Genomic DNA, 461,373 nt, shown 5'->3' with positions numbered 1-461,373 from the left:
TCTAACGTTTCAGCAAGAATGCAACGACTTTATTTTTCACCTTGTTATCGCCGGCTTTTTGGACGTGTCCGCCTGATTTATTCGAGGTTCTCGTGATGCCCCAGGGCGCCTTGTTTCCAGTAGGCAGAAATGCGCGCCGCCTGCCGTGGAAAGGCTTTCTCCACAAAAACAATATCGCGCACCTGCTTGGCTACCGCCGCTTCCCCGGCAAACCAGACAAAACCATCACCGTCCGGCAAGGCCAGGTCGCGCAACGCTTTTACCAGCGCGGCGGCGTCGGGCACGATGCGCAGTTCCACCGTGGCAGCGCTGGCAAAATCCAGCTGTGACGCCGCCGGCCCGGTCACCAGCACCTGCACTTTCACGCCCGCCGGCAATTCTTCCAGGCGGCGGCGGATCGCCGGCAAGGCGGTGTCGTCGCCGGCCAGCAGTTGCCATTCGTAATCCATGGGAATGATCATCGAGCCGCGCGGTCCGGCAATCACCGCTGGCTGGCCCACGGCCACGCCGCGGGCCCAGTCGGACGCCGCGCCCTGTTCGTGCAGCGCGAATTCGATGGTCAGCTGGCGCGCGGCGCGGTCGTAGTGACGCGGCGTGTAGTCGCGCATCACGCGCTCGTCACCAATCTGCTGGACGAACTTGACATGGTCGTCATAGGAAGACGAGACGAAATCGGCCAGGCTTTCGCCCTCGAATGTTACGCTAACGAAATCCGGCGCCAATTGCTCGACCTGCACCACCGTCACGTCGCGCATGCGGGTTTCGTGACGCACGCGTTGTATGCGATTATTCTCACTCATGATTTTCACCTTAGTTGACAATGTCCCCCAATTTACCGAAAACAGTTGATCTTGTCAACCAATCGCAGGACAAGCCGGCGGACGCCGTATTCGACGCCGTCCACAACGTCATGCACCTGTACCGCTCGATGCAATTGCGCGGACTGCGCGACAGCACGCGCGACCCCGCGCAGGAACTGACCCACATGGAATACAAGGTGCTGGGATTTTTCGCTCGTCACCCGGGCGCCAGTCAGAGCGAACTGGTGGCCCACTCGGGGCGTGACAAGGCGCAGGTGGCGCGCCTGATCAAGGGCTTGCGCGACCAGCAATTGCTCGACGCACAAGTGGATGAAACCGACCGCCGCAGCACGCGCCTGCGCCTGTCGTCACTGGGAAGCAACGTGATCGACAGCCTGGAAGGCATGGGGGCGCACGTCTCGAACCTGGCAGTGCAAGGCATGAGCACGGAAGAGTGCACGCAATTGCTGTCGCTGCTCATGCGCATCAAGGGCAACCTGGAAGCTGAGGCGGGCGCCGCCCCGGCTGCAGATAAAAATTAACCTTTGGCAGGCTTGCCCGCTTTGTCGGACTTGTTGCCCGTGCAAGACGTGTTGTGTTTGCCGGTGGCGGTCAGGTTCTCGCCACCGCTGGCATCCACCCCACCCTGCGGACGGTGGCAGTTTTCCTTGACGCCCTTGGGCGGCTTGTTGTCGAATCCGGGTTTGGTCGAAGGCTGCATGCCCGCATTGCCGGCGTTGTCGGTGGCCGACGTGGTGCTGGCGTCGGCCTCGGCCTTGCCCTGTCCGGCAGGGTGGAAGGCGGTTGCACCCGTGGTGCCGGTGGGCTGGACCGGCGACGTGGTCTGGGCGTGCGACAGTGCAGCCAGGCACAGGGCAGCAACTCCGAACGCGGCCGCGAAAGTACATTTGGACATGATGACTCCTTGTTAGCACAAAGCACTATTGTTTCACCGTTGGCCGGGTTCGCTTGTAGGAGCACAGCCAGCGGCGAGGTCGGATTCAGGCTGGAATCATGATGATGTACAGTCAGGCGCGCGGTCTGGCGCTCACTTGGCCCAGCACCAGTTGTTCGAACTCGGCCACCGCGACCGGCCGGCCGAACAGGTAGCCCTGGTAGTGGAAGCAGCCGAGCTTTTGCAGCAGCGCGCGCTGGGCCGGCGTCTCCACCCCTTCGGCGATCACGTCCAGCCCCAGGCTGCGCGCCATGGCGATGATGGTGGTGACGATGGCCTGGTCGCTGCGGTCGTTGACCAGGTCGAGGACAAACGACTGGTCGATTTTCAGCTGGCTCAGCGGCAGGCGCTTCAGGTATTGCAGCGACGAGTAGCCGGTACCGAAATCGTCGAGCGACAGGCGCACGCCCATGGCGCGCAGCGCGGCCATGCTGTGCGCCGTCACTTCCACGTTTTTCAGCACGATACCCTCGGTCAGTTCCAGCTTGAGCAGGCGCGGATCGATCGCGTGCCTGGCCACGGCGCCGCGCACCTGCTCGCAAAAACCGGGCTGGTGGAATTGCGCCGCGCTCACATTGACCGCCAGCGTCAGCGCGCGCAGGCCGGGATCTTCCTGCCAGGCGCGCAGGCGCGCGCATGCTTCCTCCAGCACCCAGCTGCCCAATTGCAGGATCAGGCCGGTCTCCTCGGCCAGCGGCACGAACTGCGCCGGCGACATCATCTTGCCGTCCGCACGCCAGCGCACCAGCGCTTCGGCGCCGCGCGCGCGGCCGTGCTGGTCCACCTGGATCTGGTAGTACAGCTCGAACTGGTGCAGGTCGATGGCGATGCGCAACGCCCGCTCCATGTCGGCGCGGGCGTTGATATTGTCCTGCATGCCCTGGTCGAAGAAGCGCATGCCGTTGCGTCCGCCCTGCTTGGCCTGGTACATGGCGATATCGGCCTGCATCAAGAGCTCGTCCGGGTGCGGCGGATGGCCGTTGTGGAACAGGGTCACGCCGATCGACGGCGTGCTGTGACAGGTGTGACTGCCCAGCAGGTAAGGCAGGTTGAGCGCGTTGCGGATGGCCACGCCCAGCATTTCGGTGTGGGCGGCGGCCTCGTCCTGGTCGCTGCTCAAGCCTTCGAGCAGCACCACGAACTCGTCGCCGCCCAGGCGCGCCACGGTGTCACCATGGCGCAGCGCCGCCTGCAGGCGGCCAGCCACTTGCTGCAGCAGCATGTCGCCAACGTTGTGGCCGAGCGTATCGTTGAGGGTCTTGAAGTTGTCGAGGTCGATGAACATCAGCGCGCCGTAGCGGTCGTGCAGGCGGCTGGTGTTGAGCACCTGGCGCAGCCGTTCGAGCAGCAGGCGGCGATTGGGCAGACGCGTGAGCGGATCGTAAAACGCCAGCATCTCGATCTCTTCGCTGGCGGCCTTGCGCTGGGTGATGTCGGTGAGCACGGCCACGTAGTTGGTCAGCCGGCCGCCCTGGTCGCGCACGGCGGCGATGCTCAGGTGTTGCGGATATTTCTCGCCGTCCTTGCGGAGGTTCCAGATCTCGCCTTCCCAGCGGTCGTCGCGGTGGATCGCGTCCCACATGTTGCGGTAAAAGCCGGCATCGTGCTTGCCCGAGCTGAGCATGGCGGGCCGCTGGCCGACGGCTTCCCTGGCGGTGTAGCCGGTAATGCGGCTGAACCCCTGGTTCACGCGCAGGATGATGCCGTGGGCGTCGGTCACCAGCATGCCTTCGGCCGTTTCGAACGCGGCGGTGACCACGCGCAGCTCCGACTCGAGCGCGGCGATGCGCCGGGCCAGGGCGTCGACGGTGCCGGGCGTCTCGACAGGCATCGCAGATCTCATTGATATTTCCTCAGCAATAAATCACAAGAGCAAAGGATAATGATTTTCATCAATAACAAAATTGATCTATATCAAATTTTGGGGTAACCGCCTACCGGGAGAAACTTGACGTGGATCAAATATTTTTCAGGTAAGAGTTGCTAGTCTTGGCACATCGTGACTCGAGCAATTTCCATGCAACCAACTTCCACCCTGTCCGCACGTCCCGCAAGGCCTTCGCAACGAGGCGCCCTGCCGCCGTGCTGCCGCGACTGCGACACCCGCAGCCACTGCCTGGCCGCCGGCCTCGACGCCACCGCGCTGGAAGCGTTCGAACACCAGGTGGTATTACGGCGCCACGAACTCAAGCGCCACCAGCGCCTGGTCGCGCGCGGTGCGCCGTTCGACACCTTGTACTCGGTCCAGCACGGCCAGCTGAAAGCCGAGCGCTCCATGCCGGACGGCCGCCCGCAAGTAATCGGCTTCTACCAGCCGGGCCGCTTGCTGGGCCTGGAATCGCTGGCCGCCAATACCCACCGCTGCGACGTGCTGGCCCTGTGCGACAGCACCGCGTGCGCCATCTCGTACACGGGCCTGACGCGCCTGATGAAACAATACGCGGCCCTCACACGCCGCTTCCACCAGCTGGTCGGCGCCGAACTCGACCGCCAACAAACCAGCATGCTGATGCTGGGCACGGCCAAGGCGCCGCAGCGCCTGGCGACGTTCCTGCTGGACCTGGCCGATGGCGGCGCTGTCGAACCGGCCGACACGGTGGAACTGCGCATGTCGCGCGACGACATCGCCTCGCACCTGGGCCTGGCGCTGGAAAGCGTGAGCCGCCAGCTGACCCAGTTCCGGGCGGCGGGGTTGCTCGATGTGCAGAACCGGCGGATCACACTGCTGGATCGGGACGGATTAACAAGGATAGCGGCGGCGGGATAGGCTGCCGAAACAGCAGATCGGTATACCAAGGCTGGCGGAGTGAACCAGCCGGCACTTACCCCGGCGGCGGCAGCACGAAGTCGGGGTATTTGTCGCGCAGCGCGTCGATTTCGGACAGGGTGCCCGACAGGTGGTGGCGCACCGCTTCGCGCGCCTGGTCCGAGGCGCCGGCGGCAATCGCGTTGGCAATCGCGCCGTGGTCGTCGAGGATGCGCTGGGCCTTGCTGTTGAGCGGCAGGTGCAGGCGGCGCAGGCGGTCGAGGTTGCCGCTGAGGCGGCGCACCAGGTCCCACAGGTCGGCGATATCGGCCGCCGCGTACATGGTGCGGTGGAATTCCAGGTCGATGCGCGCGAAGCTTTCCAGGTCCTTGCGTTCGAGCGCCTGTTTTTGCCGCGTGATCAGGTCGCTGAGGGAGCCGTCCAGATTCGGCGGCCGCTGCTTGGACAACTGGTGCGCCATTTCCAGCTCCACCGACAGCCGCAGCACATGGGCCTGGCGCGCGGACGCCAGGTCGATGGCGCTGACACGGGTGAGATGCTGCGGGTAGATGTCCACCAGCCGCTCCTCTTCGAGGCGCAGCAGCGCATCGCGGATGGGCGTGGTGGACAGCTTGAAATACTCGGCCAATTGCTGGCGCGCGAGCACGGTGCCGGGTTCAAGCGCGATGGTCACGATCAATTCGCGCAAATGCTCGAACACCTGGACCGTCGCATTGCGCGAACGGTCGAGGCTGAAATTTCCTGGCAACGATTGCAAAGCCATGCTGAGACCGGAGTGTTGTGATGGTCTCATATATTAACATATCAATATTGCTGACCTATTCAGGCAATGCTGCCCGATAAAACTCGATCTCGACGATCGACAACACTCCTTTCGGCGTGGAGTTGGCGCCGGTATCGACGATGGCCTGGTTGGCCACCTCCGTCATCTTGACGGCATTACCCTCCTCGGCCGCGCCCACCAGTTCCACCGTCACCAGGCTCCCCTGCTTTGGCTTGACTGGCAGCGTGACATAGCCGAGGCTGCGCGGGGCCATGCCGTTGAAGACTTCCTCGCCATCGACGGCAATGCGCACCGGGTAGCTGCGTTCGCGCCAGCCCGACAATTTCATGGTGACCTCGGTCAGCGTGGTGGGCTGTGCCATGCGGTACGTGATCGCCGACGCGCCTGCGGCGCTGGCCCAGCGCGTGGTTTCGTCGTCGTCGATGGAGTTGCCGGCGTCGGCGGCGTTGCTGGCGGCGCTGGCCACCTGCACCGGCACCGCGATCCGGCTTACCTTGAACGACGGCGTGGCCGGCGTGGGTCCGCGCTCCAGGTACAGCGGCAAATCCGCACCCGGCAGGCGCTGCGACAAGCCCGCCACCACCGGCGCCGGTTTCGATTGCAGCACCACTTGCGCACTTTTCAGTCCCTGGGCGCGGGCGCGCAGCACGATCTTGCCGGCCTCGGTGGCGCTGCGCACCAGTACCCGGTTGATGCCGCCCTCCACCGGCAGCGACTTGTCGAGCACATGGTTGTTCGGTCCTTGGGCGATGCCGCCGCGCCACTCGGCCGGGCCGTCCAGTTCAAAGGTGATCGTGTCCAGCGCCGCCGGGTTGCGGCGGCCCTTGGCATCGACCACTTCCACCTGCACCAGCGCCAGGTCGGCGCCATCGGCTTGCAGGCCGGAGGGGCCGGTCATGGGCGTGAGCTTGAGCGCCACCGGTTTGCCGGCGGTGGTCAGCACGCTTTCGCACACCTGCTTGCCGGCGGCATCGTAGCCGATGGCTTTCAGCTCGCCCGGCTGCCAGGCGATATCGTCGAACGTGAACAGGAAGCGCTCGCTCTGGCGCGCGCCAGCGCCTACCTTTTTACCGTTCAGGCGCAACTCCACCCGCTCGGCGCTGGAAATCACGGTGACCGCCTTGCGCGTGCCGGGCTGGTAGTTCCAGTGGCCGACAATGTGGGCGCGCGGGCGCTCCACGTCCACCCAGCCATCCCAGATCACCTGGTGCGCAAAGTAGCCGTCCTTGGGAATGCGCATGGCATCGACCTCGCCGCTGCGGCGGTAGTTTTCGGCGCCGCGATGGTGAGTGTTGGAATCCGAGAAAATGATGTTGACGCCGCCCGACGACACGCGCGTGCCGGTACCGGGCCGCTCGCGCCAGTAGTCGTACCAGCGCTTGACGTTTTCGATCGCGTGGGTGTCCTGGTTGCGGTTGTAGGTGGCCGCGCTTTGCCCCTTATATTGCGGGCCGTCGCCGTCCGCGTGGAACGGTGGCGAGAGCGCGTCCCAGAACTTGCGGGCGCCCTCGTCGCGCGAGTACTCCATCGCCCACATCGGGTTGCGCGCGCTCTTGTTTATGTACAGCATTTCGCCGCCGTATTCGGCCACGTTCTGCAGGGCGCTGCTGAGCATTTCGCGGCTGCCGGAGGCACGCCCGCCGTGCGGATCGTACTGGTCGCGCAGCGCCTTCATTTCCTGCATGTGGGCCGCGCTCACGCCGCGATTGCCGCTTTCGTAAAAGATGATGCTGGGGCTGTTGCGGTTGTAGATGATGGCGTCGCGCATGACTTCCAGGCGCTGCTCCCAGCGCCGGCCCGTCACGTCCGCCTCCGAATCGCCGGGCGGCATCGCCTGCATCAGGCCGATGCGGTCGAGCGACTCGGTGTCCTGGCGCCACGGCGTGATGTGCATCCAGCGGATCAGGTTGGCGTTGCTCTTGAGCGCCAGGCCGTTGCTGTAATCGCTGAGCCAGGCCGGCACCGATATGCCCACTGCCGGCCACTCATTCGACGTGCGCTGCGCATAGCCCTTCATTTGCAGCACGCGGTCGTTCAGGCGCACCATGCCTTCGCCGAAGGCGGTCTTGCGGAAGCCGGTGCGGGTGACCACGCTGTCGATCGCCTTGCCATCGACCTTGAGCGTGGTGGTAACGTCGTACAGGTAGCCGTAGCCCCAGCTCCAGAAGTGCAGGTTCTCCACCTTTGCGCTGGCCTTGACGGTGGCGGTGTCGCCCGGCGCCACCGTTTGCGCTGGCGCCGTAAAGCTGGCCACCTGCTTGCCGTCGCGGTCGCGCAGCACCACCTCGTAGGTAAAGGTGCGTGGCTCGGCGTACTCGTTTTTCACCTGCGATTCGGCGTGGATGGTGGCGCGACGGCCACCGATATCGAAATCCTGCGCGTACACGTACACGCCGGTGGTGCCCAGGCTGGCGAACAGGGGCAAGGTCTGATAGAGCTTGTCGGTGATGTGCAGGCGTACGTTCTTCGGCAAGCCGCCATAGTTGGCATTGAAATTTTTATCGGCCCACTGGTAGCGCTGGTTGGTGGCGCGCTCGCGGTAGTCCCAGCGGTTGTCGGTGCGCACCGCCACCGTGTTTTCGCCATCGACCAGCGCCGCCGAGATGTCCACGCCAAACGCGGTGATGCCGTTTTCGTGCAGCGCCAGCTGCTTGCCGTTCACATACACCTCGGCCGCCTGGCGCGCACCCTCGAATTCGAGGAACACCTTGCGCCCGCGCGTTCCGGCCGGCAAGGTAAAGCGCTTGCGGTACCAGGCGATGCCGGTCGAATGATCGACGATGTCCTTGCCGAACGCGTCGTCCTCGTTCCAGGCGCGCGGTAACGTCACTGCTTTCCAGGCGCGGTCGTCGAAGCCGGAATCGGACGCGTTGGCCGGATCGGCCACGGCCAGGCGCCAGGCCGGGTTGAAATTGAAGGACTGGCGCTCGGCGTGCGCTGCCGTCAACACGCAGTGGGAAACCAGCAGGAATAACAGCAGACGCGGCACGGTGGTCATAAGCGCTCTCAAAAAGTTCACGCTAAAATATTAGCATTTTAGAATTGCTAAAACCGGCAACTGATACTTTGCTCAACAACCTGACCAATGCAGTGCGCAAAGTTGACACACTAATATATCAATGTTTTACTGCCCTGTCGGATTCGGCAAAGAAAGCGCCAGCACCCGCGCCGGCGCCGACGGCCGCTACTTTGCCGGCGAGGCCACCGTCCGCGACGGCAAGGTCGTCGTCACCAGCCCGCACGTGCCGGCCCCCGTGGCCGTGCGCTTCGGCTGGGACGAAGCGGCGCAACCGAACCTGATCAACGGCGCCGGCCTGCCGGCTGTGCCGTTCCGCTCAACCCGAAAATCTTTACCACAGTGAATCCGAACATGACCGCCTCCGCATCCTCCACTCCTCACGCTGCGACGCCCGTCGTCACCGCCATCCGCGTCGTCCCCGTTGCGGGCCGCGACAGCATGCTGCTCAACCTGAGCGGCGCCCACGGCCCCTGGTTCACCCGCAACATCGTGCTGGTGACCGACAGCGCCGGCCATACCGGCGTGGGCGAAGTGCCGGGCGGCGAAGCGATCCGCAAGACGCTGGAAGATGCGCGCCCGCTGCTGCTGGGCCAGTCGATCGGCAACTACAAGGCGATCCTGAACCAGGCGCGCCAGGCGTTCGCCGACCGCGATGCCGGCGGGCGCGGCCTGCAAACCTTCGACCTGCGGGTGGCGATCCACGCCGTGACGGCGCTGGAATCGGCGCTGCTCGACCTGCTGGGCCAGCACCTGGGCGTGCCGATGGCGGCCCTGCTCGGCGACGGCCAGCAGCGCACCGAGGTCGATGTGCTGGGCTACCTGTTCTACATCGGCGACCGCCAGGCCACCGACCTGGCCTACGACACCGCGCCCGATGCTGCCGACGACTGGCTGCGCCTGCGCCACGAGCAGGCCATGACGCCGGAAGCGGTCGTGCGCCTGGCCGAGGCGGCTTACCAGCGCTACGGCTTCCGCGACTTCAAGCTGAAGGGCGGCGTGCTGCGCGGCGAGGACGAAATCGTCGCCGTCACCGCGCTGGCCGAGCGCTTCCCCGATGCGCGCGTCACGCTCGACCCCAATGGCGCCTGGTCGCTCAAGGATGCGATCCGCCTGTGCCGCGACCAGCACGACGTGCTGGCCTACGCCGAAGACCCGTGCGGCGCCGAAAACGGCTACTCGGGCCGCGAAGTGATGGCCGAGTTCCGCCGCGCCACCGGCCTGCCCACCGCCACCAACATGATCGCCACCGACTGGCGCGAACTGGGCCACGCGGTGCAATTACAGGCGATCGACATTCCGCTGGCCGACCCGCACTTCTGGACCATGCAGGGCTCGGTGCGGGTGGCGCAGATGTGCCACGAATGGGGCCTGACCTGGGGTTCGCACTCGAACAACCACTTCGACATTTCGCTGGCGATGTTCACCCACGTGGCTGCCGCCGCGCCGGGCAACATCACCGCCATCGACACCCACTGGATCTGGCAGGACGGCCAGCACCTGACCCACAACCCGTTCCAGATCGCCGGCGGCAAGATCGCCGTGCCGGCCACGCCGGGCCTGGGCGTGCAGCCGGACCTGGACGCCATCGAGGCGGCCCACCAGCGCTACCTGAACATGGGCCTGGGCAGCCGCGACGATGCGGCAGCGATGCAGTTCTTCTTCCCGGGCTGGAAATTCGACAACAAGCGACCGAGTTTCGTGCGGTAATCAAGGTATACTAGCGCCGCGTCCGCTACCCAACACCCGTCGCGGCCGCCCACCTGGCCCCATCCCCGCCGGACTTGTTGTGCGCCTCTCGCGCCAGGAAACATCCGTGCGGCACCTGCTCCCGTTTTTTCACAGTTTCAAGTTCAAGATCACCGCCACTGTCGCCGTCATGGTATTCGTTGCCGCCATCGGCGTGGGCCGGGTGTCGCTGGTGATCTTCGATGTGTCGATGCGCCAGTTGCTGGCAGCGCAGGAAATGGCCATGCTGACCAGCACCGCCGCCTTCATCGAGAACGATCTGCACAGCAAGCGCCAGGCGCTCAGGTTGCTGGCCGAGGAACGGCCCGGCCACCGCGTCGGGCCCGACCAGATCCAGGCGCTGCTCGAGGCGCATCGCTCGCTGCGCGATGATTTTTATAACGTCACCGCCTTCGATACCAAGGGCAATCTGATCGCCAACCTGCTCGACCGGCGTACCATCGGCAAGGGCAATTACGCCGGGCGCGACTACTTTCGCGACACCATGGCCAGCGGCGAAGGCCTGATTTCGGCGCCGTTTCGCAGCCAGTTGAGCGGCAAACCGGTGGTGGTCATCACCCAGCCGATGCTGGCCGAAGACGGCAGCATCGTCGCCATCCTGGTGGGGGCGGTGGACCTGATGCGGCCGTCGTTCTCGGGCCAGATGCGCGAGCTCGACGCCAAGACCGGCGGCTACCTGTTCATCGTTGCCGCCGACGGCACCATCATCCATCATCCTGACCGCGACTTCATCCTGCGCCGCCAGCCCGACGATGCCGGCGCCGTGATCGCTGCCGCGCTGGCCTCGCCCGACGGCTGGCGCGACGACGTGCTCGATGGCGGCGAACCGGCGCTGCTGGTCCACCAGCGCCTGCGCGGCGTGGACTGGACGGTGGCGGTCTCGCGGCCGCTGCAACGCGCTTTTGCACCGCTGACCCATGTGCGGCTGCGGGTGCTGGCGGCGATCACGCTGATCACCGCGTTTGCCGCGCTGCTGGGCTGGATCATCACCACCCGCTTGATCAGGCCATTGAACCGCCTGCGTGACCACGTGGTGGCCATCGACAGCGGCACCGCCAGCCTGGCGGTGCTGGAAACGCAGCGCCACGACGAGTTCGGGTTGCTGAGCCGCGCGTTCCACGCCATCGGCCAGCGCCGCGACCAGTTCGAGAAGGATTTGCAGCAGATCGCCACCACCGACGCCCTGACCGGCGTGCACAACCGCCGCCTGTTCGACGCCTTCTTCCCGACCGCCCTGGCGCGCGGCCAGCGCAACGGCCGGCGCGTGGGCCTGGCGATGCTGGACCTGGACAAGTTCAAGCCGATCAACGACACCCATGGCCACGCAGTGGGCGATGCGGTGCTGGTGGAATTCGCACGGCGCCTGACGGACAGCGTGCGCGCCAGCGATACCGTGGCGCGGCTGGCCGGCGACGAGTTCGTGGTGGTGTTCGAACTGGTGGAGTCATATAACGAGGCCGGCGAGGCCGGCGTGCTGGGCCAGCGCATCATCGACGCCATGGCGCCGCCATTTCAGATCGGCGCGCTGACCTTGCAGATGACGACCAGCATCGGCATCGCGCTGGCCGACATCGCCCATGCGCAGCCGGCCGAGGTGATGCAGGCCGCCGATGAAGCGCTGTACCGGGTGAAGGCGCAAGGACGCAACGGCTGGCTGGTGCATGACCTGGACAAGGCGCTGAGCCGCCCTATCTCCCGGCCGGCCGCCTGACAACGCGCCGGCCCCAGCCTTCAGCGCAAAACGCAGCGACGAAGACCGTACGCAGCTACGGCAAGGCGCTGCAACGCCGCGATAGCGGCTTCGTCAGGCGTGCTGTTCGAGCATGCGGGCCAGTGCCGAAAAATCGACCGGCTTGACCATGTAGCGGTCGAACGGCGAATCGGCTTCCTCCGGGTTGGCGTAGCCGGTGACAGCGATCAGGCGCGCGCCGGCCGTATGCGCTTGTGCGCGCAGGCGGCGCGCCAGTTCGCGGCCGTCCATTTCGGGCATGCCGATGTCGAGCAGGAACACGTCCGGCGTTTGCTCGGGCGCCAGGGCCAGCGCCGCCTTCGGACTGTTGATCTCGACCACGTCGTGGCCGATGGCGCGCAGGCACGTGGCCAGGGTCCAGGCGGCATCGACGTTGTCGTCCACCACCACGATTTTCAGCGGTTGCGCCGCGTCGAAACGGTGGCCGCCGACCGGCGCCGCGTCCCGCGGCGCGGCCTGGCGGCGCGGCAGCCACACGGTAAACGTGGCGCCCTGGCCTTCGCCGGAGCTGGCGGCAGCCACGCGGCCGCCATGCAGCTCGACCATGCTGCGCACCAGCGCCAGCCCCAGTCCCAGGCCGCCCTGGGCGCGGTCCGGCGTGCGCGCGGCCTGCACGAACAGCTCGAAAATGCGCGGTACCAGCTCCTGGTCCAGGCCCACGCCGTTGTCCGCCACCGATATCACGACGTCGTCGCCGACCACGGTCAGCGCAACCTCGATGCGCCCGCTGACCGGCGTGTAGCGCGCGGCGTTGCCCAGCAGGTTCGCCAGCACCTGCACCAGGCGCTTCTCGTCGCCAAGCACCAGCGCGCCCTCGTGGGTAATGTGGGTGTGCACCCGGTGGCCGCGCTGTTCGATCAGCGGCGCCACCTGTTCCAGCGCGGCAGCCACCACGTGCTTGCAGTCGACCACCACGCGGTCGAGTTCCACCATGCCGCGCGTCACGCGCGAGACATCGAGCAGGTCGTCGAGCATGCCTGACATGTGGCGCGCCTGGCGCGACAGCACCTCGCTCATGCGGGCGATGCGGGCCGGGTCGGGCGGCGCAATGGCCAGCAGGTCGGCTGCGGCGCTGATCGGCGCCAGCGGGTTGCGCAGCTCGTGCGCCAGCATGGCGAGAAAATCGTCCTTCTGGCGGTTGCTGCGCGAGAGTTCGGCCTCCACCTGCTTCTGGCGGCTGATATCGAGCGTGATGCCGTCGAACCGGGTGGGCGCGCCGTGGGCGTCGAAATAGGTGCGGCCCTTGGCGCGCAGCCAGCGCTCGCGCCCATCCGGCGCCACCACGCGGTATTCGACATCGTACATTTGCTTGTCGCGCACGCTCGCTTCGACCGCCGCGTGCGTGTGGGCCCGGTCGTCGGGGTGGATGCGCGCATAAAACGGGTCGAAATCGACCTCGGCATCAAGCGGCAGGAAGAAATGTTCCTTGCAGGTGTCGTTCCAGTAGATTTTATCCATCGGCATCGGGCAGTAAAAGGTGCCCAGTTCGCCGGCCTGCACCGCCAGGTCGAGCCGCTCGCCGGCCTCGGTGGCGCGCGCCTCGGCCGCAGTGCGGCGCCGTTCGCCTTCCTTGACCACTTCGATCACGCGCTCGAGATCGTCGAACGACCGCTTGACGTGCTCGGACGGATCGCCGGGTGGCAAGGTGTTGTCGCCATTGACCAGCGCGGTCATGTCGTACACGCGGTGAATGATGGCAACCACCTGGCCGTCCGCATCGAGCACGGGGAGGTTGGTGGGCAACCAGTATTTCACGATGAAACCGTCGCCCTTGCGGTCGGGCACGTCGTAACGCTGCAAGTCCATGGTATGCATGCGCCGCGTACGCAGCACTTCGTGCAGCGAGGCGCACAGCCGATCGGGACCGTCGGCATCGCTGGATGCAGCCGGGAATGCCTCGAACAGCGGCCGGCCGATGACGTCGGCGCGCGACGTCATGGTGGCGGCCAGGTATTCGTCGGAGCCGTGCAGGATGACAAACTCGGGCGACACATCGAGCACGAGGATGGCGAACGGCAGAGCCTGCACTACAAGGGAGGTTTCAACTGTCATCGCGCGTCAAGTAAATGTTATCCTTGTGATTCTAGCACCCGCACGTTTGCGGCCGAAGCCACGCACACCATTGCGCATCCCGATGCGCCGCGCAGCCACAGACCCTGTACACTTTGTGCACTTTCGACAATTTTAAAATTCATGCTCAGATCCAGTTCCTTTACGCCGGGCCGCCTGCTGACGGCCGCCCTGATCGTCGGGCTATGCGCGCTGGTGCTCGTGCGCAGCCCCGGTGTCCTCGCCGCCATGCCGCCACCTGTCTATCATGCGCTGATGGGCGGCCTGTGGGCGGCTGCCGCCACGGCGGTCGGCACCTTGCCGGTGCTGCTGTCGCAAAGTTTTTCGGCACGCACCTACGACGCCGCGCTGGGTCTGGGCGGCGGCATCATGCTGGCCGCCACGTCGTTCTCGCTGGTGCTGCCGGCCATTGCCGCCAGCAAGGGCGCCGGCAGCACGCCGATGGCAGCGAGCCTGATGGTGGGTGGCGGCATCCTGATCGGCATGCTGATCGTGATGCTGCTCGAACGCCTGGTCCGTTCCGACAACGTGCTCGACAACACCAAGTCCGACAACGCCAACACCCTGGTGCGGGCCTGGCTGTTTGTCGGCGCGGTCGCCATCCATAATATTCCCGAGGGCATGGCAATTGGCGTGGGCTACGCCGGCGTGGACCTGAGCAAGGCCAATGCACTGACCACCGGCATCGCCATCCAGGATATTCCCGAAGGCATGGTGGTGGCCATGGCGCTGCGCGTGGCCGGCTACGGCCGCCTGTTCTCGGCCGCGCTGGGTACCCTGTCCGGCGTGGTGGAACCGATCGGCGCGGTGATCGGCGCCCTGCTGATCGAAGCGTCGGCCGCCCTGCTGCCGTGGGGACTGGCGGGCGCGGCGGGCGCCATGTTGTACGTGATCTGCCACGACGTGGTGCCCGAGGCCCAGCGCCGCGGCAATTACGGTACGGCGTCGTTCTCGCTGGTGATCGGCTTCATCATCATGATGGTGCTCGATACGGCGATGGGATAACGACTTCGCGCTCGGAAGTTGATACTTTGATGCAATAACACAACGGGCGTGACACATTTCTGTTGTCGCCGTGTCAGCTTTGCTCTTGCAGGTGAATGCCCGGCGCTACACTGGCACCGCCCGCTTTACTGATGAGAGACTGACGATGAAGAATTCCACGCAAGAGCTGACCTGCCTTGACCAGGAAACCCGGCTGGCCACCGCCATGTCGGTGCTGGACGCCATCAACCGGGTGCAGGCAGTGATCGAATTCCAGCTCGACGGCACCATCGTGCACGCCAATCAAAACTTTCTCGCCGCCGTCGGTTACACGCTCGAGGAAATCGTCGGCCAGCACCACCGCATCTTCTGCGAACCCGGTTACGCCGCCTCGTCCGAGTACCAGCAATTCTGGCGGCACCTGGGCGATGGCGAATTCCACTCTGGCGAGTTCAAGCGCCGCGCCAAGGGCGGCAGGGATATCTGGATCGCCGCCTCGTACAACCCGGTGCTGGGCCCGGACGGCAAGCCGGTCAAGGTGATCAAGTTCGCCACCGACATCACCGCGCAAAAGATTGCTGCCGCCGAGTTCAAAGGCAAGCGCGACGCTGTCAACCGGGTGCAAGCGATCATCGAATTCGACCTGCTCGGCAGGATAATCACCGCCAACGACAACTTCCTCAATGTGATGGGCTATGCGCTCGAGGAAGTCCAGGGCCAGCACCACCGTATTTTCTGCGACAGCGCCTTCGTGCATTCACCCGAGTACCTGGCGTTCTGGGAGCGCCTGGAGCGCGGCGAGTTCAATGCCGGCGAATACCGTCGCGTAACCAAGAGCGGCAAGGACGTGTGGATACTGGCCTCGTACAACCCGATTTTCGATGCCGAGGGCAAGCCGGTGAAAGTGGTGAAATTTGCCACCGACATCACCGAGCAGAAAAAACTCAGCGCCGAGTCGCGCGGCAAGCTCGAAGCCCTCGGCCGCTCGCAGGCCGTGATCGAATTCGACATGCGCGGCCACGTGCTGTCGGTCAACCACAACTTCCTGCGCACCATGGGCTATACCGAGGACGAGGTGGTGGGCGCGCACCACAGCCTGTTCTGCGACGAAGACCTGGTCAAGAGCGCCCAGTACCGCAATTTCTGGGCCGCGCTGGGCCAGGGAGAATTCCAGTCGGGCCTGTTCAAGCGGCGCGGCAAGCACGATGCCGACATCTGGATCCTTGCCACCTACAACCCCATCCTCGACATCGACGGCAAGGCCTACAAGGTGGTCAAGTTCGCGATGGACGTGACCGACCAGGTGCAGCGCGAAATGCTGGTCAGCGAAAAGGTGCAGGCCATCTCCGGCGTGCTGAACAAGCTGACGCAATCGATCGGCGACATCGCCGACGGCTCGCAGGAAACCGCCGGCATCGCCGGCCAGACCCAGGTGGAAGCGGCCGACGGCAGCAAGCTGCTGGCCCGCTCGCGCGACGCCATCGTGGCGATCCAGAAGTCGTCCGGCGACGTCCGCGACATCATCGACACCATCAACGACATCGCCAGCCAGACCCACCTGCTGGCCTTCAACGCCGCCATCGAGGCGGCGCGCGCAGGCGAGCATGGCTACGGCTTTTCGGTGGTGGCCAACGAGGTGCGCAAGCTGGCTGAAAAATCGGCCGTCGCCACGCGCGAAATCGCCAAGCTGATCAACGACACCATTAACCGCGTCGATGACGGTACGCGCCTGTCCGGCGAGGTGGAAGCGGCGTTCGAACGCATCGTCAGGTCGGTGGGCAGGACCAGCGAATCGATCGGCCAGATCCACGCCGCCACCTCGGCGCAAGCAAACGCCACGCAGGATGCCTCGGCGCTGCTGACCGAGCTCGAAACCATCACGCCCAAGCACTGACATGGCAGCCGTGCGCGAGCAGGCCTCCCCGACGGTTCAACTGGCAGTGGCCACGGTCGGCGCGGTGGCGGTGGGCGTGCCGGTGGCGGCGGTGCTGCAGGCGCTGCCGCTGGCCAGCGCCCTGCACCCGCTGCCGCGCCGCCAGAGCGCGCTGTGCGGCGTGGCCGAGCACGCGGGGACGCTGGTGCCGGTGGTGGACCTGGCGCAGTGGGTGGACGTGGGCAGCGCAACGCAGGCAAACAACAGGACGGCGCGCATCCTGGTCCTCGGCGATGGCTGGCGCACCATCGGCTTGCGCGTCGATGCCCTGGTGGGACTGGCCGACGTGCCGGCGCCCACGCGGCTGCTGCACGACGACGCGCCCGAGGAGGTATTCGATACGGTCGTCAAATCCGCTGAACTCGACCGGGTGATCAGCGTGCTCGATGTGGGACGGCTGCTGGCGCTGGCTTGTGCCTGGCATGGCGGCGATAATGCGCCAGCGCCGTCAGACGCTGGAGACACAAGTGTTGGAGCCCCAGCGAAGGCAGCTACCCTGCATGCATTGCTGGCCGTCGGCGACACCCGCATCGCCGTGCCCGCCGCCCAACTGGCGCAGGTGATCCGGCTGCCGGCGCTGCGGGCCATCGGCCCGGCCGGCGGCAGCAGCTATTGCAACTGGCGCGACCGCAATGTCGCCGTGATCGATACCGCCAGGTTACTGGAGCTGCCGGGCGATACGCAGCCAGCCTTGCTGGCCATCGTCGAACACGGCGAACTGGCGCTGGGCTTGATGGTACACGCGGCTCTCGAGTTGTGCATGCTCACCGCCCCGGACGGTCCAGCCGGCAGCGTGGTCGCCACCACAGCAATGGGCGCGAATGCCGGCGCGGTCGTCACCACCGTGATCGGCGCAGATGGCGGCGCCATCAGCGTGATCGACATCGCAGCACTGCTGGCGCGCGTACCGGAAGCTTCCATCAGCCGCGCCACCGCGCCTGCATCCGGCGCAGTGGCAACGACGGCCGCAGTGCAGCGCGTCAACAGCAACGCCTACATCGTCTTCCAGACCGACCAGCACCACGCCACGCCCATCGAGCCGGTCGAGGAAATCCTGGCGCTGGCAACCGCCCACATGGACGCCGCAGAACACCTGCTGCCAACCATCGCCTGGCGCGGCCAGGCATTGCCGCTGGTGGACCTGCGCCCGCGCGGCACGCCCACGCCGCCGGGCAGCGGCGCGCGCATCATCGTTGTGCGCGGCATGGACGGGTGCACCGGCTACGTGGTGAAACACGTGGCGCTACTGATCCCGCCCAACACGGGAAAGCTGTACCGCATGGCGCTGGCCGGAACAGGACTGGTGGAGTTCATCACCACCGGCGTCGCCCATGAGCAGGCCAGTTACCGCACCATGGACCTGGCGCGGCGCACCGCAGCCAGCTGACTGGCAGCCAGCGCAGCCAGCTCTGCGGACACCCATCGCGCCGGGCTCAGCCTGGCCTACTTCTCCATGAACGCATCAAGCATTGGCATCGGCTTGCCCTTGTAATCGAATGCGCCCATCGGATAGCCCTTCCAGTCGTACGCCTGCGGCTCCCAGTAGAATGCGCCCACGCCCATGCCGTTGTTGACCGCGCGGACCTTGGCCAGCAGGTCGGCAATGATGGTCTTGCCTTGCGGGTGGTCCCACGGCGCGCCTACTTCGGCCAGCATCACCGGTTTTTTGTACCGGGCGGTGACATCGTTCATGGTGGTCAGGCAGGCGGCCGTGGCGGCTTGCCAGGTCATGTTCTTGGCCGTGGTCGGGTATGACGACGCGCCGATGATGTCGAACTTGCCGCCGTTCTCGACCAGGCCGTCGAAGTTCCAGCGGAACTGCGCGCCGTCATGGCAGTTATCGACGTGGACGATCACCAGCGCCTGCGGGAATACCTGCTTGACCGCGTCGTAGCCGGCGGTGACGAAGCGCGCGTAGTTCTTCATGTTCTTGCTGGCCTCGCCCTCGGGCCACAGCATGCCGTTGGTGGTCTCGTTACCGACCTGCACCCACTCGGGCGTGATGCCGGCGTCGCGCAGCGCGGTGAGCGTGGTGCGGGTATGGTCGGCCACGGCGGTGGCCAGCTGATCGACGCTGTAGTTCTGCCACGCGACCGGCTTGAACTGCTTGGCCGGATCGGCCCAGTCGTCGCTGTAGTGGAAGTCGATCATCAGCCGCATGCCGGCCGCCTTCACGCGTTTGGCTTTCACCAGCGTGTCGCGCAGGTTGTTGTAGCCGTCCACCGGGTTGACCCACACGCGCAGGCGCACCGAATCCATGCCCTGCTCCTTGAGCGTGGTAAGCAGGCTTTGGCGCTTGCCGTCGCGGTTGAGCATGTTGCGGCGTGCGTCTTCCATCTCGGTGATCCAGCTGATGTCGGCGCCCTTGGCGAAGGTGCCCGGCTCGGCGGCGGTGGCGTGGTGTACGCCGCTCAGTAACAGGCTGGCAAGCGCAGCGCGAAGGATGTTTTTCATGTCGTCTCTCTGGATGTTGGTATGGGTAAAACTAGCGATATGCTACGGACGGGCGCGTCGCGGGACCAATCATTTTTCCACGAAAATGTATACAGAAATCGCATGACGCAAATCCAACATTGTCGGTTGCGTATTTCATTTCCCAGGACTACTATTCACCGGTCGTCGCCACCTGACCGACCTCGGCTTCCCCCAAGCCCTCGTCGTTAAGGCTGCAGGTACGCAAGGTGCCTGCTTCAGTTTCCGCCATGCGCGGGCTGAACGTTCCCGTTTTCCATGCTGTCGCAATGCGCGCGAAAACGGTCCATATCATTTATATAAAAATTAGTGGAGACACCAATGAAACTCGCTTTAACGCTACTTGCCGCTGCTGCAGGCTGGCTTGCTGCAGCCAACGCATCCGCCGCCACCGACGCTGTCACCCTGACCGGCGCCAGCACGCCGCTGCAGACCGCCCAATACGGCGTGCGCAATTACTCGGCGCCGGTCCTCACCGACGGCAAACACTCGCCTGCCAACTACATGGCCGCGCCGGCGCTGCCGGTGTGGCGCTTCGCCCAGGCCGATCCGACCGGCGGCGTGCTCACCTTCGAGCGCCAGCCGGCGCCATCGAACGGCTGGCATTCGTGGTCGCGCAAGGGCGCAGTGCTGGTGACCGGCGGCGGCGCCGCGCGTGCCGACCGCGTGTACACCGTGTACAACGGCCAGCAGCTGGTGGCCGCCATCAACCAGGCCGGCAACGAGCCGAAGATCATCCGCGTGGTCGGCCACATCGACCTGCGCTGGAGCCAGAACAACACCGTGTTCCGCGAATACACGAGCTACCGCGACCAGAAGTTTGGCGGCTCGATCAGCCTGCCGTCGAACACCACGCTGGTCGGCATCAACGACGCGCAAGGCCGGCCGGCACGCATGACCGGCACGTCGATTCTGATCGGCGGCGAGCTGGCGCTGACCGCCACCGGCGACGAACAGGCCGATTTCAAGAAGTGGATTGCCGACGGCAAGGACGGCGACGACTACCCTACCTGGACCCGCAACGTCATCGTGCGCAATATCGCCTTCGACACGCCGTGGGATGTCAACCCGGAAGACTCGGCCAACGCCTATGCGGACGGCATCACGCTCTCGCGCGCGCAAAACATCTACATCTCGCACCTGTCGATCAGCGACGGCGACACGCCAGACTCGCTGGCCGGGTCCACCAACAAGACCCGCCACGACGGCGCGCTCGACGTGGTGCGCGGCAGCGACTACGTCACCATCGCCAGCAACGTCTTCAACAAGCACGCCAAGACCACGCTGGTCGGCAATGGCGATGCGGGGCGCGCCTGGAGCGACGAGGGCCGCATGCACGTGACCTTCTCGGGCAACTGGTACGACGGCGCCAGTACGCGCCTGCCGCTCAACCGCTACGGCCAGGTGCACATGTTTAACAACCTGATCGCCGGCAGCACCAGCACCAAGGACAGCGACGTCAAGTTCGAAGGCGGCACCGACGCGCGCTACCGCTCCAACATGCTGCTGGAGAACCACTACTACAACTTCACCGGCCTGAAAGTGACGGAGGTGTGCGGCAAGGCGATCAAGGGCAAGGACTTCATCGGCTTCCGCTCGTCGGGCCACATCTTCACCAGCGACAAGTCGGGCACCAGCGCCATCGACGGCCAGTGCGGCTACGCGCCACCGACCGGCAACAACGTGTGGACGCCACCGTACACGTACACGCTGCAGACGGCAGCGGCCACGTTGACGTCGGTACCGGCCAATGCCGGCGCGGGCAAGCTGCCGTGACGTGAAATGAAAAACGGCCCGCGTGGTAAGCCCGGGCCGTCTTTATTTTCTGCTGCGATGTCAGTTAATCGTGGAAAGCTTCTACTACCTTGCGCTTGCCCAGCATGAACGCATCGGCCACATGGCGCAGCGGGGCCACATCGACGTCCGACCTGCCAGCCTTGACCAGGTCGGCGAACACGCGGTACAGCGACGGGTACTCGGCTTCCTTCTCCAGTGGCTGCTCGACATCGTTGATCCACAGGCGCGAGCCGCCGTCGGACAGTTTCACTTGACCCTGGGCGGTTTCCACCAGGATGTCCCAGCTTTGCTTGCCGGTCTGGCGCCAGTCGAATTCGGCGTGCACGCGCAATGCGCCCGCGCTCTGGAAATGCAGGTCGGCGGCGATCGGCGCTTCGCGGTTGTCCGGGAACTCGAGGCTGGCGCCGGACAGGAACACGCGCTCGGGCAGGATCTCGGTGACGATCGACAGCGCGTTGATGCCAGGATCGAACACCCCGAGGCCGCCCGCTTGCCAGATCCATTCCTGGTTCGGGTGCCAGTGGCGTACGTCTTCCTTCCAGATCACATGCATGCTGCTGGGCGCATGCTCGGCCAGGAAGGCCTTGGCAGGCTGTACGCCCGGCGCGTAACGCGAGTGCCAGCTGGTAAACAGCGTCAGGCCCTTCGACGCGGCCAGCGCTTCGAGGTCGGCTACCTCCGACAGCGTGGCGCCAGGCGGCTTTTCCAGGAACACGTGCTTGCCGGCGGTGAGCGCGGCGTGGGCGGCGCTGTAGCGGTACTGCGGCGGCATGCACAGCGAGACAGCTTCGATTTCCGGCATCTGCGCCAGCATCTCTTCGATCGATTTAAAGCCGGGAATGCCGTCGACAGTATTGTTACGGCTGGCCGAGGCGATCAACTGGTAATCGGGATTGGCGGCAATCGCAGGCAAGTGCTGGTCGTGCACGATCTTGCCGACGCCGACGATGGCGAGTTTGATAGCGGACATGGTGTCTCTTTCTAGATGTGAGTGAGGCGCAGTAATGCAAGCTACCGCTATGCTAAGTGAGGCCGCGATGCCGGACCAATGACTTTTGCACGGTTATACATAACCAAAACGATATGCCAATTTGCTCTGGCAACTTTTGAAAAACGTTGCTACAATAGCGCCCCATGCGGGAGTAGCTCAGTTGGTAGAGCGCAACCTTGCCAAGGTTGAGGTCGAGAGTTCGAGACTCTTCTCCCGCTCCAGTTTTCTTCCGGAAGGCTGGGTTGGCGCAGTAAATAGTTAGTCTGCAATTCACTCCAATGCGGGAGTAGCTCAGTTGGTAGAGCGCAACCTTGCCAAGGTTGAGGTCGAGAGTTCGAGACTCTTCTCCCGCTCCAGTTTTATCCCTCCCCTATTCGATCAAATCCGCGCCTGTTTCCATCGGGTGATGTCTTTTTGCGACTGTCGCCGTTACATTAACTAAATTTAATCAATCGCACACGCCCATTTAAGCCCTCACCCGGCATAGTACCGTGCGACCAGAAATACTTCGACCGCTACGACCATATTGCCAACTGGACCGACCAATGCCCCTGACCACCCTTGCGCGCCGCTCCGTGCTCGCTGCTGCCGTTACCACCGTCACGCTCACCCTCGCCGCCTGCGGTGAAGACAAGAAACCCGCGCCGCCGCCCGTTCCCGAAGTAACGGTGCTGGCCGTCAAACATGACAGCGTGCCGCTCAAGGTGGAACTGCCCGGCCGCACCGCGCCGTTCCTGCTGGCCGAGGTACGCGCGCGTGTCGATGGCATCGTGCAGGAGCGCCGCTTCGTGGAAGGCGCTGACGTCAAACAGGGTCAGCCGCTGTACATGATCGACGCCGCACCGTACCGCGCGGCACTGGCCAGCGCCGAGGCGACCTTGCAGCGCGCACAGGCGAACCTGACGTCGAGCAGCGCGCAGCTGGACCGCTACAAGGTGCTCGTCGGCGGCAACGCGGTCAGCAAGCAGGCGTTCGACAACGCCGAGGCGGCGCAATTGCAGGCCGCCGCCGACGTGGCGTCGGCCAAGGCGGCCGTCGCCACCGCCAAGATCAACCTCGGTTACACCAGCGTGGTCGCGCCGATCAGTGGCCGCAGCAGCGTGTCGCAGGTCACGCAAGGCGCTTATGTGCAAGGCGGCTCGGCCACCCTGCTTACCACCATCCAGCAGATCGACCCGATGTATGTCGATTTGCAGCAGTCGAGCGTGGAAGGACTGGCGCTGCGCCGCGATATCGCCGCCGGTGCGCTCAAGCTCGACGGCGCCAACCACGCCACCGTCACCCTCAAACTCGAAGACGGCACCACGTATAAACGCACCGGCTCGCTGGAATTCTCCGGCGTGACCGTCGATCCGGCCACCGGCTCGGTCACCTTGCGCGCCAAGTTCCCCAATCCCGACCACCTGCTGTTGCCCGGCATGTATGTGCGCGCCTCGGTGAGCCAGGGCGTGCGCCCGGACGTGATGCGCGTGCCGGCACCGGCCGTCACCCGTAACGCGCAAGGCGAAGCGACCGTGATGCTGGTCGGCGCCGACAACAAGCTGGTGCAACGCACCATCGAAACCGGTGCGCTGGTCGATGGTCACTGGCTGGTGGAAAAAGGTTTGCAGGATGACGAACGCATCGTCACCAGCGGCATCCAGAAGCTCAAACCGGGCGCCGTGGTCAAGGTGCGCGCTGCAGCACCGGCAACTGTGGCCAACGGCGCCGCTGCCGGCGGTGCTGCGACCACGCCGTCCGCACCTGCGGCTGCCGCTGCGGGAGCCGGCGCCACCGGCGCCGCCGCCCCTGCCGCCGCGCACTAAGGGACGGTCCGACAATGCCTAAATTTTTCATCCAGCGTCCGATCTTCGCGATCGTCATTGCGCTCCTGATCATGCTTGTCGGCGGCATCTCGCTGTTCAAGCTGCCCGTCGAGCAATATCCGCCGGTCTCGCCGCCCACCGTGCAGATCCAGGCCACCTACCCTGGCGCCTCCGCCGAGACCATGCAGAACACCGTGGTGCAGGTGATCGAACAGCAGATGACCGCGATCGACAACCTGCTCTACATGACGTCCACCAGCGATGACACCGGCCAGTCCACCACCACCATGACGTTTGCTGCCGGCACCGACCCGGACATCGCCCAGGTGCAGGTGCAGAACAAGCTGCAATCGGCGGTGCCGCGCCTGCCCAACGATGTCCAGCAATCGGGCCTGCGCGTCAGCAAGTCCACCTCTGACTTCCTGATGGTGGCGGCGTTTGTCTCCGACGACAACAGCATGACCAAGTTCGACATCGCCAACTATGTGGCCTCGAATATCCAGGATCCGCTGTCGCGCATTCCCGGCGTGGGCAGCATGAACCTGTTCGGCACCCAGTACGCGATGCGCATCTGGCTCGATCCGATCAAGCTGCGCAGCTACTCGCTCACGCCGCTCGACGTCAACGCCGCGATCCAGGCGCAGAACGTGCAAATCTCCGGCGGCCAGCTGGGCGGGTCGCCCGCCGTGCCGGGCCAGACCCTGAGCGCGACCATCAGCGAGGCAAGCCTGATGCGCACGCCCGAACAGTTCAAACGCATCCTGCTCAAGGTGCAGCCCGACGGCGCGGCGGTGCGCATCGGCGACGTGGCGCGCGTGGCGCTCGGCCCCGAGAACTACAACGTCGATGTGCGCATCAGCGGCAAATCGGCATCGGGCCTGGGCATTTCGCTGGCGCCCGGCGCCAACGCGCTGACCACGGCCGACGCCGTGCGCGCGCGCCTGGACGACCTGAAAGCCTACTTCCCGCACGGCCTGCGAGTGGTGTACCCGAACGACATCACGCCGTTCATCAAGGTGTCGATCCACGAAGTGGTAAAAACCCTGATCGAGGGTATCGTGCTGGTATTCCTGGTGATGTATCTGTTCCTGCAAAATATCCGCGCCACCCTGATCCCGTCGATCACGGTGCCGGTGGTGCTGCTCGGGACCTTCGGCATCATGTCGGCGCTCGGTTTTACCGTCAACACGCTGTCGATGTTCGGCCTGGTGCTGGCGATCGGCCTGCTGGTCGATGACGCCATCGTGGTAGTGGAAAACGTCGAGCGGGTAATGCACGAGGACGGCCTGGGTCCGTACGAGGCCACCGAAAAAGCCATGGGCCAGATCACCAGCGCGCTGATCGGCGTGGCGCTGGTGCTGTCGGCCGTGTTCGTGCCGGTGGCATTTTCCAGCGGCACGGTCGGCGCGATTTACCGCGAGTTCTCGCTCACGGTGGTGGCCTCGATGCTGTTGTCCGTCTTCGTGGCGCTGACCCTCACGCCCGCCTTGTGCGCCATGCTGCTCAAGCGCCCGGACCCGGACCACCACGAAAAGAAAGGCTTCTTCGGCTGGTTCAACCGCAGCTTCGACAAGAGCCGCGACCGTTACCTGGGCAGCGTGGGCAGCATCATCCGCCGCCGTAGCCTGTGGATGACGCTCTACGCGGTGATGATCGGCGTGGTGCTGTTCCTGTTCCTGCGCCTGCCCGGCGGCTTCCTGCCCAAGGAAGACCAGGGCTATATGTTCGTGCAGGTGCAGACTCCCGCCGGCAGCACGCTGGAAACCACCGGCAAGGTGCTCGACGAGATCAGCAACTACCTGCTGACCGACGAAAAAGCGATGGTCGAATCTACCTTCATGACCAACGGCGCCAGCCAGCCGCAGCGCGGCCAGAACCAGGGCCGCCTGTTCGTGCGCCTCAAGCCATGGGACGAACGCGAAGACGACAAGCTCAGTGTGACCGCGCTCAGTGAACGCATCTCCGCGCGCTATGCGAACTTCCAGGGCGCGCAGATCACGGCGGTGGAGCCGCCCGCAATCCGCGGCCTCGGATCGGCTTCCGGCTTCTCGCTGCAATTGCAGGATCGCGGCAATGCCGGCCACGAGGCACTGGCCAAGGCCCGCGACCAGTTGCTGGAATTGACCAGGAAGGAACCGGCCCTGGGCCGCGTGCGCTACACGGGCCAGGCCGACAACGCGACCTACAAAATCAATATCGACCGCGAAAAGGCGGCGGCACTGGGCGTGAGCCTGACCGATGTCGATCAGACCTTCTCCACTGCCTGGGGTTCGCGTTACGTCAACAACTTCTTCGACACCGATAACCGCATCAAGCGCGTGTATGTGCAGGCCGATGCCCAGTTCCGCATGAACCCGGACGACATCAAGCTGCTCTACGTGCGCAACAAGGCGGGCGACATGGTGCCATTCTCCGCGTTTGCCACTGCCCAGTGGTCGTGGGGCGCGCCGGCCATGGCGCGCTACAACGGCATCGAGTCGGCCGAGATCCTCGGCCAGCCGGCGCCGGGCCACAGTACCGGCGAAGCGATGAAAATCATGGAACGCCTGGTCGCCCAGCTGCCCGAAGGTTTCGGTTATGAATGGAGCGGCATCTCGCTGCAGGAATCGCAGGCCGGCGCGCAGGCGCCGCTGCTGTACGCGCTGTCGATCCTGGTGGTGTTCCTGAGTCTGGCCGCGCTGTATGAAAGCTGGTCGATTCCCGTATCCGTCATCATGGTGGTGCCGGTGGGTGTGCTTGGCGCGCTTGGTGCGGCCACCATGTTCGGGCTGGAAAACGACGTGTTCTTCCAGGTAGGCTTGCTGACGACGATTGGTCTCTCGGCCAAGAACGCGATCCTGATCGTGGAGTTTGCGCGCGAGCTGCAAATCCAGGGTTACTCCATTCTCGATGCAGCGATGGAATCGGCCAAGCTGCGCCTGCGTCCGATCATCATGACGTCGATGGCGTTCGTGCTGGGCGTGCTGCCGTTGGCCATTGCCAGCGGCGCCGGCGCGGCCAGCCAGAACGCGCTCGGTATCGGCGTGATCGGCGGCATGCTCACCGCCACCTTCGTGGCGACGTTCCTGATCCCGCTGTTCTTTGTCCTCATCGCGGGCAAGATCAAGCAGCGCAAGCCATCCGAAGATGGACCGCCGATTGCCATGGCCGCCACACCGGAGGCGCACTGAGATGAATACGACTATTAAAACATTGATCCTTGCCGTGGGCGCGGCGGTGGTATCGGGCTGCGCCTTGCAGCCGGCCTACCAGCAACCGGCCACCAGCGCCACGACCACCACGCCGGTCTACCCAAGCGGTGCGGCCTACGCGGCGCCGACCACGTCGAACGCCACCGCTGCCGCAGACACGGGCTGGCAGGACTTCCTGGTCGATGAACGCCTGCACACGCTGGTGCGCCTCGCGCTTGACAACAACCAGGACCTGCGCGTGGCGCTGCTGCGCGTAAGCCAGGCGCAGGCCGCGTTGCAATTGCAGCGCGCGGCCGCCCTGCCCACCTTGAACGCCGAAGCTTCCGGTGCGCGTTCGTCCAGCACGGCCAATGCCGCCAACACCCGCAACACCACGCAAAGCAATTCGGTGATGCTCAATACGGCGTGGGAGCTCGACGTGTTCGGCCGCCTGCAAAGCCTGAGCGACTCCGCGCGCGAACAGTACCTGGCCAGCGCCTACGGGCGCCAGGCCGCGCATATCCTGCTGGTGTCGCAAGTGGCCGAGCAATACCTGACCATGCTGGCTTACGACGAACAGCTCAAGGTGACCGACGAAACCTTGGCGGCCGCGCGCGAATCGTACCGCATCGTCAAGCTGCAATACGACACCGGCACCACGTCGGAACTCGACGAATCGCTGGCGCAGGTGACCTTGCAGCAGGCCGAGGCCAACCACGCCGCGCAAGTGCGCCTGCGTGCCCAGGCCGAAAACGCGCTGGTGCTGCTGCTCGGTCAACCGCTGCCCGAGAACCTGCCTGCCGCTGTGCCGCTGGCGCAGCAAACCATGCTGGCCGATATTCCGGCCGGCCTGCCGTCCGACCTGCTGCTGCGCCGTCCCGACGTGCAGCAGGCCGAAGCCCTGCTGCGCGCCGAATACGCCAACATCGGCGCTGCCCGCGCGGCCTTCTTCCCGCGTATCAGCCTGACCGCTGCTGCTGGCACGGCCAGCAATTCGCTGGGCGGCCTGTTCAAGGCCGGCTCCGGCGCCTGGTCGTTCGCGCCCGAACTGCTGCTGCCGATCTTCGACGGCGGTGCGCGCCAGGCCAATCTCGATACGGCCCGCATCAACCGCGATATCGGCGTGGCCGAGTACCGCAAGAGCGTGCAGACGGCGTTCCGCGAAGTGGCCGACGGCCTGGCCGCGCGCGGCACCTACGATCTTGAACTGGCCGCCCGCCAGCGCAATGTCGATGCCCAGCAGCGCCGCGTGACGCTGGCCGAACTGCTGTACAACAACGGCATCAACGACTACCTGAGCGTCCTCACCGCCAAGACAGACCTGTACAACGCCCAGATCAACCTGATCACGGCGCGCCAGAACCGCCTCAGTTCATTGGTGGGTTTGTACCGCGCCCTGGGCGGCGGCTGGATCGAGCACACGGGCGATGCGCCGGCGGCGGCCGACAGCGGCGCACAGATTCCCGCATCGTGATGGCGGGTGGAGGACAGCGGTGAAACTATTACTGGTCGAAGACAATGAACGCGTGGGCCGCTTCGTCAAGAAGGGGCTCACCGAGGCCGGGCACACAGTGGACCATGCCGACAACGGTAAAGATGGCATGTACCACGCGGTGAGCGAGCCGTACGACGCCATCATCATGGACCGCATGCTGCCCGGCGGGATCGACGGCCTGTCGATCATCGAAGCGCTGCGCATGCACGGCAACCGCGTGCCGATTCTGATCTTGTCGGCGCTCGACGGCGTCGATGACCGCATTCGCGGCCTGAAAAGCGGCGGCGACGATTACCTGATCAAGCCATTTGCGTTCGGTGAGCTGCTGGCCCGCCTCGATGCGCTGATGCGGCGGTCGCAAAGCGTGTCGGTGGAGACCACGCTGGCATTGGGCGATCTCACCATGGACCTGCTGGCGCACAAGGTGGTGCGCGCCGGTAAGCCGGTGGCCTTGCAGCCGCGCGAATTCAAGCTGCTCGAGTACCTGCTGCGCCATGCCAACCAGGTGGTCACGCGCACCATGTTGCTGGAAAACGTGTGGGACTACCACTTCGACCCGCAGACCAATGTGATCGATGTCCACATCAGCAAGCTGCGGCAAAAGATCGACGCCGGCTTCCCCACCCCGCTGCTGCGCACCGTGCGCAACGCCGGCTACATGCTGACCGACCACGAATAACCACGCACCATGCTGAAACTGCCCGGCTTTTCCGCCCGCACCATCGCCATCGGCTACGCCGCCATCAGCCTGCTGGTGCTGGCGATGTTTGCCGGGCCGCTGTGGTGGGCGTGGAACACCAATATCGAGCAGGTACGCACCGAGCTGCTGCAAGCCGATTCGCGCCGCATGTGCAACCTGTTTGCCCGCAATGGCGCCTTCGCACTGGCGGCCGCCATCGACAGCCAGGTGATGGGTACCAACGACGGCGTGCGCAAGATCATCCTGTTTACTGCCCCCAACGGCGTCAAGCTGGCCGGCAACCTGCCGCGGTGGCCGGCCAATTTGCCGCGCGTCGATGGCAGCAGCTCGGCCACCATCGAGGTCGATGGCATGCCGCGCCGGATCGAGATGGTGCAGGTGACGCTGAAAGACGGCCACCGGCTGCTGGTCGCGAGCAATCTCAATCGCTTCGACGTGCTGGAGCGCCTGTTCATTTACGGCCTGCTGGGCTGCGCCATCGCGGTGCTGCTGGTGGCGGCGCTGGGCGGCATGATGATACGGCGCGCCCTGCTCTCGCGCGTGCAGAACATCAGCCAGACCACGTCCGCCATCATCGAAGGCCAGCTCTCGCGCCGCCTGGAAGAACCGGGCGACGGCGACGAACTGCAACTGCTCACGCAGACCGTCAACCGCATGCTCGACCAGATCGAACACCTGGTGACCGGCGTGCAGGACGTCTCCAACGCCATTGCGCACGACCTGCGCACGCCGCTGTCCGAACTGCGCGCGCGGCTCGAGGAACTGTCGGTGGGCCGCCCGTCCGACGAGGAGACGTATGCCGAGATCGACGCGGCGATCAACGATGTCGATCGCGTGATGAGCATCTTCAACGCCTTGCTGCGCCTGGCCGAAATCGACAGCGGCAGCCGCCGTGGCGGTTTCGTCGATGTGGACCTGGCGCGCCTGGGCGCCGAGGTGGCCGAGTTCTACCTGCCGGTGGCGGAGCTGAAAGACATCGCACTGAGCTTTACGCCCACTGGCAACCTGCACACGGTGGGCGACCCGGTATTGCTGGCGCAGGCGCTGGGCAACCTGGTGGAAAACGCATTGAAGTATGCACCGGAAAACGGCGTGATCGCGATCACCGCCCGCCGCCTGGCCGACGACACGCTGGAGCTGGTCGTGGCCGACAACGGCCCCGGCGTGGCCGAGGACGAGCGGCCGAAAGTGATCGAGCGCTTTTACCGGGGCGACGCCAGCCGTGGCACACCTGGCGTGGGACTGGGGCTGTCGGTAGTGTCGGCAGTGGCGCGCCTGCACGGCGGCAGCCTGGCGCTGGCTGATAACTTGCCGGGGTTGAGGGCGACGTTGCAGGTGGCGGTTCAGCGGATGTAATGTGAGCGCGCCAAGCGGCGAACGGAACAGACATCACGCCGGCTCGACCTGTGCAGCATCCCGCTCGGCCAGCAGAGCAAACTGCTGCTCGCGCGACTGCAAGTCGGCAAGCTTTTGGGTCAGACCAATTTTGGTGTCCGCTGTCATGCGCGCGGAAGTTGACATTCCAGCGATCAATGCTTCGATGTTGGAAGCGTTTTTGACAGCCTGAAATATTTTGTCCTTTTGGATGAATACCCACGCATATTTTTTGCGGCTCAGCAGCTCGAACACGTTGGCAAGTGTGCCGGTGCTTTTGGTGTCCCATATCATGAAACCGCTGTCGGCCGCCTCTGCCATAGCAAGGTCCTTGGCGGTAAAGAAGGCACGCGTTCCGGGCTTGTGATAAGTCGTCACGTTATGCACGTGCCAACCGCCAACGTTATTGCGTGGGGTATCGCCGGTACAAAACACCGTCACCTTGCTGTAGGCCTGATCATGCAGAAAACGCTGGATGGACGAATCGACACCATCGGCATCCCCCACGAGCACGTCGTGGCCAAGACTGATGATATTCATCAGACGTTCCTGAACTTTAAAATCCAGACTTTTGATCGTGATCGAACCCGCAACAAAAACGGTGGCCATGACTACCTCCAAGTCAACGTAGCGACATAAATATCCGCTATTTTCGCATAGGTGCGTAGCACACGGCACGCGGCATCGAGCGAGGCGCCACTGTGGTAGAGGTCATCGAGCAGCAACACGTTCCACCTGCCCATGGTTGTAATGGCAGGATACAACGTGATCTGATTGACCAGCGCAGCATCTTTTTCCGCGCGCGTTTGAAGGTTCTTGAGCGAAGTTCCGCCGGGTGCCTTGACAAGCATATCGTCGAAGACTGGCTTGTGGAGCAGTGTGCCTAACGCTTTAGCCACAGAGGTGACAGGCTGTGAAGGGCGTGGATTGCTGGCAGGCATGGGGACGATCAAACCAAACGACGGAATTTTGGGCACAATGTGGTCGGCGACAGCTTTTGCAAGTGGATGAACGGCATTTTGATCATCACGGTATTTCAATTGAAAAACAGCTTCGCCAGCTTCCGTCCTTTTTGTATCGAACTGCATATGTCCGTGCTCGTTTTCACCAATCGGGGTACTGTAAAGCGAGTGTTTGTCGAGAGCGTAACCGTGATCGAACTCTCCAAAAATCTGTTTGATATTGACTTGCATAAAATCCCTCTGTTGTTTAAAAAAAGAAATTTTATGAGCTTCAGAGCAAAATATTCAATCACCTGAGGAGGTCAATTAAACATCTTTTGATACACATCAACGTCCCTTCGGATATTTGTCATCACCGTAGAATTGACGCAATGATGTTAGGTTTGAATTCCGAAAACCGCTGGCATATGACCTGGCTTTACGTCAGCGATGCCAAACCCCGCAGTAACAAATCCACGCCAACCAAAAAATCCTCGCGGTCATCATGCACCCGCAACTGCCCCGCCACGCTGCGCGTAAAAGGGTACAGCGCCGGATCGAGCTGGGTCCAGGCGTCTGCCACGGCGGCTAAAAATTTACTGCGGTCGGCTCCCTGCGAGCGCGCCAGTTGCGCGTTGGCGGCGTTTTGCCCGCTCACGCCCAGGATGTAGTTGACCAACGCGCAGGCGCTGGCCCAGCGCGCCGGCTCGGGTACGCCCAGCGCGCTGATCTGGCGACCCACGCACTCCAGAATACGGACCACCGGCATTTTTCCACCAGACTGGATCAGCGCGGCGCCGGCCCAGGGGTGGGCGTCCATCGCATCGAACAGCGCCAGTGCCACGGTCCGGATTGCCGCCTGCGGCGTGGCGCCGTCCTCCGGCGCCATGACGGTACGCGCCACTATGGCGTCGCACGCAGCGGTGAGCAGGTCGGCCTTGTTGGCGATGTGGCCGTAAATCGCGCCAGGACCGGTGGCCAGCTGCGCCGACAAGGCCTGGAAGGTCAGCCCGCGCTCGCCCTCACGGTCGAGCAGATCGATGGCGGCCTCGATGATGCGTTCGCGCGACAGCGAGTCATCGCGCCGCGCCCTGGTGACGGTTTTTTTGTTCATCCCGCATCTTGACACACTTGGAATAACATTCCAATATAATGGAACATCATTCCAATGGAAAACTCATGCAACCACAGATCATCATCATCGGCGCCGGCCTGGGTGGGCTGATGCTGGCGCGCGTACTGCACGTGCACGGCATCGCCGCCACCATTTACGAAGCGGAGGCGTGCCCGGACGCCCGCGTACAGGGCGGCCTGCTCGACATTCACGAATACAACGGCCAGCTGGCGCTCAAGGCTGGCGGACTGTACGAGCGATTCCTGGAAATCGTCATTCCCGGCGCCGACGCCAAGCGGGTGGTCAGCACCGCCGGCAAGGTCCTGCTGAACCGCCCGGATATCGTGCACAGCGGCCGGCCCGAAGTGGACCGGGGCGCACTGCGGCGTATCCTGCTCGATTCGCTGCCGCCGGAAAGCATCCGTTGGGGCCACAAGCTCGCCAGTGCGCGCGCACTCGGCGGCGGCAGCCACGAAGTTACCTTCACCAACGGCGCCACGGTCACTGCCACCATGCTGGTCGGCGCCGACGGCGCCTGGTCGCGCGTGCGGCCACTGGTGACGACGGCCGTACCAGCGTACAGCGGCACCTCGTTCGTTGAAATCACGATGGCCGATGCCGAGCGCCGGCATCCGGCCAGTGCCAAGCTGGCCGGCAACGGCACCATGATCGCCACCGCGCCCGGCCAGGGCATCTTCACGCACCGGCACGGCGACGGCACCTTGCAAACCTATGTCGCCCTCAATCGTTCCGAACCATGGTTTACCGCCATCGACTTTTCCGCCCCCGCGCAGGCGACAGCCCTGCTCGCGCGCGAGTTCGACGGCTGGGCGCCGGCACTCACCACCCTCATCACCGGCAGCGACAGCGCACCGCTGCTGCGCCCCATCCACGCGCTGCCGGTCGGGCACCGCTGGCACCGCGTGCCAGGCGTCACCGTGCTTGGCGACGCGGCCCACCTGATGTCACCGTTCGCCGGCGAAGGCGCCAACCTGGCCCTGCTCGACGGCGCAGAACTGGGCCAGGCGATTGCCGCCAGTCCCCACGACCTGGAAGCAGCCCTGGCCAGTTACGAGACAGCGATGTTCGCGCGCAGCGAACCGTGCGCGCACGAGTCGGCGCAGAATATGGCGATGTTTTTCGATGCACAGGCGCCGCGCGGGGTACTGGAGCTATTTGGTGGCTTCGCATCTGCATGCTGATCAACCGGACGGAAAAGCCTTCGTCGTGACGACGATCGCACCACCAACCTGGCCAAACACCGCCTCAAGCCACCTTGACCTGCCCCAAAGGCGATCGCTGCTTCCACCGCCCCACCCTGGCAACGTGGATCCCCCAGGCGATCAGCAATGCCGCCAGCGCGATCCCCAACGCCAGCGCACACCATTTCAGCCACACGCCGTGTTCAAGTCCTGCGAGCAGCAACCACACCACGGCGCCCCAGGCGAGGCAGCTGACGCCTTGCAGCGTGCCGCCCACGCCGCCGCCGCTGCGCTGGAAGTCGGCGCGGGTGCCTGGGCGGCCGCTCCACATGACGATGATGCCGCTGGCCAGTGACGACAGCAGCAAGGCGATCAGGGTTACCACGCCCATCACCGGCTGGTGCAGCGCCAGCCACAGCACCGGCAGCAGCACCAGGGCCAACGGCGGCACGGTCGCCGCCGCCAGCTTGGCGCGGCGCATCAGGCTGGCGCTGCGCGGGGCGCTGGCCAGCAGGTCCGGCGCATCTTCGGCGGACATGATGATCCAGGCCAGCGAACCGGCCAGCGACGCGCACACGAAGACCAGCGAGGCGCCGGCCGCGTGGTTGATGGTGGCGGAATTTTTAAAAATGATGAATCCCAGCGGCAGCATGTACAACAGGCGCAGCAGCACTTGCGTCAGCAGGCGGGTATCGCGCGCGATCAGGCGCCATTCCTTGACCATGGTCGCCCACACCAGGCCGCGACCGAAATTGAAACGCGGGCCGCCGGACGGCGCTGCCGCCGCCCTGCCCGACCCCGCCGCCTGCTGCACGCCGCTGACAAAAAAGCCCCGGGTTGTGCGCGTGGTGAAAAAGAACAGCGCCACGCCGGCCGCCAGCAGGCCGGCCAGCGGCGCCGGCTGGCCCAGCACGGCGTGGCCGAGCCACAGCACGCCCGACCAGTCGCCATGCAGCAGTTCCTGCAAGCGCGCGCCCAGCTCGTTGCGGCTATTGGCCGCCTGCGACAGCAGGAATACCAGCGCCCCCGCCACGGCGGACAGCACCTGCACCAGCACCTTGGTGCGGCGCGCACCGATCAGGCGCACCAGGATCAATGTGAGCAGCATCGCGCAAGACGATACCAGCAGCGCCAGCGCAATCACCACCACGTACAGCGCCAGCCATTGCGGATGGCCGGTCAGCAAGCCCATGTTGGCCAGCGGCGCCAGGAAGAACAGGAAGATGCCGGCCACGCTGACCACGATGCCCAGCAAGCGCGCAAAGAAAATGCTCTTGGCCGGCAACGGCGACGACAGCAGCAAGTCCAGGTCGCCCCGCTCGAACAGCGCGGCCACGCTGCCGCGCAAGGCCGTCGCCAGCATCAGCGTCACGCCCACCAGCAAGGCGGCGGTGGCCAGGATGGCCGCCAGCGCCGGCGTCGGGCCATGGCGATGGATGAGAGGAATGAGCAGGTATGCGCCCCAGTGCAGAAGCAGTTGCAACACCACAGTGAGTGACGTGCCGAGCCAGCTGGCGCTGATCTTGCCATTGGCGCGCAGCTTGCGGGTGGCGCTGAAATACATGCGCACTTCGTGGCGCAGCAGCCACCAGGTACCGCCCGGGACGCCGTTCAGTGCACCGTTCAGCTTTGTCATGCCGGCTCCCCGGTCAGTTGCAGGAACACGTCCTCCAGCGTGCCAGCGGCGCCCAGGCCAGCGAGTGCGCGCAGCTCGTCCAGCGTGCCCTCGGCAATCAGGCGGCCGGCACGGATCACGCCGATGCGTTCGGCCAGGCGCTCGGCCACCTCCAGGATGTGGGTGGTAAGCACCACGGTGCCGCCATCGACCACGTGCTGTTGCAGCAGGTCCTTGACCTGGCGGGCGGCGGCGGCGTCGAGGCCGGTGAGCGGTTCGTCGAGGATCAGCAGTTGCGGCGAGTGAATCAGGGCGCCGGCCAGCGCCAGCTTTTGCTTCATTCCGCGCGAAAAACCCTCGGTCAGTTCGTGCGCGTGCTTGGTCAGGTCGAGCCAGTCGAGCAGGTGGCGCGCGCGCGGCTCGGCCTCCGCCGCACCGATGCCCCACAGGCCGGCCACGAATTCCAGGTACTCGGTGGGCTTGAGCTTGGCGTACACCATCGGCTCGTCCGGCAGGTAGGCCAGGTGGCGCTTGGCGGCGGCCGGGTCGTGCAGCATATCGACACCCAGCACCTCCACGCTGCCGCTGTCGGGCGCCAGCAGGCCGGTGGCCATGCGCAAGGTGGTGGTTTTGCCCGCGCCGTTGGGGCCGAGCAGCGCATAAAACTCGCCGCGGCGCACCGCCAGGTCAAGGTGATCGACAGCCGGGCGGCCGAACGACTTGGACAGGGACTGCAGGCGGAGGGCATGGTCGCGCATGGCGGAATCGGTAGTTTATTGATAACAAGCAATATTGACGCATGCGGTCACTGATGTCCAGCACAAAATTATTCAATCGGCAAGTTGAGCCATGTTGTTGCGCTCGACGATCCGGGTTTTTACTTACTGAATGATTAAATTGCCGCGATTAGCCCTCTGTCGAGCACGGAATTTGCACAAACTACACGTGGAACGTCTAAAATATTCGTTTGGGTTAGTTGACCGCTAACACTCCTGCCGTCTGGCACCGATCCAATTTGGTAAAACCGAGGGAATCAACATGGCAACAGAAAAATCTAAAATCATTTACACCCTGACCGACGAAGCGCCGCTGCTGGCGACTTATTCCCTGCTCCCGATCATCCAGAAGTTCACCGCGCCGGCCGGCGTCGACGTTGTCGCCAGCGACATTTCCGTCGCCGCCCGCGTGATCGCCGAATTCCCCGAGTTCCTGACCGAAGCGCAGCGCCTGCCCAACACGCTGGCCGAACTGGGCGCACTCACCCAGAATCCCGACACCAACATCATCAAGCTGCCGAACATCAGCGCGTCCGTCTCGCAGCTGCAAGCGGCCATCCGCGAACTGCAAGGCAAGGGCTACGCCCTGCCCGACTACCCCGAAGATGCCAAAACCGACGAAGAAAAAGCACTGAAAGCACGCTATGGCAAGTGCATCGGCTCCGCCGTGAACCCGGTCCTGCGCGAAGGTAACTCCGACCGCCGCGCGCCGAAGGCCGTCAAGGAATACGCGCGCAAGCACCCGCACTCGATGGGCGAATGGAGCCAGGCATCGCGCACCCACGTGTCGCACATGCATGCCGGCGACTTCTACCACGGCGAAAAATCGATGACCATCGAGCAGGCGCGCGACGTCAAGATGGAACTGATCACCGCGTCGGGCAAAACCATCGTGCTCAAACCGAAGGTCTCGCTGCAAGCCGGTGAAATCATCGACAGCATGTTCATGAGCAAAAAAGCGCTGCTCGACTTCTACGAGAAGGAAATCGACGACGCCTATAAAACCGGCGTGATGTTCTCGCTGCACGTCAAGGCCACCATGATGAAGGTGTCGCACCCGATCGTGTTCGGTCACTGCGTGCGCATCTTCTACAAGGAAGCGTTCGAAAAGCACGCCAAGGTCTTCGAAGAACTGGGCGTGAACGTCAACAACGGCATGTCCAACCTGCTGGAAAAAATCGAAAAGCTGCCAGCGTCGCAGAAGGATGAAATCCTGAAAGACCTGCACGCCTGCCTGGAACACCGTCCGAAGCTGGCCATGGTCGATTCGGCCAAGGGCATCACCAACTTCCATTCGCCGAACGACGTGATCGTCGATGCGTCGATGCCGGCCATGATCCGCATCGGCGGCAAAATGTGGGGCGCCGATGGCCGCACCGCCGATGTCAAGGCGGTAATGCCGGAATCGACTTTTGCCCGTATCTACCAGGAGATGATCAACTTCTGCAAATGGCACGGCAACTTCGACCCGACCACCATGGGCACCGTGCCGAACGTGGGCCTGATGGCGCAGCAAGCCGAAGAATACGGCTCGCACGACAAGACCTTTGAAGTGACCGAAGGCGGCATCGCCAACATCACCGACCTGGCAACGGGCGAAGTGCTGCTGACCCAAACCGTGGAAGAAGGCGATATCTGGCGCATGTGCCAGGTCAAGGACGCGCCGATCCGCGACTGGGTCAAGCTGGCCGTGACCCGCGCGCGCAACTCGGGCATGCCTGCCATCTTCTGGCTCGACCCGTATCGTCCGCACGAAAACGAAGTGATCAAGAAGGTGCAAACGTACCTGAAAGACCACGACACCAGCGGCCTGCACATCGAAATCATGTCGCAAGTACGCGCCATGCGCTACACGCTGGAACGCGTCTCGCGCGGCCTGGACACCATCTCGGTGACCGGCAACATCCTGCGCGACTACCTGACCGACCTGTTCCCGATACTGGAACTGGGCACCTCGGCCAAGATGCTGTCGATCGTCCCGCTGATGGCTGGTGGCGGCATGTACGAAACCGGCGCTGGCGGTTCGGCCCCTAAACACGTGAAACAGCTGGTGGAAGAAAACCACCTGCGCTGGGATTCGCTGGGCGAGTTCCTGGCACTGGCCGTGTCGCTGGAAGAGCTGGGCATCAAGCAGGACAACAACAAGGCCAAGATCCTGGCCAAGACCCTGGATGCCGCCACCGGCAAACTGCTGGACAACAGCAAGTCGCCTTCGACCCGCACCGGCGAACTGGACAACCGTGGCAGCCACTTCTACCTGTCGCTGTACTGGGCACAAGCCCTGGCCGCGCAGACCGACGACGCCGAACTGCAAGCGCACTTCGCGCCGCTGGCCAAGGCCCTGTCCGAAAACGAAACCACGGTCGTGGAAGAGCTGACCAAGGTGCAAGGCCAGGCAGTCGATATCGGTGGCTACTACCAGCCTGATCCAGCCAAAACGGCTGCGGCCATGCGTCCTAGCGCGACCTTCAACGCTGCGCTCGATACGATCTAAGCTGTAGATAAAGGGGCGAACGCCCCTTGGTACGAAGCCCCGTCAGCGCCAGCGCTCACGGGGCTTTTTTTTTACTTCAGCACCCACATCCAGGCACTCAACGTAAAGAACGACGCCACCATGCACAGCAACAAGGTCGTCGCACTACGATCGGCCTCGCCGTACGCCTGCCCCAGGATCGGATAAATACTGAGCATCGGCATGGCCGCCATCAGCAGCGCTGCTGCCCGCAGTTGCGGTTCCATCGGCGCCACACCCAGGGCGGTGACCACGGTCAGTACCAGCAGCACGGCCAGCGGATGGCCCACGAGCTTGCCCAGCACCACCGGCACTACTTTTTGCCAGCCGGCGCGCAACGGCAAGCCCACCAGCATGCCGCCGATGGCAAACAAGGACAGGCCGCCACTGGCCTGAGCGAACAGGTTCACGGTGCGCAGCAGCGGTTGCGGCAGGTCCACCTGCGCCAGGCTGATCGCCAGGCCGGCCACCACCGCCAGCACCAGCGGATTGCGGGCGAGGCGCAGCAATGATTGCCGCAGCACCTGCGACCACGTGCCGCCATTGCCGCGCGCGCTCTCGGCCAGCGCCAGCAGCAGCGGCAACATCAGCAGGTTTTCGATCAGAACATTGAGTGCCAGCGCCACGCCAGCCACCGGCGCGACCATCAGCAGCAAGATGGGATAGCCGATGAAGCTGCTGTTCGAGCATGACACGCCCATGGCAAGAAATGTGCTGCGGGTACCGTTCCAGCCGCACAGGCGGCGGCCGATCAGGTAGGCCGTGGTCATCGACAGCAGCGAGCCGCCCAGGTAGGCCAGCAAGTACGTCGGATGCAGCACGTCGGAGATGTGGCGCTGCGCCAGCGCGTTGAAGATCAGCGCGGGCAGCGCCAGGTTCAGCACGAACTTGCCGAACACGGCCATGTCGGCGCGGTTGAACACGCCGGACCGGGTAGCCAGGTAACCAGCCAGCACCACCAGGTAGATGGGGCTGGTGATCGCCAGGATGTCTAACACTACGCTTTGCTGGACCGGGTGCCCAGCGAACGCAGCCAGGCGATGATGCCCGGCAGGATGGACAGGAACACGATGCCCAGCACCACGGCGGTCAGGTTGTTGCTGACCCATGGAATGTTACCGAACATATAGCCGGCCAGCAGCAGGCTGCCCACCCAGATCAGGCCACCGACCACGTTGTACATGAAGAACACGCGTGCCGGCATCGAACCGAGCGCCGCTACGAACGGCGCCAGCGTGCGCACGATCGGTACGAAGCGGGCCAGGATGATGGTCTTGCCGCCATGGCGCTCGAAGAATTTTTGCGTCAGGACGATGTGTTCGGCTTTCAGGAACGGAATGCGCGACGTATCGACCGCCTTGCGCCGCACATAGGTGCCGATGGCAAAGTTGAGCGCGTCGCCGGTGATGGCGGCAGTCAGCAGCAGGAAAAACAGTATCCACGGATCGAACAAACCCTTGGCGGCCAGCGCGCCAGCGATGAACAGCAGCGAATCGCCGGGCAGGAACGGCATGATGACCACGCCGGTTTCGATGAAAATCACGGCGAACAGCAGCAGGTAAATCCAATGGCCGTATGCCGCCACCAGTTCGGACAGGTGCACATCGAGGTGCAGGAACCAGGCGCTCAGCAGGGTCAGAAATTCGTGCATTATTTAGTCTTTCGGCAAGTATGAATGATTGAACAGCATTCTAAACCAGCCTGCGCCATATGCGGCCTTCGTTGACAACTAAAGTATCTTGCCTCTCCCCTACTTCCCGTCGTGCGCCAGGTCCGGGTAACGCTCGAGCAGCGCGCTGGTGACGCCGTTGGTCCAGCCGAAGCCGTCCTGGGTCGGATATTCTCCCCCGCCGCCGCTCTTGCGTTCCTCGACGTCGTATTTTTCCAGCAGCTTGCCGGTTTCCACCCAGGTACGGTGCACGGTGGCGACCCAGCGTTTGGCGATCTCGCGCGCCAGCGGGCCGTGGCCGTAGCGTGCCAGGCCATCGATGGCGATCCATTGCAGCGGCGCCCAGCCGTTGGGAGCGTCCCACTGCTGGCCCGTGCGCAGCAAGGTGGTGCGCAGGCCTCCTTCAGCCAGCAGCTGTTTTTGCGTGGTATCGGCCACGGCCGCCGCTTGTGCCGGCGTGGCGATGCCCACCCACAGCGGGTAGTATGTGGCCGCGCTCAGCACCTTGGTCGGGCGTTGGTGGCGCAGGTCGTAGTCGGCATAGCGCTGTTCGGCAGCGACCCAGAAGATGCGGTTGATCGCCGCTGCGCGCCTGGCTTTGGCCTGGTTGAACCGGGTGGCGCAGCTGGTGTCGCGCGCAGCCTCGCAGCGGCGCGCGACCTCGCCCTCCAGCTGGTACAGCAGGCTGTTGAGATCCACCGGCGCGATGGACGTGGTGTGCACGGTGGACAGGCGTTGCGGATCGTCCTGCCAGCGCGACGAAAAGTCCCAGCCACTTTCGGCTGCGGCGCGCAGGTCGCGGTACAGCTCCGGCTTGGAACGGTCGGTATCCTTCGCAGTGTCGAGGTCCGGTTGCGTCGCTTCGTCGCGCGGTGTGTCTTTCGCATCCCAGTAACGGTTGAGGATGGTGCCGTCGGCGAGGCGCACCACGTGTTCGCACGCGCCCTGCCCCGTCTTGGGCAGGCACGCCGTGCCGCGCATCCAGTAATCGTGCTCACGCTTGAGGGCAGCGAGCAGGCGGGCTTCCGCCTTGGTGTCAGCGCCCTTGTCACCCAGCGGTTTCAATTGCGCCATGGCCGCGAAGAACGGCGGCTGCGAGCGGCTCAGGTAGTAGCTGCGGGTGCCGTTGGGGATATGGCCATAGCGTTCAACAAGACTCTGGAAACCGGTGATCATCGAATCGACCAGGTCGCTGCGATGATCGGCCTGCAAGCCCAGCATGGTGAAGTACGAATCCCAGTAATAAATCTCGCGAAAGCGCCCGCCCGGCACCACGTAATTGGCCGGCAGCGGCAAGGCCGACGACCACTTGGGCGGATCGAGCGGCGGGCGCGTGAGCACCGGCCACAGCGAGGCGATGTGCTGGCGCAGCGTGATGGTGGCCGGCGCGGGCAGCTCGAAATGGCGTTCGACGAATGCTTGCAGCGCGGCCTTGTCCTGCGGCTGCTCTTGCTGGTACTTGGCCAGGATTGCTTGCGGATCGGACTTGGGCACGGCATCGGCAAAGGTCTTGGCGTCCGGATAGATGTGGGCGGTTTGCACCGCCTGGTACAGGGGGCCGAACAGTTGCTGCGGCGTGGGCACGTCCTGCGGCGCGGTTGCGGGGGCAAGTGCGGCTGGGGCTGGGGCTGGGGCGGGGGCCGGGACTGCGCTTGCGCTTGCGCTTGCGGCAGGTTGTCGTTGCGCCGTAGCGGGCGTGCTGGCCGCCAGCATCAATACACCTGCCAAAAACAGCGCGCTCCGTGGTTTATTGGTCCCCTTCATCGTGTCTCCCGTCGTGGCGCGCCACCGGCGGCGCGCTTACGGGTTCGATAGTACCTCAGCAAACAATTCCCGCTTGTCCCGGTGGTGGCGATTACTTGCCCGGTGCCGGCGTCAGCACCTGCAGCGCTGCCGACACGTACACCAGCGGCGCATTCCAGTTGATGGCGATCTCGTTGCTGGCGTACGAGCAGGCGTCGTCGAGGTAGGCGCGCGCCGGCAGCGCTGATGCGTACTGCGCCTTGCAGTCCTTCTGGTCTTCGCGGCCCGGCTGCGGGCCGCCGACCACGAAGCCCGGCACCGGTGCGGCGATGCCGTCCGCCTCCGACGGCCGGTGGTGCGGGTGCTGTGCCGAGCGGGCGCCGAAGCCGGTCACGAACGACAGATCGACGGCGTTGCGGCCCATGATGACATCGAAATTGGCCTGCGCCGCGTCGAGGTAGGCGCGCTTGCCGGTCAAGCGGTAGCCGTGCACCAGCACCATGGCCTGATTCAGCACCACGGCATTGCTGCCCCAGACGTAGTCGGCGGTCTGCATGGCAAAGCCATAGGCCGAGCGCTGCATGACTGCCGCCAACCGGTTCGATAGCGTATCGATGCGGCTGGCGATCAGCGCCTGGTCGGCCACCGGATTCAAGTGCTGGCGATGGCGCGCCAGCGACAGCCACGCCAGGCCATTCACCTCACCCCATGTCGGCACCGTGGCCTGCAGCGCGGGCGCCTGCATGGCCTGGTAGTAGGCGGAGTCGCCGGTGGTGATGAACAGTTCGGCGGCGGCCCATGCAAATTCATCGCGTACGTCCTTGTCGCCGTACTCGCCGGTCTTGATGTCGGCCGGCTGCTGGTAGTAGGCCTTGGGGTTGGCCTGGGCCCAGCGCCAGGCCTGTTCGGCAGCAGTGCGCATGCGTGCGGCCATGCCGGGCAGTTGCTTGTCGTACGGTGCGAGTACGCGGCTGGCGGTGGCCATCACGGCGGCAAAGTCGAGCGCGGCGGCGGTGGTCTTTTGCACCACGTAGCGCTGCTGGTGGGCATCGGCCGGCATCACGTAGCCGTCGAAGTTTTTATCGGTAAGCTTGTGATAGACGCCGCCGTCATTGGGGTCCTGCATGGTCAGCATCCACTCCAGGTTCCACAGCGTTTCGTTGAGGAGGTCGGGAATGCCGTTGCCGCTTTCGGGGATATTCAGCGCCTGCGACTGGAAGAACGCAGGGAAGTCTTCCCACGCGGCCAGCAAGGTGTAGGTGGCGATGCCCGAGTTGACGATGTACTTGTTGTAGTCGCCGGCGTCGTACCAGCCTCTGGGGCTGGAGATGATGGTGCCGGCCGGGCGCGCCGGGGACGCGGCCGAAGCATGCACCATCACACTGGTATCCGGGTGGCCGGCCGCGCGCGCGTAGGCGCCGGCATGCTGCTTGTCGAGCGCGATGCCGGCGCGGTTGTAGTAATAGGCGCGGATGGCGCCGGCATTCAGGGCCTGGTAGGCGCCGGGGGCGACCTCGAACGGCAGCGAATCGGGCAGACCTGCCACCCGCAACTGGTAGCGTCCCGGCGTGATCAAGGTGGAAAAGTCGGCCAGCCGCACCGTGTCGCCCGAGTCGGGCGCAGCCCTGGCCGCACCCAGCGTGCCTTGCCGGACCACGGCGCCGCCGCCGGCCTGGATGACGGTAAAGGCTGTGGCGCCCGCCGTCGCTGCGTCCGCGGGCACCACCGCCACCTTGGCCGCACCGGGCAGAAAGCCCAGTTGATTGAGCTTGATTTCGGCAGCAGATGCGCTGGCAGTGCCCAGGCAGGCCAAAGCGGCCACCAGGTATTTCAGGGAAGTTGGCATGTCATGTCTCGTTGTAGTTGTGACTGGTTTTCCGGGCGCAGTCGGGTCGTCGCTGCGGCCAGCGCAAGGTCGGCCGACAGCGACTGTTCGACAGCCATGCCCCGGACCACCATGAAAACGATTTCACAATCATCGCCCATTTGGCCGACGCAGTCAACCGGAGGCAGTCTCCCCTACAGCGTGCGCACCCAGTTACCCTTGTAGAGTATCGGACCGGTCGGCCCGTTCGGATCGCGCGAGCCGCCCTTCGGCTCCAGCGACACGGCCAGCAGCGCCACGTCGTCGCCGATGGCGCGGCCCGGTGCGCCCAGCGCCAGCGTCACCTGGCCGGCCGGATCGACCAGGCCCAGCGAACGCGGATTGCCGGACTTGGGCACTGCCCACAGTTGCAGCGATTTGTCGTCCGGCACCGGCGCGGCATGCACCACGCGCACCGTCAGTTGCTGCTTGCGATGGTCGGCGGCCAGCACCAGCACCGGTTGCGCCTTGTCGTCGATCAGCGTGGCCATGTAATCGACCTGCGGCGCCTGCAGCGTGTGGGTGGCCAGCATGGCTGCCAGCACCAGCGCCACCGCCGTGGAGGCCAGCGCCAGCGGACGCCAGGCGAAAGCGTCGCTGCGCCAGAACTGCCAGCCTGGTGCCGCCGGGCGCAGGCCGAGGCGGCGTTCGATGCCGGCCCACACCTGCTTGCGCGGCGCCTGCGCGCCGGCAAATTCCGCCAGCGGCGCCAGGCGGTCCTGCCATTCGGCGGTGGTGCGGCGCAGTGCAGCGTCGTTGTGCAGATAGCCTTCGAAGCGCCGGCGCGCGCCGCCCCTCAAGGTGCCGAGCGCATATTCGGCGGCCAGTTTTTCGCGCAGCGGCAGGTTGTCCCGCAGGTTCATGCCCGCTCTCCTTTGGCCAGGCAGGCCTTGAGCTTTTCCAGGCTGCGGCGGATCCAGGTCTTGACGGTGCCGATCGGCAGCGCCATCTGCGCGGCCACCTCGCTGTGCGACAGATCGTGGAAAAAGGCCAGGCCCACCACTTGCCGGTGCAAGCCTTCCAGCGCCGACATGCAGTAGGCCAGTGCCTTGGCGTCGCGGCTCAGTTGCAGCGCTTCGATCGGCGTGGCGCCAGGGTCGTGCAGGGCGGCCATGACCTCGGCGGCAAACGGGTCGCCATCGATTTCGGTGTCGTGATCGGTGCGGCGCAGCAGGTCGAACGCCTTGTTGCGCACGATGGTGGTCATCCACGTCATCGGCGCGGCCAGGTGGCTTTGGTAATTACCTGCGTTATTCCAGATCGCCACAAAGCTCTCCTGTAAGACATCCTCGGCCAGTTCCCGCTTGGTCAGTATACGCAGCGCGAAGCCGAACAGTTTCGGCGACGTGGCGTCATATAACGCGCGGAACGAGGCGGCATCGCGGCGGGCGGCGCCTTCGAGCCACAATCTCAGTTGCTGGGGGTCGGGGGTAATGGTGTCTGGCACGATGAGCTTGTCTGTGTGTTGGGGACGAAGTGGATTGAATTGTTGAAGCGACATGAAAATACCACACTGCGCCCGCGCACTGTACGAAAGATGAATCCGCTTTCACGCCCATTACGTAGAATCGTTTGCATAACGCAAATAAAACCAGCGACTTCAGGGGACAGGATGCGATTCGACTTGGTAATGGGTGGGATGATGGCTATGGTGATGGCGCCCGCCACGGTCGCCAGCAATGCGGCGATTGCCGCCATCGGGGAAGACGATGCCGCGCCGCCGCGCGTGACCGTACTCGGTAACTACGACAACGCCGTGGGCACGTCGGACGCGGCCAGCGAAGGCACGGTTACGGCCAGCCTGATCGCCAGCCGCCCCGCCCTGCGCACCGGCGAACTGCTCGAATTCGTGCCCGGCATGATCGTCACCCAGCACAGCGGCGACGGCAAGGCCAACCAGTACTTCCTGCGCGGCTTCAACCTCGACCACGGCACCGACTTTGCCACCTATGTCGATGCCATGCCGGTCAACCTGCGCAGCAACGCCCACGGCCAGGGCTACTCCGACCTCAACTTCATCATCCCCGAACTGGTACAGCGCATCGACTACCGCAAGGGACCGTACTTTGCCGACGAAGGCGACTTCTCCTCGGCCGGCGCCGCCCGTCTGAGCCTGGTCGACACCCTGCCGCAGGGCATCGCCAGCGTCACCCTCGGCAGCTACGGCTACCAGCGCGCAGTGCTGGCCGATTCCCTCAACCTCGCCAGCGGCAAGCTGCTGTATGGCGTGGATGCCGGCCGCAACGACGGTCCGTGGGACACGCCGGAAAACGTGCGCAAGGCCAGCGCCCTGCTGCGCTACAGCAGCGGCGATGCCGCACGCGGCTACAACGTCACCGCCATGGCCTACCGGAATCGCTGGAACGCCACCGACCAGGTGCCGCAGCGCGCCGTGCAGCAAGGCCTGATCGGCCGCTACGGCGTGATCGACCCCAGCGACGGCGGCAAGACCGACCGCGCCAGCCTGTCCTGGGCCATGCACATCAGGACCGACGACCGCGTGACCGAGGCGGCCGCGTACATCGTGCGCTCGCGCCTGGACCTGTTCAGCAATTTCACCTACTTCTTGAACGACCCGGTCAACGGCGACCAGTTCCAGCAAAGCGAGCGGCGCACCATGACGGGCGTGAACGCCAGTACCGCGTGGCTCACCAACTGGGGCGGAATCGATGTGCGCAACAAGGTCGGCGTGCAAACCCGCTACGACCATGTCTCGCCCCTGGGCCTGTACGCCACCAGGGCGCGCGAACGCCTCGCCACCGTGCGCGAAGACCGCGTCAAGGAAGGCAGCGCCGGCTTCTACTTCGAGAACACCGCCTACTGGCAGCCCACCCTGCGCACGGTGATCGGCGTACGCCACGATGCCTACCGTTTCGACGTCAACAGCGACAAGGTGACCGCGCACCGCACGTCGCCCAAGCTGTCGATCATCCTGGGCCCGTCGGCCGGCACCGAGTACTTCATCAACTACGGCGGCGGTTTCCACAGCAACGACGCGCGCGGCGTGGTGCAGGCCGTCGATCCCGCCACGCCGCTGGTAGCCACGCGCGGCGCGGAACTGGGCATGCGCAGCGAATGGCTGCCCGGCCTGCAAACCTCGCTCTCGCTGTGGACCCTCGATATCGATTCGGAACTGGTATTTGCCGGCGACAGCGGCCAGACCGAAGCGAGCCGCCCGAGCCGGCGCCGTGGCGTGGAATGGACCAGCCACTACATCGCCGCACCGTGGCTGCTGTTCGACCTCGATTTGTCCGCCTCGCGCGCCCGCTATCGCCAGGACGACCCGGCTGGCAACTACGTGCCCGAGTCGCTGAGCAAGGTGGCCTCGTTCGGCGTCACCGTCAAGGACCTGGACCGCTGGCAGGGCGCACTGGAAGTGCGCTACTTCGGCCAGCGTCCGCTGATCGAAGACAACAGCGTGCGCTCGAAGTCCACCACGCTGGTGTATGGCCGCATCGGCTACCAGCTCACGCCGCGCACCCGCGTCACGCTCGACGGTTTCAATCTGCTCAACCGTAAAGCCAGCGACATCGATTACTACTACGCCTCGCGCCTGCCGGGCGAGCCGGCCGATGGCGTGAACGACATCCACTTTCACCCGGTCGAGCAGCGCACCGCGCGGCTGACACTGAATCACCGTTTTTAACAATGTAAAAAATAATTATCAAATCTGAATCCGGCGTCTATCGTGCGCCGTATAGGAGTGGGCAGCAACCGCAGTCGTGCAGGTACGGAAGTTACAATCAAAAGGGGATATACAATGCAAACGTTTATGAAACATGCACTCGGCATGGCAGTACTGGGCACCCTGGCTGGCGCGCTGGCGCCGGCAGCGCTGGCATCGAGCCACCGCGAAGCACCGTTCGTCACCCAAAGTCCGAAAGTCGATGGCACCGACTTTTACATGTTCCGCAGCTACGAGACGGGCCGCGCCGGCTTCGTCACCCTGATCGCCGACTACGTGCCGCTGCAAGATGCCTACGGCGGCCCGAACTACTTCGCCATGGATCCCAACGCGCTGTACGAAATCCATATCGATAACAACGGCGACGCCAAGGAAGACCTCACCTTCCAGTTCCGTTTCACCAATACCAACAAGGACACCAAGCTGACCATCGGCGGCAAGTCGATGTCGATCCCGCTCGTCGTCAACGGCGGCGCCATCGCCGGCGCCAACGCCCCCGGCGCCAATGTTCGCGAAACCTACACCATCAACGTGGTGCGCGGCGACCGCCGCACCGGCACCAAGGCCGCGGTGTCCAACGCCGCCGGCGCCACCACCTTCGACAAGCCGCTCGACAATATCGGTAACAAGTCGATCCCCGACTACGCCGCGTATGCCGCCGCCCACGTCTATAGCGTCAACATCCCCGGCTGCGCCACGCCCGCGCGCGTGTTTGTCGGCCAGCGCAAGGACCCGTTCGTGGTCAACCTGGGCGAGACCTTCGACCTGGTCAACATCAAGGCCCCGGCGGTGGAATTTGCCGCCAACGCCGAACGCGCCGCCAAGGACGACCTGGCGCAAAAGAACGTGACCTCGATCGAAATGGAAGTGGCCAGCAGCTGCCTGACCGCCGCCAACAGCACCGACCCCGTGATCGGCGGCTGGACCACGGCCAGCGTGCGCCAGGCGCGCGTGCTGAACCCGACGCCAAACAGCTCCACGCCATCGAAAGAAGGCGGCGCCTGGACCCAGGTGTCGCGCCTGGGCGCGCCGCTGGTCAACGAAGTGGTCATCGGCCTGAAGGACAAGGACACCTTCAACGCCAGCAAGCCGTCGGGCGACACCAAGTTCGCCGACTACGTCACCAACCCTACCCTGCCTGCGCTGATCGAAATCCTGTACGGCAGCGCCGGCGCCAAGGCGCCGACCAACTTCCCGCGTAACGACCTGGTGGCCGCGTTCCTCACCGGCGTCAAAGGCCTGAACCAGCCGGCGACCGTCACCGCCTCCGAGATGCTGCGCCTGAATACGTCCACGCCTGCCGTGGCGATGGGTGCGCAAAACCGCCTCGGCGTGATCGGCGGCGACAATGCCGGCTTCCCGAACGGCCGCCGTCCCGGCGACGACGTGGTCGATATCGCACTGCGCGTGGTAATGGGCAAACTGTGCACGCTCAACCTCGGTTGCGCGCCAGCCGACGCTCCGGCCGGCGCCCTGCGCTTTACCGACGGCGCATACCTGGACGACAGCTTCTTCAACGCCAGCTTCCCGTACCTGAAAACCCCGATCGCCGGTTCGCCACAGACTGCGGCCACCACGACCGCTGCCAGGAGCGCACCATGAAAAAACTGATGGCAGTAATAGGCGCTACAGCGCTGCTGGCACTGGCCGGCTGCGGCAGCAGCGATGACCATGCGATCAGCAACAACGGCGGCGGCAACGGTGGTGGCGGCACCACGCCGCCGGTCAGCATGGTCGACGCGTTTTATGCGGCGGTCCTGGCACTGATCGGCGATGGCGCCGAGACCACCACCGAGCCGGTCGCCACCGACAGCATGGTGGCCACCGCGCCTGAGGATACGGAACCTGTGGCCGTAAAATAAGCAGTCAGACGTGAACCCGGCGCCGGTCCCGATCAAGGACCGGCGCCGTTTGCCATCAACGGATGCATCGATGACCCGAATTCAGACACTGCTTGCCCTGTTTGCGCTGCTGAGCCCTGCCCTGGGCGCACATGCTGCGCCCTACCTGCCCGCCAGCGGCGCGCAAGTGATCGAAACCCTGCCGCGCCGGGGCGACCCGGTGCAGCAGGAGCTGCGCCGCCTGCGCGCGCAGTTGAATGTCCAGCCCAACGACGTGGCGCTGGCCACCACGCTGGCGCGCCGCTACATCGCGCTGGGCCGCAGCGAGACCGATCCGCGCTACCTCGGCTACGCCCAGGCCGCGCTGGCGCCGTGGTGGAAGCAGGCCGCGCCGCCTCCGCCAGTGCGCCTGCTGCGCGCCACGCTGCTGCAAAGCACCCATCAATTTCCCGCCGCGCTGGCCGACCTGCAAGGCGTGCTGGCGGTCGAACCGCAAAATGCCCAGGCCTGGCTCACGCTGGCCACGGTGCAAACCGTGCAGGGCGATTATGCCAATGCCACCAGCAGTTGCGCGCGGCTGTCGTCGCTGGCCAATGAACTCATTACCGTCACCTGCGTGGCCCAGGTGGGCGGCATCACCGGCCGCGCGCTGCAAAGCGAGCAGCTGCTGGCGTTGACGCTCGAGCGCAGTGGCACGACCGCGCCAGAGTTGCAGGTATGGGTGCTGACCCTGTTGGCCGAAATGGCGCAGCGGCGCGATGCCGTGACGCTGGCCGAAACCCGCTTCCAGCGCGCACTGGCGCTCGACCCTCACGACAGCTATTTGCTCGGCGCCTATTGCGACTTCCTGCTCGATCAAAAACGCCCTTCGCGCGTGGAAGCGCTGCTGGCCGACCAGACCCGCATCGACGCCCTGCTGCTGCGCCGCGCGCTGGCGCTGCAGCAGCAAGGCAAGACCGCGGCATTGGCCGCCGATGTGGCGGAACTGGACGCACGCTTCAATGCCGCCATGCTGCGTGGCGACACCGTGCACCAGCGCGAACAGGCCCGCTTCGAGCTGCTGCGGCGCGACACCGCCAAGGCCCTGACCTTGGCGCGCAAGAACTGGACGATCCAGAAAGAGCCGGCCGACATGCGCATCTATCTTGAAGCGGCCCTGCAAGCGCGCGACCGCGAGGCCGCGCAACCGGTGATCGACTGGATTGCCAAGCACAAGACCGAAGATGCAGCCGCCGCAAAGCTGGTGCGCCAGCTCGGGGAGTCCGCGTGATGGCCCGCTGGCTGGTGCGGCTGTGCTGCCTGCTCTCCCTGTGCGGCGTGGCGCTGCCGGCGCTGGCCCACAAGCCCAGCGACAGCTACCTGGCGCTCGACGTGCACGGTGCGCAGGTGAGCGGCCAGTGGGACATCGCGTTGCGCGACCTCGATTTTGCCATCGGCCTGGACCAGGACGGCGACGGCAAGCTGACCTGGGACGAAATCCGCGCGCGCCATGCGGCGATTGCCGCCTACGCCCTCGAACGGCTGGCGCTATCGACCAGCCAGGGGCCGTGCACGCTCAAGGCGAACCAACAATTGATCGACAACCACACCGACGGCGCCTACAGCGTGCTGCGCTTCACCGCCACCTGCCCGGCCGCCATCGAGTCGCTGGACCTCGACTACCGCCTGTTTGCCGACGTCGATCCGCAACACAAGGGGCTGCTGCGCCTGACCCACGATGGCGAAACCTCGACCGCCATCTTCGATCCGCAGCACGCGCGCCAGACCCTGGCGGTGGCCGCGCCCGACCGCTGGCGCCAGTTCGCCACGTACATCAAGGAAGGCGTGTGGCATATCTGGATCGGCTACGACCACATCCTGTTCCTGCTGTCGCTGCTGTTGCCGGCCGTGCTGCTCGCGCCTCCTGCGAACAACCTGCGCGGCGCCTTTATCGACGTGCTGAAAGTCGTCACCGCCTTCACGCTGGCGCACTCGCTCACGCTGACGCTGGCCAGCCTGTCGCTCATTTCCCTGCCCTCGCGGCTGGTGGAGTCGGCGATTGCCGCGTCGGTGGTGCTGGCGGCGGTGAACAATATCTATCCGCTGTTCCGCACCCGGCGGCCGGTGGCGGCGTTCGCGTTCGGCCTGCTGCACGGCTTCGGCTTTGCCAGCGTGCTCGGTGACCTGGGCTTGCCGCAGGGCGCGCTGATCACCAGCCTGCTGGGCTTCAACGTGGGCGTGGAACTGGGCCAGCTATGCATCGTGGCGGTGTTCCTGCCGCTGGCGTACGTGCTGCGCCATACGCGGTTCTACCGCTGGCTGCTTACCGGCGGCTCGGCGCTGATCGCGTTGCTGGCCATGGCGTGGTTTATCGAGCGGGCGTTCGATGTACGACTGTTCGGCGCCTGAGGCCACCATGCGGTGACCAGTTGATCTATACTCGGTCATGGTCCTTTGGAGGCTGTGCCCGTGCCCATCAACTACTCACTCAACTACTCGCGGCGGCTGACCGGCCGCACCCGCACCCAGCCGGCCAACCGGCAACTGGGCTGCATGCTGGCCTTTATCGCCGGCGCGGTCAACGCGGGAGGCTTCCTGGCGGTGCAGCACTATACGTCGCACATGACCGGCATCGTCTCGGCCATGGCCGACCAGCTGGCGCTCGGCATGTACAGCCTGGTGCTGGTGGGTTTCAGTGCGCTGGTGTCGTTCCTGCTGGGCGCCACCTTATCGACATTGATGGTGCGTCATTCGCGCCAGCGCAACCTGCACAGCGAGTACGCGCTGCCGCTGCTGGTGGAAGCAGGCCTGCTGCTGTGCTTTGGCTTGCTGGGTAGCCAGATCAGCGGCTTCAACGGCTTTTATGTGTCGGCCACGGTGATGCTGCTCAGCTTTATCATGGGCCTGCAAAATGCCGTGATCACCAAGCTGTCCAACGCCGAAATCCGCACCACCCACATCACCGGCGTCATCACCGATATCGGCATCGAACTGGGCAAGCTGCTGTGCCCCGACGCGAACGTTCCAGACCGCGCCCGCCTGCGCCTGCTGGCCATGCTGGCGCTGTGCTTTTTTGTCGGCGGAGTGACCGGTGCGCTCGGTTTCAAGCATCTTGGCTACTCGGCCACGGTGCCGCTGGCGGTGACCTTGATGGCGCTGTCCATCATCCCGATCGCCGACGACCTGCTCGACTACTTGCGCCAGCGGGGCCGGCGCAGGTAGTCCGGCAAATCAGCGTTACTTGGCCTTGCGCACCACCACGTTTGGCGCCCGCGGCGTTGCCATGCCTTCGCCGATGAAGAAACTCGGGTACGGCGGCTGGTTGTAAGCGGTGTTTTGCCAGGCCACGGCCACGCGGTACTGCGGGTCGTGCATCAGCGTCACCAGGCGGCGTTCGGTCGGGTGCGGCGTGGTGTACACGCGCAGGAATTTCTCGTCCGGCGTATGCCAGATCACTTCCTCGCGCCAGTCGCCCAGCAGGTCGGCCGACACCACCGGCACGTTCTTGGTGCCGTTCGACGCGACCACGCCGTCCGCCTGCAGCAGCGTGTGCGATTTGCCCGCCTTCCAGTCCCACTTGTTGATGCGGTTCTTGTCGAACAGTTCGCGCAAGTCGTCGCCATCCCACCAGACCACGAAGCTCGCTTCGCCGGGACGCTTGACGCCCTCGATCGGCTTGCCCTGCGCCGTGTACAGCGTGGTGCTGTTGGTGGCCCAGGTTTCGGTGCCGGGGAAGCGCGGATCGATGTCGGCTGCCACGGCGCGGCCGGTGTCTTTCTCGGCCGGCGTGCTCCACAGGATCTGGCCGGTTTTGGCGTCGAGCATGGCCGAGCCGATGCCGCCGTTGCCGCGCACGTCCTCGTGGGCGCCGAACTTTTCCAGGCCCGGGCGGTTGGGATCGAGGTCGCTCACGGCCATCGCATCGCCGTGGCCCAGGCGCGAACTCCACAGACCCTTGCCGTTGTCGTCGAGCGCCATGGCGCCGTAGATGATTTCGTCCTTGCCGTCGCCATCGACATCGGCCACGCTGAACTGGTGGTTGCCCTGGCCACCGAAGGCTTCGTTCCCGGGAGTGGCGCTGTCGAAGGTCCAGCGCTGGGTGAGCTTGCCGTCGCGCCAGTCCCAGGCCGCGACCGTGGTGCGCGCGTAGTAGCCGCGCGCCATCACGATGCTGGGGCGCTGGCCGTCGAGGTAGGCGGTACCGGCCAGGAAGCGGTCGGAACGGTTGGCGTAGCCGTCGCCCCAGGTCACCTTCATTTGCTCGGCGGTCGGCGCATCGGTGCCGGGGTTGCTTCCCTCGCGGGCCGGCCAGTATGGCGCGCTGGCCAGTGCACGGCCGGTCAGGCCATCGAAGATGGTGAGGAATTCCGGGCCTTTCAGGATGCGGCCCTGCAGCGGCGCGACCATGGTGCCGTCGGCTTTGACCACGCCGCCGGTGCGGTCGCGCGACGGCACTTCGCCGCCCTGCTCGCGCCAGTCGGCGTTCGGGTCGCCCAGCACCTTGCCGGTGCCGTCGATGGTGCCATCGCTGGTGCGCACGGCCAGTTCGGCGCGGCCGTCGCCGTCATAGTCGTACACCTGGAACTGGGTGTAATGGGCGCCGGCGCGGATGTTTTTACCGAGGTCGATGCGCCACAGGCGCTTGCCCTCGAGCGTGTAGGCGTCCAGGATCACCGGTCCCGTGTAGCCGTCGAACGCATTGTCCTTGGCGTTGGTCGGGTCCCATTTCAGGATGATTTCGTAGCGGCCATCGCCATCGAGGTCGGCCACGCTGGCTTCCTGCGCACTGTAAGTGTAGGCCGGGCCGGTGGGCGTGACGCCGCCTGCCGGCTGGTCGATGGCGATGCCGAGGAAGCCGTCGGCCCACACGCCCACCGGCGCGCTGGCGGCGACTTCCTGGCCGCCGGCCAGCGTGCGCACCGTGTAGCGCGATGCCTTGGTGCCGGCCTTGTCCACCAGGTTGGTGGCACCGGCCAGCGGTTTGTCGTTGACCTTCTGGCCGTCGCGATAGACGTCGAAGGTGGTGTTCGGAGCGTCGCTGGCCAGCAGACGCCAGCTCACCAGGTTGCCTTGTTCGACCGCAGGCACGGCCACCACGCCACGATCCAGCGCTTCCACCCAGCGCGGTTCAATGTTGGGGGTGAACGGCGTCAGGGCAGATACCGGACCATGCACGGCGGCGCCCAGCGCCAGGGTGGCGGCGACCAGCGCCACGCTGCGGCGCACTGTGAATACTGTTTTCATCGTTTTTATCCTTATCCCGAAAAGCTGCGGCCCGCGCCAGCATTGCCGGCGCGGGCCGCGCGCATTGACCTGTCAGTGTGGTTTAACGCGGACCCTGGAACATCAAGCCGCTGTCATTGAGGCCGAACTTGAACTTCTTGTTCATCTCGATGATCTCGGCGCCGGCCAGCAGCGCCGGGCCGTAGCCGTGGGCCGCTTTCACGCTGGTCGGGCGATACGAGTAGAACGCCGGATCGAACGCCATGCCGGTGCCCACGCAGATGCCTTCGATCTGGCCGTTGGCCAGCACCTTGGACGCGGTGGCGTTCCAGGCCAGGTTGGCCATCGGGCCGTAGGCCTGCGCTTCGACGTAGCCGCGATTGACGGCACGCGCGATGGCGTAGGTGTAGATCGCCGTGGCGGAGGTTTCCTGGTAGGTGTCAGGGCGGTCGATCAGCTGGTGCCAGAAGCCGTCGCGGGTCTGGTACGTGGACAGGCCCTTGATGTGGGCGCGCAGCTGCTTGAGGATGGCGTCGCGTTGCTTGTGATTTTTCGGCAGTACTTCCAGCACTTCCACCATCGACATCACGGCCCAGCCGTTGGCGCGGGCCCAATGCATTTCCGGATGGTCGGCCTGGCCTTCCACGTAGCCGTGCATGTAGATGCCCAGCTGCGGGTTGAACATGCGCTTGGAGAATTGCAGCACCTGCTTGGCCGCGTCGTCGAACTGCTTGCTGTCGCCGTTGACGGCGCCCAGGTAGGCAATCGTCGGCACGCCCATGAACATATCGTCGAGCCACACGGTGTTTTTCAGCGGACGGGCCTTGAAGCCGCCATTGCCATCAGGGCCGCCACGGGCGAAGGTGCCGTCCGGCAGGCGGTACTCTTTCTTGGTGACGAAGTTGCCGCAGATGCCGATCATCTGGGTGTAATCGACCTTGGAGCCACCCAGCTTGGCCTTGAGGAAGCTGTGGCACAGCGCGCCCGCGTCATCGAGTGCATGCGGGTTCAGGAAGCTCTTGTGCGGCGCGTGCGAATTTTTCAGGTCGGCCTGCACCACCGGGTTGTACAGCTTGGTCAGGTCGGCCAGCAACTGGTGGCGCTTGATGGTGTAGTCGGTGTAGCGCGCGTCGCCGGTGGCGGCGCCGGCGGCCAGCATGCCCAGGTAGGTTACGCCCCACTCGTAGCTGGTCAGGCGGAAGTCGCCCGGTTTGAACACGGCGTCGGGATCGGCCGTGGTCAGATTGGCGATCGGCGTGCCGTCGGACTTGTGGATCAGCTCTGCCGGCGTGGTGCGTTCGAGGTAGGTGTACACGCGGTCGAGGACCGTCTTGACTTCTTCCGCGCTCATGGCACGGTACGGCGTCGGATACTCGACCGTCAGCGCGTGCAGCATGGCGTCGGCCGGGGCCGGCCCCTTTTCCTGCGCGGCCGGGGCGTCTTGCGCCACCGCGTTGAACACCACCGGGAACAAGCCGGCAACGAGTGCGCCTGTCAGGCAGCGGCGCAGCTTCGAGGAATTCATCAAGTACGTCTCCTTCATTTGAGTTGTTTTGGACCGGCCGGATCACCATGAGGGTCCGGTCGCAAATGGGAGTGTAACCGCGAGTAATCAGGCAAATGCGTCAAGCTGATGATTGTTACATACGGCAATTGATCAAAACGCGTGTCGAAGTCCGATCATGATGACGTTTTGGCGACCATTCGACGACGGCGTGCCGGCCTGCGAATCGCCCACCACCGCCACCGCATCCACAACGGTGACGCCGTCGGCCGCCAGGGTGGCGCCGCGCGCGCGCTGAAACGACTCCAGCATATATACCGCGGTGCGCGGCGACAGCCAGTACGCCTGTTGCAGCGCCAGTTGGCGATAGCTGGCGGCGTTGGCGATGCCGTTGGCCGCATGGGTGCGGGTGTAGTTGGCGGCCACGCCCAGCAACCACGGGCTGGCCGTCTGCCACGTGGCCACCAGGCCGGCCGTGTTGAAGATGGCCGCCTCGCGAAAGCGCGAGCCGCCGTCGGGCCGGTACTGGACGTTGGTCAAGGTGCCGCCCACGCTGACGACGCCAAGCTGGCGGCGGGCGCCGGCGGCCAGGTAGCGCACGCCGCCAGCCGACAGGTAGCCGGCATTGACAGGCGACCTGGCGAAGTTGCTCGATGCCGCAGGATCCCACGCCGTGCGCTGCGGACCGTTCTTGAGCAACTGGTAGCCGAGACCAAAGCGCCAGGCCGCGCCGTCGTACTTGAGGGCGGCACTGAACGCGCCGCCGCTGCCTTGATGGCCGGCCTGCTCGCCGCTGGCCGCCATCAAGCCCAGGCGCACGCCCGACCAGTCGGGCGACGTGTAGCCGATGGCATTGCTGTTGCGGATGATGATGCTCAGGCCGTCGATATCGCCGGCTGCCGCGCCGGCCGCGCCGGTGACCGCGCCCAGCGGACCGAGCGGGCTCATAAAGGTGAAGTACGGCGCGTACTGGCGCCCGGCAATCACGGTGCCGAGGCGCTGGTCGGCGATGCCGACATAGGCCTGGCGATTGAACAGGCTGCCGGCCTGGGCCGAGCTGCCGTCGTCGAGGTTGAAGCCTGCCTCCAGCGTGAAGAGCAGCTCCCTGCCGCCACCGAGGTCTTCGCTGCCGCGCAGACCGAAGCGGCTGCCGTCCTTGTTACCGCTGCGCATGTAGCGGCTGGCGTGGCCCTGCTGATTGGAAGTGTAGGCCAGCGCGGCATCGACGGCGCCGTACAACGTGACGTTGGACTCGGCGGCGCTGGCCTCGGTTGCGCAGGCCAGGGCCGCAACCGTAGCAGCGGAAGTAAGTAGTGCAGTTGGTGTCATTGCCATGCTCATGGTGAACCCGCACCCGAATAAGTTCGGAATGCGAATTAAAGTTCGAATAAAGGAGCAATGTTACCAAATGCTTGCGCGCAAGGGCTAGTGCCCTGCGCGCGCGTACTGCGATGCATACTGCGATGAAACTCAGCGGCCGCTGACTTCCTTCTTCATCCACTCGAGAAAGCCGGTGCGGTTACGCGAGCAGATGTGAATTTTGCCGGTGCCGCTAAAGCGCAGCACGATGCCTTCGCCGCTGGTCTGGCTGTTGATCATATTGCCGATCATGCCGCCGATGCCGCCACCGGTGCTGCCGGTGGTGACGCTGATTTCGTAGCGCAGCGTGCTGTCCCAGCACACCACGTGCGAGTTGTCGATGATGACGTCCTTGCCCGGCACCACGTCGAGCTGGAACATCGAGCCGAAGCCCGACACCACCACCTGGCCGCGGCCGGTCGCCTCCATCACGAAAAAGCCGCCCGACTGCGCGAACAGGGCGTTGCCCAGGCTCTGGGTGCGCGTTTTGAGTTCCACGCCGTCGGACGCGGCCACAAAGGCGCCGTCGTTGAGGGTGTAACTGGCGGGGCCGATATCGACCACCTGCATGGCGCCGGGCAGCGTGGGCGAGAGCAGGCAGTCGCCGTCGCCGCGCACGGCTTCGATATGCTGCTGGAAGAATGATTCGCCATTGGCCATGCGCCGCATGATCGAGCCCATGATGCCGCCAGTCATGCGACCCTTGAGGTCGAGATTGGTTTCCATCATGACCATCGCGTCGGATTCGCAATAGATTTTTTCGCCACGGCGCAGCGCCACGTGGAGGAAGGGATCGACGTCCCCGGTGACGGTAAAGGTAGGCATGGTAGTTGTTTTTAGAGGGTTAAGCGATCAGGCCGACGCGCCGGGCGGCCTTGAGCCAGTCCGGGTATTCGGCCATCAGTAAATCATACAGTTCGGCGTCGGTATATTCGTCGGGCGACGCGACCGAAAAATAGTTGGCGTTGTCCACCAGGCGACCCGGCAATTCGTCGAGGCTTTCCAGGAACGGGAAATCGGAGTCGGCAAAGCTCGAGAGCTTGCGGCTCTTCGATTTGCGTCCCTTGCCGATGCCCATGAATTGCCAGAAGATGGCCTCGTGACTGGACCAGCGCACCTGGCGCTCGGCCACGCCCTGATCGGACGTGCCGCCGTCGGTGACGAACATCACGTACACGGGTAACTCTGCGCGCTGCGGCTTGCTGCGTTCGCCGCCGGCGCCGTCGGGGAAATAGAAGCGGCGCACGGCTTCGAGCGCGGCGCCATAGCGGGTGTCGCCTTCGAGCGGATGGCGGTTGATGGTGTTTTGCACGAAACCGGCAAAGTTACCGATGCCCATGGGATCGACGTGGTGGACGTTGCGACCGAACAGGAACACATCGATCTCGCCGTCATCGTCGAACTTGCAGCCCAGCGCCAGGATGCGCTCGGCAAACTGCTGCACCAGGCCGCGCTTGTACAACATGCCCATCGAACCGGAAATATCGAGCACCAGGCACACGCGGGCGCGGTGGCTTTGCAGCCCCACTTTTTGCAGCGAGACGCTGGCCGACTTGACCAGGCTGACCAGCTGCGGCGCCTGCTGTTGCAAGCGTTTTTCCAGGTCCACGCCAGCTTTGACGGCAGCAGGTGCAGGTGCGGGCGTCTCATCGACCGTGCCGCCAAAATGGCGCACCAGCACATCAAGGCCGCCATCGAAACCCTGGCCCGACGCCATGAAGCGCCACGCGCCGTTGCGGCGATAAATCTCGCCGACCATCAGCGCCCGTTCGGACACAAAGTCGGCGCCGGTAAAGGCAAAGCGCACGAATTCTGTGTCGCCGGCCAGCAGCCGCAGGTAGCCGGACTGCAGTTGCGACATCACGCCGGGGCCGTCGATGCTGGCGGTGATCACCACCCGCTCGACCTTGGCAGGCAGACGCGCCAGGTTAAAGGTAAATCGGTGACCGCCGGCCAGTCCGTTACCGACAAGCACCCCGCCACATGGCGTGGCGGGCTGATTAAAGAAAGTCATGTACGGCTCACCGACCAGCTTGCCGTTGGCATCGAGTGCAAAGCTGGCCACATCGAGCGCCAGGCCCTGCGCCGAGAATTCGGCATGAAATACCCGGTCGGCGATGGCGGGCGCCAAGGTAACGCGTCCCCCTTTGGAAATTTGTTCCATGGCGCTCCTGCCGGGTGGTGTATTACGCGTTGACGCCGAACGAACGTGCGAGGGGACCGAGGCCGCCCTTGAAACCCTGGCCGATGGCGCGGAATTTCCAGTCGCCGCCGTGGCGATACAGTTCGCCGAAAATCATCGCGGTTTCGGTGGAGCCGTCTTCGGACAGGTCGTAGCGAGCCAGTTCGACGCTGTTGGCGGCGTTCAGGCAACGGATGTAGGCTTTACCGACCATGCCGAAGTTCTGGCGGCGCGCGTCGGCTTCGTGGATGGTGACGCAGAACGAGACGCGGTCGATATCGGCCGGAATCGCAGACAGGTCGACGTTGAGGGACTCGTCGTCGCCGTCGCCCTGGCCGGTCTGGTTGTCGCCGGTGTGCACGATCGAGCCGTCGGTGGATTTCAGGTTGTTGTAGAAGATGAAGTCGGAGTCGCCACGCACTTTGCCGTCGGTCTTGAGCAGGAAGGCGCTACCGTCGAGGTCGAACGCGGAGCCATCGGACGAGCGCGGGTCCCAGCCCAGGCCAATCACCACCTTGGTCAGGCCGGGAGCTTCCTTGCTCAGATTAACGTTGCCGCCTTTTTGCAGACTAATAGCCATATTCGTTTCCTTTCAGTACAGATTGTGGGGACAGTCCAGCTGCCAATATCAGCTATAAATAATAACAAAGGAATGACAAGACAGTCACTCCGCTGACTTGTTTTCTTAATGCAATATTGTATGCAATATACATGAAGCAGGTTGATTGTAAAGTGGCGCGCTTAGTACGAGCTTAGCCCGCCCGCCGCGCGGCCAGCTCACCAAGGAGCATGTAGGGGGATTGCTGAACGCCGGCGCGCAAGGCGCCCGGGGATGAACCAATCGTGGCGGCGCAGGTCAAATTGGCGACCGGTCGGCAGCGGTTACCGGTTTGACGGCGCGGTCCGCCCTGCCGTCGTCGCCGCCGGCCCGTCGGGCCTACTACCCCGAAATCAGGAGATTCATCATGGACCACACCATCAAGCTCGAACAACACACCTGGAAAAACTATTTCGACCATGTGTCGCAGCAGCTGGCGGGCAAATGCGTCGAGATCGACGTCTCGTCACTGGCACTGGGTAGCCAGGTGGTCGCCGCTTGGCTGCCGGTACTCGGCGTCACCTACGAGGAACAGTCCGATTTGCTGTCCATCATGACGGAAGGACTCGACCACATGATCCGGCATCCGCGCGAGATCTTCGTGCAGACAGCGCACAATGCACTGCAATCGGTCCGCATCACGGATGCCGATGGCACCGTCCAGATCGTCCGCTTCCGCGACCCGGTCGCCTTGCCGGCGCCTTGACGTCGGCAAGGCGCCGCCTCCTCAACCCAGCAGCGCCGGATCGATGATGATGCGGTTGTCGACGTGCCTGACGCCGGGCGCCAGCCAGGCGGCACGCTCGGCCGCCCGCCGCTCGCTCCATGAACGCACGTTGCCGCGCAGCGTAACCGAGCCGCCCACGGCTTCCACTTGCAAGCGGGCGGCGTCCACTGCCGCATTGCGGTGAAAGGCGGACACGATCTTCTGCTGCACGTCGGCGGCGGCAGCCTTCGGCTGCAACTTGATCTGGTTCGAGACCGAGCGCACGCCGCGAATCCGGCGCACTGCCTGCTCGGCCCGCTCACGCTGGTAATTCCACTCGACCTCGCCCTCCAGCCGCAGGATGCCGCCGTCCACCGCGATCTTGATCGTTGTCGCCGAGTGCGGCATTTGGCACTGCAGCGCGGATGCCGCCTCGCGCGCGATGTCGGCGTCGAGCCGGTCGCCACCCGCGAGCCTCACTTCGATCTCGTCGGCCACGCCCGCCACGCCGGCAACGCGCTGGGCAGCGTGCTCGGCCGCGATCTTCTGTGCATAGCTGCGCACGAAGCCGGTAAGCGTGACGATCTTGTCACGCACCGATACCGCAACGTCATTGGCGGCGATGTCGGCGTCCCACGACAATTCACTTTCCACATTTTTCTTGATTTCACTATCGATAAGCATGGCAACCTCCTGTTCGACCAGTATGAGTCATTTGCGTCAGCGTACAGCTCCGGCCGGCGCGGCACGCCCCACCGCAGCGCCACCACGGCGCGCACGATAGGGACATGCTAACGTCGCGGCGCATGCACGATAACTGATGTAAATCAAAGTGCTGCGTTGAACGGATAGCCGATGAGCAGCCGGTACCGCAGCAGCCGGACCGTATCGTGCTCCGGTGCTACGGGGTTACGGATCGCCCGCAGGCCTGCCCGCCTCGCATGCTCCGCACGGAATCGAATCGGCACGGAAAGCCGCGACACCGGGAACCATTGCGCCCACCTCGCGGTCAAACGGGGAACGGCCAATGACCGGCCGGGAGGAGCCGCCATGAAAACCTGTCTGATTGTCTGCTACAGCCATACCGGTGTCACCGAGCGGGTGGCGAAGGCGCTGGCCCACCGTCTCGGCGCCGATCTTGAACTGGTCAAGGACATGCGCCCGCGCCAGGGTTTCTCCGGATACTTGCGCTCGGTTTGGGAAGCATTGCGCCGGTGCCCGGCCGCCATCTTGCCGCCACGTCACGATCCGGCCCACTATCCATTCATCGTCCTGGGCACGCCAGTCTGGGCCGGCCACATGAGTGCGCCGATGCGCAGCTATATCACGCAGCAGCGAGACCGCTTTCAGCGGCTTGCCCTGTTCTGCACCATGGGTGGCAGCGGCGGTCGGCACGTGTTGTCCGCCATGGCCGACCTGTGCCACCGCACCCCGGTTGCCACGCTGTGCCTGCGCCAGCAGGACGTGCTGACCGACCGCCACCAGCGGCAACTGGCCGACTTCGCAGGCCAGCTGGCGCAGGTGGAACACCGTGCCTAGCCGCCGCCCCCCCATCTCACCCAGGAGACCGCCATGCCAGAACCGCAAGCGCTCGACCCCACGCGCCGGCAATTCGTCCTCGATTTGCTGACCACTACGCACGACCTCACCCTCGCCACCCTGCGACCGGATGGGTACCCGCACGCCACCGTGGTCAGTTTTGTCCACGACGGCTTGACGCTGTATGCCGGCATCGGCATCGACAGCCAGAAATCCCATAACATCCGCCATTGCAACAGGGTCTCGGCCACCATCACCGCACCTTACGCCAACTGGCGCGAGATCCGGGGTGTGTCGTTGGCGGGCAGCGCCGCCTTCGTGGACAACGCCACCGAGAACGCGCATGTGGCCGATCTGATGCTGTACCGTTTTCCCGAGGCTCGCCAGTTTCTCCATGCGGGCAGCGCCATGTGGCCGGGCGCACTGTTCGTGCGCATCGCTCCGCGCGTAATCTCGGTGCTTGACTACACCTGCGGCTTCGGCCATACCGAACTATTTACAGTCAACAGCGCGTGAAATTTTCCTGGCAGCAGCAACCGTGGGGCACTTGCACGTCTCAGGGGGCAGCCCGACCGCAGAGCCATCCGGGGGCTGACGCGCCGTGCCTGGCGGTAATCGCGCGCGACGCGGATATTGGCGATGCCGGCTTGGGCCTGCGAACGCCCCCCGAAAATAATCATCCCGCAGAGCAGATATTTTATGGAAAATAACGGTTTGTGCCACCCTACCGGGATGGCGCGCCATTGGAAACCATCATGCCACTGCCCTCGCTGTTGCTCCGCCTGTTTCTGTCATGCTGCCTGGCTGCGACCGGGAGCGGTACCGCCCATGCCGCCATCGACCGCCCGGCCCTGGTTGCCCGCCATGCGCCGCACCTGCGTGCGATCGACCCGCAGGCGCCGCTCACCGTGGGCAACGGGCGCTTTGCCTTTACGGCCGACGTCACCGGGCTGCAGACGTTGCCCGACCTGTACCACGCGCAGGGCATACCGCTCGAAACGCAAGCGCGCTGGTCGTGGCACCAGGACGCCAATCCGGCCGGCTACACGCTGGCCGACGCCAATGTCGATTACACGGCCCATGGCCGCACGGTGGGCTATCCGACCAACGCCAAGTCGCCTGCCGGCCAGTGGCTGCGTGAAAATCCGCACACGCAGCCGCTGCCGCGCATCGGCCTGGTCCTCACCGGCAAGGACGCGCGCGCCATCACCAGCACCGACATCACCCGGATCGACCAGCGCCTCGACCTGTGGCAAGGCCGCCTGCAAAGCATGGTGACGCTGCTGGGCCAGCCGGTCAGCGTGCGCAGCGCGGTCGCTCCGGACAGCGATGCGCTGGCCCTGGCGGTCAGGTCGCCGCTGCTGCAACAAGGCCGGCTGGCTGTGCGCATCGCCCTGCCCCTCGGTTACGCGCGCACCACAACCCACCACAATCCGCCACTCGATTTTACCCAGCCCGAGGCGCACCGCAGCACGGTGCTGGAACAGACCGGCCGCAAGCTGGTGGTCGAACACCGGCGCGACGGCGCCCGCTATGCGATGACCGTGGCCAGCAGTGCCAGGCTCGTCATCACCCATCCGGCGCCGCACGTCCTGCAGATCGCCCCGGCGGACGGCGAGTCGCTGGACCTCACCATCGCCTTCACCGAGAACGGCGTGGCGCAGGCGCCCGATGCGGCCACCGTGTTCGAGACCAGCGCCCGCCACTGGCAGCGGTTCTGGCAGCAAGGCGCGGCCGTCGACTTTGCCGGCAGCCTCGACCCGCGCGCGCCGGAGCTGGAGCGCCGCGTGGTGCTGTCGCAATACCTGACCGCCGTGCAGATGGGCGATACCTTGCCGGCCTCGGAAAGCGGACTGACCACGTCCACGTGGTACGGCAAGCACCACACCGAAATGGTGTGGTGGCACACGGCCCACTTCGCACTATGGGGCCGCCCGGAGTTCACTGCCCGCACTTTGTCGTGGTACCAGCGCACCCTGCCCGCCGCGCGCGCCGCGGCGCAAGAGCGTGGTTTGACCGGTGCCCGCTGGATGAAGATGACCGGTCCCGGCGGGCGCGAAAGTCCCGGCGGCAATCCGCTGATTGTCTGGAACCAGCCGCACCCGATCCACCTGGCCGAGCTGCTGTACCGCGCCGATCCCACCCCGGCCACGCTGGCGCGCTATCGCGAACTGGTGTTCGATACCGCCAAAGGCATGGCTGCCATGCTGCACTGGGAAGCAGCGGGCCAGCGCTATGTGCTGGGCCCGCCGCTATGGATCGCGCAGGAAATCTACGACCAGCGCACCAGCATGAATCCATCGTACGAGCTCAGCTACTGGGCCCGTGGCCTGGAAATCGCCCAGCAGTGGCGCGAACGCCTGGGCCTGGCGCGCGACGCCGGCTGGGAGCAAAAGCGCACGCACCTGTCGCCACTACCGGTCAAGGACGGCAAATACGTGGCGCTGGAATCAAACCCGGACACCTGGGACAACGTGGACAGCCGCCACGACCACCCGTCGTTCCTGATGGCGCTGGGCCAGTTGCCCGGCGATGGCGTGGACCGCGACACCATGCGCTGCACCCTGCACGCGGTGCTGTCCACCTGGGACTGGAAAACCAAGATCTGGGGCTGGGACTACCCGATGATCGCCATGACGGCGGCGCGCCTGGGCGAAACGCAGGCGGCGGTGGACGTGCTGCTCAAAACGGACGGTCCCAACAACCGCTACACGGGCGCCGGCCACAACACCAACACCAACCTGCCCGTCTACCTGCCCGGCAACGGCGCGCTGCTGGCAGCCGTCGCCCTGATGGCCGGCGGCTGGGATGGTGCGCCGGCAGGCAATGCGCCGGGATTCCCGCGCGATGGCCAGTGGGTGGTCAAGGCCGAAGGGTTTCAGCGCTTGCCCTGATGGAGCAATTCCCCCACCCGCTGCCCCAGACTGTCGGCAGTAAACGGCTTGGTCAGGATCTGCATGCCGTGGTCGAGGTCGCCGTGGTTGAGCACCGTGTACTCGGCGTAGCCGGTGATGAACAGGATCGCCACGCCGGGACGCTGGACGCGGATGGCGTCGGCAAGCTGGCGGCCGTTCATGCCGTTTGGCATGCCGACGTCGGTGACCAGCGCATCGATATCGGGGTGCTTGGCAAACACCCGCAAGGCCGAGGGGCCGTCTTCGGCCTCCAGCACCTCGTAGCCGAGGTCGCCTAGCACCTCGACCGCCACGCCGCGCACCAGCGGTTCGTCATCGACCAGCAGGATTTTCCTGCGGCTTGACGCGGCCGGCAATGAAGGCGATTCGACGGCGGCCTCGTGCGACGGGGCCTGGCCCGCGTGGCGCGGCAGGTACAGGCACACCTCGGTGCCCTCGCCTGGCGCCGAATAGATGCGCACCGCGCCGCCGGACTGGCCGGCGAAGCCATATACCATAGACAGGCCCAGGCCGGTGCCCTGCCCCATCGGCTTGGTGGTGAAGAACGGCTCGAAGGCGCGGGCGATGACGTCGGCAGTCATGCCCACGCCGTTGTCGCCGACGCTCAGTGCCACGTAATCGCCGGCGGCCAGGCCGCGCGCGGTGGCAGCAGCCTGATCCAGTTGCAGGTTGTCGGCGCGGATGGCGATGGTGCCGCCGCCGGGCATGGCGTCGCGCGCGTTGATGCACAGATTCAATAGCGCATTTTCAAGCTGGCCCACGTCCACGAAGGTACACCACAGGTCGTCCGCCATGGCGGTCTCGAGCGCAATGCCGGGACCCACGCTGCCGGAAATGAGGTCGCGCATGCCGGCCACCACGCGGGCCAGGCACGACGGCTTGGGGTCCAGCGTTTGCCGGCGCGAAAATGCCAGCAGGCGCTGGGTCAGCGCAGCGGCACGCTTGACTGCTGCCTGCGCGCTGCCCAGATGACGCTCGACATCGGCAATGCGGCCTTGCGCCAGGCGGATTTTCAGCAATTCCAGGCTGCCGCTGATGCCAGCCAGGATGTTGTTGAAATCATGTGCCAGGCCGCCGGTCAACTGGCCGACCGCGTCCATCTTCTGTGCCTGGCGCAAGGCGGCCTCGGCTTCCACCAGCGCCGCCGTGCGCTGCTCCACGCGCTGTTCGAGCGTGTCGGTCAGCGTGCGCAGTGCGGCGATGGCGCGATCGCGTTCGGCTTCGACGGCGCGGCGGCCCTCGATATCGATCAGCACGCCGGGAAACTTGCTGCCGGTGCCATCCGGCGCCAGTTCCACCCGGCCGTTCGCCTCCAGCCAGTAGTAATTACCGTCCAGGCGGCGGGTGCGGTACTGGTGGGCGTAGGCGCCGCCGCGCGAAATGGCGCCATTGATGGCGGCGGCCAGGCCGTCGCGGTCGTCCGGATGCACGGTTTCCACCACTTCCGCCAGGCTCAGGCCAGCGCGGCCCTTGGCCGGATCGAAGCCGAAGGCGTTGGCAAAGCCCTCGTCCACGCTGAATTTATCGGCCGGCAAATCCCAGAGCCAGGTGCCGATGATGGCGCCAGCCGCCAGCGCCAGCTGCACGCGCTCGACGTTTTCGGCCAGCGCGGCCTCGGTTTTCTTGCGCGCCGTAATGTCGCGAAACAGCACCGACACTTGCCGCATTTCTTTCGGCCCCACGCGCCGGGCCGATACTTCGATAAACCGGCCAACGGCCTGGAACTCCTGCTCGAAGCGGGCCGGCTCCCCCGTCTCCAGCACCTTGCCGTAGAGGTCGAGCCAAATTTGGGCATTGCCGGGGTCGATGTCGCGCAGGCGCTTGCCGACGATGTCGGCAATGCCGGTGTGGCGCTCGTAGCCGGAATTGGCTTCAATATGGATGTAGTCGCTCATCGGGCCGTGCGGGCCGTCGATGAAGCGGATGATGCAAAAGCCGTCGTCAATCGCTTCGAACAGGGCCAGGCGCTGGGCCTGGTGGAGCGCCAGTTGGGCTTCGAGCGCGGCGCGGCTTTGCGGGGTCGGATCGTGGTCCAAGCGGTAGTCTTTCAAGTATTAGTGTTTTTAGGCAAGTGTACCATTGCCGCTCCCGGGTTCAGCCACCTTCCACCATACGTGCGCGAGTCAACGGAGCGAGCTGCCGCTATGCGTTATGCTGAAATTTTGGCAGAGAGTACCGCCATGACCCATAACGACCACTTTCCCACCATCGAACGCCGTCACGATGGCCCCGTAGAAGTCGTCGATACCGGCCTCGACGTGGCTTCCAGGGAAGGCGTAGGACCGGCTCTGGAGTTCATGCTCACCCACGGTGTCGATCGCTTTACGGCGCTGCGGGTGCTGGCCGGTCCGGAGTTCCACCGGCCCAGTCCCTCTTCGCCCGACGAAGGGCAGGTCGTACCCGGTTTCTGATTTTCTGGCAAAGTAGAGGTCGCTCGCGTCGCCACCACCATGCGTGGCAATGCGCCCGTATCAACTCATTCTGCCCGGAGATCCCAGACAATGACCACCACCAGCTACCCCGATACCCGCCTCTTGATCGCCAACGAGTGGCAAGACGCCACCGGCGGCAAGACCATTCCCGTCATCAATCCGGCTACCGGCCAGGCCATCGGCACCGTGGCGCATGCCAGCATCGCCGACCTCGACCGCGCCCTGGAAGCAGCCCAGCGCGGCTTTGATGCCTGGCGCAAAGTGCCGGCTTTCGAGCGCGCCGCCATCATGCGCAAGGCCGCGAGCCTGCTGCGCGAACGCGCCGACGAGATCGGCCGCCTGCTCACGCAGGAGCAAGGCAAGCCGCTGGCCCAGGCCAAGGCCGAAGCCACCGCCGGCGCCGACATCATCGACTGGTTCGCCGCCGAAGGCATGCGCGTCTATGGCCGCATCGTGCCGGCGCGTAACCCGGCCGCCCAGCAACTGGTATTGAAAGAGCCGGTCGGCCCGGTTGCCGCGTTCACGCCGTGGAACTTCCCGATCAACCAGATCGTGCGCAAGCTGGCTGCTTCGCTCGCCACCGGCTGCTCGTTCCTGTGCAAGGCGCCTGAGGAAACCCCGGCGTCGCCTGCCGCGCTGTTGCAATGTTTTGTCGATGCCGGCGTGCCGCCCGGTACCGTGGGCCTGGTATTCGGCGACCCGGCCGAAATTTCCGGCTACCTGATCCCGCACCCGGTGATCCGCAAGGTAACCTTCACCGGTTCCACCCCGGTGGGCAAGCAGCTGGCCGCCCTGGCTGGCGCCCACATGAAGCGCGTGACCATGGAACTGGGCGGCCATGCCCCGGTGATCATTGCCGAGGACGCAGACGTGGCGCTGGCCGTGGAAGCGGCCGGCGGCGCCAAGTTCCGCAATGCGGGCCAGGTGTGCGTATCGCCCACCCGCTTCCTGGTGCATAACAGCATCAAGGCCGAGTTCACCCGCGCCATGGTTGCCCATGCCGAAGGGCTGAAGCTCGGCAACGGCCTCGACGCCGGCACCACGCTGGGTCCGCTAGCCAACCCGCGCCGCGTGACCGCCATGACGCAACTGGTGGACGACGCCCGCGCCAAGGGCGCCAACGTGGCCACAGGCGGCCAGCGCGTGGGCACCGAAGGCAATTTCTTTGCACCCACCATCCTGGCCGACGTGCCCTTGAACGCCAGCGTGTTCAACGACGAGCCGTTCGGCCCGGTCGCGGCCATCCGTGGCTTCGACACCCTGGACGAGGCGATCGCCGAATCGAACCGCCTGCCGTTCGGCCTGGCCGGTTATGCGTTCACCCGCTCGATCAAGAACGCCCACCAGCTGATGCACAACGTCGAAGTGGGCATGTTGTGGATTAACCAGCCGGCCACGCCCAGCGCCGAAATGCCGTTTGGCGGCGTCAAGGATTCGGGCTACGGTTCGGAAGGCGGTCCGGAGGCGCTCGAGGCTTACCTGAACACCAAGGCGGTGTCGATGGTCGGCGTGTAACCCTACTGGAGGATGGACGGCGGTAGTCGCCGGATGCGATACTGATCCGATGAACAACCTCTCCCCCTCCATCCCATGAGCCACGGCTTCCTGCTCCACATGGTGTTTTATCTGGTGGCGGCCGTGGTGCTGGTGCCACTGGCCAAGCGCGCCGGCATGGGCGCCGTGCTCGGCTATCTCGCAGCCGGCGCCATCATCGGCCCCTGGGGCCTGTCCCTGATCGGCAACGTCGAGGACGTGCTCAGCATCTCCGAATTCGGCGTGGTGCTGATGCTGTTCCTGATCGGCCTCGAACTCGAACCCAGAAAACTGTGGTCGCTGCGCCGTCCCATCTTTGGCTGGGGCGGCTTGCAGGTGCTCACCGTCAGCGCCGCACTGGCCGGCGTGGCGATTGCGTGCGGCATCGACTGGCATATTGCGCTGGTCGCCGGCCTGGCGCTCTCGCTCTCGTCCACCGCCATCGTGCTGGCCACGCTGGGTGAGCGCAAGCTGCTGCCGAGCCCGGCCGGGTCGGCCAGCTTTTCCATCTTGCTGTTGCAGGATATTGCCGCCATCCCGATGATCGCGCTGGTGCCGCTGCTGGCCATGGCCGGCGTGGTCGCCGACCACGACGGGCAAGGCTGGATGAAGGCCGTCAAGCTGCTGGCGGTGCTGCTCACCCTGATCGCGTGCGGACGGTTCCTGGTCAACCCCGTGATGCGCTACCTGGCCCGCACCGGCCTGCGCGAACTGTTTACCGGCTTTGCGCTGCTGCTCATCATCGGCATTTGCCTGCTGATGGAATGGGTGGGCCTGTCGCTGGCGCTCGGCACGTTCACGGCCGGCGTGCTGCTGGCCGACTCCGAGTACCGCCACCAGCTGATCAGCGACCTGGAGCCGTTCAAGGGCCTGCTGCTGGGGCTGTTCTTCATGGCGGTGGGCATGTCGGCCGACTTCGGTCTGCTGCTGGCGCAGCCGTGGCTGGTACTGGGCCTGACCTGCGCCCTGCTGCTGATCAAGGGTGGCATGTTGTACGGGCTGTCGTTCTGGTTCGACATCCCGCGCGGCCAGCGCCTGTTCTTTGCGATGCTGATGTCGCAAGGAGGCGAATTCGCCTTCGTCGTATTCGGCACGGCCGTGGACGCCAAGGTGCTGCCGCCCGCCACGTCCGCCCTGCTGGTGCTCGTGGTCACGCTGTCGATGGTGGCCACGCCGCTGCTACTGCTGCTGCACGACAGGCTGGTGGCGCCGCGCCTGCGCACGGCAAAGAAGAAGCGCGAAGCGGACCAGATCGCGGTGGAAAATCCGGTGATCATTGCCGGCTTCGGCCGCTTCGGCCAGATCATCGGCCGCCTGCTGTCGGCCAACCGCATCGGCGTGACCGTGCTCGACCACGATCCCGACCAGATCGAACTGCTGCGCAAGTTCGGCTACGAAGTCTTTTATGGCGACGCCACCCGCATCGACCTGCTGGAAGCGGCCGGCATCGGCAAGGCCAGCGCGCTGGTGATCGCCATCGATACCGTGGACGAGAGCCTGGAACTGGTGGACGCCGTGCGCGAACGCTACCCGGCCCTGACCATCCTGGCGCGCGCCCGCAACGTGTCGCACTATTACGCGCTGCTCGACCGTGGCGTGACGCTGATCGAACGCGAAACTTTCGAGGCATCGCTGCAACTGGGCGGCAAGGTGCTGCAACAACTGGGCTTCAGCACCGAACGCGCGGAACAGGCCACGCGCATCTTCCGCAACCACAACCTGAAAACCCTGCTGGAAGTGTATCCGCACCAGCAAGACCAGGACGAAATGGTGTCGATCACGCGCAAGGGCCGCCTGGAACTTGAAGAAATGATGGCGGGCGACGCGGCGGCGTTCAGGGACGCCGAGCAGGCGGGCACGTTGAAAACTGACTGATGGCGCACCCCGCGCACGATTGCGAGGCATAGTCTTACACGACCATTGCACTGCCAATTTTGCTGGTAGATTGTGAAACTACAATAACAAAACCCTCACAACCTCTCTCAACCCGGTGCCCCATGAAAACGTTTCATTGCGACAAATGTTCCCAGCAAGTGTTTTTCGAAAATACCCACTGTTCCAACTGCGAGAGCATGCTCGGCTTCGAGCCGGCACTGCGCACCATCAACGCCTACGAACCGGCCGATAACGGCCTGTGGAGCAGTCTGAACAAGAAAGACGCCGGCAAGCTGTACAAACAGTGCAGCAACTACGTGGAACACAATGTGTGCAATTGGATGATACCGGCCGACGACGCGCACGACCTGTGCGAGTCTTGCCAGCTGACGGTGGTCATTCCTGCCCTGTCGTCGGAAAAGAACCACATTCTCTGGTCACGCCTGGAAACCGCCAAGCGCCGCCTGCTGTTCTCGCTGGCCGCGCTCAACCTGACGCCGGACTCGAAAGAAGATGCGCCCGAAACCGGCCTGGCATTCCAGTTCCTGGAAGATGGCGCCACCCCTGACGAATGCGTGATGACGGGCCACGACGACGGCCTGATCACCCTGAACATCGCCGAAGCCGATCCGGCCGAGCGCGAACGCACGCGCGAGCAGATGCACGAGCGCTACCGCACGCTGCTCGGGCATTTCCGCCACGAGAGCGGCCATTATTATTTCGACCGGCTGGTGGTCGATACGCCGTGGATCGACAGCTTCCGCACCCTGTTCGGTGACGAACGCGCCGATTACAGCGAAGCGCTCAAGCGCCATTACGAGAATGGCCCGGTCGCCGACTGGGAAGAGCGTTTCGTCAGCAGCTATGCCAGCTCGCACCCGTGGGAAGACTGGGCCGAAACCTGGGCCCACTACCTGCACATGATCGATACGCTGGAAACGGCGCACTCGTGCGGCCTGTCGCTCAAGCCCGCCAAGGCCGACGAGCCGTCGCTCGATGGCGTCACCTTGCCGACCAGGCTGGACACCTTTGACGACACCATCTCCGACTGGTTCGCGCTGACTTACGTGCTCAACAGTCTGAATCGCAGCATCGGCATGCCGGACTCGTATCCGTTCAAGCTCAGCACGCCGGTGCTGGAGAAGCTGACCTTCGTCCACAAGGTGGTTGCTTCCTACAAAACCACCGGCATCAAGCAGGCGCGTCCAGCAGCTCCACCGACACCTGCATCAGCACCGGTGGCGACGCTGGCCCAAACTGGTTGAAGATCGCCACGTCGGCGGCATCGTGTCCGTAAGCGAGCGTGACACGGCCGCCGCGCGCAGTGTCCTGGGTGGGGTCGAAGGTGTACCAGCGGCCGCCCACCCAGGCCTCGAACCAGGCATGCTGGTCCATCGGCACCAGCTCGTGCAAATACCCGACCACCATGCGCGCCGGAATGCACAGGCTGCGGCACAGGGCAATGCCCAGGTGCGCCAGGTCGCGGCATACGCCCTCGCGCCGCAGGTTGACCTCGGTGGCGGTCATCTGGCCATACAGCGTATTGGGATCGAAACGCACCTCGCGCCGGATCCAGTCGCTGATCGCGGCTACCTGGTCGTAACCGGGCGCCACATCGGCTACGATTTCGTTCGCCATGGTGGTGAACTGCTCGGATTCGCAATAGCGGCTCGATAGCAGGAAGGTCAGCACGGCGTCGGGCAGGTGCTGCACCGCGTCGAACGGCGCCCCGGGCGCCACGTCGATCTCGTCGGCGGTCATCACGTCGGCCGATGTCTCGATCGAAAATTCGCCGGCCGGCGCCACCACGCGCTGGCACAGGTTGCCATACATATCGGTAAACTCCACCACCGGCACACTTGGCGTGAGCGTATAGGACTCGCGCGCCACCCATTGCTGGGCGCCGCTGCGCGCGCGCAACATCAGGATAAACGGCGTGGGGCCGTCCAGGGTGAACGCAAGTTTGCAGGCAGTACGCAGCCACATGGGGAGTATCGCTTTCAATATCGAAGTGGTCTGCACCATAATGGCGCACGTTGCCCGATGCGCCGAGGTGAACACGGTGCACGCATCTTAGCATCGACACTATTATCAAGAAACGTGCCTGCGGTGCGCGGCGTGTTACGCTGAGATATCAGGTATGAATCATGCTTAATTAAGCACATCGCGATGAAACAGGTCGCGCCCACATCGAAAAGGCATTCCGCATGGCTATCCGTATCGCGCTGCACCACAAGACCAGTTACCGTTATGACCGCCTGGTCAACCTGTCGCCGCACGAAGTACGCTTGCGCCCGGCTCCGCACGCGCGCACTCCGATCCTGTCGTACTCGCTGACGGTGCAACCCGACGATCACTTCATCAACTGGCAGCAAGACCCGTACGGCAATTACATCGGCCGTTTTGTGTTCCAGGAAAAAACCGACGTGCTCGACTTCACGGTGGACCTGGTGGCCGACATGACGGTCATCAACCCGTTCGATTTCTTTGTGGAAAAATACGCCGAGAAATTCCCGTTTGCCTACCCGGAGCAACTGACTGCCGAACTGAGCCCCTACCTGCGCACCGAAGCGGCAGGCCCACTGCTGAAAGAATGGGTGGCGTCGGCCCGCGCCGCGCTGCTGGCAGAACCGATCCTCACCAACGACTTCCTGGTGGCGATTAACCAGCGCCTGCAGCTCGATATCGCTTACCTGCTGCGCATGGAACCGGGCGTGCAAACGCCGGAAGACACGCTGGAAAAACGGTCGGGCTCGTGCCGCGACACCGGCTGGCTGCTGGTGCAGATCCTGCGCGAACTGGGGCTGGCGGCGCGTTTCGTGTCCGGCTACCTGATCCAGCTGCGCGCCGACCAGGAAGCGCTGGACGGCCCCAGTGGCGCCGCCGAAGATTTTACCGACCTGCACGCGTGGACCGAGGTGTACATCCCCGGCGCCGGCTGGATCGGCCTCGACCCCACCTCCGGCATGCTGGCCAGCGAAGGCCATATTCCGCTGGCCTGCACGGCGATGCCGTCGTCGGCCGCGCCGGTCAGTGGCTATACCGACCGGGCCGAGGTGACGTTCTTCCACGAGATGACGGTCACCCGCATCCACGAAGACCCGCGCGTGACCAAACCGTATTCGGAAGCCGATTGGCACAAGATCGACCAGCTGGGTCAGCAGGTCGATGCCGACCTCAAGCGCCAGGACGTGCGCCTGACGCAAGGCGGCGAGCCGACCTTCGTCTCGATCGACGACATGGACGGCGCCGAATGGAACACGCTGGCGCACGGCGACAAGAAGCGCGAGCTGGCCGGCAACCTGATGCACCGCCTGAAAAACCACTTCGCGCCCGGCGGCATGCTGCACTACGGCCAGGGCAAATGGTACCCGGGCGAGCCGCTGCCGCGCTGGGCCCTCAATATCTTCTGGCGCGTCGATGGCCAGCCGATGTGGTTCGACGCGTCGCTGTTCTCCGACGATCACGTCAACGACGGCTATGGCAGCGACGAAGCGGCCAGCTTCATCGCCGAACTGACGAAAACCCTGCGCCTGCCCGCCAACAGCCCGATCGCTGCCTACGAGGACGTGCTGCTGCAAACCCAGCGCGAGCAGGCCCTGCCGCGCAATATCGATCCGTTGCAGGCTGATCTGACATCACCGGAAGAGCGGCGCCGCCTGGCGCGCCTGCTCGAGCGCGGCCTGGGCCAGGTGGCCGGCTACGTGCTGCCGTTAAAAGCGGCCGACTACGACCCGTCGGTCATGCTGGGCACCAACTGGCGCACGTCGGCCTGGCCGCTGCGCCGCGAGCACCTGTACCTGCTCGAGGGCGATTCGCCAATGGGCCTGCGCCTGCCGCTATCCACGCTGCCATGGGTGCTGCCGGAAGAGCGCGAGGCCGACCTCGAGTTCGATGTCGATCCGTTTTCCCCGCGCGGCGCGCTGCCGGTCACCAAAAAAGAGAAGCGCCCGGTACTGGGCCTGGCCGCCGGCAAGTCGGCCGAGCAGGCCAAGGCGCGCACGCCGCAAGACCCCGCCGCCCGCGACGTGATCCACACCGCGCTGTGCGTGGAAGTGCGCGGCGGCCGCCTGCACGTCTTCATGCCGCCGCTCAAACGCATCGAGGACTACCTGGCGCTGGTGTCCGCCGTGGAAAACACCGCGTCGAGGCTGAAGCTCAAGCTGCGCCTCGAAGGCTATGCGCCGCCGCGCGACCCGCGCATCAAGCTGCTCAGCGTGACGCCCGATCCCGGCGTGATCGAGGTGAACATCCATCCGGCGGCCAGCTGGAATGAGCTGGTCTATAACATGTCCACCCTGTACCAGGAAGCGCGCCTGACGCGCCTGGGCACCGAAAAATTCATGCTCGACGGCCGCCATACCGGCACCGGCGGCGGCAACCACGCCACGCTGGGCGGCGCCACGGCCGAAGACAGCCCGATGCTGCGCCGGCCCGACCTGCTCAAAAGCCTGATCACGTACTGGCAGGTGCACCCGGCGTTGTCGTACCTGTTCTCGGGCACCTTCATCGGGCCGACCAGCCAGGCGCCGCGCGTCGATGAAGCGCGCGACGACAACCTGTACGAACTGGCGATCGCCTTCCAGCAGATGGACCAGGTACTGCCGACCATGCACGACGGCGACAAGCCGTGGATGGTCGATCGCCTGCTGCGCAATATGCTGGTCGATTTGACCGGTAATACGCACCGCTCCGAATTCTCGATCGACAAGCTGTATTCGCCGGACGGCCCTACCGGGCGCCTGGGCCTGGTGGAATTCCGCGCCTTCGAAATGCCGCCGCACGAGCGTATGAGCTTGTTGCAAATGTTGCTGCTGCGTGCGCTGGTGGCGCGCTTCTGGCGCCAGCCGTTCCAGGCCAAGCTGGTGCACTGGGGCACGGCGCTGCACGACCGCTGGATGCTGCCGCACTTCGTGGCCCAGGATATCCGCGATGTGGCGCGCGACCTGCGTGCTTCGGGCTACGAGTTCGAGGAGCACTGGTTCGAACCGTTCATCGAATTCCGCTTCCCGCGCTTCGGCACCGTGGTCTATGAGGGCGTGGAAATGGAACTGCGCCAGGCCATCGAGCCGTGGAATGTGCTGGGCGAGGAAGTCACCGGCGGCGGCACCGCGCGGTATGTCGATTCGTCGGTGGAACGCATGCAGCTGCTGGTGCGCGGCCTCACCGACGGCCGCCACATCGTCGCCTGCAACGGCCGCATGCTGCCATTGCATCCGACCGGCGTGCCCGGCGAGTACGTGGCCGGCGTGCGCTTCCGCGCGTGGAGCCCGTGGTCGGCGCTGCACCCGAGCATCCGGGTGCAGGCGCCACTGACATTCGACCTGGTCGATACCTGGAGCGGGCGCGCCATCGGCGGGTGCACCTACCACGTGGTGCACCCGGGCGGGCGCAGCGAAGTCGGCTCGCCGGTCAATGCCAACGCCGCCGAAGCACGCCGGTTTGCGCGCTTCTGGCCGCACGGTCACACCCCGGGCCCGATGACTGTGATGAAAGAGGCACACAATCCGAGCTTCCCGATGACCCTGGACTTGCGCTGGCAGCCGTATTGACCTATTGTTTCGGTCCAGCAATCGCTTAACCTGCTTTCCATGTAGTCTGCGCGCCCATGCCCTCTCCCCTTCTTGCCCATTACCTGGCCGCGCCCGACAGCTTCGACGAAATGCTGGACGCGGCCAGGGTGCCGCGCGCGCACTGGCGCGCGATGCTCGACAACCTGGGACTTGAAGCGCCGGGCATGATGCGCCAGCGCAACGAGATGGTGCAGCGCCAGGTACGGGAAAATGGCGTGACCTACAACGTTCCGGCGGACCGCGACGGGCGCCAGCGGCCGTGGGATCTGAATGCCCTGCCGCTGATCCTGCCACCCGACGAATGGAGCGTGATCGAAGCGGCCGTGATCCAGCGCGCCACCCTGCTCAACCAGATCCTCGGCGACGTCTATGGCGAGCAGCGGATGCTGCGCGAAGGGCTGCTGCCGCCGGCGCTGATCCACGGCCACGCGGGCTTTCTGCGCCCATGCCACGATATCGGCCACCTCGAGGACGTCGCCCTGCACTTCTATGCAGTGGACCTGGCGCGCGCGCCCGATGGCCGCTGGTGGGTGGTTGCGGACCGCACCCAGGCGCCGTCGGGCGCCGGCTACGCGCTGGAAAACCGCGCCATCATCTCGCCCACTTTCCCAGACCTGCTGCGCGAACTGAAAGTGCAGCCGCTGTCGCAATTCTTCCGCACCATGCACGACAGCCTGGTGCACTGGGGCCGGCTGTGCGCGGCCAGCGGCGACACGCCGGCGCCGCTGCGCGATGGCGACGTGCCGCTGATCGTGCTGCTCACTGCCGGTCCGCGCACCGCCAGCTATTATGAACAGGCCTACTTGGCGCGCCACCTGGGCCTGGCGCTGGTGGAAGGCGGCGACCTTACCGTGCGCGACGGCGTGGTCTATCTGAAAACCCTGGCCGGCCTGCAGCGCGTGCACGTGATCCTGCGCCGGGTGGACGACGAAGCGTGCGACCCGCTGGAACTGGACAGCTCGATGCTGGGCGTGGCGGGCCTCACGCAAGCGGCAAGGCGCGGCAACGTGGTGGTGGCCAACAGCCTTGGTTCCAGCCTGCTGGAATCGGGCGCCCTGCTCGGCTTCCTGCCGGCGCTGTCGCGCCGCCTGCTGGGCGAACCGCTGAAAATGCCGTCGGTGGCCACCTGGTGGTGCGGCGAACCGGCCGCGCTGGAAGCGGTGATCGAAAAACTCGACCGCCTGGTGATCAAGCCCAGTTTTGCGCAGCGTCCGCAGTCGGCCGTGTTCGGCCGCGACCTCGATGGCACCGCGCGCGAAGCCTTTATTGCCGGGCTACGCGCCGATCCGGGCAATTTCATCGCCCAGGAAGTGGTGCGGTTGTCGCAGGCGCCGGTGTGGAAAGGCGGCCTCACATCGGGCCTGCAGGCGCGCGCCGTGGGACTGCGCGTATTCGCCTGCGCCACGCCAAACGGCTACGTGGTGATGCCGGGCGGCCTGACCCGGGTGGCCACGGGCCACGATGCGCGCGTGCTGACCATGCACATGGGCGGCGCCAGCAAGGATACCTGGGTGCAGGCGCGCACCCGGGTAGAAGTGCAAAGGCCCCAGCACCGCAGCATCACCAGCGACAACCTGGTGCGCGAAGACACCAATTTGTCGAGCCGGGTGGCGGAAAACCTGCTCTGGTACGGCCGTCACGCCGAGCGTTGCGACAATATCGGCCGCCTGCTGCGGGTGGCGCTGCACTTCCTGTTCAATGTCCGCTTCGACCAGCGCGGCGCCGAGTGGGCCACCGTGGAGGCGCTGTGCATCCACTTCCAGCTGCTCGACGCGGCCAGGAAGCCGGCGCCAGTACAAACCCAGTCGCAATCACTGGGCGGGATGACCCAGACGCAAACGATCGCCACGCCAGCCACCATCTTCAGCGACGCCGAAATCGAAGCGGCCCTGCTGCTGGCGGTGGTGTCGCCCGACGTGCCCGGGCTGGCGCGCCAGCAGCGCCAGCTGCACCGCGTGGCCGGCCAGCTGCACGAACGTTTTTCGGTCGATAACTGGCGCGCCCTGAACCGCATGGTGCAGCCGGTGGTACACCCCGGCGAACGGCCGTCGCAGTCGGCCGCGATGACCATCCTCGACGACGCCGCCGCCTCCTTGATGATGCTGGCCGGCTTTGCGCTCGACGGCATGACGCGCGACCTGGGCTGGCGTTTCATGTCGATCGGCCGGCGCCTGGAACGGCTGCAATTCCAGTGCGAAGTGCTGCAGCGCGCACTGGCGATGGACCAGGACGGCAACCTCGAATGGCTGCTCGAACTGTCCGACAGCATCATCACCTACCGCGCCCGCTACCGCGCCCAGCCCGAGTGGCTGCCGGTGCTGGACCTGCTGCTGTGCGACGAGAGCAATCCGCGCTCGGTGCTGTTCCAGATCGACGGCATCCTCGGCACGCTGCGCCGCATCGCCCACACCCACGGCCCCTGCGGCGCCGACCTGCTGGCGCCGTTGCGCACCGAATTGAGCGCACTCACGCCCGGCACCGACCTTACCCACGGCAACGTCATGTTGACCGCCCTGCTGAACCGGATCCAGCTCGCCAGCGCAGCGCTGTCCGAGCATATCAGCGTGCAGTTCTTCAGCTACACCGACAATGACCGGCAAAGGAAGCGCACATCATGACGGGGACGACGCATGAGTGGCCGGCCGGCGCCGTCGCCTGCGCCCGCTACCGCGTGGTCCACGAGACGCGCTACCAGTATCAAAGCACGGTTTCGCTGTCGCAGCAGTACCTGCACATGACGCCGCGCCCGTTCGCCTGGCAGCACACCGAGTCGCACCTGATCTGGCTCGACCCGGTGGTTTCCGAAGGCCGCGATGGCCTCGATTATTTCGGCAACAGCGTGCGCCACGTGGCACTCACGGTACCGCACGACAGCCTGCTGGTGCATGCCGAATCGACCGTGCTGTTGCGCGCGCGCCCCACCCTGGCGAAGATCGCGGCGTCGCTGCCGTGGGAGAGCGTGCGCGACATGATGGGCAAGGAAAAAAGCGCTACCACGCTGGAGGCGTGCCGCTACCTGTATGCGTCGCCGCACGTGCACTGGTTCCCGGCACTGGAAGCCTATGCGCGCGTGAGCTTCACCCCGGGCCGGCCCCAGCTCGACGCGGCGCTCGAACTGACCCGGCGCATCTTCGACGACTTTGAATTCGACAGCAAGGCTACCGACATCTCGACGCCGCTGGAACAGGTACTGAGCGGCCGCCGCGGCGTGTGCCAGGATTTCGCCCAGCTGATGATCGGCTGCCTGCGCAGCGTCGGCCTGCCGGCGCGCTACATCAGCGGCTACATCCTCACCCACCCGCCCGAAGGCAAGCCGCGCCTGGTGGGCGCCGACGCCTCGCACGCGTGGGTCTCGGTGTACTGCCCGGCGCTGGGCTGGGTCGATTTTGACCCGACCAACCGCTGCCTGGTCCAGCACGAACACATCACGCTGGGCTGGGGCCGCGACTTCAGCGACGTCACCCCAATGCGCGGCATCGTGCTCGGTGGCGGCCGGCAGGATCTCGATGTGCAGGTGACGGTGACGCCGTTGCCGGTGTTGGGTGGGGTGTGAGGTCCGCAAAGCCATGATTACTGCCTCCCTGCTTAGGGTATTGACCCTTCTGTTCGTCACATGCATGTGCTTTGGACCGGCCGCAGCCGCACCAGCACTACCGGAATCAACGCCACTGGTCATTGGCGAGACCTGGTTCATCGATTCGCAAGTGTTGGGGGAAAAGCGGCGCATCAATGTTTATCGCCCGGCGGGCGTTCCTGCCGATGCGGCGCTGCCGGTCCTGTATATGCCGGACGGCGGCCTGGCCGAGGATTTTTTGCACGTCGCCGGTTTGTTGCAGGTGGGTGCCGCGAACCTGACCATGCGCCCCTTTCTGCTGGTCGGCATCGAAAACACGCAGCGGCGGCGCGACCTGACCGGCCCGACCGTGGTCGCAAAGGATCGCAGCATCGCGCCGCGCGTCGGTGAGTCGCAGGCTTTTCGCGATTTCATCCGTAACGAACTGATGCCGCAGATGGCGCGACGTTACCAGGTCACGGCGGAACGGGCGATCGTGGGCGAATCGCTGGGAGGCCTGTTCGTGGTCGAGACGCTGGTGCAGGAGCCTGATTTGTTCGACACCTATATCGCGCTCGATCCCAGCCTGTGGTGGAACGATGGCGCGCTGCTCAAACAGGTTTCCGCGCATCCGGTAACGTTGAACCGTCCGAAAAATTTGTACATAGGCTCGAGCGCGGACGGCCGGTCGTTCATCGACCAGCCGGTGCTTGCAGCGACGTTCGGCAAGACGGAAAACCTTCACTTTGACTTCGAAAGCTGGCCCACCGAAACCCACGCCACCATCTACCATCCGGCGGCGTTGCGGGCGTTTCGACTGATGCTGGGCACGCAAGGCTCGCGCTAACCTCGCAACATCTGCAGGGGCTGGTGAGCACCAAGGTAAGCGTGTCCGCGAACTTTATCTGCGGCCACCTCAAACCGGCGGAAAGCGGCCCAGCTGCATGAACAGGCCGTACCAGTCTTCCATGTGCCACGTCGCGGTGATCACGCCACCGGCCAGCGTGTGAAACTCGTGCAGCCGGAAGCTTACCGGCTTACCGGTCGGCGCGATGCCGAACAGTTCACCCAGGTGGGTGCCGGAGATCTCGGCGCGTACGCCAACCTTGCCCGGCTGCTGGACCATGTCGTGGACGGTGATCTGCACGTCCGGGAGGGCCGCGCCGAGCATGCGGATGATGGTTTTGACGCCCGCCGGCCCCGGTGCCTGGCCGGGCGCCAGCGGAATGTCGTCCCAGTCGGGCGCCAGCACGGCATCGACCAGGTCGGGCATTTGCTCGCTGAACGCGCGGTACAGGGTTTCGACGGCAAGACGCTCGGCGCGCAGCTGATGGGAGAAGTCGGTTGAAGTGTTCATGAAGGTTTACCGGAATGATTTGCGAAGCGCCAGTGTGGACTTTGCCCTACAATCAGTCCAACAAATAACCCGTATAGATATTTATTCGTTTTATGGATTTTCATGGCATCGATTTGAACCTGCTCGTCGCCTTCGACGCGCTGATCAACGAGCGCAATGTCACGCGGGCGGCGGCCCGTGTGGGCGTGAGCCAGCCGGCAATGAGCGCTGCGCTATCGCGCCTGCGCACGCTGCTGGGTGACCCGCTGTTCCAGCGCAGTGCCGAAGGGCTGCTGCCCACGCCGCGCGCGCGCGACCTGGCCATTCCCGTTGCCCAGGCGCTGACCACGATCGAAGCAGCGATGCTCTCTCCACCGGTGTTCGATCCGCAGACGGCAACCGCCACGTTCAAGCTGGGGTTACAGGATTACCCGACGCAGATCCTGCTGCCCACGTTGCTGGAGGCGCTGCAACAGGCCATGCCGGGCGCGATGCTCAACGTGGTGGCCTTCAACGACCGCGATGCCGCCGTCGGCCTGCTCGACGCGGGCCTGATCGACGCCGCCATCGGTGTGGCGCCCACCGGTGCCGACGGCCGTATCCTCACCCGCCCGCTGCTACGCGATGAATTCGTCACCATCGTCGCGGCCGACCATCCGGCGGCAGCGTGCCCGATGGACTTGCCCACCTATCTCTCCTTCAAGCACGTGCTGGTGTCGCCCGAGGGGCAACTGCACGGCATTGTGGACCAGGCGCTGGCTCAACTGGGCTTGCAGCGCCAGTTGGCCCTGACCGTGCCGCATGTCTTTGCCGTGCCTGAAGTGGTGGCGCGCACCGGCATGGCGGCCACGCTGCTCGAACGGGTGGCGCGGCACGCGCAGGCGCACCACAGGCTGGCGCTGTTCACGCCACCGGTGACGTTGCCTGCGATGGTGTTCCACCTGGTGTGGCACCGGCGCAGCGACAGGCATCCGGCGCAGTCGTGGTTCCGGGAGTTCATTGCGCAGCAGTCGGCTGCAATCGAATGACCGCACGCTGCTGCCAGCGCCATGGCGATGCCGGACACTTTGTGGCAGCATGACTTCCCGGGCACTTCCAGGCCCTATCCAACCGGAGACACCATTGGACGCACAGTTGACCACCATGCTCGACGAGCTGGCAACCTTTGGCGACACGCACGACAGCGATGCCGCCAACCACGATACCCGCATGCTCAACATCACGCCGGACACCGGCGAATTTCTCGCCGTCCTGGTGAAGGCCACGGGTGCGCGCCGCATCCTGGAGATCGGTACCTCGAACGGGTACTCGACGCTGTGGCTGGCCGATGCCGCCGGCGCTGCCGGTACTGTGACGACCGTCGAACGTTCCCCGGCGAAGATCGCCCTGGCACGCGACAATTTTGCGCGCGCCGGCCTGGCTGCCCGCATCGACCAGCGCGAGGGCGACGCCGGCGCGATCCTGCGCGAACTGGACGACGGTGCTTACGACCTGCTGTTCCTCGATTCGCTGCGCAGCGCTTATCTTGCCTGGTGGCCGGAACTGCAACGCGTGTTGCGACCGGGCGGCTTGCTGGTGGTCGATAACGCCACGTCGCACCCGCAGGATATGGCCGACTTCACCGCCGCCGTCCGCGCCGACAGCGGTTTTACGACCACCCTGGTGCCGGTCGGGAAAGGCGAATTCCTCGCCGTCAAAGCCTGACCTGGCGGCAGGCTGCTGCCATCAACCAGGGGCCCCCACAAAGGCGGTGGGCGTCATGTCGGTCACCTGGCGAAACGCGCACGAGAACGAGGCGGTACTGGAGAAGCCCAGCTCCGATGCTACCTGGCCGATGGTCTTACCGCGTCCCAAACGGTCCATCGCCTGCACGATCCGCGCGCGCTGGCGCCACAATTTGAAGGTCAGCCCGGTTTCCGCCATGAACAGCCGGCTCAGCGTGCGCACCGAGGTGGCGGCGCGCGCCGCCACTTCATCCACGCCCAGCGCGTTGCGGTAATCACTTGCAGCGACTGCAGCAATGCGCTGGCCTGCGGCGCTGGTGGGCATCGGCAAGAACGTGGGCGCATGCGCGGTGGCGGTCAGCTCGTGCAGCATCAACCTGACCACCAGTTCGGTCTTCTCCGCTGTCGTATTACCCATCGTATCGGCGTCAAAAGCCGTCTCGAGCAAGGCGCGCATCAGCGCGCCGCCGCCGCGCGGTTTGAGGCCGCGTTCGAGCGCATATGGCGGTTAATAGGGTGTCTGCATCGATTGGCCTGTGAGCGATGCCGGTTGGCGGCACATCGTAAAGCCGTTCACCTATCAGCAGGCGTCAACCCGGTGGACTGGAAGATCCGCAGCGGCGCGGGTCAGCGCATCCTGATCACCAGCAGCGCGGGCGGCGTCGGCTCGCTGGCGGTGCAACTGGCCAGGGCGGCCGGCGCCCACGTGACAGCGATGGCGTCCGCACCGAACGAGCAGTTCGTGCGTGGACTCGGTGCCGACGCATTTATCGACTATACGGCGCAGCCGTTCGAGGAGGCGGCGCGCGACATGGACGTGGTGTTCGATACGGTCGGTGGCGAGACCTTCCAGCGCGCCTTCGCCACGCTCAAGCCAGGCGGCTTCCTGGTGACGTCGGTGGCGTTCCCCGCCGACGCGGATCGCCAGCGCGGCGTGGGCGTGGCGCGCGTGCAGTGCCGGCCCGACGCCGCGCAACTGGCGTCGATCCGCGCGCTGGTGGAGGCGGAAAAGCTGCGGCCGCACGTGGCCACGGTGTTGCCGCTGGCCGCCGTCAGGCAGGCGTTCGCGCTGTCGGAGGGCGGGCGCACGCGCGGCAAGATCGTGATCGATCTTGAAGGCTAAGCGTTTCGGATACGCTCAATCGTACCGCCCACCTCGGCAAAACAATGGTATTTTAATAAAATAAAAAAGCACCGTCGTTCTTTTATTTTGTTTCCAATGCCGAGGTTCCTGTGACACCCATCCGATTCACTCCCGACGTCGAAGTCATCGATCCCGACGAGCAGCAACTGATCGCCAGTATCGTCGAGCAGATGGCCGCGTCTTCGCGCTGCGCTTTCGAGCGTCATCGTCACGCGATCCGCGACGCCCACGCCAAGTCCAACGGTTTGCTCAAGGGCGAACTGGTCGTCCACGACAACCTGCCGCCCGCGCTGCGCCAGGGCGTGTTTGCGGTGCCGCGCACGTACGCCATCGTGGCGCGGCTGTCGTCGGCGCCCAGCGACATTCATTCCGACGAAATTCCGGCCGCGCGCGGCTTTGCGTTGAAGATCATCGGCGTCGATGGCAAGCGCCTGGTGGCCGACATCGAAGGACACAACCAGGATTTCCTGATGGTGAACTTCCCTGCCCTGGCCTTCGGCACGCTGCCGAAGTACAAGCGCATGCTCGGCCTGCTGGAAGCCAATGCCCAGGCGCCGGACACGTTCCAGCGCCTGGTGGCCGGCACCGCGCACGGCGCCAAGCAGGTGCTGGAAAGCCTGGGCGGCACACCGGGCGCCACCCTTGACGGGCTGGCGCGCGACAACCACCATCCGCTGGGCGAGACCTACCATACCCAGGCCGCAGTGCGCTTCGGCGACCATATCGCCAAGCTGTCGATCGCGCCATCGTCCGACAACGTGCGCGCGCTGCATGGCAAGAACATCGACGGCATCGGCTACGCCGGCATGCGCGAAGCGATCGCCGAACACTTCGCCACCCAGGGCGCGGAGTACACGCTGTCGGTGCAGCTGTGCGCGGACCTCGAGCGCATGCCGGTCGAAGACGCGGCCATCGCCTGGCCCGAGGAACTGTCGCCGCACGTCCCGGTAGCCACCCTGCGCTTTGCGCCGCAGTCCACCGCGCATCCGGCACGCCAGGTGTACGGCGACGACAGCCTGTCGTTCAACCCGTGGAACGGCGTGGCGGCGCACCAGCCGCTCGGCGCCATCATGCGCGTGCGGCGCGTGGCGTACGAGCGCTCCACCGCGTTCCGCCATGCCATGAACGCGCGCCCGCGCGTGGAACCAGTTCAAGCCTCCGACATCCCCGACTAAAGGACCCACCATGACCAATCCGAATGAACACACGGGCGACCCGCGCCTGCTCGACGAGACGAAGCTCGAGGCAATCCGCCGCCGCATCGACGCGGTCGCACACGACGCGCCGCACCTGGCGAAAATCGCCTTGGAGGCCATGGTGCGCAAACATAATCCGGACCTCAAGGGCACGGCCAATTCGGCCGGCCGCGCGGGCAAGCAGTCGGGCAATGTATCGGAGCTCACTGCGATTGCGCCGCTCAAGCCCGGCGGCGCCGAGCGCCTGCGCCGCATTTTCGATCTCACCAACGGCAATATGGATGGCGCCCAGCGCGTGTCCACCCTGCACGACATGCGCTTCGTCTTTTTCGACAACGACACCCGCATCCTGTTTGCCACCACCTACGACGGCGATTGGGACAGCTACATCAACGACTTCGCCACCAAGATTCCAGAACTGATGGACCTGCTGTTCGCCAATATCGAAGGCTGGCCCGGCATAGGCAGTCCGAGCGTAAAAGACTTCATCGCCGGCCACCAGATCGATGCCGCCGGCTGGTTCGTCGCCAATCCGCAGGTGACCGTGGTTGACACGCGCCGCTTCCAGCGCATGGACCGCGCACTGACCGCCTTCCTCGACGAGATGGGCGCCAACCCGCCGCAGGACGAGGCCACGCGCGCTGCGCTCGAAAAGCTGGGCGCGGCCATCGGCCAGCCAGAAGGCGTCGATTACTGATGAGCATACTGACCGACCTCAAGACACGCATCATCGGTGATAAAACCACGCTGGCCCTCGACGACATCCAGGCCCTGATCCTGCGCTCGCGCCCCGAACCGTACGTGGGTGTGCACGCGATGCTGCATATCGATGACGCCGCCGGCGGGCGCGACCTGCTGCGCCGCATGGCCGACCACGTGCCGTCGGCCGCCGGCTGGACCGACGACCGCGATGCCTGGATGGGCCTTGCGATCAGCTTCCAGGGCCTGAAGGCGCTGGGCGTGCCGCAAGATTCGCTCGACAGCTTTCCGCTGCCATTCCAGCAAGGGATGGCGCAACGCGCCGAACAGCTGCGCGACACCGGCAGCAACGCGCCCGAACACTGGGACGATGCGTTCGCACCGGGCGCCTGCCACATCGCCCTGACCATTTACGCGCGCGACGATGCTGCGCTGGCGGTAGCGCTGGACAAGGCCATGGCTGAACTGGACCGTTCAAACGGCGTGACGCTGATCGGCCAGCACGCGTTCGGCGCCGACGAAGAAGCGAAAAACCCGTTCGGCTTCCGCGATTCGATCTCGCAGCCCTTCGTCGCCGGCAGCGGCGTGGAACCGCTGCCGGGCCAGGAGCGGGCGATTGCGGCCGGTGAATTCATCCTCGGCGAGAACAGTGAGACCGGCAAGCCGGTCGCCATGCCCGAGCCGCCGGAACTGGGCCGCAACGGCTCGTTCGTGGTGCTGCGCAAGTACGAAAGCCAGGCGGGCGCATTCAACGATTTCATTCGCAGCCAGGCGCAGAACGAGGCGCACGAGGAACTGCTGGCCGCCAAGCTGGTGGGCCGCTGGCGCAGCGGCGCGCCGCTGCCGCTCGCGCCCGACCACGACGATCCGGAACTGGGCGCCGACCCGCAGTGCAACAACGGTTTCGATTTCTCGCAGGACCCGCGCGGCCTGGTGTGCCCGCACGCGTCGCACATGCGCCGCCTCAATCCGCGCGACAGCCAACTGTCCATCCTCACCGACGTCAATATCCACCGCATCATCCGCCGCTCGTCCACGTATGGCCCCAAGTGGCGCCGCGACCTCACTGCGCAGGACGATAACGGCGAGCGCGGCATTTATTTCATCTTCATCAGCGCGCGCGCCTACGACACCATCGAGTTCCTGCAGCAGGAATGGATCAATCGCGGCAACTTCATCGATCTCGGCACCGAGCGCGATCCGGTGGTGGGCCTGCACGAGGCGCCGGGTACGTTCACCATCCCGCAGCAGCCGGTGCGGCGCCGCATCGATGGCGTGACCACGTTCAACCGGCTGCGCGGCGGCGAGTACCTGTTCATGCCGTCGCTGGGCGCGTTGCGGTGGATTGCAGCGCTGCCCCCTGACCCCGTCACGGCAGGCGGTCCAGCAGGTTGTGGACAGTGATCGGGTAATCGTGCACGCGGATGCCGGTGGCGTTGTATATCGCGTTGGCAATGGCCGCCGGCACGCCGGTGATGCCCAGCTCTCCCACACCTGCGATGACACGCCCAACCGGGCTGCAACCTCTGGTACCTGGTAGCCGCGCTCGACCACCTGCCTCGCGGCCTCTTCCTTGAATTCCGGTGTATAACGCTGTGTGCTCATCTCCTATGCTCAAATCATAGGTCAGAAATGTCTACTGGAGTGGTGGAAGTCCAGCGAAGCGGTTCCACCCTCCCGCGTCGCCGGCTTTCCCTCGATGACCGCCGCCAGACGGCTGAACACCCGCTCCATCGCGTCCAGCTCCAGCCGCATCGCCGCGCTCTCGGCAACGCCGGCCAGCAGCGCGATGTGGCGCAATCCCGGATCGGTCGAGTACAGCGTCGAAGCCGGCGGCAACATGCCGACCAGGGTGGTGATTTCATCCTCCACCGGTTCGATGGCGATCTCGAACTCCAGCCGGCCGGGCGGCGATCGCCGGAAATGCTCGCGCGCGCACCGCCGCGTAGTGCCGGCCCGGCTCGGCTTGAGTGTTTTCCATATTCATCAGTATCTGCCTTGGTTAATAGTCGCGGAAGGGTCGGGCGACCGATCACCGCATGGTGACGAATTCTTCCGCCGCAGTCGGGTGGATCGCCACGGTGTTGTCGAAGTCGCGCTTGGTCGCGCCCATTTTCAGGGCGACCGCGAAGCCCTGCAACATTTCATACATGCCGGCACCGATGCCGTGGATGCCGACGATCTTCTCTTCCGGACCCACGCACACCCTGGTACCGGTAGTGCGTGAGGGCCGGCAGGCGATTGGCGTGGTCATAGGTAAACCGTACCGTGTTGCCGGTCTGGTCGATACGCGCCACCATGCGGCCCGCCACGTCATGCTGATACAGCGTAACGCCGCGATCGGCGTTCGCCTCCATCACCTTGCTGCCAAAGTCATCGTAGCGCCGTTCGGTCGCCACGCCATTGGCATCGGTGACCTCAGTGATATGTTGCAGGATGTCATGGCGCAGGCGGATGTGGGCGGCATCGGCGCTACCATCGGCACCGTCCGGCAGTATGCGGTGCGTGGGCCGGCCGGCGACGTCGTTGTAGTACGCCTAGACATCGACCTGCAGCGGCTGACTGCGCCAGTTGTAGCGCGTGGTGGTTGTCTGCACCAGTGCGCCGTCGGTCACGCGCATGCGCACCGGGCGCAATGGCTGGTCGCGTTCGATCACTTCGCTGACCAAGTAGGCGTACACCTGTCGTAGCGCGCAGTCTGCCAGCCCTGGCCCGGATTGCGGATGGCCACCACGCGGCCATCGTCGTCCAGCAGCCGCTGCGCCTGCGCATTGCGCGTGCTCAGCGCCAGCACCTGGCCTTGCGCGGCGGTGCCGATAGCGCCCCACTGCGCCTGCAGCAAGGGCGCGCCGCTGGCGTCGCGCCAGGCCACCGAACGGCCCCAAAGATCTTGTTCGCTGCCGGCCGGGCTGGCGGCGCCCGGCTGGCGGCCTTCGGTATCGCGCGGGGTGGCAATGCGGCTGCCGTCCGCCAGCACCTGTTCGGCCAGGCGACCGGCGCCATCGTACACGTAGCGGGTGGTGAGGTTGCCCGGCTGGGTTACGCCCGCCAGATTACCGGCGGCGTCGTAGGCGTAGTGCAGCGTACGGGTTGGCGCGGCGTCGGCACCGGCCTGCGTTGCCGCCACGCTGCCCACCTCGGTCTGCCCGCGCCAGTTGAGGCGATTGGCCGCGATCTGCTGCAGGGCGCCGTCCACGCGGCGCAGCACCACCGGCCGCTGCGCGGCATCGCGTTCGCGCACGTCGGTGACGATGCCGCCTGGCGCGGTGATGCGGCTGACAAAGTGGTCGCTGGCTTCGAACTCGAAGCGGGTGATGTCGGAATCGGCCGGGCTGTTTGCCTTGCCGTTGGCCAGCGGCCCATCGACCTGCGCCAGCAGGCTCAGACCATTGACGACCTGGTAAGCGTAGCGCGTGGTGCGCACGATGGCCAGCGGCGCGCCCGTACCCGGCGGCTGCGGCGACCAGCCGCTGACCGTCACGCTGATGGGCTGCCTGCGGTCGTTATAGGCGATGCGGGTGACTGCCTCGCGCCCCGGTACCACGCTCGGGCGGGCAATGAGCACCGGTCCGCCGGCGCTGCCTGGCGCGTACTCGTAACGCAGCTGCCACTGCGCCGGCTGGGCCTTGCCCTTGATGTATTCGATACGGCTGACCAGCAACGCCCGGCCGTAGTGATCCACTTCGGTCACCTGGCTGTGCAGCGCCATGCCCTGGCCATCGAGCTCAATGGTTTCCAGCAGCCGGCCTTGGCGGTCGTAGCGATAACGCTGGTTGGGCGGCCCGCACAGCGCGCAACCGGCGCCGCGCACCTCCAGCAGGCGGTAATCGTCGGCCATGCTGGCGTAGCGGTACGTGGTCTGCTGGCCAGCGCTGTTCTTGACGACGGTAATGCCGGGCCGCTCGAAGCTGACGGTCACCTTGTCCACGTCGTTGGCGTGGGTGGACAGCACGGCGCGGCCGTCGGCCTGATAGCCAAAGGTGGCGTAGCGCTGCGCGGTCGGCTTGCCATCCGTGCCCCGGCCCTCGATGGTGATGCGGTGAGGTTGGTGGGGTGAGCGGCCGCCTCGTAATGGTACTGGCGCCCGGTGCCTGTGGCACCCGCCGCGCCGCTGGCCGGATAGCGCACCCGCACCAGGTTGGCCAGCAGATACTGCGGCGCCAGCGTGGCTTCATGCGGCGGCGGGTTGCCGTATTCGAAGCTGAACCGCCCCACCGGCGTATCGATGCTCTGCACGCCGCGGAAGCGGCGGGCGGCGGCAACCTGATGGCGGTCCAGGTACGACAGGCGCAGGCTGCGGCCCTGCGGATCGGTGACCTTGACCAGCAAGCCGCGGGTGCCGTACAGCAGGCCGAGAATTTCTCCGGTGGCCGCCTTGATCTGCACCAGCTTGCCGCGCTGGTCGAAACTCAGTTCGCGGCCGTTGGCCCAGCGCCACAGGTATTCGTCGCGCCCGGCGCCGTTGCGGCGGATGGCAATGCTGCCGTTGGCCGGATCGGCGCTGTTGGCCAGCGCCGGGTTGGCCAGGTCGCGGCGGAACATGAAGCTGCTGCCGTCGGCCTGCCAGGCGCGGATGGTGTCGCCGTCGATTGCCAGCTCGGTTTCATAGGACAGCTTCCAGCCGCGTCCCACCAGGCCCGGCACCGCGGCCGTGCCGCTGATGCGGCTGTTGTAGTGGCGCACGATTTCCAGGCCCAGCACGCCGGGCAGCGCCGGCAGATCGTCCTCGCGCTGGTACTTGTTACCGGTGATGATGTTGATCGGATTGCCGGCGCCGATATTCAAGCTGGTGGCGCCCGGCTGGGTGGCTGGCGCATCGGCAGCGCCGCAGGTGGCGCCGCCATCGCCCGGGCAGGCCAGCGCCACCTGCGGCCATGCGGCCGCGCCAGAGAACAGCAGCGCCGCCAGCGCGGTACGTCGGCGTGCCGTCAACAGCGATCGAAGCAATGAGATCATGGCGTCAACCTCTCGGCGTCAGTTCGACCACTACGCGCCGGTTGCACGCGTAGCAGGCTTGCAGCGCGGCGCCGGTCATGCCCGGGCAGCCGCCCGGCTGCACCACCGGACTGGCCGACCCGGCGCCCACCACGTTGATGTGATCGACCTGCAGGCCATGGCCGATCAGGTAGTCGCGCACTGCCTGTGCACGCCGGCGCGACAAATCGAGGTTGTAGGCCTCGGTGCCGATCGGATCGGTGTAGCCGGTCACGGTCAGGGTGTCGTAAGTCTGGCCATTGGTGCTCTGGATCAGCTGGTCAAGCGCGGCGATGCCGGCCGGTTGCAGCGTGGCCTGGTCAAAGCCGACCAGCGCGTCGGCGCTGAGGTTGGCCGAAATCGGCACCGGGCAGGTGTTACCCGGTGGTTGCGGCGGCGTGGTGCATCCGCCGAGGGTGCCGCACTCGCCGTCCGGCGGCGGCTCGCCGGTGACCGGCGGATCGCCAGGGTTGGTCGGATTGCCGCCGTTGCCGGATCCGGGCGACGATACCGGGTGATCGGGTTCGATGGCGTCGGACTGCATTTGCAGGGTAACCTGCGTGACCACCGGCACCAGGCCGTCGTTGATCAGGCGCGTTTGCACCGGGTCGGTGCCGGTGTCCTGCCACTTCAGATACACCTTGTAGATGCCTGAAATTATCGGCACCACCGGCTTGATGCCGTGGGTGATGCGCAGCTTGATCAGGTTGGCGTCCTGCAGCGTCTCGCCCGATGTGGGCCCCACCGAGTCCGGCTTGAATGCCAGGCCGCGATTCGATATCACGCGCTTGCCCTGGGTGTCGAGCAGGGTTTGCAAAGCGGGATCGTTGAAGTCCTGGAATGCTTCCCTGGTCGGGTTCAGCATTTCGATGGAAGCATTGGCTTCCACCAACACCTTGGCTGCCGCCAGCGAGTCTGCCAGCTTGGCGGCGGTTTCGCCGCCGCCGAACATCGGCACCAGTCCTTCGGTGCAGGCGTTCTTGATGGCGTCGAGTTTGGCGTTGCCCACGCTGCCGGCCCGCGCGGCCAGCATCGCTGCGTGGTCGAGCTGGTTTTTTGCGAAGAACAGCTGGCTGTATTACACCGTGCCCAGTCCCATGATGGTCAGGATCGGCGCTACCACGGCCAGTTCCACCACCGCCGCGCCGCGCTGGCGCCCGCGCATGGCGGCGCGCACCGGGGCGACCGGCGCCGCGCTGGCCGGTTGCGCCGGTGCCGGCGACAAGGGCGCAAGCACCTGCCAGTGCGACCGCGGATCGTGCAGCCGGTCGCCGGGGGCGATGTTCCAGCGCGCTATGCTGCCCGCTGCCAGCTCCAGCGTGTGGCGTACCCCGGCACCGCCAAGGCTGGCCCGCCACGGGCGCAAGTGCGGCACGCACTTGCGCACCACGCCTTCGCGGTCCAGGTACAGCACGTCGATGGTGAAGCGCATGAAGCACGTATGCACGCTGGAGCAGTNGGCGCAAGTGCGGCACGCACTTGCGCACCACGCCTTCGCGGTCCAGGTACAGCACGTCGATGGTGAAGCGCATGAAGCACGTATGCACGCTGGAGCAGTCGGGCAGCAACAGCGCGGCAGCGGGAGCCAGCCCGGCGCGCCCCATCAGTCCCATGAAACGGCTGGCGAAGCCGGCGGCGCGCTGCACCGCCAACCGGTGATCGCCGCTGCAGGTGCGGAGCCAGGCATCACCAGGAGCTGCGTTTGCGGCATCACGAACGGGATTGTTGGTCATGGTCGGTGGGCGTTGGTGGAATGGGATCAGGCCAGCAGTGGTTGCACGGCAGACTGCGTCGCTGCAATATAGGGGCGGTACACATCGATCAAACGGCGATAGCGCGGCAGGTGAAAGCGCAATTCCAGTTCCATCGCCGCCTGGCCACTGATCGCATCGGAAAAATAGTGCCTGGTCAGAACGTTATGGAACAGCACGTGCTGCTCCTTGAGTTTCTTGCCGAGGTGACGGTCGATCAGCAACAGCGCCGGCGGGTAACGGAACGTGCGGCCGCCATCGATTTTCTCGATCACGATCGCCCAGGCCAGCGCGCTGTCGCCGGCCTGCATGAACACCAGCCGCTTTGCCGTACTCAAGGTTTCGGCGTACGGAAAATCGGGCGCCAGCGCCGCCATCAGCATCAGGCTGACGGCGGGCGCAAACAGACCATTGTTGTCGCAATCCATCGCCACGCGATGGTCGGGCTCATACACATTCCACCAGTAGCGGGTATCGAGCGCCAGCGGCTCGCTGTCGTCGCGCACCGCTGGCTTGCCCTCTTTGGGGAGCGTGATGAGCGGTGGCGTGAGCGTGCAGCGGGCAGTCGATTCCACGTACCAGTTGGCCTGGTTGCGCTTGATTTCAAACTCGGCGTGCCGATGCGCCGTGTTCAGCAACCGCATGACGGTGGCATCGGCCACCAGATCCAACGGCGCGGGCCGCTGTTGCAGGGACAGGATGCCGACCTGCAAATAATTCCGGTAGCCGGTCAAGTCCTGCCGTTGCGAAATTTCGTGCAACATCGCTAGATCGTCGGCGAGCACCGGCTGGCCGTTCGCGCCGATTTTTTGCCTGAGCTGCTCGACCATCAGCGCCCGTCCCAGCCCGTTGATCAACGGTGCGGGCAGGTGTTCGCGCATCCACACCTCGCGCGCGTAAAATGCGCGCCAGCCGTCGGCGATATCTTGCTCGATCAGCGCCAGCCAATGGTCGAGCAACTGGCCTGCGTCATGCATCAAGATTTCCTGCAATTCCAGGGCGAACCCACTCCACTGCACGTTCTTCAAATCAACTCTCCACGTCGTTAAAACCAGCTCCTGAACCATCCAATTGTCGAGTCGAGCAGTCCCTGCTCTTTCTCCCTTCCCTTGGTCTCGGCAGCTGCGGCGGGTGCCGCACCCAAAGCGAAGGCGGCGGCAAGACCCGCCATCAAGGTCACGGCGCCTTTGGCTGCCGCCGACAACACCGCGCCTATGGTGGCGATGATACCGGCGATCACCACTTCAGGCGCCAGCGCCACCGCGATCAAAATGGCAATCGCCACGGCCAGCAAGACGATCAATCCTGTCGTGATCAGCGACGACCAGCCCTCCCTGGCGCCCTGCTGCTTGATCTGTTGCATCTGCCGGTCCAGCTCAGCCCGCTGCTGGGGCGCCAATGCCGGAGCGGGCGCCGTGGCCGGTCTTTCCTTTTCCTGCATTTTGACCTTGCCGTAGAAGATCAAGCCGGTAGTATCGACCGGGTCGGGAATGTAGGTGACCGCGTAGCTGGAACCCTGGTAGATCATGGTGGTGCCCGGCACCTGCAACTGGTTCATCAAATATTTGCCGGACCCGGCCGACCAGCATCCGGTTTTTGCATTCTTCACATAGGCAGCGACCTGGGCATTGGCGGTGGCATAATTGATCGGATTACGCGCCTCGCTCCAGCTCAACGGCTTCAATTCCCATACATTGCCGGCAAACCCGGCCTTGGCAGCTGGGTTGGTCACGGCGTGATATGCATCGGGCCGAAGGCCTGTCCACGTTCCCTGGCGCCCATCGTTGGCGCCCCAGCCAGCGCCGAGTGCCCGAACCTGGGCCGCGAACCGCTCGTGAATGAAGATGCCGAACATCCATGGGTCGGGCACGCCTTCATCCGGCTCCGGTGCCAGTCCCAGGGGATCGCTCCTGCGCAGCGGATCGCTGTCGACATACGCGTACATATTCGGGGCGGCCGCCACGCCGAGCGGATCGGCTTGCAGATACCGCCCCGCTGACGGATCGTAGTAGCGGTGGACGTTGTAATACAGCCCGGTTTCAGGGTCGGCATACTGGCCGGACAGGCGCAGCGGCATATAGCCACGCGGACCGGCCTCATTGCGCAGCAGGCCAAATGCATCGAGTTCCCCGCGCCACACGAGCTTGCCGGTAGTGTCGCTGACAGCTTCCACCGCGTCGCGCGCATCGGCGTGCAGAAATTCCAACTTGCCGGAACCGGTGACCGCAGATAACCAGCCGGCACCGTGCGCCACGTCGTGCAGCAGCCGCGCGACCGGGCGCCGGCCCAGATAGATGTATTCCACCCGCACTTTGCCGTCAGCGCCGGCCTCGGCAAGCAGTTGGCCTTCTTCATACAAAAAATAACGTGTTGCGCGCCCCGCCTGCGCCGCAATGCGCCGACCGCGCGCGTCATAGCGATAGCTGGCGAGTACGGCGCCATCGGCGCCGCTCACCCGTGCCAGCTCACCGCCACCGTTGTAGAACAGCGTGTGCCGTCCATGCTCGAGCACATTGCCCGCGCCGTCGGTGCGCGACGCCGGCACCCCGACGCGGTCGCCCAGTGCGTTGTAACGGGCAGAGAACACCGTAACGCCATTCCGTGCCTCACCCACCAGGCGCTGCATGGTGTCGTAGTGCACCGTGCGCAGCACCGGCGCATCCTCTGCAGCAGCCGCGTGCGCACTGCCGATGAGTCCCTGCAAGTACGAGGACCAGCGGTTCGGCCGCTCCGCCATCGGCATCGGGCGGCGTTGCAGCGTGGTCACGCCCGTTACGGGATCGACATCCAGGCTGGTGCTGTCCACGCCATTTTCGTGGCGCAGCAAGGTGCCGCGCTGGTCGAACCGGCTCTGGCTGCTGCGTCCATTGCCAAACGTCATCGCAGTCACGCGCATGCCACCCGGTACGGGCGAATACCGCACATCGCCGATCACGCTGCTTCCGCCCACGGCAATACCCGAGATCCGGCCGCTGGCATCATGCTGGTACACCACCTGCGTGCCGCTGGGCAGCGTTTTCGTCAAGGTCCGGTGGTCCTGGTCACGCACCAGTTGTACCGGCAATGCCGCCGCCACCTTCCCCTCCTGGTTGAAAATCGATACGCGCTGCCCGGCCGGCTGGCCCCAGGCGTCGTAGTCGAAGGCGGTCACGCTGTCGAGTCGCTCATGCTCCCGGCGCTCCTCCTGCACCAGCAGCAATCCTTGATAGCTGTAGTCTATACGCTGCTGCAGTTTTCCCGCCGCATCGTGATAGCGCGCGTCAAGCACGCGGTCCTGGGCATCGCGCTGCAACGTCACGCTAATGCCCCGCGCATCGTGCAGTTGCAGCAGACCACCGACCGCCGAATAGTGTGCGGTGCGCAAGCCGTGCTCCGGTGAGCGGGTCGCCACGATACGGCCAAAGTCATCGAACCAGCGCCGCACCACGCTGCCGTCCTGTCGTATGACTTGCTCGATCTGCTGATCGGCAACGCTGTCGACAGCGCCCAGCCGGTTGCTGAGCATCATGGATTTGCCGTCCTCCACCCACTGCTGATCGATGGTGCGCGCCTGCTCGTTCACCCGCAGGTCCGCGCCATGGCCAGCGTCGTAGGACAGGACGCCGGCGCCGCCGTCCGGCCCATAGCGCGCTGCGGCCAGCAACCTGCCCTCGCTGTCGTAACTGCGCGCCAGCTGGTTCCGGTCCGCCTCGATGATGTGCGTGAGCTGGCCAGTCTCGTCGTACCGATAACGGGTCAGGCCGCCCCCGGTAGCCATGGCGGCGCCCGGGTTGCCCAGCAGGTCGTACCGGTACTGCACGGCGCTCTCCTGGCGCGAGCTGTCCACCGGTTGCTGCTGGCGATCAAGCAACCACGCCGTAGCGCTGCGCCGCAATGGCTGACCGGAGGGCGCCAGCGTCAACTCGATGTCGATCATGCGGTAGCCATCGCTGCTGGCAGTGCGCAGCGGCCGCAACGCTGCATCGCGCTGGCGGACCTCGCTCACGATGCCGCCCGGTCCGACCGTCCGCAGCGGATACGATCCACTGGCGTCGTAGTCGATGCGGGTGATGTCAGAGTCGACCGGCGTTCCCAGCTTGCCATTCGGCAGCGGTCCATCCACTGCCGCCAGCACGCTGCGGCCGTTGACCATGCGATAGCTGTAACGCGTCGTTCGTTCGATCGGGCTCGCGGGCAGGTTGCCAACGGCGGGCCGCCAGCCGCTTGCCGTGATGCTGAGCGGTTGGCCGCGCTCGTTATACTTCACGCGGACGGTTGTGTCCTTGCCGGGAACCACGCTCGGGGCCACCGTCAGCGTCGGCGCGTCGCCGCTTGCTCCCGCATATTCGTAGCGCCGCACCAGCTGCGGCGTGGCTGCGCTGCCGCCGTCGAACACGACCTTGCTCACGCGCACAGTGCGGCCGAGGTAATCGAGCTCCAGCCTGGTGGCGCGCAGCGCCGCACCCAGCGCATCGAGCTCGGTCGTGGAAGTCAGTCGCCCGGCGCGGTCGTAGTGGTAACGCACATTCGCCGGTCCGCAGGTCGAGCAGCCTGCCCCGCGTACCTCTTCCAGCTGGTAGTCCTCCGCCGTGACCGAGTAGCGATAGGTGGTAGTCTTTCCCAGGCTGTTGATCAGTATGGTCACCCCGGGACGCGCGTAGTCGAGGGTGATGCTGTCGGCATTGCGGGCGTGCGTGGACAGGATCGCCTTGCCGGCGGCATTGTAGCCGTACGTTGCGTAGCGGACGCTTGCAGCCTGACCGGCTGCATCCGGGCCGGTGACGCTGATGCCGGTCAGCAGTGTCGGATGCCGGGCATCCTCGTAATGGTACTGGCGCGCATGGCCTGGGTCCGGCATCTGCACGCGCACCAGGCTGGCATGCAGATAGCGCGGATCGACCGTTGCCCCTTTGGGCATGCTGCTGCCATATTCGTAGCCGAACCGCCCCACCGGAGTATCGAGGCGCTGGATACCACGGAACTGGTTGCCGCCCGCGGCCGGCGACCGATCGCGGTAGACCAGCCGCAGGCTGCGCCCCTGCGGGTCGGTCACCTTGACCAGCATGCCAGCGGCATCGTACAACAGGCTCAGGATCTCGCCGGTTGCGGCCTTGATCTGCATGAGCTTTCCGCTGTGGTCGAAGCTCAGTTCACGTCCATCGATCCAGCGCCACAAATATTCATCCACGCCGCGCATGCGCCGGATCGTGATGACGCCATGGGCCGGATTGGTACTGGTCGCCAGCGTCGGACGCAGCACGTCCCGGCTGAAGTTGGTAACGCTGCCATCCGCCTGAACCAGCTGCAAGCCATTACCCATCGGCCATAACCGGGTTTCATACGACAACCGCCAGCCACGGCCCAATGGCCCTGGAACACTTTGCGTGCCACTATCAATACTGTTGTAGTGCCGTACCACTTCTAGGCCCAGCACCCCCGGCAATGCCGGCATGTCTTCTTCGCGCTGGTACTTGTTGCCGCTCATGACATTGATCGGATTGCCGACGCCGCTACTTACCGCGGCCCCGATCTTGAGAACGGCGGGCGCCGGCTCGCCCACGGCGCACGTCCCGCCTCCTGCCGGGCAGGCATGGGATGGCGCTACCAGCACACACCAGCCGATCAGCATTGCCGGAAGCGCCGCCAGCATGACGCGCAACCTCGATATCGTCACGTTCATCATGATTTTGGTTTCAATTCAACTACCACCCGCCGGTTCGCGATGTAACAGGCTTGCAAATTGGTACCACTAGCTCCGGCGCACGATTCCGGCGACGTCACCAGGTCGGTGGCCCCGGCCCCCACCACATTCACATGGTCCACCTGCAACCCTTTGGACAGCAAATAATCGCGCACGGCTTCAGCGCGCCGCTTAGATAGATTGAGGTTGTAAGCATCGGTGCCGATCGGGTCGGTGTAACCGGTTACCGTCAGCGTGTCGTAGGCCTGGCCTTGGGTGCTGGCGACCAGTTGATCGAGCGCGTCCTTGCCTTCACTTTGCAGAATCGCCTGGTCAAAGCCGAACAACGCATCGGCGCTCAGTGTCGTCGCGATCGGCACCGGACACGTGTTGCCACTGCCCGGCGGCGGATTGTTATTGCACAAGCCGTACATCGTGCAGGGATCGCGCGGCGGGGGCTCTGCCGTCACCGGCGGATCGCCCGGATTGACGGGGTTGCCGCCATTGCCGGCGCCCGGGGCCGATACCGGGCTGTCCGGTTCGATGGCGTCGGACTGCATCTGCAAGGTCACGTGCGTGACCACCGGCACCAGGCCGNCCGGTCACGGCCACCGTCGCCTACAACTGACTTCCAAAACCCTCGACAAATCGGACTTTGCCGCGCTGTCCGAATTCCGTTACCAGATGCGCCGCTTCGAACGCTTTTCCGAAGACGTGGTGCAAGCGCAAGGCCGGATTGACGGGGTTGCCGCCATTGCCGGCGCCCGGGGCCGATACCGGGCTGTCCGGTTCGATGGCGTCGGACTGCATCTGCAAGGTCACGTGCGTGACCACCGGCACCAGGCCGTCGTTGATCAGGCGCGTTTGCAMCGGGTCGGTGCCGGTGTCCTGCCACTTCAGGTACACCTTGTARATGCTCGAAATAATCGGCACCACCGGCTTGATGCCRTGGGTGATGCGCAGCTTGATCAGGTTGGCGTCCTGCAGCGTCTCGCCCGATGTGGGCCCCACCGAKTTCGGCTTGAACGCCAGGCCGCGATTCGATATCACGCGCTTGCCCTGGGTGTCGAGCAGGGTTTGCAGGGCCGGATCGTTGAAGTCCTGGAATGCTTCCCTGGTCGGGTTCAGCATTTCGATGGAAGCATTGGCTTCCACCGACACCTTGGCTGCCGCCAGCGAGTCCGCCAGCTTGGCGGCGGTTTCGCCSCCGCCGAACATCGGCACCAGCCCTTCGGTGTAGGCGTTCTTGATSGCGTCGAGTTTGGCGTTGCCCACGCTGCCGGCACGGGCGGCCAGCATCGCTGCGTGGTCGAGCTGGTTTTTCGCGAAGAACAGCTGGCTGTATTGCACCGTGCCCANGCGTCGAGTTTGGCGTTGCCCACGCTGCCGGCACGGGCGGCCAGCATCGCTGCGTGGTCGAGCTGGTTTTTCGCGAAGAACAGCTGGCTGTATTGCACCGTGCCCAGCCCCATGATGGTCAGGATCGGCGCTACCACGGCCAGTTCCACCACCGCCGCACCGCGCTGGCGATTGCGCCTGGCGACGCGCACCGGGGCATCCAGCAAGCGCTGTATCAAACCGGCTGGTGCGTCGAAGAGCCCGGAGAGCGAATTGTTCATCATGGTCGGTTCGAACAGGGCTCACACACCGGGGTGCATGAACTTCATTACGATTGGAAAGAACAGCACGATGAACGTGCACGGAAAAATAAACGCGATCAACGGAAACAGCATTTTCACCGGTGCTTCCATCGCCAGCTTTTCTGCCCGCGCAAAGCGCTCGGTGCGGCGCTGGTCGGCCTGGGCGCGCAGTACCGGTCCCAGGTTCATGCCCATGCGTTCGGCCTGGATCACGGCGGTGATGAAATGGGTGACGTTCGGTTCGCTCAGGCGGTCGGCCATGGCGCGCATGGCTTCGGCCCGCGCCTTGCCGGCGCGGATGTCGCGCAGCACGCGCTGGATCTCGGTGCGCAGCACGCCGCGCGGGCCCTTGTCCACCGACTGGTTGAGCGCGCCCTGCAGGTTCAGGCCCGCTTCCACGCACAGCGTGATGATGTCGAGATAAAACGGCAGCGTCTTGAGCAGCTCGCTGCGGCGCGCCCGCATCAGGTCGCGCAGCCAGAACGACGGATAGAAAAATCCCAGCAGCGCGCCGCCGCCCATCACCTCGAGATACAGCATCAGCGAAAAACCCACTTCGCCGTCGCGTGCACGGTCAAAGCTCGACAGGCCCCACCAGCACAGCAGTGCCAGCAGCCCAGCGCCCAGCAAACGTGCCGCCAGCAACTGCGCCGGCGAGACGGTGTAGTCCAGCCCCGCCTGGCGCAGCTTGGCCAGCATGGCGGTGCGGCGGTTCACCGACATGATCGGTCCGACGAAATGGCTGATCCACTGGATTGGCCACCACACCAGCCGGAGACCCAGCGGCGGCGCGTCCTTGTACGACCGGTCTTCGCGCGGCACTTCCGCCAGCGCCGCACTCACCAGCCACACCAGCAGCGCCACCGACAGGCCGCTGGCCAGCGCCACGGCAACAATCAGCGCGGTGCCATGTTCGAGCAATAATTTCTCCATGGTTTTCTCTCTGCCTCAGACGTCGATCGCGATGATCTTGCGGATCACGTACACGCCCATGGCTTCGAGCAGCAGCAGCACCGCCAGCGTGGCCCAGCCCGCAGGTGTATGCCACAACATGTCCATGGCCGCCGGTTCCAGCTTGGCCAGCACCAGCGCCAGCAGCACAGGCAGCAAGCCCACCACCCATGCTTGCAGCTTGCCCTGGGCGGTCAGTGCGCGGATCTTGCCTTCCATTTGCAGGCGGCTGCGGATGGTGCCGGCGGTGCGCTCGAGCGCTTCGGCCAGGCCACCGCCGGTCTCGGCGGCAATGCGCATGGCCGACACCACCAGGATCGTGGTCTGGGTGGGCATGCGGTGCGCCAGGTTGTTCAGGCTTTGTTCGAGGGTGACACCAATGCGCTGTTCGCGCAGCATCAGCGAAAACTCCTGGCCCAGCGGCGCCGGCGCTTCCTGCACCAGTTGCGCCAGCGCCGAACCGAAGCCGGCGCCGGCGCGCATGCCGCCGGCCAGCATCATCAGCGCATCGGGCAGTTGCAGTTCAAAATTGCGCATGCGGCGCACGCGCATGCGCGCATACAGCAGGCGCGGCGCGAACGTCAGCGCGGCCACTGCCACCAGTGCCAGCAGCACGCTGCCGGTCACCAGCCAGGTGAGCAAGGCGCCCGCCACCATGGCGCCCACGTTGAGCATGAACAGCTGGCGCGGATCGATGAACAGGAAGAATTCGCGCACGCGGAACTGGGCGCGCTCGGTAAAGCTCGACTTGTAGCGCTTGAGCGTGCCACTGCCCACCTCGATTGCCAGCCAGGCCAGCATGCCGGCCGCCAGCGCGATGACCACGCTGAGCACGGTCACCATCATGGCGGGGGTCATGAAGCCCTCCGGTCGACATTGCTGCGGTTGCGCCAGTCGCGGCGCTCTTCCCGTTCCATGCCGGGCGGCAGCGTGGGTTTGAACATATCCATGTCCAGTTCGTTGCCGACGGCGCGTAATTCCTCGTAAAAGCCGGGCACCATGTCGCAGGCGGTAAAGTAGCCCTGCACTTTTTTCAGGCCATGCTGGTCCGGGTTGCCGTAGCCCTGGCTGACGTAGCGGAAAATTTCCTGCAACTGGATCTTGCCGCTCTCCATGCCGGTCAGCTCGGTGATGCTGGTGACCTTGCGCGAACCGCACGCAAAGCGGCTCTGCTGCACCACCACGTCCACGGCCGAAGCGATCTGTTCGCGGATGGCATTCAGCGGCAAGTCCATGCCGGCCATCAGCACCATGGTTTCCAGCCGGGCCAGGCCGTCGCGCGGGGTGTTGGCGTGCAGCGTGGTCAGCGAACCCTCGTGACCGGTGTTCATGGCTTGCAGCATGTCGAGCGCTTCGGCGCCGCGGCACTCGCCCACCACGATGCGGTCGGGCCGCATGCGCAGGGTATTCTTGACCAGGTCGCGGATCAACACCCCACCCTTGCCTTCCACGTTGGGCGGCCGCGATTCCAGGCTGATCAGGTGTTCATGGTGCAGCTTCAGTTCGGCCGCATCTTCCACCGTGATGATGCGTTCGCCAGACGGAATGAAGTTCGACAGGATATTCAGCAGCGTGGTCTTGCCCGAGCCGGTGCCGCCCGAAACGATGATGTTCTTGCGCGACTCGACGCAGATGCGCAGGAATTCCGCCATGTCCGGACTGACCGCGCCAAACGTCACCAGGTCTTGCGCGGTCAGGCGGCGGGTGGCGAATTTCCGGATGGTCAGTGCCGGTCCCTTGAGCGCCAGCGGCGCAATGATGGCGTTGACCCGCGAGCCGTCCTTGAGGCGGGCATCGACCATCGGCGACGATTCATCGATGCGGCGGCCCAGCGGCGCGACGATGCGCTCGATCACGCCCAGCACCGCGCGGTCGCCGGTAAACGTGAGCGCGTGGCGTTGCAGGCGGCCGTTGCGCTCGATATAGATTTCATCGTAGCGATTGACCATGATCTCGCTCACCGTTTCGTCCGCCAGCAGCTCTTCCAGCGGCCCCAGTCCCACGGCTTCGTCCAGTACCTGGCGGCTCAGCACGTCGCGGTCGAGTTCGCGCGGCAGGTCGTTTTCCATTTCAGCGAGAATTTCGTGGATCACCCGGCTGCTCTCGGTGCGCAACTGCGCATCGCTCATGCTCGAGACATCGTGGCGGCGCAAATCCATGGTGTCGAGCAGCTTGGCGTGGATCCGCTTGCGCCATTCGAATTCCAGTTCCTTGCGGCGTGGGTCGGCCCCCACCACCAGCGAAAACGGCTTGCTCGCACCTTCCGCGCGGGCCACCTCGGCAGCCTGCTCGGCCAGCTGGCGCGAGGTGTTCAGTTCCTCCGTGGCCTGGCGGTTGCGGGCGGGCGCGGCGCTCGACCGCGACTGCGGCGCGGCAGCCTGCACCGTGGGGGCTTCCGGCAGGCTGTTGAGTACCCGCAGCTTGTAGGGACCGATGCCGATGACATCGCACGCGGCCAGCGGGCCATGCTGCGACGCCACCCGCTCGCCGTTCACCGACAGGCCGCCGTACGAGCCCAGATCCTGCACCAGCACCCCGCCCGGGGTACGGTACAGCCGTGCATGCTCCTTGCCCACGCGCCAGCCGTCGAGCTTGACGTCGACATGGGCCCCCTTGCCCAGCAGCGCCTCGTCCGGCGTTTCCAGCAGGCGGATCTCGCCGTCGCCACTGATGATTTCGATATCGAGCATGGGATTCTCCTATGGTGAGGGGGTCGGGGTAACGGCGGCATCCGGGGCAACCGGGGCAACCGGCACGAACACCCGGGCGGGGTCGGTGCCCGGCTGCAGCGGATCGCTCAGGTACGGCGTCGGCCCCATCTGCGTACCCAGCCGCTCGTTGGTGCGCTGCACGCGGTCCTGCAGTCCGGGGGCGCGGGCGTCGACGATGGTGGGCGTGACAAATACCACCAGCTCGGTCTCCTTGTTCTGGAAGCGCTTCGAGCGGAACAGCGCGCCCAGCACCGGGATATCGCCCAGCAGCGGTACCTTGTCGATGTCGGTGCCGGTGGTCCGCTGCAGCAAGCCCGACAGCACAATGGTCTCGCCGGTGCGCACGTTGAACTCGGTCTTGGTGCGGCGCGTGAGCAGCGCCGGTCCGCCCACCGACGACACCGACGTATCGAGCGAACTGACTTCGGAATCGATCTCGGCGCGGATCACACCGTTGCGGCCCACCTTGGGCTCGATCTCGAGCTTGATGCCATACGGCTTGAAGACGATGGTCACGCCATTCAGATTCGATACCGAATACGGAAACTCGCCGCCGGCCAGGAAACTGGCCTTGTAGCCGCTGCGGGTGGACAATTGCGGCTCGGCCAGGATGGCGGCGGTACCGTTTTGCTCGAGCAGATTGAGCTGGGCATTGAGACCCATGTTAATCGCGCTCATGATCGTCAGCGACGAAGGCAGCACCACGCCCTTGGTCGTATCGATATTGGTGATCGGGCTGGCCTGGCCGGCTGGCGACGTGATGGTGATCTGGCGCCCGCCCACGCTGGCGCCGTTGTCGCCGCGCCCGGCCGGCGACCAGATGGCGCCGATGGCGCCGCCCCCGGTGGGATTCCACTTCAAGCCCAGCTCGCGCAGCTCCGTCTTCGGAAACTCCACCACCTTGACGTCCATCAGCACCGTCTGCTCCCAGCCGATGGGGCTGGTGAAATTGACGATCTGCGGATAGCGCTTGGCCAGCTCGGCCACCTTCTCTCGGTCGTTATCGGACAGCTCGTCGCCTTCCACGATCACCTTGTCGCCCACCACCGACGCCGTCGCTTTGGGAATGTGCCGCAGGAACGCCGCCACTTCGCGCGTAATGCGCGCGGTCTCGCCGGGCACGATGGTGACCTTGATGCGCTGGTAACGGCCGTCCTCGTTCCACACGAACAGCGACGACACCCCCACGCCGTTGCCGAACATGATGATTTCTTTGCCGTCGAGCGCACTGGCGCTGAGGATCTGGCCATTGCCTACCGCAATGCGCGCCACACCAGGCGTGGGAAACACGCGCGACTCGCCCACGTACAATTCGATTTCGGGCACCGGCACGGCATCGGTACCGGCGCTGATCGGCTCGTACGGCTCCACCACCTTGGGTGTCGCGCGCGCTGGCCGCATGGTGCCGGCCGCGCTGATCGGATTGCGGGTATTGACGGCAGTTGCAGCGCCGGCCGCCGCTGCGGGCAGCGCTGGCGCACCGGCCACCGCAGCGACAGCACCAAGTGCCGATGCGGGTGCAGCCGGTGCCAGGGCCGCTCTGGCGGCGGGCGGCGGCGCCGGTACCGCGCTGCGCGTGGCAGGCGCGGCAGGCATCGCGGCCTGAGCAGCGGCAGGCTGGACCTGCGCCTGGCCGGCGGCCAGTGCGCTGCCGGTCAACATCGACAGCGAGAGGGTCAGCAACGACAGCGACAGCGAGCGCCGTAACGGGCGACGGTAAATAAACAAGGTGCGCACTAGCATGGTTTGATTCACGGGTTGGAGGATGGTCGAAGGCATGTGCTAGCGCATGCCCAGGGCTGGATGGTTCGGCATGGGGTCGGGCCGGTCGGTCAGATCGGGGGCGCCATCGGCTGGCACCGCCGCTGGCGACGTGCCCGGGTCGAGCAGCGCGCGGCCGCCGGTGCGGCGCAGGTACAACGCTTCGGGCGGCACCTTGCTGTTGCCGTAGATGACAGGCACGCCGCGGCGCGCCTGGCCACCGCCGCCGCCGCCGGGCCGAGCCTTCATGCCCAGCAGCGAGGCCAGGTCGTTGACCTCGGCGCCGATGGGCTGGTTGTCCTGCGGGTTGCGCAACAGCGCGGTGAGCTTGCCGATGTCGCGCGCGACGATCAGGTTTTGCGCCTGCGCCGGCGTTGTGTCGATGGTGACGGTGGAAAACTGGCGGCGCTCGCCGGCAGCGTCTTCGGCGCTGCGCTGGCCGGTGGCCAGTACGTGCACGCGCTGCAGCAGCGGGAAGGTCAGCTTTTTGCCGTTCTGGTCCACGGTGGCAATCAGGTCGATCATGTCGCCCGGTTCCAGCAGGCCCGAGATGGAATTGATTTCGTCCACCGGCACCGTCATCGCGCGCCGTCCAGCTTCCACCCGCGCCGAGAACGTGGGAGCTTTCTGGGTTTCCATCAATCCCCATAAAATCATTTCACCGGCCTTGACCGGGTAGGCCAGCGCCTGGCCGTCGATGCGGGGAAAGTCGTCCGGCGTGATCGCCACCGAGTGCGCGTATTCGCGCGGCACGCTGCGCACCGCCACGTTTTGATTGTCGAGCTTGACGCCGCGCGCGATGTCCACCTTGGCCACCACCACCATCGTGGTCGCGCCCTTGGACCGCGCTTCGATGGCGGCCATCTGGGTGTTCAGATAGCGGCTGGCGGCAAACGCCGCCAGTCCGCCAATGGCGAGCGCAACGCCCAATACGATCCAGGTTTTACCGGGGCGAAAATGGCGCAGTCGTTTGAGTCGGTCGAGTTTCATGGTCAATTGGGCAGGGAAATCGCGTGACTGATGTTGCGGTAGGCTTGCTGAAACTCGTTGAGCACGATTTGCACCGTGGTGCGCGCACCGTCGGGACTGGCCGCGTCGCCGCTGATCGGGACGAACAAGGCAAAGGCGAGCGCGGCGCACACAACCAGGTACTCGATCGTGGATTGGCCGGCCTGGCGCGTGACCGCCGCCAGGGCGCCAGGTTGCTGCAGGAACGGTCCGGCTGGGCGCGGCTTCATTGGTAAGTCTCCATGGTGGTTACGGTGTTCAGGACGATGCTGGCGCGGCTGTCGGGCAGGCGGCTGATGACGGCGATGGCCTCGCGGCCCTTGCCTTTGAAGAACAGCGCGATGCCGCTGGTCGTGCCTGGCGGCAACGTGGCCAGCACGTCCGCGCCAGCGTCGGCGGCGCGCGCCTCGCGCTCGAGTTCCATGCCTTCCTGGCGCAGCAGGTCGCGCACCCGCTCGCGGTTGACTTCCTCGCTGTAGCGGTTAATCAGCATCACGAAACGGGCATTGCGGCGCTCATCGATCGAGGTCATCGCGCTGACCAGTTCGGTGCCCGAAGGCAGGCTCGCCAGCAGGCGGTTATTGGCGGCGCGATAGCTGTCGCGCTGCGCCATGCCGGTGGTGGCATCGGCCACCGACGCTACCCCGCGCGTGCCGCCGCCCTCTGGGGCTTGCGACAGTTGCACGGTTACGTAATAGCCGTTCTGCTCGCGACCCAGCACCAGCGCCGCGCCCACCTTGTTTTCCACCACCGGCCGCGCCATGTGCTGGCGGAACCAGGCCGCCGTCTGTTCGGGGGAGGCGCTGGTATCGAAGCCGCGCATGCGCAACGGTATGCCATCCATGTTGATCTGCTCGCCGATTTCGTAGCTGACCGCGTCCGGCGGTAGCGCTACCTCGGGCCACGGCACCTTGGCCGTCGCCACCGCGCTGGCAATGGTCCAGGCGGCCAGCAGCGACAAGGCGGCCAGCGCGATCAGTACCAGGCGTTGGGTCATGGCGGGCGCTTTCATCGGAGCCGGTCCGCTGGTACCTGGTCGCGCCAGAGTTCGAGCTTGGCCATATTGGGCGGCTCGATGCGGGGCAGTTCCACCACCATATTGGTGGCCTTGAGCACCGGATTCAGCGGTCGCATGAGCTTGCCGGGGAACAGCAGCGTGTTGTCGATGCGCGATTCCACCTGCATCGCGTCGCGCGCGGTCCAGGTATCGGTTACCACGCTGGTGTGCCGGCTGACGGTCAGGTTGAGGTTTTTGAATTCTTCGTAGGTCGATGCAAAGCTGGGACCGATATCCTGAAGGTTGGCCAGCTTGACGCTGACATTGGCTGTGTACATCCCGGTCTTGAGCCCCAGTTGCTCGCCGACCTGGAGCGGCGACGGCACGTTGAACGGCTTGCCGTCATCGGCCGCACTCTTGCCGTCTGCATGGTTGGCGCCGTGGCTGCTGCCGAAGCTGACGGTGACGTCGGTGAAATTCTTGATCAGCGCGTCGCCCTGGGCGTCGACCCAGAACAGGTTCTGGTTGGCCTTGAAGTCGCCAGCCTCGTCGTTGGTTTTGATCGGCGCATCGGAGTTGCTGTAGAAGCGGCGCCGCACTTCCTGCGCCAGTTGCTCTGGCGGCTTGTAGTTGCTCATGCCGTCGTTGTTGGCAATGGCCTCGAAGGCCACGTAGCGACTGGCCATTTCGGTGGCATGGGTAACGCTCTGGTACTTGGCAACCATGGGCATGAGCAAGAACAGCGGCACCAGTGCCAGCGCGATCACGACGAATTCGGTGAGGGCCTGACCGCCGCAGCGGTTCAGACGGGGCCGCAAGCTGCGGTGCGCGTACAGTGCCGGCCTCATGGCTGTCCCGATCGTTCCAGCGTGAAGCCTGGTGCCATGTACGGGGCGAACACGGCGTTACCTACCTGGGTATCGAGGCGCGCGTCGACCGCCTTCAGTTGCAGGCCATGCGGCGTGGTATTGGCGAGCAACAGGCCGCCCAGGCCTTCCTGGTTCACCGCGCGAAACGGCACGAATGAACCGCCGGTCGCGTAGCACAGGGTGGCGATGGTGCCTTGCGGATCGATTTGCTGGCGCCAGTCAGTGCAGCGCACCCCGGCCACGGTGCGCTGACCGCCGCGCACGGCGCCGGTGCCGGCCACCGCGGTCAATTGCGCGGCAGCCGCCGCCATCGCCGGGTTGGCGGCCATTTTTCTGATGAGGTCGGCCATGCCATCCTGCACCTGCGGTTCTGGCCTGGCATCGGCATGGCCACTGGCATCGCATTCGCCGCGCGCGGTTTTTCTCACCAGGTCGATATTGCATACGCCCTTGCTGGACGACAGCATCGCCGTCGACGCGATTTCCGCGATCAGGCTGCAATCGTTGCCGTTCACGACATAGGACACACCGCTGGTGTAACGGATCTTACGGTTGGGAGCGCTGTATTGGTCGTCACGGTGCGACGACATGTGGTCGGGCCAGACGGTAGGCGGATGCAGCGCCCGCCCGCTGGCCGCCAGCGCGCGCTCGCACCGTCGGACACGCTCCTTGAGTTCGGCCAGCGCGGCAGCATCGCCGTTCTCGAAATCCAGATAGCCGTCGAGCCGCGCGCGGTGGACTTTGACCATGGGTCCGCCGGCATGGAGCTGGTGAGGCAGCGGCGCGCTGAAGAGGGTCTGCTCTTGCGGCGATGTGGCATGTGCGGGCATGCCGGTCAATGCCATCAGAGACATGGACAGCGACACGCACTGATAAAGGGGAAGCATGGAATTCATCATTGTTGAAGAGCCACGGCTGCGGCCCTGACGGTGGGTGAGTTGGCGATCAAGTGCGCCTGCCAATACGGATTGAACAAGCTGGCCTGCTCCTTGCCGCCATAGGCGCGCGGCGACGTGCGCTCGAAAAACACTTCGGAACTGGAAACGGCGGCCATCAAATCCTTGGCCTCCGCGCCCTGGTAGATATCCATCCGGCCGGTTTGCTTGACCTGCGAACTGCCGGCGGAAGTGCGCAGCTCTGCCTTGTCGCGGGTGAGCCGGACGGCAAACTGCAGACGCGGATCGCGTTTTTTGACGTCGCTGTTGGTTGAAACGTAACCGAGTGCAGCGGTGGACAAATCGTAAAAACTGGGCACGCCGCTGTAGTACCAGTTGCCGCCGCTGGGGCGGGCGCTCTTGCGGCCGTCACCGAGGTTGTAGGAGCTCTTGGTACGGCACCGGAATCGCGGAAAGCGGAATTCCCATATCTCGGTCCTGAATGCGCCGTCGTCGCGGGCGGACCAGTTGTCATAATTACTGAGTGTAGTGCTGGCGGTATGGCTGGCCTTGCCACCGAGGACGATAATGCACCCGGCCCCGCTTTCGTCGGTCCAACCTCGAGTGGAAACAAACGGATCCTTGTTCGCTGCAGCGACCTCGACTTCCTTGAAGCGTGCGCGCTCGTTGCCGGAATAGCGTTTGATGAAGGGGCCGCCGTCAAACACGCTGTAGTTGTCCAGCAGGGGCGCAGGGGTTACCTTGACCACACCGCGGCCTGCATAATTGGCATCTGCCACCTGCTGCATGACTTTGTGGCGCGCCGGTAAAAAAGCGGCAAACATGGTGGCCTGCGATGCTTGCAGCGCCACTTTTGCCACTTCGGTCGCTGCCATGGTGCCGGTGCTCAGCGCGTCGAAGGCGCCCGATGCCAGATTGATCGCGGTGGCCGCAGCGGGATACGCCATCAACGCGCACAGCGGCGCATATTTGCGCATCACCAGCACGGCCGGCACCGAATAGATAGTGAGACAATTAAGCGGCGGTACGCGCTCGGTATGCTCCTTCGCATACTCCAGCCACGACGCCACACTGACCGTCTGCGCCACCATCACCTCGTTGGCGATCAGCGCGCGATTGGTATAGGCATCGAAATTGAGCACCCGCGCATGCATCACAGCAGCGCTGTAGGCCACCGCGTCCGCAGTGTTGACCAGCTTGGTTTTTTCGGCCGTCATCTGGCCCGTGTTAAACAGGAAAAACAGCGCCGCCAATCCGGCGATCAGCATGAACAAACCATAGATCATCGCCTGCCCGCGCTGGCGAACCAGGGGCGGGCGGGAGTCCAGTGGTCGATGAGGCTGAAGCACGATCGCGCGACGCTAAAATTTATTGCGCACCAGTGGTTTTCTGGTCACCAAAGGTCGACAGCGAATTTTTGCTGTTGTCCTTGGCGGCCGTCTCCGCCTTGCCCGCAGCAACGCCAGCCTGGGTGATTGCCGCAGCGCCGCTATTACCCGAAACCTCTTTCGAAATTCCGGCCATCTGGTTACGGATGGTGGCGCCAAACAGCTGCGTGGTGGCGATCGCCGCAACAGCGATCAGTGCCACGATGATGATGTACTCGGTCATGCCCTGGCCTTTTTGTTTCAGGCGTTTGGCTTGGGCAGACAACGGGTTGCGTGCAAAGTTCATGGTATTCCCCTCATAGATATCAATGGAAGGCGAAATATAAATGCTGCACCGCACGTGAAAATACGTTAATTGTCACGATGCTTAAATTACATAAAAATAATTATTTTTTGATACGCTTGAATCGTGCGCAGGGTTTTTTTCGGATAGACTCGCCGCCGGCCAGCGGAACGAGTTTTCGCTGAAAAACGTGAAAAAAAAATGTGACGCGGGAAATGATGTTCCCGGAGGAGAAATAGAGATTTGTTGCGGCAAGAGATCGTGGCAAGGGTGAGATTTTGCTGCGAGTGCACATGCGGTTTGCGGCTGATAACTGCGGCCAATTGTCCAAAGTGCGCGAAGGGGGATGCGGACGAAATCTCGGACTATTTGGGAGTCCATGTATTCATACGAAGAGCGCTTTCTGGCAGTAAAGCTTTACCGAAAATACGGGAGGAGCCTTAAAGCGACCGTCCGCGAGCTAGGTTATCCGACGGAGAATTCCCTCAAGGCTTGGTGCGCCGAGTTTGAAGAGGGAGGAGAACTAGAGGAGAAATACGTTCGCTCGCTTCCCAATACTTGGCTGAGCAGAAGAACACCTCCATCGAGCATTACGCAGGGAGCGCGGCGACGTATCAGCTCTGCCTCGTACAGACCGTTGATGATCTCGGTCAGCGCATTGTCATAGCTGCCGCCCTTACTACCCACAGACGGCTCAACGCCGGCTTCAGCAAACGCACGCTATAGTGGATGGAAACATGTTGTGAGCCTCTGTCGCCATGTTGAATTAAGGCATCGTCGCGGTCAGGCTGACGGGCCTATAGCGCTTGTTCCAAGGCATCCAAGACGAAGTCGGAGCGCATCGACCTGCTGACGCGCCAGCCTACGATGCGTCGGGCAAGCACATCAATCACAAACGCCACATAGACAAAGCCTTGCCAGGTCGAGACGTAGGTGAAGTCGGATACCCATAGTTGATTGGGCCGCTGTGCCTTGAACTGGAGATGGCCCCGGTTCAACGGGCACGGTGCGGGCTGGCAGGTACCGGACGGTATTTTTTTGACGTAGGCCATACGTCAATCATACGGTCACCGCTCAAACGTGCGAAGGCCAGATAGCCGCTGCGACGAGAGGTGCACCGCTTTTTTGAGAGGTGAGTAACCATGCTCAGTTTATTTGAATGACGCTAAGTGCTTGATTTTATGGAGGCGAGGATCGGAGTCGAACCGACCTAGACGGCTTTGCAGGCCGCTGCATAACCGCTTTGCTACCTCGCCGGAGGAAGACTTGACACGAGAACACAGCCGGTTATGTGCTGTGCTCCGAATTCTGGAGCGGGAGAAGAGTCTCGAACTCTCGACCTCAACCTTGGCAAGGTTGCGCTCTACCAACTGAGCTACTCCCGCGTAGGAGTTGATACTGTACTGCGCTTTATTTCACTAGTTACTGCGTCCGATCAGCTTCCGGAGAAACTGGAGCGGGAGAAGAGTCTCGAACTCTCGACCTCAACCTTGGCAAGGTTGCGCTCTACCAACTGAGCTACTCCCGCATTTGGAGTCAAACATTCTAACAGCTCGCTATCGTTATTACCAGTACTACCTGTAATAACCACCAGCTTTGCAACTGGAGCGGGAGAAGAGTCTCGAACTCTCGACCTCAACCTTGGCAAGGTTGCGCTCTACCAACTGAGCTACTCCCGCGTCGCTGTCACCAACAACAGGCCAGCATTATAGAGGATCTGGACGGGCTGTCAATGGTAAAACCGTTGTCGGACAAAAAAGATGGAAAACGGTTTAGCTGATTTTACAGGTGGCCGCCCTTCTCCTTGATCATCGGCCACGCCAGGCGCATGTAGTAGAACATCGACCACACGGTCAGCACGGCCGCCACCTCGAGGAAGCGCGCGCCCCAGAACTGGGTGTCGATGGCGCCGAACAGCACGTCGTGGTACAGCAGCAGCGGAATGGCGGCCATTTGCGCGGTGGTCTTGATCTTGCCGATCGAGCTGACCGCGACCGATTTCGAGGCGCCAATCTGCGCCATCCATTCGCGCAGCGCCGAGATGGCGATTTCGCGGCCAATGATCACGAACGCGATGACGGCATTGGCACGGTCCAGTTGCACCAGCACGATCAGGGCGCCGGCCACCATCAGCTTGTCCGCGACCGGATCGAGGAAGGCGCCGAAGGCCGAGGTCTGGTTCCAGCGGCGGGCCAGGAAGCCGTCGAACCAGTCGGTGACGGCAGCGATAATGAACACCAGCGTGGCCGCCAGATTCTGATCGGCCACCGGCAGCACCGACGTTGGCAGATAGTAGACGCCCACCACCAGCGGAATGAGCGCCACGCGCAACCAGGTCAACAGAATCGGGATATTAAATGGCATGACGAAGGGGCATAAACTTGCTAAATAAGTACGACCATGGGAATTGTGTAAAAGCGCCGCTAGTCTACCTTGCCACCGTGTATTAAACCAGCACGTTACGCAGCGCCGTTAATGCAGTTGCTTGTAAATCTCTTCGGCCAGCGCACTGGAAATGCCCTCGACCTGTTTCAGGTCTTCCACGCTCGCATTGACCACCCCGCGCAGTCCGCCGAAGCGTGCCAGCAAACGCTGGCGGCGCTTGGCGCCGATGCCTTCGATTTCTTCCAGGCGCGACGTCTGCCGCGTCTTGGCGCGCTTGGCGCGCATGCCGGTGATGGCGAAGCGGTGCGCCTCGTCGCGGATTTGCGCGACCAGCATCAGCGCCGCCGATTCCTTGCCCAGCTCCTGCGCCGGCCGGCCATCGACGAACATCAAGGTCTCCAGGCCCACGCGGCGCCCTTCCCCCTTGGCCACGCCGACGATCAGGCTGATGTCGAGGCCCAGCTCCGAGAATACCTGGCGCGCCATTTCGATCTGCCCCTTGCCGCCGTCGATCAGCACCACGTCGGGCATCACGCCGTCGCCGTTGGCCACTTTTTCGTAGCGGCGGAACAGCACTTGCCGCATCGCCGCGTAATCGTCGCCGGGCGTGATGTCGTTGATGTTGTAGCGGCGGTATTCGCCGTTCTGCATCTGGTGATGATGGAACACCACGCACGACGCCTGCGTGGCCTCCCCCATGGTGTGGCTGATGTCGAAGCATTCCACGCGCAAGGTGTCGATGTCTTCCGGTTCGAGCGACAGCGCATCGACCAGCGCGCGCGTGCGCGACTGCTGCGAGCCTTGTTCCGACAGCAGACGCGCGAGCGAAATCTGCGCGCCCTTCTGCGCCAGCTCCAGCCATTTGCGGCGCTGGTCCTGCGGCTGGAAGATCAGGTTGATGCGGTGGCCGCACTGCTCCTGCAAGGCCTGGATCAGCGCGGGGTGGTCGAACTCGATGTTGAGGATCAGGATGCCGGGGATGAACTTGTCGGCGTAGTGCTGCGCCAGGAACGCGGCCAGTACTTCCACTTCGATCGGCTCTTCCGCAATCGCCTCGGCGTCGCTCACGTGCGTGGGGAAGTAGGCGCGGTCACCGAGGTGGCGGCCGCCGCGCACCATCGCCAGGTTGACGCAGGCACGCCCGCCCTGCACCAGCACGGCGATGATATCGACGTCGGCGTCGCCCACGGTTTCCATGCTCTGCTGGTGCAGCACGCGCGAGAGCGACTGTATCTGGTTGCGCACGGCGGCGGCCTGCTCGAACTTGAGATCAGACGCATACGCATGCATCTTCGCTTCGAGATCGGCCAGCACTTCGCTCTGGCGGCCACGCAAAAAACGCGCGGCGTTATCGACATCGAGCTGGTAGTCTTCCTTGCTGATCAGGTCCACGCACGGGCCGCTGCAACGGCCGATCTGGTTGAGCAGGCACGGGCGCGTGCGGTTGGCATACACGCTGTCTTCGCAGGTACGGATCTGGAACACCTTCTGCAGGATCTGCATCGATTCCTTGACCGCCCACGAGCTGGGGAACGGCCCGAAATACTGGTTCTTGCGGTCCACCGCGCCACGGTAATACACCATGCGCGGCGCATCGCCGCCGGTGATCTTCAGGTACGGGTACGACTTATCATCGCGGAACAGGATGTTGAAGCGCGGACTCAGCGCCTTGATCAGGTTGTTCTCGAGGATCAGCGCCTCGGCCTCGCTGTGCGTGACCGTGGTTTCCAGCCGCGCGATGCGCTCGACCATCATGGCGATGCGCGGGCTGGCCAGGTTTTTCTGGAAGTAGCTCGACACGCGCTTTTTGAGGTCGCGCGCCTTGCCAACGTAAAGGACCTTGTCCTCGGCGTCGAAGTAGCGGTACACACCCGGCAAATTCGGCAGCTTGGCGACGGTGGCCAGCACTAGCTCGCGCGGGTCCGGTGTTGGCACCGGGGGTACGTTGTTGGGGACTACCTGGTCAGTCAATTTTCGCCTGCTCCACGATCACGAATGCCACTGCATATTCCGCCTCATCGCTCACCGTCACCTGCGTGGTAAGCCGATGCTTGTCCATGAATTCCTTGAGCACGCCGCTGCACACGATCATCGGCTTGCCGCTGGGGGCATTGAGCATCTGCGCCGCCGGCCACGTCATCGGCATGCGGATGCCGAGACCGATCGCCTTGGCAAATGCTTCCTTGGCCGCAAAGCGCGTGGCGACGAAGCGGATACCGCGCACCGGGTTCTTGGCCTTGCGCGCCAAATACTTTTCCATCTCCTGCGGTCCCAGGATCTTTTGCGCGAAGCGGTCGCCGTGGCGCTCCAGGGCCGCTTCGATGCGCGGGATCTTGCAGATGTCGGTGCCGATCCCGTAGATCATTTTCGGCCCAGGCGGGTGGACACCATGATCGCCTTCATCTCGCGCACGGCGTTTTCCCAGCCGACGAATACCGAGTGGGCGACGATGGCGTGGCCGATGTTCAGTTCCGCGATGTCGGGGATGGCGGCAATCGCCTGCACATTGGTGTAGTGCAGGCCGTGGCCGGCATTGACTTTCAGACCCTTCGAGGCGCCATACAGCACGCCGCGCCGCACGCGTTCCAATTCCGCTTCCTGCTCGGCGCCTTCGGTATCGGCATAGCGGCCCGTGTGCAGCTCGATGACGGGCGCGCCGGCGGCGATGGTGGCGTCCATTTGTGCTTCATCGGCGTCGATGAACAGGCTCACGCGGATGCCCTCGGCCTGCAATTGCTTGACTGCCGCCTGCACCGCGTTGAAATTACCGGCCACATCGAGGCCGCCTTCGGTCGTCACTTCGGTGCGCTTTTCCGGTACCAGGCATACATCGGCCGGGCGGATTTTGCAGGCGAAGTCGATCATCTCCTGCGTGACGGCCGCTTCCAGGTTCATGCGCGTGAGCAGCTGGGGCGCGAGCGCGATGACGTCGGCGTCCTTGATGTGGCGGCGGTCTTCGCGCAGGTGCAGGGTGATGCAGTCGGCGCCGGCCTGCTCGGCCAGCAGCGCGGCGCGGATCGGGTCCGGGTACCTGGTGCCGCGCGCGTTGCGCAGAGTGGCCACGTGGTCGATGTTGACGCCGAGGTCGATGATGGTGCCGGAAGGGTGCAGGAAGCTCATTCGTTCTATACCGTTTATAGAGTAATCAGGGTTCTTATAATTGTGACAGATCGACGAGGATCTGGCGGGTATTCAATGGCGCGCCGTTCAGGTGGTGCGCCACCAGGAAGCGCATCAGCTGCTTGCTCTGCGACTGCGTGGCGGCGTCCTGGTAATCCTCGCGCTCCATGTCGAGCAGGGTTTTGCCTGCCACGCGCGGCCACGGGTCGGACGCGCGCTCGGGGCGCGGTCCGCGCTCGGGGTCCACCACGTACGTCACGTCGGCCTGTACCGGGGCGCGCGTGCTGGTGCAACGCCCCAGGTCCGCCGCCACCCCTGTCTCCTTAAGTAAGGCCCGTTCGAATTTTCGCAAGACGATGGTGGCCGGCTCGTTGTGGGCGAGCTGGTTGAGGGTGGAGACGTAATGGTCGAACAGCGCCGGGTGGGCGTCGTCGCGGGCCAGCAGTTTGACCAGCAGTTCATTCAGATAGAAGCCGCATAGCAGCGCAGTCTTTTCCAGCGGCAGCATGCCACCGACCCATTCGGCGTCGGTCAGGGTACGCAACTCGGACTTGCCCACCCAGCTCGACGACAGCGGCTGGAAAGTTTGCAGCACGCCGCGCAATTGCGAGTGCGGCCGCTTGGCGCCCTTGGCGATCAGCGCCACGCGGCCGAAGTCGCGCGTGAACAGATCGATGATCAGGCTGGTTTCTTTGTAGGGATAGCTGTGCAGCACGAAGGCCGGTTGGCCGGCGACCTTGGTGCCGATGGTGCGCTCGCGTGCAGGAGCGCGCGGACGTTTGGGAGGCATTTCCGCGACGGGCGCGAGCACCACCCCGCCCTGCGCGTCAGGCGCGGCCTGCTGCGGTGACGCGGTCGCGCTGGTGAGCGCGGCGTCGGGCGTGGCGGGTGGCATGGATTTATTCGTAGCCGTAGGCGCGCAGACCCGCTTCGTTATCGGCCCAGCCGGATTTGACCTTGACCCAGATTTCCAGGTACACGGGGCCGCCGAACAGTTTTTCCATGTCCAGGCGGGCCTGGGTGGAAACTTCCTTCAGGCGCGCACCCTTGTTACCGATGATCATCGATTTGTGCGTATCGCGCTCGACCAGGATGGCGGCAAACACGCGGCGCAGGTCGCCTTCCTGCTCGAATTGCTCGATCAGTACGGTGCTGGTGTACGGCAGTTCGTCGCCGACAAAGCGGAACAGCTTTTCGCGCACGATCTCGGACGCCAGGAATTTCTCGCTGCGGTCGGTGATGTCGTCTGGTCCGAAGATCGGTGCGTTCTCGGGCAGGAAACGCTTGATCTCGTTTTGCAGCCCTTCAAGCTGGAAGCGCAGCTTGGCCGACACCGGCACAATCGCGGCGAAATCGAACTTGGCAGCCACCTGCTGGGCGAACGGCAGTAGCACGGCCTTGTCCTTCACGCGGTCCGATTTGTTGATGACCAATACCACCGGCACTTCCTTCGGCAACAGGTCGATCACTTGCTGGTCGGCCGGGCCAAACGTGCCCGCCTCGATCACGTACAGGATCAGGTCCGACGAAATCAGGGTGTTGGTCACCGTCTTGTTCAGGGTCTTGTTCAGCGCGTTCGAGTGGCGGGTTTGAAAACCCGGGGTATCGACGTAAATGAACTGGGCATCGTCGTACGTCATGATGCCGGTGATGCGGTGGCGCGTGGTTTGCGCCTTGCGCGAGGTGATGCTGACCTTGGCGCCGATCAGCGTGTTCATCAAGGTCGATTTGCCCACGTTGGGGCGGCCGACGATGGCGATATAGCCACAACGGAAGTTGCCACAACGGAAGTTGGCGGGGGTCGTTTCGGTAGTCATGATCGTTTCTTTTAAGTCGTTACTTGTTGGCTGCCTTGGCCGATGGTGCAGACTCTGCATCGTCATCGGTTTGCACGGTGGCGATGCCGGCCAGCTTGAGCTGGGCGGCACGCGGCTTGGCCTTGCGCACTGCGGCCGGGGTCTTCAACAGCGCTTGCTGCGCCGCCTCCAGCGCCAGCTTGGCGGCGGCCTGTTCGCCGGCGCGGCGGCTGCCGCCACGACCGAACAGCTGGATGCCCAGCTTGGGAATCTGGCACTCGATCTCGAATTCCTGGCTGTGGGCGGCGCCGTGGGTGGCCACCACATTGTACAGCGGCAGCGAAATCTTCCGGCTTTGCAGGAATTCCTGCAGCAGGGTCTTGGCGTCCTTGCCCAGGGTTTGCGGGTCCACCGTGTCGAGAATCGGGATATAGAAAGCGCGGATCGCCTCGGCGGCCGGATTGAAACCGCCATCGAGGAAAATTGCTCCGAGGATCGCTTCGAGCGTATCGGCCAGGATCGACGGCCGGCGGAAGCCACCCGATTTCAGCTCGCCCTCGCCCAGGCGCAGGAACTGCGACAGATCGAGCTTTTGGGCGATCTCGAACAGCGACTGCTGCTTGACCAGGTTGGCGCGCAAGCGCGACAGGTCGCCCTCGTCGATGGTGGTGTAGCGCTCGTACAGAATGGTGGCAACGACGCAGTTGAGCACGGAGTCGCCAAGGAACTCGAGGCGTTCGTTATGCAAGCTGCTATGGCTACGGTGGGTCAAGGCCTGCTGCAGCAGGCCGGCATCCTGGAACGTATAGCCTAGACGGGTTTGCAATAACTGAAGATTCATTGGTTCGTTTTCTGGTTTTTAATGGGGTTTGCCGGTTGCGGCGGTGGTGCCCTGGTATTCCAGGAGCAGGCTGGCTGGTCCGACCAGCGGGATTTTCTTTTCGTAGGCGAAGCTGACCTCGACGCCGTCACCCTCGCGCTCGATAGTCAGGTCGCTGCCGGAAATGGCGGTGATGTAAGCGACGGTCGCGTTGGCATCGAAGGCCTTGCGGATCTCGGGCACCGAATTGCCACCGGCGGCCTTGGCCGTCACGATGGCATTCTTCACCGCCCGATATTCCGTGTACGTGGGCAAGATCTTGAGGGCCAGCACGGCCACCACGCCCAGCACGGCCAGGACCAGGATCAACCCGGTCAGGGAAACGCCGTTTTGCCGATGTGTTCGCATTTCAGCTCTCCCTGTGCGGCCCGCAGGCCCGTGAATTTACTTGATGCTGCCGATACGCTTCAGGTTGCTCAGGTTCATCCAGACAAAGAATGCCTTGCCGACGATATTCTTGTCCGGAACAAAGCCCCAGTAGCGGCTGTCGGTACTGTTGTCGCGGTTGTCGCCCATCATGAAGTAATGACCGGCCGGCACCACGCACGTGAAGCTGTCGTAGGTGTATGTGCACGACTCTTGCCGCATCGGGAAGTCCATCACTTGCGGCAGACTCAGCGTAGGCGCGTTCTCGAAGTTGAGAATGCGGTGGCTGACGCCGGACAGTGCTTCCTGGTACTGCTTGTTATAGCTGAGCTGCTTTTGCTCGTCGCCACCGAGGTAGTCAGGCAACGCGGTGTACTGCACCGCCACGCCGTTCACGGTCAGCTTCTTGTTCTCGTACGTGATCTTATCACCAGGCACGCCAATCACGCGCTTGATGTAATCCTGGGTCATGTCCAGCGGATACTTGAACACCATCACGTCACCGCGCTGCGGATCGTTGATCTGGATAACTTTTTTGTTCAGCACCGGCAGGCGGATACCGTAGGTGAACTTGTTCACCAGGATCAGGTCGCCAATTTCCAGGGTCGGCACCATCGACGACGACGGGATCTTGAACGGCTCGTACAGGAACGAACGCAGCACGAACACCAGCGCGATCACCGGGAAGAAGCTGCCCGAGTATTCCACCCAGGTCGGCTGACGCAGAATGCTCGCTTCCAGCGCGGCGCGGTTGACGTTGTTGTCGGCCTGGTAGCCGTCGGCGGTCAGCTTGGCGGCGCGCGCATCGTACTCGGCCAGCGCGCGGTTGGCGGCAGCACGGCGTTGCTTGGCCAAGACGAACACATCGAGACACCAGATCACGCCGGTGATCACCATCAACACGAACAGGATCAGCGCGAAGTTACCCAAAATCACTTGCATGGTCATTTATCATCCACTTGTAAGATTGCCAGGAATGCTTCTTGTGGAATCTCGACCGAGCCCACCTGTTTCATGCGTTTCTTACCGGCTTTCTGCTTCTCGAGCAGTTTCTTTTTACGGCTGATGTCGCCGCCGTAGCACTTGGCCAGCACGTTCTTGCGCAGCGCCTTGACGTTTTCACGCGAGATCACGTTCACACCGATAGCGGCCTGGATCGCCACGTCGAACATCTGGCGTGGAATCAGTTCGCGCATCTTGGCGGCCACCTGGCGGCCGCGGTAGGCGCTGTTGGAACGGTGGACGATAATCGCCAGCGCATCGACCTTCTCGCTGTTGATCAGCATATCGACCTTGACCACGTCGGACGCGCGGTATTCCTTGAACTCGTAGTCCATCGACGCGTAACCGCGCGAGGTCGATTTCAGCTTGTCGAAGAAGTCGAGCACGATTTCGCCCATCGGCATTTCGTACACCAGCTTGACCTGGCGGCCGTGGTAGCTCATGTCCATCTGCACGCCGCGCTTGCCGATGCACAGCGTGATCACCGAACCCACGTACTCTTGCGGCATGTACAGGTTGACGGTAACGATCGGTTCGCGGATTTCGTTGATCTTGGTCGGCTCGGGCATGCGCGATGGATTGTCCACCTTGACGATGCTGTTGTCGCGCATCACCACCTCGTACACCACGGTCGGTGCGGTGGTGATCAGGTCCATGTCGAACTCGCGCTCGAGGCGCTCCTGCACGATTTCCATGTGCAGCAAACCGAGGAAGCCGCAGCGGAAGCCGAAGCCCAGCGCCTGCGATACTTCCGGCTCGTACATCAGCGCGGCATCGTTCAGTTTCAGCTTTTCCAGCGAGTCGCGCAGTGCGTCGTACTGGTTCGCTTCCACCGGGAACAGGCCGGCAAACACTTGCGGCTGCACTTCCTTGAAACCAGGCAGCGGCGCCGGCGCCGGGCGGTTGGCCAGGGTCACCGTATCGCCCACCTTGGCAACCTTCAGTTCCTTGATACCGGCGATGATGAAGCCCACCTGGCCGGCCGACAGTTGCGGCAGCGACAGCGAACGCGGCGCAAAAATGCCCACGTCTTCCACCAGCTGCACCGAGTCGGTGGCCATCAGCTTGATCTTGTCTTTTGGTTTCAGGGTGCCGTTCATCACGCGCACCAGCATGACCACGCCCACGTAGGCGTCGTACCACGAGTCGACAATCAGCGCCTGCAACGGCGCATCCGGGTCGCCTTTCGGTGGCGGTACCTTGGCGATGATCGATTCGATCACGTCTTCCACGCCCAGGCCGGTCTTGGCCGAGCAATGGACGGCGTCGCCCGCTTCGATACCGATCACGTCTTCGATCTCGGCGATCGCGGTCGGTGGATCGGCGTTCGGCAAGTCGATTTTATTCAGGACCGGCACCACTTCCACGCCCAGGTCGAGCGCGGTGTAGCAGTTGGCAACCGTTTGCGCTTCCACGCCCTGCGACGCATCGACCACCAGCAGCGCGCCCTCGCACGCCGACAGCGACCGCGACACTTCGTACGAGAAGTCGACGTGGCCGGGCGTATCGATCAGGTTCAGGTTGTAGATGATGCCATCGCGCGCCTTGTATTTCAGGGCCGCAGTCTGGGCCTTGATGGTAATGCCGCGTTCGCGTTCCAGGTCCATCGAATCGAGCACCTGCGCCTCCATCTCGCGGTCGGACAGGCCACCGCAAAGCTGGATGATGCGGTCGGCCAGGGTCGATTTACCGTGGTCGATGTGGGCGATGATGGAGAAATTGCGTATGTTGTTCATTAACAAATAATCAAAAAACAGGTCGAAACGACGGGTGCGCGCATCGCTAAAACACGGCGCGCAATACAAAAAGCGCTCAAAGCTGGGCATGATTGCCCTGGCGAGCGCCTTGGACTGCCAAACGTAATACCCGGCATTTTACCGGATTTCAGAGTGGAAAGCCCGACTTATACAAAGCACAGCCTTTTTGCCGTGAATTTTGACTATTTCACCAGCAATGCGCGGATTTTGGCTTCGTCGAGGTGGTAATGGCACAGCTCGGGACCAGCCAGGTCGGCAAACAGCACCGGCACCAGTTCGTCGTACCGAGCCAGCAGTACAGGATCGCCAGCCTGGTCGATGTCGATCACGTCCACCGTAAAAATGATGCCCGGTGGTTGCAGGCGCAGCAGCGCATCGTGCATGTCCTGGCACAGGTGGCAGTAACTGCGGGAGTAGAGAGTGAAATGCATGGAGTTTGGCAGGCTGCCACCGCCCGCGCCAGCGGACGGTGGCAATATCACTTACTTGGCCAGCTCGCTCGGACGCAGCGAAATGAACTGCGTCTGGTCGCCGCGGCGCACCAGCACTACCGAGCGCTTCTTCGGATCGAGCTTGGCGACCAGCGCGTTGAACTGCTTGGCGTCCTTGATCGCGGTATTGTTCAGCTGCAGCAGGATATCGCCTTCGTCGAGGCCAGCCGCTTCGGACACGCCATCGACATCGGCCACCACCACGCCACCATCGACGCCCAGTTCCTTGCGTTTATCAGCTGGCAGGTCGGTGACGATCAAGCCCAGCGCGTTGGCCTTGGCCTGCTCCGGCTCGGCTTTACCGCCTTTGCCTTTGCCGGTCGCGCCTTTGCCTGCCTTGTCGGCGTCCATTTCCACCACGTTGACCGGCAGGTCCAGTTGCTGGCCCTTGCGCCACACGGTAATGGTCGCCTTGCTGCCGATGGCGGTGCCACCGACCACGCGTGGCAGGTCCGACGAGCGGGTAATCGCCGTGCCATTAAATTTCAGAATGATGTCGCCCGGCTTGAGACCGGCTTTGTCGGCGGGACCATCAGGCTCGACCATGGCGACGCCAGCGCCCTCGGCGTTTTTCAGGCCCAGCGACTCGGCCACTTCCTTGTTCACTTCGGTGATCTGCACGCCGATACGGCCACGGCTGACCTTGCCGCTCTTCTTGAGTTGCTCGGATACGCGGATCGCCTCGTCGATCGGCACAGCAAACGAAATGCCGTTATACGCGCCGGACAGGGTGGCGATCTGCGAATTGATGCCGATGACTTCGCCGCGCATATTGATCAGCGGGCCACCCGAGTTGCCGGGATTGACGGCCACGTCGCTTTGAATCAGCGCCAGGTAGTCGCCGGTATCGCGCTGCTTGGCCGAGATGATGCCGGCGGTGACGGTGTTCTCCAGGTTGAACGGCGAGCCGATGGCGATCACCCATTCGCCCACGCGGATCTTGTCGGAGTCGCCCATCAGCAGGAATGGCAGTTTTTCACCCTCGATTTTCAGCACGGCCACGTCGGTACGGGCGTCCGCGCCCAGCACCTTGGCCTTGAATTCGCGCTTGTCGGTCAGCGTGACGAACACCTCGTCGGCACCATCGACCACGTGGGCGTTGGTCATCACGTAGCCGTCGGCCGACAGGATGAAACCGGAGCCGACGCCACGCGGCACTGCCTCTTCAGGCACGGGGGTGCGGCGCGGGGCTTTGCGGCCCTGCCCTTGCGGTGGCACCGGCATGGCGCCGCCGAAGAAGCGGCGCATGAATTCGGCCATTTCGTCTTCGCCGACTTCGCCACGGCCGCCCGGCTTGACCAGCTCGGTCGTGCGAATATTGACCACGGCGGGACCCACGCGGTCAACCAGGTCGGCAAAGTCGGGCAAGCCCGTCACGGCGCCGGTGACCGGCGCGGCGGCCACTGCCGGACTCATGCCCAATACGGCGGGCGACATCCAAACGCTTGCGCTGACCAGCAGCGCGGAGAGAGTTTTACTGCCGACAGATAAATTATTTTTCAAATTATTTTTCATGGAGATCGTTCTCTAAAGGTTCTGGAATGCAGGGCGGCACGCGTCGCGGAGCGAGGCGCGCGCCATGAGGCTAGCACAGGGCGGGATAAAAGTCCCGCACGCGGCACACCAGGTAATTATACGAGCAGGAACAAATAAAACGGCTTAAGGGAAGATTACGTCGGCGCTGGGAGCATCCTGGCCGTGGGACGTGGCGCTGGCGGCAGCGCTGGTGGCGAGCGCATTCGCAGCGGCGACGTTAGCGTTATTGTTGGCGTTGCTGGCATGGGCGGCAGCAGCGCCGTTGGCCGAGGCGGCAAACGGTGGCGCAGCAGGGTCGGTGGCGCCTGGCGCAAGCGGCGAGAGCTCGTGCGCAGGCTCGTTATCGAGGCGCGCCGCCAGCGCAGCACGGAACCCGCTGCTGAGCGCGCCTTGAGCGCTGTCCCGCAGCACGTCGCCGACCAGGTGATAAGCCTGCCAGGCCGCCCGGCCCTCGGCGGTTTCCAGCGCCGCGAAGGCCAGTTCCTGCTCGCTCTGCGCCAGCTCGCCATCCGCCAGCGCCGAAATGTTTTCGTGCAGTCTTTTATGGGTATCCATCGCTTGCTCCGCCTGTCAATACATTGCCACCACAGCCGACAAATTGCCGGGCGCCAATGCCATCATTCTCGCCTTACCAGCGCTTGTCAACCGGCATATCGAGCAGAGGCTTTAACTTTTCAGCGATGACTTCTCGGGCACGGAAGATACGGCTGCGGACCGTGCCGATGGGGCAAGCCATGATATCGGAAATCTCTTCGTAGCTGAGCCCTTCTATTTCGCGCAAGGCGATCGCAGTCCGTAAATCGAGTGGCAAGGCGTCCATGGCCGCGTTGACGGTCTGGGCAATTTGCTTGCTGGCCAGCATGGATTCCGGCGTATTGATGTCGCGCAAATTATCGCCATCTGAAAAACCCTCGGCATGTTCGGCGTCGGTTTCCGTCGACGTGGGCGTGCGCCTGCCCTGCGTCGTCAAAAAATTCTTGGCCGTGTTAATTCCTATGCGATACAACCACGTATAAAAGGCCGAGTCGCCACGAAAATGCCGCAACGCGCGATAGGCTTTGATAAACGTCTCTTGTACCACGTCTTCGGCTTCCACCGGGTCGTGCACAATGCGCGACAGCAGGCGCATGAGGCGGCGCTGATATTTGGCCACCAACATGTCAAACGCCTGCTTGTCGCCGGCCCGGACCCGGTCGACCAGCATCTGGTCACACTCACGTTCTGTCGTCACTCCGGCATTCCTCGGTGGCCTGCAACGTCGCCGGAACCCTTTATGCTATAGAGTTAGCCCGCTGCAAGAAGTTCACAGTGTTGGCGCATTTATTTCGCTGCGCGCGGCGGCGGCCCGACAGGCCAGCGTCAACGCGCGCAACTCCGCCCCGCTTACGCAATCGGGCAACACCAGCACCGACCGCACGCTGCCATCCGCACCACCCAGGCGCAGCAGCAGCAAACCGCGCCACACGGTCGAGCCATCAAGCAGGCGCAGCGGCGTTCCCGCATGTTGGTATAGCGCAGTGCGGAATTGCCCGACTGCGGTTATATCAACCGCCATTGCAATACCGCATGGTTGCCCGCAGACATAGCCACAGATAGCGGCCACCACGCACGCCAGCGGCGCCAGCATGCCTGGACAGGCAGCGGCGGACGCCAGCACGCAACAGCACAACCCGGCGTGCAGCAAGCGCAAACCAGGCGAGGGACGAACGATGACGGACACCGCGATCGACATGACTGCAGCACGGATAGAGACAACACAAAAAATTTACACGGATGGGGAGCGGTGAAACTGGATGCGCCGGCGCGGGGCCGGGCAATTCAGGCGCTGGCGAATGCCAGCGCCGAATCCTCGCCCACCATGCTTTGACATGGCGGGCGCGGTTTTAGTTCAACATAAAGTTAAACTTTTTTACTACCTAGATCTTGCCGAAAACGAGGCTGCCGTTCGTTCCGCCGAAGCCGAACGAGTTTTTGACTGCATACTCGATCTTCATGTCGCGGGCGACATTGGCGCAGAAATCCAGATCGCACGACGGATCCTGGTTGAAGATATTAATGGTCGGTGGCGACACCTGGTGGTGCACCGCCAAAACCGTAAACACTGCTTCCAGGCCGCCGGCGCCACCAAGCAAGTGGCCGGTCATCGACTTGGTCGAATTGACCACCAGCTTTTTGGCGTGGTCGCCGAACGTGCGCTTGATGCCCTGCACTTCGGCCACGTCGCCTTGCGGCGTCGAGGTGCCGTGCGCGTTCACGTACTGCACCTGATCCGGATTGAGGCCGGCGTTGGCGAGCGCGGCTTGCGCCGACTTGCTGCCACCGCTGCCGTCTTCCAGGGGCGACGTCATGTGGTAAGCATCGGCGCTCATGCCGAAGCCGACCAGCTCGGCGTAAATCTTGGCGCCGCGTGCCTTGGCGTGTTCGTACTCTTCCACGACCATCACGCCGGCGCCTTCGCCCAGCACGAAGCCGTCGCGGTCCGTATCCCATGGACGGGATGCGGTGGCCGGGTCGTCGTTGCGCGCGGACAGCGCTTTTGCCGAAGCAAAGCCACCGAGACCCAGCGGCGAAACGGTCGACTCGGCGCCACCGGCGATCATCACGTCGGCATCGCCATACTCGATCATGCGAGCGGCAGCGCCAATGCAATGCAGGCCGGTGGTACAAGCGGTGACGATCGACAGATTAGGACCGCGCATGCCGTACTTGATCGACAGGTTGCCCGAAATCATATTGATAATCGAGGCAGGCACGAAGAAGGGCGAAATACGGCGCGGACCGCGCTTGTCGTAGTCTTCCTTCTGCTCTTCGATCATCGGCAGACCGCCGATGCCGGAACCGATGATCACGCCGATACGATCGGCGTTGGCGTCGGTCACTTCGATACCCGAATCCTGCACCGCCTGGATGCCGGCCGCCATGCCGTAATGGATAAACGTATCCATGTGGCGCGCTTCCTTGGCCGAGATGTAGTCCTCGATATTGAAGCCTTTGACTTCACCGGCAAAACGGGTACTGAAAGCTTGTGCGTCAAACTTGGTGATGGTGGCAATGCCGGATTTGCCCTCGAGTGCCGCTGCCCAGGTATCGGCAACATTGTTGCCAATCGGGGTAACGGCGCCCAGGCCGGTAATGACAACACGACGGTTTTTAGAACCTCTCAAGCGATTCTCCTAAAGTCGATCGGGCGGCAATTACGCCTTGACGTGCGCGGTGGCGTAGTCGATGGCTTGTTGCACGGTGGTGATCTTTTCTGCTTGTTCGTCAGGGATTTCCATTTCGAACTCGTCTTCCAGGGCCATCACCAGTTCCACGGTGTCCAGGGAGTCGGCGCCCAGATCGTCAACGAACGAGGATTCGATCTTGATGTCCGCTTCTGCGACGCCCAGTTGTTCTGCGACGATTTTCTTAACGCGTTGTTCGATATCCGACATGTTATGGCTCCATTTGTTTGTTACGGAAAGCGCGCATTTTATCAGGTTTGCGCACTGAAAAACTAATTTCGGTGTTTGCTACGAGTTTCCCCATAAGTGCACCGAAATCGCTGGTAAAAGATGGGAAATCCCATCAGTTCATATACATACCGCCATTCACATGCAGCGTGGTGCCGGTAATGTAAGCCGCTTGCGGCGAGGCCAAAAAGGCGACCGCAGCAGCAATATCTTCAGGTTTGCCCAGGCGTCCCAGCGGGATTTGCGTGAGCAATGCAGCGTGCTGGTCGTCGCCCAGCGACCTGGTCATGTCGGTATCGATAAAGCCTGGCGCCACGCTGTTGACGGTGATGTTGCGGCTGCCGATTTCACGCGCCAGCGCGCGGCCCATGCCCTCCACGCCAGCCTTGGCAGCGGCGTAATTCATCTGGCCCGGGTTACCGGACGAGGCCACCACCGACGTGATGTTGATGATGCGGCCAGCCTTGGCCTTCATCATGCCGCGCAAGACGGCGCGCGACAGGCGACCGACGGCGGACAGGTTGGTGGCGATCACGCTGTCCCACTCGTCGTCCTTCATGCGCATGGCCAGGTTGTCCTGGGTAATGCCGGCATTGTTGACCAGGATGGCGACCGCGCCGTAGGTTTTGGTGATTTCGTCGATGACGGCCGCGCAGCGCTCGGCATCGGTCACGTTCAGGACCAGGCCTTTACCAGCCTCGGCGCCGATTTCTGCTGCCACTTCGGCCAGGTAAGCGGAAATCGCTTCCGCGCCCGCTTCGGTGGTGGCGGTGCCGATCACGCGCGCACCCTGACGCGCCAGTTCCTGGGCGATGGCCTTGCCGATGCCGCGCGAAGCGCCGGTCACCAGCGCCACTTGATTTGCTAAATTCATGTGTGTCCTAACTAGTTAGTGCTAAACGATAGTACCCTGCCCCGCAGTCTTACTTGAGCGAGGTCAAGATGCGCTCCAACGAGGCCTGATCGGTAATGGCGTCGCCCACCAGCGTTGCATCGATGCGCTTGGTCAAGCCCATCAGCACCTTGCCCGGACCGCATTCGATCACCTGGGTAATGCCTTGTGCAGCGACCTGCTGCATGGTTTCCACCCAGCGCACCGGCGCGGCGGCCTGGCGCACCAGCGCATCCTTGATCGCATCGACGTCGTTGAGCACAGCCACATCGACGTTGTTAATCAGCGGAATTTGCGGCGCCGAGAAGGTCAGGTCGGCCAAGTAGTCGCGCAGGCGATCCGAAGCAGGTTTCAGCAGCGACGAATGGAACGGCGCCGAGACCGGCAGCTTCATGGCGCGCTTGGCGCCCTTGGCCTTGGCGATATCGCAGGCGCGCTCGACCGCAGCGGTATGGCCGGCGATCACTACTTGCGCCGGCGCGTTGAAGTTGACCGCCTCCACCACCGAGTCCGACACGGCAGCGGTCGCTTCAGCGCAGGCGGCGCGCACGTCGTCGTCCGACAAACCGAGCACGACAGCCATGGTACCGAGTCCGACCGGTACGGCTTCCTGCATCGCCTGCGCACGGAAGCGTACCAGCGGCACGGCATCCTTGAACGCGATCACGCCGGCAGCGACCAGCGCCGAGTATTCACCCAGGCTGTGGCCGGCAACAATGGTTGGCGCCGGGCCGCCCGCAGCGATCCACGCGCGGTACACGGCCACGGCAGCGGTGAGCATCACCGGCTGGGTGTTGGTGGTGAGGTCCAGCTCTTCCTTGGGACCTTCGGCGATCAGCTTGCCGAGGTCGAAGCCCAGCGCGCTTGACGCTTCGGCAATGGTTTCTGCCACCACCGGGTTACCGGCAAAGCCGTCCAGCATGGCAATCGCCTGCGAACCCTGGCCCGGGAATACAAATGCAAATTTAGTCATACGTCATCCATTCGAAGGGAATCAATTCTTGTCGGCCTGAAGTATAGCCGTTAGAACTCTAACTCTAATTCTGGTGCAACAAGTCGCCATTTACAGGGTATCGGGCAAGCCGCTCATGGTGGCCAGTACCGCGCCCCAGGTAAAGCCGCCACCCACGCCTTCCATCATGACGTTGTGACCGTTCTTGATGCGACCGTCGCGCACGGCAGCGTCCAGCGCCAGCGGGATCGAGGCGGCCGACGTATTGCCATGCTGATCGACGGTGACCACCATCTTGTCCAGCGGCAGACCCATTTTCTTGGCAGTGCCGTTCATGATGCGGATATTGGCCTGGTGCGGCACCAGCCAGTCGATCTGGTCAGCCGACATGCCGGCCTTGTTCAACGCTTCGTGCGCGACTTTTTCCAGTACCGAAACGGCCAGCTTGAACACCGCCGGGCCGTCCATGTACAGGTAGGCCTCGCCGGCGGTGGCGCCGCTGAACGAGTTGGGCATGCACAGGATGCCCGAGTGGCTGCCGTCCGCGTGCAGCGCGGTGGCCAGGATGCCGGGCTCATCCGAACCGGTCACCACCACGGCGCCAGCGCCGTCGCCAAACAGCACGCAGGTGGTGCGGTCGTTGAAATTGAGGATGCGCGAAAACACTTCTGCGCCGATCACCAGCACATTCTTGTGCACGCCAGCACGGATGAACGCATCGGCCGTGGACAGCGCATATACGAAGCCGCTGCAAACAGCCTGCACATCGACGGCCGCGCCATTGTTGGTGATGCCGAGTTTTTGCTGGACGATGCAGGCGGTGCTGGGGAAGCTGCCGAAGAAGTCGGGGGTGGAGCTGGCAACGATGATCAGATCGATATCGTTGGGCGCCAGGCGCGCCATTTCCAGCGCCTTTTTGGCAGCGTTGGCGGCCAGGTCCGACGATTTTTCGTCGGCGGCGGCAAAGTGGCGCGCCGAAATGCCGCTGCGCGATACGATCCACTCGTCGGAGGTCTCGATACCCTTGGCGGCCAGTTGCTGGGCCAAGTCCTGGTTGGTCACACGTTGCGCCGGCAAGTAGCTGCCGGTGCCGATAATTTTGCTATACAAGGTCATGCCGTCTATTCCACTCGATAGTTAGCCAGCAACGACGCCGGCGGCACTGGGGGCGGCTGCGGGTGCGGCAGCCGCCTCAGGCGTTTCAGTGTTGCGCGGCATCAGCTCGGCGATCAGGGTCGAAATGTGCGGCAACACGTCATTTTTGGCTGCATCATACGCCCGCTTGATCGCCCACTCAAAGGAATATGCGTCGGCGCCGCCATGGCTTTTGAACACCAGGCCGCGCAAACCGAGCAGGCTGGCGCCGTTATAGCGCGATGGCGACAGGCGGTTCTTGATGGCAGTGAGCGCGCCGCGGCCCAGCAAAGCGCTGAGGATGGTCAGCGGCGTACGCTTGAATTCGGTCTTGACGGTATCGGCAAAGAAGCGGGCCACGCCTTCCACTGCCTTGAGCGTGACGTTGCCGGTAAAGCCATCGCACACCACCAGGTCGGTGGTGCCCTTGAAGATGTCGTTGCCTTCGACGTTGCCGAAGAAGTTCAGCGCGCCGCGCTCGTGGTCGATCTGCAGCAGCTTGCCGGTGGCCTTGACCACTTCGTTGCCCTTGATGTCCTCGGTACCGACGTTGAGCAGGCCGATGGTCGGGCGCTCGATGTTTTCCATGGCCGAGACCAGTACCGAGCCCATGATGGCGAACTGGTGCAGGTGATGCGGTTCGCAATCGACGTTGGCGCCCAGGTCGAGCATGTAGGTCGGACCGTTCTTCTGGTTCGGCATGATCGAGCAGATCGCCGGGCGATCGACGCCGCTCATGGTTTTCAGTACGTAGCGGGCCACGGCCATCAGGGCGCCGGTGTTACCGGCCGAGACCGCAGCCTGGGCCTTGCCGGATTTGACCTGTTCGATCGCCACGCGCATCGACGAATCTTTTTTGCGGCGTAACGCCACTTCCAGCGGGTCGTCCATGGTCACCTGCTCGGAAGCGTGGACGATGGACAGGCGCGGATGGGTATCGGCGTGGTGTTTTTTCAGTTCGGCGCGCAGGACGTCTTCGAGTCCGATAAGGATCAGCTCGGCGTCTGGCTCGCGGTTGACGAAGGAGATTGCTGCGGGAATGGTGACCGATGGACCGTGATCTCCGCCCATGCAGTCGATAGAAATTTTGATTGTCATTGTTTGGGTTCAGTACCACGCTCCAGCCCTTCCGGGGCGAGCTGCGGCAAGCTGCGGACCTGTATCGGCCGGCGTATCAACATGACGGTGTGCAAAAGTGGTTTGCAGCCGATGAAAAAAGAAAAAGCGATGCTCAATAACTCAGCACCGCCTGTTTCCGTGTCCAGCAAAAGCGTCGATTACTCGTCGTTTTTGGTTTTCAGGACTTTACGACCACGGTAGAAGCCGTTAGGGCTGATGTGGTGACGCAGGTGGGTTTCGCCGGTGGTAGGCTCGATACCCAGTTGTGGAGCAACCAGGAAATCGTGCGAACGGTGCATACCGCGCTTCGAAGGGGACTTCTTGTTCTGTTGAACTGCCATGTTAATGACTCCTAATACATAAGTTCTAAAATTTTAACACAATCGATCAGCAAATACATGCGAATCGAGTATCCCGCCGGCAATACAGCCCGGCGACGTTAAATGCGGGTACTACTTTTACTACAACTTGCCAATACTCGATTACTGCACGCGCATGACACGTTCTTTACTACAGCTTGTTCGGATTTGCGGCTTACCGGTGCCGACTTATTTCAGGCCCTTGAGTGCTTCGAAGGGCGAGATCTTGGCGCTTTTCGCCTTGTCCAGCAGTGATGCGTCAGGGCAGACTGCGTGGCGTGGCGACTGCGGCAGGGCCAGCAACGCTTCATCTTCCACCAGGTCCATCACCGGCATGCTGCGGGTGCCGACGATCACATCGATCGATTCGTCAGCAATAATTTCTTCGATTTCGTCGGCTTCCTGATCATCCTTACCAAGCACCAGCACGGTCGACGAATCGAGGGTGTGGGCATAAGGCGTCAGGCACCGCTGGCAGACCAGTTGCACCGTGCCGGCAACCGACAGGATCAACTGCGGGTAACCCATCTTGCCGGGGCCGCCTTCTACCTTCCAGGTAATCTCGCCGGACGCGTCAGCGCAGTCCTTGGCCAGACGGGTCATTTGAGCAACAGGCGTTACGCCGTGCTCGCTGCCATTGTGACGACAAAAATCAAAAGCGTCGATGACCGTAGCATTCATTACAGAAAAATTCCCCGGAAAACCTGCGATAATAGCAGGGTTTTCACCCGCAAGTCAAAAACTACATGACTTAACACGCTGTTTGAGGATTTTTACGGTTTTTAATGTGTCCGGCGCGCATCAGCGAACACCGGCGACAGAGCATATAACATTCCCCCTATGACATCAAGTTTACCGTTACGCCTGGTGCTGGCATCGAGTTCCGCCTACCGCAAGGAGCTGCTTTCGCGCCTGCACTTGCCGTTCGACGTGGCCGTGCCCGATATCGACGAAAGTCCCGTGCCCGGCGAGACGCCGAGCGCCACCGCGCTGCGCCTGGCGCGCGAAAAAGCGGCGGCCGTGGCCACCAAACTGCCGGGCAGCGTTGTGATCGGCTCCGACCAGGTGGCCACGCTCGACGACGAACAGATCGGCAAGCCCGGCAACCATGCCAACGCACTGGCGCAATTACAAAAAATGCGCGGACGCGAGGTGATCTTCCACACCGCGCTATGCGTGTGGGATGGCCGCGCCGAACACCCCGACAGCGCCGCCCAGCTGGCCGACATCCAGACCCGCGTGACCTTCCGCGACCTGCCCGATGCCGAACTCGACGCCTACCTGCGTATCGAGCAGCCGTACGACTGCGCCGGCAGCGCCAAGAACGAGGGGCTCGGCATTGCCATCCTGGAACGGATCGACAGCACCGACCCCACCGCCCTCACCGGCTTGCCTTTGATCGCCCTGACAGGCATGCTGCGCAATCTTGGAATTCCCTTTTTTAGATAATTGAACATGCCCGGCACCTTATTTTTGATTCCAAACACCCTGGGCGAGACCGAAGCGCTCGCCTCTGTGCTGCCTGAACAGGTCCAGCACATCACGTCGCAACTCGATTACTTCGTGGCCGAGAACGCCAAGACCGCGCGTGCTTTCCTCAAGCTGGTCAATGCCAGCCATCCGTTGAGCAAGCCGATGCAGGCAATCAGCATTTCCGAACTGAACGTGAATACCCCGCCGGCAGCGCTGGCCGGCTTGCTGGCGCCGTTGCTGGCCGGCCGCGATGGCGGGCTGGTGTCGGAGGCAGGCGTGCCGGCCGTGGCCGATCCCGGCGCCGACCTGGTGCGCCTGGCGCATCAGCACGGTATCCCGGTACGGCCGCTGGTGGGACCGTCGTCGTTGCTGCTGGCCGTGATGGCAAGCGGCCTGAACGGCCAGAGTTTCGCCTTCAACGGCTACCTGCCCACCGATGCCGCCCAGCGCAGCGCCCGCATCAAGGAACTGGAAACCCGTTCACGCAAGGAAAAGCAGACCCAATTATTTATCGAGACGCCGTATCGCAATACCGCGATGCTGGAAGCGCTGGTGGGCGCCTGTGCGCCAGGCACGCTGGTTTGCGTGGCGACCGACTTGAGCCTGGCGACGGAAACCATACGTACCCAGACCGGGGCGCAGTGGAAGAGCCTGCTGGCTGGGGGCAAGGCGCCCGATTTTCACAAGAAACCGACGGTATTCTTGTTGTTGGGGCAGTAAGGTTTTTTATTAAAACCCGCGCGAGTATTCGGTCACCCATTCAATCGCCGCCAGCTGTATCGCATACAGCTCGGCCGGCCGCACCGCAATCTGCTCCAGCATCTGCCCCAGCGCCACCGTATCGCGCCCGCGCTCAATATTTTCAATCAGGCTCAGCAACATGCCGTAGTCCCCTGCCCGCTCCAGCAGCGCCGTGCGCACTTCGTCGAGCACGTTCACGCTGTCGAGCAGTTCCTGCATGTGGATCGAAAACAGCGTATCCATCAGCGACATGACGCCCACCGTGAAGCCGATATCGGCGCTGGTGCGCTGCCCCGGCCGCGTGTGTTCGACCAACAACTCAATGGTTTTGCCGCGCGTGGTGGCCAGTTGCAGCAGCGGCGACGTGAATTCGTGCGCGCCGCCGCTTTTTACGTACAACAAAATCTGCAGCCAGCGCCGCAATTGGCGCCGCCCCAGCACCATCAACGCATGCCCCACCGAATTGATGCGGTAGCGCGTACCCACCGCCGGGGTATTGACCAGCCGCAACAGGTTCAGCGTAATCAGCGCATCGTGCTTGACCATCGATTCGATCTCGTGGCTGCTGGCATCGGTATCGATCAGGTCGAGCAAGTGCAGCACGCTGCGCTGCGACGGCGAAATCTTTTTGCCGCTGAGGATGACGGGACGGGCAAAGTAATAGCCCTGGAAGTATTCGAAACCGAGATCCATGCATTGGTGAAATTCCTCCACCGTCTCGACCTTTTCAGCCAGCAGCTTTTGCTTCGGATTCTTCAGGACCTTAGTCAACGCCGCCAACGTGCCGGGTTTCATCTGCTTGATATCGACCTTGATCACGTCGCACAGCGGCTGCAGCTTTTGCACGTCCACGGTTTCGCCGATGACGTCGTCAAGCGCAAAGCGAAAGCCGGCGCGCTTGAGCTCACGCACGCGCTCAAGCACGGCAGGCGTGGCTTCCACGGTTTCCAGGATTTCGAGGATGACCTTGTCGTGTGGCAGAAAGCGGATGAAGTCGCTCATCAGGCCGACTTCATCGACATTGACGAAGGCAAGCTGGTCGCCCACGACCAGTTCCATGCCCAGCTCGGACGCGTGGGCGATCACCGTGGCGGTGGCGGATGCATCGTCGCGAAACTCTGCGGTGCTGGCGGTGTGAGCGTCGCGGAACAGCAACTCGTAACCGACCAGCCGCTGGCCCCGGTTGAGGATGGGCTGGCGGGCCAGGAAGAAATTATCGGCAAGCCTGGACGGTGGCAGCTCGGTCGCTGACAGCATGGACATCCCCTCAGGAGACCCCGAAACCTGCTGCGTGGCCCCCGCTAAAGTGCTGGAACGAGGCGCTGAACTGACGTCAGCGCCCGCGGATACCCAACTATACCCGATGCTACCAAAATGACAACTAAAAACCTATCGCGTGCCGGACCGGCGCGGACCGTTGTTGCGTGCAACTGCGGGCTGGTCGCTGCCGGTCGGCTTGGCGGCCGTCGGCCGGGCCGGGGCTGGCCTGGCCGGGGCAGGTTTGCCTGTCGGGGAGGTCTTGGCTTCGGCAGGCAAACCTGCCGAAGCGGCCTTGGCGCCGAAGGCCGGCTTGCCGCCAAACCCGGGCTTGGCATTGAACGGCGCGCTGGTGCTGGCGCCCGGCCGGCCACCGGGGCGACCGGTGCCGCCGGGACGGCCGCCGGCAGTGCCCTCGCCGGTGCCGGGACGGGCCAGCGGCGTGCGGGTACGGATAGATTTACCGACCGGCAGCGGCTTGCCGCTCTCGAGCGTAAAGCGCGCGCCGCTATCCTTGCCCAGCGCCTTGACCAGCCACGGCATCACTTCCTTGAGCATCGGCTCGAGCGTATACGGTGGATTGAGGATGAACATGCCGCTGCTGTGCAGGCCGAAACCGTCGGGCATCGGCGTGTGGGTGGTAAGCACCACGTTGAGCCAGTCGTTGCATTGCAGTTGCTTGAGCTTGTCTGCGAATTCGCGCGATTCCATCCGTTGCAGCAGCGGATACCAGACTGCGTAGGTGCCGCCCGGGAAGCGCAGCAGCGACTCGGCCAGCGTATCCTTGACCTTTTTATAGTCCTGCTTGTCTTCGTACGGCGGGTCGATCAGCACCAGCGCGCGGCGCGATGGCGGCGGCAGCAGCGCCTTGAGCGACTGGAAGCCGTCGCCCTTGGTCACCAGCACGCGCTTGCCGCGCGTGGTCGGGCGGATGCCCTGCTGGGCGGCGTGCTCGTCGAGCTTGCGGAAATTATCGGTCAGCAGCTTGAAATCGGCCGGGTGCAGCTCGAACAGGCGCAGGCGGTCATGCTCGCGCGCCACCAGGTTGGCGATAAACGGCGAACCCGGGTACTGGCGCATCTTGCCGCTCGGATTCATGCCCTTGATCAGATCGACGTATTCCCTGACCGGCGCCGGCATGTCCTTCAAGTCCCACAGCGGGCCGATGCCGGTATCGTATTCGGCGTTCTTGGAGGCGAAAGCGCCGTCGAGCGCATACACACCGGCGCCCGAGTGGGTGTCGATATAGGTGTAGGCGGTGTCTTTCTGATTCAGGTATTGCAGCATCTGGATGGTCACGAAATGCTTCAATACGTCGGCGTGATTTCCCGCGTGAAAGGCGTGGCGGTAGCTGAACATGTGTGAGGACTTTCTAAATAGGTAATGCAGACTGGCCTGCGCAATCCCGCATTATCCACCAGAACCGGGCGCGGCCCCAAAAACGGTTGTACCTCGTTTGCATCAAGGCGCGCACAGTGCGCAAATCTAAGATGGCGAATTGACCAACGGGGAGGTAAACATGAAGATGACCATCGTAACCGACGATCAGGGAGAAATTCTGGGGGCGATACCGGGAGACACCGTGCCGGAGCACGTGATATTGAAAGACTTTCAGTCCCACATCGTGGAAGTGCCCGACGACACTGGCGCGATCACCGACGGCGCGGAATTGAAGAAGCGCCTGCAAGAAGCCTTGCAGGCGCAGCACGGCAAGCAATAACCCTCACCCCGAGCTTATAACGCGGAGCTGGCTTTACCGCTCGGGGTCGGGCCCTGTCAGGCTCCGACCCCGCCTGGCCGTGCGGGTTTTAAACTGGTTAAGCGACCTTTTTGTCGAAGAATTGCTCGTCCTCGGTGGAACCGTGCAGCGCCGTGGTGGACGACTGGCCGTTCTGGATGGTCTGGGTGACGGCATCGAAGTAGCCGGTGCCAACTTCGCGCTGGTGCTTGACGGCCGTGAAGCCTTTCTCGGCAGCCGCGAATTCCGCTTCCTGCAATTCCACGAAGGCCGACATCTGGTTGCGGGCATAGCCGTGCGCCAGGTTGAACATGCCGTAGTTCAGCGCATGGAAACCAGCCAGCGTGATGAACTGGAACTTGTAACCCATGGCGCCCAGCTCCTTCTGGAACTTGGCGATGGTGGCATCGTCCAGGTTTTTCTTCCAGTTGAACGACGGCGAACAGTTATAGGCCAGCATTTTGCCCGGGAACTTGGCGTGCACGGCGTCGGCGAACTGCTTGGCGAAGGCCAGGTCCGGCTTGCCGGTTTCGCACCACACCAGGTCGGCGTACGGTGCGTAGGCCAGGGCCCGCGAAATCGCCTGCTCGATACCCGGTTTGACTTTATAAAAGCCTTCCACGGTACGTTCGCCGGTGCAGAACGGACGGTCGTTTTCATCGACGTCGGACGTCAGCAGGTCGGCCGCTTCGGCATCGGTACGGGCGATCACCAGGGTGGAGGTGCCCATGACATCGGCTGCCAGGCGGGCGGCGGTCAGTTTTTCCACGGCTTCGCGCGAGGGCACCAGCACTTTGCCGCCCATGTGGCCGCATTTTTTGACCGAAGCTAACTGGTCTTCGAAGTGGACGCCGGCGGCGCCCGCGTCGATCATCGACTTCATCAGTTCGTAGGCGTTCAGCACGCCGCCAAAACCGGCTTCGGCGTCGGCCACGATCGGTGCGAAGTAATCGATGTCGTCCTTGCCTTCCGACCATTGAATCTGGTCGGCGCGCTGGAACGTGTTGTTAATGCGACGCACGACCAGTGGCACCGAGTTGGCCGGGTACAGCGACTGGTCCGGGTACATTTCGCCGGCCACGTTGGCGTCGCCCGCCACTTGCCAGCCGGAAAGATAGATCGCTTTCAGACCCGCTTTGACTTGCTGCATGGCCTGGTTGCCGGTCAGCGCGCCCAGAGCGTTGACGAATGGTTCGTTGTTGACCAGGTCCCACAGTTTTTCGGCGCCGCGCTTGGCCAGCGTATGCTCGATCTGCAGCGAGCCGCGCAGGCGCACCACGTCTTCCGCCGTGTAGGTGCGGGTAACGCCCTTCCAACGTGGGTTGGTGTCCCAGTCTTGTTGCAGGGCGGCGATTTGCTGTTCACGAGTTGCCATGGTGTTCTCCTAAGGTTGATTCAGTTTGGTGGTAATGAATGCCGTGCTGTTGGAACTATAGTAGTCCTTTTTGTGCAGCGCATGAGCAGTCTTCTATAAGACATATAACTAAAATATATTCCTTAATAATCAACACACTAAAAATTATTTTTCAGGATACGGAAAGCCTTTTCTCAGCATGAAAGAAGTCGATGCTGCAAACCCACATGAAATCCCACGATGTGAAATTGATTTTCCGCCAGATGAAAAAAGGGCGCAAAAAGCGCCCTTGGTTGTGATCCACCGCCGAACTTATCTAAAAAATAATTCTGAAAAGTGATGCAACCGCCCAACACTCGCGGTTTTTCAAGCGGATCGAGCTCACGCCGCCTTGGCCGCCAGCATCGACCGGCTGTTGTTGCCCACACCAATAGTGGTAAAGATTACCAGCGCCTGGAAGATGGCGATGCCGACGAACACGCCAGCCGGATGGCCGGCATCCATGAGCGCCGCAAACATCAGCGGGCCGATGGCCAGACCCGTGTCTAGCCCGGAATACACCACGCCGAACACGCGGCCGGTGGCGTTGGCCGGCGCCGCGCCCCGTATCATCAGGTCGCGCGACGGGCCGGCAATGCCGGTGGCAAAACCCACCAGTCCCATCAGCACGATCGCCATCCAGGCCGGTACCACGGCTGCCGCCAGGATCAGCGCGAACACCGCTGCCGCCGCAAAAGCGCCGATGATGATGCGGTCGTGGCGGCCATTACCTGCACCGAGGAAACCGCCGTACGCCATGCCCACCGCCGACGACAGCATGAAGCACGTGTAAGCCGACGTCGCCCACGCCAGCGACATGCCATACAAGCTCACCAGGCTGGTGGAAGCAAAGGTCTGCACGCCAGCCAGGGCGACCGCCGAAATCACGAAGAAGGCAAAGCACATCCACACCACTTTCAGGCGCAGGAAGCCAAGTGCACTTGCTCCGGCGACTACTGCCGCGCCGGTGGCGGGCGCGGTCGCAGGTTCCGGCCGCAGCGCGTGGCGGTTCCAGAGCAGCAGCGCCAGCACGCACAACGGCAGCACGGCCGCGCACAGCAGCGCAGTGCGCCAGTCGGTGCGGCCTGCCACCGACGTCAGGAACAACGGCGACAGCGCCCAGCCGATATTGCCGCTGATACCGTGCACCGAGAAGCCATGCGCCAGCCGTTTTTTTGACACGCGCTGGTTGAGCAAAGTGTAGTCGGCCGGGTGGAACACGCAGTTGCCGCAGCCGGCCAGGAAAGCGCCGGCCATCAACTGCCCGTAGTTCTGCGCCGACGACAGCACCACAGCAGAGATGCCAAGCAGCGCCACGCCGCTCATCAGCACCACGCGCGCGCTGAAGCGGTCCACCACGAAGCCCGCCATGGCCTGCCCCACGCCGGACACGGCAAAGAACACCGTCATCAACAGGCCCAGTTCGCCATACGACAGGTTGAACTCGGGTTTGAGCCACGGGATCAGTGCCGCCAATATCAAGTGGTAAAAGTGGGAAGTGCCGTGCGCCAGCCCGACCAGGCCGATCACCCGGGCGTCTTGCCGGAATAATTGTTTGTCATCCATTGTGCGCTCCTGTTGCTATTTTGAAACGCCAGTGTAGGCCGAAACGCGCCGTCTGATTTAAGATAGGACGACATCTTTTAGCGCGATTGCGCCACAACCTCGCCACCATGCCAGCTCCGATCGTCACGCACACGCTGTTCAACCGGGTAGGCGTCTACCCTACCCTGCAACGGCAAGTCACCATCGCCGGGCGCAACCTGGCCGCCAACGCGGTGCTGTTGCCGCATCACCATCCGTACGGCCAGTTCACGTACGCCATGCAGGGCATGGTGCGGGTGACCGCCAACAACAGCAGCTGGATCGTGCCGCCGCAGCGGGCGATCTGGATCCCGCCCGACATGGAGCACACGGTGACGGTATTGGAACCGACGCTGCTGCGGCCGGTGTTCGTGCACGCGAGCCGCTCGCCGTTTGCCGGCGACGATTGCAAGGTGGTGCACGTATCGAACCTGCTGCGCGAGCTGATCGCCGCACTCGAACAGCACGACGAGCACGAACAGTCCGACCGCGAACGGCTGCTGAGCGAAATGATTCTCGATGAAGTAACGCGCTGCGCGGTGCGGCCGATGCGCGTGCCGCTGCCGATGGACAAGCGCCTGAAAGCGTTGTGCGATGCGCTGATCGACGATCCGGGCGTGGAGCTGACCTTGCAGGATTGGGCGGGCCGGGTGGGAGCGTCCGAGCGGACCTTGACGCGGTTGTTCGAGCGCGAACTGGGAATGAGTTTTGTGCAGTGGCGCCAGCAGGTGCGGCTGGCGCACGCGGCGCCGTTGATTGCGCGCGGGATGCCGCTGTCGCAGGTGGCAGCGCAACTCGGTTATGCGAGCCAGTCGGCGTTTTCGGCGATGTTCAAGAAAACCTTTGGCAGTACGCCGACGGCGTTTTTTAGCTAAGTCGTACTGAAAGCCGTCATCCCCGCGTGCGCGAGGATGACGGCTGAACGCCAGCCGTTACCTGTTACTTGAATGTCAGCTCGCCATTTTCCGCATCGACGTGTATCACGTCCTTAGGACCAAACCGTCCTTGCAGAATCAGCTTGGACAGCGGATTTTCGATCTGCTGCTGGATCGCGCGTTTCAGAGGACGGGCGCCATACACAGGATCGTAGCCTGCCTCGGCGATTTTTTGCAGCGCAGCGTCGGTGATCTCGAGCGCCATGTCCATCTTGCCCAGGCGTTTTTCCAGGATCGCCAGCTGGATCTTGGCAATCGCGCCGATGTTCTTCTCGTCGAGGCCATGGAATACCACGATCTCGTCGATGCGGTTGATGAACTCGGGACGGAAATGCGACCGCACTTCGGCCATCACCGACAGCTTGACCACTGACGGATCGGAATCTTCCATCGCCTGGATTTTATGCGAGCCCAGGTTGGACGTCATGATGATCACCGTGTTTTTGAAATCCACGGTACGGCCCTGGCCGTCGGTCATGCGGCCATCGTCGAGCGCCTGCAGCAGCACGTTGAACACGTCCGGGTGCGCCTTCTCCACTTCGTCGAGCAGGATCACGCTGTACGGCTTGCGGCGCACGGCTTCGGTGAGATACCCGCCCTCGTCGTAACCGACGTAGCCGGGCGGCGCGCCGATCAGGCGGGCCACCGAGTGCTTCTCCATGAACTCGCTCATGTCGATGCGGATCATCGATTCCTCGGTGTCGAACAGGAAACCGGCCAAGGCTTTCGACAGCTCGGTTTTACCGACGCCGGTCGGTCCCAGGAACATGAACGAACCATATGGCCGGTTCGGATCGGACAATCCCGCGCGCGAGCGGCGGATGGCGTCGGACACGGCCGAAATCGCCTCGTCCTGGCCTACCACGCGTTCGTGCAGCTTTTCCTCGATGTGCAGCAGCTTATCGCGCTCGCCCTGCATCATGCGCGAGACGGGAATCCCGGTCGCGCGCGACACCACTTCGGCAATCTCTTCGGCACCCACCTCGGTACGCAGCAGGCGCTGCTTCGGCGGCGTATTCTTTTCCAGCGAGACGCCATTGGCCGCAGCCGTTTCCGCCTGCTTCAGTTCCGCTTCCAGTTCGGGCAGGCGACCGTATTGCAATTCGGAGACGCGCTGCCAGTTGCTCTCGCGCGTGGCCTGCTCCATTTGCAGCTTGATGCGCTCGATCTCTTCCTTGATATGGGTGCTGCCCTGCACCACCGCCTTCTCGGCCTTGAGGATTTCCTCGTAGTCGTTCAGTTCGCGTTGCAGACGTTCGATTTCTTCCTCGATCAGATCCAGGCGACGGCGCGAGCCTTCATCCTTTTCCTTCTTGACCGCTTCCTTCTCGATTTTCAGCTGGATCAGGCGGCGTTCGAGCTTGTCCATCACCTCGGGCTTGGAATCGATCTCGATCTTGATTTTCGACGCGGCCTCATCGATCAGGTCGATCGCCTTGTCGGGCAGGAAGCGGTCGGTGATGTACCGGTGCGACAATTCCGCCGCCGCGATGATGGCAGCGTCCGAAATGGCGACCTTGTGGTGCAGCTCGTACTTGTCCTGCAAGCCGCGCAGGATGGCGATCGTGTCTTCCACGCTGGGCTCGTCAACCAGGATTTTCTGGAAGCGGCGCTCGAGCGCGGCATCTTTCTCGATGTACTTGCGGTACTCGTCGAGCGTGGTGGCGCCCACGCAGTGCAGCTCGCCCCGGGCCAGCGCGGGTTTGAGCATATTGCCCGCGTCCATGGCGCCATCGGCCTTGCCGGCGCCGACCATCGTGTGCATTTCGTCGATAAAGACGATGGTCTGGCCTTCGTCCATCGCCAGCTCTTTTAAAACGGTTTTCAGCCGTTCCTCGAACTCGCCGCGGTACTTGGCGCCGGCCACCAGCGCTGCCATGTCGAGCGCGAGCACGCGCTTGCCCTTGAGCGAATCAGGCACTTCGTTGTTGACGATGCGCTGCGCCAGACCTTCGACAATCGCGGTTTTACCGACGCCAGGTTCGCCAATCAGCACCGGGTTGTTCTTGCTGCGGCGTTGCAGCACCTGGATCGCGCGGCGGATTTCATCGTCGCGGCCGATCACGGGATCGAGCTTGCCGGCGCGGGCGCGCTCGGTCAGGTCCAGCGTGTATTTTTTCAGTGCTTCGCGCTGGCCTTCGGCCTCTTGCGAATCGACCTTGCCGCCGCCGCGCACGGCCTCGATCGCCGCTTCCAGCGCCTTGCGCGTCAGGCCGCTTTCGCGGGCCAGGGTGCCAGCGTCGGACTTGTCTTCGGTGAGGGCGAGCAGCACCATTTCGCTGGAAATGAACTGGTCCGCGCGCTTTTGCGCTTCGCGGTCGGCCAGGTTGAGCACGCCAACGAGTTCGCGGCTGGCCTGGACGTCGCCGCCCGTGCCCGAGACCTTGGGCTTGCGGTCGAGCGCATCCTTGAGTGACTTGGTGAGACCGCCCACGTTGACGCCGGCGCGCTGCAGGATCGAGCGGGCGCTGCCGTCGTCCTGGTTCAGCAGCGCCAGCAGCAGGTGGCTGGGCTCGATGTACTGGTTGTCATTGCCCACTGCCAGACTCTGCGAGTCCGACAAGGCTTCCTGGAGTTTGGTCGTGAGTTTATCTTGCCGCATGGTGATGCTCCGATAGATTTGAGTTAGCGCACAGATAGGGTTGTACGACTACTTTTCAAGACCTGCGACCAGAACCATTTGACAACATCAGGGAGAGTCGGCCCCCTGCCATTTGGCCAGCGCCGCGTCGTCGCTGACGCGGGCATCGACCCAGCGGGCGCCGTCGGGCGTGACTTCCTTCTTCCAGAATGGCGCGTCGGTCTTCAGGTAATCGATGATGAACTCGCAGGCGGCAAACGCCTCGCCCCGGTGCGCGGCGGTAGCGGCTACCAGCACGATCTGGTCGAGCGGCTTGAGCGGTCCCACCCGGTGAATCACCAGCGCCCCGAAGGTAGGCCAGCGCATTTTGGCCTGCTCGATGATGGCGGCAATCGACTGTTCGGTCATGCCTGGGTAGTGTTCGAGCTCCATCTCGGCCACGGAGGCGCCGTCGTTCAGGTCACGCACCGCGCCGACAAACGTCACCACCGCGCCGATCTTCGGATTGGCGGCGCGCAGGCGCGCCACTTCCGTGGTCAGGTCGAAGTCTTCGGTCTGGATCCGGACCTGATTGAGTTGATTACCCTCGCTCATGCCCGCTCCGAGCCGCCGATCCGGCGCAGCAGCTGCTCGATGCGGCTGACGGTACGGTCGTCGGCCAGCGCCGGCATCGCGCACAATTGCAGGTAGGCGGCGGTGGCCGATAGCGGCTTCTGGCCCGATTTCAACGACGATTGCAGCACTTCCACCTGCATTTTCAGGCGCTCGCGCGCGAACTCGGCGCCGGAATCGACGCCGGCGACGATCTCCAGGCGCAGCACTTCGTCAAGCAGCTTGGCGCGATTGGCTTCCAGCTGCCTGGTGTACGACTCGCGTCCAGCTTCCAGGGCCGTCACGCCCGCCGCAAAGCGGCCTTGCAGCGCCTTGTCGTAGTCGCCGCCGAGAGTGGGCAGCGCGGTCCAGCGGGCTTGCCAGGCGTCGGCATCGAGTTGCTCGCCCTGCCCTGCAATCGACTGCTCCAGCGCCTGCACCAGGCGCAGCTTGTCGCGCAGTGCATTGGCCTGGGCGGCGCCGGCGCGGCGCTTGATGGCGTCGGCTTGCGCTTGCACGCCGGCCACTGCCGCCTGGTAACGCTCGTTAATGCGGGCTTCGGCCGCGCGCGGCACCACGCCGGCGCCGTTCCACGCCGTTTGCGCATCGCGCAGGGTGTGGGCGATGGCTGCCAGTTGGGCTTTGTCGTCGCCGCTGAAGGTGGCCGTTTCCAGCGACTTGCAGAGGTCTTCGCGCGCGTGCAGGTGGGCCTTGCGCTCGTGGTCGGCGGCGTGGGCGGTTTCCTTGCGCTTGGCGAAAATCGCATCGCACACCGTGCGGAAGCGCTGCCACAACGCCTGCTCGATCTTGCGCTCGAGCGGCAACGCCTTGGCCAGCTCCTGCCAGCGTTCCTGCAGACGGCGCAGCTTGTCGAGCGTGTGGCGGTCGGCCGGCTGCAACTGCCCGGCTTCGGCGATCAGCTCCTCGCGCTTGGCTGCCTCGATCTTGCGCTGTTCGGACAACGGCGCCTGCAACTGGCCCAGGGCCTTGTCGAACGCCTGGTCGAGCTTGCGCTTTTCTTTGCGGTCGATGGCGCCGAGGCGGCCCCACACTTGGCGCAGCCGCTGCACGGCAGCGGCAACATTTTTCAGGTCGGCGCCGTCATGGGCCGAATCGGCCATGGCGCGGATCTCGTCGATCAGCGCTTGCGCCTTGGCCGCGTTGGCGTGGCGTTCCTCGGCCAGGTGCTTGAAGTGGGCAGCGGCCGGCGCGTAGGCGGCGGTACAGGCGGCGTCGAACTTTTCCCACAAGCCCTTGGGCGCGTGGCCGGAGACGGCGTCGAGCTCCTTCCAGCGTTCGCGCATGCTGCCCACTTTTTGCGCCAGCTCGCTCATCGACAGGCCCTGGACCGGCAGTTCTTCCACGGCCTTGACCAGTTCCTCGCGCGAAACATTGCCGCTCCAGCGCGCCCAGTCGGCCAGGCGCTTGAGTTCGGCACGGACATGGTTCAGGTGGTCGGTCTGCTGTTGCGACAGGCGGATCTTGTGATCCTTGAGCCATTTGTCGTGCTCGGCAGCGGCGTGCAGCGAGCCCTGCTCGAGGGCTGCTTCCATGGCCTCCAGTGTTTCGAGGAATTTCTTTTCCACTTCCTTCGATTGCTGGGGCTTCGGTGGGCGTTCTTTCCTGGGCGCGGGAGCGGCGGTGGTGGCCGCAGGGCTGGCTTCGGCACCAACGGCTTTGGCGGCCGATGGATCGGCTGCCGCAGTAGCTGAGGTGTCGGCTGCCGTAGCGCCCGGTGCGTCTGCGGCCGGGACGGTAGCGCCGGAAGCAACGGTTGAGTCGGCGTCAGCGCCAGCAGAAGCGCCGCCAGGTACGGCGGCGACAGCAGCTGCAACGGCCCGGCGCCCGGCAGCAGCGAGCGCAGCACGCGCCTGCTCGATCGCCTGGTTATAGTCGGACAGCAAATGGTGTGGCAATGCCGCGTGCTCGGGCGCCTGCTGATAGTCGGCCAGATCGGCGGCGTGGCGCGCCAGCGTTTGTTCGGACTCGTCCACCGGCAGTCCTGCATCCGGCAACTGGCGCACCACGGCCATGGCATCGATGATCTTGCGCTGCAGCGCCACTTGCGCTTCCAGGCGGGCGGCCAGCGCTGCACGGGCGGCCGCATACGGCTCGGCCACGGCCGGCACCGCCGACGTGATGGCCCACTGGCGATCGAGTTCGGCCACCTGGTTCGGTGTCAGCTTTTCTTCTTTCAGCAGGCGCTGGGCCTGTTCGAGGCAGGCCTGGGCTTTTTGCAGCTCGGCCTGCTGGTAGCGGATGGCGTCGAGCCGGCCCTGCATCAGTTTGGCCACGCGGCGGTCGGTGTTGCGCATGGCGGCCAGCACCTGTTCCAGCGCGGCCTGCGATTGCACGTGTTCGGCGGCGGCCAGGCGCACGCCGGCAAATTCGCTTTGCAGGATCAGGGCCACGGCGCCCGCTTCGTCGCCGGCCAGGGCGGCGGCGCGTTGCGCCTGCTCATCGCGGCGGCTGGTCGAATCCGCAGCCGCAGCGGCGGCGGCGCCCGCAGCCGCTGCGCCCGGAGCATTGGGCGTGGCCTGGGTTTGGGCGGTAGTGCGCTTAAAGATGAAATCGAACATGGGGCGCTATGGAGGTGGGATAAACCACCATCATAGCAAAGCAGAAGGAATTTGCCCGGCGGGCGTGCGGCGGGCCTGTAATTCGTGACCGGACGGCGCGGTCAGCCTCAATTTGGCGGCTACTGGCAGGCTATTTGGCCATGGCTTCGTCAAGCAAGCCGTGGCGTGCCGCCGGCCGCGATCGTGCCGGCCGGGTGTGCTGCATGTCCTCTTTTTCCTCGTCATCGTCCACCAGCGGCAATACCTGCAACCCCGGTATGGTGATCTGGGCGTCGGTAAGTTGCCGGACCGCAGCACGTGGCGCGGCAGCGGCCGGGGCACAGCGCTTCATTTCTTCCAGGTGCTTGTCATGCATCATCAATTGGTTGGCGATGGAAAACCAGGTGTCGCCGGCAAATGCCGCACGGGCGATGGCAAACAGTTCCTGTTCTTCCTTTTCCAGCCGCTTCAGCATGGACGAACAAAAAGTTTCGATGCTGTCGCACACTTGCTCGACGCGAAAATCCTGCATGCCGGCAAAGATACCCATCTTTTCCTGCAAGTTGCGGATGGCGGTGAGCGCCGACTGGTTGAGGCGGTTGAGTTCGTCGAGCAGGTGGTCGGCACGCTCGGTGGTCTGGCGCAGCGCGGGGATCAGGTACATTTCGGTTTTGCGCCAGTGACATGCCTGGTAGAGCTTGTGCAGCGATTCGCAAGCGAACTCGAGCTGCGAGAGCGTGATGCTGTTTTGCTGCAGCAAGGTATTACGAACGTATTGCTGGAACGATTGCAGGCTGAGGCGGACGCTGGCTTGTTCCACCGACAGCGCAACCAGGGTATATGTGGCTGTTAACATTCTGACTCCCAAAACTGAAGTTGCGCGCCCATGGCGAGACAGCGAGAGCGGAAGTGGAAAGTGTAAATAATTCCGACACCTGCGCCTTGACCCAAGACAAACCTGGTCCAATGCGGTGCATGAATTGAATGTCCAATATATAACAGTCTGCGGGCGAAATCTACTTCAATGGCAGCTGCAAACGCACCATGCCGGGTTCCTGGTGCGGCAAAACCACGCCGCCGAAATGGCGCACCAGCTTTTGCACGCCGAGGTTCTCGGCCAGCGCATCACCAACGATCTCGGCCGTACCACGCGCGCGGAAGTAATCGACCAGCTTGCCGAACAGGATGTAGCCGAGCCCTTTCCCCTTCAGGTCCGAGCGGATGATGATGGCGAACTCGGCACTCTGGTTGGCGGGATCGAGCACCGCGCGCACCACGCCCAGGGTTTCGGCGCCGCCACCGGCAAGCGGCCTGGTCGCGATGAAGGCCATGGCCCGGTCGTAATCGATCTGGGTGAGGCGCGCCAGCTGGGCCGGCGGCAGCTCGCGCATGGCGGTGAAGAAACGCAGCCGCACATCGTCGGCATCGAGCGCGTGGAAAAACGCCTGGTGCTGCGCGGCGTCCTCGGGCCGGATCGGCCGCAGCACGATGTCGCCGCCATTCCACGCCACCGTTTGCTCCAGCTCCTGCGGATACGGCCGGATCGCCAGCGTGCGGCGGCTGCGCGGCGCCGCCAGTTGTAGGCGCGCGCCCAGCGCCACCACCGCGCCGCCAATCGCCAGCACCGGGTTGAGGTCGAGTTCCGCCAGTTCCGGCACATCGGTCAGCATGTCGGCCACCTGCACCAGCGTGCGCACCAGCGCTTCGGCATCGGCGGCGGTCTGGCCCTGCGCGAGCAGGCGCGAGATGCGGGTACGGCCCACCATGTCGCGCGCCAGCACCATGTTCAGCGGCGGCAGCCCGGCCGTGCGGTCAGCCGTGAGGTCGGCCAAACCCTCGGCCGCCAGGCCGCCCTGGCCGAAGAACACCACCGGCCCGAACACGCGGTCGATACCGATCCCGATACGCACCGCCGCCGGCGTGTGGCCTGCCAGCGCGGCCTGCTGCGGCGTGGCCAGGGCGATGCCATACGCGGCCAGCAGGCTGCGCGCCTCGTCGTCGCTGAGGACCACCGGCCCCTTGTTTTTTTCCTGTTCCTTGCGGTGCGCCGCCAGCGCCGCCTTGACCAGGGTACGTGCGGCCGCCCGGGGCGGCGCGGCGGTGCCCGGCACCCCGGCCGGCACTTCCATCAGCAAGGCCTGGTTGCGGCGGTATCGGGCCATCTGCAAAAAGCCGTGGACCGCCGTTTCCGGGGTCTCGAACGTAGGCAGGCCGGCGTCGGCAAACTGCCGCCGCGCGCTGACTGCCGAGGCGCCGCCCAGCCAGCACGACAGCACATTGCGGCCGCCGGCCTGGAACAGCGGCGCCAGCGCCTGCGCGATTGCCTCGCTCGTCACCATGGCCGTGGGCGCGTGCAGGAACAGCAGTGCGTCGGTCGGGTCGTCGGCCAGCAATGCTTCTGCCGCTGCCACATACTGCGCTACCGGAGCATCGGCCGGCAGGTTGATCGCCAGGTTGGCGGTCGGGTTGGCAGTACTGCTGGCGGCAATCGCTAACCCCTGCTGCGCCAGGCGCTTGCGGGTAGCAGGCGACACCGGCGCCGGGCGCAGTTCACCTGCCGCCAGCGCATCGGCCGCGACCAGCGCCAGGCTGGCGCCATTGGTCAGCACGGCCAGCCGCTCGCCGCGCTGCGGACGGCGGCGTGCCAGCGTTGCCACGGCATCGAACAAATCTTCGGTGGAATGCACTCGCAACATGCCGGCGCGGCGAATGGCAGCGTCGAATACCAGGTCAGCGTCGCTATCATGTTCCTGGCGCGCCCCCAGCTTGAACACGATCACCGGCTTGGCGCGCGCCGCCAGCCGTCCGGCCGACATGAATTTACGGGCCGAGCGCAAGTCTTCCACGCACAGCAAAATCGCTTCGGTGCCGGCATCGGCGGCCATATAGTCGAGCAGGTCGCCGAAATCGACATCCACATCGTCGCCCAGCGTGACGAAATGGGAAAAGCCGATGCCGCGCTCGCCGGCCCAGTCCAGCACCGCCCCCGCCAGCGCCCCCGCTTGCGACACGAACGCCAGCTTGCCCGCGCCCGCCGGCACATGCGTGAAGCTGGCGTCGAGACCCAGAGCCGGCGCTTGCAGGCCGATGCTGCCCGGCCCCAGGATGCGCAGCAGGTGCGGCCGCGCCGCGTCCAACAAAGCCTGGCGCTGCGCCCGGCCGCTCACTTCCGTCATGACGATGACGGCGCGGGTGCCGCGCGCGCCCAGTTCGGCGATCAGGCCGACGATGGTGGCCACTGGCGTGCAAATAATCGCCAGATCGGGCGCCTCGGGCAGCGCAGCCACGCGCGCATAGCACGGCATGCCGTGCAACTCGGTGTACTTGGGATTGACGGGCCAGATTTTTCCCGTCGTGGCAAAGCCGCCGGCAGCCAGGTTGGCCAGCACGCGGGTGCCCACGCGGTGCGGCTTGCCGGACGCGCCGATCACGGCCGCGGAACGGGGCGCCAGCAAGCGGTCGAGATGTTTGATGCTCATGCGGCCCTTTCAGTGAGTGCCTACCAGCGCGACGTATGCTCCTCGGTCACACCCATCATTTGCGTCACGATGCGTTTCGGCTCGTCGGGGGTGCTGCGCACCCAGCCGGTGAACGTGCCCACCGGTTGCAAGAACCGGCTGGCTGCGACCAGGTTCTTGCGGTTGTCGCGGCGCGCGCCTTCGGGGGTAAAGTGCAGCTCGAGCAAATCGTCTTCCGTAAAAATATGCCAGGTCGATAGCGGATCTTTTGCATCGTACAGGAAGCGGGCCGGCGCCAGCGCATGCACCTGGCCGTCGAGCCACAGGGCGTTCTCGTTGGCGCCGAAATAGCCGGCCTGCAGGTTGAACCCCAGTTCGAGCGTGTGCGCCGATGCCCAGCGCCACGCAGTGTTACGCGCCAACAGGCCGTTGGAGTAGTCGAAACTGGCCACGCCGCCGGCCAGGTCGTATTCCTCGCGCCAGGTACGCACTTCGCCGCTGAGCGGCATGCCCGACGACTTTTGCGTGGTATGCACGGCGCCGCCGTCCACCGCGCCCACAGCCAGCAGCAGCGGCGCGTCGGGCGGGCCGAATTCGGCGTCGATCTCCAGGTGGTCGCACGCCACCGACAGCGTAAAACTGCCCGCGCCCGACGGCTCGAGCGCGAGGCGGCCCTTGGGCGACTCGAAATAACTGGCGCCGCCCGAATGGTCGGCCACCCGGCCGCGCCGGCCCAGGCGGCCGTCAGCGGAAAAATTGGCCAGCATGTCGCCGTCATTGCGGTCGAACGCATAGGCGAACGCGGTGCTGGTCCAGCCCAGGTCGACGATCGCCACGCCGCAAAATACCCGCTCGGTGCATAGCGCCACGTAATGCCAGCGCTTGTGGTGCAGGCGGCGCCACAGCGCGCCATGCGCGTACGGCAGCGCCAGGCGTTCCCAGTCGATATGGCCAGTCTGGCCGGCATAGCGGCCAAGCAGCGGCTGGCCGTCGGCACTCAATAGGCTGGCCGGCGCGTGAGGCAGGATCATGCTGGTTCCGTTTTTCTCAAGATTGGTCCTCTGCCCGGTGAATATCGATGGCCGGACATCCGGCCCCTCGCTATTTTAATAAGGATTTCAAAGTAGCTGACAGTCCGGATGCGCTATATTGTGTTTTTCCCGGTTGTTTACTCTCAATTCATGCGTCTGCTGCACACCTCCGACTGGCACCTCGGCCAATCCCTGCACAATTTCGAACGTCACTACGAACACCAGCGCTTCCTCGACTGGCTGCTCGACACCATCGTGGCCGAGCGCGCGGACGCGCTCCTGATCGCCGGCGACATCTTTGACAACGCCAATCCCTCGTCGGCCTCGCAAAAGCAGCTGTACCGCTTCCTGCAGCGCGCCAAAGAGCGCATGCCGCACCTGAACCTGGTAGTTGTGGGCGGCAATCATGATTCACCGGGCCGCCTCGAAGCCCCCGGGCCGCTGCTCGAAGCGCACGGCACCCGCGTGATCGGCGCTGTGCAGCGCCACGCGGACGGCGCCATCGACCTGGAAGCACTGGTGCTGCCGCTCACCGGCGCCGACGGTTCGGTACAGGCTTGGTGCCTGGCCGTGCCGTTCCTGCGCCCTGGCGACGTGCCGCGCAAGGCTGCTGATGCCGAGGCCGAAACCGCCGACAGCGCGGCCGATCCCTACCTGGCCGGCATCGCCCTGCTCTACAAGCAGGCACTAGACCTGGCGCTGGCCAAGCGCCAGCCCGGCCAGGCCATCGTCGCCATGGGCCACTGCCACATGGTCGATGGCCAGATGTCGGCCGACTCCGAACGCCGCATCGTCATCGGCGGTACCGAGATGCTGCCGGCCGGGATCTTCGATCCGGCCATCGCCTACGCGGCGCTGGGCCATTTGCACCTGGCGCAGGCGGTGGGCAAACAACACCACATCCGCTATTGCGGCAGCCCGATCCCGCTGTCGTTTGCCGAGGTAGGCTACCAGCACCAGGTGCTGCGCATCGACCTCGATGGCGACGCGGTGCGCGAGATCGTGCCGATTGCCATTCCGCGCGCGGTGCAACTGCTGCGGGTGCCGGCCAAGCCGGCATTGATCGGCCAGGTGCTGGAAGAACTGGCAGCGCTGGACGTGCCGGACGCGCCTACCGAAGAACAGCCGTTCCTGGAAGTGCGGGTACGGCTCGACGCACCCGAACCTGGCCTGCGCGCGCGCATCGAAGCGGCGCTGGACGACAAACCGGTGCGCCTGGCAAAGATCGAGACGTCGAGTGCGGCGCGCGGCTCAGTGCTTGATGCGGAAGTGATGACGCTCGACCGCCTGGAACAGCTGAAACCCGACGACATCTTCCGCCAGCTTTACCAGCAGCGCTTCGGCAACGAGGCGCCGCCCGATCAGTTGAGCGCCTTTGCGGAGTTGATGCTGCCATGAGAATTTTACGCATCGGCGGTAAAAACCTGGCGTCGCTGGCCGGAGAATTTTCGGTGGACTTCGAGCAGGAGCCGCTCGCCTCCACCGGCCTGTTCGCCATCAGCGGGCCCACCGGCGCCGGCAAGAGCACCCTGCTCGACGCCCTGTGCCTGGCACTGTACGACGACACGCCAAGGCTGCTCAAGGTGTCGGGGCGCAGCATGCTGGCCGACGTGGGCAGCGAAACGGTCTCCACCCAGGATACGCGCACGCTGCTGCGGCGCGGCACGGCGGACGGCTACGCCGAAGTGGACTTCATCGGCAACGACGGCGCATCGTACCGCGCGCGCTGGAGCGTGCGCCGCTCGCGCACCCGGGTGGAAGGCGCGCTGCAACCGACCGCCATGACCTTGCACCTGCTGCCAGCGCTGCAACCGATCGGCGCCACCAAGACCGAAGTCAAAGGCGAGATCGAACGCCGCATCGGCCTGTCGTTCGAGCAGTTTACGCGCGCCGTGCTGCTGGCGCAAAACGAGTTTTCCGCCTTCCTCAAGTCGGAAGACAACGAGCGCGGCGAACTGCTGGAAACGCTGACCGGCAGCACCGTCTATACCGAGATTTCGATGCGCGCCTTCGAGCGCGCCAAGCTCGAACAACAGGCGCTGCAAAAACTCAACGCCCGCCTGGCCGACCAGAAGCCGCTCTCCGCCGATGAGCGCGCGGAGATCGAAGCGCAGGCAGTGGCCGCCACCGCAGCATTGCAAGCGCTGGAACAGCGCAAGGCCGACCTGGAACAGGAACTGCGCTGGCATCGCCAGGCGGAACAGCTGGAGCAGGACGAACTGGCCGCGCGCCAGGCATGCGAACGGGCGGCAGCGGACGTGGCAGCGTCCAGCTCGCGCCGCGCCGCCCTCGCCCAACTGGTCGCCGTGCAGGCGGCGCGGCCGCTGGCCAATGACATTGACCGCATCGAAGCGGACATCGTCGCCACCGAAGCGGCGCTGCCCGCCGCCGCCCAGGCGATGGCCGACGCCGCGCTGCAACTGGAGCGCGCCAACGCCGGCCAGCAGCAGGCCGCCGTGCAAGTGCAGCAAGCGGAAGCGGCGCAGCGTACGGCCGGACCGCAGCTCGACCAGGCCAAGGCGCTCGATGCCCGCGTGGAAGCGATGCTGCCGGCCTGGCGCCAGGCCTCGACTGCCTGCGAAACAGCCAACCACGCCGAAGCGACCGCCAAGGCGGCGCTGCAAGCACGGCAAGATGAACGGCGCCGCCTGCAGGCGCAGGTGGAAGCCGGCGCCACGTGGCTGGCGCAACACCGGCAATGGCAAACCCTGGCGCAGTCGTGGGACCGCTGGGATGTGCTGTTTGCGCAGGCCGGTCAGGCCGCCGGCCAAGTCGAACGCCTGAGCGACCAGCTGGCGCGCGTGCAGCGCGCCGCCAAAGCCCACCGCGACGACGAAGCGCAAGCCGCCGCCAGACTGGCAACATCGGCCACCGTGCTCGAAACGCTGGAAGCGCGGCGCCAGGACGCCAACTCCGCGCTGGCCGCCTTCGACGCCGAGCAGTTGCACACCGCGCGCAGCGGCTGGCAGCAGCACCGCGAGCTGCTGGCCAGCGCCGAAAAGCTGTGGTTCGAGCTGGACACGCGCCAGCAGCGCCACGCCCATCTGGAGGCCCAGCGCCAGCAACTGCGCACCGCCAGCGCCACCGCCGAACAATTGCTGGTGACGGCGCTGCACGAAGGCACCGGCCTGGCCGCCGCGCTGGCGCAGGCCGAACGCTCGTTGACACTGGCGCAAGCCGCGTCGGGCGCAACCGTCGAAAAGCTGCGCGCCACGCTCACCGACGACACGCCGTGCCCCGTGTGCGGCGCCCACGATCACCCGTACCGCCACAACGATCCGGCCATGCAGGGCATGCTGGACAGCCTGCAGGCGGAGCTGGCGCGCTGCCGCCGCCAGTTCGACGTCAACGTCAACCAGCAGGCCGTGCAGCGCGCCACCGTGCACGCCAGCGGCGAGCAATTGACGGCGCTGACAGCCGAAGCAGATGGCATGACCCAGGCACTAGAGCGTGCCAGCGCCGCCTGGCGCGACCACCCGCTGCTGGCCGACGACAGCCCGGCGCCGCCACCGGCCGAACATGCGCGCCGCGACTGGTTCGCAGCGCAATTGGACACCGCCCGCGCCAATTTGCAGGCGATCGAACAACAGGACCGGGCAATGAACGCGGCCCGCATCACGCGCGACCAGGCGCAGGCAGCCTACGAAGCGGCAGCGGCCGACATGAAGCAGCTGCACGACACCGCCGCGCAGGCCAGCACCGCGCTGGCGCAGGCCAGTGCCGAAGCCAAGGCGCTGGAAGACCAGCGCGGCGAGGTGATGGCAACCCTGGGCGACCTGCTGGCCGACCTGGACCCGGCATTTACTGGTGGCGACCTGCCCAACGACGGCTGGAAGGACGACTGGAGCGCGGCCCCCGCACGCTTCCACGAGGCGCGCCAGGCCGAAAGCCGGCAATGGCTGGCGCAGCGCGACGCCCATGACCAGCGCAGCACGTCGCTGGCCACCTTCGACGTCGAAATGAAGGCGCAGCACGACGCCGTGAGCCGTGCCGGCGAAGACGCGCTGGGAGTGCGCCATGCATTTGCCCAGGCCGACGCCGCACTGAAGGAAACCCAGGACCAGCGCATGGCGCTGTGGGGCGGACGCGAAGTGGGCGCGGTCGAACACATGCTGGCTGCCGCCATCGAGCAGGCGCGCGCACTGCTGACCACCCGCCAGCACGAAGCGCAGCAGGCCGCGCAAGCGCGGGTGCGCGCCGACGAGGCGCAAACCCAGGCCGGCAACCGGTTGAGCACCTTGCGCACGGAAGCGGACACAGCCCGCCAGCAACTGGCGCAATGGCTGACCGACTTCCAGCAACGCCAGCCGTCGAACGACAGCGACGCCGGCGTGGCAGATCTCGGCCAGTTGCATGCACTGCTGGCGCAACCGCCGGCCGCCATCGACGTCGAACGCACGGCGCTGGCTGCCATCGACCGCGCCGCCGACAATGCGGCCACGGTGCTGGCCGAACGCCAGCGCCAGCGTGCGCAGCACCAGTTGGCAGCGCCGCCGGTGCGCGTTACCGCTGATGGTAGCGATGCCGGCACCGATGCAGCAGACGACCCGCTGGCCACTGCAGCGGCGCCAGTGACCGTGCTGGCCGCAGCCCTCAACACCTTGCTGGCCGAGCGCAAAGCCGCCCAGGACAGCGCCGCCGCCGTGCAACTGGTGCTGGCGCAGGACGACGCCAGGCGCCAGCGTTCGCAATCGATGCTGGCCGAGATCGCGCAACAGGAAGCGATCGAGCAGCGCTGGTCGCGCATGAGCGACTTGATCGGCTCCGCCGACGGCAAGAAGTTCCGCAACTACGCCCAGCAGTTCACGCTCGATGTGCTGCTTGGTTACGCCAACGCCCACCTGAATCACCTGTCGCGCCGCTACCAGCTCGAAAGGATCCAGAATCCGGCCAGCCCGTCGCTGGCGCTGCTCGTGCGCGACCAGGACATGGGCGGCGAAATGCGCTCGGTACACTCGCTGTCCGGCGGCGAATCGTTCCTGGTCTCGCTGGCGCTGGCGCTGGGACTGGCCTCGCTATCATCGAACCGGGTGCGGGTGGAATCGCTGTTCATCGACGAAGGTTTCGGCAGCCTCGACGCCGAAACCCTGCGGGTGGCGATGGATGCCCTCGACGGCTTGCAGGCGATGGGCCGCAAGGTGGGCGTGATCTCGCACGTGCAGGAAATGACGGAGCGGATTTCGACCAAGATCCTGGTGCAGCCGGCTGCCGGCGGGCGCAGCACCATCAGCGTGGTGTAGTTTTCAGCCGTGCTATGATTTGAGCTCCTGCATGGGAGTTCACCATGAGCATAGGCGCCATCACCATCAGCCCCGCCGTCAGCCAGCCGGAGCGTTTTACGCCAGCGGCGCGCACCGGTGCGCCCGCAGCGGCGTCCACGTCGCAGGACTCCGGCGCTTCCAGCACCACCACCCTGACGCCCGAGGCGCTCAAAATGGTGGAAGACCTCAAGGCGCGCGATACCGAAGTGCGCCAGCATGAGCAGGCCCACCTGGCCGCAGCGGGCGGACTGGCCATCTCCGGCGCCACCTACACTTACCAGCGCGGCCCCAACGGCGTCAATTACGCCATCGGCGGCGAGGTGCAGATCGATACCTCGCCCGGCGCCACGCCCGAGGAAACCATTGCCCGCGCGGCCTCGATCCAGGCCGCCGCCAACGCACCGGCCGATCCTTCCGGCGCCGACCGCGCGGTGGCCGCCCAGGCGCAGCAGATGGCAGCCCAGGCCAGGGCCGAACTGGCAAAGCAGGATGGCGGCAACGGCGCGCCAGGTGAGCGCGTGCAGCGCGGCTACACCATCGAACCCGGCGCCGCGCCCACCATCAATGTGACTGCGTGAGTGATAAAATCGCGCCTTTCGTCCCAACCTGCACAGATTAATCATGTTAAAAGCACCACGCACCCTCACCTTCAAATGCGCCAAGTGCGCCAAGGCCGTCCAGGTACGCCTGCAAAAAGTGTCGGCCTGCTCGCACATCCAGCCATACCTGGGCGTGTGCCCATGCGGTGAAGTCAAGCATCACGCCATCGGCCAGAAAGACGCCGTGGCTTCCTACCTGGCCGCGCCGGAAGGCTGGACCCATCACCACTAAATATTAACAAAGCGGCAAACCCTCAAGTTCAGAAAAGTCCGGCCGTTATAGAAGTACTATCAAACGGAAGCTGCCATGGCCAACATCCCCGCACTCGGCGCCCGCACTCTGCCGGCAAACTACTATCCAGCCAGTCCCCGGGCCGAGGGTAAAGCCGCCAACGCCCCTGCCACGCAAAAGGCCGGCGACGCCTCGACCTTGTCGAAGTTGTCGAATAACGCGCTGGACATGCAGCAGCGCGTGGCTTCGCTGGGAAATGCCACCGTCGATTTCGCGCAGGATTTTGTCAGCAGCTTCACCCACGCGCTGTTTGGCGACGACGCCAAGGGCGCCACTATCGATTTCGACTCGGCCAGCCTGGAAGCCTCGTCCAGCGTGGCGATGGGCGTGCAGCAAACGTCCGACGCCAACGGCGTGCGCACGCTGGCCGGCTTGAGCCTCACCGACAGCTCGCACTTCATCGGCAAGGGCACCATCACCACCGCCGACGGCCGCAAGTTCGACTTCGAAGTGGAAGTCAAATACGACTTCCAGCTCAATGCCGCCGCCGGCAGCCAGACCGGCAAGCCCGCCACCGACAAGGCCGACGCCAGGCCGCAGGGCACCGACCTTGCCGACCTGCCCACCGTCAAGGTGCCGAATATCGATTTCCCCGGCACACTGGCCGACTTGTTCCAGCTGATCGGCCGCGATTTGCAGTCGGCCTTGTCCAGCAGCGGCGACCAGTCCGACCAGACCAGCGACAATATCGACCGCAACACCCTGCGCGGCCTTTCGCTGCGCCTGCTCAATCTGGTCGATAGCAAGAACGCCGACACCTACGCCGCACCTTCGGCTGCCGACAAGGCCAAATCGGCCGCCGCCTACGGCGAGCAGGCGCCGGTGGACGACGTGACGATGCCGGTCAAGACGCAGCCTGACGCGGCAACCTCGCAGATCGAAGCACCGGTGCCGGAAGCATCGGCTGCCGCAGCATCGGCTGCCGCAGCATCGGCTGCCGCAGCAACGCCTGCTGCGGCAACGGATACCGCGCCGGCAAAGGAAACGCCCGCGCGCTGACAGCGCGGCATCGACGCGCGAGCAATCCCGGTTGCGGCCCGCTAACCATCCGGCATCGGCCTGGTGGCGACACGCTAGCTGCCCGCTGATGGCTTGCTCGCGTGCCCCGGTATAATACGCACCCGTATCACGCACTAACCACGTCAACGCCGGATGAACGCAACGCGTCGCCGGCGTTTTTTGCGTGCCTTGCGTCGTCCATCCGCTCATTACCGCTTATTACCTTTATCGATCGCCCGCCATGTCCGCAAATACCCCCACCTCCCCTACGCCGCAGCAAATCCACTGGGAGGAAAACGGCGTGCAGCACAGCGCCCGCTGGCGCTCCGAGGCGGGCATGCCGCCCCCAAAACGCGTGGTCATCGCCGACGACCGCACCAATGCCGATGTCGCCTATCGCCTGGCATGCGAAGGCACTGCCCTGCTGTGGCGCGGCGACTTCCAGAACGCGCGTCAGCTGCTGCAAGCACTGGCACGCCGCGCCGACCACAAGAGCAAGCCCGCCAGGAAAGCCAAGCCGGCAAAAACCCCGGCTACGCCCACCGAGGCATTCCACCTGCACCGCCAGGCCCAATCGCAACGCGCCCGCACCCTGGCCATGCTGCTGCTGCCATTCGAAGACGGCTACACGCTGCCGCTGCGCCGCGCGCCCGACGTGCAACTGGCCTGCAATGAAGCGTACGGCCGGTTCGAAGAACCGTTTGTCGCCTCGCTGCGCGAGCTGCTGGGCGTGATCGGCGCACACGAATGGCGCCGCACCGGCGTCGAGATCCCGGCGCTGGGCGCACGCATCCACCCGTACTACGGCGTGTTTTCGCCCGTGCGCGGAGAGTACGTGCAACTGGTGGCCGAGGCACCGCTGCCATCCGATACATCGCTGGCATTCGACATCGGCATCGGTACCGGCGTGCTGTCGGCCGTGCTGGCGCAGCGCGGCATCAAGCGCGTGGTCGGCACCGACCAGGACCAGCGCGCGCTGAGCTGCGCCCGCGAAAACATCACCCGCCTGGAACTCGAACAGCAGATCGAGCTCAAAGTGGCCGACCTGTTCCCCGAAGGCCGCGCGCCGCTGATCGTGTGTAACCCGCCGTGGGTACCGGCCCGCCCGAGTTCCGCCATCGAACACGCGGTGTACGACCCAGAGAGCCGCATGTTGCGCGGCTTCCTCGCCGGCCTTACCGAACACCTGACGCCGCGCGGCGAAGGCTGGTTGATCCTGTCCGACCTGGCCGAGCACTTGGGCCTTCGCCCTCGAGCCGAGCTGCTGGCGTGGATCGCCGAAGCCGGCCTGAAGGTAGTGGACCGCATCGACGTGCGCCCCACCCACCCGCGCACCGCCGACGCCAGCGATCCGCTGCACAAAGCCCGCGCCGCCGAAGTAACATCGCTGTGGCGCCTGGCAGCCGCCTAAACTCTTACTCCAGGGCAGCATGAAAAGCTGTCCTTGCGCAATCGGCTGAACCTGTATATAATTCATGCCTCAGACGCGGGGTGGAGCAGTCTGGCAGCTCGTCGGGCTCATAACCCGAAGGTCACAGGTTCAAATCCTGTCCCCGCAACCAGATACAGCAAACCGTTGATTTTCATCAGAAGATCAACGGTTTTTCTGCGTTTGGATGTGCGCTTTCTACACAAGCCGGCTCAATGTGCTAGCCTTGAACTCTGTGTACTGCCCGTTAAAAACAGGCTCGACCGATACAGCTTTTATTCAAGCTATACAGGAGGTCAACATGACACCCACTCAATTCGAGGTATGCGAGGAACGCGTACCTTACGGCAATGACGTAACTGTCGTGGAGCGCGACGGCGTGGTCTACGTTGATGGCGTACCCTTCACGCCCGAAATGATCGCTGCGTTCTCCAAACCAGATACGCCACGCCCGAGGCGCGTAATGACTAAGGAAGAAATTTTGTCATTGCAAGTACCTTTGTAATGCACGTCAGTTTCGACCTGTCTCACCCCAACTTCTCATCGAAGTTGGGGCTACTTGCCGCAACCGACCCCGCGCTCCATAATTCCCTCCTGAGATTTTTCGCCGATGCGAGTGGCGCTTCGCTCGATGATTTTCTTCGACAGAACGTTTGCTGCATTCACAACGCACCGCATTTCTTTGCCAGCACCGTCTTCGGTCACTTCACCCCAGCCACGGTCCAGCTCTTCGAAATTACTGGCCACATGGTACCCGTGTCATTTTGGCGCCCCGAGTATCTTCGGTGATCAGAGTGCATTGACACGGGATGAACCCGGTCACATATCCAAATCCCCCCAAAACTGTCACAATTATTCCTTTCAGTAATTCGAAGGAGTGAACGGTGAACGATCAGGACCAGCAAGTGGGCGCGGCACAAACGGCAGCACAGCAGGATGCCCCCGCCAGCCCTTCGCGCCGGCGCATTTTCCAGGCTGCTGCCGCTACCGGCATCGCTACTACCCTGCCCATGATGGCTGAAGCAGCCACCAAGCCCGCCGTCACCAGGGGCTCGCTCGACGCCAAGCTCAAGGCCAACGTCAAGAACGTGGTCGTGATCTACCTGGAAAACCGCAGCTTCAACAACCTGTTCGCCGACTTCCCCGGCACCGCCCAGCCGCTGTCCGACGTGCCGGCCGCCGCGTATGTGCAGCGCGACCGCGATGGTTCGGTGCTGGCCACCTTGCCCAAGGTATGGGGCGGCATGGTGCCCGAGCAGCAAAATATCGGCGGTACCGACTACCTGATCAAGGAAGACCAGATCAAGGACCTGCCCAACGCGCCGTTCAAATTGAGCGACACGGCCGGCAAGCCACTGCCCGAGGCGATCATCACGCGCGACCTGGTGCACCGCTTCTATAACAACCAGATGCAGATCAACGGCGGCAAGAACGACGGCTTTGCCGCGTGGGCCGATAGCGGCGGGCTGGTGATGGGCCACTACGGCGAGACGTCGAAAAACCTCAACCTGTGGCAGATCGCGCGCCAGTACACGCTGTGCGACAACTTCTTCATGGCGGCCTTCGGCGGCTCGTACATGAACCACCAGTTCCTGGTCACCGGCCGCGCCAACGAATATTTCAACGCCGCCGACACCGCCGCCAAAAAGAAGATCGCGGTGCTCGAAGACGGCCCGCAAGGCGTGCGCCTGGCGATTGCGCCGGACTCGCCCAAGTCGGCGCTGGACGGCAAACCCCATTACGTCAACGACGGCGCCATCACGCCGGACGGCTACGTGGTCAACACCATGGCGCCGCCGTATCAGCCCAGCTATATCCGCCCGGCCTACGACGGCGATCCGCTGGCCGCCGATCCGGCCGACGCCAACACCCTGCCGCCGCAAACCTACGACACCATCGGCGACCTGCTGTCGCGCAAAGGCGTGAGCTGGGCGTGGTATGGCGGCGGCTGGCAGGCGGCGCTCGATCGCAAGGGCGGCGGCAGCAAGCCTAACTTCCAGTTCCACCACCAGCCGTTCAACTACTTCAAGCAGTTCGCACCCGGCACCGCTGCGCGCGCGGAGCACCTGCGCGACGGCGGCCTCGGTGACAGCCCGATCTCGAACAAGTTCATCGCCGCAGCGGTAGCCGGCAAGCTGCCAGCCGTGACGTTCTACAAACCGCAGGGCAACCTGAACCTGCACGCCGGCTACTCGGACATCGAATCGGGCGACGCCCATATCGCCAACGTGATCGAGCACCTGAAAAAATCGCCGCAATGGAACAACATGGTGGTGGTGATCACCTTTGACGAAAACGGCGGCTGGTGGGACCACGTGGCGCCGCCCAAGGGCGACCGCTGGGGTCCGGGCTCGCGCATTCCTGCCATCGTCATCTCGCCGTTCTCGAAGAAGGGCCAGGTCGATCACAGCTTTTACGATACGACGTCGATCCTGCGCTTCATCACGCGCCTACACGGCCTGCCGCTGCTGCAGGGGCTCAAGGTGCGCAACGAGGCGTTTGCGGCGAACCACGCCACGCCGCCAGGCGATTTGACTGGTGCGCTGAGCTTCCGCTAAAGGTTTTTTGCCCACGCGCTTTGTGATACACTGCGCGCTTCACTGAGCCCGACTCTCGCAGCCGGGCTTTTGTTTTGAGCGACGCTTTTTGGAAATGCGTCGTGGGCACGAGATTGCGCAATGAGAGATAAAAAAGACAACGCCACGTTCGACCTGCCCGGTTTCGGCCCGGCCGCGCCGCTCGAACCGGAAGCCAAACGGCCGCCAGCGCCCCGTCCGCGCCGGTCTGGCCTCAAGCAGGAACAGCTCGAACTGCTCGAGCCGACCGACAACTCGGGCCTGCCGGTCTGGGTGCGCGACGACAAGCTCGATCTCACCGGCCTGCCCGTGTGGGCACCCGATTAAGTTCTACCAGTAGTACCTTCAGCATTCCCTCACACAGCATCAGGGCCGGAACGGAGCCTGTTAGACTGTGCCAACGTCCTTTTTGAACAGGTCTGACACCATGACATCCACCGACACCTTCGCGCCCGACCAGCAAGACGACGCGACTTCCTTCGCCAGCCTGGCGCTCAATCCCGCGCTGCTGGAAAACCTCGACACGCTCGGCTACAAGGAAATGACCACTATCCAGGCCCAAAGCCTGCCGTCGGTGCTCGCCGGCCGCGACCTGATCGCGCAAGCGAAAACCGGCAGCGGCAAGACCGCCGCCTTTGGCCTCGGCATCCTGAATAAACTCAATCCGGCGTGGTTCGCGGTGCAGGCGCTGGTGTTGTGCCCTACCCGCGAGCTGGCCGACCAGGTGGCCAACGAGCTGCGCCGCCTGGCGCGCAGCACCGGCAACGTCAAGGTGCTGGTACTCACCGGCGGCTCGCCGATGCGCCCGCAAATCGCTTCGCTCGAACATGGCGCCCACATCATCGTCGGCACGCCGGGCCGCGTGCGCGACCACCTGGGCCGCGCCACGCTCGACCTGTCCAAGGTGGAAACCCTGGTGCTCGATGAAGCGGACCGCATGACCGACATGGGCTTCTACGACGAAATCGCCGGCATCGTCAGCGCCTGTCCGAAGCGCCGCCAGACCTTGCTGTTCTCGGCGACCTACCCGGACGACATCCGCCGCGCCACCGATTCCTTCCTGGTCGATCCGGTCGAAGTGACGGTGCAGGCGCAGCATGACAACAGCCAGATCGAGCAGCTGTTCTTCGAGATCGGCTTCGACAACCGCAACCAGTCCGTGGCCACGCTGCTGGGCCACTACAAGCCGGTGTCGGCGATTGCCTTCTGCAACACCAAGGTGCAGTGCCGCGAACTGACCGAGCACCTGCGCGAACAGGGCTTCACGGCGCTGGCCTTGTACGGCGAACTGGAACAGCGCGAGCGCGACGAGATCCTGGTACTGTTCGCCAACCGCAGCTGCTCGGTGCTGGTGGCCACCGACGTCGCCGCGCGCGGCCTCGATATCCCCAATCTGGAAGCGGTGATCAACGTCGATGTCTCGAAAGACACCGAAGTGCACATCCACCGCGTGGGCCGCACCGGCCGTGGCGGCGAAAAAGGCCTGGCGCTGTCGCTGTGCGCGCCGAACGAGAAAAAATGGGTCAAGCTGATCGAGGAGTACCAGAGCGCGCCGGTCGAATGGTACGACCTGAAAAGCCTGGACGGCGGCGACTACGGCGTTGATCCGGCGCCGATGATGACGCTGGTGATCAGCGGCGGCAAGAAGGACAAGCTGCGCCCCGGCGACCTGCTGGGCGCCCTCACCGGCGAGGCCGGCCTGAGCAAGGAGCAGGTGGGCAAGATCAACGTGTTCGAGTTCCAGACCTACGTGGCGCTCGACCGCCGCGTGGCGTACGAGGCGTTTGATCGCCTGAGCAAGAACAACCCGCTTGGTGGCGACTTCGGCGCCATCAAGGGCCGCAACTTCAAGATGCGGTTCATCGAGGTTTAAAAAAAAGCCGGCGCAAACCGGCTTTTTGACATCAGCGCTTGTGCTGCTCGATATGCGGCAGCAGCACCGTCAGGATCCCCAGCAGCGGCAGGTACGAACACAGTTTGTACACGTAGGCGATGCCGGCCACGTCGGCGATGTGGCCCATGGCCGCCGCGCCGATGCCGCTCACGCCGAACATCAGACCGAAGAAAATCCCCGCGATCATGCCCACCTTGCCCGGCATGAGCTCCTGCGCGAACACCACGATGGCGGAAAACGCCGACGAGATCACGAAGCCGATCACCACCGTCAGCACGGCCGTCCAGAACAGGTCCACGTACGGCAACGCCAGCGTGAATGGCGCCGCACCGAGGATCGACATCCAGATCACGCGCTTGCGGCCGATGCGGTCGCCGATCGGGCCGCCCATGAAGGTGCCTGCCGCCACGGCGGCCAGGAACAGGAACAGATACATCTGCGCCGACGACACCGACACGCCGAATTTATCGATCAGGTAGAACGTGTAGTAGCTGCTCAGGCTAGACATGTAGATGTACTTCGAGAAGACCAGCAGCGCCAGCACGGTCAGCGCGCCATACACGCGCGCCTTGGGCAGCGGCGACTGCGCCACGACCGCCTTCTTGCGCGGCAAGCTGGCCAGGTGGGCGCTGTGCCAGCGGCTCACGTACACCAGCACCGCGAACGCCACGCCGACCAGCACCGCGAACCAGCCGATATTGCCCTGGCCACGGCCGATGATGATGGCGGCGGCCAGCACGGGACCCAACGCCGAGCCGACGTTGCCACCGACCTGGAACAGCGACTGCGCAAAGCCGAAGCGCCCGCCCGACGCGGTGCGCGCCACCCGCGATGCCTCGGGGTGGAAGGTCGAGGAACCCACGCCGATCAACGCGGCCGATACCAGCAGCGCCGGAAAGCTGTGCGCCACCGCCATCATCAGCACGCCGATGAACGTGGCCACCATCCCGGCCGGCAGCAGGTACGGCAACGGGCGGCGGTCGGTGTACAGGCCGATCCACGGTTGCAGCAGCGATGCGGTGCACTGGAACGTCAGCGTGATCAGGCCGACCTGGGTGAACGACAGCCCGAATTCCGTTTTGAGCATGGGGTAGATCGACGGCAGCATGGCCTGCACCAGGTCATTGAGCAGGTGCGCAAAGGCGACCGCGCCGAGAATTTGCATGACGGTCTGGGACTGGGTGGCAGGCGCGCTTCGTGGCGGCGCGGAGGCTGTGGCAGCAGTGGAGTTCATGGAGACACCTTGTTATGAAGAACTGGAAGTGTAATATGGCCGGCAATGCCGGATATTCCAATCTTCGTCTAGAAAGTGACAAATGGCCCCTCCCGAACGCAGTAGCGACCACCGCGACTACCAGCGCGTGCCGCGCGTAGTCACGGCCATGGCGCGCGATGAACAGCATGGCGTCACCGTCGAGCCGCACAGCCACGAACGCGCGCAGCTGCTGTACGCCACGGCGGGACTGATGCGCGTGAACACAGACCTGGGCGTATGGATCCTGCCGCCGCGCCGCGCGCTGTTCATTCCGCCCGGTGTCGTGCACTACTGGACCTCGATGAGCAAGGTGACCATGCGTACCATTTACATCGAACCATCGGCGGCGGCCAGCTACGGCAACACGTGCCGCCTGGTCGAAGTGAGTGCCCTGCTGCGACAGTTGATCCTGGCGCTGCTGGAAGAGCCGATCGAATACCCGATCCCCGGTCGCGGCGAACACCTGGCCATGCTGATCCTCTCGGAACTGGCAGCGGCAGAGACAGTGCCCATTGCCATCCCGTGGCCGCGCGACCGGCGCCTGGTGGCCGTGTGCGGCGCCATCGTGGCCGATCCGGGCAGCGCCCGCACCATCGAGGACCATGCCGCCGACGTGGGCGCCAGTGCGCGCACGCTGATCCGGCTATTCCCGCAGGAGACCGGCCTGCACTACCGCCAGTGGGTGCAGCAGGTACACCTGGCCGAGGCGTTCGGCCGGCTGGCGCAAGGCCACAGCGTGGGCGCCATCGCGGCGGCACTCGGGTATGCGAGTCCCAGCGCGTTTACCGCCATGTTCCGCCGCATCCTGGGCAAAACGCCGCAGCACTACCTGACGGAATGGCGCACACCGGTCGAGGTGGAGTAATCAATACCGGGACCTGCGGCGCGATCAACTACAATGCAGCGATCATGGAAAAACTCATCGCCGAGCTCAGAAGGCTCTACCTCCCCGACAGCCAGCACCCGGTGACCGCCGCGCTGGAAGACCACCTGCGCGCCAACACTACCATGGCCATCGACCTTGCCACCAATGGCGGCACGGCGACCGCCACGGCGCGCGCGCTGGCGCTCGATTTCCCGCGCGCCACCGACGAGCAGCACTGGCTGCTGCTATGCGACGTGGCCAACACGCTGCAACGGGATTTGAAATTGCCGGCGCCGGCGGTCAGCGTCAACGGCGCCGACAAGTACAACCTGTGGCTGTCGTTCGCGCAGCCGGTACCATTGGCGCGGCTGCGCCGCTTCCACGCCCTGCTGCATCAGGCATATTTCGCCGACCTCGATGCGGAGCCCGGCGCCACCGTGGTGGAACTGCCGCCCTGCCTGCACCAGCGCAGCGGCTTGTGGGCCGCGTTCATCAACCCCGCCATGGGCGCGTCGCTGGCCGAAGACCTGGGACTGGAGATGCCGCCGCCGATCAGCGCGCAGGCCGCATTCCTGCAGGGCCTCGACAGCATCACTGCCGAGCAGTTCGAGCATGCGATGCAGGTGCTGCAAGCGGCAACCGGCAACGCAACCGCGCCAGCCCAGGCGATCACCGCCAAGAGCGCGACCCTGGCCCCGGCAGCCGATGGCGACAACGCGTCAGGACTGCTGCTGCAGCACGCCACGCTCGAAGACATCGTGGCCGAACTCCACCGGCGCAATATCGAACCGACGCTGCGCCACGTGTTGCATCGCTAAACTCAGCGCACCGCCAGCGAAACGCTGGCCCTGAACTGCGGCGCGCGCCGGTGCAGCGTGGCCTGTTCGTACGAATACGCCATGCGGATCAGCGCCGCCTCGCTGTAGGCGGCGCCCACGAACGACAGCCCCACCGGCAAACCATGCACCTGCCCTGCCGGCACGGTGATGTGCGGGTAGCCGGCCACCGCCGCCGGCGACGAGAAGCTGCCGCCGTAATGGTCGCCATTGATAAAATCCGTCAGACAGGCCAGGCCGCCGGTGGGCGCCACCAGCGCATCCAGCTTGTGCTCCTTCATCACCTGGTCGATACCTTCCGTGCGCGCGTAGCGGCCGTTGTTGGCCAGCGCTTCACGGTAGGCCGGCGCATCGAGACCATCCTTGGCCTGTGCGCGTTCGAGGTACTCCTGGCCGAAGTACGGCATCTCTGCTTGCGCATGCGCGCGGTTGAAAGCGATCACGTCGCCCATGTTGGCCACCTGCGCATGTGGCGCGTATTCCTTCAGGTACGCGGCCAGTCCCGCCTTGAATTCGTACAGCAGCACCTCGGTCTCGGAGTCGCCATACTTGTCGCTGTTGGGCACTTCCACCTCGACCAGCACCGCGCCCTGCGCGCTCAACTCGTCGAGCGCCTTGGCGATCACGGCATCGACCTCCACGCTGCGGCCGAAGAAATTGCGCGCCACGCCCAGGCGCTTGCCCTGCAAGCCACCGCGCTCCAGCGCGGCCAGGTAATTGACCGGCTTCGTTTCGCGGGTGGCTGCATCGCGCGGATCGGCGCCGGCGAGCGCGGTCAGCAACGCCGCCGCGTCGGCCACGGTGCGCGCCATCGGTCCGGCCGTGTCCTGCGAATGGGCGATCGGGATGATGCCGCTGCGGCTCACCAGTCCCAGGGTCGGCTTGATGCCCACCACGCCGCAGATCGATGCCGGCGAGACGATCGAACCATCGGTCTCGGTGCCCACCGCCAGCGTGGCCAGGCCGGCGGCAATCGCCGCGCCCGAGCCGGAGCTCGAGCCGCTGCAATTGCGATCGAGCGCATACGGGTTGCGCGTGAGGCCACCGCGCGCGCTCCAGCCGCTCACCGACTGGGTGGAGCGCATATTGGCCCACTCGCTCAGATTGGTTTTGCCGATAATGATGGCGCCGGCGGCACGCAGTTGCGCGGCCACGTGGGCGTCGCGCCGGGCGCGCACACCGGCCAGCGCCAGCGATCCGGCAGTGGTGCTCATGCGGTCGCCGGTGGCGATGTTGTCCTTGAGTAGAACCGGGATGCCGTGCAGCGGACCGCGCACCCGGCCGGCCGTGCGTTCGCGGTCCATCTCCAGCGCCAGCTTGAGCGCTTCGGGATTGACCTCGATGATGGCGTTGATGCGCGGACCGGCCTTGTCGATGTTGCGGATGCGGGCCAGGTACTGCGAGGTGAGCGCGTGCGACGTGAGCTTGCCGGCTTCCATTTGCTGCTGTTGCTCGCGCACGCCGGCTTCGAGAATGCCGCCGCTGGCTGGCTTGACTGCGGCCAGCGCCTTGCCGCTGCCTGCCACCGCACCTGCGGTCGCTCCCGCCACCACGCCCATCCGAACGAACTGCCTGCGATCCATGCCTACCCCTGTCAATTGAATTTGCTGCGCTGCATGAATATAGCAAAGCCTTATCGGTACCGGCGAAAAAAAACGCCCCGGAGGGCGTTTTTCTGATCGTTGCTCGATTGCTTAATTAGTTGCGAACGATTTTTTTGTATTCGTTGGTACGGGTGTCGATTTCGATGACGTCGTCCTGGCTCACGAACAGTGGCACTTGAACCGTGAACTGCTTCGATTCGATGGCGTTTTCGATGCGCGCTTCTTTCAGTACGTTACCCGAGGTGTTGCCCTTGACTGCAGGCTCCGAGTACACGATCTGACGCTGGATGGTGGTTGGCAGTTCGACCGAGATGGCTTTGCCATCGTAGAAAACTGCTTCGCATTCCATACCGTCTTTCAGGTAGTTCAGTGCGTCGCCCAGGTTTTCTTCTTCGATTTCGTACTGTTCGTAGTCAGCGTCCATGAAGACGTACAGCGGATCGGCGAAGTACGAGTAGGTCACTGGCTTTTTGTCCAGAACCACGACGTCGAACTTGTCGTCGCCGCGGAACACGTTTTCCAGCGGGCTGTTGGTCAGAAGATTTTTCATCTTCCATTTGTAGGTGAAGCCGGTGCGGCTCGAACCGTTGACGTCCGAGCGCAGCACGATGAATGGCTTGGCATCGACCATGATGATGTTGCCGACACGAATTTCTTTTGCTGGTTTCATAGTAATTTACTTAAAAATTTAAGTTGCGTAAAAATCATCTGCGCCGGGCGCAAGGCCATCAGCTCACGATTGATCAGGGTAAAAAATGTTCTAGAGATTAACCCGGCATTATACCCGGGTTTTCTGGCGCAGCCTATCTTGGCCGTGGCTTAAGCACCTCTGATCGACTGCGCGAAAGCCAGCAGGTTGGCGGCCAGGTCGCCATGTGCGGCCACCTGCTGCTCCCATGCCACCGCGCGCGCGGCGATCTGCGGCGCCTCCGCACGCAGGCCGCGCCACAGGGCGGGCCAGTCGGCGTGGAGGTGGACGCCGTTCCACGCCAGCGAAAACGCCGTCACGGCTTCGAGTCCCACGGCGTAGCGCTGCAAAAAGGCGCGCAATTTCTTGTGGTGCAAATTGTCGTCCTGCGCGTAGATATGCCACACGAACGGCTTGCCCGCCCACTGCGCGCGTACCCAGGAATCCTCGCCACGCACCAGGTTGACATCGCACGCCCACAGCAGCCTGTCGTAGTCCGGCTGCGGCACGAACGGCAGCACGCGCACCGTCAGATTGCCTTGCGTAGCGGCCGCGCCGGCAACCGCGGCGGTTCCAAGAAAGCCTTCTACCGCCTGGGTCGCCACGCCTTCGGGCACGAAACAGGTGATGGCTTCAGCACCATCGCGCCACGTATCGAACAGCGGCGCTACCGGTGCGAACGGATAGCAAAACAGGGATACGCGCGTGGCCGCCAGGTCGGCCGGCGTGGCGCCGAGCGACTGCAAAAATTCGGTCGCCGTTGCCGGATCTTGCAGGAACGCGTGCCGCTGGTCGAACAGCGCCGCTTCGCGCGGCAGACCGCCGGTTTTTTCCGTAAAACCGGGGAAGAAAAAGTGCTTGGTCAACGGCAGTTGCGGATGCGGCGACGTCAGGCGGTGACAACCCTCCACCCATTCCTCCGCCGTCAACCCTTCGAGGTTGAACCACACGGGGCGCGGTGTGCACTGCGCCATCGCGGCCACATAAGCTGGCGGCAGATCGACGGCGAAAAATTCGATGACGATATCGGCCACGTCGCCCACGGTGTACACGCCGTCCTGGTCGCGCCAGTGGCGCACGGCCACGCCCTGCACCACCTGGTTTTCGGCTGCGGTATCTACTTCGGGACGCAGGCGGCGGAAGCTGGCCAGGTCGTCCACCCACAAGCGCACCGCGATGCCATGCTCGGCATGCAGTTGACGGGCCAGGCGCCAGCAGATGCCGATGTCGCCATAGTTGTCGATAACGCGGCAAAACAGGTCGAGGCGGATGGTCATGGTGACGGATAAAAAGGCGGAATGAAAAAAAGCCGCACGAGGCGGCTTTTTCTTGTTGCTGTCTGGCGTCCCCAGGGGGATTCGAACCCCCGTACTCACCGTGAAAGGGTGATGTCCTAGGCCTCTAGACGATGGGGACAGAAATCTGTCCGTACTGGCCTTGCACTACATATTTGGAAATATCTGGCGTCCCCAGGGGGATTCGAACCCCCGTACTCACCGTGAAAGGGTGATGTCCTAGGCCTCTAGACGATGGGGACATTTCCAAGGCGCGAATCATAGCAGTGTACCGCCATCAACGCAACCAAAACCGTTGTTTTCACAGGATTTTTTTTGTTTTCACCAAAATAACACGCATAGCAAAAAGCCGCTCAATGAGCGGCTTTGCTGTACTGCTACCTGGCGTCCCCAGGGGGATTCGAACCCCCGTACTCACCGTGAAAGGGTGATGTCCTAGGCCTCTAGACGATGGGGACAGTGTCTGTGCTCTCTACGCAGTGGTGGAGGTAAGCGGGATCGAACCGCTGACCTCTTGCATGCCATGCAAGCGCTCTCCCAGCTGAGCTATACCCCCCGGGCGCAGAAAGTCTTCTGTCGTACATCTACTTCTTTACTACTGCCAGCATAAACAAGCTGGCGTCCCCAGGGGGATTCGAACCCCCGTACTCACCGTGAAAGGGTGATGTCCTAGGCCTCTAGACGATGGGGACCTTGGCACTACGGCAAAACCATTTACATCGTTTTGTCTCTGCGCTGTTGGTGGAGGTAAGCGGGATCGAACCGCTGACCTCTTGCATGCCATGCAAGCGCTCTCCCAGCTGAGCTATACCCCCCGGGCGCAAAAACAATTTACAACTTACTGCTACCAGCTTTGGCGAAACTGGCGTCCCCAGGGGGATTCGAACCCCCGTACTCACCGTGAAAGGGTGATGTCCTAGGCCTCTAGACGATGGGGACCTTGGCACTACGGTACTGCTTTACTACATCATCTCTGCAAACCTGGTGGAGGTAAGCGGGATCGAACCGCTGACCTCTTGCATGCCATGCAAGCGCTCTCCCAGCTGAGCTATACCCCCGTTTGCGCGAGAGACAAGAGTATAGCAGAGGCTCCGTATTATGCAAATACCCTTTTGCAACTTTGCCCCTGCAATCAACTAATAATTAAAGGAACTTCGCCACGCGCGCCACAACGGTCTCGCGACCGAAGATTTCCAGCACCGCGTCGATCGCCGGCGTCTGCAACTGGCCGGTCAGGAACAGGCGCAGCGGCATGGCCATTTGCGGCATCTTCAAACCGTTCGCGGCCAGCACTTCCTTGATCATGGCGGCCAGCGCGGCCTTGTTCCACTCCACCGTCTGGCAACGCTCGGCAAACTGCGCCAGCGCCGGCTTCACGGCATCGGTCACGTGCTGGGTCAGCAGCGCAGCGTCGGGCTGCGGCGTGCGGAAGAACAGCATCGACGCGTCGGCCAGTTCGTTGACGGTGTTGGTGCGTTCCTTCATCAGGCCCAGCACCACCGCCAGCGCCGGCGCCCCGTCGAACTCGGCGCCGTTGTCCAGCATGCGCGGTTTGGCCAGCGCAGCCAGGCGTTCGTTGTCGGCCTGCTTGATATAGTGGTTGTTCAGCCAGTTCAGCTTTTCGATGTTGAACTGTGCGGCCGAATTGGACAGGTGGCTACCGTCGAACCATTCGATCATCTGCGCCATCGAGAACACTTCCTCGTCGCCGTGGCTCCAGCCCAGGCGCGCCAGGTAGTTCAGGATCGCTTCCGGCAGATAGCCTTGCGCCGGGTAGTCCATCACGTTGACGGCGTCCTTGCGCTTGGACATCTTGGCGCCATCCGAACCGAGGATCATCGGCAGGTGGCCGTACTCCGGCAGCGGTGCGCCGATGGCGCGCAGGATGTTGATCTGGCGCGGCGTGTTGTTGACATGGTCGTCGCCGCGCAGCACGTGGCTGATTTCCATGTCGAGGTCGTCGATGGCCACGCAGAAGTTGTACGTCGGCGTACCGTCCGGGCGGGCAATCACCAGGTCGTCCAGCTCTTTATTACCGATGGTGATCGAGCCTTTGACGAAATCGTTCCAGGTCACTTCGCCATCGAGCGGGTTCTTGAAGCGCAGCACCGGCTTGCGGCCTTCGGGAATGGCCGGCAGGGTCTTGCCCGGCTCCGGGCGCCAGGTGCCGTCGTAGCGCGGCTTTTCACCGGCGGCGCGCATGCGCTCGCGCATCGCTTCTACTTCTTCGGGCGACGAATAGCACTGGTAGGCGGTGCCGGCTTCCAGCATCTGCGCCAGCACTTCGCGGTAGCGGTCCATGCGCTGCATCTGGTAGAACGGGCCTTCGTCGTGGGCCAGGCCCAGCCACTCCATGCCTTCGATGATGGCTTGCACCGCTGCCGGCGTGGAGCGCTCCAGGTCGGTGTCTTCGATACGCAGCACAAAGGTGCCGCCGAAGTGGCGGGCGAAGGCCCACGAGTACAGCGCCGTGCGGGCGCCGCCCAGATGGAGATAGCCGGTCGGGCTGGGGGCGAAACGGGTACGGACTGGTTTGGCTGGTGCGTTGGTCATCGGGATCAATAAAGCTGAGGTAGAAAGACCGCTATTTTACAGCCTTGATACGCCGTTCCGTCACCAGCCGCTGAAACGCTCCCATTTGCGCGGCACACCGCCCTCCTGCGGCAATACATAATAGAAGGGGTGCTGGGCGCCGGTGGCGCAGGCGTGATTGGGCACGATACGCAGGCTGCTGCCCACCGGGTACCGCGCCGCCAGATCGACGATGTCACCGGTCCATTGCAACACGCCGTGCTCCTGGTTGGCCTGGCTGAATGCCAGTTCGGCGATGGCGTTGCCGTCGGCATCGCACACCATGCCGTAACCATAATCGCGCGCCTGCTTTTGGGTGCCGCGGTCGCGGCTCATGGCCATCCAGCCGGCGTCGGTAATGATCCAGCCCTCAAGCGGGCGGTGGCCGATCACCGTGCACAGCACGGACAAGGCGATGTCACCGGTTTCGCACACGCCCACGCCAGCCATCACCAGGTCGAAGAACACGTACACACCCGCCCTCACCTCGGTCACGCCATCGAGGTGACGGGCCGACAGCGCGGTGGGCGTGGAGCCAACGCTGACCACTTCGCACACATGGCCGGCCGCGCGCAGCCGTTCGGCCGCATCGACGCAGCGGCTGCGCTCCTGCTCGGCCATGGCGGCCAGCGCCTCGGGGGTGCGCAGATCGTAGGAGCTGCCGGCGTGGGTCATCACGCCCTTGAAGCGCGCGCCGCCGGTCAGGGCGGCTGCCACGTCCAGCAACAGCGGGTCGGCAGGAGCGATGCCGGAGCGGTGGCCGTCGGTATCGACTTCGATCAGCACGTCGTAACACACGCCATGCTCCAGGCCGTGGCGCGCCACCTCGGCAGCCATGGCGCTTGATTCCACCAGCAACGTCAGGCGCAGCCCGGCGCGCACCAGCCGCAGTGCGTGATCGAGCTTGTTCGGCACGATGGCCACCGCGTACAGGATGTCGTCCACACCCGCCGCGAAAAACTGCTCGGCCTCTTTCAAGGTGGACACCGTGATGCCGCGCGCACCAAGCGCCAGCTGGCGCCTGGCTACTTCCAGGCACTTGCTGGTTTTGACATGCGGGCGGAATGCCACGCCAAGAAGATTCATGCGCTCCTGCATGCGCGCCATATTGTTCTGCATGCGCGCTTCGTCCAGCAGCAGCGCCGGGGTTTCCAGATTCAGTTCCATGTACACTCCTCGTCGATTTTTAAGACAGTTTATCCATTTTTAGATAAAATGCCAAACACTATTGACAACCAGGAACCATCATGCGCGACACCGCCCAATTGCTGCTGCTCGACCGCGACGCCATCGCCGCCCTGCTCACCGCCGATCTCGCCCTGCACGCGGTGCGCGACGCCTTTACCCTGCACAGCCGGCGCGAAGGACGCGTGTTTCCGGTGGTGCGGGAACAACTGGCGGATGGTGTATTCGGCATCAAGTCCGGCGACGTGGCGGCGCGCCGCCTGCTGGGCTTCAAGGCGGCCGGCTTCTGGCCCGCCAACCGGCTGCACGGTGGCGAACCGCACCAGGCCACGGTCATGCTGCTCGATCCCGCCACCGGCCGGCCGCTGTGCCTGATGGACGGCAACGCCATCACCACCGCGCGCACGGCCGCCGCCGGCGAACTGGGAACGCTGCTGCTGGCGCGCGCCGACAGCACCCGCCTGACCGTGTTCGGCACTGGCGTGCAGGCCCGCGCCCAAGTGGCAGCTGCCATGCGCGCCCTGCCCGCGCTGGCGTCGGTGCGTTACGTGTCGCGCGATGGCAAGCCGGATGCGCGGTTCGAGGCTGCCCTGGCCGACCAGCGCAACATGCGCGGCGTTGGCGACGTGTCCAGCGTGAGCAACATGGGCAGCGTGTCCGACATGTGCAGCATACGCCACGCGCCGGACGCAAATATAGCGGTGGCCAACAGCGACGTCGTCATCACGGCCACGCCGGGCGGCGGTGCGCTATTTAATATTGATGCAGTGCGGCCGGGCACGCATTTCACCTGCGTAGGCGCCGATACGCGCGGCAAGCGCGAACTGCCCGAGGGCTTGCTGGAACGGTCGCGCGTGGTGGCCGATGATCGTACACAGGCGCTGGCGCTGGGCGAGATGCAGTGGGCGGCGGATACCGAATGCGTGGAGCTGGGGGACGTATTGACCGGCGGCGCATTCACGCGCGCGGAGAACGACGTCACGGTGTTCGACATGACAGGGCTGGCGTTGCAGGACCTGGTGCTGGGGGAGTATCTATATAGTGCGGCGGTTGCGCAGGGGTTGGGCAACCGCGTGGCATGGCCGTGGTAAATCCCGCTGAAGGCTGGCGGAGCGGCGCCGCCAGCCACTGCATCATCAGTCGTTCTTGATAACGATACTCGGGAACTTGCTGGTCATATCCTTGGCCTTTTCCGCCACCTGCACCGCGATCTTGCGGGCGATGTCTTTATAGATCGCCGCGACCGGGCCATCGGGATCGGCCACCACGGTCGGCTTGCCGGAATCGGCCTGCTCGCGGATCGACATGGTCAGCGGCAGCGCGCCGAGGAAGTCCACGTTGAAATCCTTGCACATCTTTGCGCCGCCGCCGGCGCCGAAAATTTCTTCCGCGTGGCCGCAGTTCGAGCAGATATGGGTGCTCATGTTTTCCACGATGCCCAGGATCGGAATGCCGACCTTCTCGAACATTTTCAGGCCCTTGCGGGCGTCGAGCAGCGCGATGTCCTGCGGCGTGGTGACGATGACGGCGCCGGTGACAGGCACTTTTTGCGACAGCGTCAACTGGATGTCGCCGGTACCTGGCGGCATATCGACGATCAGGTAGTCGAGGTCGCGCCAGTTGGTTTGTTCCAGCAGTTGCTGCAACGCTTGCGTGACCATCGGGCCGCGCCAGACCATCGGCTCGTCCGGGTCGATCAGGAAACCGATCGACGACACTTGCACGCCGTGGTTTTCCATCGGCTCCATCGACTTGCCATCGACCGTTTGCGGACGGCCGGACACGCCCAGCATCATCGGCTGCGACGGGCCATAAATATCGGCGTCGAGCAGACCGACCGACGCGCCTTCGGCAGCCAGCGCCAGCGCCAGGTTGACGGCGGTGGTCGATTTACCGACGCCGCCCTTGCCCGATGCGACGGCAATGATGTTCTTCACATTGGGCATGAGCTTCAAGCCGCGCTGCACGCTGTGGGGAATGATCTTCGAGCTCACACCGACGCTGATATTGCCGGCGCCAGGCAGGGCCTTCAAGGCGGCGATAACGTTGCGGCGGATGCTGTCGACCTGGCTTTTGGCGGGGTAGCCGAGCTCGATGTCGAGCGAAATGTCGCCATTGTCAACTTTGAGATTTTTCACGGCCTTGCCGCTGACGAAATCTTTCGTTGTATTTGGGTCAATAACTTGCGACAGGGCGGCTTTGACTGCGTCTACTGTGATGCTCATTGGGCTCTCCGTAAAATATGCGCCCATTCTAGCGCATCGCGGCAAAAATCCTCGGCCGGCCGTCCGGCGGGATGACCGCCAACCCGAACCGCTGTTAAAATGCTTCTTTTCCACCCACAAAGTGCATCAACCATGACCCGCAAGCTGTTCGTCACCACTGCCCTGCCCTACGCAAACGCCGCTTTCCATATTGGCCACATGATGGAGTACATCCAGGCCGACATCTGGGTACGGTTCCAGCGAATGCAGCGCGACGGCGAAGGTGAAAACAGCACCGCGCGCGTGGTCCACTTCGTGGGCGCCGACGATACGCACGGCACGCCGATCATGATCGCCGCCGAAAAGGAAGGCATCACGCCGCAGGAATTCGTGGCCAAGATCGCTGCCGGCCGCGCCCAGTACCTCGACGGCTTCCATATCGCTTTCGATAACTGGTACTCGACCGATTCGCCGGAAAACGTCGAACTGTCGCAAGGCATCTACCGCAAGCTGCGCGAAGCTGGCCTGATCCAGACCAAGATCGTGCCGCGCTTCTACGACCCGGTCAAAGGCATGTTCCTGGCCGACCGCAACATCAAGGGCGAGTGCCCGACCTGCCACGCCAAGGATCAATACGGCGACAACTGCGAAGTGTGCGGCGCGGCTTACCAGCCTACCGAACTGATCAATCCGTTCTCGGTGTTTACCAACGCCACCCCGGTACTGAAAGACTCGGAACAGTACTTCTTCAAGCTGTCCGACCCGCGCTGCTACCAGTTCCTCAAGGACTGGCTCAACACGCCGGGCCGTTTGCAGCCCGAGATGGTCAACAAGGTCAGCGAATGGCTGGGCGAGTCCGGCGAAAAGCTGGCCGACTGGGACATCTCGCGCGATGCGCCTTACTTCGGCATCCCGATCCCCGACGCACCCGGTAAATTTTTCTACGTCTGGCTCGACGCGCCGGTCGGCTACCTGGCCAGCCTGAAAAACTACTGCGACAAGCAGGGCATCGACTTCAACGAGCTGCTCAACGATCCGGCCACCGAGCAGATTCACTTCATCGGCAAGGACATCGTGTCGTTCCACCTGCTGTTCTGGCCCGCGATGCTGAAGTTCGCCGGCCACCCGGTGATCGACAAGCTCAAGGTCAATGTGCACGGCCACCTGACCGTCAACAACGAGAAAATGTCGAAGTCGCGCGGCACCGGCATCTCGCCGCTGCGCTACCTGAACCTGGGCATGAACCCGGAATGGCTGCGCTACTACATCGCCTTCAAGCTCAACTCCAAGGTCGAAGACCTGGACTTCACCGGTGACGATTTCGTCGCCCGTGTGAACAGCGATTTGATCGGCAAGTTCGTCAACATCGCCAGCCGCTGCGCCGGTTTCATCGCCAAAAAATTCGACGGCAAGCTGGCCGACACGCTGTCGCCCGGTGCACAGGAGTGGATCAAGCGTGCGCTGGTCACGCCCGATGGCGTGGAGCGCCAGGCCAATATCGCCGCCAACTTCGACGCCCGCGAGTACGGCAAGGCGCTGCGCGAAATCATGGAAATCGCCGACATCACCAACCAGTACGTCGACGAAAACAAGCCGTGGATCCTGGCCAAGGACGACGCCAAACTGGCCGAATTGCACGACGTGTGCACGGCGGCGCTGATCCTGTTCCGCCAGCTGACCATCCTGCTGTCGCCAGTGCTGCCTGGGGTGGCCGCCAACGTGGCCAAGTTCCTGAACGACGGCCAGCTGGTGTGGGCCGATACCGATGTCGCCAGCGGCGCTGTCTCGCAAGCGCTGCTCGGTCGCACCATCGGCGCCTACACGCACCTGATGACGCGCGTGGACGCCAAGATGATCGAGGACCTGTTCGACGCGCCAAATCAGCAAGCCGCAGCTGCTCCGGCTGAAAAGCCGGCCAAGCCCGCCAGGCAGGCCGCGCCTGCCGTGGCCGCGCCGGTGGCGCCGATGCCTGAAGGCGTGGAAGAACTGGCGCCGCAGATCTCGATCGACGATTTCGTCAAGATCGACCTGCGCGTGGCAAAGATCGTCAACTGCGAACACGTGGACGGTTCCGACAAGCTGCTGCGCCTCACGCTCGACGTGGGCGAAGGCCGCCTGCGCAACGTCTTCTCGGGCATCAAATCGATGTACCAGCCGGAAGACCTGGTGGGCAAGCTGACCGTCATGGTGGCCAACCTGGCGCCACGCAAGATGAAGTTCGGCGTCTCGGAAGGCATGGTGCTGGCAGGATCGGCCAAGGACGAAAAAGCCAACCCGGGCATCTATATTTTGAACCCATGGCCAGGCGCAGAACCCGGCATGCGCATTCGTTAAAATGAAAATTGTCGTCCGCGAAGCGACCCACGAAGACAGTCAGCTCATCGCCGCGCTTACGCGCGCGGCGTGGGCCGGCAAGGTCAGTGTCACTTCCAGCGGCCACCGCGAAACCGCCGTCATCGTTGCAGACCACCTGCGCGATGGCGGCGGTTTTGTTTTATTGGTCGATGATGAACCGGTAGGCTCCGTGCGCTGGCTGCCGCTCGATGGCGGCAGCCGCACCTGGGAGGTGTGCCGCATGGGCGTGCTGCCGGCATGGCGCGGTCACAATCTGTCGCAGCACCTGCTTGAAGCGGTGATCCACCATGGCCTGGCCTGCGGCGTGGACGAAGTGCGCCTGGCCGTGCGCGCCGACCAGCGCAAGCTCGTGGATTTTTATGCGTCGTACGAATTCGCGCTGGCCGAGGAGCTCGAATACTCGCACGCCAATCCGCTCGAACCACCGCCACTGGTGATGCGCCGCGCGCTCGCGTGGTAGCACTGGCTAGTAATCGGGTAGGAACCGTTCCCACTCGCGGACGAGTAACCCTCCTACTGATTTCCAAAAAAGGTTGTGAAATACTGCTCGGCGACTCCACTCCAAAGGTAGAGCCAAACCCGAAATTGAGATGCCGACTTGCGATCCAAGCGCACTCAGCAGCATAACCAACATGTCTGTCCCAACCAGACCGATCCGGCGCCGCATGATGGTCCCACCGATGCGCCAACTGCTCAGGCCGCCTTATGCCATAAGGCTCGCTTTCAATTTCTCCTTTACAGCATTTTGTTGAGCTGCGCCAATCGCGCACGCAACAGTAGAACTACGGGGGAGCTTGTATGAAAATTTTCGTGGACTAATATTTCCTCAGCCATTCATCTTTTGGCTGAGTTAGCACACCATTCTTTTTATAACGGAGACCATCATGACTCACCACCTCCAGCGCACGCTGTGGCACGCACTCGTCTGTATCCTTCTATGCTGGGCCTGGCCCTCGTGGAGCGCAACACCGGGTCCCGGCAAGTGGAGCGCGCAACAAACCTGGGCAGCCGACACCGTCAACGGCGGCAATCTCACAGGCTTTTTCTACTGGCCAGCCAGCGAACCCAAGATCGGCGGCAAGCGCGCGCTGGTGCTGGTCCTGCACGGCTGCAAACAGACCGCTGCCGGCGACGTCGTCAACGGCAACGACGGCGGCTACAACTGGGCCACCATGGGCGACCAGTATGGCGCCGTGATCCTGGCGCCGAACGCCACCGGCAATGTGTACTACAACCATTGCTGGGACTATGCAAATACCAGCCACAGCCGGACTAGCGGCGGCCACGACAAGGTACTGCTCGACCTGGTGGACCGCTTCGTGAAAGATCCACAATACGCGATCGATCCGAACCAGGTGTACGTGACCGGCCTGTCGTCGGGTGGCGGCCAGACCATGGTGATGGGCTGCCTGGCGCCGGACGTGTTTGCCGGCGTAGGCATCAACGCTGGCCCCACTCCTGGCACCACCACGCTGCAGATCGGCAGCGTGCCCAGCGGCTATACGTCCGATACCGCGGCATCGCGCTGCAAGGCGATGGCCGGCAGCGCCGCCAGCAAGTTCAGCACGCAGATCGCCGGCGCCATCTGGGGCACGTTCGACTACACGGTCGGCCAGGCCTACGGCCCGCTTGCCACGGAAGCGATGCGCAAGATCTATGGCGGCTCGTTTACGCCCGCGCCAGCGGAAACCGTTGCTGGTGGCGGCACCAACATTCCCTACCGCGACAGCAACGGCAAGGTGCGCACCCACGAAATCACGGTGGCCGGCATGGGCCACTCGTGGCCGGCCGGCAAAGGCGGCCAGAACGTCAACTTCGTGGACAACACCAAGGTCAACTACCCGGCGTTCGTGATGGATTTCTGGTACAAGAACAACCTGCGCGTGGGTGAAAGTACCGGGCCGGAAATGACAGCGTGCTCGGCTGCCGCCATCAGCGCTACCAGCGCCAGCGTCAGCGGCGCGGCCACCGGCAACGTCAGCAACTACACGGTGGTGCTGAACGGGCCCACCGCCGTCAACGACAACACTGCCGGCAGCGGCGCCAACTTCAACAAGACCTACAACCTGGCCGCCGGCAACTACAGCGGCACCGTGACCGCCACCGACACTGCCAACCGCACCTCGGCTGCCTGCAATATCGCGCAGTTTTCGGTCGGCAGCGAGCCGGCGTTGACGCCTCCCACCGGCATCACCGCCGGCGCCGTCACCGACACCACCGTGGCGCTGACCTGGAACGCCGCCGGCGCCGCCACCGGCTACAACGTGTACGTCAACGGCTCGCGCGTGACGTCGTCGCCGGTCGCCGGCACCAGTTACACCGTCGGCGCCCTCACTGCCAACACCAGCTACACGATCACGGCGACGTCGGTAGGCAATACCGGCGAGAGCGCGCAGTCGGCGCCGTTGACGGTCACCACCAGCGCCGGCAACGGCGGCTGGACCTGCACCACGGTCACCGCCAGCAACTACGCCCATGTCCAGGCAGGCCGCGCCACCACCAAGTTCGGCCTGGCCTATGCCAATGGTTCGAACGACCTGATGGGACTGTCGAGCCTGTTCTTCCGCAGCACGCTGGCGCAGACAGCCGAGGGCTATTACAAGGTAGGTATCTGCCCCTGAGCCCGGGTTGCTGAGGTCATCCTCGACCGCCCCTATCGCGCCAGCAAGCGCGATAGGGCGGTATCACGCTAAGATGGGACCAGGATGGCAACCCGGCGCCCTGCCGTCCGACGCGGGCATGAGCGTGTGTCCTACGGCTGAACTTGCTGTCGAATGAAATAATCAAGCCTCATTCAATGCAACAAGAGGAGCTGACATGAACACCAAGACTACCGCCAAAGTGACCGCCCTGATCGCCACCCTGTGCATGAGCGCCAGCGTTTTTGCGCAAAATTCGGCGCTGACGCCGAACCAGTTGAGCCCGCAGGAAGCCGCGCCGATCAGCACCACGTCGCTGCAAGCTGCGTCCACCACCGGTGAACTGCACCCGACCCTGCCGAGCCACGCTGCCACCCAGACCGATCCGCAACAACGCTACCAGACCCGCCAGGACGCCAAAATGGCCAGCGCCCAGTACACCAAGGATGTGAACTGCGTTGACGCTGCCGTTGCCACGCCGCCAGCACAAACCGCTGCCCACGCCGGCAAGCACGACAACCGCCTTGCAAAAGCCGATTGCTACCGTCCTAACGCACGTCCGGTCGTCCGCTGATCCCGGCCGATGTATTCGTGCCGTGAGTGAAAAGCCGCCCCGCGCAACCGGTGCGGCTTTTTGCATTGAGGTCCCGCCCGAATCGCAGCCGATAATCAAATTCGCCCCGAGGCGCGGCGGCGCGGTAAAATAGCCATTGCTAATCCACTCATACGGACGATATGAAACTCTCTAAACAACATTCGATGTACGAATCCGACCACACGCTGTTCATCAAAGAGTTGAAAGCGAAGAATCCGGCGATCGAAGCTGGTCAGCAACAGGGCCGCGCCCTGCTGTGGGACCGTCCGCCGATCTCGCTCGACGAGCAGGAGCGCCAGCTGAAGTCGGCCGTCAAGCAGCAAGCCTACGTCTACCAGAACAAGCTCTGATCGCTTCAAGGCGGCAGGCATGTTGCCAGAATCAGCAGCGGAATCAGCACCGGCAACGGCGGCTGAGGCAGGCACAACGGCCCTGACGGCCGACGTGTCCGGTTTCGCGCGCCTGTACGGCGAACCGCTGCTCAAGCTGCCCAATGACCTGTACATTCCGCCCGATGCGCTGGAAGTATTTCTCGATGCATTCGAAGGCCCGCTGGACTTGCTGCTGTACCTGATCCGCAAGCAGAATTTCAATATCCTCGACATACCGATGGCGCAGCTCACGCTGCAATACCTGAAGTACGTGGACCAGATCCGCAAGTCCAACCTGGAACTGGCGGCCGAATACCTGCTGATGGCGGCCATGCTCATCGAAATCAAGTCGCGCATGTTGCTGCCGCAGCGACAGACCGACCTCGACATCGAAGCGGACGATCCGCGCGCTGAACTGGTGCGGCGCCTGCTCGACTACGAGCAGATCAAGCTGGCCGCCTACGACCTCAACACGCTGCCGCAGCTCGACCGTGACTTCGTGCGCACCCAGATCCACATCGAGCAAAGCCTGGTAACGGTGCTGCCCGACGTGGCAGCGGTCGACTTGCAGCAGGCCTGGCTCGACGTGATGAAGCGCGCGCGGCTCACGCAACACCACAAGATCAGCCGCGAGGAACTGTCGGTGCGCGAGCACATGACCGGCATCCTGCGCCGGCTGCAATCGACGCGCTTTGTCGAGTTCGCGGACCTGTTCGACGTGGCCGGCGGCGTGCCGGTCGTGGTGGTCAACTTTGTCGCCCTGCTCGAGCTGGCCAAGGAGACGCTGATCGAGATCACCCAGGCCGAACCGTTCGCACCGATCTATGTCCGGCTGGCATATGCGCCAGCCTGAATTGTTTACCGAAATGACCCATGAAAATCATCACCACCATTGAAGAATTGCGCGACCAGCTCAGCGGTCAACTGCGTACCGCCTTTGTTCCCACCATGGGCAATCTGCACGAGGGCCACCTGTCGCTGATGCGCCTGGCGCGCAAGCATGGCGATCCGGTGGTCGCGTCCATCTTCGTCAACCGCCTGCAGTTCGGCCCCAACGAAGACTTCGACAAGTACCCGCGCACCTTCCAGGCCGACGTGGAAAAACTCGAGAAGGAAGGCGTGTACGTGCTGTTCGCGCCAACCGAAAAGGATTTGTACCCGGAGCCGCAGGAATTCCGCGTCAATCCCCCGGCCGACCTGGGCAACACGCTCGAAGGCGAGTTCCGTCCGGGCTTCTTCACCGGCGTCACCACCATCGTGCTGAAACTGTTCTCGTGCGTGCAGCCTAAGGTAGCCGTGTTCGGCAAGAAGGATTACCAGCAGCTGATGATGGTGCGTAACATGAGCCGCCAGTTCGCGCTGCCGACCGAGATCATCGGCGCCGAAACCTATCGCGCCGAAGACGGCCTGGCGCTATCGTCGCGCAATATGTATTTGTCGGAAAGCGAGCGGGCCGAGGCGCCGGCGCTGTACCAGACGCTGAACTTCGTGGCCGAAGAAATTCGCGCCGGCCACCTGGACGTGTTCCAGGTCGAGCACAAGGCGATGGAAAACCTGGCGCAGCGTGGCTGGCAGCCCGATTATGTATCGATCCGCAAGCGTATCGATTTGCAGCCGCCGTCGGCCGGCGACCTGGCGCAAGGCGCGCCGCTGGTGGTGCTGGCTGCTGCCAAGCTCGGCACTACCCGCCTGATCGACAACCTGGAAATTTAATCCTGCAGATGGCGGTCTCAGACCGCCATCTGCTGCGCCCACGCCAGCGCCTGCAAATGGGCCTGGTTGATTTCCTCCGGGTGCAGCTTGAGCGCAATCGCCAGCGCTGCCACCAGGTCCGAATTGAGTTCGCACGCCTCGGCCAGCGCCAGGTACGGCCCGTAGCGCCCGCTGCGGGTCAGCAGCGCTTCCACCACGCCCTCGGGCAGCTGGATGGTCTCCAGCACTTCGGCCATCGTCATCCCCAGCAAGCGGTCCAGCAGGGAGAACATGCCTGCCACGAACACATGTTCGGCCTCGCTCTTGCCCAGCGTGTCGCGCGCCAGCAGTTCGGCCAGGCGGCCGCGCACCACGGCGGTTTCCAGCAGCACCGGCGAGTAGCCGGTGGTGCTGGCCGTTGCCAGCAATAACGTCAACCAGCGGTGCAGCGGCGCGTAGCCGAGCAAGGTCAATGCCTGGCGCATCGACTGCACCTCGCGCCCGGCGCCGAAGCCGGCCGAATTGATAAATCGCAGCAGCTTGTACGACAGCGTGGGATCGCGCTTGAGCACGGCTTCGATCTGGGCCAGGTCGGCGTTTTCTTTGACCATTTGCATCAGCTGCAGGATGATGGCCTGGGCCGGGTTGATGCCGCGCGCGGTGTTGCCCGGCCGCGGTGTCAGGTGCAGCTTGCCGACGAAGGCGTTCAGGCCCAGTGCGGCGCAGGCGTCGAAGTCGGCCCAGTTGCTCACGGGGCGCGCCACCATGGTCAGTCCCGACTGCTTGAGCGCGGCATACGCGCGCGCCTGGGTGGCCACGTCGGCGCCACTGAAGCGCACTTCCACGAACGACGCCAGCGAGGCCAGGCGCAGGCCGGCCGGGGCGCGGGCAAAGTTGCGCAGCAAGATGCCCACGCCACCGGCGCGCAGCGCGTGTACCGCTTGCAAGGTATCGGGATTGGCCAGCGTGGCGGCGGGCAAGGAGAGCACCGTGCGCGCTGGCGGCATGCGGTGCAAGGCATCGGCCGACAGCATCTCGGGCACGGCTTCAAGAAACAGGGTTTTATCGAGCAGGAGCCAGGTCTCGCCGTCTTCGCCACCGATCACGTGGCTGGCGACAAAGTTCAGCAGGGACTCGAGGGCAACGACAGGCGCAGCAGAAGCGCCACTGGCCTGCACAGGCTGCTGCCAGGTCAACTCATACCCGACCACCCGCTGCTGCGGGTCGAGCAACGGCTCGCGAACCAGGAAATGAGTGTGGTGCATGGCCGTCCGTGGGCAGGCTGTCGGGCGTAGCCGGGCCGGGCCCGACTACCAAGGTATTACGCGCCCAGCTTTTCGAAAATCTTGTTCAGCTTTTCGTCCAGGGTGGCGGCGGTGAACGGCTTGACCACGTAACCATTGGCGCCAGCTTGCGCGGCAGCGATGATGTTTTCCTTCTTGGCTTCGGCGGTCACCATCAGTACCGGCAGCTTGGCCAGTGCGGGGTCGGCACGGATGTTTTGCAACATCGTCAGGCCGTCCATGTTTGGCATGTTCCAGTCCGAGACGACGAAGTCGAACGACTCGGCGCGCAGCTTGGCCAGCGCCATGACGCCGTCTTCCGCCTCATCGACATTGGCATAACCCAGTTCTTTTAACAGATTTCGGACGATGCGACGCATCGTCGAAAAATCGTCAACAACTAAAAATTTCATCTTTGGATCAGCCATGAATTACTCCGTTGTTTCTTTACGCGGTTGTTAATATTGCCTACAAACTCCAAGCAAGTTGTAGGATAGCATTTTCGTTGCTCCAAGGCGAACAAAGTCGCAGTAAAACGTCACTGCAACCACAATTACGCCTTTTACACCCGCAATGCGCGCATGCCATGCTGCGCCAGGTAACCGAGTACCATGCCGGGCAGCGCCGTCAGGGCGCCTACCTCGTGCGCCGCGCCGATCGCAATCGCTTCGCGCGGCATGCCGAACACCACGCAACTGGCCTCGTCCTGGGCGAAATTATACGCTCCGGCATTCTTCATCTCCAGCATGCCGGCCGCGCCATCCTTGCCCATGCCGGTCAGGATCACGCCCACCGCGTTCTTGCCGGCCGCCTGCGCTGCCGAGCGGAACAAGACGTCCACCGACGGCCGGTGGCGATTGACCGGCTCGGCCTGGTCGATCTTGGTCATGTAGTTGGCGCCGCTGCGGGTCAGGTACAGGTGCGAGTGTCCAGGCGCAATGTAGGCGTGGCCGGGCAGCACGCGTTCGTTGCCCTGCGCTTCCTGCACCGAAATCTTGCACAGCGAGTCGAGCCGCTTGGCAAACGAGCGGGTAAAGCCTTCGGGCATGTGCTGGGTGATCAGGATGCCGGGGCAGTCCGACGGCATCTGCATCAAAAATTCGCGGATCGCCTCGGTGCCGCCGGTGGAAGCGCCGACGATGATCAGCTTTTCCGACGACAACAGCGGGTTGCGCAGTGCCGACAACGGCGTGCTGCCTTGCGCTGAGGCGCCGGCAGCCGGCAGTGTACGGGCGCGCACGCGGGCCTTGGCGGCAGCACGGATCTTGTCGGAGATGAGGTCCGTGTATTCGCGCATGCCGGCCTGGATCGAGATTTTCGGCTTGGTGACGAAATCGACTGCGCCCAGTTCCAGCGCGCGCATGGTGATCTCGGAGCCGCGCTCGGTCAGCGACGATACCATCACGACCGGCATCGGCCGCAGGCGCATCAGTTTTTCGAGGAAGTCGAGGCCGTCCATTTTCGGCATCTCGACGTCGAGTGTGAGCACGTCCGGGTTGTGTTGCTTGATCAATTCGCGTGCGACCAGCGGATCGGGTGCCGTCGCCACCACCTCCATGTCGGGTTGACTATTGATGATCTCGCTCATGACACTGCGGATCAGCGCGGAGTCATCGACGATGAGAACTTTGATCTTCATACGGTTGCCTTCTACACATTAAAACAAATCGATTTCGCCACCCACTGGCGCTTTCTTCAGGCGGCTCGCGTATTCCACTTCGCGCTTGACCAGCGTATCGTTATGGGTTTGCATCAGTTTTTTCACCAGCACCTTGCCGGTGCGCGGGAAGAAGTACACCTTGCGCGGGTGGATGTCGTTCAGATCTTCGGCCACCACGCGGATGCGCTCGGTCTTGAGGAAATTGAGCACGAACGCCGCATTGCGCTCGCCGACGTTGATGGCCGTAAAGCCTTTCAACACGGCGCCGCCGCCGAACACTTTCGCTTCCAGGTTTTCGCGCTTGGCGCCGGCCTTGAGCAAATCGTTGATCAGGATTTCCATCGCGTACGTGCCGTAGCGCGCCGAGGCCGATACCGGGCTGCCGTCGCCGCCGCCGTCAGGCAGCATGAAGTGGTTCATGCCGCCCAGTCCGGTGGTACGGTCGCGGATGCAGGCCGACACGCACGAGCCCAGCACGGTCACGATCAGCATGTCCTTGTTGGTGAAATAGTATTCGCCCGGCAGGATCTTGGCCGCTTCGCAGTCGAAGGTGCGGTCGTAGTACAGATTCGTGGCAAATTGTTCGAGGTCCATGGCAGCTCTCTAGGTACGGGCCGGCGCCTTGGCGGCGGTCCGGTGTTTGTCGTCGAGCTCGTACACCGTCTTGCCGCGCAGCTTGAGCGCATCGGAGACGTACAGGAAATTCTCGGAATGGCCCGCGAACAGCAGCGCATCGGGCTTCATCAAGGGCACGAAGCGCGAGAGGATCTTGCGCTGGGTGTCCTTGTCAAAATAAATCATCACGTTGCGGCAAAAGATCACGTCGAACTGGCCGTTCACCGGCCAGCTGTCGGCCAGCAGGTTCAAAGGCTTGAAGGTGATCATGTTGCGCAATTCCTGGCGCACGCGGGCCTGGCCTTCGCGCTCGCCCTTGCCCTTCAAGAAAAAGCGCCGGCTGCGTTCCGGGCTCATCTTGTCGAGCCGGTCCATCGTGTACACGCCGTTGGCGGCGTGGGCCAGTACATTGGTATCGATGTCGGTGGCGATGATGTGGCAGTTGGGCGTAAGCGTATTGAACGCTTCGCACACGGTCATGGCGATCGAATACGGCTCCTCGCCGGTGGACGCGGCCGAGCACCAGATGTTGAGCGTTTCACGCTTGCCCTTGATGTGGTCGGCCAGCAGCGGGAAGTGGTGCGCCTCGCGGAAGAACGACGTCAGGTTGGTGGTGAGCGCATTGGTGAACGCTTCCCACTCTTCGCCCAGGCGGCCCGCTTCGAGGTCGTCCAGGTACTTGGCGAACGAGGCGATGCCGGTGGCGCGCAAACGGCGGGCCAGGCGGCTGTACACCATTTCCTGCTTGCTGTCGGCCAGCGAAATACCGGCGCGTTTATAAATGAGGCCGCGCACACGCTCGAAGTCCCGGGCATTGAAATCGAACTCTTTAACGGTGTCTCTACTGTGCGGCATGGTGTGTCCTTGATGTTGCGTTGATGCTGACTTTAAAACTCTTCCCACTCGTCAGCCTGGGGCTTGGCGATGGGTTTCGGTGTGCTTTTTGGTGCTGCCTTGGGGGCCGCTTCCTGCGCCGCAGGCCTGGCGGACGGCTTGGTGGCAGCAGCGTTAGCCAGGCGTGCTGCCGGTTTGGCAGCAGGCTTGCTGGCAGCGGTAACCGGGGCGGCGCGCGGTGCGGCAGCCGGCGCGTAGGCGGCGCGGCGGCCACCATTATCAGCGAGCTTGAAGATGCTGACGGCGCGCGCCAGGATCTCGGCCTGCTCCTGCATGCTCTCGGCGGCAGCGGCCGCTTCTTCCACCAGCGCGGCATTTTGCTGGGTCATCTCGTCCATCTGGGTGATGGCCTGGTTGACTTCCTCGATGCCGTTGCTTTGTTCCTGGGTGGCAGCGGTGATCTCGCCCATGATGTCGGCCACCTGCCGGATCGACGTCACCACCAGATCCATGGTCTGGCCGGCTTCATCGACGAGGCGGCTGCCCGCGTCGACCTTGTCCACCGAATCGCTGATCAGTTCCTTGATCTCGCGCGCGGCGCCAGCGGAGCGCTGCGCCAGGTTCCGCACTTCGGACGCCACCACCGCAAAGCCGCGGCCCTGCTCGCCTGCACGGGCTGCTTCCACCGCGGCGTTCAACGCCAGGATATTGGTCTGGAAGGCGATGCCGTCAATTACGCCGATGATGTCCACGATGCGGCTCGAGCTTTCCTTGATCGAGCCCATGGTGGAGACCACTTGCGAGACCACGTTGCCGCCCTTCTCCGCCACCGACGACGCCGAGACCGCCAGCTGGTTGGCCTGGCGCGCGTTGTCGGCGTTCTGCTTGACGGTCGAAGTCAGCTCTTCCATCGACGACGCGGTTTCTTCGAGCGAGCTCGCTTGCGTCTCGGTACGGGCCGACAGGTCGGCATTGCCGGCGGCAATTTCATGCGCGGCAGTCGTAATCAGTTCGGAACCGGCGCGCACCTCGCCCACCGTGGTGGCCAGGCTGTGGTTCATGTCGTGCAGTGCCTGCAGCAGTTCGCTGGTTTCGTCGCGGCCCACGACCACCACTTCCGAGCTCAGTTCGCCGGAAGCGACACGCTGCGCCACCACCACCGCGCCGGCCAGCGGCACCGTGATCGATCGGGTGATCACCACCGCGCACACCACGCCCAGGGCGACGGCCACGGCGCCAAGGCCGAACAGCAGGTACATCAGCGAGCGCACGGCGCCTTCCGAGCTGCCGATCACGTCGTTCGAGCTGGCCAGTTGCAGGTTGACCAGCTTGTTGATCTGGGCCAGCGTCTGCTGGTTCAGCGGGTCGATCCGGCCCGACAGAATCTTGGCCGCGCCTTCGGTGTTGAATGCCAGGATTTGCGCCAGCGCTTCCTTGAAGGCGCTGTCGGTTTGGCCGTCGAGCTTGCTGATCTCGGCCAGCACGCCCTGCTCCTCGCTGGACAAGCCCAGCGCTTTGAGGTCGTTCAGTGCTTTTTCGTACAGCGCGCGCTGGTCCTTGACCTTTTGCTCTTCCTTCTGCATCAGGCTGACGTCCGATTGCAGGCCGATATTGCGCATGGCAATGCCGGTCTCGAGCATCGCACTTTTCATGGTGCTCGCTTGCAGGCTCTTGGCGCTGGCGACGGTCAGGCCGTCTTCCAGGCGTTTGCTGTTGTTGTAGTTCAGGTAGTTGGTCAGCAAGACCATGGCCACCAGAATGGCCAGAATGGCCCCAAAGCCGATACGCAGGCGCGTACCGATTGTTACATCGCGTAAATTCATCTCTGTTCCCCCGTGTGCTGCATTGTTTTACGCCACCGGAGACGTCCACGCGGTGGTGATAGATATTCTTCTGGCGCGCCCTCTGTGGGGAGCGCCGCGGGCAGGGACGCGTACCGCTTTGGGGCTGGGTTTAGGCCGCCACTTGTTCCATCAAGCCCATGTCGGGGCTTAACATCAATTTGTCGATATTTACCAAAATCAGCATGCGCTCGTCGATGGTGCCGAGACCGATCATGTAGTCGGAGCTGAACGCCGTGCCCATCTCGGGCGCCGGCTTGACCTGCTCCGGCGTCAGCGTGGTCACGTCGGACACCGAATCGACCACCATGCCGACGATGCGGCCGTTGATGTTCAAGATGATCACCACGGTGAACTGGTCGTAGATCGGCTCGCCCAGGTTGAACTTGATGCGCATGTCCACCACCGGGATGATGATGCCGCGCAGGTTGATCACGCCCTTGATGAACTCGGGCGCGTTGGCGATGCGGGTGACCGCCTCGTAGCCACGGATTTCCTGCACCTTCAAAATGTCGATACCGTATTCTTCGGTACCCAGCTTGAACGCCAGGTATTCGTGGCCGGCGATCTCGTTGGCGCCTGTGGTCAATGCGTCGGACATGGTAATTCCTCTCTACGAAAAAATCTGTTCGTCGGCCAGCTGGCGCGACGAGCGTATCAGGGCGGCAACGTCGAGAATCAGGGAGACGCCGCCGTCGCCCAAAATGGTGGCGCCGGAAATGCCCGCCACCTTGCGGTAATTCGATTCCAGGTTCTTGACCACCACCTGCTGCTGGCCCACCAGGTCGTCGATGAACAGCCCGGCCTTGCGGCCCTCGGTTTCGATGATGACCACGATGCCCTCGCTGGGGTTGGTAAAGCGCGGCACAATGTCGAACATCTGGTACAGCGGCACCAGCGGCAGGTACTCGCCGCGCACCTTGATCACACGGCCCTTGCCGCTGATTTCCTTGACATCTTCCGGCGTCGGCTGCAGCGATTCGATCACAAAGCCCAGCGGCAGGATGTACACCTCCTCGCCCACCTTGATCGACATGCCATCCAAAATCGCCAGCGTCAGCGGCAGCGAGATCGAGATCGTGGTACCGAATCCCTTGGCCGAACGGATATCGACCACGCCGCCCATGGCGGTGATGTTGCGTTTGACCACGTCCATGCCCACGCCGCGTCCGGACACATCGGTGACGGTTTCGGCGGTGGAGAAACCGGGCGCGAAGATCAGCTGCCACACTTCCGGGTCGGTCATGGTGTCGCTCACGGCCAGGCCGTTTTGCGCGGCCTTGGCCAGGATTTTTTCACGGTTCAAGCCGCCACCGTCATCGGACACTTCGATGATGATGTTGCCGCCCTGGTGCGACGCCGACAGGAACAGGCGACCGGCATCGCTTTTACCAGCGGCGCGGCGCACGTCCGGCATTTCGATGCCGTGGTCGATCGAGTTGCGCACCAGGTGCGTCAATGGATCGACGATCCGTTCGATCAAGCCTTTATCGAGTTCGGTGGCGGCGCCGTTGGTGATGAAATCGACTTTCTTGCCGAGCTTGGCAGCCAGGTCGCGCACCATGCGCGGGAAGCGCGAGAACACGAAGTCCATCGGCATCATGCGGATCGACATCACCGCTTCCTGCAGGTCGCGCGTGTTGCGGGTCAGCTGGCTGACGCTATTGAGCAGGCGCTCGTGCTTCATCGGGTCGAGCGTATCGACGCGCTGCTCGATCATGGCCTGCGTGATCACCAGTTCGCCCACCAGGTTGATCAGCTGGTCCACTTTTTCGATCGACACGCGGATCGACGACGATTCCGCGCCCGGCCCGTGGGCCGCCTTTTCTTTTTCCTTCTCTTCCTTCTTCGCGGCTTTCTTGTCGTCTTCGAGCACCTGCGCCGGGTCGCTGACGATGCCGGCAGCGGCGCGGATCTGTTCCAGTGGCTGGAAGAAACCGTAGCCGCGCGCGTCGTCGCTGGCAGCTTGCGCGTTGGCGCGAATTTCCTCGAGCGGCTGGAAGAAGCCGTAGCCTTCGCCGGCGCTGCCACTGCTGGTGGCTGCATTGCCAGGGTGCAGCGGCACGGCATCGAAGAAGCCGTAGCCGAGCTCGCTCTCGACCTTGTTGCGGGCCGCGTCTTCCAGCTGCTGCTGGGCGGCGTCGAGCGCCGGCAGCTCGGTCACTTTCATGTCTTCGGGGTTGAGCACGAACGAGCAGATGGCGATGATATCGTCGAGGCTCTCGTGGGTGGTCACCACCATGGCGTTGCGGTACTTGTCGAGCGGCGTGATGGAGACGTGCCCCATCAAACCGAGCTCGGCGCCGAGCGCGGTCACCTCGCGGTGATCCATCACCGGCAACTCCAACCGATAGCGGCGCCCGCCGCTGTGATCGACCACCTGTGCCTCGGCCGCGCCAAACGACGGCACAACCACGTGGGCCAGTGCCGCCACCGGCACATTTTCCGTCAGCGAATGCAGCACCATGCGGATATTGCCAACCGCGTCCTGGTCCACCTCGCTGCCGTGGCGATGGCCATCCAGCTGCATCTTGAGGATGTCCTTGGCGGCCAGGAAGGCATCGACGTGTTCGGACGTGAGCGCCATTTCGCCCTTGCGGATACGGTCGAGCAGGGTCTCCAGGATGTGCGTCACTTCCGTCATGTCGGTCACGCCGAACGTGGAGGCGCCGCCCTTGACCGAGTGGGCGGTGCGGAAGATGGCGTTGAGATCCTCGGCGTCGGGGGCATCGATATCGACGGCCAGCAACAACCTTTCCATTTCAGCCAGGAGTTCCTCGGCCTCATCGAAAAAGACCTGGAAAAACTGGCTTATATCGATGGTCATGGTGATACTCCGTAAAGTTCGCTCAGCATCATTGCATGCGCCCGATCAGCCGATGACTTTCTTCACCACCTCGTTGAGCCGTTGCGGATCGAACGGCTTGACCAGCCAGCCATTGGCGCCGGCAGCGCGGCCCTTGTTTTTCATTTCGTCCGACGACTCCGTGGTCAGCATCAGGATCGGGGTCTTGGCATAGCTGGGCAGCTGGCGCAGCATCTTGATCAGTTCCAGGCCGTCCATGCGCGGCATATTCTGGTCGGTCAACACCATGTCGACCTGTTGCAGCTTGGCTTTTTCCAGGCCATCCATGCCGTCCACGGCTTCGACCACGTCGTAGCCGGCCGCCTTCAGGCTGAAGGCCACCATCTGGCGCTGGGAACTGGAATCATCAACTGCAAGTATTGTCTTGGCCATCTTGGTTCTCACTGTGTGTTGCCGGAGCTCCGGCTTGTTGCTATCGTATCGGCGGTGTTCCGGGCCGGGGGCCCTTAGAACAGTTCGATGTCGCCGCTCTCCATGTGTTGCTGGTGTACGGCCTTGCGCAGCACGCTGCGCAATTCCAGGCTCTGGATGGCCAGCGCCATGCTCACCTTGCCGAGCAATTCGACGATCTGTTCGTTATCGCTCTCGGGCACCATTTCGGCGCCGTGTTCGCCCAGCGTGCCGAGAAACTCGCGCAGGCCGGTCACCCGTTTCAGGGTACGGTCGATCAACTGGCTGGTCATGTCCTGGAATTGCAGGCTGACCACGGCCGCGTTCACGTAACCGCCCACCTGGCTGGGCAGCGCTTCCAGCTGGGTGCGCTGCTCGGCCGTGATGTCGGCGCCGTCGAGCAGCTTCTGGATGGTGGGCTGTTCGCCCGCCACCGCCTGGTGGATGGCCATGAAGTTGAAGGAGAGCTTGTCGATCGCTTCCTCCAGCAGCAGCCGGGTCTGGATCAGGTCGGTCTCGACCTCGGTCAGATGCTTGCGCCCGTGGTCGGACACGCCCGACATCAGGCGTTTGACATGCGACCCCAGGATTTTTTTTCTCGTCATATAAGTCTCGTGATTACTGCTTGCTGCGTTGTAGCTACATTGTCGTTACTTTGGTTTTACTTGCGTACCGGCGGCCCCGAGGGTGGCGCTGCCGGCGCGGCCGGGGCCTCCTCGACCGTACCCTCCTCCGCGCCCACCTCGATCTGGCGGCCGCCATCGCGGATCACGCTTTCCTCGGTGCGCTTGTTCATCACCAGGATGCTGATGCGGCGGTTGATCGGATTGAACGGATCGGCCTTGTCGAGGTTGGCGGCTGAAGCGAGCCCCACCACGCGCAGCACTTTCGCATCGGCCATGCCGCCGACGATCAGCTCGCGGCGCGAGGCATTGGCGCGGTCGGCCGACAATTCCCAGTTGCTGTAACCGGTTTCGCTCATGTACGGCGTGGAATCGGTGTGCCCGGTCAGGCCGATACGGTTCGGTACATCGTTCAGCACGAAGCCGATCTCGTGCAGGATTTCCTTGAAATACGGCTGCAGCTCGGCGCGCGCCGAGTTGAACATCGGCCGGTTCTGCTCGTCGACGATCTGGATCCGCAAGCCTTCGCTGGTGATGTCGAGCAGCAGCTGGTTCTTGAACTTGGTCAGCACCGGGTTGGCGTCGATCTTTTGCTCGATCTTTTGCTTGAGGTTTTTCAGGCGCTCTTTTTCCTCGGCCTCGAGCGCCTTCTTGGCCGCGTTGAGGTTGTAGGTTTTCTGTTCGGTCGGGTTGTCGCTGGCCTTGACCTGGCCGGTCTTGCGGGTCAGGTCGGTGCCGCCGCCCTGGATCACCGAGCTGCTGTCGCCGCTGCCCGAGCCGCCCTGCATCGCCACCTTTAATGGCGTCTTGAAGTACTCGGAGATACCGTTCAGGTCGCCCTTGGTGGTGGAGCCGAGCAGCCACATCAAGAGGAAGAACGCCATCATTGCCGTCACGAAGTCGGCATAGGCGATCTTCCACGCGCCGCCGTGATGACCGCCGCCGTGCTTCTTGATCCGTTTGACAATAATGGGCCGTAAGCCTTCTTCAGCCATGGCAGTTCCTTAATTGGACCAACATCAGAAAATTCATCACTTCGATTTCGATTTCTTGATGTGGTCTTCCAGCTCGCTGAACGACGGCCGCTCGGTCGAGTACAGCACCTTGCGGCCGAATTCCACGGCCAGCGCCGGCGCATAGCCGTTCAGGCTGGCCAGCAGGATGACTTTGACGCACTGGTACATCTTGGTTTCTTCTTCCAGCTTTTGTTCGTGCAGGCTGGCCAGCGGCGCCACGAAGCCATACGCGAGCAAAATACCAAGGAAGGTGCCGACCAGCGCATGGGCGATCAGGATGCCCAGCTCGGCCGGTGGCAAACCGACGTTTTCCATGGTGTGGACCACGCCCATCACCGCCGCCACGATACCGAAAGCCGGCATACCGTCGCCGAGGCGGGCAATCGCGTGGGCCGGCGCGGCGCCCTCGTGGTGGTGGGTATCGATCTCGTTGTCCATCAGGTTTTCGATCTGGAACGCATCCATATTCCCGGACACCATCAGGCGCAGGTAATCGGTAATGAATTCGACGATGTGATGGTCGGCCAGCACGCTCGGGTACTTGGAAAAGACAGGACTTTGTTCGGGGCTGTCGATATCGCCTTCGATCGACATCAGGCCCTCTTTGCGAACCTTGGACAGCACGTCGAACATCAGCGACATGAGCTCCATGTACAGGTCTTTATTGAAGCGCGAACCCTTGAGCAGCTTGGGCAAGGCGCCCATGGTTGCCTTGATGGTCTTGGCATTGTTACCGGCAATGAAGGCGCCAAAGGCGCCGCCGCCGATCATCACCAGTTCGAGCGGCTGGAACAGCGCAGCCAGGTGCCCGCCCGCCATGGCGTAACCGCCAAAGACGCCGACCATGATGACTACATAACCGATGATGACAAACAAGTAAGACTCCCGAAAAAGAAAAAGGGCCAAAACATTAACTTGCGGCGGCCCGATTTCATAAAATTTACGTGTAGAACTACAATAGCGTGTCTGAGTGCCCCCGGGCAAGCGAATAACGCCTAATGATGCTTAAAAGCACCATTTATAGAGGGGAGTTGACCCGTTTGTGGTGTGAATGACGAGTTCGGGCATGCGGCCCTCAATTGCAAACTCATAGCTTATTAAAGTGTCACCAGGACACATTTCCGCTTCGGCCTTGCGCCATAATGCCCCCATCACCGCCGGCGACAGGTAGGCAAATACCAGGTTGAACTGGCCGAAATCGAGCTGTTCGTAATCGCCCCGGATAAACCGGGCCCGACTGCCAGTGAGGCGGGCGCGCAGCCAGCTATACAGCCAGGGAAACGGCGCCAGCTCGATACCGACCACCTCGATATCAGGCCGCACCCTGGCCAGGTAGAACACGAAACCACCGAGACCGCTGCCGATATCGATGACCCGCAGCGGCTTACCGCTGGTCGATGGCGGCGGCAACTGCTGACGCACCGCATCCCACACGGCGGGATGGGACGGGTAATAAGGCACCTGGGTGCGGAAGGTGGACCAGTACCAGCCCAGCAGGATCACAAACACCAGCAGGAAGATCCACGACGGCAATTGCAGCGCCAGCGCTGCCAGCACCGCCAGCGGAAACAGGAATTCGATCACGCGCCACCACGGCGCCAGCCCGACGCGCCAGGTAATGGCAGCCGCAACCAGGCCGTGGATGACGGCGACGGTCAGATAATTAACGGGATAAAACCAGGGGAGGCGCAGCGAGGCCAGCAGGTATACCAGCGCCAGCGTGAGCGGCGCGGCGCCGCACTGGACCAGCAAGGCCCGCACGGCGGGCGTACGGGCCAGTCGGGAGAGGTAGGACGGGGTGGGCAAGTAATAAATGCGACAGTAAAGGCTGGCTGCCGGATCAGGCGGCCACAGCGTCGGCGTCGGCCAGCTCGGCATCGCGCGCTTTTTGCGCGGCCTTGGTCTTGCCGGCGCGGGAAGGCATGTGGCACAGGCCGCAGACGTAGCTGCCGTGCAGGTCCATGGCGTTGACCACGAACTTGCCCTGGCACTTGTTGCACGGCGCGGTTTCCAGCATCTTGCTGCTGAAGAAGCGCACCAGGGTCCAGGCGCGGGTGAGCGACAGCAGCGGCTCTTCGCCCGGGGCCGGCGGCATTTGTTCGAGGTACAGCTGGTAAGCCTTCATCACGGCCTGGATGCCGGAAGCGCCAGCGTGGGTGACCAGGAACTGGTGGATATTGATGAACAGCGAGGAATGAATGTTGGGCTGCCAGGTCAGGAACCAGTCGGTCGAAAACGGCAGCATGCCTTTCGGTGGCGACACACCGCGCAGCTCTTTATAGAGCTTGAGCAGCCGCTCGCGCGACAGCGACACTTCCGACTCGAGCAACTGCAGGCGTGCGCCCAGTTGGATCAGTTCGATTGCCAGCTGGATTTCCTGGGCTTCGGAAACTACGCTTTTCTTGGTCATGATCTGGGCTCCCGGCTGCTGATAGATAAGGTAATAAAGCGAATTACGCGATTTCTTCAACAGCCTGGCCGGCCATCAGGATGGCAGCGTGCGACTGTGCCAGGGTGCGGTCTTTGTTATAGTTGGTCAGCATCGACAGGATGGCGCTGTCGTCGAAGCGGAAGCGGGCCAGCATCATGTTGCCGCCTGCCAGTTTGAGGATCTGGGCATTGCTCATGCCTTCGATTAGTTCGGCGATTTCGGCAGCGATGCCGAGACGGAAGATCGCGGTGACTTTGTCAGCGCGAATCATTTGCTGCGCGAGCATCAGGTAGCTCAGGTTAGCATCGCGAATCTCAGCCATCATATCGTTTGCGGTCATTTCCATCTCCCAGTAGTTCGTGTGCTTCGTATATTTCACTGTGGAATTACGTTTCCAGTGAGATACATTCTGCGGGAGCAACAAAAATACGAGTAGAGGTGTTCTTCCGTATTTTCCGTCGGGAAATAGCGAACGCGATCCGTCGGTGTTTGTCTTACAAACACTCGCGAATCGAGGCTCTACGCCCTTGCGGCGTAGATTTTTGGTGGCTGGCAGTGTTCAAAAAAGTCCTGGAAAAGTACTGAAACCAGACCGAAAAACTTCATGCGAGCGACGCTTTTTTGCTACATCTAACCCTGTTACGGCAGCGTTTTGAGGAACTTTAGGGTTTCCACGAAAAAATTTTTAATTATTTTCGACTACCTTTCTGCAACCTGATGGGGTCTTTACCTACTTTTTCCCGCATCTTGAATCTGGTAACGGCAGCGTTCGGGGGAACTTTAGGGCTTTTTTGAATTTTTTTGAAAAAAGTTCAAAAAAGTTTTCGTACAGGGTTTTTTGGCTGGGTTTGATGCTGGAAATGCAATGTTTAAGTAGAATCGTGTTTCTATAGATTACTTAATCGGGAGCATGTATGGCGATATTGGTACTGGCCGGCCTGTGGAACTCTGGCCCCGCGCACTGGCAAAGCCACTGGGAACAACAGCACCCGGACTGGGTGCGGGTTCCCCACCGCGACTGGGAAACGCCTGATGGCGACGAATGGGTGGCCGAACTGGACGCTGCCATCGCCCGCCGCGCCACGCCGCCGGTCCTGGTTGCCCACAGCCTGGCGTGCGCCCTGGTCACGCGCTGGGCCGCGTCAGGCTCACCACACAAGGTGGCCGGCGCCTTCCTGGTAGCGCCGTCCGACACCGACGCACCGTCCTACCCGGACTGCACCACCGGCTTCCAGCCGATGCAACTGGCGCCGCTGCCCTTCCCTACCCTGGTAATTGCCAGCAACAACGATCCCTACGTGGATATCGCCCGCGCGCGCCGGTTCGCCCAGGCCTGGGGCAGCGACTTCAAGGAGATCGGCGACGCCGGCCACATCAACGGCGACGCCGGCTACGGCGCGTGGCCAGAAGGTGCGCAGCTGCTGGCCGAGTTTTGCGCCAGCCTGACGCCGGCAGGGGACTGAATGCGGCATGCATGTCTTACCGCGCTGCTGGCTGCAGCGCTGGTTTCTCCTGCTTGCCTGGTCCACGCCGCACCATTCTACGAGGGCAAGTCACTGGTCCACCCGGTCATCATTGCCTCGCAGGACAGCGGCGCCGATATCGCCTTTATCAAGGAGGCCGGCGGCGTCACCGGCTATTACTGCGTCTGCCTGGGGCCCGACAACAAGCCTGCCCCGAACACCAAAACCCTCAAGCTCGATACCTTCGGCAAGGCTGAAATCCGCTCGGTGTTCTACGCCGCGCTCGACCGCGACAACGCACCGGAACACCAGACCATGCTGGTCCTGCTGCGCCTGGACGGCAAGCCGGGCCTGCGCGCGTACCGCTACAACGACAACTCCGATATCTGCTACCACCCGAACGGCAAGGTGGCCAGCAGCTTTACCTTCCGCAACGGCAAAGCCACCGATTGCGGCAAGAAGTTCGACGACACCGGCAAACAGACCTCGCCGGGACCGGAAGGCTGCCCACCACCGAAGAAGCCGCACTTTATCTTCGGTGAATGAAAAAAGGCCCGTCGAACCTGACGGGCCTTTCGAAGCAACCGGATTGCCGCTTGCGCGGCAAGATTAACGCAACTTACTTCGCGCTCAGCAGCAACTCGTTCAAACGCTTGACGAACGACGCCGGGTCGGCCAGCGAGCCGCCTTCGGCCAGCAAGGCCTGGTCGAACAGGATGTTGGCCCAATCGTTGAACGAGCTGGCCACATCTTCCGCCTTCAAGCGCTGAACCAGCGGGTGGTCCGGGTTGATTTCCAGGATAGGCTTCGATTCCGGCGCGTTCTGGCCGGCAGCTTTCAACATGCGCAGCAGGTTGCCCGACAGCTCGTTTTCGTCCGCCACCAGGCAGGCTGGCGAGTCGGTCAGGCGGAACGTGACGCGCACGTCCTTGGCCTTGTCCGCCAGCGCTTCCTTCATCTTGCCCACCAGGTCCTGGTACGAAGTCTGGGTTTCTTCGTGCTCTTTCTTCTCGGCTTCGTCTTCCAGCGCGCCCAGGTCCAGGCCGCCCTTGGCCACCGACACCAGTTCCTTGCCATCGAACTCGGTCAGGAACGACAACATCCATTCATCGACGCGGTCGGTCAGCAGCAGCACTTCCACGCCTTTTTTGCGGAAGATTTCCAGGTGCGGACTGTTCTTGGCCGCGACGTAGTTGTCGGCGGTGACGTAATAAATCTTGTCCTGGCCTTCCTTGGCACGCGCCAGGTACTGTTCCAGCGAGACGGTCTGCGCGTCGTTGTCGTTGGCGGTCGAAGCAAAGCGCAGCAGCTTGGCCAGGCGGTCCTTGTTGGCCGCGTCCTCGCCGATACCTTCCTTGAGCACCTGGCCGAATTCGGTCCAGAAAGTCGTGTACTTGTCTTTCTTCTCTTGCTCGTCCGAGTTGGCCAGCTCTTCCAGCATGCCGATCACGCGCTTGGTCGAGCCTTCGCGGATCACGCGCACGTCGCGCGACTCCTGCAGGATTTCACGCGAGACGTTCAGCGGCAGGTCGGCCGAGTCGATCACGCCCTTGACCATGCGCAGGTACGTCGGCATCAGTTGCTCGGCGTCGTCCATGATGAACACGCGCTTGACGTACAGCTTGAGGCCGCCACGCTTGTTGCGGTCCCACAGGTCGAACGGCGCCTTGGCCGGGATATACAGCAGCTGGGTGTACTCGCTGCGGCCTTCCACGCGGTTGTGGGTGTGGGTCAGCGGCGACTGGAAGTCGTGCGAGACGTGCTTGTAGAACTCGTCGTACTGCTCCGGCGTGATGTCGGACTTGCTGCGGGCCCACAGCGCGCTGGCCTGGTTGACGGTCTCGGTCTCATCCTTGAGCACGGTTTCTTTCTGCTCTTCGTCGTATTCTTCCTTCTGCATCACGATCGGCAGCGAGATGTGGTCCGAGTACTTGCGGATGATCGATTTGAGTTTCCACGACGACAGGAACTCGTCCTCGCCTTCGCGCAGGTGCAGGATGATGTCGGTGCCACGGCCGGCTTTCTCGATCTGCTCGATCGAATAATCGCCCTCGCCGCCCGACTCCCAGCGCACGCCTTCCGAAGCGTCGAGGCCGGCACGACGGGTTTCCACGGTGATCTTGTCGGCAATGATGAAGCCGGAATAGAAGCCCACGCCGAACTGGCCGATCAGGGCCGCGTCTTTCTGCTGGTCGCCCGACAGCTTGCCGAAGAATTCCTTGGTGCCCGACTTGGCGATGGTGCCCAGGTGCGAGATGGTCTCGTCGCGGCTCATGCCGATGCCGTTATCGGAGATGGTGATGGTGCGCGCGGCCTTGTCGAAACCGACCTTGATTTTCAGCTCGTGGTCGTTGCCGTACAGGGCGTCGTTGTTGATCGCTTCAAAGCGCAGCTTGTCCGAGGCGTCGGAGGCGTTGGAGATCAGCTCGCGCAGGAAGATTTCCTTGTTCGAGTACAGCGAGTGGATCATCAGCTGCAGCAGCTGTTTTACTTCGGCCTGGAAACCAAGGGTTTGTTTGTCGTTGTCTGCCATGTTGTTCTAAACCTCAAAGTCTAAAGATTAAACGTACGCGCAAATGCGCTGCTGTGCGGAAAGTGGGGATTATATAAATCTTTTCAAGAGCGGCCCAGCGACCTTTCGAGAAAACGCCACACCGCCGGCTCCTGCATCGCCGCCACATTGAACCGCATGAAAGTGGACGGCAACTGGGCGGGCGAGAACAGGCTGCCGGGCGCGAGCAGCAGGTGTTCGGCCATGGCGCGTTCGGCCAGGGCGTTGGTGTCGCAGCCGGCGTCGGCCCACACGAACATGCCGGCAGGGGCCGCGTGCAGCACTTTCAGCCCTACCCGCTCCATCTGGCGCAGGGTCTTGGCGCGTACGCTGTCGAGCCTGGCACGCACGCGGTCGGCATGCTTGCGGTACGAGCCTTCCGACAGCACTTTATAGACTACCCGTTCGCCGATGTCGCTGGTGGTGAGCGTCGAAAGCATCTTGCGGTCGGCCAGCCGCTCGGCCCGTTCGGGCGAGGTGGCAATAAAGCCCACGCGCAGGTTGGCTGCCATGGTCTTGGAGAAGCCGCCGAGGTAGATCACGCGCTGCAACTGGTCCAGGGCGGCCAGCCGCGTGGCCGGCTGCACCGCGCTGCCCGGGTGCAGGTCGCAATAGATATCGTCCTCGACCAGGATGAAGTCGTGTTCTTCCGCCAGTTTCAGTACCTGGAACGCCTTGGCGGCCGACAGCGACGTCGAGCTGGGATTGTGCAGCACCGAGTTGATCACGTACAGCCTGGGCTTGTGGATGGCCGCCAGCTCGGCCAGCCGGACCACGTCCGGGCCGTCGCCCAGGCGCGGGATGCCGATCACCTTGGCGCCCAGCGCCGCAAACGAGCCGAACATCAGGAACCAGGCCGGATCATCGACAAAAATCGTGTCGCCGGGACGGGTGAATTCGCGGGCGACCAGGTCCAGCGCCTGGGTGACGCCGGCGGTGGTGAGAATTTGCTCGGGGGCGGCAGCAATTTCCAGCTCGGCCAGCTTGTGCTGCAACTGCTGGCGCAGGGGCAGGAAGCCCTGCGGCACGCCGTAGCTGAGCAATAAATTGGCATTCTGGCGGCTGACTGCGCGCAGCGCGTTGGCTATCGCCGCGCCGTCGAGCCAGTCGGACGGCAGCACGCCGGTACCGGGCATCTGCTGGTGCGGCATCTGGCGGAACATATTGCGCACCAGCCACACCACGTCGATCGGCTTGGTTGCCAGCGCTGCGTCCGCTGCGCCGGCGCTCGTAATGCCAGGCTCGGCGGCGTTGAGCGCCATCGGCAAGCGCTCGCGCACGAAAAAGCCGGCGCCGCGCCGCGATTCCAGGTAGCCGGCGGCCACCAGCTTGTCGTAACTGGCCACCACCGTGAACGGCGACACGCCATGGGTGGCCGCAAACGAACGGATCGACGGCATGCGCGCGCCGCCGCGCAACAGGCGCTCGTCAATGCGGGCGGCCACCGAGCGGACGATCTGGTCGATCAGGGTTTCGCCCGAGTCGCGCGACAGCAGGCCGACCATGGCGCCTGAAGCCGGCCGCATGGCCGGGGCTGCTGCGCCTGTGCCTGCTGCGCCTGCCGCCGTCGTTGTCGGCGCCGGCTGCTTCCCGACCGGCGGCGCGCTGGCGCGTGCTTCCGCTATCGCCGCGTTTCCGGCTGCGCGCTCCATTTGTGCCGCCAACGCCTCGGCCACGGCTTCCGCCGCGCGGGAAGCGGCCGCGCCCAGCATCGAGGGCAGGTTTTTTGTATTGGTCATTTCGCCATCACAGTGCAAGTCATTATGTTCTCAAGTGTACCGGCACTGTACTGGTTTTGTCACGTAGCATGAAGACTGCACAAACCCAGGTACCAATTATGACTACACACACCCTCGCCCCGTCTGTCACCACCAGCAACGACACCAGGGGTATGCTGCTGGGCCTGATCGGCGTGGCCATCTTCAGCCTGACCTTGCCCTTTACCCGGCTGGCGGTCGGCGGCACCGAATTCGCGCCCAACGGCCTGTCGCCGATGTTCGTGGCGCTGGCGCGCGCACTCGGCGCGGCCGTGCTGGCTGGCGCCTGGCTGTTCTGGAAACGGGCGCCGCTGCCGCCGCGCAGTGCGTGGCGGCCGCTGGCGCTGGTGGCGCTCGGCTGCGTGATCGGCTTTCCGTGGTTGACCTCGATCGCCATGCGCACCCTGCCCGCCGTCCATGGCGCCGTGCTGGTCGGCATCCTGCCGCTGGCCACCGCCGTGTTTGCCGCATTGCTGGGCGGCGAAAAGCCGTCGCGCGGCTTCTGGATCATGGCCTTGTTCGGCTCGGCGCTGGTGGCGGGCTTTGCCCTGCGCCAGGGCGGCGGCGGGCTGCATGCGGCCGACCTGGCGATTTTTGCCGCCGTGCTGCTGGCGGCCATGGGTTACGCGGCCGGCGGGCGGCTGTCGCAAACCCTCGGTGGCCAGCAAACCATCTGCTGGGCGCTGGTGCTGTCGGCCCCGCTGCTATTGCCGGTGGTGGCCTGGCTGTGCTGGCGCGACGCTGCCCAGATCGAGGCTGCCGATCCTGCGGCCTGGGCCGGGTTTGCCTATACCTGCGTATTCTCGATGTTTATCGGCTTCTTCTTCTGGTATCGCGGCATGGCGCTGGGTGGTGTGGCCCGGGTGGGCCAGGTGCAACTGGTGCAGCCGTTTTTGAGCCTGCTGGGCGCGGCAGTGTTCCTGGGGGAAGCGCTGGACTGGCAAACCGTGGTTTTCGCAATCGCCGTGATCGCCACGGTGGGCGCCGGGCGCAAAATGGGGGTAAAACGGCGTTGAAACCGTGGACTATCTGGTTTTTGCCCCGATTGCAGGCACAGCCTGCGTCAAGAGTACAATAACGGACCACCGATCAAATTTCTTTGGATAAGCCCATGTCTGTATACGAAAAACTGAAAGCGCTCGATATCACCCTGGCCGCACCTGCAACGCCGGCCGCCGCCTACGTCATGTACGCACAGACCGGCAACCTGGTGTTCCTGTCGGGTCACATCGCCAAGCGCGCCGACGGCAGCGTATGGACCGGCCAGTTGGGCAAGAACGTCGATACCGCCGAAGGCAAGCAGGCCGCGCGCGCCATTGCCATCGACCTGATCGGCACGCTGCAAGCGGCCGTCGGCGGCGACCTTACCCGCGTCAAGCGCATCGTCAAGGTGATGAGCCTGGTGAACTCCACCGGCGACTTCACCGAGCAGCACCTGGTCACCAACGGCGCCTCCGAGCTGCTGGGCGAAGTCTTCGGCGACGCCGGCAAGCACGCCCGCTCGGCTTTCGGCGTGGCGCAGATCCCGCTGGGCGCCTGCGTCGAAATCGAACTGATCGCCGAAGTGTCGGACGCTGCCTGACATATATATAAAAGCGCGCCGCCAGCGCGCTCGTTGAACCCACCATAGCGAGACCCGTATGAAAATCGAAAACCCGAATCCGATCCAGTGGCGCTTCGCCGAACGCGCGGACCAGTTGCAAGCCTCGTTTATCCGCGAGATCCTCAAGATCACCCAGCAGCCGGAAATCATTTCGTTCGCGGGCGGCCTGCCGTCGCCGCTGACCTTCCCGGTCGAAGAAATGCAGGTCGCCTACGACAAGGTGCTGCGCGAAAACGGTAAAGTGGCGCTGCAATACGGCCCGACCGACGGCTACCTGCCGCTGCGCCAGTGGATCGCCGATTCGCTGTCCACCGAAGGCGCGAAGATCATCCCGGAACAAGTGCTGATGACGTCCGGTTCGCAGCAGGCGCTGGACCTGCTGGGCAAAGTACTGATCGACGAAGGCAGCCGCGTGCTGGTGGAAACGCCGTCGTACCTGGGCGCGCTGCAGGCGTTCTCGGTGTACCGTCCCGAGTTCAAATCGGTGGACACCGACGAAAACGGCCTGGTGCCGTCGTCGCTGGCGCCGGTCGCCGAAGGTGCGCGCCTGCTGTACGCGCTGCCCAACTTCCAGAACCCTACCGGCCGCACGCTGTCGATCGAGCGCCGCGTGGAACTGGTGGAAACCTGCGCCCGCCTGGGCCTGCCGCTGATCGAAGATGATCCCTACGGCGCGCTCAGCTACAAGGGCGAGCCGCTGCCGAAGATGGTGGCGATGAACCCGGACGGCGTCATCTACATGGGCTCGTTCTCCAAGGTGCTGACCCCGGGCATCCGCCTCGGCTACGTGGTGGCGCCGCTGCCGCTGGTGCGCCGCCTGGAACTGGCCAAGCAGGCCGCCGACCTGCACACCTCGCAACTGACCCAGATGGTCGTGCACGAAGTGATCAAGGACGGTTTCCTGCAACAGCACATCCCGAAAATCCGCAGCCTGTACGGCAACCAGTGCCAGGTCATGCTCGACGCCATGACCCAGTACTTCCCGGCCGGCGTGGAATGGACCAAGCCGGAGGGCGGCATGTTCATCTGGGTGACCCTGCCCAAGCACATCAATGCCATCGCCCTGCTCGATGAAGCGATCGCGCAGAAAGTGGCGTTTGTCCCGGGCGCACCGTTCTATGCCAACGATGCCGCCACCAACACGCTGCGCCTGTCGTTCGTGACGGTGGCGCCGGAGCGCATCCGCAGCGGCATCGAAATTCTCGGCAAGCTGATCGCAGCCAAGATCTGACCGCTTTAGCAGATTAGTCCCCTCCCGGGCGGCGCTCGCCGCCCGTATTTCCACGCAGAAATACAACACTTGCCGATTCCATATCGGTATCGGTTCAGGCCAAACAGTGGCCAAACCGACCAAAACATTAACCAATCGGCAGCGTTAATGAAGGCACCCGATGAAACCGGGGCGACAGGCGGCATCGCTACGTCTCCGGGAAGAATACCGGAAGCTAATTCCTACCTTTACGGCATTCAAAGTTGTATTATTTGAAGTAAACCCCACTATTACATCAAGGCAATACATTGTCTATCTGTGCACAATTCATCCCTGTCCACGCGACGGGCAAGGATGCGGCATGACTCCCAAGGACCTCGGTATGACGGGCCGGCGCGACGCCGCCGTGCTGATCGTCGATGACGCGCCCGAAAACCTCGCCGCGCTGCGCAAGCTGATGGTTGAACAGGGTTACCAGACCTTTGTCGCCACCTCGGGCGAACGCGCGCTCAAGATCGCGCGCCGCGTCCATCCCGACCTGGTGCTGCTCGATGTGATGATGCAGGGTATGGATGGCTTTGAAACCTGCCGCCAGTTGAAGGCCAACGCTTCCACCGCGCGCATCCCGGTGATTTTCATGAGTGCGCGCACCGGCACCGACGACGTGGTGGCCGGCTTCGATCTCGGCGCGGTCGATTACATCGCCAAGCCGCTGCGCATGGCCGAAGTGAGTGCGCGCGTGCGTACCCAGTTGCAGATCCGCGTCAACGTCGAATCGCAGGAAGAACAGGCCGAGCGCCTGCGCACCATCGTCAATAATATGGCCGAGGGCTTGCTGATCATCGAGGCCGACGGCCGCATCCAGTTTACCAATCCGGCCTGCGACAAATACCTGGGCTACCGCGAAAACGCGCTGGCAGGCAGCCATATCTCGGACCTGCTCAATCCCCTGGTGGCGCAGGAATACCTCGACTATTTCAGCCGCTACGCCGACGCGCCCGACGTGGCCCATCATCACGGCACGCGCGAGGTGATCATCCGCCACCGCAACGGCAGCTCGGTGTGCATGGACTTGACGCTCACGCCGATGTACCTGCGCCAGCCGCTGTTCATCGGCCTGCTGCACGACATCACCCACCACAAGCAGTCGGAAGATGCGCTGCAACGCGCGGCCATGGTCGATCCGCTGACCAAGATCGCCAACCGTCGCCACTTCGACAGTTTTCTGGAAAAGGAATGGCAGCGCTCCATGCGCAGCGGCCAGCCGCTGTCGCTGGTGGTGCTCGATGTCGATCACTTCAAGCTGTATAACGACACATTGGGCCACCCGGCCGGCGACGCCTGCCTGCAGCAGGTAGCGCAGGCCATCGCTTCGCACGCGATGCGCACCACCGACCTGGCGGCGCGCTACGGCGGCGAGGAGTTCGTGCTGCTGTTTGCCGAAACCCCGGCCGACGCGGCGCGCACGCTCGCCGAAGCGATCCGCGCCCACATCGAGGCGCTGCAGATTCCGCATCCGCGTTCGACCACGTCGGCATGGCTGACGGTGAGCATCGGCGTGGCCACCATCCTGCCGCACCAGCTCGACAATACCGAATCGCTGTTCGTCGCTGCCGACCGCGCCATGTACGTGGCCAAGGAAAATGGCCGCAACCAGGTGCGGTGTACCAGCACCGGCAACGCGGCGCTCGATGCGGTGAAAGCGCTGATGGTGCGTTGAAGGTTGACTGATGGCTGGCTGGTTAAGCCAGAGCCTCCTTGGCTGCTTCTTCGGGAGTGAGTCCATCATAAAACTGGTCGGTGAACCACTCGATCTGTTCCTCGATATGTTCCTGCGCCTGGTCCTGGGTGGCGCCGCCGGCGACCAGGAATCCTTCGACCTCGATGCACCAGTGGATCAGCGCCAGGGTTTCCTCGTCCAGTTCTTCTTTTTTCTTTGCCATGATAAGCCTCTGCTACGTGTGTGAATGCAAGGCGCCAGTGTAACAGGCGCCCCGCCGACTGCTCGCTCACTTTTCCGGATACAGCACCACCTGCACATAGTTTTGCAGGTCGAAGTAGCGCTGCGCCGCCTGCGCCACGTCGGCAGGCGTGACCGCCGCCAGGCGCTGCTCGAAGGTGAGGATTTCCTCGGGATCGCTGTTATTGACAAAAGCGTTCTGCAGGGAGCCCATCCAGTAGCCGTTTTCGCGCAGCCCCTTGCGGTAGGCGCGCAGCATCGCGGCCTTGACCTTATCCAGGTCCGCCACCAGCGCGCCGTGCTGCTTGACGCGGTCGATCTCGGCAAACGTGGCGGCCAGCACCTTGTCCACATTCTCGGGCGCGCATGGCAGGTTGGCGTTGATCGCGTAGCTGGCGTAAGGCTGGCGGTTGAGCGAGCCGCTCAAATCGGCACTGTAGATCGCGCCCATTTTCTCGCGCAGCACTTCGATCAACTTGATGTTGAGGACTTCGGTGAGCACCCGCATGCGCAGCGCCTCGTCGCGAGAATACGGCGCCTCGCCGGTGAACGACAGCGAGATCACGCTCTTTTGCTCGGAACCGGCGCGCACCTCTTTCTTCACCACGCCGCGGACCGGGCGGATGCCTTCGTCGCGGAAGGCGGTGGCAATCGGCCCGGTGGGCAGGCTGGCCAGGTAGGTGGCGATCAACGGCTTGATCTGCTCGACGTCGAAGCTGCCGACGATGAAGAACGTGAAGTCGCGCGCACTGGCCATGCGGCTGGTGTACAGGTCGAACACGCGGTCGAGCGACAGCTGGTCGAAGTCGGCCGGCCGGGCCAGGCGCCGCACGCGCGGGCTGTCGTTGTACAGCGTGCGGCTGACGGTATCGTAGAACACCGACTCCGGCCGCACCAGGTTGTTCTGCGCCAGTTCGCGCTGGCGGTCGACAAAGGCGTTGTAGATGGTGGCATCCTTGCGCGGCTTCGTCATTTGCAGGTACGTCAGTTGCAGCATCGATTCGATGTCGTCGCTGCCCGATTCGCCGCGCACCGCTTCATTGAGGGCGCTGACGCGGGCGCTGCTACTGACGCTCTTGCCGGCCAAAATTTTCACCAAGTCGTTGGGCGAATAATCGAGCACGCCCATCTGGTTGACGATGCTGCTGGCGTAGTGCGCGGCAAAGATGTCGCGGTCGTCGAACAGCGACCAGCCGCCGTAGCGCACCCCGCCCATCAGCACCTCGTCGTTATTGAAGTCTGTGGGCCGCAGCACCACGCGCACGCCGTTGCTGAGCACCAGGTCGGTGGTGCCCAGCTTGTCGTTGGCGGTTTGCTTGACGATGGTGCCGGCCGTGGGCTTGGCCGGCATCAGCTGGCTGCCGTACGCCTTGTCTTCATTGGCCTTGACGCCGATCTTCTCGGCGGCGGTGGCCAGCGCCAGCAGCTCGGCGGGCTTGGGCGCCGGTGCGCCCGGCTTGTCGATGCCGGTGTAGATCACCAGCTTGCTCTGGTTGTCGGGGATCGCTGCGCGTATCGACGCGTTCACTTCATCGAGCGTGATGCCGGGGATCAGCTGCCGGGCATACTGGTACTCGGCTACCACGCCGGGGATCGACTCGCCCTCGAGGAAGTTGCGGATGTATTCTGCCGCGTAGCCGGCCGAATCGGACTTGTCGCGCTCCTGGTACATATTCTCGTAGGTGCGCAGCATGCCCTTCTTGGCGCGGTCCAGTTCCGACGCGGTAAAGCCGAACTGGCGCGCGCGCTCGTCCTCGGCCACCAACGCATTGATGGCGGGCGCCACGCCGCCCTTGCCCAGCACCGCGCCGGCGCCGAACGAACGGTAGCCGCGCACGATCTTGCTCATGCCGCTGCCCCCCTGCAGGAACGGCGGCTTGGCCTGCTGCGTCAGTTCGACCATGCGCTGGCTGAGGATGAAGGCGCCGATGGCCTCGATCAGCTTCTGGCGATAGTCACGCAGCGTGTTCTCGGCCGGCCAGGGCTGGATCGGGTAGCGGATGTAGATGGTATTGGTGCTCATCTCCTTGTCGGTGACGACGATGCCCTCGGATTCCTGCCGTTCGGGGATGGTGGCGTACACGCGCGGGCGCGGGTTGGCCGGATTTTTCAGCTTGCCGAAATGGCGCTCGATCAGTTTTTGCGCCTGTTCCGGATCGATATCGCCCACCGCCACCACCGCCATCAGGTCAGGACGATACCAGTCGTGGTAGAAGCGCTTGAGGGCGTCGTACTTGAAGTTGCGGATGATCTGCTCTTTGCCGATCGGCAGGCGCTCGGCATAGCGCGAACCGTTGAGCACCTTGGGCAGCAGCACCTTGTTGACGCGGTCATCGACGCCTTTGCCGATGCGCAGTTCCTCGAGCACGATCCCGCGCTCGCTGTCGATGTCGGCGTCGTTCATCGACAGGCCGTGGGCCCAGTCTTCCAGCACCTGGAAGCCCTGCTCCACCACTTTCGGGTTGTCGGTGGGGATGGGCAGGATGTACACCGTCTCGTCGAAGGTGGTGTAGGCATTGAGGTCGGCGCCGAACTTGACGCCAATCGACTGCAGGTACGATACCAGCTCGTTGCGTTTGAAATTGGTGGAGCCGTTGAAGGCCATGTGCTCGGTGAAGTGGGCGAGGCCCTGCTGGTCGTCGTCTTCGAGTATGGAGCCAGCTTTGACCACCAGCCGCAATTCGAGCTTGTTTTCGGGGCGCGGGTTTTTATGGATGTAGTAAGTGAGGCCGTTGGCCAGCTTGCCGGTGTTGACCAAAGGGCTGACGGGCAGATTGCTGGTGAGAGAAAGCGGTGGCGGAACCGTGGATTCGGCCTGCGCAAGGAAAGAGCAAGACAACAGCGCGGCGGCCAGGATGATTCTGATCTTCATTCGAGATGCATTTAAATTAAGAGAACAAGCTACCTTACACCGAATTGCCGAAATTGGGCTAGAATCGTCGCGCGCCTGCCGTCCGGCATGCGCCAACAACGTCTTCGGGGCGGGGTGCGATTCCCCACCGGCGGTAAGACCGGCAACGGTCAAAGCCCGCGAGCGCCCTGGCGGATCATCGCCAGGGGTCAGCAGACCTGGTGCTACTCCAGGGCCGACGGTATAGTCCGGATGAAAGAAGATGTGCGATAACGTAGCCTCGCCATGCCCAGATGTTTTGTCTGGGTGTGGAAGGCTGCGCGTATCTGCTTGCCCTGTCGCGTTTTTCGCTAACAGCGAGGAGCGTTTTCCATGTTCGACCCGCAATCCGTAGTACCCCTTACCACCTACACCCTGGTCTCCGACGACCTCGAAGGCCGCATCGCTGCGGCGCTGGACGCCATGCGCGCCGGCGTGCCGGTGATCCTGCTCGATGATTTCGACCGCGAAAACGAAGCGGACCTGATCGTCGCCGCCGAAAAAATCACCGTGCCTACGATGGCTACCCTGATCCGCGAATGCAGCGGCATCGTGTGCCTGTGCCTCTCCGCCGACAAGGTGCGCGAACTGGAGCTGCCGCCCATGGCGCTCGATAACGGCAGCCGTTACGGCACGCCGTTCACGGTTTCGATCGAGGCGCGTGACGGCGTCACCACCGGCGTCTCCGCTGCCGACCGCGTGACCACCATCCGCGCCGCCATCGCCGCAGACGCGAAGCCGCACGACCTGGTCCACCCGGGCCACGTGTTCCCGCTACGCGCCACGCCCGGCGGCGTGCTGGCGCGCAAAGGCCATACCGAAGGCTCAGTGGACCTGTCCACCATGGCCGGCCTGCAACCGGCGGCGGTGCTGTGCGAACTGATGAACCCCGACGGCACCATGATGCGCGGCGCCGACATCGAAGCCTTCGCTGCGCTGCACGCGATGCCGATCCTGACGATTGCAGAAATGATCGCCTGGCGCCAGAAGCACGAAGTTTAAGCCGGTTTGCCTGTCCGGATAAACCGGTAGACCAGGTAGCACGCCGTCGCATACGCGGCGGCAATCAGCCCGAACGCCCATGGCAGCCGCACCGCCCAGCCGGGCGCCATGTGCAGCACCGCCCCCATGGCGGCCACGCCCACCAGCGCGCCGACCTGGCGATTGGCGTTGAGCGCAGCGGCGGCGCTGTTGGCATACTCGCGGCCCGCCACCAGCATCACGGTGGCGGTCATGCCGGGAATCGCGATGCCGATGGCCAGATTCATCACCGTCGTTGCCGCCACCAGCAGCCAGTACGGCGTGTGCGGCGCCATGGTCGGCAGCATGAACAGCGCAGCCACCAGCCCCACCAGCAAACCATACAGCATCGGCACCCGCGGACCGGTTCGCGCCGAAATCCGGCCCGACACCAGGTTGCCGACCGCAAAAGCGGCCATCATCGGGATCAACCGCACGCCCGTCTCCAGCGCATCGGCGCTGCGCTCCTGCAAGAACAAGCTCAGTAAAAACAGCTGGCCAAACACGGCAAAGTTGATCAAGAAGCCCACGCCATTGGCGGCGGCAAAGGCCGGCGTGGCGAACAGCGCACGCGGAATCAGCGGATGCGCGCCGGTCCTCTCGCGCCGCACCAGCCACGCGCCGACGGCCAAGGTGGCCACCGCCGCCGCCAGCACCGGGCTGGAAGTCCAACCAAGCACCGGTCCCTCGATCAGCACGAAACTCAGGCCGGCGAGCATGGCGACGCCCAGCGCGTGGGTCCACAACGACAGCGCGCGCCGGTTGGCACGGGTAGCCGGCGCCACCAGGTGCGTGAGCGCGATGCCGGCCAGGCCGATCGGCACATTCACCCAGAACACGCTGCGCCAGCCGAATTCGTGGACCAGCAAGCCCCCGACCAGCGGCCCTGCTGCCGACGAACAGCCGACGATGGCCGACCACGTGGCCAGCATGCGCGTGCGCGTGGCCGGGTCGTCATAGGCGTGGGTGAGCAGGCTGAGGGAACTGGGCATGAACAGCGCCGCGCCCGCGCCCTGCAGCAGGCGCGCAGCCACCAGCGCCGCGCCGCTCGGCACCAGCGCGCACAGCACCGAGCCGAGGATGAACACGGCCAGGCCGCCCTGGTAGACGCTCTTGGGACCGAAACGGTCGGCCAGCGCGCCGCCGGCCATCAGGAGCGCGGCAAAGGTGAGCGTGTAACCGTCCACCACCCACACCAGGCCGGCCAGCGGCACGTCCAGGCTGGCGGCGATGTCGGACAGCGCGGTATTGACGGCGGTGACGTCGATCATCGCCATCACAAAACCGATGGCCAAGGTGGTGAGCACCAGCAGCGGGGCAAATTCGCGGACCGGCGCGGCGGCCTGCAGAACGGGGCTAGTCATGGGAAGTCCTTGTCGAGAGGCCCTCATCTTAGGCAGCTTGCAGGATGCGGTAAATACGCATAACATCGGCACCCTGATGCAAAAATGCATTACGTTTTCGAGGGACGCCATGGACTGGGACAACGCCCGGATTTTTCTCGCCCTTTATCGCGAAGGCACGCTGCGCGCCGCCGCCGGCCAGTTGGGCATCGACCAGGCCACCGTGGGGCGCCGCCTCAATGCGCTGGAAGACTCGCTGGGCGCGCGGCTGTTCCTGCGCACGCCGTCCGGCTACCTGGCCACGCCGGCTGGCGAACTGGCCGTCCACGCCGCCCAGGCAATGGAAGCGGCGGCGCTGCAATTCCAGCGCGAGATGCAGGGCATCGACAACCGCCTGTCCGGCGTGGTGCGGGTGACCACATCCGACACCATGGCCGCGCACTTCGTGGTGGATGCCATGCGCCGCCTGCACCAGGCCCACCCGGAAATTCGCATCGTGCTTTCCACCGGCACCGAAATCACCAGCCTCACACGGCGCGAAGCCGACCTGGCGGTGCGCACCCTGAAACCCACCAGCCCCGACCTGATCTCGCGCCACCTGGTCAGGCGCAGCATGGGCTTGTACGCGGCGCCGTCGTATCTTGCCACGCGCGGCATGCCGCAACCGGGGGTGGGACTGGCCGGTCACGACATCGTGGTGTACCAGTCCAGCGTGGCGCCGCGCCACCGCGACAAGATCTGCCGCGAGCCGGTCACCAATGCGCGCGTGGCCATCGAAGTCAACAGCGGCTTGATGCTGCTGGACGCCGCGCGCAAGGGCATGGGTGTGGCCGAACTGCCGTGCCACATGGCCGATGACGACCCGCTGCTCGTGCGCGTATGGCCCGACCGCGTGGACCATTACGATGTGTGGCTGGTGATGCATAGCGACCTGAGTCGCAGCGCCCGCGTGCGCGCTGCTGCCGACGCCATCATCGACAGTTTTCCTCCGGCGTGAAGCCCGCGCATCCGGACACCCTGCCGCGCAGCGCCAATGCTAATATGGCAAAATGAGTGCCAAGATCAACGCTTCCCCTTCACATCCCACTATCGTGCGCCGGCTGCACCGGGGCGCCGTGTCGTGGATACTGAGCTGGTGGCGGCTGCTCAACTTCTCGGTGCTGATGCTCACCGTGGGCGTGATGCCGGCCACCTATCCCAAGGACAACCGCCGCATCCTGGCCCACCACCTGGTGCGCGACACCGTGCCCAACCTGGTCTGGTTCGGCGTGCTGTCGGCGCTGGTGAGCCTGGTGCTGATCCGCATTGTCGTCGTCACCTCGCAAAGTTACGGCCTCACGCGCTACGCGCTCGACCTGGTGGTGCGGGTACTCACGCTCGAACTGATCCCCCTCACCGCCGCCGCCTTCGTGGCGTTGCGCACCACCCTGCCGACGGGCCTGGAATTTTCGCAAGGCCGCAAGGCCGGCGCCGTCGCCACGTTGGAAGAACTGCGCAGCGCGTTTTTCCCACGCGTGGCCGCCGGCATTTTCGCGGTCTGGATGCTGGCCGCCGTCTCGTGCGTGCTCACGCTGGTGCTGGCATACCTGACGCTGTATGGCTTTACGCCATACGCCCTGCCCGGCTACACGCGCGTGGTGGGCCAGGTATTCAATCCGGCCGTTGCCATGATCCTGGTGCTGAAAATCGTGTTTTTCAGTTTTGCGGTGGGCCTGATCCCGATGGCTTCGTCGTTCTATTACGGCGCCAGCTACCGGGCCAAGGTCACGCACGGTTTGTCCGACATGGTGCGGCTGTTTGCCGTGATCCTGCTGATCGAGGTGGCGTCGCTGATGGGTAATTACTACTAGGTGTAACGATGACAGAACAAATAACGCAGGAAACCGCGCACGAAACGCCGGTGCGCAATGCCGAATTCAAGGCCGCCGTGCTGCTGGTGCTGATGGTGCTGCTGGTGGCCGGCGCTGCCGTGTATTTGATGTACGCGCGCGGCGCCTTCGAATCGACCCAGCGCCTGGTGCTCGAGGCCGACGATTCCGAGGGCGTGGTGGTCGGCATGGATGTGACGTTTGCCGGCTTTCCCATCGGCCGCGTGCGCCGCATCGAGTTGAGCAAGGAAGGCAAGGCGCGCGTGCTGGTGGACGTGCCCGAAGACGACGCCCACTGGCTGCGCACGTCGAGCATCTTCACGCTCGAACGGGGCCTGGTCGGCGGCGCCAAGCTGCGCGCCTTTACCGGCATTCCCACCGATCCGCCGCTGCCCGATGGCGCGGCGCGCACCCTGCTCGTCGGCGACCCCGGTGCCGAAATTCCGCGCCTGCTGTCTTCAGCGCGCGACCTGCTGCAAAACCTCAATGACCTCACGGCCGAAAATTCGGCGCTGGCCGCCGCTCTGACCAATGTCCAGGGTGTGACCGGCAAGCTCAATGGACCTGCCGGCGCCATGGGCCTGATCGCTGGCGACGACAAGAGCGCACAGCAGCTCACCGAGCGCGCCAACCAGCTCTTGACCACCGTGAACGCCCTGGCGACCAAGGCCGACAGCCTGGTGGGCAACGCCGACAAGCAGGTGTTCGGCCCGCAGGGCGTGGTGAACGACGCCCAGGCCACCATCGTCCAGCTCAACGGCCTGCTGGCCGACGCCCGCAACAGCCTCAAGAAAATGGACGCAGTGCTGGTGGAAGCGCAGGCCGTCGGCGCCAACGCCAAGGAAGCCACGGCCGACCTGGGCACGCTGCGCAACGAGGTGGAGAGCAGCTTGCGCCGGGTGGAACAACTGGTCAACGACATCAACCGCAAATGGCCGTTCAAGCGCGACCCGGAGATCAAGCTGCCATGATGTTCAAACCTACCCTGATCGCGGCTGCGGCTGCCGCTGCCTTGCTGGCCGGCTGCGGCAATACTCCGCCGGCACCGGACTGGCAACTGACCGCGCAAAGCTCGGTCGAGCGTTTTACCAATGCCTACCTGACCGGCAACAGCCGCGTGGAAGACGCCGACTTCAAGCGCGCCCGCGACGCGTTGGCCAGCACCGGCCAGGCCAGCATGGTGCTGCGCGCCGAGCTGACCCGCTGCGCCACCCGAGTGGCCTCGCTGGTGTTCGAGAACTGCGCCGGCTTCGAGCAGCTGGCGCAGGACGCCAGCCCGGCCGATCGCGCCTACGCCGCCTACCTGGCCGGCCGCGCCACGTCTGCCGACGCCGCGCTGCTGCCCGAGCAGCACCGCGCCGCAGCGTCGGCAACCAGTGACACCGCAGCGGCTGCCGCAGTGCAGGCGATTGCCGATCCGTTGTCGAAACTGGTGGCGTCGGGTGTGCTGATGCGCGCCGGTAAAGCCACGCCGCAAACCCTGGCCGACGCGGTCGATGTCGCCTCCACCCAGGGCTGGCGCCGGCCGCTGATGGCGTGGCTCGGCGTACAGGTCATGCGCGCGCAGCAAGCGGGGGATACTGCGGAGGCGCAGCGCTTGCAGCGCCGGATCGACTTGGCAACCGGTAAAAAATCATGATCCCGACGATTTCCACCGTACCGCCGGACAGCGTGATTTATCAGCGCCTGCAAGGCGCCAGCTTTTACGACTGCCACGCGATGGACATTCCGCCCACCGACAAATCCGCACTGGCACTGTACCTGCAAGTGGTGGCCGACACGCCGGGCTGGGTCAACGCACTGATGGCGGTGCGCAATCGCGCGGTGCGGCTGGTGGGCCTGAAAAACCTCGGTCACCTGGGCGATGTCGATACCGGCAAGGCGGCCATTGACTACCGCGTGGGCGACCGAGTGGGCATTTTTTCCATCATCCACCTGGCCGACGAGGAAGTGATCCTCACCGATATTGACCACCACCTGAAGGTGGAGCTGTCGGTACGCAAGCATCCGCACAAGGTGTCGATCAGCACCGTGGTGCATACCAGGAACCTGCTGGGGCGCTGCTACATGCTGGTCGTCACGCCGCTGCACCGGCGCATCGTGCCGGCTACGCTGCGCCGGGCGAAGTTCTAGCGCTCCGCCTACCCGGCCCTCTGATAAAATCGCGCTTTTGTCGTGTCGAGATTGTTCATGGCCTACCCTCATTTCCGCCCTCTGCGCGTGGCCTTGTCCACGCTCGCGTTGTCCTGCGCCATGCTGACTGTATCGGCCAGCGCCGCCTCTGAACGCCAGCAAGTCATCGTCGACATGGATATCGGCGACGACATCGATGATTCGTTTGCGCTGGCGCTGCTGCTGCAAAGCCCGGAAATCGAGATCGTCGGCATCACGACCGCCTGGGGCGACACCGTACTACGCGCCAGCATGGTCGAGCGCATGCTGCGCGAGACGGGCCATAGCGGCATCCCGATCGCTACCGGCATCGCCACCACCGGCAATCCCCAGCCATTTACCCAAGCGCGGTATGCGCAGCGCGGGCAGCCGGTGCCAGCCCTGCCGGCAGTCGATTTCATGCTCGAGCACATCAGGCGCCAGCCCGGCAAGATTACCTTGCTCGCACTGGGTCCGCTGACCAACGTGGGCGCCGCCATCGAACGCGATGCCGCCACCTTCGGCAAGTTGAAACAGGTGGTGATGATGGGCGGCTCGGTGCGCAGCGGTTACCGCAAGTCGCAGTACGTGCCCGCACGCCCGGCCGACAAGGAGTACAACATCGCGTCCGAGGTCAAAGGCGCGCAGCGGCTGTTTACATCCGGCGTGCCAATCGTGATGATGCCGGTCGATTCCACCCAGATCCGCCTCGACGAAGTCGAACGCAACGCCTTGCTCGGCCATGGTTCGCCCGTGACCGACGCGCTGGCGCTGATGTACCACCAGTGGATCAACGCCTACCAGCCCTGGTCCAGCAACATGCCATCGTTGTTCGACGTGGTGCCGGTGGCGTGGCTGCTCGACTCCAGTGTATGCAATACCACCCCGCTGCGCATTGCGGTCACCGATGACGGCTACACGCGCGAGGTCGCCGGCAAGCCGAATGCCGCCGTCTGCCTGGCATCGAACCAGTCGCGCTTCTTCGATATCTTCATGGGGCGCCTGCTGGCGGACCAGCCATGAGCAGCCGCCTGGTCTACTCCACCGAAACCGGCCGCCTGTGTCCCGACTGCGGCAAACCGTTGGCCGCCTGCGTCTGCAAGGCAGCGGCCAGGTCCAAGCCGCAAGGCGACGGCAATGTCAAGGTTGCGCGCGAATCGAAGGGACGCGGCGGCAAGACCGTCACGCTGGTGCGCGGTTTGGCGCTCGATGCCGTGGCGCTGGCAGCGTTGGGCAAGCAACTGCGCAGCGCCTGCGGCTCGGGCGGCACCGTCAAGGATGGCGTAATCGAAATCCAGGGCGATCATTGCGACCTGGTGATAGAAAATTTGAAAAAACTCGGGCATAACCCGAAACGCACGGGCGGCTAGACGAAACTGGGTTCCCGCGTTCGCGGGAATGACGGATCTTCGGATGGTGGCACCGCGTCCCGCGTTCATCATGGCGGAAAGCTGATTCGTCATCCCGCATCGGCGGACCGCCGCGCAGACGGGGATCCAAGTGCTAAGATTTTGCCGCAGCCTCGCGCAACTTGTCCTTCTTGCTCTTGCGCTTGCCCTTGATGCCGCCATTGACGGTATCGGTCGCTGCGCTCACCGGCGGCGCCGTCTCCACTGCCTCGAACCCGGCCACCGTTTCCAGCGGCAGGCGGATGTCCTGGCGTTTTTCGATCAGGTGGAAATGCTGCTCGGTCTCCGCGCTGACAAAGCTGATCGCCACGCCGCTCTCGCCGGCGCGCCCGGTGCGGCCGATGCGGTGGGTGTAGTCCACGGCCGATCGCGGCAAATCGTAGTTGACCACGGCCGGCAAACGGGCGATATCGATGCCGCGCGCGGCCACGTCCGTGGCGACCAGCACCTGAAGGCGGCCGGCCTTGAAGTCGCCCAGCACCTCGGTGCGCGCACCCTGGCTGAATTCTCCGTGGAAGGCGCCGGCCTTGATGCCGTTGCGATTGAGCTTGTCGGCCACGTGTTCGGCCGCGTACTTGGTGGCCACGAACACCAGCACCCGGTCCCACTGGTATTGCAAAATCAGGTAGCGCAGCAGCATGGTACGACGCGGCACATCGACCAGGATGGCGCGCTGGGCGATATCCGGTTTCGTCGCCGGCTCGGCCAGCACTTCGACCCGCGTGGGCAGGTGCAGCATGGCGTCGGCCAGCGTTTGCACCGCCGGCGGGAAGGTCGCGGAAAAGAACAGGTTCTGGCGCTGCCTGGGCAGCAGTTCCAGGATGCGCGCCAGTTCGTCGGCAAAGCCCAGGTCCAGCAGGCGGTCGGCTTCGTCGAGCACCAGCATTGCCACGCGCGAAATTTTCAGGGCGTTATGGTCGATCAGGTCGAGCAGGCGTCCCGGCGTGGCCACCACGATGTCGGCGCCGCCGCGCAGCGCCATCATCTGCGGATTGATCGACACGCCGCCGAACACGATAGCCACCTTGACCGGCATGGTCAATTGCGCGACCAGCTTGCGCACCGATTCGCCCACCTGCGCCGCCAGCTCGCGCGTGGGCACCAGGATCAGGCCGTGCAGCTGGCGCGGGCCATCGCGGTTGTCGAGCAGCGATTGCAGCAGCGGCAGCACGAAAGCGGCGGTCTTGCCCGAGCCGGTTTGAGCCGCGCCCAGCACGTCCTCGCCGCGCAGGATGGCAGGAATCGCCTCACGCTGGATGGCGGTGGGTTCCTGGTACCCGATGGCGGCGACAGCGTTGACGAGCGAGGGAGCGAGGCCCAGTGAAGAAAATGACATGTTGGCCTGAGAGTGTAGGTAAGTTGGCCGACAGTATACGCCATGCGCCGCTCCAGCCCTACGCGGGATCGCGCACGGCGCGGCGCCTCGGGCCGGATATGGAAGAATCCCCGTTGAGGCCTAGTCTGCCGGCTTGATCGCCTTGCAGTTTTCGTCAGGGTAGACCGGTTCGAACTGAAGTTGCAGGCCGCCGACTACCAGTGCTTTCAGGTTCGGCTCGACCAGCGTATAGCGGCCGGCGCGCAGCGCGTCGAGCATCGGCCGGCAGCCGATGTCGAGGCGTGCCGCCAGCAGCCATTGTCCGTCCGGCTGCTCCACGTATAGATAGCCGCCGCCGTAGCTCTGGTTGACCAACAGGATGTCGCGCTTGCCGTCGCCGTTCGCGTCGAGCAGCAGCGCGGTGCATTTCTGTACATCGTTCGTCAGGCAGTGGGGCAACATCTGGCCGGGCGCCTCTTTCCATTCCTGCGCGACAAAGCTCGCCGGCAGCGCCTCGCCTGCCGGCACCACCGTGATATTTGCCGCGATGGTGGTTGCTGTCGCCTTGCCGCCGTTCGGATTCCAGCGCTCCGTCTGTTTCAGTGCTGCCGCCGCCCGCTCGCTCACCACTTTGGCATCGGCGCCCACGCCCTGCTGCGCCAGCCGTTGCAAAGCTTGCTGGCCATAGCGCTGGCCTTCGAAACGCAGGTAGCGGTAGTCGAACTTGTCGGCCTTGACCAGCCCTCGTTCCAGGCGCGAAACCTGGTTGGCCACCGCAATGCGGGCCGGATCGGCGATCGGGGTGAATAGCGCCAGCAGCACTGCCAGCGCCAGGAACGCCGCGCCGACATTGACCGGCGCGATCTCGACCAGCCAGGTTTCGTAGCGGTGCGCGGCCCACTGGTAGCCGATCGCGTAGCAGGACGCCACCAGCAGGCAGGCGGCAGCGACCACGCGGTCGGCCGTCCAGCCATATTCGTGTACCCGCAACCCCAGCGCATAGATCGCGATGCCGGTCAACGGCAGCAGCAGGATGGCGGCCATGCGGGCGGCAATGCGGATCGCCAGGCTGGCGGCGGTCTGACCATTCTGGAAGGCGCAATTGATCAGCATGACCAGCACGGCGACGGTGGTAAGCAGCAGCGACGTCGCAAAGCGCGTCTTCCACAGGCCATCAAGGCCGGTGAACGGCAACGTACACAGGAAGCCGCCGATGATCACCACGGCCACCGGCAATATCCAGGACGCCAGCACCAGCAGCAGCGAGCGGATACCACGCACGATGGACGGGCGCACATCGGTGATGTGCAGCGCGCACGAGAAGGCAAAGCAGATCACCGGCGCCACGAACCACGACTTGCCCAACAGGCGCTTGAGGAAATCGAGCTTGACCATGTCGAACAGACCGGCGCCCATCCAGAGCACCGACCACAGGGCGCCCACGAAGAAAGCGGAGAACAGCAGTTGCACCGCCAGCTTCCATGCGACTTCGAAGTAGCTGCCATAGCTGGCGATGCGCTTGCCGTCGGTGGTGGCGGCCATGACCAGCGCATGGGCGATGTACAGGAACACGCTCGAGAAAACGATCAGCAGCATCGAGGGCACGCGCTGCGACGGCCGTCCCATGAAGTCGTAGTTGAGGTGCGCCGCCCCCGCGTTGCGCCACGCCTCGTGCAGTGCCAGCACTACCAGTGCCGCACCGGCGGCCGTTGTCCACAGCGCCACGCTGCGGGACGTCATGTGACCGAGACTGGAAATGAACACAACCGGCAGCAGCAGTACGAGCATGAATAGCGGCATGAACAGGAACGGCTGGGTGGCAGGCCACATATTGATGACCGCTGCGCGGTACAACAAGTACAGCAGCACGCCCTGCACCAGCCCTGTGGCCAGGCGTAGCAGCATCATACGGCGGCTGACTTCCGCGCCGAGCACTTCATCGTATTGTTCTACCTGCATGGCGATCCCTGCTCCCTTGATGCTTTGATATCGGCGTAGTATCGCATGGAGCACTGCGGGCGTACCACGCCCGGACGGAGGCGCTATAATGTTCGGTCCACGCTGCTTTTTTCCCAACATCGTCAACAACGTTAGCATCCCCGTGAATCCACATCTCGACCAGCTGCAACCGTACCCGTTTGAAAAACTGCGCCAGCTGTTCGCGCAGGTGACCGCCAATGCCCAGTTCAAGGCGATCAGCCTCGGCATGGGAGAACCCAAGCATCCGACGCCGCCGTTCATCGCCCAGGCGCTGATCGACAATGTCGCAGGCCTGGCCATCTACCCCACCACCATCGGCACCGAAGCGCTGCGCGGCGCGATTGCCGGCTGGCTCGAGCGCCGCTACGGCCTGCCCGCGATCAACCCGGCCACCCAGGTGCTGCCGGTGAACGGCTCGCGCGAGGCGCTGTTCGCGTTCGCGCAAACCGTGATCGACCCGGCCGCCAAATCGCTGGTGGTGTGCCCCAACCCGTTTTACCAGATCTACGAAGGCGCGGCCTACCTGGCCGGCGCCGAGCCGTATTTCGTCAACTCCGACCCGGCGCGCAATTTCGGCTGCGACTACGACAGCATTCCCGCCTCGGTGTGGGAGCGCGTATCGCTGCTGTTCCTGTGCTCTCCGGGTAACCCTACCGGCGCCGTGCTCACGCTCACCGACTGGGAAAACCTGTTCGCGCTGTCGGAGCGCTACAACTTCGTCATCGCTGCCGACGAGTGCTACTCCGAGATTTACCACGGTGCAGAAGCGCCCCTCGGCGCGCTGCAGGCAGCCCACATCCTGGGCCTGTCGTCGGTCGAGAAGCCGTATGCGCGGCTAGTGGTGTTTTCCAGCCTGTCCAAGCGGTCCAACGTGCCCGGCATGCGCTCTGGCTTCGTGGCCGGCGACGCCGACGTCCTGAAAAAATTCCTGTTGTACCGCACCTACCACGGCAGCGCCATGAGCTCCGTCGTGCAGGCTGCGTCCATCGCGGCCTGGAACGACGAAACCCATGTCGAAGACAACCGCGAACAATACCGCGCCAAGTTCAACGCCATCACGCCGCTGCTGCAAGAGGTGCTGGACGTGGAACTGCCCGACGCCGGCTTCTACCTGTGGGCCGATGTCACCCGTACCGGCCTGTCGGACACCGAGTTCGCCCAGCGCCTGTATGCCGAATATAATGTCACGGTCCTGCCGGGCAGCTACCTGGCGCGCGACGCGCACGGCGTCAATCCGGGCCGCAACCGCATCCGCATGGCGCTCGTGGCGGAAACGTCCGAAGGCCTGGAAGCTGCGCAGCGCATCGTCCAATTCTGCAAAACCCTCGTTAAATAAAGATAGACCATCATGACCCAACAACTCCAGCAAATCATCGACCAGGCATGGGAAGACCGCGCCAACATCAACCCGGCCAACGGCGCCGCCGAACTGCGTGACGCCGTCTCGCACGTGATCGCCGGCCTGGACGCGGGCACCATCCGGGTGGCCGAAAAAACCACCGGCGACTGGGTAGTGAACCAGTGGGTCAAGAAGGCCGTGCTGCTGTCGTTCCGCCTCGAGAACAACGTGGCCATGCCGTCGGACGGCACCATGCAGTTCTACGACAAGGTCCCAACCAAGTTCGCCAACTACACCGAAGCCGATTTCGCCAAGGGCGGTTTCCGCGTGGTGCCGCCGGCCGTTGCCCGTCGCGGTTCGTTCATCGCCAAGAACGTGGTGCTGATGCCTTCGTACGTCAACATCGGCGCTTACGTCGATGAAGGCGCGATGGTCGATACCTGGGCCACCGTCGGTTCGTGCGCGCAGATCGGCAAGAACGTCCACCTGTCGGGTGGCGTGGGCATCGGCGGCGTGCTGGAACCTATGCAGGCCAATCCGACCATCATCGAAGACAACTGCTTCATCGGCGCCCGTTCGGAAATCGTCGAAGGCGTGATCGTCGAAGAAAACTCGGTGATCTCGATGGGCGTGTACATCGGCCAATCGACCAAGATCTACGACCGCGCCACCGGCGAAGTCACCTACGGCCGCGTACCTTCGGGTTCGGTGGTGGTATCGGGCAGCCTGCCATCGGAAGACGGCAAATACTCGCTGTACTGCGCCGTGATCGTCAAGCGCGTGGATGCCAAAACCCGCGCCAAGACCGGCATCAACGAACTGCTGCGCGGTATCTAAGAAGTCATCACTTCGGGAGAATCGCGATGGCCATGGAACGCCTGTTCCAGCTGATGCAGGAAAAGCATGCGTCGGATATGTTCTTCGCCGCGAACTCTCCCGTGCATTTCAAGATCGGCGGCAAGCTGCTGCCGGTCAACCAGCAATTGCTGACGCCCGAGAACATCGAGGCGCTGCTGGCACAAGTCGCCTCCCCGGCGCAAATGGCCGAACTGGCCACCACCAACGAACTCAATATGGGCATCTCGCTGACCGGCGTGGGGCGCTTCCGGCTCTCCGCTTTCCGCCAGCGCGGCAGCGTTTCCGCCGTATTCCGCTATGTGCCCGGCAACATCCCCGCCCTGCAGGATCTGAAGATGCCGCCCGTGCTGGCGGACCTGATCATGGCCAAGCGCGGACTGCTGCTGGTGGTCGGCTCCACCGGTTCCGGCAAATCGACCACCATCGCGGCAATGCTCGACCACCGCAATGCCAATTCGGCGGGCCACATCCTCACGCTCGAAGACCCGATCGAGTTCCTGTTTACGAACAAGCAGTCGATCGTCAACCAGCGCGAGATCGGCAGCGACGCCACCAGCTTTGCCACCGCCCTGCGCAACTCGATGCGCCAGGCGCCGGATTGCATACTGATCGGCGAAATACGCGACAAGGAAGCCATGGCTGCAGCCATCGCGTACGCGCAGTCGGGCCACTTGGTGGTGGCCACGCTGCACGCCAATAACAGCTACAACGCGCTCAATCGCATCATCGGTTTTTATCCGATCGAAAGCCGCATGGCGCTGATGCAGGATCTGTCGTCGGCGGTCAAGGCGATCGTCTCGCAGCGGCTGGTGCCCGCCCTGTCTGGCGGCGCCCGCGCGGCAGCCGTGGAAGTGATGGTCAATTCGCGCGCCGTGGCCGAGTTGATCGAGACCGGCCGCATCGGCGAGATCAAGGACGCGATGGACAACAGCATGTCACCGGGCTCGCAATCGTTCGAGCAGGCCCTGGTGAAACTGGTGCGCGACGGCGCGATCAGCGCCGACGAGGCACTGGCCAATGCCGATTCGGCCACCAACCTGCTCTGGCAACTGAATAACGCCAAAGAGCAACCCGCTGCCGATGCCGCCAGCGGCAATGCCGCAGCATCGGCTTCCTTCACCGGCTTCACCCTGAACACCTGAGGACACCATGACACAATCGATCTACGATATTCCCCTGCGCCGCATCAACGGCGAGGATGTCACCCTTGGCGCGTATCGCGGCAAGGTACTCCTGCTGGTCAACGTCGCCTCGGCCTGCGGCCTGACGCCGCAATACGAGGGACTGGAAAAACTGTACGAAGACAAGCAGGCCGACGGCCTGGTGGTGGCGGGTTTCCCGGCCAACGAATTCGGCGCCCAGGAACCGGGCAGCAACGAAGAAATCGCCGAATTTTGCACCAGCAAATTCGCCATCAAATTCCCGATGTTCGAAAAGATCGTGGTCAAGGGCCCGGGCCTGCACCCGCTGTACCAGCGCCTGATCGAAGAACAGCCGCACGCCCAGGACAAGCCGGACAGCGACTTCCGCGCCAAGCTGGCCGGCTACGGCATCAAGCAGGATAACCCGACCGACGTGCTGTGGAACTTCGAGAAATTCCTGGTCAGCAAAGAAGGCAAAGTCGTCGGCCGCTTCGCGCCCGACACCACCGCCGACGACGCGCTGCTCAAGGATGCGATCGAGCGCGAACTGCGCGCCTGAGCGATCCTGCCCCCCATACCCGGGCGCCAGCTACAGCATGGTATCCTGTCGCCCTTTCGTTTTACCTGCTTGCGACCACACATGACCACCACCCTCTACGGCATCCCCAACTGCGACACCGTCAAAAAGGCGCGCACCTGGCTGGCCGACCAGCAGCACGAGTTTACGTTCCACGACTTCAAGAAACAGGGCCTCGCGCGCGAGACCGTGGCCGGCTGGCTCACGCAGCTGTCGCGCGATGTGCTGGTGAATAAAAAAGGCACGACGTGGCGCGCGCTGTCCGATGAACGCAAGGCGGCCATCGTCGATGACGAAGCGGCGATCGCCCTGATGCTGGAAAATCCGTCGATCATCAAGCGCCCGGTGCTGGACAAGGATGGCGCCTACAGCGTCGGCTTCAGCGACGCGCAATACCAACAAATTTTCAATACCTGACATGACACCTTCGAAAACCCTGGCGCTGACCGAAAAGCTGATTTCCCTGTCCTCCGTCACCCCCGACGACAAGGGCTGCCAGCAGCACCTGATCGACCTGCTCACGCCGCTGGGCTTCGTGTGCGAGACCATCATCTCCAACGACGTAACCAACCTGTGGGCGCGCCGTGGCACGACCGCGCCGGTGCTGGTGTTCGCCGGTCACACCGACGTAGTGCCCACTGGCCCGGTCGATAAATGGCAGTCGCTGCCCTTCAACCCCACCCACCGCGACGGCAAGCTGTATGGCCGGGGCGCCGCCGACATGAAGACGTCGATCGCGGCGTTCGTGGTGGCTGTCGAGGAATTCGTCGCCGAACACGCAGACCACCAGGGCTCGATCGCCTTTCTGATCACCAGCGACGAGGAAGGCCCGGCCATCGACGGCACCGTCGTGGTGTGCAACCTGCTCAAGGAACGCGGCGAGACCATCGACTACTGCATCGTGGGCGAACCGACCTCGGACGAAACGCTGGGCGACATCATCAAGAACGGCCGCCGTGGCTCGCTGTCGGGCAAACTGACGATCAAGGGCGTGCAGGGCCACATCGCCTACCCGCAGCTGGCGCGCAACCCGATTCACCTGGCCGCGCCCGCGCTGGCCGAACTGGTGGCGGAAGTCTGGGACGAGGGTAACGAGTACTACCTGCCCACGTCGTGGCAAATGTCGAACATCAACGCCGGCACGGGCGCCAACAACGTGATTCCGGGCGAGATGATCATCGACTTCAACTTCCGCTTTTCCACCGCCAGCACGCACGAAGAACTCAAGCGCCGCGTGCATGCGATCCTGGACAAGCACGGGCTGCACTACGAGCTGAAATGGGCGCTGAGCGGCCTGCCGTTCCTCACCCCGCGCGGCACCCTGAGCGACGCGTTGTCAAAGGCGATCAAGTCGGAAACCGGCGTGGACACCGAACTCTCGACCACCGGCGGCACCTCGGACGGGCGCTTTATCGCCCAGATCTGCCCCCAGGTGATAGAATTCGGCCCTCCCAACGCCAGCATCCACAAGATCGACGAGCATATCGAGCTGCGTTTCGTCGATCCGCTCAAGAATATTTACCGCCGCACGCTGGAAAACCTGCTGGCCTGAAGCCCTGTGCCCGGCACTTTACCGAACGAGATAGCCATGAACACCACGCCTTTCACCACGCCGCGCGACCTGCTGCGCTACGCCGTCACCCGCTTCAATACGGCCAAGCTGTTCTTCGGCCACGGCAGCGCAGAAGCGTTCGACGAAGCCGCTTACCTGATCCTGCACACGCTCAAGCTGCCGCTCGATCGCCTCGAGCCCTTCCTCGACGCCAAGCTGCTGCCGGAAGAAGTGGCCTCGGTGCTGGCCGTGATCGCCCGCCGCACGGACGAACGCGTGCCCGCCGCCTACATCACCAACGAGGCGTGGCTCGGCACCTACAGCTTCTACGTCGATGAACGCACCATCGTGCCGCGCTCGTTCATCGCCGAGCTGATACCCGAATACTTCGCGCCGTGGGTCAACTCGCCCGACAATATCGAAAACATCCTGGAACTGTGCACGGGCTCCGGCTGCCTGGCGATCATGATGGCCGACGCCTTCCCGGACGCGCGAGTGGACGCCGTGGATATCTCGGCCGACGCACTGGAAGTGGCCAAGAAAAACGTCGCCACCTACGAGCTGCAGGACCGCCTGACCCTGATCGAGTCGGACCTGTACGCCAACGTGCCGGCCAAAAAATATGACCTGATCATCACCAATCCGCCGTACGTGAACTCGTCCTCGATGAGCAAGCTGCCGATGGAATACCGCGCCGAGCCGGAACTGGCGCTCGACGGCGGCAAGGATGGCATGGACATCGTGCGCCGCATCGTCGCTGGCGCTGCCGAACGCCTGACCGACGACGGTATCCTGATCGTCGAAATCGGCAACGAAAAAGAATTCGCCGAAGCTGCCTTCGGCGAGATGGGCCTGACCTGGCTCACCACAAGCAACGGCGACGACATGGTATTCCTGCTGACCGCCGACCAGCTCAAACTGTAAAAGAACAACATGATCCGCTTCATACAAGTAAGCCTGATGCGCGGCACCAAGCCGCTGCTGGAACAAGTCGACGTTACCCTCAATCCGGGCGACAAGATCGGCCTGATCGGCGCCAATGGCGCCGGCAAATCGAGCCTGTTCGCCATGATGCGCGGCGAGCTCCATCCCGACCAGGGCGAGATCGACTTCCCGGCCAAGTGGCGCGTGGCCCACGTGGCCCAGGAAACCCCGCCGCTCGAACGCGCTGCGCTCGATTACGCCATCGACGGCGACGTCGGCCTGCGCAAGCTCGAAGCCGAACTGGCACGCCTGGAAGCGGCGCCCGAGTCGAGCGAAAACGGTATCGCCATCGGCAACATCTACAGCGCGCTGGCCGACGCCGACGCCTACACCGTGCAGTCGCGCGGCGAGCAGCTGCTGCTGGGCCTGGGCTTCACCATCGAACAGATGCAGCGTCCCGTCTCGAGTTTTTCGGGCGGCTGGCGCATGCGCCTGAACCTGGCGCAGGCGCTGATGTGCCCATCGGACCTGCTGCTGCTCGATGAACCGACCAATCACCTGGATCTGGATGCGATCATCTGGCTCGAGGACTGGCTCAAGCGCTACCCGGGCACCCTGTTGATCATCTCCCACGATCGCGACTTCCTCGACGAAGTGGTGAACGTGGTCGTGCACATCGACGAACGCAAGCTGAAACGCTACTCGGGCAACTACTCGTCGTTCGAGCGCCAACGCGCGGCGCAAATGATCCTGGCCGCCGGCGCGCTGGAAAAGCAGCAGCGCAAGCGCGCCCACCTGGAATCGTTCGTCAACCGCTTCAAGGCGCAAGCCTCCAAGGCCCGCCAGGCGCAAAGCCGCATGAAGGCGCTGGCCAAGATGGAAGAACTGGCGCCGCTGCGCGCTGCCGCCGAATTCTCGTTCGAGTTCCGCGAACCGCTCAGCGCCCCGAACCCGCTGCTGGTGATGGAAGACGTGGACGCCGGCTACAAGATCGAGAACGAAAAAACCGGCGAAGTCACCACCAAGACCATCGTCAACAACATCAAGTTCTCGCTGCAGATCGGCCAACGCATCGGCCTCCTGGGTGTGAACGGCGCCGGTAAATCGACGCTGATCAAGACCATCGCCGGTGAACTGGCGCCGCTGACCGGCGACGCCACCATCGGCAAGGGTCTCAATATCGGCTACTTCGCCCAGCACCAGGTAGAGATGCTGCGTCACGACGAATCGCCGCTGTGGCATCTGGCCAAAATCGCGCCGACCGTGCGCGAGCAGGAACTGCGCAACTTCCTCGGCGGCTTCAACTTCCCGGGCACCATGGTCACCAGCTCGATCGCACCGTTCTCCGGCGGCGAAAAAGCACGGCTGGCACTGGCGCTGATCGTGTGGCAGCGTCCGAATTTGCTGCTGCTCGATGAACCGACCAATCACCTGGACCTGGAAACGCGCGAAGCGCTGACCGAGGCGCTGGCGCAGTTCGAAGGCACGCTGGTCGTGGTGTCCCACGATCGCCACCTGCTGCGCGCCACCACCGACGAATTCATCATCGTCGCCGACGGCAAGTTGCAACCGTTCGACGGCGACCTGGACGACTACAAGGACTGGCTGTTCAAGACCAAGCTGGGTAAAGGCACCGACGTGCTGCCGGCAGCGGGCAAGGCCAACAAGACCGACTTCCCTGTGGCCTCTCCAGTGGCCGCGCCTTCGGCGCCGGTAGTGAACACCAAGGACCAGAAACGCAAGGAAGCGGAAGACCGCCAGCGCCTGGCCACGCTGCGCAAGCCGCTGGAACAGAAGATCAAGCGCCTCGACGATCAAATCGCCAAGCGCAGCGCCCAGAAAGCGGAAGTCGATGGCCGCCTGGCCGATGCGACGATCTACGAAGCCGCCAACAAGGCCAAGTTGAAGCAGGCCCTGGCCGACCAGACCTTCTTCACCAAGGACCTGGACGAGCTGGAAGCGCAGTGGTTGCAGTTGCAGGAAGAACTGGAAGCGCTGGCTTAAACGCTCGCCAGCAAAGAAGTATTACGCCGCCTGGCGTGGCGCGCAAGGCACCTTGCGGATCGACATCAGCTTGTCGATATCGACCACGATCAGGCGGCGGTCATCCACCACGCCGATGCCGAGCAGGTAATCAACCTGTGGCGCAACCGCCGCCGGTGTTTCCACCACCGGTACCGGCTGCAACTGCTCCACCGTGAGCGACACGATGTCGGTCACGCCATCGACCACCATCCCCATCACGCAGCTCGACAGCTTTAAAATGATCACGTCCGTCAGCGGATCGTGTTTCGGCGGCCGTGGGCCGAACGCGATGCGCATATCGACGATGGGCATGATCACGCCGCGCGACACCGCAACCCCGCTGATGATTTCCCCGTCCGACGAAAAGCGTTCGAGTTCCTTGAGCGGCCGCAGTTCCTGCACCTTGCTGAAATCGAGCGCGTAATCGAGGCCGCCGAGCCGGAACACCAGGTACTGCCGCGCGGTGGACGTTTGCGTCGCTGAGTGGGAAATGGGAGACATGATGATCCTTTCGTCCTGGGACGTGCGGTAACAGGCATGAACCATCGTAACCGCCCACCCCGCGCCATATGTTGACTAGCGTCAACTTTTTCCGGGCACCGTGCAGCGCGTTTGCTACAATGCGCCGATGAACCAGCAGATCGACATCAATGACGTGGAGTTGAACGCCATTCGCGCGCAGGGACCGGGCGGCCAGAACGTCAACAAGGTTTCCAGCGCGGTGCACCTGCGCTTTGCCATTACGCCGTCATCGCTGCCCGACCATATCAAGGAACGCCTGCTGGCCTTGCGCGACAGCCGCATCACGCGCGACGGCGTGGTGGTGATCAAGGCCCAGCAATCGCGCAGCCAGGAAGCCAACAAGGAAGACGCGCTGCGGCGCCTGCAGGAACTGGTGGACAGCGTGGCCATACTTCCCACAGTGCGCCGGCCCACCAAGCCCACGCGCGGCTCGCAGCGCCGCCGCTTGGAGGGCAAGGCGAAAGACGGCGAGCGCAAACAGATGCGCGGCAATCGTCATCGCATGGCCCGCCATGCTTCTTCCTCGCGCCTTGCCCCCGCTACCGAGGCATCGCAATCCGCTGCCTCCTCCCTACCGGGATAGGTTCTAATCTAGCCTCAGCCAGCCATCGCCGCCCGCACGCACTGGTGCACGCCCAGCCCGATCAGTGCGACAAAAAAGCAGCGCCGGAATACCTCGGCCGACATGCGCTGGCGCAGCCACTGGCCCGCCACGATGCCCAGCGCCGCCGGCAGCAGCGCCAGCAGCGAACCGGTGGCAGCATTTGCATGCCAGCCGCCGCGCCAGGCCAGCATGGCTGCCAGCGCCAGCGTGGATACCGTAAAACTCAGGCCCAGCGCCTGTACCAGGTCCTCGCGGTTCAGGTCCAGCGCCTGCAGGTACGGCGCGGACGGCATGATGAATACGCCGGTGGTGCTGGCGATGGCGCCGGTCGCCACGCCGGCCAGCGGCCCCGCCCAGCGCTGTGCCGCTGCTGGCACCTTGCCACGCCAGCCTGACAAACCCAGCACGCCGTAGCCCGCCAGCAGCACACCCAGCACGGCTGGCGTCCATACCGCCGCTTCCGCACCTGTGCCGGTACCGCCTGGTGCGAGCAGCAGCCAGCCGCCGATGGCGGTGCCCACGCAGGTGGCCAGCAACATCGGCCGCAACCGGCGCCACAGCGGGTACAGTGCCGGTCCCGTGGCCAGTTGCCACACATTCGTCAGCGCCGAAGGCACGATCAATAAAGCTGCCGCTTCCAGTGGCGCCATCTTCAACGACAGCAAGGCCACGGCCACCGTGGGCAGCCCCATGCCGGTCACACCCTTGACCAGGCCTGCCAGCACGAAGACCAGCGCAATAAAGAGAGTCATGGTATCCATGACTGCCATTGTCCTCTTCCGGAGCAGCGCTGCAAATGTGGAATATACTGAGCCAGACTTCGTCATTGACATAGGCTGCCATGCGTTTCGACCTCACCGACCTGCGTTTATTTGCCCACATCGCCGACAGCGGCAGCATCACCGCTGGCGCCCGGCTGGCGCACCTGGCGCTGCCCTCGGCCAGCGCCCGCGTGCGCGGCCTCGAAGAAACGCTGGGCGTGCCGCTGCTGCAACGCGGCCGGCGCGGCGTGGAGCCGACCGAAGCCGGACTGGCACTGCTGCGCCACGCGCGCATCATCGGCCGCCAGGTGGACGATCTGCGCGGCGACCTGGCGCAATTCGCTTCCGGCCTGAAGGGTCAAATCCGGCTGCTGTGCAATACCTCGGCCATGACCGAATTCCTGCCCGATGCGCTGGCCGCCTTCCTGGCGGCGCACCCGCGCCTGGGCGTGGACCTGGAAGAGCGCCAAAGCCGCGACATCGTGCAGGCGGTGGCGGATGGCGCGGCCGACATCGGCATCATCACCGACGCCGTGGACAGCGCCGCGCTGCACACCTTCCCGGTCTGCGACGACACCCTGGTGCTGGCCATGGCGCGCAGCCATCCGCTGGCGCGGCAACTGGGACAGCGCCGGGGCATGGCGTTTGCCGATGCGCTCGACCATGATTTCATCGGCCTGGCCGGCGACAGCGCGCTGCAGCAGTACGCGGCTGGCCAGGCCGCGCGGCTGGGGCGGCGCATGCACTGCAAGATCCGGCTGCGCAGCTTCGAGGCCGTCTGCCGCATGTGCGCCAATGGCGCGGGCATAGCGCTGCTGCCGGCGACGGCGGCGCGCCGCCACGATGGTGAACGTCTGCTGAGAATCGTGAAATTGACCGACGACTGGGCTGCGCGCAAGCTGCTGGTGTGCGTGCGCGACCTGCGCACCCTGCCCGCCCCTGCGCGCGAACTGGTCGCCGTACTGCGCGGCGCCACTCCGCCCCAGAGCGCTCGCGGAGACTAATTGTCCTGCGGGGGCGCCCAGTATATCGGCCCGACACTGCCGAAAAACAGCGTAGGGAGACCAGCGGCCGAGGTACGCACCTTGGCCTTGAGTTCCTTGGGCGCATAGTCGTAAGGCGCCACGCCGTCCGGCACATAGGTCATCGGGCGCAACTGCACTTCGCCGGTCAGCAACTGGACCGAGCATTGGGACTTGTGGATCAATTCGCGCTTTTTGCGCTCGACCTGCGCCACTTCGGCGCGCGCCTGCTCTTCCTGTACCTGCGCCGCCTTGAGGGCGAGCGAGATGCGTCCCACCGACTTCAATGCCGGCCCCACGGCGGTCGCCATACGATGAAACAGTGGCTCCTGCTCGGGCGTGAGCACCACTTCGCGCTTGCGCACGCGGGTGGCCAGCGTCAGGTAGTTGCGTACCTCGGCCTGGCTGGTGATGGCGTCCATCTCTTCCTTGTACTGGACCGCCTCGCGCTGCGCCGCCGCCACTCTCGGCAGCAGGTCGGCCACGCGCTTGTCGTAGCCGGCGGTGTCGGGCACCAGCACGTACAGCAGCATTTCGTTCTGCTTGCGCGGGCCGGCATGGACGATCTCGATGCGGCGCGCAGCGATCGCGCAGCCTTCGGCCACCTTGATCACCACCTCGTCGGCCATGATCTCGCAGTTGCTGGCCTCCCCGATCACCACCCGGGTGCCGGAGATGATGCAGTTTTCGGCGCGGGTGAGCGCGACCTCCCCTTTTTTGGTTTGCAGCACCGCGCCTGCGGCCACCCCGCGCACGCGGATGGCGCCGTCGGCATTGACAGCCGAGCCGCCCATCAGGTTGCTGTTGAGGGTAATGTCGCCGCCGCGCGATTCGATACTGCCGTACACATCGCCGTGGATGGTGATGTTGCCGCCTTCGACGCGGCGCTGCTCCTGTACCGCGCCGAACTCCTCGTACTCCCCGGTCAGCTGCAAATTGCCCGTGGTGCGCGCGCTCACGCCCTCGCGGCTGATGATCTTGGGGCCGATCGAGATGCGGCGGGTCTTCGGGTCCACGCTGAGAAAACCTTCGACCGACGAGACCAGGTATTCGCCGTCGCGGAAGTTTTCGATCATGGTGCCTTCGCCGGCCACCGACGCCAGTTCCAGGTCCTTGGGGGCTGGCGGGTCGATCACCGCGCCCGACATCTCGAAGCCGCGCACACCCGGTGCGGACGGCACCTTGCGCAGCAGCTTGACGTGCGGTTTCACCTGCGGGAAGCGGTTCTGGAAAGTCTGCAAATCGAGGCGGCCATCCGATTTTTCGCGCGGGGCGTCGCTGCGATGGATGTCGCGAGAGACTTCCACGATGGCGGCATCGCGTCCCGGCATGGCGTTCAGGCGCCGCGCGACCGTGATGCGCGCCACGCGACCGGTGGCGATCACGTCGCGCACTGCCGGCGCATCGATGCCGAAGCGGATGCCCTTGGCCCACATGTCCGCGACAAATTCGTCGAAGGTCAGCCGCGCGGGTTGCGGCGGCAGGCCGGGCACGTCGAAATACACCTGCTCGAAATAGTATTCGGCCTCGCCGCCGATGACCTTGACGTTCTTGTACAGCTGGCGACGCGCGGGATGAAACGGTTCGATGCGGTCGGCAAAGCGCAGCAGCGGGCGTTCGGCCAGCGCGGGCGGCAGGTCGGGACCGGCGTTATAGACCATCTTGGCAAAGATGGCGTAATGCAGGCCCACGAAACAGGCGCCGCCAAGGAAGATCTGGCCGACGGCGGCCAGGCGCGCCACGGGCGTGGCGGCAACGTCGAAGTAAATGCCATCATCACGCTTGACGAGCGCTGCGGGCAGTTCGCCCCCGGCGCCTGAATTCAACGTCGTTGCGTTTGACACGGTAATCCCCACGAAGATGTACGTCGGAGCGGAGCGCCCCTTCACTTTTTTTAATATGCCCTATAGCCTAGCATGAACCGCCATTATTGTGTACTTGCCGAGGGTCGAGGTGCCAGTTCAGCGCCCCCTCGCTTTCCCAGAACAGCACCGCGCCGCCGGCCGGGGTGCCGCGCAGGCGCTGCTTGATGTCCCTGGCCGGCTGCCGGGCCAGCAGCGGCGCGGCGCTGTCGCCCGCGCCGCCATAGGGCATGGTGCGCACCACGGTTTCGCCGCTTACCATGTGCAGGCCGCAGCGCGCGGTGCCTGCCGCCGCCACCTGCTCGGCTATCACGGCGTCGCGCCGGTCGCGCAGCAGCTTTTGCTGGGTCAGCGCAATCTGCCCGTCCTTCTTGAGACGATCGAGCGCCTGCATCGGTTCGGCCACGCCGGCGGCGATCTTGCGCAGGATGTGCGCCTGCTCGGGCGACACCGTCAACTCCTGGTTGCGCAACTTGAGCGCCAACGCCAGGTAGCGCCGCACGTCGGGCAGCGCCGACAGGCGTGCCGCCTCTTCCTCGTGGCCCGCCAGCACCCGCGCCAGGTCGGCCAGGCGCACATCAAGCTCGCCGATTTCCTGGTCGAAGCGGGTCACGTCGCGCAGCAGCACATAGATCACCATCTCGGTGCGGCGGCGCGGGCCGGCCGATTCGATTTCCACGTCGCGCCCGGCGACGGCGCAGCCTTCGGCCACGGTGATGCGCAGCAGGTCGGCGACGATCTCGCAGTTGGAGGCCTCGCCGATGGTCACGCTGCTGCCGGAGATGATGCAGTTCTCGGCGCGCGCCACGGTGACCGCACCGCTGCCGGTGTGGATTACCGCGTTGGAGGCGACGCCGGCGATGGTGATCGGCCCATTGGCATTGCGGATGCTGCCGCCCACCAAGTTGCGGTCCAGCACCACGGCGCCACCGCGCGAATGGATGTTGCCATACACGTTGCCGTGCACCGTGATGTCGCCACCGGTGACGTCGCGCTGTTCCTGCACGTCGCCATACTCTTCGTAGGCGCCGGTCAGTTCCAGGTTGCCGGTGGTGCGCCCGCTCACGCCGTCGAGGCTGACGATCTTGTCGGTGACGGATACACGGTTGGACTTGGGATCGACGGCAAGAAAACCTTCGCGGATGGAGACGATGTATTCACCGTCATCGAGTTCCTGCACCTCGGTGCCGTCGCCGGCCAGGTGCCGCAGCGCCAGGTCGGCGGGCGGCGCCGGCGCGGTCATGCGCCCGGCCAGGTCGAAGCCGGGCAAGCCAGGCGTGGCCGGCACTTTTTTCAACAGCCGCACACCGGCCTTGATTTGCGGGAAGCGGTTCTCGAAACTGTGCAGGTCGATGCGGCCGTCGGCGCGTTCCTTCGGTGCGTCGCTGCGGTGCATTGCATGCGACACCTCGAGCACCGTGGCGTTACACCCCGGCTCCGGTTCGAGGTCGGTGGCAAAGGTGATGCGCTCGGCCTTGGGCGCCTTGATGGCATTGGCCACCGCCGCCACGTCGATGCCGAAGCGGATGCCGTGACCCCACATGGCGGCGACAAATTCGTCGATGTCGAGCCGCGCCACGCGCTCGGGCAACTCGGTGCCGTCGGCCAGCACTTCCGCGTCGAGGTACAGCGGCTCGAAGTAGTACTCGGCGTAGCCGCGGCCCGGCTTGGGCGTCTTGTAAAGCGGCAGGCGGCTGGCGCCGATCAGCCGTACGGCAGCGGCCAGGCGCACCGCCTGCGCGGCTCCCAGGTCGGGCCCCACGTCGTACAGCGCCTTGATCAGCACCGGGTAGGACAAACCGGCCAGGCAAAAACCGGCGCCGAACACCTGGTTGATGGCGGCGGCACGCGCCGGTGGCGGCAGGCCAAGATCGATATATATGCCGTCCGGGCGCAGGATCAAACCGATGGGCAGGCTCGCGTCAGGCGCGGGTAGCGCGGACACGACCGATAGCGCTGCGGGTGCAACGTCTGGGACCACGATCTTCCTCCAAGCGGAACACGCGGCCGGAAGGCATTGCGTGTAATAAACTAATATTACACATGATTAACCAAAAGAGAATGATTATCATGTTGAGCAATCGCCAATGTGATGCAATTGCCACACATTAATGTCATCCATGCAAAAACGCCCGCCGTGCAGAACACGGCGGGCGTCGGGATAACGGTAACTGTCGGTAGCGATGCAGGCGGATGTCAGCGGCGCGGCGGCAGCGCATACACCTCGGCGCCGGCTTCGTTGATCTGGCGCCGCAGGTCGCGCCGTTCGTCGGCGGTCATGCGGCCCACGCGGCGGCTCATCTCGGCATTGCGGTTGTTCTCCTGCATGGCGCGACGCTGTTCCTCGGCACGCGACTCGTAGCTGCGCGGATCGAGCTGGCGCGACTGGTCCTGGCGCAGGTCTTGCCGCATGTCCTGCTGGCGCGGGGCGCTTTGCTGGCTGCGATTGTCACGATTGTCGTCACGGCGATCCTGGCCGGCGGAATGCGCGGGCAGTGCCGACAGCACACCGCAGCACACCACGACGGAAGCCAGGGTGGATCGAACGCAAAAAGATGCGCTTGCTGCCGCGTGTATTTTTTTGAGGTCGATGAACATGGCGTTCCTAAGAGGTGATTCCATGCCCGCAGTGTATGATGGTTTGCACGAGGGAGTAAGACCAATCGGGTAAAGTTTGTAACACTTTGTAATGGGTAAAAACAGACGTTTTCGTGACGCGAATATGACGTTACCATAGCAACATCAATAAGACAACTTGGCAGAGAAATGACGACGACTACGCTTGATTCCAACAACACTGGCGGCAGTAATACCGTCAATCAGCATGGCCATCAGGCCAAGATTATGGTAGTGGACGACGACGTGCGCCTGCGCGATCTGTTGCGCCGTTATCTCACCGAACAAGGCTTCAACGTCTTCACCGCCGAAAGCGCCACCGCCATGAACAAGCTGTGGCTGCGCGAGCGCTACGACCTGCTCGTGCTTGACCTGATGCTGCCCGGCGAAGATGGCCTGTCGATCTGCCGCCGCCTGCGCGGCGCCGGCGACCAGACCCCCATCATCATGCTCACCGCCAAGGGCGAAGACGTGGACCGCATCGTCGGCCTCGAGATGGGCGCCGACGACTACCTGCCCAAGCCGTTCAATCCGCGCGAGCTGGTGGCGCGCATCGGCGCCGTGCTGCGCCGCCGGGGCCCCGACGAAATTCCGGGCGCACCGTCCGAAACCCCGCAAACCTTCGAGTTCGGCCAGTTCGTGCTCGACCTGGGCACCCGCACCCTGAAAAAAGCCGGCGAAACCGTGCCGCTCACCACCGGCGAATTCTCGGTACTGAAAGTATTCGCCCGCCATGCACGCCAGCCGCTGTCGCGCGAAAAACTGATGGAACTGGCGCGCGGGCGCGAATACGAAGTGTTCGACCGCAGCCTCGACGTGCAAATTTCGCGCCTGCGCAAGCTGATCGAACCCGATCCATCGAGCCCGCTGTACATCCAGACCGTCTGGGGCCTGGGCTATGTGTTCATTCCGGAGGGTCAGCCGCGCTAAGCGCGGGCTAGCGCATGAAGTCCAAGTCGAAGTCACCGCTCAAATGGTTGTTCACGCTCCGTCTCGCCAGCCTGAAAAGCGGTTTGTTCTGGCGTACCTTCATCCTGCTGGGCGCCCTTACCACCACCAGCATGACAGCCTGGGTGGGCATGATCAGCGTGGTCCAGCACGATCCGCAGGTGCAGCAGATCTCGGCGCAGGTGGTGTCGGTGGTCACCATCACCCATGCCGCCCTCACCCACTCGGCGCCCGAACTGCGGCGCGAACTGCTGTTCGACCTGGTATCCAACGAAGGCATCCGGGTGTTCACGCTGGAAGCCGACGACCAGGTCGATCCCCCGCCCGACAACGCGCTCATGCCCGACATCCAGAAGCTGGTGCGCGCCAAGCTTGGACAGGACACGCGATTTTCGTCCAAGGTCAACGGCGTCTCCGGCTTCTGGGTGTCGTTCAAGATCGACGACGACCAGTACTGGCTGATGCTCGAACGCGAGCGCATTCGCGGCCTGACCGGCATCCAGTGGCTGGGCTGGGCCAGCGTGGTGTCGCTCATTTCGCTGCTGGGCGCAGCCTTCATTTCCAGCCTGGTCAACCTGCCGCTGCGGCGCCTGACCAAGGCTACGCGCGCTTTTGCCCAAGGCATGCGCCCCGATCCGCTGCCTGAAAAAGGCCCGAACGAAATCCTCGAAGCGAACCGCTCGTTCAACCAGATGGTGCTGCAGTTGCAGCAGGTGGAGTCGGACCGCGCGGTGATCCTGGCCGGTATTTCGCACGACCTGCGCACCCCGCTGGCGCGCATGCAGCTCGAAGTGGAAATGGCCCATCTGTCGGACGAAGCGCGCGAAGGCATCCAGTCCGACATCGGCCAGATGGACGCCATCATCGGCCAGTTCCTCGATTACGCCAGGCCCACCGAAGCGTCGAGCTTCATCAACGTCGATATCAGCGAACTGCTGGCCGATGTCGCGCACGACGCCGCGCGCATTCCCGATGTGCGCGTCAAGACCGACATCGCACCTGGCTTGCACGCGATGGGCAACGCCACCGACCTTAAACGCGTGATCAACAACCTGGTGGAAAACGCGCGCCGCTACGGCAAGACGCCCGACCAGGACGTCACCGAGATCGATATCGGCTGCAGCATCAAGGGCGTGGGTGCAGCCAGCCGGGTGGTGATCGAGGTGCAGGACCACGGCGCCGGCGTGCCCGACGACCAGATCGGCCAGTTGCTCAAGCCCTTCACCCGGCTCGATACGGCGCGCGGCCAGGCCAATGGCGCCGGCCTGGGGCTGGCCATCGTGGACCGTGTATTGCAGCGCCATGGCGCCGAACTGAGGGTACGCAATCGCGACGGCGGCGGCCTGGCGATCCAGATCCTGATGAAAGCAGCATGAGACATTCGACCTTGATGACCGCCGCGCTGCTTGCCTGCGCACTCGCCATGCCCGCCTGGGCAGCAAAACCCGCCATGCCGCTGCAGCAACGCGAGCCGACCACCGAAGAGCGCACGTCGTTCGACGCATTTTTCAGCGCGCGCCAGGCGGCTGTGCCGCAAGGGCCGTGGGCCACGCCGCCGTTGTTCGCCCCCGCCTTCGAGGTCGAACGCCATGGCAACAAACAGCCCTGGCGCGTGATCGCGCGCGTGGACTCGTCACCGCGCCGCTCGCACCCGGACCTGTGCCGGCAAATCCGTTCGAGTTTTATTTATGACGCCAGGGCCCCCGTGGGCGAGCGCTGGCAGGATGCGGCCGAGCCGCCGCGCTGGTACATATGGCTGGCCACGCCCACCGTGCCCTGTGCGGCAGCGCGCTACACCACCTTGCAGGACCCGAAGGTGGCGGACGTGGACGCCGTGGCGCTGCTGCGCCAGCACCGCGATTTGCTGGGACGTGCACGTCTGCTGTTTGCCGGCAACTCGCAATGCGCGCCGTATCGCGCGCTGACGTACCGGCTGGCCGCGCTCGAGCCGGCGGCGCCCGTCGCCGGCGCGCCGCTGATGCTGGGCATGGTGTTCGAGAGCGACCGCAATACCGTGGCGCGGGTGGCGGTGCGCAAAAGCCGTGGCGAGTACACGGCGTGGAATGTCGGCTGCAGCTGAGTGAACGACCGGATCAGACTGATTTGCGGTTGAGCGGGTGGTCGGCGCCAACCAGCAGCTTGGTCAGCAGCAGCTCGGCCGAACCGTAGCCGTACAGCGAATCGGCCTCGAAGCCGACGGTTTCGTAAGGCACCGACTCCTCGCGCTCGGAGCGGGCAGGATCGTTGCTGGAGTAGGTAACGCGCCAGGCGCGCTTGAGGGCGTCGGCCCGGCGCAGGAACTGCGGCATCGGCCACTGGGCGGGATCGAAAGCCTCGAGCTCGCCCAGCACGCGCCAGTGGCCACTGACCAGCGCCATGTCGCCAACCCGCAGTACCTTGACCGCGTCTTGCGCGGTCAACGAGGCAAGCTGCGCCAGGTCGGGCAAACCATCTTGCCGGGGACCGAACAAATAGGCCAGCATGATCTTGCTGCCCGGCGACAAACGCGCCACCAGGCCGGCGCCGTAACCACCATCGAGCAATGGCACGGCGAAAAAACTACCTTCTTGATACGACTGCCTCATTCCCATCCTTTCACTGCACGTTGCGGACGGTCTTGCTTGCATTGCCGGGCCCGCCTCGCTGGCGCCTTGCGGCGCAAAAGTGGCAGTGTAGCGAGGCGGCGCCGATTGTGGCGCACGCGTGACGCAGGCGTCACAATCGCGCTGGCGGTCCCACGATGCGGCCTTTCAATGATGACGTTTGTGTTACACTCGCGGTTCGCTAGGGGTCCTGGAATTGTTTCCGGGTGAGAGATACCCTTCGTACCTGATCTGGATAATGCCAGCGAAGGAAAGCGCAAAAGTCGGTCTCCTCCCCTCCTTTGATGGCTCTCTTCGCGGCTTCCGGCCGAACAAGTAGAGAGCAGACATGTACAAACCCAACCTTGCCGTATCCGTCATCGCCGTAGCGGTGTTCAACTCCTTTGCCGGCGCCGCCATGGCCGAGGAAGCCGACCAGGCGCTGCCCGAAGTCGTCGTCAGCGCGACCAAGGCCCGCGCCAGCACCGCCTCGATCGGCGGCTTTTCCAATGCGCCGCTGCTGAGCACCCCGGCCTCGCTCAACGTGATCACGTCGCAGCAGATGCTGGACCTGCAGATCCGCTCCACCACCGACGCCGCCCGCTACGACGCCAGCCTGTCCGACGCCTACAACGCGGTCGGCTATGCCGAGCAATTCTCGATCCGCGGCTTCAAGCTCGATAACGGCACCAGCTACCGCAAGGACGGCATGACGATTGCCGGCGATACCCAGATCGCGCTGGAAAACAAGGAACGGCTGGAAGTACTGAAAGGCCTGTCCGGCCTGCAGGCCGGCGTGTCCGCGCCCGGCGGTGTGCTCAACTACGTGACCAAGCGCCCCACCGACAACCCGATCCGCATGGTGGTGCTGGAAACGCGCGAGCGTGGCACGCTGTACGGCGCTGCCGACGTTGGCGGCCGCTTCGAGGACACCCGCTTCGGCTATCGCGTCAACGTCGCTGCCGAGCGCCTGCGCTCGATCGTCAAGGGCGCCGACGGCAACCGCAAGTTCATCTCGGGCGCATTCGACTGGCGCATCTCGCCGCAGGCGCTGCTGCAAATCGACGCCGACTACCAGCGCAAGTCGCAGCTGACCGCCCCCGGCTTCCAGCTGCTCAACAACACCACGCTGCCGGCAATCGATGCCGACACCATGCTCAACGACCAGCCGTGGGCGCGCCCGGTCGAAACCATCAGCAGCAATATCGGCGCCCGCTTCGAGTACACCTTCTCGCCCGAGTGGAAAGCCACCGTCAGCGCCAATCAGAACACCTTCAAGCGCGACGACTACACGGCCTTCCCTTACGGCTGCGGTGCGCAGGACCTGTACCCTGGCTTCTGCGGCAACGGCGACTACGACGTATATAACTACATCAGCGAAGGCGAAAAGAAATCGCCATTGACGGTGCAGGCGCTGTTGCAGGGCCGCTTTGCCGCCGGCGCGATCGAACACGAGGTGACGTTCGGCAGCTCGCTGATGCGCAACCGCGAAAAATGGGGCGACGACCTGTACGATTACTCGGGTACCAGCAATATCTACCACCCGGTGATCGTGCCGCCAGCACCGGGCACCAGCGGCCCGGTGTCCGAGCGCCGCTACACCAACGAGCGCTCGCTGTTCGCCCAGGATATCGTCAGCCTCGCCGAACAACTGAAGCTGCATGCCGGTGCGCGCTACGTGCAGGTGCGCCGCAACCAGTACGTCGGTGAAAACGAGGCCGGCGTGATCCAGCCCAACGCTCTGACCGATGCCGGCTTCTGGCTGCCCAGCGTGGCGCTGGTGTACAGCCTGCGTCCGAACGTCTCGCTCTACACCTCGTACGCGCAAGGCCTCGAGCATGGCGGCGTGGCGCCCAAGGGATCATTGAACGAACGGCAGGCGCTGGAACCGGCAAAGTCGAAACAGGTGGAGCTCGGTGTCAAGGCCGACATCCGCACCGAACTCAGTGCCACGCTGGCGCTGTTCCAGATCCGCAAGGGCCTGGAATACGTCGACAACGCTTCCAATATGTTCGTGCGTAACGGCGAGGCAGAAAACCGTGGCCTGGAAATGGGGCTCAACGGCCGCGCCTCGCGCGAACTCACCGTCGGCATCACCGCCACAGGGCTGAGCACCAGGCAAAGCGGCACCGGCTCGGCCAGCCTGGACGGAAAGCGCGTGACCAACGTGGCGGCGTTCAAGTCGTCGGTGTATGCCGACTACGCGGTGCCGCAGGTACAGGGACTCAATGTGAGCGCCAACTGGCAGTATTCGGGCAAGAAGGCCTTCGATGCCGAGAACACGGTGTTCGTGCCCAAGTACCACTTGATGAATTTTGCGGCGGCCTACTCCACCCGCATCGGCGGCGTGGCCACTACCGTGCGCGCCGGCATCGACAACGCCTTCGACAAGTTCTACTGGCGCGATGTCACCCCGGACCTGGGCGGCTACCTGATCCCGGGCGCGTCGCGCACCGGCCGCGTGTCGGCGCAGTTCGACTTCTAAGGCAAGTAGCGCCTGGCCTGTGCCAGGCGCGCTTCGGGCGTGCCTGTGACCAGCAGGTAGGGAATGGCGCGCCTTTTCAACTCTTCCATCAACATGGTGTTGATGGTCACGCTCACCTGCTCCGATTCGCGTTGCAGGCCGTCCGCTTCCCACGGTATATCGGGCGCAGTCACCAGCGTGACGGCGTAGTCGCGCTGGTGGCGGTCGGCCAGTTGCGCCAGTTCGGCGTCGATCCCTTGAAAATAATGGCGGCTGTACACGGCCGTCATCAACGGCGTGGTGTCGCAGAACAGGTAGCGGTGCGCCAGCGGCGCCGCGATGTCTTCGCGCGCCAGCTGGGTGCGGGCGATATGGATCTGGTCCTGCGCGACCGGAATGCGCTGCTCGGTATCGACAAACTCCCGCAGGTATTCCGGCACCCACACGGTGCCGTAGTCGCGCGCCAGGGCCGCCGCCAGCGTGCTCTTGCCCGACGATGCCGTGCCCAGGATGGCCACTTTCACCGGCAACGCTTGCTCCCCCACGCCGACAGTCACTCCAGCACCAGCCGGCGTCCGCCGCCGTCATTGCCACCGCCGCCGGTGGGCATGCCGGCCGACTGCTGCCAGGTGCGCAGGCCCACGATTGCCATGCCCACGAAGATCGCGTACAGGATGGCGGTAAGCATCAGGTTCTTGTGCAGGTACAGACCCACGTACAGCACATCGACAATGATCCACACGTGCCAGTTCTCCACCTTTTTGCGCGACAGCAGCAACTGCCCGACCAGGCTGCCGGCGGTGAGAAAACCGTCCGAGTGCGGCACGTCGGTATCGGTCCAGGTCTTGAGGAACATGGCCAGCACCACGAAGCCGGCAAACCAGCCGCCCACCGCCAGCCAGCGCCCGCGCGCATCGAGCGCGGTGACCGGCAAAGCCGCATGATTGCCATCGCCGCGCAGCCACTGGCGCCAGCCGTAGATCGATACCGCGATGAACACGAACTGCAAGCCCATGTCGCCGTACAGGCGCGAACCGAAGAACACCATCGCGTAGGTGGCCGACGAGACGATCGCGAACAGCCAGGCCCAGTGACTCTGGCGGATATTGAGCCACACCGTGACCACCGCCAGCACGAACGACAGCAGCTCGAGCGGCGTCGTGACGAACACCGCCAGGTGCAATGGCAGGTTCATATACCCGAGCAGGTCTGTCAGTGCGTGCATGGTTTACTTCGCGGCCTTGGTTGGATACTTGATGGTCATTTCCTGCAGCAGGTTGTCGGCATGGTCCACTTCCGTCATGATCCACAGCATATACCGGATATCCATGTGGATGGCGCGGGTGATCTCCGTATCGAAGTACCAGTCCTTGGTGATCGACTCGTAGGTGGAGTCGAAATTCAGACCGATCAGCTCACCGTTGCGGTTCATCACCGCCGAGCCGGAATTGCCACCCGTGGTGTCGGCGCTGGTGAGGAAGTCCACCGGCACCGTGCCCAGCACCGGATCCTTGAACTGGCCGTAGCGCTTGGCCTTGATCGCGTCGAGCAGCTTTTGCGGCGCATTGAACGGATCCTTGCCCGTGTGCTTCTGGACGATGCCTTCCACCGTGGTAAACGGCCCCTTGGTGATGCCGTCGGCCGGCGAGTATGGCGCCACGGTACCGTAGGTCACGCGCAGCGTGGAGTTGGCGTCCGGGTACACCGGCTTGCCCTGCGATTTCTTCCACGCGATCACGGCCGCCATGTATTGCGGGATCACGCGTTCGAGGTTGCCGTCCAGTTCAGCGCGGCGATCCTTGAGCGACTGCGTCACGCCGTCGAGCTTTAACGCCAGTTGCAGGAAGGCGTCGTTCGAGGCCTTTACGGCAGCGGCGTCCTTGCCCATCCAGCCCACCCGCTTGGCGGTGTCGCCCAGTTCGGTGTTGGCGTACAGCGCGGCCACGGCGTCCGGCGCCGGCAGCAAGGCGTCCAGGCCCTGCACGTGCAGGGCCTTCGGCAGCTTGGCGTAGCGTTGCAGGGCGGCGGTGAAGCGCGCCTGGTCCACGCCGGCCACGTACGATTGCTCGAGGCGGTTCAGGCGCGCGCGGATCATGTTCTGGTCGCGCTGCTGGTAACCCACTTCGCGCTCGGCATCGGGCTTGGCGCCTTCGTTGGCCAGGCGTACCAGGGTGGTGGCGCTTTTCAGCAGGTCGCTGGTGAACGCCACGCCGTGGCCGAATTCTTCGTCGGACAAGGCGATGTCGGCAGCGATCACGCTATCGAGTTCGGCCAGCAGTTGCGGCGACTTGCCCGGCTGTTTGGCGTACCAGGCGCGGAACTCGGCATCCTGCGCATCCTTGATGGCAGCGATGTCCTTGCGCGCGAAACCGTCGGACAGGCCCTGCGCCTTCTTCATCACGTTGTTGAGGCTCTTGGCCACGCTGGCGTAGCGCACTTCGTTGGCCGGGCTGCCTTTGGTCGATGCGGCAATCACGTCGAGGTCGGCCTGGATTTCGGCCACGCGCTGCGGGAACGTCACGTCGCGCGCGGCGCGCACTTCGGACGGCAGCTTGTAGCGGCTGGTGCGGCCCGGGTAGCCGGCCAGCAGCACCGGGTCGCCGTTTTTCAGGCCGGCGGCCGACACCACCAGGAAGTCCTTCGACTGGTAAGGCACGTTGTCCGGCGACGGATCGGCCGGGCGGCCATCCTTGCCCACGTAGGCGCGCAGGAACGAGTAGTCGCCGCCCTGGCGCGGCCATTCGTAGTTGTCGATGTCGCCGCCGAAATTGCCGATCATGTCGGCCGGCGCGTACACCAGGCGCACGTCGCGGATCATCATCTGGCGGATGCGATAGTATTCGAGGCCGCGATGGAAGGCCGGCACCGAGCAGCGATAGGCTTTATCGCTTTCGCATTCGGCGATCAATACCTTGATGGCTTTTTCGACGGCATCGTGGCGCTGCTTGCCGGTCATGGCCGGCGTGACGTTTTTCAGTACACGGGCTGTGACGTTTTCCACCTTGTCGGTGACGTAAACGAGCGTGTTCGGACCGCCCGGCAACTCTTCCGCGCGGGTCTTGGCCAGGAAGCCGTTTTCGATGTAATTGTGTTCGGGACTCGAGTTGCGCTGGATGGCGCCATACGCGCAGTGGTGGTTGGTGACCACCAGGCCGGCGCTGGAGACGAACGATGCCGAGCAGCCGCCCAGCGAAACGATGGCGCTCATCGGGTGCTTCGACAGGTCGGCCAGTTTTTCGGCGGGGATGGCGATACCGATCTTTTTGAGTTCGGATTTCAGCTGCGGCAGCTGGTATGGCTGCCATTGGCCTTCGTCGGCCCGCGCCGACGTGGCTGCCGCGCAGATCATGGCGACAGACATTGCGAGTTTTTTTAACAAGATTGAGCCCCTGGTTGAAAGTCAGCGGCAGTATATTCCTTTTCCCGCGTCAGCTCCATACCAGGTCGATGCACAACGTGAGCCGGCAACCGCCGCCGGCCAGGTATGGCGCCACCTCGAGGTGGCCGCCCAGCGCCTGCACCCGCTGCGCCATGCCGATCAGGCCGAACGAGTCGCTCTTGGCGCGTCCTTCCGGCGCCAGGCCGATGCCGTTGTCGGCCACGGTGAAAGTGAGCCGCCCTTCGCGCACCGTGAGCGCAATCGCCACATGGGTAGCCTTGGCGTGGCGCCGCACGTTGGTCAGCGCCTCCTGCAGGCTGCGGAACAGCACGATCTCCACTTCCGGACCGATGGCCGCAAATTCGGCTTCGGGCGGCAACGACAGGTCGCAGGCAATGCCGCTGCGCTTGCGGAACTCGGCCGCCTGCCATTCGAGCGCTGCCTGCAAGCCCAGGTCCAGCACGGCCGGGCGCAGGTCGTTCATGATGCCGCGCACGCTGCGGATGGTGGCATCCACATGGTCGAGCGCGCACTGGGTGCGCCGGTGCAGGCGCGGATGGCGGCTGCCGGTACGCACGGCCAGCAGCGAGATGTCGATGCGCAGCGCCAGCAGGTTCTGTCCCAGCTCGTCGTGAACGTCGCGCGCAATGCGCTTGCGCTCCTCCTCCTTGACCGACTCCAGGTGCGCGGCGAGCTTGCGCAGCTGTTCACGCGACTGGAACAGCGCGGCCTCGGTGCGCTTGCGCTCGGCGATTTCCATGGTCAGCAGGCGGTTGGCGGCGGTCAGCTCGGCAGTGCGCGCCGCCACCCGCGCATCGAGGTCGCGCGACAGCGCCAGCAAGTCGGCATCGGCGCGCCGCCGCGCCGTCACATCGGAAAACACGCCGATGTAGCGGCTGATGGCGCCCTGCTCGTCGTGGATCACGGTGAGCGACATGCTGGCCACCCACGGCGTGCCGTCGCGCCGGCGGTTGTGCACGTCGCCTTCCCACTTGCCTTCCGTGCGCAAGCGCTGCATCGCGTCCGCGTGATAGCCGGGAGCATGGGCGCCGGGGTGGCCGAGGAAACGCGGATTGCGCCCCAGCGCTTCTTCCACCGCATAGCCGGTAATTGCGGTAAAGGCGCGGTTGACGGCGACGATATCGCAATTGGCATCGCACACCAGGACGCCCTCGCCCATGTGGTCAAGCACCTGGAACGCGCGCTGGCGCGCTGCCTCGCGCGCGCGGTCGCTGCCGATGTCAGTGAGGATCACGCGGAACTTGCGGGCGCCGGGATCGAGGTTGACGTCCAGGTGGACCTGACGGCCCTCCCCGCCGCCGTTACCGGGCTTGCGCGGATCGAACAGCGGCAGCTCCAGGGTGCCGCGCTGGCCGTGTTCGAGCACCCCGGCCAGGAACCGCCGCAGGACGGCCTGCGCCGATGCCGCCACGAACTGCTCGAAGCGCCGGCCCGGCAGCGCATCGCGCGGCAGTCCGAGCAGCTCGCCGGCCGCGACATTGGCGCGCGTGATGCCGCCTTCGGCATCGAGCGACAGGTAGCCCACCGGGGCCTGGTCGTACAGCACGGCATAGCGCTCGCGCCCTTCTTCGGCCTCGTCGCGTTCCGACTGCAGCTCGGCCAGGGCAAGGGTTTGCATGTCCAGCTCGATCTGGCTCACCTGCAGCTCGTGCCAGTGGCGCAGTGCGTCGCTGTCGGCGCCCGGCGGCGCCTGCACGCCGCTCGATGCCATCGCCGCCACCGCCTGCTCGGCAGCTTCGCGCAACTGGTCGGCCGCCAGCGGCTGGCGCGGCGATCTTTTCAGGTCACGCCGCGCCATTTTGCATCGACCGCAACTGCGCCTCCAGTTGCTTCGCCTCGGTGATGTTGATGAAGGTGACCACCACGCCGTCGATCACGTTGTCCACCGTCCGGTAAGGCATGATGCGCACCGTGTACCAGCCGCCGCTGCGGGTAGGCACGTGCTTCTCGCACACCACCAGCGTGCGCAACACGCCTTCGGCATCCGCTTCCAGGCCCGGGTAATCGAGGTCGCTGGCAATGTCGCTGAGCAGGCGCTGCACATCGCCGGGAATCAATTTGTAGATGCGCGTGGCCTGGTCGGTGTAGCGGCGGATACGCAAGGCGTTATCGAGGAAGATGGTGGCGATGTCGGTGCTGTTGAGCAGGTTCTTCATGTCGCCGTTGATCAGCGACAGGTCGTCTACCTTCGACTGCAGTTCGGCGTTGACCGTGTACAGCTCCTCGTTCAGCGACTGCATTTCCTCCTTCGAGGTGGTCAGTTCCTCGTTGGTCGATTGCAGCTCCTCGTTGGTCGATTGCAGTTCCTCGTTGGCGGACTTGAGCTCCTCCCGCGAGGCCTGCATTTCGTCGCGCACGGCCTGGATTTCCAGCCGCGCCTGTGCCAGTTTCTGCTCCAGTTCCAGCACCAGCGGCTGGACTGGACGCGGACGGCGTTTTTGCGGCGGCAGCGCGCAACTGGTAAAAGTGACCATGACGGTACCGGCCAGCGGGCCGCTGCGCGGCATCGCTTCCGCCGTGATGTCGAGCGAACGCGCAGGGCGGCCGTGGGCATCCTGCTGGATCAGGCCGCGCGTTTCCACCATCTGCTCGGCCTGCGCCGCGTTTTGCACCAGCGCCGCCAATTCGTGGCGCAGGCCATCGCGCGCCATGGCGTGAATATTCCAGTTGGCCTTGCCGGCCGCCGGCTCCAGGAACTCGCCGGTACGCCCGTGGATATAAAGAATATCGCCGTCTGCATTAAGCAGCACGGCTGCCGGCGAGTGCTTGCGCAACAGCTGTTGCTCGACCTGGGTTTGCAGGTTTTCTTTCATGATGGCCTGGCCGATCTGAGGTGTGGCGGGCAGTGCCGCATTGGTGGCCCGCGTAGGGAAGTAGCTGGAAACGCGCCCGGGTTCCGCATCGAGCCGGCGGTACACGCGGCTGGTGCCGGGCAGCGGTGCGAACAGCTCGTGGAAGCGGCCCGGCGTATCGGCACTGCCCAGCACCAGCAGGGCGTTGCGCTTGAGCGCGTAATGAAATAGCGGAATCAGTTGCGCCTGCAGACGCGGCGTGAAATAGATCAGCAGGTTGCGGCAGCACAGGATATCGAGCTTGGTAAACGGCGGATCGGAAATCAGGTTCTGGCGCGCGAAGATGATGGAACTGCGCAAGTCCTTGCGGATACGGTAGCCGCCGTTGTCGGCCGGCGTGAAATAACGGCGCAGCCGTTCGGGCGCGATGTTGTCGGCAATAGCGGCATGGAACTGCCCCTGGCGCGCGCGGTCGATGGCGTCGCCATCGAGGTCGGTGGCGAAGATTTGCAGCGTGAAGCGCGCGGCCGGGCGTAACCGTTCGAGCACTTCGTCGAAGGAGATGGCCAGCGAATACGCCTCCTCGCCGGTGGAGCAGGCCGGCACCCAGGCCTTGAACGCAGCGCCGTCCGGGTGCGAGGCCAGCAAGCGCGGCAGCGCCTGACTACCGAGGTAATCCCACACGGCCGCATCGCGAAAAAAGCTGGTCACGCCGATCAGCAGCTCCTTGAACAGTAACTCGATTTCCGCCGGGTTGTCGGCCATCCAGCGCACGTAGTCGGGCAAGGTGGCGCACTGGCGCAGCTTCATGCGGCGGTCGATGCGGCGCATTACGGTACTGAGCTTGTAATCGGCAAAGTTGGCGCCAGTGTGCTGGAGCAGCAGCTGGTACATCTGCTGCAAGGCCGCGCGCTGGTCGTCGGCCTGCATCAGCAGCGTGCCTGTCTGGTCGTTCGCGCGGCGGCGGCGCCAGTTGGCCACCTGCGCCGCCATCTCGGCCGGCAGCGCCACGATGTCCACCGCGTGCGCGGCAATCGCGCTGGCCGGCATGGGGTCGAAGCGCGCCGATGCCGGCAATTGCGCCATGGTCAGGCCGCCGGCATCGCGGATCGCTGCCAGGCCGATGGTGCCGTCGGCGCCGGCGCCAGACAGCGTAATGCCCACGGCATGCTCACCGCAGCAAGCGGCGAGCGCGCGGAAAAAACTGTCGATCGGATGGCGCCCGTCGGCCGGCCGGACGGTAAAGCAACCGCTGTCGAAGCCGCAAACGCCGCTGGCCGGCGCCACGTACACATGGTCGGCTTGCACCGCCGCACCATGCGCCAGCTCGACTACCGGCATGCGCGTCACGCGTTGCAGCAACTGCGGCAGGATCGACTGCTGCGACGGATCGCGGTGCTGCACCACTACGTAGGCAAAGCCGCTGGCCGGCGCCACGCTGGCCAGGAATTCGCAGATGGGATCGAAACCGCCGGCAGAAGCGCCGATGCCCACGACCGGCACCTGTCCGGCTTGAACGCACCCCTGCCCGCTGTCTGGTACAGCCGGGACTTCGGGGGAAGCGCTGGAGGTATTCATGGTGGCGTCCGGGCGCGGTGGCGTGGCGAAAAAGGATAGCTTGCCAGATTATTATAGCAAAGCGTCTTGCTTTTCCACCCCTGCCCTATGGCAGTCGCCGCGCCCGCAACGCTGGCCGGCCGCTACTGCGCCGCCACGTGCCAGCCGCCGCCGAGCGACTGAATCAGCGCCACCGCCGTGGTCTGGCGGTCGCCCTGGGCCTGGATCAAAGCGCGGCGCGCGTTGAGCGCGGTGGTCTGGGCGGTCACCACCTCGGTGTAGTTGACCTGGCCGGCGCGGTAGCGGTTGAGCATTTGCGCCTCCACCTGGTCGGCCGCTTCCGATGCGGCGCGACGCAATTCGAGCTGCAACGCCAGCGCGCGCGTGGCCGACAGCTGGTTTTCCACGTCCGCAAACGCGGTCAGCACGGTCTGGCGGTAGCTGGCAATGGCGGCGTCGCGCGAGGCCTCCGCGCCGGCCACGCGGGCCTTGATGGCGCCGGCGTCGAACAGCGTTTGCGCCGCCGACAGGCCCAGCGACCACAGGTTGTTCGATGCGTTGAACAGGCCGCCGGTGGCGCTGGAGCCGAAGCCGTACGAGCCGCTCAGGGTCAGGCTCGGGAAGTAGGCGGCGCGCGCAATGCCGATCTGCGCATTGGCCACGGCCACCCGGCGCTCGGCGGTAGCAATGTCGGGCCGGCGTTGCAGCAAGGTCGAGGGCACGCCGGTCGGCACATCGGGCACCACCACGGCCCACTTGGCGGGAGCAATGGCAAAGTCGCTGGCGGCGCGGCCCAGCAGGACCGCGATCGCATGTTCGAGCACGGCGCGCTGGCGCACCAGGCTCACCTGGTCGATGCGGGCATTGGCCAGCTGGGTTTGCGCCTGCAGCAGGTCCGACTTGGCGGTGACGCCGGCATCAAAACGGTTCTGGGTAATTTGCAGCACCCGCTCGTAGCCCTCGGTAGTGGCGTCGAGCAGCTCCTTCTGGGCGTCGGTCATGCGCAGCGACAGGTAATTGGTGGCCAATTCACCTTGCGCGGACAGGCGCGCGGCGGCCAGGTCGGCAGCGCTGGCCTGCAAGCTGGCCTCGGCGCTGTTGGCGCCGGCGCGCAGCTTGCCCCACACGTCCGGCTCCCAGCTGGCGCCGATGCTGGTGCGGTAGGCATTGGTGGCGCGGGTGTCGCCGCCACCGCCGGTGCGGTTGGCGGTGGCGGACAAATCGACCACCGGGAACAGCGCCGCGCGCTGCTCGGCCACCAGCGCCCGGGCCTGCGCGTAATTGGCTGCGGCCACCGCCACGTTCTGGTTGGTCACTTCCAGGCTGGCGGCCATCTGGTTCAGCTGCTCGTCGCCGAACAGCTGCCACCACGGGCCGCGCTCGAGCATGTCGGCCGGCGTGGCCTCGGTCCAGCCGGCGGCCACTTTCTCGGCGGCGGGCGCGGTTTCCTTGAAGGCCGCAGGGCTTGGGGTGGCGGGCACCTGGTAGGCGGGACCGACCGCGCAGCCGCTCGCCAGCAGCGCAGACGCCAAGGTCAGGACAATGGTCGCAGGACGGAAAACAGGTACTTGTGTGCTCATGGTGTGGTCGGCGCCGCAGTTGCCTGCTCGCCGTGGATTCTGCTCAGTTGTTGTTCGGACGGGCTGCGGCGACGCAGCTTGTCCATCAGGATGTACACCACCGGCGTGGTGAAAAGGGTCAGCAGCTGGCTGGCGATCAGGCCGCCGACGATGGTCACGCCCAGCGGACGGCGCAATTCGGAGCCTTCGCCAAAGCCGATCGCCAGCGGCAGCGCGCCCAGCGCGGCAGCCACGGTGGTCATCAGAATCGGGCGGAAGCGCAGCAGGCATGCCTCGCGCACTGCCTCCAGCGGTGACAGCCCACGCGAACGCTCGGCCTCCAGCGCAAAGTCGATGATCAGAATGGCGTTCTTCTTGACGATGCCGATCAACAGGAAAATCCCGATCAGGGCGATGGTCGAGAACTCCATCTTGAACAGCAACAGCGCCAGCACGGCGCCCACGCCTGCCGACGGCAAGGTAGTCAGCACGGTCACCGGGTGTACCAGGCTTTCGTACAGGATGCCCAGCACGATGTAGATCACCACGATGGCGGCCAGGATCAGCAGCGGCAGCGCCTTGTTGCTGTCCTGGGCGTTCTTGGCCGAGCCCTGGAAGCTGCCGCGCACATTGTTCGGCAGGCCGATCGCCGCCTCGGCGGCGGCAATCTGCACCGTTGCGTCGGACAGGCTCACGCCCTCCACCAGGTTGAAGGCGATGGTGGTGGCCAGTTCGCCGTCCTGGTGGTTGATCGAGGTGGCCGTGGAACTCTCGGCAAATGTGGCCACCGCCGACAGCGGCACCATGGTGGTGGCAGAGGTGCTCAGCGCGGACCCGGACGAAGCGTCGCGCACCGCCGGCGCCGACACGTTGGCCGCCAGGCCGGTGCTGCTGGCCGTGGTGGTGGTGCCGCTGGCGGTGGTCGTGGTGGTGGTCGCAGCGGGAGCGCCGCTGGGATTGGACGCCGTGGGCGACGGCAGCCCCTTCGACGGCACATACACATCCTTGAGCGACTCGGGACTGCGGCTGTACTCGCGCGCCACTTCCATGATCACGTGGTACTGGTTGACCTCATCGTATATGGTGGCTACCTGGCGCTGGCCAAAGCTGTTGTACAGCGCATTGTCGATGTCCCTGGACGTGATACCCAGGCGTGATGCACTGTCCTTGTCCACCGTGACATAGGTTTCCACGCCATTCTCGGCCTGGTCGCTATCGACGTCGATCATGCCGGGCTGGCCTCTCATGGCCTCGGCCAGGCGCGTGGCCCATTTTTTCAGATCGGCCTCGTTGTCGCTCTTGAGCGTATACTGGTAGTTGGCGTTGGCCGAGCGACCGCCCGAACGCAAGTCCTGCACGGGGCTCAGGAACAGGCTCACGCCGGTCACCTTGGCCAGTTTCGGCCGCAGGCGCGCCAGTACGGCGTTGCCGGCCACGGTGCGCTCGTTGGCGGGTTTGAGGTTGATGAACATGAAGCCGCCGCCGGCACGCCGCCCGCCGGTAAAGCCCACCACGGTAGCGACATCGGGATCGTCCTTGATGATGTTCACCAGTTGGCGCAGCTTGCCCTGCATGGCCTGGAACGAGATGCTCTGGTCGGCGCGGATGCCGCCGTTGATCTGGCCAGTATCCTGCTGCGGGAAGCCGCCCTTGGGAATGGCCGCGAACAGGTAAAAGTTCAGGCCCACCACGAACAGCAATCCCAGCATCACCAGCCACACGCTCGACAAGGCCCAATCCAGGCCATGCTCGTAGCCTTTCAGGATGCGGTCGAAACCGCGCTCGAACACGCGCGCAATGCGGCCCGGCTTGGCGGTGTGCTGGTCGGCCTTGAGCAGCCAGGCGCACATCATCGGTGTGGTGGTGAGCGACACCACCAGCGAAATCATCACCGCCGCCGACAGGGTGACGGCAAACTCCTTGAACAGCGCGCCGAACTGGCCGCCCATGAACAAGAGCGGAATGAACACCGCGATCAGGGACAGGCTGATGGACAGCACGGTAAAACCCACCTCGCGCGCACCGAGCAATGCCGCTGTCATGCGGTCCATGCCGGCCTCGATATGACGCGTGGTATTTTCCAGCACCACGATGGCGTCATCGACCACGAAGCCGGTGGCCACCGTCAGCGCCATCAGCGACAGGTTGTTGAGTGAAAAGCCGAGCAAATACATCACACCGAAAGTGCCGAGCAGCGAGACGATGGTGGCCACGGCCGGAATGATGGTGGCGCGCAGGTTGCGCAGGAAGGCGCTCACCACCAGCACCACCAGCAGGATCGAGATGATCAGCGTGATTTCGATTTCGTGCAGCGAGGAGCGGATGGAATTGGTGCTGTCGCTGGCAACCGACACCGTCACATCGGGCGGCAACTGCGCCTGCAAGGCAGGCAGTTGCGCACGCACGCTGTCCACGGTCTCGATCACGTTGGCGCCGGCCTGGGGCCGCAGCAGCACGACGATGGCCGGCTGGCCGTTGAATAGGCCCAGGTTGTTCTGGTCTTCCACGCCATCGACCACTTCGGCCACATCCTGCAGGCGGATGGCGGTGCCGTCGCGCCAGCCCACCACCAGGTTGCGGTAGTTGGCGGCGCTGCGGCCGCCCTCCCCGTTCACCGATTCGGTATAGATTTGCAGCCGGCGGCCGTCGCCCTGCAGGGCGCCGCGCGGGCGGTTGGCGTTGGTGGCCTGGATGGCGGCGCGTACGTCCTCCATCGACAGGCCCACCTTGTTGAGCGTGTACGGGTTCAGTTCCACCCGCACCGCCGGCAGCGAACCGCCGCCCAGCTCCACGTCGCCGATGCCGTCCACCTGCGACAGGCGCTGCACCACCACGTTGGAGACGGCATCGTAGATCTGGCCCGGCGTGCGCGTCTTGGACGTCAGCGCCAGGATCATTACCGGCGAGCCGGACGTATTGGCCTTGCGGTAGGTGGGGTTGCTGCGCAGCGTGGCCGGCAGATCGACCCGGCTGGCGTTGATTGCCGCCTGCACTTCGCGCGCCACCGCATCGACGTTACGATTGAGATCGAACTGCAAGGTGACGTTGGCGCTGCCCGTGTTCGAGCTCGAGGTCATTTCGTTGACCCCGGCGATGACGCCCAGGTGCCGTTCGAGCGGCGTGGCCACGCTCGACGCCATGGTCGAGGGGCTGGCGCCCGGCAGGCTGGCCGACACCGAAATGACCGGGAAATCCACCTGCGGCAGCGGCGCCACCGGCAGCACGAAGAACGCGCCGATGCCGGCCAGCGCCAGGCCGATCGTCAGCAGGACGGTGGCGATCGGCCGCTTGACGAAGGGCGACGACAGGTTCACAGCGCACCGCCTTCGACCGGATACGCATCATCGTGCTTGCGGGCCGGCTGACCACCAAAGCGGCGTCCCAGGCTGTCGAAGGCAAGATAGATCACCGGCGTGGTAAACAGCGTGAGCAGCTGGCTGACGATCAGGCCACCGAAGATGGCCAGGCCCAGTGGCCGGCGCAGCTCGGCGCCCTCGCCCCAGCCCAGCATCAGCGGCACGGCTGCAAACAGCGCCGCCAGCGTGGTCATGATGATGGGGCGGAAGCGCAGCAGCGCGGCCTGATGGATCGCGTCGCGCGGCGACTTGCCGCCTTCGCGCTCGGCCTCGATGGCAAAGTCGATCATCATGATGGCGTTCTTCTTGACGATGCCGATCAGCAGGATGATGCCGATAATGCCGATCACCCCCAGGTCCTGGCCCGTGATCATCAGCGCCAGCAGCGCGCCCACGCCGGCCGACGGCAAGGTGGACAGGATGGTCAGCGGATGCACATAGCTCTCGTACAGCACGCCGAGCACGATGTACACGCACACCACCGCCGCCAGGATCAGCCACAGCTGGTTGGACAGCGAATTCTGGTACGCGCCCGAAGCGCCGAGGAAGGTCAGCGTGACCGACTGCGGGAACTTGATTTCCACGGCGGCCTGGCGAATCGCATCCACGGCGGTACCGAGCGAGACGCCGCTGGCGGTGTCGAAACCGAGCGTGGTGGCCGGATACTGCGCCACGTGCGTGACCTGCAACGGCGCCGGCCGCTCGCTGATGGTGGCCACCGCCGACAGCGGCGTAGCCTTGCCCGAGCCGGTACGCAATTGCAGGTTGATCAGGTCCTGCGGCGACGTGATGGAATCATTCTTCGCTTCCAGGATCACGCGGTACTGGTTGGTCTCGGTGAAGATGGTGGAAACGATGCGCTGGCCGAAGGCGCTGTACAGCGCATCGTCGATCGATGCAGCGGTGACCGACAGGCGCGACGCCGTATCGCGGTCGATCGAGATGTACGCGGCATTGGCGCTGGCGCCCACGTCGGACACCACGTTGCGCAGCTCCTTCTTGGTCCGCATCTGGTCGGCCAGCTTGGTGGCCCACTCGTTGACGGTGGCGTTATCGGCCCCCTCGATCGACACGCGGAACTGGGTGGGTCCCGATTCGGCGTCAATGGTCAGATCCTGGGTCGGTTGCAGGTACAAGGTCATGCCCGGAATCTGCGCCACGCGTGAACGCAGGCGGTCCATGATGTCCTGCTGGTTGCCGGAGCGGTCGTGTTTCAGGTTGATCAGCATGCTGCCGGTGTGGAGCATGCTGTTGTTGGCCGCGTCCACGCCGACCACGGAGCTGAGCGTGCCCACGGCCGGATCGTCGAGGATGGCGCGCGCAGCCTGCTGCTGCAGTTCCGCCATGCGCGCATACGAGACGGCCTTGCCGGTTTCCAGGCGCGCCTGCAACTGGCCCGTGTCCTGCGTCGGGAACAGGCCTTTCGGGATGGCGATGTACAGCAGCACGGTGAGCAGCATGGTGCCCAAGGCGACCAGCAAGGTCAGGCCGCTGCGCGCGATCACCCAGGTGAGCGAACGGTCGTAGTGGCCCACCACCCAGTCGAAGAAATGCTGGAACTTGATGGCGAAACGGCTCGGCTTTTCCTCGCCGTGCGGTTTCAGCCAGCGCGCCGACATCATCGGCACCAGGGTCAGAGACACCACGGCTGAAATCAAAATGGTGATTGCCAGCGCCATCGCGAACTCGCGGAACAGCCGGCCCACCACGTCGCCCATGAACAGCAGCGGAATCAGCACCGCGATCAGCGAAACCGTCAGCGAGATGATGGTAAAGCCGATCTGCTTGGCGCCGCGCAGCGCGGCCGGCATCGGTGCGTCGCCCTCTTCGATGTAGCGGGCGATGTTTTCGATCATGACGATGGCGTCATCGACCACGAAGCCGGTGGCAATGGTGAGCGCCATCAGCGACAGGTTGTTCAGGCTGTAGCCGAGCAAATACATCACGCCGCAGGTGCCGATCAGCGAGATCGGCACCGACAGGCTGGCGATGATGGTCGCGCGCATGCTGTGCAGGAAGGCGAAGATCACCAGCACCACCAGCACCACGGCCAGCAGCAGCTCCATGCCCACGTGCTTGACCGAGGCGCGGATGCCGGTGGTGCGGTCGCTCAGCACCTCGACCTTGATCGCGCCCGGCAGGCCCGCTTCCAGTTCCGGCAGGCGTGCCTTGATGGCGTCCACGGTGGCGATCACGTTGGCGCCGGGCTGGCGCTGGACGTTGAGGATGATGGCCTGTTTGAGGTCGTTCTGCGAGCCGGCCCAGGCGCCCAGTTCCACGTTCTCGGCGCTATCGACCACCTGCGCCACGTCGGACAGGCGCACCGGGGCGCCGTTCTTATAAGTCAGCACCAGGTCGCGGTAGTCCTTGGCGGTGACCAGCTGGTCGTTGGCGTTGATGGTGTAGGCGCGCGTGGGGCCGTCGAAACTGCCCTTGGCGCCGTTGGAGTTGGACGACGTGATCACCGTGCGCAGCGTATCGAGCCCCAGCCCGTACGATGCCAGCAGGTTCGTATCGGCCTGGATGCGCACGGCCGGGCGCTGGCCGCCGGACAGGGTCACCAGGCCCACGCCCGAGACCTGCGAGATTTTCAGCGCCAGGCGGGTGTTGACGATGTTCTGCACTTCCGTCAGCGGCATGGTGTCGGACGTGATCGCCAAGGTGAGTACCGGCGCGTCGGCCGGGTTGACCTTGGCGTACACGGGCGGCGCCGGCAAATCGGTAGGCAGCAGCGACGTGCCGGCGTTGATGGCGGCCTGCACTTCCTGCTCGGCCACTTCCAGCGTCTGGCCCAGGCCGAACTGCAGGGTGATGATGGACACGCCGGCGGCGCTGGTGGAACTCATGCGCTGCAAGCCCGACATCTGGCCGAACTGGCGTTCCAGCGGCGCGGTCACGGTCTGGCCCATTACCTCCGGGCTGCCGCCCGGGTACAGCGTTTGCACCTGGATGGTGGGAAAATCGACTTGCGGCAGCGCCGACAGCGGCAGGAACTTGAAGCCTACCAGGCCGGCCAGCACGATCGCCAGCATCAGCAGCGAGGTCGCTACCGGCCGCTGGATAAAGGGAGCGGATGGACTCATGAATGGTCCCTCACTGCGCCGCGGCCTGATCTTTGCGGCGGCGATGCTCGCCGGCCGGCGCGGCGCCGTCGGCGGCCTTGGCGCCGGCAGCGCCCTGGTGGTTGCCGGAACCAGGCAGCGTGACCTTGGCGCCCTCTTTCAGGCGGTCGGCGCCTTCGGTGATGACTTTTTCGCCGACCTGCAGGCCGCTGGAGATTTGCACCTTGTCTACCGTCGCTTCGCCGCGCGTAATGCTGCGCATGGTGACGGTCTTGTCTTCCTTGAGCACCCAGACAAAATCGCCCTTGGCGCCGTGGCGCACGGCGTTCACCGGCACCATGATGGCGTCCTTGATAGTGCGCAGTTCCAGCCGCACGTTGACGAACTGGCTCGGGAACAGCGTCGATTTGTCGTTGGCAAAGCGGGCCTTGGCCTTGACGGTGCCGGTCTGGGTATCGACCTGGTTGTCCAGCGCCGCGAACTTGCCGCTGTCGAGCGTGTTGGTGCGGGTGCGGTCGAGCGCCAGCGCCGGCAGCGCGGCATTCTCGTTAATGCGCTGCATCAGGTTCGGCACGCTGTCCTGCGGGATCGAGAACTCGACGTCGATCGGCGACATCTGCGTGATCACGGCAATGCCGGTGGAGTCGCCGGAACTGACCAGGTTACCGATATCGACCACGCGCAAGCCCACGCGGCCGGTGATCGGCGCGATGACCTTGGTGTAGCCGAGATTGAGCTTGGCCGTGCCTTCGGCTGCGCGGTCGGTCATGACGGTGCCTTCGAGCTGCTTGACCAGCGCGGCCTGGGTATCGACGTCCTGGCGCGCGATCGAGTCCTGTTTCAACAGGGTGTTATAGCGTTCGAGTGTGAGCTTGGCGTTTTCCAGCTGCGCCTCGTCGCGCTGGCGCTGGCCGCTGGCCTGCAGCAGCGACATTTCGAACTGGCGCGGATCGATCTGCGCCAGCACCTGGCCGGCCTTGACCATCTGGCCTTCCTTGAACAGCACTTTTTGCAGGATGCCGGTCACTTGCGGGCGCACCGTGGTGGTGGCTGCAGCGGTGACCGTGCCAAGCGCTTCGAGCGTGACCGGGATGTCGGCCTTTTCCGCTGTGGCCACGCCCACCGTGGTGGCGGGCATGCCGCGCCGGTTGCCGCCACCGGGGCCGCCGGGGCCAGGACCACCGGGACCGGCAGCGCCCGGAGCACCAGGCACGGGCGCCGCCGGCTGGTGCGTCAGATACCAGGCCAGCCCTCCCAGCCCTGCCATCGCCGCGACGGCGATCACGCCACCGATGATTTTTGAACGGCGGCTTTTGGGGCGGTTGAGATTCGAATTTGGCTTGGCTGGTGTTTCCATTATTGTCCCTGTTTGTATGCTGGCGAATCAGAATGCGTGGACTCTAGCACAAGGCCCCTGCCCTGTCAGTTGCCCATGCACAGCCGATACAAACTCGCTACAAAGTCGTGGACAATCAAGGACTTCAGCCACACTTCCTTCAACTAGCTTTACATTTCTTTACCGGCGTGACATCGGCCCGATACCGCCGCCCGCGACAATCTCCCCCATCGCTTAAACTGCGGCGGCAACGCTGTAAAATGATCTGATGATGACCACCCCACCCGAACCCGCCAACCGCATCCTGCTGGTGGAAGACGATCCCCGCCTGGCAGACATGCTCACCGAATACCTGACCCAGGCAGGCTTTCGCGTCACCCACGCCCCCAACGGCCGCGAGGCCGTCGTGCACATCGCCGCCGGCCAGGCCGACGCCGTGATCCTCGACCTGATGCTGCCCGACATGGACGGCCTCGACGTATGCCGCCAGGCGCGCGCCGTCTCCGACGTGCCGGTGCTGATGCTCACCGCGCGCGGCGACGCCATCGACCGTATCGTCGGCCTGGAAATGGGCGCCGACGACTACCTGCCCAAGCCGTTCGAACCGCGCGAGCTGCTGGCCCGCCTGCGCGCCATCCTGCGCCGCCGCGTGGACGTCGGCCTTGGCCGCGCCGACCAGCGCGGTGGCCCGTCCGGTTCCCACGACTTCCTGCGCTTCGGCCGGCTGGAAATCGATTCAGCCTCGCATTCGGCAAAGCTTGACGGCGTACCGTGCGAACTGACTGCCTACCAGTTCGACCTGCTGCTGGTGCTGGCCCGCCACGCCGGCCGCGTACTCTCGCGCGACAGCCTGATGGAACTGCTCAAGGGCGAACCGATCGAAGCGTTCGACCGCTCGATCGACGTCCACATGTCGCGCATCCGCGCCGCCGTCGAGGACGACCCGAAAAAGCCGCGCCGCATCATCACCGTGCGCGGCGCGGGCTACCTGTTCGCCAAGGTGCAGGATTGAGCGCAATACGGCCTGCGCCTGCGGCGCCCAAAGCTGGACTGTTCCAGCGCTTTTCGCGCGGCTTGCCGCGCCTGTACTTCAGCTTTTACGTGGCGCTGCTGGTCGTGCTGCTGCTGTTCGCCATGGCGGTGCTGCAATCGTGGGGCCGCTCGGGCGGGCCGCTGGAGCGCTCCAACGCCACCCTGTCGCGGGTGATGATGAACGTGCTGGCGCCGCTAGATGCCCCGCACGCCCAGCAGCAGGCCGCGCTGGAAAAGGTGGCGGCCGGCCTGAACGCCCACATGACGCTCTACACGCGCGACTGGCGGCCGCTGGCCGTGGTCGGCGACCTGATCCCGGCGCGCCACTGGCGCCAGCGCGGCATCACCGGCCCGCCGCCCGAATCGTACGTGCGCCTGCCCGACGGCCGGCGGCTGCTGTCGAGCGAGCCGCTCGGCTTCATCCGGCCCAAGGCGGCGCTGCAAAACACCATGCTGATGCTGGCGCTGGTGATCGGCGTGGCGGCGTTTCCGCTGGTACGGCGACTGACCAAGCGCCTCGAGCGCCTGCAACAGGGCGTGGAATCGCTGGGCGCCGGCGACCTGACGGCGCGCGTCAAAGTGGAAGGCAATGACGAAGTGGCGCGCCTGGCGCAAAGTTTTAACAGCGCCGCCGACAAGATCGAGCAGTTGGTGGGCGCCCATAAAACCCTGCTGGCCAACGCCTCGCACGAACTGCGCACGCCACTGGCGCGCATCCGCCTGGCGCTGGAACTGGTGAAGGACAACGTGGAACCCAAACGGCGCGCCGGACTGGAACAGGACATCGCGGAGCTGAACGACCTGCTCGACGAAATCCTGCTGGCCAGCCGCCTCGGTGCGCTCACCGACACCACCCAGTACGAAGAGATCGACCTGCTGGCGCTGGCGGCCGAAGAATGCGCGCGCTACGACGAGGCGCTGCTCGACGGCCAATCAGCCGTGCTGCAAGGCGACCCGCGCCTGCTGCGCCGCCTGCTGCGCAACCTGCTGGAAAACGCCTACCGCCACGGTGTGCCGCCGGTGCACGTGACCATCGCTGCCGAAACAGGCATGGCGCGCTTGTTGGTGTGGGACCAGGGGCCGGGCATACCGGAAGAGGAATTTGAACGCGTGTTCGAGCCGTTTTACCGCCGCCGCAACACCCGCGACAACAGTGGCGCGGGATTGGGCCTGGCGTTGATCAGGCAAATCGCGCGCCGCCATGGCGGCGAGGCGCGCTGTGTGCTGCGCGGAGACGGGGGCAGCTGCTTCGAGATTACGTTGCCGCTGCCCGCGTAAAACTCACGGAACTTCGCACAAGCAGTGCGTAATCACGGTAAATGGCTTGCGTGATGCCTTGATATCGGCCAGCCACGCCATATCCTGCGCCACGCCGTTGGCCGCGCCAGGCGGCAGACCGGTCGCCGCCGTCACTCCGAGGTTCAACTTGGCCGACACCGCGTTGGCGATCGACTGACCGACTGCCTGCGCCGCCGTGCCACCGACCATGCCCAGCACCCGCTCGAACTTGCTGATTTCGCGTTCGATGTACACGGTGCGATAACCGGTCAGCTTGGCGCGCTTGGCGGCCGACGCCAGGGCGTCGCCGTAGCTGCCCAGGGTATCGACCAGGCCGCGCTCCTTGGCCTGGGCGCCGGTCCAGACGCGGCCTTGCGCCACGGCGTCGATTTTCTCGGGCGTGGTTTTGCGGGCCTTTGCCGCGCGCGCGGTAAAGTCGGCGTAGATATGGTTGACGCTGCCCTGCATTACCTGCACGAAGCGCGGATCGAGCGGGCGCAGTGGATTGTAGGCGTCGCCAAGCCACGTGGTAGGCTGGCCGGCGGAATGGATGCCCAGCTTGTCAGCCACTTTTTCGGCGGTAGGCAGGATGGCGAACACGCCGATCGAACCGGTGATCGTGTTCGGTTCGGCGATCACTTCATCGGCCGACATCGAAATCCAGTAACCGCCCGACGCAGCCACGTTGCCCATCGAGACCACCACCGGCTTGCCGGCAGCGCGCGTGAGTTCCAGTTCGCGGCGGATCAACTCGGAGGCAAAAGCGCTGCCGCCCGGCGAATCGACGCGCAGCACCACGGCCTTGATGTTCTTGTCTTCGCGCGCAGCGCGGATCAGCTTGGAGGTGGAATCACCGCCGATGCTGCCCGGACCGGCCGTGCCGTCGCTGATCGAACCCTGGGCGATGACCACGCCGATGGCGTCGCCGGTCATCGGCTCGGACTGGCGCGCCAGGTAATCGTCGAAGCCGACCTGGCGGAAGCTCTTGCCTTCGTCGTCGACGGCGCCGCGCTTGATCATCAGGTCGCGGATTTCATCGCGGGTTTTCAGACCGTCCACCAGCTTGGCCGCCAGCGTGATTTTTGCCAGGTCGCCGTTGAACTCGACCACCTTGGCCGGCAATTCGTCGATCGATTTCATGATCTGGCCCTTGGGCAGCTTGCGCGCCTTTTCCACGTTGTCGGTGTAGGACGTCCACAGGGCATTGTTCAGGTAGGCATCCGCCTCGGCTGCCGCTGGCGACGGGCCGTTGGCGATGTACGGTTCCGCAAAGCTCTTGTAGGTACCCACGCGCATCAGGTTGACGGTGACGCCCAGTTTGTCGAGCGCGTCGCGGTAGTAATTGCGATAGCGGCCGTAACCTTCAATCATCACCACGCCCATCGGGTGCACGTACACCTCGTTGGCGTGGGCGGCGACCAGGTACTGGTTCTGGTCATAGTTGGTGCCCCAGGCAACCACGGTTTTGCCGGACGCCTTGAAGCGGTCGATGGCGGACGCCACTTCGCGCAGCATCGCGGGTCCGCCACCCTGCATTTCGTCGGTGAGCAGCACGGCGCCGCTGATGTTGGCATCCTTGGCGGCAGCGTCGAGCACCTTGAGCACGTCGCGCAGCTGCAGCATGCGCAGCGTTTCGCCGCCTTGCGCGCTGGTGAGCAGCGCGTCGCGCGGGTTGAGACTGGTCTGCTCGACCAACTGGCCCTTGAGGTCCAGCACCAGCGTGGTCTTGGCTGCGAGCGGCTTGGCGCCGCCGCCGAAGATGGCAATCGCCAGCACGATCAGCAGCGCCAGGAACAGCAGGTTGAGGATCGTGCGGCGGCCGGCGTCGAGCGCGCGCCAGAAAAAGCCGAAGCCACTACGAATATAGGAAAGCGGTGAACGGGCCATCAAGACTCCATGTGATTGCGAAATTTACAAGGATGATACTGCAAGTTCGGGCGCTTGCCGAGGGGTGGAAATCATCAGCAGCCCGATAAATACCAGGACGCCGTTCAATACCAGCAGTTCGAGCCCCAAACGATAATGTTCGAACAACGCCGCCTGGTTGACATCGACAGCGTAGCAAAGCGCGGGGCCGGCCAGCGCCACCCACGGCACCCAGCGGTTGCGCACCGCACGCTGCGTCAGCAGCCCGAAGGCGAAAAGACCCAGCAGCGGCCCATAGGTATAACCAGTGAGCTTGAGCACCAGGCCCACCATGCTGGCGTTGTCGATCCATTTGAACAGCAGCACCAGCACCAGGAACAGCGCACAAAAACCGAGGTGCACGCGGTGGCGGATGCGCACCCGGTCCGCCTCGACCAGGTCCGCGCGGCGCTCGATGCCGAGGATGTCAAGGCTGAACGTGGCCGTGAGCGCGGTCATGGCGCCGTCCGCGCTGGGGAACAGTGCCGATACCAGGCCGATGAAGAACAGCAGTTGCAGCGCGGCGGGCATGTGGCCCATCACCACCGCCGGGAACAGCTTGTCGCCGGTGGCGGCAACGCCCACGGTCGGCGCATACAGCGACAGCAAGCCGCCCAGGAACATGAACAGCACCAGCACCGCCGTGAGGATCACGGTCAGCACCAGCATGTTCTTTTGCGAGTCGCGCAGGGTCTTGATCGAGATATTCTTTTGCATGGTCTCCTGGTCCATGCCGGTCATGGCCAGCACGATGAAGAAGCCGGCCAGCACCTGCTTCCAGAAGTTGGCCGGGCTGTCGATATCGCTGGTGATCCAGCGCGTCAGACCCGCGTCGTGCAGGCGCGCCAGGCTCTCGAGCGGCCCGATCTCCATTTCATGCAGCAGCCAGCCCACGCACGCCAGCAGGCCAATGACCATGCCGGCCGTTTGCAGGGTGTCGGTCCAGACGATGGTTTTCACGCCCCCTTCGTAGGTGTACAGCAGGATCATCGCCAGGATCACGACGGTGGTAAGCCAGAACGGCACACCGAGGCTGTCGAGAATGGTGATTTGCAGGATATTGACGACCAGGTACAGCCGCGCCGAAGCGCTGAGCAGGCGCGAAAGAATGAAGAACGCCGCCCCGCTACGATAGGCGCCGCTACCGAGCCGCACGTCGAGGTAATGGTAGATCGAGGTCAGTCTCAGGCGATAGTACAGCGGCAGCAGGATGAAGGCCACGGCGACATAGCCAAGCACATAGCCGAGAATCACCTGCAAATAGCCAAACCCACCGGCCCCCACCGCCCCCGGCACGCTGATGAAGGTCACACCCGACAGCGTGGTCCCCACCATGCCAAACGCCACCACCATCCAGTTGCTGCGCTTGTTACCGATGAAGAAACTGGCATTGTTCGCATGACGCGAGGTGCGCCACGCCACGGCCAGCAGCAGGGCGAAATACGCAAACACCAGGCAGAACAGGGATACGGCAGACATGGAAAGATCCAGCAAAATTCGACAGGGCGACAATATACACTGCTGTCGGCCTGCCGTTGCCCGCTAACGCTCCCCACCCTCACGCATCAGAATTTATACGTCGCCCCCACAAAATACCGCCGCCCCGACCAGGCCAGCTCATTCCTCCGCTCCTTCGAGCCCGAGTTCAGGTACTGCGCTTCGTCCGTCAGGTTCTTGCCTTCCACCGACAAGGTCAGATTCTCGGTCACGCGCAATTGCAGCTTGGCGTCCAGGTAACCGACCGCTTCCGCGTACACGGGCAGCGAGGCGTTGGCGTCCACGGTGCCGGTGTAGTAGCTGTCGCGGTAGTTGTAGGCCAGGCGGGCGTTCCATTTGCCCAGGTCGTACCACACGCCCACGTTGTAGCTGTTGCGCGACATGCCGGGATAAGGCAGTACCGTGTTATCGAGCGGGTTGAGCAGTTCCTTGCCGGTGGCGTAGGAGAATGTCATGCGGGTGTAGTTGGCGTCCAGGCCCAGGCCGCCGAAGGCGCCCGGCAGCATGGTCAGCGCGGTGCGTCCGGCCAGTTCCCAGCCCTTGGTCACTGCGCCCTCGCTGTTGATCGAGGTTTTCAAGTCCCAGCGCTGGCCGTTGTTGAACACGTCCACGCCGGGCAGGATGACGTCGTTCTGGATATAGCTGCTGATGTCCTTGCGGAAGAACGCCAGCGACAACTGCGAATCGCGCGACGGATACCATTCCACGCTGACGTCCTTGTTGGTGGCGCGGAATGGTTTCAGGTTGACGTTGCCGCCAACGCAATCATCAGCGCTGCCGTCGCCACCAAACTGCGACTGGCCGCTGTTGGCGATGCAGTTGACGGTGGGCGTCAGGCGGTCGATGAACGGCCGCGCCATGACCTTGCCCCAGCCCAGGCGGGCGACCAGCGTGTTGGGCACGAACCAGGCGGCCAGGTTGAAGCTTGGCAGCGTGTCGCTGTACTTGTTGCGCACGGTGACAATGTCGTTGGCCAGCACGGTTTCCACGCGGGCATTGGTGGCGGGATTGGCCGAATAGGCGCGGTATGAACGCAAGCCGGTGGCGCGGGTTTCGGTGCCGGCGTAGCGCAGGCCGATATTGCCGTCCAGCGCCACGCCGTACAGCTCGTGCTCGAAATCGGCGCGTACATAGAATGCCTTGATTTTCTCTTCGACCGCAAACTGCGGCGGCATCGGGTAGGACTTGCCGTCGCTGCCGATCGAGTTGCGCAGCAGGTCGTGGTTGTAGCGGGTCAGGTCGAAATACTGGGCCGAGTTGGCAAAGCTGGGCGCGGTCCAGGCGTTCGGGTAGCCGGACAGGCCGTCGTAGCCGCTCAGGAACGAGCCCGGCGTGCTGGTGCGGATCGCATCGACCAGTTGCTGCATCTGGGTGCCGCTGACATAACGCGTGGTGTTGTTGGCGGTCAGGCCGGTGCCATAGACCGTGTTGCCGCCGTTGCGCAGCACGCCGGACGTGTTGAGCGGATCGAAAATGATTTCGTGGCGCACTTCGGGGCTGCGCACGGTGACATCGTCGGCCGTGGTACTAGGGTCGCCGCCGGCCAGGTAGCCAGTCCAGCGGTATTGCTCGGACGTGGACTTGCGGCCCTGGCCGCCGAAGTGCAAGGTGGTCAAAAACGGCATGTCGGGCCGGTATTTGAGGTCGAGCTTGACCTGGTCCTCGCCGTTGTCGGTAAACGATGGCTGGTACTGCGAGATGATGCGGGTGTAAACGTTGCTGTTGTTCGGATCGAAGCCGGCCGGGAAGGTGAACTTGGGCAAGCCCTGCTGGTCGAAATTGACCTTCAAGCCGGGAACATTGGCCTCCATGACGATGTTGTTGGTATTGAGCTCGTAGTACGAGCTGGTCTTGGCCACCAGGCCTTCGGCCGACCAGTCGCCGCTTTTCCAGTTGAAACCGCCCGAGCGGTAGTCGGACTTGATGTTGAGCGCGAAGTCGCGCGCGGCCGTGCTGAAGTTGTACGAGGCGCCCTCCCCCGGCACGTTCTGGCAAGTGCCGGACGTGAACGACGTCATCACGTGGTTGGTGAAACTCATGCCGGCCGGGGTCACGCCGGCGGTTGGTTCCGCGCACGATGCCGCCGGGGTGGCCAGCGGTGCGCCGTTGGCACCATAGACTGGCGCCACGCCCGAGGTCGAGAACCGCTTGATGGAACCGAAATCGGTCACATAATTACGGTCGTTGAGCATCTGCTTCTGGTTATTCTTGTTGTAGCGGCCCCAGACATTGAGATTATTGTCGATCTTGTACTGGGCAGTGAGCTCGGCGCTGGAACGGTTGTGGTCGCGGGTCCAGATGCCATAGCGTGGCACGCCGGGAGAATAGTCGAACCACTGGCTGTCGCAGGCGGTCTTGTCGGCACCGGACAGGGCCGCGCAACCGCCCTTGGCGGTGACGGCCGCCGCGCGCGGGTTGAGGCTGGTATTGGTCTTCTCGGGCGACTGGTCCCAGTCGCGGAAATAGCGCCAGTTACTGTTGCGCACGTAATCGTTTTGCGTGTACACCTTGTCATAGACCAGGTTGGCCATCAGGCCCAGCCGGCCATCGAGGAATTTGTCGGCCAGCAGCAGGCTGCCGCGCGGCTGGGCGCCGCCCCGGCTGCTGCTCTGTTCACCTTCGAGCTTGACCACCACCGTGCGGGTCTTGAAGTCGAGCGGCAGGTTGGTCTTGATGCTGACGGTGCCGCCGATGCCGCCCTCGGTCTGGTCGGCGGTCACGCCCTTGTACACGTCGATCGATTTGATCAGCTCGGCCGGCAGCTCGCGCAACTCGGCGCCGCGCCCGGCCGTGCCATTGGTGCTGAGCACTGACAGGCCGTTGATCTCGATGCGGTTGAGGTTGGCCTCCACACCACGGATATTGACTTGCGACCCCTCGCCGAAATCGCGCGAGAGCTGGACGCCGGTCACGCGCGACAGCGCCTCGCCCACGTTCTTGTCGGGGAATTCGCCGATATCCTCGGCGACGATGGAATCGACCACCGTGGACGCATTCTTCTTGCGGTCGATGGCGCCGGCCACCGATTGGCGGGTGCCGGACACCACCACCACGTTGTCGGGTTCGGTGTTGGCGGGTTTGGTTTGGGCCAATACGGTCGGAGTGGCCAGGAGGGCAAGCGCGCCGGCGACTGCGGCGGAAATGACGGTGGAACGGGGCAAAGGCATGATGTCTCCCAAAATCGTTGTTGTTTTGGATATTTGACCTGCCTGATCATCTTAGGAGAAGAAACTTTCTAAAAATCCTAAACCTTGCAAACAGTCATCGACATGACTTTTTGGAAAGCTGCACGTTGGGAGCATGCAACATGAAACGCGCCGGTCGCGCCCGGGCTTTGGTGTTATTCTGTCCGCATCTGTGACAAGTTAATAAGATAAACATCGTGACAATTCGATAGATTGCTGGTGCAATCCTTCGCCCTAATGGTATTGCGCGGCAGTGCTTGCAATGGTGGTGTTTCCACAAGGCTAAAAAATCGCTAATATAGCCGCGATAATTTGCATCAAACATGCCATCAACAGTAGCAATCCGCAGCAACGCGTTGGAAATACAATGACTTTAGAAAAGACTGGGGAATGGCATCTGGGGTCGGGCACCTGGCAGGTCCAGGATCTTGCCGACCGCAACCACGGTCCACAACTGGTGCGCACGCGCCTGGGCCACGACATCGCGCCCGACCTGCAGCCTGCCGATATCGCCAGCCTGATGCAGGCGCGCGCCGCCGATGGCGCGGCTGCGCTCTATCCGCCGGAGTTCCACTACTCGCCCGTCAACGGCACCAGGCTGGCGGCGCCGCCCGCGTCCGGCGCGCCGTGGGTGCCGCCGGCCGGCGCCTACCCGGTGCGCCAGGTGACGCAAGGCCACGTGGTGGGTCTGCGCCAGACCTCGGTCCCCCTGCACTTGCAGGACAAGGCCGGTTTCCACGCCGAGAGCGAGCCGGCCGCGCGCATCAAGCTGCCGCCCAGCGGCGACTACCAGTTCATCTCCGCCCCGTTCGGCACGCACGCCAACGCGCTGCTGGCGCTGAATCCCGAAAAAGGCGGCCTGTTCGCGTGGCTGCCGGCCAGCGCGCGCTGGGCGCCGCTGCATGGCGTCGGTGGCGTGTTCTTGGCGGAATCGAACCTGCCCTACGCCGCCTGGCGCGCCGAGCTGCACTACAACTTCAACAGCCGCGTGTTTGTCGCCACCGATGCGGGCCTGGCCTGCGTCACGCCGGACCTGGCGGCACTGCAATACGAGGTGCGTTATGCCGGCGACGGCCCGGCCGTCGGCGCCCCGCTGACCTTCCAGGGCCTGGTGTGGGCGCCGGTGCAACAGGGCCCCGGTCAGGTGGCGCTGGTGAGCCTGGACGCCAACGGCCAGCCCGGTGCGCCCGTGCTGCTCAATGACGCACCACCGCTGTTCGGCATGGGCGCGCCGGTCGGCTATGGCCGCACGGCAATCTGGCCGTGCATGACCGGCCAGCTGGTCTTGCAGCGCAAGCCCGATGGCGGTTTTGCTGTGCAATTTTTCCCGTGGCCGGCCGGTCTGGCGCCGCAGTTCGCGTTCGGCAGTCCGTACCTGGCCAAGGACGGCAACCTGTGGCAGTTGTGCTTTGACAGCAACAACCATAGTTACGCCTACGTGGCGCTGGGCAAACCCCTGCCCGAGATCGAACCGGCGCTGGGCCCGCGCCTGTCGTCCGGCGCCATGAACTACCGCTTCGCCACCAAGCACCACCAGGCGCCGTGGACCGAACCCGAGCACGGCGACGACGGCGCCACCAACGCGGTCGTGATTCCGCTGCTCGAGGTGGGCCCGCGCAGCACCATCGGCATCAAGCTGGCCAGCACGGTGGCAGTGGCGCAAACGCTGGCCTCCGCCGACCGCCTGCGCTTCCAGCTGGTGTGGGACGACCACGACGGCGAAACCACGTTCAACACCAGCGTGCTGCCGCAACCGTGGACCTTGCGCCTGTTTACCCACGACGGCAAGGTGTGGGCCTACCACCCCGAGCTCAAAGACATCCTCGGCTGGAACCTGGCAGCATGAATTCCACCCGACTCCTGGCCGCCATGGCGCTGTTGCTTGCTGCGTTGTTGGCGGCGCCAGCCCATGCCGCCATCCAGCAAGCTTTCCTGGTGCAAAACTCGGGCTGGATGGAACCGTTTTACCTCGATCCCGCCTCGCAACTCAAACCCTTGGTCGCAGCCGTGGCGCAGGCGGCGGCCGAATCCGACGATACGGTCCACTTGCTGGCATTCAGCCAGGGCACGGTGGGCAACGTCTCGCCGCGCGTATTGGGCACCTCGCGTGGCGCGGCCAACGTCGCGCAGTTGCTCGCCCCACTGACGCTGGCGCGCAAGACCACGGCGCCGGGCGCGGCACTGGCCGATACCGACTTCCAGGAAGCGGTCACGAAAACCATCACTGGTTCGTTCAAGGCCGCGCCCGGCATCGTCTGGATTTTCACCAACAACAAGAACAGCCCCGGCAACGACCCGGCCACCGCCGCCCGCAACCGCGATTTTTATCGCCTGCTGCACCTGGAACCGTCGATCACCAAGACCGTGGTGTTCCCGCTCAAGATGCCGGTGCAGGGCAAACTCTATGCGGCCAAGGGCTTGATGGTGTATGCGCTGGCCTACGGCCAGCCGGCTGCCGACGCCCTCACCCGCATCCTCGCCAACGACCGCCTGCAGAAAGTGCTCACCCGCCCGCCGCTGCGTTTGAAACCGGTGGACCAGGATGCGCTGCGCATCGTGCCCGAGCGCCTGCTTGACGCGCCCAATATGCGCGCCAGCCTGGGCAGCGATGGCCGCACCCTGGTGCTCGACGTCGATGCCGCCGCGCTGGCGCCCACCGTGCACCTGAAGGCGTCGCTGCAAAACCTGTTTTACCCGTACGTGATCGCCCGCGCCGATGTGGACGCCACGCTGTCCGCCGGCAAGCACAGCGTGCCGGTGCAGGTGGCGCCGGCCGCGATTGCCAACCTGGCGCCCGGTGCGCGCCAGGCGGTGGACGTGCAGTTCCGCCTGCCGGTCGAGCAAGTGCCATCGCCGTGGTCGAGCCAGGCCATTGCCGCCATGGGCAAGCAGGTGCTGCTGCCGATGCGCGTCACGCTCGGCCTCGAGCGCCAGAAGCTGACCTTGCCGGACTCGTTCAACGCCGACATGCAGGCGCTGTTCCCGGGCGACCCGATTTCCGAAGTGCTGCTGCCGCCCGAGAGCGTGAACAGCTCGCGCGCCGAAGTGCCGCTGCTGGTGCGCGTGCAATATCCGCTGCTGCCGGTGCTGGTGATCATGGGCTCGGTGCTGGCGCTGCTCGGCGGCGGCGCGGCCTTTGCCGTGCTGGCCACGCGCAGCAAGCGGTACGCGGTGCAGGTCGATGGCGCGCTGCGCCACGTGGTCATCAAGCCGTACCAGACTACCGAGGTGCGCGACCTCGACGGCAACGTGGTGGGCACGCTGCGGCGCGGCCTCGGCAAGCCGGTCGTGGCGCGCGTGGCCGAAGGCCACAGCTTGCGCCTGGCCTGATTTTTACTTTTACTTTTACCCGCCAAGGAGGCACACCAGATGGCCCAGGATAACAAAGACACCGGTTTCGCACTGCCCGCGCCGGACGCCGGCAAGACGCCGCCAGCCGCAACGGAACAGCCGGCAACCCCGGCCACCACCACTGACACCACCACCACCGAGATGCCGGTGCTGGCCGGCGCTGCCGACACCTCGTCGCGCGACCTGCTGGTGGGCGGCGGCATCCTGCTGGTGCTGTTCATCGCCTTCTTCTTCGCCCGGGGCGCTTATGCCAACGCGCTGGTGGTCAAGCGCGTGCCGCCCAACAAGGCCAACGCCGCCGGCTGGTGGCTGTTCGTGTTCCTGGCCAGTATTTCCACCGGCGTGGTGCTGGCTGCCGTCAACGCCGCCAAGTTCATGGCGCCGCTGATCATCGGCCCGATCCTGGCCGTTGCGCTGCTGGCGCTGGTGCTGACGTTCGTGTCGGGCCGCAGGTAAAACAGGTACAGACGCACACAACGAGAGTCGATCATGGAAAATATTCACCAGGCACCGGGCGCCGGCGAGCGCAAGCAGGAACAGACCATCGAGCTGCGTCCCACGCTGTTCATCGGCATCGGCGGCACCGGCATGGAAGTGCTGATGCGCGTGCGCCGCCGCATCCTCAACACCATGTGGGGCGGCAATGGCGCGCGCACGCGGGTGGACAGCCTGGTCGATTTTCCGGTGGCGCAGTTCATCCAGTTCGACCTCGACACCGGCGCCGTGATCGACAGCGGCCGTGCCCAGGCCGAAGACCTGCAATTCGAGCAGGTCAGGTTCACCGACGAAGACAAGATCGTCGAACCGTTCGACATGGACAAGTACAGCCGTGACGACGATGCGCTGGAACGCTATCCGCACATCAAGGAATGGCTGTCGCTCACGCCCAAGAAAATCCGTGAGCTTGGCATCGATCCGTCCAAGGGCGCCGGCCAGATCCGCGCCGTCTCGCGCCTGTACCTGTTCGACAAGTATGCCAAGGTGCGCGACAAGATCCGCCTGAAACTCAAGACCCTCAAGGCCAGCCTGTCGCACGAGCAGCAACTGAGCCAGCTGGGTCTGAAAATGGAAACCAGCAAATTCCGCATCGTGGTGGTCGGCTCGGTGGCGGGCGGCACCGGTTCCGGCGCCTTCCTCGACATGGGCTTGCTGGCGCGCTGGCTGGCCAAGAACGAGGTAGGTAATGCCGACGTCGAACTGATGCTGTTCCTGCCGACCGGCTACTCGGGCGCCAACAAGGACCGCACTGAGGCCAACGGCTACGCCGCGCTGATGGAACTGGAATCGGCCATGCTCGGCAACAAGGGCTACGTGGGCCGCTGGGATACCCACGACCAGCCCGAACTGCCGCGCGAGCCGTACAACGAGGTGTACCTGATCGACTCGGGCAACCTGGCGCAGCAGCACACCAAGGACATCAAGGACGTCTACCACATGGTGGCCGACGCCCTGTTCGAAGACTTCGCGTCCGGCGACTTTGCCCGCCGCAAGCGCTCGGTGGCCGTCAACCAGGCCCAACACAAGAATTACCTGTTCGACGCGCTGGTGCCCAAGGCCCGCTTTGCCGACATGCGCCTGTCGTACGCGCGGCGCTATTCCGCCTTCGGCCAGGCCACGCTCGATACGCGCCAGGAAGCGCGCCACGACGAGCAGGCCCACCGCTGGGCCGGCGCCATGCTCAAGGCCTTTTTCGGCGTGGGCGGCAACGACCTGGGCGTGAACCGCGCCACCGACCGCCAGCGTGATGAATTCATGGGCGCACACATGGCGCTGCGCCCGTTCACGTTCAGCGATTTCCCGCAGTTTTCCGACCGCGGCGTGGAACTGCGCCGCTCGAACGGCGACTTCCTCGACTACCAGGTCGTGGAAGACCTGCTGCAAGACAAGAGCGGCCTGCTGCTGGCCGGCGTGGAGCAGCGCGTCAACGCCCGCATCGACGCCATCCGCAGCGGTTTCGACCGCAAGGAATGGCCGCAGCAGGTACGCGACGCGGTCAAACTGATGGAGCGCGATGCCGTGCGCGACCAGGACTCCACCGCCGACACCACCGAAGACCGCGTGGCCAAGCGCCGCCGCGAGCTGCTCGAAAAAATCAAGCAAAGCGTGCGCGACCAGTTGTACGCCTACCTCGACAACAAGGAATTCGGCGGTCTCGAATACGTGCTGTCGCTGGTGGAGCAGATCAAGGACCGGCTGGAGGCGCCAGGCTCGGGCCTGATGCCGGCGCTGGCCGTCAATGGCGAACGCTACCGCGAAATCAAGGAAGCCGTGCGCACCCGCGAATACGAGCGCCTGCTCAACAACCTCGAACAGACCCGTGGCGGCCTGTTCGGCGGCGGCGAAAAGCAGGCGGTGGCCGTGATGGACCACCTGCGCGTGGAAATCGCCAACGCCCTCAAATTCCACCTGCGCGCCAAGGCGGCCGAGGAAGCCGTGATCCTGATGCAGGACCTGTCACACTGGCTGGGCCGCAAGACCGGCGTCGATGCCCAGGGCCGCGCCGTCTGGAGCGGACTGGTCGGTGAGCTGCAGGCCGGCCGCGAGGCGGTGCTCGACATGCTGTCGCAACTGCAACTGGCCAATACCATCCTGCAGCAGGATCTCAATAGCGACCATGCCACCCTGATCGCCATCCCCAGCAATACGCCCAACCAACCGCTGCCCGGTGCGCTGCAACTGCGCGAGTGGGCCGACGAGGCGTTCCGCGACCTGGGCGGCTCCAAGACCCTGTTCCCGATGCTGTCCGATGCCGGCGAGCGCACCGTCATCCTGGTCAAGGTCAAGCGCATGGCCGAGCGCCAGCTGTCGCTCGCTACCGCCGTCGAGGGCGAAGCCGTGCGCACCGACCCGCTGATCGAGTCGCTCGAGCAAATGTCGATCACCGAGCGGCTCGACCGCTTCCGCAAGCTGCTGGCCTGCGCCATGCCGTGGATCGACGCCAACCTGTCGGGCGACTTCACGGTGCGCGCCGACCAGTTCAAGTGCTTTATCGGCGTGGCCAATGCCGAACTGTTCAGCCGCAAGTTCCGCGCCGAGCTTGAATCGTGCGTGCCCACCCAGGCCGGCATCACGGCTGGCCAATTGTCGATCGTGGAGACCGGCATCCCGGGGCGCGCGGTGTGCTACTGCGAGCTGTCGGGCGTGCCGATGACCGTGCTGCGCGGGCTCGAAGGCTGGCGCACCAGCTACCGCAAGGAAGCGGAAAAAAGTCCTACCCACACCCACATCGATTCCACCCAGTTCAGCCACCCGATGGTGCCCACCACCGATGAACTCAATCGCTTGGCCGAAGACTTCAAGCAATTCCTGCTGGCGGTAATGCTGGGCGTGCTGACGCGCTCGAGCCAGCGTATCGTGCCGCCGGGCCAGTACCAGTTCGCGGTGGCGGCAGGCGACTTGCGCCGCATCGGCAACGAACGGGCGATGCGCCAGAACGGCTTGCCGGCGAATTACCGCGACGCCATCGTGGCGCGGGTGCAGGAGCGCCTGGCTGAACTGGACGGCACGCAGACCGTCGCGCTGGCCGCCCTGGCCAGCTACTACGAGAGCGCTGTGTATACGTCCAAGCTGGTCGACGACGCCACCGGCAACCAGCACGAGCGGAAAGGCTTTGCCAGCGCGCTGGCCGGCGAAGCGAAGCGCGAACTGATCGAAAAAGCGCGCCGCAAGGGCCTGACCGACAACGAGATCGACAAATTCACCACCCAGCTGCTGGCCCAGCACAAGACCTGGACCAACGTGGTGCCCGATTCCGACGAAGACGCCTACGACTGGGAAGTGCGCGAACCGGGAGAAGGCCTGCCGCGTTTGAAGTATGCCCTCAAGCCGGAGATGCTGGTTGCTGGCCGTATCGATACCTTGCTGGGCACTGGCGCTGCGGCGTCGGCAAGCACGGCTGGCGGCGGATTTGCCGCGCCGGGGGCGCATGGCGTGCAGGGTGCCATGGGTACGCCAGCGTCGGCAGCGATGCCCGCTCCGGGCACCATGCTCGGCGGCGCGCCGATCGGCGGTGTAGGTCTGTCCAAGGCGGAAGCGCCGGTCGTCCACGAGTATCACCTGAAAGTGAACGGTCAGAAATTCGGTCCTTTCACCGCGCTGCAAGTAGGCCAGATGGCGCAGGCGCAGCAACTGCAGCCGGCCCACACGCAAGTCTGGCGCGCCGGCATGACAGACTGGGTAGCGATGCCCTTGATGCTGGAACTGGCGCACGTGCTGGCGCCACCGGCGCAACAGTCGTCGGCCATGCCACCCGATTAAGGACATGCAGCAATGAATTGCAAGAGTTGTCAGAAGCCGTTATTTACGCTGGTGCCGCACTGCCCGTTTTGTGGCGTGGCGGTGGCCGGTGGTGTTGTGCCTGGGCCAGCGGCAGGTGCTGGTCCAGCGATAGTTGCGGGTGCGGCTGCTGTCGGTGCGCCGGGTAGTGCTCATGGTGCTGGTGCTGGTGCTGCGCAAGTATCGCCGTCAGCTGCGGTCGCTTCCGCGGCGACGCCGGGCGCCGGGCCAGTGTTGGTTAAAAATTCGGCTCCGGCACCGGCGGCTGCCAGTGCTTACCGCGCTGATTCTTCGGCGTCGTCCACTGCCGGTGTTGGCGCTGTCGGCAATGCCGCTCACGGAAACGTGGCGGGGGCCGGCGCTGCGGCAGCTGGTGCCAGTGCTGGCGGCAACGCGGCTGGGGCTGGCGTTGCGGCGGCTGGTGCTGGTGCCGGTACCGGCAGCAACGCGGCTGCGGCTGGCTATACAGCTGGCGGCAGTGCAGCCTCTTCCACGCAAGCTCCGGCTGCGAAAGCTGCTGCGCGGCCGGCGCCGGTGTCCGCCCCCGCCAACCCGCGTGCTGGCAATACCGGTAGCCCGCCGCCAGGCGCAGGTGCGCCGCGAGGCCGGGGCAAGCCCAAATTCAAATTGGGCTGGTTCAAGGTGCTGCTGATCTTGATCGGACTGCTGGTCATCCTGTCGCGCTGCGGCGGCGGTTCGCCCGAGGATAAAAAGGCGTGCCTGACCGCGCTCGGCCAGGGCAACAAGTTGCTGGCCAGGGGCGACGTGGCTGGTGCCGGCATCCAGAGCGCCAATGCCAACGCCTACTGCCGTGGCGACACGCGGGCCAAAGCGGAAGAGTTGCAAACGGCAGTGGCCAAGGCGGAAAACTCCGGCACAGCCTGCTCGCGCTCGCTCAAGACCATCGACGGGCTGCTCGACAACCATCAACTCGACAGCGCCCGTAACCGCCTCGACAAGCTCGACAAGAAGTGCGCCGCCGATGCCAGCGCCAAAAAACTGCGCCAGCGTCTGTCCACCGCGCAAAGCGCCGCCAACAGCGCCACCGACGCGGTGCGGCGCGCGCTGAACCAGCGCGATGCCGGCGCCGCCGCCAAGGCCCTCGATCGCCTGAACGGCCTGAACCGCGACTCGGCCGACCTGCCCGGCTTGCGCGCGATGCTGGCGTCGTTGCAGGCCGAGCAGGCTGCTGCAGTGGCCGCTCTGCCACCTGAACCTGCACGTGTAGCCGCACAGGTCAAAGCACCAGCACAGGTTCAGTCCCCCGGACAGGCCCAGGCACAAACTCCGGCATCGGCGCAAGTCTCTGCGCCGCTACAAACGTCAGCGGCAACGCGGGCGACAACGCCAGCGCTCACCCGCGCAGCAACGCCAGCCCCCCAGGTGACCAGTACCACACCGCAGATAGCCACGCCAGCGGCAAGCACCCTGGCCCGGTCGCAACCAGCGCCAGCCGTCCGCCAGGAAGTCCATAACGCCAAGGCCGAAATGGCGGTAAGTTTCATCCAGGATGCGGAGACGGCGCTGTCGCAGAGCCGCTTCGACGCTGCCCGCACCTACCTCGACAGCGCCCGCCGCATGGACCCGAACAGCCCGCGCCTGGACACCGTAGGGCGCCAGATCCGCGACCGCGAACGGCAAATGATGCAGCAGGAAACCACGATCCGCTGACCCACGCAGCCGGGGCTGAGCGGGTCAGCCTCTACATCCGGTCCAGCAACTGCTGCTCGGCCCGCTCACTGAGCACCAGCACCAGCTTCAGCCGTGCCCGCGTCATGCCCACGAACAGCTTGCGCAGCACGCGTTCGTCGATGCGCTCGAAATCGATTTCCGTAAAAATGATGGCTGGCGCCGACTGGCCCTTGAAGCGGTACACGGTCTCGGCCAGCAGGCCGCCAGGCCGGTACTCGGGTGTCCCGAACAGGTCGTATTCGCCGGTAAAAGACTTCAAGGTATGCGCATCGCTCAACTGGTCCATGTGCAGGATCACCGAGTTGTCGCGGCCCCGGAACGAGGCAATCGCGATATCGTGGCGGGCGAAGCCGGCCGCCAGGCAGCTGGTCACCGCGCGCCGGGTTTGCGCCAGCATGGCGTCGGTGTCGCCGTCCGGGTAGATCAGTTCCTCGATGTCGGCGCCACGGAACGGGCTGCCCGCCTCCACCGGCTCGCGCACGGCGCCGATCGACGTCAGCATGTCGATGATCTGGCGCGGGCTGCGGTAGTTGGTGTCCGAATGCAGTGTCACCCAGCCCGGTAGCGGCACCGGTTCGCGGCCGTACAGGTTCTGGTTGGGGTCTTCCAGCCAGATGGCGCGGCCCTCGGGTTTGAGCATGCGCAGCAGGATGTCGCGCCAGGCCGGCGAGAAATCCTGGCCTTCGTCCACGATCAGCACATCGTACTGCCACTCGGGCGGCAGCTCGGACGTGGTCATGCGCGCTTCGATCTTGTCCCAGACGTCGGGCGCGGTGTAGTCGGGAATCTGGCCTTGCGCCCGCGCGAACGCGTCGCTCATCATGTGGAACGACGTGACCCGCCCGCCGGCCGGCACCAGTTTTTCGATGTGGTCCGACAGCGGCCGGTTGTAGCAGACGTACAGGGGTTTCAAGCCGGCGTCGATGGCGTCGCTGTATTCGGCCAGCGCCAGCTGGGTTTTGCCGCTGCCGGCCGTACCTTTCACATGCAGGCGGAACGGCGAGAAGTCGAGCCGCCGCGCCCAGGTGGACAGGCCGCCCGACAGGCGCGCCACCAGTCCGGCGGCGTTGCCGATCATCGAACTGGGGTCGGGCCGCAGGCTGAGCATGTTGGAGAGGAAGCGTGTGACCTTGTCGAACTTGTCGCCGGGCGGCGCGCCATCGACCGGCAAGGTTTCGCGGATCACCTGCGCCAGCTTGCCCTTGTTGCCGGCATCGATGATGTGGCGCGGGTCGATGCCGGCCTGGTTAGGGTTGCGTACCGTGTAGTCGGGGCAGTACAGCAGGTAATCGATCGACAGCTCGCTGCCGAAGCGCTCGGACAGGCCCTTGATCGAGCGCATGATGTGGTTGGCCACCTTGCGCGGCTTGCCTTCGTAATTGCGGATCAGGCCGTCCGGGGTTTCGCTGAGGAAGCCCGACTTCTGTTCGATCAGCAGCAGCCGGCCATTGGGCGCCACCAGGATGAAGTCGATCTCGCCGTACACCGAAAAGCCCTGCTCCACGTTGGTCCAGTGCACGCCGTGATAGACCCGGTACGGCAAGTCGGCCAGCGTGGCTTCGAGATAAGTGAGGGTTTCGATTTCGCGCGCGGCGGTGCCGGTGACGGACATTTCCTGCCAGCCGGTCGGGTGGATATGGGCCATGGTGGGAGCGGTGTAGGGAAAAACTTATTGTATGCCAGCCTGTGGCTGGCAACGGCCCGCTCCCCTGCAAAAAATCCGCGCTATCAGTGCGCTGCCACACGCGTCCGCTTCTCGGCGCCTGCTGCCACCGGGCGCGGATTGCGGGCGTCGAGCCGGCCGCTGAGCACGGTCAAGGCGAACGCACCGAGCACCACCAGCGCACCGATCCAGCCCGTGTGCACCAGGCCCAGGTTTTCGACGATCAAACCGCCGCCCCACGCGCCGCCGGCAATGCCGAGGTTGAAGGCGGCAATGTTCAGGCCCGAGGCCACATCGACCGCGCGCGGCGTGTAGTGCTCGGCCTGCTGCACGACGTACACCTGCAAGCCGGCCACGTTACCAAAAGCAAACGCGCCCCACGCCAGCACCACCGCCAGCATCAGCCACCTGAACGGCGCCGCGAACGTCACCGCCAGCAGCACCACGGCCAGTCCCATAAAAATGATCTTGAGCGCGCCGACCGGGCCGCGACGGTCGGCCAGCTTGCCGCCCCAGATATTGCCCACCGCGACTGACACGCCATACACCAGCATCACCAGCCCCACCGCCCCGGCCGTAAAGCCCGACACCTGTTGCAGCAGCGGCGCCAGGAACGTAAAGGCGATAAAGCTGCCGCCGTAGCCGACCGCCGTCATCGCATAGACCAGCAGCAAGCGCGGCTCGCCCAGCACCTTGACCTGTTGCAGCAGCGAGGCCGGCGCGCTGTGAGCGATATTTTTCGGCACGTACAACAGGCTGCCGATGAAGGCCACCAGGCCCAGCGCGGAGACGGCCAGGAAGGTTTCGCGCCAGCCAAAGTGCTGGCCGATGAACGTTCCCAGCGGCACACCGGTCACCAGCGCCACGGTCAGGCCGGTGAACATGATGGCGATCGCGCTGGCCGCTTTTTCGCGCGGCACCAGCGAGGTGGCGATGGTGGAACCGATCGAGAAGAACACGCCGTGCGCCAGGCCGGTCAGAATGCGCGCTACCACCAGCGACGTGTAGCCGGGTGCCTGCCAGGCCAGCAGGTTACCCAGCGTGAACAACACCATCAGCGACAGCAGCAGCGCCTTGCGCGGCAGCTTGCCGGTCAAGGCGGTGAGGACCGGCGCGCCGATCGCCACGCCCAGCGCGTACAGGCTCACCAGCAGCCCGGCCGAAGGCAGGTTCACGCCGAGGTCGGCGGCAATGGTGGGCAACAGTCCGACGATGACGAATTCGGTAGTACCGATGGCAAACGCGCTGATGGTCAGCGCAAGCAGGGCAATAGGCATGACATAACTCCATGAAGGTTGATGGCATGCAGTATCGCGGCTGCGCTTGCTGAGAAAAAGACATGAATCGGCACAACATATTTGCCGCACAAGCAAATATACGCAAAATTTACGTGTTTTTACGCAGCAGATACTGGACCTTCAGGGTGGGCAGGCCAGTTGTCCGACAAGTATAATGAGAATCATTATCAACAATCAAAAGATTGATCAATGACCGAGTCCGCCTTTGCCCTTCCCCGCCGCACGCTGATTGCCAGCCTGTGCTCGCTCATCGTCTGTTCCGGCGCCCTGCTGCCGTCTGCGCATGCCGACACGCCCGCCGCTGCCGAGGCCGCCGTTGCAGAAGCTGCGCCGCAGGTGGTGGAAATCACCGGCGCCCGCAGCGACGATGCGGGCTTTGCCGCCCGTCGCGCCGGCAGCAGCACCAAGTCGGACCTGTCGCTGCTGGAAACGCCGCAATCGGTCTCCGTGCTGACCCGCGACCTGCTCGATGCACGCGCCGTCACCAATCTCAACGAAGCACTGCAAACCACCGCCGGTGTCGCCTCGGGCAGCTGGGGCCGGCGCGGCTGGGACGACTTCATCATTCGCGGCCAGCGCGCGTCCGAATCGCTCTACATCGACGGCCTGAAACGCGGCCAGAACCAGTACGTGAGCCAGGACGTGTCCGGCGTGGAACGCATCGAGGTATTGAAAGGGCCGGCATCGATCAACTTCGGCATGGTGCAGCCGGGCGGGCTGGTCAACATGGTCTCCAAGCGTCCGCGCGCGCAGGCCTTCAACACCATCGGCGCCACCTATGGCAGCAACGATTTCAAGCAGCTGGACTTCGACCTGGGACGGCCGATCTCGGACAATGGCAAAGCCGCGTTCCGCATCAACGGCATGTGGTCGGACCAGGACGATCCGATCGATTTCGTGTATTTCAAGAGGCGCTATATCGCGCCGTCGGTCACGCTGGACTTCGGCCGGCGCACCGACTTCACCCTCCTGTCGTCGTACATGGAGCGCGAATACCTGCGCAGCCAGGGCGCGCCCACCCGGGGCACCATCCTGCCCAACCGCAACGGGACCTTCAACCGCGACGAATTCACCGGCGAGCCCGGCTTCGGCCCGTACCACTCGCGCCAGGCGGCGGTGGGCTACAGCCTCACGCACCGCTTCGACAACGGCTGGAAGCTGGCGCAGAATTTCCGTTACCAGAAGCTGGACATGGACGGGCGTTTCGTTTCGCTGGGCGCACTGACCAATGACCGCCTGCAGGCGCGCAGCGGTTCGATCCAGGACGTGCAAGGCAACAACCGCGCACTCGACACCTATGCCGAACGCGCGTTCGACCTGGGCGGCCAGCGCCACACCATCATGGCCGGTATCGACCTCAATAGCGACAAGATCCGCAACGGCTCCACCGCCTGCCGCATCGCCCCGCTCGACATCTTCAATCCCGTGTACCACCAGCCCTACAGCTGCAACGCCACGCCGGGCAGCCTGACCACTGCCACCGTCGAATACGCCGCCCTGTACCTGCGCGACCAGGTCGCGCTGACCGACCAGTTGAACCTGAGCCTGGCCGCCCGCCACGACCGCAGCAGCAACAAGTCGTACAACGAACTGCGCGATATCACGACCAAACTCAAGAACAACAAGGCCACCGGCAGCGCCGCCCTGCTCTACCGCGCCACGCCCAACATCTCGCCGTACGTCAGCTACGCGACGTCGTTCCTGCCGCTGAGCGGCACCGATTTCTTCGGCGTGCAGTTCAAGCCGGAGGAAGGCAAGCAGGCGGAGGTGGGCGCCAAGTTCGAGTACCTGAACGGCCGCATCACCGGCGCACTGGCGCTGTACGACCTGAAACGCCGCAACGTCACCACGGCCGATCCGGACCCGGACCACATCGCCATCCTGCCCGGCGCACAGGTGCAGACCGGCGAGGAACGCACCAAGGGTTTCGAAGCCGAACTGAACGCCGACCTGCGCAACGGCTGGAACGTGCAAACCGCGCTGTCGCTGATCAACGGCGTGATCACGCAAGATAACGGCGGCAACGTCGGCAAGCGCCTGCTCAACGTGCCGCGCCAGAGCGCCAGCGTGCTGGCCAATTACCGCGTGCGCGACGGCGCCCTGACCGGTCTGGGCGGCGGCTTGGGCGTGCGCTACGAAGCGCAGAAGACGGGACCGGCCGTGTCGTACACGATCCCCGGCTACACCGCCGTGGACGCCAACCTCAGCTATGAAGCCAAGGCCTACCGGGTCAGCCTCAGCATCAAGAACCTGTTCGACCGCGACTACTATGCGGGCGTACTGAACAACAACGTGCTGCCGCTGGGCGATCCCCGCACCGTGATGCTGCGCGTCGTCACCAACTTCTGACCCTCGCTGTTACCCCTGTATCATGCGGCATGAACTCTGAAAAACTTGCTTTGCTGGTCACGCGTGAAATGCCGTATGGGAAATACAAGGGGCGCAAGCTGGCGGATTTGCCTGGGCATTATCTGGGCTGGTTTGCGCGCGAAGGATTTCCTGCCGGGGAATTGGGAGCGTTGCTTGCCCTGATGTACGAGCTTGATCACAACGACTTGCGCAGCCTGCTTGATCCCCTGCGCCCGCGCTAGCTGATCAGGCAGTCAGCCGCGCGAACTCGCCGCTGGCGACCAGCGCTTGCAGCTCGCTGGCCCCGCCGATCAGCACGCCGTTGATGAACACCAGCGGAAACGTGGTCCAGCCGCTCCACAGCTTGAGCGCCAGGCGCGGCCGCCACTGCGAAAAATAATTGCCGTAGCTCAGATACTGGTACGGCACACCGAGGCCATCGAGGATCTTGCGCGCCTTGCGCGGAAACGGATTGAAGCCCATGCCGACCACCACGATCCTGTGGGCGGCCACGGCAGCCTCTACTTCGGCGACCAGTTCGCGGTGATAATTGTCCACCGTGCCACGGATGGCGGGATGGATGCGGGCTTGGTCCAGGATGTGACGGCTCATTGCGGCTACCTCGTTAGTGGTTCGGGACCACAGGGTAGCCGCAACACGCAGTCTCGCCAAGTGTTATAGATCGAGCTTGCTGATCTTGGTGCCTTCCAGGCTCAAATTGGCCATCAATCCCGCATTGGTCAGCACCAGCGCCTGTACCGGGCTGTTAATGCTGTTGGTGGCCACCTCGCCATTGGCGCCCACGTTGATCACTGCCACCGAGCCATCGACACCGGCGGTCCAGCCTTTGCTGTTGCGGAACTTGTCGAGCGCATCGCGGCTCATGAACAGGATCACCACCGCCTTCGACTGGGCCCCGGCCTGGAAGCCGACCGACAAGGTCGTCAGGCTGTAGTAGTTGACGGTCTGGCCGCCCGTGCGCAGCACGCCGCGGCCGTATTCGCCGCCCACCACCAGCCCGGCCGCCAGCACGTTGGGGAAGACCAGCACGCCGTTGGCCTTGCGCACCAGCTCGCGCGAACCCTTGACCTCCTTGTACAGGCGCTCGAGCGTGTCGTAGGCGCCGCGTTCGATATCGGTCTTGACGGCCGCCGGCTCGGTGCGGACGGCGCCGCCCGTTTGCGTGGTGGTGGTGCAACCGCTCAGCGCCAGGCCGGCCAGCGCCAGCGTGGCGGTAGCGGTCGCGCGTCTCAGAAAGCTCGATTTTTGCATGGTAGTCTCCTCGGGTAGGCAATACTGCAACAGTGCCTGCCGATTCTGTCACCTTTGCCGCGCCCACGCCAGAAGCACACAAACTGTGCCGCAGCGGTGCGTACCAATGACGCGACGGCTTGCGGGCCATGCCCTGTCAGACAGACAAGGCGTGGTGGGGCAGATGTTGCACCAGGCGCTCGGCCAGCCTGGCGGCGCGCATGCGCGCGATCCACCAGTTGAGGGCGGCGCCGTTCTCGCCGGTGCGCCAGGCTAGGTAGAACGTTTCGTCCGGCTTCGGTTCGGCTACCTGTTTTTCCACCAGCAAACCGGCAGCAATCGCCGCGCGGGCGCACGGCTCGGGCAGGAAGCCGAAACCCACGCCCGACAACTGGTATTGCAGCTTGGTTTTCATGTCCGGCACGCTCAGGGTGTCCTGCCCCAGCAGCAGGCCGACGGTGCGCGCCGCCATGCGCCGGGCCGAATCGGCCACGCTCACGGCGCGGTACTGCTGCAAGTGCGAGCGGTCGAGCTTTTCGTCGATGGCGGCCAGCGGGTGCGAGGGCGCCACCGCGAACACGAAACCGATCTTGCAGATCGGCTCGGACACATAACCGCCGCCGGCCGGCCCGTCGCCGGCTACGCCGACCAGCAAGTCGGCGCGGCGGTCGAGCAGCGCTTCCCAGGTACCCGATAACGCTTCCTGCACCACGCGCAGGCGGGTCTGCTGGGCCACCTGGTAGAACGCCTTCACATCCTCGAAGAACATGCAGGCCGAGAACATCGAATCGCTGCCAATGGCCAGCTCGGTCTCCCACCCCGACGCCACCCGCCGCACCCGGTGTTCGAGGTCTTGCGCGGCCTTGAGCAGGTAGCGCCCTTCCTTGAGCAGCTCGGCGCCGGCGGCGGTGAGCACCACGCGCGGGCCGTTGCGCTCGAACACCTGCACGCCCAGGTCATCCTCGAGCTTGCCGACCGTGTACGAGATGGTCGATGGTACGCGGTGCAGTTCCTTGCCGGCGGCGGAAAACGAACCACGGCGGTCGATGGCATCGACGATTTGCAGGGCTTCCAGGCTTAATCTGAGCATTCGATTTTTTCGATAATAGAGGGGTAATTTTTCCGTTTTTTAAATCGGCTTCCGAGGTCTATACTTTGATTCATGGATGCGGCGATAACGAAACGAACCAGCAAAACAGCGTTCAAAATTATCGCACATCACTCAATTAAATGAGTAACTACACAAGAAATGGAGCCCTATCATGTTGCAAATTCGTAAAAGTGAAGCCCGCGGTGCCGCCAACCATGGTTGGCTCGATTCCAAACACAGCTTCTCGTTCGGCAGCTACCATGATCCCGACCACGTCGGCTTCGGTCCCCTGCTGGTGATCAACGAAGACCGCGTGCAAGGCAGCCAGGGCTTCGGTACCCACGGTCACCGCGACATGGAAATCATCTCGTACGTACTGAGCGGCGCGCTCGAGCATAAGGACAGCATGGGCACCGGTTCGGTCCTGCACTACGGCGATGTCCAGCGCATGAGCGCCGGCACCGGGGTGCGCCACAGCGAGTTCAACCACAACGCCGACGAGAAAGTGCATTTCCTGCAAATCTGGATCCAGCCCAACCAGGTCGGCATTCCACCGAGCTACGAGGAAAAGAACTTCACCGTTGAGAGCAAACTGGGCACCCTGCGCCTGATCGCTTCCAGCGATGGCCGCGAAGGCTCGGTGCTGATCCACCAGGATGCCTCGATCTTCGCCACCATCCTGCGCAGCGGCGACGCCGTGGAGCACAAGCTGGCAGCCGGTCGCATTGCGTATGTCCACGTGATCCGGGGCGACGTGACGGTGAACGGCACCGCGCTCAAAGGCGGCGATGCGCTCAAGCTCACGGCAGAGGAACTGGTCACGCTCGGTAACGCCACCGATGCCGAAGTGCTGGTCTTCGATTTGCCTAACTAAGGGATACCGAGGGGCAGAAATATTTTTCCGCCAGTTTTGGTATGATGAAGGGCGCGCCGGGTCTGTCAGAACAGCCCGGCGCGCCTTTTTTACGTTATTTGAATAAGAATTGAGCATAGCTATGTCGCAGAGCGCAGAAATCCCGGTCCAGGATGAACTGGACTACATGACCTCGTGCGCGCTCCCTACCCCGTGGGCGCAGTTCACCTTGCACGCTTTTGTGGAGAAGGCAACGGGCAAGGAACACCTGGCCATGGTACTGGGCGACATCAGCAACGGCGCGCCGGTGCTGGCGCGCGTGCATTCCGAATGCCTGACCGGCGACGTGCTGTATTCGCAGCGCTGCGATTGCGGCGCCCAGCTCGAAGGCGCGCTCAAGCGTATCGCCGACGAAGGCCGTGGCGTGTTGCTGTACCTGCGCCAGGAAGGCCGTGGCATCGGCCTGGTCAACAAGATCCGCGCCTACCGCCTGCAAGAAGCCGGCGCCGACACCGTGCAGGCGAACGAGCAACTGGGCTTCAAGCCCGACCAGCGCACCTATGGCCTGGTCAAGCCGATGCTGGACCAGTTCGACGTGAAAAGCCTGCGCCTGATGACCAATAATCCGCGTAAGATCGACGCCATGACCAAGCTCGGCATCGAAGTGGCCGAACGCGTGCCGCTGCTGGTGAACCGCAATGCCTTCAACCAGCATTACCTGGACACCAAGGCCGCCAAGCTCGGACACATGATGAAGCCGCTCACACCGGCGCCGGTGGAAGACGGCGCGCTGTAGCATCAAGTATCAACCGTCCAGGAACTGCATGAAATTCACCGTAATTGTTGCTTCACTTGCCATGACCTGGGCCAGCGCCGGCGCGCTGGCAGCGCCAGCCAATACGCCAGCGGCAGCTCCCGCGAATGCGCCAGCCGCTGTGCCGGCTGCCCCTGCGGCGAAAGCCGCCCCGGCGGCGCCGCTCACGGCGGGTGCTGCTGGCAAGCCGACCGCTGCACCGGGTGCCCCCGGCGAGGTCGCCGCCACTGCCGACTCCGCGCCACTTCCACCGCCCTCGTCCGCCGCCCAGCACCTGTACGCCTCCGCCAAGAACGACATCCTGCAAGTGCGCTCGCTGCTTAAAAGCGGCCGCACGCAGTCGTCGGTGGGCTCCGGCTTTCTGATCGGCACCAGCAACCTGGTGGTGACCAACTACCACGTGGTCTCGCAATTCGCGCTCGACCCGGACACCTATGTCGGCGAATGGGTCGATACCAGCGGCAAGCGCGGCAACGTGGAACTGCTGGCGGTCGATGTGCTGCACGACCTGGCCGTGCTGCGCGTGAGCCGCAACGGCACCGGCTTCTTCAAGATGCCGGAAAAACTGGCCGGCCTGACCCAGGGCCAGTACCTGTATTCGATGGGCAATCCGCTCGACCTCGGCTTTGCGATTTCGGAAGGCGCCTACAACGGCGTGATCGCCCGCAGCTTTTATGACCAGCTGATGTTTACCGGTCCGATCAACTCCGGCATGAGCGGCGGTCCCAGCGTGACGGTGGATGGCTCGGTGGCCGGCATCAACGTGTCCAAGCGCCTCGACGGCGAGCTGGTCAGCTTCCTGGTGCCGGCCCGCTTTGCCCAGGACTTGCTGCGGAAAGTCGAGCAGCAACCGAAGCCGCCGGCCGACTTCAACGCCGTGGTGGCAAGCCAGTTGCTCAGCCACCAGCGCGCCATGGTCGATCAATTGCTGGCCACTCCTCTGAGCCTGAAACCGATGGGCCCGTACATGGTGCCGGTGCGCGAGTCCGAGCAGATGCGTTGCTGGGGCCGTTCGAGCGTGAAGGCCGACAAGCCGTTCACGGTGGATGACGCCAGTTGCGCGATGGAGTCGGCGATTTTCATCAGCGGCTCCCTGCAGACCGGCCAGATCAACATCCGCCACCAGTTCATGCGCAGTAACGGCCTCGACCAGTTGCGCTTTTCGCAGCTCGCTTCCGCGTCGTTCAAGAACGAGCACTTCGGCAGCTTCAAGGACAGCCGCCTGACCGGCCCCAACTGCACGGAAGACTTCGTCAAGAGCAAGGACGTGCCGCTGCGCGCGGTGCTGTGCGTGCGCGCCTACCGCAAGTTCGCCGGCCTGTACGACTTCGCCCTGCTCACCGCCGCCACCGACCAGGGCGCGATGAGCCTGCAAAGCCGGCTCGACGCACGCGGCGTTTCCTACGACAACGGCATGCGCCTCACGCAAGTATTCCTCAATTCCTTCTCGGCTTCCCCACCTGTGGCGCCCAAGAAAACCGTGCCGGCCAAGCCGGCAGCCGGAGATGCACGATGACCGCCCCGTACTTCATCGAAATCCTGGCGCGCAACGGCGACGTGCTGCACCGGCACAAGGTGGCATCGCTACCGATCCGCATCGGCCGTGGCTACGACAACGACGTCATCCTCGACGACGCCCACAGCGCCGCATCGCACGCGATCGTGGACCTGGACGAGAACGGCAAGCTGCTGCTGTGCGACCTCGGCAGCAAGAACGGCACCTTCGCCCACGGCAAGCGCGCCGATGGTGCTGGCGTCGTCGTCGAGGGCAATACCGTGGTGCGCCTGGGCCACACGCGCCTGCGCATCCGTTCGGCCGACTTCCCGGTGCCGGCCGAAGTGGCCGACACCACCATGCACGGCTGGGAAGGCACGGTGCCGGCGTCCATCGGCCTGGCGCTGATCGCCGTGTTCAGCTGCATCGGTACGTGGATTTCCGACATCGAACCATTCGCCCTGATCCGCTACCTGCTGGTGCTGGCGTCTAGCCTGGGCCTGGGCCTGCTGTGGGCCGGCGCCTGGGGCCTGGCCAACCGCCTGTTCGGCAGCCATGCGCGCATGGGCCGCCACCTGTTCATCCTCGGCAGCAGCATGGCAGCCGTGTTCATCTGGCGCGCGCTCAGCAACGTCATCGCCTACGCCTGGTCGGCCGAAGTGTTCACCCGTTACGGCAGCCTGGTCACGCTGGCCATCGTGTGCGCGATGCTGTTCTTCCACCTCATTACCATCAAGCCGCACCACCCGCGCCGCTTCGCCATCACGGCGTGGGTGATGCTGGTGGTCGGTTCGGCGCTGTCGCTGCTCAACAATGCGCAATCGACGGGCCGCACGTCCGACGAGCTGTACATGTCGGTGCTGCTGCCGCCCGAACTACGGCAAAGCCCGGATCGCAACCTCGAGCAATTCCTCACCAATGCTGCCAAGCTCAAGGAAGGCGCGGATGCAGCGCGGGCGCGTTCGGTCAGGGACGGTTTTGGCGACGGCGATGACGACAGCGATGGCGAGGTGACCGACTAATCAGTGTCGGCAAGGCAAGGAGACGGCGCTTGTGTGAGCGGTGGGCTATATTGATGTCGATTCGACCATCATTTAACTCACCGGGAAACCACATGACTATCCGCAGCCTGCTCTCCTCCGTCCTGATCGGCGCTGTCGCCAGCGCCCGTTCGATGACCCCGATGGCTACCATCGCCGCCGCCCGCCTGGCTGGCCGCCGTACCCCGGGCGAGCTGTTCCTGCTTGACCGCCCGATCTTCAAATTCGGCGCGCTGGCCATGGGCGCTGGCGAACTGTACGGCGACAAAATGAAGACCGCCCCCGACCGCACCGTCGCCCTGGGCCTGATCGCCCGCGTCGCCAGTGCCGGCATCGCCGGCGCCGCCCTCGCTCCCAAGGGCCGCGAAGGCGCGGGCGCCGCAGTGGCCGTCGCCACCGCCGTGCCGATGGCCTACCTGACGCTTGCCGGCCGCAAGCAAGGCATGGCCCGCATCGGCCAGACCCGCAGCGGCCTGATCGAAGATGCGCTGATTGTCGCAGCGGGAATTGCGATCGTGGCGCTGGCGACGAGTTCCAACAAGGAATAACAGGAGCGGCGGGCGCTGGTGCCTGCCGGTTTGCTGCGATGCATTGCCATTCCGGCAAGCGCATGGCAATTTCGTCGTAATCTACGCTAGCAATCTGCCGGCCATGTAGTAACATGACTACATTAGCACGGTACGAGGTATTGCCATGAATATCACCACCATATCCAGTCGCGACTTCAACCAAGGAGTGAGCGAAGCAAAACGCGCCGCGAATGGCGGCCCGGTATTCATCACTGATCGTGGCCGGCCGGCCCACGTGCTGCTGAGTTTTGAAGATTACCAAAGGCTCACCAAGCAGCGACGCAACATTGCCGATGCGTTGGCGATGCCCGGTATCGCCGACATCGAATTTGATCCGCCCCCTGCAACCATCGATACGCTGCCGGCTGATTTCTCATGATGTTTATTCTCGACACCAATGTGGTGTCCGAATTGCGTAAAGTGAGTCATGGCAAAGCCGATACCAATGTGACGGCTTGGATAGAAAGCGTTGATGCGGGCGACCTCTTTGTGTCGGCCATCACCGTACTGGAACTGGAATTTGGCGTACTGTCGATAGAACGTAAGGATGCCATTCAAGGAACACTGTTGCGCCGCTGGCTGGAGGAGTACGTACTGCCCGAGTTCTCGGGACGTACACTGCCGGTCGATACCGCCGTAGCACTACGCTGCGCCCGACTTCATGTTCCCGACAAACGAAGCGAACGCGACGCGCTCATCGCCGCAACCGCCCTTGTACATGGCATGACAGTGGTTACCCGAAACGCCAGCGATTTCAAACCCACGGGGGTGAACGTTTTTAATCCATGGACTGCGTCAAAGTGACGGTTGGCGGACCGGCAACGACTTGGCAGGGATCGCCTGAGACGCTTAATGGGCGACGGCCGACTTGGGCTCGGGCTTTAACAACAGCAACTGCTCATCCATCACGTGGATTTCCAGAGGGTTGTCCATCATGGTGATCTCGCCGTCGGTGGCGACCTTGACCTGGCGCCGCCGCGACAGGCTGCGCACTTGCACTTCCATCTGTTTGAAACTGAAGGTGGTCAGCTCGTCCGCCTGGTTCAGCCGCCCCATCCGGCCCAGCGCGCCGTGCAGCATCAGCCACAACATGCCCAGCTTGCCCTTGGTACGCGGCGCCACAGCCGCCAGGCGGCCATCTTCGAGCGCATCGCTCAGCGGGGGAATACCGATCTGCTCCATTTGCAGGCGGTTATTACCGACGAAAAAAGTGGCGGTACGCAGGCGTTGCGGCTTGCCGTCGATCTGCAGCACCAGGCGCAATCGTTGATGAGGACTGAGCAGCGTCTTCAGGGCCGAGAGCGCCGCCACCAGTCGGCTGCGGCCGAACTGCTTCTTGTCCGCTTCGCGTTCTTCCAGCATTTTCGGATACAGGCCGATGCTGGCGTTGACCAGGAATACCCGGTCATTGATCACCCCGACCTGCACCGGATGCACGCGCGCAGCCAGCAGCGCGTGCACCGCCTCGCTCAAGTCTTCGGGGATGCCATGGGTGCGGCCGAAATAATTGAAGGTTCCCTGCGGCAGCACACCGAACTGGCAACCATGCGCCACCGCCTGCCGCGCCACCGCGTTGATCGTCCCATCTCCGCCGGCGGCCACCAGCACGCCGCCGCTGTCGGCCGCCTGCTTGGCCAGCCTGGCGGCGATCTCGTCAATGGTGCCGGGCTCGTCGATCATGGTCAGTTCGAAATGCCGGCCGGCCTGGCGCAGAACGGTCTCGATGGTGGAGCGGCGTTCGTCGGTCTCCGAATGGCCGGAGCCGGCGTTAAGGGCGATGAAAAAAGTGGCGTCGTGCGGGGCAGCGGTAGCTGTCATGGCGTGGGTCAGGTTGATCATGCATCACCGGTCTGGTGCGGATGATCATTGTAACGTTGACATTAACACGGTAGATGTTTCATTGGTGTTTGGAAATAATTAGAGCGCCGTGGCGGGGTTAGCCAGTATTCTTATGGCTTCGATTAAAAATTCGTGGGGGCGATGTGGACATTACAAGCGACAGCCTATTGCATTCAACACCGTCGGCTACGGCTTTCGCACCATGTTCCGGCAAGCCAACACCAACGATATTGCCGCAATGTCGCATATCCGCCTGTCCGTTACGGAAAATGTCCTGTCCGACCCGAATCGTATTACAAGGGCGATGTACGAAGACTTCCTGGAAGCGGCTGGGCGCGGCTGGGTTGCCGAGAGAGACGGAAAAATTATCGCATTCTGCTACGCTGCCAAGGCGGATGGCTCCATTTGGGCATTGTTCGTGCGACCGGGCCACGAGGGGCAAGGACTGGCCAAATCCTTGCTCGGCCTAGCCGTCAATTGGTTATTCGACAGCGGCCATGAGCGCGTTCATTTGAGCACTGGCGCCAACACCAGGGCAGACCGATTTTACGCGGCTCAGGGGTGGGCGCGTAGCCCGTTAGCGACACCGAAATCGCTTATTATTTGACTAAGCCCACCTTGATTTGATGACGCCTGAACGATGAAAAGCAAAATTGAAACGCCTGGACGTATTGTTCGCACCTTAAAGGACGGCCTGCCGATTCTCTGGACGTATGTTCCGGAGATGCCGGATGTCGATACTCGGACCGCCATGCCCTGGCTGACAGTGGTTGGATGGGAATACGACGGCGCGGCCGGACAAGGCATGCCCGGCACGGAAGAAAACCAGCATATGTTAAAGCTCGAGGCCGCGCTGGCGAAAGTCGAGCTTGGCGGATTTTGCATGGAAGTCTATCGCCGGATCGGCGCCGGTCTCAGGGAGTTCGTGCTTTATATCCATGATCGTGACCAGTTCATGCACGAATTCAATCGCTGCGTTGCGGAAGATCCGCGCTATCCGATCGCGATCAATTTTTATCGGGACGAAGCATGGTCCGAGCTACAAGACCTGATCGACGAATTCGAGGCAGCGGCTCCCGCAAATCAGGGTAGCGCCTCCTCACCGATTCCATGAAGTCCGTTCATCTCTATCTCGCAGCGCTCGTCGCCATTCTTCTGCAACCATTGATCGGCCTGTTTACGCTGTTCCCGTTCTGGAAACTCGAGCTGCCGCCGCTTGAGGTGTTCCTTTTTTACTTGATGGCGGTTCTGCTGGTAGCAGGCCTGGCGGTCATGTTGTTTGGTGTGCCCTGCTTCGGCATGTTGTACAGAACCGAAAAGCTCGGGTTTCTGAGCCTGAGCGGCTCCGGCGCCTTGATTGCCGCACTGCCCTACCTTGTGCTTGGCTTCCCTCGATCTATCGACGGCTACACGGCAAATGGAACATGGCATGGGGACACGGCGAAACTTTTTGCGAATGGCGAACCGATGGTCATGGCCTGGTTGAACTATGCCGAGTCCGCGTTGAACTTCGGCATCCACGGTTTTTCTTGCGGCGTGGTTTTTTATCTGTTTTGGCGAAATTATGGAATACCCTCATAAAAAAATGCACAGCGCAGCGCGCAAGAGAAATGTATTTGCAGGATTCGTGGCGCTGGTCATCGCGGCCTATTACTGTTATTTCAACACGGCGTTTGTCGCCAACGACTACGGCAGCTATCGCCCCGTGTGGCCGTTGCTGCTGGACGTACTGGTGTTCGTGCCGCTGGTGTATTACATTATTTTCCGCCCCGCGCCCAAACAGCTGCTGACGGCCTCGGCCGCGATCGCGGCGGGCGGTTTGCTGATCGGCCGTCTGCTCTCTTACGGGCAGGACACGGGCCTGGCGAAGTATTCGCTGATATTGATTGCGGCGGAGGTGGCGTTGGAGCTGTATCTGCTGGCGCTGTTGGTGCCGCGCGTGCGGCAGATGCTGCGCACCAGCAGCAATATCGACGCGGTGATGGAATCAGCAGTGCGCAGCAAGATCGCCCTGTTCGAGGTGCGGATCTGGTACTACGCGCTGTTCATGCGCGATGGCAGCCGCCTGCAATTCCGTGGCGAGCAGCACTTCCGCTACGACACCAATAACGGTAATGCATCGAACCAGTTCGGCATGATCATGATGATGCTGTTCGAAATGCCGCTGTCGCACGTGCTGCTGTATTTCACGGTAGAGGAGTCATGGGTGGCCTGGACCGTCACCTTGCTGACCTTGTGGGGGCTGTTGTATTTTGTCGCCGAGTACCGGGCCACCCGCTGGCGCCCGATCTCGCTCGACGGCAATGCGCTGATCGTACGCAGCGGCGTGCTGGCCGCCGACCGCGTGGTGCCCTATGCCATGGTAGCGTTGGTCGATACCTGCACCGACGACGTGCGCCGCCAGCCGGGCATCCTGCGATTCCGTCAGATGGGCCTGCTCAATGTGCGGGTGCAACTGCGCGAAGGCAGCGTGTTGCCCAACCTCTGGGGGCGCCTGACGCCGGTATCGGCCATTTATCTCAGTCTCGACCAGCCGGGCCAATTTATCGACGCACTGCGCACCCGCACCGCAGCGCCACGATAGGTGCCGGCCGGCCCGGTTCATCGACTTTCCGGGCGTTTACGGCAATGGCGTGAAGGCAAGCCGGCACTAGCCCGGCCAACCGCGCAACACATGATCGACCACCTCCTGCAGCTGCCGGCGCGAGGCGCCGGCAGCTGATTGCACGGCCATGCCGTTCGATACCGTCATCACGTAGCGCGCCATCTGGCCCGGACAGCAGTCGGCCGGTAGGTCGCCCTCGTCGCGCGCCTGCTCCAGGCGCTGCTTCAACCGCGCTTCGCTCAGGGCCCGGCGCTCGATCAGCGACGCGCGGATCGGTAGCGCGTCGTCGCTGCACGCTAGCGCGCCGTTGATAACCAGGCAGCCTTGCGGGTTGTCGGCTTCGGTCTGGGCGTCGGCGTTGCCGCGCAAAAAATGCTCGACCACGGCGCGCGCGGTCGGCAGCTGCAAGGCGGCGTTGAACAGTGGGTCGTGGGTGGCGCCGTAACGTTCCAGCGCTAGGCGGAACAGGTTTTCCTTGTTGCCGAACACGGCGTACAGGCTGGGCCGGTTCATGCCCATCGCCTCGGTCAGCTCCGGCAAGGAACTGCCTTCGTAGCCTTTTTCCCAGAATACCTTCATCGCCTTGTCGAGCGCCGTATCGGCGTCGAAGGTGCGCGGGCGTCCGGTCTTGCGGGTGGTGGATGCGGATTCTTTCATACCATTCGGTTAAAAACTCGTTGACAGCAAGCAGCAGTGGATTCATTATGAACCGACCAGTAAAAAACTCAAGCGTTTTTACGGACCTGCTCAACCCACCCGGAATCCCATATTATGCAACAGACTTCCACTGCCCAGGCTTTGCCTGCGGACGCCTTGCCCGATCCTGTAACTGATCCTGCACCCGATCCCGCATTCATCCCGCCCACCCGCGCCGCCTGGCTGGCCGTGCTGTCGGTCGGCATCGGTTCGTTCGCGCTGGTGACCACCGAGTTTCTTACGGTCGGCCTGCTGCCATCGATTGCGGCCGAGCTGCGCATCTCGGAGGGCACGGCAGGCATGATGGTCACCCTGCCCGGCATCATTGCTGCGTTTGCGGCCATCCTGGTTACCATCGCCATCGGCAAGACCGACCGCCGCTATGTGATTGCCGGTCTCACTACCACGCTGATCATCTCCAACCTGATCGTGGCCTTCAGCGATTCGTTCACCCTGATCCTGCTGGCGCGTGCGCTGCTCGGCGTAGGCGTCGGCGGTTTCTGGGCCATCGGCGGCGCCATCGGCACGCGGCTGGTGTCGGCGCCCTATGCAGCGCGGGCGACGTCGATTATCTTTGCCGGCGTCTCGGTGGGCACGGTGGCCGGGGTGCCGGCCGGCGCGCTGCTGGGCGAGATCGCCGGCTGGCGCGCGGCCTTTCTCGCCACCGGCGCGGTCGGCATGGTGGTGCTGGTGCTGCAACTGGCGCTGATGCCCAGCCTGCCGGCTGCCGGCTCGCTGACATTCCGCCAGGTGCCGGAACTATTGCGTATCAAGAAGGCGCGCCTGGGCATGGCGGTGACCTTGCTGGTATTTATCGGCCAGTTCTCGGCCTACACGTATGTGACGCCATTCCTGGTGCAGGTGGCGCAGCTCGGTGCGGGGGTGATCAGCGCGCTGTTCCTGGCGTATGGCGTGGCGGGCTTTATCGGCAACCTGCTCGGCGGCTGGCTGGTGGCGCGCAGCGTGCGGCGGTCGTTTATGACCGTGGGACTGGTGATCGGGCTCTCGACCCTGGCGCTGCCGCTGGTGGGCACGTCGCTGGCGGGCGTGGTGCTGCTGATCGTGACCTGGGGACTGGGTTTTGGCATGATGCCGATTTCGGTGCAGAGCTGGATGTTCAAGGCGGCGCCGCATGCGATGGAGAGTGGCGGCGCGGTGTTCGTCTCGACGGCGCAGGTGGCGCTGGCGGGCGGCGCGCTGGTCGGCGGCATCGTGGCCGATCACCTGGGGGTGTCGGGCGTGATGATTGCCGGCGGTGCTTTTGCGCTGGCGATGGCGCTGGTGATCTGGCGGTTCGGGGATGAGGATGGCGGGCCGTCGGTGAAGTTGGCGGCGGTACATTGACTGCCAATCCAAAAAATTGCACAACCAAGTAGTTCCATGAGACAATTAAATTAACATAAATTCTTATTGGATAACTATGAGTGTAATCCTCACCACGCGAATTAAAAATCATATCGAATCGTCGTTGCAAGACCTTCTCTTCCTTAAAGATACTGCCGGTGATTTAAGTAAAATGTATTCAAGAGGATTAGTAGCAATTTGCCTCTCTGGACTAAGCGGACAACCTTACAAAAATATAGTTGATTTCATTATTGATGGCTCTAAAGATAATGGAATTGATGGAGCGTTCTACGACCCTGCACGCAATAAATTATACCTGGTCCAAGCAAAATGGTCTGCCAAAGGGACCGGAACTATCGACACCGGCGAGATAAGAAAATTCATCGCTGGCGTATATGATTTATTAAATGAGGATTGGAAAAAATTTAATTCACGCATGGGCTCAATCAGCCCTCAAATAGCCGTTGGAATTAGGAGTGACCCGCAAATTGTTTTGGTAGCCGCATTTAACAGCGAGAACCCTATTAGCGGAGAATGTCAATCCATCATTGATGACTTTCTGAACGAAAACAATGGCGATGCACAGGAGGTTGTCACCTTCAAATCCTTTAATCTTCGCAACCTTATTCGAACAATAAAAAGCGCAAAGTCCGGTGCAAAAACTGACATTGACGTCAATTTACTTCAATGGGGTGACCAAAAAGATCCTTACTATTCAGTCTATGGCAAAGTATCTTGCGCAGATATTGCTGAATGGCATAAAGAGCATGAGGACCTCCTTTTTACCGAAAATATCCGTTCTGCTTTATCTGATAGTGAGATCAACGCTCACATAGAAGAAACACTAATTAATTCACCAACCGAATTTTGGTATCTAAACAATGGCATTACGGCCATTGCTGACTCTATTTCGAGAAAACCAATTGGTTTGGGTGACCAGAAGGATAGTTCGTATTGGAGCGTTGGAAATATAAAAATTGTCAACGGCGCGCAGACTACTTCTTCTATCGCTCGTGCCTATTTAAAATCTCCATCAGAAGTTAAAAAGGGCTACGTTCAAATTAAAATCATATCGCTTGATAAGGCCCCCATTGATATTGCAAATAAAATCACAACTGCAACGAATACTCAGAATCGCGTGGAACCCAAGGATTTCCTTGCTCTTGAGGCTGTTCAAGATGGTATTGCAGAGGCTTTTAGCGCTATGGGAGTACAGTATTGCTATCGACGCGGTGAAAAGGTGCGAGACAAAACAAAAGGATTAGACGTTCAAGAACTGGCTATGACAATCGCAATATGCGGCGAAAATGTGGCTAGTGTAGTAGTCGCAAAGAGAAATGCAGGCTCGCTTACCGACCCTAACGGTCACTATCAAAAACTCTTCGACCGAAATATAGTCGCAAAGGACATGTGGGCAGATGTCCAGAAGCATCGTCTCGCATCTGAAGCAATTTCAAACTTTATGAAAGATAAAACTGGCCGAGATGAACAACTTGCTGTACATGGCAACAGATTTATTGAACATTTGATGTTGCGTTCCGGAACAAAAAAAATTAACTCGATTGAAGTTGGAAAAATTCACTCTGAATTAAAAAATATCATTGAGGAAAATTACAAAGATTGCTATCTTGCGGTTTTATTTAAAAATGCAAAAAAATGCTCGGCCATTCGAGAGATTTATTTTAAAAGAATATAAGTTCCGATAAAACATTTAATTTTATCTCATTTTAAATGCGCCCGCGCCGGAACTCGGCCAGGAACGCCTTGGTCTGTTTCGGCGACAACACCTGCACCGCGTCGCCATGCCACGCATACATGTATTGGTGGCCGCGCCGGTCCGTCAGCTTGGCGTCAAGCAGGAAGCACGTACCCAGCGGGTATGTCTCCAGGTCTTTCAACCGATGCGAACATTGCACCAGCAGCTCCGGCGAAAACGCCTGGCCCGGCACCGGGTGGATTTCCACCGCCGCTCCGCGCTGCACCGAGTGCACCGCCACCTGGCGGTAGGCGTAAATGTCGCGCGCCATCAGTCTGCCAGCAGCAAGGCCACCGCTTCGGCGGCGATGCCTTCTTCGCGGCCCAGGTAGCCGAGCTTTTCATTGGTCTTGGCCTTGATGTTCACCTGGCCGATGTCCACGCCCAGGTCCTCGGCGACGTTGGCGCACATGGCGGCGATGTGCGGCGCCATCTTCGGCTTCTGGGCGATGATGGTCGCGTCGATATTGCCGATGCGGTAGCCGGTGGCGGCCACGCGGCGCGCGGCTTCCTTGAGCAGGGTGCGCGAGTCGGCGCCCTTGAACTGCGCGTCGGTGTCCGGGAAATGCTTGCCGATGTCGCCCAGCGCGGCGGCGCCCAGGATGGCGTCGGTGATCGCGTGCAGCAGCACGTCGGCGTCCGAGTGGCCCAGCAGACCAAGATGGTGCGGGATGTCGACGCCGCCGATGATCAGCTTGCGGCCTTCGACCAGTGCGTGGCAATCGTAGCCCTGGCCGATGCGGAATGGTAATTTGCTCATAGATTCTTTCAATGGTTTATTCGGTGGCAGCCAGGTACATCTCGGCAATGCGGATGTCTGCCGGCAGCGTGACTTTGAGATTGCGGGGATGGCCTTCGATCAGCCGCGGCGACAGTCCCAGCATCTCGACCGCGCTGGCGTCGTCGGTGATGGCGTTGGCGTCCGGGGCGCTGCCAAGTGCCCGCAGCAGCAGCGCGTAGCTGAACATCTGCGGCGTTTGCGCCAGCCACAGGCCGGTGCGCGGCACGGTGGCAACCTGATCGCCGCTGCGCTTGACGGTATCGACTACCGGCAAGGCCAGCAAGCCTCCTGCCGGATGGTCGCCCACGCCCTGCACCAGTTTTTCGATCAGCGCCGGCGTCAAACCCGGACGGGCGGCGTCATGCACCATTACCAGGTCGGTATCAGACAGTTGGCCGTGCAGCGCGCGCAGGCCATTCAGCACGGAATCCATGCGGGTGGCGCCGCCGCAGCGCAGCACCGTCACGCCGTCGAGGCCCGGCGGCACCACGGCGTCGATCTGGCCGTCCTCAAGACTGACCACCACGTAGGTGTGGGCGATGAGCGGACTGGCGCGGAATGCGTCCACCGCGTGGCGCAGCAGCGGTTTGCCGCCGACCGGCAGGTATTGTTTGGGGCCGTTGGCGGCCATGCGCGCGCCGACGCCGGCGGCGGGCAGCAAGGCAAAATAGCGGGGGGATTGATTGGTGTCGGTCATGTAGTTCTATTGTTTGCGGCGGCGCTGTTCGATGATGCGGCGGATATCGCCGTTGCAGGTCTCGGCCAAGCGCGCGTATTCCTGCGGGGTGTCGATTTTAGCCTGTTCCACGTTGCCCTTGTCGAATTCCGCCTTGATGAACGGGAACCAGATGCTGTTGATCTCGTGCTGCAGCGCCGATTGCGCGGTGCCCGACGGCGCGTACAGCGGCCTGGCGTCAAAGCGCTTTTCCAGCGCCGCGCGCACCACTTTTTCCACCCGCACCAGGTTGTCCATGTACGCCTTCAAGTGGCGCTGCTCGTGCTCGAGAATGACGTTATAGGCGCAGGTGCCGGGCGCGAACTCGTTGCCGACGTAGATCAGCACCGGCGCATAATTAAGCTTGAGCTCTACCTTGGGGGCCACGCACTCGTAGCCGCTCACGGGGTCCTGCAACATCGGCCCGCCCAGCGTGGCCGAATACTGCGCGCGCGTCACCGTCAAACCCAGCGTTTCGCGGCGGCCGTCGATGCTGCCGGTCTTCAGGGTCAGCGCGCGGTATGGCAGCTGGTTGTTGATGGTGAATCCGTTGTTCTTGCTGGAGAGGACAGAGATGGTCTTGCTGATCGTGTCTTCGCAGCGGATCTGGAACGGCGTGCGGGCAGCTGCCGCAGCGGCGGCAGGCGCCGGCACCAGCACGCCGGCGGCGCCGGGCACCGCCAGCATCAACATGAGCGCCAGCACGCGCATGCGGTCAGCCCAGCTTCCAGTCGCCGGCGCGCAGCTTGTCGAGCCAGAACGCGCCGATCACGGTTTTCACGTCGGTCACTTTGCCTTCGCGCACCCATTGCAGCAGGTCGTCGAGCGGCGCGGTAAACAGTTCGAGGAATTCGCCGTCGTCGAGCTTTTGTTCGCCCGCGACCAGGCCGCGCGCCAGGTAGATGTCGAGGTGTTCGTCGGCATAGGCAATCGCGTTGTGGATGGTGCAGACGTACTGCCAGTCGGTGGCGGTATAGCCGGTTTCTTCGACCAGTTCGCGCTTGGCGCAATCGAGCGGGTCTTCGTTGGGATCGAGTTTACCGGCCGGGAATTCGATGAAGGCGCGGTGCAGCGGATAGCGGAACTGGTTTTCCAGCAGGACCTGGCCATCGTCGAACACGGGCAGGATCACGACCGCGCCCGGATGCTTGATGTACTCGCGCACGGCGTGGCGGCCATCGGGCAGTTCGATATTATCGCGTTGGACTTTGAGGAAGTGGCCATCGTAGGCCAGTTCGCCATCGAGGCGGGTTTCGGTCAGATTCACGTGCTGCTCTCCAGGGGTTCGAAGAGCAACAGTGTATCAGCGGAACATTAATCGCGGGGGCGGCGCAGGTAGCGCACGATGAAGCCCGGAAAGCCGAGCACCAGGAACAGGCAGGCGGAAATCGCGTAGAACTCCCAGGTCTGGGGGAAGCGCGTGCCGATCTGCGCTTCGAGCGCCATGCCGATGGCGCCCACCACGAAGTACAAGCCGATCATCTCGGCCAGCCGTACGTACAGCGGCTTGGCTTCGTTCGACCACCGTGCTGGCACCAGGGCCAGCACCTTGTCGTTAAAGAATGGCAGGTTGGCGGCCGCGATAGCAATTGCGATCACCAACCAGCTGGCAACATTGACGTCCATCAGGTAGCCAGCGTCACTTTCATGGCGGCGGCGCACACGGCCAGCAGCGGGCCTGGCAGCACGCCCAGCGCCAGGATGGCAACGCCGTTCAGGCTCAGGACCACTTTCATGTCGGCCGGGGCATCCAGCGGTGCGCTGTCAACCGGCTCGTCGAACCACATGGTTTTGACGATGCGCAGGTAGTAGTAGGCGCCGATCAGCGAGAACATCACCGCGATGATGGTCAGCCATACCTGGCCGGTGCCCAGTACTGCGTTCAGTACCGAGAACTTGGCGGCAAAGCCGACCAGCGGTGGCACGCCGGCCATCGAGAACATCATGATGGTCATCATCAGCGCGAACCAGCCGCTGCGCTTGCCCAGGCCCTTGAAGTCGGCGACGTTGTCGGCGTCGAAACCGGCGCGCGACAGCAGCATCAGCAAGCCGAAGGTGCCCACGGTGGTCAGCACATAGGTAACCACGTAGAACATCGACGCGCTGTAGGCCGCTTCCATGCCGCCGGTACCGACGGTGGTGCCCACGCCCGACAGCAGGCCCAGCAGCACGAAGCCGATTTGGGCGATGGTCGAGTAAGCGAGCATACGTTTCAGGTTGGTCTGAGCGATGGCGGTTAGGTTACCGATCACCAGCGACATCACGGCCAGGACCATCAGCATTTGCTGCCAGTCGCCTGCCAGCGGCAGCAGGCCTTCCACCAGCAGGCGGATGCAGACGGCAAAGGTGGCGATCTTCGGTGCGCCGCCCAGCAGCAGGGTCACTGCGGTTGGCGAACCTTCGTACACGTCCGGTACCCACATGTGGAATGGCACGGCGCCCAGTTTGAATGCCAGGCCAGCAACCAGGAACACGATACCGAACACCAGGATGGTCGGCTTGATGGTGCCGGCAGCAACGGCAGCAGCCACTTTCGAGATTTCCAGCGTGCCGGTGGCGCCGTACAGCATCGACATACCGTACAACAGGAAGCCCGAAGCGAGCGCGCCGAGGACGAAGTACTTCATCGCCGCTTCGGTAGCCTTGTGGTTGTCACGGCGCAGGGCGACCAGCGCGTACAGCGACAGCGACATCAGTTCCACACCGAGGTAGATGGTGAGGAAGTGCGAGCCCGAGATCATGATCATCTGGCCCAGGCCGGCGAACAGCGCCAGGACGTAGAACTCGCCGCCCAGGTTGCCGGTCATCATGCCGCGCTGGGTGGTGTACTGGCGCGAATAAATCAGGGTGAGTCCCAGTGCCAGGTACGTGAACAGCTTGAGCAGGTTCGACATCGGGTCGGACACGTACATGCCGTTAAACGTGTACGTGGTGGTGCCGGCCATGAAGTCGCCGTAGCTGATGGTCGCGCAAACGGCCAGCAGTGCCAGCGAAAGCAGGTACGTGATCGAGCGCTTGGACTCCGACAGGTACATGTCGACCAGCAGCAATAGCGAAGCGCCGACGATCATCGTGACCTCGGCATACGCCGGGGCGATGTTGAACGCCTCTTGTGGAATAGGTGTAATCATTAGGATTTTCTCGATGTTCCGGTGTTCAATTTCATTTTAAGGCAACTTGCTTTTGGCAACATGGGCCAGCAGGTCGGCCACCGACGTTTGCATGGTGTCGGTGAACGGCGCTGGGTACAGACCCATGTACAACACGGCAATCGCCAGCACGCCCAGCATGAAGAACTCGCGTCCATTCACGTCGACCAGTGCGGCCACATGGTGGTTGGTCACTTTGCCGAAGATCACGCGCTTGGCCATCCACAGCGAGTAAGCCGCGCCGAAGATCAAAGCCGTGGCAGCCAGCAGGCCAATCCAGAAGTTGTACTGCACCGCGCCCAGGATCACCATGAACTCGCCGACGAAGCCGGAGGTTGCTGGCAGGCCGCAGTTGGCCATCGAGAAGAACACGAACAGTGCTGCGAACTTCGGCATCTTGTTGACCACACCACCGTAGTCGGCGATCTGGCGCGAGTGGGCCTGGTCGTACAGCACACCGATACACAGGAACATGGCGCCCGAGATGAAGCCGTGCGAAATCATTTGCACGATACCGCCCTGCACGCCGATCGGATTGAAGATGAAGAAGCCCAGGGTGACAAAGCCCATGTGCGCAATCGACGAATAGGCGACCAGTTTTTTCATGTCCTTCTGGACCAGGGCCACCAGGCCGATGTAGATCACGGCGATCAGCGACAGCGTGATCACAAAGCCCGACAGGTAGTGCGACGCGTCAGGGGTGATCGGCAGCGAGAAGCGCAGGAAACCATAGGCACCCAGTTTCAGCATGATCGCGGCCAGCACGGCGGAACCGCCGGTAGGCGCTTCCACGTGGACGTCCGGCAGCCAGGTGTGGACCGGGAACATCGGTACCTTCACGGCAAACGCCATGAAGAACGCGGCAAAGATGAAGATCTGTTCCTTCATCGTCAACGGCGCCAGGTGCCAGTCGAGGATGTTGAAGCTGCCGGTGGTGCGGTACAGGTAAATGATTGCGACCAGGGTCAGCAGCGAACCGAAGAACGTGTACAGGAAGAACTTGAACGAGGCGTACACGCGGTTTTCACCGCCCCACACGCCGATAATGATGTACATCGGGATCAGGGTCGCTTCGAAGAAGAAGTAGAACAGCAGGCCGTCCATGGCGCAGAACACGCCGATCATCAGGCCGGACAGGATCAGGAACGCGCCCATGTATTGTGCGACGCGCGACTGGATCACCTGCCAGGCCGAGATCACCACGATCACCGTGATGAAGGCGGTCAGCGGCACGAACCACAGCGACAGGCCGTCGATGCCCAGCGAGTAGTAGATGTTGAAGGTGTCGATCCACTTGCTGCTTTCCACGAACTGCATGCCGTGATGGGCATTGTCGAAGTTGGTAATCAGCGGAATCGTTGCTGCAAAGCTGATGATGGCGCCGATCAGCGAGCCGATACGTACCAGGCCGGCGTTGGTGTCGCGGCCGAGCGCCAGAATCAGGGCGCCGAACACGATCGGGAGCCAGATCGCCAGGCTCAGGTACGGAGGTAATGTAGATATGGTTGACTGCATCATGGTTTTCGTTATCTCTATGCGTATCAGCTAATTAAGCGTGCCAAAACGGCAGGAAGTAGACCAGGAACCCCAGGATGCCCAGGATCATCACGAAGGCGTAGTGGTAGATGTAACCCGTCTGTCCCAAACGTGCCAGCTTCGAGAACCAGTTCACGACCTTGGCGCTGCCGTTGACCAGCAGGCCGTCGATCAGGGTCTTGTCGCCGACATTCCACAAGCCGTTGCCCAGCAGGCGGGCACCGCCGGCGAACACCACCTCGTTGAACTTGTCCATGTAGTACTTGTTCTCGAGCAGCGTGTGCACTGCGGTGAACTTGGCGAAGAACCAGGCCGGTACCCGTGGATTGATCATGTAGCAGTAGTACGCGCTGGCCACACCGGCAATTGCCAGCCACAGCGGCAAGGTCGTCAGCGAGTGGATCGCCATCGCCATGGCGCCGTGGAACTCTTCGCCCAGGATTTCCATGGCCTTGTGGTTTTCACCGACAAAGATCACGTTCTTGAAGAAGTCGCCGTGCAGCATCGGGCCGATGGCCAGGTAGCCGATGATGACCGAAGGAATCGCCAGCATCACCAGCGGGAACCAGACCACGAATGGCGATTCATGCGGCTTCTGGCCAGGTTCCAGGCCATGGTGGGCGTGGTCGTCTTCGTCTTCCTCGTGGTGGTCGTCATGACCGTGGGCATCATGTGCACCGTGGGCAGCTTTTGGTGCGTGCGCATCGTGGTGGGCATCGTGACCGTGAGCATGGGCCTGGCCGAAACGCTCTTTACCGTGGAACACCAGGAAGTACATGCGGAACGAGTAGAACGCGGTCACGAACACACCGGCCAGTACGGCGAAGTTGGCAAAGCCGGCGCCCCAGATGTGGGTCTCGTGCACGGCTTCGATGATCGAGTCTTTCGAGTAGAAACCCGAGAAGAACGGCGTACCGATCAGTGCCAGCGAACCGAGCAGCGACGTGATCCAGGTGATCGGCATGTATTTACGCAGGCCGCCCATGTTGCGGATGTCCTGGTCGTGGTGCATGCCGATGATGACCGAACCGGCGCCCAGGAACAGCAGTGCCTTGAAGAATGCGTGGGTCATCAGGTGGAATACGGCCACCGAGTAAGCGGAGCAACCGAGTGCCACGGTCATGTAGCCGAGCTGCGACAGCGTCGAGTAAGCGACCACGCGCTTGATGTCGTTCTGGATGATGCCCAGGAAGCCCATGAACAGCGCGGTAATCGAACCGATCACCAGGATGAACGACAGCGCGGTGTCCGACAGCTCGAACAGCGGCGACATGCGCGACACCATGAAGATGCCGGCGGTAACCATGGTCGCGGCGTGGATCAGTGCCGAAATCGGGGTAGGACCTTCCATCGAGTCCGGCAGCCACACGTGCAGCGGGAACTGGGCCGATTTACCCATGGCGCCGATAAACAGGCAGATGCACGCTACGGTCAGCAGCGCCCAGTCGGTGCCTGGCAGGGTCAGCAGCGCCAGTTCGTCTTTCTTGGCGAACACTTCCTGGTAGTTCATGGTGCCGGCGTAGGCCAGCAGCAGGCCGATGCCGAGGATGAAGCCAAAGTCGCCCACGCGGTTGACCAGGAATGCCTTCATGTTGGCGATGATCGCGGTAGGACGCTTGTACCAGAAACCGATCAAGAGGTACGAGACCAGGCCCACTGCTTCCCAGCCGAAGAACAGCTGCAGGAAGTTGTTGGCCATGACCAGCATCAGCATCGAGAACGTGAACAGCGAGATGTACGAGAAGAAGCGGTTGTAGCCTTCGTCTTCGGCCATGTAGCCGATGGTGTAGATGTGCACCATCAGCGACACGAACGTGACCACGCACATCATCATCGCGGACAGCGTATCGATCTGGAAGCCGACCTCGAAGTTGATGCCGGCCACCGTCATCCAGTGGTAGACGGTGCCGTTGTACGTGGCGCCGTCAAGCACCTCGTTGAACGTCATCGCCGACAGGATGAAGGCGATCAGCACGCCCAGGATGGTGGCCGTGTGGGAAGTTTTGCGTCCCACGACATTGCCAAAGAATTTGGTTCCTAACAAACCCGCAATCGCGGAGCCGACCAGCGGCGCCAGAGGTACGGCCAGTAGGAGGTTAGGGTTGAGAGTACCCGCCATGATGAACCTTAATCGTTATTTTTCGAAATGAGAACCAAGCCGCGGGATTAACCCTTGAGCCTATCGAGGTCTTCCACATTGATGGTGTCCAGATTACGGAACAGCACCACCAGGATCGCGAGGCCGATCGCTGATTCAGCAGCGGCCACGGTCAGGATGAAGAAAACAAAGATCTGGCCGGCTGCGTCGCCCAGGTAGTGGGAGAACGCGATGAAATTCATGTTCACTGCCAGCAGCATCAGTTCGATGGCCATCAGCAGAACGATGATGTTCTTGCGGTTCAGGAAAATACCAACGATCGAGATCGCGAACAGTATCGCGCCAAGAACCAGGTAGTGAGCAAGCGATAAAGTCATGGGGTCTCCTTATTCTCTGCCGAACCCGAAGCCAAGTCAGCCGCGCCTGCTGCGCGCGCGCTGACCGGGGCGATCTTGACGATCTTCAGGCGGTCGTTACGCTTGACGCGGACAGCATCGGCCGGGTCGAAATGTTTGGTGTCCTTGCGCTTGCGCAGGGTCAGGGCCACGGCGGCAACGATCGCCACCAGCAGGATCGCCGCAGCGATCTCGAAGCCATAAACATATTTGGTGAAGATCAGGATGCCCAGTTCCTTGGTGCCGCCGATGTTACCGGCAGCAACGGCCTGGGTATCGAACGACAGGAACGACTTCCACAGCACGGCAGCCATTTCGAGCACGATGATCACGCCGACGAAGCTCGCTACCGGCAGGTAGCTCCAGAAGTTTTCGCGCAGCCTGCCGGTGTCGATGTCGAGCATCATCACCACGAACAGGAACAGCACCATGACCGCGCCCACGTACACGAGCACCAGCACGATGGCCAGGAACTCGGCTTCGAGCAGCATCCAGATGCCGGCGGCCGAGAAGAATGCCAGCACCAGGAACAGGGCCGCGTGGACCGGATTGCGGGCCGTGATAACGCGCGTGGCAGCCAATATCATGATGGCTGCAAAGGCGTAGAACAAAGCAGTTTTAAATTCCATAACTAACCCAAGAGACGTACAGTTTTTGTTTGAACCACCACTGCGGCGGGGCTGCAGGCTTGCGCCCTGCCCCGCCTGTCGTCAGCGGTAAGGAGCGTCCGCGGCGCGTGCTTCGGCGATCTGGTTTTCGTAACGATCGCCCACGGCCAGCAGCATTTCCTTGGTGTAGTACAGGTCGCCGCGTTTTTCGCCGTGGTATTCCAGCACGTGCGTTTCGACGATCGAATCGACCGGGCACGACTCTTCGCAGAAACCGCAGAAGATGCACTTGGTCAGGTCGATGTCGTAACGCGTGGTGCGGCGCGAACCGTCGTCGCGCTGCTCCGATTCAATCGTGATCGCCATCGCCGGGCACACTGCTTCGCACAGTTTGCAGGCGATGCAGCGCTCTTCCCCGTTCGGGTAGCGGCGCAGTGCGTGCAGGCCACGGAAGCGCGGCGACATCGGCGTCTTCTCTTCCGGGTACTGCACGGTGATCTTGCGCGAGAACATATACTTGCCCGTCAGCGCCATCCCTTTGATCAGTTCGGTCAGCATGAAGCTGCCGATGAAGTCTTTTAAGCGTTCCATTTGTGTCTCTTCCTTAGTTCCAGATATTCCATGGGGAATGCATCCAACCAGCCACGAACACCAGGTACACCAGGGTCAGCGGAATGAACACTTTCCAGCCCAGACGCATGATCTGGTCGTAACGGTAGCGTGGGAAAGTACCGCGCACCCAGATGAAGACGGACACCAGGAAGAACGTTTTGGCGAACAACCAGAAGAAGCCGCCGAAACCGCCCCAGAATTCCAGGAACGCAAACGGTGCCGACCAGCCGCCGAGGAACATGATCGAGGCCAGGGCCGCGATCAGGATCATGTTGGCGTATTCGGCCAGCATGAACATGGCGTACGCCATACCCGAGTATTCCACCATGTGACCGGCAACGATTTCCGACTCGCCCTCGACCACGTCGAACGGGTGACGGTTACATTCGGCCAGGCCCGAGGTCAGATAGACCACGAACAGCGGCAGCAACGGCAGCCAGTTCCACGACAGGAAGTTGACGCCATGCGATGCCATCGTGCCCGCTTGCTGGCTGGCGACGATATCGCCGAAGTTCAGCGAACCGGTAATCATCAGCACCACAACCAGCACGAAACCCATCGGGATTTCGTACGAAATCATTTGTGCCGAAGCGCGCATCGCACCCATGAACGAGTACTTCGAGTTCGACGCCCAGCCGGCGATGATGATGCCGTAGACTTCCATCGACGTGATCGCCATCAGCAGCAGCAGGCCGGCATTCACATTGGCCAGCACGGCTTCGGGACCGAAAGGCACCACCGCCCAAGCGGCCAGCGCCGGCATGATGGTCATGACCGGACCGATCACGAACAGGCCAGGGTTGGCCTTGGCCGGGGTGATGATCTCTTTGAAGAGCAGTTTCAGTGCATCGGCGATCGGCTGCAGCAAGCCGCCCGGACCGACGCGGTTCGGGCCGATACGGATCTGGATGAAGCCGATCAGCTTGCGCTCCCACAGGGTCAGGTAAGCAACCAGGCCCATCAGTGGCAGCAGCACCACCACGATCTTGATCAGGTTCCAGACGATAGGCCAGACCGGGGCCAGCGGGCTGTTGGCGCCCAGGTCGTGCAACGTCGTGACGAATTCAGGCAACGCCATTATTTCACCTCTCCTGCTTTTTCAACGGTGATGGCACCGAACATGCTGCCCAGCGCAGCGGTCGAACGGTGGGCCGCAGCAACGCGCACGGCGTTCGCTGGCAGCTTGGCGTCAACGGTGGCAACCAGGACTGCGCTGCCGTTACCTTGCGTAACCTTGACGGTGTCGCCGGCCACCACGCCCAGCTGCTGCGCCAGTGCGCTCGACAGGTGCGCTTTCGGCGCAGCCGCGTCGGCCATCTTTTGCAGCGACTCGGCACGGCGCACCACGGCGTCGGCAAAGTAGATCGGTACGTCGGCGATACGTTCCACGCCGGTCGACACCGAGGTCGAAGCCACGGCAGCTTGCGCAGCCTTGTTGTTGAGCTTGGCAGCAACGTCGAAGTTGCCAGCGCCTAGCACTTCGTCGCGGATCGCTTCCGAGGTGTCGTAGTCGAAACCGGACAGGCCGAGGATGTTGCCCAAAACGCGCAGCACTTTCCATGCAGGGCGGGTTTCCAGCAGCGGCTTGACGGTGCCGTTGAAACTTTGTGCACGGCCTTCGCAGTTGACGAACGTGCCCGAGGTTTCGGAGAATGGCGAGACCGGCAGCAGCACGTCGGCGTAGTCCATGCCGTGCTTGAAGGCGGACATGACCACGACCATTTCGGCCTTGTTCAGCGCGGCAATCGCGGCTTGCGGATTGTATGCGTCCAGCTCAGGCTCGACGTTCAGCAACACGTAGGCTTGCTTGGCTTCCGAGAATGCCGGCGCGGTGGCGCCGTTGGCATTGACGATGTAAGCGCCGACGGTGTTGGCCGCTTCGGTCAGGTAACCGAGCGTTGCGCCAGTTTGCTCGGCCAGCCACTGGGCCGCCGCGTGCAGCGCGCCAGCTTGCGGGTGTTGCACGGCAGCGTTACCGAGGAAGATACCTTTGCGCTCGCCCGACACCAGCGAAGCAGCCACTGCCTTGGCAGCGTCCGATGCTTCGATGCCGTCGAAACCGGTAGGGGCGGCAACCGACTTGGCGGCAGCAACTGCGGAAACGATTTGCGACAGGCTTGATAACCATTCGCTAGGAGCGGCGATGACTTTGCTCGACACGTTCATCAGCAGGTCGTCGTCGGTGGCGTGCAGCACGGACAGCTTGGCGCCGCCCTTCACTGCCGCGCGCAGGCGGGTGGCCAGCAGCGGATGGTCCTTGCGCAGGAACGAGCCGATCACGAACGCGCGGTCCAGTTGACCGAAGTCGTTGATGGACATGCCCAGCCACGGCGTCACACCTTGCAGCGAGAAGTCGGACTGGCGCAGACGGGTGTCAACGCTGGTCGAACCCATGGCGCGGGTGAGCTTTTGCAGCAGGTGCAATTCTTCGAGCGTGGAGTGCGGCGTGGCCAGGGTGGCCAGCGCGTTGTCGCCATGCTCGTGGCGGATGTTTTTCAGGCCGTGCGCCACGTATTCGAGCGCGGTCTGCCAATCGACTTCTTTCCACTCGCCGCCTTGCTTGAGCATAGGCTGGGTGAGACGGTCGGCGGCTTCCAGGCCTTCGTACGAGAAGCGGTCCTTGTCGGAAATCCAGCACTCGTTGACGGCGTCGTTTTCCAGCGGCAGTACGCGCTTGACCTTGCCGCCCTTGACTTGCACGATCAGGTTGGCGCCCAGGCCGTCATGCGGCGAGACCGATTTGCGGCGCGACAGTTCCCACGAACGGGCGCTGTAGCGGAATGGCTTCGACGTCAGTGCGCCGACCGGGCACAGGTCGATCATGTTGCCGGACATTTCCGAGTTGACGGTCTGGCCGACGAACGAGGTGATTTCCGAGTGTTCGCCACGGCCGATCATGCCCAGTTCCATCACGCCGGCCACTTCCTGGCCAAAACGTACGCAACGGGTGCACTGGATGCAGCGCGCCATCTCTTGCATCGAGACCAGCGGGCCGGCGTCTTTCGGCACGACCACGCGCTTGTCTTCTTCGTAGCGCGATTCGCTCTTGCCATAACCAACTGCCAAGTCTTGCAACTGGCACTCGCCGCCCTGATCGCAGATCGGGCAGTCCAGCGGGTGGTTAATCAGGAGGAATTCCATCACCGACTTTTGCGCCTGCACGGCCTTGTCGGACGCGGAACGCACGATCATGCCGGCCGATACCGGCGTGGCGCAGGCAGGCAGCGGCTTCGGTGCTTTTTCCACTTCGACCAGGCACATGCGGCAGTTGGCGGCGATCGACAATTTCTTGTGATAGCAGAAGTGCGGGATGTACGTCCCCAGCTTGTTGGCGGCGTCCATCACCATGCTACCAGCAGGGACTTCGACTTTTTTGCCGTCTATTTCGATTTCAACCATGGTGATTGTTACCAGCTTTTAGATATATGCGGGCACACAGCAATTCTTGTGCTCGATATGGTGTTCAAATTCTTCGCGGAACTGCTTGATGAACGCACGCATCGGCATCGCCGCAGCGTCGCCCAGCGCGCAAATCGTGCGGCCCTGGATGTTGTCGCAAATGGAGTTCAGCACGTCCAGATCGGAAGCACGGCCCTGGCCGTTTTCGATGCGATGGATCATGCGGTACATCCAGCCCGTGCCTTCGCGGCAAGGGGTGCACTGGCCGCACGACTCTTCGAAGTAGAAGTACGCCAGGCGTTCCATGGCCTTGACCATGCAACGGGTTTCGTCCATGACGATGACCGCGCCCGAACCGAGCATCGAGCCCGCCTTGGCGATCGAATCATAGTCGAGGTCGGTTTGCATCATGATCTCGCCACGAATCACCGGCGACGAGGAACCGCCAGGAATCACAGCCTTGATCTTTTTGCCGCCGCGCATGCCGCCAGCGAGTTCCAGCAGCTTGGCAAAGGGCGTGCCCAGGGGGACTTCGTAGTTGCCCGGACGCTCGACGTCGCCCGAGATCGAGAAGATCTTGGAACCGCCGTTGTTCGGACGACCGATGGCCAGGTACTTTTCCGGGCCCATGTTCAGGATGAACGGGACGGCAGCAAAGGTCTCGGTGTTGTTGATCGTGGTTGGCTTGCCGTACAGGCCGAACGACGCCGGGAACGGCGGCTTGAAGCGCGGCTGGCCCTTCTTGCCTTCGAGCGACTCCAGCAGCGCGGTTTCTTCGCCGCAGATGTAGGCGCCGTAGCCGTGGTGCGCGTGCAACTGGAAGCTGAACTCGCTGCCCATGATGTTGTTGCCCAGGAAGCCGGCAGCGCGCGCCTCTTCCAGCGCTTCTTCAAACAACTGGTACTCGGCAAAGATTTCGCCGTGGATGTAGTTGTAGCCGACGGTGATGCCCATCGCGTAGGCGCCGATGGCCATGCCTTCGATCAGCGCATGCGGGTTGTAACGAATGATGTCGCGGTCCTTGAACGTCCCAGGCTCGCCCTCATCTGTGTTACATACCAGGTACTTCTGGCCCGGGAACTGACGGGGCATGAAGCTCCACTTCAGGCCGGTCGGGAAGCCCGCACCGCCACGGCCGCGCAGCGACGACGCTTTCAGGTCGGCGATGATCTGTTCCGGGGTGATCTTTTCTTCGATGATGCGGCGCAAGGCGCTGTAGCCGCCGCGCTTGACGTAATCTTCGAGGTGCCAGTTTTCGCCGTCGAGGCCGGCGAGAATGACAGGGTCGATGTGACGATTGTGGAGTGACGTCATTTGGCGCTCCCGCTCAGTTCACCGACCAGGGTGTCGATTTTATCGTTGGACATGAAGCTGCACATGCGGTGATTGTTCACCAGCAGCACCGGTGCGTCGCCGCAGGCGCCCATGCACTCCCCTTCCATCAGCGTGAATTCGCCGTCGTCCGTGGTGCCACGGTAGTCGATGCCCAGCTTTTGCTTGAGGTGCTGCGCGGCGCGCTCGCCCCCCGACAAGGCGCATGGCAGGTTGGTGCACACGGTGATCTTGTGCTTGCCGATGGGCTTCAAGTTGTACATATTGTAGAAAGTGGCCACTTCCTGCACGGCGATTGCCGGCATGCGGATGTAGTCGGCCAGTTCCTGCATGGTTTCCGGCGAGATCCAGCCCAGTTCCACCTGGGCGTGCGCCAGCGCCGCCATCACGGCGGACTGACGCTGGTCGTCCGGGTACTTGGCCAGCTCGCGGTCGATTTTTTGATAGCACTGCTCTGATAACAACATACTTTTTGCCTCTTAGCGGTCAATACTGCCGAACACGATGTCCTGCGTACCGATGATGGTCACGGCGTCGGCAATCATGTGGCCGCGCGACATTTCGTCCAGCGCTTGCAGGTGCACATAGTCGGGCGTGCGCAACTTCATGCGGTATGGCTTGTTGGCGCCGTCCGACAGCAGGTACACGCCAAACTCGCCTTTCGGGTGTTCCACGGCGGCATACGCTTCGCCTGGTGGCACGTGGAAGCCTTCGGTAAACAGCTTGAAGTGGTGGATCAGCGATTCCATGTTGGTCTTCATGTCCACGCGGCTAGGCGGGGCAACCTTGTGGTTGCTGGTGATGACCGGACCTGGATTGTTGCGCAGCCACTCCACGCACTGCTTGATGATCTTGTTCGACTGGCGCAGCTCTTCCACGCGCACCAGGTAGCGGTCGTAGCAGTCGCCGTTGGTGCCGATGGCCACGTCGAAGTCCATCAGGTCGTACACTTCGTACGGCTGGTGCTTGCGCAAGTCCCACTGGATGCCCGAACCGCGCAGCATGGCGCCGGTAAAGCCCATGGCCAGCGCGTCTTCCGGCGACACCACGCCGATGCCAACGGTCCGCTGTTTCCAGATTCGGTTATCGGTCAGCAGCGTTTCGTACTCGTCCACGTAGCCGGGGAAACGATTCGTAAACGCTTCGATAAAGTCGAGCACCGAACCCTGGCGGTGTTCGTTCAGGTCGGCAATCGCCTTGGCCGAACGGATGATCGATGGCTTGTGCTGCGGCATCGCGTCCGGCAGGTCGCGGTACACGCCGCCCGGGCGGTAGTAGGCCGCGTGCATGCGCGCGCCCGATACGGCTTCGTACACGTCGAACAGGTCTTCGCGGTCTCGGAAGCAGTACAGGAACGGACCCATCGCACCAACGTCAAGCGCGTGCGCGCCCAGCCACATCAGGTGGTTCAAAATACGGGTGATTTCGTCGAACATCACGCGGATGTATTGCGCGCGCAGCGGCACTTCCAGGCCCAGCAGCTTTTCGATGGCCATCACGTAGGCGTGCTCGTTGCACATCATCGAGACGTAATCGAGGCGGTCCATGTACGGCACCGACTGCAGGTAGGTCTTTTGCTCCGCCAGCTTTTCGGTACCGCGGTGCAGCAGGCCGATGTGCGGGTCGGCGCGCTGGATCACCTCACCGTCGAGCTCGAGCACCAGGCGCAGCACGCCGTGCGCGGCCGGGTGTTGCGGACCGAAGTTCAGGGTGTAATTCTTAATCTCAGCCATTATTTAATCCCGTAGTTTTCTTCGCGGATCACGCGCGGCACGTTTTCACGCGGCTCGATGGTGACCGGCTGGTAGATCACGCGCTTCTGCTCGGGGTCGTAACGCATTTCGACATAGCCCGACACCGGGAAGTCCTTGCGGAACGGGTGGCCGATAAAGCCGTAATCGGTCAGGATGCGGCGCAAGTCGTTGTGGTTCTCGAACAGGATGCCGAACATGTCGAACGCTTCGCGCTCGAACCAGTTCAGGCAGCGCCACAGCGGCGTCAGTGACGGGAACACCGGCATTTCGTCGTCGCTGGCGAAGCAGCGCACGCGCACGCGCCAGTTGTACTTGAGCGACAGCAGGTGGATCACGACCGCGAAACGCTGGCCGTCCCAGGCGCCTTCGCCATAGGTGAGGTAGTCGACGCCGCACAGGTCGATGGCCTGCTCGAAACCGAGCGACGCATCGTCGCGCAGGGTCTGCATCACGCCATAGTAGTCGGCTTGCTTGACGGTGATGGTGATCTCGCCGAGCGCCACGACCGTACTAACGCGTTCGCCCAGGGCAGTGCCGAGGGCGGTTTGGAGTTGTTCTAATTTGGTAGTCATCGTGCGATGGTGTTGGTACGCTTGATCTTGTTCTGCAGCTGCATGATGCCGTACAGCAGCGCCTCAGCGGTGGGCGGACAGCCTGGCACGTACACGTCAACCGGCACGATGCGATCGCAGCCGCGTACAACCGAGTACGAGTAGTGGTAGTAGCCGCCGCCGTTGGCACAGGTGCCCATCGAAATGACCCAGCGCGGTTCCGGCATCTGGTCGTAGACCTTGCGCAGCGCAGGGGCCATCTTGTTGCACAGCGTGCCGGCCACGATCATCACGTCGGACTGACGCGGCGAAGGACGGAACACCACGCCGAAGCGGTCCATGTCGTAACGGGCCGCGCCCACGTGCATCATTTCAACCGCACAGCAGGCCAGACCGAACGTCATCGGGAACATCGAACCCGTACGCGCCCAGTTGATCAGCTTGTCAGCCGAGGTAGTGATGAAACCTTCGTTTAATACGCCTTCAATAGCCATGGCTTATTCCCAATCAAGGGCACCTTTCTTCCAGATATACCAAAAACCGACCACGAATTCAGCGATGAAGCTCATCATCACCAGGAATCCGTTCCAGCCCAGTTCGCGCACGGAGACGCCCCAGGGGAAGAAGAATGCCGTTTCCAGATCGAACAAAATAAAGAGGATAGCGACGAGGTAGTAACGCACGTCGAATTTCATGCGCGCATCTTCGAAAGCTTCGAAGCCGCATTCATAGGGGGACAGTTTGGCGAAGTCAGGCTTGTTTGGTCCGAGCACGTGGCCCAGTACCTGGGGAAGGATACCTACGCCGAGACCGACGAGGATGAACAACAGAACGGGGAGATAATTTTCGAGGTTCACGATTGATGAGCTTTTATTGAACGCTTGGTTTGAAGGACCACACTGCGATGTTTTGCGGTGCTCTTTACGTTCGCCCCAATCGTACAACTTAGACCAGGATCGAACGACACATCCTCGTAAAAAAGCCAGCTCAGGCACTACTCCCTTGCTGGCCTCTAAATTTTTGGTGCCGACGACGAGACTCGAACTCGTACAGCTTGCGCCACTACCCCCTCAAGATAGCGTGTCTACCAATTTCACCACGTCGGCATTCTAAGGCCGCTATTCTACTGCGTTTCTGCCGGCTTGTTAATGCCGTATTGCGAAAAAACAAGAAGAAAAACGATAAATATTTACTTCTCGGTACACTGGTTTAACTTTTGCCCACCAATGCGCCATTTCACTGCCTGTCACTGCTAAAACATTGAGCAACGTACTGCCTTTGTTGCCCAACGTTGTATTCCAAGACCGCTATTATATTACTTTGGGATGGAATTTGCAGGAGCCGGTGCAGGAGTTTGTGCAGCCGGAGCAGTTGGCTGCCCGGCAGGTGCCGCAGGCGCTGGCGTCGGCGCGTTCGGAATGCCGGCCGAACCGGTGGTTGGCGCCGTTGCCGGTGCAGTTGGCAGGGCCTTGTCCATCACGCCGCCGCTGACGGCGCCGTTGTTGTGCTGGGTGGAGATGTACGCCAGGGCCAGGGTGGCGCTGAAGAAGATCGCCGCTGCCACGCCGGTGGACTTGGACATGAAGTTCGACGAGCCGGTGGCGCCGAACAGGCTGCCGGAAGCGCCGGAGCCGAAGGCTGCGCCCATATCGGCGCCCTTACCGTGCTGCAGCAAGACGAGGCCGATAATGGCCAGGGCCGAGACGACTTGGATGATGACTACCAGGTTGAACATGCTGCTCATGATATTCCATTCAAAATTAAATAGTTTTGTATCGTTTTGTTTCCAACCTGCCAATAGCGCGCAACAGGCTGGATTAACTGCATTTTTACAACAGTACTTCTCGTTAAGGGAAAACCCTTAATGTCTTGCTCAGGCGTGGATGATGGCGAGGAAATCTGCTGCCTTCAGTGCTGCGCCGCCGATCAGGCCGCCGTCGATGTCGGCCTGGGCCAGTAGTTCGACTGCGTTGTCCGGCTTCATGCTGCCGCCGTACAGGATCTGGATCTTGGTAGCGACCTGCTCGCTTTTCTTGGCAACGCAGCCGCGCAGGAAGAAATGCGCTTCCTGGGCCATCTGCGGGGTGGCGGTCTTGCCGGTGCCGATTGCCCACACCGGCTCGTAGGCCAGTACGACTTGATCGAGCTGATCGACCGGGATGACGTCGAGCGCAGCCTGCAACTGGGCGCAGATCACGGTTTCGGTATTGCCGGCTTCGCGGTCTTCCAGGGTCTCGCCCACGCAGATCACGGGGGTGAGGCCGGCAGCCAGCGCCACCACGGCTTTTTGCGCAACCAGTTCATTGGTCTCGCCGTGATACGCGCGACGCTCCGAGTGGCCGACCAGCACGTATTTGGCGCCGAAATCGGTCAGCATCGATGCTGCCACTTCACCAGTATAGGCGCCGCTGGCGTGGATCGACAGGTCCTGGCCGCCCCAGGCGACCGGGGTAGCGTTCAATTCCTGTTCGCACTGGGCGAGGTAGGGAGCAGGCACGCAGACCGCGCAATCGGCGCGGTCGTTGACATCCTTGAGGCCGGAGACGATGCCGGACAACAAGGCCGCGTTGGCAGCGCGGTTGCCGTTCATTTTCCAATTGCCGATAACGAGTTTGCGTCGCATAGTAGCCTAAATTTTCAATAACCTATGATTTTACCGCGCCCGCCGACGGTGGGTCAAACTTGCATCGGTGAATTTGTTGTTTCGGTTGCAAGAGCTGCGTGCTTAAATCACTTGCAGCATGATCTTGCCGACGTGGGTGCTGCTTTCCATCAGTTCATGCGCCTTGGCCGCCTGCTCGAGCGGAAACACCGTGTGGATCACCGGCTTGATCTTGCGCTCGGCCATTAGCGGCCACACGCGCTTGAGCAGGTTTTTGGCTATCGCGCCCTTGAACTCCACCGAACGCGGTCGCAGCGTGGAGCCGGTGATGGTCAGGCGGCGGTACAGCATCTGCCCCAGGTCCAGCGTGGTCTTGGCGCCGCCCAGCGTGGCGATCAGTGCGATGCGGCCATCATCGGCCAGGCACGCCACTTCGCGCGGCACGTAGTCGCCGCCTACCATGTCGAGAATCACATCGACGCCACGGTCGTTGGTCAGCGATTTGACGACGTCAACGAAATCCTCGGTCTTGTAGTTGATGCCGCGCTCGGCGCCCAGTTCCTGGCATGCAGCGATCTTGTCGGCGCTGCCGGCGGTGGCAAACACGCGGTGGCCCATGGCGCTGGCCAGCTGGATTGCCGCCACGCCGATGCCCGACGTGCCGCCCTGCACCAGCAGGGTTTCGCCCCCAAGCAAGCGGGCGCGGTCGAACACATTGCTCCACACGGTGAAATAGTTTTCGGGAATCGTGGCCGCTTCCAGCATGCTCCAGCCCTTGGGCACGGGCAGCACCTGCTCGATGGGCGCCACGCAGTATTCGGCGTAACCACCGCCCTGCACCAGCGCGCACACGTGGTCGCCGATGTCGAAGGTAGAGTAGTCGAGGTCGCCGTCGACGATCTCGCCGGCCACTTCCAGGCCTGGCAAATCCGACGCGCCCGGCGGCGGCGCGTAAGCGCCCTTGCGCTGGAACACGTCGGGCCGGTTGATGCCGGCCACGTGCACCTTGATCAGCACTTCGCCGGTTTTCACGACCGGCATGGGACGCTCGCACAGCTTCAGCACTTCGGGCGAACCGGGTTGGGTGATTTCAATCGCGCGCATGGTGGACCTCTGCAAATTTTAAAGAAAAGATTGTACGCGAGGCGACAGCGCCACGCAGGCAGGCGCACCGCTGCACGACGGACCCTCGGCACCGCCATAAATGCAATTGACTTGCAACAATGATGCTTGACCGTTATTATTGCAACAGTTTTGCATTAACACATCTTGTGCTGCTGCCCTGCCCCATTTCGCCGGACCGCGCCCGCACCAACCCTCCAATACCATTGCCAGGAATCATGCGCCATCACGTACTTGCAGCCGCCATTCTGTCCACATTTTCAAGTGCCTACGCGGCCGACGACGCCACCCTCCAGACCGTTGAAGTCCGCGCCGACAAGCCGGCCGGCAGCGACACCAGCGTCACGGTGCAGAACGACCGCGCCCAGAACCGCACCCTCGGCGACATGCTCGACCACGTCTCGGGCGTGCAGAGCAGCGCCTTCGGCCCCAATGCCGGCGCGCCGGTGATCCGCAGCCTGTCCGGCAGCCGCGTGCAAATCCTCGAAGATGGCCAGTCGATCCTGGGCATGAACGCCATCAGCGGCGACATCAACATTCCGTTCGACCCGCTGTTTGCGCGCAGCGCCACCGTCAGCAAATCGTCGGACAGCGTGCGCTACGGCGGCAACGCGATCGGCGGCAGCGTCAATGTCGATTCCGGCCTGCTGTCGCGCACGATGGAGGAGCAGGACCACGAACTGGAACTGGTGCTGCGCAAGGGCCACAACGATGCCGACGCCCAGGGCCTGCGCCTGAATGTCAACAACGGCAAGAATTTCTCGACCAATCTCCAGCTGTCGTTCCAGAGCATCGGCCACTACGACATTCCCGGCAACAGCAAGGCGGTCGTGTGCAATACCGGGCTGTTCCCGGCCAATGGCGGCGTCAATACGTTTCTTGCCGACAGCTGCCAGAAAGAAGCCCGCATCCAGCAGGTGTACAACAAGGCGTCGCAGCCGTTCATCGAGCAATTCATCACGGAAAATCCCGACTGGGCCGATGGCGATTTTTCCTTCTACACCAACAACCCGACCTCGGTGTGGCAGCGCAAAACGTACGTCAACCCCGCCAACCCGGCGTATGTGCCCGGTACGCCGCGCACGGTCGCCAACAAGATCAACAAGGATGTCACGCCCGACTACCACGGCACGCTCGGCAACAGCTATTCGAACAACTCGCACTTCGGCGTGGGCACCACCTATTTCTTCGACCACGGCTACCTGGGCGTAAGCCTGGACTCGAAGGAAAGCAAGTACGGCGTGCCGGGCTTTTCGATGGAGAACAAGTCGTTCGGCGCCAACTACGATGAGGGGCTGCCGGTCGGCGTGAAAATCCGCCAGGACAAGTATGCGCTGGAAAGCAAGCTGCGCGAGCCGGTGCCGTACGTGGAAAGCGCCGAGCTGCGCGTCTCGCGCCTGAACAACACGTCGGGCGAATACATTGGCCCGGCCAACGCCAACGAGTACGCGTTCGATACCACCCAGGCCGAGCTGCTGCTGACGCAGCGCCGCACCGGAGCCTTGCATGGCCTGGTGGGCCTGTCGTACCGGTCGCGCGATGTGACCGGCAGCGGTCCGCAGCTGTACCTGCCCAACGTGGGCACTGCCAGCCGCGCGCTGTTCATCAAGCAAAATCTCGACTTCGACTGGGCATCGTTCGACGCCGGTTTCCGCCACGAGAAAGTGGAACACGAGATCGAGAACAGCGCGTTCAAGACGTCGCGCAACGCCGCCAATACCAAATTGGCCGACCGCGAGTTCAGCCTGAACAGCTACAACGTCGGCGCCGCGTTCGAGCTCGGTAAATTGTGGGGCGCCAAGATGCGTTACGGCTCGTCGGAGCGCGCGCCCGACATCAACGAGCTGTACGCGAGCAACCGCCACTACTCGATCATGACGCAGGAAGAAGGCAACCAGGACCTCAAGGCTGAGCGCTCCCGCAACACCGAGCTGACCGCGCTGTTCGGCGTCGGCGGCTTCAAATTGAGCGGTACCTTCTACCAGATGAAGTACGACAATTACCTGTACCTCGGCCATTCCGGCCTGCAAACCGGCAACCGCCTGCCGCTCAAGTACTGGAAGCAGACCGATACGACCGTCAAAGGCTTCGAACTCGATGCATCGCAGGAGCTCAGCCTGGGCGGCTACGGCAAGCTGAATGTCTCGGCGTTTGCCGACCTGGTCAAGAACAAGGCCGACCACCCGGACCGGCTGCGCGCCCAGAACGATGGCGAATACCTGCCCAATATGCCAACCAACCGCTACGGCGCCAATGTGCTGTGGGAAAACCAGGGCTGGAAGGCCCGCCTGTCGAGCACGTATTACGACAAGCAGAAATACCTGGGCAAAAGCGTGAGCAACGAAGTGCCGCTCGACGCCTACAACATGGTGAACTTCCAGGTCAGCCGCGCAATCGCGTTGCCGTACGCGCGCGTGACCGGGCTGGAAGTATTCATCAGCGGCTCCAACCTGCTCGATGAAGATGCGCGGCCGCACAACTCGCCGTTGAAATACATTGCGCCGCTGCCAGGACGGGGGTTCCAGGTGGGATTAACGATGAAGCTGTGACTTCAGTTTCCATCGCCCCCGGTCCTTGATTTGGTGGGCAGCGGTGAATTCGGCTTCCAGCGCGCCGACAGCGCCTGCCCCTCTTCGATCTGCTCCGGCGTCATGTGCTTGACCACGGCTGCGCGCTGTTCCGCCGCGTTGGGGGCGCTGCGGGCGGCAGCCAGGTTCCACAGCATGTAGGCGATCACGTTATCCTGCGGCACGCCGCCAATGTGATAGCGGTACATCAGGCCCATGGTTTGCAGCGCTTCGCCGTGGCCTTGCTGGGCCGCCTTGCGGAACCAGCTCACTGCCTGCTTGTGGTCCTGGATCACCGCGTTGCCGGTGTAGTACATGGCGCCGACCACGTACTGGGCGTCGGCCTTGCCTTGCAGCGCGGCCTTGCGGTGCCACTGGAACGCCTGCGGATAGTCCTGCGGCACACCGCGCCCCATGTAATACATCAGGCCCAGCAGGTGCTGGGCATCGGCATTGCCGGCCTTTGCCAGCGGCGTGATTTCCTTCAGCGCGGTGCCGTAGTTCTTGTTGTTGTAGGCGGTGGCGCCTTCCAGGAAGCCGGCCAGCGCGGCTTGGTGCAGGCCCAGGGCGAGACAGATCGCCAGTATGAATTTTTTCATATCGTTTTAGCTATGGTGCGTTGATGCGGGCTCACTTCCAGTTGACCTTGCCGAGGCCGTCAACCGACACTTCTCGGTTGAGCGGCTTGCCGTACACGGTGACGGAACCGAGACCGCTCAGGTCGAGCTTGGCGTTAGTGGTGGCGGTGACGGTAGCGTTGCCGAGGCCGCTCAGATTGAGCTGGACGCTGTCGGCCGTGAACTTCTGCGCATTCAAGCCGCCGAGGCCGCCAAGGTCGGCCTTGAGCAGCTTGCCGCGTCCGCCGAGGGCGATGTTGCCGGCGCCGCCCAGGTCGAGGTCGATGCGTTCGTTTTCGCTGATCCACAAATTCATCTTGCCCACGCCGCCGAGCTTGGCGCGCACGGTCTTGTAATCGACCGTGGCCTTCATGCTGCCGGCGCCATCGAGCACCAGTTCCAGGTCCTGGCCGGAGAAGCCGCTGATATCGGTGGCGCCCAGCCCCTCCACCACCACCTGCCGCAGGTTGGGCAGCACCATCTCGGCGCGGGCGCCGTTGCTGGTATTGATCTTGATGCCGCGCCCGCCATCGGTTTCCAGGTGCAGCGTGTCGCCGCTCTGTGCGTAGGTCAGCCGGTCCATGTAGCGCTTGTCGCCGGTGATCTTGAGCGACGGCGTGTCGCCCTGCCGCAGCCGGACATCGACCATGCCATCGATCTTGACCCGCACCACGCGCGCATCGATGCTGACGGTGCGGGTTTCGCTGTTGTCGTCGGCAGCCGAGGCGCGCCCGAACAGCGCGCACGCCGCAGCAAATAGCAAACCGAACTGAAAAATCCTCTTCATGATCTATCCCTGGCTGATGATTCCACAATCATAACGCCGCGCGCACGCCCACCCGCGAAATTGCGACGAACTGCACAAATCAAGGCATGAACAACAAAATCACGTGGTGCGGGCGAGGTTGAGCCAGGCGCGGGCGGCAAACGACAGGTGGCTGTTGCGACGCCAGGCCAGCCGCAGTTTCCAGTCGAGCGCAGGTTCGGTCAGCGTGGCGATCGAGAACTGGCCCTGCGGTAGAGTGTCGCAGAACAGCTTGGGCAGGATGGCGACGCCCACACCCAGCCGCACCAGCGAGGCGACGAAGTCCCATTGGCCGCTGCGCCCGCTGATTCTGGGCTGGAAGCCGGCGGCAGCGCAGGCGTCGGTAACGATGTCGTTGAGCGCGAACGACGCGCCGTAAAAGATGAACGGGCTGGCGGCCAGTTCGCGCAGCGCGATGGACGATCGGCCGCGCCAGGCCGACGCCAGCGGCGCCAGCACGCACAACGGCGATGTGACCAGCGGCAGCGAATCGAATTCGGTCCAGATGTGGGCGTTGCCGGCGTAGTCGAGCAGCGAGCCCATTTCCAGCGTGCCGTTGCGCAGGTTGGCTTCGATCGCCTGGGTGCCGTCCTCGAACAGTTTGAGTTCCACGTCCGGATACTGGCGGTGGTACGCCGCCAGCAGCGGCGCCAGCGGCTGGTGCGCTTGTTGCGTTACGCCCAGGCGCAACTCGCCGCGCCGCAGTTGCTGCAAATCGGCCAGCTCCACGTTCAGCTCCGCGTGCATGGCCAGCAGCGCCCTGCCCCGTGCCAGCACCACCTGGCCCGCGTCGGTCAGGGTGAAGCGCTTGCCGGTGCGCTCGAGCAGCACCAGGTCCAGCGACTGCTCCAGCTGGGCGATCATCTTGCTGACCGTGGGCTGGGTCACGTGCAACTGCTCGGCAGCGCGGCTGAAACCCTGGTGGTCCACGACCGCGACGAAATACCGCAAGGAACGTAAATCCATTATCTATTCCAATACAGAATGATTTTCATAATTTTAATTCATTTTATCTTTTGATTGACCACGCCTAGAATGGCTGCATGAAAACATCTTCCGTCTCCCGATTCGTGCATACCGTATTGCAGATCGCGCTCCTGATCGCCATCTGGTACGCCTGCGACCGCATCGCTGCCTGGCTGCACCTGCCGTTTTCCGGCGGCGTGGTGGGGCTGCTGGTCATGGTGGCGCTGCTGCTGGCCGGCGTGGTGCGGCCGTCGGTGGTGGACCATGGCGCCGAGTGGCTGCTGTCGAACATGCTGTTGTTCTTCATCCCGCTGATCGTCTCGGTGGTGCAGTTCACCGCCTTGCTCGAGCGCGAAGGGGTGCGGCTGTTCGCGGCGATCGGCATCGGTTTCATTTCGGTGCTGCTGGCCACCGCGTTCACGGTGGAATGGGTGTGCAAGTTCGAGCGGCGGGTGCGGTTGCGCAAGCTGCGCGGTGTTCGTCAAATCCGCCAGGAGCAGCCGGCATGAAACCGTTTCTTTACCTGGTGCTCACCGTGGTGCTGTTCTACGCCAACCAGGCGCTGCACCGCCGCTACCAGTACTTCTGGCTCACCCCCGCGATCACTACGTCGGCGATCCTGATTGCCCTGATCGAACTGACCTCGACCCCGTTCTCGCAATATTTTGGCGATACCCGTTGGCTGCCCTGGCTGCTGGGCCCTGCCACCGTCGCCTTTGCGCTGCCGATCTACCAGCAGCGCGATCTGATCAGGCGGCACTGGCTGGCGCTGGGCCTGGGCAGTTGTGCCGGCATCGTGGTCTCGCTGGGCAGCACGCTGCTGCTGAGCCGTCTGCTCGGCCTCGACGCCAATGCCGCCCACAGCCTGCTGGCGCGGTCGGTGTCCACGCCGTTCGCGCTGGAAGCCACGCGCCACCTCGGCGGCGAATCGCAGTTGACCGGCGTGTTCGTGATGATCACCGGCCTGTTCGGGATCTTGCTGGGACAGGTGCTGCTTGGCCTGCTGCCGCTGCGGATGCGGGTGGCCCGCAGCGCGCCTTTCGGTGCGGCAGCCCACGGCTTCGGCATGAGCGTGGCGCGCAAGATCGGCCCGCAGGAAGGCGCCGTGGCCAGCCTGACGATGATTTTCAGCGGGATCTTGATGGTGCTGCTGGCGCCGTTGCTGGGGCGTTTGCTGGCCTGAGCCGCGTTAGCCGCCGTCGCGGCGGGCCCCACCGCTTGAGCAGCCCATGCAGCGCTGCTTGAGCATCACCAGCTTATGCATTGCCGGTTGGCGTATTACCAGCCCATCACCTTGCGCATCTGCGGCGCCAGGTCGCGCGCCATGGCGGCGTGCTGTTCGCGCGTGGGGTGGGCGTCCTGCGGGTCGCCGGGGTAGGTCGTCGAAGGCACCGCCTGCACGCGCGGATCGCCCACGCGGCGCACCGTCTCGGCGAGGTATTCCACCAGCGCCGCCTTGCGTTCGTTCTTCAGCATCGCCCCTTCGGTCAGCACGATCTTCGCTTGCGGATGGTCGGCCAGCAGCGTGCGCAACAGCCGCACGTAGGTGCCGACATACAGTTCGCGATCGGGAATGCCGACGTTGAAATCGTTGGTGCCGATGGCGCTGATGATCAAATCCGGATGGTACTGGCGCTGGTCCCACTTGACCGGCTGCTGCTGGTCGGCGATGGCCAGCTGGTAGTAGTCGGGCAGATTGAGCTGGTCGGTATGGTTGTCCCACGTGCGCACCAGTCCCCTGCCCCCGGCGCACACCAGTTGCACCTGCGCTTGCAGGTCGCGCGCCAGCAGCATGCCGTACGTGGCGCGCGCATCCCACCACGACGCTTCCTTCTTCGCGCCCGGCACGCGGTCGATCGCTTCGCCGCACGTGACCGAATCGCCCATCACCAGCAGTTTGCGCTGCGGCAGCGCGGGCGCCGGCAGCCAGGCGCCATCGGTGTCGAAGCGCTGCACCGTGGCCTTGCCCAGCCAGGCCTCGGAACGGTTGACGACCTCCACCCGGTGCGGACCGGCGGCCAGTCCTTCGGCCAGCACCAGCATTTGCGTGCCTTTGGCCAGGTGCACCTTGCGCGCAGCGCCGCCATCGACCATCACGTCAACGTAGCTGTTGTCACTGCTGGCATCGACCGCCATCGCCACGCGCGTGCCGTCGAAGGCCACGGCAAAGCCCACGCCGGGGTAGGCGAAGTACACGGCGCCGTCGGGTTGGACCTGGCTGCGGCCGGTGCGGGCCACGTGCGGATCGGCGGCCGTGATGCTGGTGCCTGCCGTGGCTGTCGTGGCGGCGCTGGCTGGCGCCGCTGTTAGTACCGCAGCGGTGACCACAGCGGCACAGGCGAACGCCAACGCGAATGCCGTAGCGGGGACTGCCAGCGCAGCCAGGCGGGGGATCGATGCCATGTTATTTCATCAGCTTTTTAATATCGGGCAGCATGGCGTCGGACCACACCTGGTAGCCCTTGGGCGTGGGGTGCAGGTAATCGGCCATGATGGTCGGCGACATGTCGCCGTTCGCTTGCAGGAACTTCTTGCCGTAGTCCTTGAAGACGATGGATTTGCCGTCATCGAGCGTGGCGATCAGGCGATTGAGTTCGATGATCTGCGCGCGCTTGGGACTGGCCGCCGATTGCTCGTACGGCAGCACGGCGTTGAGCAGGATGCGCGCGTTCGGATACAGCGTGCGCAGCTTGGTCACCACCGCCTTGACGCCGTCGAACACCTGTTCCGGATTGGCCTGGCAGTGGAAGAAGTTATTGACGCCGATGGTGAGCACCACCAGCTTGGGCGACAGTTTGCCAGCCTGGCCGTTGTCGAGCCGCCAGAGCACATTGCCAGTGTGGTCGCCGCCGATGCCGAAGTTGGCCGTCTTCCACTTGCCAAACGATTTATCCCATATCTGCTTGTTCCAGCCCTCGGTGATGGAGTCGCCCACGAACAGCAGGTCCACCTTGCCGGTCTCCGCGACCTCGATATCTTCCTGGAACATGGCCTGCCAGCGGGCGATCGACATCCACGGGTATTCGACGTTGCGCGGCGCGGGGGTGATGCTGCACGCCTTGCCGTCGATGACGGCCGGCTTGGCGTCGGCGGCCTGCGCGGCAGCGCCGGACAGCGCCAGCACGGCACTGGTGATGAGCGAAACAATAAGGCTATTCTTCATATTTTTGACCTCGGATTGAACGGGATTTCAGTGTAGCTTAAGTCTTCAACTTCAGGCGCAGCAGTAGCGTGCCGTGCGACGGCACCTTGGCTTCGAGCTTGCGCGTGGTGTCGCCGGTCTTGCCGGTCCAGACGTCGGTCCACGCATAAGGCTTCTTCTTGAAGTCCGCCGTGCGCTTGCTGAGGTCATCGTTGATGTAGTACGCGCCCCAGTCGAAGCTCACCGGCACGGCCTGCGCGCCGCGATTCATCACCATCAGCGCCCACTCGTCTCCGGCCAGCGGCTTGGCCCAGTACTCGATATCGCCGGCCTGCAGGAAGCGCCACGCCGATACACCGAGCTTGTCCTGGTTGATGGCGATCGCCCCGGCATTGGTGAGAATGCGGTGGGTGGCGGCCGGCATCGACCGCACGTCGTTGCCGAGGATGAGCGGCGACGCCAGCATGGCCCACGCCGAAAAATGCGACTTGTCCTCATCCTCGCTCAGGCCCTTGCCCACGACCAGCATGTCCATGTCGTTCCAGTGACCGGGACCGGCGTGCTGGCGCAAGCCGGCCTGCTTGTCGAGGATGCGCAGCACGCCCCAGGCCGAGAACGAACCCTGGCTGAATTCGCAGTTCCAGCACGGGTAGATGTCGCCCGTGGTGCGCCACGAGTGGCCCACGTCTTTCGCCCACTCCCATGGCCTGGTGTCGCCCCATTCGCAGATGCTGAACAACATGGGCCGGCCGGCGCTGCGGATCGCGTCGCGCATGGTCGTGTAGGCGCCGGCGGAGTTGAGGCCCTTGGTGTCGCACCAGTCGTACTTGATGTAGTCGATGCCCCATTCCGCATAAGTAATCGCGTCCTGGTACTCGTGGCCACGGCTGCCCGGCTTGCCGCCGCAGGTGGTGGCGCCGGCGTCGGAGTAGATGCCGAGCTTCAGGCCACGGCCATGCACATAGTCGGCCAGCGCCTTCATGCCGGACGGGAAACGCGCGGGGTCGGGGTGGATCACGCCCTTGTCGTCACGCTTGCCATGCCAGCAGTCGTCGATGTTGACGTAGGTGTAGCCGGCGTCCTTCAAGCCGTTTTTCACCATCGCGTCGGCGGTATCGCGGATCAGCTGCTCGTTGATATCGCAGGCAAAGGTATTCCAGCTGTTCCAGCCCATTTGCGGCGTGGCCGCCAGGCCGTCGAACTTCTGGGCGCTGGCGGAGGTACTGAACAACCCGGCCACTGCACAGGCAGCAAGCCACACGGGCATCGATTTTTTCATGCGCGACTCCTTACCGAGCAGGTGCTTTGAGCGACTTGAGCTTGTCGCCATACTCCTTGATCAGCTTGAGCGAGCTGGTATCGGTGTCGAACACCGAGTACAGGCCCTGCTCTTCCTGCGGCGGGTCGCCCATGAAGTCGTTGCCCGGCTTCCACCAGTAATCGGCATTGGCCGCGCGGCCGGCGCCGCCCCAGGCCCAGAAATTGAAGCCGGCGATCGGGTCGCCCTTGGCGGCGCGGGTATAGACCACGTCAAACACCTCCTTGTAGAAGCGGTCGCGGATCTTGGTCGTGGCCTTGATGCTGAACGACGGGCCGTCGCGATCGAGGCCGAATTCTTCGAGCACGATCGGCTTGCCGAGTTTTTTGGCCAGCTCGATGTGCGAGTTCAGGTAGTCGCGGCTCTTGGTAATCGCATTGTCCCAGGTGCCTTCGGGATTGCGCGAGTCGAACCATTCCCAGTTTTTCGGCCACAAATGGTAGGTCAGGTAATCGACATGCTTGCTGCGGTGGGCGTCGAGAAACAGCTGCGCATCGTGGGCGGAGCCGGCCAGGCCTTCGCTGCCGGTGCTCACCATGTGGTTGCGATCGAGGCTGTGGATGTAGCCGGCCGTCTCGTCGATCCACTTGACGTAAGCAGCCTTCTCTTCTTTCGTCGCCTTGCCGTTGCCGGGGCGCGGCTCGTTGGCCAGCTGCCACGACATCAGGTGCGGATCTTCCGAGTACGGCTTGCCGGTGATGGTGTTGACGCGCCTGACGATTTTCGCGATCACCTGGCGGTACTCTTTTTGCGCGGCAGCGTTCACATAGAAGCGTGCATTCTTCTTCATGTAATCGTCATAGTCCTTGGTCACGTTCGGGTCGAGCGCCGGCGTGCCTTCGAACCAGTTCAGGTACTGGGTCATGCCGCCCGACCACTGCCAGAAGTTGTTCAGGTAAAGCACCACGGTCATGTCGCGCTTGGCCGCTTCGGCCATCAGGAAGTCCAGGCCCACCAGCAGGTTCTCGTCGTACTCGCCCGGCTTGGCCGTGGTGGCGGGGCTGACCGCGCTTTTCATGTCGGTCTTCTCGGAGACGGCCAGCACGCGCAGGTTGTTGATGCCGGTCGCCTTCATGGTATCGAGCTCCTTGAGCAGGCGGGCACGCTCGCCCACGCCGCTCGGCGCACCGAGGTAGCCGCCGTACCAGAAGTTGGCGCCCACGATGTAATACGCCTGGCCCTTGCGGCTGAAATGCGTTTTCTTGGCCGTGACGAACTCCGACTTGGCGGCGTTGGTCACCGGCGCGCCATCGGCAGCGGCCACGATGCCGACCGCGCCCACCATCATGGCGGCGGCGCAGAATTTGAACAGCTGTTTCATGTCTCGTCCTTTATGGTTATGATTGCTGCTACTTCAGGGGTTTGCCGTTGACGTTCAGGACTTGCTTCGGCAGTTTGACGGTAATGGTTCGGGCGCCGGCATCGGCGGCATCGTGCGCCAGCAGCACCTTGTAGCTGCCGGCGGCGATGCGCCAGGTCTTCGAGCGGCTGTCGTACAGCGCCAGCAGGCGCGGATCGACGGTCACGGTGACTTCCCGGCTCGCGCCCGGCGCCAGGTCCACTTTCTCGAAAGCGGCCAGGCGCTTGGGTGCTTCCCACTTCACGCCCAGCGGCGCCACGTATACTTGCGGCACATCCTTGCCCGCCACTGCGCCGGTATTGGTTACCTTGAAGCGCAGTTGCAGCTTGCCGTCCTGCTGGCCCGACTTCAGGTCGGAATACGCGAACGTGGTGTACGACAGACCATGGCCGAACGGGAACAGCGGCTTGTGGCCTTTCAGGTCGAACCACTTGTAGCCGACCGCCGCGCCTTCATGGTAATCGACCGCGAAGCGTACTTTTTCGTTCTTCGGATCGCCATCGAGCACGGGACGCGGCAACTGGCTGGCAGACGCCGGGAACGTCGTCGGCAAGTGGCCCGACGGATTGACTTCGCCGAACAGGATGCGGGCAATCGCCTCGCCACCGCCCGAGCCGGCGTACCACGCCTGCAGCACGGCCGCGCTCTGGTCCAGCCACGGCATCAGCACCGGGCCCGAGGTTTCAAGCACCACCACGGTTTTCGGATTGGCTTTTGCCACCGCCGCCACCAGCGCATCCTGGTTATCGGGCAGCGCCAGCGAAACCGCATCGAGCGCCTCGCCCACCCACTGCTGGGCAAACACGATCACCGCGTCGGCGCCTTCGGCAGCTTTGGCGGCGGCGACCGGATCGAGGCCGTCGTGGTAGATCACCTGCGCACCGGGCGCGCGCGCCTGGATCGCCTTCAGCGGCGACGACGGGTGGTACACCACCGGGCCGGGCCAGGTCAGGGGCTCGATGCCGGGCACCGGGTTGCCCTCCACCGGGTACACCAGCGACGAGCCGCCGCCGGCCAGCACGCCCACGTCCGCATGGGCGCCGATGACCACGATCTTGCGCGCGCCGGGTTTGAGCGGCAGCGTGCTGTTGGCGTTCTTGAGCAGGACCATGCCTTCTTCGGCATCGGCCTGGCTGACCAGGCGGTTGGCTGCGAAGTCGATCGCGCCGCCTTCGGCCACCGGGTGCTCGACCACGCCCTTGTCGAACATGGCCCACAGGATGCGATAAACCATGTCGTCCAGGCGCGCTTGCGGCACATGGCCGTTGGCCACCGCCTCCTCGAGCGCGCCGCCGAAGTACTGCGACTTGTCGAACTCCCAGCCCGACTGCTGATCGAGGCCGGCCTTGGCCGCTTCCACCGTGCTGTGCACCGCGCCCCAGTCCGACATCACGTACCCCTTGAAGCCCCAGTCTTTTTTCAGCACACCGTTGAGCAGGTAGTCGTTCTCGCACGCGTACACGCCGTTCAAGCGGTTGTACGAGCACATGACCGAGCCGGGGTTGGCCTGTTCGAGCACAAACTGGAACGCCAGCAGGTCGGACATGCGGTTGCTGGTATCGTCGATGCGGGCATCGAGCACGAAGCGGCCGGTTTCCTGGGCATTGACGGCAAAGTGCTTCATGGTTGCGATCAGGTGGTTCGACTGGATGCCCTTGATCTGCGCCGCGACCATGCTGCCTGCCAGCAGCGGGTCTTCGCCGGCGTATTCGAAGTTGCGGCCATTGCGCGGTTCGCGCTGCAGGTTGACGCCGCCGGCCAGCATCACGTTGAAGCCCGACGCGCGCGCCTCGCTGCCGATCATGGCGCCGCCCTCGTAGGCAAGGGCCGGGTTCCAGGTAGCGGTAGTGGCCAGGCCCGATGGCAGCGAGGTGCGCCCGCGCGGGGTGGGTCCGGCTTGCGTGGCCACCCCGAGGCCGGCGTCGGTTTCGAACAGCGCGGGCAATCCCAGGCGCGGTACGCCGGCGATGTAGCCGGCCGAATAAGGCAGCGCGGCCGGATGGCGCTTGGTCTTGTTGGCAAAGTCGGAGCCGAAGTGGCCCAGTACCCACGACAGCTTTTCTTCCTGCGTCATGGCGGCCAGCGCCAGTGCGGCGCGACGGTCGGCCGGCAGCGCCGCATCGAGCCACGGCCTGGCAGCAGGTGCGGCTTGTTTGGCTCGTTCGGCCTGTTTCGCTTGTTCTGCCTGTTCGGCTAGTGCAGCTTGCCCGGCTTGCCCGGCTAACGCCTGGCCGGCGGCGCTGGCCGGGGCCGCAGCAGCTATCCCGAACGCCAGCGCCAAGGCGATGGCAATGGGACGGGCGTGAAGGTGGTACGGTCCGGCAGCGGACCGGGCGGATGCAACTTGTTCCATGAACGTGTCTCCCGTATGGATGGTTTTTATATTATGAAAATATTTTGCATGGACGCACTCCACCGGTCAAACCAAGGCCAAAATCGGGGCGCAGTTTAGCCATCTTCACTAAACACGCACGCACACACTCAAATGGCGCGCTGCAACACCCGCAGCAGTGGCAAACTCGATGTTTAGTAAAGAACGCTAAACTTTTCACTGAATCCTGTTGGTCGTTTGACCATGGATAGGCGCTCATGCAAGACTTTCTTCACACAGAACCGGCCGACGACGCAGTCGCGAGCCGCTTCACCGAGACAACGGAGACCAGATGGCCACTACCGCTAACACCGCAACAGCGACGCCGGGCGTAACGATCCGCGACATCGCGCAAGTTGCGGGCGTGTCCGCAGGCACGGTCTCGCGCGCCCTCAAGAACGAACCGGGACTGACCGAAGTCACGCGCCAGATGGTGCTGGAAGCGGCGCGCTCGCTCGGCTACGACTTCTGCAAGCTGCGCCCCAAGCGCCTGCGCCGCCTCACTTTCCTGCTGCACCGCCAGCACAATACCGCCGCCAGCAGCCCGTTCTATTCCCCCGTGCTGCACGGCGCCGAAGAAGCATGCCGCAAGCAGGGGATCGTGCTGTCGTTCATGGCCGTGGGCCCGGCCGACGGCCTGATCGACCAGATCCGCATGCACGCACCGGACGGCATCGTGTGCGCCGGCTTCTTCGAGCCCGAAACGCTGGCCGCGCTGCGCTCCACCGGCAAGCAGCTGGTGCTGATCGACATGCAGCTGCGCGGCTACAACTCGGTCAACCCGGACAATATGATGGGCGGCTACCTGGCCACCAAGCACCTGATCGACACCGGCCGCACCCGCGTGGGTTTTATTTCCGGCCCGCTGGCGCACTACAGCATCCGAGAACGCGCGCGCGGCTATCGCCAGGCCCTGTTCGAGGAAGGCATCCTGGCCGACCCGCGCCTGGAAGCCAACCTGCCCGATGGCGTGGACCTGGAAACCGGCGCCTGGGAGGCGATGGAGCAGCTGCTGTCGCTGCCTCACCCGCCCGACGCCGTGTTCTGCTACAACGACAGCGCCGCCCTGGTGGCCATGCGCTGCTGCCTGGCCAAGGGACTCAAGGTGCCGCACGATATCGCCATCGTCGGCTTCGACGACATCTCTACGGCCGTACTGGGCCACCGCCCGCTCACCACCCTGCGCATCGACAAAAAGGCGCTCGGCGCAATGGGCGTGGAGCTGCTGCTCAATAACCAGCACCTGACGCAAAATCCGGCCCAGCCGGGACATCCCCAGCATCCGCCCGTGCAGCACATCGCACCGGTGGAGCTGATCGTGCGCGCCAGCACCGTGTTCGACGGCTGGCGCGCGCCGCAACCTTCCTCCACCGATCGTCCACCAACCTTTTCACGGACCCCATGACGGCACCGAACTTCCACTCCCGCGCCACGCTGCTCGACCATATCCGCCACACCAAGCATTTTTACGATGGGCGCTGCGTGGACCCCAGCGGCGGCTTGTACCATTTTTACAAGGACGACGGCAGCATCTACGACGAGCGCACGCGCCACCTGGTGAGCAGCACCCGCTTCGTCTTCAATTACGCCATGGCCTGGCGCCAGTTCGGCGATGCCGCCGACCAGCAGCGCCTGCGCCACGCCCTGGCCTTTTTGCGCGACGCCCACCGCAACGTGCACACCGGCGGCTACGCCTGGACGCTCGACTGGAAAGCCGGCGTGGCGCACGTCACCGACGGCACCAACCACTGCTACGGCCTGGCCTTCGTGCTGCTGGCCTACAGCCACGCGCTGATGGCCGGCGAAACCCGGGCGGGCGAATGGATCGCCGAAACGTTCGATTTGATGGAGCACCGTTTCTGGGATGCGCAGCACGGCCTGTACGCCGACGAAGCCGCGCCCGACTGGTCGCACCTCGATGGCTACCGCGGCCAGAACGCCAATATGCACGCGTGCGAAGCGCTGATCGCCGCGTTCGAGGCGACCGGCGAGCGCGCCTACTTGCTGCGCGCCGAAACGCTGGCGCGCAACATCACGCTGCGCCAGGCCGCGCTGGCCGGCAACCTGATCTGGGAGCACTACCACGCCGATTGGTCGGTGGACTGGGACTACAACCGCGACGACAAGAGCAATATCTTCCGCCCCTGGGGCTACCAGCCCGGCCACCTGGCCGAGTGGGCCAAGCTGCTGTTGCTGCTCGAGCGCCACGGCGCCCACCTGGCGCACGGCGAAGACTGGCTGCTGCCGCGCGCGATTGTGCTGTTCGACGCGGCGGTGGACAAGGCGTGGGATGCGCAGCACGGCGGCATCTATTACGGCTTCGCGCCGGACGACAGCATTTGCGACGACCTCAAATATTTCTGGGTGCAGGCCGAAAGCATCGCCACCGCCGCCCTCCTGGGCGCGCGCACCGGAGACGCCCGCTACTGGACCTGGTACGACAAAATCTGGGACTATAGCTGGACCCATTTCGTCGATCACCAGTACGGCGCGTGGTACCGCATCCTGGGCGCCGACAACGGCAAGCTCACCGACGAGAAAAGCCCGGCGGGCAAGGTCGATTACCACACCATGGGCGCCTGCTACGAAGTACTCAATGTAATCAAGGATTAAAAGATGTCCGATTTTCCCATTTTCGTCGCCGCCGGCGAAGCGCTGACCGACATGATCGTGCAGGACGCGGCCCAACAACAGTGGCACAGCAAGGTAGGCGGCTCCACCTGGAACGTGGCGCGCACCATGGCCGCGCTGGACGTACCCACCGCGTTTGCAGGCGCGATCAGCGACGACGTCTTCGGCGACGCCCTGTGGCAGGCCAGCGCGGCCGCCAAACTCGACCTGCGCTTCCTGCAGCGCCATGCCAAATCGCCATTGCTGGCCATCGTCCACCGCACCGATCCGCCCGCGTATTTTTTCGTGGGCGACGACAGCGCCGACCTGCATTTCGACGCCAGCGCGCTGCCGCAGGACTGGCGCGCACACTGCAAGTGGGTGCATTTCGGCGGCATCAGCCTTGCGCGCCAGCCGCTGGCCGGCAAGCTGGTGGCGCTGGCCGAACAACTGAGGGCCGACGGCGTACGCATCAGCTTTGACCCCAACTACCGGCTGCTGATGGATGAGCGCTACGACGCCACGTTGCGCCGCATGACCGAACTGGCCGACGTCATCAAGGTGTCGGAGGAAGATCTGGCGGGCCTGTTCCGCACCGATGACATCGACGCGGCATTTGCCACCCTGCGCAACTGGAATCCGCAAGCGACGTATTTGTACACCAAGGGCGAACACGGCGCGTCGCTGCACTGCGGCGAGCAGTCGTGGACACAAGCCACGCCGCAGATCACCGTGGCCGACACCGTGGGCGCCGGCGACGCCAGCATCGCCGCCCTCGCCTACAGCCTGCTGCATTACCCGGACCGCGCGCCCGACCGCCACCTGCGCTTTGCCGTGTGCGCTGGCGCGGCAGCCTGCATGACCGAGGGTGCATCGCCGCCCACGCTGGCCGCGATCGAAGCGTTGGCAACGCGGGAAGATTGATTTTTTAGTTACAGTCAATGCTAAAGGGAAACGATTCTCATTCTTAATAAAATCTGGCAACTCTCCCTTTTTACCGAGAAAAATTATCGTTTTCATCAAGAACCCAAAAATTAAATGTCTGTAATGCGTGCGATTGATATGCGTCATTGCGGACATAAATGATTTGCAGGTGGTAAACTTGGGTTGTCCTTTTCCATAACCAAGAGGCTTCCTATGAACCAGATGTCCAGGCGACAGTTCCTTCGGGTAACTGGCGCTACCATCGCGGGTTCGAGCATCGCGCTCCTCGGCTTTGCGCCGGCAACGGCCATGGCCGAAGTCCGGCAATACAAGCTGGCGCGCAGTACCGAAACCCGCAACACCTGCCCCTACTGCTCCGTAGGCTGCGGGATTTTGATGTATGGGCTGGGCGACGGCGCCAAAAACGCCACCGCTTCCATCATCCATATCGAAGGCGATGCCGACCACCCGGTCAATCGCGGCACGCTGTGCCCGAAAGGCGCCAGCCTGATCGACTTCATCCACTCGCCGAATCGCCTGATGGCGCCGCAGTACCGCGCCCCGGGTGCGACCGAATGGTCGCCGATGTCGTGGGACGACGCGCTGAACCGCATTGCGAAGCTGATGAAAGCCGACCGCGATGCCAACTTCATCGAAAAATCGGCCGACGGCAAAACCGTCAACCGCTGGACCACCACCGGCATGCTGTGCGCGTCGGCGGCATCGAACGAAGTCGGTTATTTAACCCATAAAACCATGCGCAGTCTCGGCATGCTGGTATTCGACAATCAAGCACGTGTATGACACGGTCCGACGGTGGCAGGTCTTGCCTCGACATTTGGACGTGGTGCGATGACGAATCACTGGGTAGACATCAAGAACGCAGATGTCATCCTGGTCATGGGCGGCAACGCAGCAGAAGCACACCCTTGCGGGTTTAAATGGGTCACGGAAGCCAAGGCGCATCGCGGCGCCAAGCTGGTCGTGGTCGATCCGCGCTTTACCCGAACCGCTTCGGTGGCGGACTATTACGTCCCTACCCGTACCGGTGCGGACATCGTTTTCCTGGGCGGTATCATCAACTACCTGCTCACCAACGACAAAATCCAGCACGAATACGTCCGTAACTACACAGACATGCCGTTCATCGTCCGCGAGGACTTCGCCTTCAACGACGGCCTGTATTCGGGCTATGACGAGGCGGCGGGCAAGTACACCGACAAGAGCAGCTGGAACTACGAGATGGGCGACGACGGCTATGCCAAGATCGATCCCACGCTCGAACACCCGCGCTGCGTGTACCAGCTGATGAAGAAGCATTATTCGCGCTACACGCCCGAGATGGTGGGAAAAGCCTGCGGCGTGCCGCCGGAAAAATTCCACAAGGTGGCCGAACTGCTGGCATCGACGGCAGTGCCAGGCAAGGCTGCGACCATCCTGTACGCCCTGGGCTGGACCCAGCACTCGACCGGCGCGGAAACCCTGCGCACGGGCGCCATGGTGCAGCTGCTGCTCGGTAACATGGGCATCTCCGGCGGCGGCATGAACGCGCTGCGCGGCCACTCCAACATCCAGGGGCTGACCGACCTGGGGCTGCTCACCAATATGCTGCCTGGCTATATCACTCTGCCGGGCGAGGCGGAACAGGACTGGAACGCGTACGTGGCCAAGCGCGCGCTGCAACCGCTGCGTCCCAATCAGCTCAGCTACTACAGCAATGCGAAAAAATTCCTGGTCTCGTTCATGAAGACCTGGTGGGGCGATGCCGCCACCGAGGAGAACAACTACGCGTTCGACTACCTGCCCAAGCTCGACAAGCCGTACGACATGATGCAGGCGTTCGAGCTGATGAACCAGGGCAAAATGACCGGCTACATCTGCCAGGGCTTCAACATCCTGGCCTCGGCGCCGGACAAGCAGAAGATCACCGACGGCCTGTCCAAGCTCAAATGGCTGGTCATCATGGATCCGCTGCAGACGGAAACGTCGGAGTTCTGGAAACCGCACGGCGACTTCCACAAGGTCGATCCGACCAAGATCCAGACCGAGGTATTCAGCCTGCCCACGTCGTGCTTTGCCGAGGAACGCGGTTCGCTGGTGAGCTCCTCGCGCGTGCTGCAATGGCACTGGCAAGGCGCGGAGCCGCCGGGCCAGGCCCGGAGCGACCTGGAAATCATGTCGGGCCTGTTCCAGCGCATCCGCAAGGCGTACCAGAAAGACGGCGGCAAGTTCCCCGATCCGATCGTCAACCTGACCTGGAACTACGCCCAGCCGATGAGCCCTCAGCCCGAAGAAATCGCCATGGAATTCAATGGCAAGGCGTTGAAGGACATCTACGATACCAAGGACCCGACCAAGCTGCTGCTCAAGAAGAACGAGCAGCTGGCCGGCTTCGCGCAGCTGCGCGATGACGGCAGCACGGCGTCCGGTTGCTGGATCTTTGCCGGTTCATGGACCGCGCAGGGCAACCAGATGGGCCGCCGCGACAACAGCGACCCGACCGGCATCGGCAATACGCTCAACTGGGCGTGGGCCTGGCCGGCCAACCGCCGCATCCTGTACAACCGCGCTTCGTGCGATACCAAGGGCAAGCCGTTCGACCCGACCCGCAAGCTGGTGGCCTGGAACGGCACCACCTGGTCCGGCGCCGACGTGCCGGACTTCAAGGCGGACGAACCGCCGGAAAACGGCATGGGTCCGTTCATCATGCTGGCCGAGGGTGTGGCGCGCTTCTTTGCGCGCGACGCCATGGCCGAAGGGCCGTTCCCCGAGCACTACGAGCCGTTCGAGTCGCCCATCGGGCACAACCCGATGCACCCGAATAATCCACGTGCGTTCAACAATCCGGCCGCGCGCATGTTCGCCAACGACCGCAAAAAGCTGGGCAGGAAGGAAGAGTATCCGCATGTAGCCACGAGCTATCGCCTCACGGAGCACTTCCACTACTGGACCAAGCATGCGCGGTTGAACGCGATCATCCAGCCGGAGCAGTTCGTCGAAATCGGCGAAGAGCTGGGCAAGGAAATCGGCGTGGTGCACGGCGACCGGGTACGGGTGTCGTCCAAGCGTGGCTACATCGTGGCGAAAGCCGTGGTGACCAAGCGTATCAAGGCATTGATTATCGATGGCAAAAAGACCCACCAGGTCGGACTGCCGATCCACTTCGGGTTCAAGGGGCTCACCAAACCGGGCTACCTGATCAACACACTGACGCCGACGGTAGGCGACGCCAATTCACAGACACCGGAATTCAAGTCGTTCCTGGTGAAAGTGGAAAAAGCCTGACGGCCCGAGGGAGATTAAAACATGTCATTACAATCGCTAGATATCAAACGCCTGTCGGCCACCACGGTGCAGCCGCCGGTGGCCCGCACCCCGGTCACCGGCACTGTCGCCAAACTGATCGACGTCTCCAAGTGCATCGGCTGCAAGGCCTGCCAGACGGCCTGCATGGAATGGAACGATTTACGCGACGAAGTGGGTGAAACCACCGGCGTGTACGACAATCCGACCGACCTGACGCCGCAATCGTGGACCGTCATGCGGTTCTCGGAATACGAGAATACCGACGGCAACCTCGAATGGCTGATCCGCAAGGACGGCTGCATGCACTGCGAAGATCCGGGCTGTTTAAAAGCCTGCCCGGCGCCGGGCGCCATCGTCCAGTACACCAACGGCATCGTGGATTTCCACCAGGAGAACTGCATCGGCTGTGGCTACTGCGTTGCCGGCTGCCCGTTCGACGTGCCGCGCATTTCCAAGGCCGACAGCCGCGCCTACAAGTGCACGCTGTGCTCGGACCGCGTAGCCGTCGGCCAGGAACCGGCCTGCGTCAAGACCTGCCCTACCGGCGCGATCGTCTTCGGCACCAAGGAAGACATGAAGCACCATGCCGAAGAGCGGATCGAAGACCTCAAGTCGCGCGGCTTTGCGCAGGCGGGCCTGTACGACCCGGCCGGTGTTGGCGGCACGCACGTGATGTATGTGCTGCACCATGCCGACAAGGCGCCGCTGTACCATGGCCTCAAGCAGAATCCGTCCATCAGCCCGATGGTGGGACTGTGGAAGGGCCTGACCAAGCCGCTGGCGCTGGCCGGTATTGCGGCCACCGCGCTGGCAGGCTTCTTCCACTATTCGCGCATCGGTCCGAACGAAGTGAGCAAGGAAGAAGAAGCCGAGGCGCTGCACGAAGCACAACGCATCCGGGAGGACCACAATGAGCGCACATGATCCGCTGAAGGACAAGGACGGCAATCCCTTGATCCAGCGTTACACTGCCAATGACCGCAGCAATCACTGGATCACGGCAATCTGCTTCGTGCTGCTGGCGGTCTCCGGCCTGGCCATGTTCCATCCGGCCACGTCGTGGATGGCCGTGTTCCTCGGTGGCGGCCAGTGGACGCGCATCCTGCACCCGTTTCTCGGTGTGGTGATGTTCGTGTCGTTCGCGGTGCTGGTGGTGCGCTTCTGGCACCACAACAAGATCGACCAGGCGGACAAGCAGTGGATGAAGCAGATCGGCGATGTGCTCACCAACCGCGAAGACCGCCTGCCGAAAATCGGCATGTACAACGCCGGCCAGAAGATCCTGTTCTTCGTGCTGATCGCCAGCATGGTCGGGCTGCTGTTGTCGGGCATCGTGATCTGGCGCGCGTACTTCGCGTTCTACTTCCCGATCGACGTGGTGCGCTTTGCGGCGCTGCTGCACGCGTTCAGCGCGTTCGTGCTGATTTGCTCGATCATCGTGCATATCTACGCGGCGTTCTGGGTCAAGGGTTCGATCGGCGCCATGGTGCGCGGCACGGTCACCTATGGCTGGGCGCGCAAGCACCATCCGCGCTGGTTCGAGTCGGTGATCAAGAAGCAGCGCGACTGATGGTCGCATGACGTAACACCCGCAGCACGTCCGGGCGCCACGCCGCGCCCGGACTCTCCCGCCCGAGCCAACCCGCTCCCCCGTTCCAATTTCGGATTAAAATACATTTTTGCCCGGCCGCCCCTTTTGCCGCCGGCTACTGGAGAATCTAGTGGTACAACGCTTGCTCGAACCAGGCCAGATCGAGGCGCTCGATCACACCGCCATTCCGCGCCTGCTGCTGCCTGAAGCACGCAGCCTGTTTGCCGCGCGCGCCGCGCGCCTGCGCCAGCTGGCCAACAACGATATCAAGGGCATTCCGGTCGGCGAAGCCATGCAGGGTTATCTGCGACTGATGGCGGCCGTGGTGGACGCGCAAGGCGCGGTTGCCGCCGCGCTGCCCCCCGAGACTTTCAGCCTGCCACCGGCGGCCGACATCAAGCTTTCCATCGATCACAACATGCCGCCGCTGCCCGTCAACGGCGTGCGCACCCCCGAGTGGCGCACCGTGTTCGCGGCCCTGCTCGACCACCTGGCGGCATCGGTCAAGGACCAGCCGCAGATCGACGCCGTGCTGGCCGAACTGCGCGCGCTCGACGTCGCCCAACTGGAAGGTTGCGCCGACGCCGTCCTGGCCGAACTGACCGAAGGCGTGCACCCGCTGCATGCACCGTTCGTGGCCGCCGCGCTGCAAGTGATGTGGACCAGGCGCGCCGGCCAACTCGATTCGCCGCGCGTGCAGCCCTTGGTCACCAATACCCTGTGCCCCGTGTGCGGCTCGCACCCGGTGGCGAGCGTGATCCGCATCGGCGGGCAGTCGCAAGGGTACCGCTACCTGCAGTGCAGCTGCTGCGCCAGCGAATGGCACATGGTGCGCGTAAAGTGCTCGTGCTGCGAGCACACCGGCAAGATCGCCTACCAGAGCCTGGAAACCAACGAAGACAAGCTGCCGGTGGAAGACGCCACGGACTCCAAGGCGAACAAGGCCAACGACCCGAGCAAGGTCGCCCGCGCCGAAACCTGCGAAGACTGCAAAACCTATCGCAAGATCTTCAACCAGGAGCACGACTTCAACGTGGAGCCTTTGGCCGACGACCTGGCCAGCCTCACGCTGGACGTGCTGGTAAGCGAAGCCGGTTATGCGCGCGCCAGCGGTAATCCGCTGCTGTGGTTTAACGCAGCATGACCGCGCCGGCCAGCAGCACGACTGCCACTACCGCAGCCGCCGCGCCGGTGACGTCCAGCGCGCCGGCGATCCGCTTGCCTGCCGTGCACCTGATCCTGTCCGATGCCGGCTGCCAGCCGCTGATCGAACAGTATGGCCGCACCCAGACCACGGACATGGCGCGCGCGCTGCTGGCCGACCTGCGCGCCCGGCTGCTGGCCGCGCGCCACGATGGCGGCGATGCCGGCAACAATGCCACGCACGCAGCCGCCGGCGCCGGCATCGATACCGGCGCCAGCACGGCTGCCGGTACCAGTGCAGCCACCGACATCCCCGCCCTGCTGGCCATGCTGGCCGAACGCCTGCAACGCAGCAACCGTTCCAACCTGCGCGCCGTCTTCAACCTCACCGGCACCGTGCTGCACACGAACCTGGGCCGCGCGCTGCTGCCCGACAGCGCGGTGCAGGCGGTGGCCGAAGCGCTGCGCTGGCCGATGAACCTGGAGTGGGATATCGACACCGGCAAGCGCGGCGACCGCGACAACCTGGTGGAAGAGCTGCTGCTGGAACTGACAGGGGCGGAAGCGGCCACCATCGTCAACAACAACGCCGCCGCCGTGCTGCTGATGCTGAACACCCTGGCGCTGGGCCGCGAAGTGATCGTCTCGCGCGGCGAACTGGTGGAGATCGGCGGCGCCTTCCGCATCCCGGACGTGATGACGCGCGCTGGCGCCGTACTGCGCGAAGTGGGCAGCACCAACCGCACCCATTTGAAGGACTACGCGGAAGCCGCCGGTCCACAGACAGCGCTGATGATGAAGGTCCATTGCAGCAATTACGAAATTACCGGTTTTACGAAAAGCGTGGAGCTGCCGGAATTGGCGCCGCTGGCCAAATCGCACCATATCGACGTTGCCGTGGACCTGGGCAGCGGCACGCTGGTGGACCTGGAGCAGTACGGTCTGCCGCACGAAACCACGGTGCGCGAAACGATAGCCGCCGGTGCCGACCTGGTGACCTTCAGCGGCGACAAGCTGCTGGGTGGCCCGCAATGCGGCATCATCGTCGGCCGCAAGGACTTGATCGCGCAGATCAAGAAGAACCCGCTCAAGCGCGCGCTGCGCGTCGGTAAGCTCACGCTGGCGGCACTGGAGCCGGTGCTGGCCCTGTACCGCGCGCCCGACCTGCTGCCAGAGCGCCTCACCACGCTCAAGCTGCTCACCCGCCCTGCGGCTGCCATGCGCGCGCAGGCGGCAGCGATCCTGGCGCCGTTGCAGGCGGCGCTGGGCGCCAGCTACGCGGTGACCGCCGAGGCGATGACCAGCCAGATCGGCAGCGGCGCGCTGCCGGTGGACCAGTTGCCGAGTTTTGGTTTGGTGATCCGGCCGGCAACCAAAGCCAGCAATGCACTGGGCAGGCTGGAACAGCGCCTGCGCGCCTTGCCGCTGCCGGTGATCGGCCGCGTGGCGCACGATGCGCTGTGGCTCGACCTGCGCTGCCTGAACGACGAACAGCAGGAAAAGTTCATCGCCCAGCTGGCGCTGCTGGAGCAGATCGGCGCATGATCATCGGTACCGCAGGCCATATCGACCATGGCAAGACCACCCTCACGCGCGCGCTCACCGGCGTCGATACCGACCGCCTGAAGGAGGAAAAAGCGCGCGGCATCTCGATCGAACTCGGTTACGCCTACACGGCACTGACCGAACACGACACGCTGGGCGTGATCGACGTACCGGGCCACGAAAAATTCATCCGCACCATGGCCGCCGGCGTCACCGGCATCGACGCCGCCCTGCTGGTAGTGGCTGCCGACGACGGCATCATGCCGCAAACGCTGGAACACCTGGCCATCCTGCGCCTGCTCGGCGTCAAACGCGGCGCGGTGGCGCTGACCAAGATCGACCGCGCCGACGCCGCGCAGATCGCCCGCATCGAAGCCGACATCACTGCCCTGCTGGCGCCGACCGACTTCGCTGGCGCTCCCGTTTTTCACACCAATGCCACCGAGGCCGACGACGCCGGCGTGCAAGCCCTGCGTGCCTACCTGGCGCAACTGGCGGCCACGCTGCCGGCCAGCGACGAGCGGCGCCTGTTCCGCCTTGGCGTGGACCGGGTATTCACCTTGTCCGGCCAGGGCACCATCGTCACCGGCACCGCGCTGGCGGGCACGGTGCGCGTGGGCGACACGGTGACGCTGGCGCCGGGCGGCCAGCAGGCGCGCGTGCGCAGCATCCATGCGCAGAACCAGGCGGCGGAAACCGGGCGCGCCGGCCAGCGGCTGGCGCTCAACCTGGGCGGCGTGGCCAGGGAAGACATTGCGCGCGGCACCTGGATCGTCGCTCCGGCATTGGCCGAATGCTCGCAGCGGATCGATGTCGAACTCACGCTCACGCCCGATTGCGGCGTCACACTGAAACCGTGGTCGCCGCTGCACGTGCACCTGGGCGCCGCCCACCACACGGCCAACATGGTGCTGCTCGACGGCGAGGCGCTGGCGCCGGGCCAAACGGGCCGCGTGCAGCTGGTGCTCGACGCGCCGGTGCACGCGGTGCCGGGCGACCGCTTCGTGATCCGGAATGCGCAAGCCACGGCCACCGTGGGCGGCGGCGTGGTGCTCGATCCGTTCGGCCCCGCGCGCAAGCGCCGCAGCGGCGCGCGGGTGGACTGGCTCGATGCGCTGGCGGATTTCATCGACCATGGCGACACGGCCGCCCTGCTGGCGCGCAGCGCCTTGGGCTTGCGGGTGTCGGCGCTGGTGCGGCTGTCGCAACTGCCGGCCGCGCTGATCGCCACGCCGCCGGGCGCCGTCAACGTGGCGCTGACCGGTGGCGACGCGCTGCTGATCGGCGCCGCCGACGTGCAGGCGCTCGAAGAACGCATCCTGGCCGCGCTGGCGCAGTTCCACGAACGTTCGCCGGACGACGCCGGGCCGGAGTTATGGCGGCTCAAGCGCATCGTCTCGCCGGAGATGGAAGAGCGGCTGTGGAGCCGGCTGGTGGACACCCTGCTGGCCGCTGGCCGCATCGCCCGGCGCGGACGCAGTCTGCACCTGCCGCAGCACAGCGTGGAACTGGGCGCGGAAGAACAGGCGCTGGTGGCGCCGTTGCTGGCGTCGCTGCTGGCGGGCCGCTACGATCCGCCGTGGGTGCGCGACCTGGTGCGCGAACACGCAATGCCCGAGGCCGAAGTACGGCGCCTGCTGCGCAAGCTGGCGCGCAGCGGCGAAATCAGCCAGATAGTGCCCGACCTGTTTTACCATCCGCAGCCGCTGGCCGAGCTGGCGCAGTTGCTGGTCACGCTGCCGCAGGTGCAGGCGGCATCGTTCCGCGACGCCACCGGCCTGGGACGCAAACGCGGTATTCAGATATTGGAGTTCTTCAACCGCGTCGGCTATACTCGGCGCGTTGGAAATATTCACATGGTGCGACCCGATACAACGTGGTCCTAGCACTCCCAAGGAAGGCAATCTCATCCGGTGATGGGGCCGGGCTTCAAACCCGGTGAGGGGCGTCAGCCGTTCCTCTGTAGGTTCGACTCCTACTGCTTTCCGCCATTTTCCCGTCTATTTACATCTTTTTACATCCATTTCCTGTCAACAGGCTGGCGGTGCGTCAGCAGTTTCCACAAGGAACATTTTTTCCTGATCGGTGCTACAATTTCTCATTCGCAATATTTTTTGCATTAGAGATAACTTTACATCGAGGACTTCTATGAAACTGGCTAATATGAAAGTGGGGGCGCGCCTGGCACTGGGCTTCGGCTCCACGCTGGCGCTGCTGCTGGTCGTGGCGATCGGCAGTTCCACCGCACTCAACACGGTCACCAACGACACCGACAACCTGGTCGAGCAACAGCTGCAGACCGAGCGCCTGGTCACCGAATGGAAAGGCAGCATCGAGAACAATGTGCAGCGTGCACAGGCGGCCGCCCGCCTGACCGACCCCGAGGAACAGAAATACTTCGAAGACGGCCTGGCGCGCGCCATCAAGCGCAACGGCGAAGTGCAGAAACTGATCGTCGAGCGGCTGGTTGATGCACGCGCCAAGGAACTGTATGCCAAGGCCATGGCCGACCGCGACATCTACCAGGCCGCGCGCAAAAGCGTCATGCAAGCACGCGATGCCGGCGACGTCGCGCTGACCAAGCAACTGATCAACCAGAAATTCGTGCCGGCCAGCGAAACCTACCTGGCCAGCATCGGTGCCGTGGCCGACCGCCAGCGCGCCGCCATCGACGAAATCGGCAAGGCTGTGCACGACCGCAGCGTGCAGGCCATTACCATTACCGCCATACTGACCGCGATCTCGATCGGCGTGGCGCTGCTGCTCGGCTGGCTGATTGCGCGCTCGGTGCTCAGGCAGCTCGGCGGCGAGCCGGCCTATGCTGCCGGCATTACCGACCGCATCGCCGCCGGCGACCTGACCGTGCGGGTGGACCTGGCCGCCAACGACACCAGCAGCCTGCTCTTCAGCATCGCCGCCATGCGCGACCGCCTGGCCGCCATCGTGGGCGAAGTGCGCGGCACCACCGAGGCGGTGGCCACGGCCTCCGACGAGATCGCCAGCGGCAATATGGACCTGTCCTCGCGTACCGAGCAGCAAGCGAGCTCGCTCGAAGAAACCGCGTCGTCGATGGAAGAGCTGACCTCCACCGTCAAGCAGAACACCGAGTACGCGCGCCAGGCCAACCAGCTGGCCGCCAGCGCTTCCGACGTGGCCGTGCGCGGCGGCGACGTGGTGGCCGAAGTGGTGACCACGATGGAATCGATCAGCACCTCGTCCAAGCGCGTGGTAGATATCATCGGCGTGATCGACGGCATCGCCTTCCAGACCAATATCCTGGCGCTGAACGCGGCCGTGGAAGCGGCGCGCGCCGGTGAACAGGGCCGTGGCTTCGCCGTGGTGGCAACCGAAGTGCGCAACCTGGCGCAGCGCTCGGCCAGCGCCGCCAAGGACATCAAGGAACTGATCAGCGACTCGGTGGAAAAAATCTCGACCGGCGCGATGCTGGTGGACCAGGCCGGCAACACCATGACCGAGATCGTCAACAGCGTGCGCAGCGTGAGCGACATCATGGAGCAGATCGCCACCGCCAGCCTGGAACAGGAATCCGGCATCGACCAGATCAATCAGGCCATCGGCGAGATGGACGGCGTGACGCAGCAGAATGCGGCGCTGGTGGAACAGGCGGCTGCGGCGGCCGAATCGCTGCAAGGCCAATCGACGCACCTGGCGCAGCTGGTCAGCGTGTTCAAGCTGGACAATGCTGGTTTCGCGCCGGCGGCAGCGGTGCGTCCTGCTGCCAAACGCAGTGCCGCCCCGGCAGCGGCCAGTCGCCGCCTGGCGCTGGGCAGCTGATTCGGCGCAACTGGTTCGAACCACCATCCTTCTCTGCGTCATTGCCGCCCGCGCGGCGTGCGCAACACGCCGTCGCGCGAACGCGATAACGAGGAAAAACAGGACGAAAAAAAAGCCACCCGGGTGACACCAGGTGGCTTTTTGCTGAGCTAACTCAGATTACTGCGCAGCAGCAGCCGCTTCTTCAGCAGCAGCTTTCATCGACAGCTTCAGGCGGCCGCGGTCGTCGGTTTCCAGAACCTTGACGCGCACTTGCTGGCCTTCTTTCAGGTAGTCGGCCACGGCGTTCACACGCTCGTTGGCGATCTGCGAGATATGCAGCAGGCCGTCTTTGCCTGGCATTACTTGCACGATGGCGCCGAAGTCCAGCAGTTTCAGCACGGTACCGTCGTAGGTTTTGCCCACTTCGACCGACGCGGTCAGTTCTTCGATGCGGCGCTTGGCTTCCTGGCCGGCAGCAGCATCGACGGAAGCGATGGTGACCACGCCTTCGTCGCTGATGTCGATCTGGGTGCCGGTCTCTTCGGTCAGCGCGCGGATCACGGCGCCGCCCTTGCCGATCACGTCACGGATTTTTTCCGGATTGATCTTGATGGTGATCAGGCGCGGAGCGAAATCGGACAGTTCCGTTTTCACGGTTGGCATGGCTTTTTGCATTTCGCCCAGGATGTGCTCGCGGCCTTCCTTGGCTTGCGCCAGTGCCACTTGCATGATTTCCTTGGTGATGCCCTGGATTTTGATGTCCATCTGCAGCGCGGTGATACCGTTGCGGGTACCGGCTACCTTGAAGTCCATGTCGCCCAGGTGATCTTCGTCGCCCAGGATGTCCGACAGCACGGCAAACTTGCCGCCGTCCTTGATCAGGCCCATGGCGATACCGGCCACGTGCTCTTTCATCGGTACGCCCGCATCCATCAGCGCCAGGCAGCCGCCGCAGACCGAAGCCATCGACGACGAACCGTTCGATTCGGTGATTTCCGACACCAGGCGCACAGCGTAGCTGAACTCGTCAGCTTCCGGCAGCGCGGCGATCAGCGCGCGCTTGGCCAGGCGGCCGTGGCCGACTTCGCGGCGCTTCGGCGTACCGACGCGGCCGGTTTCGCCGGTGGCGAACGGTGGCATGTTGTAATGCAGCATGAAGGAGTCGGTGAACTCGCCCATCAGCGCATCGATCTTTTGCGAATCGCGGGCGGTGCCCAGGGTTGCAACGACCAGGGCCTGGGTTTCGCCACGGGTGAACAGTGCCGAACCGTGGGTACGCGGCAGGACCGAGGTGCGGATCGAGATCGGACGCACGGTGCGGGTGTCGCGGCCGTCGATGCGTGGCTCGCCTTCGAGAATCTGCGAACGCACGACCTTGGCTTCCATGTCGAACAGGATGTTGCCAACTTCGACGCCATCCGGCGCCGCGGCGCCAGCGGCAGCCGCTTCGGCGCCCAGTTCAGCGACGACTTCCGAGTGCATCGAACGCAGCTTGTCGGTACGGGCCTGCTTGTCGCGGGTTTGATACGCTTCGCGGATTTTCGCTTCGGCGAAATGGGTCACGCGGCCGATCAGCGCTTCGTTTTTGGCTGGCGCGGTCCACACTTGCTCAGGCTTGCCGCCGTCGCGTACCAGGTCGTGGATGGCGTCGATGACAGCTTTCATCTGGGTGTGGCCAAAGACCACGGCGCCGAGCATGATTTCTTCGGACAGCTGCTTGGCTTCCGATTCCACCATCAGCACGGCCGCTTCGGTACCGGCAACCACCAGGTCCATCTGCGAGGTTTTCAGCTGTTCAACCGTCGGGTTGAGAATGTACTGGCCATTGGCGTAACCCACGCGGGCAGCGCCGATCGGGCCGTTGAACGGTACGCCCGACACGCACAATGCGGCCGAGGCGCCGATCATCGAAGCGATGTCGGGATCGATTTCCGGGTTGACCGACAGCACGTGAATGATCACTTGCACTTCGTTCATATAGCCTTCTGGGAACAGAGGGCGGATAGGACGATCGATCAGACGCGACGTCAGGGTTTCTTTTTCCGAAGGGCGGCCTTCACGTTTGAAGAAACCACCGGGAATCTTGCCGGCTGCATAGGTCTTTTCAAGGTAATCGACGGTCAGCGGGAAGAAGTCCTGGCCCGGCTTGGCATCCTTGCGCGCCACCACGGTAGCCAGTACGACGGTGTCTTCAATCGACACCAGCACTGCGCCAGAGGCTTGGCGAGCGATTTCGCCGGTTTCCAGCGTGACCGTGTGCTGGCCGTACTGGAAGGTTTTCGTAACTTTATTAAACATGGGTAAATCCCTTTCTATTTGCCGACAGATTTTCAGGCGCTGTCGTTCACCTCACCACGGGCGGCATCTGTGGCTGCCGCCTTTGCTACACTTGCTCTTTACCACCATGCCAGCTTGTCAAATGACTATTCCAGCTAGCAATTTTTTCGTCTGCACCAATGACAAAATGCCTGCGACAGTAAACTGGCGCAGGCATTTCTTTTGAAGCTAAGGGCGCAATAAAATTACTTACGCAGACCCAGTTTGGCGATCAGATCGCGGTAACGGGTAGCGTCCTTGTTCTTCAGGTACGACAGCAGGCTTTTACGACGGTTAACCATCATGATCAGACCGCGACGCGAGTGGTGATCCTTGCTGTGGGCCTTGAAGTGGCCGTTCAGTTCGTTGATGCGGGCGGTCAGCAGTGCAACTTGCACTTCTGGCGAGCCGGTGTCTTTTTGGCCACGGGCGTTGTCCGCGATGATCGCGGCTTTGTTGATGTTTTCTACGGTCATGATATTTACCTTTAACATGCGGTGCGCGGAGTCTGAACCCTGCCCACCGTGATTTCAAAAAAACTGGTCCGAAAAGACCAGACCCGCAAGTATAGCGGAAAATGGCCTGCATGTACTCATTGAGTACGACAATTGCTGAATATTCTGCCCTCCCGTGAGTAGGAGCAGTCCCACGTGCAGCGTGGTAGTGCGCCGACGTTAAATCAGCTATGTGATTGATATGATCCGCCCCATACCGTCACGCAACTTTTTTTATGGAGTAGTCATGTCTTTCCGCACCCCGTCCGCCCGTACCGCCATCTATACCGCCTCCCTGCTGGCGCTGTCCACCGTCTCCGCGCTGGCATTTGCCCAGCCGTCGCCGGCACTGGACCGCGCCAGCCTGTCGGTGGGTGCGTTCTACACCGAGCCGCGCATCAAGGTCGAGGGCGACACCGAGTACGGCCGCATCGACACCGGCACCTACAAGGGCGATAAAACCACTCTGCCACGCGTCAAGGCGTCGGTACTGATCGGCGATTCGCACGGCTTCGACTTCGACTACTACCGCTACGACAAAGACTACAACCCCGGCCTGTCCGGCAGCACCAACTTCAACGGCCAGCCGCTGACCGGCAACGGCCGCCTGAACGCCAAGCTGCGCCTGGACCTGGCCAGCATCGCCTACAAATGGTGGCTGGGCCAGGGCAATGACGTATTCGGCATCGGCATCGGTGGCGCCTACTACCGCGCCGGTATCGAGGGCACGGCCAATGGCTCGATCAACGGCGTTTCCGGTAACGCCCGCTACGACGAAAGCGAAAGCGCCTGGGCGCCGCTGCTGGAACTCGGTTATCGCCACCAGTTCTCGCCGGAAGCACGTTTTTATGCCAATGCCAACGGCATCAAGAAAAACGGCGGCAACGTCAATGGCCATATTTACGGCGGCTCGGTCGGCATGGAATGGTATGTGACGCCGATGGTGGGCGTGGTGGCGGAATATACGGCCTCCAAGATCAGCCTGCGCCGCGACCGCGACGACACCGCCGTCAATGTGCGCCTGAACGGCCCTGCTGCTTACCTCAAAGTGCGCTTCTGATCTTTCCCCGCTTTACGCTTGCTGTGGTAACGCGTGGACTTGTCCGCGCGTGCCACACTCCCCTCCTCGCCTTTCAGTCATTCGATTGATTATTTTTACACCTCCCAGCGTTTGCGGTTTTGGCAACATGTAGAATTGTTGTCATTCATAAACCTATTTCATTCCCATGAAAAAAGCTCTCGCAGTGCTGGCGTGGTCCCTGTTTGTGTTACCGGCCATGGCGGCCACTTCCATGGCTCATATCCAGCCCGGCAGTTGCGAAAAGCCGGCATGGCCGCGCGAGTCGCTGCGCGCGCTGGAAAAGGGCCGCGTAATCCTGGCGTTTCTGGTCGGTGAAGACGGCAAGCTGCACGAGACGACCGTGCTGCGCTCGAGCGGTTTTGCGCGCCTCGACCGCGCTTCCGTCGAGGGCCTGGCGCTGTGCCAGTTCAAGCCCGCCATCGAAGACGACAAGCCCATCGCCGCATGGGCACGCATCGCCTACGTCTGGACGTTCGAAAACCAGGGACTGAGCTCGTCGGAACTGTCGACACTGGAACGCAGCGCGCGCCAGGGTACCGCTGCCAGCCAGTTCGAACTGGGCAAGATTTACCTGAGCGGCCGTGCGGGCAAACGCAATGTGGAAGCCGGTACGCAGTGGATACGGCGCGCCGCGGACCAGGGCCTGGCTGGTGCACAGGTGGCCATGGCGCTCACGCAAATCAGTTCCAGCCGCTTCAACAATGCCTCGGAAGAGACCGTGGACTGGCTGCGCAAGGCCGCAGCGCAAGACCATCCGGCTGGCCTGTACCTGCTGGCGCGGGTATTGATGGCCCAAGGAAAAATGGCAGAAGCCCAGCCCCTGATGGACCGTGCGGTGGCGCAACAGCATCCCGAGGCGATGTCGCTGGTGGGCGTGCAGTTGCTCGACAGCGGACGCAGCGAAGACTTGCCACGCGCGACCGCCCTACTGCAACAAGCGGCCGCCAAGGGTGACAACAACGCCCACTGGATGCTGGCCGAAAGCTACGCGATTGGCCGGGGCCTGCCGCAAAGTAACGAGCTGGCGGTGGAACACTTCCGGCCAGCCGCAATCGCCGGCATCGGCCCGGCCCAGCGCGAACTCGGATTGGCTTATGCCAACGGCAAAGGCATCAAGCAGGATGCGGCACTGGCCAAACTCTGGCGCGACGCCGCTGATGAGACCGACAAGCGCAAGGCCAGGGCGGAGGCCGAGGCACAGGCCAAGGTCAACTAGGAACCGGCAGCGCCAAACAACTCGGCCAGCGCCAGCTTGCCGCTGGCCGGCACCTCCAGCGCGCGGCTGTCGGTGCTGCGCCGCAACCATCCGCGCTCGATAAAATTGTCGAGCAGCGCCACTGCCAGCGGACCGGCGAAGTGATCGCGCCGCTCGGACCAGTCCACGCAGCCGTACAGTTGCCGCCTTGCCGGCACGCCCTCGACCGGCAGCGCCACACCCAGCGCCAGCACGCGCTTTTTGCCTTCCGGTGTCAGCGGAAAATCATGGGCGCCCGGCGTAACCCAACCGCGCGCGATGAAACACCGGCACAAGTCCACGCCCAGCACGCCGGCCAGGTGGCCGTAGCACGTGCGCGCGTGACGCAGCCCGGTCATGGCCGGCGCCTGCCAGCGCGTGGTTTCGGGCAGCGCGCCGTCGGCTACGCGCAGCAACGCTTCCAGCGCGTGCGCGACATTGGCGTCGGCCAGCATGTAATAGCGATGCCGCCCCTGGGCGCGCACGCGGGCCAGGCCTTCGTCCACCAGCAGCTTCAAATGCTGCGAAGCCGTGGGCGCGGCGACGCCGGCGTGAGCGGCGAGGTCGGTGGCGGTGTAGTAGCGGCCGTCGAGCAGGCGCGACAGCATCAGCGCCCGCGTGGGGTCGCCGATGGCGGCGGCCACGCGGGCAAAGCGTGTTTGCGCGGCGGTGTTCATGCCCGGTCCGGCGCAGGAGGCATAGTCGGCATGACCGGCTTGATCGGCATGACTGGCGTGGTCGGCGTGGCCGAGGGAGCCGATGTGGGGCGCACCTGCGGCGGGTGACACGGCGGCGCCTGCTCGCGCTCCATCAGGCCGTAGTCACGCACGACCTCGGCCACGCGCAGGCGGTAATGCTCGAACACGCCGGCGCGGCCGGCCGACTGGGCGGCGCGGTGCGCCTCGCGTTCGCGCCAGGCGCGCACCGCCGCCTCGTCGCGCCAGAAAGACAACGACAGCAGCTGGTCCGGATCGCCGATGCTGGTATAGCGCTCGACCGAGATGAACCCATCGACCTGCGCCAGGAGCGGCCCCAGCTGCGCAGCGCGCGCCAGGTACTCGGCGCGGCCAGCCGCGCTCGGCACAACTTCAAATATGACGGCAATCATTGCGCGCCCTCCGGCAAGAATATGGTGGCGCCATTGTAGGCCAGCGGCGCCTGCTTCACCGTGCCACCAGCGCCAGCGGCGGCAGGCAAAACGCGCCCTCGACCGCCTCCACAAAAGTACGCCGCTCGCGCAGGATGAAACGCTGACTGCGGGCCAGCTCGAAATTGGCCCGCGCCTCGTCGTCGGCGCGCAGCCTGGCGCGATAGGCCTCGTAAGCCGCCAGCGACTCGAAAGCCACCAGTCCCCACGCCTCGTCGTTGGTGCCTTCATGCGGCAAAAAGTAGCCAAGCAAGTGGCCGCCCAGGCGCGGAATGATGCGGCCCCAGTTTTCGGCATACACGCGGAAGGTATCGCGCTGGAACGGGTCGATCTGGTAGTGGATAAAGCAGGTGATGATCATGCTGGCCTCTGGTCGTTGAAAGTACCGACAAGATAGCCTTGGGCGGAATCGAATGCTTCGGCGTGGAACGAAGTATGCAGGATGATGCGGGTAACAGGCGGCATGTGCCAGCGGCGCGGCCTGGCAGCGGGCCGCTGGTGCAGTCCGCTGCCAGGCGCAAGGGTCAGCGATGGCTGTCGTCGTCCTCGATCTCGGTCTGAATCACGCTGACCGGCTTGCCCTTGGCCAGGCGCCAGACCAGCACTGCGTAGCCTGACAGGCCGTATGCGACAAACAGCGGGAACATCACCTTGGGTGGGTCGATCGAGATCAGGGCGAAGAACAGTGCGATCAGGAACACCGTGATGAACGGTACCGACTTGCGGAAGTTGACGTCCTTGAAGCTGTAGAACGGCACATTGGTGACCATGGTCAGGCCGGCAAATACGGCGATGCCCCACGATACCCAGGCCAGCTCGAGGCCGGAAACTTCCTGGTCCACCATCAGCAGCACGAAGCCGGCCACCAGCGCGGCGGCCGACGGTGATGGCAAGCCCTGGAAGAAGCGCTTGTCCACGACGGCGATATTGGTGTTGAAGCGGGCCAGGCGCAGCGCGGCGCCGGCGCAATAGACAAAGGCGGCGATCCAGCCCAGCTTGCCCAGGCCGCGCAGCGACCATTCGTAAATCACCAGCGCCGGTGCGGCGCCGAACGACACCATGTCGGCCAGGCTGTCGTACTGGGCGCCGAATTCGCTCTGGGTGTTGGTCAGGCGCGCAACCCGGCCGTCGAGACCGTCGAGCACCATGGCAATAAAAATCGCCCAGGCCGAGTATTCGAATTTCTGGTTCATCGCCATGACGATGGCGTAGAAGCCGCAGAACAGCGCAGCGGTGGTAAAGGCGTTGGGCAGCAGGTAGATGCCGCGTGGGCGGGGACGGTCGAGGTCTTCCCCCCTGGCCCTGCGCGCAAAACGGCTGAAACGCGACGTCTTGGGCAGTTTGGCTTTGGCAGCGGCGTTCTTGGCGCGGCGACGCGGGAAGTTCGGCATAGGGTTCCAGTTCGGTTAATATTCTTGTTGCGTCATCATTATAGAGGCCGAACGTGAAAAAGGGGCCGCATCCGGCCCCCTCTTTCTATATCGACATTCTATTTGAAGCGCACCTTACCCACCAGGCGCATTTCCAGCGTGGTCTCGCCCGGCTCGAAGCTCGGCTCGGCGACTTCCATGCTGTCGGCGGCCTTGGCGCGCATCATCATCGGCGCGGCGCGGGCGCCTTCCTGGGCGTAGTTGCCCGACCCTTCAAAATCGACCGTTTCGAGCACGGCGTCGCCCACCTTGCGGCCCATGGCGGTAGCGATCGAGTTGATGCGCTCGTTCAGATTTTTATACGTGGCGGCGATGCGCTGATCGTCGAGCTTTTTGGTGGTTTCCGGCGCCAGGCCGAAATTGAGGTTATTCAGGGTCAGCACCTTCTGGGCGGCGGCGGCGGTTTTCGGCAGCGCTTCCAGGTTGGTGGTGGTCACTTCCACGTACTGGCCCACGCGCCACGAAGTGGGCACGCGCGGCTTGGCCACCTGCCCAGTCGGCAATGGGCGGTCTTCCGGGTACACCGGATAGGTGTAATAGCCCTGGGTTTTCAGGCTCGCTTGCGGGTCGGCCTTTTTCAGGATATCGACGCCCTGCTTCATTTTCTGGTTCACGCGCGACGCGGCAGCAGCCTTGTCCTTATCCTGCTCTTCGATGGCAAAGGTAGCAACGGCCTGGTCATTGGCATGCTTGACTTCACCGAAGGCCGGCACGACGACCAGCGCGCCGGTGGTCGGCAGCGCTTCGGCGGCATGGGCGGCGCCCGTCAGTGCGAATGAAACTGCTGCGGCGGCGGCGAGGTGTTTGATGACGGTCATTGCATACTCCAGTTAAGTTTAAGACAAAACAAACTTTAACTGAATTTACATGACGCAACTGTAAGACATGGTGAGTGTTTGTAACAAAGCGCACAATGACGAACGAAAAAAAGCCGGCTCGCGCCGGCTTTTCATGAGCAGAAAAACGCTTAGTTTTTCGACTGGTCAACCATCTTGTTCTTGGCGATCCAAGGCATCATGGCGCGCAGCTTGGCGCCGACTTCTTCGATCTGGTGTTCCGAGTTCAGGCGACGACGCGAGATCAGGGTTGGAGCACCGGCCTTGTTTTCCAGGATGAACGACTTGGCGTATTCGCCGGTCTGGATGTCTTTCAGGCACTGACGCATTGCGTCCTTGGTGGCCGAGGTAACAACTTTAGGACCGGTCACGTACTCGCCGTATTCGGCGTTGTTCGAGATCGAGTAGTTCATGTTGGCGATGCCGCCTTCGTAGATCAGGTCAACGATCAGTTTCAGTTCGTGCAGGCATTCGAAGTACGCCATTTCCGGAGCGTAACCAGCTTCGGTCAGGGTTTCGAAACCAGCTTTGATCAGCTCGACAGCACCACCGCACAGCACGGCTTGTTCGCCGAACAGGTCAGTTTCGGTTTCTTCGCGGAAGTTGGTTTCGATGATGCCGGCACGGCCACCGCCGTTGGCCGATGCGTACGACAGGGCGATGTCACGGGCGGTGCCAGACTTGTCCTGGTACACGGCGATCAGGTGAGGCACGCCGCCGCCCTGGGTGTAGGTAGCGCGCACGGTGTGGCCTGGGGCTTTCGGAGCAACCATGATCACGTCGAGGTCGGCGCGTGGCACGACCTGGCCGTAGTGCACGTTGAAGCCGTGGGCGAAGGCCAGTACCGCGCCTTGCTTGGCGTTCGGGGCGATGTTTTCGTTATAGACCTGGGCGATGTTCTCGTCCGGCAGCAGGATCATGATGACGTCGGCAGCTTTGACGGCGTCGTTCACTTCCGCCACTTTCAGGCCGGCTTGTTCAACCTTGTTCCACGAAGCGCCGCCCTTGCGCAGGCCAACGGTCACGTTGACGCCCGACTCGGACAGGTTTTGTGCGTGTGCATGACCTTGCGAACCGTAGCCGATGATGGCAACGTTTTTACCCTTGATCAGGGAGAGGTCGGCGTCTTTGTCGTAGAAAACTTTCATGATAATTCCTTGGTATTTTGTATGGTAAACAGGTACTTGCTGTATGCGGTACCGGGATTAAACTTTGAGGATGCGTTCGCCGCGTCCGATGCCGGAACCGCCGGTGCGTACCGTCTCAAGAATCGAGGCGCGGTCGATCGAATCGATGAACGCGTCGAGCTTGCTCTTGGCGCCGGTCAGTTCGATCGTGTAGGACTTTTCGGTGACGTCGATGATGCGGCCACGGAAGATATCGGCCGTGCGCTTCATTTCTTCACGTTCCTTGCCCACGGCGCGCACCTTGATGAGCATGAGCTCGCGTTCGATGTGCTGGCCTTCGGTCAGGTCCACCACTTTCACCACCTCGATCAGGCGGTTCAGGTGCTTGGTGATTTGCTCGATGATGTCGTCCGAGCCGCTGGTGACGATGGTCATGCGCGACAGGGTGGCGTCTTCGGTCGGCGCTACCGTCAGCGTTTCGATGTTGTAGCCACGGGCCGAGAACAGGCCGACCACGCGCGACAGCGCACCGGCTTCGTTTTCCAGCAAGACAGAGATAATGTGTCGCATGTTATAAGTCCTCCGAACCGAGCAGCATTTCAGAGAGGCCCTTGCCTGCCTTGACCATCGGCCACACGTTTTCCGACTGGTCGGTGATGAAGTTCATGAACACCAGCTTGTCTTTCATGCCGAAGGCATCGCGCAGCGCGCCATCGACGTCGCCCGGTTTTTCGATGCGCATGCCGACGTGGCCATAGGCCTCGGCCAGCTTTTCGAAATTCGGCAACGAATCCATGTACGACTCGGAGTAGCGCGAACCGTAGTCGATCTGCTGCCACTGCCGGACCATGCCCAGGAAGCGGTTGTTGAGCATGATGATCTTCGGCGTCAGGTGGTATTGCTTGCAGGTAGCGAGCTCCTGGATGCACATCTGGATCGAGCCTTCGCCGGTGATGCATGCAACGGTCGCGTCCGGGTTGGCCATCTGCACGCCCATGGCGTACGGCAAGCCCACACCCATGGTGCCCAGGCCGCCCGAGTTGACCCAGCGCTTGGGCTTGTCGAACGGGTAGTACTGTGCCGCCCACATCTGGTGCTGGCCGACGTCGGACGTGATGAAGGCATCGCCCTTGGTCACTTCCCACAGTTTTTGCACGACCGATTGCGGCTTGATCACGAGATCCGAATCGGCAAATTTCAGGCAGTCCTTGCCGCGCCATTCGGCGATCTGCTTCCACCAGTCCTTGACTGCAGGAACATTCGGCTTGGCTTCGCTGGCGTCGAGCTGGGCCAGGAATTCGATCAGCACGTCCTTGACGTTGCCGACGATCGGAATATCGACCTTGACGCGTTTCGAAATCGACGACGGGTCGATATCGACGTGGATGATCTTGCGCGGGTGCGAGGCGAAGTGTTTCGGGTTGCCGATCACGCGATCGTCGAAGCGGGCGCCGATGGCGATCAGGACGTCGCAGTGCTGCATCGCCATGTTTGCTTCATACGTGCCGTGCATGCCGGGCATGCCGACGAAGTTCTCGCTCGAGGCGCGGTAGGCGCCCAGGCCCATCAGCGTGTTGGTGACCGGGAAGCCCAGCTTGTCCACCAGCTTGTTGAGCTCGTCGGATGCGCCGGCCAGGATCACGCCACCGCCGGTGTAGATCATCGGGCGTTCGGCTTGCAGCAGCAGCTGGACGGCCTTGCGGATCTGGCCCGCGTGGCCCTTGTCTACCGGTTTGTACGAACGCATCTCGACCTCTTTCGGGTACGAGAACGTCGTCTTGTGCATCGAGATATCCTTCGGGATGTCGACCAGCACGGGGCCGGGACGGCCGGTGCGGGCGATAAAGAAGGCTTTCTTGACGGTTTCCGCCAAATCCTTGACGTCTTTGACGAGGAAATTGTGCTTGACCACGGGACGGGTAATGCCGACCGTGTCGCATTCCTGGAAGGCATCCTGGCCGATGGCGTGGCTGGGCACCTGTCCCGAGATCACGACCATGGGGATGGAATCCATGTAAGCGGTGGAAAGACCTGTGACGGCATTGGTGACACCCGGACCGGACGTGACCAGCGCGACACCAACCTTGTTCGAGCTGCGCGAATAGGCATCGGCAGCGTGGACCGCAGCCTGCTCATGGCGTACCAGGACGTGTTGGAATTTGTCTTGCTTGAAGATGGCGTCGTAGATGTACAGGACGGCGCCGCCGGGATAGCCGAAGACGTGTTCAACGCCCTCTTCCGCGAGGCAGCGCACCAGTATTTCGGCGCCAGTGAGTTGACCACTAAGTTGTTGCGAAGATGCTTCGGTGTTCATGAAACATTCCTTTCAAGGTCCATTGGAGATTGATCGGATGTTCTTCCCTCGCGAAATATGCCTACCCCTACAGCTTGCCCAACGTCCCTTTGTCATGCGGTCACGTCCACCTCTTCCGCCAACCGTAGTGACGGGCAAAATGGCGCTAAAACGCATATAGTCGTTTCGCTGGAATTCTGTAGCGGTTGTGCCTACCTCTCGCGCTTGTGGCGCGGGTCAGAACAAACTGCCTACATATGAAAGCGCGTCATGTCGATGGCGGCGTTGTGTGCCTGCTGCGAGATGACCATACAGCTTCGGGGTGTTCAAAGCGTCCCATACGGTACACCCGATGCACCATGTTGAGCAAGAACAAAGTAGAAAAAGGCCTGTTACCGGTGCAAAAAGTGGGTGGAATGACGTAAAACCATGCAAATGCGTGGGATTTTTGCTAGGATGCGGTCAGTTTTCCACAACCTCCAGCATGGCCACAGACAAAGAACTCTCCGACTTCCTCGAGAACGTCGAACGGCGCGCCTTCAAGCAAGCGGTGTACGCGGTGCGCAAGGACGAATCGGCCCTGGACATCGTGCAGGACGCGATGATCAAGCTCGCCGAAAAATACGGCGACAAGCCGGCCGCCGAGCTGCCCATGCTGTTCCAGCGCATCCTGCAAACCACCATCCTCGATTACTTCCGCCGCGAAAAGGTCCGCAATACCTGGGTCACGCTGTTTTCCGGCATGGTTTCGTCCAAGGACGGCGACGAGGACTTTGATATACTCGAATCTTTCTCCGAGGAAGGTTCTGAAGCCGCCGAATCGTCCGCCGACAAGGTCGAACGCCAGCAAATGCTGGAATTGATCGATAACGAGGTTCAAAAGCTTCCGGCACGTCAACGAGAAGCGTTCCTGATGCGTTATTGGCAGGACATGGATGTGGCTGAAACAGCCGAAGCAATGGGATGTTCCGAAGGGAGCGTGAAGACGCATTGCTCACGCGCAACTCACGCACTGGCCGCCTCGCTCAAAGCCTTGGGAATTAAATTATGAACACCGACGATCTGAACTTCGCGTACAAGGTACGCCACGCGCTCAACGAGCGGCTCGACGACCTGCCCGCCTCCACCACCGACCGGCTGGCGCAGGCGCGCAAGCTGGCCATGGCCCGCAAGAAAGCTCACGTGGCTGCGCCGCTCACCGTGCGCCAGGCCCGGTTCGCCACCGCTGGCCATGGTGATAACGGCGGCGTGCTGTCGCAAAGCTTCGGCTGGCTCGGCCGCATGGGCGTGGCGCTGCCGCTGCTGCTGCTCGTTGGCGGCCTCACCGGCATCTACCACTTCGAAGAGCAGCAACGCATTGCCGACCTGGCCGAGATGGACGCCGCCGTGCTGTCCGACGAGCTGCCGCCCACGGCCTACCTCGACCACGGCTTCAACGCCTACCTGGCGCAGAGCGAGCAATAATGGCGGTCAGTGGTTCGGCCGGCATGGGCATTGCCGCACTGGCGGTGTTAGCGGTAGCAGCAGGTGGTGCGGCATGGGTCGGTCCGAGCGCGAACGCGCCTTCGGCGCTCACGGCGGTTGTGCCCGGCGCGCCCGGCGTCCCTGAAAAAACCCTGTGGAAAGACCTGACGCCAGCGCAAAAAATCGCGCTCGAGCCGCTGGCCGCCGAGTGGGACAAGGTCGAACCGATCCGCAAGCAGAAGTGGCTGGCGATCGCCAAGCGCTACACCGCCATGAAACCCGACGAGCAGTTGCGGGTACAGGAGCGCATGCGCGAGTGGGTGCGCATGACGCCCGAGGAGCGGCGCCAGGTGCGCGAAAACTTTGCACGCGCGCAAAAGGTCGATCCGTCGAAAAAATCCACGCAGTGGGAAAATTACCAGCAACTGTCCGACGCGCAGAAGCAGCAACTGGCCGCCAAGGCAGCCAACTCCGCCAGCAAGAAGCAGCTGGCCAACCTGCCCACGCCGTCGCAAAGCAAGCAGCAGTTGCCGACGCCGATCAAGCCGCACCTGGCGCCGCCGGCCACACCATTGCCCGCACCAGCGCCGTGGCTCGATCCGGCCACCGGCCAGCCGTGGCCCGATGCGTCCAATATCGCGCCGGTCATTACGCCACCGGCGCCGGCCCCAGCTGCTGCGCCAGCGACGGTTCCCCAGCCTCCCGTCCCGCCGGCGCCCGTCGCGCCGACCATCCCCGATGCCACCAAATAACGTCACGACCTTCCCTACCGTCAAACGCCGCCTGGTATCGATGGTGTATGAATTCCTGCTGGCATTTGCCGTATTGTTCCTGCCCTTCCTGATTTTCGAAATGATCACCGGCGCCAGCCATGCGCCGCTGATCGAACACCTGCGCCAGGTGTTGTGCTTCGTGGTGCTCGGGGTCTATTTCGTCCACCAGTGGACGCGCGAAGGCCAGACCCTGGCCATGCGCACCTGGCGCCTCAAGCTGGTTCACCCGGGCCACGACCGCGTGGCGCCGCGCGTGGCGATGCTGCGTTACCTGTTGTGCTGGTTGTGGGTGCTGCCGGCGGTGATAGTCTGCGGCGTGTTAGGCTTGCAGCACTGGCAGGCGCTGGGCGCGGTGCTGGCAGGTGTGTTGCTGTGGTCTTTGACGGCGCTGTTCGACAAGGAGCGTCAGTTCCTGCATGACCGGCTGGCGGGCACGCGGCTGGTACAACTGCCGGCGCCGCCCAAAAAACAAAAGGCCGCTGTCGCGGCCAAGTGACTAGAACCGCTCGTGCTCCTGCACATAGCGCCACTCGCCTGACGGCAGGCTAGCCATCGCGATGCGGCCGACGCGGATGCGCTTCATCGATATCACTTCCAGGCCCACCATCTTGCACATGTGCTCGATCTGGCCGGGCTTCGGTCCCTTGACCGCAAAACGCAGGCGATTCTCGTTCTGCCAGCTGACCTTGATCGGCGCCAGCGGCTTGCCGTTGAACGGCAGGCCGTGATTGAGCAGCGCCAGGCCGTTGTCTTTGATCTGGCCGCCCACTTCCACGATGATTTCCTCTTCGATCTTGCTCGAGTCATCGACCAGCTTGCGCGTGACGCGGAAGTCCTGGGTGAAGATCAGCAAGCCGCTGGCCTTGGTTTCCAGCGGCGTGGTCAGGGTCAGGTTGGCGAAGTGGCGTTTTAACACGCGCTGGGCCGGCGCGGTGCGCGTGAGCGACGCGGGCTGGAGCAGGTGCAGCGCCTGCTGGCCATCCTTGCCGATGCCGCCATTCACGCCTGCCGGTTTATGCAGCAGCAGCGTGACCGGCACGATTTCCAGCAAGGTGGCGTCGTCGGCCACCGTGATCTGCTGCTCCGCCGTCACGCGCGCGCCGGCGTCTTCCACCACCACGCCATCGACGCTGACGTAACCGCCCTCGATATAGACCTCGGCCTCGCGGCGCGAGCAGGGGCGTTCCTCGGCCAGGCGCTTGGCCAGGCGGACGGTGTTGTCGTTGTCCTTGTCAGGGGTGTTCATCCGAAAAAATCTCCAAATACGGTAATCGCCCGATCGATATCGTCGCGCGTGGCATCCATGTGCGTGACGATGCGCAGCCGGGGCGCCATCGACACGCGGATGCGGGTCAGTTGCAGCACGTCGTTCAAACCCTGGCACACGAACGAGGGAATGTCGACGTAAAAAATATTGGTTTGCGGCGTGCTGACCTTGATCTTCTTCATCTTGGCCAGTTCGCCCGCGAAGTACGCGGCATTGGCGTGGTCGTCGGCCAGGCGGCCGATATTGTGCTCGAGCGCATACAGGCCACCGGCAGCAATCATGCCGGCCTGGCGCATGCCGCCACCGAGCATCTTGCGCCAGCGTTTCGCTTCCTTGATCAGCGGTCGGGTGCCGCACAGGATCGAACCCACCTGCGCGCCCAGGCCCTTCGACAGGCAGATCGACGCGCTGTCGAAACCGGCCAGCGCCTCGCGCGGACTCACGCCCAGCTTGACGGCGGCATTGCACAGGCGCGCGCCGTCGAGGTGGGTGGCCAGGCCCTTGTCATGCGCCAGCGTGGTCGCCTGGCGCGTGTAGTCGAGGCTGAGCACCCGGCCACCGATGGTGTTTTCCAGCGCCAGCAGGCGCGTGCGCGCAAAATGAAAATCGTCAGGCTTGATGTAGGCGGCAATGTCGTCCAGTGCAATGCCGCCATCGGGCTGGTTGATGATCGGCTGCGGCTGGATGCTGCCCAATACGGCCGCGCCGCCGCCTTCGTACTTGTAGGTGTGCGCTTCCTGGCCGACCAGGTATTCGTCGCCGCGGCCGCAATGGACCAGCAGCGCCAGCAGGTTGCTTTGCGTGCCCGATGGCGCGAACAGCGCATCTTCGTAGCCGAACAGGTCGGCCGCGTATTCCTGCAGCCGGTTGACGGTGGGGTCGTCGCCATAGACATCGTCGCCGACATCGGCCGCGTTCATGGCGGCGCGCATGGCCGCGCTGGGGCGGGTGACGGTGTCGCTGCGCAGGTCCAGCCACTTTTCATTATGCTCAGCCATCGTGCCCTGCCCCTTTAAGTTATACCTGCTCTGTAAAGAATCGCTTGTCCATTTCCTGCAAACCCACCGTATCGAGTACCTCCTTGAGGCGCTCGGCGGGCCGCTGGCGCGGCAGGTTTTTATAGGTGGCGATAATCAGCTCGTTTTTCATCGAGTGCTCCCAGCCCACCAGTTCCGTCACCGTCACCTGGTAGCCATGGGCTTCCAGTTGCAGACAGCGCAGCACGTTGGTGATCTGGCTGCCGAATTCGCGGGTGTGGATCGGGTGGCGCCAGATTTCCGACAGCGCCGACTTGCCCATCGACTGCCCCTTGTTCTTCTTCAGCACCGACGCGACTTCGGCCTGGCAGCAAGGCACCAGCACGATGTGCTTCGATTTCTTCTTCAGCGCGAAATCGATGGCGTCGTCGGTGGCGGTGTTACACGCATGCAGCGCGGTGACGATGTCGATCTGCGGTGGCAGCAATGTCGATTCGGTGGACTCGGCCACCGACAGCGGCAGGAACGACATGCCGGGGAAGTCGAACTGCGCGGCCAGCTGCTGCGAGCGCGCGACCAGTTCTTCGCGCGTCTCGATGCCGTAGATGTGCGAACCGGCTGCCAGCGCCTTGAAGAACAGGTCGTAGATGATGAAGCCGAGGTACGACTTACCGGCGCCGTGATCGACCAGCGACACATTGCCCTTGGCTGCCAGCACGTCCTTCAACAGCGGCTCGATGAACTGGTACAGGTGATAGACCTGTTTCAGCTTGCGGCGGCTGTCCTGGTTCATCTTGCCGTCGCGCGTGAGGATGTGCAGTTCCTGCAGCAGCGCCACGGTCTGGCCTTCGCGGATTTCGGGCATATTGTCGGCGCCGGTCACCGTGGTACCGATTTTGCCTGCGCCGGTCTTCGGCGCGACCGGCCTGGCGGCCGGTTTGTTTGCCAGCTTCTGTGCGCCAGTCTTGGCAGACGCCATATCAGTGGCTACCTTCGCTGGCGTGGTTGATCGTGTATTTCGGGATCTCGATCACCATGTCTTCGTCGGCCACCACGGCCTGGCACGACAGGCGCGACACGGCTTCCAGGCCCCAGGCCTTGTCCAGCATGTCTTCTTCGGTTTCGCTCGCTTCGTTCAGCGACTCGATCCCCTCGCGCACCAGCACGTGGCAGGTGGTGCAGGCGCACGATTTTTCGCACGCGTGCTCGATGTTGATGTCGTTCTCGAGCATGATGTCGCACAGGGTCTGGCCCGGCTTGGCTTCAACGACGGCGCCGTCCGGGCACAGTTTGGCGTGGGGCAGGAATACGATTTGTGGCACTTGATACCTCAGTAGTTTTAGTTGTTTTTTCAGACGACCTGGTCGAGCGCCTTGCCCGCCAGCGCGCTGCGCACGCTGCGGTCCATCCGGCGCGACGCGAATTCCTCGGTGCCGTGCGCCAGCGCTTCTACCGCCGCTTTCACGGCGCCGTGGTCGGCCGCGCCGCTTTGCGACCTGGCCAGCACGTCGCGGGTGGCGGCCAGCAGCGCATCGACTGCCATGCGCTCTTCGTCGGACAGCAAGGCGGCGTCTTCGTCCAGCGCCGCTTGCGTGGCCAACAGGATGCGTTCCGCCTCCACCTGCTCTTCACGCAGGGCGCGGGCGATCATGTCCACGTCGGCCGATTTATAGGACTCTTGCAGCATGCGCGCGACGTCGTCGTCTCCTAACCCATAGGCCGGCTTGACGCTGATCGACGCTTCCACGCCCGAGCGCAGTTCGCGCGCCGACACCGACAGCAGGCCATCGGCATCGACCTGGTACGTGATGCGGATGCGCGCCGCGCCAGCGGCCATCGGCGGAATGCCGCGCAGCTCGAAGCGTGCCAGCGAACGGCAGTCGGTGACCAGTTCGCGCTCGCCTTGCAGCACGTGCACGGCCAGCGCGGTCTGGCCGTCCTTGAAGGTGGTGAACTCCTGTGCGCGCGCGCATGGAATGGTCGAATTGCGCGGGATGATTTTTTCCACCAGCCCGCCCATGGTCTCGATACCGAGCGACAGCGGAATCACGTCGAGCAGCAGCCAGTCGTCGCCTGCGGCGCGGTTGCCGGCCAGCAGATTGGCCTGCACGGCAGCGCCGAGCGCCACCACCTTGTCGGGATCGATGTTCGCGTGCGGCGTGGTGTGGAAGTACTCGCCCACCGCGCGCTGCACGTGCGGCATGCGCGTGGCGCCGCCGACCATGACCACGCCATCGACGTCGTCTGGATCGATGCTCGCGTCGCGCAGCGCCTTCTTGATCGCATTCATGGTCTTGGCGACCAGGTGTTTGGTGATCTCGTGGAAGGTCTCGGCGGTGATGCGCAGGTGGACTTCCTCGCCCGAGTTGAGGATGGCGTCAACCGTCACTTCGGTCTTGTTCGACAGCAGTTCCTTCGCCTCGCGCGCCTTGATCATCAGGGTGGCGGTGTCTTCGTCGGACAGCGGCGCCAGTTTTTCCTGTTGATGGATGTAGCAGAACAGGCGGTGGTCGAAGTCGTCGCCGCCCAGCGCCGAATCGCCGCCGGTGGACAGTACTTCGAACACGCCCTTCGACAGGCGCAGGATCGAAATGTCGAAGGTGCCGCCACCGAGGTCGTACACGGCGTACACGCCTTCGGAGCCGTTATCGAGGCCATAGGCAATCGCCGCAGCGGTCGGCTCCGACAGCAGGCGCAGCACGTTGATGCCGGCCAGTTGCGCGGCATCCTTGGTGGCCTGGCGCTGGGCGTCATCAAAATATGCGGGCACGGTGATTACCGCGCCCACCAGGTCGTCGCCAAGCGAATCTTCCGCGCGCTGGCGCAGGGTGGCCAGGATTTGCGCCGAGATCTCCACCGGGCTCTTGATGCCGGCCACGGTTTTCAGTTGCACCATGCCGGGCGTATCCTGGAAATCGTACGGCATGTTTTCCACGTAGGCGATATCGGCCAGGCCGCGTCCCATGAAGCGCTTGACGGAGACGATGGTGTTTTTCGGATCCGTCGCCTGCGCCTGCTGGGCCTTGTAGCCGATGTTGGCATGGCCGTTGGGCAGGTAGCGCACCACGGACGGCAGCAGCGGCCGGCCGTCTTCGTCATTGAGCACTTCCGGGATGCTGTTGCGCACGGTGGCAACCAGTGAATTGGTGGTGCCAAGGTCGATCCCCACCGCCAGCCGATGCTGGTGCGGTGCGGTGGACATGCCTGGTTCGGAGATTTGCAGAAGTGCCATGGGTGGAACCTGTATTCTTGTTGGTTTGCCTGGGCGGCATGGGGAACCTGTAGCGGCCCCGCAGGCCTCAGGCTTCGATTGCTTCGAAGGCGAAGCGGACTTCTTCGCCGAATTTTTCGAGGAACATCAGCGCGCGCACGCCCTGGGCGGCGCCGGTGTAATCGGCGGCGTCGAGCTGCTGTTCGATGTCGGCCAGTTGCGCCTTGCGGGCAGCGCGCAGGTCGCGGTCGAGCGCGTCGAGGGCATCGCTGTTTTTCGCGGCGCGGGCGTCGCCCAGCGCTTCGCGCCATTCCATCTGCTGCATCAAAAACGCTACCGGCATCGCGGTATTCGATTCGGTCTGCAGATCGACGCCGTGCAGCTCGCACAGGTATTGGGCGCGCTTTTGCGGGTTCTTCAGCGTTTGATACGCCTCGTTGGCGCGCGTGGCCCACTGCATGGCGACGCGCTTTTCAGCGTCGGTCGCGTTGACGAATTTGTCCGGGTGGACCCGGCTTTGCACATCGCGGTAGGCGTTGTCGAGCGCATGGGCATCGACCGCGTACCGCTGCGGCAGCTGGAACAGCTCGAAGTGATTTTGCATAGGCGGTTTAAATACGGAAACTCTCGCCGCAACCGCAAGCGTCTTTTTCGTTCGGGTTGTGGAACTTGAAGCCTTCGTTCAAGCCTTCGCGTGCGAAGTCCAGCTCGGTTCCGTCGATGTACGGCAGGCTTTTCGGATCGACGAAAACCTTCACGCCGTGCGACTCGAACACGCTGTCCTCGTCCGCCACTTCATCGACATACTCGAGCTTGTACGCCAGGCCCGAGCAGCCGGTGGTACGCACGCCAAAACGCAAACCGACGCCCTTGCCGCGACGTTCGATGTAGCGATTGATGTGCTTGGCTGCTTTTTCGGTCAGGGTAATTGCCATCTAATTCTCCGTGGCGTCCCCGAAGGGACGCTTATTACTTGACGTTAGGCCGTAACGGGATGCTTGGCCTGGTAATCCTGAACAGCCGCCTTGATCGCGTCTTCTGCCAGGATCGAGCAGTGAATCTTGACCGGTGGCAGTGCCAGTTCTTCGGCGATTTGCGTGTTCTTGATGGCCAGCGCCTGGTCGAGGGTTTTGCCCTTGACCCATTCAGTCACCAGCGAGCTCGAGGCGATGGCCGAACCGCAGCCGTACGTCTTGAATTTCGCATCTTCGATCAGGCCATCGGCGCCAACCTTGATTTGCAGTTTCATCACGTCGCCGCACGCTGGCGCGCCGACCATGCCGGTACCGATGCTGTCATCGCCCTTGTCGAAAGCTCCGACGTTGCGTGGGTTTTCGTAGTGGTCCAGTACTTTTTCCGAGTAAGCCATTTTGTTGCTCCTGTATCTTTTAGGTGATTCGTACGTAGCGCGCAGCGTGATTAGTGCGCGGCCCACTGGATCGAGCTGATGTCGATCCCTTCCTTGAACATGTCCCACAGCGGCGACAGTTCACGCAATTTGCCCACTTTCGACTTCATCAGTTCGATGGCGAAGTCGATGTCTTCTTCGGTCGTGAAACGGCCGATGGTAAAGCGGATCGAGCTGTGCGCCAGTTCGTCGCTGCGGCCCAGGGCGCGCAATACGTACGATGGCTCCAGGCTGGCCGAGGTGCAGGCCGAACCGGACGACACGGCCAGGTCTTTCACGGCCATGATCAGCGACTCACCCTCGACGTAGTTGAAGCTGACGTTGAGATTGTGCGGCACGCGGTGGTCCATGTCGCCGTTGATATAGGTTTCTTCGATTTCCTGCAGGCCGGTGGCCAGGCGGTCACGCAGCGCCTTGATGCGCGAAATTTCGGTATCCATTTCCACTTTGGCCAGGCGGAACGCTTCGCCCATGCCCACGATCTGGTGGGTAGGCAAGGTGCCCGAACGCAGGCCGCGCTCGTGGCCGCCACCGTGCATTTGCGCTTCGATGCGCACGCGCGGCTTGCGGCAGACGTACAGCGCGCCCACGCCTTTCGGGCCGTAGGTTTTGTGCGCGGTAAAGGTCATCAGGTCAACCTTGGTTTTTTGCAGGTCGATCACGATCTTGCCGGTCGCTTGCGCGGCGTCGCAGTGGAAGATGATACCTTTCGAGCGGCACAGCGCGCCGATTTCGTCGATCGGCTGGATCACGCCAATTTCGTTATTCACCAGCATGACCGAAATCAGGATGGTGTCGGGACGGATGGCGGCGGTCAGCTGCTCGATGGTGATCAGGCCGTTGTCCTGCGGTTCCAAGTACGTCGCTTCGAAGCCCTGGCGTTCCAGTTCGCGCACGGTGTCGAGCACAGCTTTATGCTCGGTTTTTACCGTGATGATGTGCTTGCCGCGGGTCTTGTAGAACTGCGCTGCGCCCTTGATGGCGAGGTTGTTCGACTCGGTGGCGCCGGAGGTCCAGATGATTTCGCGCGGGTCGGCATTGACCAGGGCGGCGACGTGGGCGCGCGCCTCTTCCACCGCTTTTTCAGCAGTCCAGCCGTACATATGGCTGCGCGATGCGGGATTGCCGAACTGCTCGCGCAGGTAAGGAATCATGGCATCGGCCACGCGCGGGTCGATCGGCGTGGTGGCCGAATAGTCCATATAAATGGGGAAATGCGGCGCGGTCTGGAACTTTACGGCGGCGAGATTTTTTTCTGGGGCGTTCATCTGGTAACTCCGTTCATCTTTTGTTTTTAGCCTGGCAAGCAATGCGCTCAACCCAACGCGGCCTGGTTTTCATTGCGGTGCATAACCACCACGCTTTGGTCGGCATGCTTTTGCTTCTGTTGATCGACCAGATCCTGCAACGACACGGAATCGAGGTAATCAACCATTTTTTCGTTCAGCGTGGCCCACAACTCGTGGGTCATGCAACGCACGCCACTGGCTGCGTCCGCCCCGTGGCAATTTTCCTTGCCGCCACACTGGGTGGCGTCCAGCGGCTCATCGACGGCGATGATGATGTCGGCCACCGTGACCTTGTCCGCGCGGCGGGCCAGGCTGTAACCACCGCCCGGACCACGGATCGATTCGACAATTTCGTGGCGGCGCAACTTGCCGAACAATTGCTCCAGGTACGACAGCGAAATGGCCTGGCGCTGGCTGATGCCCGATAGCGTGACCGGGCCCTTGCCTTGGCGCAAAGCCAGGTCAATCATCGCAGTCACAGCAAAACGGCCTTTAGTGGTCAGACGCATCACTACCTCGGTTCGGTTAAAATATCGACCCTGCCTGCCCCGCTCAGTGTATGTTTAAGCCTGAGTAGTTGATCGAATTAGTCAAGTATACCAAACTTTGGCGAAGCTTGCCGGTGGCACCTCGGTTTTGACCTGTGGCTAAGCTTTCAATAGTTGCATCGGGCTAAACAGTGCGTGCATGTCCTGGTTGGCAATAAAACTCAGGTTGTATGGATGCTCCGCCACGATCTGCGGAAACTCGTTCATTACCGGCAATTTCTTCAGCAGTTCGGCGATCTTGCCCCACAGGATCATGGTGGGCGTGGTGGCCGACTGCGCGGCCAGACCGGCCATCACGGTTTCGAAAAACGGCAGCCAGGCCTTGGCATCTTTAACGGGCGCGACGTGGCTGCGGAACACCAGCGACGCGTTCAGCAACAAAAAACCCTGGCCAGTCAACTTGCGCTGCATGTCGTCCAGGGTCTGGATATGGGTGCCGGCGCCGCTGCGCGCGCGGGTCGAGACAGCCGCCATGGCGTCGCCGGCGGTATTGTCCAGCTGCAGTTGGCCATCGGCCACCAGCAGCATCTTCATGAAGTTGCGCAGCGACGTGGCCTTGTTGACCGCCTTCGACAAGCCGCCGCCCTCCTCGCTCGACCACAGGCTGCCGACGGCGCCATCCATGAAACATACGCCGGTGGCACTCAGCGCACGCGGGTACGGCCCCTCGCCCACCAGGACATAGCGCACCTGGTCCAGCGGCAAGGCAAACGCGGCAAACAAACGGCCTTCGGTAGGCAGGTACTGGTCAACTGCCAGTTGCGGCAGGTAATCGGGCGTGGCCTTCATCACCGCCTGCAGGCCCTCGATTAACAACGGGCGCCAGGAAGCGTCGGCGCCATCGAGCGCGGCAAGGATAGAATCGGGGATGGTCATGGCTGCAAGGCAATCGGACAAAGGCGAGATTGTAACTTGCCTGCTTGCAGCTACCTAGCCATTGTTGCTTAACCAGCCACCTTCGAAGCCGGCCCGCTGCAAGCCGGTGCAGATGTATTCGTTGCCACGCATCAGGCGCCAGATAAAGTCGTGCAGGTAGTTGTCGGCCATGATGATGGCCGGCCCCTTGTCAATGCCGAAGTGGTACGGCGACACCCAGCGCATGCAGCCGCCGCGCGCGTGGTGGAACACGGTGGAAAACGAGGGTTTGAAGCCGCACTGGCGCTCCTCGTGCAAGTCCAGGGTCTGGTAGTGGCGGATGGTCGGCAGCACGATCTCGGGCGCGAACGGCAATGAAGCTGCGACTGCCCACGGCGCCAGCGTGCCGTCGTCCGGGCCGTACGGTACGCTGCGGGCGATGTAATCGTAAAATTTTCGCTGTACGCCGCCGATCTTGCGGGTGCCCGGGCCCGGGCCGTCGCAGGCCGAAATGCCCCAGTGCAGCGCGTCGTACTCCGGAAAGCCGAGCGGGTTTTCGATCGCATAGCGCTGCTGGACCAGCGTGGCGCGGCGGCTGTTCTCAAAATAGTCGAGGTCGTGAGCGCGCATGGGATGATCGCGGATGCCGCGCATATCGAGCCACACGTGCGACATCTGGTGAATGAACAGCGGCCCCGCGTACAGGTACTCGATGTCGTAGACGGTTTTCCATTCGTAGCTGGCGGCCCATGCATCATAGCTGTCGCGTTCGATCGGGTGCGTGGGCGAGCCCAGCGCCAGCACGTACAGGATCAGCGCCTCGTCGTAACCTTCCCAATGCCAGCGCAGGAAACCTTTTCCGGGCTTCCAGCCGTGGCACAGCAGGCGCTTGCGGCGGCGCATCCATTGCCAGTCCACGCGGCGGTACAGCAGGTCGCCGAGGTCGCGGATTTCGCGTTCATCGTCATCGGCGCCGGTGAAGTATTCGACTACAGCCAGCACGCCAGCGATCAGCAGCGCGGTGTCGATGCTCGACAGTTCGCTGTCGCGCGCCCGTGCGCCGGTGTCCATGTCGAGAAAGTGATAATAAAAACCCTTGTAGCCGCTGGCGCTCGGCGATTCGCTCTGCTCGCAGTTGGCGAAAAAGCGCAAGGTGGCCAAGGCGCGGGCGACGGCATCGGAATGCGGCATGAAACCGCGCTCGACGGCGATCGGGTAGCAGGTCAGCGCCATGCCAACCGCAGCGATGCTGGCGGGCCAGCCGGCGCCGGCGGTCTTGTCACGCACCAGGCCGTTGGCGGGATTGGCTTCGGTGACAAAGTAGTCGAACGACTCCCTCTGCAATTGGCCCAGCAGCGCCACGGTCGCGTCATCGACTGCGAGCGGCGGGCGCTCGATACGCGGCATAGTCGTCATGTCAGGCCCGGGCAGTTGTTGTAAAACTGCATCGTGTCATACCTGTGGCCGGTGGTATGTGCCTGAACTAACGGACCAGCTTGCCCGAGTGACGCTATTCGGCATCCGGCTGCGCTGCCGGGTGCGCGCGCTGGAATGCGGGCAACGCCGCGCAGTGATCGTGGATGCGCGTGATGGTGGGATACGGCGCCAGATCGACACTGAAACGCTGGGCGGAAAACACCTGCGGCGCCAGGCAGCAATCGGCCAGGCCGGGCTGGTCGCCGTGGCAAAAGGTCCCGGTGCGCGGGTTACCGGCCAGCATGGCTTCGAGCGCCGCCATGCCGGTACGCAGCCAGTGCTGCTGCCACGCCAGCTTGGTCTCGTCGGTTTGCTCCAGCTGGCCGGTCAGGTATTTCAGCACGCGCAGATTGCCCAGCGGATGGGTATCGGCCGCGATGGTCAGCGCCAGCGCACGCACGCGGGCCCGGCCAGCGTGGTCTGGCGGCAGCAAGGGGGCTTGCGGCCGGGTCTCGTCGAGGTACTCAAGAATGGCCAGCGACTGGGTCAGGATGGCGCCGCCATCGTCGAGCGCAGGCACCAGCCCGGCCGGGTTGATGGCGCGGTACGCCGCCTGCAACTGCTCGCCGCCACCGCGCAGCAGGTGCACGGGCAGCGCCTGGTAATCCAGCCCTTTCAGTTCAAGCGCGATGCGCACCCGGTAGGCAGCCGAGCTGCGGAAATAGGTGTAGAGCTTCATCAGCTCTTTTCGCCATAGTGAACGACGGCCTGGTCGATGGCGCCGAAGATGCTGGCGCCGTTGGCATCCTTCATCTCGATGCGCACACGGTCGCCGAACTGCAGGTATGCCGTTTGCGGCTTGCCCGTTTCGATGGTTTCGTACATGCGCACTTCGGCCAGGCAGCAATAGCCGACGCCGCCGTTGGCGATGCTCGACCCGTGCAGGTTGCCCTGCTTGTTGGACACAGTGCCGGAGCCGATGATGGTCCCGGCCGCCAGCTCGCGCGTGGCGGCCGCGTGCGCCACCAGCCGGGCGAAATTGAAGGTCATGTCCTCGCCAGCGTTGGGCTTGCCGAACGGCTGGCCGTTCAGCTCCACCAGCAGCGGCAGGTGCAGCTTGCTGTCCTGCCAGTGCTGGCCCAGTTCGTCGGGCGTGACCGCCACCGGCGAAAAGGCGCTGGCCGCCTTCGACTGGAAGAAGCCGAAGCCCTTGGCCAGTTCGTTGGGGATCAGGTTGCGCAGCGAGACGTCGTTGACCAGCATCACCAGGCGGATTGCGGCGAGGGCATCCTCGACAGCCACGCCCATCGGCACGTCGGCGGTGATCACGGCCACTTCCGCTTCCAGGTCGATGCCCCAGTCAGTGCTGAGCGCATAAATCGGGTCGTTGGGCCCGATAAAACTGTCGGAGCCGCCCTGGTACATCAGCGGATCGGTGTAAAACGACGCCGGCACCTCGGCATTGCGCGCCTTGCGCACCAGTTCCACGTGGTTGATATAGGCAGAACCGTCGGCCCACTGGTAGGCGCGCGGCAGCGGCGAGTGGCAGGCGTGCTGGTCGAATGGCCGGGCATCGACCGCTTCGCCGGTATTGAGGATGTCGTACACCGCCTGCAGGCGCGGCGACACCAGATCCCAGTTGTCGAGCGCGTGTTGCAGGGTCGCGGAAATCTTGGGCACCGCTTGATAGTGCGACAGTTCGCGGCTGACGACAACCAGTCGGCCATCGCGGCTGCCATCCTTGAGGGTGGCGAGTTTCATGCGCGGGCTCCCGGTTGGGCTGTTTTTTCCGCGGTGGCGATGGTGCTTTGGTGCATGACAGGTCTCCGTAATGTGCGCGATGGTTTCCCTGGGATTAGACGCCAATCCCAGATATCATGCAAACGAGTTTTTTATCACTATTTATCACATTTCCTTATGAATCCAAGTTTGCGCCACATGCGCGCCCTGGTGGCGCTGGCCAAGACCGGCAGTTTTACGCTGGCCGCCGAGCACCTGCACCTGACCCAGTCGGCCCTGAGCGGCCAGATCAAGGAGCTCGAACAGATCTTGGGCTTGCGCGTAGTCGAGCGCACCACGCGCAAGGCGCAATTATCGGAGCTGGGACGAGAACTGACGCCGCTGTTCGAGAAAATGCTGCAAGACCTCGACCGCACCATGGCCGACATTGCCAGCCGCAAGGCGCTCAAGCAGGGCGTAGTGCGGGTGGCGGCGCCGCAGATGTTGTCGTGCACTTTGCTGCCAGAGGCGATTGCCGCCTACCGCGACCTGCATCCCGACGTGCAGGTGCGGCTGGCCGACAGCCCGGTGGAGCAAGTATCGGCGCGCGTGTTCAGCGGCGAGGTGGACTTCGGCATCGGCCCCGACCGCGACACCACGGCCGACATCGTCGCCGAACCGCTGTTCGAGATGCCGTTCGTGGTGGTATTTCCCGAAGGCCACCCCTTGCAACAGGCGCAGCACGTGACCTGGGCCGACGTCGACCGCTATCCTTTTATTGCATTGCAAGGCCAGTTCACCGAACGGCTGTTGCGCGATATGCACACTTCATTCCGGGATTTATCGCTGCGGCCAGCCAACGAAGTGACCTTCATGACCACCGCGCTGGCGATGGTCCACGCCAATCTCGGCATCACGGTCTGCCTGCCGTACGCCGAGAAAATGGTCGCGCTGTACGGCCTGCACATGCGTCAACTACAGGCGCCAGCACTGACCCGGCGCTTTTTCGTGTACACCCGCAACGCCCGCGCGCTGTCGCCGGCCGCCGACAGTTTTGTTGCGTTTCTCAACCAATTCGTCGCCGCCCATCCATGGCAAGTGTCGTTGCTGTAAAGAATATTTACATTTAATCCAATGACACACTGACAAGCGCCTGTTTATCCTGAGCCGATGAACATCCTGCATATCGACTCCTGCGTGCGCGGCGACCAGTCGCGCTCACGCCAACATACGGCCGCTACCGTGGCCGAACTGACTGCCGCCCACCCGGGCACCCACACCATCTACCGCGACCTGGCAGCCGCGCCGCTGTCGCACGTGAGCGGGCCGCTGCTGCAAGCGATGAGCCGGCAATGGAATGTCGCCATCCCGATGCATCCCGACCTGCGTGCCGAAGTGCTGCTCAGCGCCGCGCTGCTGCAAGAGTTCATCGATGCCGACATCGTGGTGGTCGGTGCACCCATGCACAATTATTTCGCGCCGTCGTCGCTGAAGGTGTGGCTCGACCGCTTGCTGCCTTTGCACGATCCGAGTGAAAACGATTGCATGGCCGAAATACAGGTGGTGCTGGTGACGTCCGGCGCGGACGACACGGCCAGCGCCACGCTGATGCGGCACTACGAAGAGCAGTTGGAGGCCGCCTTCGCGTCGATCGGTGTGCGACAATTGCAGATCGCGCGCAGCAGCGATTTTGCCGCGCAGGCAGACCGTGCCTGACCTGCTGGCAGTGCCGCAGGCAGATACACCACAGTACAGCAAGACCGACATGACAGCAGACACCATCGCCATCAACCAGAAAATGGACCAGTTCGACGGCCACCACAGCGTATGGCTGTTCGGCTACGGTTCGCTGATCTACAAGGCCGACTTCCCCTACCTGCAACGGCGCCCCGCCAGCATCGCCAACTGGACCCGGCGCTTCTGGCAAGGCTCGCACGACCACCGAGGCACGCCCGACGCGCCGGGCCGCGTAGTGACCCTGATCGAAGCGCCGGGCGTCATCTGCCACGGCATGGCCTACCTGATCACCCCCGAGGTATTCGCCCATCTCGACCATCGCGAGAAGGACGGCTATTTACGATTGGCTACGCCGATCAGTTTCGAGGATGAAGAGGCTGACAATGCACCCGAAAGCGTCCTGGGACTCGTCTACATCGCCACGCCGGACAATCTCGCCTTCATCGGCGAAGCGTCCGAGCGCGACATCGCCGAACATATTGCCCGCTCGGCCGGCCCCAGCGGGCCCAATAGCGACTACCTGAACCACCTGGCCCACGCGCTGCGCGAACTGGGCCGCGATGATCCGCACGTATTCGAAATCGAGCGGCACTTGGTGGAACTGGCCAGCCGCATGGCGCGCACCTGAGCGGCTAGCGCATGCGGCATCCTTGTAACCGGCCGGCACGCTGGCGCAGTCCGCGCACCGTGGCCACATCCGCGCGTCTCAGAACAAATCCAGCTGACCGCTATTGACCACCCTGGCCCGCGCCCCCAGCGGCGGCACCACCAGTGGTCGCACGAACTGCGAGGCGTCCATGGTGTGGAAGCGGCTGCCCTGCCCCGTCAGCCCCAGCCGCTCGGCAGCAATCTTGAAGCGCTGCTTGATCAGGTCGGCCCACACGCCCTCGCCCTTCATGCGCGTGGCGAAGTTGCTGTCGTAGTCCTTGCCGCCGCGCATGTCGCGTACGCGGTTCATCACGCGCTGGGCGCGGTCGGGAAAGTGCGCTTCCAGCCATTGGTGGAACAGCGGCGCGACCTCCCACGGCAGGCGCAGCACCGTGTAGTGCGCCGAGACGGCGCCGGCGTCCTTGACCGCCGCCAGCAGGCGCTCGATTTCCGGTTCCGTCACGAACGGGATGATGGGTGCGACGCTCACGGCCACGGGTATGCCGGCGTCGGTAAGCGTGCGGATGGTGCGCAGGCGCCGGGCCGGCGCGGCGGCGCGCGGCTCCAGCGTGCGGGCGATGGCCGGATCGAGCGTGGTGAGCGTGATCGCCACGCCAGCCAGGCGCTGCGCGGCCATGGGCGCCAGGATGTCGATGTCGCGTTCGATCAGTGACGACTTGGTGATCAGCCCCACCGGGTGGTGGCACTCTTGCAGCACTTCGAGCACGCGGCGCGTGAGCTTGCGGTCGCGCTCGCACGGCTGGTAGGCGTCGGTGTTGACGCCCAGCGCTATCGATTCCGGCACGTAGCCGGACTTGGCCAGCTCGCGGCGCAGCATGTCGGGCGCGTTGACCTTGGCGAAAATCTTGCTCTCGAAGTCCATGCCCGGCGACAGGCCAAGATAGCTGTGGGTGGGGCGGGCAAAGCAGTAAATGCAGCCATGTTCGCAACCACGATACGGATTGAGCGAGACACCGAACGGCAAGTCCGGCGAAGCATTGCGGCTGAGGATGGACTTGCAGACCTCGTCGATGACCTGGGTTTTCCATGGTGTGGACTCCTCTTCTTCGCATTGCCAGCCGTCGTCGTATGACTCGCGCGCGTGGACCTCGAACCGGCCCTGCAGATTGGACACGGCGCCACGTCCCTTGTGCGCCTTGAGCGACGGCGGCGGCAACATTACATGCGATTGGTTATTTTCGTCGTGGGACATGGCTGACCTGAATACTGTATATATAAACAGTATTCTAGGCGCTCGCCCGGACCATATCAAGTTCTAAATCATCCGTGCACCCCGCCCTGCTTTGGCGCCCCGGCACGAACTGGTATCATGCAGGGCTTCCGGGGGCCAGGCCTCCGCGCGCCTTGCGCGACTCCAACCAATTACACGCCGGAACGCCGCCAAACGCGGCGCGCCGGCATACTCACCGCGAGCAATTGATGAACAAACCAAACCAACCGCTGCCGTCTTTTTTCAGCCGCATCTCGATTGCCATCGGCGCCTTTTTTCGCGCCATCTCCGATGCTGAATACGCCGCCCGCCTGACCCGCATGGACGACGCCCCCGTTCCCGTTGCCGCGCCCACGCCGGTGCCGGTTCCAGTACCAACCCCAGTGCCCGTGCCCGTGCCGACGCCGCTGCCAGTACCGACCCCGGTGCCAGTCCCTACGCCTGTCCCGGTACCAACGCCGGTGCCCGTCACCGCGCCGGCCCCGGCGCCGGTCACCCTGCGCGTGGCCACGCCCGACGCCGCCCTGCAATTGCTGAGCCTGTTCCAGCGCGAAGCGCGCCTGATCGATTTCACCCAGGAAAACCTGTCCGCCTACTCCGACGCCGACATCGGCGCCGCCGCGCGCGTGGTGCACGAGGGTTGCAGCAAGGTGCTGCGCGAACACTTCACCATCGAAGCCGTGCGCAGTGAAGCCGAAGGCAGCCGGGTGGTGCTGGAGCAAGGCTTTGACGCCGCCGCCGTGCGCCTGACCGGCAACGTGGTCGGCCAGGCGCCGTTCCGTGGCACGCTCAGCCATCGCGGCTGGCGTTCGACCGACGTGCGCCTGCCGAAACTGGCCGAAGCGCACGATGCCGCCATCCTGGCCCCGGCGGAGGTGGAACTGTGAACGATCCACGTTACGCCATCGGCATCGACCTCGGCACCACCCACAGCGCCCTGTCCTATGTGAACCTGCAAGCGAGCGACGGCGAGAAAACCGACCACGGCGTGCTGGCCATTCCCCAGCTGACCGCACCGGGCACGGTGGAAGACTTGCCGCTACTGCCGTCGTTCCTGTACCTGCCGCACGCCGACGAACTGGCGCCCGGCGAAAACAAGCTGCCCTGGCAGCGGAGCGACGCCGAACTGACCGGTGTGGCCGGTGAAATGGCGCGCAGCCGTGGCGCCACCACGCCGATCCGCCTGGTTTCGAGCGCCAAGAGCTGGTTGAGCCATCCCGGCGTGGACCGCCGCTCGGCGCTGCTGCCGGCCGACGCACCGGAAGAAGTCACGCGCGTCTCGCCCTTGGCCGCCTCCACCCGCTACCTGGCCCACTTGCGCCAGGCGTGGGAACAGGCGCACCCGGAAGCGCCGTTCAACGAACAGGCGATTACCGTCACGATTCCCGCATCGTTCGACCCCGGTGCGCGCGAACTGACGGCTGAAGCGGCGCGCGCTGCCGGCTACGAAAACCTCACCCTGCTGGAAGAACCGCAAGCAGCCCTGTACAGCTGGATCCACGGCAGCGAAGGCCGTTGGAGAAAAGAAGTCAAGCCGGGCGACATCATCCTGGTAGTTGACGTGGGCGGCGGCACCAGCGACTTTTCGCTGATCGCCGTGCTGGAACGGGACGGCGTGCTCGAACCGCACCGCATCGCGGTCGGCGACCATATCCTGCTGGGCGGCGACAATATGGACCTGGCGCTGGCGCACCTGGTGGCCCGCAAGCTGGCGGCCACTGGCACCCAGCTCGACGCCTGGCAAATGCGCGCACTGACCTACGGCAGCCGCACCGCCAAGGAAAAGCTGCTGGCCGACGCCAGCATCGAGACCTGGCCGATCGTGGTGCCAAGCCGTGGTTCGAAATTGATCGGCGGCTCGATCCGCACCGAACTCACACGCGCCGAAGTGACCACCTTCATCCTCGACGGCTTCTTCCCGACCGTGGAAGCATCAAGCCGTCCGGCCGTGCGCCAGCGCGCGGGCCTGACGCAACTGGGCCTGCCGTATGCGCAGGATGCCGGCGTCACCCGCCACCTGGCCGCGTTCCTGGCACGCCAGGTGGGCGCCACCAGCGAACTGGAAGGCTATGCCGGCGCGCACAACGCCGACGCCACCTTCCTGCACCCGACCGCAGTGCTGTTCAACGGCGGCGTGTTCAAGTCCGAGCTGCTGGCCCAGCGCATCATGGCCACTCTCAACGACTGGCTGTACCTGGAAGGCGCGGAACCTGCGCGCATGCTCGGCGGCGCCGACCTCGATCTGGCGGTGGCGCGCGGCGCGGCCTATTACAGCTACGTGCGGCGCGGTACCGGTGTGCGCATCCGCGGCGGCACGGCGCGCTCGTACTATGTGGCGATCGAATCGTCGATGCCGGCCATTCCCGGCATGGAGCCGCCAATCCAGGCGCTGTGCGTGGCGCCGTTCGGCATGGAAGAAGGCAGCGAGATCGAACTGCCGAACCAGGAGTTCGGCCTGGTGGTCGGCGAGCCGGTGCAGTTCCGCTTCTTCGGCTCCTCGGTGCGCCGGCAAGACCAGATCGGCGACCTGCTCGACTTCTGGGGCCCGGACGAACTGCTCGAGATGAACGAGATCCAGGCCAACCTGTCGCCCGAAGGCCGCCAGTCCGGCGACGTGGTGCAGGTACGCCTGCACGCGATGGCCACCGAATCGGGCACGCTCGAACTGCTGGCCGTGGCCAGCGACGGCCAGCGCTGGAAGGTGGAGTTCGACGTGCGCAGCGGCGCTTAACTTTCGCGAAGAACCAGCATGGGCCAATACCTCGTCAGCATCGACCTTGGCACCACCAACACGGTGCTGGCCTACGCGGCGCCGGGCAGTTCCACCATCGAACTGTTCGACATCGAGCAGCTGGTGGCGCCGGGCGAAATCGGCGCCGCTACCTTGCTGCCATCGGTGCGTTACCACCCGGCCGAGGGCGAATTCGCCCCCGGAGAACTGCAACTGCCGAGGCGCGATGCCGACGTCGCCGGCCTGGCGCAAGTGGTCACCGGCCGCCTGGCCCGCAAGCTAGGCGCGCAGGTGCCGGGCCGGTTGGTCAGCAGCGCCAAGAGCTGGCTGTCGCATCCGGGCGTCGATCGCACCGCGCCCATCCTGCCGTGGGGTGCGGAGGCGGACGTCGCCAAGGTGTCGCCGGTGGCGGCCAGCGCGTCGTACCTGGCGCACCTGCGCGCCGCCTGGAACACCCGCTTCCCCGATCACCCGCTCGAACAGCAGCAACTGGTGCTGACCATACCCGCGTCGTTCGACGAAGGCGCGCGCGCTCTCACCCTGCAAGCGGCGCGGCAAGCCGGTCTGCCGGCGCTGCGCCTGCTGGAAGAGCCGCAGGCGGCTTTCTACGACTGGCTGTATCGCCAACGCGCCACGCTGGCCGCCGACCTGTCCGATACACGCCTGGCGCTGGTCTGCGATGTGGGTGGCGGCACCACCGACTTTTCATTGATCGAAGTCGCGCTGGTGAACGGCGCGCCGCAGATCAGCCGCATCGGCGTTGGCAACCACCTGATCCTCGGCGGCGACAATATGGACCTGGCGCTGGCGCACCTGGTGGAGTCGCGCCTGCCAGTATCCGGCGGTGCGGCGCCGGCGCGGCTGTCGGCCGGCCGCCTGGCGCAGTTGACGGAGCGCTGCCGCGCCGCCAAGGAACAACTGCTGGCCACCAACTCCCCCGACAAGACCACCGTCACCCTGCTGGGCGCCGGCTCCAGGCTGATCGGCGGCTCGCGCTCGGCCGACCTCACCCGCGCCGAAGTGGCGCAACTGGTGGTCGATGGCTTTTTCCCGTTGAACGAAGAGCGTGAGCCGGCGCGGCGCGGCCGGGGCGCGATCATCGAGTTCGGCCTGCCCTACGCCAGCGACGCCGCCATCACGCGGCACCTGGCAGGCTTCCTGCGCCAGCATGCGCCGGCCGCGCGGGCAGCACTGGGCCTGGCGCCCGACGATTCCATCATCCCGGTGCCGGACACGCTGCTGCTCAACGGCGGCGTATTCCGCGCCGACGCACTGGGCCAGCGCCTGGAACAGGTGCTGGCGCAATGGCGCGGTGCGCCACTGCGCGTGCTGGAAAACGATAACCCCGACGTGGCCGTGGCGCGCGGCGGCGTGGCGTACGCGCTGGGCCAGTCCGGCCAGGCGCCGGTGATCGGCGGCGGTTCGCCGCGCAGCTATTTCCTGCTGCTCGACGATGAGCGCCCTGACAAGCCGCGCCGCGCCATCTGCCTGCTGCCGCGCGGCAGCGCCGAGAACCGCGAGCTGCTGCTGGCCGACCGCACGTTTGCCTTGCGCCTGGGGCGCCCGGTGCGCTTTCATATTGCGTCCTCCACGTCCGACGCGGTCACCCCGCAGGCCGGTGCGCTGGTGGACCTGCAACCGGACGACTACGTGCAGTTGCCGCCGATTGCCACCGTGCTGCGCGACAGCCACGCCGCCAGCAGCCGCAAGGAACTGCCGGTGCGGCTGGCCGCCACCCTGAGCGAAGTGGGCACGCTGGAGGTGCACTGCGTGGCCACCGACGGCGCCCAGCGCTGGCAGCTGGAGTTTCAGCTACGCGGCGATACCGCCATTGCCGAAGATGACGACATCACTACCATCGACGGCACACCATCCCCTGATGCAGCCATGCCCGCCGGCCTGCCGGCCGCGCTGGAAAAAATCGACCGCATCTTCGGTAGCCGCGCGCTGCAAGTCGAGCTGAGAGAAGTCAAACAGTTGCGTGGCCAGCTCGAACATTTGCTGGGCAGCCGCGAAAGCTGGACTACACCCGTACTGCGGCGCCTGTGCGATGCGCTGATCGAGCGCGCACGGGGCCGGCGCCGCTCGTCCGAGCACGAACGCGCGTGGCTCAACCTGGCCGGCTACAGCCTGCGCCCCGGCTTCGGTCATCCGCTCGACGACTGGCGCATCGAGCAATTGTGGGCCTTGTACGAAACCGGCGTGCAGCACCACGGCGACGGCCAGGTATGCGCCGAATGGTGGACCCTGTGGCGCCGCGTGGCGGGCGGCCTGTCGGTGGAAGCGCAACTGCGCGTGCTCGACGATTTCGCCTTCAACGTGCAGGCCGACGCCCAGGAACGCGGCCGCCGTCCGCACACGCTGGTGAACGGCAGCGAGGAAGACATGCTGCGCCTGGGCGCCTCGCTCGAACGCATCCCCGGCAGCTACAAGGCGGAGATCGGCGCATGGATGCTGGGCCGTCTCGACGCAGCCACCAAGGCTGCGACCAAGGCAGCGCTGAACAAGACGCGTGCCGGTGCGGCCAATGCCGGCAAGGCCGAAGCCACGCAGGCGCGCTTCCTGTGGGGCCTGTCCCGAGTGGGCGCACGCCAGCCATTCCACGGCAGTGCGCACGACGTGGTCGATGCCACCACGGTGGCGCAATGGCTGGCGGCGATCCTCGCGCTGGACTGGAAAAAAGTGGAACCGGCCGGCTTTGCCGCCGCTCACCTGGCGCGTATGACGGGCGACCGCACGCGCGACATCGACGACACCTTGCGCGCCGACATCCTGCGCAGGCTGTCGGCCGTGGGCGCGCCTGCCAACTGGAGCGCGATGGTGCGCGAGGTGGTGCAACTCGATCAGGCCGACGAAAAGCGCATGCTGGGCGAGGCGCTGCCGCCGGGGCTCAAGCTGCTCAGCTGAGCACCAGCCACACTACACCGCTAACCATCCTGCAATACGCACACAGTGCACTTGACCGAGAGGGATTCAGTTGCGGCGTTCGGCCGCGTAACCGGCCTGCTGCGCCACGAAACCATCAAAGGCATCGATCAAGGGTTTATAGCGTTCGGGCGCATGCTCGAGTTGCGAGAGCGCGTACGCAGTCGCCTCCAGCGTCGAAAGCTGGTCCGGCAAATGCGCCTTGCGGATCAGGTAGTGCGATGGCGGCGTATCGGTCAGCGGCAGCCGGGGCAGCGCCTGCAACAGCGGGTTCAGGTACAGCATCTTGCGGCTCTTGCGCCAGGTGCCGTCCAGCACAACCAGCCGCAGGCGCTGCGGTGCTGCCAACCAGGCCGGATCGAACGCCGGCGGCGTGGCGACACCGAGCGATTTTTCTTCCGCCGTCTCCGGGTACAGCAACACGTTGTGGCGGTCATCCGACAGCAATGCGCCCAGGCGGTCAGGCGCAAAGGTCTCGCCCACTTCCAGCCGGCTGCCGGCCAGGCACAGATGCAGCAAGCGCGCACTGCCCTTGGCATTGGCCACCTCCAGCGGATGCTGGAGCACCAGCACTTCCACCTGCGGCGACATGACCGTCACCCAGCGGCAGATACAGGTGCGCTGCGGGCGCAGGCACGCCGGGCATTGCCGGCGTGCGGGTATTTTTGAAGGGGCGGTTGGGGCAGCGTGGTCGGTACGGGTGGTCATGGACCGGTATTCTACCGAAGCGCCGGCACCCCCGCGCCGGCGAGCTTGAACACGCTCACCACGTCGGCCAGCTTGGCCGACTGCTCCTGCATCGATTCGGCCGCCGCCGCCGCTTGCTCGACCAGCGCGGCGTTCTGCTGCGTCACCTGGTCCATTTGCGTGATGGCGTCGTTCACTTGCGCGATGCCCTGGCTTTGCTCGTCGCTGGCGTTGCTAATTTGCGTCATGATCTGCGTGACGCGGCCGATGCTGGTGACGATTTCGGACATGGTCTGGCCGGCCTTGTCCACCAGCTCCGAGCCCAGCGCCACTTTTTGCACCGAGTCGTCGATCAGGCCCTTGATGTCCTTGGCCGCCGCAGCAGAACGCTGCGCCAGGCTGCGCACCTCGGAAGCGACCACCGCGAATCCGCGTCCCTGCTCGCCGGCGCGCGCCGCTTCCACTGCCGCGTTCAACGCCAGGATGTTGGTCTGGAACGCAATGCTGTCGATCACGGAAATGATCTCGACGATCTTGCGCGACGAGTCATTGATCGAGCCCATGGTGTTGACCACCTCCCCGACCACCGAGCCGCCACGGCTGGCGATGTGCGAGGCATTGATCGCCAGCTCGTTGGCCTGGCGCGCATTCTCGGCGTTGAACTTGACGGTTGAAGTGAGTTCCTCCATCGACGACGCGGTTTCCTCAAGCGAGCTGGCTTGCTGCTCGGTGCGCGACGACAAGTCCTGGTTACCGGCAGCGATCTCGGTAGATGCGGTGGCCATCAACTCGGTGCCCGTGCGTACCTGGGCGACAATGCCCACCAGGTTGGAATTCATCACCTTCAAGGCGTTCATCAGCTGCCCGGTTTCGTCGCTGCTGGTGACCTGGATGTCGCTGGTCAGATCGCCCGACGACACGGTTTCCGCCACCTTGAGCGCGGCGTTGATCGGCTGCGTGATGGTGCGGGTAATCCACCACGCGGCGGTCACGCCCAGCACGATGGCGGCCAGTCCGAGCAATACCAGCAGCGTGCGCCCGCTGGAGTACTGCTGCTGGATGGTGACAGCCGTGGCGTCAAGCAGCGCGCCCTGCTTTTGCGAGAACGCGTCCAGCGCGCCCAGGTAGGCCACGCGGTCCTGCGCCATCTTGCCGTCGAAAATCTGTTTGCCCAGCGCCAGGTCGCCGGCCGCCTTGGCGGCAAACACCGACTTGCGCGAAGCGGTGTAGGCCTTGCGGGTATCGAGCACGTTCTGGAACAGCGGCCGCAGCGTCTCTTCTTCGATCTCGGCGCCGATGCGGTCCTGGATTTCGGTGGCGCGGGCGGACGACTTGGTCATCAGGCCTTCGATCATCTTCTGATCTGCGGCGTCGGCCACCATCCACGCGCCCATGGTGCGGGCGGCGTTGACTTCGACGATCTTGGTCCACTCGGCGATCAGGCGCTGGTCGCGGATCTTCACGTCGATCATGTGGTTAGTCATGGTGCTGGCAGCGCTCAGGCGCAGGATGCCGATGATGGTCATTGCCGTAAGCAGCACCAGGATCAGTGCAAAACCAAACCCCAGGCGCGTGCCGATTTTCAGATTTTTCATGGCGGACTCCTTCGAGAAACAGTCGAGTCCATGCTAGCACCGTTCGCCAAAATGTTACAGTGTAGAAAGTAACATTCGGTCGTGCAGTGCAGCAATGCAGCAACGATCAGTTGTCAGACAAGGACGAACCGAGCAACTCCTCGACACCGGCGATGGCGCCGGGATCCTTGATTACGGCCCGCAACCACAGGTGCAGCGGCATCTCGCCCCAGCTGGCAGCCTTGTCGGCCAGGTAGGCCACCGGGCTGTGCGGTTCGGTGCGGCGGAAGAAGTCTGCCACCAGCCGCAGTTGCTGCAAGGCCTGGGCGCGGTCGCGCGGCTGTACTGCAATTGCCACACTAATTGCCCCACCTGGTGATGTCGTTCCCTGCGCGGGACCGGCTGCCAGTGCCGGATGTCCGAGCCGCGCGCGACCGCGCACGAGCGCCTGCAAGGCTTCGCGCGCCGGCGCGAACCCCGGCCCGTCGGCGCCCAGGCGCAGGTCGGCCACGCGTTCCAGGTCGCCCAGCATGGCGATACAGTACTCGGTGTCGTCCTGCGGCGCCAGCCCGCCCTCGAACGCCATCTCGCGCACCAGCACCGGCGTGCGGTTCAGCAGCCAGAACAGGTTGCCGATGCGCTGGTCGTAATCGCCGTCGTCGGCCAGCGGGTACAGGCCGTCCCAGTAATGTTCGCACAGGCCGGTGAGCACGGCATAGCCGTCGCCCAGGCCGCGCAGGCCGCGCGTCCTGGCGTGGGCTTCGGCCAGCCATACGGCCAGGCGCATGTCTTTGCTGTGCGTAGCGATCATGGTGGCGCAGCGGCTGGCGACGAAGCCCCAGTCGGCCTCCTTGAGTTCCGCCACCCATTCGCCCTGGTCGAGGGTGGGATCGTCGCAGGTGCGGGCGCGGGCGATGGCGTCCACTTCGGCGCTGAACGACACATCGTCGCCGCACGCGCGCTCGGCGCTGATGGGCAACAGCATTTGTGCGATGCTGAACATGGCGGCCTTCCTTATTTGATCTGGTATTTGAACTGGCCCTGGCGGTTGGCGCCCACCTTGATTTTGGCGATCGCCGCGCCCTGCGCCATTTTTTCCAGCACTGCTTCCGCGATCTCGGGCAGCAGGCTGCCGTTGAGAATATGATCGACGTTGCGGGCGCCGGAATCGACCTCGGTGCAGCGCGCCAGCACCGCGTCCACCAGCGCTTCGTCGTAGCTGAATTCCGCGTGGTGCTGCTGGTGAATGCGCTGGCCGATACGCCCCAGCTTGAGCGCAATGATCTGTGCCAGCACCGCGTCCGGGATCGGATAATACGGCACCACCTTCAGGCGTCCGAGCAAGGCCGGCTTGAAGTGCTTGACCAGTTGCGGGCGCAGCAGCGCTTCGAGTTCCTCGACGGTGGGTGCGGTCGGCTGGTTCAGGCACGCCTGCATCACGGTGGCCGAGCCGGCGTTGGACGTGGCAATGATGATGGTGTTGCGGAAGTCGATCTCGCGGCCTTCGGCGTCATCCATCACGCCCTTGTCGAACACCTGAAAGAACAGTTCCACCACGTCCGGATGGGCCTTTTCGATTTCATCGAGCAGTACCACGCTGTACGGATTGCGGCGCACCGCCTCGGTCAGCACGCCGCCCTGGCCATAACCTACGTAGCCGGGCGGCGAGCCTTTCAGGCCCGAGACGCTGTGTGCTTCCTGGTACTCGCTCATGTTAATCGTCAGCAGTTTGCGCTCGCCGCCGTACAGCACATCGGCCAGGGCCAGCGCGGTCTCGGTCTTGCCCACGCCGGACGGCCCCACGAACAGAAATACGCCTTTCGGCTTGTTCGGGTCGTCGAGGTTGGCGCGCGCCGTGCGCACGCGCTGCGCCACGGCGGCAATCGCATGCGGCTGGCCCAGGATGCGCTCCTGCAGCGTGGACTGGAGTTTCAACACCGTGTTGATTTCGTCGCGGACCATCTTGCCGAGCGGGATGCCGGTCCAGCCGGAGACGATGGCCGCAACGGTTGCCGCATCCACCTCCACCGGCACCAGCGGCGCCTCACCCTGCAACGCTGCCAGTTCGACTTTGAGCGCGCCCAATTCGCCACCTGCGCTGCGCTCACGGGCAATGGCGGCCACCATGCCTTGTTCGCGTTGCCAGCGCTGCGCCAGGCGGGCATGTTCATCGGCCAGCGCCGCGTGGTGTTCGGCCAGCTGCGCCAGGCGCTTGCGGCGGATGGCGTCGGTGTCGCCATCGTCCTCGCGCTGCAAGGCGGTGGTCTCGGCGCCGATGCGCTCCATGGCGCGCGCGGCGCTTTCCAGCAATGCGGGCGTGCCGCTTTGTGCCAGCGCCACCCGCGCGCACGCGGTATCGAGCACGCTCACAGCCTTGTCGGGCAATTGCCGGCCGCTGATGTAGCGGTGCGACAGCCGCACCGCCTCTGTCACGGCCTCGTCACGGATGCGGATGCCGAAATGCGCCTCCATCAATGGCGCCATCGCGCGCAGCATGGCGCTGGCGATGTCTTCGCTTGGTTCTTCCACCTTGACGACCTGGAAGCGCCGCGCCAGTGCCGCATCTTTTTCAAAATACTGCTTGTATTCGCTCCAGGTGGTGGCGGCGATGGTGCGCAGTTCGCCGCGCGCCAGCGCCGGCTTGAGCAGGTTGGCGGCGTCGTTCTGGCCGGCCGCACCGCCGGCGCCGATCATGGTGTGGGCTTCGTCGATGAACAGGATGATGCCGTGCGGGCTGTGCTTGACTTCATCGATGACGTTTTTCAGGCGGTTCTCGAACTCGCCCTTGACGCTGGCGCCGGCCTGCAACAGTCCCATGTCCAGTGTGTGAATATCGACGCCTTTAAGCACCTCGGGCACGTCGCCGGCGGCGATGCGCAGCGCCAGCCCTTCCACCACGGCGGTCTTGCCCACGCCCGCCTCGCCGGTCAGGATGGGATTGTTCTGGCGCCTGCGCAGCAGGATGTCGATCACCTGCCGCACTTCGGCCTCGCGCCCGATCACGGGATCGAGCTTGCCGTCGCGGGCCAGCTGCGTCAGGCGCGTGGTGTACTGGTCCAGCGCCGGGGTGCGAGGGGCAAGCGGCACTGCCCCGGGCGCGTCGTCCGGCGATGGGGTGGGCGCCGTGGCCTCCTCCTGCGAGCCGCGCGTGGCTTTGTCGAGACGGTGCTTGATCTCGTCGATCGGGATGCTGGCGAACAGCGGCGAGGCCCGCTGCGCCAGTTGCGCCAACTCGGGATCGGTCAGCAAGGCCACCAGCAGGTGGCAGCTGCGGATGCGCGCCGGCTGTTCAGTTTCCAGGGAAGCCAGCAGCCATGCGTGTTCGATCAGTTGCGGCAGCTGGCGCGAGAACACCGGCGTGCGCGTGCTGCCGGTCTTCAGCTGGGCCACCTGCCGGTGCAGGTCCGCCTCCAGCCGGCCCAGGTCCACGCCGCACTGGCGCGCGATGATGGCGAGATCGCAGCGTTCCTGTTCCAGCAGCGCCAGCAGCAGGTGCTCGACCTCCACCTCGTACTGGCCCAGCGCCATGCAGATGCTGGCCGCGCGGGTGGCCGCCTGGCGCGTGGTGTCATTGAGTTTGCCGATCAGGGTTTTCAGATTCATCGTCATGGTGTGGCTCCACGCGCGTTGCGGTTGATGGAATAGTGCAGCGAAGACGGTTGCAGCACGGCGTCGAAACTGACTGCCTCGCGTTGCGGCAATCCTGCCAGGGTGGCGGTGATGGCAAAGCTGATGCGATTGATGCTGCCGTGCTCGCGCTCCAGGCGTGCCTGCACCTGGCGCAGGCGCGGCTCGTGGCGCTCGATCGCGGCCTTGAGCGCGGCGCACACGCGGGTGCGGTCCTCCGCGCTGTTGAGACACAGGCCGGCAAAGTCGATCAGTCCGTAGTTGACGATCGAGCGCGCGCATTCGGGATAGGCACGCAGCAGTTCTTCCGGCAGCGCGCAGCGGGTGTTGAGCAAGTCTTCCAGGTCGCGCGCCACGCTGTCCTTGTACTGCTCCAGGGTCAGGCCGCCCGGGCGCGCGCCCAGCAGCCGGTCCAGCAGGCCGGGTGTGTAGCCGTTCATCGAAAGCCCCTGTCGAAAAAAAGCCGGACCAGGACGGCCCGGCTGAAGACGCGCCGGTTTACACCACGCGATTGGCGGACAAATCCCAACCGCCCGAGGTATTGCCGCCGGCGCCGCCGCTCACTTTTTGCTGGGTGTAGCGCCACTTGATCTTCGAGAACTTGAGCGACACGTCCTCGGTCAAGATGTCGCCTTCGGTCACGGTGGGATACACGGCGCCGATCAACACGTTCTCGATCTCGATCTCGTAGTACTTCACGCGCTCGCCCTGGGCATCGGCGCGCATGAATTCGAACTTGGCCTTGGGGATGGTGCGGCCGGCAGCGCAGGTTTGCAGCAGGACCGGCGAGGCCAGGTCGGCCAGTTTTGACAGCACGATATCGCGATGTTCGCAACGCTCGGCGGTATGGCCGCCGCCCGTGGACGACGTCGCGGAGCGCGGCTGTTCCACGCCGAAGCTGACCGATTTACACTCGATCCAGTCCTTGTGGCGGTCGTCGTTGGACTCGCCCTTGATACCATCGATTTGCAGATAGACGTCGATTGCCATTGCATGCTCCTGTTTCAGGTTGAACTACGGTGTGAACTTCCGAAATTAACTGGTCGACTTCGGCAACTCCGCGACCAGACGGAGGGAAACGGACAGCTCGTCGAGCTGGAAGTGCGGGCGCAGGAACGACACCGCGCGATACACGCCGGGCCGCCCCGGCACTTCGTGCACCTGCACCGACGCCTCGCGCAGCGGGAACTGCGCCTTCTGTTCCTGGCTGGCGTTATCATCGAGCAGCACGTACTGCATCAGCCAGCGGTTGAGAAAGTCCTGGACGTTGGACGCGGCGGCAAAGCTGCCCACCTTGTCGCGCATCATGGCCTTCATGTAGTGGGCAATGCGCGAGACGGCGAAGATGTATTGCAGCTGCGATGACAGCACGGCGTTGGCGTTGGCCGCATCGCTCGAGTACTTCCGGGCCTTTTGTGCCGACTGCGCGCCGAAGAAGGCGGCATACGCGGTGTTCTTGCAGTGCACCAGCGAGATGAAACCGAGGTCGCTCAGTTCCTTCTCGCGGCGATCGGTAATCGCCACTTCGGTCGGGCACTTGAGCGCTACTTCGCCCTGGTCGGTCTTGAAGGTATGGGTGGGCAGGTCGTCCACCAGGCCGCCGCCCTCCACGCCGCGTATCGCCGCGCACCAGCCGTAGTCGTCGAAGGCACGGGTCAGCTTGGCGCCGAAGGCATAGGCGGCATTGCACCACATGTATTTCTGATGGTCGCTGCCATCGACTTCCTCGACAAAGTTGAAGCCCTCCACCACGGTGCCGTCGGCCGGGTTGAATGGCAGGCGCCCGAGGAAGCGCGGCAGGGTCAGGCCCACGTAGCGCGAATCTTCCGATTCGCGGAACGCCTTCCACTTGGTGTATTCGACCGTATCGAACACCTTGGACAGGTCGCGCGGCTTGCCCAGGTCGCCGTAGGTATCGAGGCCGAACAGCTCGGGCGAAGCGGCCGTGATAAATGGTGCATGCGCGGCTGCCGCCACGTGCGACATCTGGTCGACGAAGTACATGTCCTCGGGCTGGCGCGAGATTTCGAAGTCGCCGATCAGCGCCGCATATGGCGCGCCGCCGAAGGTGCCGAATTCTTCCTCGTAGATCTTCTTGAACATGGTGCTCTGGTCGAATTCCAGCGCGGCCTGGAAGTCCTTCACCAGCTCGCGCTTGGTGGCGTTGAGCATGCGGATACGCACGCCCTGACCGCTGGCCGAATTGGTGACCAGGTAATGCAGGCCGGTCCAGCTTTGCTCGAGCTTCTGGAATGCCGGCGCGTGCATGATGGCGCTCAACTGGCTCGAGATCAGGCGGTCCAGTTCCGCCACCCGGGCGTCGATGGTGGCGGTGAGGTTGTTCGACACTACCACCGTGCCGTCGAGAACCTGGTCCACCAGTTCGGCGATGATGTCGCGGGCGCGCGCATGTTCGACCGACGACTTGGCCACCTTGCTTTGCTCGACGATCTGGTCGAGCAGGTTGTCCGCCGGCGCGCTGGCGATCGCGGTGGCCGGCTGCAGTTCCTGTAGTTGTGCGGACATTTCAGTCTCCCCTGCCGGATTGGGCCGATTTGAGCGCGGCCAGCTTGTCGGTATTGCCCAGCACTTCGCCGAGGATGTCTTCGAGCTTGTCGTTCCCGGCCAGCTTGTTGCGCAGGTCGGCCAGCTTGCCGCGCGCATCCAGCAGTTTGGCGAGCGGCGCCACCTGGCGCACCACCGATTCGGGCCGGAAGTCAGCCATCGACTTGAAGTGCAGTTCCACGCCGATGCTGCTGTTGTCGCCGGCCAGCATATTGGGCGCGTTGAAGCGCGCCACCGGATCGACGCCGCTCATCACCTCGTCGAAGTTTTCGACATCGATGCCGACGAACAGGCGGTCCTTGAGGCGCGTTTTGTCGGCGTCCGGGTTGCCGCCGAAGTCGCCGACCACGCCGACGACAAACGGCAGTTCCTTGTTTTCCAGCGTATCGCCGATTTCCACGTCATACGTCATCTGCACGCGCGGCGGGCGCACGCGGGTCAGGCGCTTCTGAACACTTTCAGCTTTGGCCATGGCAGCTCCTTGGTTTGGGATAATGGGAGACGGTTTACTTCAAGCCGCCGAAAGGGTCGTTGCTCGACTGGCTTTTCGCTGCGCCCTTGCGGGTGACAGGGGCAGGCTTGGCGCGCACCGGTGGTGGCGGCGCCACGGTGGGCACCAGCACTTCTTCGCCCAGCGTCGTGCGCAGCAGCTTGGCCAGTTCGCGCGCCTCGGTGCGCAAGGAGCCATTGAGGTTGTTGTGGGCACTGAGGTCGGCCAGCGCCTTGGTCGAGACCCGCAGGCCGCTCACCGCCACGATGCTGTTGGCCAGCGTATCAACCGGGTCGCGCCGCAGCGCCTCCTGGGCGTTGGTGATCGCCTCGCCGTAGCTGGCGCGGTCGAACTTGATCTGCGCCAGCTGCAGCCACGGCGCCTTGTCGGCCGGGTAGCTGGTGGCGGCCTCCTTGAGCAGCGCCTGCGCCTTGTCGCCCTGGCCAGCCTTGAGCGCGGCGTTGGCATCGGCCAGCACGGTTTTCAGCGTGGCCGCCTTTGGTGGTTCGGTACGAATGTTCTCGCCGTCGGTCGCGCAACCGGACAACAGCACCAGGCCGGCGAAGGCGCCGGCCAGCGTGGTACGGGGCAAACCGGGCAACCATGTTCTGTTCGTGATCATCACACTCTCCTTTGCCTAACCATGAGAAAGGGGCCCATTATTCATGAACCAAACGGGCAGAAATTGTGCTTACGCAACTATCTCGGCGGTTGGTTTGCCTTTCCGATTTGCTTGCGCTCACGCAATAATCGAGGAGTCTCGATTGGCTCTAATGCAGAACCGTCGGCAGAAAGGAGTTCGCATGACCATTCCATCCAAGGTGCTGTGGGGCGAGGGCCTGTTCCTGCGGCCGCAGCATTTTCAGCAGCAGGACCGCTATCACGAGGCGCGCCTGAACCAGGTTGCGCTGGCACTGCAACCCTTCCTGTGGGGCGTGCGCCGCATCGAGTGGGATCTCGACGCGCTCAAGGCGGACCGACTGCGCCTGCAGGCGTTGTCGCTGATCTTCCGCGACGGCGAAATTTTCGATGCCCCCGGCAGCGAGCCGCTGCCGCCGGCCGTGGACCTGGCCGCGCTGCCTGCCGCGCTGCAAGAGGTGACGTGGTACGCCGCGCTGCCCGCGCTGGCGCCGGGCGGCGGCAATGCAGCCGGCACCACGGAACACCACCAGGGTGCCCGCTACAGCCAGGCCGCGCGCGAAACGGCCGACCTGTACACCGGCGCGGTGGGCGCCGACGTGGCGTTTTTAAAACAATCGGTGCGGCTGGTGTCGGACCAGGAACCGCTGGGCGCCTTCGACTGCGTGCCGGTCATACGGCTGCGGCGCACGGTGACCGGCGGCTTCGGACCCGATCCCGCGTTCATCCCGCCCACGTTGTCGATCGCCGGCGCACCGGCGCTCAAGGAGATGCTGGACCGGCTGATGGAAGCGCTGCAAGCGAAGGTGCAGTCGCTGCAAGGCCATATGCGGGAGCCGAGCCGCAACGTGATCGAATTCCGCTCCGGCGACGTGTCGTCGTTCTGGCTGCTGCACACGGTGAGCACGTCGGCCGCCACCCTGATGCACTACGTGCGCCATCCCGGCATGCACCCGGAGCGCCTGTTCGAATGCCTGCTCGCGCTGGCCGGCGCCATGATGACCTACTCCAAGCAGTACTCGCTGGTGCAACTGCCGGCCTACCGCCACGACGACCTGGCGCTGTGCTTCTCCAGCCTCGACCACATCATCCGCGACCTGCTCGACACCGTGATCTCGACCAGGTATTTTTCGATCGCGCTCACCGAGGAAAAGCCCAGCTACCACCTGGGCAAACTCGATTCGGGCAAGATCGACCAGCGCACCACGCTGTACCTGGCGGTGGGCGCGGCGCTGTCGGCGCTGGAGCTGGTGGACGTGGTGCCGCTGCGCGTCAAAGTCGGCGCGCCCGACGACGTGGAAAAATGCGTGCTGTCGGCCATGCCGGGCGTGAAACTCACGCACGCGCCGCAAGTGCCGGCCGCCATTCCCGTTCAACCGGACACCTATTACTTCGCACTGGAGGGCAAAGGTATGTTGTATGAACACATGCTCAAGGCGCAGTCGATTTCGATTTACGTGCCGTCCGGGATCCGCGACCTGCGCCTGAACCTGATCGCGGTGACGGCATGAACGCCCACGTCGAACGGCGCGCCAATCCCACCCAGCTGGGCGGCCAGCGGCGCCAGATCCAGCCCGGCTATGGTCACGTGCAAACCCTGCTCGATTTGCTGCAGGAGGGTTTCTACCTGCTGTTCATGCTCAGGAACGGGAGCGTGCCGCCGGGCGAGGCGGCGTTCCTCGACAATATCACCGCCTACCTGGCCGACTTCGATCGCGAGGCGCGCAAGCTGCGTGCCCACGGCGACGACATCGACGCCGCCAAGTACGCCTACTGCGCGGCGCTCGACGAGATCATCCTGTCGTCGCAGTTCCCGATGCGCGCAGCGTGGGAACGCCGCCCGTTGCAACTGGTGATCTTCGGCGACCAACTGGCGGGCGAGCACTTCTTTGATCGCCTGGAAGCGCTGCGCAGCAGCGGCGGCGCGCGCCTCGCAGCACTGCAGGTGTTTCATATGTGCCTGCTGATCGGCTTCAAGGGCAAGTATACGCTCGACAGCGGCGACAAGCTGGCCTACATGACTGCGCGCCTCGGCGACGAGATCGCCCATATCCAGGGCAAGAGCAAAGGCTTCGCGCCGCAGGCCGAGCGGCCCGACCAGATCGTCCACAAGCTGCGCACCAACACGCCGCTGTGGACTGCGTGCGCATTGTTCGCGGTGTGCGGACTGGGGGCGTTCATCGGTTTGCGGGCGTCGCTGGCGAGCGAGTCGCGCGAGCGGCTGGCCGGATATTCGGACCTGGTCAAGCTGGCGCCACGGCCGGCTTACGTGACGATTACCTTGCCTTAATAAGACGGACGCTCCGCCGGCGCGGAGCGACGGCCTCAAAATTCACTGCGCCACCCTGAACTCGATCCGCCGATTCCTGGCGCGCCCCTCCGCAGTAGTGTTCTCCGCCACCGGCCGATCCGGTCCCTGGCCCGACACCAGCACCATGTCCTGGCTCACGCCCTTCTCCGCCAGGTAGCTGCGCACCGTCTGCGCGCGGGCGTGGCTCAGCGCCAGGTTGCTCTCGCGCTGGCCCAGGTTGTCGGTGTGGCCGATCACCTCCACCTGCTTGCCCTTGACCTTGTGCAGCGCGGCCGCCATCTCGTCGAGGATCACCTTGCCCGAGTCGGGCAGCGTCGCCTTGCCGCTTTCGAACTCGATGATGCGCTTCGCCAGCGCCGCATCGAGCAGGTTCTGTTCCGCCGCGCTCACGCGCAAGCCATTGTTGACGGTATAGGTGGGATTGAGGCTGGTGGCGATGTCGCTGGCGATCTGCTGGCGCTGCGCCTCGTTGGCCACCTCGCCGCGCAAGGTGATATTGGTGCCGTCGATCTTGATCTCGCCCTTGGTGATCCACTTCAGGTTCGGGCCGATCAGCTTGAGCAGGTAACCGTGCCAGTTGGGCGGCAGCGATACCTGGGCGATCGCCACCTGGTCCACCACCCGCTCCGGCCCATACAGCTCACGCACGCGCGCCAGCAAGGCCGCCTTGCCGCCCTCGTCGGCGACAGCGCCGTTGACCACCACCTGGCCCGGGCGCGGGTCGCTCCCGGTCTGGGCAGACGCGGGAACCATCAACACAAACAATGCCGGCGCCAGGGCCGGCCAGATCGAACGCTGGCGCATCGGATACTCCCAAGGATGATCAGACAAAGGTTTCGTGAAACAGCTCGCGGGCGGAGCGCAGCGAGAGCTGGCCCTGCTCCAGGTAGGCAGCCAGGGTCTGCACGGCGGCGTCGGCCGCCAGCGGCGCGTCGATCCAGCCGGTGTCGTCGAAGCCGACCTGGTGATCCGCCGCGCACTCGGGATCGATGATCGCCTGCAGCGTTTCCGGTGCGGCGCCGGCAAAGCCGATCACCAGCACCGGCAAGTCGCCGCTATCGACCAGGAACAGCGCCAGCTCCACGTCGGCCTGCTGCACGAACGGCGTCACCAGGTCGAGCCAGAAGGCGGCCACGAGGTAACGCACGCGCGTCGCTACCGGCAGCGGCAACACCAGGCTTTTGTCGAGACGCGTGGCGGTACCTGCACCAGCGTGCAGTACCGTCCGCAGCAGCAGACCCAGCGCCAGAATGGTGCGGCGTACCTGCGTGCGGCCCAGCAGCGCCTCCAGCCCCGCTATCGTCTGGCGGTCGAGAAAATCGGTGAATACAATCTGGTGCTCGGCGGCGCCGGGGTCGAGATCGACGGTGGCGGCAGCCAGCGCCAGCAAGGCCGGCTCCGGGTCGCACGCCGTCAGCACCTCGGCGGCCAGCACGTCCAGCGTAGTCCATAACGGCGCCAGTACCAGGGGGCTGAGCGCAGCGAAACCGCGCGGGTCGCCCACGTCGATCGCGCTCATGCCCAGGAACGGGTAGCGCCGCTGCGAAGCGTCGCTGCTGGCCGCCAGGTGGCCGCCGATGGCGCGCCGGCTGCGCGTGCCCACGAACGCGAAATGCACCGGGCGCAGGGCATCGTAATGCAGCTTCCAGCGCGGCGCGGCGCTCAGGCGGTTCATCACCTCGGCCAGCCAGCCGTCGAGCAGGCTGGCCAGCGCCGGGTTGTCGGCCGCCTTGATGAAGTCTGCGCGTGCCGGCAGCTTGCCGAAGTAGCCGATGCGCGCCGCTTGAGGGCCGCCTTTCATGGTGCGGTCCCGGCGGCCGCCATGGCTGCTACGGCCGTCGCACCACCGGCAGCAATGCCCGCACCCACCACGGTCTCGGGCAATTGCATGCCCTTGAAGCGCTGGCCCGGCGCTGGCGGCTCGGGATCATCGTTGCCGCTCTCAGGGCTGCTGATGATTTTCAGCCCCATTGCCACCGTCACCGTGCCGGTAGTCCAGCGCAGCTCGAACACGCCACCTTCGCGGCGCTGCTTGGCCGCCGCGTCGATCATCATTTTCAGACCCTGCGGGCCGGGATGGTTGAACACATCCACGCTGCGGCCATCCACGCCGGTGGCGGTGATGCGCGCGCCCTCGGCGCCGGTGGGGCCAGGATGGACCATGTGCGCCCACTGCGGCGGCGTATTGCGGTAGCGGAGCTGCTGACCATCGATATCGACCACGTATTCGAGCGCGCCGGGCGCTGGCAACGGCTGGATCTGGAACACGGTTTGCGGCGGATTGTCGGACACGCCCGCGCCGTTCAGGGGCGCGATCCAGCCGGCAAAGCGCGTGGCCGTCTGCGGCGCCAGCGCAATGCCCATGTCGGCCCAGGTGCGCGGCGCCAGCACGTCGCCGCGCCTGACCACCAGCGGGCCCATGGCGGCGGTGGCGAACTTGGCGACCAGGCCATCCGGTCCGAAGAAGCGGGCGATGTCGGCGCCGGCCGCTTCGGTGCGTCCGTTCGGCGCGAACGGATACTTGTCGGCCAGCGTCTGCCGGAACGGCTCCACGACCTGCGCCAGCCAGGTCTTGTTGATTTCCGCCTCGGCTGGCGCGATCAGCACCGCGAAGGTTTGCATCAGCGGGCGTACCAGCAGCGGACGAATCGCCTGCTTCTGACTGTCGCTCATACCGTTGAGCATCTGCTCGTCCACGTGGCGCAATGCATCGGCCAGTTCGGAGCCGGTGCCTTCCAGCGTTTGCTGCATGAACTGGCGCGCGCCGGGACCAGGGTCGCCCTGGTTCTTGAGCTGGTTGAGGCGCCCGCGCAGCTTCGACAGGGTTTGCAGGTAGCCGCCCAGCAGCGAGGCGTCCTTGTCGCGCGCGGCCAGCAGCTTCGCCACGCCGGCGAACTCGCGCCCGATCGGCCCCATGGGCTGGTCGGCTGCCTGCGGCAGTTGCAGGTTGACGTTGACCTGCGATGGCCCGCGACTCAGTACGCGGTTCTTGATCCAGTTGACGAAGCCGCTCTGCGCCGCCTTCAGTTCCGCGCTCATCACCGACGGGTTGTCCCACGAAGTTTGCTGGTCGATCGTGGTCAGCAGTTTGGCGATCGGCGACGACTGTGGATCGCCGAGCCGGTTCATGGCTACGACCGCGGCGTCAAAGCCATCGAGGTTGGCGATGGTGACGCCGGTGACGAATTTTTGCCACTCGCGCGCGTAGTCGGCCTTGTACAAATCGGTAAGGCCTTTCTGGATTTGCTCCGGGCTGCCTTCGAGCGTGAGGTCGTCGCGGGTTGCACTCTTGAGCACCCAGTCGGTGCTTTGCAGCTCGCGCGCAGCCGCTTCGCGGAAGGCCGGCTGCACGTATTTTTCCCAGGCCTCGCGGGTGTAGGCGCCGGCAATGGCGTGGCTGCCGGCCACCAGCGCCTGGTCCTGCTCTCCCACCATGCGCGACACCGTCATCGCCGGGAAGCGGGTATTGGCGCGGGCGCGGATGTCGGCATACACGCGTTCGCGCGCCGGCATGCCGCGCACCACGCGCCGCAGATGGTCGCGCGACTGGTCTACCAGCGCCAGCTTCGGCTCGATGCGCGGCCACGCCGGATCGGCTACCTGCGCCAGGTAAAACGTCAGCAGCCGCTCGGCCGCCTGAATCATCTGCTCGCGCGACATGGCGCCGCGCTGGCTCTCCAGCCAACCGCGCCAGTAGCGCGTGAGCTGGTCGTTCAGGTGGCCCGGCTCGGCGTGGCTTTTATCGGCCAGCATCAAATAGGTTTTCAGCGCGTTGTAGGCATCGTCCACGTTGACGGCGGACGCCTGCTGGAACTGCGCCGCCTCCGTGGCAGCGGGCGCTGCGGCGTCCGGTGCGCGCAGCTGGTCGGCGTGAGTGTTCATCGCCGTCAGCAGTTCTTCCAGGCTGGCCACCACCGGCCTGACCATCACCTCCTTGACGCCTGCAAAATACTCGGCGCGCAGCTTCTGCTCGAGCAGCTCCCCCTGGTACAGCCCCATGCGCAGCGACCAGGGACGCTCGTCGCGATAGCGTTCCAGCTGTTCGATGCGGTCCTGCAGGATCGCCAGCGCCTCCAGCCGCGACTGCAAATCGAGGCGGCCCTGCTGGAGCTTGATCACCTGGTCCAGGTCCGCCTGCACATTGCTCACCAGTTGGCGGTTGCCCAGGTACGACCAGCCCCACCCGCCCAGCGCCCCGCCCAACAGCAGCATCGCCGTGAAAAACACCACGTACGTCAGGCGCACCTTGTGGCGGCTGGCGTACTGCGATACCAGGTCCTTGTCGGCGAAGATGACGTTGCGGAACAGGTTGAACAGGAAGAAGCCCGAGTGGCCAGTGGCGGTGCGGTCATGTGCGCCCTGCTGCGGCGCCTGCAAGGCGAAGCGCTGCGCCACGCGCTGCGACTGCGCGCTGACCGGCAAGCCTTCCTGCAGCGCACTGGTGAAGTAATAGCCGCGAAACAGCGGTTTGAACTGGTACGGGTTTTCCTCGAACAGCGCGGCCAGGAAGGCCCGCAGCGGCGTGCGCAAGGTGGAGAATTCGAGCGGGAACGTGAACACGCCCGGCTCCATGCGGTCGCGCCGCTGCTGGCCCATGTTGGCGATCGAGAGCGCCTTGAGGCCGTCGCACAATTCGTCGAAGGTCTGGTCGAAGAACGCCAGGATCTGCTGGCTGGCGTTCTTGCGCTTGTACGGCATGGTGGCGCCCCAGACACGTTCGCGTTCCGCCCGTTCGGCCTGGGCGAAAAATTCGCCGAAGCCGGCAACCAGGTCGGCCTTGGTGAACACCACGTACACGGGCGCGAATATTTCCAGCCGTTCGATCAGGTCCTGCACCCGCTTGCGCAGGCCGCGTGCGAGCTGGATGCCAGCCTCGGGATCATCGCCGCGCAGCTCGGCGATGCTGACCGCGATCAGGATGCCGTTGATCGGCGCGCGGCGCCGGTATTTTTTCAGCAGGTCGAGAAAGCCGAACCACTCGGCGCGGTGTTCGTCCATCACCGAGTAGCGGCCGGCGGTGTCGAGCAGGATGCCGTCCGGCGTGAAGAACCAGTCGCAGTTGCGGGTGCCGGCCACGCCCTGCACCACCTTGCCATCGGCGAAAGGGAACTGCAGGCCCGAGTTGGTGATTGCCGTGCTTTTGCCGGCTGCCGGATTACCGATGATCATGTACCAGGGCAGTTCGTACAACGCGCGCGCACCGGAGACGATGCCCAGGCGCGAGCCCTTGATGGTGTCGATGGCCTTGAGCAGGCCCTCGCGGATGGCCTTGACCTCTTCGAATGACTGGTCGCGGATGGTCTCCGCAGACACTGGCGCGGCGATGGCCTGCGCCAGCTGTTCGGCGTCGCCGCGCGCGCGGCGCCGGCGCCACCACCACACGCCACCGGCAATCAGCAGCATCAGCGCGATGGCGCCCAGGGCCCAGATCAGCGCCAGTTCCAGCACCTCGGCGCCCAGGTAGAACAGCGCTGCCATCGCGATCAGACCGGCAATTGTCAGGCGGCGGGCATCGGTGATGTAGTTCCAGAATCGTCGCATCGGGGCACTCGCAGGCGGCAGGATTGGGCGCCTGGACCAAAGGCGGACCGATCAATGTTGCCACCAGGATTGCCGGAAAATCTTGATCAAAAACAACAATAGCCGCTTGGAATTATTTGGCCAGCGTTCCCTCCACGCGCAACTCGGTGTGACCGAAATCCATCATCTTCCAGCGCCCGCCCCAGGTCAGTCCGACCGACTGCGCCACCTCGCCGTAGAGCTGGTAACCGCGCATGACCCACGGATCTTTTTCCGAGATCACCAGCTTGCCGTTGCGCAAAAAGGCGCAGTCGGCCGCCAGGCCAAACTGGTGATAGCTCTGGAACGCGCGCGCGTTGGTGACGGCGGGGCCGGCCGCCGCCAGCGCGTTCTGCCGCTCGGGGCTGCGGTAGCCTTCGAGGATGGCCATGTCGTAGCCGTGCTGTTCCTTCATGATGCGAAACACCACCAGCAACCGCCGCGAGAAATCGGCATCGAGCAGTTGCCAGTTGCGATTGGCGCTGTCGAGCATGGGACGCACCAGCGTCACTTCGGCGGTGGTGAATACGGGCGGTGGCAGCGCGGCCGGCGCCGCCAGCCGTTCCCCCCTGAGCAGCAGCGCCACCTGCTCGTTGGTCACGCGGTGATCTTCGTACCCCCCCAGCATGGTCGGGCTGCTGAGCACCAGCGCCAGCAGCGGCGGCACCGTGACCAGCACTGCGGCAGCGACCAGCACCGGCCAGCGCCGCCACAGCCAGTGCGCGCCACCGGCCACGCCGTCGCGGGTGCCGCGACCGAGCGCGCCAGCTTGCAGCACGGCCTGCGCGGCGCGACTGCGCAGGTTCTGCTCGATGCGGCCGGCCACGACCGTCACCGACTGCGCCACCAGCGCGCGACCGGCGGGGAACAACAGCAGCCACGCACCGGCGCAGACCGCGACAAGAAACATCAGCATGGAAAAGAGAAACATGGTGCGCTCCATCAAGACCGGGGCGCACTGACGGATGGACACTTGCAGGCGGCCGCGACCTTCAATCGTATGCCGCGCAGCAAGTCGCGTGAAAGACCAGATCAATTCCGGGAGAAAAATATGGACACCGTCAAGCCGATGCCGACCCTGATGGGAGCGGCGCACAGCGCGGCCGACGGCCAACGTCGCATCCTGGCGCAGCTCGAGCACGGTCCCAAGGCCATGAGCCGTGCTAACCGCGCCAGCCGCCCTGGCCCCGCCTGGCGCTTCGACGGCTGGGCTGCGGGACTGCTGCTGCTGTTGCTGACGATGGCCGCAACGGCTTGGCTGATGCACGAGGAAACGATCACGCCAGTGACATTCAAGCGATATACCGGCGGCAGCCGCGCTATAGAACAAAAAACGGCCGAGATCGCAGCAGTTGCGCCGGTGGCAACTGCTGCCAAGGAACTCACGCCGGCCACCATCGTCAACGAGCCACGCAGGCACATTGCTGCGAGCCATAACGGCCCGGCAGCGCCAACCCGCCAAGCGCCAGCGACGCCGCAACACGCTGCCGGTAGGGCCGGCAAGGCTGCGCATAGACCGGCGGACCATGCGCAACACGCCAACTGGCCCGGCGCCACGCGCGACCAGCCTGCCCAAGCGACCACGACAAAACAGTCTGGGAGTGCGCCCATGCCATCAGCCGCTACGGATACCGACATCACCCTGCTGACCGCGATGGTCGCTCACGCCAGCAAGCGGGCCAGCGCGGCACCCGAGCGCAGCCGCGACGTAGTCGAACGCACGGATGGCGTGCCAACGACCGAGCTGCTGGCACGGTGCAGGCAGTTGGGCCTGATGGAAGGCATGCTGTGCCGCTCGCGCATCTGCTCCGGCAGCTGGGAGTCGGACCCCGCCTGCCGCGCGCCAGCACAATAAACCGCCCGGCAGGGAATGCGTTACTGGATCGCCAACTGCTTGCCGCCGGTTCCCATTTTCTTCGGCAACGTCAGGCTCAGCACGCCGTTTTCGTAACGGGCTTCGGCCTGGTCGTCATCGACTTCCTGCGGCAGCGTGAAGCTGCGCTGTACTAGCCCGTAATAACGCTCGCTGCGCAGGTTGCCGCCGCTGCTGCCGGCATCGGCGTTCCTCTCGTTCTTGACCTCGGCGCTGAGCGACACCTGGTTGCCGTGGATCGAGACTTTGATGTCTTCCTTCTGCACGCCCGGCAGCTCGGCCTTGACCAGGTATTGCTGCTCGGTTTCCGACACATCCATGCGCATGCGCGGCGCTTGCTCGGCGCGCCAAGTCGGCCCGGCCAGGTTGCGGAACAAGTCGTCGATATCGCGCAGGGGATCGAAACGGGTGAGATCGCGGAACGGGTCGATGTGCATCAGACTGTTGGCCATGACATCCTCCTTCGGTTGTGGGTTGATGGACTAACCATGATAAAAATCGACTGCGGCGCTTCGTTTGAGCTGAATCAACGTGCGAGTCTTGGTCGTTATTTTTTTCCATCTAAACGTCTGTGTTTTTATCCATGTTGTCTAGCGCCACCAAGTGCAGCGAGGTATTCCATATCCGTAGAAGCAATCGCCTTGCCTGAAGAACGAATTCCGTTACGCACTGCACTGGGCGCGATCATCGACAGCCTGAAAGGCGTGCTGTTCGCGATGCGACCGGGACCTCCGAGATTATCAAGGAAAACTGCTCGCTCGCGGTGCTGACCTCCGACGCGCTTCGTTCCGGCAGTACCGGGCACGCCGATCCCGCAAGGACAAATCCCCGGTACCAATCTGATCCCGGCCTCGCCTACCCAGGTGCTGTCACTGGCCAACCGCGCGCCGGCGCTGCTGGGAAGTGGGCAAGGCGCTCAACGAAGAAGGCATCGCCGTGCGCAACGGCCACCACTACGCGCAGCCGATCCTGCGCCGGTTTGGCGTGGAGACCACGGTGCGACCGTCGCTGGCGTTCTACAACACCTACGACGAAATCGACCGTCTGATCGCGGTGGTGCGGCGGTTGGCAGGAGAGCGGCGAAACGGCTGACGCACCATCTGCCCAGCAGTTGCCCATGAAAGCCTCGTGCACTGCACGGGGCTTTTTTTCGTCGAAATGGTTTGACACGCTGACACCTGTCAGATATTGTTGACACATGAAATCAAAACACCTTACTGGCGATCAGCTGCTGGCGGCGCTGGCGGCTCTGTCCAACCCGCACCGTTTGCGGGTGGTGGCTGCGCTGGCCGCAGGCGGGCGCAATTACGTGAGCCAGCTGGCGCGGGAGTTGAACATCAGCCGGCCCTTGCTGCATTTGCATTTGCAGAAGCTGGAAGACGCCGGGCTGGTAACGAGCCAGCTGGAACTGTCGGACGATGGCAAGGCGCTCAATTTTTTCGACGTCGCGCCATTCGCCATCGACCTGTCGCCGGCCATGATCACTGCTGCAGTCGCCACCCTGACCAACAATCCTGAAAAATAGAGGCAACCATGTCTGAACCGATTTACCTGACGACCCTCGGCATCTTCTTCGGCACGATCCTGATGATCTTCCTGATCCGCTCGCAGACCATCGTCAAAAAGGCGCAGCTGCAAGCGGACAGCGAAGAGTCTTACCGCCTGCTGGCCGAACGCGCGGTCGCCGCCGAAGAAGCCACCGCCGCTGCCCTGGCCGACCTGAAAATCCGCATCGTCGCGATCGAAAAAGTGCTGAAAGACGTCGAGTAATCCAACCTGCCAGAATGGGAGTAGCGCCATGCCACACGTATCGCTGTTTCGTTTGTATTCGCTGAGAGCTGTGTACCTGATCATCGCGCTGGGACTGGCGCTGGTGGTATGGCCGGGCGTGCTGCGCCACGCCGAACCGTGGGGCCTGGCCCAGGGCGTGGTCAAATGCATGCTGACGGCGTTCAGTCTGCTGTGCATCGTCGGCATCCGCTATCCCTTGCAGATGCTGCCGGTGCTGCTATGGGAAATGACGTGGAAGTCGCTGTGGCTGCTGCTGGTCGCCCTGCCCGCCTGGCAGAGCGGCACCATGGACGACACCATCATCGCCACCGCCTTCGAATGCGCGGTGGCCATCATCATCCCGATTGCGATGCCGTGGGGGTATGTGTTCGATCGGTACATTCGCAAGCGTGGTGATCGGTGGGGTGCGGCTGCGGTCTGAGTCGGCGCAGAATAGTGCCATTCGCTACTGCACAGCTGTGACAATTCGCGTATTTCCAGCCCTGTTCTGTCTTATATAGTTCGAGTTGCCTAACGGCACTTCAACTATCTACAAGGACAGATGACCATGACGAGTTTGCAAGCCCCGAAACAGAGCGTCAGTTTGCACTACGCGGTGTCAACGGATAACGGCGCGGTATTGCCGATCAAGGGACAAGGTACGGTATCGATCAAGCCCGATGTCGTCGAAGACGCCCTGCGCTTTGTCTTCTCCACCAGGGAAGGCAGCACGCTGGAGGTGGCGATCAGCCGAACCTGCTTTACCATCGATTGCAAGACGGCCGGCAAGATCAGCAACCTGGTGACCTCGGAAGACAAAAAACTGCTGCTCACCCTGCCCGGAGTCAGGCAACCGTACTGGGTCAGCATCGACACCAACAACCAGCGCATCCGCTACGGCAAAGGTGAGATGCTGCGCGGGCTGATGCTGCTCGAATATCAGTGGGACGACAAGCCGGACTGTCCGGTGAAGACCTTCAGCAAAGATTTGCGCGAAGTCGACATTCTGGGCACCGTGAAGGACCACCTGCGCGTGATGCAGATACCGGTCACGCTCGATCCACCGCCTACCGTCATCCCGACGTCGGCCATCACCATGGAAATCATCGCCGGTAACAGCGCCTCGGTGGTCAACGACCTGCCCCCGGTGTGCCAGCGCCTGTACGCCAACGTCGCCGGTCCCGGCATCACCCTGAACTCGCCGGACTTCCCCGAGTTTGCCCAGGCGATCCAGTATTCCATCGTCACCGATGGTGCGCTGTGCAATACCAAGCTCAAGCAAAAGGAAGCAGAGTTCGGCTACCTGCGCATCACGCTCGACACCAATATGGGCGACTCCCCCGGCCAGCCGTACGTGCTGGAGATCTGGCCGGCAGGCAATGGCTCGCCGATCCACGACCACGGCGAAGCGTGCGCAGTCATCAAGGTGCTGCATGGACAGATCCAGGTATCGTGGTTCAGTTCGCTCGACCCGAACCTGCTCACACCGTGGGGCAGCATGATCGCCCATGCCGGCGACGTCACCTTCCTCACGCCCGACTATTACCAGATCCACCAGCTGAAAAATCCGTCACCGAAACCGGGCGGAGACTTCTGCGCGACGATCCAGTGCTACCGCTATCCGGACACTAACGACACGCACTACGAATACTTCGACTACATCGAGAAAGATAAAATCGAGCACTTCCTGCCGGACTCGGATTGGGAATACCTGGACTTCAAGCAGAAGATCAAGGAAGAGTGGGAAAACGCGATGGCGGCCGCTGCAAAGTAAGGCCCAAAGCAAAAAGCCCAACCGGTAAAGGCTGGGCTTTTTGATGCTACATGTTCTGGCTCCCCGACCTGGACTCGAACCAGGGACCTGCGGATTAACAGTCCGTCGCTCTACCAACTGAGCTATCAGGGAAAAGAGGCCGCATTATATACGGCCCGTTTGCAGCTGTCTAGGCTGCGCGGCGACTTTTAGAAATTGCCGCGGAACTGGGCGCCGAACTGGCGTGGCTCGTTCACGAAACCGGTGCGGTTGTTGAAGTCGATGCCGCCGATGATGCGCGCGGTGTTGGTGATGTTGCGGCCGAATGCTGCCACTTCATACTTGCCGCCATCCCAGTTGTAGCCGATGCGCACGCCGCCTTCCACCATCGATTTGCCGGTGAACTCTTTCGACTCGTACAGGAAGAAGTTGATCTTGCTGCGGTAAGCCCAGTCGGTCAGCACGAACAGGTTGCCGTTTTCCAACGCCCAGTTGTAGCGGGCGGTGGCGTTGACGGTGTACTTCGGCGCCTGTGGCAACGCGTTGCCGTTGATCAGGGCGAAGCCATTGGCATCGACCGGATCGGTCACGGTGCAACGGCTAGGGCTGCAGGTGGCCACGCGCAGCGACGGGTCCTTGATCTCGGTGAAGTTGTACGAACCGCCTGCGGTCACCTTGAAAGCCGGGGTGATGAAGGCTTCGAAGTCCGCTTCCACGCCACGGCCGGTGGTCTTGGCTGCGTTGATCAGCTGGTTGGCATTGGACAGGCCGCCCACCACGGTCAGCTGCTGGTTCTTGACTTCGTAGTTGTAGATGCTGAAGTTGGCACGGGCGCGACGATTGAACAGGTCAGCCTTGATACCGGCTTCATACGAGGTGATGGTTTCCGCATCGGCCACGGTGATCGGCACTGCTGCCGATGCCGCTGCGATACTTGGCGCGCGGAAGCCGGTCGCCACGCGGGCGTAGGCGTTGACGTCCGGGTTGATCTTGTAGGTCAGGCTGGCATCCCAGTTGGCCTTGCTCTTGTCGGCGTCGGCCGTGCTTGGACCCACTTGCGCCACGTTGATGTTGGTGACCGTGCGGAAGTCCTTCTTGTCGTTGGTGTAGCGCACGCCGCCACGCAGCACCAGGTCGCTGCTCAGGTCATAGGTGACCGAACCGAAGATGGCCTTGGCGGTGTTGTTCTGGTGACTCACCAGGTGCGAGGTACGCGTACCGGCGGTGTCGAAGTTGTCGGTCAGGCCTTCGGCGCTTTCCTTGAACCAGTACACACCGGTCTGCCAGTTCAGGGGACCGGCGTTTTTCGATTCGACGCGGAATTCCTGGCTGTACTGTTTCAGGTAGCTCAGGCCACCGGCAGTCTCGACCTGGAATGGCACGCCCGGCTGGTTCGGGTAGCCACCGTCGATGTCGCCACGGCTCAGGTAGTCGTCCACGCCTTCGTAGCCGGTGATCGAGAACAGCTTGACCGCGCCCAGGTCCCACGACAGTCGCACGTTGGCGCCGTTGGTGCGCAGGTGCTGGCCGTTCTGGGCATTGGTGCCGATCTTGGTGAAGTCGTAGCCGTCGGCAAAGTCGTTGGTGCCCTGGCGGATCAGGTTGGCGCGGAACAGGCGTGCGCTGCCGGTGGTCGAACGCGAGTGCACGTTGAACAGGGCATTGAAGGTGGTGCTTGGCTTGTACAGGAACTGCACGCGCTCGGCGTGTTCGTTGTAGCCTTCCAGCGAATCTTTGGCGCCGGTGAAGGTGTTGTCGACGAAATCGTCGCGGTGCTGGCGCAGGGTCGATACGCGCATCGCCCATTCCTTCGACAGCGGCACGTTGGCGGCACCTTCGACGTTGATGGTGTTATGGGTTGCTGCGGACAGGCTGTAGTAGCCCTCGACCTTATCGAGGTTCGGCTTGGCCGATTCGAACTTGACCACGCCGGCCGGAGTGTTGCGGCCGAACAGGGTGCCCTGCGGGCCGCGCAGTACTTCCACGCCGGCCAGGTCGAACATCGGGAAACCTTTCAGGATACCGTTTTCCTGCACCACGTCGTCATAGATCAGCGACACTGGCTGCGAAGCGAAAGCGTTGAAGTCGGTGTTGCCATAGCCGCGAATGTAGAAGCGCGGGAAGGTACGGCCGTTCGACGATTCGATGTTCAGCGATGGCACTTTGCCGGCCAGCACGCGGATGTCCTGGCCGCCGGACAGCAGCACGTCGAGGCGCTCGTCCTTGAGCATCGTCACCGACACCGGCACGTCCTTGATGTTTTCAGCGCGACGCTGGGCGGTTACCACGACGGTTTCCAGTTGCGGTTGGGTTGCGGTCTGGGCCATTGCGGCGCCCATAGGCATAACGGCGCTCAGCGCCAGCAGGCGCTTGTGCATCTTGGACAGTTTGATCATTCGAATTCCCGATTTAATTGGCTGATAAAGAGTGCGAAACAGTGTCTCCTGTCTTCTCTTTGGTGGTCTGGCTTCCGGCTGATCATCTGTCGCGACCATGACGGTTCAAGCGGGGCAACGCATCTTGAAGATGTCTAGAATGCACCCGCTTTGAGAAAGGCGGTATTTTCTTTCATTGATAGGTGGTATTGCAAGCCGAATATATGACCAGCTCGCTTAAGTGTTAGATATTCGGTACACCAACTGTGTTTACAGAATATAAAAAGGCGCCCGGCTGTGCAGCGGGGCGCCTTCTGGCGAAAAAATCAATACTGTTTATTTCGTTACGCCAAGTCGATTGGGCGCGACTTTTTTGGTGAAATCCTCAGCATGTGTGTGGAAAACACCACAGCAGTTACATGCCGAGCGAACGCAGCAGGTCGGAGTTGTCGTCAATGTCATCCACCGGCACGGACTGGGAACCCTGGTTACCCTTGGCTTGTTCGGCATCCATCAAGGCGTCGGCATCGGTTTCTTCGTGGGTGTCGAAGTCGTGCAGGCGGATGAATTCGGTACGGTCGATCGCCAGTTCCAGGTAGAAGATGTTGTTCTTCTCGGTGTAGAACGTTACGCGGCGGATTTCCGGACGGTCCAGCGGCGTATCGACGTTCAGCATCACCTGCTTGTTGAGCACCAGCATTTTCGGCTGGTTCTGGGTGATGTTGGTTTGCAGTTCGCGGCGTACCTTGCCAGTGAAGTCGCCGACGATCTGGTTCATCAGCTCGCCCATGATGTTGGACACTTCGTCCGACGTGTGGGCGGTGGCCAGTTCCGACTTCGGCATGCCCATGGTGAGCATGTAGCGTTCGTAGATTTCCATCGCGGTGGCGGCGCTGAAGTTGAGCACCACCAGGCCGGTAAAGCCGCCGTCGAACAGCACGAAGCAACCGATGTCCGGCTTCAGCCCGATCTTGGTAATGCGCTGCACCATGCCCGAATAATTCACGCGGCTCTGCGTGGCCACGTTGATCACGCGCGATACGGAATCGCACAAGCTCTTCAGCACATCCTCGGTGCCGTACACAACCGTTTCTTTTTCAAAACTCATGGTGAACCTCTGTGACCTTTTCAATTGTAAAAGCTGGGTGCAGGTGCGCGCTGCGCAACGACCGCGTCCCGAGTTAGAAGAATAACCAGATGCAAGATTCACGTCCACCGATACCTGCGATTTGATGAAACATTTGTGCTGAAATGCAAATTCTGTGAGCCATCCGCCTATGCCTCATGGCAGACCTGGTTTGTTTCAAATCGAATTTGATTTCCGGTAACATTCTCCGGCATTACCGCTATATCAAACATATCGAATCAATCATCAATCCCGGGAAAAACCAATGAACAATTTCCGCTCACGGTTACGGACGGCGTGCGCGCTGGCCGTGGCCGCCCTGCTGGCAGCCTGCGGCGCCGGCGATGACGCCAACCGGCAACCGGCCGCCAAGACCGCCAGCTTTGCCGCCACCACGGTGGTAGCCGGCAGCGATGCGCTGGTACTGCCGCTCGAAGTGCTCGGCAACGGTGCGCGCGCCACGCCGGTGATTGCCGAAGCCCGGCTGGGCCTGGCTGCCGACAAGCTCGGCGCCGCGACACAATTGTGGTTCCAGTGCCACCGCTGCGGCTTCTACGGCGCGCCGGAATTCGAGGCCACCACCGCCCTGCCCGTCAAGATCAAGGCCAGCATCCGCATCCTTGGAGGCGCCGGCGACGACAGCAACGCGCCGTGGATCGACGTTACCGACGCCAACATGGTGCTGGCCGACGACGAGCGCCTGCACGGCGGCATCAACGGCGGCTTCTACACCACCCGCATCACCTTGCCGCTCGACGCGGCGGCCAGGGCGCGCCTGGTGGCGCTGCCCGGCATGAACCGCATCCAGTTCCGCTTCAATGGCACCGACGGCGAATCGAACGGCTACCGCATCCTCAACCTGCAACTGCAGGACGCCAGTGCAGCGCAAGTGGACACCACCACCGTGCAGCGCTTCGATCCGCAAAGCGAGCGCGGCACTGGCAACCTGGCCCAAGCCGATATCGATGCCGGCAAAGCCTTGTGGTACGCACATGGCAACAACGCCAAGTCGGCCATCGTCACCCGCAAGCTGCAGGCCGCGTGCGCTTCGTGCCACGCCGACAACGGCCGCGACCTGCAGTACTTTAATTATTCAAACAATGCCATCGTCCAGCGCAGCCGCTTCCACGGCCTCTCCGGCACTCAGGGTGCGCAGATCGCCGCCTTCCTGCGCGCATCGCTCAAGGACGTACCATACGTGGCCAAGGCGCGGCCATGGAATCCGCCATACCAGCCTGGACCAGGCCTCGACTGCACTACCGCTGCCTGCGCGACCGAATGGTCGGCGGGCGCCGGCCTCGAGGCGGTGCTGACCAATCCGACCGATGCCGTGAAAGCGCTGTTCGGCAAACCTTTAAACGCGCCGCTGGCCCTCACCCAGGCCGACATCGACCGCGTGATGAATCCCGACGCCACCATGAACGTGCGCGAGACCGCGATCCCGATGCAGTTCCCCGACTGGAACGCCTGGCTGCCCACCACCCATCCGCTCGACATCTGGCCCACGACGGCAGACGGCAGCGGCTTTACCAACGGCATCCAGCATCCGAACGAAGGCTGGCAAAATCCCAATGGCCGTTACCATGACCTGATCAACTGGTTCGAGCAGCACAAGAACCCCAACGGCAACCGCGCCGACTACAGCCACCTGGTCCCGGACCTGCGGGTGCAAATCAATGCCATGATGACGTTTACCGGGTGGGACGCCTATAAATTCCTCGGCGGCGGACGCGGCAACCACATTGCCGACAACGGCCAGCAATACGGCGCACAGCGCGGCGCCGCTTACCTGCAAACCCTGGCCAACAGCACCACCATGGCCGCCGCCAAGCCGCGCGACTTTACCACCAACGCCTTCATCGAACGCGCGGTGGCCAGCATGTTCCACTGGAACGTAGTCAAGCAGTGGGAACTGGCGCAGGACTACCAGCTCGAAGGCAACCAGACCTGGTTCATCGGCGACAAGGATAAAACCACCGGCCAGTGGAAGGGTCGCGGCGAGGCGCACGGCTGGCCGTTCCAGACCGTGAGCCTGTTCTTCCTGGCGCCGCACATGGTGTACCAGGAGGACAAGAACGCGGCGGGCAAGATCACGCGCGAGTGGTATACGGCATGGGAGGCGGACAACATTGTCGGCTCCTACTACCGCAGCAACCAGTGGTACCAATTGCAGATGACGGTCAATCCCGGCGGCCAGAGCGGGTGGGTGAACTACCCGATGGACTGGCCGTACCTGACCGCGTTTGACGAATACATCGGCGACCTGGTGGGTTCTGGCACACCGGCGGCGCGCGCATTGCAAAACAGCCACAACGTCCGCCTGCTGCAAGGACGCATCAAGGGTGCGCAATACGTCAACAACGATATCCCGATCTGGGACCCGAACGGCCCCACCGGCTACGACAACGCCGCCCGCTACGGCCGCGCCCAGATCGTCAAGCACCTGGCCACCGCCAACTTCCTCGACAAGGCCACGCGCGAAGGCGTGCAGCCATCGCGCTACCGCTTCCTCGACGAACTGCAGCCGGGCCTGTATCTGAAAACCGTGAACGGCGCGATCGGCCAGTTCAACGCGCTGTACACCCATCAGCCAGTGAGCGCCTGGCGCCGCTGCGACCCGGCCAACACCGAGTTGGGCGAGCCGGAAAACGTCGCCGGCTTCCGCTACTGCCTCGACCAGGCCAAGGCACCACTGGGCCAGTATCCGGACGGCGGCTACTACATGATCACCAACAACCTCGGCCAGATGACCACCGAGCAGACCGAACAGTATGGACTGTGGAAGGCAACGCAGCTGGGAGCGAAGCCGGCGCGGTTGAAGGTCTGGCGTGATTGGACTGAGGCGGTTTGGCCGTGAGGTAAGCGAACTTCGGGGGAATAGTTACGCCCCCGAAGTTTTGGGGGGCAGTAAACGAAAAAGGCCACGTTTCTCAACGTGGCCTTCTTGTATTCTGGCTCCCCGACCTGGACTCGAACCAGGGACCTGCGGATTAACAGTCCGTCGCTCTACCAACTGAGCTATCAGGGAATTGTGTCGCTCGGTACTACCCGATGCATGCTGCGAGCATTTCATTCATCGGTTCAAACAGCGCGTTGGCGCTGCTTTGAAATTCTGGCTCCCCGACCTGGACTCGAACCAGGGACCTGCGGATTAACAGTCCGTCGCTCTACCAACTGAGCTATCAGGGAAAAGAGGCAACATTTTATACTGTTTATCTTGCACTTTCAAGAAAGAATTCTTTCAGTGCAATTCTTAACGGTACATCTCGTTGCCATCTCGAATCACGTTGCCGCGATCCGGAGAAGCAAGATTTTAGAGTACTTTGGCGATGGCGTCAATAACGGTATCGATGTTGCGCGAGTTCAGTGCTGCCACGCAGATACGGCCCGTGTCCACGGCGTAAATCGATTGCTCGCGCAGCTTGCCGACCTGCTCCTTGGTCAGGCCCGAGTACGAGAACATACCCACCTGGTCGCGCACGAAGTCGAAGTCGTGCGACGGCGCCTTGGCCTTGAGCTTGGCGACGAATGCTTCACGCATTTCCTTGATACGTACGCGCATGCCGGCCAGCTCGTCTTCCCAGAGCTGGCGCAGTTCCGGCGTGGTCAGCACGGTGGCGACGACCTTGCCGCCGTGGACCGGCGGGTTCGAGTAGTTGGTGCGTACCACGCGTTTGACTTGCGACATCAGGCGCGCCGCTTCTTCACCGCTAGCGGCTACCACGCTCAGGGCGCCCACGCGCTCGCCGTACAGCGAGAACGATTTCGAGAACGAGTTCGAGACCAGCAGCGGGCCGCCGGCGTCGGCAAAGCGGCGCACCACGGCGCCGTCTTCGGCGATGCCCGCGCCAAAGCCCTGGTAGGCCATGTCGAGGAACGGCACCAGGCCGCCGGTGGTCACGGCTGCAATCACTTCATCCCATTGAGCCGAGGTCAGGTCGGCGCCGGTCGGGTTGTGGCAGCACGCGTGCAGCAGCACGATCGAGCCGGCAGGCATGGATTTCAAGTCGGCCAGCATGCCGGCGAAGTTGACGCCGTGGGTGCTTGGGTCGTAGTAGCTGTAGTTGTTGACGGTGAAGCCGGCGCTTTCGAACAGCGCGCGGTGGTTTTCCCAGCTTGGGTCGCTGATATAGACCTGGGCGTCGGGCGCGAAGCGCTTGAGGAAGTCGGCGCCGATCTTCAGGGCGCCGGTGCCGCCGATGGCTTGCACGGTAATTGCGCGCTTCTCTTGAATTACCGCGCTGTCGGCGCCAAATACCAGCTCTTGCACCGCCTTGTCGTAGGCAGCCAGACCTTCGATGGGCAGGTAGGTGCGCGGCGCCGGTGCGGCGATCAGGATTTCCTCGGCCTTCTGTACGCAAGCCAACAGCGGCACCTTGCCATTGTCGTCATAGTAGACACCAACGCCAAGGTTGATCTTGGCCGGGTTCTGGTCGGCGTTGAAGGCTTCGGTGATACCCAGGATCGGGTCGCGTGGGGCCATGTCGATGGCGCTGAACAAGCTAGGATTCGTCATGATAAGATTGGATTCGATTTGAGCGGTTCGCAGTGGAAAATTTTGACAGCGCCCCTTACTAGTATCCGAAAATTAGGCCGCTGGCAGGCCGTCATTCTAACAAAGGTCTGATCAAGATGGCTGAATTACCCGTAATAGACACTTCTGCGGCAACCGTGGTCACCTTCCCCGACTCGCCCTACAAGCTGCACCAGCCGTTCCCGCCGGCCGGCGATCAGCCCGTGGCGATCGACCAGCTGTGCGAGGGCATCAACGATGGCCTGTTCTTCCAGACCCTGCTCGGCGTGACCGGTTCCGGCAAAACCTACACCATGGCCAACGTGATTGCGCGCCAGGGCCGCCCTGCCATCGTGTTCGCGCCCAACAAGACGCTGGCCGCACAGCTGTACTCGGAGTTCAAGGAATTCTTCCCCGAGAACGCGGTCGAATACTTCGTCTCGTACTACGATTACTACCAGCCCGAAGCGTACGTGCCGCAGCGCGACCTGTTCATCGAAAAGGACTCGTCGATCAACGAGCATATCGAGCAGATGCGCCTGTCGTGCACCAAGTCGCTGATGGAGCGGCGCGACGTGGTGATCGTGGCCACCGTGTCGGCGATTTACGGTATCGGTAATCCGAGCGAATACCACCAGATGATCCTGACGCTGCGCGCCAAAGACCGCGTCTCGCAGCGCGACATCATCGCGCGCCTGATCCAGATGCAGTACACGCGCAACGAAGTCGATTTCGGCCGCGGCACCTTTCGCGTGCGCGGCGACACGCTCGACATCTTCCCGGCCGAGAATGCCGACCTGGCCGTGCGCCTCGACCTGTTCGACGACCAGCTCGAATCGATCCAGCTGTTCGACCCGCTCACCGGCCGCGTCAAACAGAAGATCCCGCGCTTTACCGTCTATCCCGGCTCGCACTACGTCACGCCGCGTTCGACCGTGCTGCGCGCGGTGGAGTCGATCAAGCTCGAACTGCGCGACCGCCTGGAATTCTTCCGCAACGAGAGCAAGCTGATTGAAGAGCAGCGCCTGGAGCAGCGCACCCGTTTCGACCTCGAGATGATGCAGGAAATCGGTTTTACGAAAGGCATCGAGAACTACTCGCGGCACCTCAGCGGCGCCATGCCGGGCGACCCGCCCCCTACCCTGGTCGATTACCTGCCCAAGGACGCGCTGATGTTCATGGACGAGTCGCACGTGCTGATCGGCCAGCTCAGCGCCATGTACAACGGCGACCGCTCGCGCAAGACCAACCTGGTGGACTACGGTTTCCGCCTGCCGTCCGCGCTTGACAACCGGCCATTGAAGTTCGAGGAATTCGAGCAGAAGATGCGCCAGACCGTGTTCGTCTCGGCCACGCCGGCCGAGTATGAAAAGACCCATGCCGACCAGGTGGTCGAGCAGGTGGTGCGCCCCACGGGCCTGGTGGACCCGTTGATCATCGTGCGCCCGGCCAGCTCGCAGGTCGATGACCTGATGTCCGAGATCACCGACCGCGTGGCCAAGAACGAGCGGGTGCTGGTCACCACGCTGACCAAGCGCATGTCCGAGCAGCTGACCGAATACCTGAGCGACCATGGCATCAAGGTGCGCTACCTGCACAGCGATATCGAAACGGTGGAACGCGTGGAACTGCTGCGCGACCTGCGCCTGGGCACCTTCGACGTACTGGTCGGGATCAACCTGCTGCGCGAGGGCCTGGACTTGCCCGAGGTGTCGCTGGTGGCGATTCTCGACGCCGACAAGGAAGGCTTCCTGCGCTCCGAGCGTTCGCTGATCCAGACCATCGGCCGCGCCGCGCGTAACCTCAACGGCGTGGCGCTGCTGTACGCGGACCGCATGACCGATTCGATGGAACGCGCCATCGGCGAAACCGAACGCCGGCGCGCCAAGCAGATCGCCTTTAATACCGCCAACGGCATCGTGCCGCGCGGCGTGCAGAAGAAGATCAAGGACATGATCGACGGCGTCTTCAGCCCCTCGGAGGCGAAGGAAGAACTGGCGGTGGCGCAGGAATCAGCCAAGTACGAATCGATGAGCGAAAAGCAGATCGCCAAGGAGATCAAGCGCCTCGAAAAAGCCATGGTCGATCACGCCAAGAATCTCGAATTCGAAAAAGCCGCGCAAGTGCGCGACCAGCTCCATGGGCTCAAGAAGCAGCTGTTCGGCGCCCCGGGCGCGGATACGCTGCCGTCATAAAGGTTACACAATGAATCCAATTCTGAGTAGTGGTCCGCTGGGCATGCCCTGGGCCACCATGGACCCGTTTTTATTTTGCGTCCACCACGTCGATGGCTACCCGCAGGGTAACGGCCAGTACGGCCCCGCCACCCCGCTCTCCGGGCGCAACATCGGCCAGGATTTCGCCAACGTCGATGGCTGGAATATGTACCACGGCCAGCAGATACCGGGCTTCCCCGGCCACCCGCATCGCGGCTTCGAAACCGTGACCATCGTGCGGCGGGGCCTGATCGACCATGCCGATTCGCTGGGCGCCGCCGCCCGCTTCGGCGCCGGCGACGTGCAGTGGCTGACGGCCGGTCGCGGCATCGTCCACTCCGAGATGTTCCCCCTGCTGAAAACCGACGCCGACAATCCGCTCGAGCTGTTCCAGATCTGGCTCAACCTGCCCGCGCGCAGCAAGATGGTCGAACCGCACTTCACCATGCTGTGGTCCGAAGACGTGCCGCGCCAGGTGGTGGCCGATGCAGCGGGCGCACGCACCGACGTGCTGTGCGTGGCCGGCCAGTTGGCGGAATTAAAACCGCTGGCGCCGCCACCCGATTCGTGGGCAGCCGCCGACGACAGCGACGTGGCGATCTGGGTCATCACGATGGAACCGGGCGCCGAGTGGCTCCTGCCGCCAACACGCGGCGCGCAAACCAGGCGCGCGCTGTATTACTTTGATGGCGACGGCGCCACCATCGGCGGCCAGTCGATCGCAGCGCGCAGCGCCAACGACCTGCGTACCGACGCCCCGCTACTGTTGAAGAACGGCGCCAAACCCGCGCAGTTCCTGGTTCTGCAAGGCCGCCCGATCGGCGAGCGCGTGGTGCAGGCCGGGCCGTTCGTGATGAACAGCGAACAGGAAATTCGCCAGGCCCACGCCGACTACCAGCAGACCGGTTTTGGCGGCTGGCCATGGCCCGACATGGCGCCCGTCCATGGCGACGATCCTACCCGCTTTGCGCGTCACGTCGGTGGCCGGGTAGAGCGCCGGGAAAACTAAGCACTACAGTTGTTGCACGAAGTTGGCGACCGCGTCGAGCAACTGCGGCGCCACCGGCAGCTCATTGCTGCCGTACGACTTGACCTGCAAGGCCTGGTCGTCGCCGACGATTTTCAGCAGGTGATTCATGCCCTCGACGATCACCACCTTGGCGGCCGGCTGCGCTTTGGCCAGCGCTTCGGCGTCGGCCACCTTCACCTGGATGTCGGACGTGCCCTGCACGACCAGCACTGGCATGGTCAAGGCGGCGATGGCGTCACGCGGCTCGTGGCGCAGCGACGAAATCAGGTAAGGCTGCACCGACGGCCGGTACAACATCATCAGCTCGGGCGGCACCGCGTCCGCCAGCTTGCCCTCCTTGAGCGACGCCACGATGCGGGTGTGCTGCGCAAACTGTTCTGGCGTCAGGTGGGGTTTCAATTGCTCGTCGAGCACTTCATCGAGACCACGCCCGATGCCGGCAATCTCCACGCACCCATCGGCCGCGCCGCGCCGGCAGGCGCCTGCCGCGATCAGCGCGCCCTCGCTGTGCCCGGCCACCACCACCTTCGAGAAGCGCGGATCGGTTTTCAACTGGCGGATCCACGCTACCGCATCGTTGACGAAATCGTCGAAGCGCAGATCAGCCTCGCTCCACTGCGGCGAGACGCTCGCTGCAATCAGCCGCTTGTCATACCGCACCGAGGCGATGCCACGCGCCGCCAGCCCTTCGGCCACCATCTTCAAGCTGTCATTGGCGCCAGGCAGCGCGATGCTGTTGCCGTTGCGGTCGGTGGGGCCGGAGCCGGCGTGCAGCAGCACGACCGGCACCTTGCCACCCTGCCCCGCCTTGGGCGCCAATTCCGTGCCGCGCAGCGTGCCGCCACCGACATCGAGCGTCACTTCACGCGCCGCAAAGCGTACGGCAGGTGCGACCGGTATAACGGGCGCGGCGGGCGTGGCTCGTGTAATGGCTGCTGCGGGTACGGCGGGCACGGTGGGTACAACTGGCGCAGCGGATACAGCGGGTGCGGCAGGCGCATTGGATACGGCGGGCGCAGCGGGTACCGCAGCATTGGCCGTCCAGCAGAACAGCAGCGTGCACAAGGGCAGCGTAATACGCATCAACGGACTCCTTGAAAGGGATGGAAAAGCGGCTCAACTGGATTCAAGCGTACCCGCTTTTTCCAGCCGCTTGTAGCACGCCAGCGAATAGAGCACTGCAACCGCCGCCCACCAGAACATCAGCAACAGCACCGGCCACCCCGGCGCGCCAGCCGGTACGCCGGCCAGGCTCCGCACACCGGGTCAATGCATTTCGGATATAGGTGGAGACATCCGGGCAGGCAGCGCCCGGATGCGAGGTACGACAGGATCAGAACGCGTAGCGCGCGCTGAACTTGACGGTGCGCATCGGGCCGCCCACTGAGTTGGGCACGCCGAGGTTGGCGTTGTCGCCGCCGAGGCGGTTGCTCGGGTTGCCCGGTCCGCCGCCCCAGCCGTCGTAGCCGCCGTAATTGATGCTGTTGAACAGGTTGAGCACGTCAGCGCGCAGCGACAGCGCGCCGAACGCAAATTTGACTTCCTTGGCCAGGCCCACGTCCACCTGGCGGAAGTTGCTGCCCTTGCCTTCGGCTGCCACGCAGCTGGTGGAACCGCGCGAGCAGTCGGTGATACGGTACGGCAGGCCCGAGCCGACCGTCAGTTTCCCCGACACCATCAAGCCGAACGGCAGCAAGCCGTCGGACACGCCCGCTACCACCAGGCGGTGCTTTTCGACGTCGGTGGACGGGTTCCACGCCTGTGCGTAGCGGCCGTAGGTCCAGTTGAACGTGTTGTTGGTCCACTCGTTGTTGGTGGTCTCGCCGCGGCTGTAGGTGTAGGTCGCGCCCAGGCTCCAGGTGGACGCCTTGGTATAAGGCTTGTCCAGTTTCAGGTAAATGTTCTCGGCCTTGGCCTGGGTGATGAAGTCACCAAGCACCAGGGTGCTGTAACCCGGCACCGAGCCGAACAGCGGATCGATCGGGCTGCCGTTGCCCCAGGTGCCGTTGACGTCGCGGTTGCCGCCGAACCAGTTGAACTGGTTGCGGCTGCGCGAATTGGTGTAGCCCACTTCGCCGTTCCAGCGGCCCAATGCCTGGCGCAGACCAACGCTGAACTGGTCGGTGTACGCCATCTTGTGGTTGTTCTTGATCAGCCAGATTTCGCCACCCGGCTGCGAGTTCTTCTGCGCCTCGTCGAGCGCGTGGTTGGCAATTGCCCGGTCATACGCCCTGCCCCAGCCGGCAAACAGCACCGAAGCGCGGTCGCCGTTGAGATCGTACGACAGGCCCAGGCGCGGTGCCCACGCATCCTTGAACGGCTTGCGGCTGTTGCCGTTGCTGATGTAGTCGGCGATGTTGACCCCGCCCTTGGCCAGCGACTGCGCATAGGTCTGGCCGGCAACGGCGCCGTCGCGGGGATCTTGCCGGTTGAAGATGGCCGCGCGGTCGGCCGGCGTGGCATAGCTGTTGTTGAGCATATTGCTCTCGTAGTCGTAGCGCACACCGAGGTTGAGCAGCAGCTTGTCGGTGGCCTGCCAGTCGTCCTGGAAATAAATACCGTACTGATTGTTGGAGAACGCCACGCCAGCGGACGGAATTGCCGGCTCCGAGCGGATCAGGCTCGGAATGCCGGTGACGGTGTCGATGCGCTCCCAGCGCTGCTCGACCGCGCGCGCGGTGCCGGACAGGTTGTAATCGATGCGCTTGGCCTTTACCCCCGCCTTGAAGGTATGATTTTCCAGCCCGGTATAGGTGAGATCGTCCTGCAACAACAGGCCGCGCTGCTGGCGGAACTGGTTGTTGGGCGAGCCGCCGGTGATCAGCACATCGACCACGTTGTTATCGGAGTTGCTGGGAGAAACCTGGTAACGCACGTACGGGTTGGCCGCCTCAGAACGTGGATTCCAGCTGTATTTTTCGTAGCCGAAGCGCGCTTCGTTCAAAAAGCCCTGGTCGCTCCACTCGTGCTTGACGTCGAAGCGGTCCTCGTCGTTGGTGCGGTCAAGAACGTTTTCGGCGACGCTGAGCTTGAGGTCTTCGGGAATCAGGTCGGACTCGCGGCGCACGCGGGCGGTCGCTTCGATGCGCTGGTTGCGCGAAATCTGGGCATCCACTTTTACCAGGAGCAGGTCTTCCTTGAAGCTCGATACCTGCGAGCCCTGACGCGCCAGCAGCGACGGCACGATGCCGGTATCGGGCAGCAGGTCGGTGCGCTGGGCAATCACCTGGCGCGGGCTGTCGATCTTCTTGCCCTCGTAGGCGATGAAGAAGTGCGCGACGTCTTCCTTGATCGGACCGCCGAGCGTGACGCCATACTGGTCCTGCGACGACGACGGCCGGCCCACGCCCTGGCGCTCCGATTCTTTCTGAAACGGATCCTTGGCGGTGAGGTTGGTGCCACTGTGGTCCCAGAACACGTCGCCGCTCAGGGTGTTGCCGCCGGACTTGGTGACCGCCGTAATGGCCGCGCTCGATACCTGGTCGAACTCGGCCTTGTAATTTTGCGCGATCACCTTGTACTCGGCCACCGCCGATTGCGGGAACGGATTGCCCCGGCTCGAATCGAGTCCTGACACACCGCCACGCAGGATATTGTTCTTCTGGCTGACGCCATCGATGAACACGTTGACATTGTCCTGGCTCTGCGAGCCGCTCTGCATCTTGACGTTGCCTGCAGTATCGACATTGAAGCGCACGCCGGGCGCCAGGTCGGCAAACGACAGGAAGTTGCGGGTGACCTGCGGCAGTTTTTCAATCTGCTGACGCGAGACCGACGTGCCCACCTCGGAACCGGTCACATCGCGCCGGGACGCCGAGCCGGTGATCACCACCTGCTGCACGCCCGCCTGCAACTGCAGGTTGACCTGGCTGGTCTGGCCCACGCTGACGGTGACAGGCTCAGCCTGCTGCTCGCCCACGCGGATACGGTAGGTGCCGGGCGCCACGCCGGTGAGCACATAGCTGCCGTCGGCGCGGGTGGTGGTTTCGTACTTATAACCGTTGAGTTCGTTGGTGGCGGTGACCGCGGCGCCAGCCGAGGGCGCTGCGCCGCTGGCGACCTGGCCTTGAATGGTGGCGGTACTAAGCTGGGCATGCGCCAGCGGGGCCACCAGCAGCGCGGCGGCAAATGTTGCGGCCAGCGCGGTGGACATGACGGACAGGCGTAAGGCAGGCGTATGCCGGGCAGAGCTTTTCATGGGTACTCCTGGTTTTGTAGTTCGGAATAATCACCAGGCATGGCGCCGCAGGGGGCGCCGATAATGCTGACAGTGGTGAGGCCGCGCGCCCCCCGCCGGGGAGACGGAGGCGCATCACTATGTAAATTGTTTACATTGTTGTTTCAGCCACTGTAGCGCCGTTGCTCGCGCACTGTACAGCTTTTTTTCAATCGGGACGCGGTCTCGCAGCCTACAAGGTCTTGACGAACTCGCGTATTCCGCTCAGCAGCATTTCGATCGACATCGCGGTCAAAATCAGTCCCATCAGCCGCTCGAACGCGGTCATCACCTGCGGACCCAGCACTTTCTGCAGGCGCTCGGCCGACAAAAATACCGCCAGCCACACCACCGCCACGGCCGCCAGCGCCGCCACGTGCACCAGTACCTCGCCCGTGCTCTCGCTCGAGAACAGCAGCACGGTCGCCAGCGCGGACGGGCCCGCCAGCGCGGGAATGGCCAGCGGCACGATGAACGGCTCGGCGCCATCGGTGCGGCCCAGCACGCCATCGGGGTGCGGGAAAATCATGCGGATCGAGATCAACAGCAGGATCACGGCGCCACCGATGCGCAGCGCAACTTCCGACAGGTGCAATGCGGCCAAGAAGTGGCGGCCGAAAAACATGAAGATCAGCAGCAGGCCGAAGGCGATCGCGCATTCGCGAATCACGATGCGCGGGCGGCGCGCCGGCGGCACGGGATTGAGCACGCTGGCAAACAGCGGCACGTTGCCGAACGGATCGGTCACCAGGACCAGCAGGATGAAGGTCTGAAAGAAGTCTTGGGTCATATTATTGTTCTGAAATTGAAAAGGGAGCCGAAGCTCCCCTTGTCTGAAACGGCTTACTCAGCCGATTCGCCTTTTTTGATCCATGCGGCCAATTGGTGTGGACGCAGACCGTCGTAGTCCTCGAACGGTTGATGGATCCACGGATTGTGCGGCAGTTCTTCCATCTGGTAGTCAGGCTTGAAGGCCGAGCTGCCCTTGGTCCAGATCACGGCCGAACGCACTTCGGTCACGCCGTCGAAGTTGTCCTTCAGGTGCTGCATCACCTTGATCAGGGTAACGCCCGAATCGGCCAGGTCGTCCACCAGCAAGATCTTGCCGGACAGCGGGCCCTTGGTCATCGTCATGTACTTGGCGATGTCGAGGTCGCCCTGGGTGGTACCCTTGTCTTCGCGGTACGAGCTGGTCGACAGGATCGCAAGCGGCACGTCGAAGATGCGCGAGAAGACGTCGCCAGGACGCACGCCGCCGCGCGCCAGGCACAGCACCATGTCGAATTTCCAACCGGACTCATGCACCTTGAGCGCCAGGCGCTCGATCAGGCGGTGGTATTCGTCCCAGGACACCCAGAGGTGTTTTTCATTAGTTTGCGGGTTGTTCATGACACTCCTCTTATTATGCGAATGGATGACGCAGCACGATCGTTTCTTCACGATCAGGACCGGTCGAAACCATGTCAACCGGCACGCCGACCAGCTCTTCGATACGCTTGATGTAGGCGCGGGCCGTGGCCGGCAGCGCTTCCATGGTCTTGGCGCCGACAGTGCTTTCGGTCCAGCCTGGCATTTCTTCGTAGATCGGCACGCAGCGGGCCGCTTCCTCGGCGCCCGACGGGAAGATGTCCACGGTCACACCGTCGATGGTGTAACCGGTGCACAGCTTCAGGGTTTCGATACCGTCCAGCACGTCCAGCTTGGTCAGGCACATGCCGGTCACGCCGTTGATTTGTACCGAGCGGCGCAGCAGCGCGGCATCGAACCAGCCGCAGCGGCGGGCGCGGCCCGTCACGGTGCCGAACTCGTGGCCCACTTGCGCCAGGTGATGGCCGACGCCCGCATCGGTAGGCAATTCCGAAGGGAACGGACCGGAACCCACGCGGGTGGTGTAGGCCTTGGTGATGCCCATGATGTAGTGCAGCATGTTCGGGCCGACGCCGGCACCGGCGGCGGCATTGCCGGCCACGCAGTTCGACGAGGTCACGAACGGATAGGTGCCGTGATCGACGTCCAGCAGCGAACCTTGCGCGCCTTCGAACAGCAGGTTGGCGCCGGCCTTGTGGGCAGCGTACAGCGCGCTCGAGACGTCGGTCACCATTGGGCGCAGGCGTGGCACGTAGGCCAGCGCGTCGTCCAGGGTTTTCTGGTAATCGACCTTCGGTGCTTTCAGATAGTGTTCCAGCACGAAGTTGTGATAGTCGAGGTTCTCGGCCAGCTTTTCAGCCAGGCGCGATTCGTTGAGCAGGTCGGCCACGCGGATCGCGCGACGGGCGACCTTGTCTTCGTAGGCCGGGCCGATGCCCTTGCCGGTGGTGCCGATCTTCGCTTCGCCACGCTTGGCTTCACGGGCCAGGTCGAGTGCCGAGTGGTAAGGCAGGATGACAGGCGCGGCGTCCGATACTTTCAGGCGCGACGCTACTTCGACACCGACTTTTTCCAGCTTGTCGATTTCGCGCAGCACGTCCGGCACCGACACCACCACACCGTTACCGATGTAGCAGGCCACGCCCGGACGCATGATGCCCGAAGGGATCAGTTGCAGCGCGGTTTTGACGCCGCCGATGACCAGCGTGTGGCCGGCATTGTGACCGCCCTGGAAGCGCACCACACCTTGTGCATGATCGGTCAGCCAATCGACGATCTTGCCCTTACCTTCGTCGCCCCATTGGGTGCCGATGACGACCACATTCTTTGCGTTTTTGTTTGACATCACACTAACCTAAGTTTTTAAGAATCCATTGACTACTGTTATCGTCGAGCACCAGCGCGCGATCGCACTCGAACTCGTCCAGCTCGTTGCTGTGACCAGGCATGCTCTGGATCACGACTTCGCCGGACTTGCGCAGCTCGGCGATTTTTTCTTTCAATTCAGGCGCATTGCCCCACGGTGCGCGGATCGAATGCTTGCGTTCCGCAGTGGGTAACAGGCGCGCCAGCTCGCGCAGGTCGAGCGAGAAGCCGGTGGCGGGACGGGCCCGGCCGAAGGCTTCGCCTACGTGATCGTAACGGCCGCCGCGCGCAACCGCGTTCGGCAAGCCTGGCACATACAGCGCGAACATCGCGCCGCTTTCGTATTGGTAACCGCGCAGGTCGGCCAGGTCGATGGCGACCTCGGCACGGCCAATCGCGGAGGCGGCCAGCGCTGCCAGTTCGGCCAGCGCCTTGGCAATGCCCGGCAGGTCCGGCAGCACTTCGCGCGCTTTTTTCAGCACGTCGATGTCGCCGTACAGATTGGTCAGCGCCAGCAATGCGTCGCGCGTTTGCGGCGCGTAGTTGGCGGTGAGCGCTTTCAGGTCCGAGACGTCCTTGGCGCGCAGCGCGAGGTACAGCGCGGCTTCGTCCTTGGTGGCGGCGGCATCTTCCTCGATGATCGCGCGCAGCACGCCCACGTGGGTGAGGTCCAGCCGCACTTGCGTGAAACCGGCGAGCGCCAGGGTGGACAGCGCCAGTTCCTGGATCTCGGCATCGGCTTCCAGGCCGGCATGACCATAGATTTCGGCGCCGATCTGCAGCGGCTCGCGGGTGGCGTGCAAGCCCGACGGATGCGTGTGCAGCACGTTGCCGGCATAGCACAGGCGCGTGACCGAAGCACGGTTGAGCAGGTGGGCGTCGATGCGCGCCACCTGGGTCGTCATATCGGGACGCAGGCCCAGCAGGCGGCCCGAGATCGGGTCCACCAGTTTGAAGGTGCGCAGGTCGATGTCGGTACCGGCGCCGGTGAGCAGCGACTCGAGGTACTCGAGCAGCGGCGGCATCACCAGTTCGTACCCGTACAGGCGGAAGTTATCCAGCATCAGGCGACGCAGTTCTTCAATCTTGCGGGCTTCCGACGGTAAGACGTCGGCGATATTCTCGGGCAAAAGCCAATTCGGCATGGGAACGGAAGTTTAAATTATGAACAATGGGGCGCGGGCGCCGCGTGCCAACAAGTGACAGGCCGAACCTGATATTTTACGCGAAAATGCTTGGGGGGAGGTAAAAAATGCATACCGCCAGCGGCCGGGCAGCCGTGGCAACAGGATGGGCGCCGCTGCGGGCGCCCTCCTTTGTGGCTTTCGACTTACTTCTGACCGCCGGCGCCGGAGTTCTTGAAGTACTTGAAGAAGTCCGAGCTCGGATCGACCACCATCACGTCGCCCTGGCTCTTGAACGTGGAGCGGTACGCTTCCAGGCTACGGTAGAACTTGTAGAACTCCGGATTGCGGCCGAACGCTTCGGCGTAGATCTGCGATGCCTTGGCGTCGCCTTCACCACGGATGTTCTCGGCATCGCGGTACGCTTCGGCCAGGATCACGGTGCGCTGGCGGTCGGCGTCGGCACGGATGGTTTCCGAGGCCGCCGAACCGGTCGAACGCAGCTCGTTGGCCACGCGCATGCGCTCGGCCTTCATCCGTTCGTACACCGAGTTGTTGATCTGCTCGACGTACTCCACGCGTTTCAGGCGCACGTCGATGATCTCGACGCCGATCTGGGCCGACTCCAGCACCACCTTGTTGCGGATTGCTTCCATCACCTGGCCACGCTTGCCCGAGATGACTTCGCTCACCGTGTGCTTGGTGATTTCCTCGTTCAGCGCCGACTTGATGATGACCGACATGCGGTCGCGGGCACGGGTTTCGTCGCCGCCGAAGGTGACGTAGTACAGCTTGGCCTGGCCTTCGTTGCGGCCGATGCGCCACTTGACGAAGCTGTCGACCAGGATGTTCATCTTCTCGGCCGTGATGAAGCGCTCGGCATCGGGCGACTCGATGGTCATGATCCGGTTATCGAGCAGCACCACGTTCTGGAACGGTGGCGGCAGCTTGAAGTGCAAACCCGGTTCGCGGACCACTTCCTTGATCTGGCCCAGTGCGAACACGATCGCGTATTTACGCTGATCGACCACGAAAATCATCGAGGACAAGATCAGCAGCAAGACAAAGCCTGCGACGAGGGTACTAACTATGCGATTCATTAACGACTCTCCCGTTCACGTGAGGAATCCCGTGGGCGTGGCTCGCGCTGGCGGCTCACTTCCACCGATGGCATCACGTCGGCCGGCAGCGTGGCCGTGGTCGGCGCGGTCGCTGGCGAACCGGTGTTGCTGCTGTTGCTGCCATGGCGTGCACTGTCCACCGCTGCCGCCTGGGCGATCAGCTTGTCGAGCGGCAGGTACAGCAGGTTGTTGCCGTTCTTGGAATCGACCATGACCTTGCTGGTGCTCGAGAAGATCTGCTGCATCGTGTCGAGGTACATGCGGTCGCGCGTCACGGCCGGTGCCTTCTGGTACTCGACCAGCACCTGCTTGAAGCGGTTGGCGTTACCGGTCGCGTTCTCGGTGACCATCGAACGATACGCTTCGGCTTCCTGCATCAGGCGCGAAGCGGTACCGCGTGCCTTTGGAATCACGTCGTTGGCGTACGCCTGGCCTTCGTTTTTCTGGCGTTCCAGATCCTGGCCGGCCTTGACCGCGTCGTCAAACGCGCTCTGCACCTGCTCCGGCGGCTGCACCGCCTGCAAGGTCACGCCCGAGATCAGCACGCCGGAAGCGTAACGATCGAGGATGGTCTGCATCAGCACTTGCGTTTCGTAGGCCACCTTGTCGCGGCCCTCGTACAGCACGAAGTCCATCTTGTTTTTGCCGACGATTTCGCGGATCGAGGTCTCGGCGACCTGGCGCACGGTTTCTTCCTCGTCGCGGTTGTTCATCAGCCAGGCCACGGGGTCCTTCAGCTTGAACTGCACGGCCAGCTGCATGTCGATGATGTTTTCATCGTCGGTCAGCATCAGGGATTCCTGGGTCTGCTTGTTCTTGATGTTGCCGCGATAGCCGATCTCGACCATACGCATCTGCGAGACGCGTACCGTTTCGTTCGACTGGAATGGGTACGGCCAGCGCCAGTTGAAACCGGAGCCGGTCGAGTGCGTGTACTTGCCGAAGGTGTAGACGATGCCCGCCTGGCCCTCTTGCACGATGAACGAACCGCTGGCCAGCCAGATCAGCGCGGCCACGCCGGCGATGGCGCCTGCGGTGGCGCGCATGCCGGCCGGATCGGGACGCGGCACGCCGCCACCGTTGTTATTGTTGCCGTTGTTATTGTTGTTATTGTCCGGGCGTTTTTTCTGGCCGAAGAAATTGTTCAGGCGTTCATTGAAATCGCGCCACAACTGTTCCATGTCGGGAGGGCCTTCGCCAGGCTTCTTGCCTTCGTTCGCCTGCGGCTCGCCGTCTTTCTTGTCCGAGCCCCAGCGGGGGTCGTTCAGCGACAGCTTGATGCCGAGACGTTTCATCATTGAGGGGACACGCATTAGTGGGATCCAACGTGAGTTGTAAGGGAACTGCGCGCGATACCGCTGTCGTCGCCGGAATCGGATACATCCGGCTCCTGTGCTTCGTCATCGATATCGAGCTCGTCTTCAGTGTCGTCTGCCGGGTCCGCATCGATCGGATACGCCTGGTTCAGCCTGGCGCCCGGGGCCGCCTTGGCCCATTCCACGATCGAGTCCCGCAACAGGTCCACACCGACACCGGTGCGGGCGCTGAGGAAAACGCGGGAAATCTTAGCATATTCATCGCGCTCCACCGAGGGCTCCAGGCCGGCGGCGTCGATCTTGTTCCACACCAGAATTTGCGGAATATGATCGGCGCCGATTTCCTTGAGCACCAGGTTGACCTGCTCGATCTGCTCCATGCGCACCGGCGACGACGCATCGACCACGTGCAGCAGCAAATCGGCATGGATGGTTTCTTCCAGCGTGGCGCGGAAAGCCGCCACCAGCTGGTGCGGCAATTCGCGCACGAAGCCGACCGTGTCAGAGATCACCACGTTGCCCACTTCCTGTCCCATGTAGACGCGACGCGAGGTCGTGTCCAGCGTCGCGAACAACTGGTCGGCCACATACACGCCGGCCTTGGTGACCGCATTGAACAGGGTGGACTTGCCGGCATTGGTATAGCCGACCAGCGACACGGAAAAAGTCTGGCTGCGGCCACGCGAACGGCGTTGGGTTTCATGCTGCTTGCGCAGCTTGGCCAGGCGCGCGCGCAAGGCTTTGACACGCTCGCCGATCAGCCGGCGGTCGGTCTCGAGCTGGGTTTCGCCCGGGCCGCGCAGGCCGATACCGCCCTTTTGCCGTTCCAGGTGAGTCCAGCCGCGGATCAGGCGCGTGGCCAGGTGCTGCAACTGCGCCAGTTCCACCTGCAGCTTGCCCTCGTGGGAGGCGGCGCGCTGGGCGAAAATGTCGAGAATCAGGCTGGTACGGTCAAGCACGCGGATGTTCAGCCGCTTTTCCAGGTTACGCTGCTGGGCCGGCGACAGCGCATGGTTGAAGATGACGATTTCGATACGCTCGTCCAGCACGGCCTGGCCGATTTCGTCAGCCTTGCCGCTGCCGACGAAATAAGCGGAGTCCGGGGCGGAGCGCTTGGCGGTGATCGTCGTCACGGGTTCGGCACCTGCTGAACGGGCCAGCAGTTGCAGTTCCTCGACGCTGGCGCCAAAGTCGCCCTGGCCGAAATCAATACCGACTAGAGCTGCACGCATACGACGATCTGTAAGGTTGGGGAGAAGCGATAAGGCAAGCGCTTAGTCCGCGTCGTTATCGATGCTGAGGTTGACGGCGCGAGCCGGCACCACGGTGGAGATGGCGTGTTTATAAACCATCTGGGTCACGGTGTTGCGCAGCAATACGACGTATTGATCGAACGATTCGATGTGGCCTTGCAACTTGATGCCGTTAACGAGGTAGATCGACACCGGCACGTGCTCTTTGCGCAGTGCGTTGAGGAATGGGTCTTGTAACAGTTGCCCTTTGTTGCTCATAACAGCTCCATTTTATGTTGTTGTGTTGGATTTGGAGGCGAGACGCTTAATTTCAAGTACGTGGCCCAGCGAAAGTCAAATGATATTCGCTGAAACACCGCTCGCCACGTAGGGAATGGTGCTTCCAAGCCACTGTAACCTGTTTTTGCTTTTTTTGCAGTGTCGCACCGCAAAAAAACAGCCTATTTAATCGAATACTAAGTTGAAAACCAGGTCACACATTTGGCGACCTGATTTAACTTATCGCTTACTTGGCGATTACTTCTTCTCGGTACGCTTGTCGAACGGGTTTTTACCCGTGCGCAGCTCGATCCGCAGCGGCGTGCCTATCAAACTGAACGTGTCGCGGAAATGTTTTTCCAGGTAGCGCTTGTACGGATCGCCCACGGCTTCCAGGGAATTGCCGTGGATGACGATGACCGGCGGGTTCATGCCGCCCTGGTGCGCATAGCGCAGTTTCGGACGGATCGAACCCTTGCGGCGCGGCTCCTGCTTTTCCACCGCTTCGATCAGCGCGCGGGTCAGCTTTGGCGTCGACAGGTTGCACATCGCGGCCGCGTACGCGGCATCGACCGACTTCATCAGCGGGCCGATGCCCTGCGATTTCAGTGCGGAGATGAAGTGCATCTTGGCGAACGACAGGAAGTCGAGCTTGCGGTCGATGTCGATCTTGATCTCGTCGCGTTCGTCGGTACGCAGGCCATCCCACTTGTTGACGGCGATGACCAGCGCGCGGCCCGTCTCCAGCACGAAGCCGGCGATGTGGGCGTCCTGCTCGGAGATGTCCTGCTGGGCGTCGAGCATCAGCACGACCACGTTGGCCTCCGAGATCGACTGCAGGGTTTTCACAACCGAGAATTTCTCGATCGCTTCGAACACCTTGCCGCGACGGCGGATACCGGCCGTATCGATCAGCGTGTACTGCTTGCCTTCGCGCTCGAACGGAATTTCGATCGAGTCGCGGGTGGTGCCCGGCATGTCGAACGCGATCACGCGCTCTTCACCGACCAGGGTGTTGATCAGGGTCGATTTGCCCACGTTCGGGCGGCCGACCAGCGCGATCTTGACGCCACGCTGGGCAGGGTCTAGTTCGTCCGGCTCTTCGGGACGCTGGGCGAAGGCCAGGTTCAGCGCCTCTTCCACCAGGTCGGCCACGCCGTCGCCATGCGCGGACGAGATCGAGTACGGCTCGCCCAGGCCCAGTTCGTAAAAGTCGGAGACCACGGCGGTATAGCGCATGCCTTCCGATTTATTCACGACCAGCATGACCGGACGGCCGCTTTTACGCAGGAAGTCGGTAATGGTTTTATCATGCGGCGTCAGACCCTGGCGGCCATCGACGAGGAACACGACGATGTCGGCCTCGGCAACGGCTTGCTTGGTCTGCTTGGCCATCTGATGCATGATGCCTTCCTTGGCGACCGGCTCGAAGCCGCCCGTGTCGATGACGAGGAAGGGACGTTCGCCGACACGGCCCTCGCCATAGTGACGATCGCGCGTCAACCCAGGCAAGTCCGCCACCAGCGCATCGCGCGAGCGGGTCAGACGATTAAACAAGGTCGATTTCCCTACATTGGGTCGACCCACAAGTGCGATTACCGGCTTCATTGAATTACTCGACCGCGAAAGCGGTCACAGTTCCTGCTTGAGTTTGAAAAATCAAATTCGAGCCGGCGATGACGGGGGCCGACTGGATCGGGCTGCCATCGGTCGCGACTCGACCTATCAGAGCGCCATCTTCCCGTGACAGGAAGTGGATGTAACCCTGGTAGTCGCCAACGGCCACGGCGCGGCCATACGACACGGGGGTCGAGAGGCGGCGATAGGACAGCTTGTCGTTCTTCCAGGCGTTGCTGCCGCTTTCGCGGCTATAGGCGGCAACTTCGCCCTTGTCGTCGGAGACGAATACAAAACGCTGGTCCACCGCCACGCCCACGTCGGACGAAGCAGGCTTGCTCCAGGACGGCGCGCCGGTGGTGGCGTCGTAACAGGCCACGCGGCCCTGGTACGACACGGCGCAGACATCTTTTTCGAAAATTACCGGTGCGCCGGCAATGTCGGTCACGCGTTCGAGTTCGGTCGCGCCACGCGGCTCGCCCACTGCCACTTCAAAGCGTGGCAGACCGCCGGCCAGGGCCAGCACCACCAGCTTGCCGCCCGGCTGGGCGACATATACATTCGGACCGCTGATAACCATGCCCGGCGCATTGCGCAGGGTGAGCGCTGGCGTGGTACGGGTGACGTTCCAGCGCTTGGCGCCGGTCTTGGCTTCGTACGCGGTGATCACGTTATCGACACTGCGCACCACCACCACGCCACCACCGACCACCGGCGAGGACAGCACTTCGCTCGACGCTTGTGCTTTCCACAATTCTTTGCCGTTGGCATCAAAAGCAAGGATAACACCTTTCTTGTCGCCAACCACAACCACCTCGCCATCGCTGCCCACGCCGGCCGTCAGGTCGGTGCCGGTCTTGATGCGCCAGATTTCCTTGCCGGTGGCCGCACTCAGGCGTGCCAGCACGCCGTCGCCGTCGGCCACGTACACGCTGTCGCCAGCGAGTACCGGGGTGAAGACGGCGTTGCCGGCCTTGCCGATCGAATACTTCCAGGCCACGGGCGGCTGCAGGCTGCCCGCCGGTTCCACCAGCGCCGCCGGCTGGTTCTTGGTGTCTTTCGAGCCAAACAAGGAGCAACCAGCCAACAGTGCCAGCAGGCTTGCAGCAATAGCTTTTTCGGTGATGCGCATAAAATTTTTCAACCTTGCTCGTTACGGGTTATCCGGATGCGGTACAGCTGCTGCTTACGCAGCCGCCTTGGCTGGCTTGTCGGCTGGCACGGCGCCGCCGATCGCTTCCAGCTTCAGCTGGATCAGCTGGCGGCCGGGGTTTTTCTTGTCGGTGGCGTCAAGCGCGGCCTGGTAGGCGGTGCGCGCTTCGGCCAGCTTGTTCTGTGCTACCAGGATGTCGCCCTTGCGGTCGGCCACCGAGCCGGCAAACGCTGGCGGCACCGTGCCGTCCAGGGCTTTCAGCGCCTGGTCGTACGCTTTTTCATCGAGCAGCACGCCAGCCAGGCGCACCTTGGCGATCGCCTTGAACTCGTCGGCGCCGTGGTCCGCCGCCCATTGCAGCTGGGCCTTGGCGGTCTTGACGTCGTTCGCTTCGAACGCGCTCTTGGCGGCAACCAGCGCCGACATCGGTGCATACGAGGTGCTGCCGAACTTGCTTTCCATGTCGGTGGCGGCGCGTTGTACCTTGGTGTTGTCCTTGGCTTCCACCGCGCGTTGCAGTTCTTCGTACAGGGCCGAGGCCTGGGTGGTCTGGTTGCGCTGGTAGTAGTTCCAGCCGGCCCAGGCCGAGTAAGCGGCCAGGGCCGCAATGACGAGCCAGGTCGTCAGGTTGCCGTACCGTTCCCACCATGCTTTGAGCGTAGCGAGTTGTTCTTGTTCTTCGAGATCGTATGCCATGTCAGTTCGTCTGCTAAAAGGTTAAGGGGTGGGTCGGCTTAGTGATTGCAGTGTTCGTCGTGCACGTGGTGGTGATGGTCGCCGCTACCGGTGATCTGGTCCACCACGTAGTCGACCACTTCGTCGAACGGTACGGTCGCTTGCTGCGGTTCACCGTCGGCGCCGCGCATGGCCTTGACCGACGCGGTGTGGTTGGTCACTTCGTCTTCGCCGATGATGACCGCGAACGACGCGCCGCTGCCGTCGGCTTTTTTCATCTGGTTCTTGAAGCTGCCAGGACCGTTGGCGGTGGAGCCGTGCATGATGACGTCGAGGCCGGCGTCGCGCAGGCGTTCGCCCAGCACGAACGATTGCAATTGCGCCGCTTCGCCCTGGTGCACCAGATACACGTCGCACAGGTTCGGTTGTTCCGGCTCGCCCACTTCTTTCATCAGTTCCAGCAGGCGCTCGATGCCCATGGCGAAACCGACGGCCGGCGTCGGCTTGCCGCCGAACGAGGCGATCAGCGGATCGTAACGGCCGCCCGCGCACACGGTGCCTTGCGAGCCGAGCGAATCGGTCACCCATTCGAACACGGTGCGGTTGTAGTAATCGAGGCCGCGCACCAGGCGCGGGTTGATCACGTACGGGATGTTGTTGTGGTCGAGGATCTTGCGCACGCCGTTGAAGTGCGCCAGCGATTCTTCGCCCAGGTAGTCGAGCAGTTTCGGCGCGCCGTTGACCATGTCCTGCATGGCAGGGTTCTTGGTGTCGAGGATGCGCAGCGGGTTGCTGTGCAGGCGGCGCTTGGCTTCCGCGTCCAGCAGCGCTTCGTGGCTTTCCAGGTAAGCGATCAGGTCCACGCGGTGGCGCGCGCGCTCTTCGGCGTCGCCGATCGAATTGAGTTCGAGGCGGATGTTTTCCAGGCCCAGGTCGTCCCACAGGCGGCGGCACAGCATGATCATCTCGGCATCGACGTCGGGACCGGTGAAGCCCACGGCTTCGCAGCCGAACTGGTAGAACTGGCGATAGCGGCCGCGCTGCGGACGCTCGTGGCGGAACATCGGTCCCGTGTACCACACGCGCTTCGGACCTTCGTACACCAGGTTGTGTTCGATGACAGCGCGCACCGCGCCGGCCGTGCCTTCAGGACGCAGGGTCAGCTGGTCGCCGTTCATCGAATCGGTGAACGAATACATCTCTTTTTCAACGATGTCGGTAACGGCGCCGATGGCGCGCTTGAACAGCGCCGTGTCTTCCACGATCGGCGTGCGGATCTGCTGGAAGCCGTAGCTTTGCACCACCGATTGCGCAGTGTTCTCGAACAGCTGCCACAGGTGCGAGTCCTGCGGCAGGATGTCGTTCATGCCTTTGACGGCGGTGATTTTTTCAGCTTTTTTATTTTCGGACATGGTTCTGATTTCGTTAAAAACTAGACTGCGGCAGTCTTGCTGTAATTGGTCTTGACGTAATTGAGGACGATCTCGTGGAACTCTTCCACGATGCGCTCGCCGCGCAAGGTCGCCACCTTGGCGCCATCGACAAAGACCGGCGCGGCCGGCGATTCGCCGGTGCCGGGCAGGCTGATGCCGATGTTGGCGTGTTTCGATTCGCCGGGACCGTTGACGATGCAGCCCATCACGGCCACGTTCATCGCTTCCACGCCCGGGTAGGTTTTTTTCCACTCCGGCATCTGGTCGCGCAGGAAGGTCTGGATGTTGTCGGCCAGCTCCTGGAACGTTGTTGACGTGGTGCGGCCGCAGCCGGGGCACGCGATCACCATTGGCGTAAACTTGCGCAGGCCCATGGTTTGCAGGATCTCCTGTCCTACCACCACTTCCTTGGTGCGGTCGCCACCCGGTTCCGGCGTGAGCGAGATGCGGATGGTGTCGCCAATGCCCTCTTGCAGCAGCACCGACAACGCAGCGGTGGACGCCACGATGCCCTTGCTGCCCATGCCCGCCTCGGTCAGGCCCAGGTGCAGCGGATAGTCGCAGCGCTTGCCCAGTTCGCGGTACACGGCGATCAGGTCCTGCACACCGGAGACTTTGCACGACAGGATGATCTTGTCGCGCGCCAGGCCCAGTTCTTCGGCACGGACAGCATTCTCGATTGCCGACGTGATCAACGCTTCGTACATCACCTGCTGCGCGGTCCATGGCTCGGCACGGCCGGCGTTTTCGTCCATGATGCGCGCCAGCAGCGCCTGGTCCAGGCTGCCCCAGTTGACGCCGATACGCACCGGCTTGTTGTAGCGGGCCGCGACTTCGATCATCTGCGCGAACTGGGTGTCGCGTTTGGCGCCCTTGCCCACGTTGCCCGGATTGATGCGGTATTTCGACAGCGCCTTGGCGCACTCGGGATAGTCGTTGAGCAGCGTGTGGCCGTTGTAGTGGAAGTCGCCGACCAGCGGCACATCGACGTCCATCTTGTCGAGCTGTTCGCGGATGTACGGCACGGCTTCGGCCGACTCCGGACGGTCCACGGTCAGACGCACCAGCTCGGACCCGGCACGCGCCAGGTCGCGAATCTGGATCGCGGTTTCGATGGCGTTGGCGGTGTCGGTATTGGTCATCGACTGCACGACCACGGGGGCGTCGCCGCCTACCCAGATCTGGCGCTGGCCGTGCGCCACCAGCACGCTGCGGCTGGCGCGGCGCGGTGACTGGCCCGAAGGAATAGCTGTTGGCGTAGAAGACATGGTCGTTTAACTCGAAACTGGTATTTGTTGGCTGATGTGGCTTACTTGATGTTCACGCGGGCGATGGTACCGCCTGCAACTTGCGGCAATGCCAGCGGCGCACCGCCCAGCGAAGCCTGCACACCGGCTGGCTTGCCGACGATTAGCAGCGACGGGCCCTTGATGTCGAAGGTTTCGGTGCTGCCGGCCTTGACCACGCGCGAAATCAGCGGCGCGGCGCCCGGACGGCGAATCTCGACCCATGAATCCTCCGCTACTTTCAGCACCAGCGCGGTGCCGGTGACGGCTGCTGCTGCAGTCGTGGCAGCAGCGGCTGCCGGCGCTGCGGTGGTCGTGGCCGGCTGACCGGTCACGGTAGGCGCCGGCGTATTGACCGGTGCGGTGGCCGGGGTGGTGGCAGCGGCGGCACCGGCAGCTGGCGCAGGCGCGACGCCGGCCACCGTGCCAGCGTTGGCGGCACTACCGCCATCGACCGGCGGCACCGACACCAGCGGCACATTGGGCGACTGCAGCGGCGCGGTCTCCTGGCCGGGCTTGACCAGCGTGGTTTCCAGCGGCGCGACGGTGGTGTCGGTTTTACCGGGTTCGGTGGCGACGGCAGCGCTATCGGCGCCGCGCTCGAACAGCGCCAGCGTGTGTGCAATCAGGCCGCTCTGGTAGAGGAAAATCCCGCCCACCACGACCACCACTGCCACACCACCCATTACCCAGGCGCCCGTGTGCGAGTTACGCGACTTCATGAGCGGCATGCGCGTGTCGGAGAACGTGGCCGCGATTTCCTTGCGCGGCGGCGACACCTCGGGACTGGTGGGCGAACGCACTTCGATCATGGCCACCAGCGGCGTGGCGTCGATGCGCACCACCTTGGCATAGGCGCGCACGAAACCGCGCGTGACCGCCATATTGGGCAGCGACGCATAATCGCCGGCTTCGAGCGCCACCACCTGGCGCGGCGCCAGTTTGAGCTGGTCGGCGATCTGTTCCACGGTCAGGCCCAGCGCTTCGCGCTGCGCCTTCAACTGTGCTCCGGGCGTAGCCAGGCCGGTTTTGGCCTGGTCTTTTGGCGGTTCTACCCACTCAGAATTCATTGCTGTCTCACTCATCAAACGCCCCACGTTGATAAGCAGCATACTCGGCCGAGCCGGGGTAGCGGGACCGCAACTGCGTGACCCAACCAGCTTGTTTTCCCGTATCGCCCACTTGATGCTGCACTTTAATCCCGAGCCACAGCACATCGGCCGTCAAGCTCTCCATCTTTGCCACGTCGGCCAGGCGGGTCACGAAGAAATGGGCACGCTGGACATCGCGTTTTTCCACGTAAAGCCGCACCAGGTTGGCGTTGGTGGCCGGCAGATCGGGCGTCAACTGCAACGCTTGCAGCAGATAACGCTCCGCGCTGGCGTAATCCTTGATTTTCAATGCACACGCGCCGGCATTGTTGGCGGCGCTGGCCGGCGAGCGGTAAGCGCGGTTGGCCAGCGCCGCGTCGAACAGCGGCAGCGCCTCGACCACGCGGCCGCTCTCGCACAAAAAAGAGCCGTAATTGTTGGCCAGGTCCGGATTTTCCGGCGCCAGCTTGCGGGCGCGGCGGAAATTCTCGTCGGCGGCAGCGGTATGACCCAGTGCCTGTTCGATCAGGCCGCGCAAGCCCAGCGCTTCGGCGTTATCGGGCTCGGCAGCGAGCGCCAGCTTGATTTCGCCCAGCGCCACCGCGTACTGGCCCTGCTCGAAATAACCGACCGCCAGTTGCGTGCGGATCGCTGCCTTGCGCTCGGCGCTGCCCGGCGCCCGTGCGCTGTCGGCGCCACGGGCAGATTGTGGACTATCCGGGGTCGTGACGCAACCGCCCAGTGCGCCGGCCAGCAGCGGGAACATCCCGAGCATGGCCAAGCGATACCGGTTGCGCTGCGCCCAACCCGCCATCAGGAATGGATCTCCACGATCTTGCCGAAATTGGCGCCGAACTTTTGCTGGTACTCGGCCATCTTGCCCATGCGCTCCTGGACGCGGGTGCGGTCCTGGACTTCGCCAGCGAGCTGGCCGCAGGCGGCGTCGATGTCGTCGCCACGGGTTTTACGGATGGTGGTGACCAGGCCGGCATCGACCAGGATCTGGGCGAACGCCTTGATGCGCGGATTTTTCGAGCGCAGCAGGCCCGATTCCGGGAACGGATTGAACGGAATCAGGTTGAACTTGCAGTTGATCCCATCGACCGGGTGCTGCACCAGCGCGATCAGTTCGCGCGCGTGCTCGTCGCTGTCGTTGACGCCGTCGAGCATGCAGTATTCAAACGTGATGAAGTCGCGCGGCGCGTATTGCAGGTAGCGCTTGCAGGCAGCGATCAGTTCTTTCAGCGGATATTTCTTGTTCAACGGGATCAGGCCGTTGCGCAGCTCGTCGTTGGACGCGTGCAGCGAGACGGCCAGCGCCACCGGCACTTCCTGCGCCAGGCGGTCGATCATGGGCACCACGCCCGAGGTGGACAAGGTCACGCGGCGGCGCGACAGGCCGTAGGCGTTATCGTCCAGCATCAGCTTGAGTGCTGTGGCAGTCGGTTCGAAATTGAGCAGCGGCTCGCCCATGCCCATCATGACCACGTTGGTGATCTGGCGTTCGCCCTTGGGGCCGGGCTCGATGCCCTTGGTGCGGCGCAGTTCGAACTCGGCCATCCATAACTGGCCGATGATTTCGCCGACCGACAGGTTGCGCGAAAAGCCCTGCTTGCCCGTCGAGCAGAAGCGGCAGTTCACGGCGCAGCCAGCCTGGGTGGAAATGCACAGCGTGCCACGGTTTTCTTCCGGGATGAACACGGTTTCGACCGCGTTGCCATTGCCGACGTCGATCAGCCATTTGCGGGTGCCGTCGGTGGACGTGTTGTCGCTGATGATGGCTGGCGCGGCAACAAAGGCGCGGGTTTTCAGTTTGTCGCGCAGCGACTTGGCCAGATCGGTCATGCTGTCGAAATCCGACGCACCGAATTGGTGGATCCAGCGTTGCAGTTGCTTTGCGCGGAACGGCTTCTCCCCCAACTCGGCGCAATAAGCGATGAGCTGCGCGGGATCGAAGTCCAGCAAGTTGGTCAGAGGTGCGTTCATAGTCAGTCCAAACAATACAAAAAGTTTCCGTTTCCACCAAGGCGGAAACGGAGACATTACAAAAATTACTTGCCGAAGAAGTAGGCGATTTCTACTTGTGCGGCTTCTACTGCGTCCGAACCGTGAACGGCGTTGGCATCGATCGAGTCGGCGAAGTCAGCACGGATGGTGCCTTTGTCAGCCTTCTTAGGATCGGTAGCGCCCATCAGTTCGCGGTTTTTCAGGACGGCGTTTTCGCCTTCCAGGGCCTGGATCATGACTGGACCCGACACCATGAAATCAACCAGATCCTTGAAGAAGCCGCGCTCTTTGTGCGCAGCGTAGAAGCCTTCAGCTTCTTCACGCGACAGTTGCTTCATTTGCGCAGCAACGATCTTCAGGCCAGCGTTTTCGAAGCGGCTGTAGATTTGGCCGATTACGTTTTTTGCAACTGCGTCTGGTTTAATGATCGACAGGGTGCGTTCGATTGCCATTTGAAAAACTCCAATAAAAAGAAAGGTTTAAAACAAGAATTGATAGTTCAATCAACCTTCGATTTTAACATAGAACACTACGGACTTTCGAGAACCGGCACCAGATTGGCCCGAACAATGGCTCACGATAGAGCATTTTGAAGCCGCGCAAGCACGATATCGGGCATTTGAAGCCGGTTTAAGCCCTCTTTAAGGGCTTTTGCCGCAGTTTTTTCGGTAATGTCGCGCGGGCGTGCTATCCTTTTATCTAAGCGGATTGCTCCGCACCAACTATTGGAGGCATCATGAACAACTTGCAACAAAACACCTACGACCTGAGTACCGGTCGCCGGGCGGTGCAGCACAACGTGTTGCGTAACACGTACTGGCTGCTGGCGCTGTCGATGATCCCGACCGTGCTGGGCGCTGCACTCGGCATGGCGCTGCACCTGCCATTGGGCGGCGGCCTGATGATGATCGTGTTCCTGGCTGGCGCCTTCGGCTTCATCTGGGCCATCGAAAAGAACAAGAACTCCGGCCTGGGCGTAGCCTTGCTGCTGGGCTTCACGTTCTTCATGGGTATCATGCTCACACCGCTGCTCACCCGCATCATGGGCTTTTCCAACGGCGGCACGCTGATCATGATGGCCTTCGGTGGTACGGCTTCGGTGTTCGCAGTACTGGCATCGATCGCCACCGTGACCAAGCGTGATTTCTCGGGCATGGGCACCTGGCTGTTCGCCGGCGTGATCGTGCTGATCCTGGCATCGCTGGCCAACATCTTCTTCGCCATCCCTGCCCTGAGCATCGTGATCTCGGTCGTGGCCATCGCCATCTTCTCGGCTTACATCCTGTACGACGTGCAGCAGATCGTCAACGGCGGCGAAACCAACTACGTCAGCGCCACCCTGCGCCTGTACTTGGACGTCTACAACATCTTCACCAGCCTGCTGTCGCTGCTGGGCTTTGCGGGCGGTAGCCGCGACTAAGCTGTAGCGCTGCAGTGCAAAAAGCCGGCTTCGCGCCGGCTTTTTTTACGTCTGCGTTTTAGCGCTATCCCGTTAACGCGCATTACCCCGCACCTGGAAACGGCTGCTGGCCACGACCTTCTCGGCCGCGTCCACCAGCGCCAGTTCGTGGGTGCCCGGTTGCGGGGTCCAGGAGAAGTCGGCACTGGCGGCGGCCAGGGCGGCGCCGTTCAGGCGCCAGGTCAGGCCTTGTGCAGCCTGGGCGTGGAACATCACCCGTTCGCGGCCGGCCGGGATGTCGGGGTCGATGGCGATCACGCTGCCGGGTGCGGGGTAGACGATGGCCGGTGGTTGGCCGGCATCGCTGTCCTGCACCAGCGCCACAACCGGGGTTTCGGTGCCGGCCAAAAACCATTCGGCGCGGGCCGGTTCCAGCGCCGGCTGCCAGGCCACCTGGCGCCGTACCACGCCGGCCGGCGCTGCCGGTGCGCGGCTGGGCTGGCCGTGGTGCAGGTAGTCCATCACGTCGCGCCACACCGGCGCGGCGCCCGTCACGCCCGAGACGTCCCACATGGCCTGGCCATCGAAGTTGCCGACCCAGACGCCGACGGTGTAGCGGTCCGAGTAACCGATGCACCAGTTGTCGCGCATGTCCTTGCTGGTACCGGTTTTCACAGCGCTCCAGAACGTGGTGGCCAGCTCGTTTTTCAGCCCGAAAGTCGTGCTGCGCGCGCCGCGGTCGGCCAGGATGTCGCCGATGATGAAGCTGGTGCGCGCATCGAACACCCGCAGCGGCTTGGCTGCCGCGCTGCCACCTGCCCTGGCGCCTGCCCCCCCACCGGCAAGTGCGTCAACCGTGTCCACCAGCCTGGCCGGCGCATACAGGCCGCCATTGGCCAGCGTGCGGTAGGCATTGGTCAATTCGAGCAGCGACACTTCGGCCGAGCCGAGCGCCAGCGAGTAGCCGTAGTAGTCGACCGATTCGGTCAGGCTGCTCAGGCCCACATCGCGCAGGCGCGCGTAAAAGCGGTCCAGGCCCGTCATTACCAGGGTGCGCACGGCCGGCACGTTGAGCGAGCTGGCCAGGCTGGTGCGCACGCTGACATACCCTTTAAAACCCTTGTCGTAGTTCTGCGGCGCGTAGGTGCCGGCCCCGGTGGCGATCCCGAAGCTGCTGTCGTCCATCAGCGAGGCGGCGGTAAGCAGGCGGCGCTCCAGCGCCAGCTGGTACAGGAACGGCTTCAAGGTGGAGCCGGCCTGGCGCAGCGCGGCCACGCCATCGACTTCTGCGCCACCAGCGTTGCCGACATATGCCAGGATGTCGCCGCTGGCGTTGTCGAGCACCAGCACTGCGCCGTCGTTGACGTTGCGCGCGGTAAGCGCCATCAACTGCTGGCGCAGCGCGCCTTGGGCAAAGCGCTGCACGTCGGCGTCGAGCGTGCTGCGCACCGACTGCCCGGCTGCCATTCCGGTCAGCAGTTGTTGCGCCACCTGCGGCGCTGGCGCCAGCCCGGCAGCCAGTTGCGGCCGGCCCAGTGCAATCGCGGTACGCAATTCGATGTCGGCGCAGGTGGCCGGCATGCGCAGCTCGCGCGCCAGTGCGCAGGCGCGCTGCGACACCAGGCGCGGCGCGGCCGATGGTGCGCGCAGCAGGCTGGCCAGGATGGCCGACTCGGTCAGGTTCAGCCCCGAAGGCGCCTTGCCGAACAGCCCGCGCGAGGCGGCGCCCACGCCCTGTAACTCGCCCCGGAACGACACCAGGTTCACATAGGCTTCGATGATCTGGCGCTTGGTCCAGCCTGCATCGAGCTCGCGCGCGGCCTGGATCTGGTCCCACTTCTGGCCCCAGCTACGTCCCTTCGACTTCGGCAGCAAGGCCGGATCAAGCAGCGCCGCCAGCTGCATGGTGATGGTGGACGCGCCGCGCGGGCGGGTGCGGAACAGGTTGTCCCACGCCGCCTTGGCCGCCGCGTTCCAGTCCACGCCGCCATGCTCGTAGAAGCGCTGGTCCTCCGCTTGCAGGATCGCCGCCGGCAAGGCGGGCGAGATATCGTCAAACGACACCCAGTCGAGCCGGCGCGCCTGCATGTCGATGCGCAGCGACTGTACCGGTACACCGTGGCGGTCGAGCAGTACAGCCTCCGAGCTGCGGTATGCTGCGCGCACCTGTTCCGGCGTGGGTATGGACGATGCCGCCGATGCTGCCGGCTGGGCCAGCGCTGCGCAGGCGGCCAGCGCCAGCGACCACGAAAATGTCCGTGCCCCCGCCCCCGCCCATCTACGGGTATTTGCCCAAGCGCGTACCGGCACGGCGATCCGCTCAGCCATCCCGCTCATTTGACCACCACCTGCGCGTTGGGCGCGGCGCCGAACATCTCGGGGCTGTACAGCGCTTCCACCCGCGTGGGCGGCAGGTTGAACTGGCCGGGATTGTTCAGCCGCACCGTGTACTCGACACTCCATTTACCCTTGGGGACGAATTCGTAAAACGCCCGGTAACCGTCGAAGCTGCGCTCCTCGAACGCCAGCCACGCCCAGCCGGCCTTGCGATTGCCCCGGTCCAGCAGCGCCGCGTCACGCCCCAGTCCAGAACCGAGCACGGTGGCGCTGGCGGGAATCGGATCGTCGACCACCACCCAGGTCATGTCCGACTGCGCTTCCAGCTCGAGCCGCACCCGGTACACATCGCCGCGCGACCACACGCCGCGCGTCTTCTGCTCGACCGGCGTGATGGTCTTTTCGATGGTGTAGCCGCTCGATACCGGCGCCTTGAGCGGCAGCGCCGCCAGCGTGCGCACCGTTACCCACGGTTTGCCGGTGCCGGCGTGGACCAGGTCCAGCGTGCTGCTGCCCTTCGGCCATGGCAGTGCGACGGTGGCCGACTTGAGGTCGGTAGTCGGCGCGGCTTTCGGATCGGCCGGAATTCCGGACTTGCTGCCAGCCTTGACCCCGACCTCTACGCCTGCATTGCTGCCAACGCTGGCATCAGCAGACACCGCACCGAAACTCACCGACTTGCTGGCCCCACCCAACGCGGCAGTCGCGCTGCCGGTTACCGGCGCGCGCTCGAACACGGCGCTGAAACGGTCCATGGCCAGCACACCCCAGGCGTTCGACACGGTCGTATCCCAGTGCCCCGCGCGCTGGCGTCCCAGGGTGCCGCGCGCCAGCCGTCCCATGTCGGCGCGCCAGGCGGGATTGTCGGCCATGGCCAGCAGCAGGCGGTTGGCGTTGCTGTCGGCCGACGACATCAGCCACCACCAGTTGTCGGTGCGCTCGGTGGCAAAGCCCATGGTCGTGCCTTGCAGGTTCAGGCGCGCACGCAGGATCTGCTCGGCCTGGGCCAACTGCCTGGCCTGCTGCGGCAGCTGGGGCGAGCGTTTCAGCACCAGGTACCAGTCGATCACGGCCGACGTGGGCCACAGGTTGGGCGCGACCGTGAACGATTCGAGGTCGTCGTGGTTGATGGCTTTGCTGCGCGAGAGCGCCTCCAGCGCCGCCACCTTGCGCACCGCAAGGTCGGCCGTGGACAGCGGCGATTCGAGCCACAGCTTGCCCTGCACAAAGGCCTGCAAGCCCGACTCCATGCGCGCCTTGAGTTCCGCCGGAATCTCGTAGCCGGCCTCCTGGCTGGCCGACAGCACGTAGGCGGTCAGGCTGTCGCTGCCGTGCAGCATGGGAGCGAAGTACTTGACCAGGCCATTGCTGTCCATGTGCGCCGGCAAGGTGGCCACCGCCGTGCGCCACAGTGCCGGATCGCGCAGCGCGATCGCGCGCGAGGTCACCTGCTCGAAGCAGCGGTACGGATAGTCGCGCATGAAGTCGCGCACGCCCGGCAGGTCGCCGCCCAGGCGCGCACTGAACTGCGCCTGCACCGCGCCGCGCCCCGGCAGCGCATCGTCGGGCAGGCGCATCGCCAGCGACTGCTTGCCATCGAGTTGCAGCAAGGTCGCTTGCGTGGTGCGCACCGGTACCGCCGGCGCCACTTTCTGGCTGACCTTGATGCTGTCGCGCGCGCCGTTGCCTGCATTCGCCACGGTGGCCCCCACCTCCCACGCCAGCGCGGTCACGCCGGCCGGCACCTGGTAGTCCCAGCCGATTTCCTTCGCCTGCCCCGCCTCGAGTGCGACCTTTTGGGTGGGCAGCGTCTGCGCGCCCGCCCTGGCCGTCAGCGCCACGTCGAGCGCGGCGGCGGTGGTGTTGCGCACCGTGTAGATGGCGCGCAGGCGGTCGCCCTCGCGCACCAGCGCCGGCAAGCCGGACAGCAGCATCAGGTCCTGCGTGCTGCGCACCTCGGCCTGGCCGGTGCCAAACAGGCCTGCCTGGGCGCTGGCGATGGCGACGATGCGAAACGCCGTGAGCGAGTCGTTCAATGGCACTTCGACCGAAGCCGTGCCGTCGGCGGCGAGCGCCACCTGCGCCTTCCAGAACAGCAGCGTATCGAACAGCTCGCGCCCGCCGCCCTTGCCGCCGCCGCCGCCAGCCGCCACCGCCTTGCGGCCGAAGTGGCGCTTGCCCACCACCTGCATCTGGGCGGTGGCCGTCTGCACTTGCAGGCTGCGCTGCTGCATCATGGCGTCGAGCAGGTTCCAGCTGGTGTTGGGCATCAGTTCCAGCAGCCCCACATCGACCGCCGCCAGCGCCACTTCGGCACCCGCCGGCGGCGCCGAACCGTCCGCGCGCGTGACCCGCACCCTGACCTTGGCCCTGTCGCGCACCTTGTACACCTGCTGGTCGGTATCGACCTGCACCTTCAGTTCATTGGCGGCCCAGCCTACCCGCACCGGCGCGATACCAAGCTTGTAGGCGGGCTTGCCCAGGTCCACCAGCGCGGTCGGCTGCACGCCGGCCACGCGCCCGCGCACCACCAGCGCCGAGACATACACATTCGGTGCGTAACCGGCCTTGATCGGCACCGTGAACACCGGCGCGCTGCCCGCGAGCGGACGCACATAGCTGTCGATCACGCCCTCGCGCTCCACCGTCACCAGGGCGGTCGCCGCGCGGAACGGCATCCGTACCTGGAAGCTGGCGTCCTGGCCCGGCTCGTAGCGTTTGTGTTCGGGCAGCAGGTCGATGCGGTCGTTGTCTGACACGTTGAACCACCAGTCGTCGCCATCGGCCACCCACGTTTCGCGGTGGGCGGTGGTCACGCGCTGCTGCGCGTCCTGGGTTTGCGCGCGCAGGATCAGGTTACCCGCCGCCGGCGCCTTGACCTGGCATACCAGCAGCCCCTTGGCGTCGGTGCGTCCTTCGCAAGCGTGACCCAGCGCTTTCACTTCGCTGCTGTTCTCGTAGGCGTAAAAGCCGCCGACCAGGCGACGCCGGTGCGAAGTCGATTCACGCTGGAAGAAGTCCACAGACACCGGCGCATCGGCCACCGGCTTGCCTTGCAGGTCGAGCACCACCACCCGGAATTTGAGCGCGTCGCGGCTCAGTACCCAGCCGTCGGGCGTGATGCCCACCACCACGGCCGCAGGCCACAGGCCTACGCGGGTGGCGGCGGACAGGGTTTCGCCGTTGGCGTCCTGGTACGACAGCTCGGCCGCCAGTTCGCGCGGCACGGTCACCGCCGGCAGTTGATCGATGGTGACGCGGGCGCCGCCGGCCTTGTCCAGCGTGATATTGCGGGTGCGGACAGCGCCACCCACGGCGCCACCGCTTTCCTCGTTTTCACCGTCATCGAAAACGCCCTCGTCCTCGTCGAACGCACCGCCGCTGCGCTCCACGCCCACCTTCACATCGCCATTGCTGAACGTGAAGTCGCCGTAATCGTCGAAGCTCACCGGCTTGTCCTGCACCAGGGTGCGCAACTGCACCGGCGCGTCACCGGCGCCGCCGCCGGACAGGTAGCTCAGTTGCAGATCGAGGTCGAGCGCGGCTGCCTGCACCGCCGGCGCCTTGGGCCCCTGCAGCAGCGCCTTCATGGTCGGCACGCGGAACTGCTCGACGCGGAAGCGGCCAGCCGCGCGGCCGCCAACCAGCACCTGGTACCAGCCCTGGCGCGCGTCAAGCGGGATCTTCCAGTCGTTGGCGGCGCTGCCGTTGGCGCGCCAGGCCAGCGGCAGTTCGTAGCGCTGGTCGCTGCCCTCGTGGATCACGAACATGCTGGCCGGGAGCGACTGGTTCGGCTCGAGCGCGAAGCCGTGCATGACCTTGCGGCGCTGGAAGTGCTTCATGTGTACCGTTTCGCCGGCGCGCAGCAGGGTGCGATCGAAGACCGTGTTGGCCACCACGTTGTCGGCGCCGCCATATTCGGTGGGCAGGTTGAAGCGCCAGCTCTCGATGCCGCGATCCCATTTCGACAGGGTGAACGTCATGTCGGCGCCGTGGCGCGCGCTGACGAACAGGCCTTCGCGCGCTTCGCACGAGGGTTCCGCCAGTTCTTTGGCGATGTTGGCCACGCCGTCGCTGTTGGTCGCGCCCTGCCACAGCAGCTTGCCGGTGCAATCGCGCACGGCCACCCTGGCGCCAGCCACCGGCTGGCCCTTGTCGAGCGAAGTGACCCACACCAGCGACGACTGCGCGCCGCGTTTGAAGTGCGCCACCAGGTTGGTCACCAGTGCCGCCGAACTGACGTACGCGGTCCGGCGCTTGCCGGATAAAGCTTCGCCCAGGCGCGGGCTGGCCAGTTCCACCACGTAGAAGCCCGGTTTTTTCAACGGAATGCCCACCACTTCGAACTGCTGGCGCCCGCCCGGTTTGGGCATGGTAAAGCGCTGCACGCGGTCGGCGCTGCCGTCCTTGACTTCGAAGCCGGCCAGCAGCGGCTTGAACAACTGTTCGTGGTACAGCTCCTGCGGTTCCCAGCCGCCGTTGTAACTCATGCGGCCGAGCCAGCGCACGATCTGCCGGTCCTGCTGCTCGTCGGTGGCGCCTTCGTTGACGCGCAGCGATGCGCCATCGATATCGACGGCCGCCAATTTTGCAGCAAGCGCCGCCTCCACGTTGCGCACGGTGACCGGCAGCAGCTTGTCGCCCTGCGCTTCGATGATGCCGAAGCGCGCGGGGAATTTGACCAGCGGCGGCTGGGCGTCGGTGGTGATCGTCATCGGAAAGCGCGCGGCGTTGAGCAGCAGGCGGCCCGCATCATCTTTCAGCCCGGCCGGCAGCGCCAGGCGCAAGGCGCTGCTGGCCGGCAGCGGTCCCGCAAAGCTGATGCTGTCCACGTAGTCGGCCCTGGCCTGGTATTTTTCCACTTCTGGCTTGAAGACCTTAGCGCCAGGGCCGGTCAGGGTGGCGGCCAGCGCATCGGTGCGCCGCACCGGCGCGGAGAAGGTCACGCGGGTGGGCAGGAACGGCAGGCAGCCGGCTTTGGGCGAGAGCCGTTCGCAGGTAAATTTGGCGGTAAAGTCGGGCCGCGTGCGGAACGCCAGCGCCTGGTCCTGGCGCGTGGCGATGCCGTTGTCGGCCGCCATGCCAGCGCCCCACACCAGCGCCACTTTGGCCTTGGCCGGCAACGGCCGCTGGCATTGCAGCACCACCAGGGGCAAACGTTCCAGGCGCTTGTCCTTGACCACCATGCCCGCATGCCACACCACGCCGCGCGCCTTGAAGTACAGCGACAGGTAGCGCTGCGTAAACGCCTTGCGCTGCGCGAGGATCTGTTCGCGCTCGGCGCCGGCCAGGACGCGCACGCCGATTTTTTCGTGGATGCCCTCGGCGCGGCACCAGGCGTGCTGCGCGACGGTGGCGTCGCTGGCCGGCGCATCGAGGCCGAGCACGAAAATCTGCCGCTCGTCGATTTGCGATCCCGCGTATGGCAGCATCTCCACCACGGCCGGACCGCCGGTGTCAAAACCGAAGCGGCGCTCGCCCGCCACCGGCTGGCCGGCCAAGTCGCGCGCATCCGGTTTGACCGTGAAGCTGCACGCCACGCCGGCCGGTAAGTCGCGCTCGAAGTCGTAGCTCCAGTTGCTGCCGTCGATCCAGCGGCCCTTGCCCGGTTCGGCGCAATCGACCGTGAACGGGTCGCCCAGGCGCATGTCGCCGAGCGGCACCATCTGGCCGCTGAAACGCGCGGTCACCTGGCGCACGCCCTTGACGGTGCCGGTGGGCGAAAATGCGGTGATGGCGGTTTGCGCCAGTGCCAGGAGTGGCAGGCCGCAGAACGCGGCGGCGCAGAGGAAGCGAAACAGGGAACGCATGCAAGCTCCGTTGCTCAATTATTATGAGCCCAGTGTTGCAAACGCCCCCTGCAAAGTCAATCTGATTTACTGCGCGAGATTAAACACCGCCATCGATTCCACGTGCGACGTATGCGGGAACATGTTGACCACGCCCGCCTTGTCGAGCACATAGCCGGCACCGACCAGGATGCCGGCGTCGCGCGCCAGCGTCGAGGGACTGCACGACACGTACACCAGCCGCTGCGGCAACAGGTCGGCGCGGGTCTGGCTCAGTTCCACCAGCGCTTCGCACAGGGCGGCAGCGCCGTCGCGGGGCGGGTCGATCAGCATGCGGTCGAACTTGCCCAGTTCGACCAGGTGCTCGGCCGTCACCAGGAACAGGTTGCGGGTGTAGAACGTGGTTTTATCGGACAGGCCGTTGGCCTTGGCGTTGTCGAGCGCGCGCTCGGACAACGTGGTGCTGCCTTCGATACCGACCACTTCACGCGCCTGGGTGGCCAGCGGCAGCGTGAAGTTGCCGAGGCCGCAGAACAGGTCGGCCACGCGGTCTTGCGGCTGCACTTCCAGCAGGCGCAGTGCCTTGGCGACCAGCACGCGGTTGATGTAGTGATTGACCTGCGTAAAATCGACTGGCTTGAACGGCATCTTGATGCCGAATTCCGGCAGCAGGTAGTGCAGGTCCGGGCCCAGCGGGTAGTACGGCGCGGCGGTTTCCGGGCCCTTGGTTTGCAGCCAGAACTGGATGCCATGCTGGTCGGCGAACGCCTTGACCTTGACTTCATCGTCGGCCGTCATCGGCGCCATGATGCGCAACACCAGCGCGGTGACGCCCTCGCCGATCGCCACTTCGATTTGCGGAATCTGGTTGTACAGGGAGAGCGAACCGATCAGCGCGCGCAGCGGCAGCAGCAGGTCGGAAACATGGCGCGGCAGGATTTCGCAGCTCTGGATGTCGGCCACGAATGCCGAATGCTTTTCGTGGAAGCCGACCAGCACCGTGTCCTTCTTGACCACGTGGCGCACCGACAGGCGCGCGCGGTAGCGGTATTCCCAGGTGGGGCCGTACATCGGCCGCATCACGGTCAGCGGTTTCACTTTGCCGATGTGCCACAGGTTATCTTCGAGCACGCGCTGCTTGATCGCCACCTGCGCGGTCGGTTCCAGGTGCTGCATCGAGCAGCCGCCGCACATATTGAAGTGCGGGCACTTGGGTTGCACGCGCATCGACGATTCGCGGTGCAGCGTGGTCATGCGAGCCATTTCCCAGTTCTTCTTTTTCTTAAAGGTGGTGAAGCTGACGCGCTCACCGGGCAGCGCACCCTCGACAAACACCACCTTGCCTTGCGAACCGTCTTCGTTTTCCAGGTGGCCGACGCCGTTGGCGTCCATGCTGAGCGATTTAATCTCGAGAATGGTATCTTGCATAAAATTCAAAATGAGTAGAAGGACGCCGGCCCGTCCGGGCACGCCGGGGGCGGTGGTGGCACAGGGGCAGTATGATAGCAGAAGGGGGAACTACAGCAGCGAATCGCGGACCACGCCACGCGCCGCCATTGCCCGCTTGAGCTTGATGAGGGCTTCCTGCTGGATCTGGCGCACGCGCTCGCGGGTAACGCCCATTTCCTCGGCCAGGGTTTCCAGCGTGGCCGGATCGTCGTTATCGAGGCCGAAGCGGCGCATGATCACGATGCGCTGCTTGTCGGGCAGCTTGGTGAGCCAGTCGCGCATCAGCACCGTCATTTCGTGATGCTCGGCGCGGGCGTCGGGACTGTCGTCGCTGTCGCCGGGCAGCAAGTCCATCAGCGACGATTGCGGATCGTTGTCGAGCGGGGCGTCGAGCGAGGTGGCGTGCTCGGACAAGGCGAGAATGTCCTGCACCTCTTCCACCGGGCGGCCGACCAGAGCGGCGATGTCCTCGGCGGTGGCGTCCTTGCCATCGTGCTGCTGCGCTTCCAGGTGGTATTTGCCGCGCAAGATCTGGTTCAACTCGCGCACCATGTGCACCGGCAGCCGCACCGTGCGCGCCTGGTTCATGATGGCGCGCTCGATGCTCTGGCGGATCCACCAGGTGGCGTACGTGGAAAAGCGGAAACCGCGCTCCGGCTCGAACTTGTCGATCGCGCGCATCAGGCCGATGTTGCCTTCTTCGATCAGGTCGAGCAGCACCACGCCGCGGTTGATGTAGTGCTTGGCGATTGAGACCACGAGGCGCAGATTGTGCTCGATCATGGTCTGCCGGGCGGAAAAATCACCGGCCTTGGCCAGGGTGGCGTAATGCACTTCCTGCGGCGCGGTGAGCAGCGGCCGGGTGCCGATCTGGTTCAGGTAGTGCTGGGTGGTGTCGGTGGACAGTTCCGCCGCCAGCACTTTTTTCAGTTCATCGACGGGTTCGAGCACGCTGGCGCCGATGCCGATTGCTGCCGCCCCATCTTCCGCAAGGTCTTCGTCATCGACTGCATCGTTGTCGCGGAAGTCTTCCGGGACATCGTCATCGAGCGGATCGTGGGGCGTGTTTGTCATGGCTCGGCTCGGATCATTTCAACGCTCGTCGGACGGCGGTCAACGGGCCGGCAGGAACTTCGACGGATCCACCGGTTTGCCCTGCTGGCGGATCTCGAAGTGCAGCTTGACCGAGTCGGTATCGGAGTCGCCCATCTCGGCGATCAACTGTCCCTTGGTCACGCTCTGCCCTTCCTTGACCAGGATGGTGCGGTTGTGCGCATACGCGGACAACAGCGTATTACTGTGCTTCACAATCACCAGATTACCATAACCACGGATGCCGCTGCCGGCAAACATGACTTTTCCGGCCCCGGCCGCGACGACGTGCTGGCCGGCCTTTCCGGCGATGTCCACGCCCTTGTTTTTACCTTCGTCGAAGGTGGCGATCACGCGTCCTTCGGCCGGCCACATCCACGAGAGTTTTTCGTCTTCGGCGCTCAGGCCCGCCGCCGGTGCCGTTACCGGCGGCCGCGCGGCTGGCGGCGTGGTGGTGGTGGCAGGCGGCGTCGCGGGCCTGGTGGTGGCGGCCGTCGCCGGCGCGTCGCCGTCCGGGCGTTGCAGCTCGGCCAGGGTGGCGTCGGTGTACGGACGCTTCTCGCCTTTTGGTCCGGTCTTGCGCGCGACCACGGCCGGCGCGGTGGCCTTGTCGCTCGGCGGCATGATGATGGCGGCGGTTTCCACCCCGCTGCTGTTCGGGGCTGCGTTGCCGGCCTCGGGTGGCAGCACGCGCAGTACCTGGTCCACCTTGATGTCGTTGGGGTCGTTGAGGTTGTTCCAGGTGACCAGGTCGCGGTAGTTCTGGCCGTATTCGAGCGCAATGCGGATCAGGGTGTCGCCCTTGCGAACCGTGTACAGGCCACGCTCGTCGCGCGACACTTGCGCGGTCTGGCTCGGCGTGGAAGGTTTCACGGCCGGCCGTGCGACGGGGCGGTCGATGACCGGGGCTTGACTCGGGGCGGTGCTGCAAGCGCTGAGGAAAGCCAGCGCCAGGCTCAATACGAGCAGATTGCTTTTATTAATCATTCTCATCTTAAATTCAATTGTGGTGCAGTGTGCGGCGTGTACCGTGCAACATGCGGTGTGCGGCTGCTCAGGCAGTGCCCGCGCGCAGCGGCACAAAATGGCAATCCTCCAGCGTTTCGCTGGTCCATTGCGCTTTGCCGGTGCGTGTGATCAGCACCAGTTGCTGCGTCCTGTCGCCCACCGGCGCCACCAGCCGGCCGCCGATGGCGAGCTGGTCGAGCAGGGGCTGCGGCACCTGCAAACCGGCAGCAGCCAGGATGATGCCATCGAACGGCGCCGCTTGCGGGAGCCCAAGCATACCATCTCCGTAATGCAAGCGCAGATTCGGCACGCGCAGGGGGCGCAGGTTGGTCTTGGCCAGTTCGTGCAAAGGCTTGATGCGCTCGATCGAATAAACCTCCTGCGCCACGCACGCCAGCACCGCCGCCTGGTAGCCGCAGCCGGTGCCAATCTCCAGCACGCGCTTGAGCTGGCCGCCGTTGCGCAGCACCTCGATCATGCGCGCCACGATGTACGGCTGCGAAATGGTTTGCTGGTGGCCGATCGGCAGCGAAGCGTCGATATACGCTTGCGACACCAGTCCCTGGTCCATGAACATGTGGCGCGGCACGGTGGCCAACGCGTTCAGCACCACCTGATCGCGCACGCCCTGCCTGGCCACCCGCTGCGCCATGGCGTGACGGATCGCATCGGACACCAGCGGCCGGTCGCGGCTGACGATGGGCTGCGCCCGCTCTTGCGCATAGCCATGCGACTTCGATGGCGTGGCCACGGCGGCGGGCCGCTGCTGGCCCGGCACAGGCACATGGCGGGCAGCATTCTGGGTGGCGGTTTGGGGCGTGGCAACGGGGGCAAACACCGGCGCCTTCCTGGCGCCCTTGTCAACAACGGACGAGAGAGGCAAAGGAAAGCTGCGGGGTTTGTCGCTCATGCCAGGCCTTTTTCGAGTGCGGCGAGTTGCGTTTTATGGGTCAGGTCGATTTGCAGCGGCGTGATCGACGTCTTGCCGTGGGTGACCGCGTAAAAATCGGTGCCCTCGCCCGCGTCCTTGCAGGCGCCGGGCGGGCCGATCCAGAAAATTTCGCGCCCGCGCGGATCCTGCGAGCGTATCACGGGTTCGGCCTGGTGGCGACGGCCAAGCCGGGTGGCAGCCACCTGGCCCAGTTGCCCGTAAGGCAAGTTCGGAATATTGACGTTGAGCAGATACGGTCGCGGCAGGGTTTCGGAGTACCGCATCACGATATCGCGCGCATGCAACGCGGCATCGTCGATATGCTCCCAGCCCCACGCGCCTTGCGAGAACGCGATGGCCGGGATGCCGAACAGGTAGCCTTCGGTGGCAGCCGCCACGGTGCCGGAATACAGCGTGTCGTCGCCCATATTGGGGCCATTGTTGATCCCGGAGACCACCAGGTCGGGCCGGTAGTCGAGGATGCCGGTCAGCGCGATGTGGACACAGTCGGTGGGGGTACCATTGATAAAATAGAAACCATTGTCGGCGCGCTGCACCGACAACGGCCGGTCCAGCGACAGGGAGTTGGACGCCCCGGAGCGGTTGCTGTCGGGCGCGACCACCACGATGTCGGCCACCGGTGCCAGGGCCTTGGCCAGGGCGTTGATGCCCGGTGCCAGGTAGCCGTCGTCATTGCTGATCAGGATTCTCATGGCGTAGATTTTACCTGAAGCAACGCCACAACTGCGCATCACGCCCGCTTTGCAAGCAACAAATAATTGCTTGTGAGCTTGGCGATTACCCTGCCTTATGAGCAACGTATGCCATGCCGCTGGACGATGTCCAGTCCGCGCCTGGCTGGTACGGCGTCAGCGCACGCAAATGGGGCGGACGGGCCAGCGCGTCGCCGTAATCGTCCATCGCGGCATCCTGGTGCAATTCTGCAGCCGTCGGCAGTAACGCCGCCTGCTGCACCACGCCGTCAAGCAAAGCCTGGGTGCGCCGGGTGTCCGGGTGCTCGGCGCCCAACCGCCCCGCTTGCGCCCGCACCACCTCGTCGAGCAGGCGGCGGGCACCGTCGAGGTCGCGCGCTACCACCAGCGTGCGCGCCAGCGCGGTCTTGCTGCGCAGGGTGTCGGCGTGCTCGGCGCCCAGGGTGCGCTTGCGGGCGGCCAGCACTTGCTCCTGGGCATGGCGCGCGTGTTCGATGTCACCGCGCTGGAACAGCAATTCCGCGCGCGCGGCCTGGCACGCCAGCGTCAGCAAATGTTCGGGGCCGAGCTGGCGCAGGTAGGCGTCGAGCACGTTGTCCTGGATGTTGAGCGCCTCGGCGGTGCGGTGCTGCTGGGCCAGCGTGGCGGCCAGGTTGGCGCGCGCGGCCAGGGTATCCGGGTGTTCGGGCCCCAGCATGCGCTCGCGCGCGGCGATCACGCCCTCTTCCAGGAATTGCGCCTCATCGAGCTGGCCCTGCAGACGCAGCACGCCGGCCAGGTTGCCCTTGCTGGTGAGCGTGTCGAGGTGGTCGTCGCCCATGGCGCGCTGGCGCAGCGCCAGGCTTTCTTCGAAACACGCGGCGGCCTGGCGCAGCCGGCCCTCCTGCCGGTACATCTCGCCCAGCAGGTTGAGGTCGCGCGCCAGCGGCTGCGACAGCGCGCGGGCGCCGATGCCGGCTTCGCCACCGCCTTGTTCGAGGGCGTGGCGGGTGTCCGCCACGGCGGACAGCAGGTGAATTTCGCGCGCCGACTGCCAGGGAAAGTAGCCGGGACCCAGCCAGTCGAGAAACGCTTCGAAGGTGCGGGTGAGCGAAAAGCGGTCGCCGCCCTGGTCCATGCGCACCGCCAGTTGCTCGCCGTAGGCAAAGGTGCGGGTCTGCTGCAGCTGCACTTCGTCGAAATACGAGTCGAGCGAAACGTGCGGCAAGCCGTAGCAGTCGCGCATCAGGCGCTCGAAGATGGGCTGGTAGCCGATGATGTGCTGCTCGGGCGCGCCGCGCCGCCACTGCGCGCGCTGGATGCTGTCGCCCATCTCGATGCGCGACGGCAGCGGGTACACCAGCAGCGGCCGTTGCTCGTCTTCGTGGCTGCTGCGGTAGGCGGCGGCGCGGGACACCAGCGCCTCGACACCCTCGAGGCTCTGGCGATTCGGGGTAAACACCACCACGAGCTTGCGCGGCAACAGCGTGGTGCAGATACCGGCACTGTCGGTGCGGCCCGTGCGCGAATCGACCAGCACGTAGCGGAAATGGCGCGCCATCTGATCGGCAAAGCAGCGGAACAGCGCCGGGCAACGGTCGAACAGGTCGTCCCAGTGCATCGCGGCCAGCCGTTCGCCGTAGGTATGATCGAAGCGGCCGGCGCGCATCAGGTATAACTGGCTGCTCTGGTCCACCCGGCTCACGTATTGCTGCCAGCCGACTGCCGCCAGCACTTCGTTGGCCAGCGCTTCGCTGTCGGGCGCCGCGCTGTCTTGCGTCGCGCCGCCGGATGCGACGGTGTCGCCTTCGGATTGCGGCCGGTACCGGCTCAGCAGCTGTTCGCGGCATGCCTCGAACAGTTCGAGCACGCCGGGCCGCTCCTCGTGCAGGTCGAAATAATGGTGCAGGCCCGGTGCCTCCATGTCCCAGTCGATCATCAATACGGGCGACGTGGAGTTGTGCTGGCGCGCCAGCAGCACCGCCAGGTTGGACAGGGCCATGGTGCGCCCGGTGCCGCCCTTGTATGAGTAGAAAGTGACAACTTCACCGCTATCGCTGAGCGGCGTTAAGGACAAGGAAACGTTTTCCATGGCAAACCCTTTTTTAAACCCTAACGAGGGAAGTGTGGCGGCGGAATGGCGCGCCATTCCGGTGGGATGTCCGGCATGACAAATCGACCACAGTCATGCCCCGGCGGTGTGCAGCGTTTCAGATGATGGTAGTGCGCGGCAATGCGATCGACGATCCTGGCAATTTCCGGCAGGTAGTCGGGATTATTCTTGAGGTCGCCACTGGCCAGCGTGTAGGTGGAAAAATCGACATACATGCCGGGCCCGGAAATTTGCGGCGGCAGGTTCAATGGGTGGCGCGTCATGATGACCGGGATGATCAGGTGGCTGGGCAGGTCGTACCACTGCCGCCGCTCGGCCTCGATCAATTGCATCGCCGCAAACTCGCGCCGGGTGTAGGCATGGGCTTCGTACTTGGGCGTGTAGATGACGATCATGCACACGCTCTCGCACAGCGCGCGCGCAATTTTGCCATCGAGGTCGTCGCCGCCGCCCAGCTGTTCGCTGTCCACGAACAACTCGTCCTCGTTGTCGAAGTGCGGCTCCAGGTAGCACTTCATGGCCTCGACCAGGTCGTCCTTGAACTTCTTCATGTGCGCATGCTTGCCGTGGGCATAGCTGAAAAAACAACCGTGGCGGATCGTCATGACATCCTCCGTTCCTGCTCCACAAGGCAGCAGCATTTAACCAACTCTAAACATCCACCCGGCAGCGGCTTTGCGCATGCGCAAACGGCAACCAAGCCCAAAAATGGCGTCAACGCACCAGAATTTGGCTTGATTACCACGAGAAAATGCGGTGAAGAAATGTGTAAGCGAAAAGAAAGGAAATCGAGCGCACCGGACGACGCGCTCGGCAGGAAAACCGGAAGTTACTGGTCTTCGAGCGGCGGTTGGTTCAGTTTTTTGAAGAAGTCCAGCACTTCGGCTGCTTCGCGCGTGCGTTTAAACGACGGCAAGCTTTGCCAGATGCGGCGGCCGTAAGGCTTGGAGATCACGCGCGGGTCGCACAGCATCAGCACGCCCTTGTCGTTGACGTCGCGGATCAGGCGGCCGGCGCCCTGCTTGAGGTTAATGATCGCCTCGGGCAAGGTGTGGTGCATGAAGCCGTTCTTGCCCTGCTTTTCCATGACCTCGATGCGGGCGGCCAGCACCGGATCGTCGGGCGGCGCGAACGGCAGCTTGTCGATGATCACCAGCGACAAGGCGTCGCCGCGCACGTCAACGCCTTCCCAGAAACTCTGGCTGCCGACCAGCACGCCGTTGCCGGCTTTGCGGAACTGGTCGAGCAATTCGGTGCGGCCGCGGTCGCCCTGGATGAACAACGGGTAGTTCAGGCCACGCTTTTCGAACTCGTCGCGCAACCGTTCGGCCGCGCGTTTGACGGCACGCAAGGTGGTGCAAAGCAGGAAAGTCTTGCCGCCAGCCGCCTCGATGACCGGCAAGGCCAGGTCCAGCACGGCGTCGGTGTAGCCCATGGAATTGGGGTCCGGCAAGCCTTGCGGCACATATAAAATGCCCTGCTCTTCGTAATTGAACGGGCTGGGCCAGGTGCGCGACGGCTCGTTGGCCAGGCCCATCTGTTCCGAAAAGTGACTGAAATCGTTTTTGACGGCCAGGGTGGCCGACGTGAAAATCCAGCTGCGCGGTACGCCTTCGCGCTGGCCGGAAAAGATCGGTGCGATCGACAGCGGGGTTTTATGCAACTGCAGCGACGAGGCATAAGCTTCCACCCAGTACACCGCTTCCTCACCCTTGTTCACCTTGGCTTTCGGGTCGAACTTCCAGGCCGCCAGCTTTTCCGCCAGTTCCAGGCCGCGCTGGCGGCACTGCTCCAGCGTTTCGGCGCGCATGGCCTGGGTTTCCAGCACGGCCAGCATGCCATCCAGTTCGTCTTTGAGGTGTTGCAGCGCCGGGAAAAACTCGCTCGATGGCGCAATTTGCGGCAGCGACAGGCGCACGATGTCTTGCGGGAAAGTCAGGCGCAGGTCGCGCGCGGCTTTTTCCACCACGGTGACGGTCTTGCCCCAGTCGGCGCCGTCGCGGGCATTGGACAAGCCTTCGGCCAGCACGTCGCGGCACAGCTCAAGGATGTGCGAGGTCGAAAACGTATCGCCGAAAAACAGCGTGGCGGTGTCCGGCAACTGGTGCGCTTCATCGAAAATGATGGTGTTGGCCGACGGCAGCAGCTCAGCCACGCCGGAATCCTTCAGGGCCACGTCGGCAAAGAACAGGTGGTGGTTGACCACCACCACGTCGGCCTGCTGGGCTTCCTTGCGCGCCTTCATCACGAAGCAGTCCTGGTAGTACTGGCACTCCTGGCCCATGCAGTTTTCGCGGGTGGACGTGACCAGGTTCCAGACCAGCGCGTTCTCGGGCACGCGCGCCAGCTCGGCCTTGTCGCCGGAGCTGGTCATCTTGAGGAAGCGCGAAATTTCGCGCAGGTGGCCCACGTCGTCGCGCGAGGTCATGCGGCCGTTTTGCAGCGTGCGTTCCAGGTGGTAGTGGCACACGTAGTTCGAGCGGCCCTTGAGCAGCGCAATCGACACCGGCGCTTTCAAAGCCGCACGGACGTTCGGAATATCGCGCAGGAACAGCTGGTCCTGCAAGTTCTTGGTGCCGGTCGAGACGATGGTCTTGCCGCCCCACAGCAGCGCCGGCACCAGGTAGGCGAAGGTCTTGCCGGTGCCGGTGCCGGCTTCGGCGATCAGGGTGGTCTGGTTGGCGATGGCATCGGCCACTGCTTTCGCCATCTCGGTTTGCGAGCGGCGCGGACGGAAGTCGCCCACTGCCGGACCCAGCGGACCGCCGGCGCCGAACAACTGCTCGACTTCGGCATCGTGGATGCCCGGTGCGTGTTCGGGCGTCTCGCCAATCACCGCAGGCGCAGGAAGGCCCGGCGTCTCGGTGGCAGGTTCGACGGGACGCTTGAGGATCGGACGGCTGGCCGGCGCGGGCGAACCAGCTGGCGTGGGCAGGGCTTCGGTCAATGTGTACTTAGGTAAGGCGCGAGGTTCGGGCGAAATCAGGCGGGAACGTCGGGCACGAGTTGCATTTTCAGCAAAGTGATATGGTCTTTCAGCTGCAGCTTGCGTTTTTTGAGACGGCGCAGTTGCAGCTGGTCGTGGTGGCCATCCAGTGTGAGCATGTCGATGACCGCGTCCAGGTCGCGGTGTTCGACGTCGAGTTCAATCAGACGACGCTGGATATCTTGTACATCAGTCATGTT

General features: G+C 63.8%; 396 protein-coding genes, 20 tRNA genes, 6 pseudogenes and 2 riboswitches. Of the genes and pseudogenes, 157 read left to right on the top strand and 265 right to left on the bottom strand.

Annotated features, from left to right (window positions below; all coding sequences use genetic code 11):
• Positions 1-77: 77 nt before the first annotated feature.
• Complete coding sequence (locus tag ASF04_RS17440) at positions 78-800, bottom strand: siderophore-interacting protein (protein ID WP_056144277.1); 723 nt, start codon at positions 798-800, stop codon at positions 78-80.
• 20 nt (positions 801-820) lie between these two features.
• Between ASF04_RS17440 and ASF04_RS17435 the strand changes: the two genes are divergently transcribed.
• Complete coding sequence (locus ASF04_RS17435) at positions 821-1,342, top strand: MarR family winged helix-turn-helix transcriptional regulator (RefSeq protein WP_056144274.1); 522 nt, start codon at positions 821-823, stop codon at positions 1,340-1,342.
• Here the strand turns inward: ASF04_RS17435 and ASF04_RS17430 are convergent.
• Both ASF04_RS17430 and ASF04_RS28600 read right to left on the bottom strand, forming a co-directional pair.
• Positions 1,339-1,716: a hypothetical protein gene (locus tag ASF04_RS17430; RefSeq protein WP_056144271.1), complete on the bottom strand. Its 378-nt coding sequence runs from the start codon at positions 1,714-1,716 to the stop codon at positions 1,339-1,341. The two genes, ASF04_RS17435 and ASF04_RS17430, sit on opposite strands and share 4 nt — an antisense overlap.
• Before the next feature lie 112 nt (positions 1,717-1,828).
• Positions 1,829-3,598 (bottom strand): bifunctional diguanylate cyclase/phosphodiesterase, encoded by a 1,770-nt coding sequence (locus ASF04_RS28600; RefSeq protein ID WP_304438343.1) that lies wholly within the window; start codon positions 3,596-3,598, stop codon positions 1,829-1,831.
• A gap of 174 nt (positions 3,599-3,772) precedes the next feature.
• On the opposite strand from ASF04_RS28600, the gene ASF04_RS17420 reads away from it, so the two are divergent.
• The gene (locus tag ASF04_RS17420; protein WP_056144265.1) at positions 3,773-4,522 is read left to right on the top strand and encodes a Crp/Fnr family transcriptional regulator; all 750 of its coding nucleotides are present in this window, start codon (positions 3,773-3,775) and stop codon (positions 4,520-4,522) included.
• A 55-nt stretch (positions 4,523-4,577) separates the two neighbouring features.
• Here the strand turns inward: ASF04_RS17420 and ASF04_RS17415 are convergent, their stop codons facing one another.
• On the bottom strand, positions 4,578-5,285 hold the full coding sequence (locus ASF04_RS17415) for a GntR family transcriptional regulator (RefSeq protein WP_056144262.1): 708 nt from the start codon (positions 5,283-5,285) through the stop codon (positions 4,578-4,580).
• A gap of 55 nt (positions 5,286-5,340) precedes the next feature.
• Complete coding sequence (locus tag ASF04_RS17410; protein ID WP_056144259.1) at positions 5,341-8,304, bottom strand: DUF4982 domain-containing protein; 2,964 nt, start codon at positions 8,302-8,304, stop codon at positions 5,341-5,343.
• 121 nt (positions 8,305-8,425) lie between these two features.
• Here ASF04_RS17410 and ASF04_RS17405 point away from each other — a divergent pair, with 121 nt between their 5' ends.
• The 3 genes from ASF04_RS17405 to ASF04_RS17395 all read left to right on the top strand — a co-directional run bounded on the left by ASF04_RS17405 (position 8,426) and on the right by ASF04_RS17395 (position 11,782).
• Positions 8,426-8,668 (top strand): hypothetical protein, encoded by a 243-nt coding sequence (locus ASF04_RS17405; protein ID WP_056144256.1) that lies wholly within the window; start codon positions 8,426-8,428, stop codon positions 8,666-8,668.
• Positions 8,669-8,676: 8 nt separating this feature from the next.
• A complete protein-coding gene (gene gudD / locus ASF04_RS17400) occupies positions 8,677-10,032 on the top strand; it encodes a glucarate dehydratase (RefSeq protein WP_056144253.1) in 1,356 nt (451 codons plus the stop codon).
• A 106-nt stretch (positions 10,033-10,138) separates the two neighbouring features.
• Positions 10,139-11,782, top strand: a complete 1,644-nt coding sequence (locus ASF04_RS17395; protein WP_056144251.1) for a sensor domain-containing diguanylate cyclase — start codon at positions 10,139-10,141, stop codon at positions 11,780-11,782.
• A gap of 93 nt (positions 11,783-11,875) precedes the next feature.
• On the opposite strand, the gene ASF04_RS17390 is transcribed toward ASF04_RS17395, so the two are convergent.
• The gene (locus ASF04_RS17390; protein ID WP_082488825.1) at positions 11,876-13,873 is read right to left on the bottom strand and encodes an ATP-binding protein; all 1,998 of its coding nucleotides are present in this window, start codon (positions 13,871-13,873) and stop codon (positions 11,876-11,878) included.
• A 141-nt stretch (positions 13,874-14,014) separates the two neighbouring features.
• Here ASF04_RS17390 and ASF04_RS17385 point away from each other — a divergent pair, with 141 nt between their 5' ends.
• The 3 genes from ASF04_RS17385 to ASF04_RS17375 all read left to right on the top strand — a co-directional run bounded on the left by ASF04_RS17385 (position 14,015) and on the right by ASF04_RS17375 (position 18,195).
• Positions 14,015-14,896, top strand: coding sequence for a ZIP family metal transporter (locus tag ASF04_RS17385; RefSeq protein ID WP_056144246.1), 882 nt, complete (start codon positions 14,015-14,017; stop codon positions 14,894-14,896).
• Between the two features lie 145 nt (positions 14,897-15,041).
• Complete coding sequence (locus ASF04_RS17380; RefSeq protein ID WP_056144243.1) at positions 15,042-16,769, top strand: PAS domain-containing methyl-accepting chemotaxis protein; 1,728 nt, start codon at positions 15,042-15,044, stop codon at positions 16,767-16,769.
• A gap of 1 nt (position 16,770) precedes the next feature.
• On the top strand, positions 16,771-18,195 hold the full coding sequence (locus tag ASF04_RS17375; RefSeq protein ID WP_056144240.1) for a chemotaxis protein CheW: 1,425 nt from the start codon (positions 16,771-16,773) through the stop codon (positions 18,193-18,195).
• Positions 18,196-18,251: 56 nt separating this feature from the next.
• On the opposite strand, the gene ASF04_RS17370 is transcribed toward ASF04_RS17375, so the two are convergent.
• On the bottom strand, positions 18,252-19,262 hold the full coding sequence (locus ASF04_RS17370) for a glycosyl hydrolase 53 family protein (RefSeq protein ID WP_056144238.1): 1,011 nt from the start codon (positions 19,260-19,262) through the stop codon (positions 18,252-18,254).
• A 339-nt stretch (positions 19,263-19,601) separates the two neighbouring features.
• Between ASF04_RS17370 and ASF04_RS17365 the strand changes: the two genes are divergently transcribed.
• Positions 19,602-21,056 (top strand): polysaccharide lyase family 1 protein, encoded by a 1,455-nt coding sequence (locus ASF04_RS17365; protein WP_056144234.1) that lies wholly within the window; start codon positions 19,602-19,604, stop codon positions 21,054-21,056.
• Positions 21,057-21,120: 64 nt separating this feature from the next.
• Here ASF04_RS17365 and ASF04_RS17360 read toward each other — a convergent pair whose 3' ends face one another.
• A complete protein-coding gene (locus ASF04_RS17360) occupies positions 21,121-22,047 on the bottom strand; it encodes a Gfo/Idh/MocA family protein (RefSeq protein WP_056144231.1) in 927 nt (308 codons plus the stop codon).
• Between the two features lie 166 nt (positions 22,048-22,213).
• Here ASF04_RS17360 and ASF04_RS17355 point away from each other — a divergent pair.
• The 7 genes from ASF04_RS17355 (at position 22,214) to ASF04_RS17325 (ending at position 30,594) form a co-directional block, all read left to right on the top strand.
• Positions 22,214-22,289 (top strand) — tRNA-Gly (locus ASF04_RS17355).
• A gap of 59 nt (positions 22,290-22,348) precedes the next feature.
• Positions 22,349-22,424, top strand: a tRNA-Gly gene (locus tag ASF04_RS17350).
• A 189-nt stretch (positions 22,425-22,613) separates the two neighbouring features.
• Positions 22,614-23,873 (top strand): efflux RND transporter periplasmic adaptor subunit, encoded by a 1,260-nt coding sequence (locus tag ASF04_RS17345; protein WP_056144229.1) that lies wholly within the window; start codon positions 22,614-22,616, stop codon positions 23,871-23,873.
• Between the two features lie 14 nt (positions 23,874-23,887).
• Positions 23,888-27,043, top strand: coding sequence for an efflux RND transporter permease subunit (locus ASF04_RS17340; RefSeq protein ID WP_056144225.1), 3,156 nt, complete (start codon positions 23,888-23,890; stop codon positions 27,041-27,043).
• A gap of 1 nt (position 27,044) precedes the next feature.
• On the top strand, positions 27,045-28,517 hold the full coding sequence (locus tag ASF04_RS17335) for an efflux transporter outer membrane subunit (protein ID WP_056144222.1): 1,473 nt from the start codon (positions 27,045-27,047) through the stop codon (positions 28,515-28,517).
• A gap of 19 nt (positions 28,518-28,536) precedes the next feature.
• A complete protein-coding gene (locus ASF04_RS17330; protein WP_019922278.1) occupies positions 28,537-29,217 on the top strand; it encodes a response regulator transcription factor in 681 nt (226 codons plus the stop codon).
• A 9-nt stretch (positions 29,218-29,226) separates the two neighbouring features.
• Positions 29,227-30,594 carry a HAMP domain-containing sensor histidine kinase gene (locus ASF04_RS17325; protein ID WP_056144220.1) on the top strand — a complete coding sequence of 456 codons (1,368 nt, stop codon included), beginning with the start codon at positions 29,227-29,229 and terminating at the stop codon, positions 30,592-30,594.
• A gap of 33 nt (positions 30,595-30,627) precedes the next feature.
• On the opposite strand, the gene ASF04_RS17320 is transcribed toward ASF04_RS17325, so the two are convergent.
• The 3 genes from ASF04_RS17320 to ASF04_RS17310 all read right to left on the bottom strand — a co-directional run bounded on the left by ASF04_RS17320 (position 30,628) and on the right by ASF04_RS17310 (position 32,667).
• On the bottom strand, positions 30,628-31,221 hold the full coding sequence (locus tag ASF04_RS17320; RefSeq protein ID WP_056144217.1) for a hypothetical protein: 594 nt from the start codon (positions 31,219-31,221) through the stop codon (positions 30,628-30,630).
• Positions 31,222-31,223: 2 nt separating this feature from the next.
• Positions 31,224-31,805: a ComF family protein gene (locus ASF04_RS17315; RefSeq protein WP_056144213.1), complete on the bottom strand. Its 582-nt coding sequence runs from the start codon at positions 31,803-31,805 to the stop codon at positions 31,224-31,226.
• A gap of 187 nt (positions 31,806-31,992) precedes the next feature.
• Positions 31,993-32,667, bottom strand: a complete 675-nt coding sequence (locus tag ASF04_RS17310) for a TetR/AcrR family transcriptional regulator (RefSeq protein ID WP_056144210.1) — start codon at positions 32,665-32,667, stop codon at positions 31,993-31,995.
• Between the two features lie 65 nt (positions 32,668-32,732).
• Here ASF04_RS17310 and ASF04_RS17305 point away from each other — a divergent pair, with 65 nt between their 5' ends.
• Positions 32,733-33,869, top strand: coding sequence for an NAD(P)/FAD-dependent oxidoreductase (locus ASF04_RS17305; protein ID WP_056144207.1), 1,137 nt, complete (start codon positions 32,733-32,735; stop codon positions 33,867-33,869).
• 64 nt (positions 33,870-33,933) lie between these two features.
• Here ASF04_RS17305 and ASF04_RS17300 read toward each other — a convergent pair whose 3' ends face one another.
• Both ASF04_RS17300 and ASF04_RS17295 read right to left on the bottom strand, forming a co-directional pair.
• Positions 33,934-35,505, bottom strand: a complete 1,572-nt coding sequence (locus ASF04_RS17300; RefSeq protein ID WP_056144203.1) for a hypothetical protein — start codon at positions 35,503-35,505, stop codon at positions 33,934-33,936.
• Positions 35,502-36,242, bottom strand: a complete 741-nt coding sequence (locus tag ASF04_RS17295) for an ABC transporter ATP-binding protein (protein ID WP_056144201.1) — start codon at positions 36,240-36,242, stop codon at positions 35,502-35,504. The genes ASF04_RS17300 and ASF04_RS17295 overlap by 4 nt, the downstream gene beginning before the upstream one ends.
• 280 nt (positions 36,243-36,522) lie before the next feature.
• Between ASF04_RS17295 and ASF04_RS17290 the strand changes: the two genes are divergently transcribed.
• Complete coding sequence (locus tag ASF04_RS17290) at positions 36,523-38,754, top strand: NADP-dependent isocitrate dehydrogenase (protein WP_056144197.1); 2,232 nt, start codon at positions 36,523-36,525, stop codon at positions 38,752-38,754.
• A 71-nt stretch (positions 38,755-38,825) separates the two neighbouring features.
• On the opposite strand, the gene ASF04_RS17285 is transcribed toward ASF04_RS17290, so the two are convergent.
• The 6 genes from ASF04_RS17285 to ASF04_RS17260 form a co-directional block, all read right to left on the bottom strand.
• Positions 38,826-39,770 carry an AEC family transporter gene (locus ASF04_RS17285; RefSeq protein WP_056144195.1) on the bottom strand — a complete coding sequence of 315 codons (945 nt, stop codon included), beginning with the start codon at positions 39,768-39,770 and terminating at the stop codon, positions 38,826-38,828.
• Entirely contained in the window at positions 39,770-40,423 is a 654-nt protein-coding gene (locus ASF04_RS17280) for a VTT domain-containing protein (protein WP_056144192.1), read from the bottom strand. Before ASF04_RS17280 ends, ASF04_RS17285 begins: the two co-directional genes overlap by 1 nt.
• Positions 40,424-40,522: 99 nt before the next feature.
• Positions 40,523-42,025 carry an alpha,alpha-trehalase TreA gene (gene treA / locus ASF04_RS17275; protein ID WP_056144189.1) on the bottom strand — a complete coding sequence of 501 codons (1,503 nt, stop codon included), beginning with the start codon at positions 42,023-42,025 and terminating at the stop codon, positions 40,523-40,525.
• A gap of 271 nt (positions 42,026-42,296) precedes the next feature.
• Positions 42,297-44,030, bottom strand: a complete 1,734-nt coding sequence (locus ASF04_RS17270) for a glycoside hydrolase family 9 protein (protein ID WP_056144187.1) — start codon at positions 44,028-44,030, stop codon at positions 42,297-42,299.
• 173 nt (positions 44,031-44,203) lie between these two features.
• Positions 44,204-44,911 carry an anti-sigma factor domain-containing protein gene (locus tag ASF04_RS17265; protein ID WP_056144185.1) on the bottom strand — a complete coding sequence of 236 codons (708 nt, stop codon included), beginning with the start codon at positions 44,909-44,911 and terminating at the stop codon, positions 44,204-44,206.
• On the bottom strand, positions 44,908-45,495 hold the full coding sequence (locus tag ASF04_RS17260; protein ID WP_056144184.1) for a sigma-70 family RNA polymerase sigma factor: 588 nt from the start codon (positions 45,493-45,495) through the stop codon (positions 44,908-44,910). The genes ASF04_RS17265 and ASF04_RS17260 overlap by 4 nt, the downstream gene beginning before the upstream one ends.
• A 165-nt stretch (positions 45,496-45,660) precedes the next feature.
• On the opposite strand from ASF04_RS17260, the gene ASF04_RS17255 reads away from it, so the two are divergent.
• The 6 genes from ASF04_RS17255 to ASF04_RS17230 all read left to right on the top strand — a co-directional run bounded on the left by ASF04_RS17255 (position 45,661) and on the right by ASF04_RS17230 (position 52,775).
• Positions 45,661-47,694, top strand: a complete 2,034-nt coding sequence (locus ASF04_RS17255) for a TonB-dependent receptor (RefSeq protein ID WP_229205090.1) — start codon at positions 45,661-45,663, stop codon at positions 47,692-47,694.
• A 126-nt stretch (positions 47,695-47,820) separates the two neighbouring features.
• On the top strand, positions 47,821-49,335 hold the full coding sequence (locus tag ASF04_RS17250) for a DUF4331 domain-containing protein (protein ID WP_056144180.1): 1,515 nt from the start codon (positions 47,821-47,823) through the stop codon (positions 49,333-49,335).
• Complete coding sequence (locus ASF04_RS17245; protein ID WP_229205089.1) at positions 49,332-49,595, top strand: hypothetical protein; 264 nt, start codon at positions 49,332-49,334, stop codon at positions 49,593-49,595. Before ASF04_RS17250 ends, ASF04_RS17245 begins: the two co-directional genes overlap by 4 nt.
• 70 nt (positions 49,596-49,665) lie before the next feature.
• Positions 49,666-50,844 carry a hypothetical protein gene (locus ASF04_RS17240; RefSeq protein ID WP_056144177.1) on the top strand — a complete coding sequence of 393 codons (1,179 nt, stop codon included), beginning with the start codon at positions 49,666-49,668 and terminating at the stop codon, positions 50,842-50,844.
• Entirely contained in the window at positions 50,844-51,962 is a 1,119-nt protein-coding gene (locus ASF04_RS17235) for a HupE/UreJ family protein (RefSeq protein WP_056144175.1), read from the top strand. Before ASF04_RS17240 ends, ASF04_RS17235 begins: the two co-directional genes overlap by 1 nt.
• 60 nt (positions 51,963-52,022) lie before the next feature.
• Positions 52,023-52,775: a YoaK family protein gene (locus ASF04_RS17230; protein ID WP_056144170.1), complete on the top strand. Its 753-nt coding sequence runs from the start codon at positions 52,023-52,025 to the stop codon at positions 52,773-52,775.
• A 15-nt stretch (positions 52,776-52,790) separates the two neighbouring features.
• Here ASF04_RS17230 and ASF04_RS17225 read toward each other — a convergent pair whose 3' ends face one another.
• From ASF04_RS17225 to ASF04_RS17200, 6 genes are all read right to left on the bottom strand, one after another.
• Positions 52,791-54,797: a rhamnogalacturonan lyase gene (locus ASF04_RS17225; RefSeq protein ID WP_304438342.1), complete on the bottom strand. Its 2,007-nt coding sequence runs from the start codon at positions 54,795-54,797 to the stop codon at positions 52,791-52,793.
• 82 nt (positions 54,798-54,879) lie between these two features.
• Positions 54,880-56,301, bottom strand: a complete 1,422-nt coding sequence (locus tag ASF04_RS17220) for a glycoside hydrolase family 105 protein (RefSeq protein ID WP_229205088.1) — start codon at positions 56,299-56,301, stop codon at positions 54,880-54,882.
• A gap of 132 nt (positions 56,302-56,433) precedes the next feature.
• Positions 56,434-57,609, bottom strand: a complete 1,176-nt coding sequence (locus ASF04_RS17215; protein ID WP_056144165.1) for a porin — start codon at positions 57,607-57,609, stop codon at positions 56,434-56,436.
• A gap of 141 nt (positions 57,610-57,750) precedes the next feature.
• Positions 57,751-58,464, bottom strand: coding sequence for a TIGR00266 family protein (locus ASF04_RS17210; RefSeq protein ID WP_019922255.1), 714 nt, complete (start codon positions 58,462-58,464; stop codon positions 57,751-57,753).
• A 19-nt stretch (positions 58,465-58,483) separates the two neighbouring features.
• Complete coding sequence (locus tag ASF04_RS17205; RefSeq protein ID WP_056144163.1) at positions 58,484-59,803, bottom strand: VWA domain-containing protein; 1,320 nt, start codon at positions 59,801-59,803, stop codon at positions 58,484-58,486.
• Positions 59,804-59,825: 22 nt separating this feature from the next.
• The gene (locus ASF04_RS17200; RefSeq protein WP_056144161.1) at positions 59,826-60,401 is read right to left on the bottom strand and encodes a TerD family protein; all 576 of its coding nucleotides are present in this window, start codon (positions 60,399-60,401) and stop codon (positions 59,826-59,828) included.
• 385 nt (positions 60,402-60,786) lie between these two features.
• On the opposite strand from ASF04_RS17200, the gene ASF04_RS17195 reads away from it, so the two are divergent.
• A complete protein-coding gene (locus tag ASF04_RS17195) occupies positions 60,787-61,125 on the top strand; it encodes a DUF5335 family protein (RefSeq protein ID WP_056144159.1) in 339 nt (112 codons plus the stop codon).
• A 21-nt stretch (positions 61,126-61,146) separates the two neighbouring features.
• Here the strand turns inward: ASF04_RS17195 and ASF04_RS17190 are convergent, their stop codons facing one another.
• Positions 61,147-61,809, bottom strand: a complete 663-nt coding sequence (locus ASF04_RS17190; protein ID WP_056144156.1) for a BON domain-containing protein — start codon at positions 61,807-61,809, stop codon at positions 61,147-61,149.
• A gap of 366 nt (positions 61,810-62,175) precedes the next feature.
• Here ASF04_RS17190 and ASF04_RS17185 point away from each other — a divergent pair, with 366 nt between their 5' ends.
• The 3 genes from ASF04_RS17185 to ASF04_RS17175 all read left to right on the top strand — a co-directional run bounded on the left by ASF04_RS17185 (position 62,176) and on the right by ASF04_RS17175 (position 65,558).
• Positions 62,176-62,664: a flavodoxin family protein gene (locus tag ASF04_RS17185; RefSeq protein WP_056144152.1), complete on the top strand. Its 489-nt coding sequence runs from the start codon at positions 62,176-62,178 to the stop codon at positions 62,662-62,664.
• A 33-nt stretch (positions 62,665-62,697) separates the two neighbouring features.
• Positions 62,698-63,180 (top strand): pyridoxamine 5'-phosphate oxidase family protein, encoded by a 483-nt coding sequence (locus ASF04_RS17180; protein ID WP_056144147.1) that lies wholly within the window; start codon positions 62,698-62,700, stop codon positions 63,178-63,180.
• A gap of 239 nt (positions 63,181-63,419) precedes the next feature.
• A complete protein-coding gene (locus tag ASF04_RS17175; protein WP_056144145.1) occupies positions 63,420-65,558 on the top strand; it encodes a hypothetical protein in 2,139 nt (712 codons plus the stop codon).
• Here ASF04_RS17175 and ASF04_RS17170 read toward each other — a convergent pair.
• Positions 65,543-67,615: a hybrid sensor histidine kinase/response regulator gene (locus tag ASF04_RS17170; protein ID WP_056144142.1), complete on the bottom strand. Its 2,073-nt coding sequence runs from the start codon at positions 67,613-67,615 to the stop codon at positions 65,543-65,545. The genes ASF04_RS17175 and ASF04_RS17170 overlap by 16 nt on opposite strands.
• 144 nt (positions 67,616-67,759) lie before the next feature.
• On the opposite strand from ASF04_RS17170, the gene ASF04_RS17165 reads away from it, so the two are divergent.
• The 4 genes from ASF04_RS17165 to ASF04_RS17150 all read left to right on the top strand — a co-directional run bounded on the left by ASF04_RS17165 (position 67,760) and on the right by ASF04_RS17150 (position 72,684).
• Positions 67,760-67,990 carry a hypothetical protein gene (locus ASF04_RS17165; protein WP_156368681.1) on the top strand — a complete coding sequence of 77 codons (231 nt, stop codon included), beginning with the start codon at positions 67,760-67,762 and terminating at the stop codon, positions 67,988-67,990.
• 90 nt (positions 67,991-68,080) lie between these two features.
• On the top strand, positions 68,081-69,526 hold the full coding sequence (locus ASF04_RS17160) for an NAD-dependent succinate-semialdehyde dehydrogenase (RefSeq protein WP_056144137.1): 1,446 nt from the start codon (positions 68,081-68,083) through the stop codon (positions 69,524-69,526).
• Positions 69,527-69,601: 75 nt separating this feature from the next.
• A complete protein-coding gene (gene kefC / locus ASF04_RS17155) occupies positions 69,602-71,419 on the top strand; it encodes a glutathione-regulated potassium-efflux system protein KefC (protein ID WP_056144134.1) in 1,818 nt (605 codons plus the stop codon).
• Between the two features lie 122 nt (positions 71,420-71,541).
• Positions 71,542-72,684 carry a putative zinc-binding metallopeptidase gene (locus ASF04_RS17150; RefSeq protein WP_056144131.1) on the top strand — a complete coding sequence of 381 codons (1,143 nt, stop codon included), beginning with the start codon at positions 71,542-71,544 and terminating at the stop codon, positions 72,682-72,684.
• Here the strand turns inward: ASF04_RS17150 and ASF04_RS17145 are convergent.
• Positions 72,611-73,405 (bottom strand): transglutaminase family protein, encoded by a 795-nt coding sequence (locus ASF04_RS17145; RefSeq protein ID WP_056144128.1) that lies wholly within the window; start codon positions 73,403-73,405, stop codon positions 72,611-72,613. The genes ASF04_RS17150 and ASF04_RS17145 overlap by 74 nt on opposite strands.
• Positions 73,406-73,626: 221 nt before the next feature.
• Here ASF04_RS17145 and ASF04_RS17140 point away from each other — a divergent pair, with 221 nt between their 5' ends.
• The 4 genes from ASF04_RS17140 to ASF04_RS17125 are packed head-to-tail and all read left to right on the top strand — an operon-like array spanning position 73,627 to position 81,392.
• Entirely contained in the window at positions 73,627-76,971 is a 3,345-nt protein-coding gene (locus tag ASF04_RS17140; protein ID WP_056144125.1) for a DUF2126 domain-containing protein, read from the top strand.
• 56 nt (positions 76,972-77,027) lie between these two features.
• Positions 77,028-79,610: a circularly permuted type 2 ATP-grasp protein gene (locus ASF04_RS17135; RefSeq protein WP_056144123.1), complete on the top strand. Its 2,583-nt coding sequence runs from the start codon at positions 77,028-77,030 to the stop codon at positions 79,608-79,610.
• Complete coding sequence (locus tag ASF04_RS17130; protein ID WP_056144121.1) at positions 79,607-80,545, top strand: transglutaminase family protein; 939 nt, start codon at positions 79,607-79,609, stop codon at positions 80,543-80,545. Before ASF04_RS17135 ends, ASF04_RS17130 begins: the two co-directional genes overlap by 4 nt.
• 13 nt (positions 80,546-80,558) lie before the next feature.
• The gene (locus ASF04_RS17125; RefSeq protein WP_056144118.1) at positions 80,559-81,392 is read left to right on the top strand and encodes an alpha/beta hydrolase; all 834 of its coding nucleotides are present in this window, start codon (positions 80,559-80,561) and stop codon (positions 81,390-81,392) included.
• 69 nt (positions 81,393-81,461) lie between these two features.
• On the opposite strand, the gene ASF04_RS17120 is transcribed toward ASF04_RS17125, so the two are convergent.
• Positions 81,462-81,902 carry an ester cyclase gene (locus ASF04_RS17120; protein WP_056144116.1) on the bottom strand — a complete coding sequence of 147 codons (441 nt, stop codon included), beginning with the start codon at positions 81,900-81,902 and terminating at the stop codon, positions 81,462-81,464.
• Between the two features lie 113 nt (positions 81,903-82,015).
• Between ASF04_RS17120 and ASF04_RS17115 the strand changes: the two genes are divergently transcribed.
• Both ASF04_RS17115 and ASF04_RS17110 read left to right on the top strand, forming a co-directional pair.
• A complete protein-coding gene (locus ASF04_RS17115; protein ID WP_307140811.1) occupies positions 82,016-82,909 on the top strand; it encodes a LysR family transcriptional regulator in 894 nt (297 codons plus the stop codon).
• 94 nt (positions 82,910-83,003) lie between these two features.
• On the top strand, positions 83,004-83,585 hold the full coding sequence (locus tag ASF04_RS17110; RefSeq protein ID WP_229205087.1) for an O-methyltransferase: 582 nt from the start codon (positions 83,004-83,006) through the stop codon (positions 83,583-83,585).
• Positions 83,586-83,606: 21 nt separating this feature from the next.
• On the opposite strand, the gene ASF04_RS17105 is transcribed toward ASF04_RS17110, so the two are convergent.
• Complete coding sequence (locus ASF04_RS17105) at positions 83,607-84,062, bottom strand: helix-turn-helix transcriptional regulator (protein WP_056144111.1); 456 nt, start codon at positions 84,060-84,062, stop codon at positions 83,607-83,609.
• Between the two features lie 141 nt (positions 84,063-84,203).
• Here ASF04_RS17105 and ASF04_RS17100 point away from each other — a divergent pair, with 141 nt between their 5' ends.
• From ASF04_RS17100 to ASF04_RS17085, 4 genes are all read left to right on the top strand, one after another.
• Positions 84,204-84,728: an NADP-dependent oxidoreductase gene (locus ASF04_RS17100; RefSeq protein ID WP_229205086.1), complete on the top strand. Its 525-nt coding sequence runs from the start codon at positions 84,204-84,206 to the stop codon at positions 84,726-84,728.
• Positions 84,729-84,838: 110 nt separating this feature from the next.
• Positions 84,839-85,924 carry a catalase family protein gene (locus ASF04_RS17095; RefSeq protein WP_200931104.1) on the top strand — a complete coding sequence of 362 codons (1,086 nt, stop codon included), beginning with the start codon at positions 84,839-84,841 and terminating at the stop codon, positions 85,922-85,924.
• Between the two features lie 10 nt (positions 85,925-85,934).
• Positions 85,935-86,642, top strand: a complete 708-nt coding sequence (locus tag ASF04_RS17090) for a hypothetical protein (RefSeq protein ID WP_056144109.1) — start codon at positions 85,935-85,937, stop codon at positions 86,640-86,642.
• Positions 86,642-88,048 (top strand): Dyp-type peroxidase, encoded by a 1,407-nt coding sequence (locus tag ASF04_RS17085; protein ID WP_056144105.1) that lies wholly within the window; start codon positions 86,642-86,644, stop codon positions 88,046-88,048. Before ASF04_RS17090 ends, ASF04_RS17085 begins: the two co-directional genes overlap by 1 nt.
• Here the strand turns inward: ASF04_RS17085 and ASF04_RS28515 are convergent.
• The 14 genes and pseudogenes from ASF04_RS28515 to ASF04_RS28785 form a co-directional block, all read right to left on the bottom strand.
• Positions 88,014-88,136 (bottom strand): hypothetical protein, encoded by a 123-nt coding sequence (locus ASF04_RS28515; protein ID WP_255360920.1) that lies wholly within the window; start codon positions 88,134-88,136, stop codon positions 88,014-88,016. The two genes, ASF04_RS17085 and ASF04_RS28515, sit on opposite strands and share 35 nt — an antisense overlap.
• A 41-nt stretch (positions 88,137-88,177) precedes the next feature.
• Positions 88,178-88,249 (bottom strand): annotated as a pseudogene (locus ASF04_RS26925) (hypothetical protein); the annotation flags it as partial.
• 21 nt (positions 88,250-88,270) lie between these two features.
• Entirely contained in the window at positions 88,271-88,516 is a 246-nt protein-coding gene (locus ASF04_RS17075) for a hypothetical protein (RefSeq protein WP_056144101.1), read from the bottom strand.
• Between the two features lie 160 nt (positions 88,517-88,676).
• Positions 88,677-88,850, bottom strand: a pseudogene (locus ASF04_RS26920) (glutathione-disulfide reductase); the annotation flags it as partial.
• A complete protein-coding gene (locus ASF04_RS28800) occupies positions 88,789-89,043 on the bottom strand; it encodes a hypothetical protein (protein WP_082488822.1) in 255 nt (84 codons plus the stop codon). The pseudogene ASF04_RS26920 and the gene ASF04_RS28800, both read right to left, overlap by 62 nt.
• Before the next feature lie 138 nt (positions 89,044-89,181).
• Positions 89,182-89,325: a hypothetical protein gene (locus ASF04_RS28795; protein ID WP_156368680.1), complete on the bottom strand. Its 144-nt coding sequence runs from the start codon at positions 89,323-89,325 to the stop codon at positions 89,182-89,184.
• Positions 89,298-90,596, bottom strand: a complete 1,299-nt coding sequence (locus tag ASF04_RS17070) for an RHS repeat domain-containing protein (protein WP_056144098.1) — start codon at positions 90,594-90,596, stop codon at positions 89,298-89,300. Before ASF04_RS17070 ends, ASF04_RS28795 begins: the two co-directional genes overlap by 28 nt.
• On the bottom strand, positions 90,560-91,600 hold the full coding sequence (locus tag ASF04_RS17065) for a DUF6531 domain-containing protein (protein WP_156368679.1): 1,041 nt from the start codon (positions 91,598-91,600) through the stop codon (positions 90,560-90,562). The genes ASF04_RS17070 and ASF04_RS17065 overlap by 37 nt, the downstream gene beginning before the upstream one ends.
• A 4-nt stretch (positions 91,601-91,604) precedes the next feature.
• Entirely contained in the window at positions 91,605-92,651 is a 1,047-nt protein-coding gene (locus ASF04_RS28265) for an OmpA family protein (protein ID WP_056144093.1), read from the bottom strand.
• A 45-nt stretch (positions 92,652-92,696) separates the two neighbouring features.
• Positions 92,697-93,050, bottom strand: a complete 354-nt coding sequence (locus ASF04_RS28790; RefSeq protein ID WP_056144090.1) for a DUF192 domain-containing protein — start codon at positions 93,048-93,050, stop codon at positions 92,697-92,699.
• A gap of 27 nt (positions 93,051-93,077) precedes the next feature.
• Positions 93,078-93,351: DUF192 domain-containing protein (locus ASF04_RS28510; RefSeq protein WP_162241450.1), on the bottom strand; the 274-nt coding region annotated here is incomplete at its 3' end.
• Between the two features lie 26 nt (positions 93,352-93,377).
• The gene (locus ASF04_RS17050) at positions 93,378-94,346 is read right to left on the bottom strand and encodes a hypothetical protein (RefSeq protein WP_156368678.1); all 969 of its coding nucleotides are present in this window, start codon (positions 94,344-94,346) and stop codon (positions 93,378-93,380) included.
• 68 nt (positions 94,347-94,414) lie between these two features.
• Entirely contained in the window at positions 94,415-99,022 is a 4,608-nt protein-coding gene (locus ASF04_RS17045; RefSeq protein WP_162241447.1) for an RHS repeat-associated core domain-containing protein, read from the bottom strand.
• A 5-nt stretch (positions 99,023-99,027) separates the two neighbouring features.
• Positions 99,028-99,462, bottom strand: coding sequence for an OmpA family protein (locus ASF04_RS28785; protein ID WP_373922146.1), 435 nt, complete (start codon positions 99,460-99,462; stop codon positions 99,028-99,030).
• A 190-nt stretch (positions 99,463-99,652) separates the two neighbouring features.
• On the opposite strand from ASF04_RS28785, the pseudogene ASF04_RS28255 reads away from it, so the two are divergent.
• Positions 99,653-99,760 (top strand): annotated as a pseudogene (locus ASF04_RS28255) (MarR family transcriptional regulator); the annotation flags it as partial.
• A gap of 627 nt (positions 99,761-100,387) precedes the next feature.
• Here ASF04_RS28255 and ASF04_RS28780 read toward each other — a convergent pair.
• The 40 genes and pseudogenes from ASF04_RS28780 to ASF04_RS16840 form a co-directional block, all read right to left on the bottom strand.
• The coding region (locus ASF04_RS28780; protein ID WP_373922144.1) for a TadE/TadG family type IV pilus assembly protein at positions 100,388-100,647 on the bottom strand (260 nt) is incomplete at its 3' end.
• Between the two features lie 21 nt (positions 100,648-100,668).
• Positions 100,669-101,601, bottom strand: a complete 933-nt coding sequence (locus tag ASF04_RS17030; RefSeq protein ID WP_056144074.1) for a type II secretion system F family protein — start codon at positions 101,599-101,601, stop codon at positions 100,669-100,671.
• A gap of 15 nt (positions 101,602-101,616) precedes the next feature.
• Positions 101,617-102,477: a type II secretion system F family protein gene (locus ASF04_RS17025; RefSeq protein WP_056144071.1), complete on the bottom strand. Its 861-nt coding sequence runs from the start codon at positions 102,475-102,477 to the stop codon at positions 101,617-101,619.
• Complete coding sequence (locus tag ASF04_RS17020; RefSeq protein ID WP_056144068.1) at positions 102,474-104,309, bottom strand: ATPase, T2SS/T4P/T4SS family; 1,836 nt, start codon at positions 104,307-104,309, stop codon at positions 102,474-102,476. Before ASF04_RS17020 ends, ASF04_RS17025 begins: the two co-directional genes overlap by 4 nt.
• A 9-nt stretch (positions 104,310-104,318) precedes the next feature.
• Positions 104,319-106,073 carry a type II and III secretion system protein family protein gene (locus ASF04_RS17015; RefSeq protein WP_229205084.1) on the bottom strand — a complete coding sequence of 585 codons (1,755 nt, stop codon included), beginning with the start codon at positions 106,071-106,073 and terminating at the stop codon, positions 104,319-104,321.
• A 39-nt stretch (positions 106,074-106,112) separates the two neighbouring features.
• Positions 106,113-107,081, bottom strand: a complete 969-nt coding sequence (gene cpaB, locus ASF04_RS17010) for a Flp pilus assembly protein CpaB (RefSeq protein WP_056144065.1) — start codon at positions 107,079-107,081, stop codon at positions 106,113-106,115.
• A gap of 2 nt (positions 107,082-107,083) precedes the next feature.
• Positions 107,084-107,329: a hypothetical protein gene (locus tag ASF04_RS17005; protein ID WP_056144063.1), complete on the bottom strand. Its 246-nt coding sequence runs from the start codon at positions 107,327-107,329 to the stop codon at positions 107,084-107,086.
• Positions 107,326-108,096 (bottom strand): hypothetical protein, encoded by a 771-nt coding sequence (locus ASF04_RS17000; protein WP_156368677.1) that lies wholly within the window; start codon positions 108,094-108,096, stop codon positions 107,326-107,328. Before ASF04_RS17000 ends, ASF04_RS17005 begins: the two co-directional genes overlap by 4 nt.
• Before the next feature lie 11 nt (positions 108,097-108,107).
• Positions 108,108-108,944: a hypothetical protein gene (locus tag ASF04_RS16995; protein WP_056144057.1), complete on the bottom strand. Its 837-nt coding sequence runs from the start codon at positions 108,942-108,944 to the stop codon at positions 108,108-108,110.
• On the bottom strand, positions 108,941-109,714 hold the full coding sequence (locus ASF04_RS16990; RefSeq protein WP_156368676.1) for a hypothetical protein: 774 nt from the start codon (positions 109,712-109,714) through the stop codon (positions 108,941-108,943). Before ASF04_RS16990 ends, ASF04_RS16995 begins: the two co-directional genes overlap by 4 nt.
• Before the next feature lie 146 nt (positions 109,715-109,860).
• Positions 109,861-111,147: a pilus assembly protein TadG-related protein gene (locus ASF04_RS16985; RefSeq protein WP_056144052.1), complete on the bottom strand. Its 1,287-nt coding sequence runs from the start codon at positions 111,145-111,147 to the stop codon at positions 109,861-109,863.
• Positions 111,148-111,229: 82 nt separating this feature from the next.
• On the bottom strand, positions 111,230-111,535 hold the full coding sequence (locus tag ASF04_RS16980) for a hypothetical protein (protein ID WP_056144049.1): 306 nt from the start codon (positions 111,533-111,535) through the stop codon (positions 111,230-111,232).
• Between the two features lie 594 nt (positions 111,536-112,129).
• Positions 112,130-112,542: pseudogene (locus tag ASF04_RS16975) on the bottom strand (DDE-type integrase/transposase/recombinase); the annotation flags it as partial.
• A gap of 172 nt (positions 112,543-112,714) precedes the next feature.
• Positions 112,715-112,788: transfer RNA gene (locus tag ASF04_RS16970), tRNA-Cys, on the bottom strand.
• Positions 112,789-112,841: 53 nt separating this feature from the next.
• Positions 112,842-112,917, bottom strand: a tRNA-Gly gene (locus ASF04_RS16965).
• 67 nt (positions 112,918-112,984) lie between these two features.
• A tRNA-Gly gene (locus tag ASF04_RS16960) sits at positions 112,985-113,060 on the bottom strand.
• A 75-nt stretch (positions 113,061-113,135) separates the two neighbouring features.
• A tRNA-Gly gene (locus ASF04_RS16955) sits at positions 113,136-113,211 on the bottom strand.
• Between the two features lie 103 nt (positions 113,212-113,314).
• On the bottom strand, positions 113,315-113,896 hold the full coding sequence (gene pgsA, locus ASF04_RS16950) for a CDP-diacylglycerol--glycerol-3-phosphate 3-phosphatidyltransferase (protein WP_019920154.1): 582 nt from the start codon (positions 113,894-113,896) through the stop codon (positions 113,315-113,317).
• Positions 113,897-114,004: 108 nt separating this feature from the next.
• Positions 114,005-115,852: an excinuclease ABC subunit UvrC gene (uvrC, locus tag ASF04_RS16945; protein ID WP_056144716.1), complete on the bottom strand. Its 1,848-nt coding sequence runs from the start codon at positions 115,850-115,852 to the stop codon at positions 114,005-114,007.
• Between the two features lie 28 nt (positions 115,853-115,880).
• Positions 115,881-116,282, bottom strand: a complete 402-nt coding sequence (acpS, locus tag ASF04_RS16940; RefSeq protein ID WP_019920156.1) for a holo-ACP synthase — start codon at positions 116,280-116,282, stop codon at positions 115,881-115,883.
• Positions 116,279-117,037: a pyridoxine 5'-phosphate synthase gene (gene pdxJ / locus ASF04_RS16935; RefSeq protein ID WP_056144045.1), complete on the bottom strand. Its 759-nt coding sequence runs from the start codon at positions 117,035-117,037 to the stop codon at positions 116,279-116,281. The genes acpS and pdxJ overlap by 4 nt, the downstream gene beginning before the upstream one ends.
• A gap of 34 nt (positions 117,038-117,071) precedes the next feature.
• Complete coding sequence (gene recO, locus ASF04_RS16930) at positions 117,072-117,932, bottom strand: DNA repair protein RecO (RefSeq protein ID WP_056144041.1); 861 nt, start codon at positions 117,930-117,932, stop codon at positions 117,072-117,074.
• Positions 117,933-117,936: 4 nt separating this feature from the next.
• Complete coding sequence (gene era / locus ASF04_RS16925) at positions 117,937-118,854, bottom strand: GTPase Era (protein ID WP_056144039.1); 918 nt, start codon at positions 118,852-118,854, stop codon at positions 117,937-117,939.
• 19 nt (positions 118,855-118,873) lie between these two features.
• Positions 118,874-119,674: a ribonuclease III gene (rnc, locus tag ASF04_RS16920; RefSeq protein ID WP_056144036.1), complete on the bottom strand. Its 801-nt coding sequence runs from the start codon at positions 119,672-119,674 to the stop codon at positions 118,874-118,876.
• Positions 119,675-119,692: 18 nt separating this feature from the next.
• Positions 119,693-120,061 carry a DUF4845 domain-containing protein gene (locus tag ASF04_RS16915; RefSeq protein ID WP_056144033.1) on the bottom strand — a complete coding sequence of 123 codons (369 nt, stop codon included), beginning with the start codon at positions 120,059-120,061 and terminating at the stop codon, positions 119,693-119,695.
• Positions 120,062-120,097: 36 nt separating this feature from the next.
• On the bottom strand, positions 120,098-121,027 hold the full coding sequence (lepB, locus tag ASF04_RS16910; RefSeq protein ID WP_056144029.1) for a signal peptidase I: 930 nt from the start codon (positions 121,025-121,027) through the stop codon (positions 120,098-120,100).
• The gene (lepA, locus tag ASF04_RS16905; RefSeq protein ID WP_026636970.1) at positions 121,024-122,817 is read right to left on the bottom strand and encodes a translation elongation factor 4; all 1,794 of its coding nucleotides are present in this window, start codon (positions 122,815-122,817) and stop codon (positions 121,024-121,026) included. The genes lepB and lepA overlap by 4 nt, the downstream gene beginning before the upstream one ends.
• A gap of 203 nt (positions 122,818-123,020) precedes the next feature.
• Complete coding sequence (locus ASF04_RS16900; RefSeq protein WP_056144027.1) at positions 123,021-123,269, bottom strand: glutaredoxin family protein; 249 nt, start codon at positions 123,267-123,269, stop codon at positions 123,021-123,023.
• 51 nt (positions 123,270-123,320) lie between these two features.
• Positions 123,321-124,745, bottom strand: coding sequence for a Do family serine endopeptidase (locus ASF04_RS16895; RefSeq protein WP_229205083.1), 1,425 nt, complete (start codon positions 124,743-124,745; stop codon positions 123,321-123,323).
• A gap of 243 nt (positions 124,746-124,988) precedes the next feature.
• Positions 124,989-125,420 (bottom strand): sigma-E factor negative regulatory protein, encoded by a 432-nt coding sequence (locus tag ASF04_RS16890; RefSeq protein ID WP_082488818.1) that lies wholly within the window; start codon positions 125,418-125,420, stop codon positions 124,989-124,991.
• Positions 125,421-125,493: 73 nt separating this feature from the next.
• Entirely contained in the window at positions 125,494-126,096 is a 603-nt protein-coding gene (rpoE, locus tag ASF04_RS16885; protein WP_026636972.1) for an RNA polymerase sigma factor RpoE, read from the bottom strand.
• Positions 126,097-126,168: 72 nt separating this feature from the next.
• Positions 126,169-126,597: a hypothetical protein gene (locus ASF04_RS16880; protein ID WP_156368674.1), complete on the bottom strand. Its 429-nt coding sequence runs from the start codon at positions 126,595-126,597 to the stop codon at positions 126,169-126,171.
• Positions 126,598-126,781: 184 nt separating this feature from the next.
• Positions 126,782-128,029, bottom strand: coding sequence for a beta-ketoacyl-ACP synthase II (gene fabF / locus ASF04_RS16875; RefSeq protein ID WP_019920169.1), 1,248 nt, complete (start codon positions 128,027-128,029; stop codon positions 126,782-126,784).
• A gap of 30 nt (positions 128,030-128,059) precedes the next feature.
• Positions 128,060-128,299 (bottom strand): acyl carrier protein, encoded by a 240-nt coding sequence (gene acpP / locus ASF04_RS16870; protein WP_008449912.1) that lies wholly within the window; start codon positions 128,297-128,299, stop codon positions 128,060-128,062.
• Between the two features lie 133 nt (positions 128,300-128,432).
• Positions 128,433-129,191 (bottom strand): 3-oxoacyl-ACP reductase FabG, encoded by a 759-nt coding sequence (fabG, locus tag ASF04_RS16865; RefSeq protein WP_056144019.1) that lies wholly within the window; start codon positions 129,189-129,191, stop codon positions 128,433-128,435.
• Between the two features lie 49 nt (positions 129,192-129,240).
• Entirely contained in the window at positions 129,241-130,182 is a 942-nt protein-coding gene (fabD, locus tag ASF04_RS16860) for an ACP S-malonyltransferase (protein ID WP_056144016.1), read from the bottom strand.
• 90 nt (positions 130,183-130,272) lie between these two features.
• Entirely contained in the window at positions 130,273-131,277 is a 1,005-nt protein-coding gene (locus ASF04_RS16855; protein WP_019920172.1) for a beta-ketoacyl-ACP synthase III, read from the bottom strand.
• A 21-nt stretch (positions 131,278-131,298) separates the two neighbouring features.
• On the bottom strand, positions 131,299-132,393 hold the full coding sequence (plsX, locus tag ASF04_RS16850; protein ID WP_056144013.1) for a phosphate acyltransferase PlsX: 1,095 nt from the start codon (positions 132,391-132,393) through the stop codon (positions 131,299-131,301).
• 179 nt (positions 132,394-132,572) lie between these two features.
• Positions 132,573-132,755 (bottom strand): 50S ribosomal protein L32, encoded by a 183-nt coding sequence (gene rpmF, locus ASF04_RS16845; protein WP_008449924.1) that lies wholly within the window; start codon positions 132,753-132,755, stop codon positions 132,573-132,575.
• Between the two features lie 207 nt (positions 132,756-132,962).
• On the bottom strand, positions 132,963-133,454 hold the full coding sequence (locus ASF04_RS16840; RefSeq protein ID WP_056144009.1) for a DUF177 domain-containing protein: 492 nt from the start codon (positions 133,452-133,454) through the stop codon (positions 132,963-132,965).
• 159 nt (positions 133,455-133,613) lie between these two features.
• Between ASF04_RS16840 and ASF04_RS16835 the strand changes: the two genes are divergently transcribed.
• Positions 133,614-134,222, top strand: a complete 609-nt coding sequence (locus ASF04_RS16835; protein ID WP_056144006.1) for a Maf-like protein — start codon at positions 133,614-133,616, stop codon at positions 134,220-134,222.
• A 6-nt stretch (positions 134,223-134,228) separates the two neighbouring features.
• Complete coding sequence (locus ASF04_RS16830) at positions 134,229-134,966, top strand: SAM-dependent methyltransferase (RefSeq protein WP_056144712.1); 738 nt, start codon at positions 134,229-134,231, stop codon at positions 134,964-134,966.
• 9 nt (positions 134,967-134,975) lie between these two features.
• On the opposite strand, the gene ASF04_RS16825 is transcribed toward ASF04_RS16830, so the two are convergent.
• Together ASF04_RS16825 and ASF04_RS28245 are read right to left on the bottom strand one after the other, a co-directional pair.
• Entirely contained in the window at positions 134,976-136,244 is a 1,269-nt protein-coding gene (locus tag ASF04_RS16825) for an EAL and HDOD domain-containing protein (protein WP_056144709.1), read from the bottom strand.
• A 132-nt stretch (positions 136,245-136,376) separates the two neighbouring features.
• The gene (locus tag ASF04_RS28245; protein ID WP_304438341.1) at positions 136,377-137,543 is read right to left on the bottom strand and encodes a 23S rRNA (adenine(2030)-N(6))-methyltransferase RlmJ; all 1,167 of its coding nucleotides are present in this window, start codon (positions 137,541-137,543) and stop codon (positions 136,377-136,379) included.
• Between the two features lie 220 nt (positions 137,544-137,763).
• Here ASF04_RS28245 and ASF04_RS16815 point away from each other — a divergent pair, with 220 nt between their 5' ends.
• A complete protein-coding gene (locus ASF04_RS16815) occupies positions 137,764-137,964 on the top strand; it encodes a hypothetical protein (protein WP_056144000.1) in 201 nt (66 codons plus the stop codon).
• Between the two features lie 97 nt (positions 137,965-138,061).
• Here ASF04_RS16815 and aceA read toward each other — a convergent pair whose 3' ends face one another.
• Positions 138,062-139,357 carry an isocitrate lyase gene (aceA, locus tag ASF04_RS16810; protein ID WP_019920180.1) on the bottom strand — a complete coding sequence of 432 codons (1,296 nt, stop codon included), beginning with the start codon at positions 139,355-139,357 and terminating at the stop codon, positions 138,062-138,064.
• A gap of 178 nt (positions 139,358-139,535) precedes the next feature.
• Here aceA and ASF04_RS27575 point away from each other — a divergent pair, with 178 nt between their 5' ends.
• Complete coding sequence (locus ASF04_RS27575) at positions 139,536-139,676, top strand: hypothetical protein (RefSeq protein ID WP_156368673.1); 141 nt, start codon at positions 139,536-139,538, stop codon at positions 139,674-139,676.
• A 41-nt stretch (positions 139,677-139,717) separates the two neighbouring features.
• Here the strand turns inward: ASF04_RS27575 and ASF04_RS16805 are convergent, their stop codons facing one another.
• On the bottom strand, positions 139,718-140,941 hold the full coding sequence (locus ASF04_RS16805) for an MFS transporter (protein ID WP_056143997.1): 1,224 nt from the start codon (positions 140,939-140,941) through the stop codon (positions 139,718-139,720).
• Between the two features lie 107 nt (positions 140,942-141,048).
• Here ASF04_RS16805 and ASF04_RS16800 point away from each other — a divergent pair, with 107 nt between their 5' ends.
• Positions 141,049-141,834 carry a helix-turn-helix domain-containing protein gene (locus ASF04_RS16800; protein ID WP_056144706.1) on the top strand — a complete coding sequence of 262 codons (786 nt, stop codon included), beginning with the start codon at positions 141,049-141,051 and terminating at the stop codon, positions 141,832-141,834.
• Between the two features lie 64 nt (positions 141,835-141,898).
• On the opposite strand, the gene clpB is transcribed toward ASF04_RS16800, so the two are convergent.
• The 6 genes from clpB to ASF04_RS16770 form a co-directional block, all read right to left on the bottom strand.
• A complete protein-coding gene (gene clpB, locus ASF04_RS16795) occupies positions 141,899-144,496 on the bottom strand; it encodes an ATP-dependent chaperone ClpB (protein ID WP_056143993.1) in 2,598 nt (865 codons plus the stop codon).
• An 87-nt stretch (positions 144,497-144,583) separates the two neighbouring features.
• Positions 144,584-145,069, bottom strand: coding sequence for a molybdenum cofactor biosynthesis protein MoaE (locus ASF04_RS16790; protein ID WP_056143990.1), 486 nt, complete (start codon positions 145,067-145,069; stop codon positions 144,584-144,586).
• Positions 145,066-147,645, bottom strand: a complete 2,580-nt coding sequence (locus ASF04_RS16785) for a DUF349 domain-containing protein (protein WP_056143987.1) — start codon at positions 147,643-147,645, stop codon at positions 145,066-145,068. Before ASF04_RS16785 ends, ASF04_RS16790 begins: the two co-directional genes overlap by 4 nt.
• Positions 147,646-147,775: 130 nt before the next feature.
• Positions 147,776-148,480, bottom strand: a complete 705-nt coding sequence (locus ASF04_RS16780) for a hypothetical protein (protein ID WP_056143985.1) — start codon at positions 148,478-148,480, stop codon at positions 147,776-147,778.
• Between the two features lie 160 nt (positions 148,481-148,640).
• Complete coding sequence (locus ASF04_RS16775) at positions 148,641-151,103, bottom strand: bifunctional acetate--CoA ligase family protein/GNAT family N-acetyltransferase (protein ID WP_056143981.1); 2,463 nt, start codon at positions 151,101-151,103, stop codon at positions 148,641-148,643.
• Positions 151,104-151,123: 20 nt separating this feature from the next.
• On the bottom strand, positions 151,124-152,113 hold the full coding sequence (locus tag ASF04_RS16770) for a DUF2804 domain-containing protein (RefSeq protein ID WP_056143978.1): 990 nt from the start codon (positions 152,111-152,113) through the stop codon (positions 151,124-151,126).
• A gap of 150 nt (positions 152,114-152,263) precedes the next feature.
• On the opposite strand from ASF04_RS16770, the gene ASF04_RS16765 reads away from it, so the two are divergent.
• The 8 genes from ASF04_RS16765 (at position 152,264) to ASF04_RS27570 (ending at position 161,198) form a co-directional block, all read left to right on the top strand.
• Complete coding sequence (locus ASF04_RS16765; protein WP_056144703.1) at positions 152,264-153,511, top strand: exonuclease SbcCD subunit D C-terminal domain-containing protein; 1,248 nt, start codon at positions 152,264-152,266, stop codon at positions 153,509-153,511.
• Positions 153,508-157,353 (top strand): AAA family ATPase, encoded by a 3,846-nt coding sequence (locus ASF04_RS16760; protein ID WP_056143975.1) that lies wholly within the window; start codon positions 153,508-153,510, stop codon positions 157,351-157,353. Before ASF04_RS16765 ends, ASF04_RS16760 begins: the two co-directional genes overlap by 4 nt.
• Before the next feature lie 44 nt (positions 157,354-157,397).
• Positions 157,398-157,952 (top strand): putative metalloprotease CJM1_0395 family protein, encoded by a 555-nt coding sequence (locus tag ASF04_RS16755; RefSeq protein ID WP_056143973.1) that lies wholly within the window; start codon positions 157,398-157,400, stop codon positions 157,950-157,952.
• Positions 157,953-157,995: 43 nt separating this feature from the next.
• Positions 157,996-158,205, top strand: coding sequence for a hypothetical protein (locus tag ASF04_RS16750; RefSeq protein WP_019920191.1), 210 nt, complete (start codon positions 157,996-157,998; stop codon positions 158,203-158,205).
• Positions 158,206-158,280: 75 nt separating this feature from the next.
• Complete coding sequence (locus ASF04_RS16745) at positions 158,281-159,264, top strand: hypothetical protein (RefSeq protein ID WP_056143970.1); 984 nt, start codon at positions 158,281-158,283, stop codon at positions 159,262-159,264.
• A 241-nt stretch (positions 159,265-159,505) separates the two neighbouring features.
• Positions 159,506-160,675 (top strand): class I SAM-dependent methyltransferase, encoded by a 1,170-nt coding sequence (locus ASF04_RS16740; protein ID WP_056143967.1) that lies wholly within the window; start codon positions 159,506-159,508, stop codon positions 160,673-160,675.
• Positions 160,676-160,749: 74 nt separating this feature from the next.
• Positions 160,750-160,826 (top strand) — tRNA-Met (locus ASF04_RS16735).
• Positions 160,827-160,994: 168 nt separating this feature from the next.
• A complete protein-coding gene (locus ASF04_RS27570) occupies positions 160,995-161,198 on the top strand; it encodes a hypothetical protein (RefSeq protein ID WP_156368672.1) in 204 nt (67 codons plus the stop codon).
• Positions 161,199-161,248: 50 nt separating this feature from the next.
• On the opposite strand, the gene ASF04_RS27565 is transcribed toward ASF04_RS27570, so the two are convergent.
• Positions 161,249-161,440 (bottom strand): hypothetical protein, encoded by a 192-nt coding sequence (locus tag ASF04_RS27565; RefSeq protein WP_156368671.1) that lies wholly within the window; start codon positions 161,438-161,440, stop codon positions 161,249-161,251.
• Between the two features lie 137 nt (positions 161,441-161,577).
• Here ASF04_RS27565 and ASF04_RS16720 point away from each other — a divergent pair, with 137 nt between their 5' ends.
• The 3 genes from ASF04_RS16720 (at position 161,578) to dbpA (ending at position 165,142) form a co-directional block, all read left to right on the top strand.
• The gene (locus ASF04_RS16720; RefSeq protein WP_056143959.1) at positions 161,578-163,251 is read left to right on the top strand and encodes an acid phosphatase; all 1,674 of its coding nucleotides are present in this window, start codon (positions 161,578-161,580) and stop codon (positions 163,249-163,251) included.
• A gap of 120 nt (positions 163,252-163,371) precedes the next feature.
• Positions 163,372-163,596: a hypothetical protein gene (locus tag ASF04_RS16715; protein WP_019920197.1), complete on the top strand. Its 225-nt coding sequence runs from the start codon at positions 163,372-163,374 to the stop codon at positions 163,594-163,596.
• A 100-nt stretch (positions 163,597-163,696) separates the two neighbouring features.
• Positions 163,697-165,142 carry an ATP-dependent RNA helicase DbpA gene (gene dbpA, locus ASF04_RS16710; RefSeq protein WP_056143957.1) on the top strand — a complete coding sequence of 482 codons (1,446 nt, stop codon included), beginning with the start codon at positions 163,697-163,699 and terminating at the stop codon, positions 165,140-165,142.
• 31 nt (positions 165,143-165,173) lie between these two features.
• On the opposite strand, the gene ASF04_RS16705 is transcribed toward dbpA, so the two are convergent.
• Positions 165,174-166,328 carry an MFS transporter gene (locus ASF04_RS16705; protein ID WP_373922145.1) on the bottom strand — a complete coding sequence of 385 codons (1,155 nt, stop codon included), beginning with the start codon at positions 166,326-166,328 and terminating at the stop codon, positions 165,174-165,176.
• A gap of 151 nt (positions 166,329-166,479) precedes the next feature.
• Between ASF04_RS16705 and ASF04_RS16700 the strand changes: the two genes are divergently transcribed.
• A complete protein-coding gene (locus ASF04_RS16700; RefSeq protein WP_056143954.1) occupies positions 166,480-167,283 on the top strand; it encodes a helix-turn-helix domain-containing protein in 804 nt (267 codons plus the stop codon).
• Positions 167,284-167,327: 44 nt separating this feature from the next.
• On the top strand, positions 167,328-168,101 hold the full coding sequence (locus ASF04_RS16695; RefSeq protein WP_082488817.1) for a hypothetical protein: 774 nt from the start codon (positions 167,328-167,330) through the stop codon (positions 168,099-168,101).
• 2 nt (positions 168,102-168,103) lie between these two features.
• Here ASF04_RS16695 and ASF04_RS16690 read toward each other — a convergent pair whose 3' ends face one another.
• The 13 genes from ASF04_RS16690 to ASF04_RS16630 form a co-directional block, all read right to left on the bottom strand.
• Entirely contained in the window at positions 168,104-169,702 is a 1,599-nt protein-coding gene (locus ASF04_RS16690; RefSeq protein ID WP_056143952.1) for an amidase, read from the bottom strand.
• A gap of 115 nt (positions 169,703-169,817) precedes the next feature.
• Positions 169,818-170,393: an elongation factor P gene (locus ASF04_RS16685; protein WP_019920204.1), complete on the bottom strand. Its 576-nt coding sequence runs from the start codon at positions 170,391-170,393 to the stop codon at positions 169,818-169,820.
• A gap of 149 nt (positions 170,394-170,542) precedes the next feature.
• Positions 170,543-171,688: an elongation factor P maturation arginine rhamnosyltransferase EarP gene (earP, locus tag ASF04_RS16680; protein ID WP_056144695.1), complete on the bottom strand. Its 1,146-nt coding sequence runs from the start codon at positions 171,686-171,688 to the stop codon at positions 170,543-170,545.
• A gap of 63 nt (positions 171,689-171,751) precedes the next feature.
• Positions 171,752-171,827 (bottom strand) — tRNA-Glu (locus tag ASF04_RS16675).
• A 45-nt stretch (positions 171,828-171,872) separates the two neighbouring features.
• A tRNA-Glu gene (locus ASF04_RS16670) sits at positions 171,873-171,948 on the bottom strand.
• Positions 171,949-172,088: 140 nt separating this feature from the next.
• Positions 172,089-172,164: transfer RNA gene (locus tag ASF04_RS16665), tRNA-Glu, on the bottom strand.
• 22 nt (positions 172,165-172,186) lie between these two features.
• Positions 172,187-172,262, bottom strand: a tRNA-Ala gene (locus ASF04_RS16660).
• A 60-nt stretch (positions 172,263-172,322) separates the two neighbouring features.
• A tRNA-Glu gene (locus ASF04_RS16655) sits at positions 172,323-172,398 on the bottom strand.
• A 47-nt stretch (positions 172,399-172,445) separates the two neighbouring features.
• Positions 172,446-172,521: transfer RNA gene (locus ASF04_RS16650), tRNA-Ala, on the bottom strand.
• Positions 172,522-172,569: 48 nt separating this feature from the next.
• Positions 172,570-172,645, bottom strand: a tRNA-Glu gene (locus ASF04_RS16645).
• Between the two features lie 43 nt (positions 172,646-172,688).
• Positions 172,689-172,764: transfer RNA gene (locus tag ASF04_RS16640), tRNA-Ala, on the bottom strand.
• A gap of 85 nt (positions 172,765-172,849) precedes the next feature.
• Positions 172,850-174,259 carry a glutamate--tRNA ligase gene (gene gltX / locus ASF04_RS16635; RefSeq protein WP_056143947.1) on the bottom strand — a complete coding sequence of 470 codons (1,410 nt, stop codon included), beginning with the start codon at positions 174,257-174,259 and terminating at the stop codon, positions 172,850-172,852.
• A 60-nt stretch (positions 174,260-174,319) separates the two neighbouring features.
• Positions 174,320-175,444, bottom strand: coding sequence for an alanine racemase (locus tag ASF04_RS16630; RefSeq protein ID WP_056143944.1), 1,125 nt, complete (start codon positions 175,442-175,444; stop codon positions 174,320-174,322).
• Between the two features lie 80 nt (positions 175,445-175,524).
• Between ASF04_RS16630 and ASF04_RS16625 the strand changes: the two genes are divergently transcribed.
• The gene (locus ASF04_RS16625; protein ID WP_056143941.1) at positions 175,525-176,553 is read left to right on the top strand and encodes an ornithine cyclodeaminase family protein; all 1,029 of its coding nucleotides are present in this window, start codon (positions 175,525-175,527) and stop codon (positions 176,551-176,553) included.
• 45 nt (positions 176,554-176,598) lie between these two features.
• Here ASF04_RS16625 and apbC read toward each other — a convergent pair whose 3' ends face one another.
• Positions 176,599-177,687 (bottom strand): iron-sulfur cluster carrier protein ApbC, encoded by a 1,089-nt coding sequence (gene apbC, locus ASF04_RS16620; RefSeq protein ID WP_056143937.1) that lies wholly within the window; start codon positions 177,685-177,687, stop codon positions 176,599-176,601.
• A gap of 132 nt (positions 177,688-177,819) precedes the next feature.
• Here apbC and metG point away from each other — a divergent pair, with 132 nt between their 5' ends.
• The 7 genes from metG (at position 177,820) to panC (ending at position 185,339) form a co-directional block, all read left to right on the top strand.
• Positions 177,820-180,000 (top strand): methionine--tRNA ligase, encoded by a 2,181-nt coding sequence (gene metG / locus ASF04_RS16615; protein WP_056143934.1) that lies wholly within the window; start codon positions 177,820-177,822, stop codon positions 179,998-180,000.
• Position 180,001: 1 nt separating this feature from the next.
• On the top strand, positions 180,002-180,481 hold the full coding sequence (locus ASF04_RS16610; RefSeq protein ID WP_056143932.1) for a GNAT family N-acetyltransferase: 480 nt from the start codon (positions 180,002-180,004) through the stop codon (positions 180,479-180,481).
• A gap of 424 nt (positions 180,482-180,905) precedes the next feature.
• Positions 180,906-182,642: a PHB depolymerase family esterase gene (locus ASF04_RS16605; RefSeq protein WP_056143930.1), complete on the top strand. Its 1,737-nt coding sequence runs from the start codon at positions 180,906-180,908 to the stop codon at positions 182,640-182,642.
• A 196-nt stretch (positions 182,643-182,838) separates the two neighbouring features.
• Positions 182,839-183,234, top strand: coding sequence for a hypothetical protein (locus ASF04_RS16600; RefSeq protein ID WP_056143927.1), 396 nt, complete (start codon positions 182,839-182,841; stop codon positions 183,232-183,234).
• 161 nt (positions 183,235-183,395) lie between these two features.
• Complete coding sequence (locus ASF04_RS16595; RefSeq protein ID WP_026636982.1) at positions 183,396-183,605, top strand: DUF3460 family protein; 210 nt, start codon at positions 183,396-183,398, stop codon at positions 183,603-183,605.
• A gap of 19 nt (positions 183,606-183,624) precedes the next feature.
• On the top strand, positions 183,625-184,479 hold the full coding sequence (locus ASF04_RS16590; RefSeq protein WP_056143924.1) for a ScpA family protein: 855 nt from the start codon (positions 183,625-183,627) through the stop codon (positions 184,477-184,479).
• Positions 184,480-184,499: 20 nt separating this feature from the next.
• Positions 184,500-185,339, top strand: a complete 840-nt coding sequence (gene panC, locus ASF04_RS16585) for a pantoate--beta-alanine ligase (protein ID WP_056143921.1) — start codon at positions 184,500-184,502, stop codon at positions 185,337-185,339.
• Between the two features lie 17 nt (positions 185,340-185,356).
• Here panC and ASF04_RS16580 read toward each other — a convergent pair whose 3' ends face one another.
• The 15 genes from ASF04_RS16580 to flhD form a co-directional block, all read right to left on the bottom strand.
• On the bottom strand, positions 185,357-186,583 hold the full coding sequence (locus ASF04_RS16580; protein ID WP_056143918.1) for an EAL and HDOD domain-containing protein: 1,227 nt from the start codon (positions 186,581-186,583) through the stop codon (positions 185,357-185,359).
• A 56-nt stretch (positions 186,584-186,639) separates the two neighbouring features.
• On the bottom strand, positions 186,640-187,029 hold the full coding sequence (gene cheY, locus ASF04_RS16575) for a chemotaxis response regulator CheY (protein ID WP_008450066.1): 390 nt from the start codon (positions 187,027-187,029) through the stop codon (positions 186,640-186,642).
• A gap of 134 nt (positions 187,030-187,163) precedes the next feature.
• Complete coding sequence (locus ASF04_RS16570) at positions 187,164-188,240, bottom strand: chemotaxis response regulator protein-glutamate methylesterase (protein ID WP_056143915.1); 1,077 nt, start codon at positions 188,238-188,240, stop codon at positions 187,164-187,166.
• Between the two features lie 18 nt (positions 188,241-188,258).
• Positions 188,259-188,855: a chemoreceptor glutamine deamidase CheD gene (gene cheD, locus ASF04_RS16565; protein WP_056143913.1), complete on the bottom strand. Its 597-nt coding sequence runs from the start codon at positions 188,853-188,855 to the stop codon at positions 188,259-188,261.
• Between the two features lie 9 nt (positions 188,856-188,864).
• Positions 188,865-189,731 (bottom strand): CheR family methyltransferase, encoded by an 867-nt coding sequence (locus ASF04_RS16560; protein WP_056143911.1) that lies wholly within the window; start codon positions 189,729-189,731, stop codon positions 188,865-188,867.
• Positions 189,732-189,763: 32 nt separating this feature from the next.
• On the bottom strand, positions 189,764-191,533 hold the full coding sequence (locus tag ASF04_RS16555) for a methyl-accepting chemotaxis protein (RefSeq protein ID WP_056143908.1): 1,770 nt from the start codon (positions 191,531-191,533) through the stop codon (positions 189,764-189,766).
• Between the two features lie 130 nt (positions 191,534-191,663).
• Positions 191,664-192,152, bottom strand: a complete 489-nt coding sequence (locus ASF04_RS16550) for a chemotaxis protein CheW (RefSeq protein ID WP_019920223.1) — start codon at positions 192,150-192,152, stop codon at positions 191,664-191,666.
• 12 nt (positions 192,153-192,164) lie between these two features.
• The gene (cheA, locus tag ASF04_RS16545) at positions 192,165-194,378 is read right to left on the bottom strand and encodes a chemotaxis protein CheA (RefSeq protein ID WP_056143906.1); all 2,214 of its coding nucleotides are present in this window, start codon (positions 194,376-194,378) and stop codon (positions 192,165-192,167) included.
• A 45-nt stretch (positions 194,379-194,423) separates the two neighbouring features.
• Positions 194,424-194,789, bottom strand: a complete 366-nt coding sequence (locus tag ASF04_RS16540) for a response regulator (protein WP_026636984.1) — start codon at positions 194,787-194,789, stop codon at positions 194,424-194,426.
• A 74-nt stretch (positions 194,790-194,863) separates the two neighbouring features.
• On the bottom strand, positions 194,864-195,412 hold the full coding sequence (locus tag ASF04_RS16535; RefSeq protein WP_026636985.1) for a hypothetical protein: 549 nt from the start codon (positions 195,410-195,412) through the stop codon (positions 194,864-194,866).
• A 56-nt stretch (positions 195,413-195,468) separates the two neighbouring features.
• Positions 195,469-196,425, bottom strand: a complete 957-nt coding sequence (gene motB, locus ASF04_RS16530) for a flagellar motor protein MotB (protein ID WP_056143903.1) — start codon at positions 196,423-196,425, stop codon at positions 195,469-195,471.
• Positions 196,426-196,461: 36 nt separating this feature from the next.
• Positions 196,462-197,322: a flagellar motor stator protein MotA gene (motA, locus tag ASF04_RS16525; protein ID WP_019920228.1), complete on the bottom strand. Its 861-nt coding sequence runs from the start codon at positions 197,320-197,322 to the stop codon at positions 196,462-196,464.
• 129 nt (positions 197,323-197,451) lie between these two features.
• Complete coding sequence (locus ASF04_RS16520; RefSeq protein WP_229205082.1) at positions 197,452-198,252, bottom strand: class I SAM-dependent methyltransferase; 801 nt, start codon at positions 198,250-198,252, stop codon at positions 197,452-197,454.
• Positions 198,253-198,286: 34 nt separating this feature from the next.
• Entirely contained in the window at positions 198,287-198,856 is a 570-nt protein-coding gene (flhC, locus tag ASF04_RS16515; protein ID WP_056143900.1) for a flagellar transcriptional regulator FlhC, read from the bottom strand.
• Positions 198,857-198,899: 43 nt separating this feature from the next.
• The gene (gene flhD / locus ASF04_RS16510; RefSeq protein WP_056144690.1) at positions 198,900-199,217 is read right to left on the bottom strand and encodes a flagellar transcriptional regulator FlhD; all 318 of its coding nucleotides are present in this window, start codon (positions 199,215-199,217) and stop codon (positions 198,900-198,902) included.
• 574 nt (positions 199,218-199,791) lie between these two features.
• Between flhD and ASF04_RS16505 the strand changes: the two genes are divergently transcribed.
• A complete protein-coding gene (locus tag ASF04_RS16505; RefSeq protein WP_056143897.1) occupies positions 199,792-200,340 on the top strand; it encodes an alpha/beta hydrolase in 549 nt (182 codons plus the stop codon).
• Complete coding sequence (locus tag ASF04_RS16500) at positions 200,341-200,886, top strand: hypothetical protein (protein ID WP_056143894.1); 546 nt, start codon at positions 200,341-200,343, stop codon at positions 200,884-200,886. It abuts the gene before it with no gap.
• 73 nt (positions 200,887-200,959) lie between these two features.
• On the opposite strand, the gene htpG is transcribed toward ASF04_RS16500, so the two are convergent.
• On the bottom strand, positions 200,960-202,873 hold the full coding sequence (gene htpG, locus ASF04_RS16495; RefSeq protein ID WP_056143891.1) for a molecular chaperone HtpG: 1,914 nt from the start codon (positions 202,871-202,873) through the stop codon (positions 200,960-200,962).
• 83 nt (positions 202,874-202,956) lie between these two features.
• Complete coding sequence (locus ASF04_RS16490) at positions 202,957-204,417, bottom strand: PLP-dependent aminotransferase family protein (RefSeq protein ID WP_056144686.1); 1,461 nt, start codon at positions 204,415-204,417, stop codon at positions 202,957-202,959.
• 311 nt (positions 204,418-204,728) lie between these two features.
• Between ASF04_RS16490 and ASF04_RS16485 the strand changes: the two genes are divergently transcribed.
• From ASF04_RS16485 to ASF04_RS16470, 4 genes are all read left to right on the top strand, one after another.
• Positions 204,729-205,664: a DMT family transporter gene (locus tag ASF04_RS16485; protein WP_056143887.1), complete on the top strand. Its 936-nt coding sequence runs from the start codon at positions 204,729-204,731 to the stop codon at positions 205,662-205,664.
• Positions 205,665-205,759: 95 nt separating this feature from the next.
• Positions 205,760-206,230, top strand: coding sequence for a RidA family protein (locus ASF04_RS16480; RefSeq protein WP_056143884.1), 471 nt, complete (start codon positions 205,760-205,762; stop codon positions 206,228-206,230).
• A gap of 58 nt (positions 206,231-206,288) precedes the next feature.
• Positions 206,289-207,482 carry a PLP-dependent aminotransferase family protein gene (locus ASF04_RS16475; RefSeq protein WP_056143881.1) on the top strand — a complete coding sequence of 398 codons (1,194 nt, stop codon included), beginning with the start codon at positions 206,289-206,291 and terminating at the stop codon, positions 207,480-207,482.
• Positions 207,483-207,822: 340 nt separating this feature from the next.
• Positions 207,823-209,181 (top strand): diguanylate cyclase domain-containing protein, encoded by a 1,359-nt coding sequence (locus ASF04_RS16470; protein ID WP_056143879.1) that lies wholly within the window; start codon positions 207,823-207,825, stop codon positions 209,179-209,181.
• A 22-nt stretch (positions 209,182-209,203) separates the two neighbouring features.
• Here ASF04_RS16470 and ASF04_RS16465 read toward each other — a convergent pair whose 3' ends face one another.
• On the bottom strand, positions 209,204-209,404 hold the full coding sequence (locus tag ASF04_RS16465) for a hypothetical protein (RefSeq protein WP_056143877.1): 201 nt from the start codon (positions 209,402-209,404) through the stop codon (positions 209,204-209,206).
• 66 nt (positions 209,405-209,470) lie between these two features.
• Positions 209,471-212,293: a pitrilysin family protein gene (locus tag ASF04_RS16460; RefSeq protein WP_056143874.1), complete on the bottom strand. Its 2,823-nt coding sequence runs from the start codon at positions 212,291-212,293 to the stop codon at positions 209,471-209,473.
• Positions 212,294-212,389: 96 nt separating this feature from the next.
• A riboswitch (FMN riboswitch) is annotated at positions 212,390-212,540 on the top strand.
• Positions 212,541-212,644: 104 nt separating this feature from the next.
• Between ASF04_RS16460 and ribB the strand changes: the two genes are divergently transcribed.
• The gene (ribB, locus tag ASF04_RS16455) at positions 212,645-213,313 is read left to right on the top strand and encodes a 3,4-dihydroxy-2-butanone-4-phosphate synthase (protein ID WP_056143872.1); all 669 of its coding nucleotides are present in this window, start codon (positions 212,645-212,647) and stop codon (positions 213,311-213,313) included.
• Here the strand turns inward: ribB and ASF04_RS16450 are convergent.
• Positions 213,310-214,695 carry an MFS transporter gene (locus ASF04_RS16450; RefSeq protein WP_056143870.1) on the bottom strand — a complete coding sequence of 462 codons (1,386 nt, stop codon included), beginning with the start codon at positions 214,693-214,695 and terminating at the stop codon, positions 213,310-213,312. The genes ribB and ASF04_RS16450 overlap by 4 nt on opposite strands.
• A 109-nt stretch (positions 214,696-214,804) precedes the next feature.
• Between ASF04_RS16450 and ASF04_RS16445 the strand changes: the two genes are divergently transcribed.
• The 7 genes from ASF04_RS16445 to ASF04_RS16415 are packed head-to-tail and all read left to right on the top strand — an operon-like array spanning position 214,805 to position 220,063.
• Positions 214,805-215,671 (top strand): LysR family transcriptional regulator, encoded by an 867-nt coding sequence (locus ASF04_RS16445; RefSeq protein ID WP_056144683.1) that lies wholly within the window; start codon positions 214,805-214,807, stop codon positions 215,669-215,671.
• Between the two features lie 52 nt (positions 215,672-215,723).
• Entirely contained in the window at positions 215,724-216,524 is an 801-nt protein-coding gene (locus ASF04_RS16440; RefSeq protein WP_056143867.1) for an ABC transporter permease, read from the top strand.
• 8 nt (positions 216,525-216,532) lie between these two features.
• Positions 216,533-217,513, top strand: coding sequence for an MlaD family protein (locus ASF04_RS16435; RefSeq protein WP_056143863.1), 981 nt, complete (start codon positions 216,533-216,535; stop codon positions 217,511-217,513).
• On the top strand, positions 217,513-218,181 hold the full coding sequence (locus ASF04_RS16430) for a hypothetical protein (protein ID WP_156368689.1): 669 nt from the start codon (positions 217,513-217,515) through the stop codon (positions 218,179-218,181). The genes ASF04_RS16435 and ASF04_RS16430 overlap by 1 nt, the downstream gene beginning before the upstream one ends.
• A complete protein-coding gene (locus tag ASF04_RS16425; RefSeq protein ID WP_056143857.1) occupies positions 218,178-218,675 on the top strand; it encodes a DUF2867 domain-containing protein in 498 nt (165 codons plus the stop codon). Before ASF04_RS16430 ends, ASF04_RS16425 begins: the two co-directional genes overlap by 4 nt.
• Before the next feature lie 57 nt (positions 218,676-218,732).
• A complete protein-coding gene (locus tag ASF04_RS16420) occupies positions 218,733-219,716 on the top strand; it encodes a nucleoside hydrolase (RefSeq protein WP_229205081.1) in 984 nt (327 codons plus the stop codon).
• On the top strand, positions 219,713-220,063 hold the full coding sequence (locus ASF04_RS16415; RefSeq protein ID WP_056143852.1) for a translation initiation factor Sui1: 351 nt from the start codon (positions 219,713-219,715) through the stop codon (positions 220,061-220,063). Before ASF04_RS16420 ends, ASF04_RS16415 begins: the two co-directional genes overlap by 4 nt.
• A 133-nt stretch (positions 220,064-220,196) precedes the next feature.
• Here ASF04_RS16415 and ASF04_RS16410 read toward each other — a convergent pair whose 3' ends face one another.
• Both ASF04_RS16410 and ASF04_RS16405 read right to left on the bottom strand, forming a co-directional pair.
• Positions 220,197-221,438, bottom strand: coding sequence for a DEAD/DEAH box helicase (locus ASF04_RS16410; protein WP_056143849.1), 1,242 nt, complete (start codon positions 221,436-221,438; stop codon positions 220,197-220,199).
• A gap of 120 nt (positions 221,439-221,558) precedes the next feature.
• Positions 221,559-223,376, bottom strand: coding sequence for a DUF4153 domain-containing protein (locus tag ASF04_RS16405; RefSeq protein ID WP_056143847.1), 1,818 nt, complete (start codon positions 223,374-223,376; stop codon positions 221,559-221,561).
• Between the two features lie 142 nt (positions 223,377-223,518).
• On the opposite strand from ASF04_RS16405, the gene dapC reads away from it, so the two are divergent.
• From dapC to ASF04_RS16365, 8 genes are all read left to right on the top strand, one after another.
• Entirely contained in the window at positions 223,519-224,733 is a 1,215-nt protein-coding gene (dapC, locus tag ASF04_RS16400) for a succinyldiaminopimelate transaminase (RefSeq protein ID WP_056144681.1), read from the top strand.
• A 12-nt stretch (positions 224,734-224,745) separates the two neighbouring features.
• A complete protein-coding gene (gene dapD / locus ASF04_RS16395; protein WP_019920257.1) occupies positions 224,746-225,573 on the top strand; it encodes a 2,3,4,5-tetrahydropyridine-2,6-dicarboxylate N-succinyltransferase in 828 nt (275 codons plus the stop codon).
• Positions 225,574-225,599: 26 nt separating this feature from the next.
• Entirely contained in the window at positions 225,600-226,736 is a 1,137-nt protein-coding gene (locus ASF04_RS16390; RefSeq protein ID WP_056143844.1) for a PilT/PilU family type 4a pilus ATPase, read from the top strand.
• Between the two features lie 7 nt (positions 226,737-226,743).
• Entirely contained in the window at positions 226,744-227,295 is a 552-nt protein-coding gene (locus tag ASF04_RS16385; protein ID WP_056143842.1) for a glutathione peroxidase, read from the top strand.
• Between the two features lie 81 nt (positions 227,296-227,376).
• Positions 227,377-227,730 carry an ArsC family reductase gene (locus ASF04_RS16380; protein ID WP_056143839.1) on the top strand — a complete coding sequence of 118 codons (354 nt, stop codon included), beginning with the start codon at positions 227,377-227,379 and terminating at the stop codon, positions 227,728-227,730.
• A 1-nt stretch (position 227,731) separates the two neighbouring features.
• A complete protein-coding gene (dapE, locus tag ASF04_RS16375) occupies positions 227,732-228,865 on the top strand; it encodes a succinyl-diaminopimelate desuccinylase (protein WP_056143836.1) in 1,134 nt (377 codons plus the stop codon).
• A 36-nt stretch (positions 228,866-228,901) separates the two neighbouring features.
• Positions 228,902-229,789: a 50S ribosomal protein L3 N(5)-glutamine methyltransferase gene (prmB, locus tag ASF04_RS16370; RefSeq protein WP_056143835.1), complete on the top strand. Its 888-nt coding sequence runs from the start codon at positions 228,902-228,904 to the stop codon at positions 229,787-229,789.
• 9 nt (positions 229,790-229,798) lie between these two features.
• Complete coding sequence (locus tag ASF04_RS16365) at positions 229,799-231,793, top strand: ATP-binding cassette domain-containing protein (protein ID WP_056143832.1); 1,995 nt, start codon at positions 229,799-229,801, stop codon at positions 231,791-231,793.
• 21 nt (positions 231,794-231,814) lie between these two features.
• Here the strand turns inward: ASF04_RS16365 and ASF04_RS16360 are convergent, their stop codons facing one another.
• Entirely contained in the window at positions 231,815-232,315 is a 501-nt protein-coding gene (locus ASF04_RS16360) for a chemotaxis protein CheW (RefSeq protein WP_040377455.1), read from the bottom strand.
• 127 nt (positions 232,316-232,442) lie between these two features.
• Between ASF04_RS16360 and arfB the strand changes: the two are divergent.
• Positions 232,443-232,826 (top strand): annotated as a pseudogene (arfB, locus tag ASF04_RS16355) (alternative ribosome rescue aminoacyl-tRNA hydrolase ArfB); the annotation flags it as partial.
• Between the two features lie 107 nt (positions 232,827-232,933).
• Here the strand turns inward: arfB and ASF04_RS16350 are convergent.
• Entirely contained in the window at positions 232,934-233,710 is a 777-nt protein-coding gene (locus ASF04_RS16350) for a sulfite exporter TauE/SafE family protein (protein ID WP_082488813.1), read from the bottom strand.
• A 71-nt stretch (positions 233,711-233,781) separates the two neighbouring features.
• Here ASF04_RS16350 and ASF04_RS16345 point away from each other — a divergent pair, with 71 nt between their 5' ends.
• Complete coding sequence (locus tag ASF04_RS16345; protein ID WP_056143828.1) at positions 233,782-234,705, top strand: LysR substrate-binding domain-containing protein; 924 nt, start codon at positions 233,782-233,784, stop codon at positions 234,703-234,705.
• Here the strand turns inward: ASF04_RS16345 and ASF04_RS16340 are convergent.
• The 3 genes from ASF04_RS16340 to ASF04_RS16330 form a co-directional block, all read right to left on the bottom strand.
• A complete protein-coding gene (locus tag ASF04_RS16340) occupies positions 234,702-236,567 on the bottom strand; it encodes a flagellar assembly protein A (RefSeq protein WP_229205080.1) in 1,866 nt (621 codons plus the stop codon). The genes ASF04_RS16345 and ASF04_RS16340 overlap by 4 nt on opposite strands.
• 67 nt (positions 236,568-236,634) lie before the next feature.
• A complete protein-coding gene (locus ASF04_RS16335) occupies positions 236,635-238,566 on the bottom strand; it encodes a flagellar assembly protein A (RefSeq protein ID WP_229205079.1) in 1,932 nt (643 codons plus the stop codon).
• Positions 238,567-238,781: 215 nt separating this feature from the next.
• Positions 238,782-239,183, bottom strand: a complete 402-nt coding sequence (locus ASF04_RS16330; protein ID WP_156368669.1) for a hypothetical protein — start codon at positions 239,181-239,183, stop codon at positions 238,782-238,784.
• Between the two features lie 246 nt (positions 239,184-239,429).
• Here ASF04_RS16330 and ompR point away from each other — a divergent pair, with 246 nt between their 5' ends.
• Genes ompR through ASF04_RS16315 form a run of 3 tightly spaced genes read left to right on the top strand, consistent with a single transcriptional unit; the run spans position 239,430 to position 242,229 of the window.
• The gene (ompR, locus tag ASF04_RS16325; protein WP_227012300.1) at positions 239,430-240,131 is read left to right on the top strand and encodes a two-component system response regulator OmpR; all 702 of its coding nucleotides are present in this window, start codon (positions 239,430-239,432) and stop codon (positions 240,129-240,131) included.
• Positions 240,132-240,145: 14 nt separating this feature from the next.
• Complete coding sequence (locus ASF04_RS16320; RefSeq protein WP_056143823.1) at positions 240,146-241,525, top strand: sensor histidine kinase; 1,380 nt, start codon at positions 240,146-240,148, stop codon at positions 241,523-241,525.
• Positions 241,522-242,229, top strand: coding sequence for a hypothetical protein (locus ASF04_RS16315; RefSeq protein WP_229205078.1), 708 nt, complete (start codon positions 241,522-241,524; stop codon positions 242,227-242,229). The genes ASF04_RS16320 and ASF04_RS16315 overlap by 4 nt, the downstream gene beginning before the upstream one ends.
• Positions 242,230-242,242: 13 nt before the next feature.
• Here ASF04_RS16315 and ASF04_RS16310 read toward each other — a convergent pair whose 3' ends face one another.
• Positions 242,243-242,734, bottom strand: coding sequence for an Imm26 family immunity protein (locus ASF04_RS16310; protein WP_019920274.1), 492 nt, complete (start codon positions 242,732-242,734; stop codon positions 242,243-242,245).
• A 191-nt stretch (positions 242,735-242,925) separates the two neighbouring features.
• A riboswitch (TPP riboswitch) is annotated at positions 242,926-243,022 on the top strand.
• A 58-nt stretch (positions 243,023-243,080) separates the two neighbouring features.
• Here ASF04_RS16310 and ASF04_RS16305 point away from each other — a divergent pair.
• Positions 243,081-245,216, top strand: coding sequence for a TonB-dependent siderophore receptor (locus ASF04_RS16305; protein ID WP_056143820.1), 2,136 nt, complete (start codon positions 243,081-243,083; stop codon positions 245,214-245,216).
• On the opposite strand, the gene ASF04_RS16300 is transcribed toward ASF04_RS16305, so the two are convergent.
• From ASF04_RS16300 to ASF04_RS16260, 9 genes are all read right to left on the bottom strand, one after another.
• On the bottom strand, positions 245,213-245,752 hold the full coding sequence (locus ASF04_RS16300; RefSeq protein ID WP_056143816.1) for an AAA family ATPase: 540 nt from the start codon (positions 245,750-245,752) through the stop codon (positions 245,213-245,215). The two genes, ASF04_RS16305 and ASF04_RS16300, sit on opposite strands and share 4 nt — an antisense overlap.
• The gene (pnuC, locus tag ASF04_RS16295) at positions 245,749-246,390 is read right to left on the bottom strand and encodes a nicotinamide riboside transporter PnuC (RefSeq protein WP_056143812.1); all 642 of its coding nucleotides are present in this window, start codon (positions 246,388-246,390) and stop codon (positions 245,749-245,751) included. Before pnuC ends, ASF04_RS16300 begins: the two co-directional genes overlap by 4 nt.
• A gap of 33 nt (positions 246,391-246,423) precedes the next feature.
• Positions 246,424-248,556 (bottom strand): S46 family peptidase, encoded by a 2,133-nt coding sequence (locus tag ASF04_RS16290; protein WP_229205076.1) that lies wholly within the window; start codon positions 248,554-248,556, stop codon positions 246,424-246,426.
• A 67-nt stretch (positions 248,557-248,623) separates the two neighbouring features.
• On the bottom strand, positions 248,624-250,393 hold the full coding sequence (locus ASF04_RS16285; protein WP_056143806.1) for a PAS domain S-box protein: 1,770 nt from the start codon (positions 250,391-250,393) through the stop codon (positions 248,624-248,626).
• Complete coding sequence (locus tag ASF04_RS16280) at positions 250,380-252,965, bottom strand: CheR family methyltransferase (protein ID WP_229205075.1); 2,586 nt, start codon at positions 252,963-252,965, stop codon at positions 250,380-250,382. Before ASF04_RS16280 ends, ASF04_RS16285 begins: the two co-directional genes overlap by 14 nt.
• A 122-nt stretch (positions 252,966-253,087) precedes the next feature.
• The gene (locus ASF04_RS16275; protein WP_056143799.1) at positions 253,088-254,524 is read right to left on the bottom strand and encodes an efflux transporter outer membrane subunit; all 1,437 of its coding nucleotides are present in this window, start codon (positions 254,522-254,524) and stop codon (positions 253,088-253,090) included.
• Positions 254,521-257,817, bottom strand: a complete 3,297-nt coding sequence (locus tag ASF04_RS16270; RefSeq protein ID WP_056143795.1) for an efflux RND transporter permease subunit — start codon at positions 257,815-257,817, stop codon at positions 254,521-254,523. Before ASF04_RS16270 ends, ASF04_RS16275 begins: the two co-directional genes overlap by 4 nt.
• On the bottom strand, positions 257,814-260,942 hold the full coding sequence (locus tag ASF04_RS16265) for an efflux RND transporter permease subunit (protein WP_056143790.1): 3,129 nt from the start codon (positions 260,940-260,942) through the stop codon (positions 257,814-257,816). Before ASF04_RS16265 ends, ASF04_RS16270 begins: the two co-directional genes overlap by 4 nt.
• A 10-nt stretch (positions 260,943-260,952) precedes the next feature.
• Positions 260,953-262,278, bottom strand: coding sequence for an MdtA/MuxA family multidrug efflux RND transporter periplasmic adaptor subunit (locus ASF04_RS16260; RefSeq protein ID WP_056143787.1), 1,326 nt, complete (start codon positions 262,276-262,278; stop codon positions 260,953-260,955).
• Between the two features lie 247 nt (positions 262,279-262,525).
• Between ASF04_RS16260 and ASF04_RS16255 the strand changes: the two genes are divergently transcribed.
• Together ASF04_RS16255 and ASF04_RS16250 are read left to right on the top strand one after the other, a co-directional pair.
• A complete protein-coding gene (locus ASF04_RS16255; protein ID WP_056143785.1) occupies positions 262,526-263,269 on the top strand; it encodes a response regulator transcription factor in 744 nt (247 codons plus the stop codon).
• Positions 263,266-264,567, top strand: coding sequence for a HAMP domain-containing sensor histidine kinase (locus ASF04_RS16250; RefSeq protein ID WP_056143782.1), 1,302 nt, complete (start codon positions 263,266-263,268; stop codon positions 264,565-264,567). Before ASF04_RS16255 ends, ASF04_RS16250 begins: the two co-directional genes overlap by 4 nt.
• Before the next feature lie 3 nt (positions 264,568-264,570).
• Here the strand turns inward: ASF04_RS16250 and sppA are convergent, their stop codons facing one another.
• The 3 genes from sppA to ASF04_RS16235 form a co-directional block, all read right to left on the bottom strand.
• On the bottom strand, positions 264,571-266,454 hold the full coding sequence (gene sppA / locus ASF04_RS16245) for a signal peptide peptidase SppA (RefSeq protein ID WP_056143779.1): 1,884 nt from the start codon (positions 266,452-266,454) through the stop codon (positions 264,571-264,573).
• 24 nt (positions 266,455-266,478) lie between these two features.
• Positions 266,479-267,951, bottom strand: coding sequence for a sodium:solute symporter (locus tag ASF04_RS16240; protein WP_056143775.1), 1,473 nt, complete (start codon positions 267,949-267,951; stop codon positions 266,479-266,481).
• A gap of 86 nt (positions 267,952-268,037) precedes the next feature.
• Positions 268,038-271,136, bottom strand: coding sequence for a TonB-dependent receptor (locus ASF04_RS16235; protein WP_056143773.1), 3,099 nt, complete (start codon positions 271,134-271,136; stop codon positions 268,038-268,040).
• A 385-nt stretch (positions 271,137-271,521) separates the two neighbouring features.
• Here ASF04_RS16235 and ASF04_RS16230 point away from each other — a divergent pair, with 385 nt between their 5' ends.
• The 4 genes from ASF04_RS16230 to ASF04_RS16215 are packed head-to-tail and all read left to right on the top strand — an operon-like array spanning position 271,522 to position 278,762.
• Complete coding sequence (locus tag ASF04_RS16230; RefSeq protein WP_056143770.1) at positions 271,522-273,000, top strand: hypothetical protein; 1,479 nt, start codon at positions 271,522-271,524, stop codon at positions 272,998-273,000.
• On the top strand, positions 272,997-274,484 hold the full coding sequence (locus ASF04_RS16225; protein WP_229205074.1) for a hypothetical protein: 1,488 nt from the start codon (positions 272,997-272,999) through the stop codon (positions 274,482-274,484). The genes ASF04_RS16230 and ASF04_RS16225 overlap by 4 nt, the downstream gene beginning before the upstream one ends.
• A 39-nt stretch (positions 274,485-274,523) precedes the next feature.
• Positions 274,524-274,961, top strand: a complete 438-nt coding sequence (locus ASF04_RS16220) for a hypothetical protein (protein ID WP_019920292.1) — start codon at positions 274,524-274,526, stop codon at positions 274,959-274,961.
• 33 nt (positions 274,962-274,994) lie between these two features.
• On the top strand, positions 274,995-278,762 hold the full coding sequence (locus tag ASF04_RS16215; protein WP_056143767.1) for a tubulin-like doman-containing protein: 3,768 nt from the start codon (positions 274,995-274,997) through the stop codon (positions 278,760-278,762).
• Positions 278,763-278,801: 39 nt separating this feature from the next.
• Here ASF04_RS16215 and ASF04_RS28505 read toward each other — a convergent pair whose 3' ends face one another.
• Positions 278,802-278,936, bottom strand: a complete 135-nt coding sequence (locus ASF04_RS28505; RefSeq protein WP_255360919.1) for a hypothetical protein — start codon at positions 278,934-278,936, stop codon at positions 278,802-278,804.
• A 189-nt stretch (positions 278,937-279,125) separates the two neighbouring features.
• On the opposite strand from ASF04_RS28505, the gene ASF04_RS16210 reads away from it, so the two are divergent.
• The gene (locus tag ASF04_RS16210) at positions 279,126-280,451 is read left to right on the top strand and encodes a hypothetical protein (RefSeq protein ID WP_162241446.1); all 1,326 of its coding nucleotides are present in this window, start codon (positions 279,126-279,128) and stop codon (positions 280,449-280,451) included.
• 31 nt (positions 280,452-280,482) lie between these two features.
• Here ASF04_RS16210 and ASF04_RS16205 read toward each other — a convergent pair whose 3' ends face one another.
• Positions 280,483-282,117, bottom strand: a complete 1,635-nt coding sequence (locus tag ASF04_RS16205; RefSeq protein WP_056143760.1) for an ATP-binding domain-containing protein — start codon at positions 282,115-282,117, stop codon at positions 280,483-280,485.
• Positions 282,118-282,200: 83 nt separating this feature from the next.
• The gene (locus tag ASF04_RS16200; RefSeq protein ID WP_056143756.1) at positions 282,201-283,412 is read right to left on the bottom strand and encodes an MFS transporter; all 1,212 of its coding nucleotides are present in this window, start codon (positions 283,410-283,412) and stop codon (positions 282,201-282,203) included.
• A 210-nt stretch (positions 283,413-283,622) separates the two neighbouring features.
• Between ASF04_RS16200 and ASF04_RS16195 the strand changes: the two genes are divergently transcribed.
• The gene (locus tag ASF04_RS16195; RefSeq protein WP_056143753.1) at positions 283,623-285,782 is read left to right on the top strand and encodes a TonB-dependent siderophore receptor; all 2,160 of its coding nucleotides are present in this window, start codon (positions 283,623-283,625) and stop codon (positions 285,780-285,782) included.
• 29 nt (positions 285,783-285,811) lie between these two features.
• Positions 285,812-286,024 carry a DUF3820 family protein gene (locus tag ASF04_RS16190; protein ID WP_026636996.1) on the top strand — a complete coding sequence of 71 codons (213 nt, stop codon included), beginning with the start codon at positions 285,812-285,814 and terminating at the stop codon, positions 286,022-286,024.
• 4 nt (positions 286,025-286,028) lie between these two features.
• Here ASF04_RS16190 and ASF04_RS16185 read toward each other — a convergent pair whose 3' ends face one another.
• From ASF04_RS16185 to ASF04_RS16175, 3 genes are all read right to left on the bottom strand, one after another.
• Positions 286,029-286,394: a glutaredoxin gene (locus ASF04_RS16185; protein WP_056143749.1), complete on the bottom strand. Its 366-nt coding sequence runs from the start codon at positions 286,392-286,394 to the stop codon at positions 286,029-286,031.
• Positions 286,395-286,457: 63 nt separating this feature from the next.
• Entirely contained in the window at positions 286,458-287,054 is a 597-nt protein-coding gene (locus tag ASF04_RS16180) for a YSC84-related protein (RefSeq protein ID WP_056143746.1), read from the bottom strand.
• A 136-nt stretch (positions 287,055-287,190) separates the two neighbouring features.
• A complete protein-coding gene (locus tag ASF04_RS16175) occupies positions 287,191-288,123 on the bottom strand; it encodes a LysR family transcriptional regulator (protein ID WP_056143743.1) in 933 nt (310 codons plus the stop codon).
• A 172-nt stretch (positions 288,124-288,295) separates the two neighbouring features.
• Here ASF04_RS16175 and ASF04_RS16170 point away from each other — a divergent pair, with 172 nt between their 5' ends.
• The 7 genes from ASF04_RS16170 to ASF04_RS16140 all read left to right on the top strand — a co-directional run bounded on the left by ASF04_RS16170 (position 288,296) and on the right by ASF04_RS16140 (position 293,698).
• On the top strand, positions 288,296-288,997 hold the full coding sequence (locus ASF04_RS16170) for a pirin family protein (RefSeq protein WP_056143740.1): 702 nt from the start codon (positions 288,296-288,298) through the stop codon (positions 288,995-288,997).
• Between the two features lie 121 nt (positions 288,998-289,118).
• Positions 289,119-289,772, top strand: a complete 654-nt coding sequence (gene ribA, locus ASF04_RS16165) for a GTP cyclohydrolase II (protein ID WP_056143739.1) — start codon at positions 289,119-289,121, stop codon at positions 289,770-289,772.
• A 28-nt stretch (positions 289,773-289,800) separates the two neighbouring features.
• A complete protein-coding gene (locus tag ASF04_RS16160) occupies positions 289,801-291,306 on the top strand; it encodes a serine protease (RefSeq protein ID WP_056143736.1) in 1,506 nt (501 codons plus the stop codon).
• Positions 291,303-292,307, top strand: a complete 1,005-nt coding sequence (locus ASF04_RS16155) for an FHA domain-containing protein (RefSeq protein ID WP_056143733.1) — start codon at positions 291,303-291,305, stop codon at positions 292,305-292,307. The genes ASF04_RS16160 and ASF04_RS16155 overlap by 4 nt, the downstream gene beginning before the upstream one ends.
• 92 nt (positions 292,308-292,399) lie before the next feature.
• Complete coding sequence (locus ASF04_RS16150; protein ID WP_019920306.1) at positions 292,400-292,873, top strand: hypothetical protein; 474 nt, start codon at positions 292,400-292,402, stop codon at positions 292,871-292,873.
• Between the two features lie 145 nt (positions 292,874-293,018).
• The gene (locus ASF04_RS16145; protein WP_056143730.1) at positions 293,019-293,273 is read left to right on the top strand and encodes a type II toxin-antitoxin system Phd/YefM family antitoxin; all 255 of its coding nucleotides are present in this window, start codon (positions 293,019-293,021) and stop codon (positions 293,271-293,273) included.
• Positions 293,270-293,698: a type II toxin-antitoxin system VapC family toxin gene (locus ASF04_RS16140; protein WP_200931102.1), complete on the top strand. Its 429-nt coding sequence runs from the start codon at positions 293,270-293,272 to the stop codon at positions 293,696-293,698. Before ASF04_RS16145 ends, ASF04_RS16140 begins: the two co-directional genes overlap by 4 nt.
• Positions 293,699-293,743: 45 nt before the next feature.
• Here ASF04_RS16140 and ASF04_RS16135 read toward each other — a convergent pair whose 3' ends face one another.
• Positions 293,744-294,733 carry a diacylglycerol kinase family protein gene (locus tag ASF04_RS16135; RefSeq protein ID WP_056143727.1) on the bottom strand — a complete coding sequence of 330 codons (990 nt, stop codon included), beginning with the start codon at positions 294,731-294,733 and terminating at the stop codon, positions 293,744-293,746.
• Between the two features lie 112 nt (positions 294,734-294,845).
• On the opposite strand from ASF04_RS16135, the gene ASF04_RS16130 reads away from it, so the two are divergent.
• From ASF04_RS16130 to ASF04_RS16115, 4 genes are read left to right on the top strand one after another with little or no spacing between them, the layout of a single operon-like run.
• The gene (locus tag ASF04_RS16130) at positions 294,846-295,340 is read left to right on the top strand and encodes a GNAT family N-acetyltransferase (RefSeq protein WP_229205073.1); all 495 of its coding nucleotides are present in this window, start codon (positions 294,846-294,848) and stop codon (positions 295,338-295,340) included.
• Between the two features lie 33 nt (positions 295,341-295,373).
• Complete coding sequence (locus ASF04_RS16125) at positions 295,374-295,847, top strand: DUF695 domain-containing protein (protein WP_056143724.1); 474 nt, start codon at positions 295,374-295,376, stop codon at positions 295,845-295,847.
• The gene (locus tag ASF04_RS16120) at positions 295,844-296,314 is read left to right on the top strand and encodes a hypothetical protein (RefSeq protein ID WP_056143721.1); all 471 of its coding nucleotides are present in this window, start codon (positions 295,844-295,846) and stop codon (positions 296,312-296,314) included. The genes ASF04_RS16125 and ASF04_RS16120 overlap by 4 nt, the downstream gene beginning before the upstream one ends.
• A gap of 46 nt (positions 296,315-296,360) precedes the next feature.
• A complete protein-coding gene (locus ASF04_RS16115) occupies positions 296,361-297,317 on the top strand; it encodes a hypothetical protein (RefSeq protein ID WP_156368667.1) in 957 nt (318 codons plus the stop codon).
• A 66-nt stretch (positions 297,318-297,383) separates the two neighbouring features.
• On the opposite strand, the gene ASF04_RS16110 is transcribed toward ASF04_RS16115, so the two are convergent.
• Entirely contained in the window at positions 297,384-297,995 is a 612-nt protein-coding gene (locus ASF04_RS16110) for a TetR/AcrR family transcriptional regulator (protein ID WP_056143716.1), read from the bottom strand.
• A gap of 114 nt (positions 297,996-298,109) precedes the next feature.
• Here ASF04_RS16110 and ASF04_RS16105 point away from each other — a divergent pair, with 114 nt between their 5' ends.
• Positions 298,110-299,378 carry an MFS transporter gene (locus ASF04_RS16105; protein ID WP_056143712.1) on the top strand — a complete coding sequence of 423 codons (1,269 nt, stop codon included), beginning with the start codon at positions 298,110-298,112 and terminating at the stop codon, positions 299,376-299,378.
• 76 nt (positions 299,379-299,454) lie between these two features.
• A complete protein-coding gene (locus ASF04_RS26895) occupies positions 299,455-301,074 on the top strand; it encodes an AIPR family protein (protein ID WP_082488812.1) in 1,620 nt (539 codons plus the stop codon).
• Positions 301,075-301,105: 31 nt separating this feature from the next.
• Here the strand turns inward: ASF04_RS26895 and ASF04_RS16100 are convergent, their stop codons facing one another.
• The 24 genes from ASF04_RS16100 to ASF04_RS15985 form a co-directional block, all read right to left on the bottom strand.
• Positions 301,106-301,405 (bottom strand): hypothetical protein, encoded by a 300-nt coding sequence (locus ASF04_RS16100; protein WP_056143708.1) that lies wholly within the window; start codon positions 301,403-301,405, stop codon positions 301,106-301,108.
• Positions 301,405-301,893: a 2-C-methyl-D-erythritol 2,4-cyclodiphosphate synthase gene (gene ispF / locus ASF04_RS16095; protein WP_056143705.1), complete on the bottom strand. Its 489-nt coding sequence runs from the start codon at positions 301,891-301,893 to the stop codon at positions 301,405-301,407. The genes ASF04_RS16100 and ispF overlap by 1 nt, the downstream gene beginning before the upstream one ends.
• 16 nt (positions 301,894-301,909) lie before the next feature.
• Positions 301,910-302,611, bottom strand: a complete 702-nt coding sequence (gene ispD / locus ASF04_RS16090; RefSeq protein ID WP_056143702.1) for a 2-C-methyl-D-erythritol 4-phosphate cytidylyltransferase — start codon at positions 302,609-302,611, stop codon at positions 301,910-301,912.
• A gap of 6 nt (positions 302,612-302,617) precedes the next feature.
• Positions 302,618-303,340, bottom strand: coding sequence for a hypothetical protein (locus ASF04_RS16085; protein ID WP_056143699.1), 723 nt, complete (start codon positions 303,338-303,340; stop codon positions 302,618-302,620).
• Positions 303,341-303,344: 4 nt separating this feature from the next.
• On the bottom strand, positions 303,345-303,896 hold the full coding sequence (locus ASF04_RS16080; protein WP_056143696.1) for an NUDIX domain-containing protein: 552 nt from the start codon (positions 303,894-303,896) through the stop codon (positions 303,345-303,347).
• Positions 303,897-303,943: 47 nt separating this feature from the next.
• Positions 303,944-304,255: a DUF2818 family protein gene (locus ASF04_RS16075; RefSeq protein ID WP_056143694.1), complete on the bottom strand. Its 312-nt coding sequence runs from the start codon at positions 304,253-304,255 to the stop codon at positions 303,944-303,946.
• Complete coding sequence (nuoN, locus tag ASF04_RS16070; protein ID WP_056143691.1) at positions 304,255-305,760, bottom strand: NADH-quinone oxidoreductase subunit NuoN; 1,506 nt, start codon at positions 305,758-305,760, stop codon at positions 304,255-304,257. Before nuoN ends, ASF04_RS16075 begins: the two co-directional genes overlap by 1 nt.
• Positions 305,761-305,796: 36 nt before the next feature.
• Entirely contained in the window at positions 305,797-307,296 is a 1,500-nt protein-coding gene (locus tag ASF04_RS16065; RefSeq protein ID WP_056143688.1) for an NADH-quinone oxidoreductase subunit M, read from the bottom strand.
• Positions 307,297-307,327: 31 nt separating this feature from the next.
• Positions 307,328-309,433, bottom strand: a complete 2,106-nt coding sequence (gene nuoL / locus ASF04_RS16060) for an NADH-quinone oxidoreductase subunit L (protein ID WP_056143686.1) — start codon at positions 309,431-309,433, stop codon at positions 307,328-307,330.
• A 47-nt stretch (positions 309,434-309,480) separates the two neighbouring features.
• Positions 309,481-309,789 (bottom strand): NADH-quinone oxidoreductase subunit NuoK, encoded by a 309-nt coding sequence (gene nuoK, locus ASF04_RS16055; protein WP_019920323.1) that lies wholly within the window; start codon positions 309,787-309,789, stop codon positions 309,481-309,483.
• Complete coding sequence (locus tag ASF04_RS16050; protein ID WP_056143684.1) at positions 309,786-310,436, bottom strand: NADH-quinone oxidoreductase subunit J; 651 nt, start codon at positions 310,434-310,436, stop codon at positions 309,786-309,788. Before ASF04_RS16050 ends, nuoK begins: the two co-directional genes overlap by 4 nt.
• An 81-nt stretch (positions 310,437-310,517) precedes the next feature.
• Positions 310,518-311,006 (bottom strand): NADH-quinone oxidoreductase subunit NuoI, encoded by a 489-nt coding sequence (gene nuoI / locus ASF04_RS16045; protein ID WP_019920325.1) that lies wholly within the window; start codon positions 311,004-311,006, stop codon positions 310,518-310,520.
• A 13-nt stretch (positions 311,007-311,019) separates the two neighbouring features.
• Positions 311,020-312,105 (bottom strand): NADH-quinone oxidoreductase subunit NuoH, encoded by a 1,086-nt coding sequence (gene nuoH / locus ASF04_RS16040; RefSeq protein WP_019920326.1) that lies wholly within the window; start codon positions 312,103-312,105, stop codon positions 311,020-311,022.
• A complete protein-coding gene (gene nuoG, locus ASF04_RS16035; protein ID WP_056143681.1) occupies positions 312,105-314,426 on the bottom strand; it encodes an NADH-quinone oxidoreductase subunit NuoG in 2,322 nt (773 codons plus the stop codon). The genes nuoH and nuoG overlap by 1 nt, the downstream gene beginning before the upstream one ends.
• Positions 314,427-314,444: 18 nt before the next feature.
• Positions 314,445-315,740: an NADH-quinone oxidoreductase subunit NuoF gene (gene nuoF / locus ASF04_RS16030; RefSeq protein ID WP_019920328.1), complete on the bottom strand. Its 1,296-nt coding sequence runs from the start codon at positions 315,738-315,740 to the stop codon at positions 314,445-314,447.
• Positions 315,737-316,225 (bottom strand): NADH-quinone oxidoreductase subunit NuoE, encoded by a 489-nt coding sequence (gene nuoE, locus ASF04_RS16025; protein WP_019920329.1) that lies wholly within the window; start codon positions 316,223-316,225, stop codon positions 315,737-315,739. The genes nuoF and nuoE overlap by 4 nt, the downstream gene beginning before the upstream one ends.
• 12 nt (positions 316,226-316,237) lie before the next feature.
• Positions 316,238-317,491 (bottom strand): NADH-quinone oxidoreductase subunit D, encoded by a 1,254-nt coding sequence (locus tag ASF04_RS16020; protein WP_056143678.1) that lies wholly within the window; start codon positions 317,489-317,491, stop codon positions 316,238-316,240.
• A complete protein-coding gene (locus ASF04_RS16015; protein ID WP_056143675.1) occupies positions 317,491-318,084 on the bottom strand; it encodes an NADH-quinone oxidoreductase subunit C in 594 nt (197 codons plus the stop codon). Before ASF04_RS16015 ends, ASF04_RS16020 begins: the two co-directional genes overlap by 1 nt.
• A complete protein-coding gene (locus tag ASF04_RS16010) occupies positions 318,081-318,557 on the bottom strand; it encodes an NADH-quinone oxidoreductase subunit B family protein (RefSeq protein WP_019920332.1) in 477 nt (158 codons plus the stop codon). Before ASF04_RS16010 ends, ASF04_RS16015 begins: the two co-directional genes overlap by 4 nt.
• Positions 318,558-318,560: 3 nt before the next feature.
• Positions 318,561-318,920, bottom strand: a complete 360-nt coding sequence (locus ASF04_RS16005) for an NADH-quinone oxidoreductase subunit A (protein WP_026637003.1) — start codon at positions 318,918-318,920, stop codon at positions 318,561-318,563.
• A gap of 164 nt (positions 318,921-319,084) precedes the next feature.
• A tRNA-Leu gene (locus ASF04_RS16000) sits at positions 319,085-319,169 on the bottom strand.
• Positions 319,170-319,378: 209 nt separating this feature from the next.
• Positions 319,379-319,807, bottom strand: a complete 429-nt coding sequence (gene secG / locus ASF04_RS15995) for a preprotein translocase subunit SecG (RefSeq protein ID WP_056143672.1) — start codon at positions 319,805-319,807, stop codon at positions 319,379-319,381.
• A gap of 129 nt (positions 319,808-319,936) precedes the next feature.
• On the bottom strand, positions 319,937-320,686 hold the full coding sequence (gene tpiA / locus ASF04_RS15990) for a triose-phosphate isomerase (RefSeq protein WP_082488811.1): 750 nt from the start codon (positions 320,684-320,686) through the stop codon (positions 319,937-319,939).
• 102 nt (positions 320,687-320,788) lie between these two features.
• A complete protein-coding gene (locus ASF04_RS15985) occupies positions 320,789-321,769 on the bottom strand; it encodes an NAD(P)H-quinone oxidoreductase (RefSeq protein ID WP_056143666.1) in 981 nt (326 codons plus the stop codon).
• Positions 321,770-322,005: 236 nt separating this feature from the next.
• On the opposite strand from ASF04_RS15985, the gene ASF04_RS15980 reads away from it, so the two are divergent.
• Positions 322,006-324,336: a TonB-dependent receptor gene (locus ASF04_RS15980; RefSeq protein WP_056143662.1), complete on the top strand. Its 2,331-nt coding sequence runs from the start codon at positions 322,006-322,008 to the stop codon at positions 324,334-324,336.
• A gap of 2 nt (positions 324,337-324,338) precedes the next feature.
• Here ASF04_RS15980 and ASF04_RS15975 read toward each other — a convergent pair whose 3' ends face one another.
• The 3 genes from ASF04_RS15975 to ASF04_RS15965 form a co-directional block, all read right to left on the bottom strand.
• On the bottom strand, positions 324,339-324,953 hold the full coding sequence (locus ASF04_RS15975) for a tetratricopeptide repeat protein (RefSeq protein WP_019920339.1): 615 nt from the start codon (positions 324,951-324,953) through the stop codon (positions 324,339-324,341).
• Positions 324,954-324,984: 31 nt separating this feature from the next.
• Positions 324,985-325,758: a GIN domain-containing protein gene (locus ASF04_RS15970; RefSeq protein ID WP_056143660.1), complete on the bottom strand. Its 774-nt coding sequence runs from the start codon at positions 325,756-325,758 to the stop codon at positions 324,985-324,987.
• Positions 325,759-325,857: 99 nt separating this feature from the next.
• The gene (locus ASF04_RS15965) at positions 325,858-326,742 is read right to left on the bottom strand and encodes a LysR substrate-binding domain-containing protein (protein WP_056143657.1); all 885 of its coding nucleotides are present in this window, start codon (positions 326,740-326,742) and stop codon (positions 325,858-325,860) included.
• Positions 326,743-326,819: 77 nt separating this feature from the next.
• On the opposite strand from ASF04_RS15965, the gene ASF04_RS15960 reads away from it, so the two are divergent.
• Together ASF04_RS15960 and ASF04_RS15955 are read left to right on the top strand one after the other, a co-directional pair.
• Positions 326,820-327,251 carry a CidA/LrgA family protein gene (locus tag ASF04_RS15960; protein ID WP_229205072.1) on the top strand — a complete coding sequence of 144 codons (432 nt, stop codon included), beginning with the start codon at positions 326,820-326,822 and terminating at the stop codon, positions 327,249-327,251.
• On the top strand, positions 327,248-327,925 hold the full coding sequence (locus tag ASF04_RS15955) for an LrgB family protein (protein ID WP_056143651.1): 678 nt from the start codon (positions 327,248-327,250) through the stop codon (positions 327,923-327,925). The genes ASF04_RS15960 and ASF04_RS15955 overlap by 4 nt, the downstream gene beginning before the upstream one ends.
• A gap of 95 nt (positions 327,926-328,020) precedes the next feature.
• Here ASF04_RS15955 and axe2C read toward each other — a convergent pair whose 3' ends face one another.
• Genes axe2C through ASF04_RS15930 form a run of 5 tightly spaced genes read right to left on the bottom strand, consistent with a single transcriptional unit; the run spans position 328,021 to position 334,915 of the window.
• Positions 328,021-329,145: a bifunctional acetylxylan esterase/glucomannan deacetylase AxeC2 gene (gene axe2C / locus ASF04_RS15950; RefSeq protein ID WP_056143648.1), complete on the bottom strand. Its 1,125-nt coding sequence runs from the start codon at positions 329,143-329,145 to the stop codon at positions 328,021-328,023.
• 1 nt (position 329,146) lies between these two features.
• Entirely contained in the window at positions 329,147-329,905 is a 759-nt protein-coding gene (locus ASF04_RS15945; RefSeq protein WP_056143644.1) for a GDSL-type esterase/lipase family protein, read from the bottom strand.
• 37 nt (positions 329,906-329,942) lie between these two features.
• Complete coding sequence (locus ASF04_RS15940) at positions 329,943-331,163, bottom strand: glycoside hydrolase family 27 protein (protein ID WP_056143642.1); 1,221 nt, start codon at positions 331,161-331,163, stop codon at positions 329,943-329,945.
• Positions 331,164-331,173: 10 nt separating this feature from the next.
• Entirely contained in the window at positions 331,174-332,523 is a 1,350-nt protein-coding gene (locus ASF04_RS15935) for a cellulase family glycosylhydrolase (protein WP_082488810.1), read from the bottom strand.
• Positions 332,524-332,551: 28 nt separating this feature from the next.
• Complete coding sequence (locus tag ASF04_RS15930; RefSeq protein ID WP_229205071.1) at positions 332,552-334,915, bottom strand: glycoside hydrolase family 3 C-terminal domain-containing protein; 2,364 nt, start codon at positions 334,913-334,915, stop codon at positions 332,552-332,554.
• A 310-nt stretch (positions 334,916-335,225) separates the two neighbouring features.
• On the opposite strand from ASF04_RS15930, the gene ASF04_RS15925 reads away from it, so the two are divergent.
• From ASF04_RS15925 to ASF04_RS15870, 11 genes are all read left to right on the top strand, one after another.
• A complete protein-coding gene (locus ASF04_RS15925; RefSeq protein ID WP_056143636.1) occupies positions 335,226-336,338 on the top strand; it encodes a LacI family DNA-binding transcriptional regulator in 1,113 nt (370 codons plus the stop codon).
• Entirely contained in the window at positions 336,335-337,546 is a 1,212-nt protein-coding gene (locus ASF04_RS15920) for an AGE family epimerase/isomerase (RefSeq protein ID WP_056143631.1), read from the top strand. The genes ASF04_RS15925 and ASF04_RS15920 overlap by 4 nt, the downstream gene beginning before the upstream one ends.
• A 3-nt stretch (positions 337,547-337,549) precedes the next feature.
• Positions 337,550-338,467, top strand: a complete 918-nt coding sequence (locus ASF04_RS15915; RefSeq protein ID WP_056143626.1) for a carbohydrate kinase — start codon at positions 337,550-337,552, stop codon at positions 338,465-338,467.
• A 213-nt stretch (positions 338,468-338,680) separates the two neighbouring features.
• Entirely contained in the window at positions 338,681-341,752 is a 3,072-nt protein-coding gene (gene fdnG / locus ASF04_RS15905) for a formate dehydrogenase-N subunit alpha (RefSeq protein ID WP_082488809.1), read from the top strand.
• Between the two features lie 21 nt (positions 341,753-341,773).
• A complete protein-coding gene (fdxH, locus tag ASF04_RS15900) occupies positions 341,774-342,697 on the top strand; it encodes a formate dehydrogenase subunit beta (protein ID WP_019920354.1) in 924 nt (307 codons plus the stop codon).
• Positions 342,684-343,343 carry a formate dehydrogenase subunit gamma gene (locus ASF04_RS15895; RefSeq protein WP_056143620.1) on the top strand — a complete coding sequence of 220 codons (660 nt, stop codon included), beginning with the start codon at positions 342,684-342,686 and terminating at the stop codon, positions 343,341-343,343. Before fdxH ends, ASF04_RS15895 begins: the two co-directional genes overlap by 14 nt.
• A 151-nt stretch (positions 343,344-343,494) precedes the next feature.
• Positions 343,495-344,508 carry a formate dehydrogenase accessory protein FdhE gene (fdhE, locus tag ASF04_RS15890; RefSeq protein WP_056143617.1) on the top strand — a complete coding sequence of 338 codons (1,014 nt, stop codon included), beginning with the start codon at positions 343,495-343,497 and terminating at the stop codon, positions 344,506-344,508.
• Entirely contained in the window at positions 344,505-346,052 is a 1,548-nt protein-coding gene (gene selA, locus ASF04_RS15885; protein WP_200931101.1) for an L-seryl-tRNA(Sec) selenium transferase, read from the top strand. Before fdhE ends, selA begins: the two co-directional genes overlap by 4 nt.
• Complete coding sequence (gene selB, locus ASF04_RS15880) at positions 346,049-347,938, top strand: selenocysteine-specific translation elongation factor (protein WP_056143614.1); 1,890 nt, start codon at positions 346,049-346,051, stop codon at positions 347,936-347,938. Before selA ends, selB begins: the two co-directional genes overlap by 4 nt.
• 9 nt (positions 347,939-347,947) lie before the next feature.
• Positions 347,948-348,043, top strand: a tRNA-Sec gene (locus ASF04_RS15875).
• 157 nt (positions 348,044-348,200) lie between these two features.
• Positions 348,201-349,847, top strand: a complete 1,647-nt coding sequence (locus ASF04_RS15870) for a methyl-accepting chemotaxis protein (RefSeq protein ID WP_229205070.1) — start codon at positions 348,201-348,203, stop codon at positions 349,845-349,847.
• Between the two features lie 159 nt (positions 349,848-350,006).
• Here ASF04_RS15870 and pnp read toward each other — a convergent pair whose 3' ends face one another.
• The gene (pnp, locus tag ASF04_RS15865) at positions 350,007-352,127 is read right to left on the bottom strand and encodes a polyribonucleotide nucleotidyltransferase (protein ID WP_056143607.1); all 2,121 of its coding nucleotides are present in this window, start codon (positions 352,125-352,127) and stop codon (positions 350,007-350,009) included.
• A 224-nt stretch (positions 352,128-352,351) separates the two neighbouring features.
• On the bottom strand, positions 352,352-352,621 hold the full coding sequence (rpsO, locus tag ASF04_RS15860) for a 30S ribosomal protein S15 (protein WP_026637007.1): 270 nt from the start codon (positions 352,619-352,621) through the stop codon (positions 352,352-352,354).
• Positions 352,622-352,886: 265 nt separating this feature from the next.
• On the opposite strand from rpsO, the gene ASF04_RS15855 reads away from it, so the two are divergent.
• Together ASF04_RS15855 and ASF04_RS15850 are read left to right on the top strand one after the other, a co-directional pair.
• Positions 352,887-353,699 carry a hypothetical protein gene (locus ASF04_RS15855; protein WP_056143605.1) on the top strand — a complete coding sequence of 271 codons (813 nt, stop codon included), beginning with the start codon at positions 352,887-352,889 and terminating at the stop codon, positions 353,697-353,699.
• Positions 353,700-353,865: 166 nt separating this feature from the next.
• Positions 353,866-354,936, top strand: coding sequence for a TonB family protein (locus ASF04_RS15850; RefSeq protein WP_082488808.1), 1,071 nt, complete (start codon positions 353,866-353,868; stop codon positions 354,934-354,936).
• Here ASF04_RS15850 and ASF04_RS15845 read toward each other — a convergent pair.
• The 8 genes from ASF04_RS15845 to ASF04_RS15810 form a co-directional block, all read right to left on the bottom strand.
• The gene (locus ASF04_RS15845) at positions 354,933-355,631 is read right to left on the bottom strand and encodes a helix-turn-helix transcriptional regulator (RefSeq protein ID WP_056143599.1); all 699 of its coding nucleotides are present in this window, start codon (positions 355,629-355,631) and stop codon (positions 354,933-354,935) included. The genes ASF04_RS15850 and ASF04_RS15845 overlap by 4 nt on opposite strands.
• On the bottom strand, positions 355,628-356,062 hold the full coding sequence (locus ASF04_RS15840; protein ID WP_056143596.1) for an antibiotic biosynthesis monooxygenase: 435 nt from the start codon (positions 356,060-356,062) through the stop codon (positions 355,628-355,630). The genes ASF04_RS15845 and ASF04_RS15840 overlap by 4 nt, the downstream gene beginning before the upstream one ends.
• A 55-nt stretch (positions 356,063-356,117) precedes the next feature.
• A complete protein-coding gene (locus ASF04_RS15835) occupies positions 356,118-356,462 on the bottom strand; it encodes an NIPSNAP family protein (protein ID WP_056143594.1) in 345 nt (114 codons plus the stop codon).
• A gap of 163 nt (positions 356,463-356,625) precedes the next feature.
• Positions 356,626-357,492: a CDP-diacylglycerol--serine O-phosphatidyltransferase gene (gene pssA, locus ASF04_RS15830; protein WP_056143592.1), complete on the bottom strand. Its 867-nt coding sequence runs from the start codon at positions 357,490-357,492 to the stop codon at positions 356,626-356,628.
• Between the two features lie 98 nt (positions 357,493-357,590).
• Positions 357,591-358,349 carry an SIMPL domain-containing protein gene (locus ASF04_RS15825; RefSeq protein ID WP_056143591.1) on the bottom strand — a complete coding sequence of 253 codons (759 nt, stop codon included), beginning with the start codon at positions 358,347-358,349 and terminating at the stop codon, positions 357,591-357,593.
• A gap of 149 nt (positions 358,350-358,498) precedes the next feature.
• Complete coding sequence (ilvC, locus tag ASF04_RS15820) at positions 358,499-359,515, bottom strand: ketol-acid reductoisomerase (RefSeq protein ID WP_056143589.1); 1,017 nt, start codon at positions 359,513-359,515, stop codon at positions 358,499-358,501.
• A 57-nt stretch (positions 359,516-359,572) separates the two neighbouring features.
• Positions 359,573-360,064: an acetolactate synthase small subunit gene (ilvN, locus tag ASF04_RS15815; RefSeq protein ID WP_026637011.1), complete on the bottom strand. Its 492-nt coding sequence runs from the start codon at positions 360,062-360,064 to the stop codon at positions 359,573-359,575.
• A gap of 1 nt (position 360,065) precedes the next feature.
• On the bottom strand, positions 360,066-361,808 hold the full coding sequence (locus ASF04_RS15810; protein ID WP_056143586.1) for an acetolactate synthase 3 catalytic subunit: 1,743 nt from the start codon (positions 361,806-361,808) through the stop codon (positions 360,066-360,068).
• Between the two features lie 463 nt (positions 361,809-362,271).
• On the opposite strand from ASF04_RS15810, the gene ASF04_RS15805 reads away from it, so the two are divergent.
• From ASF04_RS15805 to ASF04_RS15790, 4 genes are read left to right on the top strand one after another with little or no spacing between them, the layout of a single operon-like run.
• Positions 362,272-362,838 carry an RNA polymerase sigma factor gene (locus ASF04_RS15805; protein ID WP_056143581.1) on the top strand — a complete coding sequence of 189 codons (567 nt, stop codon included), beginning with the start codon at positions 362,272-362,274 and terminating at the stop codon, positions 362,836-362,838.
• Entirely contained in the window at positions 362,835-363,251 is a 417-nt protein-coding gene (locus tag ASF04_RS15800) for a DUF3619 family protein (protein WP_056143578.1), read from the top strand. Before ASF04_RS15805 ends, ASF04_RS15800 begins: the two co-directional genes overlap by 4 nt.
• Positions 363,251-364,003: a DUF3106 domain-containing protein gene (locus ASF04_RS15795; protein WP_056143574.1), complete on the top strand. Its 753-nt coding sequence runs from the start codon at positions 363,251-363,253 to the stop codon at positions 364,001-364,003. The genes ASF04_RS15800 and ASF04_RS15795 overlap by 1 nt, the downstream gene beginning before the upstream one ends.
• Positions 363,990-364,520 carry an RDD family protein gene (locus ASF04_RS15790; RefSeq protein WP_056143571.1) on the top strand — a complete coding sequence of 177 codons (531 nt, stop codon included), beginning with the start codon at positions 363,990-363,992 and terminating at the stop codon, positions 364,518-364,520. Before ASF04_RS15795 ends, ASF04_RS15790 begins: the two co-directional genes overlap by 14 nt.
• Here the strand turns inward: ASF04_RS15790 and ASF04_RS15785 are convergent, their stop codons facing one another.
• The 14 genes from ASF04_RS15785 to ASF04_RS15720 all read right to left on the bottom strand — a co-directional run bounded on the left by ASF04_RS15785 (position 364,521) and on the right by ASF04_RS15720 (position 376,756).
• Entirely contained in the window at positions 364,521-365,270 is a 750-nt protein-coding gene (locus ASF04_RS15785; protein ID WP_056143569.1) for an rRNA pseudouridine synthase, read from the bottom strand. It abuts the gene before it with no gap.
• Complete coding sequence (gene ltaE / locus ASF04_RS15780) at positions 365,267-366,289, bottom strand: low-specificity L-threonine aldolase (RefSeq protein WP_056143566.1); 1,023 nt, start codon at positions 366,287-366,289, stop codon at positions 365,267-365,269. Before ltaE ends, ASF04_RS15785 begins: the two co-directional genes overlap by 4 nt.
• A gap of 19 nt (positions 366,290-366,308) precedes the next feature.
• On the bottom strand, positions 366,309-367,133 hold the full coding sequence (locus tag ASF04_RS15775) for an SAM-dependent methyltransferase (RefSeq protein ID WP_056144656.1): 825 nt from the start codon (positions 367,131-367,133) through the stop codon (positions 366,309-366,311).
• Between the two features lie 115 nt (positions 367,134-367,248).
• A complete protein-coding gene (fdx, locus tag ASF04_RS15770) occupies positions 367,249-367,590 on the bottom strand; it encodes an ISC system 2Fe-2S type ferredoxin (protein ID WP_056143563.1) in 342 nt (113 codons plus the stop codon).
• A gap of 29 nt (positions 367,591-367,619) precedes the next feature.
• On the bottom strand, positions 367,620-369,500 hold the full coding sequence (gene hscA / locus ASF04_RS15765) for a Fe-S protein assembly chaperone HscA (RefSeq protein WP_056143560.1): 1,881 nt from the start codon (positions 369,498-369,500) through the stop codon (positions 367,620-367,622).
• 67 nt (positions 369,501-369,567) lie between these two features.
• Entirely contained in the window at positions 369,568-370,083 is a 516-nt protein-coding gene (hscB, locus tag ASF04_RS15760) for a Fe-S protein assembly co-chaperone HscB (RefSeq protein WP_056143557.1), read from the bottom strand.
• A 7-nt stretch (positions 370,084-370,090) separates the two neighbouring features.
• A complete protein-coding gene (gene iscA / locus ASF04_RS15755) occupies positions 370,091-370,414 on the bottom strand; it encodes an iron-sulfur cluster assembly protein IscA (protein WP_019920390.1) in 324 nt (107 codons plus the stop codon).
• A gap of 44 nt (positions 370,415-370,458) precedes the next feature.
• Positions 370,459-370,848: a Fe-S cluster assembly scaffold IscU gene (iscU, locus tag ASF04_RS15750; protein WP_056143554.1), complete on the bottom strand. Its 390-nt coding sequence runs from the start codon at positions 370,846-370,848 to the stop codon at positions 370,459-370,461.
• 50 nt (positions 370,849-370,898) lie between these two features.
• Positions 370,899-372,155 (bottom strand): IscS subfamily cysteine desulfurase, encoded by a 1,257-nt coding sequence (locus tag ASF04_RS15745; RefSeq protein WP_056143551.1) that lies wholly within the window; start codon positions 372,153-372,155, stop codon positions 370,899-370,901.
• A gap of 47 nt (positions 372,156-372,202) precedes the next feature.
• A complete protein-coding gene (gene iscR, locus ASF04_RS15740) occupies positions 372,203-372,685 on the bottom strand; it encodes a Fe-S cluster assembly transcriptional regulator IscR (protein WP_026637015.1) in 483 nt (160 codons plus the stop codon).
• 138 nt (positions 372,686-372,823) lie between these two features.
• Entirely contained in the window at positions 372,824-373,600 is a 777-nt protein-coding gene (locus ASF04_RS15735; protein ID WP_056143548.1) for a hypothetical protein, read from the bottom strand.
• A 54-nt stretch (positions 373,601-373,654) separates the two neighbouring features.
• Positions 373,655-374,986 (bottom strand): glucoamylase family protein, encoded by a 1,332-nt coding sequence (locus tag ASF04_RS15730; protein WP_056143545.1) that lies wholly within the window; start codon positions 374,984-374,986, stop codon positions 373,655-373,657.
• A 103-nt stretch (positions 374,987-375,089) separates the two neighbouring features.
• Entirely contained in the window at positions 375,090-375,734 is a 645-nt protein-coding gene (gene maiA / locus ASF04_RS15725; RefSeq protein ID WP_056143542.1) for a maleylacetoacetate isomerase, read from the bottom strand.
• Complete coding sequence (locus ASF04_RS15720) at positions 375,734-376,756, bottom strand: fumarylacetoacetate hydrolase family protein (RefSeq protein WP_056143539.1); 1,023 nt, start codon at positions 376,754-376,756, stop codon at positions 375,734-375,736. The genes maiA and ASF04_RS15720 overlap by 1 nt, the downstream gene beginning before the upstream one ends.
• Positions 376,757-376,912: 156 nt before the next feature.
• Between ASF04_RS15720 and ASF04_RS15715 the strand changes: the two genes are divergently transcribed.
• From ASF04_RS15715 to ASF04_RS15705, 3 genes are read left to right on the top strand one after another with little or no spacing between them, the layout of a single operon-like run.
• Positions 376,913-377,827 carry a LysR family transcriptional regulator gene (locus ASF04_RS15715; protein WP_056143536.1) on the top strand — a complete coding sequence of 305 codons (915 nt, stop codon included), beginning with the start codon at positions 376,913-376,915 and terminating at the stop codon, positions 377,825-377,827.
• 57 nt (positions 377,828-377,884) lie between these two features.
• Positions 377,885-378,430 (top strand): NAD(P)H-dependent oxidoreductase, encoded by a 546-nt coding sequence (locus tag ASF04_RS15710; RefSeq protein ID WP_056143533.1) that lies wholly within the window; start codon positions 377,885-377,887, stop codon positions 378,428-378,430.
• Between the two features lie 49 nt (positions 378,431-378,479).
• The gene (locus tag ASF04_RS15705) at positions 378,480-379,079 is read left to right on the top strand and encodes a gamma-glutamylcyclotransferase (protein WP_056144653.1); all 600 of its coding nucleotides are present in this window, start codon (positions 378,480-378,482) and stop codon (positions 379,077-379,079) included.
• A gap of 78 nt (positions 379,080-379,157) precedes the next feature.
• Here ASF04_RS15705 and ASF04_RS15700 read toward each other — a convergent pair whose 3' ends face one another.
• Entirely contained in the window at positions 379,158-380,312 is a 1,155-nt protein-coding gene (locus tag ASF04_RS15700) for a PA0069 family radical SAM protein (protein ID WP_082488807.1), read from the bottom strand.
• Positions 380,313-380,539: 227 nt separating this feature from the next.
• Between ASF04_RS15700 and ASF04_RS15695 the strand changes: the two genes are divergently transcribed.
• Genes ASF04_RS15695 through ASF04_RS15685 form a run of 3 tightly spaced genes read left to right on the top strand, consistent with a single transcriptional unit; the run spans position 380,540 to position 385,968 of the window.
• The gene (locus ASF04_RS15695) at positions 380,540-381,217 is read left to right on the top strand and encodes a DUF2760 domain-containing protein (RefSeq protein WP_056143530.1); all 678 of its coding nucleotides are present in this window, start codon (positions 380,540-380,542) and stop codon (positions 381,215-381,217) included.
• On the top strand, positions 381,214-383,061 hold the full coding sequence (locus ASF04_RS15690) for an Hsp70 family protein (RefSeq protein ID WP_056143527.1): 1,848 nt from the start codon (positions 381,214-381,216) through the stop codon (positions 383,059-383,061). The genes ASF04_RS15695 and ASF04_RS15690 overlap by 4 nt, the downstream gene beginning before the upstream one ends.
• Before the next feature lie 18 nt (positions 383,062-383,079).
• A complete protein-coding gene (locus tag ASF04_RS15685; RefSeq protein WP_056143524.1) occupies positions 383,080-385,968 on the top strand; it encodes an Hsp70 family protein in 2,889 nt (962 codons plus the stop codon).
• A gap of 66 nt (positions 385,969-386,034) precedes the next feature.
• Here the strand turns inward: ASF04_RS15685 and ASF04_RS15680 are convergent, their stop codons facing one another.
• From ASF04_RS15680 to ASF04_RS15640, 9 genes are all read right to left on the bottom strand, one after another.
• A complete protein-coding gene (locus tag ASF04_RS15680) occupies positions 386,035-386,694 on the bottom strand; it encodes a tRNA-uridine aminocarboxypropyltransferase (RefSeq protein WP_056143521.1) in 660 nt (219 codons plus the stop codon).
• Positions 386,695-386,705: 11 nt separating this feature from the next.
• Positions 386,706-388,268, bottom strand: a complete 1,563-nt coding sequence (locus ASF04_RS15675) for a methyl-accepting chemotaxis protein (RefSeq protein WP_056143518.1) — start codon at positions 388,266-388,268, stop codon at positions 386,706-386,708.
• Positions 388,269-388,374: 106 nt separating this feature from the next.
• Entirely contained in the window at positions 388,375-389,250 is an 876-nt protein-coding gene (gene tssA / locus ASF04_RS15670) for a type VI secretion system protein TssA (protein WP_056143515.1), read from the bottom strand.
• An 11-nt stretch (positions 389,251-389,261) separates the two neighbouring features.
• Complete coding sequence (tssH, locus tag ASF04_RS15665; protein ID WP_056143512.1) at positions 389,262-391,856, bottom strand: type VI secretion system ATPase TssH; 2,595 nt, start codon at positions 391,854-391,856, stop codon at positions 389,262-389,264.
• Positions 391,853-392,314, bottom strand: a complete 462-nt coding sequence (gene tssE / locus ASF04_RS15660) for a type VI secretion system baseplate subunit TssE (RefSeq protein WP_056143509.1) — start codon at positions 392,312-392,314, stop codon at positions 391,853-391,855. Before tssE ends, tssH begins: the two co-directional genes overlap by 4 nt.
• Positions 392,315-392,372: 58 nt before the next feature.
• Positions 392,373-392,864, bottom strand: a complete 492-nt coding sequence (locus tag ASF04_RS15655) for a type VI secretion system tube protein Hcp (protein WP_019920410.1) — start codon at positions 392,862-392,864, stop codon at positions 392,373-392,375.
• A gap of 45 nt (positions 392,865-392,909) precedes the next feature.
• Entirely contained in the window at positions 392,910-394,400 is a 1,491-nt protein-coding gene (gene tssC, locus ASF04_RS15650) for a type VI secretion system contractile sheath large subunit (protein ID WP_056143507.1), read from the bottom strand.
• Position 394,401: 1 nt separating this feature from the next.
• Complete coding sequence (tssB, locus tag ASF04_RS15645; RefSeq protein WP_056143503.1) at positions 394,402-394,911, bottom strand: type VI secretion system contractile sheath small subunit; 510 nt, start codon at positions 394,909-394,911, stop codon at positions 394,402-394,404.
• Between the two features lie 34 nt (positions 394,912-394,945).
• Positions 394,946-395,551: a tetratricopeptide repeat protein gene (locus ASF04_RS15640; RefSeq protein WP_056143500.1), complete on the bottom strand. Its 606-nt coding sequence runs from the start codon at positions 395,549-395,551 to the stop codon at positions 394,946-394,948.
• Between the two features lie 181 nt (positions 395,552-395,732).
• Between ASF04_RS15640 and tssK the strand changes: the two genes are divergently transcribed.
• Both tssK and icmH read left to right on the top strand, forming a co-directional pair.
• Positions 395,733-397,079, top strand: coding sequence for a type VI secretion system baseplate subunit TssK (gene tssK, locus ASF04_RS15635; RefSeq protein WP_056143497.1), 1,347 nt, complete (start codon positions 395,733-395,735; stop codon positions 397,077-397,079).
• Positions 397,076-397,858: a type IVB secretion system protein IcmH/DotU gene (gene icmH / locus ASF04_RS15630; protein ID WP_056143494.1), complete on the top strand. Its 783-nt coding sequence runs from the start codon at positions 397,076-397,078 to the stop codon at positions 397,856-397,858. The genes tssK and icmH overlap by 4 nt, the downstream gene beginning before the upstream one ends.
• Before the next feature lie 42 nt (positions 397,859-397,900).
• On the opposite strand, the gene ASF04_RS15625 is transcribed toward icmH, so the two are convergent.
• The 4 genes from ASF04_RS15625 to ASF04_RS15610 form a co-directional block, all read right to left on the bottom strand.
• Entirely contained in the window at positions 397,901-398,683 is a 783-nt protein-coding gene (locus ASF04_RS15625) for an OmpA family protein (RefSeq protein ID WP_056143489.1), read from the bottom strand.
• Between the two features lie 19 nt (positions 398,684-398,702).
• On the bottom strand, positions 398,703-399,680 hold the full coding sequence (gene tagF, locus ASF04_RS15620) for a type VI secretion system-associated protein TagF (protein ID WP_056143487.1): 978 nt from the start codon (positions 399,678-399,680) through the stop codon (positions 398,703-398,705).
• Complete coding sequence (gene tssM, locus ASF04_RS15615; protein WP_056143485.1) at positions 399,677-403,420, bottom strand: type VI secretion system membrane subunit TssM; 3,744 nt, start codon at positions 403,418-403,420, stop codon at positions 399,677-399,679. The genes tagF and tssM overlap by 4 nt, the downstream gene beginning before the upstream one ends.
• 112 nt (positions 403,421-403,532) lie before the next feature.
• Positions 403,533-404,369 (bottom strand): M15 family metallopeptidase, encoded by an 837-nt coding sequence (locus ASF04_RS15610; protein ID WP_056144647.1) that lies wholly within the window; start codon positions 404,367-404,369, stop codon positions 403,533-403,535.
• A gap of 120 nt (positions 404,370-404,489) precedes the next feature.
• On the opposite strand from ASF04_RS15610, the gene ASF04_RS15605 reads away from it, so the two are divergent.
• Positions 404,490-405,293 (top strand): hypothetical protein, encoded by an 804-nt coding sequence (locus ASF04_RS15605; protein ID WP_056143482.1) that lies wholly within the window; start codon positions 404,490-404,492, stop codon positions 405,291-405,293.
• Between the two features lie 20 nt (positions 405,294-405,313).
• On the opposite strand, the gene ASF04_RS15600 is transcribed toward ASF04_RS15605, so the two are convergent.
• Positions 405,314-405,763, bottom strand: a complete 450-nt coding sequence (locus ASF04_RS15600; RefSeq protein ID WP_056143480.1) for an Hsp20/alpha crystallin family protein — start codon at positions 405,761-405,763, stop codon at positions 405,314-405,316.
• Between the two features lie 427 nt (positions 405,764-406,190).
• Here ASF04_RS15600 and ASF04_RS15595 point away from each other — a divergent pair.
• From ASF04_RS15595 to ASF04_RS15575, 5 genes and pseudogenes are all read left to right on the top strand, one after another.
• Positions 406,191-406,403: pseudogene (locus ASF04_RS15595) on the top strand (aminotransferase class V-fold PLP-dependent enzyme); the annotation flags it as partial.
• Between the two features lie 106 nt (positions 406,404-406,509).
• Positions 406,510-406,836, top strand: coding sequence for a transcriptional regulator (locus tag ASF04_RS15590; protein ID WP_056143475.1), 327 nt, complete (start codon positions 406,510-406,512; stop codon positions 406,834-406,836).
• A gap of 8 nt (positions 406,837-406,844) precedes the next feature.
• Positions 406,845-407,081 (top strand): hypothetical protein, encoded by a 237-nt coding sequence (locus tag ASF04_RS15585; RefSeq protein WP_056143472.1) that lies wholly within the window; start codon positions 406,845-406,847, stop codon positions 407,079-407,081.
• Positions 407,082-407,109: 28 nt separating this feature from the next.
• A complete protein-coding gene (locus ASF04_RS15580) occupies positions 407,110-407,523 on the top strand; it encodes a hypothetical protein (RefSeq protein WP_056143470.1) in 414 nt (137 codons plus the stop codon).
• A gap of 126 nt (positions 407,524-407,649) precedes the next feature.
• Positions 407,650-408,855 (top strand): cysteine dioxygenase family protein, encoded by a 1,206-nt coding sequence (locus ASF04_RS15575; RefSeq protein WP_156368666.1) that lies wholly within the window; start codon positions 407,650-407,652, stop codon positions 408,853-408,855.
• A 56-nt stretch (positions 408,856-408,911) separates the two neighbouring features.
• Here ASF04_RS15575 and ASF04_RS15570 read toward each other — a convergent pair.
• From ASF04_RS15570 to ASF04_RS15560, 3 genes are all read right to left on the bottom strand, one after another.
• Positions 408,912-408,987: transfer RNA gene (locus tag ASF04_RS15570), tRNA-Asn, on the bottom strand.
• A gap of 56 nt (positions 408,988-409,043) precedes the next feature.
• Positions 409,044-411,230 (bottom strand): TonB-dependent receptor, encoded by a 2,187-nt coding sequence (locus ASF04_RS15565; protein WP_056143465.1) that lies wholly within the window; start codon positions 411,228-411,230, stop codon positions 409,044-409,046.
• Positions 411,231-411,624: 394 nt separating this feature from the next.
• A complete protein-coding gene (locus tag ASF04_RS15560) occupies positions 411,625-412,317 on the bottom strand; it encodes a DUF3334 family protein (RefSeq protein WP_056143462.1) in 693 nt (230 codons plus the stop codon).
• Positions 412,318-412,600: 283 nt separating this feature from the next.
• Here ASF04_RS15560 and ASF04_RS15555 point away from each other — a divergent pair, with 283 nt between their 5' ends.
• Positions 412,601-415,192 carry a hypothetical protein gene (locus ASF04_RS15555; RefSeq protein WP_056143459.1) on the top strand — a complete coding sequence of 864 codons (2,592 nt, stop codon included), beginning with the start codon at positions 412,601-412,603 and terminating at the stop codon, positions 415,190-415,192.
• 95 nt (positions 415,193-415,287) lie between these two features.
• On the opposite strand, the gene ASF04_RS15550 is transcribed toward ASF04_RS15555, so the two are convergent.
• From ASF04_RS15550 to ASF04_RS15540, 3 genes are all read right to left on the bottom strand, one after another.
• Positions 415,288-415,363, bottom strand: a tRNA-Asn gene (locus ASF04_RS15550).
• 85 nt (positions 415,364-415,448) lie between these two features.
• Positions 415,449-415,524, bottom strand: a tRNA-Asn gene (locus ASF04_RS15545).
• 124 nt (positions 415,525-415,648) lie between these two features.
• Entirely contained in the window at positions 415,649-416,851 is a 1,203-nt protein-coding gene (locus ASF04_RS15540) for an amino acid aminotransferase (protein ID WP_056143456.1), read from the bottom strand.
• Positions 416,852-416,967: 116 nt separating this feature from the next.
• On the opposite strand from ASF04_RS15540, the gene uvrB reads away from it, so the two are divergent.
• Positions 416,968-419,043, top strand: a complete 2,076-nt coding sequence (gene uvrB / locus ASF04_RS15535) for an excinuclease ABC subunit UvrB (protein WP_056143453.1) — start codon at positions 416,968-416,970, stop codon at positions 419,041-419,043.
• Between the two features lie 10 nt (positions 419,044-419,053).
• A complete protein-coding gene (locus ASF04_RS15530; protein ID WP_056143450.1) occupies positions 419,054-420,073 on the top strand; it encodes a pirin family protein in 1,020 nt (339 codons plus the stop codon).
• A 3-nt stretch (positions 420,074-420,076) separates the two neighbouring features.
• Here the strand turns inward: ASF04_RS15530 and ASF04_RS15525 are convergent, their stop codons facing one another.
• The 19 genes from ASF04_RS15525 to ndk all read right to left on the bottom strand — a co-directional run bounded on the left by ASF04_RS15525 (position 420,077) and on the right by ndk (position 441,829).
• Positions 420,077-421,177 (bottom strand): alpha/beta hydrolase, encoded by a 1,101-nt coding sequence (locus ASF04_RS15525; RefSeq protein WP_229205069.1) that lies wholly within the window; start codon positions 421,175-421,177, stop codon positions 420,077-420,079.
• A 250-nt stretch (positions 421,178-421,427) separates the two neighbouring features.
• Positions 421,428-424,292 (bottom strand): TonB-dependent receptor domain-containing protein, encoded by a 2,865-nt coding sequence (locus tag ASF04_RS15520; RefSeq protein ID WP_082488803.1) that lies wholly within the window; start codon positions 424,290-424,292, stop codon positions 421,428-421,430.
• 211 nt (positions 424,293-424,503) lie between these two features.
• Positions 424,504-425,100: a MarC family protein gene (locus tag ASF04_RS15515; protein ID WP_019920446.1), complete on the bottom strand. Its 597-nt coding sequence runs from the start codon at positions 425,098-425,100 to the stop codon at positions 424,504-424,506.
• A gap of 53 nt (positions 425,101-425,153) precedes the next feature.
• Positions 425,154-425,699 (bottom strand): phosphoribosyltransferase, encoded by a 546-nt coding sequence (locus ASF04_RS15510; RefSeq protein ID WP_056143446.1) that lies wholly within the window; start codon positions 425,697-425,699, stop codon positions 425,154-425,156.
• Positions 425,700-425,712: 13 nt separating this feature from the next.
• Entirely contained in the window at positions 425,713-427,023 is a 1,311-nt protein-coding gene (locus tag ASF04_RS15505; protein ID WP_056143443.1) for an adenylosuccinate synthase, read from the bottom strand.
• A gap of 4 nt (positions 427,024-427,027) precedes the next feature.
• The gene (locus ASF04_RS15500; protein WP_056143440.1) at positions 427,028-428,188 is read right to left on the bottom strand and encodes an ATP phosphoribosyltransferase regulatory subunit; all 1,161 of its coding nucleotides are present in this window, start codon (positions 428,186-428,188) and stop codon (positions 427,028-427,030) included.
• A 185-nt stretch (positions 428,189-428,373) separates the two neighbouring features.
• Positions 428,374-429,267: a protease modulator HflC gene (gene hflC / locus ASF04_RS15495; RefSeq protein WP_019920450.1), complete on the bottom strand. Its 894-nt coding sequence runs from the start codon at positions 429,265-429,267 to the stop codon at positions 428,374-428,376.
• Positions 429,267-430,586 (bottom strand): FtsH protease activity modulator HflK, encoded by a 1,320-nt coding sequence (hflK, locus tag ASF04_RS15490; RefSeq protein WP_082488802.1) that lies wholly within the window; start codon positions 430,584-430,586, stop codon positions 429,267-429,269. Before hflK ends, hflC begins: the two co-directional genes overlap by 1 nt.
• Positions 430,587-430,600: 14 nt before the next feature.
• Complete coding sequence (hflX, locus tag ASF04_RS15485) at positions 430,601-431,836, bottom strand: GTPase HflX (protein WP_056143434.1); 1,236 nt, start codon at positions 431,834-431,836, stop codon at positions 430,601-430,603.
• A 42-nt stretch (positions 431,837-431,878) separates the two neighbouring features.
• Positions 431,879-432,115 carry an RNA chaperone Hfq gene (gene hfq, locus ASF04_RS15480; RefSeq protein ID WP_019920453.1) on the bottom strand — a complete coding sequence of 79 codons (237 nt, stop codon included), beginning with the start codon at positions 432,113-432,115 and terminating at the stop codon, positions 431,879-431,881.
• 258 nt (positions 432,116-432,373) lie between these two features.
• On the bottom strand, positions 432,374-433,723 hold the full coding sequence (gene der / locus ASF04_RS15475; RefSeq protein WP_026637029.1) for a ribosome biogenesis GTPase Der: 1,350 nt from the start codon (positions 433,721-433,723) through the stop codon (positions 432,374-432,376).
• A gap of 4 nt (positions 433,724-433,727) precedes the next feature.
• The gene (gene bamB, locus ASF04_RS15470; protein ID WP_056143431.1) at positions 433,728-434,864 is read right to left on the bottom strand and encodes an outer membrane protein assembly factor BamB; all 1,137 of its coding nucleotides are present in this window, start codon (positions 434,862-434,864) and stop codon (positions 433,728-433,730) included.
• A gap of 54 nt (positions 434,865-434,918) precedes the next feature.
• Positions 434,919-435,581 carry a tetratricopeptide repeat protein gene (locus ASF04_RS15465; RefSeq protein ID WP_056143429.1) on the bottom strand — a complete coding sequence of 221 codons (663 nt, stop codon included), beginning with the start codon at positions 435,579-435,581 and terminating at the stop codon, positions 434,919-434,921.
• Between the two features lie 38 nt (positions 435,582-435,619).
• Positions 435,620-436,972 (bottom strand): histidine--tRNA ligase, encoded by a 1,353-nt coding sequence (gene hisS / locus ASF04_RS15460; protein ID WP_056143426.1) that lies wholly within the window; start codon positions 436,970-436,972, stop codon positions 435,620-435,622.
• Positions 436,973-436,992: 20 nt separating this feature from the next.
• On the bottom strand, positions 436,993-438,261 hold the full coding sequence (gene ispG / locus ASF04_RS15455; protein WP_056143423.1) for a flavodoxin-dependent (E)-4-hydroxy-3-methylbut-2-enyl-diphosphate synthase: 1,269 nt from the start codon (positions 438,259-438,261) through the stop codon (positions 436,993-436,995).
• 41 nt (positions 438,262-438,302) lie between these two features.
• Complete coding sequence (locus tag ASF04_RS15450; RefSeq protein WP_056143421.1) at positions 438,303-439,349, bottom strand: RodZ domain-containing protein; 1,047 nt, start codon at positions 439,347-439,349, stop codon at positions 438,303-438,305.
• A 7-nt stretch (positions 439,350-439,356) separates the two neighbouring features.
• Complete coding sequence (pilW, locus tag ASF04_RS15445) at positions 439,357-440,184, bottom strand: type IV pilus biogenesis/stability protein PilW (RefSeq protein WP_056143417.1); 828 nt, start codon at positions 440,182-440,184, stop codon at positions 439,357-439,359.
• Entirely contained in the window at positions 440,184-441,356 is a 1,173-nt protein-coding gene (gene rlmN, locus ASF04_RS15440; RefSeq protein WP_019920461.1) for a 23S rRNA (adenine(2503)-C(2))-methyltransferase RlmN, read from the bottom strand. Before rlmN ends, pilW begins: the two co-directional genes overlap by 1 nt.
• A 65-nt stretch (positions 441,357-441,421) precedes the next feature.
• Positions 441,422-441,829 carry a nucleoside-diphosphate kinase gene (ndk, locus tag ASF04_RS15435; RefSeq protein WP_019920462.1) on the bottom strand — a complete coding sequence of 136 codons (408 nt, stop codon included), beginning with the start codon at positions 441,827-441,829 and terminating at the stop codon, positions 441,422-441,424.
• 284 nt (positions 441,830-442,113) lie between these two features.
• Between ndk and ASF04_RS15430 the strand changes: the two genes are divergently transcribed.
• Complete coding sequence (locus tag ASF04_RS15430) at positions 442,114-442,797, top strand: Bax inhibitor-1/YccA family protein (RefSeq protein WP_056143415.1); 684 nt, start codon at positions 442,114-442,116, stop codon at positions 442,795-442,797.
• Between the two features lie 72 nt (positions 442,798-442,869).
• Here ASF04_RS15430 and pbpC read toward each other — a convergent pair whose 3' ends face one another.
• The 11 genes from pbpC to ASF04_RS15375 all read right to left on the bottom strand — a co-directional run bounded on the left by pbpC (position 442,870) and on the right by ASF04_RS15375 (position 461,370).
• Positions 442,870-445,113, bottom strand: coding sequence for a penicillin-binding protein 1C (gene pbpC, locus ASF04_RS15425; RefSeq protein ID WP_229205068.1), 2,244 nt, complete (start codon positions 445,111-445,113; stop codon positions 442,870-442,872).
• Positions 445,110-450,923, bottom strand: coding sequence for an alpha-2-macroglobulin (locus ASF04_RS15420; RefSeq protein WP_056143410.1), 5,814 nt, complete (start codon positions 450,921-450,923; stop codon positions 445,110-445,112). The genes pbpC and ASF04_RS15420 overlap by 4 nt, the downstream gene beginning before the upstream one ends.
• A gap of 66 nt (positions 450,924-450,989) precedes the next feature.
• Positions 450,990-452,330, bottom strand: coding sequence for a 23S rRNA (uracil(1939)-C(5))-methyltransferase RlmD (gene rlmD / locus ASF04_RS15415; RefSeq protein WP_056143407.1), 1,341 nt, complete (start codon positions 452,328-452,330; stop codon positions 450,990-450,992).
• Positions 452,331-452,420: 90 nt separating this feature from the next.
• On the bottom strand, positions 452,421-453,425 hold the full coding sequence (gene rpoS / locus ASF04_RS15410; protein ID WP_056143403.1) for an RNA polymerase sigma factor RpoS: 1,005 nt from the start codon (positions 453,423-453,425) through the stop codon (positions 452,421-452,423).
• Between the two features lie 39 nt (positions 453,426-453,464).
• Positions 453,465-454,430 carry a peptidoglycan DD-metalloendopeptidase family protein gene (locus ASF04_RS15405; protein ID WP_056143399.1) on the bottom strand — a complete coding sequence of 322 codons (966 nt, stop codon included), beginning with the start codon at positions 454,428-454,430 and terminating at the stop codon, positions 453,465-453,467.
• Between the two features lie 67 nt (positions 454,431-454,497).
• Positions 454,498-455,361, bottom strand: a complete 864-nt coding sequence (locus ASF04_RS15400; RefSeq protein WP_056143397.1) for a protein-L-isoaspartate(D-aspartate) O-methyltransferase — start codon at positions 455,359-455,361, stop codon at positions 454,498-454,500.
• Positions 455,358-456,095, bottom strand: coding sequence for a 5'/3'-nucleotidase SurE (surE, locus tag ASF04_RS15395; protein ID WP_019920474.1), 738 nt, complete (start codon positions 456,093-456,095; stop codon positions 455,358-455,360). Before surE ends, ASF04_RS15400 begins: the two co-directional genes overlap by 4 nt.
• Positions 456,096-456,180: 85 nt before the next feature.
• Complete coding sequence (locus tag ASF04_RS15390) at positions 456,181-458,166, bottom strand: KGGVGR-motif variant AAA ATPase (protein ID WP_056143394.1); 1,986 nt, start codon at positions 458,164-458,166, stop codon at positions 456,181-456,183.
• A gap of 20 nt (positions 458,167-458,186) precedes the next feature.
• Positions 458,187-458,792: a toll/interleukin-1 receptor domain-containing protein gene (locus ASF04_RS15385; RefSeq protein WP_056143390.1), complete on the bottom strand. Its 606-nt coding sequence runs from the start codon at positions 458,790-458,792 to the stop codon at positions 458,187-458,189.
• A gap of 224 nt (positions 458,793-459,016) precedes the next feature.
• Positions 459,017-461,023 (bottom strand): ATP-dependent DNA helicase, encoded by a 2,007-nt coding sequence (locus tag ASF04_RS15380; protein ID WP_056144637.1) that lies wholly within the window; start codon positions 461,021-461,023, stop codon positions 459,017-459,019.
• A gap of 146 nt (positions 461,024-461,169) precedes the next feature.
• A complete protein-coding gene (locus ASF04_RS15375) occupies positions 461,170-461,370 on the bottom strand; it encodes a YdcH family protein (protein ID WP_008450659.1) in 201 nt (66 codons plus the stop codon).
• Positions 461,371-461,373: the final 3 nt, after the last annotated feature.

Origin of the sequence: Duganella sp. Leaf61 (genome assembly GCF_001421905.1) — a bacterium.
GTDB lineage: Bacteria > Pseudomonadota > Gammaproteobacteria > Burkholderiales > Burkholderiaceae_D > Rugamonas > Rugamonas zoogloeoides.
This window is presented reverse-complemented; position numbering and strand designations above follow the sequence as displayed.

Bases quoted from the DNA above. Each gene is read 5' to 3' on its own strand.
- ASF04_RS17255 (WP_229205090.1), top strand. From the start codon at position 45,661: ATGCGATTCGACTTGGTAATGGGTGGGATGATGGCTATGGTGATGGCG.
- ASF04_RS16380 (WP_056143839.1), top strand. From the start codon at position 227,377: ATGACCACCACCCTCTACGGCATCCCCAACTGCGACACCGTCAAAAAG.
- ASF04_RS17015 (WP_229205084.1), bottom strand. From the start codon at position 106,073: ATGCTAGTGCGCACCTTGTTTATTTACCGTCGCCCGTTACGGCGCTCG.
- ASF04_RS17240 (WP_056144177.1), top strand. From the start codon at position 49,666: ATGACCCGAATTCAGACACTGCTTGCCCTGTTTGCGCTGCTGAGCCCT.
- ASF04_RS15710 (WP_056143533.1), top strand. From the start codon at position 377,885: ATGAACATCCTGCATATCGACTCCTGCGTGCGCGGCGACCAGTCGCGC.
- ASF04_RS16540 (WP_026636984.1), bottom strand. From the start codon at position 194,789: ATGGCCAAGACAATACTTGCAGTTGATGATTCCAGTTCCCAGCGCCAG.
- ribB (WP_056143872.1), top strand. From the start codon at position 212,645: ATGTTCGACCCGCAATCCGTAGTACCCCTTACCACCTACACCCTGGTC.
- ASF04_RS15960 (WP_229205072.1), top strand. From the start codon at position 326,820: ATGAAAACATCTTCCGTCTCCCGATTCGTGCATACCGTATTGCAGATC.
- ASF04_RS16020 (WP_056143678.1), bottom strand. From the start codon at position 317,491: ATGGCTGAGATTAAGAATTACACCCTGAACTTCGGTCCGCAACACCCG.
- ASF04_RS16345 (WP_056143828.1), top strand. From the start codon at position 233,782: ATGCGTTTCGACCTCACCGACCTGCGTTTATTTGCCCACATCGCCGAC.
- ASF04_RS16150 (WP_019920306.1), top strand. From the start codon at position 292,400: ATGACTATCCGCAGCCTGCTCTCCTCCGTCCTGATCGGCGCTGTCGCC.
- ASF04_RS15735 (WP_056143548.1), bottom strand. From the start codon at position 373,600: ATGACCATCCCCGATTCTATCCTTGCCGCGCTCGATGGCGCCGACGCT.
- ASF04_RS16465 (WP_056143877.1), bottom strand. From the start codon at position 209,404: ATGGCAAAGAAAAAAGAAGAACTGGACGAGGAAACCCTGGCGCTGATC.
- hisS (WP_056143426.1), bottom strand. From the start codon at position 436,972: ATGTCCGAAAATAAAAAAGCTGAAAAAATCACCGCCGTCAAAGGCATG.
- ASF04_RS16220 (WP_019920292.1), top strand. From the start codon at position 274,524: ATGGCCCAGGATAACAAAGACACCGGTTTCGCACTGCCCGCGCCGGAC.
- flhC (WP_056143900.1), bottom strand. From the start codon at position 198,856: ATGACCAAGAAAAGCGTAGTTTCCGAAGCCCAGGAAATCCAGCTGGCA.
- rlmN (WP_019920461.1), bottom strand. From the start codon at position 441,356: ATGAACGCACCTCTGACCAACTTGCTGGACTTCGATCCCGCGCAGCTC.
- rnc (WP_056144036.1), bottom strand. From the start codon at position 119,674: ATGAATCTTCAGTTATTGCAAACCCGTCTAGGCTATACGTTCCAGGAT.
- ASF04_RS16390 (WP_056143844.1), top strand. From the start codon at position 225,600: ATGGCCATGGAACGCCTGTTCCAGCTGATGCAGGAAAAGCATGCGTCG.
- ASF04_RS17050 (WP_156368678.1), bottom strand. From the start codon at position 94,346: ATGCATGACGCAGGCCAGTTGCTCGACCATTGGCTGGCGCTGATCGAG.
- recO (WP_056144041.1), bottom strand. From the start codon at position 117,932: ATGCCACCCGCCACGCCCGACGCCGCGCTCACCAGCGCGACCGCGTCA.
- ASF04_RS16480 (WP_056143884.1), top strand. From the start codon at position 205,760: ATGTCTGTATACGAAAAACTGAAAGCGCTCGATATCACCCTGGCCGCA.
- ASF04_RS17390 (WP_082488825.1), bottom strand. From the start codon at position 13,873: ATGACAGTTGAAACCTCCCTTGTAGTGCAGGCTCTGCCGTTCGCCATC.
- ASF04_RS16310 (WP_019920274.1), bottom strand. From the start codon at position 242,734: ATGAGGCAGTCGTATCAAGAAGGTAGTTTTTTCGCCGTGCCATTGCTC.
- rpsO (WP_026637007.1), bottom strand. From the start codon at position 352,621: ATGACCGTAGAAAACATCAACAAAGCCGCGATCATCGCGGACAACGCC.
- ASF04_RS16215 (WP_056143767.1), top strand. From the start codon at position 274,995: ATGGAAAATATTCACCAGGCACCGGGCGCCGGCGAGCGCAAGCAGGAA.
- ASF04_RS16330 (WP_156368669.1), bottom strand. From the start codon at position 239,183: ATGTTCATCGACCTCAAAAAAATACACGCGGCAGCAAGCGCATCTTTT.
- ASF04_RS16290 (WP_229205076.1), bottom strand. From the start codon at position 248,556: ATGTCTGTCGCCATGATCTGCGCGGCAGCCACGTCGGCGCGGGCCGAC.
- ASF04_RS16425 (WP_056143857.1), top strand. From the start codon at position 218,178: ATGATCCCGACGATTTCCACCGTACCGCCGGACAGCGTGATTTATCAG.
- ASF04_RS16315 (WP_229205078.1), top strand. From the start codon at position 241,522: ATGAGACATTCGACCTTGATGACCGCCGCGCTGCTTGCCTGCGCACTC.
- ASF04_RS16260 (WP_056143787.1), bottom strand. From the start codon at position 262,278: ATGGAAACACCAGCCAAGCCAAATTCGAATCTCAACCGCCCCAAAAGC.
- ASF04_RS16900 (WP_056144027.1), bottom strand. From the start codon at position 123,269: ATGCATTTCACTCTCTACTCCCGCAGTTACTGCCACCTGTGCCAGGAC.
- ispG (WP_056143423.1), bottom strand. From the start codon at position 438,261: ATGTCTTCTACGCCAACAGCTATTCCTTCGGGCCAGTCACCGCGCCGC.
- ASF04_RS17125 (WP_056144118.1), top strand. From the start codon at position 80,559: ATGATTACTGCCTCCCTGCTTAGGGTATTGACCCTTCTGTTCGTCACA.
- ASF04_RS15810 (WP_056143586.1), bottom strand. From the start codon at position 361,808: ATGAACACCGAAGCATCTTCGCAACAACTTAGTGGTCAACTCACTGGC.
- ASF04_RS17270 (WP_056144187.1), bottom strand. From the start codon at position 44,030: ATGCCAACTTCCCTGAAATACCTGGTGGCCGCTTTGGCCTGCCTGGGC.
- ASF04_RS16065 (WP_056143688.1), bottom strand. From the start codon at position 307,296: ATGATGCAGTCAACCATATCTACATTACCTCCGTACCTGAGCCTGGCG.
- ASF04_RS15605 (WP_056143482.1), top strand. From the start codon at position 404,490: ATGGACACCGTCAAGCCGATGCCGACCCTGATGGGAGCGGCGCACAGC.
- ASF04_RS16155 (WP_056143733.1), top strand. From the start codon at position 291,303: ATGACCGCCCCGTACTTCATCGAAATCCTGGCGCGCAACGGCGACGTG.
- ASF04_RS15510 (WP_056143446.1), bottom strand. From the start codon at position 425,699: ATGAACAACCCGCAAACTAATGAAAAACACCTCTGGGTGTCCTGGGAC.
- ASF04_RS16085 (WP_056143699.1), bottom strand. From the start codon at position 303,340: ATGCGCGTGCTGGCGCTCATGTTGATGCTGGCGGTGCCCGGCGCCGCC.
- ASF04_RS16385 (WP_056143842.1), top strand. From the start codon at position 226,744: ATGACACAATCGATCTACGATATTCCCCTGCGCCGCATCAACGGCGAG.
- ASF04_RS16075 (WP_056143694.1), bottom strand. From the start codon at position 304,255: ATGGACGTCAATGTTGCCAGCTGGTTGGTGATCGCAATTGCTATCGCG.
- ASF04_RS16500 (WP_056143894.1), top strand. From the start codon at position 200,341: ATGCGGCATGCATGTCTTACCGCGCTGCTGGCTGCAGCGCTGGTTTCT.
- ASF04_RS16105 (WP_056143712.1), top strand. From the start codon at position 298,110: ATGCAACAGACTTCCACTGCCCAGGCTTTGCCTGCGGACGCCTTGCCC.
- ASF04_RS15985 (WP_056143666.1), bottom strand. From the start codon at position 321,769: ATGCGCGCGATTGAAATCACCCAACCCGGTTCGCCCGAAGTGCTGAAG.
- ASF04_RS17130 (WP_056144121.1), top strand. From the start codon at position 79,607: ATGACGGGGACGACGCATGAGTGGCCGGCCGGCGCCGTCGCCTGCGCC.
- ASF04_RS17210 (WP_019922255.1), bottom strand. From the start codon at position 58,464: ATGCCTACCTTTACCGTCACCGGGGACGTCGATCCCTTCCTCCACGTG.
- ASF04_RS16415 (WP_056143852.1), top strand. From the start codon at position 219,713: ATGAGCAGCCGCCTGGTCTACTCCACCGAAACCGGCCGCCTGTGTCCC.
- ASF04_RS16485 (WP_056143887.1), top strand. From the start codon at position 204,729: ATGACTACACACACCCTCGCCCCGTCTGTCACCACCAGCAACGACACC.
- ASF04_RS16110 (WP_056143716.1), bottom strand. From the start codon at position 297,995: ATGAAAGAATCCGCATCCACCACCCGCAAGACCGGACGCCCGCGCACC.
- cheD (WP_056143913.1), bottom strand. From the start codon at position 188,855: ATGGACCTCGAACAATTTGCCACGAATCTGTACTACGACCGCACCTTC.
- ASF04_RS15575 (WP_156368666.1), top strand. From the start codon at position 407,650: ATGACGAGTTTGCAAGCCCCGAAACAGAGCGTCAGTTTGCACTACGCG.
- ltaE (WP_056143566.1), bottom strand. From the start codon at position 366,289: ATGGCTGAGCATAATGAAAAGTGGCTGGACCTGCGCAGCGACACCGTC.
- ASF04_RS16145 (WP_056143730.1), top strand. From the start codon at position 293,019: ATGAATATCACCACCATATCCAGTCGCGACTTCAACCAAGGAGTGAGC.
- ASF04_RS15775 (WP_056144656.1), bottom strand. From the start codon at position 367,133: ATGCCCGAAATCCGCGAAGGCCAGACCGTGGCGCTGCTGCAGGAACTG.
- ASF04_RS17410 (WP_056144259.1), bottom strand. From the start codon at position 8,304: ATGACCACCGTGCCGCGTCTGCTGTTATTCCTGCTGGTTTCCCACTGC.
- ASF04_RS16980 (WP_056144049.1), bottom strand. From the start codon at position 111,535: ATGAACTTTGCACGCAACCCGTTGTCTGCCCAAGCCAAACGCCTGAAA.
- ASF04_RS16550 (WP_019920223.1), bottom strand. From the start codon at position 192,152: ATGTCCGACGCATTGACCACAGGCGCCAACGAGATCGCCGGCCACGAA.
- ASF04_RS17225 (WP_304438342.1), bottom strand. From the start codon at position 54,797: ATGAAAACAGTATTCACAGTGCGCCGCAGCGTGGCGCTGGTCGCCGCC.
- maiA (WP_056143542.1), bottom strand. From the start codon at position 375,734: ATGAAGCTCTACACCTATTTCCGCAGCTCGGCTGCCTACCGGGTGCGC.
- ASF04_RS28265 (WP_056144093.1), bottom strand. From the start codon at position 92,651: ATGCTGGCCGCGCGGGCCGGCAGCGTGGGCAACGCCAAACTCGACGCC.
- ASF04_RS16235 (WP_056143773.1), bottom strand. From the start codon at position 271,136: ATGCCTTTGCCCCGTTCCACCGTCATTTCCGCCGCAGTCGCCGGCGCG.
- ASF04_RS16785 (WP_056143987.1), bottom strand. From the start codon at position 147,645: ATGTTCGATTTCATCTTTAAGCGCACTACCGCCCAAACCCAGGCCACG.
- cheY (WP_008450066.1), bottom strand. From the start codon at position 187,029: ATGGCTGATCCAAAGATGAAATTTTTAGTTGTTGACGATTTTTCGACG.
- ASF04_RS17020 (WP_056144068.1), bottom strand. From the start codon at position 104,309: ATGCTCGATATCGAAATCATCAGTGGCGACGGCGAGATCCGCCTGCTG.
- pbpC (WP_229205068.1), bottom strand. From the start codon at position 445,113: ATGAGCGGGATGGCTGAGCGGATCGCCGTGCCGGTACGCGCTTGGGCA.
- iscR (WP_026637015.1), bottom strand. From the start codon at position 372,685: ATGCGTCTGACCACTAAAGGCCGTTTTGCTGTGACTGCGATGATTGAC.
- ASF04_RS28785 (WP_373922146.1), bottom strand. From the start codon at position 99,462: ATGTACGGCTTGTGCAATAACAATCCGCCGCCGGGCAGTGGCAACACG.
- ASF04_RS28790 (WP_056144090.1), bottom strand. From the start codon at position 93,050: ATGCGCTTCACCATCGACGTGCTGTACCTGGACCGCGAAGGCGTGGTG.
- ASF04_RS15850 (WP_082488808.1), top strand. From the start codon at position 353,866: ATGAAAAAAGCTCTCGCAGTGCTGGCGTGGTCCCTGTTTGTGTTACCG.
- ASF04_RS15965 (WP_056143657.1), bottom strand. From the start codon at position 326,742: ATGGATTTACGTTCCTTGCGGTATTTCGTCGCGGTCGTGGACCACCAG.
- ASF04_RS15915 (WP_056143626.1), top strand. From the start codon at position 337,550: ATGTCCGATTTTCCCATTTTCGTCGCCGCCGGCGAAGCGCTGACCGAC.
- flhD (WP_056144690.1), bottom strand. From the start codon at position 199,217: ATGACCGCAAACGATATGATGGCTGAGATTCGCGATGCTAACCTGAGC.
- ASF04_RS15580 (WP_056143470.1), top strand. From the start codon at position 407,110: ATGCCACACGTATCGCTGTTTCGTTTGTATTCGCTGAGAGCTGTGTAC.
- aceA (WP_019920180.1), bottom strand. From the start codon at position 139,357: ATGGCAACTCGTGAACAGCAAATCGCCGCCCTGCAACAAGACTGGGAC.
- ASF04_RS15400 (WP_056143397.1), bottom strand. From the start codon at position 455,361: ATGAGCGACAAACCCCGCAGCTTTCCTTTGCCTCTCTCGTCCGTTGTT.
- ASF04_RS16700 (WP_056143954.1), top strand. From the start codon at position 166,480: ATGGCCCCTCCCGAACGCAGTAGCGACCACCGCGACTACCAGCGCGTG.
- ASF04_RS16690 (WP_056143952.1), bottom strand. From the start codon at position 169,702: ATGGATCGCAGGCAGTTCGTTCGGATGGGCGTGGTGGCGGGAGCGACC.
- ASF04_RS16855 (WP_019920172.1), bottom strand. From the start codon at position 131,277: ATGACCTTGTATAGCAAAATTATCGGCACCGGCAGCTACTTGCCGGCG.
- ASF04_RS17415 (WP_056144262.1), bottom strand. From the start codon at position 5,285: ATGGCTTTGCAATCGTTGCCAGGAAATTTCAGCCTCGACCGTTCGCGC.
- tpiA (WP_082488811.1), bottom strand. From the start codon at position 320,686: ATGCGACGCAAACTCGTTATCGGCAATTGGAAAATGAACGGCAACCGC.
- ASF04_RS16100 (WP_056143708.1), bottom strand. From the start codon at position 301,405: ATGGCGCGCGACATTTACGCCTACCGCCAGGTGGCGGTGCACTCGGTG.
- ASF04_RS16350 (WP_082488813.1), bottom strand. From the start codon at position 233,710: ATGGCAGTCATGGATACCATGACTCTCTTTATTGCGCTGGTCTTCGTG.
- ASF04_RS16590 (WP_056143924.1), top strand. From the start codon at position 183,625: ATGTTGCCAGAATCAGCAGCGGAATCAGCACCGGCAACGGCGGCTGAG.
- ASF04_RS17150 (WP_056144131.1), top strand. From the start codon at position 71,542: ATGAAAACGTTTCATTGCGACAAATGTTCCCAGCAAGTGTTTTTCGAA.
- ASF04_RS16815 (WP_056144000.1), top strand. From the start codon at position 137,764: ATGAAGATGACCATCGTAACCGACGATCAGGGAGAAATTCTGGGGGCG.
- ASF04_RS17440 (WP_056144277.1), bottom strand. From the start codon at position 800: ATGAGTGAGAATAATCGCATACAACGCGTGCGTCACGAAACCCGCATG.
- ASF04_RS15895 (WP_056143620.1), top strand. From the start codon at position 342,684: ATGAGCGCACATGATCCGCTGAAGGACAAGGACGGCAATCCCTTGATC.
- ASF04_RS17195 (WP_056144159.1), top strand. From the start codon at position 60,787: ATGGACCACACCATCAAGCTCGAACAACACACCTGGAAAAACTATTTC.
- ASF04_RS15935 (WP_082488810.1), bottom strand. From the start codon at position 332,523: ATGAAACAGCTGTTCAAATTCTGCGCCGCCGCCATGATGGTGGGCGCG.
- ASF04_RS17340 (WP_056144225.1), top strand. From the start codon at position 23,888: ATGCCTAAATTTTTCATCCAGCGTCCGATCTTCGCGATCGTCATTGCG.
- ASF04_RS17380 (WP_056144243.1), top strand. From the start codon at position 15,042: ATGAAGAATTCCACGCAAGAGCTGACCTGCCTTGACCAGGAAACCCGG.
- ASF04_RS15845 (WP_056143599.1), bottom strand. From the start codon at position 355,631: ATGAACACCGCCGCGCAAACACGCTTTGCCCGCGTGGCCGCCGCCATC.
- nuoE (WP_019920329.1), bottom strand. From the start codon at position 316,225: ATGTTGTTATCAGAGCAGTGCTATCAAAAAATCGACCGCGAGCTGGCC.
- ASF04_RS17315 (WP_056144213.1), bottom strand. From the start codon at position 31,805: ATGCAAGTCAATATCAAACAGATTTTTGGAGAGTTCGATCACGGTTAC.
- ASF04_RS16420 (WP_229205081.1), top strand. From the start codon at position 218,733: ATGGCCTACCCTCATTTCCGCCCTCTGCGCGTGGCCTTGTCCACGCTC.
- ASF04_RS17375 (WP_056144240.1), top strand. From the start codon at position 16,771: ATGGCAGCCGTGCGCGAGCAGGCCTCCCCGACGGTTCAACTGGCAGTG.
- lepA (WP_026636970.1), bottom strand. From the start codon at position 122,817: ATGAACAACATACGCAATTTCTCCATCATCGCCCACATCGACCACGGT.
- rpmF (WP_008449924.1), bottom strand. From the start codon at position 132,755: ATGGCAGTTCAACAGAACAAGAAGTCCCCTTCGAAGCGCGGTATGCAC.
- ASF04_RS17215 (WP_056144165.1), bottom strand. From the start codon at position 57,609: ATGACACCAACTGCACTACTTACTTCCGCTGCTACGGTTGCGGCCCTG.
- tagF (WP_056143487.1), bottom strand. From the start codon at position 399,680: ATGAAAGGCGGCCCTCAAGCGGCGCGCATCGGCTACTTCGGCAAGCTG.
- ASF04_RS16595 (WP_026636982.1), top strand. From the start codon at position 183,396: ATGAAACTCTCTAAACAACATTCGATGTACGAATCCGACCACACGCTG.
- rlmD (WP_056143407.1), bottom strand. From the start codon at position 452,330: ATGCAAGATACCATTCTCGAGATTAAATCGCTCAGCATGGACGCCAAC.
- selB (WP_056143614.1), top strand. From the start codon at position 346,049: ATGATCATCGGTACCGCAGGCCATATCGACCATGGCAAGACCACCCTC.
- ASF04_RS15585 (WP_056143472.1), top strand. From the start codon at position 406,845: ATGTCTGAACCGATTTACCTGACGACCCTCGGCATCTTCTTCGGCACG.
- ASF04_RS16755 (WP_056143973.1), top strand. From the start codon at position 157,398: ATGAGCATAGGCGCCATCACCATCAGCCCCGCCGTCAGCCAGCCGGAG.
- ASF04_RS15695 (WP_056143530.1), top strand. From the start codon at position 380,540: ATGAACAAACCAAACCAACCGCTGCCGTCTTTTTTCAGCCGCATCTCG.
- acpP (WP_008449912.1), bottom strand. From the start codon at position 128,299: ATGTCGGATATCGAACAACGCGTTAAGAAAATCGTCGCAGAACAACTG.
- ASF04_RS15540 (WP_056143456.1), bottom strand. From the start codon at position 416,851: ATGACGAATCCTAGCTTGTTCAGCGCCATCGACATGGCCCCACGCGAC.
- ASF04_RS17365 (WP_056144234.1), top strand. From the start codon at position 19,602: ATGAAACTCGCTTTAACGCTACTTGCCGCTGCTGCAGGCTGGCTTGCT.
- ASF04_RS17090 (WP_056144109.1), top strand. From the start codon at position 85,935: ATGACCAATCCGAATGAACACACGGGCGACCCGCGCCTGCTCGACGAG.
- ASF04_RS15530 (WP_056143450.1), top strand. From the start codon at position 419,054: ATGAATCCAATTCTGAGTAGTGGTCCGCTGGGCATGCCCTGGGCCACC.
- pgsA (WP_019920154.1), bottom strand. From the start codon at position 113,896: ATGCCATTTAATATCCCGATTCTGTTGACCTGGTTGCGCGTGGCGCTC.
- earP (WP_056144695.1), bottom strand. From the start codon at position 171,688: ATGACCATCCGCCTCGACCTGTTTTGCCGCGTTATCGACAACTATGGC.
- ASF04_RS17120 (WP_056144116.1), bottom strand. From the start codon at position 81,902: ATGAACACTTCAACCGACTTCTCCCATCAGCTGCGCGCCGAGCGTCTT.
- ispD (WP_056143702.1), bottom strand. From the start codon at position 302,611: ATGACCGACACCAATCAATCCCCCCGCTATTTTGCCTTGCTGCCCGCC.
- ASF04_RS16255 (WP_056143785.1), top strand. From the start codon at position 262,526: ATGATGACCACCCCACCCGAACCCGCCAACCGCATCCTGCTGGTGGAA.
- sppA (WP_056143779.1), bottom strand. From the start codon at position 266,454: ATGGCCCGTTCACCGCTTTCCTATATTCGTAGTGGCTTCGGCTTTTTC.
- pilW (WP_056143417.1), bottom strand. From the start codon at position 440,184: ATGGCGGGTTGGGCGCAGCGCAACCGGTATCGCTTGGCCATGCTCGGG.
- hflC (WP_019920450.1), bottom strand. From the start codon at position 429,267: ATGAATCGCATAGTTAGTACCCTCGTCGCAGGCTTTGTCTTGCTGCTG.
- ASF04_RS17310 (WP_056144210.1), bottom strand. From the start codon at position 32,667: ATGAACAAAAAAACCGTCACCAGGGCGCGGCGCGATGACTCGCTGTCG.
- ASF04_RS15955 (WP_056143651.1), top strand. From the start codon at position 327,248: ATGAAACCGTTTCTTTACCTGGTGCTCACCGTGGTGCTGTTCTACGCC.
- ASF04_RS17370 (WP_056144238.1), bottom strand. From the start codon at position 19,262: ATGAAAAACATCCTTCGCGCTGCGCTTGCCAGCCTGTTACTGAGCGGC.
- ASF04_RS17200 (WP_056144161.1), bottom strand. From the start codon at position 60,401: ATGGCTATTAGTCTGCAAAAAGGCGGCAACGTTAATCTGAGCAAGGAA.
- ASF04_RS16830 (WP_056144712.1), top strand. From the start codon at position 134,229: ATGCCCGGCACCTTATTTTTGATTCCAAACACCCTGGGCGAGACCGAA.
- ASF04_RS16610 (WP_056143932.1), top strand. From the start codon at position 180,002: ATGAAAATTGTCGTCCGCGAAGCGACCCACGAAGACAGTCAGCTCATC.
- fabD (WP_056144016.1), bottom strand. From the start codon at position 130,182: ATGACTAAATTTGCATTTGTATTCCCGGGCCAGGGTTCGCAGGCGATT.
- ASF04_RS17385 (WP_056144246.1), top strand. From the start codon at position 14,015: ATGCTCAGATCCAGTTCCTTTACGCCGGGCCGCCTGCTGACGGCCGCC.
- ASF04_RS16200 (WP_056143756.1), bottom strand. From the start codon at position 283,412: ATGCCTATTGCCCTGCTTGCGCTGACCATCAGCGCGTTTGCCATCGGT.
- ASF04_RS16890 (WP_082488818.1), bottom strand. From the start codon at position 125,420: ATGGATACCCATAAAAGACTGCACGAAAACATTTCGGCGCTGGCGGAT.
- ASF04_RS17165 (WP_156368681.1), top strand. From the start codon at position 67,760: ATGACCCATAACGACCACTTTCCCACCATCGAACGCCGTCACGATGGC.
- fdxH (WP_019920354.1), top strand. From the start codon at position 341,774: ATGTCATTACAATCGCTAGATATCAAACGCCTGTCGGCCACCACGGTG.
- ASF04_RS17320 (WP_056144217.1), bottom strand. From the start codon at position 31,221: ATGGCCACCGTTTTTGTTGCGGGTTCGATCACGATCAAAAGTCTGGAT.
- clpB (WP_056143993.1), bottom strand. From the start codon at position 144,496: ATGCGGCAAGATAAACTCACGACCAAACTCCAGGAAGCCTTGTCGGAC.
- nuoI (WP_019920325.1), bottom strand. From the start codon at position 311,006: ATGGAACGCTTAAAAGACTTCATCGGCAGCTTCATGCTGACCGAACTG.
- dapE (WP_056143836.1), top strand. From the start codon at position 227,732: ATGACACCTTCGAAAACCCTGGCGCTGACCGAAAAGCTGATTTCCCTG.
- ASF04_RS16835 (WP_056144006.1), top strand. From the start codon at position 133,614: ATGACATCAAGTTTACCGTTACGCCTGGTGCTGGCATCGAGTTCCGCC.
- ASF04_RS17000 (WP_156368677.1), bottom strand. From the start codon at position 108,096: ATGACCCAACGCCTGGTACTGATCGCGCTGGCCGCCTTGTCGCTGCTG.
- ASF04_RS16770 (WP_056143978.1), bottom strand. From the start codon at position 152,113: ATGATCCTGCCTCACGCGCCGGCCAGCCTATTGAGTGCCGACGGCCAG.
- metG (WP_056143934.1), top strand. From the start codon at position 177,820: ATGACCCGCAAGCTGTTCGTCACCACTGCCCTGCCCTACGCAAACGCC.
- ASF04_RS16790 (WP_056143990.1), bottom strand. From the start codon at position 145,069: ATGAGCGAGGGTAATCAACTCAATCAGGTCCGGATCCAGACCGAAGAC.
- ASF04_RS16430 (WP_156368689.1), top strand. From the start codon at position 217,513: ATGTTCAAACCTACCCTGATCGCGGCTGCGGCTGCCGCTGCCTTGCTG.
- ASF04_RS17145 (WP_056144128.1), bottom strand. From the start codon at position 73,405: ATGTGGCTGCGTACTGCCTGCAAACTTGCGTTCACCCTGGACGGCCCC.
- htpG (WP_056143891.1), bottom strand. From the start codon at position 202,873: ATGGCAGACAACGACAAACAAACCCTTGGTTTCCAGGCCGAAGTAAAA.
- ASF04_RS15980 (WP_056143662.1), top strand. From the start codon at position 322,006: ATGCGCCATCACGTACTTGCAGCCGCCATTCTGTCCACATTTTCAAGT.
- ASF04_RS15785 (WP_056143569.1), bottom strand. From the start codon at position 365,270: ATGAACACCCCTGACAAGGACAACGACAACACCGTCCGCCTGGCCAAG.
- ASF04_RS17420 (WP_056144265.1), top strand. From the start codon at position 3,773: ATGCAACCAACTTCCACCCTGTCCGCACGTCCCGCAAGGCCTTCGCAA.
- ASF04_RS16560 (WP_056143911.1), bottom strand. From the start codon at position 189,731: ATGCCGCACAGTAGAGACACCGTTAAAGAGTTCGATTTCAATGCCCGG.
- ASF04_RS17065 (WP_156368679.1), bottom strand. From the start codon at position 91,600: ATGATCTCATTGCTTCGATCGCTGTTGACGGCACGCCGACGTACCGCG.
- ASF04_RS16605 (WP_056143930.1), top strand. From the start codon at position 180,906: ATGACTCACCACCTCCAGCGCACGCTGTGGCACGCACTCGTCTGTATC.
- ASF04_RS16130 (WP_229205073.1), top strand. From the start codon at position 294,846: ATGGCTTCGATTAAAAATTCGTGGGGGCGATGTGGACATTACAAGCGA.
- ASF04_RS15505 (WP_056143443.1), bottom strand. From the start codon at position 427,023: ATGTCAAACAAAAACGCAAAGAATGTGGTCGTCATCGGCACCCAATGG.
- nuoK (WP_019920323.1), bottom strand. From the start codon at position 309,789: ATGACTTTATCGCTTGCTCACTACCTGGTTCTTGGCGCGATACTGTTC.
- ASF04_RS15590 (WP_056143475.1), top strand. From the start codon at position 406,510: ATGAAATCAAAACACCTTACTGGCGATCAGCTGCTGGCGGCGCTGGCG.
- ASF04_RS15560 (WP_056143462.1), bottom strand. From the start codon at position 412,317: ATGAGTTTTGAAAAAGAAACGGTTGTGTACGGCACCGAGGATGTGCTG.
- ASF04_RS17300 (WP_056144203.1), bottom strand. From the start codon at position 35,505: ATGACAAAGCTGAACGGTGCACTGAACGGCGTCCCGGGCGGTACCTGG.
- ASF04_RS16410 (WP_056143849.1), bottom strand. From the start codon at position 221,438: ATGTCATTTTCTTCACTGGGCCTCGCTCCCTCGCTCGTCAACGCTGTC.
- pdxJ (WP_056144045.1), bottom strand. From the start codon at position 117,037: ATGAGCTTCCTGCACCCTTCCGGCACCATCATCGACCTCGGCGTCAAC.
- ASF04_RS15790 (WP_056143571.1), top strand. From the start codon at position 363,990: ATGCCACCAAATAACGTCACGACCTTCCCTACCGTCAAACGCCGCCTG.
- ASF04_RS16800 (WP_056144706.1), top strand. From the start codon at position 141,049: ATGCCAGCTCCGATCGTCACGCACACGCTGTTCAACCGGGTAGGCGTC.
- ASF04_RS16180 (WP_056143746.1), bottom strand. From the start codon at position 287,054: ATGCAAAAATCGAGCTTTCTGAGACGCGCGACCGCTACCGCCACGCTG.
- ASF04_RS16600 (WP_056143927.1), top strand. From the start codon at position 182,839: ATGAACACCAAGACTACCGCCAAAGTGACCGCCCTGATCGCCACCCTG.
- panC (WP_056143921.1), top strand. From the start codon at position 184,500: ATGAAAATCATCACCACCATTGAAGAATTGCGCGACCAGCTCAGCGGT.
- ASF04_RS26895 (WP_082488812.1), top strand. From the start codon at position 299,455: ATGAGTGTAATCCTCACCACGCGAATTAAAAATCATATCGAATCGTCG.
- ASF04_RS16915 (WP_056144033.1), bottom strand. From the start codon at position 120,061: ATGCGAACACATCGGCAAAACGGCGTTTCCCTGACCGGGTTGATCCTG.
- acpS (WP_019920156.1), bottom strand. From the start codon at position 116,282: ATGATCTACGGGATCGGCACCGACATCTGCAAGATCCCGCGCATCGAA.
- ASF04_RS15870 (WP_229205070.1), top strand. From the start codon at position 348,201: ATGAAACTGGCTAATATGAAAGTGGGGGCGCGCCTGGCACTGGGCTTC.
- ASF04_RS15520 (WP_082488803.1), bottom strand. From the start codon at position 424,292: ATGAAAAGCTCTGCCCGGCATACGCCTGCCTTACGCCTGTCCGTCATG.
- ASF04_RS16995 (WP_056144057.1), bottom strand. From the start codon at position 108,944: ATGAGGCCGGCACTGTACGCGCACCGCAGCTTGCGGCCCCGTCTGAAC.
- ASF04_RS16305 (WP_056143820.1), top strand. From the start codon at position 243,081: ATGTACAAACCCAACCTTGCCGTATCCGTCATCGCCGTAGCGGTGTTC.
- ASF04_RS17205 (WP_056144163.1), bottom strand. From the start codon at position 59,803: ATGGAACAAATTTCCAAAGGGGGACGCGTTACCTTGGCGCCCGCCATC.
- ASF04_RS16740 (WP_056143967.1), top strand. From the start codon at position 159,506: ATGTCCGCAAATACCCCCACCTCCCCTACGCCGCAGCAAATCCACTGG.
- ASF04_RS16445 (WP_056144683.1), top strand. From the start codon at position 214,805: ATGGACTGGGACAACGCCCGGATTTTTCTCGCCCTTTATCGCGAAGGC.
- ASF04_RS16630 (WP_056143944.1), bottom strand. From the start codon at position 175,444: ATGGAACTGAATCTGGAAACCCCGGCGCTGCTGCTGGACGAAGCGCGC.
- ASF04_RS17105 (WP_056144111.1), bottom strand. From the start codon at position 84,062: ATGCGCGCCTTGCTCGAGACGGCTTTTGACGCCGATACGATGGGTAAT.
- ASF04_RS15500 (WP_056143440.1), bottom strand. From the start codon at position 428,188: ATGCCGAATTGGCTTTTGCCCGAGAATATCGCCGACGTCTTACCGTCG.
- ASF04_RS16505 (WP_056143897.1), top strand. From the start codon at position 199,792: ATGGCGATATTGGTACTGGCCGGCCTGTGGAACTCTGGCCCCGCGCAC.
- ASF04_RS17405 (WP_056144256.1), top strand. From the start codon at position 8,426: ATGTTTTACTGCCCTGTCGGATTCGGCAAAGAAAGCGCCAGCACCCGC.
- ASF04_RS16435 (WP_056143863.1), top strand. From the start codon at position 216,533: ATGACAGAACAAATAACGCAGGAAACCGCGCACGAAACGCCGGTGCGC.
- ASF04_RS16160 (WP_056143736.1), top strand. From the start codon at position 289,801: ATGAAATTCACCGTAATTGTTGCTTCACTTGCCATGACCTGGGCCAGC.
- ASF04_RS17250 (WP_056144180.1), top strand. From the start codon at position 47,821: ATGAAACATGCACTCGGCATGGCAGTACTGGGCACCCTGGCTGGCGCG.
- ASF04_RS15805 (WP_056143581.1), top strand. From the start codon at position 362,272: ATGGCCACAGACAAAGAACTCTCCGACTTCCTCGAGAACGTCGAACGG.
- ASF04_RS16705 (WP_373922145.1), bottom strand. From the start codon at position 166,328: ATGCAAATTCTCGGCGCGGTCGCCTTTGCGCACCTGCTCAATGACCTG.
- ASF04_RS16240 (WP_056143775.1), bottom strand. From the start codon at position 267,951: ATGTCTGCCGTATCCCTGTTCTGCCTGGTGTTTGCGTATTTCGCCCTG.
- ASF04_RS15680 (WP_056143521.1), bottom strand. From the start codon at position 386,694: ATGACCACCCGTACCGACCACGCTGCCCCAACCGCCCCTTCAAAAATA.
- ASF04_RS16205 (WP_056143760.1), bottom strand. From the start codon at position 282,117: ATGGCCCATATCCACCCGACCGGCTGGCAGGAAATGTCCGTCACCGGC.
- ASF04_RS16760 (WP_056143975.1), top strand. From the start codon at position 153,508: ATGAGAATTTTACGCATCGGCGGTAAAAACCTGGCGTCGCTGGCCGGA.
- ASF04_RS16320 (WP_056143823.1), top strand. From the start codon at position 240,146: ATGAAGTCCAAGTCGAAGTCACCGCTCAAATGGTTGTTCACGCTCCGT.
- ASF04_RS17160 (WP_056144137.1), top strand. From the start codon at position 68,081: ATGACCACCACCAGCTACCCCGATACCCGCCTCTTGATCGCCAACGAG.
- axe2C (WP_056143648.1), bottom strand. From the start codon at position 329,145: ATGGCATCGATCCCCCGCCTGGCTGCGCTGGCAGTCCCCGCTACGGCA.
- ASF04_RS16190 (WP_026636996.1), top strand. From the start codon at position 285,812: ATGAACTCTGAAAAACTTGCTTTGCTGGTCACGCGTGAAATGCCGTAT.
- ASF04_RS15705 (WP_056144653.1), top strand. From the start codon at position 378,480: ATGACAGCAGACACCATCGCCATCAACCAGAAAATGGACCAGTTCGAC.
- ASF04_RS16990 (WP_156368676.1), bottom strand. From the start codon at position 109,714: ATGGTCAAAGTCCACCGCGCGCGGCTCGACGGCTATCTGGATTTCGAG.
- ASF04_RS16685 (WP_019920204.1), bottom strand. From the start codon at position 170,393: ATGAAACCAGCAAAAGAAATTCGTGTCGGCAACATCATCATGGTCGAT.
- ASF04_RS17305 (WP_056144207.1), top strand. From the start codon at position 32,733: ATGCAACCACAGATCATCATCATCGGCGCCGGCCTGGGTGGGCTGATG.
- ASF04_RS16895 (WP_229205083.1), bottom strand. From the start codon at position 124,745: ATGAGTCCGGCAGTGGCCGCCGCGCCGGTCACCGGCGCCGTGACGGGC.
- era (WP_056144039.1), bottom strand. From the start codon at position 118,854: ATGACTACCGAAACGACCCCCGCCAACTTCCGTTGTGGCAACTTCCGT.
- ASF04_RS15925 (WP_056143636.1), top strand. From the start codon at position 335,226: ATGGCCACTACCGCTAACACCGCAACAGCGACGCCGGGCGTAACGATC.
- ASF04_RS15390 (WP_056143394.1), bottom strand. From the start codon at position 458,166: ATGGAAAACGTTTCCTTGTCCTTAACGCCGCTCAGCGATAGCGGTGAA.
- ASF04_RS16195 (WP_056143753.1), top strand. From the start codon at position 283,623: ATGACCGAGTCCGCCTTTGCCCTTCCCCGCCGCACGCTGATTGCCAGC.
- iscU (WP_056143554.1), bottom strand. From the start codon at position 370,848: ATGGCTTACTCGGAAAAAGTACTGGACCACTACGAAAACCCACGCAAC.
- bamB (WP_056143431.1), bottom strand. From the start codon at position 434,864: ATGCGCATCACCGAAAAAGCTATTGCTGCAAGCCTGCTGGCACTGTTG.
- ASF04_RS17295 (WP_056144201.1), bottom strand. From the start codon at position 36,242: ATGCGCGACCATGCCCTCCGCCTGCAGTCCCTGTCCAAGTCGTTCGGC.
- ASF04_RS17185 (WP_056144152.1), top strand. From the start codon at position 62,176: ATGAAAACCTGTCTGATTGTCTGCTACAGCCATACCGGTGTCACCGAG.
- motB (WP_056143903.1), bottom strand. From the start codon at position 196,425: ATGGCTGAAGAAGGCTTACGGCCCATTATTGTCAAACGGATCAAGAAG.
- lepB (WP_056144029.1), bottom strand. From the start codon at position 121,027: ATGACCATGCAAGTGATTTTGGGTAACTTCGCGCTGATCCTGTTCGTG.
- ASF04_RS17360 (WP_056144231.1), bottom strand. From the start codon at position 22,047: ATGTCCGCTATCAAACTCGCCATCGTCGGCGTCGGCAAGATCGTGCAC.
- nuoH (WP_019920326.1), bottom strand. From the start codon at position 312,105: ATGGCGTTGCCTGAATTCGTCACGACGTTGCACGACCTGGGCGCCAAC.
- ASF04_RS15385 (WP_056143390.1), bottom strand. From the start codon at position 458,792: ATGACGATCCGCCACGGTTGTTTTTTCAGCTATGCCCACGGCAAGCAT.
- cpaB (WP_056144065.1), bottom strand. From the start codon at position 107,081: ATGAAACTCGACCGACTCAAACGACTGCGCCATTTTCGCCCCGGTAAA.
- ASF04_RS17190 (WP_056144156.1), bottom strand. From the start codon at position 61,809: ATGCTTATCGATAGTGAAATCAAGAAAAATGTGGAAAGTGAATTGTCG.
- ASF04_RS15600 (WP_056143480.1), bottom strand. From the start codon at position 405,763: ATGGCCAACAGTCTGATGCACATCGACCCGTTCCGCGATCTCACCCGT.
- ASF04_RS15930 (WP_229205071.1), bottom strand. From the start codon at position 334,915: ATGGAACAAGTTGCATCCGCCCGGTCCGCTGCCGGACCGTACCACCTT.
- ilvN (WP_026637011.1), bottom strand. From the start codon at position 360,064: ATGCGACACATTATCTCTGTCTTGCTGGAAAACGAAGCCGGTGCGCTG.
- ASF04_RS16360 (WP_040377455.1), bottom strand. From the start codon at position 232,315: ATGTCTCCCATTTCCCACTCAGCGACGCAAACGTCCACCGCGCGGCAG.
- ASF04_RS16405 (WP_056143847.1), bottom strand. From the start codon at position 223,376: ATGCAGGTAGAACAATACGATGAAGTGCTCGGCGCGGAAGTCAGCCGC.
- ASF04_RS16765 (WP_056144703.1), top strand. From the start codon at position 152,264: ATGCGTCTGCTGCACACCTCCGACTGGCACCTCGGCCAATCCCTGCAC.
- ASF04_RS15430 (WP_056143415.1), top strand. From the start codon at position 442,114: ATGAACAACTTGCAACAAAACACCTACGACCTGAGTACCGGTCGCCGG.
- tssM (WP_056143485.1), bottom strand. From the start codon at position 403,420: ATGCGACGATTCTGGAACTACATCACCGATGCCCGCCGCCTGACAATT.
- fabG (WP_056144019.1), bottom strand. From the start codon at position 129,191: ATGAATTTAGCAAATCAAGTGGCGCTGGTGACCGGCGCTTCGCGCGGC.
- tssA (WP_056143515.1), bottom strand. From the start codon at position 389,250: ATGTTCAGCATCGCACAAATGCTGTTGCCCATCAGCGCCGAGCGCGCG.
- tssE (WP_056143509.1), bottom strand. From the start codon at position 392,314: ATGAACGGCTACACACCCGGCCTGCTGGACCGGCTGCTGGGCGCGCGC.
- ASF04_RS16175 (WP_056143743.1), bottom strand. From the start codon at position 288,123: ATGCTCAGATTAAGCCTGGAAGCCCTGCAAATCGTCGATGCCATCGAC.
- ASF04_RS16880 (WP_156368674.1), bottom strand. From the start codon at position 126,597: ATGTCGATCGCGGTGTCCGTCATCGTTCGTCCCTCGCCTGGTTTGCGC.
- ASF04_RS16490 (WP_056144686.1), bottom strand. From the start codon at position 204,417: ATGCGGCCGGCTTCAGGCGCCATGGTCGGCCTGCTGTCGCGCGACTCG.
- ASF04_RS16825 (WP_056144709.1), bottom strand. From the start codon at position 136,244: ATGCTGTCAGCGACCGAGCTGCCACCGTCCAGGCTTGCCGATAATTTC.
- ilvC (WP_056143589.1), bottom strand. From the start codon at position 359,515: ATGAAAGTTTTCTACGACAAAGACGCCGACCTCTCCCTGATCAAGGGT.
- ASF04_RS16135 (WP_056143727.1), bottom strand. From the start codon at position 294,733: ATGATCAACCTGACCCACGCCATGACAGCTACCGCTGCCCCGCACGAC.
- ASF04_RS15975 (WP_019920339.1), bottom strand. From the start codon at position 324,953: ATGAAAAAATTCATACTGGCGATCTGTCTCGCCCTGGGCCTGCACCAA.
- ASF04_RS17235 (WP_056144175.1), top strand. From the start codon at position 50,844: ATGGCCCGCTGGCTGGTGCGGCTGTGCTGCCTGCTCTCCCTGTGCGGC.
- uvrB (WP_056143453.1), top strand. From the start codon at position 416,968: ATGGCTGAATTACCCGTAATAGACACTTCTGCGGCAACCGTGGTCACC.
- ASF04_RS17005 (WP_056144063.1), bottom strand. From the start codon at position 107,329: ATGAAGCCGCGCCCAGCCGGACCGTTCCTGCAGCAACCTGGCGCCCTG.
- ASF04_RS15835 (WP_056143594.1), bottom strand. From the start codon at position 356,462: ATGATCATCACCTGCTTTATCCACTACCAGATCGACCCGTTCCAGCGC.
- apbC (WP_056143937.1), bottom strand. From the start codon at position 177,687: ATGAGCATCACAGTAGACGCAGTCAAAGCCGCCCTGTCGCAAGTTATT.
- ASF04_RS15515 (WP_019920446.1), bottom strand. From the start codon at position 425,100: ATGACCCAAGACTTCTTTCAGACCTTCATCCTGCTGGTCCTGGTGACC.
- hscA (WP_056143560.1), bottom strand. From the start codon at position 369,500: ATGGCACTTCTGCAAATCTCCGAACCAGGCATGTCCACCGCACCGCAC.
- hflX (WP_056143434.1), bottom strand. From the start codon at position 431,836: ATGCGTGCAGCTCTAGTCGGTATTGATTTCGGCCAGGGCGACTTTGGC.
- ASF04_RS16140 (WP_200931102.1), top strand. From the start codon at position 293,270: ATGATGTTTATTCTCGACACCAATGTGGTGTCCGAATTGCGTAAAGTG.
- ASF04_RS15685 (WP_056143524.1), top strand. From the start codon at position 383,080: ATGGGCCAATACCTCGTCAGCATCGACCTTGGCACCACCAACACGGTG.
- ASF04_RS16840 (WP_056144009.1), bottom strand. From the start codon at position 133,454: ATGAATGCTACGGTCATCGACGCTTTTGATTTTTGTCGTCACAATGGC.
- icmH (WP_056143494.1), top strand. From the start codon at position 397,076: ATGAACGCCCACGTCGAACGGCGCGCCAATCCCACCCAGCTGGGCGGC.
- ASF04_RS27570 (WP_156368672.1), top strand. From the start codon at position 160,995: ATGACACCCACTCAATTCGAGGTATGCGAGGAACGCGTACCTTACGGC.
- ASF04_RS16230 (WP_056143770.1), top strand. From the start codon at position 271,522: ATGACTTTAGAAAAGACTGGGGAATGGCATCTGGGGTCGGGCACCTGG.
- ASF04_RS15640 (WP_056143500.1), bottom strand. From the start codon at position 395,551: ATGATCACGAACAGAACATGGTTGCCCGGTTTGCCCCGTACCACGCTG.
- ASF04_RS16695 (WP_082488817.1), top strand. From the start codon at position 167,328: ATGGAAAAACTCATCGCCGAGCTCAGAAGGCTCTACCTCCCCGACAGC.
- ASF04_RS16750 (WP_019920191.1), top strand. From the start codon at position 157,996: ATGTTAAAAGCACCACGCACCCTCACCTTCAAATGCGCCAAGTGCGCC.
- ASF04_RS17290 (WP_056144197.1), top strand. From the start codon at position 36,523: ATGGCAACAGAAAAATCTAAAATCATTTACACCCTGACCGACGAAGCG.
- dapD (WP_019920257.1), top strand. From the start codon at position 224,746: ATGACCCAACAACTCCAGCAAATCATCGACCAGGCATGGGAAGACCGC.
- ASF04_RS15420 (WP_056143410.1), bottom strand. From the start codon at position 450,923: ATGCGTTCCCTGTTTCGCTTCCTCTGCGCCGCCGCGTTCTGCGGCCTG.
- ASF04_RS17140 (WP_056144125.1), top strand. From the start codon at position 73,627: ATGGCTATCCGTATCGCGCTGCACCACAAGACCAGTTACCGTTATGAC.
- ASF04_RS17085 (WP_056144105.1), top strand. From the start codon at position 86,642: ATGAGCATACTGACCGACCTCAAGACACGCATCATCGGTGATAAAACC.
- nuoN (WP_056143691.1), bottom strand. From the start codon at position 305,760: ATGATTACACCTATTCCACAAGAGGCGTTCAACATCGCCCCGGCGTAT.
- ASF04_RS15720 (WP_056143539.1), bottom strand. From the start codon at position 376,756: ATGAAACTCGCCACCCTCAAGGATGGCAGCCGCGATGGCCGACTGGTT.
- ASF04_RS17245 (WP_229205089.1), top strand. From the start codon at position 49,332: ATGAAAAAACTGATGGCAGTAATAGGCGCTACAGCGCTGCTGGCACTG.
- ASF04_RS16780 (WP_056143985.1), bottom strand. From the start codon at position 148,480: ATGTTAACAGCCACATATACCCTGGTTGCGCTGTCGGTGGAACAAGCC.
- ASF04_RS15625 (WP_056143489.1), bottom strand. From the start codon at position 398,683: ATGCGCCAGCGTTCGATCTGGCCGGCCCTGGCGCCGGCATTGTTTGTG.
- ASF04_RS16580 (WP_056143918.1), bottom strand. From the start codon at position 186,583: ATGCACCACACTCATTTCCTGGTTCGCGAGCCGTTGCTCGACCCGCAG.
- ASF04_RS16125 (WP_056143724.1), top strand. From the start codon at position 295,374: ATGAAAAGCAAAATTGAAACGCCTGGACGTATTGTTCGCACCTTAAAG.
- ASF04_RS16715 (WP_019920197.1), top strand. From the start codon at position 163,372: ATGAGAGATAAAAAAGACAACGCCACGTTCGACCTGCCCGGTTTCGGC.
- ribA (WP_056143739.1), top strand. From the start codon at position 289,119: ATGTCGCAGAGCGCAGAAATCCCGGTCCAGGATGAACTGGACTACATG.
- ASF04_RS17025 (WP_056144071.1), bottom strand. From the start codon at position 102,477: ATGACCCCCGCCATGATGGTGACCGTGCTCAGCGTGGTCATCGCGCTG.
- plsX (WP_056144013.1), bottom strand. From the start codon at position 132,393: ATGACAATCAAAATTTCTATCGACTGCATGGGCGGAGATCACGGTCCA.
- kefC (WP_056144134.1), top strand. From the start codon at position 69,602: ATGAGCCACGGCTTCCTGCTCCACATGGTGTTTTATCTGGTGGCGGCC.
- ASF04_RS16775 (WP_056143981.1), bottom strand. From the start codon at position 151,103: ATGAGCATCAAACATCTCGACCGCTTGCTGGCGCCCCGTTCCGCGGCC.
- hflK (WP_082488802.1), bottom strand. From the start codon at position 430,586: ATGATGAAACGTCTCGGCATCAAGCTGTCGCTGAACGACCCCCGCTGG.
- ASF04_RS16170 (WP_056143740.1), top strand. From the start codon at position 288,296: ATGTTGCAAATTCGTAAAAGTGAAGCCCGCGGTGCCGCCAACCATGGT.
- rpoS (WP_056143403.1), bottom strand. From the start codon at position 453,425: ATGACAAACACGCCCCACGATCCGCTCGATGACGATGTCCCGGAAGAC.
- pnp (WP_056143607.1), bottom strand. From the start codon at position 352,127: ATGTTTAATAAAGTTACGAAAACCTTCCAGTACGGCCAGCACACGGTC.
- ASF04_RS16225 (WP_229205074.1), top strand. From the start codon at position 272,997: ATGAATTCCACCCGACTCCTGGCCGCCATGGCGCTGTTGCTTGCTGCG.
- ASF04_RS17135 (WP_056144123.1), top strand. From the start codon at position 77,028: ATGCCCTCTCCCCTTCTTGCCCATTACCTGGCCGCGCCCGACAGCTTC.
- nuoF (WP_019920328.1), bottom strand. From the start codon at position 315,740: ATGACGTCACTCCACAATCGTCACATCGACCCTGTCATTCTCGCCGGC.
- surE (WP_019920474.1), bottom strand. From the start codon at position 456,095: ATGAGAATCCTGATCAGCAATGACGACGGCTACCTGGCACCGGGCATC.
- ASF04_RS16285 (WP_056143806.1), bottom strand. From the start codon at position 250,393: ATGGCGCGGCGTGACCTGAAAAGATCGCCGCGCCAGCCGCTGGCGGCC.
- ASF04_RS16280 (WP_229205075.1), bottom strand. From the start codon at position 252,965: ATGAATACCTCCAGCGCTTCCCCCGAAGTCCCGGCTGTACCAGACAGC.
- ASF04_RS16555 (WP_056143908.1), bottom strand. From the start codon at position 191,533: ATGAATTTACGCGATGTAACAATCGGTACGCGCCTGCGTATCGGCTTT.
- secG (WP_056143672.1), bottom strand. From the start codon at position 319,807: ATGAGCAGCATGTTCAACCTGGTAGTCATCATCCAAGTCGTCTCGGCC.
- ASF04_RS16450 (WP_056143870.1), bottom strand. From the start codon at position 214,695: ATGACTAGCCCCGTTCTGCAGGCCGCCGCGCCGGTCCGCGAATTTGCC.
- ASF04_RS15555 (WP_056143459.1), top strand. From the start codon at position 412,601: ATGAACAATTTCCGCTCACGGTTACGGACGGCGTGCGCGCTGGCCGTG.
- prmB (WP_056143835.1), top strand. From the start codon at position 228,902: ATGAACACCACGCCTTTCACCACGCCGCGCGACCTGCTGCGCTACGCC.
- ASF04_RS28505 (WP_255360919.1), bottom strand. From the start codon at position 278,936: ATGAGCACTACCCGGCGCACCGACAGCAGCCGCACCCGCAACTATCGC.
- ASF04_RS17325 (WP_056144220.1), top strand. From the start codon at position 29,227: ATGCTGAAACTGCCCGGCTTTTCCGCCCGCACCATCGCCATCGGCTAC.
- ASF04_RS16985 (WP_056144052.1), bottom strand. From the start codon at position 111,147: ATGATCTATGGTTTGTTCATGCTGATCGCCGGATTGGCGGCGCTGTTT.
- ASF04_RS17335 (WP_056144222.1), top strand. From the start codon at position 27,045: ATGAATACGACTATTAAAACATTGATCCTTGCCGTGGGCGCGGCGGTG.
- ASF04_RS28600 (WP_304438343.1), bottom strand. From the start codon at position 3,598: ATGAGATCTGCGATGCCTGTCGAGACGCCCGGCACCGTCGACGCCCTG.
- ASF04_RS15610 (WP_056144647.1), bottom strand. From the start codon at position 404,369: ATGTTTCTCTTTTCCATGCTGATGTTTCTTGTCGCGGTCTGCGCCGGT.
- tssC (WP_056143507.1), bottom strand. From the start codon at position 394,400: ATGTCCGCACAACTACAGGAACTGCAGCCGGCCACCGCGATCGCCAGC.
- ASF04_RS15800 (WP_056143578.1), top strand. From the start codon at position 362,835: ATGAACACCGACGATCTGAACTTCGCGTACAAGGTACGCCACGCGCTC.
- nuoG (WP_056143681.1), bottom strand. From the start codon at position 314,426: ATGGTTGAAATCGAAATAGACGGCAAAAAAGTCGAAGTCCCTGCTGGT.
- hfq (WP_019920453.1), bottom strand. From the start codon at position 432,115: ATGAGCAACAAAGGGCAACTGTTACAAGACCCATTCCTCAACGCACTG.
- tssH (WP_056143512.1), bottom strand. From the start codon at position 391,856: ATGACGATGAATCTGAAAACCCTGATCGGCAAACTCAATGACACCACG.
- gltX (WP_056143947.1), bottom strand. From the start codon at position 174,259: ATGACCAACGCACCAGCCAAACCAGTCCGTACCCGTTTCGCCCCCAGC.
- ASF04_RS17030 (WP_056144074.1), bottom strand. From the start codon at position 101,601: ATGGAGAAATTATTGCTCGAACATGGCACCGCGCTGATTGTTGCCGTG.
- ASF04_RS15450 (WP_056143421.1), bottom strand. From the start codon at position 439,349: ATGAATTCTGAGTGGGTAGAACCGCCAAAAGACCAGGCCAAAACCGGC.
- ASF04_RS15940 (WP_056143642.1), bottom strand. From the start codon at position 331,163: ATGAAAAAATCGATGCCCGTGTGGCTTGCTGCCTGTGCAGTGGCCGGG.
- ASF04_RS17265 (WP_056144185.1), bottom strand. From the start codon at position 44,911: ATGAACCTGCGGGACAACCTGCCGCTGCGCGAAAAACTGGCCGCCGAA.
- ASF04_RS15565 (WP_056143465.1), bottom strand. From the start codon at position 411,230: ATGATCAAACTGTCCAAGATGCACAAGCGCCTGCTGGCGCTGAGCGCC.
- ASF04_RS16570 (WP_056143915.1), bottom strand. From the start codon at position 188,240: ATGAAGATCAAAGTTCTCATCGTCGATGACTCCGCGCTGATCCGCAGT.
- ASF04_RS16470 (WP_056143879.1), top strand. From the start codon at position 207,823: ATGACTCCCAAGGACCTCGGTATGACGGGCCGGCGCGACGCCGCCGTG.
- ASF04_RS16120 (WP_056143721.1), top strand. From the start codon at position 295,844: ATGAAGTCCGTTCATCTCTATCTCGCAGCGCTCGTCGCCATTCTTCTG.
- ASF04_RS17430 (WP_056144271.1), bottom strand. From the start codon at position 1,716: ATGTCCAAATGTACTTTCGCGGCCGCGTTCGGAGTTGCTGCCCTGTGC.
- ASF04_RS15920 (WP_056143631.1), top strand. From the start codon at position 336,335: ATGACGGCACCGAACTTCCACTCCCGCGCCACGCTGCTCGACCATATC.
- ASF04_RS15375 (WP_008450659.1), bottom strand. From the start codon at position 461,370: ATGACTGATGTACAAGATATCCAGCGTCGTCTGATTGAACTCGACGTC.
- ASF04_RS15525 (WP_229205069.1), bottom strand. From the start codon at position 421,177: ATGCGTATTACGCTGCCCTTGTGCACGCTGCTGTTCTGCTGGACGGCC.
- ASF04_RS15405 (WP_056143399.1), bottom strand. From the start codon at position 454,430: ATGATTAATAAAAGCAATCTGCTCGTATTGAGCCTGGCGCTGGCTTTC.
- selA (WP_200931101.1), top strand. From the start codon at position 344,505: ATGACCGCGCCGGCCAGCAGCACGACTGCCACTACCGCAGCCGCCGCG.
- ASF04_RS15700 (WP_082488807.1), bottom strand. From the start codon at position 380,312: ATGTCCCACGACGAAAATAACCAATCGCATGTAATGTTGCCGCCGCCG.
- ASF04_RS15970 (WP_056143660.1), bottom strand. From the start codon at position 325,758: ATGAAGAGGATTTTTCAGTTCGGTTTGCTATTTGCTGCGGCGTGCGCG.
- ASF04_RS16275 (WP_056143799.1), bottom strand. From the start codon at position 254,524: ATGAGCACACAAGTACCTGTTTTCCGTCCTGCGACCATTGTCCTGACC.
- ASF04_RS16050 (WP_056143684.1), bottom strand. From the start codon at position 310,436: ATGGAATTTAAAACTGCTTTGTTCTACGCCTTTGCAGCCATCATGATA.
- ASF04_RS17180 (WP_056144147.1), top strand. From the start codon at position 62,698: ATGCCAGAACCGCAAGCGCTCGACCCCACGCGCCGGCAATTCGTCCTC.
- ASF04_RS17435 (WP_056144274.1), top strand. From the start codon at position 821: ATGTCCCCCAATTTACCGAAAACAGTTGATCTTGTCAACCAATCGCAG.
- ASF04_RS16365 (WP_056143832.1), top strand. From the start codon at position 229,799: ATGATCCGCTTCATACAAGTAAGCCTGATGCGCGGCACCAAGCCGCTG.
- ASF04_RS17220 (WP_229205088.1), bottom strand. From the start codon at position 56,301: ATGAATTCCTCGAAGCTGCGCCGCTGCCTGACAGGCGCACTCGTTGCC.
- ASF04_RS16440 (WP_056143867.1), top strand. From the start codon at position 215,724: ATGAGTGCCAAGATCAACGCTTCCCCTTCACATCCCACTATCGTGCGC.
- ASF04_RS15745 (WP_056143551.1), bottom strand. From the start codon at position 372,155: ATGAACGCCCCAGAAAAAAATCTCGCCGCCGTAAAGTTCCAGACCGCG.
- ASF04_RS15715 (WP_056143536.1), top strand. From the start codon at position 376,913: ATGAATCCAAGTTTGCGCCACATGCGCGCCCTGGTGGCGCTGGCCAAG.
- ASF04_RS16745 (WP_056143970.1), top strand. From the start codon at position 158,281: ATGGCCAACATCCCCGCACTCGGCGCCCGCACTCTGCCGGCAAACTAC.
- ASF04_RS16460 (WP_056143874.1), bottom strand. From the start codon at position 212,293: ATGAAGATCAGAATCATCCTGGCCGCCGCGCTGTTGTCTTGCTCTTTC.
- ndk (WP_019920462.1), bottom strand. From the start codon at position 441,829: ATGGCAATCGAACGCACCCTGTCGATCATTAAACCAGACGCAGTTGCA.
- ASF04_RS15655 (WP_019920410.1), bottom strand. From the start codon at position 392,864: ATGGCAATCGACGTCTATCTGCAAATCGATGGTATCAAGGGCGAGTCC.
- ASF04_RS15465 (WP_056143429.1), bottom strand. From the start codon at position 435,581: ATGGCATACGATCTCGAAGAACAAGAACAACTCGCTACGCTCAAAGCA.
- ASF04_RS16535 (WP_026636985.1), bottom strand. From the start codon at position 195,412: ATGACGAGAAAAAAAATCCTGGGGTCGCATGTCAAACGCCTGATGTCG.
- ompR (WP_227012300.1), top strand. From the start codon at position 239,430: ATGGTAGTGGACGACGACGTGCGCCTGCGCGATCTGTTGCGCCGTTAT.
- tssK (WP_056143497.1), top strand. From the start codon at position 395,733: ATGACCATTCCATCCAAGGTGCTGTGGGGCGAGGGCCTGTTCCTGCGG.
- ASF04_RS15795 (WP_056143574.1), top strand. From the start codon at position 363,251: ATGGCGGTCAGTGGTTCGGCCGGCATGGGCATTGCCGCACTGGCGGTG.
- nuoL (WP_056143686.1), bottom strand. From the start codon at position 309,433: ATGGCGGGTACTCTCAACCCTAACCTCCTACTGGCCGTACCTCTGGCG.
- ASF04_RS16625 (WP_056143941.1), top strand. From the start codon at position 175,525: ATGCGCGACACCGCCCAATTGCTGCTGCTCGACCGCGACGCCATCGCC.
- gudD (WP_056144253.1), top strand. From the start codon at position 8,677: ATGACCGCCTCCGCATCCTCCACTCCTCACGCTGCGACGCCCGTCGTC.
- ASF04_RS17175 (WP_056144145.1), top strand. From the start codon at position 63,420: ATGCCACTGCCCTCGCTGTTGCTCCGCCTGTTTCTGTCATGCTGCCTG.
- ASF04_RS15730 (WP_056143545.1), bottom strand. From the start codon at position 374,986: ATGCCGCGTATCGAGCGCCCGCCGCTCGCAGTCGATGACGCGACCGTG.
- ASF04_RS15675 (WP_056143518.1), bottom strand. From the start codon at position 388,268: ATGAAAAATCTGAAAATCGGCACGCGCCTGGGGTTTGGTTTTGCACTG.
- ASF04_RS16805 (WP_056143997.1), bottom strand. From the start codon at position 140,941: ATGGATGACAAACAATTATTCCGGCAAGACGCCCGGGTGATCGGCCTG.
- ASF04_RS16265 (WP_056143790.1), bottom strand. From the start codon at position 260,942: ATGAGTCCATCCGCTCCCTTTATCCAGCGGCCGGTAGCGACCTCGCTG.
- pnuC (WP_056143812.1), bottom strand. From the start codon at position 246,390: ATGAACCTGCCATTGCACCTGGCGGTGTTCGTCACGACGCCGCTCGAG.
- ASF04_RS17280 (WP_056144192.1), bottom strand. From the start codon at position 40,423: ATGCACGAATTTCTGACCCTGCTGAGCGCCTGGTTCCTGCACCTCGAT.
- ASF04_RS16010 (WP_019920332.1), bottom strand. From the start codon at position 318,557: ATGGCTATTGAAGGCGTATTAAACGAAGGTTTCATCACTACCTCGGCT.
- tssB (WP_056143503.1), bottom strand. From the start codon at position 394,911: ATGGCCAAAGCTGAAAGTGTTCAGAAGCGCCTGACCCGCGTGCGCCCG.
- ASF04_RS15825 (WP_056143591.1), bottom strand. From the start codon at position 358,349: ATGACCGTCATCAAACACCTCGCCGCCGCCGCAGCAGTTTCATTCGCA.
- der (WP_026637029.1), bottom strand. From the start codon at position 433,723: ATGAAGCCGGTAATCGCACTTGTGGGTCGACCCAATGTAGGGAAATCG.
- ASF04_RS27575 (WP_156368673.1), top strand. From the start codon at position 139,536: ATGAAAGAAGTCGATGCTGCAAACCCACATGAAATCCCACGATGTGAA.
- hscB (WP_056143557.1), bottom strand. From the start codon at position 370,083: ATGCAAAATCACTTCGAGCTGTTCCAGCTGCCGCAGCGGTACGCGGTC.
- dbpA (WP_056143957.1), top strand. From the start codon at position 163,697: ATGACATCCACCGACACCTTCGCGCCCGACCAGCAAGACGACGCGACT.
- ASF04_RS15855 (WP_056143605.1), top strand. From the start codon at position 352,887: ATGTCTTTCCGCACCCCGTCCGCCCGTACCGCCATCTATACCGCCTCC.
- iscA (WP_019920390.1), bottom strand. From the start codon at position 370,414: ATGGCAATTACCCTGACCGAAAAAGCAGCCAAGCACATCAATCGCTAC.
- ispF (WP_056143705.1), bottom strand. From the start codon at position 301,893: ATGAGCAAATTACCATTCCGCATCGGCCAGGGCTACGATTGCCACGCA.
- ASF04_RS16475 (WP_056143881.1), top strand. From the start codon at position 206,289: ATGAAAATCGAAAACCCGAATCCGATCCAGTGGCGCTTCGCCGAACGC.
- cheA (WP_056143906.1), bottom strand. From the start codon at position 194,378: ATGACCATCGATATAAGCCAGTTTTTCCAGGTCTTTTTCGATGAGGCC.
- ASF04_RS15945 (WP_056143644.1), bottom strand. From the start codon at position 329,905: ATGAAGAATAGCCTTATTGTTTCGCTCATCACCAGTGCCGTGCTGGCG.
- ASF04_RS16185 (WP_056143749.1), bottom strand. From the start codon at position 286,394: ATGAGCCGTCACATCCTGGACCAAGCCCGCATCCATCCCGCCATCCGT.
- ASF04_RS16015 (WP_056143675.1), bottom strand. From the start codon at position 318,084: ATGACTACCAAATTAGAACAACTCCAAACCGCCCTCGGCACTGCCCTG.
- pssA (WP_056143592.1), bottom strand. From the start codon at position 357,492: ATGCCGAACTTCCCGCGTCGCCGCGCCAAGAACGCCGCTGCCAAAGCC.
- ASF04_RS15840 (WP_056143596.1), bottom strand. From the start codon at position 356,062: ATGATTGCCGTCATATTTGAAGTTGTGCCGAGCGCGGCTGGCCGCGCC.
- ASF04_RS17345 (WP_056144229.1), top strand. From the start codon at position 22,614: ATGCCCCTGACCACCCTTGCGCGCCGCTCCGTGCTCGCTGCTGCCGTT.